This window comes from Luteibacter sp. GL_149, assembly GCF_057834065.1.
This window is the reverse complement of the sequence record NZ_CM174395.1, coordinates 3,039,436-3,500,808: the sequence shown is the minus strand read 5'-3', so window position 1 is coordinate 3,500,808 and position 461,373 is coordinate 3,039,436. Positions and strand designations below refer to the sequence as shown.

Here is a 461,373-nt window from a genome sequence, read left to right as displayed (position 1 = left end):
ACGGCGTTGAAGGGTGCCGAGCCGGCGATTCGCGAAAAGATATTCGCCAACATGTCCAAGCGAGCGGCCGATATGTTGCGCGACGATCTCGAAATCAAGGGCCCGGTCCGGCTTTCCGAAGTCGACGCCGCTCAGAAGGAAGTACTGGCCACGGCGCGTCGGCTCGCTGACGCAGGTCAGATCAATCTCGCCGGTGGCGGGGAAGAATTCGTCTGATGACCCTGACCTCCATCCTCGCACGCGAAGGCATCCCCCAGTTCCAGCGCTGGGAGCTTCCGCTCGTGAACGGTCCCGGTGGCGTACCGGCGAACGATCCGAAGGCCGAAGCCGACGAAGGGCCGCACCGGCCGACCGTTGCCGAGATCGAGGCGATCGAGCGTCAGGCTCGCGAGGAAGGATTCAATGCCGGGCTTGCGGAAGGTCGCGCGACGGCTCAGCGCGAACTCGTAGCGCAAACCGCGCGGCTCGACGCCCTGTTCGCGGCCGCTGCCCAGCCGCTGGCTAACCTGGACGCCGAAGTGGCCATGGACATCGCGCAGCTCGCGACGGTCATTGCCGAGCGCGTGCTTGGCTACGAGATCGCGACCGCACCGGAGCGTATCGTCGATATCGTTCGTCAGGCTGTCGACATGCTGCCGGTAGGGTCGCGTCATCTGAAAATTTATCTTCATCCCGCGGACGCGGCGATCGTTCGCGATCACCGCATCGCGGCGGATCACGGATGGGTCGTGGCTGACGACGATGCCCTCGAGCGTGGCGACTGCCGACTCGAAAGCGAATCGTCGCGGCTCGACGCAACCGTGCGCAAGCGGCTGGCAGCCGTCATCGATGCCGTGCTCGAAGGTCATGCGGATACCGAATGAACGCCGAAACGCACATCGCCGAACGTAATGCCCACTGGCGCGATGCGCTGGCGGCGCAAAGCGCCAACGCGGCGAAAGTGCGGCCGTTGCAGGCGGAAGGAAAGCTGCGGCGCGTGGTCGGCCTCACACTGGAAGCGGTCGGCTGCGAGGCGCCCGTTGGCGCACGCTGCATGGTCGCCGGTGCGGACGGTGCCCAGCTGGAAACCGAAGTCGTCGGTTTCTCCGATGGCCGCCTGCTATTGATGCCTACGGGCGAAATGCATGGCGTATTGCCCAACGCGCGCGTGACACCCTGCGCGGGTGTATCCGGCGTACCGGTGGGCGATGCCTTGCTCGGACGGGTCATCGGTTCCGATGGTGCGCCGCTGGACGGGCAGGGGCCCTTGCTGGCGCGCGAGCGCGTTCCGCTGCGTCGCGATCCGATCAATCCCATGGCGCGACAGCCTATCGATACGCCGCTGGATGTCGGTGTGCGCGCCATCAACTCGCTGTTGACGGTCGGACGTGGCCAGCGCATCGGTCTGTTCGCCGGCTCCGGTGTCGGTAAGTCGACACTGCTGGGCATGATGACCCGCTTCACCGATGCCGACGTCGTGGTCGTCGGCCTGATCGGCGAGCGTGGCCGCGAGGTAAAGGAATTCGTCGACCACACCCTGGGCGTCGAAGGGCGCCGCCGGGCAGTGGTTGTTGCCGCGCCTGCCGACGCGCCACCGCTCAGCCGCCTGCGCGGCGCGCAGCTGGCTACCGCCGTCGCCGAGCATTTTCGCGATCAGGGTAAGCGCGTACTGCTGCTTATGGATTCGCTGACCCGCTACGCGCAGGCTCAGCGCGAAATCGCGCTGGCGATCGGCGAGCCTCCCGCCACAAAGGGATATCCACCTTCCGTATTCGCCATGCTGCCCGCGCTGGTCGAACGCGCCGGCAACGACAAGGATGGGCGCGGATCGATCACCGCGTTCTATACCGTACTTACCGAAGGCGACGACTACCGCCACGATCCCATCGCCGATGCGGCGCGAGCGATTCTCGACGGCCATATCGTTCTTTCACGCGACCTGGCCGAGGCCGGGCATTACCCCGCGATCGACATCGAGGCATCCATCAGTCGCGTGATGCCGGCCGTGGTGTCGAAGGATCATATGAAGGCCGCGCAGCGTTTTCGTCAGGTCTATTCGGCTTACAGGCAGCAGCGCGACCTCATCAGCGTCGGCGCCTATCAGAAGGGTAGCGACCCGCGCACCGACGAAGCCATCGCGCTCTATCCGCATCTGTCGGCCTTCCTCCAGCAGGAAACCGACGAGCCGGTGTCGCTGGAACAGGCAGCCGAAGGGCTGGTCGACGTCGCCCGTAGCGGTGCCGCATGAGTTCCCGTGCCGATCGTCTGCAGCCCGTGGTCGACCTGGCCGCCGACAAAGCGGACGAAGCCACGCGTTCGCTTGCCGAGCATCAGCGACAGGTCGCGGCGGCGGAAGCACAACTCGTGGAACTGCGTCGCTACCGTAACGAGTACGCGACGATGCCCGATGGTCTGGGTGTCGCCGCGTTGCTGAATCGTCAGCAGTTCCTGCTTCGTATCGACAGCGCGATCGTGCAGCAGATGGGCGAAGTCCAGCGGCGCGAAATAGCGCTTACGCATGCGCAGAACGACTGGGCCGACGCACGCGGCAGGGCTAAAGCGCTCGACGCCGTCACCACGAAATATCGGGAGCAGGAGCGCAAGCAGGAAGACCGTCGCGAACAAGAGCAAGCCGACGAGCGTTCCCAGCACCGTCGCACACCCAGGGGATAGGAATGTGTCTTTCGATGCATCGCACCCGCCACGTCATCAGAGAGCTCGCCGTATGATTTCTCCAGCCATCGCCAATGTCGTTCCCCAGGTTCCGGCCGCGTCGTCCACGCCAGCGACAGACACTTCGTCGTCGGCGCATCGTTTCGATGCGGCGCTGGACGCGGCGAACAAGCAATCGAAGGGCAAGGATTCGGACGCTTCCAGCTCGAATACGCAGACATCCGCGAGTCCGGCTGCCTCGACTCCCTCGAAAGCCGCCGGCACGAAGAGCCAGAGCGCCGACGAGTCGAAAGCGTCGGACAAGAAAGACGATCAGACCGACACGACCGATACGTCCGCCGTCGCGGCCGTCCTTGCGCTGATCGGCGTGCCGCCGAAGGTCGCGACGGTGGCCGGCAAGGCGCTGGGCGCGGCAACCGACGGACTCACGGGTAAGGGCGACCCGGCAATTGCAGCTACCGGACAGGTCGGCGATGCCGCCGCCGCCGCGCTGGCCCAACAGGCACAGGCGCAAGTCGCGGCTGCGGCAGCGGCTGCTGCCGCGACGCCAGCCGGGCCACCGAGCGTGGCCGCCGACAAGGCAGGACTTCTGGCTGCCATTGGCGCGGCCGCGCCGAAGGAAGACGCAGCGGCGACGGATGCAACGACGTCGCTGGCGTTGCCTGCGATGCACCTGCACGCCGCGACGCAGGACCCGCAGAACGTGCAGCTTCAGTCGACGCAGCCTGCGACCTCGCCGCAGTTCGCACAGGAGCTGGGCGAGCAGATTGCCTGGATGGGCAATTCGAACATCAATCAGGCGCGTATCCGCCTGCATCCGGAAGAACTCGGTTCCATGGATGTGAAAGTCAGCGTGGAGCACGGCAAGGTCAACGTCGCTTTCGCGACCGAGCATCCCGCGGCGGTCATCGCCGTGCAGCAGACGCTTTCCCAACTGGACACGATGCTCGCGCATCACGGCCTTTCGCTGGGCCATACCGAAGTCAGCCAGCAAAACGCCGGGCAAGATGACGGTTCGTCCGCTCGGTCGTCAGGCGCCGCATCGGGCGATGCCGGTAGCGATGAGGCGACCGTTGTGTCCACGACGCGCGTGAGCCGCGGTCTGGTCGACGAAGTGGCGTGATGGCGGGCATTCGGCATGACGTAAAACTGACGAGAGTCAGAAAAACGCCAGTCATGAAATTGCGCCGATTCGCCGCCGGATGATTCCCGCATGTTGTAACTGTGCGCCGCCTCACGCTTTTCTTTGAGCGCACATCGTCAATAATGAGGGTTCCCCGTCGTGGCACACGACTTGCTTTTAGGGGTTGAGCGAACGCCACGACGCGTATCCCCACCGTTTTCGTTTAGTAGAAGAGGCTTCACCATGGCAACAGCACCGGATCCGACTACCGCGCCCAGGAAGGGCAAAGGCATGTTCATCGTCGTGGGTGCGCTTGTCGTGCTGGCTATCGGTGGCGTTGGCGGCTGGATGATGATGAAGCACGGCGCCGCGGGCGGTCAGGCCTCGGCGGCGAAATCGAATGTTCCGGCGGTCTATCTCCAGCTCGACCCCGCGTTTGTCGTTAATTTCCAGGATGAGAACGCGCTGCGTTTCCTTCAGGTCGGCGTCAATGTCATGTCGCACGATGCCGAAGCGATCAAAGCCACGAAAGAGGCCGATCCTGAAATCCGCAATGCGCTGTTGATGCTGTTCTCCGCGCAGGACTTCAAGTCGTTGTCGGATGTGAAGGGCAAGCAGAAATTGCAGGCGGCCGCGTTGGCCGAAATCCAGCGCGTGCTGAAGGACAAGATCGGTCGTCCGGGTATCGACGCCGTGTTTTTCACCAGTTTCATCATGCAGTGACAGAGCGAACCGGCCCATGAGCGACATCCTTACCCAGGAAGAAATCGACGCACTGCTGGCCGGTGTGGAAGGCGGCGATGTCGAGACCGAAATCGAGCTTCCGCCGCCCGGCGGCATCCAGGATTACGATTTCACGCAGCAGGACCGCATCGTTCGCGGTCGCTTGCCGACCCTGGAAATGGTCAATGACCGTTTCGCGCGTTATTTCCGGCAGAACCTGTTCAACGTGCTGCGCAAGTCGTGCGAAGTGTCCGTGCTCGGTGTCAAGATGACGAAGTTCAACGAGTACGTGCACTCGCTCGCGGTACCCAGCAATCTCAACCTGATCCGTATCAAGCCGCTGCGCGGCACGGCGCTGATGGTGTTCGAGCCGCGCCTGGTATTCACGGTCATCGACAACTTCTTCGGTGGCGACGGGCGTTATCACGCACGTATCGAAGGTCGCGATTTCACGCCGACCGAGAACCGCGTGATCCAGATCGTGCTGCAGGAGGCTTTCACCTCCATGGCCGAAGCGTGGGCGCCCGTGCTGAAGATGAAGTTCGAGTTTCTGAATTCCGAGATCAATCCACAGTTCGCGAACATCGTCAGTCCGACCGAAACCGTGGTCGTTTCGCGCTTCCATGTGGAACTCGATGGCGGTGGCGGCGAAGTTCACCTGACGCTGCCGTACTCGATGGTCGAGCCGATTCGCGAGCTGCTGGACGCGGGCGTGCAAAGCGACCGGGCCGAGCGCGACGATCGCTGGATACAGAGCCTGCACGAGGAAATTCTCGACGCACAGGTGGAACTGACCTCGCTGCTCGCCGAAGCCCAGTTGAGCATCGGCGACTTCCTGCACCTGCGCCGAGGCGACGTGATTCCTATCAACCTGCCGGAATTCGCAACGGTCTTCGCCGAAGACGTTCCGGTATTCCGGGGGAAGATGGCGAACATGAGCGGCAACAAGGCCGTTCAGTTCGAGAGTCTGCTCCGCCGCAGGGAGCAGCGGCCGCCGGAGCCGTTGACCGAACTGGCCTAGTCATCCTGGTGTGGTGTGCTCGCTCGGGGCCCGCTTTCTGTGGGAGCGCGCCTGCGCGCGAAAGCTACGGAGCGAAGACATCCGATACTCTCATCGCAAGCCCGGTGTTCTGGCTACGAAGGTGACGCACGGCAATCCCGCTCCGTGGCTTTCGCGCGCAGGCGCGCTCCCACAGAAAGCGGGCCGTTCTTTAGCGGAGCGGCGTCAACTGACCGTCGCGGTGACTTACTGCCGTCGAGCGTCAATTATTTGCTCTCGAAACGTCACCTTTCGGCCGACGGCACGGCAGGTCGCCTGTTGGTTTCCCTAAGTCCTTGATCCAAGGGGGCGTCTTTCGCCGATACGCGCCGCCCGACCCATGGCATGCGGTTTGCATCAACGAGGTTATCCCTCGTTACGCGCAGTGAATCGGCATGAATAGCAACGACGCATTCTCGAACCCCGATGTTGTCGAAAACCCCGAAGCCGCCGTGTCGGCGATGGGCCCCACCACGGGGCTCGGCAGCGAGGTCAACCTCGACACCATTCTCGATGTGCCGGTGACGATGGCCATGGAAGTGGGACGGACCAAGATCAGCATCCGCAACCTGTTGCAGCTCAATCAGGGCTCGGTCGTCGAACTCGACCGCGCCGCGGGCGAGCCGCTCGACGTCTTCGTGAACGGCACGCTGGTCGCCCATGGCGAAGTCGTCGTCATCAACGAAAAGTTCGGTATCCGGCTGACCGACGTGATCAGCCCGGCCGAGCGGGTCCGCAAACTGCGATGAAAAACGTCGTGCGCATCGCCGCCGCTCTCACGGGTGGCTTCGTTTCCTGCGCCTTCGCGGCGGCCCCGGCACCGGTGCCGGCTGTCGATTCCGGCGCCGAGCTCGCACGTGTCGTGCTGAGTCTTGCCGGCGTCATCGCCCTGATCCTGATCGTCGGTTGGCTGAGCCGGCGCGCACAGGGTCGCGTCCGTCCCGGCGGCCGGAAAATCCGTGTGATCGAAACGATGCCCGTAGGCATCAAGGAAAAAGTGATGTTGCTGGAAGTGGGCGGCACGCAGCTGCTCGTCGGTGCGTCACCCAACGGCTTGCGCACTCTGCACGTGCTTGCCACTCCGGTGGCGGAAGATACCCAGACACCGCATGCCACGCCTTCGCTGCGCGGCTTCCGCGACGTGCTGGCCCAGTGGAAGCGCACGCCATGAAGCGCTGGAGCTGGATTGTCCCGATCGTCCTGATGTTCCTGCCGGCCGTGGCCTTCGCCATCGAGCCGCCGGGTATTCCGTTGGTAAACGTGCAGACCGCGCCGGGCGGTGGCCAGAACTGGTCGCTGTCGATCCAGATGCTGGCGCTGATGACGGCGCTGACCGTGCTGCCTGCCATCCTGCTGATGATGACGTCGTTCACGCGTATCGTCATCGTGCTCGGTTTTCTTCGCCAGGCCCTGGGCACCAATAGCACGCCGCCTAACCAGGTCATCCTTGGGCTGTCGCTGTTCCTGACCTTGTTTGTGATGTCGCCGGTGATCAATCGCGCGTACGACGATGGCATCAAGCCATATATGGATGGCGCGATGACGGTGGATCAGGCGATTCCCGCCGCCGCCGCGCCGTTCCGTCGTTTCATGCTCGACCAGACGCGCGAAGCCGATCTGCAGCTGTTTACCAAACTGGCGAACGAGCAGCCATATGCAAGCAAGGACGCGGTTCCTTATCGCGTCGCGCTGCCGGCATTCGTGACCAGTGAACTGAAGACCGCGTTCCAGATGGGCTTCCTGCTGTTCATCCCCTTCCTGATCATCGATCTGGTCGTGGCCAGCGTACTGATGTCGATGGGCATGATGATGCTCTCGCCGATGATCATTTCGTTGCCCTTCAAGATCATGCTTTTCGTACTGGTCGACGGGTGGACGCTGCTGCTCGGTACGCTGGCCGGGAGCTTCTACACATGACGCCCGAGTCGGTCATCGCCTTCGGCCAGCAGGCATTGCATATCGCGATGCTGGTTGGCGCGCCGTTGTTGCTGACGGCGTTGGCGGTCGGTCTGCTGGTCGGCATGATCCAGGCGGCGACGCAGATCAACGAAACCACCCTGAGCTTCATCCCGAAGCTGATCGCCATGGCGCTCGTCATGATCGTGACCGGTCCGTGGATGCTGCGTACCCTCGTGCAGTTCACCCGGCAGCTGATCGAAAGCCTGCCGATGGCGGTGCGCTGATGGTCTTCGACCTTAGCCAGATCGAAGGCTGGGTCGGGGGGGCCGTCTGGGCGCTTGCCCGCGTGTCGGGACTGATGCTGGTAGCGCCTGTCCTTGGCGCGCCGGTGATCCCGATGCGTATCCGTCTGGGTATCTGCGTGATGCTGACCTATGTGCTGGCGCCGCTGGCGCCCGTCGACATCCGTCCGCTGAGCGCGGCCGGCGTCGCGACGATGGCGCAGCAAATGCTGGTAGGTGCGGGTCTGGGTTTCGTGATGAAGCTGGTGTTCGAGGCGGTGTCCTTCGGCGGACAGTTCGTGGCGCAGTCGATGAGCCTGGGCTTCGCCGAAGTGGTCAATCCCCAGTCCGGCGGCTCGGTGCCGGTGCTGAGTCAGTTCTATACGATCCTGGTGACGCTGCTGTTCCTTACGATGAATGGCCATCTCCAGCTCATCAGCCTGCTTGCGGGCAGTTTCAACAGTTTGCCGATCGGTACCGACGGCCTTGGCACGAACGGTATCTGGGCCATTCTTTCTTTCGCCACCCATCTGTTTGGCGGCGCCGTGCGCGTAGCGCTTCCCGCGCTGACGGCCGTGCTGGTGGTCAATCTCGGTTTCGGCGCGATCAGTCGTGCGGCACCGTCGATGAATCTCTTCGCGGTCGGTTTCCCGATCACCATCTGCCTCGGCATGATCGCCGTATGGCTCGCATTGCGCGGTTTGCCCAGCGCATTCGATTCGCTGCGAACCGACGCGTGGGACATCATGCGCCGGCTGATCGGAGGTTGAGCCGATGAGCGAACAGGACGACCAGGAACGCAACGAACCGGCCAGTGAAAAACGCCTTCGCGAAGCGCGCGAAAAGGGCGATCTGCCGCGTTCGCGCGATCTGAGTGCCGCCATTGTGGTGCTGGCCGCCGTCTCGACGCTGATCGCATCGCGCGACCAGATTGCGCTGCACGCCAGCAACATCATGCACGTCGGGCTACGTTATTCCCGCGACGATCTTTTCTCCGCCGACGGTGCATCGCGCGCGCTGAGCACCGCCGGTCTCGAGGCGTTGAAATTGCTGGGGCCCGTGTTCACGGCCACGCTGGTCGCGGCCGTCGCGGCGCCGGCATTGCTTGGCGGTCTCAATTTCAGTGGCGAAGCGCTGGTTCCCAAGTTCAATCGCCTGGACCCCATCAAGGGCTTCGGCCGCCTGTTCTCGATGAACGGTCTGGTCGAGCTGGTGAAGTCGCTGCTCAAGGTCATTCTGATCGGTGGCGTGCTGGCTATGTACCTGCGCAGTACGACGCATGAACTGGTCGCCGTGGGCGCGGGATCGGTGAACAACGGTATCGCGCATGCGTTCAGCATGCTCGGGCACGCATCGCTTCTGTTCGGCTCCATGCTCGGCGTGATCGCGATGGTCGATGCGCCGTGGCAGAAGTTCTCTTTCGCCAAGAAAATGCGGATGACGAAGCAGGAACAGAAAGACGAGCACAAGGAAAGCGACGGCAATCCCGAACTCAAATCCCGCATTCGTGGGCTGCAGCTTCAGGTTTCCCGGCGCCGCATGATGCAGGACGTGCCGACGGCCGACGTGATCGTCGTGAACCCGACCCACTTCGCCGTGGCGCTGCGTTACGACGACGGCGCGATGCGGGCGCCTCGCGTGGTGGCCAAGGGCGTCGATGTGATCGCGCAGCAGATCCGCGACGTCGCCGGTGCGAACAAGGTGCCGCTTGTGGAAGCCGCGCCGCTGGCCCGCGCGCTTTACAACACAACTCAGGTAGGCAAGGAGATCCCGGCGGCGCTGTATATCGCGGTGGCCCAGATACTTGCTTACGTCTACCGCTTGCAGCAGGCGGTCGCCACCGGCGACCTTCCGCCCGATCCACCGACGCCTGAGATCGATCCGGATCTGCTCGGCCCTTACCGTATGGATACCTGACGATGGCAGTTCCGACGACATTTCTGAGCACGCTCAAGCAGGTCGGTCGCCGCGGTATCGGCGCACCTGTCGCCATGCTGCTGATGCTCGGCATGATGATGCTGCCGCTGCCGCCATTCATGCTGGACCTGTTGTTCACGTTCAACATCGCGCTGTCGCTGGTGATCCTGCTGGCTGTGATGTACGTGATGCGGCCACTGGAGTTCGCCTCCTTTCCGACGGTGGTGCTGTTCGCGACCCTGTTGCGTCTTGCGCTGAACATCGCCTCCACCCGCGTGGTGCTGCTGCACGGCCATATGGGGCCGGGCGCGGCGGGCAAGGTCATCGAGGCCTTCGGCGAGTTCGTCGTGGGCGGCAACTTCGCCGTCGGTTTCGTGGTGTTCGCGATCCTCACCATCATCAACTTCGTCGTCGTGACGAAGGGCGCCACACGCGTATCCGAAGTGACGGCGCGATTCACCCTCGATGCCATGCCCGGCAAGCAGATGGCGATCGACGCCGACCTCAATGCGGGTCTGCTGACCCAGGAGCAGGCGCGCGAACGTCGTCAGGAAGTGCGTGAAGAAGCCGACTTCTACGGCTCCATGGACGGCGCGAGCAAGTTCGTCCGCGGCGATGCCACGGCCGGTATCCTGATTCTCGGCATCAATGTCATTGGCGGTTTCTTCATCGGCATGATGCAACACGGCCTGTCCGCCTCGGAGGCCGCGCGCACCTATACGCTGCTGACCATCGGCGACGGCCTGGTCGCGCAGGTTCCGGCGCTGATGCTGTCGATCGCGGCCGCTGTGATCGTCACCCGCGTGTCCAAGTCCGAGAACATGGGCTCGCACGTGATGGGGCAGTTGTTCGGTCAACCGAAAGCGCTGGGCGTCGCCGCGGTCGTCCTCGCCGTGATGGGACTGATTCCCGGCATGCCGAACATCGCGTTCCTGCTGCTCGCGGGGATCTGCGGCGGCGGCGCGTATATGTTGCACAAGCGTTCGGTCGACATTGCCGAAGGCAAGCTGCCCAAGGCCGTGACCAACACCGAAACGGCCACGCCGCCGGAGCGTCTGGAACTGAGCTGGGAAGACGTGGCGACCGTGGATACGGTGGGTCTGGAAGTCGGTTACCGCCTGATTCCGCTGGTGGATCGCAACCAGGGTGGCGAGCTGATGGCGCGGATCAAGTCCGTACGCCGGAAGCTATCGCAGGAACTGGGCTTTCTGGTTCCGTCGGTGCACATCCGCGACAACCTCGACCTGGCGCCGCACGGATATCGCATCGCCCTCATGGGCGTTCCGATGGGCGAGGCCGAGATTCATACCGAGCGTTTGCTGGCGATCGATCCGGGCCGCGTGCACGGTACGGTGAGCGGCATCGCGACGCGCGATCCGGCGTTCGGCCTCGATGCGGTGTGGATCGAGCCGGGGATGCGCGAACACGCGCAGACGCTTGGCTATACGGTGGTCGATCCGGCGACGGTTATTGCCACCCATCTGTCGCACATCCTGCAGAGTCATGCTCACGAACTGCTGGGTCATCAGGACGTGCAACAGTTGCTCGATCGCCTCACCACGCAGGCGCCGAAGCTGGTCGAAGACCTCATTCCGAAACGCCTGTCGCTGGGCGTGGTGGTCAAGGTGCTGCAGAACCTGCTCGCCGAGCGCGTGCCTATCCGGAACATCCGCAGCATCGTCGAATCTTTGGCGGAGCATGCCGGCCAGAGTCAGGATCCCGGCGTGCTCGCCGCTGCGGTTCGCGTCACCCTGGGCCGCCAGATCGTGCAGGAAATCGCCGGCCTTGGATCGGAGATCCCCGTCATTACGCTGGCACCGGAGTTGGAACAGATCTTGCTCCAGTCGCTACAGGGCGGGGGCGTTGCGGGTGCGGCCGTCGAACCGGGTCTGGCCGATCGTCTCCAGCAGAGCGTCGCGGATGCGGCGAGGCGTCAGGAAGCGGCTGGCGAGCCGGCTGTACTCCTTGTCGCACCGACTCTTCGGCCTTGGCTGGCACGCTTCACCAGACATGTGGCCCAAAACCTGCATGTACTCGCCTACAACGAGGTTCCGGACAACCGCCGCGTCAAATTGGTGGCAGCGCTCGGAAGGTAAGACCAGACACGAACAGGACTTAAGGATGGACAAGCGCAAGACAGGATTTCTTTGGATCGTCGCCATGGCACCGGTCGACACCTGCGCATTTTTCCGCGATCAGATCAACGCAACGGAAGGGTTCCACGCATGAAAATCAAACGTTTCGTTGCCGCCGATATGCGTCAGGCCATGCGCCAGGTTCGCGATGAGCAGGGTCCGGACGCCGTCATTCTCTCGACGCGTCGCCTGGACGACGGCATCGAGATCATCGCCGCGCTGGATTACGACGAAGCGCTGGTACGCGAAGCGGCCGGAAAGGGTCCCGATACGCTGCCGCAGCAGCAGACCGAGCGCGAGGCGATCTTCGCCGCCGAGCTGGCCAATCCGCCGCGAGCCCGTCGCGAGTCGAGCGCCGCCCGTACCGCCAATCCCAATGCGCCGAAAGCTCACTCCAGCGCCGCGCTTGCCGCCGGTGTCGCCGACGCCTTCCGCGCTTCCGTTGCTGCGCCGGCAAGCGATGTAGCCATGAACACCATGCGCGCCGAACTGAACAATATGCGCGAGATGCTGGAAGTGCAGCTGTCCGCGCTGCGCTGGAACCAGACCGAGCGCGAGCAGCCGCTGCGCGCGCGCGTGCTGCGCGAAATGACCCGCCTGGGCATCGACGGCGACGTGGCGCGCACGCTGTGCGCCGAACTGCCGGACGACATGACGCCCGAACAGGCGCGTTATCTGCCGCTGGGCGTACTGAGCCGCAGCATCCGCACGACCGGACGCGAACTGAATACGGTCGGCGGCGGCATTACCGCGCTGGTCGGTACGACCGGCGTCGGCAAGACGACCACGATCGCCAAACTCGCGGCACGCGCCGTTCTGCGCCACGGTGCGGCCAACGTCGCTCTGATCAGCGCGGACCAGTACCGCATCGGTGCCGGCGCACAGCTCGAACATTACGGGCGCCTCCTCGGCGTTCGCGTGTTCAATGCCCACGACGCTACCAGTCTGCGCAACGTGCTCATCCAGTTGCGCGGACGTCACACCGTACTGGTCGACACCGCCGGTATGGCGGGGACGGACCCGAAGCTGCAGCAACAGTTCGAAACGCTGCGCGCGTCGTCCGACGTGCGCGTGTGCCTGGTACTGGCGGCGAACGCCCAGTCCCAGTCGCTGGACAGTGCCATTCGCGCCTATGCACCCATTGCTCCACAGACAGCCATCCTGACCAAGCTCGACGAAGCCCCGCTATTAGGTGGTGCATTGTCGGCGCTGATCCGGCATGGTCTGTCGCTCGACTACACCACGGACGGTCAGCGCGTACCCGAGGACATCGCCGTAGCCGACTCGCGCAAGCTGGTCTGCCACGCGGCGCAACTCCTCAAGAATCGTAACGACGAACCCGACGCCGCCGTGCTAGCCGATCGTTTTGGCTTCCCGGTTCCGGCGACGACGGTCTGACCCCGGAGTCCATCGAAGTGAACCAGGCATCTGGACTCGAATCCCTAATGGCGGTAGCGAGCCCTTTCATGACCACACCCGTGACCACTAGCCAGGCAGCCGGTATCAACTGGCTCGCCGAGCGCAAACCATGCCGCAGCATCGCCGTCGCGGGTGGCAAGGGTGGCGTGGGTAAGACAACCGTCGCCGTCAACCTGGCGATGGCCCTGTCCATGGGCGGTCGCGATGTCGTATTGCTCGATGCCGACCTCGGTATGGCCAATATCGACGTATTGCTTGGCCTGCAGCCGACCCGCCACCTCGGGCATATGCTCGATGGGGCGTGCACGATCGAGGAACTGATACTCCAGGCGCCGCATGGTCTGAAGGTCATTCCCGCCACGTCCGGCGCGCGCCGCATGGCGCAGTTGCCAAACATCGAACACGCCGCGGTCATCCGCGCGTTCGACGAATATGCCGTTCCCCCCGAGTTCCTGATCGTCGATACCGCCGCGGGCATCTCCGACAGCGTGTCGATGTTCGCCGCGGCCTCCGATGAGGTGGTGGTCGTCGTCTGCGACGAGCCGGCGTCGCTTACCGATGCTTACGCCTTGATCAAGGTCCTGAGCCGCGAGTTCGGCGTGGGCCGTTTCCGGGTCGTGGCCAACATGGTCCGCCACGCCCAGGAGGGGCGGCAGCTATTCGAGAAGTTGTCGCGCGTTACCGGCCGTTTCCTCGACGTTTCGTTGGATTTCATGGGTATGGTCCCGCACGACGAGTATCTGCGCCAGGCGATTCGTCGCCAGGCCGCGGTCGTCGAAGCGTGGCCGAGCAGTCGATCGGCGGTCGGATTCAAGAATCTGGCACGTGCGGTCGATACATGGGGTGAACCCGAACCCCGGGCACAGGGTCGGATCGGCTTTTTCGCCGATCGGGCCTCCATGGGGGGAGGGCTGCCGTTGTGAGCGTTGCGACCGAATACCTGGAAGTCACGCGAATCCCGGCGGATCAACTGGTGCGTATCCACGCGCCGCTGGTCCGGCGTATCGCCTATCACCTGATGGGCCGTCTGCCGGCAAGCGTCGACGTGGGCGACCTCATTCAGGCCGGCATGATCGGACTGCTTGAGGCCGCGCGAAATTATTCGCCGACTCGCGCGGCCAGCTTCGAGACCTATGCGGGTATCCGCATCCGGGGCGCGATGCTGGACGAACTGCGCAAGACGGACTGGACGCCGCGCTCCGTGCATCGAAAGTTGCGCGAAGTCGCGGAGGTAACACGACAGATCGAAAATGAAACGGGTGGCGATGCCGAAGACGCAGAGGTAATGAAGCGTCTCGGAATCGACGCTCTCGAGTACAACCAGATTCTGGCCGACGCGGCAAGCGCGCGACTGCTGAGCCTTTCCGCCCCCGAGGGCGACGAAGGCGCGGCGATCGACGTGGCCGACCCGGACGCCCAGGGTCCGGAAGGATTGTTCGAGGAAGCGGGCATGCGCGAAGCGCTGGTCGCGGCGATCGACGGTCTGCCCGAACGCGAGAAGCTGGTGATGTCGCTGTACTACGAGGAAGAACTGAATCTCAAGGAAGTAGGCGCGGTCCTGGGAGTCAGTGAATCGCGGGTATGCCAGATCCATGGGCAGGCCCTGATCCGGCTTCGTGCGCGTATGACGGGATGGAACGCAAGAACGTGATGGCGCCGCTTCGTCGGCGACGTCGGAATCAACAGTAAACGCGCGGTCAAGGCGGAGTAGCGTTTTGGACAAGAACATGAAGATCCTCGTGGTGGACGATTTTTCCACCATGCGACGTATCGTCAGGAACCTCCTGGTCGAGCTCGGTTTCACCAACGGGCTCATCCATGAAGCCGAAGACGGCACCGCGGCGCTCGTGTCGCTGCGTGCGCAGGCGTTCGACCTGGTCGTCACCGACTGGAACATGCCGAACATGACCGGCATCGATCTGCTTCGCGCCATTCGCGCGGACGCCAAGCTGAAGTCGATCCCCGTGCTGATGGTTACCGCGGAGAACAACCGCGACCAGATCATCGCGGCGGCTCAGAGCGGCGTGAACGGATACGTGGTGAAGCCTTTCACGGCCGTCACGCTCAAAGAAAAACTCGACAAGATTTTCGAACGCCTCGCGGCGGCCGGCTAAGGGACATCATGAACATCTCGCTTAACGCCGACCACGAAGTCGTCCCCGAACTGCGTGAGCTTCTCGACGCCGACGACCGTGCCGCCTTCGAGAAGGCACTCGATCGTCTGCTGCGCAGCCGCGAGCAGCACCTGTTCCACGCGCTTGGTTGCCTTGCGCGCGATCTGCACGATTCCGTGCGCCGTCTTGCCGCCGATGTCTCCGGCGATGGTGTGCCGGGCAGCATGGGCGACGCACGCAAGCATCTTCGCGATGTGCTGGAAATGAGCGCGCAGGCCGCCCACAGCACGCTCGATTTCAGCGAAAAGCTGCGTCCTCAGGCACAGGCGCTTGCCACGCAGGCGGACGAGCTGCTCGTGCTGGAAACCTCCGATCCCGCGTTCGGCATCAATGCCACGGCGCTCGCCGTGCGTGTCGGCGACTTCGCGCAGAACTGCGATATCGGCCTTGGAGAACTGGTCGAAGCCCAGTCGTGGCAGGACATCTCGGGTCAGCGCGTTGCCCAGGTGGAGCAGTTCATGGGCAAGGTCGAATCGTCGCTGCTGGAACTGGTTCGCCTGACCGGCTCGCTGGCCGGCAGCAACGCGCCGCCTGTGGCGGACAAGGTCAGCCAGGACGAAGTGGATCGTCTCCTCAGCGAATTCGGATTCTGAGACCGGCATGAGTGTCGAGCTCGACAATGAGTTGCTCAACGTTTTCCTGATCGAGGCCAGGGAACTGCTCGAGACGCTGGGCGAGCAACTGGTCGACCTGGAGGCCTCGCCGGGCGACAGCGAGCTGCTGAATGCCGTTTTCCGCGCGTTCCACACCGTCAAGGGCGGTGCGGGCTTCCTTGGCCTGAACGCCATGGTCGGCCTGTGCCATCGCGCGGAAGATCTTCTGAACGAAGCCCGCAACGGTGCGGTGATGCTCAACGCGGCGTATATGGACGCGTTGCTCGAATCGCTCGATCTCCTCAACGATATGATGCGCGCGGCCGATGCCGGCGCGGATTCGCAACCGGCGCCCGACGCGTTGCTGGCGCGCCTCCTGATTCCCGGGCGCACCACCTCGGCCGAGCCCGTCGCGCTGACCCTGTCGGCGCCGTCCGCCAGGCCATCGGCCGGTCGCGATGCGATCGAAGACGAGTTCGAGGCCATGCTCGACGCCGCGCGCGGCGAGCATGCACCGGCATCGGCGCCGTCCGGACCTATCGACGACGACGAGTTCGAAGCACTGCTGGATTCGCTTTACGGCAGCGGCAATGCGCCCGGCGCGTCGGTCGAGGTGGATGTCGTTCCCGCTGTCATTCCCCCCGTCACACCCGTCGTTTCTTCCGTTGGCGATGTTATCGGCGACGACGAGTTCGAAGCGTTGCTGGATGCCTTGCATGGACAGGGCAAAGCGCCCGGTCTTGTCGAAACACCCGCACCCGCACCCGCACCCGTTGTCGCTGAAGCGACAGCACCCGTGTCCGCGCAAGCGCCCGTCGCGAAGCCAGCCGCCGAGAAACGCACGGCATCGAACGCCGACACCACGGTCCGCGTCGATACATTCCGTCTCGATAGTCTCGTCAATGCGGCGGGCGAGCTCGTGCTTGTGCGTAATCGCCTGACCAGCCTCGCATCGCAAGGTGTCGAGGGACCGATGGAACGTGCCGTCGGCGAACTGCAGCGGGTCGCCGAAGATTTGCAGAACGCCGTATTGCGCATGCGCATGCAGCCCATCGGCAAGCTGTTCCAGCGTTTTCCGCGCATCATCCGCGACCTCGCCCGCCAGTTGGGCAAGGAAGTCGAACTGGTACAGGAAGGCGAGGAAACCGACCTCGACCGCACCGTTGTCGAAGCATTGGCCGATCCACTTGTCCACTTGCTGCGCAATGCGGTCGATCACGGCATCGAAATGCCCGATGTCCGCGAACAGGCGGGCAAGTCGCGGGTGGGTACCGTGCACCTGACGGCGGGGCAGTACGGCGACCATATCGTCATTACCGTGCGCGACGACGGCAAAGGCATGGACCCCGAAATACTTCGCCGCAAGGCGGTGGAAAAGGGCCTGCTCGACGAGGAACAGGCCGCACGTCTGGACGATCGCGAATGCTTCGACATCGTGTTCCGTCCCGGATTCAGCACGGCCAGCCAGGTATCGGATATCTCCGGCCGTGGCGTCGGCATGGATGTCGTCAAAACCAAGATTGTCGAACTCGGCGGCACGCTGTCGATCGATTCGCGCGTGGGCGGTGGCAGCGAGGTCCGTCTGTCGGTACCGCTCACGCTGGCGATTCTCAGAGTCCTCATGGTGCGCGTGGGTAATCGCCTGCTGGCGCTTCCGCTCAGCAACGTGGCCGAAGTGTTCGAACTGGTCGAAGGCCAGATCCAGACGCTGGACGGCCGTGTCGTGGCCTCGCATCGCCAGCGAGCGCTTCCGCTGTGCGATCTGGCTGGCTGGGCGGGGGTGCCCTCCGGTGGCAGGCACGTCGTGGTGGTGCAGATCGGTCATCAGACGCTGGGCTGCCTCGTCGACGAAGTGATCGGGCGCGAAGACGTCATGGCCAAGCCGCTGGGGCCACTGCTGAAAGACGTACCCGGTGTGGCGGGCGCCACTATCACGGGCGACGGACGTATCTCGCTCGTCCTCGATCTTGCGGGTCTGGCGGACGACGCCGGCCAGCTTCTCCCTTCGATGAGGGTGGCGATCTGATATGGATATCGTAAGTATCGTCGGCACGATCCTGGCCTTCCTGGTCATCATCGTCGGTACCGTCCTGAAAGGCAGCAGCCTCGACGCCCTGTGGAATCCGGCCGCCTTCGTCATCGTGTTTGTCGGTACGTTCGCGGCCCTGCTGGTGCAGACGCCGGGCGTCGTACTCAAGCGCGCATGGAGCATGCTGCCCTGGGTCTATCGCCCGCCACTGATCGAAACGGCCGACCTGGTAAGCCGCATCATCGGCTGGAGCGAAATCTCGCGTCGCCAGGGCCTGCTCGGCCTGGAAGCGGGCATCGAACGCGAAACCGATCCCTTCATCCGCAAGGGGCTACAGCTTCTCGTCGACGGAACCGAGCCGGATGCGATGCGTAGCGTCCTGGAAGTCGAGGTCCTCGCTCGCGAGCACATCGACATCGAAGCGGCGAAAGTCTTCGAGAATGCCGGCGCGTATTCGCCGACCATGGGTATCATCGGCGCGGTGATGGGCCTCATGTCCGTCATGCAGAACCTGGCGGAGCCGAGCAAGCTCGGTCACGGCATCGCCGCCGCGTTCGTCGCCACTATCTACGGTATCGGCCTCGCCAACCTTCTTGCACTGCCGATGGCCTCGCGCCTGAAAGGACTTGCCCGCGCGCGTTCGCAGATGCGCGAGATCCTGGTCGAGGGTCTCGTTTCCATCGCGCAGGGCGACAACCCGCGCCACATCGAAAGCAAACTGCAGGGATTCGTGTCGTGAAACGGCGTCACGTCGAAGAGCACATCAATCACGAACGCTGGGCTATTCCCTACGGCGATCTGATTACGTTGCTGCTTGCGTTGTTCGTCGTGATGTACGCCGTGTCCGCCGTCAACGAAACGAAGTTTCGCGTGATGGCCCAGTCCATCAACGAAGCGTTCAACGGCACGGGGCGCGTGATCGAGCCCACGCGTGAGGCCGAGCCAGCCAAGCAGGTGCCGATGCCCAATCAGTCGCGTGCACCCAATGCCACGCCGATATCCCGTATCGACGTACCGCTGCCGCCGCGCGATCTGCCGTTGCCCGGGCACGAAGGTGCGGCGGTCCAGCGTCAGGAGTCCTCGGCGGTGCAGACCGCCCCGGCATCGAATACCACGGTAGGCAAAACGGACGAAGCCAACCTGAGCCAGATTTCCGAGGAAGTTCAGCGTGCCATGAAGCCGCTGATCGACAAGAACCTCGTCAGCGTGCGGCGGACCACCGACTGGCTGGAAATCGAAGTACGCACCGACATTCTCTTTCCGATCGGCGTCGCCCGCCTCCAAGGCGCGGCGGAAACCACGTTGATGAAGATCGCGGGGATTCTCGCGCCGTTCCCCAACGCGATGCGGATCGAAGGCTATACCGACACCACGCCGATCAGCACACCTGCATTTCCGTCGAACTGGGAACTGTCCGCCGCTCGTGCCGCCAGTGTCGCGCGCCTGCTCACGGGCGCCGGCGTCGACGCGCATCGCGTGGGCATCATCGGTTGGGGCGAGTTTCGTCCGGTCGCCGACAATGCGACGAACGAAGGGCGCAACCGCAATCGACGGGTGCTTATCGTCGTGATGAGCGACAAAGCCGCACCCGCGCGCTTTTATAGCGATGCGGATCGCATCGATCTGACCAAGTCCGAGCCAGCGCCGGCGCCGGCTGCGTTACCCGCAGCGGCCGTGCCGCCGGTTGCCGCTGCTCCCGTGGCAGGCTCCGCGGCATTCGCCCGGCAGGAGGGGCTCTGATGGTTGTCTGGGCCGTCGCTAACCAGAAGGGCGGCGTCGGCAAGACGACCACCACCGTCGCACTGGGTAGCATGCTGGCCTCACGCGGCGAACGCGCGCTCATGGTCGACATGGATCCGCATGCGTCGCTCAGCGGCTACGTCGGTGTCGAGAATGGCGCGCACGGCAGCATCTACGATCTGTTCGGCGGCAGCGCGCCGCCGGCTTCGTCGCTGGTCCATGCGACGGCTTACGAGCGGCTCTCGGTGCTTCCCGCGTCCTCGGCCATGATTACGCTCGACCGGCAGGTGGGGACGCGCGCGGGCATGGGTCTGGTGCTCAGTCAGGCGCTGGCCGGGCTAGCAGAGGATTTCGACCACGTTCTGATCGACTGTCCGCCGACACTCGGAGTCCTGATGGTCAACGCGCTGGCCGCGAGCGATCGTCTACTGGTTCCCACGCAGACCGAAGCGCTGGCCCTTGCAGGTCTGGAGCGCATGCTGCGAAGTCTCGGCATGATCGAGCGTTCGCGCGGACGTCCGCTACCCCGCACGATCGTGCCGACGATGTACGACGCGCGGACCCATGCCTCGCGCGCCTGCCTCGAACAGTTACGCGAAAAATACGGGGACGCGGTCAGCGCGACCGTCATTCCTACCGATACCCAGATTCGTGAAGCCAGCGCGGCGGGGGTCCCGCTCGCGTCGTGGTCCGCGGCGCGCCGGGGTGGCCTGGCGTATCGCCAGTTGCTCGACGAATTGCTCGCCATGCGCGTTCAACTCATGACGGACGCAGCCGCATGACGACCTCGATGCAGGCCGCCGATCAACTCGTCGCGGATTATCTCGCCGAACTGCTCACGCCCGCAGCCATCGTCCCCGCGGCCGTCGTCCAGGTCATGGCATTCGAGCCGGGGCGTAAGTCCTCCGGAACAGAGTCGGCGGTCGAAGGCGACAATCGTTACCTGTTGTGTATCGCGGCGGGTGTCCGGCTTGCCATACCCATGCGCGATGTGATCCACCTGTTGCCCATGCCGCCACTGGCGCCCACCGTAGCGACCCGGCCTATCTGTCTGGGACGCTGGCGGCATCCCAGTGGGGAGGCTCGGGTCGCGGATCTGGCGGCAGTCATGTCGCCGGACATGGCCGGCTCGCCGGCAACGACGCTGGTACTGCTGGGCGACCGCCAATGGGCGCTGGCCTGTACCGTAGAGGACGAACCCGTGGTGTTCGGCCCGGATGCGATCCAGTGGCGCACGAATGCCACAACGCGCCCATGGTTGGCTGGTATGGCGAAAGAACCGAAATGCGGTGTCGTCGACACCGCGGCATTGATCGAATGGCTTGAACGGGAGGGGTGTCCATGAACGATGTGCGCCAGGCAGTACATGGCGGGCAGGGCGCGTGGCTCGGCTTCGTTCTCAAGGAACAGCATTACGCGGTCACGCTGGCCAGCGTGCGCGAGGTCATCCGTTGTGGCGACGTCACGCCGGTGCCGGGTGCGCCTGACGACGTCCTCGGTATCGTCAATTTGCGTGGGCAGATCGTGCCCGTGCTCGACGGGCGACGCCGTTTCGGCCTGGCAGGCTGCGTCGCACCGGACCGGGAGGACGCCCAGCGCGTCGTCGTCTTCGACGACGCGGGGTCGATCGTGGGTATGCGCATCGATGCCATCGGCGATATGCTTGATTTCAATGCCAGCGATATCGCGGTGCCGCCTCCGGGTCGCGCCAGTCGCAGGGACGATCCGGTCAGCGGCGTGGTCACGCGGCACGACGGTTTCATCGCGCTCGTCGACGTGCAGCGCCTCTGCCGTGTGTGACGGCTAGCGAATCGCGTTCATTCGCGCGGCTCATGCAGGAAACGCCAGTGAACAACATGCTTGCTTACATCCTGATTGTCTTCGCCGTACTGCAGATGCTCGGCTTGCTGCTGTTGTGGCGCCGGCTGGATGCCAGGACGCCTCTCGCGCAACCGGCTGCCTCAGCGCCCATGCCCGATGCCGAGCCCGAACGGCGCGTCGTCGGAGTGGACGAAGCCGCGCTGATCGGTGTGCTCAAGCGTCTGGAGATTCGCCTCGGCGATATCGAAGACCATGTTCGCCATGCACCGACCATGCCGAACGAAGTAGGACAGACCGCCGACCGCGCCTACACCCTGGCACAGCGCCTCGCCCGACAGGGCGCCACTGCGCAGCAGATCGCCGAGACCTGCGGCCTTTCGCTATCGGAAGCGGAACTGCTACACCGTCTGCACGCAGGCAACCCGACCTGAGCGCACGCTAGCTCAACAGCGCCGCTGTAGGAGCGCGCTTGCGCGCGAAAGCCAACAGGGCGAGGACGACGGATGCCCGCCTTCGCGAGCCTGGTCTACGGGCTGCGGATGCCACGCACATCGTCACCGCTCCGTTGGATTTCGCCCGCAAGCGGGCTCCCACAAAAACGTGCTGGTCGCGGAATGAGCAACGCCAAGCCCGGTGTCCTGGCTGCGAATGGCGAACTCATCATCTCCGCTCCGTTGGCTATCGCGCGCAGGCGCGCTCCTACAGAAAGCGTGTTGATCGCGGAATGAGCAACGCAACGCAAGTCGTTGCCACATCAGCGCGAATCGCAGTTATCCACATGCTTATTCAGCGGCTATCCACACCGCCTGTGGATATCGCGCATTGCCCGGGTTTGCTTTCTGTGGGAGCGTGCTTGCGCGCGAAAGCCAACAGGGCGAGGACGACGGATGCCCGCCTTCGCGAGCCTGGTCTACGGGCTGCGGATGCCACGCACATCGTCACCGCTCCGTTGGATTTCGCCCGCAAGCGGGCTCCCACAAAAACGTGCTGGTCGCGGAATGAGCAACGCCAAGCCCGGTGTCCTGGCTGCGAATGGCGAACTCATCATCTCCGCTCCGTTGGCTATCGCGCGCAGGCGCGCTCCTGCAGAAAGCGTGTTGATCGCGGAATGAGCAACGCAACGCAAGTCGTTGCCACATCAGCGCGAATCGCAGTTATCCACATGCTTATTCAGCGGCTATCCACACCGCCTGTGGATATCGCGCATTGCCCGGGTTTGCTTTCTGTGGGAGCGTGCTTGCGCGCGAAAGCCAACAGGGCGAGGACGACGGATGCCCGCCTTCGCGAGCCTGGTCTACGGGCTGCGGATGCCACGCACATCGTCACCGCTCCGTTGGATTTCGCCCGCAAGCGGGCTCCCACAAAAACGTGCTGGTCGCGGAATGAGCAACGCCAAGCCCGGTGTCCTGGCTGCGATTGGCGAGCTCATCATCTCCGCTCCGTTGGCTATCGCGCGCAGGCGCTCTCCTACAGAAATCGTGCTGGTCGCGGAATGACCAGCGCAACGCAAGTCATTGCCACACAAGCGCGAATCGCAGTTATCCACATGCTTATGCAGCAACTATCCACACACCCTGTGGATAGTTGGCGGTGGGCTATCTCTCGTACCGGTAGTTGAGGCTTGCGCGATTGAAGTCGGTGGCGCTCTGGGCTTCGAAGTTCCAGCGATGGCTCAGCAGGTAGCGCAGGGTAATGACCTGGCCGGGATCGAACAGACCAACGCCATAGCTGAGGTAGAGGCGTGGCGACAGATACTTGCCGACGGTGAAGGCCGAACCGCCGCCAAGGGCGTCGTTGTTCGATACACCGATATCGTCCACGCCGATTTTCGATCCGACGCTCTTCGCAAGCAGGTCGCCGGCCGCCGAGCCCAGCGCCTGTGCCGCCGCGCCGACCATGTTGCCTTCGCCGCCTTTTACCTGCGAAAGAGGTTTACCCGTGACGAGATAGGAGAGCGCATCGGACTGTTCCATGACCGGGTTGGAGAACACCGTCAGGATGGGACGCTGTGCCGTACCCGAAACGTACAGACCGACCTTCTGGCCGTCGTTGATCGTGGCGTTGGGATTGAGTGTGCGCGTCGCGCGGATATTGATACCGGGATTGTCGATTGGCGTGCTCGCGAACAACAGCTGGCCCTGCTCGATGCGCAGGTCCTGCCCGTAGGCTTTGTAAGTACCGTCGACGCCGATCTGTCCCTGGCCCGTGGTGACGCGGCCAGGACGTTCGCGTACATCGAGCGTTCCGGTAATGCGACCGTCGATGCCAAAGCCGACAAGATGGACGTGCTGCCCAAGGTCGACGCGCAGGTCGACCACGATGGGAAGCGATTCGGCTATCTGTTCCTGCTGCTTCTCATCCACAACCACGACATCGGACGATGCCTTGGTCGCACCGGCGCCGGGAAGGCGTTCGACGTTGACGTCGGCCATATCCACACTGAGCTTGCCGGTGACATTCGTACCTTCGCCGCTCTGGATGATCTTGATGTCGGGGGAGATCACCGCTTTCGCGGCGGGAATGTCGACGGCGGTGAACTTGCTGCCGCTGATGCCGATCTGCGTGCTCGCACCCTTGCCGAGGCCCGCCGTGCCGGCGATCATAAGGTTGCCGTCGCCCGATTTCACGGTGCCATCGATGCGATACGTCGTTGCGTCGGAGGTCGTCAGCGTGATGCGACCGTCCTTCAGCTTCAGTCCCGCACTGGGTACTTCGGCGGCGAAGTTGCCGAGAACGGCCTGGCCGGTGATCGCGGGTTGAGCAACCGTTCCGCCCATCTGGAAGCTGCCGTCGAGCGCACCCTTCACCTCGGCGACTTCGCTGGTGAACAACTCGACGAATGCGAGGTTCTTCAGGTGTACCGAAACGCTGCCGCTCAGTGCTTGTTGCGCGCCGGCGATGCCGACATTGCCGTCGAGCGTGCCGTCGTCGTTAAGGCCGGCGCGCACGGTGATGCGCTGATTGCCGGGTGTCAGCTGGGCATTGGCTGCGAGATTGTCGTAGGCGAGTAGCGGCTGGTCGGGATGATCCGAATAGGCGATCGACCCGTGCGTGGATATGATGGTCGCCTGACCGCTGAGAGCGCCGGCTGCGGTGCGGCGTACATTGCCATCGCCTTCGATACTGCCTTCGGCCCGCATCGGCAGATCGGACGAGCCCACCGCGGTGAGCAGCATAGCCACGGGCATATGGCGCAAACGGTAGTTGCCGTCGAGATTGCCGGCCTTGTCCTGTTTTGCGGCGACGCAAACGAGGGGATCGCCTGCCGTAAGACAGAGATCGCTCATGCTCGCGGCGCCGTTGTTCCAGCTGAGCTGGCTGGCATTCTGTAGATGCCAGCGGGGCAAGCCCTGCAGATCGAGGTTCAGCGTCGACAGCGTACCGGTCCACGACGTGTCGCGGAGCGAACCGCTGAGCGCGATATCCGCCGAAAGCGGCTTGCCCTTCGCCTCGACGGTGAGCTGGTGCTTTTGCTGGTTTCCGTTGGCGTGTACGGCGATGCGATCGAAGTGCATGCCGGAGGTCGATACGCCATTCGCGTCGACGGCGACATTGCCGCCCGGCTGGCTGATGTCGGGCACGTCCGCATCGACATGCAAGGCATCGAGTTTATGGTCGGCATAGATCACTGAGTTTCCGCGGATGTTCGCCTTCACCGCCAGTTTGGGCCACTTGCCGCGTACGCCGATGTCGCCCTCGATTCGTCCGCCCGCATCGGGCAGCCAGTCGCCGAGGGAAGCGATGGCGAGTTTCAGGTCGGCGTCATTGGCGGTATCGCCGCGCGCGTCCAGCCGGATGCTGCTGCCGCCGGAGGCAAGGTCCAGGCGACCGTTGACGACCTCGCCCGGTTTCAACGTCAGCGTGCCATTGCCGCGTAATGCGCGTTTGCGCAAGGTCCCGTCCAGCTTGCGCAGGTCCAGCGTACCTAGTGGACCGTTTGGCGACAGGTTGCCGTCGGTCGACAGATCGAGGTTGAGCGCGCCATCCCATCCGGCCAGCAGCTGGCCCGGATCGAAGTTGTTGCCGTTGACCTGGAGTTTCCATGCCAGCTGCGGATCGAGGGTCAGCGTTCCCTTCGTGTCGAGGCTGCCTTTCGGCTGTTTCAGCGTCAGCGTATGGAGTTCGATGACCTTCGGCGTGCCATCGAGATCGAGCGCGAGATGCTGCGCATGGCCGGGCGGTCCGATGTCGACGGCACCGTCGGCGTGGAATGCTTCGGCGCTGCCGTGGACGGCGAGTCCGCCGGCGCTTGCCAGGTCCTGACCGGCTATCTGTGCCGGTACGAGCACGTCTTTCCAGTCCAGACGCAGATCGGCCGATAGGGGCTTGGCGTCCAGTTGGACGGTACCCCTGGCCGTGAGCGCGCCCTTGAACTGAGGCGAGCCCACGCTCAGCTCATCCAGCGTCAGGCGCTTGTACTCGTGGTCGAAATTCGCACGCAGCGGAGCGAGATGGACGGTATAGGCATTGAGGCCGATATCGCCGGATACGTCCGCGCCGTAGCGATCGCCACGGCCTTGCAGCGACAGACCCAGCGACGCGATGGCGCTTTCGCCCATCAGGGGTTTCGGATCGAAACGCGGTGCGTCGATGCGGCCGGTCCATGCGAAGTCGCCGCTTTGCACCAGATCGGCATTGATCTCGGCAACCATCGGCAACGTCAGTCCGATGACCGTATGCGCTTTTTTCCCATCGCTATGCGCTTCGATCTGGCCGGCGTAGTCGACATCGCCCACTTTCCATGCGAAAGACGCCTTGCCGTCGCCGCTGTAACCGCGACCGACCGCAAGCGTGCCGCCAAGCTCCGCATGGCCGGCCGGTGCCTTGAGGGCAAGCTGGCGCAGCTCGACGCCCTTGCCGGTCCATGAGCCAATCAGGTCGAGCGAGTCCGATTCGAAAACAGGTTGATTCGCCTGCGTCACCTTGACGTGACCCACGTGTACGCGGTCGAGCACGATGTCGAGCGGCGGCGACAGCGAGAAGGGCTGCGATGGCGTCGTGTCGGGTTCGCTCGGGCCAAGCGCGACGTCGATGCCATCCGCGCTCAGATCGAGCACGTGCGCGCGTTTGCGCAGCAAAGGCAGGATACGCAGATCCAGGTGCGCCTTCGCGACCTTGACGTCCATGCCCTTGCCGTCCACGTAGCGAACGCCGGCAAGATCGAGCGGGCCGGCCAGACGCCCCTCGGCGTGCTGGACGGTCAACGCGCCACCGGTGAACGCCGTCGCGCGCGCCAGCGCGAATCGAAGTCCCGCGCCGGTGCCCAGCACCCACCATGCGGACGCGACGACCAGCAGCAGAATGACGGCAAGCGCCATGAGTACGCGGAGGAACCATTTCATGCCGGCGCTCCTCACAGGTCGGGCCCGATGACGACATGCAATTGCACGCCGTGTTCGTTCTTGTCGTGAACGGGTACGCCCAGATCGACACGGACCATGCCGACCGGCGAAAGCCAGCGCACGCCCAGACCCGCACCAATGCGTGGGCTGTAGTCGGTACCGGTGAAGGCATTGCCCGCATCGACGAAGGCGGCCATGCCCCAGTTGCGTGTGAAGTAGTGTTCCACTTCCGTACTGGCGACCAGCAGGCTTTCGCCGCCGATGACCCGGTCGTACTGGTTGCGTGGGCCGATGCTCTCGAAGCTATAGCCGCGTACGGAACGGTCGCCGCCCGCGAAGAAGCGTAGCTGCGGGGGCAGGGCGCTGAAGTCGTTGGTCCAGGTATGGCCGGCGGTGCCGCGAAGGATCAGGCGGTTACGGCCCCAGAACGACTGGATCCATTTGGCATCGGCGATGACCTCGCTGAAGCTGGCATCCGAAAGCAGGTTGCCGACGGTGCTGCGGCCCACGAGGTTGAGCGACCAGCCATGCCGCACGAAGATCGGGTTGTCGCCCGATTTGCGCGACAACGATATCTCCGGATAGAGCAGCGTGCTGCGGCCGTGCTCGATGCCGAACGTATTGTCGGGTTCGCCGCCGCGCTTGCCCACGGTGAATGTGCCGGACAAGGCGTTGATTCCGATGGTTCGCGTCCAGCCGTGCCACAGCCGGGTTTCGTTGGCCACCAGCTGCAGCGTGCGCGACTGCGATGTCGTCGTGTCCGCGTCCCGATAGTTGGCGCCGAAGTTGAAACTGCGCTGGTTCGGCCCAGGCATCGGAATCTGGTACAGCGTGGAAATCGTCTTGAGGTTCTGCGCCACGACCAGTTCGTTCTTCCACTTGTGGCCGCGATCGTTCACCCAGCGCTTCTCGATACCGCCACGCAGACCGGCCCCCGTATCCGTGCCGAAAAAAGGACCGCCGGTATAAATCGTGCGTTTCGCGGGCGCGAGTTCGACGGTGACATCGACGACACCGTTCTTCGCCTCATCGATGTCGGGCATGACATTGACCACGGAGAAATAGTCGGCGCCGTTCAGCGACTGCTGAAGCAGCAACAGATTGTCCTGCGCGAAATAGTCGCCGCTCTTGAACGGCACGTAGCGGTCGAGGAAACTCTCGCGGAACTGCGAATCCTTGAAGTGCACCTTGCCGAAGCGATAACGCTGGCCGGCGGTCCAGGCGAGCGACACGCTGGCTTTCTTCTCGGCGCGATTCACTTCCACGCGATGGACGGTCAGCTTCGCGTCGAGGAAACCCGTCGCGGTCAGCGCCGCGCCTATCGCGTCGCGCGACGCGTCGTACTGACCGTCGTTGAGGGGTTGGTCCTTCAGCTTCTCGGCGGCGCGGATCGCCCGGCGCACGCCCGGCACTTTCGCGGCTTCTTCGTCGATATCCACTTTGACGGACGACACCACGACGGGTGCGCCGGTCTTGACGTGCAGGGTGACGATCCAGTCGTTACCCGCCTGCTTGATATCGCCGTCCGAGGTGGCCTCGTAATAACCGTACGGTCGCAGGGCGGTCTGGACCTGATCGGGCGCCTTTTCGTACAGGCGCCGCGCCTGGGCGGCCGAGATGTCGCGCGTGGCGTACTGACTGAGTTCCACGCCGGCGACGACGGCGCCCTTGAGCGGTTCCTCGACGCCATCGACGACAAGCTTTACTCCCGCGTGTGCGAGAGCGGGGAGAAAGAACCACGGCAACAGCAGCAGTCCATAGCGTCTGGTTCGGCGCATCGCGTCCCGTTCCGGTCGTGATCCATGCCCCGATGCGGCCGGGGCAACAAGCGGGTCCGCATCCGACGAACCCTGACAACGCGTATCCGGCGAAGTCTGTCCTTAACTTACCTCGCAGGCCCGCTCAGGTCACTAGACGGGTTCTCACAAACATGAACGTCTGGTCAGCCTGCCTCGTCGCCTGCGCGATGGGCGATCCATGCGCCGATCAATGCCGACACATAGGGAATCGACTGTGCCGTAAGAATCGACATCCACAGAATGCTTTCCAGATAGCGGGTGCCATAGGCATAGCCCATGCCTGCAACGGCAAGCGCGAGGGCAAAGGCCATGAAACCTTCTTCGCGTACGGGAGCAAACGCCGCGAAACTGCTGCCGCCCATGCGACGACTCTTCGCAGTGACGACGAACGCCGTTTTCTCGCGAGTGAGGCCGTGCAGGATGCCGCGCGCGATGGCGTGCGACAGGCCCATGCTGGCCAGCGACGCCATCAGCGTGTCGCGCCAGCTACACGGGACGCGGGCCCGGTACAGCACCACGCCGAAGATGGCCTTGGCGAAGAAGAAGCCGATGACCGGGATCAGGAACAACTGCATGGGCAGGTTGAAATACTGGGGCAGGGCGATCATGCCAGCGGTCCAGTAGATGCCCATCAGCGTAAAGATCAGGTGCAAGGCATCGGCGAACCAGCTGAACCAGCCGGTGAGGAAATGGAAGCGCTGGCCCGCGCTCAGCGGGCCGCGGCGAGTCATCCAGTGCCAGCGACCCTTCAGGATCTGCATCGCGCCGAAGGCCCAGCGATAGCGCTGGCTCTTATACGCCTTGAAGTCGGCGGGCGTCAGGCCCTTGCCCATCAGTTCGTCGACATAGACCAGCTCGTAACCCGCATGCATCAGGCGCAGGCCCAGCTCGGCGTCCTCGCAGATCGTCCACTCCGACCAGCCGCCCGTACCTTCCAGCGCCGAACGACGCACCATGGTCATGGTGCCGTGCTGGATGATGGCGTTGCGCTCGTTGCGATGATGCATGCCGATGCGGAAGAAGCCGTCGTATTCCCAGGCGGTCATGCGCCGGAACTTGTTGCGTTCGAAATCGCGATGCGCCTGCGGGCACTGGACCACGGCGACCTTGCTGTCGTGGAAGTAACCCGTCAGCGTCGCCAGCCAGTCTTCGCGCACGACATAGTCGGCGTCGATAACCGCGACGACGTCGGCGCGCGGATCGGTGGCGGTCAGGCCGAAATTGAGCGCGCCCGCCTTATAGCCCGGCCACGGCTCGAGGTGGAAGAAGCGGAAGCGTTCGCCCAGTTGTTCGCAATAAGCCTCGACCGGCTTCCAGACGTCCGGGTCTTTCGTGTTGTTGTCGAGCACGAGGACTTCGAAGTTGGCGTAGTCCAGCCGCGCGAGCGAATCGAGCGTGAGCATTACCATCTCGGGCGGCTCGTTGTGGCACGCCAGGTGGATGGATACGAAGGGCTGCTTTTCCGGCGGATCCGGCGTCAGCATCTCCGCATGCCTGATCCAGCTGCGACGCCACAGCACCTCGGTGAACTCGAAGGCATTGATGAGCAGGATCGCGAGGATGGCGATCTGCGCGGGGAACAGCAGGATCAGCATCGCCCAGTCGAACGGGCTCAGGTAGAAATTGAACGGCAGCGTGGCCGACCACACGATCAGTCCGCACGACAGCTGGATCATCGCCAGCATGAACAGGCGACCCATCAGCTTGAAGCGGCTGAAGCGCACGGCGAACCAGAGCATCGGTACGAAGGCGAGCGCGGCGGCGGCCAGGGCCTTCCACGGCCAGCCGGTGTCTTCGGTCACCGGGCCGGTGAAGGGGAACTTCAGCTGCCGGTCGGCGTTGAACATGCCCCAGTAGGCGCCCGTGCGGCCTTCGCCGAGGTTTTCCTTCCAGGGCTGGTCGATGGCTTCGAGCACGTAGTAGTCGATGCCGTCCTTGCGGGCGGCATTGAACCAGTCGCGCAGGAAGATGGCCTGGTTGGATACCGACGGATAGGCGTACTGGAAGCGGTCGCCGTTCGACGGCCAGCCAATTTCGCCCACGACGATGTGCTTGCCCGGAAACCGCTGCCGCAGGCTCTGGTAGCTGCCGATGGAATCGCCGACGGCGTCCTTGCGATCGATGCCGTTCCAGTAGGGAAACAGATGGACCGTAATGAAGTCGACGTGCTCGACGAGTTCGGGGTTCTGCAACCAGATGTGCATCGGCTCGGCGATGGATACCGGCTGGCGTACGGCGGCGCGCACGCGGTCGAGGTAGGTCATGATGCGTTCGGGGGGAAGATCCGAACGGAACAGCACCTCGTTTTCCACGATGACGCGGGTGATCGTGTCCGGATAACGGTTCGCCTGCGCGATCAGCGCATCGATTTCGCGTTCGTTGTTGTCGATGCGGCGGTCGATCAGTGCGCCCGCCATGACTTCCAGGTGTTCCTGCCGCGCCAGCCGGATGACCTGTGGATTTTCCAGCATCGAGTACGTGCGGATACGACCCGAATAATGCTTGATGAGCTTCAGGTCGCTGTCGATTTCGGGATCGGTCGAGACGTCGCCCTTCATCGGGTTCTGGTAACGCTGGTAGGCCGTAAAGGCGAAACCGCCGATCGGTCCTTTCCAGTCGTCCGGTCCATGCGGCATGTTGCCGAGGAACCACAGCCCGAAATTCAGCCCCGCGACGACCAGCGCAAGGAGCAGCGCGGCGAGGAAAGGGCGGCGGGTGTCGGTCGTGGTGGCAGCGCTCAAAACAATCCCCGGACCTTCTGGCCCCCAAAGAAATAGTGGTGTAACCCGCCGAGCTTAACGAACGGCAGCAGCAGGCTCAACGCATTGCAGCATGGATAGTCAGGCTGAACTCAGAGAGGTACCGTTCCGCGGCCACCCGGGGAGCGAGTATGAAGGGATTGGCGGGCAACCGGTTGGGAAGGATTGCTCTTGACGGAGGCGGCGAGGGACTCCTTCCCGTCGTCTGGAAACAAAGCCGCCGCCCGGAGGCGGCGGCTTCACACGGATTGAACGAACCCGCTTACTTCAGCAGCGAACGCAGCATCCAGGCGGTTTTTTCGTGTTCCTTCAGGCGTCCCGTTACCATATCGGCGGTGCCTTCGTCGCCGGCCGTGTCGGCGGCCTTGATCGTGTCGCGCGCCGTGGCGGCAGCGATTTCGTGGCCTTCGACCAGTTGGGCGACCATGTCTTTCCATTCGGGAACGCCCGCTTCTTCCTTGATGGAGGTGAGCTTGCCGAACTGGCTGTACGAGCCCGGAGCGAACACGTCGAGAATGCGGATGCGCTCGGCGACCTCGTCGGCGGCGGTCCAGAGCTCGTTGTACTGGACCTCGAACATGGTATGCAGGCTGTTGAACTGCGGGCCGGTCACGTTCCAGTGGAAGCTGTGGGTCTTCAGATACAGCGAATAGGTGTCGGCGAGCAGCTTCGAAAGATGCTTGGCGACCGCTTCGCGGTCTTTCTTGGCAATGCCGATATCGATAGCCATGGTGCTTCTCTCCTTAAGTAAACCTGACGTCTGAAAGGCAGGTTAGACGGGTCGGAAGGTCCTTGGAAATGAAACGTTCCGATCCAATTGATAGGCTCAGGCTATTATTTGCGGTTCCATGAGTCAGTCCACAACCCCAGCACGTCCTTCCTCCCTCGATCCGCGGCTGCGCGCCCTGCGGAACGAACTCGCGCGCGTCAGCAGCCGGGACTACGGCCGCCTGCTCGGCCGGCTCGGGGCGCTTTCGCGTAAAGGTGCCGATCCGGGCCGCATAGACGCGCTCGAAAAGGATATCCAGGCATCCGCTGCACGCCGGGCCGGGCGGGCCGCCAATAAGCCGCCCATCGTTCTCGACGAGGCACTGCCCATCACCGCTCGGGCCGACGACATCGTCAAGCTGATCCGCGAGCACCAGGTGGTCGTCATCGCCGGCGAGACCGGCTCGGGCAAAACCACCCAGCTACCCAAGCTCTGCCTGGCCGCCGGCCGGGGCGAGGCGGGCCTGATCGGCTGCACGCAGCCGCGCCGGCTCGCGGCGCGCTCGGTGGCCACCCGCGTCGCCGAGGAACTGGGTACGCCGGTGGGCGACAAAGTCGGCTTCCAGGTGCGTTTCACCGAGAAAGTGTCGGACCAGGCGCTGGTCAAGTTCATGACCGACGGCATCCTGCTCGCCGAAACCCAGTCCGATCCCTGGCTGTCGGCATACGACACGATCATCATCGACGAGGCGCACGAGCGCAGCCTCAATATCGATTTCCTGCTCGGCTATCTGAAGCGGTTGGCCGTACGGCGTCCCGATCTGAAGATCATCGTCACCTCGGCGACGATCGATACGGAACGTTTCGCGGAACATTTCGAAGGTGCGCCCGTCGTCGCGGTCGAAGGCCGGGCCTATCCGGTCGAGGTCCGCTGGCGGCCGCCCGGCGAACGCGGCGAGGGCAACCTCGCGCTGCAGATCGCCGACACGCTCGACGCCATCACACGCGAAGACCCACGCGGCGATGTGCTGATCTTCCTGCCCGGCGAACGCGAAATCCGCGACGCGCATCTGCTGTTGTCGCGCCGGCAGTACCGGGAAACCGAAATCCTGCCGCTGTATGCGCGCCTGTCGGCGAACGATCAGGACCGTGTGTTCAAGCCCGGTCCGAAGCGTCGCGTCGTACTCGCAACGAACGTCGCCGAAACCTCGCTGACCGTACCGCGCATCCGCTACGTCGTCGATTCGGGCACGGCCCGCGTCAAGCGCTACAGCCAGCGCGGGCAGCTGGAACGACTGCACGTCGAACCGATCTCGCAGGCGGCGGCCAATCAGCGCAAGGGTCGCTGTGGACGCGTGGGCCCGGGTATCTGCTATCGCCTGTACGACGAAGCGGATTTCCTCCAACGTCCCGAATACACCGATCCGGAATTGCTGCGTTCGTCGCTCGCCAACGTCATTCTGCGCATGCTGGCGCTGGACCTTGGCGAGGTCGAAGACTTCCCCTTCCTCGAAGCTCCCGATCCGCGCGTCGTGGCGGACGGCCACCGCCGACTGGCCGAAATCGGCGCCATCGACGAAAACCGCCGGCTGACCGATATCGGCCGCACCGTCGCGCGCCTGCCGATCGACGTACAGCTGGCGCGCATGCTGGTGGAGTCGCGTCGTCTGGGTTGTCTGCGCGAAGCCGTCACCATCGTTGCCTTCCTCAGCATCCAGGACCCGCGCGAGCGGCCGCCGGAAGCGCGTGGGCAGGCGGATGCCGCGCATGCGCAGTTTGCCGATCCGAAATCCGATTTCGCCGGCGTGCTGAATTTGTGGCGCGCTTATCACGATGCATCCGAAGAACTGACTCAGACGAAATTGCGCGACTGGTGTTCGCGTCATTTCCTGAGTTTCATGCGGATGCGCGAGTGGCGTGAATTGCATCGGCAGTTGGTGCTGGTGACGCGGGAGTTGGGGTGGGATGTCGATGTGCCGTCGTTGGCGGCGCCGTCGGCGGGTGTCGCTTCGGTGGCGAGGTCGCGTCGTTCGCGGCCGTCGGGTTCGCACTCCGCAGGAATCGCGCCCGAGAGCTCTCCTGCAGGCGTTCCTGCTCGCAAGGAAGGTTCCGAGGCCGACGCATTGTACGAAGCCGTGCATCGAAGCTTGCTCGCGGGTATGCCGACGCAGGTCGGGCATAAGGACGAGAAGGGCGTGTATCGCGGTACGCGCGAGCGGCGGTTCCAGGTCTTTCCCGGTTCGGCACTTTCGAAGGCCCCACCAGCGTGGGTTTTTTCCGCGCAGATCATCGATATCGGCGGCCGCGTGTGGGCGATGATGTGCGCCCGCGTCGATCCGGCGTGGATCGAGACACAGGGTGCCCATCTCGTTCGTGCTACCGCGCGCGACGCCCATTGGTCGCGCAAGCGCGGTACGGTGGTCGCTTACGAACAGGTGTCGTTGTTCGGACTGATCCTGGTCGAACGGCGTCCGGTGACCTTCCATCGTCAGGACCCCGCCGCCGCGCACGATATCTTCCTGCGCGAAGCGCTGATCCGCTGCGATCTGGAAACCCGCGCCGACTTCGTGCGCGCGAATGCCCGCGTACTGGAGCAAGCCGGCGAGATCGAGGCCAAGCAGCGTCGTGCCGGATTGCTCCGCAGCGACGACGACCTCGTCGCGTTCTTCACCGGCAAGCTGCCCGCCGACATGTCCGACGTGCGTGCGCTGGACGCCTGGTATCGCAAGGCCTCGCCGGGCGAGCAGGCCGCGCTTCGCTGGTCGCTGGCCGACGTGATGGATAACGGCGCGGGACTCGATCCGCATGCCTTCCCGGCATCGCTCGAACTCGGACAGCATCGCTACCGTCTGGAATACCGCTTCGTGCCCGGCGATCCGGCCGACGGCGTGACCATGAACGTACCGCTCGCCTTCCTCAACGCCGTACCCAACGCCCGCTGCGAATGGCTGGTCGCCGGTCTGCTCGGCGAAAAAGTGGCGGAGCTTATTCGCGGCCTGCCCAAAGCGCTGCGCCGCAACTTCGTGCCGGCTCCCGATTTCGCGCGTGCCTTCGTCGAGGCGGAAGCCCCGCGCGACGAACCGCTGTCCAAAGCACTTGCCGCCTTCCTCAAGCGGACCACCGGTGTCGCCATCGATGCATCGGCGTTCGCCGAGGTCGACGTGCCCGCGCATTTCCTGATGCGTTTCCGCATCCACGACGAGAACGGCCGCACCGTGGCCGATGGCCGCGATCTGGCCGGCATCCGCGCCGAATGGGAAGGCAAGGCGCGGGAGGCTTTCTCGCGCAAGACGGATCTGGAACTGACCCGCGAAGACATCGTCAGCTGGGACTTCGAATCCATTCCGCGGGACGTACGGTCGGAAGGCGGACTGACCGCCTATCCCGCCCTCGTGGACCTTGGCGAAGCCGTGGCCCTGCGCGTGTTCGAACGTGCGGACGAAGCCAGCGAAGCACATGTGCGCGGCGTTGAACGATTGCTGCGGCAGGCGCTTGCGTCCGACTTCAAACGCGCTCGCCGCCAGTTGCCCATCGCCAATCCGTTGTCGCTGAAGTACGCGCCGATGGGCAGTGTCGATGGCCTGCGCGAGGATCTGGTCGAAGGCGGCTTCGAGGATCTGATCGCCGACCGGCGTCTCGATGCGCGCACGCAGGGCGAGTTCGAAGCCTTGCGGGTGGACCTGTCGCGCGAACTATTCGGTGCGGCCGTAGCGCGCCTGAAACTCGCCGAGCCCATCATCGAAGCCCAGGCCGAACTGAAGCCCTGGATGGAGCCGCCGCTGATGGGTTTCGCCAAGGCCAGCTACGACGACCTGCGCGAGCAACTGCATGCGCTGATCCAGCCGGGTGTCCTGAGGGAGCTTCCTCCCGCGAGGCTTGCCCATCTGCCGCGCTACCTGAAGGCCATGCGCCTGCGTGCCGAGCGTCTGCGTCAGGACCCGGCACGGGACCAGTCGCGTATGCTGCAGGTGCTGCCTTACTGGCGCGCGTTGCTCCATGCCGGCGGTACGGCACTGGACGCTACGGGCTGGCACGAATTGCGCTGGTTGCTGGAGGAATGGCGGGTGTCCCTGTATGCGCAGGAACTGAAAACCGCCGAGCCGGTTTCGGCAAAGCGACTCGCGAAGGCGCTGGAAGCGGCACAAGCGGGCTGATACGGATGGACAGGACGGCACACATGGCAGCGGTGGCATGAATACGTCGATCACGGGCGAAACGGCGGGGCGGGAAAGCGGCGGTTCGATGCCGCTGACCAGCCGTGCGCGCGAAGCCATCGCCGCGCTTCCGGTGGCCGTGCGCGCCGAAACCGAAACAGTCATCGAACTGTTGCAGCTACTCGGTTGCGACGACGAAACCTGCGCCTCCGCGTTATGGTTCGCGCTGGTATCCGGGTCGGCGGAAGCGTGGGCGCTGCATTCGCCGGCGTGGACACCGTCGCTGCGTCGCCTGATCGACGGTCAGCGCGAAGCGGAGAAGGTCTGGGCGTTGCATGCGCAACGCGGTCCCGCCGATGCCGAAGGGCTGCGCCGTCTGTTGCTGGCGATCATCCGCGATCTTCGCGTCGTTTTCGTTTTGCTTGCCCGGCAGTTAGCCGCCATGCGTTCGGGCATGTCGCTGGCCGACGCCGACCGGCGCGAACTGGCGCAGCTCACCTCCGACATCCATGCGCCGCTCGCGAACCGGCTGGGTATCTGGCAGCTGAAGTGGGAACTGGAAGACCTCGCGTTCCGGTATCTGCAGCCGGATACCTACCGCCGCATCGCGCGCCTGTTGGACGAACGCCGCGCCGACCGCGAGATATTCATCGCCGCGTGCCTCGAAGACCTGCGCGTCGCACTGTCGGGCGCGGGCATCGAGGCCCAGCTTGCCGGACGTCCGAAGCACATCTATTCCATCTGGAAGAAGATGAAGCGCAAGGAGCTGGAATTCTCCGACCTGTACGACATCCGCGCGGTGCGCATCCTGGTCGGCAGCGTCGCGGATTGCTACGCCGCGCTCGGCATGGTGCACAGCCTCTGGCCGCATCTTCCCGGCGAATTCGACGATTACGTGGCGCGCCCCAAGGGCAACGGCTACCAGTCGCTGCATACGGCCGTCATCGGGCCGCAGGGCAAGACGCTCGAAGTACAGATCCGCACGCACGAGATGCATCGCGCCAACGAACTTGGCGTCGCGGCGCACTGGCGCTACAAGGAAGGTGGCGGTGCGGACGCGGAGTTCGAAGCCAAGATCGCGTGGATGCGCAAACTGCTGGAACCGCGCGGCGACGACGAAGCCGAGCTTGCCGCGGAGTTCCATACCGAACTGCTGGAAGACCGCGTTTACGCGCTGACGCCCAAGGGCGAAGTCGTCGACATGCCGCGTGGCGCGACCGTGCTGGATTTCGCGTATCACATCCATACCGAAGTCGGTCATCGCTGCCGTGGCGCCAAGATCAACGGACGCATCGCTACGCTGACGGCACAGCCACGTAGCGGCGACCGTATCGAGATCCTCACGACCAAGGTCTCCGAACCCAGTCGCGACTGGCTGTCCGCGCACCACGGTTATCTGAATACGTCGCGCGCGCGGGAAAAGGTTCGCGCGTGGTTCCGGCGCGAGGCCCACGATGCCAACGTCATCGCGGGGCGCACGGCACTGGAACGCGAGCTACGCCGCCTTGCGCTGGACGACGTAGAGCCGGCGAAGCTGGTTTCGCAGTTCCGTCTGAAAACGCAGGACGAACTGTTTATCGCCATCGCCCTCGGCGAAGTCACGCTGGGGCAGATCGCGCGTTCGTTGCAGGAGCCGGTCGAGCCGGAAATCACGCAATCGGGCAGTCCGGTCGCGTCGCGCGCGGCGCAGCACGATCGCGGTGCGCTCAGCATCGAAGGCGTGGGCAACCTGCTCACCACGCTCGCCCGCTGCTGCCAGCCGCTGCCCGGCGATCCGGTTCGCGGTTTCATCACCCGTGGGCGCGGCGTGTCCGTGCATCGCGCCGACTGCGCGAGCCTGGAACGTCTTGCCCGGCGCAGTCCGGAACGCGTGATCGACGTCAGCTGGGGCAGGGTGGAAGTGCAGGCTTACGAGATCGACATCGAACTGCGCGGCTACGATCGCAAGGGTTTGCAGAAAGACGTCACGAATACGATCAGTAACTCGGGTCCGCATATCGTGGCGTCGTCGAGCCGCGTCCACGTGCGCACCGCCGAAGTGGAGATGCGCTTCACGCTGCGGGTCAAGGATTACGAGCAACTTTCCACCTTGCTCGGGCGGCTGAATGCGTTGCCCAATGTGATCGACGCGCGCCGCCTCGGCGGTCGTTGAACGACGACGCGGTTCTTGCCGGAAAGTGGAGTTTCCCTCCTGGAGATCGATCGGCCAGGTCCCGCCGACGCGACTACCGTCTATTCGAGCAATCGGTTGACGTCTTCCAGATCGTGCAGATCGATGGTTCCCGCTGCCTGCTTCAGTAGCATGTGGTTCAGCACGAAGTTATGGCGCACCAGGGTGTACTCGGTCTTGGTTTCCGCCAGCAACTGAATGGCCACCACGACGTTGGTGAGGCTCTGGGTACCGATATCGTTGCCCGCGCGCATGGATTCGAGGGCTTTTCCTGCGGCGGCGACCGCGGCCCGGGCGCTCGCGACCTGGTCCACGCCGTCGACGATCAGGTTGAAGTAATTCAGCGCATCGCGCGCCGCCTGTCGGCGCTGGGTTTCCACCAGGCCTTCGTCCGCGTCGCGCTGACTGATGGCCTGTCCTACCTGTGCGTGCACGAGACCGCCGCTGAATATCGGCACAGACAGTTGCAGGCCGACCGACGTGGTACCCGGGCCGTATCCCGCGCCGCCGGCACGGGCATTGGACCAGCTGCCGTACTTGCTGTATCCGACCGCCAGGCCCAGTGTCGGCGCGTGGCCCGCGCGCGCTGCGTTGATCTTGTGTTCGTCCGCGTCGACGACGTAGCGGGACGCGAGGACCGACGGGTTGGTGTGCATCGCCGCGTCGACCCAGGCTTCGGGTTTGTTCGGCTCCGGCAATTGCATGGGCAACTCCTCGCGCAGCCGCTTCAGCACCGGCGTGGGCTGTCCCGTGATCTGTTCGAGCGCGCGCTTGGTGTCCTTCAGGGCACCTTCGGCCGTAATGCGCCGCGATTTGATGTAGTGGTAATACGCTTCGGACTGGGCGACGTCCGATGCCGCGGCCAGGCCATCCGCGAACCGTTCGGTGGACTGGGCGAATTCCTGCTGGTAGGCGTCCTCGTACGACTTCGATACCTCCAGTTCGTCCTCAGCGATGAGGACGTTGAAATAGGCGGTGGCGACGCGGACGTACAGGGCTTGCAGCGCAGCCCGTTCCGTTTCGTCCTGCGAACTTCTCGTCGCCTGCGCCGCATGCAGGGTGGCAAGGCTTGCAAGGTTCACGATCGGCTGCGCCAGATTGGCGCTCGCCGCGCGTTCGCGGACGTGCCCGCCTGCACCGGTGTCGATGATGTTGCCGTTTCCGCTCGTGGTGGACGACCCGTTACCACCGCTGTACTGCGTCAGGCTGAGATTCGCCGTCAGCTGGGGCAGCAGGGCCGATCGTGCGATGGGAACGCCTGCCGCCGCCACGCGCTGCGTTGCCTGCGCGGTGGCAAGCACCGGGTCGTTGGCCACGGCCTGACGGAAGGCATCCAGCAGATCCTCGCCATGCGCCGACGAGCAAAGCAGGCCGAGGCCGATGAGGAAGGGAAGTAGCGACAGACGTTGTGCGACGAGCATGGGCATCCTTTTGCCGCACGGCGTATGCGTGCGGATCGGTGGCTAGCGCGATGCATCTGCAATGCGCATGCCAACGCGATCCGGGCTGCCCGGGCCACGGTCATTGCGACCTCCCGCCGTTTGCGCAGCCCGGCCCCCTGTCCGCGGACATGTACGCGGACGAGGCCGGACAGGAGCTTCCCGAATCCGGGGCAGGCGGTCAGGGACTGAATGTCAGGACGAGGAACACCACGAACATCGACAGGTGAACCGCGCCTTCCAGCATCGTGGTACGCCAGCCGGAAAAGGTAAGGGCGCTGAGTACCAGGGTCGCGGTGAGAAGGACGATGCTTGCGGGAGGCAGGCCGAGCACGACGCTCTGGCCGGTAAAGAGCCCGATGGCCAGCACGGCGGGCACGGTAAGGCCCACGGTGGATGCGGCGGCGCCCAGGCACAGGTTGATGGCGCGGGTGAGTTGATCGCCGCGAATCGAGATCAGCGCGGAAATGCCCTCGGGAGTAAAGACGAGCATCGCGATGATGATGCCGCCGAGCGCAGGCGGCGCGCCGGTCGCGTCGATGCCGTAATCGAGGACCTTGGCGAGACTTTTGGAGAGGATGACGATCGGCAGCAGGTAGACCAGCAGCATGCCGATCCGGCGCGCGAGTTCCCGTGGCGGCATCTTCGGCTGCGGTTCCGGCGGCGGCTCCGCTTCGTTGGGAGCGGTCGATTTCGGCGCAACGAAATAACCTTTGTGCCGTCCCGTCTGTAGCCAGAGGAACAGGCCGTACAACGCCATCGTCAACAGCGAGAAGCCGACGGCCTGCACCGGACTCAGGGTGCCGTCGCTCGTGGACGTCGTGAAGTTCGGCAGCACCAGGGCGATGGTCGCCAGCGGAATGATGACGGACAGATAGGACGAAGCGCCTTGCAGGTTAAACGTCTGCTCGTGATGACGTATGCCACCGATAAGCAAACCCAGTCCGACGACGCCGTTCAGTACGATCATCAATACGGCGAACATCGTGTCGCGGGCAAGCGTTGCCGTACCGGTCCCGCCGAGCATCACCGCCGAGATAAGCGCGACTTCGATAATGACGATCGATAGCGTGAGAATCAGCGTGCCGAAGGGCTCGCCCAGCCGTGTCGCAAGTTCTTCCGCCTCGTGGACCACGCCGAAGGCGGTCCAGACGATCATGACGAACAGCCATGCGAACAGCGAAATACCCACCGTATGCCGGCTGAGTTCGGACATCCAGCCGGAACCGAATACGAGAAACAGGGCGACGGTCAGCCACGCGAGCAGCGGTCGTCCGTACTTCGTGAACGATGCCATGCGGGTTCCTCGCGGTGGTGGTTCCGTCCGAGGTTAGCGGAGAACGGGCTAGAAATCCTGCGTGAAGTCCACTGTCTCCGTTGCACTGCCGCGCGGCGTCACGGTCAGCACGAAATGCAACGCGCCGGGCGACGGGATACGGAATGTTCCCAGCCACGACACCGTGCCCGCATCCTCGACACGACGGAACGAGATCGGCACCGGTGCGCCGATCAGCGTCATCGCCCGGCCTTTCACCGTTGCCGGTACATCGCCATCGTCGCTGCTACGGGCCACCGCAACGATCACGATGCCCTGGTCTTCCGCGCGCGTGAGTCCGTAGCGCTGCGCCGATGCGGCGGGCAGATTCGACGTGGCAAGCGCGTTGTAGCGGATAACGTTCGCGCCGGCGACCTGCTCGCCCGCGTGCGCACGAATGGCGAAGCAGGCAAACAGTACGGCGAGAAGCGCGCGGGAGATCGTCATGCTTACAGTCCCAGCATCAATCGCTGGCCAATGTCCGACAGTGGCTGCGCGACAAGCAGACGTACCAGCGTCAGCAGCAGCAGGACCACGGCCGGCGAGAAGTCCAGGCCGCCCAGCACCATGCGACCGCGCAACGGGCGCAGCAGCGGCTCGGTAATGCTGGTGACCAGACGCGCTACCGGATGGTAACGATCGGTCGACAGCATGCTCATCAGCGACCAGACGACGATAAGCACGATGTAAAGCAGCAGCACGAAATCGAGCAGCTCGGCGACGCCCATCACCAGTACGCCGACCGGATTGGGTACGAAGCCCATGATTACGATCAGCAGCACGACCTTCAGGCATTCGATCAGCCACGCCACGACCAGCGCGGACGTGCTCAGCCGCCGCCAGTTGGGCAGCACTTTGCGAAGCGGACGCAGCACCGGATTGGTGTATCGGTAAATGAACTGGCAGATGGGATTGTGGAAGTCCGCGCGCCAGGCTTCGGCCAGCAGACGCAGGACGAACAGCGCGACGGCGGCGCCGAAGATGAAATTGATGATGAGTCCGCCGGCGTTGGTCAGATAATTCACTTGTTCGATTCCATGGCTTGAGACAGTTCGCCGCCGCGACGCCGGGCGGCGTCGACGGCGCGTGCGACGATGGCGTTGAAGCCATCGGCACCGAAACTTTCGAGGGCGGCCTGCGTGGTGCCGCCCGGAGAGGTGACGCGCTGGCGCAGGGTCGCGGCGGATTCGCCGCTTTCGGTCAGCATGCGGCCCGCGCCAAGCGCCGTCTGGGCCGCGAGGGCCCTTGCCGTTTCACGGGATAGCCCCTGGGCGAAGGCCGCGTTTTCCAGCGCCTCGACCAGCAGGAAGAAATACGCCGGACCCGAGCCGGACAAGGCCGTCACGGTGTCCAACTGGTCCTCGTCCGGCACCCATACGGTGAGTCCCGCGGCATCCAGCAGGTGCTGCGCTTCCGCGCGCTGCACCGGGCTGACGCGGCCATTGGCGTACAGCGCCGTGGCACCCGCGCCGATCATCGCCGGCGTGTTGGGCATGCAGCGTACGACGGGCAGGGTGCCACCCAGCCAACGCTCCATCTGTTCGATGCGGATGCCTGCGGCGATCGAAACGATCAGGGGGCGCTGGCGCTGGATCTGGGGCTGCAACTGGCGGCATACGTCCGCCATGACCTGGGGTTTGACGGCCAGGACCACGGTGGAGGCGCCTTCGACGGCATCCAGGTTATCGACATAGGTCGCCACGCCGTAACGCCGCGACAGCTCCTGGCAGACCTCGGCCCGGGGCTCGGCGACAGCGATGCTGCTGGGCTGGCTGCCCTTGTGCAGCAGGCCGCCGATGAGGCTGGCCGCCATGTTTCCTCCGCCGATGAAGGCAATCCGGCTCATTGAGTTCGTCTCTTCGGTGCGCCACGTCACAGTCGAGCATGGCATCGACCTAAGAATATACGCGACGCGCCTTGCCGCCGACGGTGGGGGCGTGTTTACCTATGCGAAACGCGTACTCCGGGCCGGTCCCGGGGCGTCATAAGAATCACAGGGGCTTCGATTCGCGAAAGCGCACGGCATGATCGGCTTCCGATCGCCGGTCGAAAGTCCCTGCCGCAAGCCACTTATCAGGGGACACCGATGGATATCGCCGAACTCCTTGCCTTCTCGGTGAAGAACAAGGCTTCCGACTTGCATCTTTCCGCAGGTCTGCCGCCCATGATCCGGGTCGACGGCGATGTGCGCCGGATCAACATCCCCGCGCTGGAGCACAAGCAGGTCCATTCGCTGATCTACGACATTATGTCGGATAAGCAGCGCCGCGATTTCGAGGAGTTCCTCGAAACCGACTTCTCGTTCGAGATTCCCGGTCTGGCCCGTTTCCGCGTGAATGCGTTCAACCACAATCGTGGCGCGGGTGGCGTATTCCGTACCATTCCGTCCGAAGTGCTGACGCTGGAAGACCTGGGTGCGCCGAAGATTTTCCGCGAGCTGATCGAGCAGCCGCAGGGTCTCATCCTGGTGACCGGTCCGACCGGCTCGGGCAAGTCGACGACGCTGGCGGCGATGGTCGACCACATCAACAAGAACGAATACGGCCATCTCCTCACGGTCGAAGACCCGATCGAATTCGTGCACACGTCGCAGAAGTGCCTCGTCAACCAGCGCGAAGTGCATCGCGATACGCATGGCTTCAACGAGGCGCTGCGTTCCGCGCTCCGCGAAGATCCGGACTACATCCTCGTCGGCGAGCTTCGCGATCTGGAAACCATCCGGCTGGCGCTGACCGCGGCGGAAACCGGCCATCTGGTGTTCGGCACGCTGCATACCTCGTCGGCGGCCAAGACCATCGACCGTATCATCGACGTCTTCCCGGCCGGCGAAAAGCCGATGGTCCGCTCGATGCTTTCCGAATCGCTGCGCGCGGTCATCTCGCAGTCGCTGCTGAAGAAGGTCGGCGGCGGTCGTATCGCGGCCCACGAAATCATGGTCGGCATCCCGGCTATCCGTAACCTGATCCGCGAGGACAAGGTCGCGCAGATGTACTCGGCCATCCAGACCGGCCAGCAGCACGGCATGCAGACGCTTGACCAGACGCTGCAGGATCTGGTCAAGCGCGGCCTGGTAACGCGGCAGGAAGCGGGTAAGTATGCCAAGAACAAGGAAGGCTTCAGGTAGAGCAGAGCTGGGGATGGGAAGCGGGCGCACGGACTCGCGCCCCCGCTTCCCATCCCCCATCCCCGCTCCTGCCAACCACGCCACAACGCAAGGCTTTCCAGCGGTATATGATCGCCCGTAGGGGCGCCGGCCCGGTCCGGCCACAAGAGGGCTCGCCATGAGCGACTTCGATTTCACTTCATTCCTCAAGCTGATGGTGCATAAACAGGCATCCGACCTGTTCATCACCGCCGGTGTGGCGCCGTCCATGAAGGTGCAGGGGCGCATCGTCCCGATCACGCAGAGTCCGCTGTCCGCGCAACAGGCGCGCGACATGGTGCTCAACGTGATGACGCCTTCGCAGCGCGAAGAGTTCGAAAAAACCCACGAATGCCAGTTCGCCATCAGCGCATCGGGCGTCGGCCGTTTCCGCGTGTCGTGCTTCTACCAGCGCAACTGCGTCGGCATGGTGCTGCGCCGGATCGAATCGAAGATTCCCACGCCCGAAGAACTGAACCTGCCGCCGATCGTCAAGCAGCTGGCGATGACCAAGCGCGGCATCATCATTTTCGTGGGCGGTACGGGTACGGGTAAGTCGACATCGCTCGCATCGATGATCGGTTATCGCAATCAGAATTCGACGGGTCACATCATCACGATCGAAGACCCGATCGAATACGTGCACAAGCACGAAGGCTGCATCGTCACCCAGCGCGAACTCGGTATCGATACCGATAGCTGGGAGAACGCGCTGAAGAACACGCTGCGCCAGGCACCCGACGTCATCATGATCGGCGAAGTGCGTACGCGCGAAACGATGGAGCATGCGATCAACTTCTCGGAAACGGGCCACCTGTGCCTGTGTACGCTGCATGCGAACAACGCCAACCAGGCGCTGGACCGCATCCTGCACTTCTTCCCGGAAGACCGTCGCCAGTCGCTGCTGATGGATCTTTCGCTGAATCTGAAGGGCATCGTCGCGCAGCAGCTGATTCCCACGCCCGACGGCAAATCGCGTCGCGTGGCAGTCGAAGTGATGCTGGGTACGCCGCTTGCGCAGGATTACATCCGCCAGGGCGAAGTGCACAAGCTGAAGGAGCTGATGCGCGATTCCAATCAGCTCGGCATGCGCACTTTCGACCAGAGCCTGGTGGAGCTTTACCACGCGGGCGAGATCTCCTACGAAGACGCGCTGCGTCACGCCGACAGTTCGAACGAAGTGCGGCTGCGTATCAAGCTCGCACAGGGCGGCGATGCGCATACGCTTTCGCAGGGACTGGAAGGCGTCGAGATCGAAGAGTCGACGAACCGGAATACGTTCGGCGGCATGCTGCATCGATGACTCCTGTGGGAGCGTGCCTGCGCGATCCCACAGAAAGCACCGCGCAAAAAAGGGAGCCTTTCGGCTCCCTTTTTGGTTTCGCTCGCGAAACGTCTTACTTAGCGTCGGCAGCCGGCGCTACGGTCAGCCCGCTCGCATCGACGCTCTTCACGCCCTTGACCGCCTTCGCGATCTTCTCGGCGTTGGTCTTTTCCTTGGCCGTGGTGACGCTACCCGTCAGCGCGACGACACCTTCGGTCGTCGTCACGGAGATGTCCGAGCCGTGGACGGCTTTCTTCGTAGCGAATTCCGACTTCACCTTGGTGGTAATCCAGGCATCGTCGGCCTTGCCGGGTACGGTCTGGTTGTCGCTGGTCTTGGCAGCGGAATCCTGGGCGCTCACCTGGGCGAACGGTACTGCGCCGAGGCCTGCAACAAGGGCGGCAGCAAAGAGGGCCTTACGAATGGTTGCATGGTTCATGGTGAACTCCTTCATGGATGGGACGACGGTAAGTGCTGCGTTCGGCAGCGGTCGTACCGCGGCGCCAATAGAAACAGCGCATCCGTGAACGATTCGTGCCCTGCGCGACGGTTCGTTCAGATATCCATTTAGTGTGCGTTCGGTTTGATGAGCAGGCACGCTCTTTGGCAGCAAAGGCCCGGAGACACGGCGCCATGAGCGGGCGTCGAGGGTTGCGCTGCCTCGCACCTCCCGAGAACCAGCAAACCAAACACTGTGCTGAAGCAGCCCAGCAATCCTGGCCGCCGCGTGTGTTGGAAACGCTCGGCTTCGGAAAGCCGGTGACTGCGGTGGGCCGCGCTACGCCTCTCAGTGATCATGGCATCGCGCCTCTAGCGGTCCTGACCAATGCAGGACTCATCGCTGTCGCGCGCGAGGTCATATACGTCAAGAAGGCTGCCAGCAGCAGGACGGCCGCGCTCATCACGAACGTGCTCCGGTATCCGCCGCGATCGAACAGCACGCCGCCGGCGGTTGATCCGAAGGCGATGGCCAGCTGGATCGTTGCCACCATCAGGCCGCCACCGGCCTCGGCGTTCTGGGGCATCGCCTGGGCGATCCAGCTCCACCATCCGACCGGGGCCGCCGTCGACACCAGGCCCCACGCTCCCAGTAGCACGGCAACCGGGGCGATCCAGGGACCTGCGGGAATAAGGGCCAGGGCGATAACCGCCATCAGGATGGGGATGGCGATCAGTGTCCGGTACATGCCTCGTTTAAGGAATGTGCCGACCAGGGCAGTGCCGATACTCCCCGCGATGCCGATGACGAGCAGGACAAGCGAAAGACTGGCCACGGCAACGTGTGTGATCGTCTCAAGGAACGGGCGCACATAGGTGAATAGCGCGAACTGTCCCATGAAGAAGGTGCCGCAAGCGGCCATGCCCAAGGCAACCGTTCGACTCTTCAATACCTTGAAGATGCCACCACCGTCCGACGAGCGGTCGCGGACCTTCATGGCCGGCAGGCTAACCCACTGCCACGCCAGAGCGATGCCCGCTACCGGCACCAGGCAGAAGAAGGCGCCACGCCAGCCCATGACCGAACCTAGATAGCTGCCGAGAGGCGCTGCCACGACGGTTGCCAACGCGTTGCCGCCGTTGAAGATGGCCAGGGCACGGTGCACCCGGGTGCTCGGCACCAAACGCATCGCGGTGGCCGCCGACATGGACCAGAAGCCGCCAATGACCACACCGATGAGCGCGCGGCCCACCATGTACGTCAGGTAGTTGTGGGCTGACGCGACAACCGCACCGGACACCGCCATCAACCCCGTCAACACAAGCAATAGCGTCTTTCGGTTCGTAGTTCCGGCGAGAGCGGCGATCGACAGGCTGGTCACGACGGCCAATGCGCCGGAGATGGCGATGCCTTGCCCGGCCATGCCCTGGCTAACACGAAGGTCGGCAGCTATCGGAGTAAGCAGGCTGACCGGCATGAACTCGGAGGCGATCAAAACGAATATGCATAGCGACATCGCGAAGACGCCGCTCCAGTGAGCCGGTTGCATCGTCTCGTGCTGGTTCGGCCTCTCGCCGATTGTCGTCGATGTAATCATGCCTTCGCCGTGCCTGTGGTCGTTGGGATGGATGGTGCTTGCTTGCCGTGCGAGTGCGGCGACCCGTCGACTTCTCGATGAGTCACTTATGCAGGCTCTGCTTAAAGAAAGTCGTCAGCTTGTCAAACGGGATAAGGTCGACGCGGTCGTAAAGGTCGACATGTCCGGCACCTGGGACGATTACCAGTTCCTTGGGCTGACCGGCCAGCCGATACGCCTCTTCGCTGAACTCGCGGGAGTGCGCGGCAGCGCCCGTGATGAACAGCATCGGTCGCGGCGAAATCGTCTCGATGTCTGAGAACGGGTAGAAATTCATGAACTTCACGTTGCTGGTAAGCGTGGGATGTGTCGTCAGTTGCCGCGACGAGCTGGCGGGTGTGAATTCGCCGCGCGGTGTGCGGTAGAAGTCATAGAACTCCCGTTGGACGGGGTCGGTATTGTTGTCCAACTGATGAACTGTCCCGCCGGTGTACTTCGTGACTCCTCCGGCAAACTCCACGTCGCGCTGAGCTGCGGCGGCGGCAATAGCCGCCTTGCGCTGCTCAACGGAAAGAGCCTGTCGCAGTCCGTTTCGGCTGGCGGCGCCCATGTCGTACATGCTGACGGTCGCGATGGCTTTGATGCGGGGATCGATCTTGGCCGCGCTGATGACGAAGCTGCCGCTACCACAGATGCCGATAGCACCTACACGCTCCTTGTCGACGAACGCCTGGCTCCGCAGAAAATCTACCGCCGCGCTCACATCTTCGGCGTAGATCTCGGGCGAGACCGCGTTGCGCGGCTGCCCCTCGCTCTCGCCCCAAAACGACATGTCGAACGAGAGCGTGACGAAGCCCTGTTCGGCCATCTTCGTTGCGTAGAGATTCGCGCTTTGTTCTTTGACCGCCCCCATCGGATGGCCCACGACGAGCGCGGCGTGCCGGGTGCTGCGATCCAAATCCTTCGGGAAGAAAATATTGCCAACCACGGTCATGTGGTATTGGTTTTTGAAGGTAACCTTTTGCATGACCACTCGGTCGCTCGTGTAGAAGTTATTTGCACCGTGCGACATATCGGCTCCTGTTGCGACGAGTGGACTGATCAGCAGCGCAAGCAGCGCTAGAATCTTTTTCATGATCGGAGGGTCCGGATCGGGGAAGGATCTATTGTCGGCTTGCGACAATGGCCTGATAAGATGATGAATGCTTGTATGCCCTATTAGATTCTCTAATTAATAAGCCGTGGCAGACTGCACTCATGGCACGACGCAATCTCAACGATCTTCTGGCCTTTGTTACCGTCGCCCGCGAAGGCAGCTTTACCCGGGCGGCCGCGGTGCTGGGCGTGACCCAGTCGGCGCTTAGCCAAGCGATCAAGGCCCTGGAAGCACGGCTGGAGATCCGGCTACTCACCCGGAGCACGCGCAGCGTGTCAACCACGCCCGCCGGGGAACGGCTGCTAGGGGCCATCGCCAACCGGTTTGACGAGATAGAGGCGGAACTGGATGCGCTGACGGCACTTCGGGACAAACCGGCCGGTTCGGTTCGTATCACCAGTGGGGACCACGTGCTGCGCACTATCTTGCTGCCACGGCTGATGCCTTTAATGCACCGGTATCCGGACGTTTACCTCGAATTCGATGTCAGCTACGGTTTTCGGGACATCGTGGCCGACCGCTTCGATGCGGGGGTGCGACTCGGCGAGAGCGTCGACAAAGACATGATCGCGATGCCTGTCAGCTCCAGGCTTCGGATGGCCGCCGTCGCCTCCCCAGCGTATTTCCGGGAACACCCGATTCCCAAGGTCCCGGAGGATCTGACCCGACACCGTTGCATCAACCTACGCTTTCCTACGCATGGCGGCCTGTACGTATGGGAGTTCGAGCGTCGCGGCCGGCAAGTCAATGTACGGGTGGATGGTCAGGTGACCTTTAACACCCCTCACCACATGGTCATTGCTGCCCTTGACGGGTTAGGAATCGCCTTCCTGCCGGAGGAAGAGTTCTGTCCGCATATCGAAGAGGGCGGCTTAGTCCGCGTGCTTGACGCGTGGTGTCCGCCGTTTTCCGGTTACCACTTGTATTACCCGAGCCGTCGGCAGCCGTCACCTGCGTTTTCGCTCGTCCTGGACGCACTGCGGATGTAGAAGCGTGCTGTCGCGATTCGGCACCAGACGATGGTGGCCACGTTGTCGCCCGCCCTTGCATTGCTATTCGCGTATCAGCCGTTTGGCGGTCCTGCCGAGTATTCGTCGTCAGTCACCTTCTCCATCCAGACGACGTTCTTACCGTCCAGTGCCTCTTGAATGGCAATGTGGGTCATGGCCGTGGTGGGTGATGCGCCATGCCAGTGTTTATGGCCTGGCGGACACCAGATGACGTCGCCGGCGCGAATCTCCACGATGGGCTCGCCTTCACATTGCGTCCAGCCGCACCCTGCTGTTACCAGGAGGGTCTGGCCGAGCGGATGGGTATGCCAGGCCGATCGGGCACCCGGCTCGAAGGTCACAGCCGCGCACGAATGTCTGGCAGGTGCCGGCGGTGCGTTAAGGGGATCGATCCGCACCGTGCCTGTGAAATAGGCCTCGGGTCCCTTCTGGGACGGTTGCGAGCCTGCGCGCTTCAGTTCCATGTTGGGTTCCTCTCAATAGATGTTCTTATGAGCTTGGCCATGTCGCTATCCAGCATCCGCTTCCGCGAAGACCTTCTGCGCAATGGTCAACGCCGTCATCGCGGGTGGCCATCCAGCGTAGAACGCCAGGTGTGTGATCGTCGCGACGACCTCCTCCTTGCTGACGCCGTTTTCCAGCGCTCGCTTCAGATGGAAGGGCAACTCGTTGATACGATAAAGCGAGATGAGACTGCTGATCGCAACGAGACTCCGGTCGCGCTTCGACAGAGCCGGATTCTCCCAAACGTCGCCGAACAGCACCTTGTCGGTAATCTCGGCCAGGTGCGGGGCGATATCGCCAAAGGCCTTTCGCGCGTTGGTGGGTTCATCACTCATGAACTGGTTTCCTCGTTTGCTTGATATCAGTGCGTGGTGAAGCCGCCGTCGACTGGCAACGCCACGCCGAGCACGAAGCTCGATGCCGGACTGCAAAGCCAGAGGACGACGGCGGCGATTTCCTCAGGGCGCCCCGCGCGACCGATCGGCTGTTCCTTCAGGAACGCCTTCATGGCATCGGGGTCGATCCCGTCACCCATCGGCGTATCGACGCAACCGGGACAAATGGCGTTCACGCGAATGCCGTCCGCCGCGACATCGAGCGCCGCGCTTTTGGTGAGGCCGATGACGCCGTGCTTGGTGGCGTGATAGGCAGCGCGACCAGGGAGGCCAACCAGCCCGCCCAGCGACGAGCAGTTGACGATGGCGCCGCGGCCCTGCTTCTTCATCTGGATCAACTCGTGCTTCATGAAGGTCCAGACACCGCGAAGGTTGACGGCGTTGACCGCGTCATAGCCCTCGCCGGTCTCCTCCATCATCGGGCACATCGGTCCGAGAATGCCCGCGTTGTTATAGGCCATGTCGAGCCGGCCGAATTCCGCGACAGCGCGTTCGACTGCGCGTTTTGCCAGGTCTTCATCCGCCACGTCACCAGCGAGCGCAACGGCCTTGCCGCCGGCGGCGACGATCCCGGCAGCGGTTTCCTGCAGGTTCTTCTCATCGCGGTCGACGAGTACCAACGCCGCGCCTGCCTCGGCGAAGGCCTTTGCCGTGACGCGGCCCATGCCAGACGCCGCACCCGTGATAAGGGCGACCTGGCCAGAGAAATCGTAAGTAGGGTTCATGGCGGAATTCCTTGGGCTCGTGAGTTAAGTCGGGACCCGGTTCGGACACGGTCCCACTCCGTCACTTTGGAGTCTCGCCATAAATCGGTAAATAGCTATAATCAGAATGGTCCTATAAGTACTTCTAATAACTAATAGCGGATCCGACTATGACGCGCGAAAGTCTCGACGATCTGGAAGCCGTGCTGACCGTGGCGCGAGAAGGCAGCTTTACGAGGGCAGCGGCCAAGCTGGGCGTGTCGCAGTCAGCCCTTAGCCAGACCGTGCGCGCCGTCGAGGAACGGATTGGCCTTCGCCTTCTCGACCGCAACACTCGCAGCGTTTCCGCGACGCAGGCCGGAACGCGATTGCTGGAATCGGTCGCGCCGCGGATCGACGAAATCCGGGGTGAGATATCGGCGCTCGGCGACCTCAGGGATACGCCATCCGGGAATGTGCGAATCACGACGGATGAGTACGCGGCCGAGGCTATCCTGCTGCCGAAGCTGGCGACGCTTCTTCCCGCCTATCCCGACATCAAGGTCGAGGTCATCATCGACTACGGTCTGACGGATATCGTCGCCGAGCGCTATGACGCCGGCGTGCGCCTCGGCGACGTGGTCGCCAAGGACATGGTCTCCATTCCCATTAGCGAAGACCAGAGGTTGCTCGTCGTCGGAGCGCCAGGCTATGTCGCGGCAAACGGGGTGCCATCGACACCACAAGACCTTCTGGAACACAGATGCATCAACCTTCGCCTTCCGACGCGCGGCGGACTGTATGCCTGGGAGTTCGAGAAGGACGGACGCGAGATGAATGTTCGCGTCGATGGGCAATGCACCTTCAACAGCCTCGGCATGATGGTCGGGGCCGCCATCGCCGGCCTTGGCTTCGCGTACGTCCCCGAGGGAGAGGTGAGGCCTTACATCGAGCAAGGCGTCCTGCAAGCCGTGCTCGAAGACTGGTCGCCGTCTTATCCAGGCTACCGCCTTTTCTATCCGAGCCGGCGGCAACATTCGGCCGCGTTTGCTCTGATCGTCAAGACACTTCAGATACGGACCTGACTTCACGCAGCGCTTCAGGAAGTAGGCACTCAAAAAAAAGGCGCCCTGTGAACTGACCCCAAGAAGTTGGACAGTATGAGCGCTAGGCACTCAAGGCCTGGGTCCGGTACTGAACCGGGCTCAGGCCTTTTAGTTTGAGCTTGATGCGATCGTGATTGTAGTAGTGGATGTAACGTCGGATACCGTGCTGAAGCTGTTCGATCGAGTCGAAGTGATCACGATAGAAGAACTCAGATTTCAGGGTGCCGAAGAAGCTTTCCATGGCCGCGTTGTCGAGGCAATTCCCTTTGCGCGACATGCTCTGGGTGATCTGTCGTGATGCCAGTTCGTGCCGGTAGGCGGCCATCTGGTACTGCCAGCCCTGGTCGGAGTGCAGTATTGGCGTGTCGCCAGCCCCCAGCTTCCCGATGGCCTTCTTCAGCATGGTGGCGACCATCTGAAAGACCGGCCGTCGCGATGTCTGATAAGCCACGATTTCGCCGTTGTAGAGATCCAGGACCGGTGAGAGATAGAGCTTTTCACCGCGGACGTTGAACTCGGTCACGTCCGTGACCCACCGCTTGTTGGGCTGGTCTGCCGTGAATTGGCGCTGCAGGATATGGGGCGCAGCGACCGAGAGCGCGCCTCGATATGAACGGTATTTCTTGGGTCGAACCAAGGATTTGAGACCCATCGACTGCATCAGTCGCTGGATCTTTTTGTGGTTGACCGCCTCGCCATCCTGCCGAACCTGTGCGGCGACTCGGCGGTAGCCATAGCGGCCCCGGTGACGGTCGTAGATGGAACGAATCCGCCTTTTGAGACCGACATGCGGGTCCTCCACCTCAAGGGCTTTGAGGTGGTAATAGAAGGTGCTGCGCGGCAACCCGGCTGCCTTTAGCAGCCTGGGAAGTGGATGCTTATGCCTCAATCCAAGGATCAGCTGCGTTTTTTCTGCGCTGCTGCCTTCTTCTCCTGGATCAAGGCATCGAGTTTTTTTAGGTAAGCAAGCTCCGCACGCGAATCTGCCAGCGCATCGAGCAGTTCCTCTCGGGTGAGCTCTTCGTCGGGCTTGAGCGGCGTAGGTTTGGGCGGTTTGGGAGCGGCCATGACCTTGGGGCGTCCTCGGGGCTTGGGTGCCAGCGCGCCCACTCCTTCCGAATCATAGCGGCGCTGCCAAATCGCGATAAGGGTGGGATTGCGGATATCAAAGATCGCCGCCGCTTGCTGAAGCGACAGTCCGTCGCGCCCGATCCGTCGCAAAACCCCCAACTTGAAGCGGGCGTCATACCGACTGAACTTCCTCGCCAAGCCAGCGGCCCCGTGTTGTTGATAACTCGCGACCCAGCGCCTCACCATCGAATGAGTCAGATCGTGGGTTCGGGCTACCGTTTTAACGCCCGCGCGCCCCGACAGGCACTGCCTGACGACCTTTAGCTTGAATGACTTGTCGTACTTCGCCATGAAAAACCCCCGGAGATTGGACGGGTGTCCAACTTCCGGGGGTCAGTTCACTGAGGCGCCTTTTTTTAACTACATGGCGAACAGTTACTTAAGTTCGCTCTGGCCGGTGATGACCATGCCCTTGTCGTCGACATGCGCTTCGGCGGATACCGAAACGATGCGATCGGCCTGTGCGCGCATCGTCTGGAACTGCAGCTTCGAACGCTGTGCCGCGGCGGCGCCCTCTTTCTCGGGGTCCGCATCGGTGCCGTCGGCCGCCGCCGCACTGGCCGCGGTGGCTTCGGCATAGGCTTCGGCCTTGTCCGACATCAGGTCGATCCACGTGCGATACATGTCGCCGGTGAGATGCATGCGTGCCGAGCGGCCCGCATCGCCCGTGCTGGCTTTCAGTGCGTCGCCAAGACGTGTGTCTTCGCCCTGACCGAAACCGATCGCGAGCGCGATATCGTTCATGGCGGCCCACGCCGGCTGACCGACCATGGCGGTAAGGTTCTGCGGAAGCGCGGCAGGCTTGCCGTCATTGGCGAGCTTCAGGTTCGCGCCGCCGAGTACGGTCTGGCCGAGTGCGACCAGGCCCGCCGGATTGCGTGTACCGATCACGATGCGACCGCTGAACGTGGGCACCTGCGTGGCGGCAGCGGGATCGGCTGCCTTGAACGAATCGAGCACGATGCGCAGACCACGGATGTCGCCGAACGGCGGAATGGCCGCCTGCTGCATGGTCGAGCCGACCTTGGCGAAACCGTCGTTGAGATCGGTCAGGCTGGGGCAGGTGAACGGCTTGGCGGCAACGGCGTCGGCCTGGGCGGTCCAGAACGTACGTAGCTGTTCCATGGGCAGAGCGATGCTGACGTCGAACGGAGCGTCGGCGTTCTGTCCAAGACCCGGCAGTTCGACCTTCAGGCCCGAGAAAGCCTTCGTGACGTCGTCGGCGAGGGCGATGTCGAAGCGCTGGTCCTGATGCTTCGCATCCAGACGGGTATAACCGAAGCTCATGGACGGAACGCGCGCGGCGATACGTGCCGCGTCGGTCTGGCAGCTGGCCGGCACTTCCGGCGCGGCGGTCGGCGCCGGCGTGCCGTTCTCGGCGGCTTCGGCGATGGCCTTGTGCTTGCTCAGGGAGGTGAACAGCGGGTCCTTGCCACCGGCGATCAGCGGCAGCAGACGGACCACGTCGACCTGGCCGATGGCGTACGGCTTATAGCCCTTTTCCTTGGCCAGGTCGTCGAGACGGCCGTCGTCCTGGATGTTCTTCGCGGGGCGGTCGAGGCCCAGCGCCTGACGGATCAGCGGCTCGCCGGCATCGGCGGGCAGCAACGTACCCACGGCCTGCTTGCCGACGACCGCGAGGATCAGCTGTACGCCCGAATCCTTCGGCGTGACATGGCGATAGGACTGGCCACCGACAGTAGCCGTTTCGAGCTTCTGGCCATAAGCCGTTTCGATACGGCCGACGAGGCCTTCGAAAGCTGCCGGGTCGGCCAGCTCGATGCGGGCGACGGGGCTGAGGCCCAGGCCGAAGAAGGCGGACCGGCCCTTCAGGTCGAAACCGTCGTTTTTAGCGACCTGCTCGATGGTCTTGCCATCGAGTTCCGCCGCGAGGGCGTTGACCAGACGGGCGCCTTCGGCATTGCCCTTGGCGGCCATCTGCTCGGCGGCTGCCTTCATCTGCAGGACCTGGGCGGGCAGCTGCGTATTGAGCTGCGCGACCATGGCGTTACGTGTGTCGTCGTCCAGTACGTCGAGGTTCGCCAGTACGTACGGCGTGTCGGCCGGCACGAAGGCCAGCGGAGCATCCTTGTCTTTGTGGCCGCAGGCCGCCAGCAGGACGCTGGTAAGGCCGAGCGCGATCAATCGCTTCGTCGGTCGCATGTATTTCCCCATGGTTATCATCTATGTCGCAGGTCGGCATTATGCCGAAATGCCCCGCATCCTGTACGGACTCCACGTCGGGGGTGCTAGCGCCCCATGACCTCCGCCAGTACCGCCATGCGTACGAATACGCCGTTGGCGACCTGTTCCAGAATGCGCGACTGGGCACCGTCCGCGACGTCGGTCGCGATCTCGATGCCCCGGTTGATGGGGCCCGGGTGCATGACCAGGCATCCGGGCGCCGCGCGTTTCAGTCGCGCGCCGTCCAGGCCGTAACGGGTGAAATAGGCTTGTTCGTCCGGCAGGTCCGTCGCGGCCATGCGCTCTTTCTGAAGGCGCAGCATGATGACCGCATGGGCCCCGTCGATGGCTCGGTCGAAGTTGTCGTAAATCTTGCAGCCCGGGACCTCGGCCGGATCGGGCATCAGCGATGCCGGACCGCACAGCCGGATTTCCTTCGCACCCAATGCCGAAAACGCATGCACATCGGAGCGGGCGACGCGCGAATGCTTCACGTCGCCGCAGATGGTGACGATCAGATCGCTGAAATCGGGATGGTGCTGGCGAATGGTCAGCGCATCGAGCAGGCCCTGGGTGGGGTGCGCGCGATTGCCGTCGCCGGCGTTGATCACGGCGACACCGCTCATGGCGTGGCGGACCAGGGACTCGGGTGTGCCCGATTCCTTGTGCCGGACGATGATGGCGTCCATGTGCATGGCTTCAAGCGTGTGCAACGTGTCGAAAAGCTCTTCGCCCTTCGCGGTCGACGAGAAGCCGATATCGAAATTGATGACGTCGGCACCCAGGCGCCGTGCCGCCAGTTCGAACGATGTACGCGTACGCGTCGACGGTTCGAAGAACAGGTTCAGTACGGTGCGTCCGGCCAGCAGGTCGAGCTTGCGCGTGCCATGGGCACAGCCGTCGCGCATCGTTCCCGCGCGGTCTAGCAGTCGCTCGATCGTCTCGCGCGGCAGATTCTCCAGCGTGGTCAGATGGCGCAGACGGTTGGACATGACAGCCTCGGATTAAGGGTGGAAACGGATGGGGTTATTTGCAGGAGCGCTCAAGGGCGCTTCTACAACAGAAGGGTGGGGCATGCGTCCTGTCACGACTGTGCCAGCCAGCTTTCGAGAATGACAGCCGCGGCTTCCGCGTCGATGGTCAGCGCGTCGGACCGTTTGCGCAGTCCCGCGGCGCGACCCGCGGCGAAACGCCGGGCGGCTTCCTGGGAACTGTGGCGCTCGTCCACCAGGGCGACCGGCAGTCCGTAGCGTTCGCCGATCCGTGTGGCGAATTTGCGCGCGGTGCGCGTCATCGGCTGGTCCTTGCCGTCGATATCCAGCGGGAGTCCCACGACCAGTTCGACGGGCAGCCATTCGCCGTGAAGCCGGTCGATAACCTGCCAGTCCGGTTCGCCGTCGCGTACGGGAACGGCGGCCAATCCGCGCGCGGTACCGGTCAGGCGATTGCCCACGGCAATACCCACGATTTTCGTGCCGACATCGAAACCGAACAGGGAGCTCATCGTGGGGTCAGGCGTGACCGGCGTAGCCGGCGAGCTGGAAAGGATCGACGCCCATGAGTCCCGCGGCCGCAATCCAGCGCTCCTCGAGCGGCGTATCGAACACGATGCGCTCGTGGGCCTGCGTGGTCAGCCATGCGTTGTCGATGAGTTCCTTTTCGAGCTGTCCCGCGTCCCATCCGGCATACCCCAGGGTGAGCAATGCGCGGCGCGGGCCTTCGCCCGCCGCTATCGCCACCAGAATGTCGCGCGACGTGGTGACCGACCATTCTTCGTTCACGCGGTAACTGGAATCCCAGTGACCGATCTCGCGATGCAGGACGAAACCGCGCTCCTGCTGGATGGGACCGCCGATCAATACGGGGTAATCGGCGATTTCGGGATCGTCGCAGGTCAGCTTCATCTGCGCGAGGACATCGCCCAACCGGTATTCGGATATCTGGTTGATCAGCAGACCGACCGCGCCATCTTCCCCGTGCTGGCAGAGAAAGGCGACGCCCCGCGCGAACGGAGGTTCGGCGAGGGTGGGCATGGCGATGAGAAACTGCCCGGCGAAGGTGTTGGCGATCGTCATGGCCGCATTGTAGCCGCTCGCCGTGACGGGTGCGTGCGAAGCGGTTCAGCGAGATATTTGTAGGGTTTATTCTCAGAGCTTCATCCACGAAAGGAGGTCCAGATGCTGCGTTACGCCTTACTCGCGCTGGCCCTGTTCACGGTGCTCGGCGCACATGCCTCCTCGCCGAAAGCCTGGGCCGACGACGACGCCCGGATCCAGAAGGCTTGCCGGGCTGCCAGCGGTCTTGCCGACGTGAAGCCAGTCGGGCGGATCATCCGTTACGACGACCGTGTCCCGGTGAGCGCGCTGGTGCTCGAAGGGCGCTATCCGCAGAAACATATGGCGGGGAAAACGGGCAGGGAGCTTTGCGTGTTCGAGAGGAAAACGGGGAAGGCGTCGGTGAGCGAGGCGGATCAGTTGTTGCCGTAGTTCGAGGCGGCGGACACGATCGCTATACCAACCTATACCTCACCGTCCCTATACCTCACCGTCGCTCCTGCGTAGGCAGGAGCCTGGTGCGGTGCAATCGGTTTTCGCGAAAGCGTCCATTCACGCTCTTGAGAGCACGACCCTCGGCGATAACGCCCATGCATACGTGGTCGCGCTGGGCCCCTGCCTGCGCAGGGGCGACGATGAGGGGTAGATATTCCGTCGAAAAACGACAGCCCCCTCAATAATTCCGCAACACATTCCCCGGCAAAAACTGCCACGTACGCGTGATGTACAACTCATCCACCTTGCTCTTATCCGGCGGCAGGCTGGGGAAGGGGGCCGAAAGACGCACGATGCGCTGGGCGGCATCGTCCAGCAGCTTGTGCCCGGAACTCTTGATGACATCCATGCTCTTGATGCTGCCGTCGCGGTTCAGGCCAACGGTAAGCACCAGTTCGCCGTGCATGTCCTGCCGGCGCGCCTCGTCGGGATAGTTGAGGTTGCCCACGCGTTCCACGCGGCCGACCCAGCCCTTCATGTAGGCGGCGTAGACGTATTCGCGCGTGTTCGAGGAGATGTACTTCTTCTTCGGGCGCTTGGCATACGCCTGCGACTGCTCGCGCACTTCGGCGCTGAGGCGCGCCATTTCGAGCTTGCGCTCCACTTCCTCGTCGGAAACGGGCACCGGGCGTTCGCGCTGGGCCGTGCGCTCTTTCTGGGTGTCGACCGTGAAGCCGGCGGCGCCGCTGGTGGTCAGCAACTGGGCGTCCGCGGCGTCGCGCGGGGCTGGGGCCGAGGCTTCCTTCGGCGTGGGGACGACGCCCCGGTTGGGCGTGGGCAGGGGGCCGGACACGGGCTCGGACGGACGCGCCGCCTTGTCCCGGTCGCCGCCGCCCGAGTTGTTCGCCTGGGCCAGGAAGTCCGCTTTGTCCGGTGCTTCGCTATTGGCGACGTCCACGAGGGTGACGTCCAGCGTCGGCAGGCTGGGTTTCGGTTTGTCGAAATCGAACGTGATGCCGAGGACCACCACGCCGTGCACCAGCAGGGAAAAGAGCAGGGTGGCGCCGATCAGGTCGGCGCCGGTGGGGCGGGAAGTCATTGGGCCTCGATGGCGTCGAAGAGCAGCCCGGCAATATTAAGGCCGAACTGGGCGTCGAGTTCACGGATGCATGTCGGGGATGTGACGTTGATCTCGGTCAGGTAGTCGCCGATGACGTCGAGGCCGACGAAACGCAGTCCACGCTTGCGTAGTTCGGGCGCCACCTGGGTGGCGATCCAGCGATCGCGCTCGCTGAGCGGCACGCCTTCGCCACGTCCGCCGGCCGCCAGATTGCCGCGGAATTCGTCGCCCTGCGGGATGCGCGCCAGAGCGTAGGGCACCGGCTCGCCGTCGATCAGCAGGATGCGCTTGTCGCCGCTGACGATCTCGGGGATGTATTTCTGCGCGATCGCAAAATGTTTCGCCCCGTCGAGCAGGGTTTCCAGCATGGAGTTCAGATTGCTGTCGCCGTGGCGTACGCGGAAGATGCCACGCCCGCCCATGCCGTCCAGCGGCTTCAGCACCGCCTCGCCGTGTTCGGCGACGAAGCGCTTCAGTTCGCCCGCATCGCGGGAAACCAGCGTCGGCGCGATGCATTGGGGGAAATCCAGGGCGAACAGTTTCTCGTTGCAGTCGCGCAGGGAGCGCGGATCGTTGACCACGCGCGTGCCGGCGCGCTGGGCCCGTTCCAGCACCATGGTGTCGTAGACGAACTGGCTGTCGACCGGTGGGTCTTTGCGGGCGAGGGCGATATCGATCTCGCCCAGCGGGCGCCAGGCGGCTTCGCCCAGGGTGTACCAGTTCGCCGGGTCCTCGCGGACGGCGAGCGGACGGAGCCTGGCCCAGGCATCGCCCCCGCGCAGGGCCAGATCGCCCTGCTCCATGTAAAACAGGGTATGCCCGCGGCGCTGGGCTTCCAGCAGCATGGCGAACGTGGAGTCCTTGGCGATCTTGATGGAACGGATCGGGTCCATGAGGACGGCGACGGAAAGGGGCATGACGGCTTCCTGACCTGCAAAGGCGAAGCGCGGAGTTTAGTGCCGCGCGAGCTGTCCTGCCCACGGGCGGCGCCTAAAGCCTTCGGGGTTGGCGGCCGACACCCTCTTAGCGAGGGGATTCCCGGCTAATACGAACAATTCAGCTTGACGTTATGCTGGCCACCCGCTAAACAGCGACACTAGGCGGAACGCCGAAGAGCGTGCCGTCGGGGCGGCTATTTGCCCCGGTCGTCGATTTGCGCACGGTTAACCGGAACCATCCGGGTTATCGTGGGCCTTGAACTGTAGTCTTGGGTGGTACGGGGGCGTAGTGAACGAAAACGGACGTGGTACCGACCTGGCCGGACTGCGGGTCATGGTCATAGACGACTCGAAAACCATCCGACGTACGGCAGAAACCCTCCTCAAAAAGGAAGGGTGCGACGTATTGACGGCGGTCGACGGTTTCGAGGCGCTGGCCAAGATTTCAGACCAGAAACCGCACATCATCTTCGTGGACATCATGATGCCCCGGCTCGACGGGTATCAGACATGCGCGCTGATAAAGAATAATCCGCACTTCAGGGCTACGCCGGTGATCATGCTGTCGTCCAAGGACGGCCTGTTCGACAAGGCGCGGGGCCGTATCGTAGGCGCCGAGCAGTACCTGACCAAACCTTTTACTCGCGACGAGCTGCTCGGCGCGATCCACCGATATGCGACTGCCGTTTAAGTTCGCTGCTGTCGACGTCTAGGGGGACGCGTGGCAAATATTCTAATCATCGACGACTCGCCCACCGACGTACGCGTGTTCACTACGCTGCTCGAAAAGGCGGGTTTTTCCGTGTCCAGCGTGGACAATGCCGAGGATGGCATCGAGCGCATCCGTGTGCACAAGCCGGACCTGGTCATCATGGACGTCATCATGCCCGGCATGAATGGCTTCCAGGCCACGCGCACGCTCAGTCGCGATCCCGCCACCGCGGATGTCCCGGTGGTCATGATCACGACTAAGTCCATGGAAACCGATCGCGTCTGGGGTCTGCGTCAGGGAGCCAAAGCCTTCATCACCAAGCCGGTGAACGAGAAGGAACTCCTTGCATGCATCGACAATCTGCTGCCGAAAGCCCACTGAGGTCGCCATGAGCGCAGTCGCAGCACTTTCGCCGTTCGAACTGCTTGCCCTCTACGAACGCCGCTGCCTCGCCCATTCGGCGGGAGCATCCGAGCGCATCGAGGCGCTGGGTCTGTGGCGCGGCATCGGTTTTCGCGTAGGGCGGCGCAGCTTCGTCAGCGGCATCGAGGAAATCAACGAGCTCCTCGCCGTGCCGACGCTGACCCATGTGCCGGGCACGCAGGCCTGGTTGATGGGTGTCGCGAACGTCCGCGGCAATCTGATTCCGGCGATCGACCTCGGACGCTTCCTGTTCGACGAGCGTACGCCGTCGTCTGAGCGTACGCGTCTGCTGCTGGTGCGGCAGCACGGCGGGACGGTCGGATTGCTGGTCGATGAGGTATTCGGTCAGCGCACGATCGACGACGAGCAGCGCGGAAGTTCGGAAGAAGAAACCGATCCGCGCCTCGCGCGTTTCGTCGAAGGCAATGTCCGGTTGGCTGAACAGGCTTTCGGCCTGTTCAGCATGAGCCGGCTGGTACGTGCACCGGATTTCAGGCAGGCCGCGCTGTAGCGTGGGGGAACGGGGCGCCGCGAGGTGTTCCGGTACAGGAGCGACGGTGTCACGCCGTCGTACGGGAAAATGCAGGGGCGGCAAAACCGCTCTAACGCGCTGGTGACCGAAAGGGCCGGCGATGGCTCCGCCAGGTTTGGGTGAGGTGAGTATGAGCACGACAGCAGGGGGCGCAGGCAGGGAAGGCGGCTATACGATCATCGTCGTATTTCTGCTTCTCTCCATCGGTTTGGCTTCGGTCGACTTCTGGTGGTTGAACAGCAAGAATGGCGAGGACCGCGAAGCTATTGCGCTGACGACCCAGATCCAGGTGCTTTCGCAGCAGGTTGCGAAGTATGCGCTGGAGGCATCTGACGGCAATCGCGACTCCTACCGCGAGCTGGCTGCCACCCGGAACACTATCGACTCGGCCGTGTCGCGCCTGAACAAGGGCGACGTGAAAACCGGCATGCCCGCATACGCCGACAATAACGTGACGCAGGCGGGGCGCTCGGTGGGCGCGCTGGCCAATGCCTGGAACCAGCTGGACGCCGACATCGGCAAGATCCTTGGCAATAAGGACCTCGTACTGAGTTCCGGCGAGCGCGCGGACCTGTTCGCCAAGCAGATGCCCCTGCTCAACGCGCGCGCCGACGAAGTACTCAACATCGTCCAGCAGAAGAATGCCTCGGTCGAACAGACCTTCGCGATCGCCCGCTGGATGCTCATGTCCGATCGTATGATCCGCCGCGTGCAGGAGATCCTCCAGGGTGGCGATGCCGCCCAGCCCGCCGCCGACGGCCTGTCGCGCGATGCGCAGTTGTACGGTTCCGTCCTCAAGGGACTCGTGGACGGCAATCCCGAAGGCGGCGTACGCGCCATCGGCGATGCCAATGCGCGCAAAATCCTGGAAGGCATGCAGACCTCCTGGAGCGATCTCACCGACCCGGTGACCCAGCTTGTCAGCGCTTCGCCCAATCTTCAGGACGTGAAACGCGCGGGTAACCAGGCATCCCTGGATTCCCAGTCAGTGCTTCTGCGCGCGAACGAATCGGCGGAGCAGATCGCGAAACTGCCGGTGACTCGTCTTTTCCCCAATGTGTGGGCCGGTCTGCTCGGCGCTATCGCAACCGTTGCCTTCGCGCTGACCCTGGTGTTCTTCCTGGTCCGCGACCAGCGTCGCCGTTTCGAGACGACGTCCGAACTCAACCAGCGCAACCAGATCGCGATTATGCGGTTGCTGGATGAGATGGGCTCGCTGGCCGAAGGCGATCTGACCATCAAGGCGACGGTGACCGAAGACATCACGGGCGCCATCGCCGACGCTATGAACTCCGCGGTCGACGAGATGCGCAACCTCGTCACCACGATTAACGAGACCGCCGTACGCGTGTCCGCGGCCGCCCAGGAAACCCAGGCGACTGCTATGCATCTGGCCGACGCGGCGGAGCAACAGGCGCAGCAGATCACCTCGGCCACCTCCGCGATTAACCAGATCGCGACCTCGATGGATACGGTGTCGAAAGACTCGGCCGAATCCGCGGACGTCGCGCAGCGCTCGGTGCAGATCGCATCGCGCGGCGCGGAAGTGGTGCGCGAAACGATTCAGGGCATGGACTCCATCCGTGACCAGATTCAGGAAACCTCGAAGCGAATTAAACGTCTGGGTGAGTCGTCGCAGGAAATCGGCTCCATCGTCGAACTGATTAACGACATTGCCGAGCAGACGAATATCCTGGCTCTGAACGCGGCGATCCAGGCCGCCTCGGCCGGTGAGGCGGGTCGCGGTTTCGCGGTCGTTGCGGACGAAGTGCAGCGCCTTGCGGAACGCTCGGCGAGCGCGACGAAACGAATCGAAACGCTGGTCCAGACGATTCAGTCCGATACCAACGAGGCGGTCAGCTCCATGGAGCAGACCACCGCCGAAGTGGTCGCCGGTGCGCGACTGGCGGAAGATGCGGGTACGGCACTGGGCGATATCGAGCGCGTGTCGAACGATCTGGCGGCGCTGATTCAGAACATCTCCAGCGCGGCACGCCTGCAGTCGGCGGCGGCGACGGATACGTCGGCGACGATGAACGTGATTCAGGAAATTACATCGCAGACCTCGCTTGGTGCCAGCCAGACCGCCGAATCGATCGGAAACCTGGCGCAGCTCGCGAACGATCTGCGCCTGTCCGTCGCGAACTTCAAACTCCCGGGATGAACGTGAACAGCGTGCAGCGTTACCTGCCGGACGATCGCGCGAATGGGCATGGCGCCCACGACCGCGCGTGTCCGCGATTGCGCTCATGCGGCGAGCGGCTCGCAAGCCGGTTCAACCGGCGCCTCGCACCTTCTGGATGCGTTCGATGAGACTTCAAGACCATAACGATTTCACCACGCTGCACTGGGTCAAGGCCGAGCTGGACGACGCCCTGGCCAAGGCACGCCAGGCGCTAGAGTCCTATGTGGAGGACCCGCGCGACACGTTCGTCATGCATACCTGCGCCGCCGACCTGCATCAGGTCCACGGCACGCTGCGCATGGTCGAGCTATACGGCGCCGCGATGGTCGTGGGTGAAATGGAACTGCTGGTGGCTGCCCTCATCGAGGGGCGTGTCGCGCAGCGCGACGAGGCTTATGCGGCACTGATGCGCGGCATGATGCAGATGCCCGACTATCTCGAGCGTCTGCAGAGCGGTCATCGCGACGTGCCCATCGTGTTGCTGCCGCTGCTCAACGATCTGCGCGCTAGCCGCGGCGAACAGTCGCTACACGAATCCGCGCTGTTCACACCGAATCTCGACACCATGCTGCCGGCGACGGCACCCGGTGCCGCCGATCCGTCCATTGCCGAAATGCACCGGCCGGAAATCGCCGGCCTGCGCGTCCGTTTCCAGCAGCAGTTGCTTGCCTGGTTCCGTGGGCAGGGTAACGATCGCCAGTTGCTGGGCATGCGCGCCACGCTCGATTCGCTGGCTGCGCGCTGCTATACGATCGCAGGCCGCCGTCTGTGGTGGATTGCCGCCGGTGTACTCGAAGGTCTGGAGCGCGGCGTGCTGCGCGCCCATGCGGGCGATGTTCGCCAACTGATCGGTCGCGTCGACCGTTGCATCCGTGAACTCGTCGAGGGCGGCGAAGAAGCGTTGCAGAGCGGCGATGCCGACGAGCTGGCGCGCAAGCTCCTTTATTACGTCGCGCAGGCGAAGCCCGGCAGCGAGCGTCTGGACGAGTTGCGCCAGACCTATCGGCTCGACGGCCTGCTTCCCGATGCCGCGGAAGTGGAGCACGCGCGCGGATCGATGTCCGGTCACAACCGTGCTCTGCTGGATACAGTCTCCGCGGCGATCAAAGACGATCTGCTGCGCGTGAAAGAAGCGCTGGACCTGTTCCTGCGCCGTCCGGATGGCGATCCGGCTCAGCTCGGCCCACAGGCCGAAGTGCTGGAGCGGGTAGGCGACACGCTCGGCATGCTGGCGCTGTCGGTACCGCGTCGCGTTGTGAACGAGCAGCGACGCATCATCGAAGAAATCGCGACGCACCAGCGCACGCCCGACGAAGAATCGCTGCTGGATGTCGCCGGCGCGCTGCTGTACGTCGAAGCGTCGCTGGACGATCACATCGAGCGTCTCGGCGCCGAAGAGGAACATGTCGACGCGGAAGGCGGTCATCACCCGCTGCCGCGTAGCGAAGCGCGTCACATTCTCGCGACGCTGATGCGCGAAGCGACCACGAACACAGGCAAGGTGAAGGACGCGATCGTTTCCTTCGTCGAGTCGTCGTGGAATCACGAATACCTGAATGGCACGCCGGAACTGATGGCGGAAATCGGCGGCGCCATGCGCATGCTGAATGCCACGCGCCCGGCGGATCTCGCCGATGGCATCGGCCTGTTCATCCATCGCGAACTGCTTGGCGACCGCCGCGTGCCGACCGGCACGCAGATGGACCGTCTTGCCGATTCGCTGGCGGCGCTGGAGTACTACCTGGAAGCCGCACGAGAGCATCGTGGCGGCCTCGAACACATTCTCGACGTGACGCAGCAAAGCCTGGCCGATCTCGGCTACTGGCCTGTGCCGGCAGAGCGCGGGGTACGTGGATTGGGCGACGAGCTCGAATCCATCGAACAGACGGCGGTCGAACACATCGCGGTGCCCGAGAGCAGCGCCGACCACGGCGAGACGGTCGCGACCTTCGCCGATACGTTCGACGTCATCGACGAACCGGTGGAAGACGAACCCGTCGCACCGGCCGTTGCCGCTGCGTCGGAAGAAGGCGACTGGGTCGAGATCGAAGAAGAAGTCGAGCAGGAAGTCGGCGGCGACGGCAACGCCGAATTCGCCGGATTCCAGATCACGGTCGACGGCATCGACGACGAAATTCGCGACATCTTCCTGGAAGAAACCGAGGAAGAAATCGGCAACCTGCTCGCGGCGCAGTCCGCGTGGATGACCGATCCGGAACAGATTCAGGCACTCACCCCCATTCGTCGTTCGTTCCACACGCTGAAGGGTTCGGGTCGCCTGGTCGGCGCGCGTCTCCTGGGCGAGTTCTCCTGGAAAGTGGAGAACATGCTCAACCGTGTACTGGATGGCACGATCCTGCCGCACGACGGTGTGCAGGCGCTGGTGCGCCATGCCATCGACGCACTGCCGCAGCTCAAGCTGGCGCTGCAGGGCGAAACGACGCCGGCCGCACCGATCGCCGCGATCATGGAAACGGCCGACAAAATCGCGGCGGGCGAAAGCGCCTACGTCGAGAACGTGGCCAGCAGTTCGATGCAGACCGTGCGCACCAAGGTGAAGCGTCGCGTTCCGCGCGACACGATCGCCGAGGTCCCGACCGGTTCGTTCGCCTCCGTTGCCGGTACCACGACGGACGACGCGACGGAGCTGCTGTCGTTCGCGGACGACACCTATGCCGCTCCGGCGCTGCCGCCGGTCGACGCAGTGCTGCTGGACATCCTGCGCACGGAAGTCGCGCAGTACCAGCAGACCATCCGCGCCAATCTCGCACGTACCGGGACCGGCGAACTGCCGGTCGACGATGGCCTGCTGCGTGCGGTGCATACGCTGCATGGCGCCATCGGCATGGTCGATATTCCGGTACTGATCCAGGTACTGGCCCCGCTGGAAGGCCTGATCAAGCGCGTCCGTGCCAGTGGCGTGCCGCTGCATGCCGACGGTGTCGAGGTGCTTGGCAAGGCGGCGGATCTTGTCGACCACGTGATGACGCTGTTCGACGAGACGAATCCCGTTGTGCCGAATGGCGAAGCATCGGCGCTGGCTTCGCGTATCGCCGCGTTGCGCGACGAACAGCCCGAAGCCACGGTAGCGCATGTGCTTTACGAGCCCGATCCTGTTCCGTTGGACGACGAGGAAGAGGGCACGGTCGACACCCGGTTCTCCGAACCGGCGGCGGAAGCCGTGCATGTCGACGAAGTGCAGCCGGTGGTCGACGACGAATGGCTCGTCGACGAGCCGGATGACGAATTCGCGCCGGTGGCTGAGCCCGTCGTAGACGCGGACGATGACATTCCCGGTATCGAAGCGGTACCGCTGGCGCCCGTTTCGACGAACGAGGATCTCACCGCCGAACTGCTGGCGGCATTCGAGAAATTCGAGGTCGACGCGAGCCCCGAATCGATCAGGACCATCGAAAAGTACGACGCCGAGGAAGACGCCGCGTGGAAGGCGCTGGTCGGCGACCTCGCCGTCGACGAACCCAGCGTGGCCGAAGCATCGACGGACGATCCGGCTACGCTCGCGCAGCCGATGTCGCACGATGGCGAAACGCCACGTTACGACGAATCGCTCGACGAAGTGGTTGCCGAAACGCCGTATGAGGAACATCTCGTCGCCGATGCGTCGCTGGTCGACGTGTCCGAAGCCCTGTCGGACGACGAGCATGTCGCGGAAGAAGAGCCTGCCGTCGAAGCATTGGCTGTCGAAACACCGGCTGTCGAAGCGCCCGTCGTCGAAGCACCGATCGCGGCTCTCGTGCCCGAGATCTCGCCGTACGCGAATATCGATCCCGATCTACTCGAAGTCTTCGTGGAAGAGGGTCGCGAGATCCTCGATCACGCCGACGGTGTGCTTGCGCAGTGGCGTGTCGAACCCGACCAGCCCGAGCATGTCGCCGGTCTTCAGCGCGACCTGCATACGCTGAAGGGCAGTGCGCGCATGGCTGGCATGGCGCCGGTCGGCGACCTGTCCCATGCGATGGAAGCGCTGCTGGACGCCGTTGCCGGCGGACAGCGCGAGCCGGACCGTGCCGCGATCGAGGCGACCGAAGTTGGCTTCGACAAGTTGCATGGCCTGGTTCAGAAGATTGCGCTCGGCCATCCCATCGCGTTGACCGATGAAGATATCGAACCGTTCGCGCGCCTTGCCGGTGCACCGATCGCACCCGATACCGATACGCTGGAAAGCTTCCGCGACGAACGCGAGGCCGCGCGTCCCACGCCGGTCATGCGCGATATGCCCGAGCTGCTTCCGGAATTCGAGGAAGAAGAAGTCCAGCGTTCGCCGCAGGAACAGATCCGCGTTCGCGCGGACATGCTCGATACGCTGGTGAACCACGCGGGCGAAGTGTCGATCTACCGCTCGCGTCTGGAACAGCAGATCGCCAGCTTCCGTTCGACGCTGACCGAGCACGAACAGACGGTCAGCCGCCTGCGCAGCCAGCTGCGCATGCTGGAAATCGAAACGGAAACGCAGATCATCGCGCGCTACCACCAGGAGCATCGCGAGACCGGTCTGTCGACGTTCGATCCGCTCGAACTCGATCGCTTCTCGCAGCTGCAGCAGTACTCGCGCGCACTCGCCGAGTCGGTGTCCGATCTTGTGTCGATTCAGACGATCCTCGACGACCTGACCCGTCAGTCCGAAACGTTGCTGCTCCAGCAGCAGCGCGTCAACGCGGAACTGCAGGACGGTCTGATGCAGACCCGCATGCTGCCGTTCGACGCCATGGTGCCCAACCTCCGCCGTACGCTACGCCAGGCCGCGCAGGATCTCGACAAGCGCGCCCAGTTGCAGGTCGAAGGTGCGCACGGCGAAATGGATCGCAATCTGCTCGATCGCATCAAGGCGCCGTTCGAGCACATGCTGCGCAACGCGGTCGCGCACGGCATCGAATCGCCCGCCGAGCGCGAGCGCGCCGGCAAGCCCGCCGAAGGCATGGTTCGCATCCAGGTCGCACGCGAAGCCACCGAAGTCGTCGTTCGCCTCAGCGATGACGGCGCGGGCATGGATCGCGACGCGATCCGCAGCAAGGCCATCGATCGCGGACTGCTGCGCGCCGATGCTCGTATCTCCGACGACCAGCTATTCGCACTGACGCAGGTTCCGGGTTTCTCCACCGCGGAAAAAATCACCCAGGTGGCCGGTCGTGGCGTAGGCATGGACGTCGTGGCAAACGAAATCAAGCAGCTCGGCGGTACGTTGGGGATCGAATCCCAACGCGGCGTCGGAACCACCTTCGTGCTGCGTCTGCCGTTCACGCTGGCCGTAACCCAGGCCATCATCGTGCGCATCGGCGAATCGAACTTCGCGATTCCGATGACCTCGGTGCAGGGCGTGGCACGCATTTCTCCGGAAGATCTTGCCGAGCGCGTGGCGTCGGAGGATCCGCAGTTCAGCTATGCAGGCGAGAACTACGCCATTCACGATCTTGCGCAGCTGCTCGGCGTGAACGTCGTCCATGCGCCCGACGAAGCGCAACTGCCGCTGCTTCTCACCCGAAGCGGCGAACTGCGCGGTGCCATTCGCATCGACGCCGTGATCGGTTCGCGCGAAATCGTCGTCAAGCCGGTCGGTCCGCAGGTTAGTTCGGTGCCGGGTATCCTCGGTGCGACGATCATGGGCGACGGCTCGGTGCTGATGATTCTGGATCTCGCGCCGCTCGTGCGTCACGGCCTTGCACGCCGCGCATTCGAGGCAGAAGCGGGTATCGCTGCCATCGGTCACGCACAGGACGAAATCCGGACCAAGCCGCTGGTCATGGTGGTCGACGATTCGATCACGATGCGCAAAGTTACCGGCCGCGTGCTGGAACGCAACGAGTTCGAAGTCGCCACCGCGAAGGATGGCGTCGACGCGCTGGAGAAACTCAACGACCGCGTGCCGGACCTGATGCTGCTCGACATCGAGATGCCGCGGATGGATGGCTACGAACTCGCGACGCACATGAAGGCAGACAGCCGCCTGCGCGACGTGCCGATCATCATGATTACCTCGCGTACCGGCGATAAGCATCGCCAGCGCGCGTTCGATATCGGCGTCGACCGTTACATCGGCAAGCCATACCAGGAGAGCGATCTCATCGTGCAGATCAACGACGTGCTGAGAGTGACCCATGGCTGAGCGCCAGCCATCGGCGGTCGCACTGCTGTTCGACGACGCGAGCCTCAGTACGCATCTTCGAGAGGCACTCATCGAGCTGGGTGCGAGCATCGTCTACGCATCCGACCTTAAGTCGTTCGCACCGGCCGCGCTGGTCGGTTCGTCGGCCGACGTGGTTGTCGTCGACCTGGACAATCCGTCCGATGCCGATCTGGACCGTCTCTACGACGCCATCGAAGGCGACCATCCACGTCTGGTGTTCAACGATGCGGATTCCTCGCGTCATCTTGCCGGCTGGGATCGTGCGCGCTGGGCGCGCCACCTCGCCGCCAAACTCGTTGGCGATGCACCGGTAGACCCGCCGCGTCCCGCCGACGCACGCGCGATCGAGCCGCGACTAGCCGCTGTCGAGCTACCCGATGCGCTCATCGACGAGCCCGTGGCCGAGGTCGTGTCCGCCGACACATTCGAGGCACCTGTCGAACCCATCGATCACCTTGTATACGAGCCCGAATCCTCGAGCGAACCGGTGGCTACCGTCGAGGAAGATCTCGACGAGCTGGAATTCTCCACGTCGTTCGACGAGGCCCGAAGCAACGAAACCGATGCGGATGCAACGACGTTAGCCGCCGAGCTCGAAGCACTGCTTGCAGAGAACGACAGTCACGCATTCGACTCCGACGGCCTCGATACCCTGCCGTCCGCCGATCTCGAACTGACCGAGCTGGCATCACTGGATCTGTCGAACTTCGAAGTAGTGGATGAAGCGGCACCCGCGCCCGTATCCGTCGAACGCGAATTCGACCTGAGCCGGTTCGAACTGGCCGCCGTGGACGACATGGCCGCTGCTTCGACCGACGCGGTCGGTTCCCTCGAGATCGAATCGCGCTCGACCGAATTCGTGCCGGCGCCGGCGCCCGAGTGGGACCTGATCGATCACGACACCATCGTCGTCGAGAAAACCGTGCCGACCGATCCGGGCCAGTTCGGCATCCAGACCATCAGCGCCGCGGAATATCTCGCACAAGACATCGTCGACGATGGTTCGCACGACCTGAAGCCAGGCCTCAGCCTCGAACTGGTCTCGATGGAAGAAGCCGTGGCGCCACGTACCGATGGCGACTTCGCGCACGAAATGTTCCTCGAAGGTGGTTCCCGCGCCGTGCGACGCATCGTCGCGCTGGGTGCCACGAACGAGGGCGAAGCGGCGCTTGGCCGCTTCCTGGGCCGCATGTCGGGCCGGCTTCCCGCCGTCATTCTGGTAGCACAGCATCACGACGGCGATACCGCCGCGCTTGTCGAGCGCCTCTCGGCGACGGCGGGCCGGAAGTCGTTCGCCGCGGCGAACGGCATGGCCGTACACCATGGCGATATCGTCGTGGTACCGCGCGGATCGCTGGTGCAGATCCGTCGCGACGGCGCCGTCTCCGTAAAGGACGACGACAATGGACGGCGCGCGAAGGGACCGTCGATCGACAGCATCTTCAGTGCGCTCGCCACCGATTTCGGTTCGGATGCGCTGGCCATTGTGTTCGCAGGCCACGCCAATGACGCGGTGGCCGGTTCGCAGGCCGTATACGACCGGGGCGGTCGTGTGTGGATCGAAACACCCGAAGACGATGCCGCGGGCCAGATGGTGGCAGGCATCCGCGAGGAACGCGTCGCCGGCTTTACCGGCGATGTCGATGCGCTCGTCAAGAAACTGATCGAGGAACTCTCATGAGCGAACCGTTACCGCGCGAAATTCGCTGCGTACTGATTCCCAGCGGCGGCGTTCGCCTGTTGCTGCCGAATGCGGCAGTGGCCGAAGTCATTACGCTCACCAAGCCCGAGCCTGTCGCCGATGCGCCGGAGTGGTTGCCGGGCCGGATCGGATATCGCGGTTGGAAGGTGCCATTGGTGTCGTTCGCGCATCTGGCCAAGGCAGGCGACGAGGATGTTCCGATGGCATCTCGCGTTGCCGTGCTGAAAGCGTTGGGGAACCATCCCAGACTTCCGTTTATCGCCGTACTTACGCAGGGATTTCCGCGTTTGACGACGTTGAATGCGGAACTGATTTTGCCTACGCACGACGGAAGCGATTTGCCGTTCGGGGTTCGTGCGCAGGTGTTGGTGCGCGACGATACGGCGATTATTCCCGATCTCGAGGCGCTGGAAGAGACGCTTGTGGGGTTGCTTGGGCTTGAGGACGATGAGGGCATTCGCGTCGCTGAGTGATGCGGATGGGCTTTAACCCGCTTTTTGCTGGAAGCGCGTTGCGGTTTGTTGTGGCGTTGGGTGGAACCGGCCGGCCCCCTCGCCGTGCCACAGCGAGGCCGAAACGCCTCATCGGCCTATTGACATGCAAATGAGAATCACTATCATCAACTCCGCACCTACCCCCATGCGGAGCTGACCATGTTGATGAGAGCGCTTCCCCTGACCGAAGCACCAGCGCGCGATAAAATCGTCGCGTTGCGTGGACCGTCCGCGACGGCACGCCGCGTCGCCAGCAAGAACCTGCTGGAAGGCGCGCGCGAGCTGGTGATCGAGCATCAGGGCAGTGAGTATCACCTGCGCCTGACGCGTAACGACAAGCTCATCCTCACCAAGTAAAGCGGGCAGGGCGGTTAACCGTCCGCGCGTTCGTTCCTCCCCCGAGCCTATCGCCAGCTCATGTCCAATGGATGGACGGCCAGCCGGGCTATCCATCGTTCGGAAGTCTCATGGAGACGTTATGTTCGGCTGGCTCGCTACCTTTGGCGTGCATGCGCGCGCTCGTTCCACCCCCGTCACGCAGTGGCTTGCTGTGGCACCACGTCCGCTGATCGAGGGACTCGCGCAGCTTGGCGGCGTGCTTTATCTCGCTCTTCCACGACGCGAATCGACGGATGACGTCCCGTTCGCCGGATGTCTGGTGGAGCATGCCGAACTTGCTCCGCTGCTGTGCACGCGTTACGTCGGTCTTACCTGTGCCGTTACGTCGGAAGGTCCGCGCGAATGGATCGAGTGCGCCGACGATGCCGGGCGATTGCTTGCGCGCATCTATCTGCTTCCGGACACCGACTATCTCGCCTGGGACGGTCTCTTCGTGGGCGGCATTCCCGTCGACGTTCCCGCCCGCTGGGGCAAAAGCACCGACATTTGCGGCATGACCCGGGCACGTGTCCTGCGCTTCATCCGGCACCGTGTCGCGGAGCTGGACGTGCTCGGTTCGCGTCCTGTGCGCATCTCCGTTCTGGGGCAGGGCGTCGCGCGCGATATCGCGTTGTCCGAATCGGTTGCGATGTCCGGCTAGTTGTCCCCGGTGTCCGTGTCCGGTGTCCGCGGACACCGGCCGCGCAAAACGGTGCATTTATAACTTACTGACTCGTCAATGATTTTTGTCGTTCTTCATCATGGCACGACCTTTGCTGAATACCCCTCGTAACCACGCTGTCCGTGGCCAGGGAATCTGCAATGATCCGCGACACCTCCGCACAGGACCGTCTCGTCGAAGTTCGTCCGAACCATAAGCGCAAGCTCATGCTTGCGGGCGCCGGCGTTGCCGTCGTCGCGTTGTGCGTATTCGCCGCACCGAAAGTCATGACAATGTTTTCGGCCGATGCATCGGTCAGTGGATCCCGTCTGAGCTTCGCGACCGTAGAACGCGGCCCGTTCGTGCGCGATATCGCTGCCGAAGGGAAAGTGGTCGCCGCGGTCAGTCCGACGCTGTACGCGACATCGCCAGGCGCGGTCGTTCTGAAAATTCATGCCGGCGACGTCGTGAAAAAGGGCCAGGTACTGGCGTCGATCACCAGCCCGGAACTGACCAGCAAGCTTGCACAGGAAACATCCGCCGCGAATGCGATGGAAGTCGATTTCCTGCGTGCACAGATCGATGCGCGCAAGAAGCAGCTGGAATTGCAGAAGGCCTATGACAACGCGGTCATCGACCAGCGGTCGGCCGAGCGCGACCAGGATCGCTACGAAAAGGCCTTCGGCAAGGGCGCCGTGCCCAGCATGGACGTCGATAAGGCCAAGTCGACGGTCGAGAAGGCCGTCATCACGACCAAACATGCGGAGTCCGACCGCAATCTGGACAACGACAGCCTGACCTTCGACGTGAAGTCCAAGCGCCTGGCCCACGACCGGCAGGTGCTGCTGGTGCAGGACCTCGAACGGCAGGTCGCGGACCTCGACGTGAAGTCGCCCGTCGACGGTCAGGTCGGTCAGCTCTTCATCGCCGAACGCGCCACGGTCGCGAAGGACGCACAGTTGCTCAGCGTCATCGATCTTTCGGCGCTGGAAGTCGAAATGAAGGTGCCGGAAAGCTTCGCACGCGATCTGGGCATCGGCATGCCGGGCGAGATCACGGGTAACGGCAAGGTCTGGCAGGGCAAGGTCAGTGCGATTTCGCCCGAAGTGGTCAACGGCGAAGTGTCGGCGCGTCTGCGCTTCGACGGCGAGACGCCGCAGCAGCTTCGGCAGAACCAGCGTTTGTCGGTGCGCATCCTCCTGGACAAGCGCGACAACGTACTCACGGTGGCCCGCGGTTCGTTCGTGGATGAAAGCGGCGGCCGCTATGCCTATGTCGTGCACGACGGCATTGCCGACAAGCGCGAGATTCGCGTCGGTGCGAACAGCATCGACAAAGTTGAGATCCTCGACGGCCTGAAGGCCGGCGACAAGATCGTGATTTCCGGCACCGACGGTTTCAACGGCGCCGCGCACGTGGCGATCAGTCGATGATCCGCAACGTCATGTGCCCCGTTGTGCCCCGTTAACTACCTATTACCGAAGAGGGAACCGACATGCTGAAAATGACTCACCTGGCCAAGGTCTACCGCACCGAAGTCGTCGAAACCTATGCGCTGCGCGATTTCAATATCAACGTCAAGGAAGGCGAATTCGTCGCCGTGACCGGTCCGTCCGGCTCGGGCAAAACGACCTTCCTGACCATCGCGGGTCTGCTGGAAACGTTCACGGGCGGCGAGTATCACCTCGACGGCGTGGAAGTCAGCAAGCTGGACGATAACGCCCGCTCGCGCATTCGCAACGAAAAAATCGGCTTCATCTTCCAGGCGTTCAACCTGATTCCCGATCTGAATGTGTTCGATAACGTGGAAGTCCCGCTGCGATATCGCGGCATGAAGTCCGCCGAACGCAAGCAGCGGATCATGGATGCGCTGGAGCGCGTGGGCCTGGCTTCGCGTGCCAAGCACTACCCGGCCGAACTGTCCGGCGGTCAGCAGCAGCGCGTGGCGATTGCCCGTGCGCTCGCCGGCTCGCCGCGCCTGCTACTGGCCGATGAGCCGACCGGGAACCTCGATACGCAGATGGCTCGCAGCGTGCTGGAACTGCTGGAAGAGATCCATCGCGAAGGTGCGACCATCGTCATGGTGACCCATGATCCGGAGCTGGCTGCGCGCGCGCAGCGCAACGTGCACGTCATCGATGGCCAGGTGGTCGATCTTGCCGAAGACCCGCGCTTCCATGCGAATGCGCATCTTGTCGGTGCGAACTCGTAAACCAGCCAGTCGTTCGGGGAGGGGCGCGGCGTTTGCCGCGCAAAGGCGGTTAATGCCGCATCATGCTGGGGATCGATAGCCATGTTCGCCTATTACCTGCAACTCGGCCTGCGCAGTCTGCGCCGGAATCCAATGCTTACCGCGCTGATGGTCATGGCGATCGGATTCGGTGTGGCCGCGTCCATGACCACTTACTCGGTGTTTCGCGCGACATCGCGCAATCCGATTCCGCAGAAATCCGACGTGCTCTACATGGTGCAGGTCGACAACTGGGGACCGGAAAATACCGAGAAGGGCGAGCCGCCGGATGCTTTGACTTATATCGATGCCGTGGCCCTCGGACGTGCGAAACAGGCGCACCGGCAGACCGCGATCTATCCGATCGGTCCTTCGGTCATTCCGGACGACCCGTCGCGTCTTCCGATGCGTCAGGGGTCTTATGCGGTCGGGGCGGACTTCTTCCCCATGTTCGACGCGCCGTTCCTCCAGGGCGGTCCGTGGACGACCGAGGACGACGATAAGCATGCCAGCGTGATCGTCATCGATCGAAAGCTCAACGACAAACTGTTCAACGGTGGTCAGAGCGTCGGCAAGCAGGTGAATCTGGATGGCCGTCTGTTCCGGGTGACGGGCGTCATCGATGAATGGAATCCGCAGCCGCGCTTCTTCGACGTCGTTAATACCGGTGGCTTCGACGATCCGCCGGGCCTCTATATTCCCTACAACCGCGCTGTCGATCTGCAGTTGCCGACCAACGGCAATAACAACTGCGCGAAGGATCCGGGAGAGGGTTGGGACAATTACGTTCGTTCCGAGTGCATCTGGAACGGGTTCTGGGTCGAACTTCCCAGCAAGGCCGATGCCGCGGCATACAAGCGCTACCTCGAAGGCTACGCGGCGGAACAGCAGCGCGCGGGGCGCTTCAGCTGGGCTCCGAATGTGCGGCTGCGCAACGTTATGGAATGGCTCGACGTGCAGCATGTCGTTCCGCCCGAGTCGCAGATTTCGCTGGCTGTATCCCTCGGCTTTCTCGTGATCTGTCTCGTCAATACGGTGGGTTTGCTGCTTGCCAAGTTCATGCGGCGCGCACCGGAGATCGGCGTACGTCGGGCGCTCGGCGCCTCCCGTCGCACCATTTATGCGCAGTTCCTTATCGAAGCCGGGACCGTGGGTCTTGCGGGCGGTTTGCTGGGACTGATCCTGACGGGTGTCGGTGTGCTGGGTGTCGGGCTGGTGTTTCCCAAGGACATCGCCCGTCTGGCAACGCTGGATCCCGCGCTGATTCTTCTGACGCTGGTGGTGGCTGTCGCCGCCTCGCTGATCGCGGCCTTCTATCCCACGTGGCGCGCCGCTCAGGTGCAGCCGGCGTGGCAGCTCAAATCCAACTAAGGGGCGGTGTCATGCAGATCAAACCGATTCTCGCCGCGCTTCGCCGGCACAAGGCAGGCACCATCCTGATCGCGCTGCAGATCGCGCTGACCCTGGCGATCGTATGCAACGCGCTGTTCATCATCGAGCAGCGCGTCTCGCGGCTGTCGCGCACCACGGGCATGGACGAAACCAATGTCATTGCGATCGCCAACCGATATGTCGGGCCGGGCACGAGCTTCACGCCCACGGTGAAAACGGACCTCGCCGCCATTCGTAACCTGGCGGGCGTGGAAGATGCGTACGCGACGAACTCCTATCCGCTGCGCAACGGCGGCTGGTCGATGGGCGTGCGTCTGAAACCCGATGCGAAAAAGGAAATCACGTCGACGACGCTGTACTTCATCGACGACCATGCGCTGAAGACGCTTGGCGTGAAGCTGATCGAAGGTCGCAATTTCAACGCGGGCGAAGTCATTTCGCTGGACCCGCGCAATTCGACGTCCCTGCCGCAGGTCATCATTACCAAGGCTCTCGCGCAGAAGTTGTTCGCGGACGGCAAGGCGCTGGGCAAGACGATCTATCTCTCGCAGGAAGGCAAGCCTTCTACCGTTATCGGGGTGGTCGAGAAGCTGCAGGTGCCCTGGGTCGGTACGTGGGCGGGCAAATTCGACCAGAACGCCGCCGTGCTTCCGGCTATTCTCGACAGCAACTATCAGAACTTCGTGGTCCGTACGCGGCCAGGACAGCAGGAAGCGATGCTGAAAGCGCTTCCCAAGACGCTGTACGCCACCAGCCGCATGCGCGTCATTCCCGAGGAAACCGGTATCCGCACGTTCGAGCAGGTCCGCGCACGGGCGTACGAAACCGATCGCGGCATGGCGATCCTGATGGGTATCGTCTGTGCCGTGCTGCTGGCGATTACGGCGGCGGGCATCGTAGGCCTGTCCAGTTTCTGGGTCGGCCAGCGGCGCAAGCAGATCGGCGTTCGCCGGGCGCTTGGCGCCACGAAAAGCGACATCCTCAGTTACTTCATGACCGAGAACTTCCTTATCGCGCTGGGTGGCGTCATCGTAGGTTCCCTGCTTGCGGTCGGCATGAATCAGTGGCTGTTCACCCGGTTCGAAATGGAGCGGCTTTCGCTGACTTATGTTGCGGTGGGTGTTGTGGCCCTGCTTGCCTTGGGGCAGGCGGCGGTGCTGGCACCGGCGTTGCGCGCATCGCGTGTATCGCCGGTTGAAGCGACGCGTACGGTCTGAAGCGAAGCCATACGGAGATATAGATGTTCGGCTATTACATTGAACTGGCTGTGCTGAGCCTGCGGCGCAACCGCATGCTTACCGCGTTGATGATACTCGCCGTGGCACTTGGTATCGGTGCGAGCATGACGACATTCACCGTGCTTCACGTGCTCTCGGGAGATCCGCTGCCGGGCCGCAGTCACACATTGTTTTATCCGCAGTTGGACGCGCGTTCGCTGGATGGCTACGAGCCCGACAGCGAGCCTGCCAACCAGGTGACCTGGGTCGACGGGATGAACCTGTTGCGGGCCCATCGGGGCGATCGTCAGGCCCTGATGACCGGTGGTGCGGTACCCATCCAGCCGGACAATGGAAGCATCGATCCGTTCTATTCGCGCGCGCGCTATACGACAGCCGATTTCTTCCCGATGTTCGAGGTCCCGTTCCGCTATGGACATGCATGGGGGCCGGAGGAGGACGATTCGAAGGCGCGTATCGCGGTCATCGATTCGGCGCTGAACGACAAGCTTTTCGGTGGTGTCGACAGCACAGGCCGCACGCTTCGCGTCAACGGCTCGGATCTTCGCATTATTGGCGTACTGGCCGACTGGAGGCCGAGTCCACACTTCTACGATCTCAATATGGGCGGCTATTCCGAGGCGGAGGGCGTGTTCATTCCGCTCTCGACCTCCCGTGCTCTCGTGTTGGGGCGCAGTGGGTCCGTGGATTGCTGGGGCAAGGGGTCCGGCGCCGAAGACCAGCTCGAAAGCGCCGACTGCGTCTGGCTGCAGTACTGGGTACAACTCGATACGGCGGAGAAGGCGACGGCGTATAAGGAATTTCTCCAGCATTACTCGCAGGAACAGCATGCACTCGGCCGCTTCGAGCGCCCGCCGAACGTTCGTCTGCGCGATCTGATGGGCTGGCTCGACTATCAGAAGGTCGTGCCGGGCGATGTCAAACTGCAAACCTGGCTGGCATTCGGCTTCTTGCTGGTGTGCCTGGTCAATACCGTGGGCCTGATGCTCGCCAAGTTCATGCGCAGGTCCGGTGAGGTTGGTGTTCGCCGCGCGCTCGGCGCGTCGCGTCGGGCTATCTTCGCGCAGTTGCTGACCGAAGCCGGCATCGTAGGACTGGTGGGTGGTCTGGCGGGTCTGCTGCTGGCGATACTCGGACTGTGGCTTGTCCGGCTGCAGCCGGACAAATACGCATCGCTCGCGCACCTGGACTTGTCCATGCTCGCCACTACCTTCCTGCTGGCCGTCGGCGCAACGCTTGTCGCCGGGCTGCTGCCCGCATGGCGCGCATGCCAGATCGCGCCGGCACTGCAACTGAAATCCCAGTGACGGTGACTATGGACATTCTTCCGATTCTTTCGACCCTGCGCCGACACAAAACCACGGCGGCACTGGTCATTCTGGAGATCGCACTGACCTGCGCGATCGTCTGCAATGCTGTATTCCTGATCGGTCAGCGCCTCGATCGTATCCATTTGAGTAGCGGTATCGTGGAGAACGAGCTCGTCCAGATCACGATGTCGGGCATCGGCAAACCGAAAGACGCTCATGCCCGCGCGCTCGAAGACATCGCGGCACTGCGCAGCATTCCGGGCGTCGAGTCCGCCGTACTGGTCAATCAGATACCGTTCGGCAACGCGTCCTGGAACTCGTCGATCAAGCTCACCGCCGAGCAGAAGGTGGGGACGGCAAGCGCCACGCAATATTTCGGCGATGGCGTGATCGAAACCTTCGGTCTGCAACTCATCGCGGGTCGCAAGTTCGATCCGGGCGAATACACCTGGTTCGACGAAGACCGCGCAGCAAAGCCCGGCGCGTCACCGAATGTCGTGATCATCACCGAAACGCTGGCGAAGAGGCTCTTCCCGGGCGAAAGCGCGCTAGGCAAGGAAATCTGGAGCGGTACGGACGCGGTACGGGTGGTCGGTGTCGTGAAGAGCCTGGTCCGGCCGTCTATTTTCGACTACAAGGCCGCCGAATACAGCATGATTTATCCTCTCCGGATGACGATGGACATGGGGGCGAGCTATATCCTTCGCACGAAACCCGGCGATCGCGATCGGGTTATTGCCGCAGGCGTGGCGAAACTCAAGGAGCTCGACAGTCGTCGCATCGTGACGAACAAACGACCCTTCGAAGATGTCCGTAACGAGTTCTTCGCCGGGGAGCGGGCAATGACCGGGCTGCTCGTTGCCGTGTGCTTCGCGTTGCTGTTGATTACGGCGCTCGGCATTGTCGGCCTCGGTAGTTTCTGGGTCGCCCAGCGTCGTCGGCAGATCGGCGTACGTCGCGCGCTGGGCGCACGTAAGACCGACATCCTTCGTTACTTCCAGACCGAGAATTTCCTGCTCGCGACGATCGGTATCGGTATCGGCATGGCGCTGGCCTATGGAATCAATCTTTTCCTGATGGTCCATTACGAATTGCCGCGCCTCCCGGCGATCTATTTCCCCGTAGGAGCAGTATCGCTTTGGCTGCTGGGTCAGGCCGCCGTTCTCGGCCCGGCGTTGCGGGCCGCTTCCGTTCCCCCCGTCGTGGCGACCCGCGGATGACCCCGGGCCGGGCATAATGCCGATGGGGGTCGACGGGGTTGCAACCTTTTCGTCGGCGGCGGCATCCATCGTTGCATGCGAAAGGACATCATGCGTTCCGTACTGATTATCGATGACAACCCCGCGGTGGGCGAGGCGCTTTCTCTTGCGCTCTCCCTGCGGGATATCCGTGCGCTGGTAGCGCATACCCCCGAGGAAGGGCTCGACATCCTGGCGCGCGAGCAGATCGACGTCGTCATCCAGGATATGAACTTCACGGCCGACACCACATCGGGCGAGGAAGGCTCTGCGCTGTTCAGGGAGATACGCTCGCGGCATACGGACCTGCCCGTGATCCTGCTGACCGCCTGGACGCATCTGGAAAGCGCCGTCGAACTGGTGAAGGCCGGCGCCGCCGACTATCTCGCCAAGCCCTGGGACGACGCCAAGCTGCTTCAGACGGTGGAGAACCTGCTGGAGCTGTCCGAATCCACACGCGAAGTCACGCGTGCCCGCATCGAACGGCGCAAGCGTCGCGAGGCGTTGCAAAGCAAATACGAACTCGACGGTCTGGTCTTCGCCTCCGAAGGCATGGGCCGCACCATCGAACTGGCCTGCCAGGTGGCCCGATCCGATATCCCCGTGCTGGTGACCGGCCCCAACGGTGCCGGCAAGGAACGCATCGCGGCTATCGTGCACGCCAACTCGCCGGTCCGTCGCGGCCCGTTCATCGCGGTGAACTGCGGTGCGCTACCCGGCGAGCTGATCGAAGCCGAACTGTTCGGTGCCGATGCCGGGGCCTATACGGGCGCCAACAAGGCGCGCGAAGGCCGTTTCGAAATGGCCGACGGCGGTACGCTGTTCCTCGATGAAATCGGTAACCTGCCACTTCCGGGCCAGATGAAACTACTGCGCGTGCTGGAAACGGGACAGTTCGAGCGGCTGGGTTCCGGACGCACGCGTCAGGCGAAGGTGCGCGTCATCAGCGCGACCAACGCCGACCTGAAGAGCATGATCCGTGCGGGAACGTTCCGCGAAGATCTTTATTACCGGCTCAACGTCATCGAAGTGAACCTGCCGCCGCTCGCCGAACGCACCGACGATATCCTGCCGCTGGCCGAGCATTTCCTCGAAGAGCGCGCTTCGTTGACGGAAGAGGCTCGCGAAGCGCTGCTGGCGCATAGCTGGCCGGGCAACGTACGGGAACTGAAGAACGCGATCATGCGTGCGGCGTTGCTTGCGCCACAGGGACGTATCGAGGCGACGCATCTGAACCTTCCGACCGCGGTTTCCGTCGCGGCGCGCAACCTGGACGAACCGACACGCGAATCCGTCGAGGCGGCGCTGGCTTCGGCCGGCGGCGTCATCAGTCGCGCGGCGAATTCGCTCGGGTTGTCCCGGCAGGCGCTGTACCGTCGCATGGAGCGCTACGGCCTGGCGACGTGATCTGATAGCGTTGCGACGGTCGCCGGGGGATAGGGGAGTGCGTGCATGAGAAAGATGTCCCTCGAAGGGCGGATGACGATCCTGATCGGCAGCTCCGCGCTGGTCGGTGCGCTCGTCTTCGCATCGGTCACCGAATGGCCGCTACCGCAGCTGATCAACTGGATGGGCAGTTCGCCGAAACACCCGGTCGTGGTCTCGGAGCCGATCGGTCCCTGGGGTGCGCTCACGCTCAGCGTGCTGGTGCTGCTGCCGTTGTCGGCATGGCTGGCGCATGCGGTCATGCAGCCGCTGCGCAGCCTGATGCGCGCGTTGCAAAGCGCCGTGGCCAGCTATCGCGATGGCGACTTCAGCGTTTCCATCGCCTCGTCGCGTAGCGACGAGCTGGGCGATCTGATCCATATGCACAACGCGCTGGGCCAGACCCTGCGCGACCAGCGTCAGCATCTTGCCCAGCGGGAGCTCATGCTCGATACGGTGGTGCAGAACACGCCCGTTGCGCTGGTGCTGACCGACGCGCAGGGCAAGGTGACCTACGCCAATATTGCGGCGCGTCATCTGTTCAACGAAGGCCGGACACTGGCCGGGCTGAATTTCGAAGATATGTTGGCCACGATGCCCGAAGCCCTGCGCAAGGCCGCGCAGGGGGGCGAGGACGCCTTGCTGACCGTCGAGATGGATGGAGGAGAGGAAACCTTCCATCTTTCGCAGCGCAATTTCCGACTGCAGGGCCGGCCGCATCGCCTTCAGCTGTATCGGCGCATGACGCGCGAGCTTTCCAGACAAGAAGTGGCGACGTGGAAGCGGGTGATCCGCGTGATCAGTCACGAACTCAACAATTCACTCGCGCCGATTTCCTCGCTGTCGCATTCCGGGGCCGAACTGGTGCGACGGGGCGATCTGGAGCGGCTGCCCGGCGTATTCGCTTCCATAGGCGATCGCGCGCGACACCTGCATGGTTTCATCGCCGGCTATGCGAGTTTTGCGAAGCTTCCGAGCCCTCAGCCGCAATCCATCGAGTGGAAGCCCTTCCTCGACGCGCTGGCGCTCCATTGCGAGTTCCGGTTGGAGTCCGCCGCACCCGAGCAGCCCGGACGGTTCGACGCGGTCCAGATCGAGCAGGTGCTGATCAACCTGATCAAGAACGCGCACGAGGCCGGAGGCGCGCCGGAGGAGGTCACTCTGGGTCTCCACGTCATCGGCCGCGAGCTTCGGATCGAGGTCGCCGATCGTGGGCCGGGAATGAACGAAATGGTGCTGGCACAGGCCTTGCTGCCGTTCTATTCGACCAAGCGCTCCGGCACCGGCCTGGGCCTGGCGCTGGCGCGCGAGATCGCGGAAGCACATGGCGGCCGCATCGCACTGGCCAACCGCGAAGGCGGCGGGTTGCGCGTCAGCCTTCTGTTGCCGCTGCCCTGACGACGTTCACCTATACTCCCCCTTATCCACAGGAACCGGAGTAGAGGGAATGGGAAGTATCGTCGCGCTGGTTGTCGTCATGGTCGTGGTTGTCGTCCTCGCCAAACTGATCCGTATCGTGCCGCAGGGTTATGAGTGGACCGTCGAGCTGTTCGGCAAGTACACGGGCACTCTCACACCGGGCCTGCATTTCCTTATTCCGTTCGCCTTCGGCATCGGCCGGAAAATGAACATGATGGAACAGGTGCTGGACGTTCCGTCGCAGGACGTCATCACCAAGGACAACGCTGTCGTGCGAGTCGACGGTGTGGTGTTCTATCAGGTACTGGACGCAGCCAAGGCGGCGTACGAAGTCGCCAACCTCGAAGGCGCGGCACTCGCGCTGATCATGACCAATATCCGTACCGTGCTCGGTTCGATGGACCTGGACGAAAGCCTGAGCCAGCGCGATGCGATCAACGCCAAGTTGCTTGGCGTGATCGACGAAGCGACCCATCCGTGGGGCGTCAAGGTCACCCGCATCGAGATCAAGGATATTTCGCCGCCGCGCGACCTCGTCGACGCCATGGCGCGCCAGATGAAGGCCGAGCGCGAGAAGCGCGCGAACATCCTCGATGCCGAGGGTTACCGGCAGGCGGCCATCCTTAAAGCGGAAGGCGAAAAGCAGTCCGCCATTCTCGAAGCCGAAGGCAAGAAAGAGGCTGCGTTCCGTGAAGCGGAAGCCCGCGAGCGCAAAGCCGAAGCCGAGGCGAAGGCGACGACCATGGTATCCACGGCGATCGCTGGCGGCGACGTCAACGCGCTCAATTACTTCGTGGCCAACAACTACGTCGAGGCACTGAAGGAAATGGCGAAGTCGCCCAACCAGAAGATGCTGCTGCTACCGATCGAGGTGACCGGCATCCTGGGTTCGCTGGCGGGTATCGCCGAGCTGGCGAAGGACTCGCTCAGTTCCCAGCAGCAGGCACGCGCGACGCATAACAATGCGAGTGCGGACGTACGTACACCGCCGCCGATTCGCTGACGACATGGGGGCCGACGTGGCATTGCATTATCTCTGGTGGATCGTCGCTCTTGTTCTTATCGGTGGCGAGGTCATCCTGCCTGGCTACTTCATGTTGTGGATTGGCATCGCCGCGGCGGCGATGGGCATCGTGCTGCTGGCCGCGCCCGATCTCGGGCCGATCGCGCAGGCGGTGATTTTCGCCGCCTTCGCCTTCGTTTCCTGCTTCGTTTACTGGAAGCTGGTCCGGCCGCGCATCGAGCGCATTCCGGCGGGCAACGAACGGCTCAATCGTCGTGGCGAGCAGATGATCGGTCAGCGTTACGAGCTGATCGAGCCCATCGTCAACGGTCGCGGCAAAGCGCGCGTCGGCGATGGCATGTGGCTGGTCAGCGGACCAGACCTGCCCGCGGGCACGAAGGTGGAAGTCACGGGTGTGGACGGCACGACGCTGCAGGTAAAGGCATGGGCGTCGTAGGAACCCACGTCCCGACCTCGTTCGCCACCACGGCGATCAACACGCGGATCGCGTTCCTCGTCGAACTGGCCCGGCGCCTCCATCAGTACGGCACCACGGCGCCGCGCCTGGAAGGCGCCATGTCCAGCGTGGCGCAGCGTCTTGGCCTGGTCGCCGATGTCTGGTCCAGTCCCACCGCGATCATCGTGTCCTTCGCCGACCAGGCGCAGGGCGACGAAGGCGTGGCGCAGGTCACCCAGGTCATGCGCTTGCCGCCCGGCGATGTGAACCTTGCGCGTCTGTGCGAGGCGGATCGCATCGCGGACGCGGTCATCGATGGGCAGATGGGGCTGCGCGAGGGCTTCCAGTCGCTGCGTGCGCTGGGTGCCCCGGATACCCGGCGTGCGCAGGCCGGTCTGATCGCCAGCTACGGTCTGGCCGCCGCCACGGTCGTGGCGCTGCTGCTGCACAGCTCGTGGGTGGACCTGATCACGGCGGGCTTCATCGGCATCGTCATCGGCAGCATTACCGTCGCGTCCGCTACCCGTCCGCGTCTCGCCGTCGCCAGCGAAGCCATCAGCGCCATGGTGGCGACCGTCATCGCTACCGTCGTCAGCGCGTATATCGTGCCGCTGGCATTAAAGTCGGTCATTCTCGGCAGCCTCATCGTGCTGCTTCCCGGCATGGCGCTGACGACCGCCGTACGCGAGATATCCAGCGGACATCTCGTGGCGGGTGTCGCGCGGATGGGCGGTGCCGTCGCCACGTTGCTCAAGCTGACGTTCGGCGCCGTCGCGGCCAGCCAGGTTTGCGAGGCCATCGGCATCCAGACCCACGATTACGTGGTGCCACCATTGCCCGCCTGGGCCGACTGGCCGTCGCTGGTTCTGGGTTCCTTCGCCTTCGCCATCCTGTTTCGCGCGGCGCGGCGCGACTGGCTGGTCGTGATGGGGGCGGTGATTCTGGGTTATCTCGCCACACGCTGGGGCGGCTCGATTTCCGGTTCGCTGCCCGGTGCGCCGGTCGGCGTATTCATTGGCGGGGTGCTGCTCGGCGCATTGAGCAATGTATATGCGCGGTTCGCGCACCAGCCCGGAGCGGTAGTACGCGAACCGGGGATTATTCTTCTGGTGCCGGGAAGCGTAAGTTTCCGCAGCGTGTCCTATTTACTGGATCGGGACGCCTCACTGGGCATGGATACCGGATTGCTCGGCATCACCCTGCTGGTGTCGCTGGTCGCGGGCCTTCTGTTCGGCGATTTGCTGGTGGCACCGCGCCGCTCGCTTTAATCGTCCGCGATCGACCATAAAAAACGCCGGCATGGCGCCGGCGTTTTTTATGATCGATGCGTCGGAATCAGACCAGAAGGTCTTTTTCCTTCTTACCGGCCTTCAGCGCTTCGTTGAACCAGCGCGGGCGCTTGCCGCGACCGGACCAGGTCTGCTCGGGACTGAGGGGATTGCGATATTTCGGAGCGACGGTGCCGCCGACACGCTTTACCTTGCCGCGTGCGCCGAATACGTCGTCGAATACGAAGCCTTCGGCCTTGATCAGCGCGTGGATTTTCTCGCGCAGCTTCACCACTTTGTCTTTGCGCAATTCGTTCTGACGCGATTGTGCCTTCGTGATCAGATCGTTCAGCTGATTGTGATTGAGATTTTTGATATCGACCGCCATGGGAAACTCCGCATTTTTTTTGGTTGAACTCTATTGCCCCGCACCATGAGTCGTTCGCGGGAATGCTCATGGTGAATTACCTGCCGATTCTCGCCCACGCGTACGTTAAATGCAAAAAGCCGGGCTTTAAGCCCGGCTTTTCGTAAAACTACCGCGTTCGATTAATAGGCTTTAATACGATTAATCTGAAAACCTCAAGCGAGAAGTGCCAGCAGGTCGTCGCGGGTAATGGCGCGAGCTTCGGTTTCGGTGCGCTGGCGATATTCCAGGGTACCGGCGGCGAGACCGCGTTCGCTGACGACGACGCGATGCGGAATGCCGATCAGTTCCATGTCGGCGAACATCGAGCCGGCGCGCAGGCCACGGTCGTCCAGCACCGTTTCGATGCCGGCCTGCGACAGTTCCCGGTAGAGCGATTCGGCCGCTTCGCTGACTTCCGGCGAGTTCTTGGGATTGATCACGCATACCGCGACACGCCACGGCGCCATGGCATCCGTCCAGATCATGCCCGCGTCGTCATGACGCTGCTCGATGGCGGCGGCGACGATGCGACTGACGCCGATGCCGTAACAACCCATGTACATGGTGGCGAGCTTGCCCTGGTCGTCGAGGACGTTGGCTCCCATGGCTTCGGCGTACTTCTGGCCAAGCTGGAAGATATGGCCCACTTCGATACCGCGTGCCAGGTGCAGCGTGCCGTGGCCGTCCGGCGAGGCATCGCCTTCGACGACTTTGCGCAGATCGACCACGCGGTCGATGCGGGCGTCGCGCTGCCAGTTGGCTCCCGTGTAGTGGGTGCCGTCCTGATTGCCGCCGCAGACGAAGTCCGCCAGCATGGCCGCGTTGCGATCGACGATGACCGGAATGCTTTCGGGCAGGCCGACCGGGCCGATGAAACCGGGGCGCGTGCCGATGGCGGCGATAATTTCCTCTTCGCTGGCGAGCTCGGACTCATCCGGCAGTTCGGGCAGGTGGGCCGCCTTCACTTCGTTGAGTTCGTGGTCGCCGCGGACGCACAACGCCACAAGGCCTTCGCGGCCGCGCACGATGATCGTCTTGACGCACTGTGCCGGCGACACGCTGAGCGCAGCGGAGACTTCGTCGATGCTGCGCTGGGTCGGCGTCGGAACCCGGATCAAGCCGGCGGACGGCGCGGGGCGCTCGCCTGTCGGCGCGAGGGCTTCGGCCAGTTCGATATTGGCGGCGTAGCGGGAACCGTCCGAGAAGGCGATGGCGTCTTCGCCCGAATCGGCCAGTACCTGGAATTCGTTGCTGGCGCTGCCGCCGATCGCGCCGGTATCGGCGTCCACCGCGCGGAACGTCAGTCCCAGACGGGTGAAGATGCGCGAATAGGCGTCGTACATCACCTTGTAGGTTTCAGCGAGCGATTCGTGGGTCAGATGGAAGGAATAGGCATCCTTCATCAGGAATTCGCGCGCGCGCATCACGCCGAAACGCGGGCGGATTTCGTCGCGGAACTTGGTCTGGATCTGGAAGAAATTAAGCGGCAGCTGCTTATAGCTTTTCAGTTCGTTGCGCGCGAAATCGGTAATGACTTCCTCGTGCGTCGGGCCGTAGCAGAAGTCCTGCTCCTTGCGATCCTTGATCTTCAGCAACTGGTTGCCGAATTTCTCCCAGCGACCGGTTTCTTCCCAGAGCTCGCGCGGCTGTACCGACGGCATCAGCATTTCGATGGCGCCGGCACGGTTCATTTCCTCGCGGACCACGTTTTCCACCTTGCGCAGCACTCGCAGGCCCAGCGGCGACCAGGTGTACAGGCCCGAAGCGAGCTTGCGAATCATCCCGGCGCGCAGCATCAGCTTGTGGCTGGCGACTTCGGCGTCGGCGGGTACTTCCTTGACGGTGGCTAGGTGAAACTGGCTGAGACGCATGAGTCTGAAGATCCGGGGTAAAGAAGGAGATTATAGGCGTGCACCATGGCCGCGCGCCCGTCCGGGGCGGCGCGGAACCCGGCTCAAGGGCCGTCGGCCGGTTACTTGCAGTAAGTCTGGTATTGCGTCTGAGCCGCTTCCTGCTGCTGCTTGCGGCCATTGGCGTCCAGCTGTGTCTGGCCGCCTTTGCCGTCGTCGGCCGAGACGGGCTGGCTCGATGCCAGCAGGTCGATATTGGCTTTCAGCTGAGTGCAGAGCTTCTTCCGGTTGTCCGGCGTGTCGGCGGTAGTCCCGGCCGGAGCCTTGCTCGCGGCCGCCGGGGCTGGCGCAGGCGCGGGAACGGGCCCCGGAGCCTCGGCGGTCCCGTTGGTATGGACCTTGTCGAACTTCGTGCCGGTGGTCGGCGGAGCATCGGTGTAGTGGGTGACGCCTTGCGCGTCCTTCCACTTATAGAACTGCGCCTGGCCGTGGGCCATGGTGGCAACCGAAACGAGCAGAGCGACGACCAGGTAACGGCGCATGGAGCGGAATCCAGTGGGTGATGGCGCGGGTACAGTTATCATCCGTGGCGGGCGCATACAAGCGGCCCGTCCCGCAATGTGACCCAGGACACGCGGCAGGCGGTCTACGCACGCATCGTCCCAGTCCATTAAACTGATTGCCCACCGTCCCGGAATGGACCATGACCGATCCGACTCCCGCTCGGGCGCCGCGCCATCGCGGCATCTACCTTCTGCCGAACCTGTTTACGACGGGAGCCATGTTTTCGGGCTTCTACGCCATTGTGTCCGCCATCAACGGGCACTACGCGACGGCGGCATTCGCCGTGTTCGTCGCTGGCGTACTGGACGGCATGGACGGGCGCGTGGCGCGTATGACCAATACGCAGAGCGAATTCGGCGTCCAGTACGACTCCCTGTCCGACCTGGTCAGCTTTGGCCTGGCGCCCGCGCTGGTCATGTACACCTGGGCGCTCTCGTCCCTGGCCGACTACGGCCGGGTCTGGGGCAAGATCGGCTGGGCGGCCGCCTTCATCTATGCGGTCTGCGCGGCGCTTCGCCTCGCGCGGTTCAACACCCAGGTGGGCGTCGCCGATAAGCGCTATTTCCAGGGTCTTGCCAGCCCGGCGGCCGCGGGGCTGTGCATGTCCTTCGTCTGGACCATGGAAAAATTCGATATTCCGGGGCCGTCGGTGGCGTTCTTCGCCATGCCGCTGGCCATCCTTGCCGGCCTTCTGATGGTCAGCAACGTGCGCTATTACAGCTTCAAGGCGTGGCCGAAGGGTGACCGCGTGTCGTTCATATGGCTGATCGCCGCGGTATTGATCGTGGTGGCGCTACTGATCGACACGGCACGCGTTCTTTTCGCCGTGGCGGTCATCTACGTGGTGTCCGGTCCGGTGATGACGCTTTGGGGTCGTGCGACCCATCGTCGCCGCGCGCGTCGGCACGCGCGGGCGCAGGGCTGACCGGTGGCCGCCGTTGCCGCCATCGCCGACCCACGCAGGCGTGCACGCCTGCTTCGCGTCATGGGCGTCACGTCATGGCGTCTGCGGACGCAGCCGGGTGCCTCTGTCGACGACTCCGCGAATGATGCCGGCGGTTCGGTCATGGGCGTCGATGCGGTCTGTGTGATCGTCATTCCGTCCGGTTGCAGCGAGCGCGAACTCGACCTGCTGGGCCGCGCCTTGCGTGCTTCGGGGCCGGTCGTGGCCCGTGCGGCGCGGCTGGAAGTCGGCGCGCAAGGGCTTGGGCCGGTACCTGTGGCGCGCTCCTATCTTGTGTTCGGCGAAGGTCAGGCCCGTGCGTTGGGACACGATCTTCCCGCGGCCGTGATGAGTGCGGCGCACATCGTTCTGGTCGATACGCCGGCGGCCGTCCTGGCCGATCCCGCCGCCAAGCGGCGCTTGTGGAATGGCCTGCGCGCCCTGAGGCGCGCCCTGGCCACGAGCTGACCGGAATGGTCGCGGTTGCCCGGCCTTCGACGGAAGTTCGCGCGATGCATCGCGAGGACCTGGACGCCGTGGTCGCGATCGAACAGGAGTCGTACGACTTCCCCTGGACCGCCGGTATTTTCCGCGACTGTCTGCAGGTGGGACATAACTGCTGGGTGATCGTGCACGACGGGGAAATCGCCGGTTACGGCATCTTGTCGGTGGCTGCCGGCGAGGCGCATGTGCTGAATATCTGTATTGCGAATCAGCACCGGGGCTTGGGATATGGACGACGGATGATGGGGCGTTTGCTGGATCTGGCGCGCTGGTATGGCACCGAGCGCGTATTCCTCGAAGTGCGGCCTTCCAATCCTGTGGCCAAGGCGTTGTACGAGTCGCTGGGGTTTGCGCAGATTGGCCGGCGGCCGGGGTATTACCCGGCTAAGTCCGGGCGTGAGGATGCGATTGTCATGGCGTTGGATATGCTTTCGCCCGCTTTGTAGTAGCGGTTTGCTTTGCCTGACACGTCCGAACGCAGAGATGTCCGCTTGAAAACCTCGCGGCCATCGACCACCCCGCCGCGGGCTCCGGCCTGCACAGGAGCGACGGACGGTAAGGGGGATGGGGTTCCGTTCCTTACCGCCGCACGTCGCGATGCTTTACTCCCGCAACAATTCCATAGGCGATGTCCGCAACACCTTCCGCGTACCAAACAATCCGATGGCCATGACAACGAACGCCGCGAGCGCGGCAGCACCGATCAATGGCCCCAGCGGCGGCACGAAGCCTTCGATATGGAAGATCGCATGACCCAGCCAGATGCCCGCGCCGGTAGCACCCAGTGCCGCGGTGAGTCCGGCGACCAATCCCAGTAACGCGAATTCGCAAGCGGCCGCGGCACGTAGCTGGCCGCGTCTTGCACCCAGCGTGCGCAGCAGTGCGGCTTCGTGACGGCGTTCCTGTGCGCTGGCGGCCAACGCGGCGGCAAGGACGAGTGCGCCGGCTAGCAGGCTGAAGCCGAGTACCCAGCGCACGGCGGAACCGACGCGATCGACGATTTCCCTGACCCGGTCGAGCAGCGCATCGACATCGACCAGACTGAGATTGCCGTAGTCGCGCGATAGCCTTGCCAGGTCGTCGGCGTGTCCGCGTGGCAGGTAGAAACTGGCCAGCCAGGTGTGCGGCAGATCGGCGGAGTGAGCGGGATCGAGAAGCAGGAAGAAGTTGACGCGGAAGGAACTCCAGTCGACCTGGCGGACACTTGCCACGCGCGCTTCCACTTCGCCTTCGCCGATGACGAAGCGCATGCGATCGCCGATTTTCAGACCGAACATGTCGCGCCAGGTCGTATCGATGGAAACCTCCGCCTGCGCGGGCCGTTCGCCGGACCACTGGCCGCCGACGACCACGTTCGACGGCGGCAGGTCGCCGCTCCAGGACAGACGCAACTGGCGGTCGGACCAGTCTTTCGCGCGCTCGTCCTTGAAGGTGAGCTGGGCGATGGGCTTGTCGTTGATGGCGGTGAGTTTGCCGACCGCGAGCGGGAGCATGTTGAGTTTGTTGGCGCCGAGACCGGCGAGTCGATGTTCGAAGTCGGCGCGCTGGTCGTCCTGGAGATTGAGTGCGAACCAGTTGGGCGTATCGGCGGGAAGCTCGCGACGCCAGCCGTCGAGCAGTGCGGGCGCGATGACCGCGAGAAGTAACAAAGCGCAAAGTCCCAGCGAGAGGGCCGTTGCCTGGATGAGACTGAGTCCGCGCCGCCGGGCGAGTGCCGCGAGGCCGAGGCGCAATGCAGGATGTGCGCCGGGCGCGACGCGTCGCGCGATCCACAGGAGCCCGGCGGAGAGGCCGGCGGCCACCACCGCGACACCGGTAAGGCTGACGGCGAGGATGCCTGCGAGTTTCGCCGAATCGGCTTGCAGCCAGACCAGCGCGAGCGCGACGACCAGCGGTACAAGGTAAAGCACGTCGAAACGACGGACGCTACGGCTTACGCTGTCCCTGAAAACGGCAACGGGCGGTACTTCCGCCAGACGTACCAGGGGCGGAAGCGCGAAGCCCGCCAGCACGGCCAGCCCTACGGCGGCTGCGGCGAAGGCGGGGCTGAGCGGCAAGGTCGTCGGCACGCCGGCGAACATCTGGCTTGCGAAATACCAGGCGCCTTGTGCGAGCAGGAGCGAAATCGCGACGCCGATCGCCGCGGCGGGCAACGCCAGTGCGGCGAGCGTGGCGATCAGCAGGGCGGCGACGCGGCGACGCGGCGTGCCCAGGGCACGGAGCAGGGCGACTTCATTTGTCTTCCGCCGCGCGTAACGCGACGCCGCGAGCGCGATGGCGACGCCGGCAAGCAGCGCGGACAGCAGTGCGGTCAGCCGCAGGAACGAACTGGCGCGGTCGAACGCGGTGCGCATGCGTTCCTGCGTCTGTTCCGGCGTGATCAGTTCGGCGCCCTGCGGCAACGACTGGGTTTCGACGAAACGCCGCCAGTCGGCGACCTCGGCGAGCGTGCCGGCGACCAGCAGGCGATGCCGCGCGCGACTGCCCGTGGCGAGCAGGCCGGCGGCGTTTGCGTCGTCGAGACTCATCATCGCGCGCGGTGCCAGCGCGAACAGTTCGCCGCCATCGGGCAGGCGGATAAGCTCGGCCGTGACTTTCAGGTCGCGGCCGCCCAGTTGCACGGTCTGCCCCGGCTGTACGCCCAGCCCCACCATCGCGCGATGGTCGAGATAGACCTCGCCCGCCGGTGGCGCATGTGCGACGCGATCCCGACCATCGATGCCGCGGATTTCCAGCGTGCCGCGCAGGGGATAGGACGCGTCGCTCGCGAGGACATCGACCAGCTGGCTGCGCTGGTCGACAAAGGCGACGCTGGGGAAGGACGCGCCGCGCGTGCTGGAAAGCCCGCGCTGGCGCGCCGCGTCGACCAGCGGCGTGGGCAACGCCGAGGGCGCGGAGATGCCCATGTCGCCGCCGATCAGTTCCGCGGCGCTGGCCAGTACGCCGCGCTCGATACGCGTCGATAGCGTGGCGACGACGCCAAGCGCGACGACGGCGAGTACCAGCGACGCGGCGAGGGTGCGCAGTTCGACCAGGTGCCATTCGCGACGGAGCGTACGCAAGGCCAGCCGGAGGACATTCACGCCACGACTCCCAGTCGACCGTCGTGAAGTGCCGCGCTACGTGCGCAACGGCCCGCGAGATGCGGGTCATGGGTGACCAGAATGAGCGTGGTCGCGTGGACGCGATTGAGTTCGAAAAGAAGGTCGCCCACGTGTTCGCCGGTGTGCTGGTCCAGATTGCCGGTCGGTTCGTCGGCGAACAATACGCGCGGCCGGTGCACGAACGCGCGCGCCAGTGCGACGCGCTGTTGTTCGCCGCCGGAAAGCTGGGCGGGATAGTGCCGGCGGCGTGCGCCCAGGCCCACCGATTCCAGCGCCTCGCGAGCGCGGTCGCGGGCATCGTCGTTGCCTTCCAGTTCCAGCGGAAGCATGACGTTCTCTTCCGCGGTCAGGGCTGGCAGCAGATGGAACGACTGGAAGACGAAGCCGACGAGGCGGCGGCGCACGGCCGCGCGTGCTTCCTCGTCCATCGTTTCCAGGGCCTCGCCATCGAGGCGGATGCTGCCGGTGGTCGGCGTGTCCAGGCCGGCGATCAGGCCGAGCAGGGTCGTCTTGCCCGAGCCCGACGCACCGACGATGGCGAAGCTCTCGCCTTCCGCGACCGCGAGGTTCACGCCACTCAGGATATCCAGCCGGCCCTCCGGGCCTGAAACCGACTTGCTAACATCGACTACTTCGAGAAGAACACGGGAAGAATCGCTCATGCGTCGTTGCCTGATCCTGTTGCTGTTCCTGTGGTGCGCCAGTGCCGCCGCGGCTTCGCCATCGCCACGGACTGTCCTGGTGCTTGGAGACTCGCTGTCGGCCGCGCACAACATTCCGGTGGAAGCCGGCTGGGTGCACCTGCTGGAAGCGCGTACCTCGGACATGGAGCCGGCGTGGGCGCTCGTCAATGCCAGCATCAGTGGAGAAACCTCGCTGAGCGGCCGCAACCGGTTGCCGGCGCTGCTGGAGAAGTACAAGCCGGGTGTCGTGGTGATCGAGCTGGGCGCCAACGACGGTCTGCGTGGCCTGCCATTGGCGAAGCTGGGCGAAAACCTGGACGCTATGGTCGCCGCCAGCATTAAAGCTGGCTCGAAGGTGTTGTTGCTGGGCATCGAGCTGCCGATCAACTACGGGCCACAGTATCGCGACGGCCTGCGCGCGGTGTATCGCGATGCCGCCGCGAAGCACCGCGTCGCCCTCGTGCCGTTCCTGCTCGATGGCGTCGCGACGGACCCGTCGCTGATGCAGGACGACGGATTGCACCCCACAGCCAAAGGCGAGCCGCGCGTGGCGGAAAACGTATGGCCGGCGCTGAAGCCGCTACTCTAGATTTACCTTGTTGTGGGAGCGCTCTCGAGCGCAATAGCCGACGAAGCGATGAAACCATGCGCGGCAACGCCAGCCAGGAGCCCGGTCTCGCGAATGTGCGCACCCGTTTCTACGCTCCGTCGGCTATCGCGCTCGAGAGCGCTCCTACAGATGAGCTAATGGACACCCCGACGTTTTCTCCACATCGGTTGCTCGAAGATGAATACCGATCGCGGCTCTTCACACTGTTCTCACCGGCCCGGCCGTTAACTCTTCACATTTGTGAATTAGCAGAGGAGTAAGTCGATGAGTGCACACGACGAACAGAGTGGGCTGATTCTCCTGGTTGAAGATAATCGGGGAATTGCCGAGATGGTCGGCGAGTTCCTTGAGCGCAAGGGGTACTCCGTGGACTATGCCGCCGATGGCGTCAGCGGCCTCCATCTGGCCGTGACCAACAGTTACGACGTTGTCGTTCTGGATCTGATGTTGCCCGGTATGGATGGCCTGGACCTTTGCCGCAAACTCCGCAAAGACGCCAAGAAATCCACGCCGGTGCTGATGCTGACCGCGCGCGATACGCTGGACGACAAGCTGGTCGGCCTCGAGGCGGGTGCGGACGATTATCTCGTCAAGCCATTCGAAGTCCGCGAGCTGGAAGCTCGCCTGCGCGCCCTGATCCGCCGCGACCGCCGCCAGGTGTCGTCCGAAGTGCTCAATGTCGGCGACATGACGCTGGACACGGCAACGCTGCGGCTGACCCGCGAAGGTCAGGAACTGACGGTTTCGCCCATCGGTCTGAAGCTGCTGGCGATCCTGATGCGCGAATCGCCGCGCGTGGTCAGCCGGCGCGATATCGAGCGGGAAATCTGGGGCGATACGTTGCCCGATTCGGACACGCTGCGCTCGCATCTTTACAACCTGCGCCGCGTCATCGACAAGCCGTTCGACCGGCCGCTGCTGCATACCATTCATTCGGCCGGTTACCGCCTCGCCGATCTCGATTCCGAGGTTGCGGCTTCGCAATCGGCTTAAGACAGGATGGCTTCGGTGTAAACAGAATGGATGGCAGGGAACAACAGGCAGCGATAAGGCGTGGCACGTTTGGTCGACGACTGGCTATCGTGTTTGCGTTGCAGATTGTGGTCGTACTGATTGCGACCTTCATGGGCATGAACAACGTGGCCCCCCTGTGGGCGGTGCTCGCGGTCGTGCTCTGTTCGGGCGGCCTGGCGTGGATGGCCGTCGCCCGGGAATGGAAGCCCGTGTCCGCCCTGGCACGAGCGATGGAGACATGGGATCCGAACCGTCCGGACATGGAGGTTTTCGGTTCGGGTCGCCTGTCGCGAAAGTCCGATGGCGATGTCGTGTCGCTGGTGAAGAGCCTGCACGGATTCGCCACCCGCATCGAAAGCTACGGCGAACGCGAACGCAACTTCACGCGTGACGCGAGTCACGAACTGCGCAGCCCGCTCACGGTGATCAAAATGTCCTCGGACATGCTCGCCGACGAACCCCTGCTCAGCGAATTCGGTCATCGCTCGCTGGAGCGCATCCGCCGTTCGGCACGCGAACTCGAAGCCCTGGTCGAGGCTTTCCTGATCCTCTCGCGGGAGTCGGACAAAGGCCTCGCCGAAGAAGATTTCATCGTCAACGACGTGCTGCGACAGGAAGTCGAGTACGCACGCGAACTGATCGCCGGACGTCCCGTCGAACTGATACTGGACGAACCGGCCACCTTCGCCCTGCATGCATCGCCAAGGGTTTTCGCAGTGTTGTGCGGACAACTGATACGGCACGCATTGCAGCAGACCGATCAGGGCAGGATCGTGGTCACGGTGATGCCCGGCAGCGTCAGCGTAATCAACCCCGCCATCGACGCGATCGAGGCGCCGGGTGCGCGAAAGGCACATGTCTCGGTCGATCGGCACGGTTTCGATCTGGCGATCGCGCGGCGCCTGAGCGACCGTTTCCAGTGGCCGCTGGAGCTGCGGACGCTTCCCGGTGCAAACCGCATCGCGAGCATACGTTTTCCTCATCCGCAGATAGCCTAGGGCATCCCTCGCTATACTCTCCTGTGTTACCTGGGAGGGGTTGCCATGAAGTTCTGTTTTCCTTTCGCCTTTGCGATGGCTACGGCCGGTGCGGCGGGTATCGCGACCGCCGCGACACCCGTACTCGTCATCCATGGCGGCGCGGGTGTGATCAAGCGCGACATGTCGCCCGCGAAAGACAAAGCGGTGCGCGCCGCCATGACGCAGGCACTGACGGCAGGCTACGCCGAACTCAAAGCCGGTAAGGCGTCGATCGACGCCGTGAGCGCCGCGATCGTGGTGCTGGAAAACGATCCCAATTTCAACGCGGGCAAGGGTGCCGTCTTCACTCACGAAGGGAAGAACGAACTCGATGCGGCGATCATGGACGGCTTCACGCTGAAAGCCGGTTCGGTCGCCGGCGTGCAGCGTGTCAAGAATCCGATCCTGCTCGCTCGCGCCGTGATGGAGCATTCGCCTCACGTCATGCTTGCCGGCCCGGGCGCCGAAGCGTTCGCGAAGGAAAATGGCATCGAGCTTGTCGATCCTTCCTATTTCCGCACGGACGAGCGCTGGCAGCAGTTGCAGAAAGCATTGAAGGAAGACGCTGCGAAGTCGGCTCACGCCGACGAGGAAACCGCGAAGCACTTTGGCACGGTGGGCGCCGTCGCGCTCGATGCGGCGGGCCATCTCGCCGCCGGGACGTCCACGGGTGGGATGACCGACAAGCGATGGGGCCGTATCGGCGACTCGCCGCTGATCGGTGCCGGTACCTACGCGAACGACGGCTGCGCGGTATCCGGCACGGGCTGGGGCGAGTTCTATATCCGCACCGTCGCGGCGCACGAACTATGCATGCGCGTGACCCAGATGCGCGTGCCGCTGGCGCGCGCGGCAGCGGAAGTCATCAACCAGGAAATTCCCACGCTTGGCGGTAGTGGCGGCGCGATTGCGCTGGATCGCGAAGGGCATATCGCCATGCCGTTCAATACCGACGGCATGTTCCGTGGGTGGATCGGTGCCGATGGCGTGCCGCATGTCGCCATTTATGGCGACGAGGACGATGGCGTCGAGCCGAAGGCTCCCTGACGCGTAACGCGTGAACGCATAAAGGATTCCTTCGCCGCGCCTACGTCGAACGGCTGACTGGCTTCTGCGCTGTGCGTGGCGCGAGGATATCTCTTCATTCACCGGAGGGGTATGCCGTGGAACATGGGCGGAAAAACCAGGAGCCGATCCCGCTCGATGAGGGCGGCGCCAAAGCGACTTACGACGCGACCGTGGCGAAGTACAAGGAAGCCGCGCCCGACAAGGCAACGATCGACACCTGGTTGTCGCGCTTCGGCGACGGCAAGTTCGGGGATATCGCGTATCCACCTCCCACGAACGTCCCGGACTCCGGTGTGGAGAAACTTACGGAGCACTTGCAGCGGTTGCTATCTATCGCCTGTTTCGTGCTGGAGTACGACGATGGCGACAGGGATCGCTATAGCGCTTCGGTAGTGACCGGCCTCAATTTCTACGCGGCATCGAACTATACGACCGCGAACTGGTGGTTCCGAAGCATCGGCCTGGCCAAGCTCGGAGCCAGGGCGGCACTGGTCGTCGCGCAGTTCGTTCGTGGCGACAACAGCCTTGCCTCCTTCTATCTGCCGGATGCGGCCGAAACGACGAATACGGATGCGGATATGGCGGGAGGAAATCTCGCCGATTACGCCTCCATACAACTGTGCTGGTGCCTGGCTGGGTGGATCAATACGAACGACGTCAAATATCTTGAGTACCTGGACAGCGTTTCCCGGACCCTTGCCAGACTGTGCTTTCCCGTTACCCGTCACGGTGGAACGGCGAAGGATGTGGGGGAGGGTATTTCCGTCGACTATTCGTTCAGCGCCCACAACCTTAACAAGGGAGCGATTTCGCAGCTGGCCTTGTGTTCGTACGGCCCGGAAATGTTCGGTCGCGTTACCGAAGGCATGAGCACGCTCAAGGGCTCGTTTACTGTCGCCGAGGAAGCGTATGGCGAGTTGACGAGGTTCATGCTCGATGGCGTGGGTTGGGCGGCATATGCGGGGATGGTCGATTTTCACCCGCAGGGGCGAGGTAGCAGCAGAGGTGTCGTCAGTCCCGTGCCCTGGGCCGGTTCGATCGATATTCTGCTTGAGCATGGTGCGAACGCGGGACTCACCGAATTGCGTGACAGATTCATCAGTGGGTCGGAAGCAAATAACGTTACGTTTCGCGGCAATCGCGGCTACTGGGTCAACGATTACATGGCTCACTTCGGCACGGAACTGGCCCTTTGGACAAGGGCGGCATCCAAACGAACGACAGCGATCGAATCGGGGAATGGGGAAAACCTGAAGGGCTATTACATGGGCAACGGAACCTGTTTCGTGACCCGCACAGGCGAGGAGTTCAAAGGTATCCAGCCGGTCTGGGACTGGCAGCGTCTTCCCGGATGCACGGCGGAACAAGTGCCGGATTTCAAGTTTCCGCTCGTCGATTGGGGGTTCGGTGCAGAGGGAACGCACGATTTCGCGGGTGTCGTGAGCGATGGTATTCGCGGTATTACGTCGATGATTCGCAATCGAAGGAACGTACATGAAGCCCGGACGACGGTATTCGCCGAAGGCAACCAGGCGTGGTTCGCGGGCTCGTGCATCGACGTGACGAAGGCCGCGAATCCCGTGGTGACCAGCGTCGCGCAGCAGCTCTTCGTTTCTCCTGGTGCCCGGGTATTTCTCAGGTCGGGTAAATGGGTCGATATCGAAGGACCGGGACACATGCGGTTTTCGGGCGACAGGGCCGCAAAAGCCGTCGTTCACAACGGATTGCGCTACAGTTTTCCCGACGATCTGGAACAGTCCGTCACGGTTGCGGTTATCGAGCAAGAAGGACGCTGGAGCGATATACGGCGTGGAAGCAGCGACGAGCTGCTAAAGAAAATGGTGTTCTCTATCTGGCTGGAGCATGGAAAGAGCGTAAGGGAACGCTACGTCTATAGCGTTGCACCGGACGGCGAGGCAGCGTCCGGTTCGGTGGAGTGGTCCGATGACGCGCATGTCGTTGTCTCGCCAGCGCGCGATCGCTGCCTTACGACGATTTACGTTCCCGGCCCCGATGGCATCGCACTGAAGGATGGTATTTCCATCAGGGCAACGGAGCAGTCGTCGTTTGCCATCGCCGTAGACGATGGCCGGCTTGCACTGACTTGTGCCGACCTTACGCAGAAGAAGGGCTCGTTGACATTCGAGATCCATTGGCCATCATCGGTGCAGCCATCGATAGAGACCGTTGTTCTGCCCGGTGAAGACGACGCGGGGCGTAGTGTCACGGTTTATATCGATCGACCCCGGTCATGAAGGGATTGAAAACGATGGAGCCGGGGTGTTTCGCGACGCTTATGGTGCGATCTTCGCCAGCCGCTTCGCATCCAGCGCGCCGCTGTAACCCTGGCGCGTGCCATCGGCGCGAATCACCAGCGTACGCGGCGTTTCGCCGCCCCAGGTCGGGTCGATGAGATAGTTCAGCCGGTCGGGTGTCGCATCGGCGTACGCGCGTGACGGCACATCGGCGAGTCCGGCCTGTTTCAGGCGCACATCGATCGCTTCGCGCTGTTCGATGCTATCGGTCGCGACGATCACCAGATCGATGTCGCGATGCTCGCGCTGCAGTTTCGCCAGCGCGGTCAGATTCTCTTCGCAGTACGCACAGTCCAGCGACCACAATGCGATCACACGCTCGCCTTTCGCCGGCGCCGCGACAAGCGATTTAACCTGATCCGCCGCCAGCGGCGTCACGGCGAAAGCACTGTGCGCAAACAAAACCCCGACGACAAATAAAAGCGCCCGGGCGCTTGTGCAGGAGCGCACCTGCGCGCGCTCCCTGCGAAGCAAAGAGATAAACGAGGCAAGTGAAGCGGATGTCCTGACGATCCCGAAACCCATCACAGCAACTCCGTCAAAACAAGCCGGAAGCCTTCCGACGTATTCCATGCGACAAACGCCCGCCCATCCCGCAGCAACAACTGCGGCCATCCGGCACTCCCGGCCGTATGCGCAATCTCACGCGCTTCGGCGAAATGCGCGCCACCGTCCGTCGACTCACGCAACATCAGCGACAGGCCTTCCGCGGTCTGCTGGTGATAAACGATCCAGACATGCGCGCCTGCAACCGCGAGATCGGCGTGCGCGGCACCCGCACCGGCCACCTCCAGCGTATGCACGGGCGCTTTGCCCGGCACCAGCTGGCCGTACCAGATCGTGGCCTTACCGTCGGCGGCACTGAACCACACGGCGTGACGTGTTCCGTCGTGCGCGATCGCGAGCGACGGACCATGGTGCGGGCAACCTTCGATATGCCACTGGGTGAACGTCGCGCGCTGCGCTTTTACCGGTGTGCCGTCGGTCGGCAACAGCGCGTACGCATGGTCGCGGATGTTGTCGCCGTAGATCGCACGGAAGAACGCGGCGACGTTACCGTCCGGTGTGGTGGCCAGTGCGATGCGGCAGCATTCGCAGCTCTGGTCGGTGATTTTTTTCTCGGTATGGAACGTGGCACCGCGATCGTCCGACCACGTGTAATACGTCGCAGCGCCCAGATAAGGCTTGCTCGATGCGGTCGCCGCTTCCAGGTCGCGTTTGTCGATCCAGGCGACGACGACGCGACCCTTGCCGTCCACGGCGATAGAATCGAAACGATGCGTGATTTCGGCGCGGTCGGTGTGGACCGTGACGGGGGCATCGAAATGCGCGCCGCCATCCAGCGAACGCGAGAACCGCACGAAACCGGTATACGGCTTCGCGCGCGGCTGCGACCAGCTGACGTATATCTCACCCTTCGGACCCAGCACGATCTTGGGGCGATTCTCGCCCTCGGCATAAATCGGTTCGGGCGTCGGGTTGACGATGACCGGATCGCTGAGGGTGCGGCCCATGTCGTCGGAATGGCGGACCCGGATGTGTTGACCGGTTGCGTCGACAACCCACAGTCGCCCGCCCGGTTCGAGTGCCGCGCCGAAGCCCAGCGTCGAGGTATGCCCGCCCATCGCGGCATGATCCATGGCCATGCCGTCGTGTGCCTGAGCGGCTACCGCGAAAGGCACGAGACAAAGCAGCAGAAGTCGTCGCCACATGATGTTCAACCTTCTTCGGGACGTTCGCGTACGGGATGCTTGCTGAGCTTGCGCTGCAGCGTGCGTCGATGCATGCCGAGACGTCGCGCGGTCTCGGAAATATTGCCTTCGCACTCGGTCAGCACGCGCTGGATGTGTTCCCATTCCAGGCGTCGCAGCGGCAGCGGGGCGTCGGGAGCATCGAGCGGGTCGTCGCTCTCGCCACCCGCATCGCCGTCCAGCAGCGCGCGCACGACGGCGTCGGCGTCGACCGGTTTGGCCAGGTAATCGTGGGCGCCGCGCTTGATCGCTTCGACCGCCGTGGCAATGGATGCGTAGCCGGTCAGCAGGAGGATCCGGATATCCGGTACCAGCGTCTGGAGTTCCGGGATCAGCCGCAAGCCATTCTCGTCGCCCAGCTTCAGGTCGAGTACGCAGTAGCGAGGCTGGTGACGGCGGGTCAGCGCACGGGCATCGTCGGCGTTATCCGTCGATATGACTTCGAATCCGCGCGATGTGAGCGCGCGCGTGAGGACGCGTGCGAAAGTCGTATCGTCGTCGACGATCAGCAGGGGACGTCCCGGGAGGGGAACGGTTTGTTCGCTCATGATGGTTCTCCGATAACGGTAAGGGGCAGGCGCAGGCGCATCTCCGCCCCTTGGTCGGTATTGATGGCGGCGAGCTCGCCGTTGAGACGTTCGGCGGTGGCTTCGGCCAGTGCGAGGCCGAGACCCAGGCCGGTGGTTTTACGCGACAGACCGAGCGTGCCCAGGTCGTCGTCGCTTTCGTCGAAGCCGGGACCGTGATCGCGGACGATCAGTTCGAGCCACGCGCCGTCTACCCGCGCTTCGAGCGCGACGGCGGCGCTGTCGTTCATCGAGGACGCGTCGACGGCGTTGTTGAGCAGGTTGATCAGCGCATGCCGCAGACCCGGCGGCGAGCGCAGCATGGTCGCGCCCGCCGCGTCGTCGAGCGTGACGTCGAGATCGGCTTCGGGCCGCAGCAACTGGAAGCGTTCCAGACAACCATGCAGGAACGCCGACAGCGTCACGCGCTCGGGCACCTGCGAAAGCTGCGCCTGACCGAATGCCACCATTTCGCGAAGGATCGTGCGGCAACGTTCGACCTGTCCCTGGAGCAGTTCGAGGTCTTCGGCCAATACCGTGTCGTCGGCGTGTTCGCGGCGCAGTTCGGGCAGCAGGGTACGCATCGTCGACAACGGCGTGTTGAGCTCATGCGCCGCGCCGGCCGCCTGCGTCGCGATAGCCAGAATGCCTTCGTCGCGAAGCGCGCGTTCGCGTACGCGCTGCACCTCGGACTGCTGCACGCGCAGCGTGCGCGCCAGGTTGCTGATGAAAACGCCGAGCAGGATGGCGGTGATGATGAAGTTCACACCCATGCCCGCTACGTGCAGGTCGAAATCCGTGACCTGGCTGCCGCTGGTGGGCAGCGACACGTGGAACGGCACCAGCAGCACATAGGCGATGCCGGCCAGCGCGGCCACGGCGGACACGCCGCGGATCGTGAGGGCCGCCGCGGCAAGCGCGATCGGCACCAGCAGCAGCGTCACGAACGGATTGCTGGCGCCGCCCGTGAAATAAAGGAGATAGCCCAGGACGACGGTATCGGCGGCGATATGGATCACCGCTTCCCATTCGCTCAGCGGCCAGGGTTGAAGCAGGCGCCACGATGCGTACGCCGCGAAAACCGCCAGCATGCCCACGCCGATGAACAGGGGCAGCAACGGTACGTCGACGCCCATGACCGTCGTCGAGAACATGATCGCGACGCTTTGCCCGGCAATGGCGCACAGACGTAGCCAGGCCAGGGTTCGCGCGAGGGCGAAGGGGCCTGAACGGGGGCGCAGCGATTTACGTTGGTCGGTCACGGCGGTTGGTTGGGTGGAGCGGGGATGGGTAGTGGGGGCGTCGATCCGGCGATCGCCTGAGGGGGCGGGCATCGTCCGGTGGAAGCAATCTCCGCATGGCGTTTGTCGTTCCCTCAGGCGATCGCCGGACGCACACCCCCACTACCCACCCCCAACCCCCGCTTTCAGAGATCTTCGTTATGTACTGGCGGCACTGGCGGGATAAAGCTTAATGCGTGGCTCATCGAAAGCTTTTTCATCAGCGGCAGCATCGCCACGGCGATGGCCGTGCACACGATGCCGGTGAGGCCGAGCTTGTTGAACAGGCTGGTATAGATGTCGAGCGACTGGATCGGATCCTGCAGATCCTTCGGGATGCTGGCGTAGTTCGCCACCACGCTGCCCATGTACTGGGCGACGCCCACGGCGACGTAATAGGCACCCATCATGAAGCCACCCATGCGGGCCGGCACGTAGCGGGCGATCATCGCCAGACCCAGGCCGCTGACCAGCAGTTCGCCCAGCGAATACAGGCCGTAACCCCAGACCATGTACCAGGACGAAATCTGGCCGGCCACGGCGGTATGCGCGCCGAGCCCGTAGATGAAGAAGCCGGCCGCGACGGCGGCGAAGCCGAGCGCGAACTTGCCGGCGACGGGCAGGTCCTTGCCGGTCTTGCCGAGGCTGTTGTAGACCAACACCAGTATCGGGCTAAGGATCACGATCCAGATCGCATTGAGCGACTGGAACTGCTCCGGAATCCAGTTGAAGATGTGCAGGCCGAACAGGTTGAACGACAGATCGACGTTGCGCTGCGCGAACAGGTTCAGCGACGTCGACATCTGCTGATAGAAGATGAAGAAGAAAATCGTCTGCACCGTCAGCACCAGCGCGGCGACCAGACCGGCGCGTTCGCTGGGTTCGCTGGAACGGATCAGGTGCGCGAAGATGCCGAGGATCACGACGCCGGCGGCGTAGACGCAAAGTTTCGCGACACCCTGGTTCTGCAGGATGAACGCCGCGACCAGCACCATGACGATGCCACCGAGGAATACGGCGGCCGCGCGGCCGAAGTTGACCGGGCGTTCATCCGGGCCGGAGCCGATGTGCGCAAGCGTGCGACGCATCAACGCGTAATTGATCAGGCCAAGGACCAGGCCGATCGAGCAGACGCCGAAGGCCGTATGCCAGCCGAGTGCATCGCCGTAGTGTTCGCCGACATAGTCGCGAATCCAGGGCGTCAGCAGCATCGATACCGTCGAGCCGATGTTGACGGCCATGTAGTAGATGGTGAACGCGCTGTCGATGCGGACTTCGTCGCCCTCGTAGATCTTGCGTACGAGGTTGCCGGCGTTGGGCTTGAACATGCCGTTGCCGACGGTAATCACGCCGAGCGCGATGTACAGGAAATAGGGGTTGTTCGTCGGAATCCAGAGCAGGGCGTAACCCAGGGCCAGGACCACGGCGCCGGTCAGCATGGTGCGACGCGTTCCGAGCAGCTTGTCGCCGACCCAGCCGCCGATCGCGGGGGTGGCGTAGATCAGTGCGGCAGCCGCGCCCCATACGAGGTTTGCGTCACTGTCTCCGAAGCCGAGCTTCTTTACCATGTAGGTGACCATCAGCACCTGCATGCCGTAGAAGCCGAAGCGCTCCCACATCTCGATCAGGAATACGGTGCTGAACGACTTGGTCTGTGAAACGGGTGGATTCTGAATTGCCATGGGGTCTTCCGTACTGATACCGGGTACGAGGCGGCCCGTCGGCCGTCTCCCGCGTCGCGAGCCTGAACCGGGCCACAACCGGTCAAGCGTAACCCAAATGCTCCCTTCCGGTGCCATCGTCCCGTCATGGGGCTGTGGCAGAGGCGCGGCATGTCGCCGCAGGGGCGGGGTCTCAGGGCCCCGGGGTCGCCTTGTGGCATTATGCGAGGCTTCGTGATCACGACCCGGCCGGACCGCATGCCCGACATATTTTCCCAAGCCCGCGCGGTCCATCGGTCTTTCGCAGGCGCTCCCACGATGGGAGGCCTGTAACTCATGGCCAGTACCGAAGGGCGCGGCCCGCGCCAGATATTCGCCGCCTTCCAGTGGTCGATGAAGGGCCTGGCGGCCTGTTTCCGTCACGAAGCCTCGTTTCGCCTCGAAGTCTGGATCGCCGTCGTGGTCGTCCCGCTCGGTCTCTGGCTGGGTAACGGCGGCGTCGAGAAGGTCCTGCTGATCTTGTTCCCGATGCTGGTGCTGTCGGCCGAATTGCTCAATTCGGCAATCGAGGCGGTCGTGGACAAGGTGAGCCCCGAATTCCACGAGCTGGCCGGCCGGGCGAAAGACATGGGTTCCGCCGCCGTTTTCATCCTGTTGACGATGGTTGCGGTGACCTGGGCCCTGATCCTCGGGCCGCGCTGGTTCTGAACCGGCCGGGCCGGTAGCTGCCGTGGTCATTGCATCGTGCGGGCCGGCGATGCTTCTATAGCCATCCCATGCAAGGAGCCTCGCCATGAAATTTCTGCGTGCCGCAGCGACACTGCTGCTTGTTCTCGCCCTGTCCGGTTGCGGGTACAACTCTATTCAGCGCGAGGACGAGGGCGTCAAGGCCGCCTGGTCCGAAGTGCTCAACCAGTACCAGCGCCGGGCCGACCTGGTGCCCAACCTCGTCAATACCGTGAAGGGTTACGCCCAGCACGAAGAGCGCGTACTTACCGAAGTGACCAACGCGCGCGCCAGGGTCGGCAGCGTCCAGGTCACGCCGGAACTGCTCAACGATCCCGAAGCGCTCGCCAAATTCCAGGCGGCCCAGGGTCAGCTGAGCGGTGCGCTGTCGCGACTGATGGTGGTCAGCGAAAACTATCCGCAGCTGAAGGCCGACGGTTCGTTCCGCGACCTGCAGGCGCAACTGGAAGGCACCGAAAATCGCATCACCGTGGCGCGCAATCGCTATGTGGCGTCGGTGCAGTCCTATAACACCCTGATCCGTTCGTTCCCGAACAACCTCACCGCCAAGGTGATGGGTTACAAGGTGAAGGCGAACTTCAGCGTCGAGAACGAGAAGGCGATTTCCACCGCGCCGACCGTCGACTTCGGTACCGCTCCGAACAGCGCACCGGCTCCCGCGGCTACGCGCTGATGTCATCCCTCCGGGGCCGTCTGCTCGTACTGCTGGCGGCATTGCTGTTGCCGCTGGCGACGTCCGCTTTCGCGGACGAACCGGCAGCGCCCACGCTGAAGCGTCACGTCACGGACCTCACCGGGACGTTGACGCCTCAGCAGGTGGATGAGCTGGACGGTAAGCTCGTCGCCCTGGAGAAAACGAAAGGCGCCCAGGTCGTCGTCCTCGTCGTCGACAGCACCCAGCCCGACGATATCGAGAGCTATTCGCTCAAGGTCGCCGAGGCGAACAAGGTCGGGCGGAAAGGCCCAGACGACGGCGTATTGCTGCTGGTCGCCAAGGGCGACCGGCGCGTTCGCATCGAGGTCGGTTACGGCCTGGAGGGCGCGCTTCCCGATGCCATCGCTTCGCGCATCATCCGCGAATACCTGGCGCCGAAATTCCGCACGAACGATTACTACGGCGGCATCACCGATGCCGTCGGTGCGATCACACAGATCGTGCAGGGCGAGGCTTTGCCGCCGCCCGTGGCGCCCGACGAAAATCACGAGCGCCGTCGCGGTGGCAGCAACTGGTTCTTTATTCTCATCGTGGTGGTGTTCGCCGTTAAGGGCTTTCTCGGCAGGTCGCCGTGGTGGGTGCGCGCACCCGTCGGCGGTGCTGTCGCCGGCGGCATCGTATGGCTCGTGCTTGCCTCGCTCGGCGTGGGCGCGCTCGCGGCCGTCCTCGGCGCCGGTTTCATGCTGATCCCCGCGGGAGCGGGGCGCTCGATCGGCGGCGGTGGCTGGGGCGGTTTCGGAGGCTTTGGCGGCGGTGGCGGTTTTGGTGGCGGCGGCTTCGGCGGCGGTGGTGGCGGCGGCGGGTTCAGCGGTGGCGGCGGCAGTTTTGGTGGCGGCGGCTCATCGGGGAGCTGGTAATGGATATGCAGCGCGTTTTCGCCAACCTGTTCGGTGCATGGTTCCAACTGCACCGACAGTTTCCGTCCGATGTACTGGATGCCATCGCACGCGACGTCGGCGAAGGTGAAAGCACCCACCGCGGCGAACTGCGAGTGGTGATCGAATCGCGCCTGCCGATCGGGTCCGTGATGGCGGGTTATACCGCCCACGTCCATGCACTGGACCTGTTCACGCACCTTCGTGTGTGGGACACGCACGACAACTGCGGCGTGCTGCTGTACGTGCTGCTTGCGGAGCATCACATCGAGATCGTCGCGGATCGCGGCATCGTCGCCAGGGTCGGGCAGGGCGAGTGGGAGACCATCACCACCGAGATGCGCAAGGCGTTCGCCGCCGGGCAATGGCGCGAGGGCATGGTGGCGGGTGTTGCCGCCGCGAATGCGCTGCTGGCGCTTCATTTCCCCGCGGATGGCACGCCGCGCACCAATGAGTTGCCGGATCGCCCGCTGATTCTCTGAGTTTCCGCATCCGGTTTCGATTCCGATGGCCGCTCCCACAGAAAGCATCGACGCCGCGTTATCCACAGGCGCTGTGGACACTTGCTGCATAAGCATGTGGATAAGTCCGGTTCGTCCTTTGCTGGCGCGCACTTGCGTTGCGCTGCTTAATTCCTGACCGCGAGCGGCTACAACAAACAGGTTCTTCACGCATGGTCGGGGGAAGGCTCGGCTTCGCCATCGCTTTCGCCGTAGCACTCGGGCGCTTCGCGAAGAGCCGTCGGCCACCGCCCTCGACGCTCCGGCTTCACCGTCGCTCGGGAAGGGATAGCCGCTGCGCGGCTGGTGTTCTATGGCTGCGCCCCGTCGCGCCCGCGCGGCGGGCGGGGGTTTTCGATTCGGCTCCTGCCTCAGCGAAAACGGCGGACCGTCCTGGTCCGCCCCCTTCGGGCCTTGTCCGCCCGCCGCGCTCGGTTGCGCAAGTCGCGTCGAGGGCGGTGGCCGACGGCTCTTCCGGATGTTGCGGTCGCGTGGGGGAAAGCAGCGCGTGACGCAGGACCGGTGGTGGCCGTATCCGGTTCGGTTCCGTCACGTGCTTGGCTCGCGCTCTGCCTGCAAGAAACCGCCGTCGATGGTGCCGTGGCCGGGTTGGCCCTTGGGGCCGCCTTAGCCGAGGGCCGCGATGACCCGTTCGAGCGAAAGCGGCGCTACGGCCCGCTCCCGCAGGGACGGCGCCGAAGGCCCCAAGGGCCAACCCGGTCGCGGCCTCGCAAACGCACAAGTGTAAGGTGGCTGTCCTCGACCGAAGCTCGACGCGACACCTCAAGCCGTCCCCGCTAATGCGTGAAAAGCCATAAAAAAAGGGCCGCCCTTGCGGGCGGCCCTCCTTGCGCATCGTCGCCTGAGCGACTCTGAGCGGGTATTACAGGGTGAAGTCGTACTGGACCATCAGACGGAAGTAACGCGGCGTCTGGTAGTAGGTCGGCACGCGGTACGTCGTGTTGTAGAACGTCTGGTTCGCACGCTCGCCGATCTCGCTGATCGCGATGGGCTTGCTGTTGTTGAACACGTTGATCGCGTCCAGCTGCAGCGTCAGACCCTTGACGTAAGCCGGGGTGTAGACGACGTTCGGGCTGATCGTCCAGTTCCACGGCAGACGCTTCTGGTGACCGCGCTCGTTGACTTCGCCTTCGCAGTAGAAGTACTCGGACTGGTAGCTCGGGATGCCGTAAGGAATACCGTTGCCGCCGCCGAAGCAGCTCGTCGGACGACCCGACTCGACCAGCAGGTTCAGGCCAACCGACCATTCCGGCGTGAACTTGTAGCCACCGTAAGCCTTGATGCTGTGGCGACGATCGTTCGGCAGGTAGCCGTTCGAACCGTTCATGATTTCCGGGTAATCGAAGGCGCTGGTCGTGCCGGTATCGGTCTGGGCGTTGTCCGACTTCACCAGACCTTCGGTGTTGCCGTAGTTCTTCGCCCAGGTGTACGACGCGTTCACGTACCACTTGTCGGTAGCCTTCTCGGCGGTCAGCACGACCGACTGGTAGCTACGCTTCGCCTTCGGACCAAGCTTGTCACCCGGGATCGTGACGTTGCGGAGCACGCCGCTGCCGTCCAGATCGAGGTCGAGGGTCAGCTTGCTGCCCGGGTTGTAGATGTAGCAGCCCGGCATGGTCGACGGCGGCGTGAACTTGTCGCCGTTCGCGTCCATGTTCAGGCCGATCGACTGGCCGTAGGCATAGAACGGACGCCAGTCGCAGGTATCGTCGATGGCGTTGTTGAGCTTGCGGTAGATCGCCTTGGCGCCGACAACCCAGTCGTTCAGGAACTCGTTGTCGCTGGTCAGGCGGTGCTGGAAGCCGAGGATGTACTCATCCTGCGAGTACGGCTTCAGGTCGCGCGAGGCCACCGAACGCGGGTCCGGCGTGCTGCCGTTCTCGCCGTTGACGATCTGGAGGTCGCCGATCGGGGCGCCGAGGGTCGGCACGCCCTGGGCGTTGACGCCAGAGTAGTTGTAGTCCTGGATCGTGTAGTACGACGACGTGGCGGCGCGCAGGGCGACGTTCGCGGCGATCGGCAGCGAGTAGCGGCCGGCGGTGGCGAAGATCTTGGTCGACGAATCGCCGAACAGATCCCACGACAGGCCCAGACGCGGCTGCCAGATGTTGTTCTGCTTGACGAAGGTCTGGCCGGCGCCGTTCATGTTGTCGAACGAATCGTTACGCACGCCGATGTAGGCGAGGAAGCGATCGTTGATCTGCCAGCTGTCCTGCAGGTAGTAGGACTTCTGGTCGATCGAGACCGAACCACCGGTGCGGTAGTTGTACTGCGAGACGAAATCCTGGCCAGCCTTGTTTGTCTGGTAGTAGTACAGCGAACCACCGGCGTAGCTCTGGCCGGCATCCGAGCTCCACTTTTCCTTGCTGAAACCGCCGGCGATGTCGTGGTCGCCGATCTTCCAGTCGAGGTCGATGCGCCACGCGGTGCGCTTGTCTTCACCGTTGAAGATGTCGATCGTGCTGGAGGTGTAGCAGGAGTTGTACGGCTGGGTGATGCCGTTGACCGTGCTGTCGCGGCTGTCGATCACATACGGGCAACCGTTGTTGGCGCCGTTGATGTTGCCGTCGTACTTGGTGGTCGTGCCATCGGGAGCGATGTACTGCGAAGAGTTCTTGCTCTTCATCTTGCCCCACTGAGCCGACAGGGTGAGGTCGTCGGTCAGGTAGCTGGTGTACTTGAAGATATCGACGTCGCCGCCGGTCTTCACCTGGCGCTGGCCACGATAATTCGTGGTGTACGGTGTGCCGTCGTCACCATAGACCGACGAATAGTAGTTGTTCGTCGTGTGCTTGGTGTTGTTCATCCTCGTGTACTCGAGGATGTTGCTGTCGTTGATGTTCCAGTCCAGCTTGATCAGGTAGAACGGGTCGCTGTACGTATCGCGCGTGGCGGCCGTCGTCGACTGGCCCTTGCCGGTGCCCGGAGCGGTCGGGTAGGTGGTACCCGTTTCGCGGTGCGACTGGAAGATGCCGTAGAAGAACAGCTTGTCCTTGACCAGCGCGCCGCCGATCCATGCCGAGTAGACATTGTCGTTGTCGGAGTTGCGGTCGTAGTTGCGATACAGCGTGCCGTTCTTGCGGTACGTCGTGTCTTCGTTCTCGCGGGCGTAGGCCGGGGTGTACACCCAGCTGGCGCCGCCCTTCCACTCGTTGGTACCACGCTTGGTGATGACCGAGGTCACGCCGCCGGTGGAGAAGCCGTACTGTGCGCCGTAGCCGCCGGTCTGCACGTCAAGCTGCTGGATGGCCTGGAACGGCACTTCCGAGAACGACAGGTTGTTGTACAGGTTGGTGACGTTGAAGCCGTTGACGTAGTAGCTGTTCTCGGCGACCGAGGAGCCACCGAACGACGGCAGGTTGCCGAAGCGCGTGTCGCCCTTGGTGGTGCCCGGGGTCAGTGCGGCGACGTCGACGACGTTACGCGGCACCGGCAGCTTGTCGAGCTGGTCGGCCGTGAAGCTGGTGCGCGATTCGACCGACGCGACGTCGATGGAGGCGAGCGCATTGGCCGACACCGTCACGGTGTCCAGCGACTGCGGGCTCGCATCGGCGGACGAGGCCGGCGCGGTGAAGTTGATCTGTGCCGACTGGCCAGCGATGACGTTGATGTCGCGCGTGGTGACGGTCTGGCCGTTCTGCTGGACGTTGATGCGGTAGTTGCCGACCGGCAGCGACGAGACGCGGTAGCGGCCGTCTTCGCCGACGGTGACCTGGCGGGTCTGGCCCGAGCCGAGGTTCTGCATCTGGATGGTCTGCGAAGCCGTGGCGGTACCGTAAACGTCGCCGACGGTGCTCTGTGCGAAGGCGGAGCCCGCAACGAGGCAGGCGCCCAGAGCGGACACGAGCGCAGTGCGCTTCAGCACGCGCGAACGCGTGAGCAGGGTGGTGCTTGTCATGAGGTCAAATCTCCCTGGCCCTGCACGAAGGCAAGGCTGAACAGCTTGGAATTAGCGCCGACGGACGGCACTCGTTGTGGGTAACGAGGGTGCGGAGATGGGGATCTCCACGTCGCGCCAAACCCCCAGGCGCATTGCGACGTAACGTGAACATAACGCGACAGTCACATGCATGCAAGGTTTTGAGAAAGAATCTCATTTACTCGTAAAAACGTACGAATGCGTACGTTTGGCCGTCCGCCGGGCGCCGCCTCAGAATTTCTGGTCGTATCCGACGTAGAAATAACGGTCGATATCGAACGCGGGGTTATACGGCGGGCTGCCGCTCCCGGTGGCGGTGACGTTGTAGTACAGCGGCCCCTTGCGATTGAATATGTTGTTCACGCCAAGGGTGAAAATGCCGTTCCAGCGAGCCCGGTAGCGCAATTGCGCATCGTTGAAGGCAACGGAGCCTTTCTGGCTGACGCCGAGACCGCCCGTACGCTCGTTTTTCTCGTTCGGACGATTGCATTCGACATCGCTGGTGTAGCAGGCGTCCTTCAGGCCTGAGTAGTAACGCAGCGTCCAGCTGGCGCCGAACTGGCGATAGTCCCAGTCGAGCCGCAGGTTCGAGCGGACGCGATAAAGTCCCTGCGTGCCGTCCATGTAACCGACGAGGTTGTGGGATGCGATGCCCGGGCCGCTGGAGCGTTCGTAACTCGACAGATACGAGCTGTCCGACGAGACCCGGAACGAGCCGATCGACGTTTCCGGCAGGCGATAGTGCAGGCCGAGGTCGTAACCGTCGGTCCGCAAACGGCCGAGATTGGCGAGACTTTCGTTCAGCGCGGCGATGTGCCCATCGGGGCCTCGCGTGAAACGCCCGCAAAAAGTCGGGTCGTTCTGCAGGTAGCAGTAATTGAGGATATCGCTGGCGAGTACCGTCGAGATGATGTTCGCGACGTCGACTTTGTAATAGTCGAGCGTGATGTCCATGCCCGACACATAGGACGGGCTGTACACGAGTCCCGCCGTACGCGTGATCGACGTTTCGGGGCGAAGGTTACGGTTGGAGCCGGCCAGGAACGGGATCGGCGACTGACCGCCCGTATTGGACGAAATTTGTTTGCCGGAGAGATCGACCTGACGGTAGTTCGCCGGCACACCCGCGGCGGCGCAGCGCGCTTTCGCATTGGCATTCGTGACCGATGCGCCGAATGCCGAGTCGCAGGGATCGAGGAAGGTTTCGAAGCTCTCGGCGGTGCCCGCATAAAGATCGTTGATCGTCGGCGCGCGGAAACCCTGGGCGAAGGTGCCACGTAAAAGCAGATCGTCGAACGGCTTCCAGCGGAAGCTGTACTTGTTGTTCGTCGTACTGCCGAAGTTGCTGTAGCGCGAATAGCGGGTCGCCACATTGACGGCGAGTTCCTGCGCGAACGGAAGATCGCGAAGCAGGGGTACGTCGAGTTCGAGATACGCTTCGTTGACGGTGTAACTGCCGTCCGTGGGTGCGCTGGCGAGGTTCGTCGTCAGGCCCGCGGCGTCGTTGACGTCCGGTCGATACGTGCCGGTTTCCTTGCGATGCTCGATACCGCCGGCGATGTTCACGGTGCCGCCGCCAGCGGTGCCGGCGAGCCAGGGAAGATCGACGATGCCGCCGGTGATGTTCGCCGTGATGTCGTTCGTGCGGCTGGTCTGGCGCGTGGTGCCGGTGGCGCCGATATAGTTCCAGACGGCCTGCGGCGTGCCGCCGGGGCCTGCCAGAATGTTCCAGGGCACGCAGCCTGCCGCGCGATCGGCGGCGTTGGCGCAGACGACCTGGCCGCCGATGACGGTGGTCGGACCCAGCGCTTTCTCGGCATTCGGCAGATAGATATTTCCGTTGGCTACCTGCCGGCTCTTCGTTTCCGAGTAGTTGTAGGTAGCATCCCAGGTCCAGTCGCGACCGGCGATGCCGATCGTGCCTTCTGCCCCGAAATCGATGTGCGCGAGCTTGCTCTTCGACCAGGTGACGCGCGGCATTTCCACCGTGCGCCGGAAGAACGGCGTGGCGTAACCGGAGAAGGGGTTGTATGCATTGTCCGGATCGATAACCAGGCCATCGCCGCGTCCGGAAGCGGACTGCAGCGGATAGCCGGCGACCTGGGTCGTGCTGTCGCGCATGCTGTAACTGGCCATGCCGCGCAGGGCGACGTTGTCGCTGACGTTGTAGCGTCCGGTGGCGAACAGATTGCGCAGCTTGCTTCCCGAACGGAACGTGGTGTCGCGCTGGGTGTTGTACTTGTCCGCGTTGCTGTCGGCATCGTACGGATGGTAGTTCGCGAGATCGGCGGTATTGCCGACGACGCCACCCGGATGATTGACGACATAGTTGTTAGGTACCCACGTCCCGTCGGGCGCGAAACTGCCCGCACCGGCGGTGCCTTCGGCGCGCGGATCGACAACGCCGCCATACGCGCCGAGCCCCAGGCCATCGCCAGGATGCCGTGGACCATTCGGATACGACGTGAGGCTACGCTTCGAGGCCATCATCGGATCGTTGTCCTGATACGACGCGCCAAGAATAACGGAGGCGTTTTCGGTACTGCGGCCCCACGTGAAGTCGCCGTTTTTCTGCGCGCCGTCGCCCTTGCCGTTGACGCCGTAGTAGATGTTGGCTTCGGCGCCTTCGAAGCGATCGCGCGTGATGATGTTGACCACGCCGCCGATGGCGTCGGAACCGTAAATGGACGATGCGCCGTCCTTCAGCACGTCGATCCGTTCGATGATCGAGACGGGCAGCGTCGACAGATCGGTCAGGCCGCTGAGGCTGCTGCTCCACCGGCGTCCGTTGACCAGCACCAGCGTGCGTTGCGAACCGAGGTTGCGCAGGTCGGTATAGCGGCCGCCCGTATCGCCGCCCGACGTGAGGTTGTCCTGCGGCGTGATGTCCGCCGTGCCGATGGACGGTATCAGCGCGAGTATCTCGTCGACCTGGGTCAGGCCGCTTGCGCGAATGGCTTCGCGATCCATGAAGACGACCGGCTGCGCGGTCTCGACATCGGTACCGCGGATACGCGAGCCGGTAACGGTGATGGCATCCAGCGTCTGCGACCGGGACGTGCCGGACGATCCGGCGTCCTGGGCATGCAGCGCAGCGGACGCAAGACAGGTGCCGAGTGCGGCGGCAAGCGCAGCGCGACGAAACGCGCGGTGGCGCGTCTGCGAGGTACCTGATTGCATGCTGGTGAAGCCTCCCGTGGCCCGGCGGACGTCGCGGGGCCACGTCGATTCTACGGCAGTTGGCCGCCGGGAAGGGAGTGGGCGGCGGCTAACCGGTTGATTGGAAACGCCGGCTCTACTGTACCGGCTCTATTGTGGGAGCTCGCTTGCGAGCGAAAGCCAACGGAGCGGAGATGCCGTGGGTGGCGTCCGCCGCCGGAGTATCGGGCTCGCGGATGCAGGCATCCGGTTTCCTCGCTCCGTTGGCTTTCGCTCGCAAGCGAGCTCCTACAGTTTTACTTCGTCGCCGCCGGCGTATCGCCTTCGCCGATATTGGCCTTGAGGAAGGTTTCCATCTTCGTCAGGAACGCTTCCTCGTTCTCCGACTTGTAGAAACCGTGGCCTTCGCCCGGGACCGACATCCACTCGTACTTGCGATGGGCCTTGTCCAGCGCCGCGCGCATCGCCTTGGCCTGCTCGAACGGCGCCCGCTGGTCGTCCTCGCCGTGGACGAGGAATACCGGCACGTCGATCTTGTCGGCCAGCATCGTCGGTGAGTTGGCGGCAAGGTCGGCATCGTCGCGACCGATAACGGTCGTCAGATAGCTGCGGCCGTATTTCTGCTGGCGGATATCGCCCTTGCTGTACATCATTTTCAGGTCGTAAATGCCGGCGTAGCCGATGGCACAGCGGAACATGCCCGGCGCGCGCGCCACCGTCATCATCGCCGAGTAAGCGCCGAAGCTCGCGCCGTAGACGCAAATACGCTTAGGGTCCGCGTAGGTCTGGTCGATAGCCCACTTCACGCCATCGATCATGTCCTGCTGCACGCGTGTACCCCACTTCAGGTAACCGGCCTGGTCGAACTCGGCGCCGCGGCCGGCCGATCCCCGGTAGTTGACCTGCAGAACGAGATAGCCGCGATTGGCGAGGAACTGCGCGTCGCTGTCGTAGAACCAGTCGTCCGATACACCGTGCGGGCCACCATGCGGCAGCAGCACCATCGGCAAACCGGCCTCGGATTTGCCCTTGGGCAAGGTGAGGATGCCCTCGATTTCGCGGCCGTCGCTGGCCTTGAAACGAATCGGACGACGCTCCGCCATTTTCGCGGGATCGACCCAGGGTTCGGAGGCGAACAATGCCTTCGCCTTCAGCGTATGCATGTCCATCATGAAGTAGCGGCCCGGATCGCGGTCGCTGGAAATGTAGACGAGGAGCTGTCCGCCGTCCTCGCTGAAATCCACGAAGCGCACGAAATAACCCGGAAACTTCTGGCTGAGCGCGGCGTGGATTTTTGCGGCGGGCAACTGCGGATCGAGGTAGGTGACCTTCGGAACGCCCGTGAGCGTGCGCACGCCGAACGGCTGCTCGGGAGCGGCTGTCCAGAGGCCGGACGTGCTCACGCTGCCGAAGTCGTCTTTCGCCAGCACCTTGCGGTTAGCGCCCGATTCGTCCTGCTCCACCAACTGCGTCGGGCCACCCGTCGGGCTGTAGAACGCCCATAGCCGCGTGCCGCCGGACACTTGCCGGATCGGCGAGAACGAGACGCCCGACTGGTCGCGGCCCCACTTCGCCCAGCTGTTGTTTTCGCGGTGGTATACGACGTAGTTGAAGTCGTTGTCCTTGCCCCAGGCGAAAAGTACGTTGCCGTCCGCACCGACCATGAAGTCGACATCCGACATGTCGAACTGGGTCATCAGATGACGGGCGCTCGTTTCCGCGTCGACGTCGTAGAGCAACGTACGGTCCTGGTTATCCCAGGCCACCGCGCGCATGTAGAAGTGACCGTTGGTCTTGATCGGCAGACCGTCGATCGTGCCCCAGCCCCGGTCGGTAGAGCGCGTGGCCGAGCGGCGTCCGAAGGTTTCACTGCCGTAGAGGTAATCCTGGCGCTTGCCGTTGACGTCGACGGCAAGCAGCTCGCCCGTCATGAACGGTTTTTCGACCGAGCCGTACTGTTTGCCCTTGGCAACGACGATGCGCGTCGAATTCACCCACACCACCTGCGCCGGCACCTCGTACATCGGCATGCGGATCAGACTGACCGGGCGAGTCATGTCGTCCACGTCGTAGATCGCAAGCGAGTGCGACCGGCCGTCGGGATCGTCGACCTGGATGGAAATGTGCTTGCCGTCCGGCGACAGGCGAGGGCTCAGCAATTCCGGCTTACGCGCGAAATCGCTGGCCGGAATGAGGTCGGCGGACTGAACGACAGGTACGAACATACAAAGCGCGGCCACGAAGGCACGCACGCGATAACGCGACATGAATTGCTCTCCCCCTGGATGGTACTTCCCTGCGACATCGCCTCCCCGGCGACGTCGCGACGGGTCGAGTATAGGCAAACGCGGGGCGCCGTCCAGCGCCGCATTCGCCCCGTTCGCGCGCCCCCGCTACACTGGGCGCCTGCGTTTCTTCCGGCTCCCCTATGGCAACCCCTTACGTCGTCTCGCTCGATCCCGTCGCCTTCAGCCTTGGCCCGGTCCAGGTCCACTGGTACGGCCTGATGTACCTGCTTGGCTTCCTTGGGGCGTGGGGCCTCGGCGAGTACCGCCGGCGCCAGGGGCGCCTGCCGGTGACCGCCGACGCCTTCGGCGACCTGTGCTTCTACGCCATGATGGGCGTCGTGGTGGGCGGTCGCGTCGGCTACATGCTGTTCTATACCTCCATCAGCTGGATATGGACCGACCCACTGGCGATTTTCCGCATCTGGGATGGCGGCATGTCCTTCCATGGCGGTCTGCTGGGTGTGCTGGTGGCCGGTCTGTGGTGGTCGCGCCGGCACCGCGTTCATTTCATGGATACGGTGGATTTCGTCGCGCCGGTGGTGCCGATCGGCCTTGGGCTGGGCCGGCTGGGCAATTTCATCAACGGCGAGCTCTGGGGCAAGCCCACCGACATGGCGATCGGCATGATCTTCCCGCACGCGCCCGACGCGTTGCCCCGCCATCCGTCCCAGCTTTACGAATTCGCGCTCGAAGGCGTCGTCATGTTCACGGTGCTCTGGCTGTATTCCGCGAAGCCGCGCCAGCGTTACGCAGTCTCGGGCCTGTTCGCGCTGCTGTACGGCAGCTTCCGTTTCCTGGTCGAGTTCGTCCGCTTGCCCGACCCGCAGCTCGGTTACCTGGCCTTCGGCTGGGTCACGATGGGCCAGATACTTTCCCTGCCGCTGATCGTCGTCGGTCTGGTGCTTCTGGCGATGTCGCGCCGGGCGCCGTACGCGCCGCTCGCCGCAGCCGTCGCACCCCAGTCCTGATATCGTCCGTCCGATGCAACCCTATCTCGATCTCCTCCGGCACGTTCTCGATCACGGCACCGAAAAGGCGGACCGCACCGGCACCGGCACGCGCAGCGTGTTCGGCTGGCAGATGCGTTACGACCTGTCGCGCGGCTTCCCGCTGGTAACGACGAAGAAGCTCCACATCCGCTCGATCGTGCACGAGCTGATCTGGTTCCTGCAGGGCGACACCAATATCGGGTACCTGAAAGAAAACGGCGTCAGCATCTGGAACGAATGGGCCGATGCCAACGGCGACCTCGGTCCCGTCTACGGGCGTCAGTGGCGTGCGTGGCCCACGGCCGACGGCCGGGTGGTCGACCAGATTTCATGGGTGGTCGACGAGATCGCGCGCAATCCCGATTCGCGCCGCCTGATCGTTTCGGCGTGGAACGTCGGCGAACTACCGAAAATGGCGTTGATGCCATGCCATACGATGTTTCAGTTCTATGTGGCGAACGGGCGGCTGTCGTGCCAGCTGTACCAGCGCTCGGGCGACATCTTCCTCGGCATCCCTTTCAACATCGCCAGTTACGCACTGCTTACCCACATGATCGCGCAGGTTACCGGCCTGGAAGCCGGCGATTTCGTGCTGACCCTGGGCGACGCGCATCTGTACAACAATCACGTGGAACAGGCGCGTACCCAGCTGGCGCGCGAACCGCGGGCGCTGCCGAAACTGGAGCTTAATCCCGACGTGCGCTCGGTTTTCGATTTCCGCTTCGAAGACGTCGCCATCGCCGGTTACGAACCTCACCCGGCCATTCGCGCGCCCGTCGCGGTCTGAGTCGTATGCTCGCCGTGTCGGGCGGGCGCTTCTTAAAACATTCGTTAGTTTCCTGCGTAGCGCCTTGAGACTAATATCCGCCACGGAACGGACGCGTGGCGGCAAGTCTTCCGCTGCGTGTGTCCGCAACGTATTAAGGAATCGTCATGGCTGTTTCGCTGGTCGCCGCTCTCGATGAAAACTTTGCCATCGGCAAAAAGGGCGGCCTTCCCTGGCATCTTCCCGACGACCTGCGCTATTTCAAAGCGCTGACGATGGACAAATACGTCCTGATGGGACGCAAGACCGCCGAGTCCATCGGCAAGCCGCTGCCGGGTCGCACCAATCTCGTCATGTCGCGCAAGGGCGAGGCGCCGTACAAGGGACAGATCACCGTTCGTTCCGTGCATGACGCCATGGCGACATGCGGTGGTACCGGACTGATGGTGATCGGTGGTGGCGAAGTGTTCCGCGAAGCGCTTCCGCTTGCACGCCGTCTGTATCTGACCTGGATCTACGCCGCCGTCGACGGTGCCGACTGCTTCTTCCCCGGCATCGATTTCAAGCAGTGGACCGAAGTGTCGCGCGTGCATCACAAAGCGGACAAGGAACATAAATTCCCGTTCGACATGGTCGAATACATCCGCAACACGTGATGCACGTCGTTGCGGGCGTTCTGATGGACGCCGCCGGCAGAGTCCTGCTGGCGCAGCGTCCGCCGGGCAAGCACCTGGCGGGCATGTGGGAGTTTCCCGGCGGCAAGCTGGAGCCGGGCGAAACGCCGCTGGAAGCGTTGCGGCGCGAGCTCGACGAAGAGTTGGGGATCGACGTCGATCTTTCCGCCACCGAGCCGCTGATACGCATCCCATGGCAGTACGGCGAGCGCGCCATGCTGCTCGAAGCCATCGTCGTTCGTCGCTGGCATGGCGAAGCTCGCGCACTGGATGCGCAGGACATCGCCTGGCATGCGCCGCGCGCGGTCGACCCCGCGCTGCTGGCGCCGGCCGATCGGCCGATTCTCGCGGCGGCGTGGCTTCCCGGGCGCTACCCGATCACCCCTGCCGATGCCGGTATCGATGCGGCGAAGGCGGCCGCCAATGCCGCGCTCGACCGTGGCGACACCCTGATCCAGTTGCGGCTGCCCGTGCTGCCTGTCGAGGTTGTTCGCGATCTGGCGGCGCAGCTTTTGCCGCGCGCGAAGTCGAAGCAAGCCGTCTTGCTGCTCAATGGCGATATCGATGGCGCACGGTGTCTTGGCGATGGCGTGGGCGTGCATCTGCGTTCGGCGCAGTTGCGTGAGCTGACCTCGCGACCGTTGCCGCTGGGCCGTGTTGTCGGGGCATCGTGTCACGACGAAGCAGAGCTGGCGCATGCGCTGCGCCTGGGCGCGGATTTCGCCACGCTGTCGCCGGTGTTGCCGACAGCGAGTCATCCGGATGCGGCGACGTTGGGATGGGAACGGTTCGCCGAATTCGCCGAGTCGGCATCGTTGCCGGTGTATGCGTTGGGCGGAATGACGCCGATGCTGGCTGCGCATGCGCGCGCATCATCGGGGCAGGGCGTAGCAGGCATCCGCGACTTCTTTTTGTAGGGGCTTGCTTGCGAGCGAATGCCAACGGAGCGGAGATGCTGGTGGTTTGCGCCGCAAGCGCGGATAGCGGGCTCGCGGACGTCACACACGGCATCTCCGCTCCGTTGGCATTCGCTCGCAAGCGAGCTCCTACAATGCCGCTGCCAGATCGAGGTACCGGGCATGCTGCGCCTGTACCGCATGGTCCAGGTCGGCCTCGTCGCCATCGTTGACGATCGTATCGTCCGCTATGGCCAGCCGCTGCTCGCGTGTCGACTGGTTCTGAATCATGCGCATGGCCAGTGCCTCGTCGATGCCGTCGCGACGTGTCAGGCGTTCAATCTGGGTGGCGACGGGGGTGTCGACAACCAGCACCCGGTCGACCCACGCGTAGTGCTCGCGGTTCTCCACGAGCAGGGGAATCGAGACGATGCAGTACGGACCGGTATCGGCCGCCACCGCATCGTGCAGCCAGCGGCGGATCAACGGATGGAGGATGCCTTCCAGCGTTTTGCGTGCGCCCGGATCGTCGAAAATCCGCCGGCGCATGGCTGCGCGATCGAGCTGCCCCCGTGCATCCAGCGCGTCCGCACCGAAGGCGGTCGCGATGGCGGTCAGTCCTTCGGAGCCCGGTTCGACGACCGCGCGCGCCGCTATGTCGGCGTCATAGGCCTGAATGCCCAGGGCACGGAAACGTGCTTCGACCGCGCTCTTGCCGGAGGCCACGCCACCGGTCAGCGCCACGACATAGCGGCGCGTATTCATTGCATACCCGTCAGGTGCATGTACGCGCCCAGCAACTCGTCGCCTGCAAGGAACCATACCCAACCGGCGGCGGCTATGTACGGACCGAACGGCATGGGTATATCGCGCTGGTGGCGTCGCAGCAGCATTAGCGTGCCGCCGACCAGAACACCGATAAACGACGACAGCAGGATCACCGGCAGCAGCGCCACCGGCCCCATCCACGCGCCGAGCGCGGCCAGCAGCTTGAAGTCGCCATGGCCCATACCTTCCTTGCCCGTGAGCAGCTTGAACAGCCAGTACACGCTCCACAGGCTGAGGTAACCGATCAGCGCCGCGAGAATCGCGGACGACGGAGCCACCGCATGCGGTTGCCAGGCTGGAATCAGCGTCAGTCCCAGACCGATCCACAGCAGCGGGTAGTTGATTTCGTCAGGCAATAGCTGGGTACGCGCATCGATACCCGACAAGGCCACCAGCATCCACGTGAACACCAGTCCGGCCAGCGCGGCGGCTGAAGGTCCGAAGCGCCAGACGACAATGGCGCTGGCGATGCCGGTCAGCAGTTCGACCAGCGGATACTGCGCCGAGATGGCAGCCTTGCAGTAACGGCAACGACCGCGAAGCAGCAGCCAGCCGACGACCGGAATATTGTCGCGGGCCGCCAGCGGGTGCTTGCACTTCGGGCAATGCGACGGCTCAAACACGAGGCCGGGCGGCTTCGGTTCGTCGACCGGCGGCAGCTCCAGCACTTCCCGCGCCTGACGGCGCCAGTCGGCCTGCATGCGCTCGGGCGTGCGCAGGATCACGACATTGAGAAAGCTTCCGACCAGCAGGCCGAGCACGCCGGCGAAGGCGATCCAGAGGGCGAGAGGCAGTTCGGGCATTGCCGTCCTTCGGTTGGTTGGAGCGGGGGTTGGGGGTGGGTAGTGGGGGCGTACTTCCGGCGATCGCCCGAGGGAACGACAAGCGGCCAGCGGACGTAACATCCGCCGGGCGTCAGTGGCCCCCTCGGACGATTGTCGGAAGTACGCCTCCACTACCCACCCCCAACCCCCGCTTTCCAGAAAGCAATAAAAAACCCTTTCCCCGCAATGAGGAAAGGGTCCGTATTGTGCCTTGCCAACAGGGCGTCCGTCGTCAGACGGTACCGGCCAGCTTGAAGATCGGGAGGTAGAGCGAAATGACCATGCCGCCGACCAGTACGCCGAGGATGATCATGATGAACGGCTCTAGCAGGCTGCTCAGCGTGTCCACCGCGGTATTCACTTCTTCCTCGTAGAACTCCGCCACCTTGAACAGCATGGAATCGAGCGAGCCGGACTCTTCGCCGATGGCGGTCATCTGCACGACCATGTTCGGGAACAGATTGGTCTGCCGCATGGCCAACTGCAGCTGATGGCCCACGGCGATATCGTCGCGCATCTGCGCTACGGCCTTGCCGTAGACGATGCTGCCCGTGGCGCCGGATACCGCATCCAGCGCTTCGACCAATGGCACGCCGGCGTGGAAGGTCACGCCCAGCGTACGAGCGAAGCGGGCGATAGCGGACTTGTGCAGCAGATCCCCGATGACCGGAATGCGCAGCGACACGCGGTCCATGAAATGCGCGAAGGGCGGGCTGCGTTTCTTCAGGGCGATGATGCCAACCACCGAGCCGACGATGACGCCGATGACCAACCACCAGTACGACTGCATGAACTTCGATGCCGACACGACGAACTGCGTCGGTGCCGGCAGCTCGGCCTTCGCTTCGGCGAAGGTCTGCTGGAAGACGGGAACGACGAACAGCAGCAGGATCATGCTGACCAGCAAGGCGACGACCAGCACCATGATCGGATAGAACAACGCCTTCTTGATCTTCGACTTGATGCCTTCCATGCGCTCTTTGTACGTGGCGACAGTGTCGAGCACGGTATCGAGCACACCCGCCGATTCGCCGGCGTGGACCAGGTTGCGGTAAAGCTCGTCGAACTGCACCGGATAGAGGGCCAGTGCTTCGTGCAGGGACGCGCCGCCCTCGATGTTGTTCTTCACATCGGTCAGCATGTTCTTGAAGCGGACGTTCTTCTGGCCGCCCGCGATGATCTCGAAGGACTGCACCATGGGCACGCCCGACGCCATCATCGTGGCGATCTGGCGGCTGAAGATCGCCACGTCGCGGGGCTTGACCGTGCTGCCCGAGGCGCCGAACAGCGGCTTGGCCTTCTCGCGGACGGTCTGGGGATTCATGCCCTGGCGACGGAGCTCGGCCTTGACCAGCGCCGCGTTCTTGGCTTGCAGTTCGCCCTTCATGCGCTTGCCGCGCTTATCGAGCGCGACCCAGTCATACATGACGAGCTTGCTTACCTCGGCCCGAGCAGTGCCGATGGCGCGCGCATTCTTACTAGCGGTGGCGATAGCCATGACGCGGTGTTCCCCCCGATGGACTTTCCCGTATGGCCCGCGATCTGCGCGGACCATGGTTACTCTCTAGTGTGTACGCTTTATCGGGCCGCAACTGCTGCCTGGCGCACATCTTTAAAACGCCCTGGCGCCGGTCAATCCTTGGTCACCCGGTTGATTTCGGCCAGGCTGGTCACCCCGTTCCGGCATTTCAGCAGCGCCGAGGCACGAAGATCGTTCACCCCGGCCGCCTTGGCAACCGCAGCGATTTGCATGGCGTTGGCGCCTGTCAGGATGATCTTCTGGATCTCGTCGAGCATGGGCATGACCTGGTAGATGCCTACGCGTCCCTTATAGCCCTCGTTGCAGCCGTCGCAACCTGCCGCTTCGTAGATCTCGATACCCGCGTCGATTTCCGCCTGGGTAAAACCTTCGGCCAGCAGGGCGGCCGGCGGCAGCTCGATGCGTTTCTTGCAGTCGTGCAGGCGGCGGGCCAGGCGCTGGGCGATGATCAGCGTCACGGACGAGGTGATGTTGTAGGGCGCGATGCCCATGTTCATCAGTCGGGCGATGGTCTGCGGGGCGTCGTTCGTATGCAGCGTGGACAGCACCATATGGCCCGTCTGCGCCGCCTTGATGGCGATTTCGGCCGTTTCCAGGTCGCGAATTTCGCCGACCATGATCACGTCCGGATCCTGGCGCAGGAACGAACGCAGCGCAGCGGCGAAGGTCATGCCGCGCTTGGTGTTCTGCTGGACCTGGTTGATGCCTTCAACGCGGATTTCGACCGGGTCTTCCACCGTGGAAATATTGCGTCCGTCGGTGTTGAGGATATTGAGCGCGGTATACAGCGAGACCGTCTTGCCCGAACCGGTGGGGCCGGTAACCAGCACCATGCCGTAGGGTTTTTCGATGGCATCGAGGTACAGGTTTTTCTGGGCTTCTTCGTAACCGAGCTTGTCGATGCCCAGTTTCGCCGACGAGCCGTCGAGGATACGCAGCACGATCTTCTCGCCGAACAGGGTCGGCAGCGTGCTGACGCGGAAGTCGATGGCGCGGGTCTTGGTCAGGTTGAGCTTGATGCGTCCGTCCTGCGGTACGCGTCGTTCGGCAATGTCCAGACCGCTCATCACCTTCAGGCGCGACGCGATACGGCTGCCGAGCTTGATCGGTGCGGAAGCGACGATGCGCAGGATGCCGTCCATGCGCAGACGCACGCGGTAAACGGATTCGAAGGGCTCGAAATGAATATCCGACGCGCCGCGTTTGATTGCGTCGACGAGAATCTTGTTGACGAACTTGACGACCGGCGCGTCGTCGTTGGCATTGGCGTCGATGCCGGTGGTGGCTTCCTCGTCGCCGTCGCCGGACTCCAGATTCAGTTCTTCCATGCCGGCGTCTTCAAACCCGGGCACGGAGGAATTCATGTTCGCCAGCGCGCCTTCGATCACGCGACGCAACTGGCCACGCTCGACCAGTACCGGCTCGACCATGTGGTTCGAGTGGAACTTGATCTCGTCGAGCGCATGCGACTGCATCGGGTCGGCGATGCCGACGAAGAGCCGCTTGCCGCGCTTGAACAGGGGCAGCGCCTGATGCTTGGTGATCAGCGCTTCGGTGACGAGGTCCAACGGCATATTGGCCGCGACCATCGATCCGAGATCCATCAGCGGCATGCCGAACTCGGTGGACGCCACCTGGCTGAGGCGCGGGCTTTCCACCAGGCTCTGGTCGACCAGCCACGAGAACAGCGAAATCCGCTTGTCCGCGGCATCCTGTACGGCCTTGCGGACGTCGGCCTCGGGCAGCACGCCCTCGGAGACCAGACGCCGTGCCATGCCCGTCAGGCCGGACATGGTGGGCTGCTGCATTTGTGAAGCCATAGTCGACCCGATCCCCCGAGATACGGGGCTGAATCTACTCCAGAATGGCCGTGCGGTCACCCTTGGAGGCGTGAAGAAGCCGTCGTCCGCGGCCCATGCGATGCCGTGCGTCCGGCCTCGTTTCGGAGTGCGCCCTTCCCGTATGATTCGGGGAATCAAAGGGGACGTATCTTGAGCCTTATCAGCATCATCCTGCCCGCGAAGAACGAGGCAGCCGCGCTAGCCCAGTTGCTGCCACGCCTGACCGCCGCCCAACCCGGTGCGGAGATCCTCGTCATGGACGACGGATCGACGGACAGCACGCGCGATGTCTGCGCCGCGGCAGGGGTCCGCTGCGTATCGGCGCCGTACTCCATGGGCAACGGGGCGGCGATCAAGCGCGGCGCCCGCGCGGCCACCGGCGACATCCTGGTCTTCATGGACGGCGACGGCCAGCACGACCCGGCCGATATCGCACGCCTGATCGCACGGCTGGAGCAGGGCTACGACATGGTCGTCGGCGCACGCGACTGGGACAGCCAGGCAGGCGTAGGCCGCGGCGTCGCCAATACGTTCTACAACTGGCTGGCCACGCGCATCACCGGCCATGTCGTCGCCGACCTGACCTCGGGCTTCCGCGTGACGCGGGCGGAGAAATTCCGCGAGTTTTTGCATTTGCTGCCAAATGGTTTTTCGTATCCGACGACCAGCACGATGGCGTTTTTTCGTAGTGCTTATGGTGTGGCGTATGAGCCAATCAAGGCGGCACAGCGTATCGGCAAAAGCCATATCAAACCGATCCGCGACGGTCTTCGTTTCCTGCTGATCATCTTTAAGATTGCGACGTTGTATTCGCCGCTGAAGCTTTTCGTGCCGGCTAGCGCGATTTTCTTTCTGCTTGGCCTGGCGAACTATCTGTATACATTCTTGACCTCAGGGCGACTCACGAACATGAGTACTTTGATGTGGAGCGCAGCGGTCATCGTGTTTCTGATTGGGCTCGTGTCTGAACAGATCACCGCGTTGACGTATCGCCGTGCGGATTGATGTAGAAGGGCCGCGTCCTCATCTGGTTATCGTATCGTCTACCTTTCCTCGTTGGAAAGGCGACCACGAGCCAGGGTTCGTGTACGAGTACGCAAGGCACTTGTTGCCGGCATTTCGAATAACGGTACTTTGCCCCAGCGCGCCGGGGGCCGCCCGGCATGAGTGTATGGAAGGCATCGACGTCATTCGATTCCGGTATGCGCCACGGGCATTCGAAACTCTCGTAAATGAGGGTGGGATTGCCAATAATCTCAAACGTTTCCGATGGAAGCTATTACTGCTGCCTACGTTCTTTCTTGGGTCCGTGCTTTCGTTGCGAAGGATTATTTCGAGTCAGCGTGTCGATGCGATTCATGCGCACTGGTTTATTCCGGGAGGTTTGATTGCGGCTCTTGGTGCGGGCAAAGTTCCATTTATGTTGACAGCGCACGGGTCGGACGTTCATAGCCTGCGTGGTAAACGAACGCTTAGTATTAAGCGCTGGATTGCGGCGCGAGCTATGCAACTCTCAGCCGTTAGTAAGCCGCTCGCTGATACTTTGTCGCAGGATTTGGCGCACCGTCGGTCAGTCGAAGTGCTTCCCATGGGGACCGATCTCGAACGGTTCCATGCCGATCCAGGCGCGACACGAGATCTCGGCATGATTCTTTTCGTCGGTCGCCTCGTCCCGATCAAGGGGTGTGACGTCCTTATTCGCGCTTTTGCGAATCTATCCGACGAATATCCAAGTGCGCATCTTTCAATTGTCGGCTCGGGCCCAGAGCGGACGCAGCTCGAGAGTCTGGTTAAAGCGCTTGGTTTGGATGGGCGGGTAATGTTTCTTGGAGGAAGGCGGCAAGAGGAACTGCCTGAATTGTATCGTCGTGCCGGGATGTTCGTATGGCCGTCTCTCGTATTACCAGGTGGCGAGCAGGAAGGGCTGGGGCTTGTTGTTCCCGAGGCGGCGGCCTGTGGCTGTGGGGTTCTCGTGTCCGCGCAACCGGCCATGCGCTGGTTGCTGGAGGAGACGCCGGAGGTATTCTTCGAGCCCGGTGATGTGTACTCGCTCACGAAGGCGATACGAACACGGCTCGACGCTCCGCATCTATTCGCCGAGGTGGATCGCTCAGTCACAGCGTATGTTCTCGATCGTCTCGACTGGAAGCATGTCGCTCATCGTTACGTGGAACGACTGTTGGCTATGACTGCGCCGCGTTCCGGAACGCCGAACTGATGCATGTCTGGCTACCTTCGCTGAGAGCGGGAAGCGGGGCTGACGTGTTCGTGGAGCGCCTGGCCGATGGGCTTCGCAGCGTTGGGGTCGAGGTATCCGTTGACTGGTTTGATGCACGTTACGAATTAATGCCCACGGCGCTCATGCGCGTAGCCAAGCTACCGATAGGTGTCGATCTGATTCATGCGAATGCTGGATATGCATTTGCTTTCCAGCGATTCGGTCTACCGCTCGTCGCCACGGAGCATCACTACGTTCTCGATCCGAATTACCGGCCCTATAAGTCGCTTGCACAGGCCATATACCATCAAGCATGGCTTGGCCGTTACCTACATGCCTCTTACCGAGGTGCAAATGCGTTGACAACGGATAGTCAATTTACTGCGAACGCTTTAACGGTCAGGATGCCGACATTAAAGCCTCGCGTTATAGGGTTGTGGGCAGACTACGAACGCTTCAGTCCAGATGGGGGTATGCAGCGAATCACTGGTGCGCCGTTTCGACTTCTGTTCGTGGGTAATGATTCTCGTCGTAAGGGGGGGGACCTTCTGTTGCCTCTGGCGCACATGCTCGGCGACCGTTTTGAGATTGCGTGTACTGCTGGCCTGCGAGGTGAGGTGGGGGCATCGGGTGTCAATAACCTGAAGCGACTGGGTCGCCTGTCAACGGATGAATTGGTTCAGGCATATCGCGATTGCGATGCGCTGCTTTTCCCTTCGCGTTACGAAGGTTTTGGTTATTCCGCACTTGAAGCTATGGCATGCGAAAAGCCCGTACTTGGCTTTGCCTGCGGTTCGGTCGACGAGGTGGTGGTCAATGGCCGCACCGGCAACCTGGTACCAGTCGGCGACTTGCCCGCGTTGCACGACGCCATCCGCTCTCTCGCGGCTGATCCGTTACGCTGCAAAGCGTATGGCCGTGCCGGCCGTGAACGCGTCCTCACCCATTTTTCCGAAGAGCAGGGAGTTGGCGCCTATGTCGATCTCTACCAGTCGCTCTTAGTACGGAGAGGCGAACATTGAATATCCTGAACCTTGGTAGTGGTGCACTCTATGTGTCCGGTCAGCTCAATGTCGACCTTTATGCAGATCGCGTCGACGTCCGACACGATCTGAATGTCTTCCCCTATCCCTTTGCTAACGATACGTTCGACGACGTGCGTTGCATGAACATCATCGAGCACCTTGATGATCCTATCGCTGTAATGTCGGAACTGCATCGTATAGCCAGGAATGGCGCGTTGGTGACAATCAGGGTCCCCCATTTTCGCAGCGCAAGTCTCTACGAAGACATTACTCATCGCCGCGGCTACGCTTGGCGAACATTCGATCATTTTACCAGTGATGTTTCCCTGTATGGAAACTACACGTCTCGTGGCTACGAAATGATATCGCGTGAGTACACACCTTACCTATTTCCATGGATATACAAGTTGCTGTCGCGTGTTCCCGTACTTACGGACAATTTTCTCAGTAAGTACGTTCCAATGGCGTCGATATTGTTCGTCCTGAAAGTCAAGAAGTAACGGCGCGCGGTGCGCGGAGGTATCTGATCGTAAACAGCATCAATGCCGTTGCCAGAGTCGCTTCTGTCGCCATGGTTGTCCATACAATGCCTGCAAGGCCGTTGCCAGGCATCAGTATGGTCGCAAGCACAATCATCAGCAGTACAGCCAATGTCTCGATTGCAGAGCGTAGACCCGGATGGCCAGTACTCGTCAATACGGCTCCCGCGATCAGTCTGGTACTGAATATGAGGGGAAATAGCGCAAGCATGTAAGCCGCGCTTCGCACTGCTTCATAGTTGGCTCCGAGAAATAGGGGAAGCACATGCGCGAGCAATGCCATTCCGACCGTGGCTGCCGCACCATAGAGGCAGGCGATGGATATAAGTTTTGCCGCGAGTCGTCTTACGTCCGTGCGGCGACCTGCAGCCGTAAGCGAGAAAAGCCGGGGTTGCGACGCCAGCACGATTGTCGTGACTGGTGTTGCCAGCGCAGAACCCATTCGGTAGGCGATCGTGTAGGTGCCTGCCAGAATTGGCGAGCTGAATCGCAACGCAAGAGATTTGTCGAGCTCACCCAGTGCGTTATTAGTAAACCAGTTTGCTGAGAAGCGTAGGGCGTACGCCAGCTCTCTGAGGGATATTCGCGCGGCGGAGGCTTCGGGGTTGAGTTTTCGCTGTACAGCGGTGAAGGCAACGATACTGGCGAGTATCGACGTGACCACATGAAAAAGGGAGTAGTGAAGTAGGTCGTGGTCGACTGGAGCAAACAGAAAAGTAGTGGCGCCAGCGAGTCTGGCAAATGCCATGAGCGTTGGAAGTGCCGTCGCCCAGCCAACGCGTTGGAATGCCTGGAAGGAAAAGCCAGCGAGATAAACCAGCGGATAGCAAATCAGATCGGCAAAACCCAGGGCAAGGATGGCCATGGGGGAGGCATGTATGTGCAGCAGCGGTTGCGCCAGCGAGGCATATAGCAGAAGCAAGATGGTTCCGCTCACGATCGACAGTCGAAGCGCTCCAGACCAGTAACGGCTCCACAATCGGGGATCGGCAGAAACTTCCTTGATAAGCAGCATCCCGGATCCCAGTCCGGATAGACCTGCCAGCACTGTGGCCAGGCCGGTAAAACCGGCGAAGATTCCATAGTCGGCTGGTCCGAGGCTGCGAGCCACCACGATCAACAGAACGACCTGAAAAATCAGGCGCGATAGCTGCCAGAAAGTGCCTATCGCCGTACGCTGTAGTAGCGGGCTTGCCCGCAGGACACCCAGCCATCGGCCCAGGAACTGTCCTTGTTTTTCCATTAATCGCGAAAAGCTCTTGGATGACCCGATTTCACCGGCTGCAGATGGTAGCGAATTGGCTCATAGTGATTTTCTGAAGAAAAAGGTTCGCAGAATCGGTCTTCCACTAGGTCCCCTCGCACGAAGAACGCATTGGTTCCCGTCACGTCACAGCCCACCAGTTTCTGATTCATCCGTTCACCCAGATCAGCGAGGCTGGCAAGGCTGGCGCCAAAATGGCTCGTACCATTCCACCATTTTCCTGAATTGTAGTCGGCGATCCAGAGCATGTCGGCCGGATACATGGCGTTGTATTCGATGACCGCTACTCGAGCGCGCAGCGACATCAATGCTTCCCATACGTAATAGGTGTTGCGATCGACGTCTACGGAAATCAGATCGATATTGCGATGACCGGCAACTGGATTCAGTAGGTCGAGTATGTTTCCGGCTGTAACGAAGCCTTCCACCAGTACCAGTCTCTTTGACCTGATTTCCTCGGCGAAGTGTTTTCGGATGAATCGGCAGTTAGCCGCTGATCCTTCCACCCATACGCCAGACCAGTCATCGCGAAGAAGGAATGCCGTGTTGTTTTCCAGCCCGTTTCCCACGCCAATTTCAACAAAGAAGCGATCATCGACGCCAATACGCCTGAAAATTTCGCGGATCGTTCCATCCTCGCCGTTCTGTGAAAAAACCTGATGCTCGTGTATGGACAGCCTGCGCGGATCATTGTTTTGACGGCGTGCGCGTAGTTCGCCCAGCTGCATGTCGCGAAGCGTAACGGCGGTCGCGGTGAATCGGCTAAGCGAATAGATGAGGTTCCGGATGAAATCGAGTGACGAGCGGGTGATCGATCGGGTCGAGGACATGATTGGTTCGTGATCCGGGGAGTCAGTCGGTAGTGGCTGATTCTTGGGGTGGTGGCGCGGTTGTTGTCGACAACTCGCTTGAGAGTTGACTAATCTCGGTAGAAAGAGTGCCCCCGATATCTCGACGCCGCAGTTCCTCAAGTTGTACCCGTGCCTCAGCACGATTACCAGTGTTTCGTAGCATTCGCGCCAGAGTTACCCGATAAGCCGATTCGCTAGGTTCCGCGAGTACGGCGTTGCGCAAAACGCGCAGGGCGAGAGGTCGATCATTCATAACCGACCAAGCATAATCGCCATACATCGCCAACAGACGAGCGCGCGGATGATCATAGCTGAGCGCAGCCGTATAGGCCTCAACCATGCGGTCCACGGGAAGCGTGCAGCGCGTTTCCTTGGCGCATTGAGTGAGGGCGCCCAGCGAACTCTCGTCCTGGACGCCCGGACGACGATGCTTGAGTTTGTCGATCATGCTGTCCCACCAGCGGGACTCGATTGGGCGTCCCATTTTCGCTCTTAAAAAGATCAGTGCCTGTTCGGGAAGGATTGACGAATCGCGAAGCGTTGCAGCCCGTTCCAGGGCCTGTTCCGCCGGCGCAATCAATGGGGACTCTGGCTTGTACTGCGAAACAATTATGTACGTTCGCCCGAGTTCGTACTGGGCACGTGGCGACAGTGGCGCGCGCACGGCGAGCTCTTCGGCAAGGCGTAATGTTTCGCCCCACGACCAGGCAGTGGCTGCCGTCTGGACACACCAAACTATGAGTAGCGCGGTTAGTAACAGTATCTGGGGATTCTTGCTGGAAGGCGAATCCGGGACACGGCGTCGAATGGCGTTGATTGGTGCAATCATTAGCGGAATGGTCGCCAGCAGTAACCCGAAACTGGCGAAGTAATTCCGGTGTTCGTAAACGAGCTCGAGTGGCAGCAGCGTGCCAGTGAGCAGATGGCAACCAAAGTACAGGACTATTCCAGTTGAAATCAGCGGTACTCGGCGCCGACAAAAAAAAGCCGTCCAGAGCAGTATGGCGATTACCAGCATCGAAACGAACGTGTAAGGAGGGGACAGGAATCCTGTCGAGACGATGTAATCGTCGTGATAGAACGACAGCCAATCCGGCAGGGGCAGAAACGTCCAGCCGATATAATCGACGACGATGCGTGCCTCGCTAAGCAATCGCGTGGACATCGTGAAGTTGCGGCTGGCCCAGGCGCCGGGTATGAGTAACGGAGGTAGTAGCCAGCAGAGCGCTGCGATAAGTGGCACGCTGATGATGATGGAATAGGTCGCCCATATTCGGCGAGCCGAACGGGTCGTTTCTGGCGGCAGGGCCGCTGTGGCATGCCACACCTGTCCCCGATAAATGAAGATTTCGAGGATGAAGGCGTAGAGAGGCAGTAGGGCGGCAGTCTCCTTGGCCATCAAACCCAATATCGAAAAAACAAGAACCCATGCCATCGCCTTGGTGAATCCCAGGCGTATCGGACCGGCGAGCATGCGATGGCGTAGCGTGGCGTAGGTGTAAAGACCTGCGAAGACGGCCAGATTTGCCATGCTCTCCATTCGCTGTACGACGTAGAGCACAGAGGTCAGATTGATCGGCAGCACTGCCCAACCGAACGCGATCACCAGCGCAATGATTTCGCTGTTTCCGGATACATCGGCACCTTCGTTCGCATCCTCATACAGGCGTCGCGCGAGAACGAACGCGAGTAATGCGTTGGCCAGATGAATCAAAAGATTCGTGAGTTTCATCCAGAACGGGTCGAGACCCGTGGTCAGGAAGTTCGCGGCGAAACTTAGGGAGGCCAGCGGTCGTTTCAGTTCGCTGGATGGTGAGGATAACGCGCTGCGGATCAGTGAACTTAGTTGCGCATCGTGCGGCTGAACACCTGTGTTATCGATAATGTTCGGGTAGTCGTCGAACAGGAAGCCTCCGCTGAGGCCAGGCCAATAGATCGCCGTGACGACAAGCATGGCAAGCAGTGCGATGACGATCTTCGCGGTGCGGGATTCAATTGAAATTTTTCTCATACTTATCCCGATGCGACATCGGCGGCTAGTGTCTGTCGCAAATGATCCAACTCGTGTTGCCAGTAACCTTGGTAGTCCAACACACGATCATGCAGCCAGGGCATGCCTTTGCGAAGAGGAATAGGGCGAGGCTTAAGTGAGTCGAAAAAATCTAGGTGTTTCAATCCGAGGGATGGATAGCCCGAACGTCCCAGTATTGCCGATTGTTTCAATGCAACTGCAATCCGCGGTTCTTGCAAGAGTGCTTCGTTGAATGCGGACAGCGCCGCCGTTCCGTCTTTTCGCTCGATCGCAATTAGCCCCCTGATGTGGGCGATATCCTGCCGCCTTCCTTCGATCGATGCGAGTTTCGGACTTTCCGCCGCTGCATAAAGCAGCCTCTCCAGGGAAGAAAGATCCAGGGCTTTACATGGCATGGACCTCGTCCGTTCTATCGAGGTCTCGAACCAACCTGAAAGCATGGCTCCTGGGTCTTGGGTTGTGTTTCGCAAGCTATTCGCGGTAGCGGAAAAGGTCGAAGAAGAAAGGTTACCAGTCGAGCGACACTCGGTATCGACCAGATTGAGCAGGATTTGCGGTTCGAAGCGGAAACGATCGTCTCTGGGCGTGAGTCGCGCGGTCGCTTGGGAATACAGTCCTGCGGCGGTCTCGATTTGAGATGCATATGCTTGCGCGCGGGCGGAGGCAGGATTGTTATCGGCCCAATCGATGGCTTGCGCAAGCGGATGGGCCCATAGCACCGCATTCGAATGAGTCAGCAAGGCGAGTCCAGCGATGATCAGCGGCGCGACGACCCAGTAAACCCATCGGTAGGGTATGAGTGCCAGTCCTACGCCGAGAGGCCAATACAGGAATATCGCGGGCAAGTAATTTCGGTGTTCGAAATAAAGTTCGAGTGGAATCGATGTCGACTCCAGGGCATGCCCTGCGAAGAAGAAGAGAATTGGAAGGGCGACGAATATGTATTGCCGTCGCCAGCGCCAAGCCACGATAGAAAGCAGCGCCACCGCCGTCAGTGCGAGCAGGGTGCCAGCGGGATTTGTGAGAGTGCGGGAGGGCACGATATCGTCGTGGAAAAACTCTTCGGAGCGGTACCCCGGAAGCCACAGGCTTTCCAGGTAATCGAAGAGGATGCGCGGCTCTGTAAGGAGTCGTTGCGCGACAGTCCAGCCCCGTCCAGGCAACGAATCAGCAAGAAAAGCTACCGCGATAAGCCCGAGCAGAATTATGAGGCTGCTTGGCACGATGAAAATTCGTACTCGTCGTGTAAATTGCAGTAGTTCTTGCTGATGGGCGGATGGTTGCGGAAGTGCCGCTTCGACAACGAGGATCAGTAGAGGAAGGAGCAGGCCGTTGGCTTTCGACAGGGCCGCCAACAGCGTGAGGCCGATCAGTATTGCTGTCGCGCGGTAACCGTTGACGGGAATGCCTTCTGCGGCGCGGCGGCGACTACGTAGCCAGATAAGCAGCCCGATCAAAATGAACGTAGCACTCAGCATGGCTTCGCGTTGTACGACGTAGAGCACTGTAGAAACGAAGAGCGGATGAAGGAGCCATATGGCTGCCCCGATAGCTGCAGACATGTATGCAGTTCGTGCACGAAGGCGCACTGCAAGCCCGAGTTCCGTCAGAACCAGAAGGAGTAATACGCCGTTGGCGCCGTGAAGCACGATGTTGGTGCGCTTGAATGGCTTGGGAGATGCTGGCCAGTTCTGCGCATCCAGGAGAAAGCTTGCCATGGCGACGGGGCGCCCAATTGGATCCGCATTCCCAGACGTCACATAGCGCAGGAGTGAAGGAGCGTCCTTGATCGGCCCTTCGTTACCCAGTGCGGATAAGTTAGCGGTATCGTCGAACAGGAACGGGCTGACAAGGCCAGGCCGGTAGGCTGTCCACATAGCAAGCAATACAATGACGAATGCAACTGCCAGCATTGCCCATATGTGCTGTCTTTTATGAGTCAAGGACAGGATGACACCTCTACAAAAAGAAAAGGGCCGCGAAACGGCCCTTTTCGAAATAACGAAAGTTACGCGAACTTACTTGCGGCAAGCCGTGGGCAGATAGGCTTCATCAACGTCCGTCTTCGTCGAGCCCTTAGCGGTCGACTTGCAGTTCCAGGTAATCGTGCCGCCGGTATCGTTCGCCGAAAGGACGACCACCTTGGTGTCGAGCTTGTCGTTGGATTCCTGCGGGGTCGCCTTCGAGAACGTAGCGACGATGAGGCCGCTCTTTGCATCCACGGTCGAGACGTATTTGCCGGTCATCGATGCGGCAATCGCAAGCCCAGCGGAGTTGTTGCTGGCCGGCCAGTGGCCCTTATTGTTATAGAACTCGGAAACGGCCGTCTTGGCACCGTCAGCGAGGTTCATACCTTCCGACACCTGGGTGCGGATGAGGTAGTTCTGGTACTGCGGGATGGCGATGGCAGCCAGGATCGCGATGATGGCGACGACGATCATCAATTCGATGAGCGTGAAGCCCTTCTGGACGTTCTTCATGGAGATTCCTCGTACTTGGTTAGCTAACCGAAAAAAAGTGATGCCCCCTGAGCCCTAGTTTCGAAGCCGTACGACTCCGGAACTCCCTCACTTGCCTTTGGTCAGGAACGACCAGGAAGCTCGCCGCAAAGCTTGCATCGTGCATGCCACATCGCGGCTGGCGTATTCCCGCACAATGCGGGTAGGCGGATTGTGCCCGGTGTCACGATTGGCAAGCAACAGGAATATTTCGTGGATTCAGGATCTTGCTGAGTGATTGTGATGTGACGCATTGCGTCATAGAGTGACGTTGAGTGTCAGTCCGGGCGGCAGGAACTGGGTAAGTAACGCCTGTCGATCGTTCCTTTGCACGCCCAGCCGACTGTGCCGCCATTGTTAATCGGGGACAGAATCAGATTGCTGTCGTGCAATGAGTCGTTTGTGTCGGGTTGTGCATATGCGACCTCAATGGTTCCCCCGTTTTTGACTTCGACCATGGATACATACTTGCCGTTGATGGAACTGGCCGAAGGCAGGCCTGCGGATTGGTTCGACGAAGGGAAGGTGCCCTTGTTGGTGATGAATTCCCAGACGGCGACTTTGGCGCCCGTGGCCACCACGATGCCTTCAGACGCCTGTGTGCGAACCAGATAGTCCTTGTATGCGGGTATGGCAATTACGCTGAGGATCGCAATGATCGCCACGACAATCATGAGTTCGATTAGGGTAAATCCGTCGGACGCGTGTTTCGATGGCATGGAAAAGGTTCCCCTGGAAACATCTCCGAGCCAGCATGTTTTGTACCAATGGAGCCCTCGTCCTGCCGGCAACCGTTCGAAGTGTGACCGTCTTGGCAGTGAAATCGTTTTCCTGGTTTCGCGCTTGGTTCGAGGCGGCAATCAGGAGTGGCGTGCTGCGCCTTGGGGGAGGCCGCGCCGCGCAAGTATATAATTTGTCAGGATCGCGGCACCCGAGATTGCCATGATGATTTCCGGTCCGCGAAACGCGATGGCATATCGAGGCTCGGCTTGCAGAATGCTATAGACGCAAGTGATGAAGATGAGGAGTGCCGCCATGGCCACAACCTCTGGTCGACGGCCCTTTATCAGGCAAGCAATGATGCCACCCAGTGCAAATAGCGCGATAACGGGATTCAGAACATACAGCAGTGCGATCATTGCCCTGGCTGCGGCCAGGGTCTGAAATGGGGAGTTGATCGTGGGATATACATATATGTCTCCTTCCCCCATTTGGATGCTCCAGCTCCATAGCAGAATGGGTTTGCTCAGGTACCAACTGGCGTAGCGTGCCGGATCGCTCATTAGGCGTTTGACGACGGCGGTATAGCCGGTGCGGCCGTTCGCATCCATGGCTGCGACTTCCGCGTCTATGCGCTCCATGGTGTCGTCGCTATGCTCTGGATCGAGCAGACGAGTTCGCCATGCAGAATGATATTCAGGCCAGGATCCCTGTACGAAATTCATCGCGGCGCGTTGGCTGGAGGAGGCGTGCGTATCCAGTCCAGCATTCCGAACGAGCCACAGCCCAGGAACTATGGTTACGATCAGAAGGAAAGCGATCCATTGGGTGCGGAAGACGGGGAAGGCAAATAGGAACAGGAGGGCGAGCAATGGTGCGAAAGGTAGAACGACCGCATTGGTCAGTGCCGCGGCGGCAAAGGCGATTCCGCTACTTGCTGTCCATCTAATACTCTTGCGCGCCACGGCTTCGGCTAGGCAGGCGAATGCGATGGAGAGCAGGAGCGCAAACAGGGGTTCGCTTACGATGTAACCGGCAATAGTGATGGAGTGCGGCCAGATTGCCATCAGCACGCCAGCGCTTATCAGCCAGCGCAAAGAAAGCCATCGGCGTGCGGCTGCAAGGTATCCGAGAACCGTCAGTGCGCCAAAGGCGCATTGCAATGTCAATACGCGATCGTACCATTCACCCATATCGGGTGTGATTTGAAGAATTGCGGCGAGAAAAAGGGGGTAGCCGGGGTCACGGAAACTATCGGGGACAACCTCCGTGGCATTGGGAAAAGCTTTCGAGAAAACGCCGTGGTGAACAATATTCCACGCATAGGCACAGTATTCCGAAGCATCGCCGCGGATAGGCTGATTCACCCACGCGAGTTGAATGAAGGTATAGCGAAGAGCGAATGCCAGAGCCGATAGAGCGAAGATCCATATCCAGACGGCACGGGGGCTCGTCTCCGCCTTCTCGTTCAATGCACTCTCCCCTTAAAAGTCGCAACTCTAGCTCACCAGGTCGTCTGCCGTCACCGCATCCACCCGATGCATCCACCGCCGCAACCAAGGCGCCGCGGCAAACGCCACAGCCGCACACCCAAGCCCGATCCACATCAACAACCAGAACAAATGCTCGTACTTGGCGGCCGCCTCGGCGACATTCATGGCCTGTCCCTCGACGATATCGATCGCGGCCAGCTTCCCGAACAATGCAGCCAATGCCTCCGAGAACGCCGTAGCCAGAAACCACGTCCCCATCATCAGGCTGACGACCTTAGGCATCGACAGCTCGGTAACGGCGGACAGCCCGACCGGCGACAGACACATCTCGCCCGCTTCCAGAATCAGATAAGCGATAACCAGCCACCAGACGCTGGCGAGTCCGCCCGTTGCTCCGGCGTGCTGCGCGGCAAATGCCAACGGCACGAAGCTAAGCGCAGCGAACAGAAGCCCTGCCGCACTCTTGACTGGCTTCGACGGATCGCGATTGATCTTGCCGAGCCAGCCCCACAGGAACGTAAACAACGGGGCTAGCAGCACAAGGAAGAGGGCGCCCAGATAGGTCAGCGAGCCCGCTGTCTGCGGCAGGATCACCAGATCGCGCACCAGCAGCACCAGCATCAGCGAAAAGACCACGCCGACGACGATGCGTGGTGCTTTCGACGCCGCGTGCCGGTCGGAGAATCGTGCCGATATCACGAAGGAAGCGGGCGCCAGTACCAGCGACACGATCGACCACGGCGCCTGTCCGAAGAACAGGCCGAGGTTGGTCCATGCGCTGGACGTCCATACGATGGGTTCGCGCACGCGGACCAGACTCGGGAAGATGTCCTTCGTCAGCAGGCGGTCGGTAAAGGTTACCCACGAGCCATACGTCTGCTCGTACAGTGTGTAGAAGATCAGCGCCATGAAGATCAGTGTGATCAGCGCGATCATCTGCTGGCGCTGCACGCGCGTGCACTGCGTCGTGACGAACCACACGAACCAGCCGAGTACAACGGCGAGCACCAGAATCATCAGCATCAGCGCAAGCGAGACGTCGCCGCCCAGCGTGAAGGCGCCGTTGAGCGCGGCCCACATCAGCGCGGCGATCGGCAGCAGCCCGGCCACCGCGCCCAGATAAATCAGCCATTCGCGCGGCATGCCCAGCACGCGTTCGCGCAGTTTTGCCGGGTCCGGTGGTTCGGCATGACCTTGCAGATACTTCTTGCCCCAAAGGAACATGGCCAGCCCCAGCAGCATGCCGATGCCCGCCGCGCCGAAGCCGTAACGCCAGCCCAGCGTTTCGCCGAGGTAACCGCAAACCAGCGACGCAAAGAGGGCGCCGAGGTTGATGCCCGCATAGAACAGGCTGAAGCCCGAATCGCGGCGCGGATCGTTCTTCGGATACAGCTTCCCGACGATGGTGGATACATTCGGCTTCAGGAAGCCCACCCCCATGATGATCAGCGACAGCGACAGGAAGAACACCCGCAGCGAGGCTTCATCCCGCACGACAACGCCGTTCACCAACTGCGCCGCATGTCCTTCGACGGCCATGCCGGCATGGCCCGCCACCAGCAGTAATCCGCCGAACACCACGGCCTTGCGCATGCCCAGCCAGCGGTCGGCCAGCACGCCGCCGATCACCGGCAGGCAGTAGACCAGGCCGCCATAGGCGCCAATCAGGTCGTAGCCCGAGCCATCGGCATAGCGGTGGTACTTGGTCAGGTACAGGAGCAGCAGCGCTTTCATGCCATAAAAGGAGAAGCGCTCCCACATTTCTGTGAAGAAGCAGACGTACAGCCCCTTGGGGTGGCCGAATAGTTCGTCGTTGCGGGGCAGGGTGCTGGCTTCGGTGGGGCTCATTCCGTATCCGTCTGTGGCGGCGTGTGCGGAGTATGCCAGTCCGGCGACTTGCGCCGCGCGGCCGTGGCGCTTACCGTCGCTGGCCTAGCTTTCCTCAGTTCAAGGGATAAAACCTATGAAGCCTCTGTTCGCCGCGCTAGCCCTCGCGCTCGCGGCCAGCCCGGTCTGGGCCGCGGACACCGATACCGCCGCGCCGCACCCGTTCTCCATTCGCGACCTGGTCATGCTGGACCGCGTGGGCGATCCGCAGCTGTCGCCCGATGGCCACTACGCCGCCTATACCGTCCGCACGACCGATTACGCCGCCAATAAGGGTGTCACGGCGATCTACGTGCTGGACCTGGACAAGGCCGGCCAGCCGGTCAAGGTCGTGGACAAGGGCTCGTCGCCGCGCTGGGCGCCCGATGGCCAGTCGCTGTTCTATGCCGCGCCGAAGGATGGCGTGGCCCAGGTCTGGCGTCGCACGCTGGGAACCTCGGGCAAGGGGCTGAATCTCGCCGCTGGCGCCGGTCAGGCCGTCACCGACGCGCCCATCGACGTCAACAGTTACAAGCTCTCGCCGGATGGCTCGAAGCTGCTGCTGACATTCGATGTCTTCACCGACTGCGCCGACCTTGCCTGCACGAAGGAGCGTCTGGACGGCCGCGAAAAGGACAAATCCACCGGCACCGTTTACGACAAGCTGTTCGTACGCCACTGGGACACATGGGCCGATGGCCGCCGCGCCCAGCTCTACATCGCCGACGTCACCGCCGGTTCGCCGCCAGTACTGCTCAGCCGCGGCATCGATGGCGACGTACCGAGCAAGCCCTTCGGCGGCGACGACGAATTCTCGTTCTCGCCCGACGGCCGCACGGTCTACTTCGACGCGCGCATCGCCGGCAAGACGGAACCGTGGTCGACCAACTTCGACATCTTCAGCGTGCCGGTCGATGGTTCGGCCGCGCCGGTCAACCTGACCGAAGCGAACGAGGCGTGGGACGCGAATCCGCTGTCTTCGCCCGATGGCAAGACGCTGTACTACACGGCGATGAAGGAGCCGGGCTCCGAGGCGGACCGTTTCGGCATCATGGCGCTGGATCTCGCCAGTGGTACGAAGCGCGAAGTCGCACCCGACTGGGACCGTTCGGCCGGTGCGTTGCAGATTTCGCGCGACGGCAAGACGCTTTACACCACCGCCGACGACAATGGTCAGCACCCGCTGTTCGCCATCGACACAGCGACGGGCAAGGTCACGACGCTGGTCACCGAAGGTTCGATCGGTGCATTCGACGCCAGCAGCGCATCGCGTCTGCTGCTGTCGCGCGACGACCTCAAGCATCCGGCCGACCTGTATACGGCCGACCTTCGTGGCAAGAGCCTGAAGCAGGTGACGCATTACAACGCGAAGCGCATGAAGAACGCCCAGACCGGCGACTTCGAGTTCTTCACGTTCAAGGGTGCCAACGAAGAAACCGTGCAGGGCTACGTGGTCAAGCCGGTGGGCTACAAGCGCGGCAAAACCTATCCGGTCGCCTTCATCATCCACGGCGGCCCACAGGGCGCGATGACCAATAGCTGGAGCTACCGCTGGAACGCGCAGACCTACGCGGGCCAGGGCTTCGCGGTAGTCACCGTCAACTTCCACGGCTCCACCGGCTACGGTCAGGCGTTCACCGATGCCATCTCCGGCGACTGGGGCGGCAAGCCGCTGATCGACCTGCAACAGGGCTGGAAAGCCGCGCTAGGCAAATACAGCTTCCTCGACGGCAACCGCGCGTGTGCGCTCGGCGCCAGCTACGGTGGCTACATGGTCTACTGGATCGCCGGTGTGTGGAACGAACCGTGGAAGTGCCTCGTCGATCACGACGGCGTCTTCGACGCACGCGCCATGTACTACGACACCGAAGAACTCTGGTTCGAAGAAAAAGAGAACGGCGGTACGCAGTACGACCATCCTGAGAACTATGAGCGCTTCAATCCGATCAATCATGTGAAGGACTGGCGTGTGCCGATGCTCGTCATCCACAGCGGCAAGGACTTCCGTATTCCCGAAACGCAGGGGCTTGGTGCATTCACGGCGCTACAGCGTCGCGGTATTCCGAGCAAGCTGTTGCATTTCCCGGATGAGAATCATTGGGTGTTGAAGCCGCAGAACAGTGTGCAGTGGCATGAGACGGTGAATGCCTGGCTGAAGCAGTGGACGGCTCCAGCGACTAAATAGAGACAAAAAAAACGGCGGCCCTTGGGTCGCCTTTTTCTATGGCGAGATGCTCGATAAATATCATCGCCATGTTTGAAGCAGTAATTTCCTTGCAACATGCCAGCGTTAAGTAAACTAGATATTCCCGCACAAAGAAGCGGATTGGGACTGAGTTAAGTAAAGGTGTTCAATGGGGGATGAATGAACGTTCGATGTCAATCGATTTTGTGGCTTATTTACTGTGCCATCGGCGCGTACGCAGTTCTTTTTCCGGGTTGTGCTGTCGCCTCCTCGACGACTAATGGCTCAATTTACACGTGCGGGAGCGGGGTTTGTGCTGCGGCGGAGCCAAGGTGCTCCGATGGGTCCGTTTCTTCAATGCGAAGTTGTTCGGAAGCTTATTATTATCGTCGGCTTTCCCAGTTCGGAAAGCTGTCCTTCATGTACAGCACTGTTTACAACAACGGAAGATCAGTCGCTCTTACTTGGAGTTCGCAATTCAATGGTCAGTACGTTTCCGGCCTAAACCTCGTAACAAGAGGGAGCGAAGATCCTTCGATTGGCCGTAATCTTGGTTGTCAAGGTTGTGTGGCTGATGGTGCTCCGGTTATTGGTAATCCAATTAACATTTCAATTGGCAACAAGTACCAAGCTGAGCGCGACTATCGAGGGGTAGGGTCATTTCCTCTTGAATTTACGAGGTACTACAACAGTGCTGGCTCAGGCGACGGAAGCATCGGAGTGCGCTGGACCCATTCATTTGGCCGCGCTCTTACATTCGATGGCAATACCGAAGTAAGCCTGACGCGTGACAATGGAGAAGTTCGCTATTTTCTCCCCTGCGGGTCGCTATGGTGCGCAACTGAGGACGAAATCGGCACGCTGGTTCAGTCGAAAGATGCCGGCGGCAATACGATTGCTTGGCAATATATGGATGAGCACGATGTCGTTGAGACGTATGACGGTGGTGGGCGTTTTTTATCGGAAACCACGAGGAATGGAGCGAAGATAGATTTAATTTACGATACAAATGGCAATCTTGGCACGATCCAAGATCAATATGGTCACCAGCTTTCGCTGAACTACGACGCGTCCGGTCGAGTATATCAACTGAGGCAGCCGGACGGCGCCAACATTGTTTACGGATATGATGCCGCAGGTAATCTCAGCACTGTTACGTATTCAGGTGGTGCTGCAAAAACCTATCTCTATGATGAAGCGGGCAATGTCACCCCTGGCAGTAATTCGAATCTGCTGACTGGGATCGAAGACGAGATGGGAGTTCGCTTCGCTACATATCGCTATGACAGTCAATCCCGTGCTACGGATAGTCAGCACGCGTTGTCCGCTGGGAATATTGTAGTTTCATACAATTCGGATGGCACAGCGACAGTCACCGATGCGGCATTGGTGGCACGGACGTACACGCTTAAGACGGTTCAAAACGTCAACCATATATCTTCTGTCAATGGAGCAACTTGTTCCTCTTGTTCAGCATACGCTGCTTACGTTTACAATGACGCAGGTGATGTTGTCGAGAAAACTGATTTCAACGGAAATAAATTTACTTATGCCTACAGTGCCAGGCATCTCGAGGAAAGTCGTGTAGAAGCGTCCGGTAGTACTGGTCAGCGGACGGTACTCACGACATGGCACCAGGATTTCCGAGTTCCGCTTACTCGCAGCACGCTCGACGCAAGTAATTCAACCGTCGCGAGTGTGTCTTGGTCATATAACAGTCGCGGGCAAGTAATTGCTCAATGCGAGATAGACCAAGCAATAGCTGGGAATTATGTTTGTGTAGTAGCCAGTACTCCTCCCCAGGGAGTGCGTCGTACTACCTACACTTACTGCGACGTCGTTAGTGCAAATTGCCCGCTCGTAGGTCTTCTGTTGACGGTTGATGGTCCCCGTACCGATGTTAGCGACGTCACGGCGTACAGCTATTACAACGGCAGCAGCCCTACCGATTGTGGTACTCCTGGTTCTACCTGCCATCAGGCTGGCGATCTCTATGGCGTCACGGATGCCCTGGGACGGGTGACCACATATGTCTCATATGATGGGGCGGGAAGAGTCACTCGCGTCACTGACGCAAATGGCGTCAGTACGGATATGACGTACACGCCAAGAGGGTGGCTCGCGACGAAGAGCGTGGGCGGTGCGACGACTGTCATTGCTTACGACGCCGTCGGTAACGTGACGAGAGTGACCGATCCTGATGGCGTGTACACCAGCTACGTTTACGACGCGGCCCACCGGCTGACAGACGTCGTTGACGCAGCCGGTAATACCATGCATTACGCACTTGACTCGATGGGGGGCAAGATATCGGAGACAGTGCGCAATTCTTCGGGTGAGACAACTAAATCGCTCGGTCGAACATTCAATCCTCTGGGGCAGTTAATCGCCGTCACGGATGGGCTACACCATACCGTATTCAATGCGACGTATGCAGATAGCTACGACGCCAACGGCAATCTTATTCACAGCAGCGATGCTTTGGGCATCCAACGAAAACAACAATTTGATCCGTTGAATCGCCTGATCGCGACGATTGCTAACTACAACGGTACCGACGCGACGACGAAGAACACGCAGAGTGTTTTTTCGTACGATGCGCTCGATAGACTTAAGGGCGTCAGCGATCCAGATGGCCTTAATACTACTTATGATGTTGATGCCCTTGGCAACGTTACCGGCCTGCATAGCCCGGACACTGGCACGACTACGCGCAGTTTCGACATCGCAGGCAATCCGATCGCTTCGGTCGATGCAGCCAACGTATCGACTGCATCGACCTTCGATGCCGTAGGCCGGTTGACCGCGACCACGTATGCCGACATTACCCTCAACACTCTGTACAAGTACGACGAGGCCGACTCGGTCACCGGCTGCACGGGTAGCGTAGGCAATGGCCGTCTGACCCGCATCATCGAAGGCAGTGGCGGTCTCATTTATTGCTATGACCCACGCGGCAACGTGGTCAAGAAGCAGCAGACCGTTGGCACCGTCACCACTACGACTGCGTACACGTGGACGCCTGGCAACCGGCTGAAATCGGTGACCACAGCCAATGGCATCGTGGTTGCCTACACCCGCGATGCGAATGGCCGCATTGCCACGGTTACGGCGACGCCATCGGGCGGCGCAGCGAGCACTATTGCGTCCGATGTCACTTATCGTCCCTTTGGTCCAGTGACTAGCTACATGCTCGGCAACGGACAAAATGTGACCCGAACTTATGACGCCAACGATCAGTTGACCGACATCACAAGTCCCGCGTTTTCTCTACACATGGCTAGGGATGCGATGGGCAACGTCGTCGCCCTTGGCGATACGGCCGGGGCGTTACCAGCCACCGAAGTCTATGGATACGATCCGCTTTACCGCCTGACGGGTGTAACAAGTGGTTCGGGTGCCGCTATTGAAGCGTATACATACAACAAGACAGGTGACCGCCTTTCCAAGACCGCTCCCGGTTTGCTCACCGGTGCCTACAGTTATCAGGACGGTACGCATCATCTCACGGGCGTAGGCTCCACGGCCCGGCAGGTCGATGCGCGCGGCAACACGACTTCCAATGTGTTGGCATCCGGCAACTTTGGTTACGGCTACAACCAACGAAATCGGCTCACTATCGTCCAGAACAATGGCGCCACCGTTGGGATCTTCGTGTTCAATGCCCTTGGCCAACGTGTCCAGAAGGCCGCAGGGAGTCTCACCACCCGGTTCGATTATGACGAAGCCGGCCATTTACTATCCGAAAGCACTAGCATGAAAACAAAGGACTATGTCTGGCTCGACGATTTGCCGGTAGGTCTGGTTGATCGGGGCGGCACGACTGCCACCATCAACTATGTCTATGCCGATGGCCTCGGTTCTCCTCGTGTGGTGACCGATGGCGATGGGACTGTGCAATGGCAATGGTCCTACGGCAGCAATCCATTTGGCGAGAAGACACCGGTATCCAGCGCGGGATATACGCTCAATCTTCGCTTCCCTGGGCAGTATTTCGATGCAGAATCCGGCTTGCTACACAATGGTTACCGCGACTATGACGCGTCGTCAGGCCGCTACTTGCAGAGCGACCCGCTGGGAATCAGAGGAGGGTTGAATACATACAGATATGCGTACTCCAACCCGCAAATGTACTTCGACCCGACAGGATTGGTGGCATGCCGAAGGATCGTCTCAGTGAAGGGTTTGTCATACGGCGAACTTGTAGGATCAACGCTTGCGAGCCAGCAATGGCAGCTAACCAATGTTCACGTTGAGCCTTTTGCTTCATCAGGTGGCATAAGTCTACTTAGTGGAGGCGCGAGCCTGTTCAGCGCCGCGACGGGTGCGCTAGGCTCCAAGCCCATTGTCGATTGCGAAGCGACCATGGTTAAGAAATTCGAGGATACATATGATCGATACCAGAATACGTACTTCGTAGACCTCTGTGTCGACGAGGGGGAGTGCGGGTATCGTTCCTCGTACTTGGCAAGCGGAACCGAGAGAGAGTCGCTTGGAGGTGAGGTGCGGGATCGATATGAGGCCAGTGATGGCGCGTTGACGGCGCTCAAATCGTGGTTTGCCGAGTCAGCCTGTCTGGAGTGGTTGAGGACGTTGCGTTGAGGGATTCTTACGACCAAGGCATGCAATCGATAATGCGTTTTGTGATGGCCATTACGGTGACCGTCGTGATCGATTCCGTTGTCATCCGCCAAGCGGATCAGTGGATGTACATTTGGCCAGGGCGCATGCCATACGGAACGGCGGCTCTATGGATAAGCCTTCCGCGGCTCCTGTTCTATGCTCTCGCAGGGTTTGGTTGCGCGCGATATCTCCGGATGAGTACGGCATTTGCGGGTGCATATCTGATTGCACTGGGGGTTTATTACCTCATTTTCAGGTGGGGTGCCTTCTACATTTATGGCGGATTTGACGCATATATCTTTGCGTACTTTCCGCTTGCCTCGATTCCTATTGGTTTTGTAGCAGGCTTCATATTTGGGCGGCGGCTCCGTCATTCTGACGGATAGTAGTCAGGCAACTAAAGCAACTAAAGGGCCAGCATGATTTGCTTACCGCTGATAAATCATGCCGATCCTGAGCTTTCACGTAGCTGATAGGGCCTGATCTTCATGGACATAACCGACGCGCTAATAAACTACCGGAAAGCAACAACGTTCATATGGAACGAGTATTTCCGTCAACGCGTCGGATCGCTTCGAGAATGCGGTCCGCTTGACGACTATGAGGAGATTGACAGGCGTCTCTTTTCGGGGCTGGTCGTCCGGGTTATTGAAGATGCGTTGACGAGTAATGGAGCGGACAGCGGGTATCAAATTGAAGCGATTCCTCCGACAGAAATTGTCGAAGTTATGTTCGGTGACGATCACGATGGCTACTGGAAATGGCACCTGCCTGTTTCGATTGATATGAAGGAGTTTCGACCGAGGTTCTTTCTCGTCGAACTGTTCGACTTTGATCGTTATGGATCCACTGTCCTGCCGCTGGTTAAATGTCGCTACTGCAGTGACGACGTAGATGACGGAAGTAAGGAATATGCGCTTTTGAATTTCGACGACTGTCGATACGTTGTCTTTGACCGGAACTAAAGTTTGTATGTTGGCCAGTCTGGCACAATCGTTAGTGGCGCGAGCGATGTCTATGGTTCGGAATCTGGCGGGATACAATGGGGGGATAGCGCGCTCGTAAATCTGAGCTGTGTGACGGTCGAAGCAATCAACTGCGCGGCTTGTCTGACGACATCGCTGAATCCCTGTAGCGCTTCCAGTCGATCGGCGATGGCCCGATCTGCTTCGGATGCTTCTATACGACGAGCGCCTGTGCAGAGCGGGCAGGGGATGGTCGTGCTTGCCTCGCGGCTCGCGTGCGCGGCGGCGGTTCCTTCGCTTGTCATGTCTGCATCCTTTCAGTTCGGAGTGACCCGCCACCGTGAGGTGGCGGGCGTGCCGAGAGAGCAGTACCGGTGCAAAAGGAAACCGGCCAAGCCGAAGCTTGCCCGACACGCCCGCCGTAAGGGGACGGCGTGACGATACGCGACGCGGAAAAGTGTCGTTTGAGACGGCACCTTTCCGCGCCTTTTGCAAAACACAGGCTGCTCTGCCCGGTCGCCGTTGTGTGGCGACGTGGTGAGGATCGGTGTGTGCGAGTAGTGGGTCAATAGTGTTTCTTTATTTCGGTGCGATTTTCAGATTAGTCTGAGGTGTTTGGGTGGGTTCGCAATGCGGACGTGTGTCTGGTGTGTGTGATTGTCGAAGAGCCGATGTTGTTTTGGTGCGATAGCCGGGTGCATCGCGCTGGGTTCCTGCCTGCGCAGGAACGACGGTGAGGGGTGGGTGTGGGGGTTGTGTAGGGGCTCGCTTGCGGGCGGAAGCTGGCGGAGCGGTGAAGCGGGGCCTGACTTGTGTGTCGCTTGCCGCGTACCGTCGCTGCGGATTCCAGCTGATTCGATACCTGCCACAACCGATACTCAATCTTTGCCGACGACGTATTCAACCCATAACGGACGCAATCTCGCACGTTGCTCGGCGGCCTCCGCCCAACGGATGACCGAGGCGGGGCAGGTAATGCATACCGTATCGTCGGTTGTGGCGGCCACGGCACGTTCCAGTAACTGGATGTCGGCCTCGTGCTGGTGTGGTACGTGGGGGTTCTCGAAAAAAAGTACGCGTTGGCAGCGCCGTTCGAATATGAGATTGGCGATCTGTGCATCGCCACCCATCGGGCCGCTTTCGTAGCATGTGACCCACGATGCGTCCTCTGGCCAACCGTGTTTCCGGGCCAGCGCATTGAGGCTCTTGCCGGTAGTGCCGGTAGCAACGCGGAAGGCGAAGCGGGATAGCAGGTCGAAATGCTTGTTGGCGAAAGCCATCATCGGCGCTTTCATCGCATCGTGGGCAATCATTGCTATTGTTTGGGATGGCATGGCGTGAAGCGGATCGGTGCCATCATCCGGTTTCATTCCTGAGCGGATGCGCTCGATTTCCACCCAGTCGCAGGCTGAGGCTACCGTCGAGAGGAAGGGTTTCTGGTGAACGATGCATTGGCGTTTGAGTGCGAGTGCTTCGGGGAAAAGCGATGATCCATCGACCGGATTGACCAGATAAATCGCACCGTCCAGTACCTCGTTGGACGCGACGGCCCCTACTATGCCGGCCACGAGTTTTACCAATCCGCCTTCATGACCGCTAGGGTAGCGACGTAGTGCGGGGTAGTTGGTCAGGTATCCTGCGCGAGCGATCGCGTCGTGCGTGCCGCCGACGGCGTGCAATCCAAGGTTCAGTTCGCGGATGCCTGTTTCGCAGCGGTGAAGCCAGCGAAACAGTGCCGCCTTCGGATGGCTGTGATGCAGATGATTGGCTACCAGGCCCAGATGCATAGACCCAACCCTTTGATGCGCTGTTTGTGTTGCATCGCGTGAGCATGCGTTCAACGCTAGGCTGATCGTGGGTGCCGTGGAATACACCTTCGGTTGTAGGTGCGTGTTGGGCGTCACCATTCCGTGGTGGAGTGGGTGTTGTCTCGTCAACCTTGCCAGGTAGCACCGGGCGCTTCCGCGGAGCGCCCGGTGCGAACACCATTAGTTTGTGGGCGGTGTCCCGATGTCCTGCGTCAGCGATACATCATCGACAAAAACACGGACGGGTTCATCGTTGGCGATATTGATCAGTTGCAGGGAAAGGCGCCTGTGATCCGGTAGCGGCGTAGGTTTGATCGTCACCGTATATTCGGTCCAGCCGCTATCGACAGCGAGTTTCTCAGTGTCGAGAAATATGCCTTCGGAGTCCTCGGCATCCCGAAATAGTGCGAGCATCAGCCCTTGCTCCAGGTGGGCGGTGGCGCGGGCCCTGAATCGCACGACAAGCGACGAATTATTGTTACCGGTCGCGGACAGGTCGGGTAGCTCGATATCCTGCTTTGCCCCGTCGAAGTATGCGGGAAGCTCCAGTGCCGGCTGACCGTCCACCCATGCAATGCGCGGATGGGTCGGCACCATCTCGCCGGCCCCGTCCTTGACGAGCGTGGGCTGCCAGGGCGGCAGATCGCCTGTGTCGAAACCGGGATTACCAAGGGGCACATCGCATTGCACGGGATAGTCGGGAACGACGACGGGCGGGCAGTGGGGTAGCGCGGAAGGTGCGTTGGCGGCATGGACACCGAAGCCTGCCATGCCGGCAAGGCCCAGCGTCGCAACGCGGATCAGGTGGCGATGATTCATGTGAGTACCTTTGCTGGAGTATTCGCGCCCCTCGATGGGGCACGACGCGCCGGAAATCGGCGCGAGGAATATTCCAGCAGGACTTCGATAAGACCTGTGCACAACGAGCGTGCGCTATATGAATGCCTTACGCCTATGTCGGACTCGCCCGCGTCGAAATATCATCGACAGCTCCGGCAACAGGTCGGCTTTTCGTGCGCCGGATTGCCTAAAACCAGCGATTCCGCTTCAGCGCCATGAAGATGCCGCCGACGATACAAGCCACCAGACACGTAATCGCCGGATACGCCCACGGCTTGTCCAGCTCGGGCATGTGGACGAAGTTCATGCCGTACCAGCTCGTAATCAACGTTGGCGCGGCGAGCATCGCGGCCCAGCCGGCGAGCTTTTTCATGACTTCGTTCTGACCGAAGGTCACCAGCGCCAGATTGACGCTGATGGCGGCGCCGATCATTTCGCGCATGGCGTTGATGGATTCGTTGACGCGGAAGACGTGGTCGTAGATGTCGCGGAAGTAGGCGCGCAGTTCGTCGTGGATAAGGTGCGGGTGCAGGCGGACGAGCTGGGCGACGATGTCCTGTAGCGGCACGACGGCAAGGCGCAAGGTCATCAGTTCGCGCTGCATGTCGTAGAGGCGTTTGATGGTTTGCCGGTTGTACGTCTCGGCGAAGATGTCGTTTTCCAGCTTATGCAGTTCTTCCCTGAAGTCGCGGACGATGGGCAGGAAGTTGTCGACGATGAAGTCGAGTACGGCGTACAGCGCGTAGCTCGGACCCATGGCCAGCAGTTCGGGCGACTGTTCGCAACTGCGGCGCGCGGGTGCGTAGGACAGCGACGCGCCGTGGCGCACGGTGACGAAGTAGCGTTGGCCGACGAAGATCTGGGTTTCGCCGAAGGCGATGTTGCCGCCGACGACCTGGGCGGTCTGCGCGACGATGAAGAGCGAGTCGCCGTAGACTTCGATCTTGGTGCGCTGGTGGGCGTGCTGTGCGTCTTCGATGGCCAGGTCGTGCAGGTCGAATTCTTCCTGCAGTTTCAGCAGCAGGGATTCGTCGGGTTCGTGCAGGCCGATCCAGACGAAGGTGTCGGGCTGTTTCAGTACGTCGCTGATGTCGTCGATGCTGATGTCGCCGATGCGGCGACCATCGGTGCTATAGGCGACGCAGTTGATGACCATGCCGTTGCCGGTGGCAGGCTGGGTTTCGTACAACGCATTGGGATAGGTCATACGCGCATGATGACGCTGCCTATGTGACAGGGCAATCGTATCGTGCGGACCCGTTCAGGCCGGTTCGCGACGCATCGAGACGAACAGCGCGAGCCAGCCGGGCAGGGCGAAGAGGATCCACGGCATGTTGCGCTGGACGAAGCCCGGGATCAGGTGCGCCAGCAACGCGACGACGGCCGCGGCGACCGACAGCAGCAGGATGCGGCGCGCGAACGAGCCCACGCGGCCGTCGACACGGCGCATGCGCCAGATCGCGGGCAGCAGCAGGAAGGCCAGCGGCTGATATAGCAACAGGTTGGCATTGGCCCACGCCGAATGGTGCAGTGTGACGGCCCATAGCAGGATCATCACCACACCGGCGATGCCGGTGAATACCGTGAAGACCGTGCCCGCCGTGACGAAGGCGATGCGCGCGGCGCGAGCGCGGGTGAATGCCGGCAGGATCAGCGGGATGGCCAGTACCAGCCCCGCCAGCAGCAGCGGCCAGCGCAGGTCGGGCGCCTGTTCCGGTGGCGGGTCGAGGCGGTTGGGGGCAAGGACTTGTTCGTCCTGCACCAGTGGCTGACCGTTCGGCAGTTTCACGGTGCGGAATTCGTCTTCCAGCACCATGGGCAGGAAACTTTCTTTCCACGCGTTCATCGGCTGGTCCGCGTAGGGGCCAAGGCCGAGATCCATGGCCAGCATCAGGGCCGGCGCGTTGCTCATCAGGCGGGCGGTCTGCTCGCGATACGTCATGCCGCCCGTGCGTTCTTGCAGCGATGGACCGAGTGCGCCGTCGAGTGCATCGTTCAGCGCGTCGCGGACGCGCGTGGTGCAGTTGTCCGCGTAGTAGTCGTAGTTGTAGCGCGCGTTTTCCGGCTGGATGTTCCAGAACAGGAAGCGACGGAGCTTCGTCTTCTGCGCGTCGTCCAGATTCAGGCGCTGACGCGTGACCTTACGTCCTTCGCCGCTATAGAACGACACATCGGACTCCATGTTTTCCGCATCCATGCGGTAGCTCATGCGGCCGCGCGCGAAGTTGACGAAGAAACCCGATTCGTCGAAATCGAAGACACCGTAGTTGAACGCGACGGCTTCGCCGCTGACCGTTTCTTTCAGCTCGATGGCATCGTGGCCGAAGCGTTCCCAGTAAATCGCGCCCGGCCCGTAGGTCAGCAGCGACACTTCCAGATTAGCGGCGGGTGCGTCGGCGATGCCGGCGCGGGCTGCCGGCACAAGGCACAGCAGCAACAGGGCGATCAGGAAGTGGCGCATCGGGCGGTGGCTCAGCTTTCGTTGGACTTGCGCGACACGTGGAACTGCTGCACGCGGCGGTCGTCGGCTTCGGTGACGCGGAAGACGAAGTCGCCCACGGCGATTTCCTCGCCGGCTTCCGGCAGGTGCCCGAATTCGGAGGTGATCATGCCGCCTACCGTATCGAATTCCTCGTCGGAGAAGCTGGCGCCGGCGTGTTCGTTGAAGTCGGCGATGGGCGTGAGCGCGCTCACGGCGAAACCACCGTCGTCCAGCGTGTGGACCAGGATGGGTTCTTCCTCGTCGTCGTGCTCGTCGTCGATTTCGCCGACGATCTGTTCGAGGACGTCTTCGATCGTGATCAGACCGGCCACGCCGCCGTATTCGTCGACCACCAGCGCCATGTGGTTGCGAGTGAGCCGGAACTCGGCCAGCAGCACGTTCAGACGCATGGATTCGGGAATGAGCACGGCCGGACGGAGCAGGGCGCGGACGTCGCCGGCTTCGCTCTGGCCGAAGTACTTCAGGATGTCCTTGGCAAGCAGGATGCCGAGGATTTCGTCCTTGTCGTCGCCATGCACGGGGAAACGGGAGTGGCCCGATTCGACGACGATGGGAAGGATGTCGGAAAGGGGAGCGTCGGCGGAAAGCATGACGATCTGGGCCCGGGGCACCATGACATCGTCGACGCTGAGCTCGGTTACCTTGATCGCACCCTCGACCATGGTCAGGGTGTCGTTGGAAAGCAGGCCGTTGGCCTGGGCGGCGCGCAGTTCCTCGATCAGTTCATCGCGGTTGCGTGGCTCGCCGGAAAACATGTGGCCCAGTCGATCCCACCAGGAACGGTGAGTCGGGCCACTGGTACTGCCAGGGTCCTCGTTCATTACTCTTGTATGCGCTGCCCGGAACCGGGCGGGAGGCCAGTCTAGCGGAATTTGGATGACGGTTCAGGGGCGGTGGGGCGGCGAGGCCGTTGCGGAGGGCCATTGTCCGACCCTTGGGGCCTTTATCGGCCCCCTGTGGGGCGGAGGCGGACTCCCTGGGGCGATATAGCGTCCGGGAAGCCTTGTGGTGCCGTCGAAAGGAGGCGCTCAGGGGATTTGCCGGCATCTTTGCAATGGCAAACGCTAATACACGGTCATGTCACTTTGTAATGACTGAAATACGCAAGCAGCCCTCGCCAAGGGGTAAGGCGATTTCGCTGCCAGCGACAAATCCACCCCGCCCCTGCTTCCGGAGCAACACAATCATGAACAAGCTTTTGTTGGCTGGCTGTCTCTTCCTTGGAACCACCATGCTCGCGCAGGCTGAGGGGCAGGCGCCGCCGGCTTATGTATTGGCGGCGGTTGCGGACCATGCGCGGCCGGCGGCCGATACGAAACGGGACCCGGACCGCAAACCGGCCGAACTGATCGCCTTCGCAGGCATCAAGCCTGGCGACAAGGTGGCCGATCTGATCCCGGGCGGCGGTTACTTCACACGCATCTTCAGCAAGGTCGTCGGACCCAAGGGGCATGTTTACGCGGTCTTTCCGGACAGCTTTGCCCAGGCAGTTCCGAAAAAGCTCGACGATATCAAGGCATTGATTGCCGACCCCGCATACGGCAACACCACGCTGGTGATTCGCCCTTACGATCGGATCGGCGGAGACGAGCCGCTCGACGTTATCTGGACCTCGCAGAACTACCACGATGTCTATGGCGGGGTCAGCGTCTTCGCCGTTGCCGGTACGAGCGGTGCCGAAGAATCGGCCAGCATGGACGCCGCCGCATTCAAGGCGTTGAAGCCCGGCGGCATCTATATGGTGATCGACCATGTCGCCAAGGCGGGTTCGGGCGAGCAGGACGCAAAGACCTTGCACCGGATCGATCCGGCCACCGTCATTGCCCAGGCACAGGCGGCGGGTTTTGTTCTGGAGGCCCGCAGCGATCTTCTCGGCAACCCGAAGGACAATCACGAGCTGCTCGTATTCGCTCCCGAAATCCGGGGTCATACGGATCAGTTCGTGTTGAAGTTCCGCAAGCCGAAGGCGTGAACTGAGCCTCGTCTTCCGGACTGAAGTGCCTTGACGGTCGTCGGGTGCGCGTTGGCCCGACGACCGTGATGGTCAGGGGGCTTCGTAGGGATCCGGGATGCCCAGGCCTGCCAGCACGCGTGTTTCCAGCGCTTCCATTTTCTCGGCCTCGGCTTCCACGATGTGGTCGTGGCCGAGCAGGTGCAGTACCCCATGGATGGTCATGTGCGCCCAGTGATGGGCCTCGGGCTTGCCCTGTTCGGCGGCTTCGCGGGCGACGACGGGGGCGCAGATAACCAGATCGCCGATCAGCGGCAGGTTCAGGCCCGGCGGCAGGTCGGCGGGGAAGGACAGCACATTGGTGGCGTAGTCCCGGCCCCGGTATTGCAGGTTCAGGGCCTGGCCTTCTTCGATGTCCACGATACGGATGGCCAGCTCGGCCGGCTTGCGCCGGCGCGCGCCGGTCAGCGCGGCCGCGACCCAGCGGCGGAAGCTGGCGGGGGCGGGGACGCCCTTGCGGGGAACGGCGTAGCCGACGGCGACGACCGGCTCGCTCACTTCTGCGCCTCGGCGTTCTGCTCGAAGGCTTCGTACGCGCGGACGATCTTCGCCACCAGCGGATGGCGGACCACGTCGCGGGAGGTGAAGAAGGTGAAGCTGATGCCGTCCACGCCACGCAGCACTTCGATGGCATGACGCAGGCCCGAGCGGATATGCCGGGGCAGGTCGACCTGCGAGACGTCGCCCGTGATCACCGCGACCGAGCCGAAGCCGATACGGGTCAGGAACATCTTCATCTGTTCGACGGTGGTGTTCTGCGCTTCGTCGAGGATGACGTAGGAATCGTTGAGGGTGCGGCCGCGCATATAGGCCAGCGGTGCGATTTCGATGACGTTGCGCTCGATCAGCTTGGCGACTTTTTCGAAGCCGACCATCTCGTAAAGCGCGTCGTACAGCGGGCGCAGATACGGATCGATTTTCTGGCTGAGATCGCCCGGCAGGAAGCCGAGCTTTTCGCCGGCTTCGACCGCGGGGCGAACCAGCAGCACGCGCTGCACGCGATTGGCTTCCAGTGCTTCGACGGCGCTGGCAACGGCCAGATAGGTTTTGCCGGTGCCGGCAGGGCCCACGCCGAAGTTGATGTCGTGGGTAGTGATGGCGTGCAGGTAGCGCGCCTGGTTCGGGCCGCGGCCCTTGATCACGCCGCGCTTTACCTTGATCGAGACGTCCTGCGCGGATTCGGCGGCCTGTTCCACCAGTGCGTCGATGCCGGATTCGGCCAGATGCAGGTTCACGATGGCGCCGGTCAGTGCTTCGTTTTCCGTGGCGTCGTACAGCGCGCGGATGACCCGCTCGCCGGCGCGCGCCGCTTCGTCGTCGGCGATGACGCGGAACAGATTGCCGCGATGATCGATTTCCAGACCCAGGCGCAGTTCGATCTGGCGGATGTGTTCGTCGAACGGGCCGCAGAGATTCGCCAGACGGGTGTTGTCTTCGGGCTCGAAGGTGAAATCGCGTTGCGAAAGGCCGTTGGTGGTCATAGGTATCGATGCATCACATAGATGTCGGTCGGGCCCAGCGTCGCGTGGCGGAATGCGCCAGGCACGGTGCCCACGATGGTAAAGCCGTGTTTCTGCCACAGTCGTACGGCGGTGCGGTTGGTGCTGACCACGATGTTGAACTGCATCGCCGTGAAGCCCGCGCGACGCGCCTGTTCCAGGGAGTGTTCGCACATCGCCGAAGCGATGCCCATGCCGCGCGCTTCCGGCGACACCATATAACTGCCGTTGGCGACATGATCGCCAAGGCCGATCTGGTTGGGACGGATGGTGTAGATGCCGAGCACGTCGTCGCCACGCTCCGCGAAGAAGCAGCGCGCCGGTGCGGTCGTCCACATGTCTCGTGCCTGCGCCAGGCTAAGGTCCGGCGGATACGAATACGTGTCGCCGCCGGCAATCACGGCCGAAAAAATCGGCCATGCGCGTTCGAACTCCTCCGCGCCGATTTCGCGAATCGCCGTAGCGCCGGTCATGAAGCCTGCGCCATGACCTCGTCGTCCAGCCGCACGCGACCGCGCAGCGAGTTCGACATCGCTTCGGTAATGACGACGTCCACGAACTGGCCGATCATGCGTGCATGGCCCGGGAAATTCACGTAGCGCATGTTTTCGGTGCGCCCGGTCATTTCGTTCGGATCCTTGCGGCTGGGCTTTTCGACCAGTACGCGCTGCACGGTGCCGACCATGGCGGCGTTGATCTTGCGTGCGTTCTCGTTGATGGCGGCTTGCAGACGCGTCAGTCGTGCGTGCTTGACCTCGGCCGTCGTCTCGTCCGGCAGATTCGCCGCCGGGGTGCCGGGGCGCGAGGAGAAAATGAAGGAGAAGCTCTGGTCGAAACCGACATCGTCGATGAGCTTCATCGTCTTCTCGAAATCCTCGTCGCTTTCGCCGGGGAAGCCCACGATGAAGTCGGACGAGACGCAGATGTCCGGACGCACGGCGCGCAGTTTGCGGATGCGCTGCTTGAATTCGAATGCGGTATAGCCGCGCTTCATGGCCGAAAGAATGCGGTCCGATCCGGCCTGCACGGGCAGGTGCAGATAGTTGGCCAACTGCGGCACGTTCGCATAAGCCTCGATCAGCGAGTCGGAGAACTCCAGCGGATGCGAGGTGGTGAAACGGATGCGGCCGATGCCGTCGATCTGCGCGATGGCGTGGATCAGTACGGCCAGGTCGGCGATGCTGCCGTCGTGCATGGGGCCGCGATACGCGTTGACGTTCTGGCCCAGCAGGTTGACCTCGCGTACGCCCTGTTCGGCGAGCTGGGCCACTTCCACGATGACGTCGTCGAACGGACGGCTGAGTTCTTCGCCGCGCGTATAGGGCACGACGCAGTACGAGCAGTACTTCGAGCAGCCTTCCATGATCGAGACGAAGGCGGTCGGGCCTTCGGCGCGCGGCTCGGGCAGACGGTCGAACTTCTCGATTTCCGGAAAGCTGATATCGACCTGCGCCTTGCCGCTGGCGCGGATGGCTTCGATCATCTGGGGCAGGCGATGCAGTGTTTGCGGGCCGAATACCAGGTCCACGTACGGCGCGCGCTTGAGGATGGAATCGCCTTCCTGCGACGCCACGCAGCCACCCACGCCGATCAGCACCGGCTTGCCGCCGCGCTTGTGTTCTTTCCAGCGACCGAGCTGGCTGAAGACCTTTTCCTGCGCCTTTTCGCGAATGGAGCAGGTATTGATGAGGATGACGTCGGCTTCGGACTCGTCCTGCGTGAGTTCGAGGCCGTGCGACGCCTTGAGTACGTCGGCCATCTTGGCCGAGTCGTACTCGTTCATCTGGCAACCGTGGGTCTTGATGAAAAGCTTGCCGCTCATGGGCTTTTTTACCGGGATGCGTGAGACACGTCGAACCGCGCAGTTTACGCCGGCTGCCGGACGCTGACCACAGGCGCCTCGACCAATCAATGACTTGGGCTCTGTTTTGCGACCTGGAACACTTGGCAGGGGGCAGGGGCTCGGGCACACTCGCGCCCATGGTCCAAGCCGCACGCTCAGGGGAATGCGCCGGCCGCAATGCCCGTTGTTTCCCGATTTTCGCGACGGTCCTGATCAGGGCCGCGTATGGCTGCGTCTTGCTGGCGGGGCTCGTGGCCGCGCCCGTTTCGGCCGAGGCGCTCTATCGCTGTGCCGGCGCTAGCGGCGAAACGGTATTTACCGGGCACGTCGACGGTTTTAAGGACTGTAAGCGTATCGGCGGTACTGGCCCGGCCCGGCCCGCAAAGAAGCCCGTTGCCGTTGCTGCCGCGCCTGTTGCAAGTCTCGTTGGCGTTACGGCTTCCGTCGAGAATCCAGCTGCCGCGAGTTTCGCCGGCGTCACGGCCTCCGTCGACGCCCCCGTTACCGCATCTGTTCCGGCGTCCGCAAAGATCGATAAGCCCGAGGCCGTTCCGGTGGCTCCCGTGCGGAAAGGCCAGTGGGACTACAAGGAATCCGCTCCCGGCGCCGCGCCGCTGCCCGACGTGGCCGATGCCTCCTTACCGGCGAAAGGGTCGCGGGTCCTGCGCGGTGCGGTTTATCGCGTCGATCGTGCGGACGGCGGCGTCGAATACACCAACGTCCCGCCGGGTGGGGCGAAAGGGCATGCGGTCACGATGCTCTTCACCTATATCGCCACCTGCGCGGCCTGCGACCTGCATTCGCCGATCAACTGGAACAGCGTCGCGCTGAATCTGACGGCGTATGGCGATGCCATCCATTCCGCCAGCGGCGAGTTCGGCGTGGACGAGGCACTGCTGCGGGCCATCATCCATGCCGAGAGCGCATTCAATCCGCGTGCGCTGTCGATCAAGGGCGCGCAGGGGTTGATGCAGCTGATTCCGGGGACCGCGCGGGATATGGGCGTCCTGGATGCCTTCGATGCCAGCCAGAATATTCGCGGCGGCGCGCGCTATCTCGCGCTGTTGCTGAAGAACTTCAACGGCAACGAGAAGCTGGCGGCGGCGGCGTATAACGCGGGGCCGGGCGCCGTGCAGAAGTACAACGGCGTGCCGCCGTACGACGAAACCCGGGTTTACGTCGAGCGCGTAGGGCAGTTGCGCAAGCGCTACGGCGATTCGATCAAGGCCTCGCAGCCGGCGTCCGGCAATGTGCCGCTGGCCGATCGCGGGGCCTGAGCAGGCATAGCTTGGGGGCGTCCGGCTCTCTGTCTAGCTAGCTCTCTGTGGGAGCGCGCTTGCGCGCGAAAGCCAACGGAGCGGCGATGCGGAGGGTGGCATCCGCAGCCCGTAGATCGGGCTCGCGAATGTGAGTATCCGGCTTCCTCGCTCCGTTGGCTTTCGCGCGCAAGCGCGCTCCCACAGAGAGCTAGCTAGACAGAGAGCCGCTGTACCTACGGCACCTTCCGCAGCGGCTGCATCGGTGTCGGCGGGCGCTGGGTCGGGGTGATGCTGGCCGTGAAATGAGCGCCGTTGCGCAGCCCGGAAACCTCCACGGCCGTGCCCGGCTTCAGCGAGGCCTCGTGGCGGCGCAGGTCGGACGCGTCGAGGATGTCTTCGCTTCCCAGCTTCAGCAGGACGTCGCGCGGCTGGATGCCCGCGCGCGCGGCGGGGCCGCCCGGGGATACTTCGTTGACCACGACGCCGCGAGCCGCCGAGGGCAGGCCGCTGTCCGCCGATATGCTGATGGCGCCATAGTCGGCGCCGATCCATCCGCGGACGACATGGCCCGTCTGCACGATCTGGTCGAGGACCTCGCGGGCGCTGCTGACCGGGATGGCGAAGCCAATACCTTCCGCGCCAACGGCCTGACCGATCAGCGACGTGTTGATGCCGACCAGTTCACCGTGCGCATTGACCAGCGCGCCGCCCGAATTGCCGAAATTGATGGCCGCATCGGTCTGGATGAAGTTCTCCAGGCTTGACAGGTTCAGCTGCCGGCCAATGGCGCTGACGATGCCCATGGTTACCGTCTGGCCGATACCGAAGGGGTTGCCGATGGCGAGCACGACGTCGCCCACGCGTGGCTTGACGCCTTCCTCGGACATGGGGATGGCCGGCAGGTTGCCGGCATCGACGCGCAGCACCGCCAGATCGGTTTCTTCGTCCGATCCGACCACCTGCGCCTTGGCGACGCGCCCGTCATAGAGCAACACCTGGATGTCGTCGGCGTTGGCGATGACGTGGTTGTTGGTCAGGACGTAGCCATCCTCCTTGACGATGACGCCCGAGCCCAGGTTCTGCTGGCGACGCGTACGCGCCGGGCCGGTGGGTACGCTGAAGATACGTTGCAGGACCGGGTCGGAGTACAGCTCGCGCGGCTGCTCGGTGACCATTTTGTTCGCATAGATGTTGACGACCGAGGGCGCGGCCTTGGCTACGGCGTCGGCATACGACGCGGGGCCGTCGGGCACGGGCGCCACCGCCAGGGGGCGTACGGAAGGGAGGTGCGAGCGAAGCACCGAGCCGCTGCCCGGCCAGAAAAGTCCGACGATGAAGGCGACGGCCAGTCCGAGGACGACGAAGCGGGCAACGAAGGCTAGCGTGCGGGCGGCGTAATTCATCGTGGAAGCTTTGGAGTCCATGGTCGCGAGTCGCGGCGCCAGCACGAGCCGCGGTCGACTGGGGGTGACGTTCAGTTTTATTGTACGTCGCGGGGGCTGACGCTACACTAACGCGATTTTTGCGGTAGCCGAATTCGCATGCGGTAAGCGAAGGGGAGTGCTTCCGCATCTCAATGGCATAAGTTCCGGAGAGCCTGATGGCGAACGAAGTCGTCGATCATGGTCGCCGTCGCTTCCTCACAGCAACCACAGCAGTGGTTGGTGGTGTGGGAGTTGTCGCGGCGGTCGTGCCTTTTATCAAGTCGTGGGAGCCCAGTGCGCGGGCGAAGGCGGCGGGTGCACCCGTCACGGTCGACATCAGTGCCATCGAGGCCGGCCAGAAGGTGACCTTCGCGTGGCGCAGCCTGCCTGTGTTCGTGGTCAACCGTACCAAGGACCAGCTGGCCCAGCTGCCGGGTCTCGAACCCCGGCTCCTCGACCCGAAGTCGACTGACCCCGACCAGCAGCCGAAGTACGCGCAGAACGAAGTCCGCTCCCTCAAGCCCGAGTGGCTGGTGGTGATCGGTCTGTGTACCCACCTGGGTTGCGTGCCCGACTTCGTGCCCGACATCAAGCCCGAACCGTTCGACGCCAACTGGAAGGGCGGTTTCTATTGCCCGTGCCACAAGTCGCGTTACGACCTGGCCGGCCGCGTGTTCAGCGGCGTTCCCGCGCCGAAGAACCTGCCGGTGCCGCCGTACCACTTCGTCGATGACACCCACATCCAGATCGGTGTCGATCCGCAGGAGGCCGGCTGATGGCTAAGGCAATGGCCCGTCTGGGCAACTGGTTCACCGAGCGCGCACCGGGCCTCATGCCCATGTACCGCGCGCACATGACCGAATACTACGCACCGAAGAACTTCAACCTCTGGTACTACTTCGGTTCGCTGGCGATCCTGGTTCTCGTCAACCAGATCGTGACCGGCATCTTCCTCACGATGAATTACAAGACCAGCGCGCTCGAAGCGTTCAACTCGGTCGAGTACATCATGCGTGACGTGGAATGGGGCTGGCTGATCCGCTACATGCACTCCACGGGCGCGTCGCTGTTCTTCGTCGTCGTGTTCCTGCATATGTTCCGCGGCATCATGTACGGCTCGTTCAAGCGTCCGCGCGAACTCGTGTGGATCCTCGGCATGCTGATCTTCCTGGTCCTGATGGCGGAAGCCTTCATGGGCTACGTGCTGCCGTGGGGCAACATGTCCTTCTGGGGCGCGAAGGTCATCATCTCGCTGTTCGGCACCATTCCGTACATCGGCCACGCGCTGGTGGAATGGATCATGGGCGACTTCCTGCCCGCCGATGCGACGCTGAACCGCTTCTTCGCACTGCACGTCATCGCGCTGCCGCTCGTGCTGCTTCTGCTGGTGGTGCTGCATATCGCGGCGCTGCATGAAGTGGGCTCGAACAATCCGGACGGCAACGACGTCAAGCATGGCCCGAAGGGCAATCGCTGGGACGCGAACAAGCCGGCCGACGGCATCCCGTTCCACCCGTACTACACCGTGAAGGATCTCGTGGGCGTCGGCTTCTTCCTGATGATCGCCGCGTTCATCATCTTCTTCGCGCCGACGTTCGGTGGCTGGTTCCTCGAGCACGACAACTTCACGCCGGCGAACAATCTCGTTACGCCAAGCCACATCAAGCCGTCGTGGTACTTCACGCCGTTCTACGCGATCCTGCGCATGATCCCGTCCTATTTCGGCACGGCGATCTGGGGCGTGCTGGGCATGTTCGGCGCGATCCTGCTGCTGGCGCTGCTGCCGTGGCTCGATCGCGGTGAAGTGCGTTCGGTGCGTTACCGTGGCCTGGGCTTCCGTATCGCGCTCGGCGTGCTGGTCGTTTCCTTCCTTGCCCTGGGCATGGTGGGCGCGGGCGTCACGGCCGAACTGATCCCGGAATGGTTCCCGAGCGCCGACGTCACGACGTGGGAGAACGCCTTCGGTCGCCTGATGGTCCTGGGCTACTTCGGCTTCTTTATCTTCCTGTGGGTGTATACGCACTTCGGTTTCGAAAAGACGAAGCCGGTTCCGGAACGGGTGACGACGCATGACTAAGCGGTATTTTTCCTCTATCGCCCTGGCGTTCGGCCTTCTGGTCGGCTCCGTATCGGCTCTGGCCAACGAAGGCGGCGCGGAACTCCCGACCGCCGGCACCAACGTCAGCGACAAAGCGTCGCTGCAGCGTGGCGCCAAGTTGTTCTTCAACTACTGCGTGGGCTGCCATTCGCTGAAGTACGTGCGCTATTCGCGTATGGCCAGCGACCTCGGCCTCAGCGAAGACGAGGTGATGAACAACCTCAACTTCACGGGCGCGAAGTTCGGCGAGCCGGTCATTTCGCATATGCCGGCCGAGTCGGCGAAGTCGTGGTTCGGCAAGGATCCACCGGATCTTTCGCTGGAAGCTCGCGCCAAGGGCGTGGACTGGATCTACAACTATCTGAACTCGTTCTACGTGGACCCGACCCGGCCGGTGGGCTGGAACAACACGGTGTTCCCGAACGCATCCATGCCGAACCCGCTGTGGGAACTGCAGGGCATTCAGGTCGCGGTGCATTCCGAAGCCACGCCCGGTCACGACGCCTCGATCGAGAAGCTCGAGCTGTCGCAGCCCGGTCGCATGACCCCGGAACAGTTCCGGGGAGCAACACGCGACCTGACGACGTTCCTCGAATACGCCGCGGAACCAGCGGCCCTGGAGCGCCAGTCCATCGGCGTCTGGGTGCTGCTCTTCCTTGCGGGCTTTACTTTCCTTGCTTATCTGTTGAAGCATGAGTACTGGAAAGATGTACATTGATTGATCACGGGGCGGCGCAATGCCGCCCCGTTTCGTTTGTGCGGCCGGCTGGGGAGGGAGATCGACGCCATGGTTCAAAGCGCACGTTCGCGTACAGTGTTGGCGCTGTACACCACAGCAGACGATGTACAGAGTCACCGTACGCGTCTGGTTCTCGCCGCTAAGGGCGTTACCTACGATCGCATCGTGGTTGCTCCGGACGAGCGTCCGGCCGATCTGCTCGACCTCAATCCCTACGGTACGCTGCCGACGCTGGTGGACCGCGATCTCACGCTCTACGGCCCGTCCGTGGTGTGCGAATACCTCGACGAGCGCTATCCGCATCCGCCGCTGATGCCGATCGATCCGCTGTCGCGGGCGCGTCTGCGTATCGCGGCGTTGCGTATCGAAAGCGACTGGCTGCCCGAGATCGATGTCGTCCGTGCGGGCGGCAAGCCGGCCGACGCTGGCCGAAAGAGGCTGCGTGAGCACCTGCTGATGGCTCTGCCGCTGTTCAAGGCGTCGAAATTCTTCCTGAATCCGGAAATGAGCCTGATCGACTGCCTGGTGGCGCCGGTCGTGTGGCGGCTTCCGTGGTTGAAGGTCGACCTCGGCAAAGAGGGCAAGCCCATCATGGATTACGGCGAAAGGTTGTTTCACAGCCAGGGTTTCGCACGCAGCCTGACCGCCGAAGAGCGGACGATGCGGGACCTGTAGGGACGCTGTTTTCAAGGCGTTCCTGGCCCTTTGCGTAGCCCCTGTGCGGCGTATCGCATACACTCTCGTCCCAGAGACCTTGCCCTGCCGGGGTACGGGTGCGCCCGACCGACCGGCGGGAAAGACGAGGACAGGTAGCATGGATACGAACGAAACCCCGGGTATGACCTCCAACCGCCCCTACCTGCTGCGCGCCATCTACGACTGGATCAGCGATAACGGCCTCACCCCGTACGTACTGGTCGATGCGGGGCAGCCGGGTGTGAAGGTGCCGTCGCATGTCATCAAGAACGGGCAGGTGGTGTTGAATCTGGCCATGCGCGCGGTAGCCAACCTCGACCTGGGGAACGATCGCATCAGTTTTCAGGCGCGTTTCTCGGGCGTCAGCCAAACGATCACGATTCCCATCGTGGCCGTTCTTGCGCTTTATGCGCAGGAAAACGGGCAGGGCATGATGTTCCCCGCCGACGAAGCGGACCCGATTGCGGCCAGTGCCGTGGAGTCGTCCGAAGATGCCGAGCCGCCGCAGACCGGTGGCGACGATGACCGTCCGAAGCGTGGCGCACCGCATTTGCGGGTGGTGAAGTAAGCCGGCAAAGCCGGCTTACGCCGCTCTCCGGGTGCGGCGTGGCTCTTTAACTTCTCTGTGGGAGCGCGCAGGCGCGCTCCCACAGAGAAGTTAAAGAGCCACGCTTGTGAATCCGTGGACTTCTTCGGCAATTGACTTCGGATCTACGGTCTTAATGCCGCGTCTGACGCCTGTCGGCCAGCGACACCACATTGCTCTCCTGTGGCCCGCTCAGACTCGTTTGCGTCGCCACTACCGATTCCAGCTCGCGGGTGTCCCGCGTGGGCAGGCTGAAGCCCGTCACGACACCCTGGGACATCCATAGCCGCGCAACCTCGCGCGTCTGCCCGTCGCCGCTGACTTCGAAGCCGTAACAGCGTTCCAGTCGACGCTCGTCGCCGAATCGCCGTAGCCGGATGCCGCGCAGGCCGACGCTCTGGTCCAGTAACTGCAGGCCGTGGCGCTGACATAGTGCCAGTGCTTCGCGAGCGGCTACCTCGCGGGCCCGGGTGAGCTTCATCCACGCGCCGATGATGCCGCCGAGCAGCAGTAGCCAGAACAGGTCGGTGAAGGAAGTCATGACTCGAGTGTGTGGTCGCCGGCGACGCGTCGCAAGGGCACAGCTCGCGTTATCGAGCGTCCATGCTAAGTCGAAGCGACAGATCGATGGCCCGGACATGCTTGGTCAGGGCGCCGCTGGAGATGAAATCGACACCCGTGTCGGCAATGGCGCGGATGGTATCGATTTCCACGTTGCCGGAAACCTCCAGCGACACGCGTCCGTCGACGAAGCGTACGGCCTCCATGAGCTGGGACGGCGTGAAGTTGTCCAGCATCACGCGGTCGACGCCGGCGGCCAGCGCTTCTTCGAGTTCCGCGTGGTTTTCGACTTCCACTTCCAGCAGCAGGCCGGGATGTTTCTGCCGGCCGATGCGCACGGCGGCCGCGATGCCGCCCGCTGCGGCGATATGGTTTTCCTTGACCAGCATCGCATCGAACAGGCCGACGCGATGATTGACCCCGCCACCGCAGCGCACGGCGTACTTCTGTGCGAGACGCAGGCCAGGCAGCGTCTTGCGCGTATCGAGTATGCGGGTGCGCGTACCGGCGAGGGTGTCGACGTAACGCGCCGTCACGGTGGCCGTCGCCGATAGCAGTTGCAGAAAATTCAGGGCGGAGCGCTCGGCCGTAACCAGCGCACGGGCCAGTCCGTGGAGTTCGCAAAGGCGGCTCCCCGCGGGCACGCGGTCGCCATCGACGGCGTTCCAGGTCACGCGTACGGACGGGTCCAGCTGACGAAAGCAGGCATCGAACCAAGCCGTGCCGGCCAGCACCGCGTTTTCGCGGCAGGTAAGTACGGCGGTGGCGCGGCCGTCGGCCGGCAGCAGGTCGGCGGTGGCGTCGCCGCTACCGATATCTTCGGCGAGGGCTCGCTCGACGTCGGCATGGATCTGCGCGGCGGAAGGCAGGGCGTCCGCCAGTGAGGAGACATTGCTTACGGTCATTCGGTAGTCGATTCCGGAGCGGGTTCGGGCTTGCGCAGACGTTCGACGATGGCATCCATCGCGCGATCGAAGAGCAGCGACGAGTCGAGTACCCGTGCCGCGCCCGAGCCGAAAGCGGCGGCAAGGCCGGCAAGGCTGTGGTCCGCGACCTTGAGGCCGCGGCGATTGACGAAAAGATAGCGCCCGCTGATCGGGCTGAGCCACGAAAGCTTGGCGCGTTCGGCCGTACCGTCCTCGGCGACGAATTCCAGCCATTGGCCGACCTTCAGTTCGCGGGCCTGGGCGAGATAGCGTTCGTCGAAGGCTTCATCGGACAGCGTGTCGGCTTCGTCTTCCTCGACCGGTTCGACGACGGGTACGTCGATGGCGGCAATGGCCTCGGGCAGCGGCATGACGCTGGCGATGATCGTTTCGGAGTCGGCTTCGGTGGCCGTTTCGCCCAACTGCTGCCGGTAGAAAGCGTGCAATTGGCCGAGGAGCTGTTCGGTATCGGCATCCTGGAACGCGACGCTGGCGAGTCCCTTGCGTAGCGAACGCTCGATGCCGGGCAGCATCAGGCGAAGTTCGCGGCGGTCGGCCGCATCGTGAGCCGGGCGTGCGCTGGCGATGAAGTCGGCGATAAAGCGCAGCGATTCGCGGAATTCGTTGGAGTCCTCGCCTTGGCGGAGCAGGGTGAGGACGATGTAGTTGGCCCAGGCGCGAGTCAGTACGCCGTAGATCAGCGGCGGCAGCGACTCCTCGCCAATGCGGCCGACGATTTCCTGTGCGGCGCGGCGACGCGCCTGCTCCAGTTTCTCGCGGCCGCGGGTGGATTCGGCGACGCGCTGTTCGGCCAGTTCCGCACGGCGGCGGCTGACGTCGAGGAATTCCTGAAGCTCGGTGGCCAGGCGATTGAAGATGTCGACATCGTCGTCGAAGTCGTGCAGCAACTGTTCGACGATGGATTTCGTCTTGTCGAACAGGCGCCCATCGCGATCGGATTCGGTGGACCAGCCCTTGGCGGCATCCGCCAGGGCGTCGAGCAGTTGCCGTGCCGGATGCGACTTGTGCGCGAACATGCGCCGGTCGAGCAGGGCGACCTTGAGATAAGGGATCTGCAGACGTGCAAGCAGGACCTGCATTTCGGCGGGCAGGTTGTGATCCTCGAGGATGAACTCGAAGAGCATGCCCACCAGATCGATGGTGTCCTCGTCCACGCCCGATACCTGGGCGGAGCTCTGGCCGCGCAACTGGCCGATCTGCGTGAGCAATTGTTCCTTCAGGTGGGCAACGTCCCGCGAGACGTCGGCCTGCGTCACGATCGGCCCGCTCGCGAGCGGCAGGCTGGCGATCTGGCTTTGCAGCAGAGTCAGTGCGCCGAGCAGTTCCGCTGCACTGGGCATCGGGCCCGTCGGCACCGGGGCCGCGGCAGCGAGGCCATCGTGCATCGCACCGCGGCGCGCGATGAACAGCGCATGCAGCGACTGCAGGAATTCGGCGGCGGCCGCGTCGGTAACGGGCGCGCCATGATCGGCACCGGCAGCCGCGACAGGGCGAACTTCGCCGGGCGCTACGGAGCTGGATGTCGGCGCGTCGGTGCGTCGACCGGCCACTTCGTGCCGCAGCTGCGGCAAGACACCGGCGTTCGCCAGTTCGTTATTGATGTCGTCGTAGAGCTCGTCGATGCCGGCAAGCACATAGCGATCGAAGAGCTTGTAGATGATGAGGCGGACACGGACCTCGACGGTCAGTTCGCGCATGGCCTGCTTGAACGCGTTGGCCAGCGATGCCGGACCCACCGGGTTCGTGGCGTCGTCCATGCGATTGCCGCCGCAGATGACGGACAGGCGTTGATTCACGGCGAAAAGGGCGCGCGCCAGGCGCGACTCGTTCTTGCCGATCATGCTGGTGATGGCCAGCGTTTCTTCCAGTTCGCTCTCGCCGACGAGGCTGAGTTCGACATTCGCGGGCGGACGCGAGGAGCCGTCGCCATCCGTGCTGCGCAGGCGGCCGGTAGAGAAGTCGGCCAGATCGCGGGCGACCTGGCCGAGGAAGGTACGCTCGACGATTGCCCGCTTTTTGCGAACTTCGCGCATGCCGTCGAAGAACTGGGTCTGGGCCGCGTTGTTCTCGGCTTTTTCTGCCAGGTCGAACAGGGCGTCGTCGATGTTCTCGAACATGTTGCTGGCAAGCGCGTGCAGCCGCTTGGTGGCGATGCCGCGAACGGTGACGAGGAGAGCGCCCACGCGCTCGCTCCGCGGGTCGAGCCGCTGGCTCAGGTCAACGACGTTGGACGGCTCGCTGGCGTTACTCATCGCTCACCCTGGATTTCGCTTGGCCCCCGCCCGGAAACTCATTGTCCGGGCAGTTCGAACTTCAGTTGTGACCACGGTCACGGATTCTGTGCAACACCCGCGGCCGATGGAAAGCCATTGAGCTGGGTGGTGCCGATACCCTGCTCGGGCAGCATGACAGGAATACCGTCGTCCACACGATAGATCACTTTCACATCGGTGGTTACCAGACCTTCGCCCAGTGCTTCGACGACACGTTCGCCCGCCACCGTATCGACGGAACCGGCGCGAATGGCGGCGTTGAGGGATTCGAGTTCGGAGGTCGTCAGGGGGCGCAGGGGGCGCTTGCTGACTGGGCAGCAGAGGATGTCGAGGAGACGCTTGTCCATAGTGCGGGCTGTCTAGCCCATGCCTGTAGCCGGGAATGTCCTTACAATAGCGATTTTTGGGTGCTCCGGCCATGACTTCCAATGCAGCAGACGAGGCGACGGCACCGCGTGTCGGCGTGGTAATGGGTTCGCGTTCGGACTGGGAAACGATGGAGCATGCCTCCGCCACCCTGACCCGGCTGGGCATCGTGCACGAGGTTCGCGTCGTCTCGGCGCACCGGACGCCGGACCTGCTCTTCGACTACGCGGATACCGCGATCGGCCGGGGAGTCCAGGTCATCATCGCCGGCGCGGGCGGGGCAGCCCACCTGCCGGGCATGATCTCGGCCAAGACCCGTCTTCCGGTTTTCGGTGTACCGGTGCAGTCCAAGGCGCTGAACGGCATGGATTCCCTGCTGTCGATCGCCCAGATGCCGGCGGGCGTGCCCGTAGGTACGCTGGCTATCGGCAGGGCTGGCGCGATCAACGCCGCCCTGATGGCGGCCTCGGTGCTCGCCCTGCACGATCCCGCAGTTGCCGCCGCGCTCGACGCGTTCCGCGACGAGCAGACCCAGACCGTGCTGGACAACCCGGACCCGCGCAAGTGACCCGCCGCCTTCCCGTGGTGGGCATTCTGGGCGGCGGCCAACTGGCCCGCATGCTCAGCATCGCCGCCGCGCCGCTCGGGGTGCGTACGCTGGTCGTCGACAGTTCGGCGGATGCCTGCGCCGGTCAGGTGACCCGGTTGCTGGTCGCCGACTGGAACGACGATGCGGCGCTGGCCGACTTCGCCTCGCGGGTCGATGTCGTGACCTTCGATTTCGAGAACGTGCCGGCCGAGACGGCCGAGCGGTTGGCTAGCCAGGTCGGCGTATTCCCGGCGCCGCAGGCATTGGCGATCGCGCAGGACCGCCTCGCCGAAAAGACGCTTTTCCGCGAATGCGGCCTGAATACGCCGGAATTCATGCCGGTGGATACCCGCGAAGACCTTGACCACGCCCTGGCTGCTGTCGGTGCGCCGGCCATTCTGAAGACGCGACGCCTGGGCTATGACGGCAAAGGGCAGTTCCGGCTGCGTTCGGCGGCGGACGCCGATGCCGCATGGGAAGCGCTGGGCGCGCCCGCGGCGGCCCATGGACTGATTCTGGAAGCCTTTGTGCCGTTCGAGAGGGAGCTTTCCGTCGTGGCGGTGCGTGGACGCGATGGCGAATTCCGCATCTGGCCGCTGACGCGCAACTGGCATACCGACGGCGTGCTGTCGCTTAGCCTGGCACCGGCGCCCGATACGTCCGACGCGCTGCACGAAGCCGCGACCGCCCATGCGCGGACGCTGGCCGAGCGTCTGAACTACGTTGGCGTTTTCGCGCTGGAGCTTTTCGTCCGCAATGGCGAACTGCTGGGCAACGAAATGGCGCCGCGAGTGCATAACTCGGGGCACTGGACCATCGAAGGCGCGCATACCAGCCAGTTCGAAAATCACATTCGCGCCGTACTCGGCATGCCGCTGGGCGATACGGGCGCGCGCGGCTGCGCGGCGATGTTCAACTGGATCGGCGACATGCCCGATGCGCGTCCGGTGCTGGAGGCAGTCGACGGTCACTGGCACGACTACGGCAAGGAAGCGCGCGTTGGCCGGAAGGTGGGGCACGCGACGATTTGCGCGCCGGATGCCGGCTCGCTGCGCGAGCGGCTGGTGAGTATTGCCGGGGCGCTGGGGCGGGAAGAGCAGGCACGGCCGGCCGTTGAACTGCTGGGGTGAGCGGCGTGTTTTTTCTTCACGCATTATCGGCGGAGGGCTCGGCTTCGCCATCGCTTTCGCCGTAGCACTTGGACGCTTCGCGAAGAGCCGTCGGCCACCGCCCTCGACGCTCCGGCTTCACCGTCGCTCGGGAAGGGATAGCCGCTGCGCGGCTGGTGTTTTAATGGCTGCGCCCCGTCGCGCCCGCGCGGCGGGCGGGGGTTTTCGATTCGGCTCCTGCCTCAGCGAAAACGGCGGACCGTCCTGGTCCGCCCCCTTCGGGCCTTGTCCGCCCGCCGCGCTCGGTTCCGCAAGTCGCGTCGAGGGCGGTGGCCGACGGCTCTTCCGGATGTTGCGGTGACGTGGGGGAAAGCAGCGCGTGACGCAGGACCCCTCATGGCCGCATCCGGTTCGGTTCCGTCACGTGCTCGCCTCGCGCTCTTCTTTCAGCAAGCCGCCGTCGACGGTGCCGTGGCCGGGTTGGTCCTTGGGGCCGCCTTAGCCGAGGGCCGCGATGACTAGTTGGAGCGAAAGCGGCGCTACGGCCCGCTCCCGCAGGGACGGCGCCGAAGGCCCCAAGGGCCAACCCGGTCGCGGCCTCCCAAACGCACGAGCGTGAGGCGGCTGTCTTCATCCGAAGCTCGACGAGACAGTCAATCCATCCTCGCTAATGCGCGAAGAGCCGAAAAAAAGGGCGGCCAAGGCCGCCCTTTTTTTGGAATCAGGCCAGATTGCCGGCCGCGAATTCCCAGTTGACCAGGTTCCAGAACGCCTCCAGATACTTCGGACGGGCGTTGCGGTAGTCGATGTAGTAAGCGTGTTCCCACACGTCGGCGGTGAACAGCGGCTTGTCGCTGCCGGTGATCGGCGTGGCGGCGTTCGACGTGTTGACGATGCCGAGCGAGCCATCCGGGCGCTGCACCAGCCAGGTCCAGCCGGAGCCGAAGTTGCCGACGGCGCTCTTGGTGAATTCTTCCTTGAACTTGTCGAACGAACCGAAGGCCTTGTCGATGGCATCGGCCAGCTTGCCGCTGGGGGCACCCGTCGACTTGGGCGACATCGAATTCCAGTAGAACGTGTGGTTCCAGACCTGGGCCGCGTTGTTGAAAATACCGCCCGACGACTTCTTCACGATGTCGACGAGGTCGGCGTTCTCGAACTCCGTACCCTTGATGAGGTTGTTGAGATTGGTCACATACGCCTGATGATGCTTGCCGTAGTGGTACTCGAGCGTCTCGGCCGAAATATGCGGCTCGAGGGCGTTCTTTTCATAGGGAAGCGGGGGAAGCTCGATCGCCATCAGGGGACTCCTTAGCGTTGGCTGGGGTTGAATAAGCGAAGCAGGGCGCGGCTGCGCTCACTGCTACACTACGGGACTATCAGCATTCTAATGATGAATTTGAGCTATGGACGTTGTCGATCAAATCAAGCGCATCATGAAAGATCATCCCATCGTTCTTTTCATGAAGGGCACGCCGGCGTTCCCCATGTGCGGATTCTCCAGCCGCGCCGTCCAGGCTCTGGAAGCCGCCGGTGCGGCCTTCTTCGCGGTCAACGTGCTGGAAGAGCCGCAGATCCGCGCCAGCCTGCCGCAGTATTCGAACTGGCCGACCTTCCCCCAATTGTTCATCCAGGGTGAACTGATCGGCGGGTGCGACATCATCGAGGATTTACACAAGGCGGGCGAGCTGAAACGCATGGCGGCCGATGTGTCGGAGCAGGATTCGTGAGCGGGCTTGTGTCCTCGCGTCTGCCGTCGGGGTTCGCGCCCGCGGCGGATTCGCTGAGCGGTCGCGTGATCCTGGTTACCGGCGTAACGGGCGGTCTTGGCGGCGAAGTGGCACGTGTCGCGGTACGCGCGGGCGCCACCGTGGTGATCTCCGGGCGCAAGCTGCGTTCGCTCGAAAAGCTGTATGACGAACTCGTCGCGCTGGGTGGCCCGCAACCGGTGATCCATCCGCTGGATCTGGAAAGCGCGACGCCGGCCGACTATGCCGCACTGGCCGATGGCATCGAAGCGGACCTGGGCAGGCTCGACGGCATCGTGCATGCCGCCGCGCATTTCAACGAGCTGACGCCCATCGCCATGCACAAGCCGGACGACTGGCTGCGTGCCATGCAGGTCAATGTATCGGCACCGTTCGCGCTTACCCAGGCATGCATGCCGCTGCTCAATGCGGCGCCGGACAGCGCTGTCGTCTTCGTGCTCGACGACGCGGATCTGGTGTCGCGCGCGCACTGGGGTGCTTACGGCGTGTCGAAGGCCGGCCTCGAACGCATGGCCACGATCCTGCACGCGGAGAATGGCAAAGGCACCCTGCGCATCCACGCGCTGCTGCCCATGCCGATGCGCACGTCGTTGCGCCGCTCCGCTTATTACGGCGAGGACACCTTGCAGAAGCCGCAGCCGACCGAGGCCGCCGAGGCGGCGGTGTGGCTGCTGTCCGCCGGGGGTGCCGCCGCTCGCGGCAGCATCCTCACCCTGCGCGACGCCCACTGAGCATCCCTGAAGGAGGAAACATTCCATGGAAGCGCAGATGACCACGTTGTCCGCAGGAATCCTGCTGTTCCTGATCATGGATCCGCTGGGCAATATCCCGTTGTTCCTGGCTCTGCTGAAGGACGTGCCCCCGCAGCGGCGCCGCAAGGTCATGGTGCGCGAGCTGCTGATCGCATTGTTCGTGCTGGTGGCGTTTCTGCTCGGCGGTCAGTACATCCTCAAGTTGCTGCAACTGCGGCAGGAGTCGGTAAGCATCGCCGGCGGCATTGTGCTTTTCCTTATCGGTATCCGGATGGTGTTTCCGCCTGTCGATGGCGGCGTGTTTGGCAAGCCGGGCGAGGGCGAGCCCTTTATCGTGCCCATGGCGATCCCCGGCGTGGCCGGGCCATCGGCCATGGCGGCGTTGCTGCTGCTGACCAATTCGCAGCCCGGACGCACGGCCGAGTGGGGGATGGCGCTGTTCCTGGCGTGGCTGGCCACGGCGGTGATCCTGCTTAGTTCTACCTATCTGTTCAAATGGCTGGGCGAGAGCGTGCTCACGGCCATGGAGCGCCTGATGGGCATGCTCCTGATCGCGCTATCCGTGCAGATGTTCCTGACCGGGCTGTCCGCTTACCTGCATACCGGGGTCTGATGGCCTTTTCGGCCCCTTCGACCTCATCCGGCCCCTAACGATCACCTTGCTGTCATAATTGGGCAGCAGCATGCCGGGGAGTGGCCGGGAAGGGCCGCGCGGCGGGGAGGTTGTCTGAACCTGCGAAACAAAGCCATGCCGATACACGACCCGGTTCGTGCGACATCGACGAAAAGGATGTCCGCCTTTATGTTCCGTCCCGCAAGATGCGCCCCGGGCCACGACGGCCGTTCAAATTCAAGGAGCAGGTCATGCTGAGTATCGAACAGGCTCTTACCGATCGTATTCCGTGGCTGGCGCAGCATCCACGCATCTTCAAGCCCGTGGCTGGCATGCTGGAAAAGCTCGCCCACGAAACCCGCTTCAACCAGACGCTGGACCACGCCGGCACGGCGCAGGGTTTCGACTTCTGCGAGCGCACGCTGGACTATCTGGGCGTCAGCTGCCGCGTCACCGAACGGGAGCGCGAGAACATTCCCGTCGAAGGTCCGTTGATCGTCGTCGCCAATCATCCGCTTGGGATGGTCGACGCGATCGCACTGTTGCAGTTAATCGGTTCGGTGCGTCGCGATGTGCGCATCCTGGGTAACGACGTCCTCGCGGCGGTGCCGCAACTTGGCCCGCTCCTGTTGCCCGTCGACGTCTTCGGCAAGGGTGCCGCGTCGAAAATGCGCGGTATTTTCCGTGCCCTCGAAGCGAACGAAGTCCTGGTTATTTTCCCTGCCGGCGAAGTATCGCGTGTCCGTCCCGGCGGCGTGCGCGACGGGCAGTGGTCCGACGGTTTCGCGCGCATCGCCATGCGCATGGGCGTGCCCGTGCTGCCGGTGCATATCGCCGCGCGCAACTCCGCGATGTTCTACGGCCTGTCGATGCTGGCGAAGCCGCTGGGCACCGCCATGCTGCCGCGCGAAGCCACGGCGCAGCGTCGCCAGCGCGTGGGCTTCCGCATCGGCGCGCTGATCGGTGCCGACGAACTCAAGCTTCGCAGCGAGGGTTCCGCCGAGCGTGCCGCGAAGCTGATGCGTCGCCATGTTTATCGCGTGGGCCGTCATCGCGGCCTGATCTTCGGCGGACAGACGCCGCTCGCGCATCCCGAACCGGTCGAGCGAATCGTTGCCGATCTGGCGAAGGCCGAGGTGCTGGCCGATCTGGCGGACAACAAACAGATTCTGCTCTTGCAGGGATCGGTCGACAGTCCCGCCTTGCGCGAAATCGGACGGCTGCGCGAGCTGACGTTCCGTCGCGTGGGCGAGGGGACCGGCATGCGTCGCGATCTGGACGCCTACGATCCGCATTACGAACACCTCGTGTTGTGGGACGCCAAGGCGTTGCGCATCGTCGGTGCGTACCGCTTCGGGCATGGCGGCAAGCTGATCGGCGAGCGGGGCATGTCCGCGCTGTATACGTCGAGCCTCTTCGATTATTCGCCCGCGCTCGAATCGCGCCTGGCGCAGGGTCTGGAGCTGGGCCGCAGCTTCATCGCTCCGGCGTACTGGCGTTCGCGTGCGCTGGATCAGCTGTGGCAGGGCATCGGTCTGTATCTGCAGCGTCGTCCCGAATTGCGCTACCTGTTCGGTCCCGTGAGCATGTCGGTCAGCATGCCGCGCGAAGCCCGCGAATGGATTGCCGCTGCCCATCAGCATTACTTCGGTGTCTCGGGCCTTGCCGCCGCGCGGCAGCCGTTCGTCATCTCGCCGGCCGTCATCGACGTCGTGCGCGCCGAACTGGCAGGCCTCGACCCGGCAACGGGCCTGGTTCGCCTCAAACATCGCCTGGACGCCCTTGGCGTGACCCTGCCGGTGCTTTATCGCCAGTACGTCGACCTGGTCGATCCGGAAGGCGTGCAATTTCTCGACTTCGGCGAGGATCCCGGCTTCTCCGGATGCGTCGACGGATTGGTTATGCTCGATCTGGCTTCTCTCAAGCCTGCGAAACGCGCCCGGTACCTGGGTAAAAATTCTTAGGAATCAGTCTTATGCGGCCAGGGGTGCTGCCGCATGAAAAAGTGGTATTTCGTAGATTTGGCGTGAAACGGTTACAAATCTGTCATACAATGCCGTTAAAGTCGGCTTAACAACTTGCGCGTCATCCATAGGAACGTGATCGGCATCACGGGCGCGGTGTAAGTCAGATAGTTGGGGAATAGCCCGAAGACCCGAAATGCCTGGCCCATGCCAGGCATCGGCGTCGTCCGGCCAAAAAAATCTCGTTAAGAAGCCACAGGGTCGACCATTAATGAATAGCCGAATCCGCGCCAAACTGTTGCCGCTCGCCATCGCATCGCTGCTGGCAGCCGCTCCCGCTTTCGCCCAGGACACTTCATCCGCTATCGCCGGCCGCGTCGTCGATGCGAGCGGCAAGCCGGTTGCCAACGCAACCGTGCGCGTCGTGCATGAGCCGTCGGGCACCACCAAGGTCGTAACCACCGATGCCGACGGTCGTTATGCCGCACAGGGTCTGCGCGTCGGCGGTCCGTTCGACGTGACCGCAACCAATGCCAGTGGCCAGTCGGTCGCCGAGCAGCACGATGTCTACCTGCAGCTTGCGCAGACCTCGTCGATCAACCTCAGTGCCGCCACCGCCGCTTCGGCGTCCGCGCAGGCGCTCGAAGGCGTGACGGTGTCGGCCAGCACGCTCGGCCAGACGTTCACGCCGGAAAACAAGGGCATCAGCACGAACATCTCGCGTCGCGAGATCGAAGCGCAGCCGACCCCGGGCCGTTCGATCCAGAACATCGTCCGCATGGATCCGCGCATCGTCATCTCCGACCGCGACCGCGGCGAGATTTCGGCCGTGGGCCAGAACAGCCGTTACAACAACATCACGGTCGACTCCGTCAGCGCGAACGATCCGTTCGGCCTGAACGCGAACGGCCTGCCGACGCTCGGCACGCCGATCTCGCAGGACACGATCGAGGAATACAACATCTCGACGGCCAACTACGACGTGGCCACTCGCCGCGGCGTGGGCGCCATCGTCAATGCCGTCACCAAGAGCGGCACGAACGAGTTCCACGGTTCGACGTACTACGCGTTCCAGAACCGCGACGACATGATCGCCGACTACAACAACCAGTCGTACGGCGGCTTCCGTCGCCAGTGGACGGCCGGTGCGACGTTGGGCGGTCCCATCATCAAGGACAAGCTGTTCTTCTTCGCTTCGTACGAGAAGAGCAAGCAGATCGGCCCGTCGTCGCAGTACGGCGTGCAGGGTTCGGGTGCGGCGACCGAGGTCAAGGGGCTGAAGCAGAGCGACGTCGATCAGATCATCGGTATCGCGAAGGGCATGGGTCTGGACCCGGGCTCGACCAGCGGCGGCAACAGCGATCTGCAGGACAAGCGTTACCTCGCCAAGATCGACTGGAACATCACGGACAACCACCGCGCCAGCTTCACGTACAACCAGACCAAAGAAAACAAGCCCATCATCACGGGCACGAACACCAATCTGGTGCTGTCGAGCGGTTGGTACAAAACCAACGTCGATAACAAGGGCTACGCGCTGCACTTCTACGACGACTGGTCCGACGTCTTCTCGACCGACACGACCATTTCGTACTCGGATTTCAATCAGGTCCGCGGTCCGTACAACGGCGTCAATTCGCCGGACATCACTGTTCGTCCGAATAACGCCAGCAATAGCAGCGCGGCACCGGGTGTCGAGTTCGGTACCGAGTACTCCAGCCAGGCCAACGTCCTGCGCGTGAAGACGTTCAACGCCGCATGGGCTGGTACGCTGTATCTCGGCGACCACACCCTCAAAGGCGGTGCCGACTTCGAGCGTGGCAACTACTACAACCTGTTCCTGCAGAACGCGTTCGGTAGCTACGTTTTCAATAGTATCCCCGCGTTCCAGGCTGCCGCCAGCAGCCCGACCGGCACGTACTTCCAGTACCGCTACAACGCGCCGGCGCCGGGCTTCGGTCTGAACGACGTTGCCGCGAATTTCCAGATGAAGAACTACGGCATCTTCCTGCAGGACACCTGGGCGGTGACGCCTAACCTGTCCGTGCAGTACGGTTTCCGTGTCGACATCCCGCGCACGAGCGACAAGCCGGCGTACAACCCGTGCTACGCCGCTGCTCCGGGTACAGCTTACGCGAACGCTGCCGCCAACTGCTCGGTTACGACGGGTGGCTTCGGTCAGACGAACCAGTACACGATCAACGGCAACCGTCAGGTTCAGCCGCGCATGTCGTTCAACTACAACTTCGACACCGAACGCATGATGCAGTTGCGTGGTGGTGCTGGCCTGTTCATCGCCAGCCCGCCCAGCGTCTGGCTCGGCAACATCTACCAGAACTCGGGTGTGCAGCAGGTGCAGTACAACTGCGGCACAACGCAGACGACCTGCAACACGTTGGCGCAGTTGCCGGCATTCAGTACCGATCCGAATAACCAGAACGCTCCGGGCCGCAACCCGGTACTGGGTCAGAACGGCGCGACGATGACGGTCAATACCGTCTCGCAGAACATCCAGCTGCCCAGCGTCTGGAAGATGTCCATCGGCCTCGACAAGGAGCTGCCGTGGTGGGGCCTGATCTTCACGGCTGACTACGAGCACCTGAAGAATCGCAACGCGATCTTCTACACCGACTTGAACATCGGCACTCCGACCGGTGTTCTGCCGGACGGCCGTAATACGTACTCGCGTTTCCCGACGGCGGTCCCGGCTTCGGGCACGAATACCTCGCGCTGGAACTCGAACAAAGCGTTCTCCGACGCCGTCATTAACCTGGGCAACAGCAGCCGCGGCAGCGCGGACAGCCTCGCCCTGTCGTTGAAGAAGACGTTCAATCAGGACCTCTTCGGCATGGTTGGCTTCACCTGGAGCCGTTCGACGGAACTGAATCCGGGTACGTCGAGCGTCGCCCGTTCGAACTTCAGCAATAACGTGTGGGTCAACCCGAACACCGAAAATGCCGAGACCTCGAATTACTCGGTGCCGAAGCGCGTTATCGCTTCGCTGACGTGGCAGCATCGCTTCTTCGGCGACTACGCGACCAGTGCGTCGATGTTCTACGACGGTCACTCGGGTGCCCCGTACAGCTGGCGCTTCGGTAACGACGCGAACGGCGACGGTTTCGTCTCCGACCTCGCGTACATCCCGAAGCGTGGCGAAGTGGCCTTCACGGCCAATACGCCGCAGTCGGTTCGCGACTCGTTCTTCAACTACATCGAGAACAACAGCTACCTCAACGATCACGCCGGTTCGGTCGCTCGCCGCAACGGCGCCCGCGCTCCGTGGATCAATCAGGTGGACCTTAGCTTCCGTCAGGAAATCCCGGGCCTGTTCAAGGGCAACAAGGGTGAGATCCGTTTCGACATCTACAACGTCGGCAACATGATCAAGAAGTCGTGGGGCGTCGATCACCGCGCCAGCTTCCCGCTGGTCCGCAACCTGGCCGATGTGGCCGGTGTGAACGCGCAGGGTCAGTACATCTACGACCTCAGCAAGGCGACCTACCAGGACGGCAACGGTAACTACAAGCCGCTCGACCTTCCGCGCGCCGACGAGCTGAATGGCCCGACCCAGCGCTGGTCGGTGCTGGCGACGCTGAAGTACACGTTCTAAGTCGTTTGCTTAAGTTCGACAACGAAGGCCGGTCCCCGTGAAGGGGGCCGGCCTTTTTGTTTTCCGTTGTAGGAGCCCGCTTGCGGGCTCCTACGGTATCTGCCGTCCCGGAGGTGGCTTGACCCGGTCCGGGCGGCGCGTGATCCTATGCGGTCGGCTCCCGTACCGGAGCCGGGTTCGCCGCTAAGACGCGGTCAGGAGAAGTAATTCGATGAATGCATATCAAGCGGTGGCGCCAGTGTCGGGTAAAACGGTAAGCGCCCGTATCTCGCCGGCCGGTGGGCTGGACATCCTTTCCCGCAACGAGGTTGCGCGCCTGCGCGACGCGAGCGGATCGGGCCTGCATGCGTTGCTGCGGCGCTGCGCGCTGGCGGTGCTCACGTCGGGCAATCTCAGCGACGACCCGGGCACCATCTTCGAGCAGTACCCGAACTTCGATATCCAGGTGCTGCAGGAAGATCGCGGCATCAAGATCGAGCTGAAGAACGCGCCGGATCAGGCGTTCGTCGATGGCCGCATCATCCGCGGTATCAACGAGCTGCTGGTCGCTGTCGTGCGCGATATCGTCTATGTCGCCGCGCAGCTTGAATCGGGCGGTTTCGATCTGGACGATACCGTCGGCATCACCCATGCGGTTTTCGAGATCCTGCGCAACGCGCGCATGATGCGTCCGCAGGTCGATCCGAACCTGGTGGTGTGCTGGGGCGGTCATTCGATCAACCGCGACGAATACGAATACACCAAGCGCGTCGGTTATCAGCTGGGTCTGCGCGGCATGGACATCTGCACGGGTTGCGGCCCGGGTGCGATGAAGGGCCCGATGAAGGGCGCGACCATTGCGCACGCCAAGCAGCGTCGTCGCAACAATCGCTATATCGGTATCACGGAGCCGGGCATCATCGCCGCGGAGTCGCCGAATCCGATCGTGAACAACCTCGTGATCATGCCGGACATCGAGAAGCGTCTCGAAGCATTCGTGCGTCTGGGGCACGGCATCATCGTTTTCCCGGGCGGCGTCGGCACGGCGGAGGAAATCCTCTACATGCTGGGCATCCTGCTGCACCCGGACAATCAGGGGCGTCCGTTCCCGCTGATCTTCACGGGGCCGCGCGCGTCCGCCGCCTATTTCGAGCAGATCGACCGTTTCCTGCGGCTGGCGCTCGGCGACGAGGTGGCAAAGTACTACCAGATCATCGTCGACGATCCGGCGGCGGTGGCGCACGCAATGGTTGCGGGCATCGACAAGGTGCGCAATCACCGTCTCGATAACAAGGATGCGTTCTTCTTCAATTGGGCACTGAATATTCCTCTCGCTTTCCAGCGCCCGTTCCGCCCGACGCACGAAGCCATGGCGGCGCTTGCATTGCATCGCGGCCGTCCGCGTCATGAGCTGGCGGCCGATCTGCGCCGCGCATTCTCGGGCATCGTCGCGGGCAACGTGAAGGAGGAGGGCGTTCGCGCCATCGAGCAGAACGGCCCGTTCGTGATCGACGGCGAAGCCGACATCATGCGTGCCCTGGACGATCTGCTCAAAGCGTTTGTCGTGCAGCACCGTATGAAGCTGCCCGGCGGCTCCGCGTACGAGCCCTGCTACGTCGTTCGCACGGCGTAATAAATGGGGCGCCGCGCAATGCGGCGCCCCGATTCAGCGGCGATGAAAGTCCAGCCGGTCGACGATCGCCTGGACTTCCGAGGCGACCGCCGGTGCTGTCGCTCCCCGCGCATTGAAATACCGGCCGCGCACTTCAATCGTTGCGACATACTCGTCGCGTTCGGTGTCGTAGCGGATATCGGCCCGGCATCCTTTGTACACAAATACCTTCTCGCTCATGGGCACTCCCGCCATTCCGTTGGTGGGTACCTTGAAGCGTTGCGTGTGGCTATTCGGTGATGGATGGCAGTCTGTTCGCTGAACGTGGATGGACGACGCGCCGTCCCGCTCACCTCACTGAAACGCGCGAAGGGCGAGGATATTTCGTGAACTGAGGAGGTGAGCGATATGGCACACGAACATCGCAAAGTACGAGAGACGGACAAGGGGGCGCCCGTACCCGAGCCGGATGACTTCGCGGATGATCCCGTCGAGAAACCCGGTCCGGATCCGGATACCGATGGCGTGCCTTCGACGTAACCGCGGTGGCGAAAAATCCAGTTCTTACAATCGGATACCAGATCGCGTATTCAGCGCATAGACTGCCATTCCGCCTTCCGGCCGTATTTTATGACGATCCAGACTCCACAAGAGCTCGCTGGCCTGCAACGCGTAGGCCAGCTTGTCGCCCGGGTGCTCGATGCGATGCAGCGTCATGCGCAGCCGGGCATGACGACGTTGTCGCTCGATCAATACGGACGTCGGCTGCTGGAACAGGCTGGCGCGCGCTCCGCGCCCGAACTGACCTATGACTTCCCCGGAGCGACCTGCATCAGCGTCAACGAGCAGCTTGCCCATGGCGTGCCGGGAAGTTATCGGCTGCAACATGGCGATCTGGTCAACGTCGATGTTTCCGCGGAACTGGATGGTTTTTTCGCCGATACGGGCGGAAGTTTCGTCCTGGGAACACCTACCGATGCCCAGCGTCGTGTCTGCGTCGGTGCGAAGGCGGCGCTGCAGGCAGCGCTCGACCAGGTGCGCACCGGTGCGCCATTGAGGGGCATTGGCGCAGCGATCGAGCGAACGGCTCGCGCTCACGGGCTGCAATGCGTGCGCAATCTCGGGAGTCATGGCGTGGGCCGCGCGCTGCACGAAGAGCCCGAATTTATTCCGGGCTTTGACGATCCCCGCGAACGTCGACGCCTGCACGAAGGCCAGGTTATTACCATCGAGCCGTTCCTCTCGACCGGAGGACGTTGGGCGCATGACGGCGACGATGGCTGGACCTTATACGGAGAGCCCGGACATATAGCCGCTCAGTACGAACATACGTTGGTAGTGACGCGGAATGGTCCGTTGCTTATGACGGTGCCGTAGATGGCCGTGCTATAGACAAAAAGAAAAAGGCCTGCATCTCTGCAAGCCTTCTCTTATATGGCGCCCGAAGCTGGACTCGAACCAGCGACCCCCTGATTAACAGTCAAGTGCTCTAACCAGCTGAGCTATTCGGGCAGCGAGTCGCGTATTTTGTGGAACTGTCGGGTGGGTGTCAAGAGTCTGGTTCATCGAAATGTGCATCTTTCTGCACGCAGTGCCGTGTCTCTTCGTCCGTAGCGCGCTCGCTGCGGGCCCGGCCGGACATGGCGATCCTGACAACTTCCGCGTGGACTGCCTTGCCGGGCGCGCAGATGGCGATGGTCAGATTGGTGCCGGAGGACGCTCCCTTGGGAGTGAATGCGGGCAATGTCCTTCGCTTTAGCGTGACGGCCTGAATTCCCCGGGGCAGGGGCTGGCGTATCCGCCAGGGCGACCATGTGTCAGAGCGCTCCACCTCGATACTCCAGCCCTGCTGCCAGTCGCGTGAGGATGACTCGCAGCGCCGTTGCGCATCGTTGGGGCAGATCCGTACTTTTGTTCGGTCGAATAGCGCCATGGCGCGCGCCTGTTGTACGGATTCCAGCAAGGCGTCGCGAACGCTCCGGATCCGCCATCCCGCGCTCATCCGCGAAAGAGACGGCGCGGCCATCGCGGCGAGCATGCCGAGGATGGCCAGCGCCACCATGAGTTCGATCCACGTAAAGCCTTGCTGACGCTTGCGATCCACGGCCCTGACTTCCATGTGAAAGCGGTCATCCTCGCCTGTCGGCAAGGGGGTGCGGCATCGGGCTGGCGGCCTGAGGCGGGCGTGACGAGGCCCCCACACTCGGTGGGCGTTCCCGATTTAAACTCAGAGGCCGAGCCCCCATGTCAGCCGCCATGACCGACCGATTCCAGCTCGTTTCCCCTTACAAGCCGTCTGGCGATCAGCCCGACGCGATCCGTCGACTGACCGAGGGTTTCGAGTCGGGCCTCGCGGCCCAGACCCTGCTCGGCGTGACCGGTTCCGGCAAGACGTTCACCATCGCGAACGTCGTCGAGCAGATTCAGAAGCCGACGCTGGTGCTCGCGCCGAACAAGACGCTGGCGGCGCAGCTATATGGCGAGTTCAAGGAGTTCTTCCCGCATAACGCGGTGGAGTACTTCGTCAGTTACTACGACTACTACCAGCCCGAAGCGTATGTGGTGGCGTCGGATACCTTCATCGAGAAGGACGCCAGCATCAACGACCACATCGAACAGATGCGGCTCGCGGCGACGAAGGCGCTGCTGTCGCGCAAGGATTCGCTGATTGTGGCCACGGTGTCCGCGATCTACGGTCTGGGCGATCCGGAGGATTACCTCAGCCTGCGCCTGATCCTCGCGCGCGGCGAACGGATCGAGCAGCGTGCGCTGATTCGTCAGCTGACCGAGCTGCAGTACTCGCGCAACGAAATGGATCTGCGTCGCGGCACGTATCGCGTGCGCGGCGAAATCGTGGATGTGTTTCCGGCCGAATCGGAAACCGAAGCGCTTCGCATCGAACTGTTCGATGGCGAGGTCGAGAACCTGTCGCTGTTCGACCCGCTGACCGGCGAAGTGCTGCGCAAGGTGCCGCGTTATACGGTGTATCCGAAAACGCATTACGCAAGTACCCGCGAGAGCGTGCTCAACGCGATGGAGACCATCAAGGTCGAGCTATCCGAGCGTCTGGAGCAGCTGTACCGCGACAATAAACTCGTCGAAGCGCAGCGCCTGGAGCAGCGCACGCGTTTCGATCTGGAAATGATGCTGGAAGTGGGTTACTGCCAGGGCATCGAAAACTACTCGCGCCACCTGACGCGTCGCGGTGCCGGCGAGCCGCCGCCGACCCTGTTCGATTACCTGCCGCCGGATGCCTTGATGGTGGTCGACGAATCGCATGTCACGGTGCCGCAGCTGGGCGCCATGTACAAAGGCGACCGGTCGCGCAAGGAGACGCTGGTGGAGTTCGGTTTCCGCCTGCCGTCGGCGATGGACAATCGTCCGCTGCGTTTCGAAGAATGGGAACGTCGTGCGCCGCGCGCCATTTATGTGTCGGCCACGCCGCGCACGTACGAACTGGATCGCTCGGACGACAATATCGTCGAACTGGTCGTGCGCCCGACCGGCCTGATCGATCCCGAGGTGGAAGTGCGGCCGGTGCGTACGCAGGTCGACGACCTGCTCGGCGAGATCCGCAAGCGCGTCGCGATAGGCGACCGCGTGCTGGTGACGACGCTGACCAAGCGTATGTCGGAAAACCTCACCGACTATCTGTCCGAGCACGACGTGAAGGTCCGCTATCTCCACTCTGACATCGAAACGGTGGAACGTACGGAAATTATCCGGGACCTGCGTCTGGGCGAGTTCGACGTGCTGGTGGGCATCAACCTCCTGCGCGAAGGTCTCGACATGCCCGAGGTGTCGCTCGTGGCGATCCTGGATGCCGACAAGGAGGGCTTCCTGCGCTCGACCGGTTCGCTGATCCAGACCATCGGCCGTGCGGCGCGTAACGTGCGCGGCAAGGCGATTCTCTACGCCGACGAGATGACCAAGTCCATGAAGGCGGCGATCGACGAAACCGCCCGGCGTCGCGAGAAGCAGGTCGAATACAACGAGGCCAACGGCATCACCCCGACGACGGTGGTCCGGCGCATTGCCGACATCATGGAGGGAGCGCGTGCCGATGTGGGCTCGCGCGGCGGCCGTGGCGGCAAGCAGGCCAAGGAGCGCCGGAAGATCGCGGAAGAGGCGGCCGATTACGCCGCGCTCAGCCCCGAGCAGGCCTCATCCGCCATCAAGAAACTCGAGGCGAAGATGTACAAGCACGCGGAAAACCTGGAGTTCGAGGAAGCGGGCAAAATCCGCGACGAAATCCACCGCCTGCGGGAACGGGCGCTGCGCTGACCGGCTTTGCCGGGAAAAAATTCCGGGGAACCTCTTGCGAAGGCCCTGGACGGCCGGTAAACTGCGCAGCTCTTCCGGGCGGTTAGCTCAGCGGTAGAGCACTACCTTGACATGGTAGGGGTCACAAGTTCGATCCTTGTACCGCCCACCACTTTCTGCAGGAAAGTGGGAAGAAACCAGAAATACCAGTAAAGAGGAGCCAGCGATGGTTCCTCTTTTCGTTTGTGCATTTGGAGCATGAATCCCATGGCAGTCAGAGACAGCAACGGTAACGAACTGCTCGAAGGCGATTCGGTCACCGTGATCAAGGACCTGAAGGTCAAGGGCGCTTCGTTGACGCTCAAGCGCGGCAAGCTGTTCAGGGGTATCCACCTCACCGACGACGAGGCGGCCGTCGAGGTTCGCGAGGGCAAGAGCGTGCTTGTGCTGAAGACCGAGTTCCTCAAGAAGGCCTGACGCGGCGGGCGCTCCCACGGGGGCCGGGGCGGTACACTTCGGTTTTATTCGTCGGAGCGCGCCGTGGCCTATCAGTGGATCAAGTCCCTGCACATCCTCTTCGTCATGGCCTGGATGGCGGCGGCGTTCTATCTGCCGCGCATCCTGATCAACCTGGCGGAAGCGGGAGACGAGCCGGCGGTGCGTACGCGGCTGGATCTGATGGGGCGCCGGCTGTATCGCTTCGGGCACATCATGTTCGGTTTCGCGCTGATCTTCGGCCTGACGCTCCGACTGTACTTCGGCATCACCGGTGGCTGGTTGCACGCGAAACTGACCCTCGTGGTCATCCTGTTCATTTCCTACATCCTGTCGGGACGCATGCTGAAGCGGTATGCCGCCGGCGGTGCGTTGCCCGCCGTACGCACGCTGCGCATCCTCAACGAACTTCCGGTGTTCCTGCTGCTGGCGATCATTTTCCTGGTGGTTGCCAAGCCGTTCTGACGATCGCGGAATCCAAGACCGTCCGGGGCGACCATGGGCGGGCCACGAGGTCATACGGAGCCTGGACTTGATCGAGCGCAGCGAGGCGGTAACGCCGGGATTCATGGTTCTTCACGGCAATCGCCTGGAGGAACTGCGCGACGTGCTCGCGGCCTGGCTACAGCGCGAGCCGCTGGCACCGCTGGAGAACGAGGTCGTCCTCGTCCAGAGCAACGGTATTGCCCAGTGGTTCAAGCTGGCGCTGGCGCGCGACCGCGACGCGGGAGGCCTGGGTATCAGCGCGGCGGTGGATGTGCAGTTACCGGGACGGTTCCTCTGGGTGGCCTATCGCGCCGTCCTGGGCCGCGACGCCGTGCCGCCGGAGTCGCCATTCGACAAGTCGCGCCTCGTCTGGCGGTTGATGCGATTGCTGCCGCATCGTCTCGACGAACCCGTGTTCGCGCCGCTGGCCGCGTTCCTCGGTGACGACGGCGATGCGCGCAAGCGCTACCAGCTGGCCGAACGTCTCGCCGATCTTTACGACCAGTACCAGGTTTACCGGGCGGACTGGCTCGACGATTGGGCGGCTGGCGAGGACGTACTTCGCGACGATGCTCGTGGCAGTCGCCTCGCCATGCCGCCGAACGATCGCTGGCAGGCCGCGTTGTGGCGCGTGCTGCTGGAGGACGTCGGCCCCGACGCCGCGCACAGCCATCGCGCGGCGGTACATCAGGCGTTCCTGCATGCGGTAAGCACGGGGGATAGTCGTCCGCGCGCGCTCCCGCGACGCATCGTCGTTTTCGGTATGTCGTCCCTGCCGCGACAGACGCTGGAAGCATTGTCCGCGCTGTCCCGCTGGTGCCAGGTACTGATGGTCGTGATGAATCCGTGCCGGCATTACTGGGCGGACATCGTCGAAGATCGCGAATTGCTGCGCGCTGAGCGCCGCCGTCAGGCGCAGAAACCGGGCATGCCGGCGCTGCCTTCCGGCGACGACCTGCACTTGCACGCGCATCCGCTGCTCGCGGCATGGGGAAAGCAGGGGCGCGACTATATCCGCCTGCTGGACGAGTTCGATCACGCGGACGGATATCGCGAACGCTTCACGGCGTGGGAGCAGCGCATCGACCTGTTCGACGAGCCGGAAGGTCAGCATCTGCTGGCGCAGGTGCAGCGCGCGGTGCTCGATCTGGAACCGTTGCCTGTCGACGACGCATCGCGTCCCGTGGTGGCTATCTCCGATACGTCGATCGCCTTCCACGTCGCGCACGGTCCACAGCGAGAAGTGGAAATCCTGCACGACCAGTTGCTGGCGCGTTTCGCCGACGCGGCGAGCCGTGGCGATCCCATCATGCCTCGCGACGTCATCGTCATGGTGCCGGATATCGAAACCTACGGACCGCACATCGAGGCGGTGTTCGGCCGCATCGATCGCGACGATCCGCGATTCATTCCTTTCAGCGTCGCCGACCGTACCGCGCGTGGCACGGTGCCGCTGGTGATGGCGCTGGATATGTTGCTCGGCATGCCCGAATCGCGTTTCACCGTCAGCGATGTGATCGACCTGATCGATGTCGCCGCCGTCCGCGCGCGTTTCGACCTGGACGACGACGCATTGCCTGTCCTGCATCGCTGGATCGAAGGCGCAGGCATTCGCTGGGGACTGGATGCGACGCAACGTTCCTCTCTGGACCTGCCCGCCGTGACGCAGAACACCTGGCTCTTCGGCCTGCGTCGCATGCTGCTGGGTTATGCCGTGGGCTCGGGCGAAGCCTGGGACGATATCGAACCCTATGACGAGGTCGGTGGCCTCGACGCCGCGCTTGTCGGCCCGCTGGCCGATCTGCTCGATCGTCTGGCCGTGCACTGGGCGGCGATGACGACGCCTGCCACGCCGGAGGAGTGGGGCGTGCGCCTGCGCGCGCTGCTTGGCGACTTCTTCAGGGGTATCGACCGGGAAGATGCCGCACGGATCGTCCGTCTCGAGGACGCGCTGGAACAATGGCAACGCGCATGCGCGGACGGCGGCCTGGTCGAGGCGCTTCCGCTGGCCGTGGTCCGCGAAGCATGGCTGACCCTGTTCGACCAGGGGTCGCTATCGCAGCGTTTTCTCGCCGGCGCCGTGAGTTTCGGCACGCTGATGCCGATGCGTGCGATTCCGTTTCGTGTCGTGTGCCTGCTGGGGATGAACGACGGCGACTATCCGCGTGCCCGTCCACCCATGGATTTCGACCTGATGTCGCGGGCGGGTGCGTGGCGTCCCGGTGACCGGTCGCGTCGCGAGGACGACCGCTATCTTTTCCTCGAGGCGTTGCTTTCCGCCCGCGACGCGCTGCATGTCGGCTGGGTAGGACGAAGCGCGCGGGACAATTCCGAGCGCGCACCCTCGGTGCTGCTCGGGCAGCTGCGCGACTATCTCGCGGCGGGCTGGCGTGGCGCAGTGTCCGACGACGTACTGACCCAGCTTACGGTGGTTCATCCGCTGCAGCCCTTCAGTCGCGACTATTTCGGTGGCGAAGATGCCCGCTTGTTCACCTATGCGCGCGAATGGCGACAGGCGCACGAAGCGGCCGCGGTCGCATCCGTCGATGCGTTGCCGCCGCTGGTCGTCGAAGGGCCGGTGTCGTTAGGGGTGCTGCGGCGATTCCTCCGCCATCCCGTACGCGAATTCTTCAATCTGCGTCTGGGCGTTCGTTTCGATCTGGACGATGTCGGTAACGACGATGTCGAGCCGTTCGTCGCCAACGGCCTGGACCGGCACACCATGACGGATTCGTTGCTGCGCGCCGCATTGCGTGGCGATGCCGCAACAGCGGAGGCGGCCATCGCCGATGCCGCGACGGTGCTGCGCCGGCAAGGCGTGTTGCCGCTCGCCGGATTCGCGACACCGGTGCTGCGCGATATCGAGGCGACGGCTGCGGCGGTGCACGCGCGATATCTCAGCGCGTGCCGCGCATGGCCGAACGACGCCGGCAAACGTGAACTTCGTGTCGTGGTCGGCGATGTTGTCATCGAGGACTGGCTGGCCGATCTGCGTTCCAATGCGGCGAACGAGCTTGCATCGTTCATTCTTTCGCCCTCGTCGGTACTCGATGCGGAGGGCAGGCCGAAGTGGCATCGGCTGCTGGCGCCCTGGGTGGACCATCTCGTTGCGCAAGCGGCAGGCATGGCCTTGCAGACGCGCTTTATCGGACCCGACGCTACCGTCGTTCTCGATCCGGTCGATACGGACATGGCGCGCGCGCTGCTCCAGACGTTGATCGCGGCATGGCGCGAAGGCATGCGTGGACCGTTGCCGGTTGCCGCGAAGACGGCGTTGGCCTGGGTGGCGGCGGAGCAGCCGGGCGATCCGCAGAGCGGTCGCGACGCGGCACGTGCGACGTATGAATCGTCCAGCGACTGGCGGCGTGGCGAAGTGGATGACGACCCGTATCTCATGCGCAGCTATCCGGATTTCACGTTGCTGGATCGCGCCGGTCTTTCGCGCTGGCTGGCACCGTATCGCGACGTGTTCGACATCGCGCGCGTGGAGGGCGGCGCATGAGCACGATGGATATCCTGCGTCCGCTGGAGCTTCCGCTTGCGGGCGTACGGCTCATCGAGGCCAGCGCCGGCACGGGCAAGACCTGGACGATCGCGGCACTCTACGTGCGTGCCGTGCTCGGTCACGGACTGCCCGAGCCGCTGCTGCCGCCGCGCATTCTGGTCGTCACGTTTACGGAAGCCGCCACGCAGGAGTTGCGCGAACGTATCCGCGCGCGGCTGGTTCATGCGGCGCGTGCCTTTCGTGGGCGTGCACAACCGGATGAATTTCTTGCCGGTCTGATGGGGGCCTATCCCCCGGAGCAGCACGCGGGATGCGCACGGCAGCTCGAACTGGCGGCGCAGTGGATGGACGAAGCCGCCATCTTCACCATTCACGGATGGTCCCAGCGCATGCTTACCCAGCATGCGTTTGGCAGCGGCCATCCTTTCGCGCAGACGCTGGAACCGGAAGATGGCGAACTGCTCGCCGAGTGCGTTCGCGACTACTGGCGGCAGACCTTCTACCCGTTAGCCGATGCCGACGTGGAAGCCGTGCTTTCCGAATGGTCGTCGCCCGACGTCTTGCTGCGGTCGCTTCGGCCACTGCTCTCGCGTGGCGAGGCGACCCTGCTCGTCAACGGCCAGCCACTACCGGCGGCGGACGATCTGCAGGCGCTGTTCGCCGATCGCGTTCGCTGGCGGCAGGAGGACGAGGCACGTGCTTCGGAGGCACGGGCATCCTGGTTGGCCGACGCTGCACGCATCGAGGCATTGCTTGCCGAAGCGGTTCGCAACAAGACGTTGCATAACGGCTGGTACAAGCCCGACCGTGTGGCGGCCGAACTGGCGGCCATGCGGCACTGGGCCGCGACCGGCGATATGACCGGTGTGGACCCCGCACGCTTCTCGGTATCGCGACTTGCGAAGGCCACGGGCAAGAAAGCCGTGCGGCCAGAGCATCCCGTGTTCGCCGCGCTGGATCATTGGGCCGAAGGCCGCGCGGCACGCCCCGAAATCCGGCATGCCGTGCTGGCCGATGCGCTCGACCGGGTGCGCGAACGCTTCGAGGCAGAGAAGCGTCGCCGCGCGCAGATGGGTTTCGACGACCTACTGTTGCGGCTGGATCGCGCCCTTGCCGGACCCGCCGGGCCGGAACTGGCCGGCACGATTCGCGAACAGTATCCACTGGCGCTGATCGACGAGTTCCAGGACACCGATCCGCTGCAGTACCGGATTTTCCGCGCCATCTACATGCGCGAATCGACCGAAGCCGGCACGGCGTTGCTGCTTATCGGCGATCCGAAGCAGGCGATTTACGCTTTTCGTGGCGCGGACATCCATACCTATCTGGGAGCGCGAGACGAAGCCATGTCGCCGCGCTACGGGCTCGATACGAATCATCGCTCGACGCATGCCATGGTAGCCGCGGTCAATACGGTATTCGCGTATGGCGAACGGCATGCGACCGGTGCGTTTCATTTCGACGATCGCGGTTTGCCGTTCGCTTCCGTCCAGGCGAAGGGGCGCGACGAGCGCTTCGTCGTTCGCGGCACGGAGCAGAAAGCGCTGACCCTCTGGCTGCTCGACGACGAGATGCCGGTCGGCGTGCGCGACTATCGCGCACAGATGGCCGAAGCATGCGCGAGCGAAATCGTGCGACTGCTCACCGCCGCCGATGAAGGGCAGGGGGGCTTCCTCGATGCGTCCGGCGTGCTGACACCGTTGCTCCCGCGCGATATCGCCGTACTCGTTCGCAGTCATGCCGAAGCCGCGGAGATTCGCAGTGCGCTGTCCGCACGCCGTGTCCGCAGCGTATTCCTGTCGGATCGCGATTCGGTGCTCGACAGCCAGGAAGCCTGCGACGTCCTGTTCTGGCTGCGCGCCTGCGCCGAACCGGCATCCGACCGTCATATGCGTGCGGCACTCGCAACCCGGACGTTGGCGTTGGGCCTGGGCGAACTGGAACGGCTCAACGCGGACGAACGGCATTGGGAGCGTCGCGGCCGCGAATTCCTCGAACTGCGCGATACATGGCAGCAGCGCGGCGTGCTGGCCATGCTGCATCGGCTGCTGCACATTTTCGACCTGCCGTCGCGGCTGCTCGCCAGCGCCGGCGGCGAGCGCGCGTTGACCAATCTGTTGCATCTGGCCGAGCTGCTACAGCAGGCGGCATCGACGCTCGACGGCGAGCTCGCGCTTATTCGCTATCTGGGCGAGGCGCTGTCGGACGCACGGACTGCGACGGGCGACGAAACCATTGTGCGTCTGGAAAGCGATGCCGATCTGGTGAAGGTCGTCACCGTGCACAAATCCAAAGGACTCGAATATCCGCTGGTTTTCCTTCCCTTCGTTTGCGCGTTCGGCAGGTCGTCGGGTGGCGGTTATCGCTATCACGATGCGGAAGCCGGTACGCGTATCGAACTGCTCGGCGCTTCCGCCAGCGACGCCGGGGATGGCGTCGCGCATGCCAAGGCGGCGGCGGAGCGCGCGGCGTTGCAGGAAGATCTTCGACTCCTGTACGTCGCACTTACGCGTGCGCGTCATGCATGCTGGCTCGGCATCGCACCGGTCTGCGCGCAACGGGCGAACAAACCGCAATTGCACAAGAGTGCATTCGGCCATCTGCTGACGGGCGGCGTGGAAATCGACAACGGACAGATCGCCGGCTTGCTGACGGCGCTTGCCTCGGGCGAGTCCTCCATCGCGGTGACTTACATGCCCGCGCCGGACGATCGTGCATTCTTGCCGCGTACCGCGCTTCCGGTACCGGGCCCTGCGCGCGTAAGCACGCTTCCGCCGCCGCCGCGCTGGTGGATCGCAAGCTACAGCGCGTTGCGTCACGGGGACGAGCCGGTAGCCGACTATCCGGCGCCGGATACGCCCGAAGAAGATATCGTCGCCGAGTACGTGGGCGAACTTGTCGAGCCGGCAAGGGAAAGCCGGGGTATCCATGCATTCCCTCGTGGTGCCGAGCCGGGCACCTTCCTGCATGACCTGCTGGAATGGATCGCGGAAGAAGGCTTCGCTCATGTCGCCGCCGATCCCGCTGGCCTGCGCGATGCGGTGGCGCGCCGTTGCGAGCGACGCGGCTGGACGGCTTTCATCGAACCGCTTTACGAGTGGCTGCTCGCGTTGCTGACGATGCCGCTGGCGCTGCCCGATGGTGGTGCCGTGACGCTGGCGTCTCTCGACGACCCGATGCGCTACCGCGCCGAACTCGAATTCTGGTTCGAAGCCCGCGACGTCGATACGCGTGAACTGGACGCCATCGTGGTTCGTCACACGCTGGATGCGGCGCGCCGTCCGCCGCTGGATGCGGACCGTCTGAATGGCATGCTCAAGGGCTTTATCGATCTGATCGTCGAACACGACGGGCGCTACTACGTGGTGGATTACAAGTCGAACTGGCTGGGTACCGACGAGCACGCCTATACGCCTGCGGCCATGCGTGCGTCGATTCTCGAGTCGCGCTACGAGCTGCAGTACGCGATCTATCTGCTTGCACTGCATCGCCAGTTGCGCGCGCGTCTTGGCGCCAGTTACGACTACGATCGCCATGTGGGTGGGGCGGTTTATCTCTATCTGCGCGGTATCGACGGCAGTGGAATGGGCGTTCATACGGAGCGGCCGCCGCGTGCGATGGTCGAAGCGCTCGATGCGCTTTTTGCAGGGAGCGGCGCATGACGTTATTCATCGAGGACTGGCTCGACGAGCGTGTCGCGGACGAACGGCTTCGTCCGCTCGATCGTGCCTTCGCGCGTTTCCTCGCGACGCTGGACGAAGCCGGCGATCATCGGGTGTTGATGGCAGCCGCGCTGGCGAGCAGGCAGCTGGGCGACGGACATATCTGCGTGGATATGTACGAGCTTGCGCGAGACGAGGGCAAGCCGTTCGAAGGATGGGATGCGTGGCTGGTCCGGTCCGCGCTGGTAGGGCGTGCCGGCGAGGCTGGCAATGCGCCGCTGGTGCTGGATGGCCAGCGTCTGTATCTGCGCCGTTACTGGCGTTACGAAGGCGATGTCGCCGCGATTATCGGTCGGCGTCTTGGACCGGCTATCGAAGCGCAGGGCCTGTCAGCCGAATTGATGCGGCTTTTTCCACGCACGGGCGACAAACGCGATTGGCAGAAAATCGCTTGCGCGATTGCGGCGCGCAGTGCGTTCTCCGTCATTACCGGCGGTCCCGGCACCGGCAAGACGACGACCGTTGTGCGCCTGCTCGGCTTGCTCCAGACGCTGGCGTTGCGTTCGGGGGCGCCGCGTTTGAGGATTCGGCTGGCCGCGCCGACGGGCAAGGCGGCGGCCCGGCTTAACGAATCGATTGCCGGGCAGATCGAGCGACTGGCAGTCGACGACGACGTGAAAGCGGCGATTCCGGCCGAAGTCACGACCTTGCATCGCCTGCTCGGCAGTCGGCCGGACACGCGTCATTTCCGGCATAACCGCGACAATCCGCTGCATCTGGACGTGCTGGTCGTCGACGAGGCGTCGATGATCGATCTGGAAATGATGGCCGCCGTGCTGGACGCCTTGCCCGACGACGCACGCTTGATCCTGCTGGGCGACAAAGACCAGCTGTCGTCGGTGGAAGCCGGTGCGGTGCTCGGTGATCTGTGCGCGCGAGCGGAAGCGGGTCACTACTCCATGGAGACCGGCGCTTGGATAGCGCGCACCTGTGCCGAGACCATCGACGAGTGGGTCGATCCGGCGGATGCTCGCGCGCTCGATCAGCACGTGGTCATGCTTCGCGAAAGCCATCGATTCGGTGCGGGTAGCGGCATCGGCGCGCTGGCGATGGCGGTGAATGCGGGCAACGTGAAGCGCGTTGGCGCGGTGCTGGCGGAAGACCATGCCGATCTTCATACGGCCGGTGCGATGTCCATCGCCGCGATCGCCGCACTGGCCATCGACGGACGCGGCGATGCAGTGGGATACGGAGCGTATCTGCAGTGGATGCATGCGCATCGCCCGTCCATCGATGCGTTGCCCGGGGATGTCGATGCCTGGGCGCGCGGTGTACTGGATGCCTTCGCGAATTTTCAGCTCCTGTGCGCCGTGCGGCATGGCGACGAGGGCACGACGGTATTGAACGAAGCCATTGCACACGCTCTTCGCGAAAGGGATCTGATTCCCTCCGGTCAGGGCTGGTACGAAGGACGTCCCGTGCTGGTGACGCGCAACGATTACGGGCTCGGCCTTATGAATGGCGATGTCGGGATCGCGCTTGCCGTTCCGGACGGGCAGGGCGGTACAACCTTGCGTGTGGTGTTCCGCGTAGCAGCCGAAGCTGGCGGCGACCGGATTCGCTACGTGGTGCCCAGTCGTCTGGCGTCCGTGGAAACCGTGTTCGCCATGACGGTGCACAAGTCGCAGGGTTCCGAATTCGTACACGCGGCGCTGGTTCTTCCCGCGCAGATCAGTCCGGTGCTTACACGAGAGTTGCTCTATACGGGCGTGACCCGTGCGCGTCGGCATTTCACGCTGCTGGCATCGCGCGACGTGCTGGATGTGGCGGTAACGCGCAGGACAAGACGCTCGTCCGGCCTGCTGGAACGGTTGTTGTAGAGCGGCGCATGTCGGCCTGCTCCCACAGAGAGCCTCGGGAGCAGGGCTGCGTCACGCAGCGTCAAACGCCGTAAAACTCCCGATACCACGTCGCGAAACGCTCCACGCCAACCTCTACCGGGGTCGACGGCGCATAACCCACATCGCGACGCAGTGCCGATACGTCGGCCCAGGTATCGGGCACATCGCCCGGCTGCATGGGCAGAAGACGCTTTTCGACGGTACGGCCGAGATGCTTCTCGAGCAGGTCGATGAAATGCAGCAGTTCGACCGGCTGGTCGTTGCCGATGTTGTAGACGCGATACGGCGCGGAGGACGTGCCGGGATTCGGTGCGACGGGATCGTATGACGGGTCCGGCGCGGCGGGACGGTCCAGCGCATGGATGACGCCCTCGACGATATCGTCGATATAGGTGAAGTCGCGGCTGTGCCGACCGTGGTTGAAGACGTCGATCGGCTCGCCGGCCAGGATGCGTTTGGCGAAAAGGAAGGGCGACATGTCCGGTCGGCCCCAGGGCCCGTACACGGTGAAGAAGCGTAAGCCGGTCGTGGGTAGCCCGAAGAGATGGCTGTACGTATGCGCCATCAGCTCGTTCGACTTTTTCGTCGCCGCGTACAGGCTGACCGGATGATCGACCGAGTCTTCCACCGCGAAGGGCAGCTTGCGGTTCGCGCCGTAAACCGAGCTGGACGACGCATAGACCAGATGCCCGACCTCGTGCTGGCGGCACGCTTCGAGGATGTTCACGAAGCCGACGAGGTTGCTTTGCACGTAGGCGTGCGGGTTCGTCAGCGAATAGCGCACGCCAGCCTGGGCGGCCAGGTTCGCCACGCGTTCGGGGCGGAAGCCTTCGAAAGCGTCGTCGACGGCGCCGCCGTCGGCAAGGTCGGCGCGACAATGGGTGTAGTAGGGGTGGTTCGCGAAGCGGGCGACGCGGGCCTCTTTCAGCGCCGGGTCGTAATAATCGTTGTGGTTGTCGAAGCCGAGGACCTCGTCGCCACGCGCGAGCAGCCGCTCGGTGAGGGCGGCACCGACGAAACCGGCGCTGCCGGTAACCAGAATGCGCATGGGGGAACATCCAGCATGGAGCGGACGCCCATTGTAACGGACGGCGCCTGCCCGTCAGACCCCCGGATTTGACAGGGTCCGCGCCCTGGTCTAGCTTTCCCGCAGATAGCCATGACCAGAGGTGGCCCGCGGTAACGCCGGCCGAGTGTGCGACATGCGGACTACGCGCTCCCCAACCTAGTTTCCCGCCACGCCTTGTGTGTTCACCGAAGGGCGCATGGCGCCCTTTTTGTTTGTCCGAGAAAATGTCCCGATGATCCAGATCACGCTACCCGACGGCAGCAAGCGTCCGTTCGAACACCCCGTTTCCGTGCAGGATGTGGCCGCCTCCATCGGCGCCGGTCTTGCCAAGGCCACGCTGGCCGGCAAGGTCGACGGCAAGCTTGTCGATGCAAGCTTCGCCATCGACCGCGACGCCAGCCTCGAAATCGTCACCGAGAAGAGCCCCGAAGCACTCGATATCCTCCGTCATTCGACGGCCCATCTGCTTGCGCAGGCCGTGCAGCGCCTGTTTCCCGGTGCGCAGGTTACGATCGGTCCGGTTATCGATAACGGCTTCTATTACGACTTCGCGTACGAGCGTCCCTTCACGCCCGACGACCTCACGGCCATTGAGGCCGAGATGGAGAAGATCGTCAAGGAACAGCTGCCGGTCACCCGTTCGGTGAAGTCGCGCGACGAAGCTGTGGCGTTTTTCCGCGGCATCGGCGAGGAGTACAAGGCCGAAATCATCGAAAGCATTCCTGCCGACCAGGATCTTTCGCTGTATACGCAGGGCGAGTTCACCGACCTGTGCCGCGGTCCGCACGTGCCGAATACGGGCCGTCTGCGCGCGTTCAAGCTGATGAAGGTCGCGGGTGCCTATTGGCGCGGCGATTCGAATAACGCGATGCTGACGCGCATCTACGGCACGTCGTGGCTGAACGACAAGGACCTGAAGGCCTATCTGTTCCAGCTCGAAGAAGCCGAAAAGCGCGACCATCGCCGCATCGGCAAGCAGCTCGACCTCTTCCACATGCAGGAAGAGGCGCCGGGCATGATTTTCTGGCACCCGAAGGGCTGGGCGATCTGGCAGGCGGTGGAGCAGTACGTCCGCGGCGTCTATCGCAGCAGCGGTTACAAGGAAGTCCGCGGTCCCCAGATCATGGACGTCAGCCTGTGGAAGAAGTCCGGTCACTGGGATAACTACCAGGAAAACATGTTCTTCACGGAGTCGGAAAAGCGCACCTATGCGCTGAAGCCGATGAACTGCCCGGGCCACATCCAGATATTCAATACCAACCTGCATAGCTATCGCGACCTGCCGATCCGCTATGGCGAGTTCGGCGGCTGTCACCGCAACGAACCGTCCGGCGCACTGCACGGCATCATGCGCGTGCGTGCGTTCACGCAGGACGACGGCCATATCTTCTGCACGTCGCAGCAGATCGAGAGCGAAGTCACCGCATTCCACGCCCAGGCCATGAAGGTCTACGCGGACTTCGGGTTCAACGACATCGCCATGAAGATCGCGCTGCGCCCCGAAAAGCGCATCGGCACGGACGACGTGTGGGATCGCGCCGAGGACGCCCTGCGGACAGCCCTGTCCGCCGCGGGTGTGGAATGGGAGGAACTGCCGGGCGAGGGCGCCTTCTACGGCCCGAAGATCGAGTACCACATGAAGGACTCCATCGGCCGCGCCTGGCAGGTGGGTACGATGCAGGTCGACTTCATGATGCCCGAGCGCCTGGGGGCCGAATACGTCGACGAGCACTCCCAGCGCCGACATCCGGTTATGCTGCACCGTGCCATCGTGGGCTCGATGGAGCGCTTTATCGGCATTCTGATCGAGCATCACGCAGGCTTGTTGCCGCCCTGGCTCGCCCCCATACAGGCCACGGTGTTCAGTATTACGGATGCGCAGGCCGACTATGTGCGTGAAGTCACGCAAACCCTTGTCGGAAAAGGCTTCCGGGTGGAAGCCGATTTGCGCAATGAAAAGGTCGGATATAAAATCCGCGAACATACGTTGCAGAAAGTGCCCTATCTCATCGTGGTCGGAGACCGCGAGAAGGAAACGGGGTCCGTTTCCGTACGTACCCGTGGTGGCGAAGACCTCGGCAGCATGCCGCTGGCCCGGTTCGTCGAACGGCTGGAAGCCGAAACGCGGCGGTGACCGTCGTTTCTGCAATTATTTGAATTCTTCTGGAGGATAGCGGTATCGCTACGACCGATAACAAGGGCAATCGCAAGAACCACGAGATCAAGGTGCCGCGCGTTCGCGTGCTGGGCGTCGATCAGGAACAGCTGGGCGTCATGACGACCGCCGAGGCCCAGGCTCTCGCCAACGAGGCGGGCATGGACCTCGTGGAAATCCAGCCGAACGGCGACCCGCCGGTCTGCCGCATCATGGATTTCGGCAAGTTCAAGTTCGAGGCCCAGAAGAAGGCCCAGGCCGCCAAGAAGAAGCAGAAGCAGGTCGAAATCAAGGAAGTGAAGTTCCGTCCGGTCACGGACGTGGGCGACTACCAGATCAAGCTGCGCAACATGCTTCGGTTCCTCGAGGAAGGCGACAAGGTCAAGGTCACGATCCGCTTCCGTGGTCGCGAGATGTCCCATCAGGACCTCGGCCAGAACCTGGCTCGCAAGATCCAGGAAGATGTCGGCGAGAACGGTGTGGTGGAGCAGTTCCCCCGCCTGGAAGGCCGCCAGATGGTCATGATGATCGGTCCCAAGAAGAAGATCTGACGAAAACGGCGCCCCAGGGCGCCGTTTTCTTATGGGGCGCGGCCCTGCACGAGGCCGCCGAGCGTCATCCCTGCGCAGGCGGGGACCCAGTGAAGACAAAGCGCGCAGCGCACGATGACCGGATCGGCACGGCTCCGGCCCGCCGAACGACGCCCCGACCCAGTGGCAACGGGCCGTCCCCTCGTGTAAACTCGCCGGCTCGCCCCATCTGGAAGGGGTTGAACACCGTACCCGGCAGGAAGGAAAGCGTGGTCCTCATGGCCCACCGCCGGATCAGTCAGTCACCGAATACGGAGCATTCCCATGCCCAAGATCAAGACCAACCGGGCGGCGGCGAAGCGTTTTCGCAAAACCGCCTCCGGTAAGTTCAAGGCCGGTCACGCCTTCAAGTCGCACATCCTGACGAAGAAGTCGACCAAGCGTAAGCGCGGCCTGCGTGCTCCGAACCACGTCAAAGCTTGCGACACCAAGAGTGTTGCTCGCATGTTGCCGTATCTCTGAGTCGGAGGAATAGACCATGGCTCGTGTAAAGCGCGGCGTAACCGCCCGTCGTCGTCATAAGAAAATCATCGGCCGTGCGAAGGGCTACTACAACGCCCGTCGCAAGGTATTCCGCGTAGCCAACCAGGCCGTCATCAAGGCTGGCCAGTATGCGTACATCGGCCGCAAGCAGCGTAAGCGTCAGTTCCGCGCTCTGTGGATCGTGCGTATCAATGCTGCCGCCCGTCAGTTCGGTCTGTCCTACAGCCGTCTGATCAATGGCCTGGCCAAGGCTCAGATCACGGTCGACCGCAAGGTCCTCGCCGATCTGGCCGTGCACGACATCAAGGCATTCGGTGCGATCGCAGAGAAGGCCAAGGCCCATCTGGCTGCGTAATCCGAATCCACGCGCGACTTGATGTCGCGCGATGATGGATGACGTGGGGAGAAGGCCTTGCCTTCTCCCCACAACTTTTTTGGGGCTCCCGATTTCGGGGTCCACACCGGGAAAGTCGATGGAATCGGTAGAACATATCGACGCGTCGCTACGCGACATCGAAGGCGCCGCCTCTCTTGAGGCGCTGGACGCCGTACGCGTGGCCCTGCTGGGCAAGAACGGCGCGATCACCGCGGCGCTGAAAGCGCTGGGGCAGTTGCAGGGCGACGAGCGCAAGGCGCGCGGCGCGGAGGTCAATCGCGCTAAAGAACGCCTGACCGACGCTATCGCGGTACGCAAGCAGGCGCTGGAACAGGCCGAACTCGACCACCGCCTTGCCTCCGAACGTATTGATGTCACCCTGCCGGGGCGCGACGGCGAATACGGCGGTATCCACCCGATCACCCGTGCGCTGGAGCGCATCGCGGACATATTCGGCCGCCTGGGGTACCAGCGCGCCGACGGTCCGGAGATCGAGGACGACTGGCACAACTTCGAAGCGCTGAACTTCCCGCCGCATCATCCCGCGCGCGCCATGCACGACACCTTCTACTTCGGTGACGGCCGTCTGCTGCGCACGCATACCTCGCCGGTGCAGATCCGTTCGATGCAGGGGCGTCAGCCGCCCATCCGCATCATCGCGCCGGGCAAGGTCTATCGCAGCGATTCGGACCAGACGCATTCGCCGATGTTCCACCAGATCGAAGGGCTGCTGGTCGATGAGACCTCCAGCTTCGCCGATCTGAAGGGCACGCTTGCCGAATTCGTCCGCGCGTTCTTCGAGCGCGATTTCGAGATGCGTTTCCGCCCCAGCTATTTTCCCTTCACCGAGCCATCGGCCGAAGTGGACATCCGCTGGGACGCCGAAGACGGCTCGACGCGCTGGCTTGAAGTGCTTGGTTGCGGCATGGTTCATCCGACCGTGCTCGCCAACTGTGGGATCGATCCGGAGCGATATACGGGCTTTGCGTTCGGCCTGGGTGTGGAGCGTTTCGCCATGCTGCGTTATGGCGTAAGCGATCTCCGCGCGTTCTTCGAGAACGATCTGCGCTTCCTGCGGCAGTTCGCCTGATCGCTTGTGGCCCGCCGGGGGCCTGGCTCATGTGGCCGGCCCCGCGAATAAAGTGAGCACGCTTCCATGAAATTCTCCGAAAACTGGCTGCGCGAACTGGTCGATGTCTCCGCGGATCGCGCCGCGCTGGTTCACGCGCTGACCATGTCCGGTCTCGAGGTCGAAGAAGTCACGGCACTGGGCGAAAGCCTGGGTGGTGTCGTCGTCGCCGAGATCGTCGCCGCCGAAAAACATCCCGAAGCCGACCGGTTGCAGGTATGCCGTGTCGACGCGGGGCAGGGCGAACCGCTGCAGATCGTCTGCGGTGCGCCGAATGCGCGCGTTGGCATCAAGATTCCGCTGGCTACCGTAGGCGCCACGCTGCCCGGCGGTATAGCGATCAAGGCCGCGAAGCTTCGTGGCGTCGAATCGTCGGGCATGCTGTGTTCCGCGAAGGAACTGGGCATCGACGCCGACGCGTCCGGTCTGCTCGAACTGCCGCTGGACGCGCCGGTCGGACAGTCGCTCAGCGACTATCTCGGTTTGCCCGATGCCAGCATCGAACTCAAGATCACGCCGAACCGTCCCGATTGCCTCGGTCTGTTCGGCCTGGCGCACGATGTGGCGGCCCTGTTCGGTAGCCACGTAAAGGGCGAAGCCATCGTCGATGCGCCGGTCACGGCGAGCACCACGCGCGGCGTGCGCCTGGAGGCAGGTTCCGATGCGCCGCGTTATCTGGGTCGCATTGTCGAAGGCCTGAACGCCACCGCGCCGACGCCGCTCTGGATGGCCGAGCGCCTTCGCCGTTCGGGTGTACGTCCGATCAACGCGATCGTCGACGTTACCAACTACGTCATGCTGGAACTCGGTCAGCCCCTGCACGCCTTCGACAACGACACGCTTTCGGGCGACATCGTCGTGCGACACGCGACCCAGAACGAGCCGCTGGTGCTTCTGGACGGCAGCGAGGCGAAACTCGATACCTCGTTCGTCGTGATCGCCGACAGCGCGCGACCGCTCGCCGTCGCCGGCGTCATGGGCGGCAACGATTCGCGTGTTACGGATGCGACGCGTAACGTTTTCCTCGAAGCCGCGCATTTCGCGCCGGCGGCCATCATGGGACGCGCGCGCAAGCTCGGTCTGCATACCGATGCGTCGCACCGCTTCGAGCGTGGCGTCGATCCGAATCTTCCGAAGCGTGCCATCGAGCGGGCCACGACGCTGTTGCTGCGGATCGCCGGCGGCAAGGCCGGCCCGATTACGGTCGCGGAGCGCGCCGAAGACCTGCGCGCCCACCAGCCCGTTGCCCTGCGTCGCGCCCGACTTTCCCGTGTACTGGGCATCGACATCGCCGATAGCGAAGTGGCGCGGATCTTCGCCGCGCTGGGCATGGCGGTGACGACGACGGCCGATGGCTGGCAGGTCACGCCGCCGAGCAGCCGCTTCGATATCGAGCGCGAAGAAGATCTGATCGAAGAAGTCGCCCGCATTCATGGCTATGAGCGCATTCCGACCAGCCTTCCCGCTGGCGAAATCGCGCTCGCGGCCGATCCGGAAGCGCGCCTGCACGAGATGAACCTGCGCGATCAGCTTGCTGTTCGCGGTTATTTCGAGGCGGTGACGCTGTCCTTCGTCAGCGCCGACCTTCTCCGGACCTGGGGTCTGGATCGGGCATGGGTGCCGCTGGCCAATCCGCTGTCCGCCGATCTGGCGGTGATGCGTACGTCCCTGTTGCCGGGTCTGATCGAAGCGCTTCGTCATAACCGGGCGCGCCAGCAGGATCGTATCCGTCTGTTCGAGGTGGCCCGTAGCTTCCACGCGACGGACGGTGCGCCGGACGAGGTCGGTCGCGTCGCCATGGTCGCCTGCGGCTCGGCCCGGGCGGAGCAGTGGGGCGAGGCCTCGCGTACATTCGATTTCTACGATCTGAAGGGCGACATCGATGCCCTCATCGCGCATACGGGCGAGCCCGCGCGTTGGAGCGTCGATGCCCAGGGTCTGCCCGCGTGGCTGCACCCGGGTCGCGCGGCACGCGTATTGCGCGACGGTCTGCCGGTCGGTTTCCTGGGTGCTTTGCATCCGGCGCTGGCCAAGGCGCTCGACCTCGCCAGCGATGTCCACGTGGCCGAACTGGCGCTGGAACCGATCCTGGCCCGTCGCTTGCCTCAGGCGTCGCGTGTGGCGCGTTTCCCGGCCGTGCGCCGCGATATCGCCGTCGATCTGCCGGAGGAGGTTTCCTGGGCCAGCGTCGAGGCGACCGTGCGTCAGGCTTTGGGCGAAGTACTCAGGGATATTCGTCTGTTCGACCGGTACGCCGGGAAGGGCATCGACGACGGTCGAAAGAGTCTCGCTATGGGCTTGATTTTACAGGACGCTTCACGCACCCTTACCGACGACGACGCGGACGGATGCGTAGCTAACGCCGTCGCCGCGTTGGAGAAGACATGCAAGGCAAGACTGCGAGGATAAGATGGCGCTGACCAAGGCGGAAATGGCCGAGCGGCTTTTCCTCGACGTAGGCCTCAATAAACGCGAGGCCAAGGAATTCGTGGACGCGTATTTCGAGGTTGTACGCGAGGCGCTCGAACGTGGAGAACAGGTGAAGTTGTCGGGTTTCGGCAATTTCGACCTTCGGCAGAAGAATCAGCGGCCCGGTCGCAATCCCAAGACCGGTGAGGAAATTCCCATCTCTGCCCGACGGGTCGTCACCTTCCGTCCGGGACAGAAACTGAAGGTACGGGTCGAGGGCTATGCTGGACCAAGGGAATAACACCGAACTACCGGCAATCCCGGCGAAGCGTTACTTCACCATCGGCGAAGTCAGCGAACTTTGCGGGGTAAAGCCGCACGTACTTCGGTACTGGGAGCAGGAATTCCCCGCGCTCAAGCCCGTCAAACGACGTGGCAACCGGCGTTATTACCAGCGCCACGATGTGCTGATGATCCGTCAGATCCGCTCGCTGCTATACGACGAGGGCTTCACCATCACGGGCGCACGCGCTCGTCTGGAAGGTCCGCAGGCGCGTATGGAGGCGAGCATGTCGCACCAGATCGTCCGTCAGGTACGTCTGGAGCTGGAAGAAGTTCTTACTCTGCTGCGTCGCTGATCCGCAAGGCTTCCGCCCTGGATAGCGAAGCTGTTAGAATGATCGCTTGCCGTATTGTCGGGGTGTAGCGCAGCCTGGTAGCGCACTACGCTGGGGGTGTAGTGGTCGCGAGTTCGAATCTCGCCACCCCGACCATTTCGGCACGAAATCAAGAAAAGGCGTCCTATGGGCGCCTTTTTTATTGCTTCGATACCGCCGGCTCTCGACACCTAATCTCGTAGATCGCGGCCAGATAAGGGGCGACGGTGAGGGGTGGAAACGCCGACGAGTTGTCGATCGCGCGCGCTGCCCCGATTCGTCAATAAAGCACCCGCGCCCGCAACGTATCGGGAATCGCCGCCAGCTCGTCCTTCAGCGCCACCGCATGCTCTTCGCTGGTGGACACGTCGATCACGACGTAGCCGACCTGCGGCGAGGTCTGCAGGTACTGGCCATCGATATTGATCTTCGCGCGCGAAAACACATCATTGATGCGCGACAGGATGCCGGGAACATTACGGTGGATATGCAGCAGGCGCCGGCTTTCCGGATGGCCGGGCAGGGAGACCTCGGGGAAATTCACGGCCGAAAGCGTCGAACCGTTATCGCTGTAACGCACCAGCTTGGATGCGACCTCGATACCGATGTTTTCCTGAGCTTCGAGTGTGCTGCCGCCGATATGCGGCGTGAGGATCACGTTGTCCATGCCGACCAGCGGCGAGACGAACGGATCGTCGTTGCCTTTCGGCTCCACGGGGAAGACGTCGATAGCGGCGCCGGAGATATGGCCGTTGCGCAAATTGGCCGCGAGGGCCTCGATGTCGACGACGGTGCCTCGCGACGCGTTGACCAGCATCGCGCCGGCGCGCATGCGCTGCAGCTGCGCGTTGCCGATCATCAGTTTCGTCTGGGGCGTTTCCGGCACATGCAGCGTGACGACGTCCGCGCGCTTGAGCAGCTCGTCCAGGCTGGCGGCCGGGCGGGCATTGCCCAGCGACAGCTTGGGTTCGATGTCATAGAAAATCACGCGCATGCCCAGGCTTTCGGCAAGTACGCCGACCTGGGTGCCGATATGGCCATAACCCACGATGCCGAGGACCTTGTCGCGCACTTCGAAACTGCCGCTGGCCGACTTGGCCCAGCCACCGCGATGGCATTCGGCATTCTTTTCGGGAATGCGGCGAATCAGCAGGATCGTCTCGGCGATGACCAGTTCGGCGACGCTGCGGGTATTGGAGTAGGGCGCGTTGAACACGGGTACGCCGAGCTTCTCGGCCGTCTCGTTGTCCACCTGGTTCGTGCCGATGCAGAAGCAGCCGACCGCGATCAGGCGCTTGGCTTCGGCGAGTACCTCTTCGCTGAGGTGGGTGCGCGAGCGGATGCCTACGATATGCGCATCGGCGATGGCCCGCTTCAGTTCGTCTTCCGGGAGGGCCTTCTCGTGGAACTCGATATGGGAATAACCGGCGTGGCGAAACGTATCCAGCGCGCTGCGGCTGACACCTTCCAGCAGCAGCACCTTGATGTCCTCTTTCGGATAGGAAGTACGTTTCATGACCGCCGAGTCTGGGAACGAAAGGTCAACTATGCCAGATGCCGCGAACGAATGCGGCACCGCAGCAGTGGACGGAAGGCCGCGCCACTGGCAGGCTGGGGCCCTAACGATCCGGAACCCGCATGAACGATCCGCGCCTGGCCGAACTGTCCCGTGCATTGCCCGACCTGAAACTGACGACCGACCCCGGCGACCTGGAGCATTACGGGCGCGACTGGACCCGTCGCTGGCATCCCGCACCGCTGGCCATCGCCTTTCCGGCGACGGTCGACGAGGTTCAGGCCATCGTTCTATGGGCCTTCGCGGAGGGCGTCGCGGTCGTTCCTTCGGGTGGGCGCACCGGGTTGTCCGGCGGCGCGGTTGCCGCCAACGGTGAAATCGTCGTCAGCCTGGATCGCATGAATCGCGTCCTGGCATTCGATCCCATCGACCGCACGCTGACCGTCCAGCCCGGCATGCCGCTGGAAGCTGTGCATAAGGCGGCCCGCCAGCATGGGCTGATTTATCCGGTGGACTTCGCGGCACGCGGCTCTTGCCAGATCGGCGGCAATATCGCCACGAACGCGGGCGGCATTCGAGTGATCCGTTACGGCAATACGCGGCAGTGGATCGCCGGTCTGAAGGTGGTCACGGGCACGGGCGAGCTTCTGGATCTCAATCGCGGGCTCATCAAGAACGCTTCTGGCTACGACCTGCGCCATCTGGTGATCGGGTCCGAAGGCACGCTCGGTATCGTGGTGGAAGCGACGCTGTCGCTTACCTCACCGCCACCGCCGTCCCAGGTGATGCTGCTGGCGGTGCCCGCGATGGATGCGCTCATGCGCGTGTTCGCCGAGGCGCGCCATCGGCTGACGCTGGGAGCGTTCGAGTTCTTTACCGACCGCGCGCTTCATCACGTGCTGGCCCACGGTGCGCAGCGGCCGTTCGGCGAGATATCGCCTTATTACGTGGTGACCGAATTCGACGCGCAAGACGAGGCCACGCAGGCCGCGGCGCTGGAGCTTTTCGAGTACTGTCTCGGCGAAGGCTGGGTGACGGACGGCGCGATCAGTTCCAGCGAGGCGCAGGCCGCCGCATTGTGGCGCCTGCGCGAAGGCATCACGGAAAGCCTGGCGCAGTACCGGCCGTACAAGAACGACGTATCGGTGCGCATTTCGTCGGTGCCGGACTTCATGCGCGACATGCAGGCGCTGCTGGATGCGGAGTATCCGCAGTTCGACGTGGTCTGGTTCGGTCACATCGGCGACGGCAACCTGCACATCAATGTACTCAAGCCCGCCGATGTCGACGATGACCGTTTCGTGGCTCAGTGCGAGCACGTGACGAAGCTGCTGTGCGACACGTTGACACGCCACGGCGGAAGCATTTCCGCCGAGCACGGTATCGGTCTGGTCAAGAAGCCGTACCTGGGCAGCGTACGCAGCGAGGCGGAGATCGCCCTGATGCGCGGCATCAAGGCCGTATGGGACCCCGCGGGCATCATGAACCCCGGAAAGCTGCTTTAGGTTGGCTATCGGGGGCCGGGGGCATTAGCCTTACCGTTCCCCCGAGACTTTCAAGAACGATATGGCACAGGACCAGCGCAGCCTTTACCCCGAGATCGAAGCCTACGACACCGGTTTTCTGAAGGTGTCGCCGCTGCACACCATCTATTACGAGCAGAGCGGCAACCCGAACGGCAAGCCGGTCGTTTTCCTGCATGGCGGCCCGGGCGGTGGCACCCATCCGAAGTGCCGGCGCTTCTTCGATCCGAAAAAGTACCGCATCGTCCTGTTCGACCAGCGCGGCTGCGGCAAATCCACGCCGCACGCCGAACTGACCGATAACACCACCTGGGATCTCGTCGCCGACATCGAGCGCGTGCGCGAACACCTGGGCATCGACCGCTGGCAGGTCTTCGGCGGTTCATGGGGTTCGACGCTGGCGTTGGCCTATGCGCAGACCCATCCGGAGAAAGTCAGCGAACTCGTCCTGCGCGGCATCTTCATGCTGCGTCGCTCGGAGCTGGAGTGGTTCTACCAGGAAGGTTGCAGTGCGCTGTATCCGGATGCGTGGGAAACCTATCTCGCCGCTATCCCGCAGCCCGAGCACGGCGACCTAATCAGTGCGTATCACCGTCGCCTCACTCACGCCGACCCGGCTGTCCGTGTCGCCGCGGCGCGCGCATGGTCTGTCTGGGAAGGCGCGACCAGCTATCTGTATCAGGACACCGGCCACATCGCGTCCAGCGGGGAAGACGAATTCGCACTCGCGTTCGCGCGCATCGAATGCCACTACTTCGTCAATGCCGGTTTCTTCGAAGTCGACGGGCAGTTGCTGCGCGACGTGGATCGCATCCGCCATATCCCGACCGTGATCGTGCAGGGCCGCTACGATGTCGTCTGCCCGATGCGCAGCGCATGGGATTTGCATCGCGCGTTCCCGGAAGCCGATCTGCATGTCGTGCAGGACGCGGGTCATTCGGCATTCGAGCCGGGCATTGCGAGCGAGCTGGTGAAGGTGACGGATCGCTTCGCGCGCTGAGTTAAGAAGCGGGGGTGGGGGATGGGAAGTGGGGGCGTTCTTCCGGCGAACGCATGAGGGAACGACAAACGTCACGCGGACGTTGCCTCCGCCGGACGATGCCGGTCCCCTCGGACGATCGCCGGATCGACGCCCCCACTTCCCATCCCCCACCCCCGCTTTCAGCCGTCAATAATGACCGTGGTTGTCATCTTGCCCCGCCGTCTGGATAAACGGTATTCCCAGCGGCAACGCCAGCAGATCGACCACGAAGCCATCGTGGTCCGACGCGCCGATCGCCTTGCGCCAGTCGGTGGCCTTCGCCGAATCGTCCAGTGTCTGGACCGGAGCGTCCAGATCCGCGCGGCCATACTGCATGCGTAGGAAGCGGGCACGTGCGGCGTTGTTCAGCAGCGCGTGATCCAGTACCTGATGCGTCGGAACCTCGCGGCCGTTCGTGCCCGTATAACCCTGGATCGCACCGAATTTTTCGGTGAACAGGAACGAGTAGCGATCGTTGCGCGGCACCGAATCCACGGCGTTCCAGAGCGCCGGCTTGACGATGTTCGCGCCCAGTTTCAGCAGGTTCTGAGTGTCGTCATAGCGGCCGGCGATCAGGTTCACCATGTCGACGAAACCGTCGCTGAATTCATAGGAGTTGAAGTCGCCGACGACGAGCAGCGGAATTTGCGCCGTCGTACGATCGGTCTGCAATGCCTGCACCTGCGTCGCCAGCGACTTGGCTTGCAGGAAACGCTTCATGCGATCGCGGTCGGCGGTGGTTCCCGTCTTGTCGACGTTCTGCCGTGCCTTGGTGTGCACCGAGATCACGTTGACGCGCATGCGGCCGGCGCTCGGCACTTCGGCGGTCAGCAGCAGAGGCGGATGGTCGTGGATAAACGACGTGCCACCCTGGTCCTGCCAGGTCTCGTCGGCGGCAAGCTGGCGCACGTCGAGCACGCGTACGCGGTCGCTTCGTACGAGGAAGCCGACGTTGATACCGCTCGGATCGTGACCCGGAATCAGGTAAGCCTCGTAGCGGGCCGGATAGTCGTCGCCAAGCTGCTTGGCCAGGCCTTGCAGGACGGCGAGGCTCTTCACTTCCTCGACGGAAAGAATGTCCGGAAGTTTGAGTACGCTGCCGACATAAGCCGAAAGCCGCTGCGTCTTGAGCTTCACTTCATCGGCAGTCGGTTCGGTGCTGCCGCCGCTGCAGGTAAAGGTCGTGTTGAATTCCGTATCGCAGAAGCGCTCGGTATTCAGCGCGCCGACGCGTACGGCGAAGAACGGTTTCGGATCGACCGGACGGGGCAGGGGTGCCGCGTGCACGATCTGGATCTTCGTCGGGATGAACGTATACGCGCCGAAGTCGTAGGAGATCACGCCTTCCGCGCGGAACGTCGTGCCGGCAACGAAGGGTGTATTGGCGGCCACGGCGCCGAAATCGGCCGTGTTCATCTTCAGCACTTCGGGGTTGCCCGACCAGTTCGGCAGCGTGACGCCATCGGGAACGGGCACGGTGTAGCGGACGCCCGGCTTGCGCAGCGAACGTTGTCCGTTGGCGGTAATGAACACCTCGGCGAACGGCTCGCTGCTGAAGCGCCGGTTGCCCGTGGTGATCATGCCGTCGTCGATCGTGACGCGCATGCCGACGAAGCACTGGAAGTTCGTCTCGCCGCAGGAAAGCGCATTCGGATCGGCCGAAGGCGTCCGGTTGCCGAACGCGACGGCGCGCGGCAGGCGGGCGCGTTTGCCGGTGACCGTGACCGTGGCCGATTTCAGTTCCGGCAGGTTGTAGTAGTTGTCCACCGTGGCGTCGACGTCGACCACATCGCCGATGGCGACGGTCGGCTGGGTGCTGGTGAAGACATAGATGCCGTTCGAGGTCAGGGCATCGTCGTCGGCACGCGCATCCGGTGTCTGGATAGTGAAGCCTGCCGGGCCGACGGCGGTGACGATATTGCCGTGCGTGGTCACGCGCTTTCCGAGTAGCGGCGAAATCTGCCCACGACCCTGGATCTGCCAGATTTCCGCGCTGACCGGAATCTGGTTGAGGATCGCGCCGATGGCACCGCCCTTCGCGATAGTCGCGTCGCCGGTGACACGGTCGAGATTGACGCGGAAGGCCTTATCCGGGCCTGCCGTCGACTTGCCATGCACCACGACGTCGAAGGCCGCGGTGGTCGTACCTGCCGGCAACGTCAGCGTCGTATCGACGGCATCGTAATCGCCGGCGGCAACAGTCGCCGTGTCGTCGGCGGTCGCGGCATGAACCGTGATATCGGCGGGGGAAGGCTCGCTCAGCGTGATCGTGAACGGCATGCGGACATCGTTGGCATTCGTGATGCCCACGGTGGCGTCCGCGATGCTCAGGCTGCGGCCCTGCGCAACGCAGGTCGAGCCGCTGTTGTGCGGCACGGTGGGTGCGACTTTCACGAAGTCGGCGCTGTTGTCGCCGGTGTTCTGCGGAACGCCCGCGGCATTCGTCTTGCGGCCGTAGCCCTGGTCGGCGTTCGAGCTGCCGAGACTGGCAAGCGGCGTGCCGGCTTTATAGGCCGAACCCGCACTGAGGCCGATCTGGTCGACGATCTGACCGGTGGCGGAGAGCAGTGCGAGGCCACCATCGTCGGTGACGCCCGTGCCGTACTTCAGGTCCGGTACGACGCTGCCCGAATATCCGGCGCTGCCGGAATTGGCCAGCAGCAGATAGCAGCCCGGCGCGACCGAGATACCCGCTGGAAAGGTCAGGCGCGTGCCGGTCGTGCCACTCGCGTTGGACGCATTGAGTTTGTAACCGCTGAGGTCGAGCGGCGTGACGCCGCTGTTGTAGACCTCGACGAATTCGTCGTTGCCGCCTGCCGGGCCACGAAGGCGGAACTGGCTGACGGTGAGATCGGCCGCTTGCAGCGGCAATATGACAAGCAGTCCTGCCAGCGCCGCCCATGAGGCGCGCCACGTGTGTTTCGAACGCATTCGATTGTCCCCTCGATGTTTGATCGATCGATTCGCGGGAAACCGGAACAGCGCGCACGGATCCCCGCGTCGCGTTCCCCCTGACCGGATGCCGCAACACGAAGTTTGCCGTAAGTTTGTGACAGCGAAGTGAGGAGTGGCTCCCGGCCTTACTGCTTGGTCCCGAAGATCTTGTCGCCCGCGTCGCCCAGGCCCGGCAGGATGTAGCCCAGCTCGTTCAGGCGTTCGTCGATCGATGCCGTATAGATCTCGATATCGGGATGCACGGCTTCGATGCGCGCAAGCCCTTCCGGTGCCGCGACCAGGAACAGGCCCTTGATGCGCTTTGCGCCGGCGGCTTTGAGCATGTCGACGGTGGCGATGAGCGTACCGGCCGTGGCCAGCATCGGGTCGACGATGAGGGCGGTGCGTTCGTCCATCCGGCCGCTCAGCTTCTCGTAGTACGCCACGGGCTTCAGGGTTTCTTCGTCGCGCTGCAGGCCGACGACGCTGACCTTGGCCGAGGGAATGAGATCGAGGACGCCGGGCAGCATGCCGATGCCTGCACGCAGGATGGGCACGATGGTGATCTTCTTGCCCTTGATATGTTTGACTTCCACCGGGCCGGCCCAGCCGTCGATGGTTTTCGTCTCGGTTTCGAGATCCGCCGTGGCCTCGTAGGTCAGCAGGGAGGCGACTTCGGAGGCCAGCTCGCGAAACTCCTTCGTACTGATACCGGCACGGCGCATGAGGCCGAGCTTGTGCTGGATAAGGGGGTGGCGGACTTCGACGATTTTCATGCGGGAACCGGGCAGGGCAAAGGGGCATTGTGCCATTGCGCCGTGCCGCTTATGTAGGAGCCCGCTTGCGGGCGAAAGCCAACAGGGCGACGAAGACGGATGCTTACCTCCGCGAGCCCGTTGTCCGGGCTTGCGGATGTCACGCACAGCATCTCCGCTTCGTTGGCTTTCGCCCGCAAGCGGGCTCCTACAGGGCCTGCTGCAAGGTCAGCCCTTGAGGCAGGTGCTCATGAACTTCTTGCGATCGTCGCCTTTCAGCGCCTTGGTCGATGCGTCCTTGTTGCAGTCGACCATCTTCTGCTGCTGGGTCGTTTTCGCAGGGGCGGCGGTGGTGCTTTCGCCCTTCAGGCAGTGGCTCATGAACTCTTTGCGAGTGTCGCCTTTCTTCCCCGTGGCTTCCGTGTTGCAGGAGGACATGCGCTGTTGCTGCGGAGTAAGTTCTTTCTTGGGCTGGGTCTGCGCGGCCTGCGGGGCGGCAAGTGCGGTGGCCGAGGCGGCGAGCAGAACGGTGGTACAGACAAGACGAAGATACGAACGCATGACGACCCTCTCCGATGGCGCCGGCCGATGCCGGCGCAGAAGAGTCTACGCCGGAATCGGTCGAATCTGTCAGGCCGCCTTGGATTCCGCCGCCTTGCGCGGACCTTCCCGAAGTGCGTGGCGAACCTGCTCGACGATCAGGTCCACTTCCGCGCTGGTCACATTGAAATGCGGCGTGAAACGCAGCGAATTGACGCCGCCATGGATGACGCCGACACCACGCTCGCGCATGTATTCCTCGGTGGAACCGGCGCCGAAGCACTTGAACTCGGGGGCCAGCTCGCAGGAGAACAGCAGGCCCGTACCCTGCACGCGGGTAATCAGGCCGCCCAGTTCTTCCTTAAGCGCATTGAGCTTGTCGACGAATTCCTTGCCGCGTTCGCGTATGTTGGCCCGGACCTCGTCGGTCAGCGCCGCCATGGTGGCCACGGCGACGTCCAGCGCGCGCGGGTTGGCCGTCATGGTGTTGCCGTAAATGCCCTTGCGGTACAGCCCCGCGACACGCTCGGAGACGGCGAGCACCGAGAGCGGATACTGGCCGGCGTTGAGCGCCTTGGAGAACGTTTCCAGGTCGGGCGGATCGAGCGATTCGAAGCCCGGGTAGTCGATGATCGAAAGCACGCCATGCGCGCGAAGACCTGCCTGAATCGAATCGACCAGCAGCAGGGTGCCGTGCTCTATCGTGAGTTCGCGCGCCGCCTGGTAGAACTCCGGCGTAAGTGCGCGGCCCGGATCGCCTTCGCCCATGACCGGCTCGAGGAACATGGCCTCGATGAACCAGCCATTGCGTTCGGCGTCGGCGAATACCGATTTCAGCTGCGCGACGTTATAGGGATCGACCGTGATCAGGGTGTCTTCGTTGCGGAAGCTCGCCAGATACTGCTGGTAGTTGCGACGCGACGAATCGGAATAGATGGCGGGGCGTTCCGTCCGGCCGTGGAACGCACCCTTCACGGCGAGACGCTTGATCGTACGTCCCGCGTGACGCGCGCCGGGATCGGTCATCAGACGCGCGTTGACGTCGGCGATGCGGCCGGCCAGCGTGACGGACTCGGACCCGGAGTTAAGGCACAGGAAGTGCGAGTACGGACTGCCGCCGCGACGATGGCCCAGCTCCCGGCGCAGGGCATCGGTGAAGCGAAGCTGGGCGATGTTCGCCGTCATGACATTGGCCATGACCTGTGGGCCCGACATGGCTTCGACGATGGCTTTGGGATTGTGGCCGAAACCGAGCATGCCGTAGCCGCCGTTGTCGTGCACCACGGCGCCCTTCAGCGTGACGACCCACGGGCCGCTGGCGGCGGCCGGCATATACGGGTTCAGACCGTCTTCGGGATAGAAGTTGACGATGCCTGCCTGGACGCGCTGGATCTGCTCGGCTTCGTCCAGTTTGAGGAAGTCGGACATATCCGCGCGCAGCGCGCGGTGGTATTCGACGGCGGCCGCGATGGCCTCGCCCAGCGTCGCATCGATCGACGCGAAGCGCTCGATGGTCGCGTCGTCCAGACCGTGCGTGCGCGGCGTACCGCCGAAATCGCGCAGTTCGCGCAGCTGACCGATCACGTCCATAACCCACTCCTCGTCATTGGAATGCGGCGACGAATACTCTCGTTATGCCGCTAAGTGTATATATGTAAAGGATTTCTTTCCTGAGCATATCACCCCGTCTCAAGCGGCGTAACCCCCGGGTGACGCTTGTCACATTCGCACAATGACGCAAGCGACTACGGACAAGGGCTTGCGCAGGAATATGGTGCGTTGCAAGGGAGGACACCATGCACAACGACTCATACATTGCACAGCTTGATGGCGTGACCAAGCGCTACGGACAACTCGTGGCGCTGGACGGCATCGATCTGGGCCTGCGTCGCGGCGAGCTACTGGCACTGCTTGGCCCCAACGGCGCGGGCAAGAGCACGGCCATCGGCCTGCTGCTGGGCCTGCATCGCGCGGATTCGGGCTCGGTTTCGTTATTCGGTCGCGACCCGCAGGACATCGAAGCGCGGCGCCGCATCGGGGTGATGCTCCAGTCGGCCTCGTTGCCGCCGACGCTGAAAGTGGGCGAGCTGCTGAATCTGACCGCCAGTTATTACCCGTCGCCGCGAGCCAGCGGCGAGGCCGCCGCGATGGCCGGCGTCGACGATTTGCTCGGCCGTCGTTACGCGGCGCTTTCCGGTGGACAGCAGCGTCGCGTGCAGTTCGCGATGGCATTGTGCGGACGCCCGGAGCTGCTGTTTCTGGACGAGCCTACGGTGGGCATGGACATCGATGCGCGGCAGAAGCTGTGGACCGCGATCCGGCAGCTTGTTGCCGACGGCTGCTCCGTGGTGCTTACCACGCACTATCTGGAAGAAGCCGAGGCGCTCGCCGACCGCGTCTGCGTGATCGCCCACGGCAAGGTGATCAGCGAAGGCAGCGTCGATGCGCTACGGGCGCGTGTCGCCCACCGTCGCATCCGTTGCACGACAGCGCTCGATGCCGTGGTAGTCGCCGCATGGCCGGATGTCGCCGAATGCCATATCGAGCAGGGACGCATGCTCGTGTCGACGGCTCAGCCGGAAAATGTCGTGCGCCGATTGCTCGCCGCCGACGCCACGCTTACCGATCTTGAAGTGCTGCGCGCGGGCCTGGCCGAAGCATTCACCGAACTGACCCGCGATAACGACGATGTTCCCGTTGTCGAGAAGGAAGCTGCCTGATGAACGCGATCGCCGCACCTGTCGCTCCCCCATCCATGTCGCGGGGGCGCGTCTTCAATGCCTATGTGCAGGAGGCAAAGGCGGAATGCCTGCGTTATCTGCGCAACCCGGGCTTCCTGCTTCCGACGCTGCTTTTCCCGTCGGTGTTCTATCTGATGTTCGGCATTTTTCTCGCGCGATCGAACGGCCCCGAGGTACCGCGCATCCTGCTGGCGGCATATGGCGTGTTTGGTGTGATGGCGCCGGGTCTCTTCGGCTTCGGCGTGTCGCTGGCGCTGGAGCGCGACTCGGGTCTGCTGACCCTGAAACGCGCGATGCCGATGCCGCCGGGGGCGTATCTGATCGGCAAGATGACGATGGCGATGGGTGTCGCGGCGGTCATCTCGGTCATCCTTCTGTGCATGGCGCTGTTCCTGGCGCATGTGCAACTGAGCGGCAATCAGATCGCGACGCTGTTCGTCGTGCAGCTGCTTGGCGTCCTTCCGTTCTGCGCGATGGGTCTGTTGATAGGAAGTCTGATCAAGGGGCAGGGCGCGCCGGGCCTGATCAACATGATCTACCTGCCGATGGCCTTCCTGTCGGGACTGTGGTTTCCGTTGTCGATGCTGCCGGCCTTCATCCAGCGGCTGGCCCCGGTGTGGCCGAGCTATCATCTGAACCAGCTCGCGCTGTCCGCGATCGGTCTTGGGCAGGGGGGCGAGTGGGGGCATGTCGTCGTACTGGCGATCTACACGGCAGCCTTCGTCCTGCTCGCCGCGCGCCGCCTGCGCCGGTACGGTTGAAGTAGCATGGTTCGTCGACTTTCCACGGAAACTTTCCCCATGGCCGCTTCGTGGTTCACCCTGGCACCGGACTCGCTTGCGGAGCGGCAGAGGCGGCAGGGGAAGCTGCGCTACGTCCAGTTGTTCAATCTGATCTGGGCTGTCTGGATCTTTGGCGACCTGCTGTTCCAGCGGACGGTCAGCGTCAGCTGGATCGTTGCGACCGCGATAAGTTTTCCGATTTTCATGTTGCTCTACCTGCTCGCATACGCTCGCCCCTTGCGGCACATCGGTTGGTATGCCCTCGCCATGGTCCTGCTCGGGCTGGTGACGATGAATTGGAATTCCAGCGGTGGCTGCTGCTATGTGATTTTCTCCTGCGCCTATCTGGCGTTCAGTGCCCGGACGCGGCGTTCGATCTCGTATATGTTCGTTGCCGTCGTCGTCTTCGTTATCGAGGCCTACCTCCTGGACTGGCCCGCGCCCGTGATGATCACCATGAGCCTCGTGGCGTTATCGGTAGGCATGGGCAATGTCATGTATCGCGTGAATGCCGAGAAAGACGCGGAGCTGAAACTGTCGCACGAAGAAGTGCGCCGTCTGGCGGCGATGGCGGAGCGCGAACGCATCGGACGCGATCTGCACGATTTGCTGGGCCATACGCTGTCGTTGATCGCGTTGAAGCTGGAACTGTCGCGGCGCCTGTTCGACCGCGATGGCGAGGCCGCGCGACGCGAGATGGAAGAAGCCGAACAGGTCACGCGTCACGCGCTCGCCGAAGTGCGCGCCGCGGTAACCGGTATCCGTGCGACCGGACTGGCGGCGGAACTGGCATCCGCGAAACTATTGCTCAATGCCTCGCTTGTGCATTTCGAGTACGAAAGCAACGTACCTGCGTTGCCGGCGCGTGTGGAAGCCGGACTGGCACTGGTGCTGCGCGAAGCGGTGACGAATATCCACCGGCACGCGACCGCGAACCGTGCGGAAGCGAAGATCGAATGGGTCGACGACGAACTGCGCTTCTGTATTGCCGATGACGGCAAGGGTGGCGCGACGGTCGAAGGCAATGGCATGTGCGGCATGCGCGAGCGCGTGCGTGCAATGTCGGGAACACTCGTCGTCGAATCGGCGCGTGGACAAGGCACGCGGATTCGCGTTGCCGTTCCGCTGACTGTCGCCGACCGCCTGGCCGCGCCGGCACCCACCGCGTTGCCCGACGAAAAACGGCTCGCGTCATGATGCGTATCGCGACGCCCACACCCGATTCGCTGCTTGGCAGCCTGGGCGCGCCATATCTTCGCTGGCAGGCGGGCGTGCAGGTTTTCTGGCTTATCGCGTTGATTCAGGCGCCGCTGATGGCGCGGGGATTCGCCTGGAGCTGGTTTGCCCCGACGATCGCGACGATCCCCGTTTTTCTGTACTGTTATTTGCGGACGTTCACCGGTCCGGTGCGGCAATTGCCGATGCACGCGATCGCTATCGGATTGCTCGGTCTGGTCCTGTGGGATATCAATCCGGTCGGATTGGGGTATTTACTTTACGGCTGCATGATTCCGGCCTATACCGGCCGTTTGCGGATATGGCTGACGGCCGCGGGTATAACGTTCGTGGTGGTGGTCGGACTGACCTTGCTGTTGCATACGGATCGTGCGCGCATGGTGGTCGTGGTCCTGGGCGGTTTCCTGGGCGGATTGGGCAACTACGTCTATGTCCGTTCGGCGCGACGGGATCTCGAACTGCGTCTGTCCCAGTCCGAAGTACGGCGGCTCGCCACGCTGGCCGAACGCGAACGCATCGGCCGCGATCTGCACGATCTGCTGGGGCATACGCTGTCGCTGATTACGCTGAAGTCGGAACTGGCGAAGCGTCTTGCGCTGGCCGACCCGGAACGTGCCCGCCAGGAAATGGAAGAAGTCGAACGCGTCGCCCGGCATACATTGGGCGAAGTACGCGCCGCGGTTACCGGATTGCGCGTGGGCGATCTTCGCTCCGAACTCGTTTCCGCGCGCCTGATGCTCGAAGCCTCGGGTATTTCGCTGCGGGTGGAACTGCCCGACTCCATCGACCTGCCGCAGGCTGCCGAAGCTGCGCTGTCGCTGGTGGTGCGCGAGGCAGTCACCAATATCCATCGACATTCGCGCGCGACCGATGCGCGCGTCCTCGTTACGTTTGAAGGGAACACCATGTCAGTACGGATCGTCGACAACGGCTGCGGCGGACTCGCCGCGCACGGCAACGGAGTGAACGGTATGCGCGAACGCGTCCGCGCGGCAGGTGGCGCATTGCGCATCGATTCGCCGCCGCGCAAAGGTACGACGCTGGATATCACGATGCCCGTCGCCGATGCCGCGCCGCGGATATCACGGGAGAACGCCGCATGATCCGTGTATTGCTTGCCGAAGATCAGGCGATGGTGCGCGGCGCGCTTTCGGCGCTGCTGAATCTGGAGTCGGATATCGAGGTGCTGGGTACGGCCGCCGATGGGGAGATCGCGTGGCGCGAATTGCAGCGGCTGAAGCCCGACGTCCTGGTAACGGACATCGAGATGCCCGGCCTGACCGGTCTGGAAATCGCCCAGCGCGTGCGGCGCCAGGAATTGCCGATCAAGGTCATCATCGTGACGACATTCGCGCGTCCGGGCTTCCTGCGCCGTGCGCTGGACGCGGGTGTGGGCGGATATCTGCTGAAGGACGCACCGGCCGAGAATCTCGCCGAAGCTCTCCGTACGGTGCATCGCGGCGGCCGGGCCATCGACCCGCAACTGGCACTGGAAGCCTGGTCGGAGGCCGACCCGCTGAACGATCGCGAGCGGCAGGTGCTGCGTCTGGCGGGAGAGGGACAGTCGGCGAACGACATCGCGACCCAGCTGAATCTCTCGCACGGCACGATTCGAAACTATCTTTCCGAAGCGATAGGCAAGCTTGGCGCGGCCAATCGTATCGAGGCGTATCGGCTTGCCCGCCAGAAAGGCTGGTTGTGAGTCCGTGATGGCATAGAATGCGCGGCAGAGCCAAGGGGCTTCCAGGGAGTGGGCATGTCGCGCAGCTTGCGCTCGATCGTCATCGTCTCTATCGCGGCGCTGCTTGCCGCGTGTCATGGCGTGGCGCCGCCGCTGACGCAGGACGCCTATATATGGCAGCGCCAGTGGACGCCGGCGCTTCGCCTGGCGGTAAACGATTCGAAAGACATCGTCGGCCAGTGGCGCGTTCTCGTCGCGCAGGCCGATGGCGATGGGCAACTGAACATCTTCGCGCCCGATCTTGGCGCACTGGCTGCGAGCGGGCGGCCGGTCGTCGCGGTTGTGCGTATCGATGGCCGCCTTGCCGATATGGATCGCCCGGCCTTCGTCGACCGCATCGCTGACCTGAGTCGGCAGTGGAGCGGCAAGATCGCAGGCATCGAAATCGACTACGACTGCGCGACGGCCCGGCTTCCGGCGTATGCGCATTTCCTGTCGACGCTTAAATCGCGCCTTCCCGACGTCCACCTGTCCATCACGGCGCTACCGACCTGGCTGTCGTCGGGCGAGCTGGATGCCGTGACCGCGTCGGTCGACGAAGTCGTATTGCAGGTACATGCCGTGCAGTCGCCGAAGGCCGGCTTATTCGATCCCGTGCTGGCGCGGCGTTGGGTGGACGAGTTCGCCAGCCGTATGCGCAAGCCTTTCCGCGTGGCGTTGCCGACCTATGGTTCGCGCGTCAGCTGGGACGAAGAAGGGCGCATGCTGGCAGTGGAAAGCGAGAAAGCGGGACTGGCGCCGGGTGCGTTGTCAGCCGAGCTTTCGGCTGCGCCGCGCGATGTCGCCCGGTTTCTCGGCTCGCTTCGCGACGACCCGCCGCGCGGTCTTGCGGGCATCGTGTGGTTCCGCCTTCCGACGACCGACGACCGACGCGCCTGGAGCCTGTCCACTTGGCGCGCGGTCATGCGTGGCGAGTATGTCGAAGGCCGGATCGCGACCGTTTTCAGCGAAAGCGCAACCCCCGGTGCGATGGATGTCGTGCTGCGCAACGATGGCGACATCGATGCCGTGGCGCCGTCCGAAGTCGCGTTGCCGGACGGCTGCCCGCTGGCCGATGGCATCGGCGGTTACGCGTTGCGCCGCGATGGCCGCATCGTACAGCTCGCCACCGGCGATTCGCGTTTTCTGCGTGCACATACCCAGCGCACGATCGGCTGGATACGTTGTGCCTCGCCGTCCGTTTCCTCTGCCGTCGCGAACGACCGTCGCGACGCCTCCCGTCCCTTGCCAAGTAGCCCCTCATGATCCGACGCAAATCAGTCGCCATCGCCGTCGCCCTCCTGTTCGGAGGCGCCGTTGCGTGGGCCTGCGGTCCGATGTTCCCCAGCCAGTTGCTGGACGACCGCGCGAGTACGCTAAAAACGGTGCCGCAGAACACGTTTGCTTTCGAAGCGCAGCATCTGCTGCCGGCGACGGACAAGCTGGTGGCGGTCGAGTCCGATCCCTACCGGTTCAACGATGCGAAGCCCGCCATGCCGGACCTGACGCCCGCACAGGAAGAGCGCGTCAAGACATTGCGCCAATCCGAATCGGGTGCCGCCTCGATGAAGGACAGTGGCGATTTGCCCGCGGACGTGCGCGGCTATATAGCGGGCGCAATCGACTATCGTCTCGGTATCGGCGAATGCAGTGGCGTCACTCCCACGCCGGCCGAAGGAACCGACACGGAGGACCAGGGCAGCCCTCGCCGTGTCTGTCATCTCGGTGACGCGGACGCACTCGACCGGGCACAGGCCACGTTCGAAACCGTCGTGGCCATGCCGGCAGACAGTTCGATGCTGCGCGGCGTGTGGGCGGCTTATATGCTCGGAGAGATCCACGCGCTGCGTGCGATACGGGCAGAAGAAATCGAGGACTTCGCGAAAGAACGCGATGCGGCGGCGAAGGCGTTCGCGGAAGCGCGCTCGCGTGCCGTGGCCGGCGGTTCGGATAACCAGGGACTGGCGGTCGCCAGTTTCGGCGAAGAAGCGCGTCTGTATCTTGTCGTTAAGGGCGAACCCTGCGAATGGGCCGATCTGTATAACGATAAGCCTTGCGCGAAGGCGCTGGCGCCCGCCGATATCAAACATGCTATTGCTCTGTATGCCGCTCAGGCCGGGCATGGTTCCGATAATGCGGTGCAGTCGCTGGCGACGATCGCCGACGTCGTGCTCAAGTCGCCCGAACAGACGAGCGCCATCATCGATGGGCCCGTTTCGCAGCGTTTGCTGGTCGCGTATGCGCTGGCGCGCATCGACGGATCGACCGACGGCAAACCGGACGAACGGTTGGGCCGTCTCGTCGACGGTATCGAAAAGGCCGGTCTCGACAAGGTATCGGCAGCGGATCGTCTGGCGTCGCTGGCCTATCAGCTTGGTCGTTACGATCTGGCCGCGCAGTTGGTGACGAAAGCGCCGGGTCCGTTGTCCAGTTGGGTAAGCGCCAAGCTTGCATTGCAGAAGGGCGACATGGCGGCGGCGACCGCGGCCTATGCCCAGGCAGCCAAGGCGTTTCCCACCGCGTATGACCCCAAGGCGCCTCTCGATCAGGAAAGCATGCATCTGCTGATGGGCGAGCAGGGCGTGCTTGCGCTGGCGCGCGGCGAGTACGTCGAAGCGATGGGACACATGTACGACACGGGCATGGCTGTGGGCGGCGATGGCAATGTCGTCGACGACTATGGCTCGGGCTATGGTTATGGCAACGACACGGCGTATATCGCCGAGCGGGTGCTTACCGTCGACGAGCTGAAAACCTTCGTCGATGCCCGGGTGCCGGCGTCGCCCGTGAAAGCGGTCGATCCGAACGACAAGGAAGCCGCTTATCGCCCGATGCCGTTGAACGATCGCCTGCGCTGGCTGCTGGCACGACGTCTGGTTCGCGCAGGCCGTTACGCCGATGCCGAACCCTACTTCGTTGCCGGGATCGATAAGCGCTTCGCCGAGGTCGACCTGCGCGAGACAGTACGCGCGTATGCGAAAGCGCTGCATGACGGCGACCATGCATGGACCGACATCGGCAAGGCCGAAGCGCTTTTCGCTGCGGCAACGATTGCCCGCGTGCACGGTATGGAGATCATGGGGTACGAGCAGGACCCGGATTACACAGACATCGGTGGCGGTTACGAGGGCGGATCGGGCCAGAGCGCGGCCAGCATGAAGGGGACGTATGTCACCGAGGGCGAACGCCACCGTTTCGATGAAAGCATGGCTAAGCCGTATCAGCGCTTCCATTACCGATACACCGCGGTGGATCAGGCGTCGCTGGCGGCGGATAGGCTGCCGCCGCGCTCCCAGGCGTTCGCGGCCGTCCTTTGCAAAGCGACCGGCTGGATGGAGGACGGTCCCGGCGGCTTCTACATGTCGGACGACGCCGGGATGCCGGTACCCAACGAACGCAGCAAGCGCATCGAGGCGCTGTACAACCGTTATGTGAAACAGGGTCCCTATGTGGAATGGGCCGACGATTTCGGCCGGACCTGCGAAGAGCCGGACTTCGACGGCGCCCGCAAGCTGCTTCGGGCGCAGCGCATCGCGGCGGTGAAGCATGCGATCCGTCACTATCTGCCTTACGAGATCGCCGGTTTCGCGGCGATCGTGGGTCTTGCCGGCTTTGCGATCAGGCGTCGCCGCCGCGAGGTCTGAGGGCGTGAAGGGGCGGCATGAGCGATAATGCCGCCCCCGTTCGTTTCCCCGGTTTCTCTGTGAAAAAGTCCGACTTCGATTTCGACCTGCCGCCCGAACTGATCGCCCAGGTTCCCCTGGCCGAGCGCTCGGGGAGCCGGTTGCTGCTGCTCGATGTCGCGACGGGCACGCGTGAGAACCGGTTGTTCCGCGACTTGCCGGATCTGTTGCAGCCTGGCGACCTGCTGGTATTCAACGACACCCGCGTCTTGCCGGCTCGTCTTTACGGGCACAAGGAATCGGGCGGTGCCGTCGAGATACTGATCGAGCGCGTGACGGGTACCCACGAGGCCCGTGCCCAGCTTGGCGTCAGCAAGAAGCCGAAAGCCGGCGGACGCATCGTGCTGGCCGACGGCAGTATCGCGACCGTCCTGGGCCGCGATGGCGAGTTCTTCATGCTTCGCTTCGAAACCGAGGAGCCGCTGGAGAAAGTCCTGCTGCGGTTGGGCGAAATGCCTTTGCCGCCGTATATCGAACGTAGCCCCGACCAGAGCGACACCGAGCGTTACCAGACGGTGTTCGCGCGCGAGCCAGGTGCCGTCGCGGCGCCGACGGCCGGTCTGCACTTCGACGAATCCCTGCTGGAACGCATCCGTGCCCTGGGCGTCGACATGGGGTACGTGACGCTGCACGTCGGGGCCGGTACCTTCCAGCCGATGCGGGCGGACGATGTCCGCGATCACGTCATGCACAGGGAATGGCTGAACGTGGGCGTCGGGCTGGTCGAGCAGATCCGTGCCACGCGAGCGGCCGGTGGGCGGGTCATTGCCGTCGGCACCACGGTCGTCCGCGCCCTGGAAAGCGCGACGGTCGACGGCGTTCTCCGCCCGTTCGCCGGCGAAACCCAGATTTTCATCTTCCCCGGCTACCGCATCACCAGCGTCGACGGCCTGGTGACGAACTTCCACCTGCCGCAGTCGACGCTGCTGATGCTCGTCTCGGCGCTGGCGGGAAAGGAAGCCATCCTCGACGCCTATCGCTTCGCCGTGGCCGAGCGCTATCGCTTTTTCTCCTATGGCGACGCGATGCTGATCCTGCCCCGGCGTCCCCTTTCCGCCTGAAGATTGGCTCTTGACGCATTAGCGGGGGCGGCTTGAGGTGTCTTGTCGAGCTTCGGTCGAGGACAGCCGTCTTACACTTGTGCGTCGTGGAAGCCGCGACCGGGTTGGCCCTTGGGGCCTTCGGCGCCGTCCCTGCGGGAGCGGGCCGTAACCCCATTTTCGCTCCGTCAGTGGGTGATCGCGGCCCTCGGCTAAGGCGGCCCCAAGGGCCAACCCGGCCACGGCACCGTCGACTGCGGTTTGTTGTGGGCAGAGCACGAGCTAAGCAGGTGACGGGACGGGACCGGATGCGGCCATGACGGGTCACGCGTCACGCGCTGCTTTCCCCCACGCAACCGCAACCCCCGGAAGAGCCGTCGGCCACCGCCCTCGACGCGACTTGCGGAACCGAGCGCGGCGGGCGGAAAAGGCCCGAAGGGGGCGGACCAGGACGGTCCGCCGTTTTCGCTGAGGCAGGAGCCGAATCGAAAACCCCCGCCCGCCGCGCGGGCGCGACGGGGCGCAGCCATAGAACACCAGCCGCGCAGCGGCTATCCCTTCCCGAGCGACGGTGGAGACGGAGCGTCGAGGGCGGTGGCCGACGGCTCTTCGCGAAGCGTCCCAGCGCAAAAGCGATGGCGAAGCCGAGCCCGCCCCGACCATGCGTGAAGAACCTAAAGATTCGGGGATCCCCGCCGATAAGCCCACCGAACAACCCTTCGCGATGACGCGTGGGGTGTACGGGATCGGGGCTCATGGCGAAGAAAACATCCGGTGACAAGGCGCCCGCGGCCGTTGTGCTCGACGCCGACCTGCGTATTGGCGCGGCTCCCGCGCTGCGCGACATCCTCCTGACCGCCCTGGCCTCGGGTAAGCCCACGCAGATCGATGGTACGGGCGTCACCCAGGTGGATACGGCCGGTCTCCAGCTTCTGGCCGCCTTTTCCCGCGACGCGCGCGCGCGCGATCTGGCGCCGGTCTGGCTTGCCGCCAGCGATTCCCTGCACAAGGGCGCGGCCACGCTGGGCCTTCATGAATTGATTGAACTGCCGGCTCGCGCCGGCGTGAACTGAGGTGGACGATGGCTAAGATTCTTGCGGTTGACGATTCGGCTTCCATGCGCAGCATGGTCGCCTTCACCCTGCGTGGCGCCGGTCACGAGGTCGAAGAGGCGGACAACGGCCAGGCGGCCCTCGATACGGCGCGTGGCCAGAAGTTCGATCTGGTGCTGGCCGACGTGAACATGCCCGTCATGGACGGGATCTCGATGGTCCGCGAAATGCGCGCGATGGCGGAATACCGCGGCGTGCCGATCCTCATGCTGACCACCGAATCCAACCCCGAAAAGAAGATGGAAGGCAAAGCGGCCGGTGCGACGGGCTGGCTGGTCAAGCCGTTCGACCCCGACCAGTTGCTGGCGACCGTCGGCCGCGTTCTCGGCTGATAAAACAAAGATACACAGGGCCGTACCCATGTCCAAAGTCGATCTGGCGCAGTTCCACAAGGCTTTCTTCGAGGAGAGCCTCGACGGTCTCGATGCCATGGAGGCGGCGCTGCTCGCACTGGACGAAGGTTCGGACGACCCCGAGCTGGTTCATACCGTGTTTCGCGCCGCACACTCCATCAAGGGCGGCGCGGCCACGTTCGGTTTTGCCGACGTCGCCGCTTTCACCCATGTCGCCGAGTCGCTGCTCGACGAGGTGCGTAGCGGTCGTCGTCCCATGGACAAGGCCATCGTCGAGCTGCTGCTGCGTTCGGGCGACACCGTGCGCGACATGCTCGCCCGTTCGATGAACGGCGAACCGGTCGCCACGGTCGAAAGCCAGGACTTGCTGGCAGCGTTGTCGGCGATGGTTTCCGGCGGTACGGCCGCGCCCGTGGCCGCCGTTGCCGAGGCGGTCGCGGCAAGCGATGTCGAAGGGTGGGATATCGTCTTCCGCCCGTTCGACTATCTGCTGAAGACCGGCAACGATCCGGCGCGCATGTTCCGCGAACTGGAGGCACTGGGTCCGCTCAGCGTCACGTGCGATGCGGGCAAGCTGCCGGCACTCGACGCGATGGACGCCGAGACGGCCTACCTTGCGTGGACGCTCTATCTGGCCGCGCCCGCGAAGAAATCGGCTGTCGAAGGTGTGTTCGACTGGGTCGACGGCGATTGCGAACTGAGCATCGTGCCCCGCGTCGCGGTGAAAGCCGAGCCCGCACCCGTCGCGGTTGCCGTGGCCGCTCCGGGCGCCGCGCCGCGCACCACGCGCGAGTCGGCGGCGAATAGCGAATCCAGCTCCGTCCGCGTCGGTATCGAAAAGATCGACACCCTCATCAACCTCGTCGGCGAACTGATCATCACCCAGTCGATGCTCACCCAGTTCGCCGACGGTGTGGATGCCTCGCAGCTCGAATTGCTCCGTCACGGCCTGGCCCAGCTGACGCGACATTCGCGCGAGTTGCAGGAAAGCGTGATGAGCATTCGCATGCTGCCCATCAGCACCGTGTTCAACCGCTTCCCACGCCTCGTCCGCGACCTGGCCCAGAAGCTCGACAAGAAGGTGAATCTCGACCTTCGCGGCGAGACGACCGAGCTGGACAAAACCGTGCTGGAGAAAATCGGCGATCCTCTCGTGCATCTGGTGCGCAACGCGATCGACCATGGCCTGGAAATACCGGCGAAGCGTTCGGCCTCGGGCAAGTCCGAGGTCGGCACCCTGCGACTGGAGGCCTTTCATCGTGGCGGCTCCATCGTTGTGCAAGTGGGCGACGACGGCGCGGGTCTGAATCGCGAAGCGATCGTGGACAAGGCGATCCAGCGCGGCATCGTCGCCAGCGGCGAGGGCATGAGCGACGACGCGGTCGCCGAACTCATCTTCGAAGCCGGCTTCTCGACCGCTGCCGCGACTACCGACCTTTCCGGCCGGGGCGTGGGCATGGACGTCGTTCGCCGCAACGTCATGGACCTGGGCGGCGCCGTTGCCATTTCCAGCGTGCAGGGCAAGGGCACCACCTTCACGATCACGCTCCCGCTGACCCTCGCAATCATCGATGGTCTGACCGCGGCCGTCGGGTCGGAAACCTATATCGTCCCGCTTGTATCCATTGTCGAATCCGTGCAGCTGAAGCCGGACATGATGCGCAGCGTGGCGGGCGGCGGCGAGCTGTTCCGTTTCCGCGACGCCTATCTCCCGGTGGTGCGTCTGCACGACGTCTTCGGCTGCGAAGGACGCCGTCGCGCCATCAACGAAGGCATCGTCATCGTGGTGGAAGGCGAGGGTACCCGGATTGGCCTGTTCGTCGACGAACTGATCGGCCAGCAGCAGGCGGTCGTCAAGTCGTTGGAGGCTAACTACCGCCGCGTAAACGGTATTTCCGGCGCGACCATCCTCCCCGATGGTTCGGTGGCGCTCATTACCGACGTGACGGGACTGGTCCGTATGCAGACAAGACGCCGGGCCGCCTGAGGGTTTCGCCTCCACCCCATTCAAGGTTCGCCTCCCCCAGCCGATAGCTCATGAAGGGGAGGCGGAAAGAACGTTCCGCCAGTGGAAAGAACATGAATCAGCCAGCCAGCAGCGCCATCGCGTCCGAGACCGAAGCGGCCGTCGCCGCCCAGTACCTGACCGTCAATCTCGCGGACGAGGAATACGGCGTGGACATCCTCGCGGTACGCGAGATCCGCGGCTGGACGCCGGTCACCCGCATTCCGCAGACGCCGCACTACGTGCTCGGCGTCCTCAACATGCGTGGCGCCATCGTTCCGGTGCTGGACCTGCGCCTGCGTTTCGGACTGACTCGCGAGGAATACACCGCAACCACCGTCACCGTGATCGTCACCGTCGCCGGCCGCAATTTCGGCGTGGTCGTCGATGCGGTATCCGATGTGGTGGAAGTGGCCCCGTCCGAGATTCGTCCCGTGCCGGACATGGGTACGGCCGTGGAAACCGAATACCTGAAAGGACTCACGTCCGTTGGCGAGCGCATGGTGTTGCTCCTCGATGTGGACAAGCTGTTGCAGCCGCAGGATGCGCAGATGCTGGAGGCGGCGTTGCCTTCCGTGTCCGATGTGAAAGCCGTCGCCTGATAACGCGCTATCGCCGTCGGGGCCCCACCTGACCGGCATCCGCATATCGGGTGGACCACCGCACTTTGCCGATTGGAACAGTGATGAAGAAGTTCAGGTTCAAGATTCCCGCACTTACGGTACGCGGCCGCCTCTACGGTGTGCTGGGCATGCTTACCGCCATGCTGATCGGCGGCGCCGCTGTCGGCCTCGGTTCGATGTACTTCCAGAACGAAGGTCTGCGCACGGTTTACGACGAGGAGATGGTTCCCTCGGAGTTGATCAGCCAGATCAACACGCGTTCGCTGATGTCTTTCGTCGTACTCGGCGAAGCTGCCGCCAAGGTCGGCCAGCCCGACCAGGTGAAGCAGAAAGTCGCGGAATTCCAGAAGTACCAGACCGAGATGGATGGGCTGAAGAAGGCACTCACGGCTATTCCGATGAGTCCGGATATCGAAAAGCTCTACAAGGACTGGAAGTCGACCGACGCGGACTATGACCAGGCCAAGTCGGACATCGTGGATGCGCTGAATCAGGCCGACACGGGTGCGACCGACGTTCTCGAACTTCAGGTGCGTCCATTGCTGATGCAGCGTCAGGACGCCCTTTCCAAGCTCATCACCGCCAAGCGTGACGAAGCGAGCGCCATTTACGCCAGGCAGGCCAGCAACTACAGGATCGTCCGCGCGCTCTCCATCGCCGCGCTGGCCATCGGCCTGGCCATTTCGCTGCTGATCGCCGCGCTGGTCGTTCGCTCGATCATCCGTACGCTCGGCTATACGGTTTCCATCGCCCACCAGATTGCCGACGGCAAGCTCGGACACGAGATCCGGGTCGACCGTAGCGACGAACTGGGTGCACTGCTCGGCGCGTTCCGCACCATGGACGAGCGTCTGACCGCCATCGTCAGCGAAGTGCGTCACGGCTCGGGTTCGGTAAGCACGGCGGCGCAGCAGATTTCCCGCGGTAACGACGATCTCAGTCAGCGCACGCAGGAACAGGCATCCAGCCTGGAAGAAACGGCTTCTTCGATGGAAGAAATGACCTCCACCGTGAAGCAGAATGCCGAGAACGCCAGCCACGCCAATCAGCTGGCCCGCGGCGCGCGCGAGCAGGCCGAGCGCGGTGGCGAAGTGGTCGCGCAGACCGTTGTCGCCATGCGCGAAATCAACAGCTCCAGCCGCAAGATCGCCGACATCGTCAGCCTTATCGACGAAATCGCGTTCCAGACGAACCTGCTGGCGCTCAATGCCGCCGTGGAAGCGGCGCGTGCCGGCGAGCAGGGCCGTGGCTTCGCCGTGGTCGCCACGGAAGTCCGTAACCTTGCCCAGCGCAGCGCGGGCGCGGCGAAAGAGATCAAGGGGCTGATCAACGACAGCGCCGACAAGGTCAGGACGGGCTCCGAGCTGGTCGACCAGTCGGGTCGTGCGCTGGCCGAGATCGTCGACAGCGTCAAGAAGGTCACGGACATCGTCGCCGAGATCGCGGCCGCCAGTCAGGAACAATCGGCCGGTATCGACCAGGTCAACCATGCCGTGCTGCAGATGGACGAAATGACCCAGCAGAACGCCGCACTGGTCGAAGAGTCCGCCGCTGCCGCCCGTGCCATGCACGAGCAGGCGAACGAGCTGACCCGTCAGGTCGGATTCTTCCATGTCGCCGGCGACGGCAGCCGTGCGCCCGCGCAGAAGAAAGCCGCTCGTGCAAGCACCGTCGACGAGGTGGAAGCCGTGTTCGCCGCTGTGCGTAGCGCGCCGGCCGCTGTTCAGCCGCGCGCCCAGCGCCCGGCGGAAACGGCCGACGCGGGCGCCTGGAAGGAGTTCTGATCGATGACCGCGCTCACCACCGACGATAGCGTCGTGCTGGCGAGCGCGACCGGTCCCACGCTGGGGGATACCGACTTCCGCTTCCTGCGCGACTTCGTCCTCCAGCACTGCGGGATTTCACTGGGCGAGCACAAGCGTCAGCTGGTGCAGGGGCGCTTGCTCCGCCGCCTGCGGGCGCTGGGCCTGTCCGGCTTCAGCGCCTATTGCGAACTCCTGCGAAAAGACCCCGATGGCGAACTTGGCGAGCTGGCCAGTTGCATCAGCACCAACGTCACGTCGTTCTTTCGCGAGATGCATCACTACGACCTTCTGGTCGACGATCTCCTTCCTCGCTGGCTCGAAGAGAAGCGTGGCGGCAAGCTGCGGATATGGTCCGCGGGGTGTTCCACCGGCGAGGAACCCTATGCACTTGCGATGGTGCTGGCCGAAGCGCTCGAGCGCCTGGGCAGCAGCGTCGACGCGAAGATACTGGCCACCGACCTTTCGCCGCAGGCTCTGGAAGCCGCGCGCAAGGGTGTCTATGCGCTGGATCGTCTTTCGGGTGTCAGCGACGCGCGCCGCAAACGCTGGTTCCTGCGCGGGCAGGGCGCCTACGAAGGTCTGGCGTGCGTGCATCCGCGTCTGCGCGAGCTGGTCACCATCCAGCCGCTCAATCTGCTTCACGAATGGCTGATGCGTGGACCGTTCGATGCGATCTTCTGCCGCAATGTCGTGATCTACTTCGACAAGCCGACCAAGCAGCGCCTGTTCTCGCGTTACGCCGACATGATCGGCAGCCGCGGCTATCTGTTCCTCGGTCATTCCGAGTCGATGTACGGCCTTAGCGACGACTTCGACCTGGTGGGCCGTACTGTCTACCGGAAGCGCCAATGAGCGACATGTCCGTCGCGCCGCCGCGCACGTTCGTCGGGTTCGACCCTGCACGGGTTCTCCCGGGCTTTGAACACGTACGTCGTTTCTGGGATCCCGCCCAGGAAGTCGTCACGGTCAAGGTGTTGCCGGGCGAGTACTACGTCAGCGCGCAGGACGAAATGATTTCCACCGTGCTTGGGTCCTGCGTGTCCGCGTGCGTGCGGGACCACCGGTTGCGCCTGGGCGGCATGAATCACTTCATGCTGCCCGAGCCCGCCGGCGACCGCGATGGCTGGAGTTCGACCGTGGGCCGTGCCGCGCGCTATGGCAACGATGCGATGGAGCAGCTGATCAACGCCATCCTCAAGGCCGGCGGCAAGCGCGAGGATCTCGAGGTGAAAATTTTCGGCGGCGGCCGGGTGCTGTCCACGATGACGGATATCGGCCAGCGCAATATCGCCTTCGTCCAGCGCTACATCGCCACCGAAAAACTGAAGCTCTGCGCCGCGGATGTCGGCGACGTTTATCCGCGTCAGGTGCAGTTTTTCCCCGTGAGCGGCAAGGTCCGCGTACGCCAGCTCCGCTCCATGCACGACACCCAGCTTGCCGATCGCGAAAAACGATACCTCAAGCGATTGGCGAACGATCCGATAAAGGGAGAGGTGGAACTGTTCTGACGCGTAACGTCGGGCAGATGCCCGCGCCGCTGTCGCTCCGTGCCATCTCAGTTGTCGCTCCGCCGGTTCACCGATCAAGCATCCGCACCCAGGCCATCCGAGTCCATGCAAAAAGTACGCGTACTCATCATCGACGACTCTGCCCTGGTGCGAAAGGTCCTGACGACTATGCTCGAGTCGGATCCGGGTATCGAGGTGGTGGGCACGGCGCCCGATCCGCTGATTGCCCGCGAGAAAATCAAACTGCTCAATCCCGACGTGCTGACGCTGGATGTCGAGATGCCGCGCATGGATGGCCTCACGTTCCTCGAGAACCTGATGCGCCTGCGGCCGATGCCGGTCGTGATGGTGTCCACGCTGACCGAGAAGGGCGCCGACGTCACGTTGCGCGCGCTCGAACTGGGCGCGGTCGATTTCTTCACCAAGCCCAACGCCGACCTGGCCAGCACCTTCATGGACTGCGCGCCGGAAATCTGCGCGAAGGTGCTTCTGGCCGCTGGCGCGAAGCCGCGCGAGCGCGCCGATGTCCGCAAGCTGGACGTGGCGCCGCGCCTCACCGCCGATGCCGTGCTTCCCCGTACGCAGGCGGCAGGTTCGCGCGGCGGCACCCGCATCATCGCTATCGGTGCATCGACGGGCGGCACCGAGGCGATCCGTGTCGTACTCGAAGCCATGCCGCCGACGGCGCCGCCGATTGTCATCACGCAGCACATCCCCGCCGCTTTCAGCGGTCCGTTTGCGGCGCGCATGGACAGCTGCTCGGCCATGCGCGTCTGCGAAGCGCGCGATGGTCAGCCCATCCAGGCGGGTCATGCCTATATCGCACCCGGTAACCAGCATTTGCTCGTGATGTGGGACGGCGCACGCCATGTGTGTCGTCTGCACGACGGTCCGCCGGTCAATCGCCACAAGCCCGCGGTCGATGTGTTGTTCCGTTCGGTGGCCGCCAGCGTCGGCGCCGCCGCTATTGGTGTGGTGCTGACAGGCATGGGCGACGATGGTACGCGTGGTCTTGGGGAGCTCCGTGACGGCGGTTCGCCGACACTGGTCCAGGACGAAGCCAGTTCGGTCGTCTGGGGCATGCCCGGCGCCGCGTGGAAGGCTGGTGCCGCCGACGAAATGCTGCCTCTCGACGCGATCGCGGCCCGTTTGCTCGCGCTCGCCAATTCACCTGTTTCCTCCGGCGCCAAGCGCGTCGGTACCTGAAGAACGAGACGTCATCATGCTTACTTCGAACAACGAACGCATTGCCGGATTCGCGGTCAGCGCCCTGGCGCTGATCGCGGTCCTGGTGTTCCACAGCCCCTGGGTGGCACCGGTCGCGGTGGCTCTCCTGACGGCGACGTGGATCGTCGTCAGCCAGCGCGGCGCTCATGCGCAGGTGACCGGGCTCGTCCAGGTATCGACCAGTGCAGCCGATGAAGCGTCGGTGCGCGAAGCGATGGAGGACGTCCGCAGCGCCATCGTCGACGAACTCGGGCATGCCAGCCGCGAACTGCATCAGGCACTGGACCTGCTGCGTGACGCGGTCGCCGAACTCGGCGGCGGCTTCAACGGTCTGTCGAAGAAGACCGGCTTGCAGCAGGCGCTGCTCAGCCAGATCATCGAAAGCGGCGGCAAGGGTATTTCGGTACAGGATTTTGCATCCCGTACCGCCGATCTGCTCGAACACTTCGTTGGCCTGATCGTGCAGCTGTCGCGCGAAAGCCTGCGTATCGTCTACCGCATCGACGGCATGTCGAAGGAAATGGACGCCGTCTTCGCGTTGCTGAAGAACGTCAACACCATTGCCGAAGAAACCAATCTTCTCGCGCTGAATGCGGCGATCGAAGCCGCTCGCGCCGGCGAGTCCGGTCGCGGCTTCGCGGTCGTGGCCGGCGAAATTCGCAATCTGGCCCAGCACAGCAATCAGTTCAACGAGAAAATCGGCACGCACGTCGAGCGGTCGCGCGCTGCGATGGAGCAGCTGCGCGAACTGGTGGGCAACATGGCGTCGCAGGATATGAACGTGGCGCTTTCGGCCAAGGGCGGCATCGATGAAATGATGTCCACGATTACCGAAAGCAACGCGCGTACCAGTGCCGCCGCCGACGAAGCCGCCACGATCAACCGCGGCCTCGGCAACGACGTGTCCACGACGATCCGTTCGCTTCAGTTCGAGGACATCCTGAGCCAGCTGTTGCACCAGACGCGTTCGCGTCTGGTCGAGCTTCAGGAAATCACCGCCGACTGCACCCGCGACATCGAAGAGCTGGCCTGCGCACCCGCTGAGGCGAACGAACTGGGAGCCCGTGCCCAACGCGTGCGCGTCCGTCTTGCCGAACAGCGCGAACGTGCCCGTCTGCGCGCACGCGGTCCGGCCCTCCAGCAGTCGATGGCTGCCGGCGACATCGATCTGTTCTAAGGGGATAGCCACGTGACCATCAATATTCATCATGACCGCGAACAGGGTTGCCTGACACTGCATCTCGGCGAGCGCTTCGATTTCTCGATTCATCGCGCCTTCCACGACGCCTGTCTTGGCGATATCGCCCCGGCGCGCAGCTATGTGCTCGACCTCGGCGAAGTGACTGGTATGGACAGCTCCGCGCTGGGCATGCTGATGCTGCTACGCGAACACGCCGGCGGGGAGCGCGCGGAGATCCGCATCGTCAACGCCAGTGCGGACCTGCGCAATACGCTGCGCATCGCCGGATTCGACAAACTGTTTACCGTGCACTGATCCTCACCGATCGGCATGCCGGAAGGCGCAGCGGCGACGCTGCGCCTTTCTTTTTTGGTTCATCACATAAGGGGGATGATCTCGTGTGGCTCGTGTCGTTGCGGCTTCGTAGCCTCACGCTCGTGCGTCGGGGAGGCCGCGACCGGGTTGGCCCTTGGGGCCTTCGGCGCCGTCCCTGCGGGAGCGGGCCGTAGCGCCGCTTTCGCTCCAACTAGTCATCGCGGCCCTCGGCTAAGGCGGCCCCAAGGGCCAACCCGGCCACGGCACCGTCGACTGCGGTTTGCTGCGGGCAGAGCGCGAGCCGAGCACGTGACGGATCGAACCGGACGCGGTCATCACCGGTCTTGCGTCACGCGCTGCTTTCCTCCACGTGACCGCAACACCCGGAAGAGCCGTCGGCCGCCCCCCTCGACGCGACTTGCGGAACCGAGCGCGGCGGGGCGCAGCCATAGAACACCAGCCGCGCAGCGGCTTGTGTCTTTGCATCGGCGTAGGCTTTGGGGTGAGAGCGGAGTGCGGCTATCGCGTCATTGCACACGATCGTCGCGGGCACGGACGTTCCGACCAGCCTTTCGACGGCAATACCATGGACCAGTACGCCGACGACCTCGCCGAGTTGTTCGAGAAGCTGGACCTGAAGGACGCGACGATGGTGGGGCACTCGACCGGTGGTGGCGAGGTGGCTCATTACATCGGCAGGCACGGCACGTCGCGCGTGAATAAAGTTGTGTTGGTTGGCGCGGTACCGCCGTTGATGGTTAAGACCGACTCGAATCCCGAAGGATTGCCGCTTACGGTGTTCGACGGTATCCGCAAGGGAACGTTCGACGATCGTTCGCAGTTTTTCGAGGATCTCAGCGCACCGTTCTACGGCGCCAATCGTGAAAACACCCATGCGACTCAGGGCATGCGCGATTCGTTCTGGCGCCAGGGTATGCAGGGCGGCATCAAGGGTCTTTACGACTGCATTCGTGAGTTTTCCGAGGTCGATTACACGGAGGATCTGAAGAAGATCGATGTGTCGACCCTGATCGTCCATGGCGACGACGATCAGATCGTGCCTATCGTGGCCGCTGCCATGAAGTCGTCGAAGATCGTGAAGAACGCAACGCTTAAGGTGTATCCCGGAGCGCCGCATGGCCTTACCAGCACCCACCAGGACCAGTTCAACGAAGACTTGCTGGCCTTTCTGAAGAGCTGATTCGGTTTAGCTCGAAAGCGCCCGGGCGTGAAGGCGTCCGGGCGCTTTCGTTTTTGCCGTATTCGCATAGTCCGATATCGCCTTCACATACTTCGCTGCGATAGCGACGTTTTCCGTCTTCACAACTTTCGTCACACTTTCGCGTGCATCTGGCCGGTTTTGCGCATTCGGCGCGTCGCGCTCGGCGTACTCATAAGCCATCGCACGGTTTGTTCCGTAAAACCCTCGCCGACGCTGGCGAAGGGCTCGGGTGCCGCTCTCGTTGCGGGGAGCATTGCTGGAACGCGAAAGCGTTCGGGGAGTGAATGTGATGGCTATGACACAGGGGAAGGCGGGCCCGCTAACTCGCACATTGCTGGCAAGTTGCATACTTGCCGCGACGCTCTCGATGGCTGCATGCAGCGGCTCGGGATCGGTTAAATCTCACACTGGTACTGGCGCGGCGGTGACGCCGAGCGGCGGAACCGGCGACGGTTCGGGTGGTTCGGGAAGCGGTTCCGGATCGGGATCAGGGTCGGGTTCCGGCTCTGGCTCCGGCGATGGTTCCGGCTCTGGCGGTAGCGGTAGCGGCGGAACTGGCGGAACTGGCGGCGGCACCGGCGGCACAGGTGGCGGCACGGGCGGTGGTACTGGTGGCACCGGCGGTGGTACCGGCGGCGGTACGGGTACGGGAGCGACCGGCCCATCCAATGCGGTCGGTGCGATCGCGACGGGTGCCGGCAATATCGTCTCGTCGATCGGCGGAGCGGTTTCCGGTGTCGGTGCGCAGATTCCCGCCATCACCGCACTCGGCGGCAATGCCGCCGCGGCAACGGCCCTGGGCGGCGTGGTCGACAATCTCGGGAACGCGGTTTCCGCGCTCGGCAACGGCGTGAGCGGCGGTCTCGGGCAGACCGGCAATATCGCCAATCCGGTCGGCACGACCGTGGGCAGTGTCGGTGGCGTCGTGGGCTATACCGGCGCGGCAGTGAACGATCTGGGACAGGTAGTCACCAGCGCGGGCGCGGGTACGCCGATCACTCCGATCACATCGGTCCTGGGCACCACCGTGTCCAATGTGGGCACGGGCGTCCAGACTCTCGGCACGGGGCTTACCGGTGCGTTGGGGTCGGGCGGTACAGCGCAGCTCACCCAGGCGCTGAGTAACGTTGTTACGCCGATTGCGACCAGCCTCGGCAGCAGCACGGCGCCGGGTACTTCCACGAACCTCGTGGCGTCGGTATCGACGGCCGCCGGCAATACGACGGCGGGTGCCGGCCTGGGGGTGGCAAGTCTCGGTGCGGCCATTGCGGCGGCTCCCGTTTCCGGCCCCGGTGGACAGCTGACCCAGACCCTGGGCAGTACGGTGCAAGGCCTCGGTACATCGGTCGACGTACTCGGAACGGGCGTCACGGCCGGTATTGGCCATGCGGGAACCAGCACGAACCCGGTGGGTACGACCCTGGCCGGTGCAGGTGCCGCGGTATCGGGCATCGGCAACACCGTTACGGGGGTAGGCAGCACGGGTGCGCTCGCGCCGCTCAATCCGGTAACCAGTGCGTTGGGTTCGACGGTCGCGGCGGTCGGTGCCGGCGTAGGTGCTGCCACCAATGGCGGACCTCTGACACCGGTAACCCAGATCCTCAACAACACCGTCAACGGACTGGCCGGTGCGGTGGGTGGAGGTGCGGGGGCGCCGGGATCGGCTCTCGATCTGGGCGATGTGCTGGGCGGTCTTAAGGGTGGAATCCTCGGCAAGCGGGGTGCCTCGCACTGAGGCGTTGAGCGATCAACCGGACGGAGACGCCGCCTGGCGTCTCCGTTTCGAGGAAGTTTTCCTCCAAGGGAGACCAGATGAACCGTTGGCTCGGCTGCTTCGTCGGCATGACCGTCGTATGTTCCACGCAAGCCCAGGTAAGACCTCCCGCCAACCCCCTCCAGACGCTGCCCCAGACCGAAGCGCCGAAACAGGCGCCTGCGGTCAGTGTCAACGTGCAGCAGCAACGAAACCCCGCTCTCGATGCCTTGCTGGCGACGCGAATTACGCCGTCCCGGTTCGACGTATCGGGTGTGCATGCGCTGCCGTTCGATTCGGTGGCTTCGTTGTTCCGGCCGCTACAGGGACACGACGTGTCCGTCGGCGACATCATCGCGATGGCCGACAAGGTTACCGCTATGTACAAGGCCGATGGCTATGCGCTGTCGTTTGCCTTCGTGCCGAACCAGGATTTCAAGGACGGTGTGGTTAGCGTCGTTGTCGTCGAGGGCTACGTGGCCGAGGTCGCGGTACGCGGCGACACGGGAACGCTGGATAAGCGGATCCGCGGTATAGCCGCCCATATGGTTGGCGAACGGCCGCTGCGACAGGCGACCTTCGAGCGCTATATACAGGTGTTAGGACAACTTCCCGGCGTGAAGATCGCGGCGGGCGTGCCGCCTCCCACGACGACCGACGGTGCGACCCGGCTCGATCTCGACGTGACGCGCCAGCGTTTCAACGCGACGGCGGGACTGGATATGAACCATCCCGGTACACAGGGCGTGATCACGGGTATCGAGAACGCCGCGACACCGTTGGGCGAGCAGTTGAGTGTGTCGACGTTATACCCCAATGGCGGCGGCCAACGCTTCTATTCCGCCGCTTGGGCGCAACCGTTCGGTTCGCGCGGCTGGCAGGGGAAGGTCGACGCGTCCAACTTTCGTGGCGACCCGGATACGAACAATCAGCTGCCTGCGTATCTGAACCATCGGCTTGCACAGGATCGTCTGGCGCTGTCGGTCAGCTATCCCATCATCCTTTCGAATACGCGCAGTCTCCTGGCCAGCGGCGGGATCTATTCGTCGGAACAGGATGATAACTATCGCAATACCGTCAATGGCGCGACGCTGTCTCTTCAGTCCCATGTCCGCGTACTCAATGCAGACCTTGCGTATATCGCGCAGGAAGGCCGTCGCACGCGGCAGTTCAGTATCGGCATCGCTCACGGCATCGATGCGATGGGCGCCTATTCGCGGGCGACAACGAATATTCCCGGCGCGGAGACGATCGCCGTACCCGACGTCGCGTTTACGCGACTGAATATCAGCATGGCGCAGACCAACGAATGGTCGCATCACATCGGCACGGTGTTCAGCGCCACGGGTCAGTACAGCAACGACAACCTGCCTTCGACCGAGCAGATCAACTTCGGCGGTCCGCGCTATGCGTACGCGTACGATCCCGGTGACGCGGCAGGGGATAGCGGCTGGGCGGCGGCGCTGGAGATCAACCGGCGCTTCGTTTCGTCGACGCGCTGGGTAAAGACGCTGGTGCCTTACGTGGTGGGTCAGGTTGCTCGAGTCTATCTCAACACCGGTACGCCACTGGTCAAACGACTGGATTCCGTGGCGTTGGGCCTGCGCGTATCCGACGGAAAGCACTATACGGTCGATCTTGCGATTGCCCAGCCCGTGGGCGACCGGCCGCCCGAGAACCATGGGCGGAATACACGCGTGAATCTGACGTTCTCCTACCGGCTGAAATAGGCCGGTAGGGCGGGCAAGGCCGGGAGCGGACATGGTCTTCACGGGGGTCGTTACATCATCGGCAGGTCATGTACCCGCCGGAGCGACGTCATGCCTCTGTCATTGCACCCCGGACCGATCCTCTTCGACGAATCGCTCGAACAGATCGAGCCCGACGAAACGGAAACCGCGCAGTCGCTGATCGATACGCTGACCGGCATCAACGAAACGACGCTGAAGCACGAAGGACATGCGAATCGTTCGGTACATGCCAAGAGCCACGGCTTACTGCTCGGCGAACTGCATGTGCCGGACGATTTGCCACGCGAACTCGCGCAGGGACTTTTCGCGAAGCCGGGTGTTTATCCGCTGGTGATGCGTCTGTCGACGGTGCCCGGCGACATTCTCGACGACAGTGTGTCTACGCCGCGCGGTATGGCGATCAAGGTGATCGGAGCCGAGGGTGCGCGACTGCCGGGTTGCGAAGGAGACACGACACAGGATTTCGTCCTGGTGAATGGCCCCGCTTTCCCGGCGCCGAATGCGAAGAAATTCCTCGGTGCGTTGAAACTCGTCGCCGCGACCACCGACAAGGCCGAGGCTGCGAAGAAGGCGTTGTCCGCCGTTCTGCGCGGCGCGGAGAAACTCATCGAAGCTTTTGGAGGCAAAAGCTCGACACTGCTGGCACTGGGCGGCCAGCCGGAAACCCATATTCTTGGCGAAACCTTTTTCAGTCAGGTGCCCATTCGTTACGGCGACTATGTGGTGAAGTTCTCCGTGGCTCCCGCGTCCCCGAACCTCGTGAAACTGACCGATGCGCCGCTCGATCTCGGCGATAAACCGAATGGCATTCGCGACGCGGTCGTCGAACACTTCACGAGGGAAGGAGGGGAATGGGAGGTGCGGGTGCAGTTCTGTACCGATCTGGAAAGCATGCCGATCGAGGATGCTTCCGTATCCTGGCCGCAGGAAAAAAGTCCTTACATCGAAGTGGCGCGCATCGTCGCGCCTTCGCAGCCTGCCTGGAACGAAGCGCGTCGCACCGCGATCGACGATGGTCTGTCGTTCAATCCATGGCATGCGCTTTCGGCGCATCGACCGCTGGGCTCGGTGATGCGCGCGCGTCGTGTGGCATATAAAGCGATGTCGCGGTTTCGCGCCGAACACAATGGCACGCGCATTCGCGAGCCGCGGAGTATCGACGACTTGCATCTGTAACCCGGGCAATCCTCTGGCGTTCGCCCGCACAGACCCCAGGTCTGATGCGGGAGAGCGCTTGCGGGCTTGTGCCAGGCAAAAGATCGATGACGGTGCGATAGCCTACGAAGCGGAGATGCGTGAAGAAGCCCCGAGCCGATGGAATATCAACGTAGCGTGTTCGGCATACGTCGTCGTCGCCACATCGGCGAATCCGTGCCGTGTCGCCAGCCGGATCGATGCGAGATTTTCGGGAGAGATCATGCAGCCTGTCGTGCCACCCGGCCATTGCCTGTCTGCCCATGCGAGCGCCGCCGTCGCGGCTTCGTTGGCGTATCCCTTGCCCTGCATGGTGGGCATGAGAGCCCAGCCCATTTCCGGAATGCCGGCGAATGAGGGTTCGACGATGCGTTCGTAGTTAGCGAATCCGATCTCGCCGACGAAGGCGTTCGAGGTCTTTTCGCGGACGACCCAATAGCCGAATCCAAGCGCGGCCCAGTGTCCGATATAGCGCAGCAGGCGCGACCATGCTTCTTCTCGCGTGCCCAGTCGGCCGCTGATATAGCGGAAGACCTCGGGGTCCGAGAACAGCGCGAAACTTTCCGCGAAGTCGGGCAGCGCGTGGGGCTGGAGTATCAGCCTCGCCGTTTCGATCCGCGATGCCTGTGTCGAATGAGGGGCTGTTGCGATCACGCGAGTGCCATCCATACCGTTTGTCAGCACGCATCTGGCGCCAGGGCGCCGCCGCGTGTCAATAGCAGCGGGAACTGGGGCGGTGGCCGTTGAACGGCAGCTCGATCGGTCGTATCTTGGCACGAGTTGAATTCGGGCCGACACGTGCGGAAAGATTCCCCAGGGTGGTGCCTCTACTTGCTCGAATGCGAGAACGGGGCATATTACGCCGGCATCACGAACCAACTGGAGGCGCGTTATGCCGCGCACGTGGCGGGTAAGGGCGCGCGCTATACGCGCGCGAATCCGCCCGTGAAACTGCTGGGTTCGAAGGGCTATGCGAATCGCTCCGAAGCGTCGCGGGCCGAATGGGTCGTTAAGCAACTTCCCCGGGAAAAGAAACTCGCGTTTATGCGCGACGATGCCTGATACTGGGTTCCCCGATTACGAATACCGCGATGAACAACGGCCGGCACGTCGACGTTACCCCCGACTGGCAACGCTGGATTGTCGAAGCCATCGACGGCGGGTCTGCGCCGGCCGAACTGCTTGCCACCATGCGCGATAACGGTTTCGACGAGGGCGTCGCACGCCGCGCGATCGCCGATGTGGTCTTCGGTGGCCCGTCGCCCGATCGACCGGAAGAGCATGTCGCCGCGCGCTATCGCGAACGGGGAAGCCGGTTGCCGCCGCAGCATGTCATTCATGCGGCCGACCGCGACGTGCGCGTCCTGCTTCGCGTGGCGCGGCCGGTGATTGCGGTGCTGGACAACGTGCTCGACGCCGGAGAGTGCGCCGCGCTTTGCGCCATGGCGTCGGCACGCCTGGCCCGCTCGGCGGTCGTTGCGCCGGAGTCGGGTACGAACACGGTGATGGACATCCGTACCAGCGAAGGCGCGTATTTTCATCGCGCGGAGAACGAGCTTATCCACCGGATCGATGTGCGTGCGGCGGCCATCATGGGTCTTTCCGAAGAGCACGGGGAAGGCTTGCAGGTCATGCGTTATGGTGTGGGCGGCGAGTATGTGCCGCACTACGATTTCTTCCCGCCGAACGAAAAGGGAAGCGAGCGACACCTGCAATCCGGTGGCCAGCGCGTCTCGACGCTGATCATGTATCTGAATGACGCGGACGACGGCGGCGAAACGATCTTTCCGCATATCGACCTGCATTACGTCCCGAAGAGGGGCCAGGCCCTGTACTTCGAATACGTCGGCGCTTCCGGCGAACTCGATCCGCTTTCGCTACACGGTGGTGCTCCCGTGCGTCGCGGCGAGAAGTGGATCGTTACCAAGTGGATGCGCGAACGGGCATTCGCTGGCTGAGCCGGTTCTCTTCGTCTTCCCCTCCCGGATATCCCGTAAACGCTGACCTGTCGCCAGCGCGACGCGGCAAGTGTGCCGGCATGTCTTCGATTCGCGCCTACAACCGAAGTTGTATTGCGCCTGTCCGGGAGCGCGTGGAGAGTCGAGCGGTGTCATTCGGTGGCCCGCGTTCCTTACGGAGAGAGCTTATGAGCACTAAAGCCAATGTTGCACCTACTCTGCCGGATTTTCCTGGCGCGTCTCCAAAAATCGATTTCTATACGGATTCACGCACCGTGCTCGTCATCAGAGTGCCGGGTCTTCCGGGACCCGGAAAAATCGTCCAGGTGTTTGTCGAGGGCAGCGTCGAAATGGTGGGCTCGGAGGCTGTGTTCGTGGCCAATGCACCGGTGGACCTGACCATCGACTATGCAAAGTTAAAGACGCTCTACGATGCCGCCACGAAAGCGGATGCGTCAGTCGCTGTCTACTACAAACTGGATGGTATAAGGTCCGACACGACGGTGATTGGCCTGACGAATAGTTTTGCCAGCGTGGCTCTTCCGGAGCCGCGAGTCATGCGAGAGACGAACAACCAGGTCACCGCCGCAGTGCCAGACCTTGTGGTACGCGTGACAACCGCTGCGAAGCTGCAAGTGGGCGACATCGTCACGTTCTATTTTGCGTATGCGGCGGCGGGCCAGCCCGAGCCGTTTCCTCCGGTGACGGCGACGTTCAATCCTCCCGCGGGCAGTACCGATCAATTCCTTGAAGTGACCGTTGCCAATGGCCTCGCGAACAACGTCGGAAGGTCGCTGAAGATTTCCTACGAAATCAAGCGTGGCACCACGACGTCCCAGCGCTCGGCGATCAATGCGGTGAAAGTCGTTGCCGGGGCCGCCTCGGGAATTGTATTCGCGGGTGGGGACCATACCCTCGATCCTTATCCGTTTGCTATTGCGCTTGCCGGCCCTAACCATCCAACGCTCAAGGTCGATGAGCCCGTGCCGCCCAAGAATCCCGATCCGACGGCCTTGTATACCAACCCCATCAGTGGAGGCGCGCCGCCCTACACGTTTTCGATCGCGTCGATGGAGGCCGACGGTCATCCGGTCGCCATTCTCGCCGATCCGGCTAAAGGTACCGTTCTTGCAGCTGGGAACGGCATGGCGCGCGTCACGGCGACAGACACAAAGGGGGCATCGGCATCGTATGTGCTGACGGTCACTGGCGTTTTCGTCCTGAAGAACATTACCAAGATGATGGGAGCGAGCTACAGCAGCAACGGGCAAACCACCTTTAAGAACGCAAGGGATTTTTTTAAGCCGGGATGGCGTCTTCCCAAACTCGGCGATTACGAATATCTGTGGCGTAGTTATCTCTCCGGGCAGGACAACACCACCGACATTGCAGAAGAGCTGGGCTGGATGGGAGGGAGGATCGGGAGTGATCCGTGTTACTACTGGACGATCGATGAAGATCCAGGTGCCAGATTTCTATGCTGGTGGCTTGCATGGTGGTGGATCGCGCATCCCTCCCCGGTACCTCAGCCCGCTCCTGTTCCACCCCCGCCCCCGCCTCCGCCGGTGCCTGTGGATAAGGCATGGGTATTCGATATGAACGGAGATTTAGTGCCGAATGCGGTGGGAGCGACTGATGTCGAATATCAGCGCGCTTATCTTCCTCTGACCGAAGTGCATTACGTCGCGCATGTTTTCGATCCGCCCAACGCAGGGAAGAGATACCAACCATAGAAGTCGTCCCGGGGCGGGGAGAACCTCTGATGGGTCGAAAGCTGCGTGATCGCGGTATCTGCCTGGGGATTTGTTTGGCTTCGTGAAGGGCATTCAAATGGATCAACAGACGTTTATGAAGCGGCAGATGCATTTTGCGCGCGATTGGGCGCCCTGGCTTGCCGAAGCTGGCAAGGCAGGGCGTTCGGCCAGGGAGCTGCTCGCGGAGATGGCGCGGGAGCGCCTCGACGAGACAGCGGCTCGCGAGGTTATCGAGGAATTCTTTGCCCGGCTGACCGGCGCGCCGGCGCCGTGGCAAAGAGCCCCGCTCAAGTCGTTGGACAAAGGCCAGAGAGACGACGTCGGTGCGTTCGACATGGATTCGCGAATGCCGTGCGGGCACGTCCTCCATGCGGTGGATCGCGATGTCCGCGTTGTCGCTCGAATAAAACGTCCCATTATCGCGGTACTCGATAACGTGCTATCCGCACAGGAGTGCGACCGCATGCGATCCATGGGGCGACCGAAACTTTCTCGCTCGAAGGTCATGAATACGCAAACCGGCGCCGATATGGTGATGGACATTCGCACCAGCGACGGTTGCTATTTCGAGCGTGACGGGAACGAGCTTATCCGTCGTATCGAGGCGCGCGCTTCGGCGATCATGGGGATGCCTCCGGAACACGGCGAACCGCTTCAGCTGGTGCGCTATCGCGAGGGGGGCGAGTACGTGCCCCATTGCGATTTCTTCGCGCTGGGCTGCCCGGGAAGCGACGTACACCTGGCCACCGGTGGCCAGCGTGTCTCGACGTTGATCATGTATCTGTGCGATGTGCAGTCGGGGGGCGAGACCGTGTTTCCGGAGATCGGGTTTTCTTACGTGCCCCGAAAGGGGCAGGCGCTGTACTTCGAATACACCGATACGACCGGTGCCTCCGACCCACTTTCGCTGCATGCGGGAGCGCCGTTGGGCAGCGGTGAGAAATGGATATTGACGAAGTGGATGCGCGAGCGAGCGAGCGTCTACTGAGGACGGCTCGCCATCCATGACCTCTGGCCTATATCGACGGCCCGCGTCACAGCGCAATCTCAAGGATTACAGGGGCGGGAAGGCTATCCATGCAGCGCATGGCACGACGGATCACGGGTTGTTTCGTAGCGGGGGCGCTTGCGCTGTCGCCATTGGGGATGGCACAGACGGCGACGACGTTGCCGGCAGGCGCTTCCACGGTCGCGGTGGCCATGCCGGCTCCTGTGCCTGGGGATATTCCCTTCGCATCCCCGCATGCCGCCGCAGTGCGCGTGCCCAGTGCGGCGACCGCGTGGGGCGGTCCACGTACCGGACAGGAATCGACGTTATCCGACCGGGTCGTGTCGTATCGCATCCAGGCGAAACTCGATCCCGATAAACATGCGATCGATGGCCAGCAGCAGCTGACCTGGCGCAATCGTAGCGACCGTCCGGTATCGACGGTGTACCTGCATCTGTATCTCAATGCTTTCGAAAGCGAAGGCAGCACGTTCTTTACCGAGCGCCGCACGCTCGCCGCCCATGGCGGCGGACGCGGTCTGGCGGAGGTAAAGAAGGGCGAATGGGGCTATATCGATCTGGGCAAGGTCGAACAGGATGGTGCGGCGCTGAAATGGTCGTTCGTTCATCCCGACGGCGGCCCGACGACCGATCACACCGTGGTCCGGGTGGAACTTGCCGCACCTGTTCCGGCCGGCGGCAGCGTCACGCTGGATATGGCCTTCCATAGCCAGTTGCCTCGCGTCATCGAACGCACAGGCTATTTCGGTAAATTCAATCTCGTTGCCCAGTGGTTCCCGAAGATCGGCGTTCTCGAACTACCCGGCGAACGGGGTGCGACCGCTCCGCGCTGGAACGTCCACGAGTTCCATTTCCTCAGCGAGTTCTTCGCCGACTTCGGCGAATACGACGTGCACGTCACCGCACCGAAGGACTATGTGGTCGGTGCCGTCGGCGAACAGCAGGGCGAACCGGTCGCCGATGGCAATAACCTGGTCTGGCACTTCACGCAGGGCGATGTACACGATTTCGCCTGGGTCGCCGCGCAGGGTTACAAGACCATGGATACGACCTGGCAGGGCCCAGGCAGCCCGGAGGTCAAGGTTCGGGTGATCTATCCGCCGGAATACACGTCGAACGCGAAGCCGGTGATGAAAGCCTCGACGGATTCGCTGACCTATTTTTCGCAGACGCTCGGACCCTATCCGTATAAGACGGTGACGGCGGTCATTCCACCGCTGAACGCGAGCGAAGCCGGCGGCATGGAGTATCCGACGTTCTTCACCGCCGACAGTTACGACTCGGTAAAGCCCGGTACGCTCAACGAGTACATGCTCGATTTCGTGACGATCCATGAGTTCGGTCACGGCTATTTTTACGGTTTGCTTGCAACGAACGAATTCGAAGAGCCCATGCTCGACGAAGGCCTCAACGAATACTGGGACGAGCGCATGCTGCGCGAGCGTGGACAGAAAGTCTGGCTCACGACACCGTTTTATCGCTGGTTCGGCGTCGAGGCGCCGATGTCGGTATTTGCGCTGGAGCGCCTGACCGCAACGCTGACCCGCCCGGCCGATCCGCTTGGGCAGAATTCCTGGGATCGTCTTTCCACGTCCGCTTACGGCACGGTGTATTCGCGAACCGCGACGGCGATGCACGATCTCGAGGAGCGTCTTGGTAAGGACGTGACCGAGCGCGCCTTCAAGCAGTACTACGCGACCTGGCACTTCCGCCATCCTTCCGCCGCCGATCTTCAGGCGACGCTGATCGACGTATCGGGTAACCGGCGTGCCGTCGATCAGATCTTCGAACAATACGTGTATGGCACGGACACGGTCGATAACGAGATCAAGGAGCTGGTAAGCGAGGAAGTGCTGCCTTTGCCGGGCGCGTCGATGGTGGATGACAAGCGCACCGAAATCAGCACCGACGATAACGACAAGCGAATCGACGAAAAGCGGGCGGCGTGGAAGAAGGCGCATCCCGATGCGAAGGAAGACACTGGCCCGTTCCCCTATCGGACGACCGTTACCGTGTGGCGGAACGGCGCGCAGGTGCCAGAAACGCTGCGCGTGACCTTTGCGGACGGCTCCGTGGAAAACCTGACCTGGGACGACGATCGTCGCTGGGCACGTTTCGAATTCGTCAAACCGGCAAAGGCCGTATCGGCCGAGCTCGATCCGGACCGGAAGATTTATCTGGACGCGAACAAGCTCAACGATAGCCGCACCCTGAAGTCCAACCACAATGCGTCGCGCCGCTGGGCCAGCGACATCGCTGCTTTGCTGCAAGGCTTTTACGCGCTCCTGGGAACGCTATGAACGGATATACGCGACGTTCCGCATTCGCTGCATTCGGCAGCGCCCTGACTGCCGGGCTGCAATGGCGGTTGTTGATCTGCTGGGTGCTGATCACGTTGCTACCGACGCTGGTAGTGGCGCTGCCCGTCTGGCACGTATTCGATTCGCTGCTGGCTCAATCGGTGCACGCCGATACATGGGCGCAGCACTTCGATGGATTGATGTTTCGCGACGTCATGTCGGAAGCCCAGCGCGGTTCGGCCCTGAATGGCGCCTTCGTCGCGGGCCTGTTGCTCACTGTATTTCTGTCGCCGTTTCTTACCGGCATGGTGATCGCCAGTGGCAGGGCGGGGCGTTCGCTCGGTTTCGGTGGCCTGATGCAAGGCGGCGGCGCGGAATACGGCCGCATGTTCCGGCTGTTGCTCATTTCGCTCGTGCCTTATGGCCTGTTCGGATTCCTGGCGCAGACGGCGTTGAATATGGGCGATACGCACGCCGACGCGGCACGGCTTCCCAGCGAGGCCGACCTCGGCACGAACCTGGCGTTGGGCGCGGCGATCCTGTGCTTCGTACTGGCGCAGTCGATCGTGGAGTCGGCGCGCGCGCAGTTCATGGTCGACCTGGGACTGCGTTCGGCCCTGCGTGCGCTGGGGCGTGGATTCATGCAGTTCCTGCGGCGCCCGTTTACGACGTTGGGGCTTTATCTCGCGATCACCGTCATTGGCTATGCGCTTGCCACTGCGATCGCCAGCTGGCGCGGGCATACGACGGCGGCAGGCGTTGGCGGATTCGTCGCGGCATTCGCGATTACGCAGCTGGGCGTGATGGTCGTGGCATGGATGCGGACGGCGCGTCTGTATGCGCTGGCGGGCGTGGCGCAACCAACGAATGCGCGTCGTCGCAGGACGGATTTCGCGCCGGCGCTTTAAGGTATCTTTACGTTTCGGAGCGCGCCTGCAGCGGGGCTTAGCCCGCTGCGCGGCGGCTTTCGCGGTGGGGCGGGTAGTACGCGAACAGGTGGGTCGCGCCGCCCAGGAAATCGATGTTGTCGATGTGCTCGCCGCCCAGTCGTTCGGCGACGTGATCCGATGCTTCGTTGCCGATGCGCACCAGACTGATGACGCGCTGCGCGCGCAGCTCGTTCCACGCGAAGGCAAGAATCGCTTCGCCGGCTTCGGTGGCGTAACCGTGATGGCGATGCTCGGGCTTGAGCATCCAGCCCAGTTCCAGATCGGGCCAGCCTTCGGGATGCATGAGACCGGCGCGGCCGATGAACTGGCCGGTGTCCTTCAGTTCGATGGCCCACATGCCGCAGCCGCGCAAGGCCCAGTGGCCGAGCAGCATCGCCATCGAACGCCAGGCGTTCATGCGATCCAGCGGCTGACCGTCACCGATCCAGCGCGTGCTGTCGGCGTCGGCGAGCATGCTCGCGTATTCGTCGAAGTGGCGTTCGGTGAGAGCGGTGAGGCGCAGGCGCGCCGTTTCCAGAACAGGGATGTCGAGCATTGCCATCAGATTGACCAGTGAGTCAGCCGAGCAGACGAGCCAGGGCGTGGGTAGACGCCGCGAGGCTCTCCTGCCAGGACAAGCCGATTATTTTCTCACCACTTTGGCTGTCGATAAAGCTTTCTTCTTCGCCCGGAGGCAGCAGATGGCGATAATCGACTGTAATTTCAGTGCCTTCGGGTAAGTCCCTGAGAGCGAATATAAATCCCAGATGCCACAGTCCGGTCGGGTCGAAGCTGTGATTCACATAGCATTCGTCCGGCCAGTCCGGCGAAACGGTGTAGCGATCCTCGAACCAGCGGGCGCTGGCGAACAGCTGGTCGGCCAGTTCCGGTCGCGTCGAAAGTTCGGCCCAGGGGTAGGTACGGTCGATGGCGTCCGGCGCTGTGACGATGCGTCCGGCGGCCACGGTTTCTTCCATGAAAAGCCCCTTGCCCGCGCCCGGAATGCTGGACGCGGCGATGCGATAACGCGGCAGGATCATGGTGCGGTACGGCTCCCTGGGGCCGGACTGGGCTCGGGCGCGGAATCGCGCGGGTAGCCGTCGGCAAGGTGCGCGGAGTGTAGCGCAGCTTGCCGACGGCGGCGGTATGCCCCCTTAGTGCTCGGTGTCTGCTGCCGCGGTGCGCTTGCCGGGTTTGGCCCGGGCTGCCGGTTTGGAGCTGTCGCCAAGGCGGATCGCATCGCGGTTGCGGCTGACGAGCGATGCGCCGATGCCCTTGACCATGGTCAGCTGATCGGCGGATTCGAATGCGCCATTGGCTTCGCGCCAGGCAACGATGGCTTCGGCCTTGCTGAGGCCGACGCCATCCAGCGACTGTGCCAGGGTGGCGGCATCCGCCGTGTTGATGTTGACCGGGCTCGACGCGAACGCGGGAGCGGCGAGGAAAAGTGCAGCGAGCATGATGGACAGACGGTTCAAGATGTCCTCCTTGGACGGAGCGCCGGATGGCGCCGAAGCACTCTGCGTCGCACGCTTCGCCGGGCCAATCGGCCCGGGCGTCGGCGCTGCCCCGGCCTGCATCCCGTCTTTGCCGGGCACTGTGCCGACGGCACTGCGGGCGGCGCCGTCGGGGTGGCTGGTACACTACCTTTTTGCCTCGCCGAGTAACGCCCGCATGGACACTTCCCTCATTTCGTCCTTTGTCAGCGGCCTTTGGGACGCCGAAATCGTTCCCCAGCTGGTCGAATACATCCGTATCCCGAACAAGTCGCCGATGTTCGACGCGAAGTGGGCCGAACACGGCTACATGGACCAGGCCGTCGCGCTGATGGAAACCTGGGCGCGCGGCAAGCTCGCCGCATTCCCCGGCTCCACGCTCGAGGTGGTGCGGCTCGAGGGCCGTACGCCGCTTATCTATATCGATATCCCGGCCCAGGGCGCCGCTGCCGGCGCCACGGACGAAACGGTCGTGCTTTACGGCCATCTCGACAAGCAGCCGGAAATGACGGGTTGGGCCGATGACCTCGGTCCGTGGACGCCGGTCATCAAGGGCGACAAGCTTTACGGTCGCGGCGGCGCGGACGACGGGTACGCGATCTTCGGTTCGCTCGCCGCGCTGCTCGCGCTGCGGGATCAGAACGTTCCGCACGCGCGTTGCGTGATCATGATCGAGGCCTGCGAGGAATCGGGCAGCTACGATCTGCCGTACTACGTGGATCACCTCGCCAGCCGCATTGGCAATCCCGCACTCGTCGTGTGCCTCGACTCCGGTTGCGGCAACTACGACCAGCTGTGGCTGACCACGTCGCTGCGCGGCATGACCGGCGGCAATCTCACCGTGCAGGTGCTGGAAGAGGGCGTCCATTCGGGCGACGCTTCGGGTGTCGTGCCGTCGAGCTTCCGCATTCTTCGCGATCTGCTCAGCCGTCTGGAAGATCCCGAAACCGGCAAGATCAAGCCGAAAGAACTGTACGTGGACATTCCGGCGCAGCGTGTCGAGCAGGCGCGTCGTTCGGCCGAGGTGCTTGGCACGGCGGTTTACGACAAGTTCCCGTTCGTGGAGGGCATGAAGCCGGTGACCGACGACCTGACGGAGCTGGTGCTCAACCGCACATGGCGCCCGCAGCTCGCCGTGACGGGCGTCGGCGGCATGCCGGCGCTGGACAGCGCGGGTAACGTCCTGCGTCCGAAGACCTCGGTGAAGCTGAGCCTGCGGGTTCCGCCGACCCTGAGTGGCGCGAAGGCCGGCCAGTTCGTTAAACAGCTGCTGGAAAGCGATCCGCCGTACGGCGCGAAGGTCACGTTCGATCTGGAGAAGGACGGCAGCGGCTGGAGCGCGCCACAGCTTTCGCCGTGGCTGGAAGACGCCGTGGCCGAAGCATCGAAGCATTACTTCGGCGCGCCGGCGGCCTATATGGGCGAGGGTGGCAGCATCCCGTTCATGGGCATGCTCGGCGAGAAATTCCCGCAGGCGCAGTTCCTGATTACGGGCGTGCTCGGTCCGCACTCGAACGCGCATGGTCCCAACGAGTTCCTGCACATTCCCACGGGCAAACGCGTGAGCATGGTGGTGGCCGACGTCGTCGCCCGCCACTTCGCCCACGTATCGGGCGCATGACCGGCGCGCTGGCCGCGCGCTGGCAGGCCGTTCGCGAGCGCGTGGCGCAAGCGTGCGTACAGGCCGGGCGTGCGGTCGACGACGTGAGGATCCTGCCGGTCAGCAAAACGTTCGGTGTCGACGTCGTCGAGGAAGCCGTTTCGCTCGGCCTGCATCGGTTCGGCGAGAACAAGGTGCAGGAGATCGTGGCGAAAGCCATGCCTCTTGCCGGTGCCGGTATCGACTGGGTGATGATCGGGCACCTGCAGACCAATAAGGCGCGCGATGTCGCGCGCGTGGCAGCCGAGGTGCAGTCGCTCGATCGCCCCGAACTGGCGGCTGCGCTCGACCGCTACCTCCAGGCGGAGGGCAGGGCGATGGATTGCCTGATCCAGGTGAAGACGTCGCCCGAGCCCAGCAAATATGGCCTGGCCGTCGAAGACCTCCCGGGATTCCTGCGCTCCATGAGCGCCTATTCCAGTCTGTGCGTGCGCGGACTGATGACCCTCGCCATCGCATCGGATAACGAAGCGGACGTACGCGCCTGCTTCCGCACGCTGGCGGAATGCCGCGAACGGGCCCGGGACGACGGTTTCGCCATGGACCGGCTGTCCATGGGAATGAGCGGGGACTTCGGTCTGGCCATTGCCGAGGGAGCCACCGAGGTGCGTATCGGCAGCGCCATTTTCGGTTCGCGCGGCTGATGCCCAATGAGTTCACGAATGTGAGGACGGAGGGTTAAGAAGGTCGGGGCCAGCCGTTCAGACTCGCACCCCTTCGATCGATGGTTCTTGCGAATTATCTGAATATTTCCTAGATCGGCCCCTTTTTAACTTTATGCCAACAACTGCGGGGGAGTCCTTTGCTAACTTCACCGCTCGTTCACGGTCGTCAGCATGGCAGGCGGCTCAACTCACCGAAAGAAAGGCCTTATCGCTCATGCATTTAAAGCGACTGACCGCTCTCGCGTTAGCCCTTACATGTGCCGCCGCCGTTACACCGGTTCTTGCCGAAAACGTTACGCCGCCGGCTGGTCTTAGCGAGTCCGCCTCGTTGCTTCTGACCGATCTGCCTGTTTTCGCGCCAGCTACCGCACTTGCCCAGTCCACGGTTCCCGACCTCGCCGCGATCACGAAGCCCGCCGCCGCCCAGGCTGCCGTGGCCAAGACCGACGATGAAGGCGACGACGGCGACGAGAGCCTGGTTGCGGACGCGACCGACAAGCTTGCCGGTCATGTCGATGGCGATGCCCGTAACGTCCTCATGGCTTTCGCCATGAAGCTTCGCGATATTCGTTACCGCCGTGGCGGCAGTCAGCCGTCGACGGGTTTCGACTGCAGCGGCTTCGTCCGCTACGTGTTCCGCCACAGCATCGGTCTGGACCTGCCGTCCAATTCGGCCAGCCAGTTCCTCGCCGGCCTGAAGGTCAAGCGCAACGATATGAAGATGGGCGACCTGGTCTTCTTCCGCACCCGCGGCAAGGCCGTCTCGCACGTCGGTATCTACATCGACAACGGCCAGTTCATCCACTCGCCCTCGGCGGGTAAGACGGTCCGCGTCGACAGCCTCAACGAGGCATACTGGGCCAAGCACTTCGTCGGTGCGAAGCGTCCGGAAGGCATCGCGCGGATTTAAGGTTTTATCGAACGCACTTAACGGTCCTCCTTCAACGTATTTTCCGAAACGGCGTGCCTCGGCCCGCCGTTTTTTTGGCTTGTAGCCGCTGGCGATATGCCGTGCCATCTGTGTTCTCCGTTGTTCTTTGTGGGAGCGCGCTTGCGCGCGAAAGCCAACGGAGCGAAGAAGGCTCGATGCTCACATCGCGAGCCCGCAGATCTGGCCACGGATGCCACGTACGGCATCTATGCTCCGTAGGCTTTCGCACGCAGGCGCGCTCCCACAGAGAGCAATTCCCACGGAAAGCGTCGGTCCGCTACCCTTTAGCGATGATCCACAAGCCTTCCCGCCCCCGGAAAACCACGCCTACCTTCGGGCTGGCGCGCGTATTGTCCAAACGCGGCATCTGCTCCCGCAGCCAGGCTGAGCGGCTGGCGCGCGAAGGGCGCGTTACGGTGAACGGTCGCGTCGTGCTCGATCCGGAGTTTCCGATCGCCGGTCCCGAGCGCATCGAAGTGGATGGCGGTGGCGCCGAGGCAGTGGCGCAGGTCTACATCATGATGAACAAGCCACGCGGGCTGGTTACCACCGCGGCGGACGAGCGCGGCCGGGATACGGTTTACACCGCGCTAGCCGAGGCCGGCCTGCCATGGCTGGGTCCGGTGGGGCGTCTGGACAAGGCCAGCGAAGGCCTCCTGCTGCTCACCAATGACACCGTGTGGGCCGCGGGCATCACCGAGCCTGTCACGCACGTGGACAAGACCTATCACGTCCAGGTGGCCGGTACGCCCGACGAGGCGACACTGGCCGCCATGCGCGAAGGCGTGCGCGACGGCGACGACTTCCTGCGTGCGCGCCACGCCTCGCTGTTACGTCAGGGCGAGCGCAATGCCTGGCTGGAGGTCACGCTGGATGAAGGGCGCAACCGCCATATCCGCCGCCTGCTGGCGGCGCTGGGTTTCGATGTGGTGCGACTGGTGCGCGTCGCCATCGGTTCGTTGACGCTGGGCGAGCTGCCCAAGGGGCAGTGGCGGCATCTGAGTTCCGCGGAAGTGGACGCCCTGCGCGCGACGCCCATGTCCGGGCGCGGTGCGCAGGGCGTGAGCGTCAGGCCGGCAGGACGCCCAGGCGCTTGGCCACGCGGGTGAATGCGTCGATGGCGTGGTCCAGGTGTTCGCGCGTGTGCGCTGCGCTCATCTGCGTGCGGATGCGTGCCTTGCCCTGCGGCACCACGGGGAAGAAGAAGCCCGTGACATAGATGCCTTCGTCCAGCAGGGCCGATGCCATGGCCTGGGCCTGTTTCGCGTCGTAGATCATCACCGGCACGATGGGGTGCTGGCCCGGACGGATGTCGAAACCGGCTTCGGTCATCTTTTCACGGAAGTACCGCGTGTTTTCCTTGACCTTGTCGCGCAGGTCGCCGGCGGCGGCCAGCATGTCGAAAACCTTGATGCCGGCGGCGACGACGTGCGGCGGCAGCGAGTTCGAGAAGAGATACGGACGCGAACGCTGGCGCAGCATCTCGATCACTTCCCTGCGGCCGGTGGTGAAACCGCCCAGCGCGCCGCCGAGTGCCTTGCCGAGCGTGCCGGTAAATATGTCGATCTTGTTCAGGACGCCGTGTACTTCGGCCGAGCCGCGGCCCGTGTCGCCGAGGAAGCCAGTGCAGTGGCATTCGTCGATGTGGACGAGCGCGCCGTATTTTTCGGCCAGGGCGGTGATTTCGGCGAGCGGAGCGACGAAGCCGTCCATGGAGAACGCGCCGTCGGTGGTGATCAGCTTGGTGCGCGCACCGGCGGCGTCGGCGGCCTTCAGCTGTTCCTCGAGATCGGCCATGTCGCAGTTGCCGTAGCGAAAGCGTTTGGCTTTGCACAGGCGGATGCCGTCGATGATCGATGCGTGGTTGAGCGCATCGGAAATGATGGCGTCTTCTTCGCCTAGCAGCGGCTCGAAGAGGCCGCCGTTCGCGTCGAAGCAGGCGGCATAGAGGATGGTGTCCTCGGTGCCGAAGAATTCGGCGATCTTCGCTTCCAGTTGCTTGTGCAGATCCTGCGTACCGCAGATGAAGCGCACACTGGCCATGCCGAAGCCGTGGGTATCGAGCGCGTCCTTGGCCGCCTGGATCACATCGGGATGATCGGCCAGGCCGAGGTAATTGTTGGCGCAGAAGTTCAGCACCTTGCGGCCGTCTTCAAGCACGATCTCGGCCGACTGCGGCGAGGTGATGATGCGTTCGCTCTTGAACAGACCCTGTTCGCGGATCGATTCGAGTTCGCTGGCGAAGCGGGACTGGCCGGGGTAGCTCATGGGGAGTTTCCTTAACGGGAAACGCCGATTATGAGCCCCCCGGCCGATTGGCTCTAGTGCAGGCCGAAATCCACGCGTGTGGTCTTGCCCTCGTCGTCGATGCCCTTTGCGTCGAGCTTGGGCGCGAGGACGAAGATACGTTTGTCGTCGACCTTGCCGCGCAGCCACTGGCGCACTGCGGTGGCCCGCCGTTCGGCGAGGTGGCGCAATGCATCCTGATCGACCGGCATGTTCGTTTCGAGCATGCTTTTCATTTCGTCCGGCGGCACGGATTTGGCCAGGCCCACGAAGTTGCGCGGCTTCGGGAATTTCGTGTGCTTGTAGGCTTTTTCCAGGTACTTGTCGTATTCGGCGGGGTCGACTTTTACCGCGGTGGGGTCGGCGTCTTTGCTGTCGCCCTCGTCGTCCATCTTTTCCCTGACGACGAGGTCCTGGACCATCACCTGGCGCAAGCCGCTCTCGTCTTTCGCCGGGTCGATGCGCCCGATGATGTCCAGATTCAGCGATTGCTTGTCGTTGAGTACCTTGGCGATATCGGTCAGGCGCGACTGCGCCTCCGTGTCGAGTACGGCCGAGCCGGGCGCGAAGGCCACATAGCCAAGATCCTTATTGCTGCCGCCCGCCGAGGCGAGCAGACGGAACGGCGAGGTGACCGCGCGCATGATCAGGTTGCCGATGGCGCGCCAGATCAGACCGCCCATGCTGAATTGCGGGTCGTCCAGCGAACCGGATACCGGTACGTGGACGTCGATCTGCCCCTGCGAATTCTTCAGCAGCGCAACCGCCAGCTTGACCGGCAGATGGCTGATGCCGGGGCCTTCCAGGCGATCGCCGAAGGTCAGCTGGTCGATGAAGATGTGGTTGTCCGCGGTGAGCTTGCCCTGGTCGAGCAGGTAATGGACGTCGGCGGTAAGGCGGCCTTTGGTGATCGGATAACCGGCGTACTTGCCGGAGTAAGGCGACAGATGCGTGAGTTCCACGCCATCGGCTTTGGCCTTCACATCGAGAAACGCGACGGGGGCCAGTGGATTCATCGTGCCGTCGATCGTCACCGGTGCGTTGTCGTCGAGCTGGCCTTGCAGGGTGAGATCGGCCGGCGGGCCGCCGCCCGCCGTACCGAACGCGCCGATCTTGCCGGTGAGCTGCGTCACATTCGCCGTGTAGTTGGGCTTGATGAAGTTGTCGGTGTAATTGAGCTGGCCGCGGGTCAGGGTGATCTGGCCGATCTGGATTTCGGGCTTGGGACCGGTATCCACGGGTGGCGCGGGCGGTGCAGGTGCGGATGCGGGCGTAGCCGGCTTCGGTGTGCTGCCGTCCTGCGTGCGGGTGACCGAAACCGGCGCTTGGGCCTGGTTCGCCACCACGTCCTGTAGGTTCATGCGTCCGTTGGCGTTGACGATCACGCGTGCATAGAAATCGTCCAGCGCAAGTCCGCCCACCGATACGTGTGGGGCGCCTTCGCCCATACGTAGTTCGGTGCCGCTCGCCGACAACGAGGTCCAGTGCAGGAAGTCGTCGCCGCTGACCTTGTCCTGCACGCGCACACGGCCCAGCGTGGCCTGACCGCGGTAGTCGATGTGGGCCGGCGCGCTGCCACGATCCGTGTAGCGGAGTCGTCCGTTCAACGCCAACTGCGCGCTGACGATATGTACGTTCAGGGGAACCGTGATCAGGGGCACCAGCGGCACCAGATCCAGCCGGCTTGCCTTGATCTTCAGATCGGCAGTCATCGGCTCGGGACGCACCGTACCCGTGACCGCGAAAGCGCCACCCTTGCCGAGGCTGCCATTGAGATCGAGCTTCAACGGTTTGCGCATGTCGTCGGACAGGTCGTCGATACCGAACTTGTCGGCCGTCAGCTTCACCGGGTTTGGCCTGCCTTCGACACTGGTGTCGAGGAAGGTCGCGGCGCCGTCGTCGAGGCCCAGATGCGCCACGCTCCAGCGGAAGGCGGGGGTAGCCGGTGCCCCCTTGACGGGCGGCAGCATCAGGCCGGTCAGGTCGATCGTGCCGTTGCGCAGGCGCTTAACGTCCAGTTTCAGCCCGCTGAGCGTGAGGTTGTTCAGATGCGCTTCGCTGCCAGCCATGTCGTAGCTGACGATTTCGGCCTTCAACGTCTTCCACGCAACGGGCGTGGCCTTACCACCACGCGATGCCAGTGCGAAGTCGGCGAGGCTGACCGTCGCCGGTTCCAGATGCACGTTGAGCGTCGGGCTCCAGGTTGCCTGCATCTGTCCTTCCGCGTCGATGGTGCCGCCGGAGACATCGGCGTTCATCATCGGCGGCGCGAGCGACACCAGCGGTGACAGCGCGACCTTCTTCAGGCCGATCCTGCCGGTGTAGCTGCTCTTTGCGAGGTCGAGCTTGCCGCTGGCGGCAAGGCTGCCACCGGAAAGTCCGGCGGTCAGATCCACGCTGCCCGCCGGGCCCGCGACAGTGGAGAGGTTGCGCAGATTGCCGTGGATATCGTCCAGCGACAATCTGGCCGGGTTCTTGCCGCTGAGGTCCTGGTAGTCGATGCGAGAACCCTGCAGGGTCACCGCGTCGATATGCACCTGGGTTGCCGGTTCCCCGGGTTTGGCCGGTGCGCCGCCGGTCAGTGCGTCGAAGTTGCTATGTCCGCCGGCCATGCGCGTGTAATGCAGGGTCGCGCGCTGCAGGTCGATCGCACCGAAGTGATGGCGTGAGATCAGCGGTTCGACCTGGGTCAGTGCGATCGTGCCGTGACCCAGTTCCAGCAGGGGCGCATCCTTGCCCGCGGTGACGACGAAGTCGTCCATCGTCAGCGTGCCGGTCAGTTGCATCTGCGGCGCTGGCTTGCTCATCAGGAAATGCAGTTCGAGGTCGCCGGAAAGCAGACCGCGCTTTACCGCCACCGGCATCGCGAACGGCGCATAGGTGAGGTAGCGCGGCAGGTCGAGTTTGTCGAATTTGAAATGCGTCGCCGAATCGCGTACCTCGGCGAACGGTTTCGCCTTGCTTTCGATACGGATGGGGCTGCCATCGACACGCATCGACAGCAAGGGCTGGACGAAGATGTCGGTGTCGCTTGGCAGGTTGGCGATAAAAGGAACGCCGAGCTCCAACTGGTCCACGCGATGGTCGACGCCGTGCACGGCATCCTTGAACTGGATGTCGCCGTTATGGATGCTGATGTTCGAAAGCGCGTAGCGGGTCGGCGGCTCGTCCGGCGCCGCAGGGCGGGTCATGAAGCGTTCGACGAGATCGTAGAAGTTGTATTTCTGGTCGGCGGTGCGGACCAGGTGCAGTTGCGGATGCTGCAGCGAGAGTTCGTCCAGGATCGGCGCGCGGCGGAACAGCGAGGACCAGGATGCGTTGACGACAACCTTGTCGACGTCGACGAAGAGCGTTTTGCCGTCGCGCTCGCCGATATGCAGCTGATCGAGTTCGACGCGCAGCGTAAAGGGATTGATATGGACGCCACCCAGCGTCACAGGTCGTTGCAACGCGGCGCTTGCGCGCGTCTCGAGTTGGCTCTTCAGCAAGGGCGGTGCCGCGAAGAAGCCAAGCAGGCCGAACAATACGATGATCGCCAGCAGGATCAGGAGGGTTTTGCGCAGGCGATGCGACTTATAGAGGATGCGGGCGCGTTCGCGCCCCGCAGCCAACCGTGATCCCTTTGGAAGACTGCTCTCGGCCATGCGGATGATGCTCCGGAAAGGTCCGCGAGCCGATGGTGCGGCGTTATTGCCGGCACCGCCACAATCCCTGACCCGCATGCCGTCCGAGTCTACTCGGCCGGGGGTATTTTGGAACTCCCGCCGTCGATGGACGACGGGAGTTATTCAGGACTCAGTTCCAGGAACAGACGACCTTGCCGCAATTGCCCGCATCCATCAGGTCGAAGCCCTTCTGGAAATCGTCGATCGCGATCTGGTGGGTAAGCACCTTCTGCAACGGGAAGCCGGTGAGGACCATCTGGGTCATCTTGTACCAGGTCTCGTACATGCGGCGGCCGTAAATGCCTTGCAGCGTGAGGCCCTTGAAGATGACCTTGTCCCAGTCGATACCCGCGCCGCGCGGCATGATGCCGAGCATCGCGATCTTGCCGCCGTGGTACATGCAGTCGAGCATGTCGTTGAACGCGCGTGGATTGCCGCTCATTTCCAGGCCGACGTCGAAGCCTTCGATGTGCAGGTCCTTGACCGTGTCTTTCAGCGACTGGTTCGCGACATTGACGACGCGCGTGGCACCCATGTCGGCCGCGAGTTTCAGGCGGTAATCGTTGACGTCGGTGACGACGACGTTGCGCGCGCCCACGTGCTTGGCGATACCGGCGGCGATGATGCCGATGGGACCCGCGCCCGTGATGAGCACGTCCTCGCCGATCAGGTCGAACTCCAGCGCGCAGTGCGCGGCGTTGCCGTACGGATCGAAGAAGGCGGCCAGTTCCGACGGAATCTGGTCGGGAATCGGCCAGAGGTTGGAGGCCGGCATGGTCATGTACTCGGCGAACGCACCGTTGCGATTGACGCCGATGCCCACGGTGTTCGGGCACAGATGCTGGCGACCGGCACGACAGTTGCGACAGTGGCCGCAGACGATATGGCCTTCGGCCGACACGCGGTCGCCGATCTTGTAGCCGGTGACGCCCGGACCGATCTCGACGATGCGGCCGACGAATTCGTGACCGATGGTCAGGCCCGGCACGATCGTGCGCTGGGACCATTCGTCCCACTTGTAGATGTGCAGATCGGTACCGCAGATCGCGGTCTTCTCGATCTTGATCAGTACTTCGTTCGGGCCGACCTGCGGGACCGGCACTTCCTCCATCCAGATACCCTGTTCGGGCTTGCGCTTGACCAGGGCTTTCATTGTCTGCTGCATGGCGATCGTCTCGTGAGTGAGGTCTCGGGGAGGAGACCCAAACGCCGATTATAGAACGCCCATGACGGGGTGGACCGTTGTGCGCTGCCGCATTGCCCCTCTTCACGCGACCCTTTATGGTCGACCGGTTCCGTCATGTTCACAGGGGTAAGGAAAGATATGCGAATCCGCTCAATGATGCTGGGAGCAGCCATGGCGCTTGCGCTGGATGTAAAGGCCGACGAGGGCATGTGGATGCCGGCGCAGTTGCCGGCCATCGGCAAGGCGCTGCGCGAGGCGGGCTATAAGGGCGATCCGAAGGATCTGGCCGACCTGACGAAGGCGCCGCTGAACGCGGTGGTGCGGATCGGCGGCGGTACGGGGGCGTTTGTTTCCTCCGACGGCCTCGTCGTAACCAACCACCACGTCGCGTTCGGCGTCATCCAGTACAACAGCAAACCCGATCGCGACCTGATCACGGATGGCTATGTCGCGCCGGATCGTGCCGGCGAGCTGCCCGCCAATCCCGACTATCGTCTTCGTGTGACGGTCGGCTTCGACAAAGTCACCGATCGCGTGCTGGCGGGTGCCGCGGGCAAGACGGGACGCGCTTACTACGACGCCGTGGATGCCGCGAGCAAGGCGCTGGTCGCCGAATGCGAAAAAGAACAGGGCTATCGCTGCAGCGTCGCGAACATGTTCTATGGCCGCGATTTCTATCTGGTGAAGCAACTCGAACTGCGCGATCTGCGTCTGGTCTATGCGCCGCCGCGCGCTATCGGCAACTACGGCGACGAGATCGACAACTTCGTCTGGCCGCGTCACGCCGGCGACTTCACGGTGCTGCGCGCCTATGTCGGGCCCGATGGCAAGCCAGCCGACTATTCGCCGGATAACAAGCCCTATCATCCGCCGTCGCACCTGCAGGTGGCTCGCGAAGGCGTGGCCGATGGCGACTTCGTGATGCTGGCCGGCTATCCGGGCATTACCTATCGCCACCGCACGGCGGCCGAATTCGCCGATCAGATCGAATGGCGTTTGCCTGCCTCGGTGGAGGTGCTTAAGCAATTGCAGGATGTGATCGAGGATCAGGGCAAGGCCGATCGCGATGCGGGCATCAAGTACGCCTCGCAGCTGCAGTCGCTGAAGAACGGCATCAAGCGCTTCAGCGGCGAACTCGAAGGTCTGGAGCGCAGCGATGCCGTGACCATTCGCCGCGAGGACGAGACCGCCATGCTTGCCTGGCTGGCTACCCAGCCCGATGCGAAGACACTCAAGCCGCGAATCGACGAAGCGATGAAGCTGATCGCCGCCGGCAAGGACGTTCGCGAGCGCGATCTTCTGGTGGGCCTGCTTTCCTCCCAAACGCAGCTGATGCGTGGCGCGCTGGCTATCGACCGGCTGGCCGTCGAGCGTCCGAAACCCGATGCCCAACGCGAGTCCGGCTATCAGCAGCGCGACGAGGAACTGATCCAGAGCCAGCTGAAGCAGGCGCAACGCCGGTACGATCCTCGCGTGGAAAAGGCGCTGGTCACGGCGCTGGTCACGCGTTACCAGAAACTGCCCGATGCCCAGCGCCTGCCGGAATTCGACGCCGTGTTCGGCCGCACTGCCGCGGATCTGGCCAAAACGCTCGACCGCATTTACGGTGCGACAAAAATGGGCGACGAGGCCGAGCGTACCCGGCTGTTCAAGGCATCGCCCGCCGACATCGCCGGCAGTTCCGATGCGTTGCTCGTTGCCGCACACAAGCTCCAGCCCGCACTGCTGCGGATCGAGGACGAGCGTAAATCGCGCGAAGGCGATCTCCTCCGTCTGCGTCCCGCCTACATGCAGGCGCTGATCGCCTATCGCGAGAAGCAGGGCAAAGCGGTGTATCCCGATGCGAACTCCACACTGCGCGTCAGCTACGGCAAGGTCACGCCGCTGGTGGCCCGCGACGCGGTGACGTACGCGCCGGTGACCACGGTCGCTGGCATCGTCGAGAAAAACACGGGCAAGCAACCCATGGACGCCGGATCGACGTTGACTTGATACTCATGGCCGGTCTCGTGGTTGAAGACGCGTACGCGTCCGGGGTATACGGCGACGATGTAGCGCTCACGCGAGTCACGAACGATGCTATGGAAGAAGGCGGTGTCCGGGATGTCCGAACCGAGTACTTCGACGAAACGTGCAGGAGGCCGAGGACCGGCACCGCGTGCAGGACTGAAGTTGCAGTTGAGGGCATCTTCGAGCTGACTGGGGAGACGTACAGAAGCGTCCTGCTGGGAGACCCCGCCAATCATCGACGGGATGGTTCCTGAGGTGAGTGGCATTACCGGGTAAAGACCTCCGAGACGTCGGCGGAATCGTTGAACATGTTCCCGCGCGGTTCGTAGAGACGCTGCTCTTCCGTAAGGGCAAGTAGGGCGAATCTCTCGTCATCCTTGGTGAATGCGTTGGACTGCTCGGAACCTTGGAACTGTGCTTGGAACTGAGTGGCTGCACGTACGGTGATGTAACGACGCGCGGCTTCCGGCAGGAGTTCGAATGGGTATCCCCAAACGACTTCGACTGTGGGAGCTGCGTCGACTGCGAACGTGAAGGTTTTGTCGTCCGCGTTCCACAACTTCACGACAGGGGGAGCCGCACCCATATCCGGGCGCTGAGTAATGCGCCGCGCGTCGGCGGTCGATGGGCGGATCGATAGAGCGTTAGGCGGCAACACGACCGAACCGTCGATGGACGGCGTGAACGTGTAGCCAAAATCGGTGTTGAAGTACCAGCCTTTCGACTGTGTCTCTCGGGAAGTGCTGCGCAGTGTGTCGCGCGCTATCGCCGCGTCGGTGAAACCTATGATGTCGAGGGAGTTGATGGGAGTCTCGCCAACGGCCTTCAGCAGCGCATTGACGGCATCAAGCTCGGAGGTAGGGGCGATGAGTTCCATGTATCTCCAAAGGAAAAAAACCCGTCACGCCGATGAGGACGTGACGGGTTGGGGGTTACGGGCCGACTGCCAGTTCGGCAGCACCGGCCGCGCGGAGCGGGCCGTGGCCGAGAGCGAACTTCGACAGCATCAGCGTGCCCTGACGACGAACGTCATAGGCATCTTCCAGCGCCAGGTCGAGGAGCTTAAGCGTACCCACGGCACCCTTATGGAACACCGAGCAGACCGTCTTACTGTAGTCGGCGCGATACTTCGTCTGGAGTGCCGTGTTATTCGTATCGTCCGTACTCGGGAAGTGGTTGTGCGAGACGTAACTCTCGCCCGTCATCTTGTAGCCCGCCCACTCGAAACACGCGGCCAGAGCGCACCACGGGGAATCGGCCTCGGCCCAGAAGCGTTGCCCATCCAGCGGATCGAGGGCCGAGTCGAGGATGCGTTCCTCGTTGTCCTTGACCCACTGGACGCGCTCGGCGAACGGGACTTTGTCCACGCCGAAGAGATTCGCTACATGGATCGCGAGCCAACGCACACCGGACGCGCCAAGGGCCTTCCCTCTGGCGAAGTGAAGAAGCGCCTTGGCCTGATCGTCCCCCTGAGGGTTCAGCGTGCCCGGAACCGGGTAGACGCGACCTCTGAAGTCGAGTGAGTGCGGGAGGTCCAGTTCGCCGCTAGGCGGCAGTGGAGGGATGTCTAGAGCAAGCTCGGAAGGGAGCTGCGCATCGAGTTCGTCACGGAAATCGGTAAGTACATCTCGACTGTACTGTCCAACGAAAGCTGCTCGAAGCGATGCCGCGAGAATGTCCGTGTCGGCAGCGTGTGCACCGTATGAATCGTGAATCATCGCAAAGTCGGAGATACCGTTTTCCAGGGCGGTACAGACTGTGAGCATCAGGTGAGCTGCGTCGCAGGAGTGGACGTAGTTCGGAGAGATGCCTAAGGCTTGTCTTCGACTGTCGAGTTTTGTTCCTTCTACGCTGGCGGTTATACGCATCTCTCTGCCGAAAACGTAGGTGTGGACTCGTTCGCCCTGAGTCTCTCGGTATTCCTGTAGCACCGGAAATCCGGCAGGCGTCGTCCAGCTAACCGGCATGCCGCCCTTGGCTGCGACCTTCGCTGCGGCCTTGAGCCAATCCATCGCTTCACGAGCGGCGATCACAACGAGACCGATGGAATCCCACAGGACACCCGCCAGATATTCGGCGTGCTCCCAAGAGTCATCCTTGCCTGTCTTCTTCATCTTCTCGACGATCTGATTCCTCATGCCGGAGCGCGTGACTCCATAAGGAAGAGTCATGACGGGCTGCTTCACGAGGTCTCGGGTGAGTTGGCCGTCCCACATAGCGGCCGAGGCGTTACCGGCTTCGGCTTCCTTACGTATGCGCTCGGCGGCTACGTTCATGACCTGCGTGTAGATGTCTGCCGGTCTCTCCTGAGGTATCAGGTTGGTCGCCCGGCCTCCGACAGGATCGCGAAGCATGGCGCTGAAGTTCTGAAGACCGTTGCAGGAGCCGTCGAGGGCGATGGGGATGGGCATCTCGACGTTGTCCAGCTCGCGGAGGTACGACTTATTGCGCGTACGCACTAGGGGCACGAGACCTCCAGCGTCCGTCAGGTAGCCCCCGCCCTTGGAGGCATTCCAAGGTTTCGGGGAGACCAGCATGGGCATTCGCACGGGAGCGAAGTGGGCCGCTGCATCGTGGGCCTTGTCGAGCCAAGCGAGGACGGTCTCGGTTCCACGTAGCAGTACGCGCTCTCGGGTCTTTCCATGGGACGAGTCGTTGTACAACTCGGCGAAGCCAGTAGATTCAATGAACAGTTCGACCATCTTCATGCCGAAGTGGATACCGTCGCTGCCGGGGAATCCGAAGCGGTCCAGCTCGGTACGGCGGGTAGCGGCCTCCATGACGTTCCGGGAATGCCGCTGGGACGTGCTCTTCTTCAGGACGCCCTGAAGGTGCTTGTGGAGGCCGGGGGAGACCTCGCGGAATCTGGAGTAGTTGATGGAGTCCTCAATGGACGTCGCGATGGCCTCGGCGACCGTCTGCACCCGCGTCTCTCCGTTGGAGATCGCGTTCAAGCAGTGACGTACGGTGATGTACGCCAGCTCGGACGAGGGAAACTTCTCAACCCACCGGACTGCCGTGTGCTTCTTACCGGGCTTCCCGTTACGTGCCTCGGCCACGAAGGCGTCGATGGCTTCGGCCAGGGGTTGTAGGCAGTCTCGGAGGAGTCTGCGACCGGGACCTGAGTCGGCCTCATCCTGACGCTCCCTCTCTTTTTTATAGCGATCCACGCCGAGTGTCAGGGATTCCTCTTCCAGGGCGAGCTGTCTGTCTCTCAGGGACGTGGGGTTCTGCACGATATCCATGCGGGGTCTCCAGAAATGAAAAAGGCCCCTCGTGGGGGCCTGTTGGGTCGATGGGATGTCTGCATGACGCAAACGAAAACGCCCCGGCTTCGCTGGGGAACCGAGGCGTTTCTTTAGGAATCTGGAGGGGTTCCTGTAGAGCCCTTAAGGAGTCTTTAGGGGAGGAACTATCGTTCCCCCTATGCTGGCGGTTTTATCTTCTGCGGCACCCAACGGCGGCACCCGTTTGGCACCAGCGGCACCCGAAAACGGCATCTGGCGCGGCAGTTGTCGCCGCAAGTATTAGATTTGTAAGTAAACTCATTAGCTGCGTTGGCTGATGGATAAGGTCTATCCGGCCCCGGCCCTGCTGAAGGAGCTGGGCGTGCCAGCCGAAACCCGCTGAAGAAAGCGCTGGTTTTTCCGTAGGAGCGGTCAAGCCCGCTCCTACGGAAATTCGCGGAATCCATGACTTTCGGTCATGTTATAAAGTAACGTTTTGTTGGATAACTTCGCGACTCACCAAAAGGAGAACGCCTTGCGTCGTCTCGCACTCGCCGCGGCCCTTGCCGCCGGCCTCGTCACGTCCGCCCATGCCGTCGAAGGCATGTGGCAGCCCGCTCAGCTTCCGAAGATCGCCGCCACGCTCAAGCAGCACGGCCTGAAGCTCGACCCCGCTACGCTGACCGATCTGACCGCCTATCCGATGGGTGCGATCGTCAGTCTTGGCGGCTGCACCGCCTCGTTCGTATCGCCCGATGGTCTGGTGGTGACGAATCATCATTGCGGCTACGGCGCGTTGCAGTACAACTCCACGCCGCAGAAAAACCTCATCGAACAGGGCTTCCTCGCGAAGACCGTGGCGGAAGAACTTCCCGGCTCGCCGGATATGCGCGTGTTCGTCACCGAGGAAATTCGCGATGTGACGAAGGAAGTCACGGCGAAACTCACGCCGGACATGGGCGCGCTGGCGCGCTACAAAGCCATCGATCTGGCGAAGAAGGAGCTCGTGAAGGGATGCGAGACGGATGGCTATCGCTGCGATGTCTACACCTTCCACGGTGGCTTCAGCTATCAGCTGATCAAGCAGCTGGAAATCAAGGACGTGCGCCTCGTCTACGCGCCGCCGGAATCCATCGGCAAGTTCGGCGGCGACGTCGACAACTGGATGTGGCCGCGGCATACGGGCGACTTCAGCTACCTGCGCGCTTACGTGTCGAAGGACGGCAAGTCGGCCACCTATTCGAAGGACAATGTGCCGTATCACCCGAAGCATGTGCTCAAGGTCAATCCGCAGGGCGTGGAAGAGGGCGATTACGTGATGGTCGTCGGTTACCCGGGCCGCACCAATCGCTATCGTCTGGCCGACGAAGCGAAGGCCGCCATCGACTGGCAGTACCCGACGCAGATCAAGATCTACCAGGACACGCTCGACATCATCGCGGCGAACGGAAAAACGAATCCGGACGTGACGGTGAAATACGCCAGCATGGTTGCCGGCCTGAATAATTACCTGAAGAACTTCGGCGGCCAGCTTGAAGGTTTGCGTCGTGCCAACGCAGTGGCCGTCAAGCAGAAGCAGGAAGCCGATCTGGGTGCCTGGCTGAAGAAGCAGGGCGGTGCGGATAACAAGGCACTCATCGCCGACATCGCTACCCTGAAGACGAAGCTCGCCAGCTACCAGGTCACGCGTGAGCGGGATCTGGATCTGATGTTGCTCTCGCGTTCGTCGATGTTCTCGAGCGGCGTTCGTCTTGCCCGTCTGGCCAACGAGCGCAGCAAGCCGGACATGGAGCGCGAGACAGGCTATCAGCAGCGTGACGAAGTGCGCATCGAGGGTGCGCTGAAACAGATGGAGCGTCGCTACGATGCGAAGACCGATCAGCAGCTGATGACCTACGCGCTGGTTCGTTACGCGAAGCTTCCGAAAGAGCAGCGGCTGCCCGCCCTCGATGCATGGCTTGCCGGAGCGAATACCGACGCCGCCATCGCGACGAAGGTCTCGGCGCTGTACGCCGGTAGCAAGCTCGGCAACACCGAAGACCGCATGAAGTACTTCAAGGCCGATGCGAAGACCATCGCGGCCAGCGACGACAGCATGCTGAAGCTCGCCACGGAGGTACTGCCCGAACTGAAGAAGATCGAAGACGAGCAGGATGCCCGCGAAGGCGAACTGGCGAAGCTTCGTCCGCGCTACATGCAGGCGATGATCGCGTGGAAGGATTCGCAGAATCTTCCCGTTTACCCGGACGCCAATAGCTCGCTGCGCGTCACCTTCGGCAACGTGCAGGGCGTGGCGCCACGCGATGGCGTCAGCTATGCACCATTCACCACGGCCGAGGGCATCGTGGAAAAGGATACGGGCGTCGAGCCGTTCAATGCCCCGAAGGCCGAAACCGACGCCATTCGCGCGAAGGCGTTCGACGGTTATGCGTCGAAGAAACTCGGCACGTTGCCAGTCGACTTCCTCGCCGATCTCGACATCACCGGCGGTAACTCCGGTTCGCCGTCGCTCGACGCCGAAGGCCGTCTGGTGGGTCTGGCATTCGATGGCAACTGGGAATCGGTGAGCGGCGACTGGCTGTTCAATCCGAAGCTCAACCGTTCGATCCAGGTCGATGTTCGCTACATGTTGTGGGTGATGCACCACCTCGACCACGCCGACAATCTCCTGAAGGAGATGGGCGTTCCGGCGAAGTAATTCGTAGGTGACCCGATACCGGGCAACAAAAAACCCGCTGCAACTGGCAGCGGGTTTTTTGTTGAGCGATGCTGGATTTGCTCAGGTCAGTTGCCGAGCAGTTTCACCATCCCATAGGCCGCGGCGAAAAGGCCGGCGGTAGCCACGAAGGGATACCAGCGTGCCTCGGCGTTGATCTTCATCGTCTCCGCATGGATCTTGCCCGTCTCGGCGATGAGCCTTGTGAGTTGCGCATGGATCATCTCGCGATCTTCCGTGTTCATGGGTTTCGTCGTCGCCATAAAAATCCTTGTGAACCGGATGTTACACCTTGGGATAAAGGCTAGCGACCACGCGCGGCTGTGCTGTCGGTCTGGGCCTTGTCGTTGTCCATGCGCAGCCCACATGGCGCGTAGGCTCGTCACCGGGTTTACTTGAAGTGATGTATGTATCCCACGCGAAACCCGCCTGGCAGCCAGCCGACGATGAGCGGGGAGTCGCGATGCGAAGCCCAGATGCCGACGCCGGTGCCGAGAAGCGCGCCGACGAGGACGTCGCTTTGCCAGTGTCCGCGGACTTTCATGCGCGCGACGGCGTCGTAAGCGGGAAGCACCGCTAATGCATATACCCATGGATGGTCGGAACCATATTCGGCGATGACGGGCGTTACCGCTGCCGAAATGGCGGCGACTTCGCCACTCGGGAAGCTTTGGCCGCCGCTCTTGAAGAAACGGTTTGGATCGGCGGTCTGCGAGGGGCGTTCGCGCCGGAAGGTATATTTCATCGCTTCGGAGCCTATGGCGGTGATGGCCATGGCGTCGACGGATCGCCACATCGTGTCGCCGAATCTGTCGTCGTCGCCAAAGGCGATCGCGCTCCCGACCACGGTGAGGACGGTGCCGTACATAAGCACGTTCTGGTTGGACCGGTTCCAGATGCCGCTGTTGTCGTAGTGGAGCCTGTGATCGATCCCGAGCGGACCGCCAGACGAGAGCGCCGGGCCCGAAACGAGAATCGTCAGGATAAGAAGCCATCGACGTAACATCGCCATGACGCGCCCCCCACGATGGAGAAGTCCCCTTGCCGATGCAGCGTAGGTCGCAGACCTGTTTGCAGGCTTAGCGGACCATCGCTCCATCCCCCGCGGACCATCCTGGAGCCGCCGGTTGCGTTGCGCCTGCGGCGTCTTGCTGTCATACCGTGTTTGAAACGATCGACTGACCCGTCTACTCTTGGCTGTTGCCGATCGCGACAGCCTCAGCCCTTCGCCTTCGCCTGACTCCCGAGCACCGACGGATGGCTTCAGACAACCGCCCCCCCGCAATCTTTCTGATGGGCCCGACGGCCTCCGGCAAGACGGCGTTGGCGTGCGCGTTATCGGACCTTTTTCCCATGGGCCTGATCAGTGTCGACTCGGCATTGGTGTATCGCGGCCTGAATATCGGGTCGGCCAAGCCAGACGCGGCGACGCTTGCCCGGTATCCACACGAACTGATCGACATCCGCGACCCCTCCGAGCCGTACTCGGCAGCGGACTTCCGTGCCGACGCCTTGCCGGCGATGGAGCGGATCGCCGCCGCCGGTAAGATCCCGCTGCTGGTTGGCGGTACGGGACTCTATTTCCGGGCATTGCAGCGGGGCCTGTCCGCGCTGCCCGAAGCCGATCCGGTCGTTCGCGGGCGCCTGAGCGCCGAAGCGTCCGTCATCGGCTGGACCGCGCTGCATGCGAGGCTGGCCGGACTCGACCCGGTGGCCAGTCAGCGCATCCGGCCTGGCGACGCCCAGCGTATCCAGCGTGCGCTCGAGGTCATCGAGCTCACCGGACGCCCCCTTAGCGAGTTGCAGCAGGGCGGCAGCGGCGAGCGGTTTCCTTGGCGGGTGCTGAAAATAGCCTTGCTGCCCGACGAACGCGTCGCCCTGCATGCGCGCATCGCCACGCGTTTCGATGCCATGCTGGCCGACGGGTTCCTCGACGAAGTGCGTGCTTTGCGGGCCCGTGGCGACCTTCACGCGGATCTTCCCGCTATCCGGGCGGTTGGCTACCGTCAGGCGTGGGAGTTCCTGGAGGGGGAGTACGACGCCGGCGAGTTCCGCGATCGCGGGGTATATGCCACACGCCAGTTGGCGAAACGGCAGATTACCTGGCTGCGAAGGGAGTTCGACGCGCTTACCCTGGACCCCGACCGGGCCGATCCGACCGAGCGGGCCGCACGTGCCGTGGAGCAGTTTCTGGGAATGCCGAGGGCATCACGCCGGCCGCTTTCGTCCGGCGTTTAAAAGCAGTTAAGATTCAAGACACTTGGACCGGGGCACCCCTTGCGGTGTTCTTTAACCCGGTCTGTTCGCGTGGTGCTAGGGGAGAAGAAGAATGTCCAAAGGGCAGTCACTGCAGGATCCGTTTCTTAACGCGCTTCGTCGCGAGCGCGTACCGGTCGCCATCTATCTGGTGAACGGCATCAAGCTCCAGGGCACGATCGAGTCCTTCGATCAGTTCGTGGTGCTGCTGCGCAACCAGGTCAGTCAGATGGTGTACAAGCACGCCATTTCCACGGTCGTACCCAGCCGCAACGTTCGCGTGGGCGGTCACGAAAACCATCCGGACGGCGCGACTGTAGACGCCGAGGGTTGAGTCGACCCGTCTTCCGACCCATATCGAACGGGTTACTGACTTTAAATAGCCTCGCGTCGGCGTATCGTCCGGCGCGAGGCCATCCCGTTACGAATGAGGTTGACCAGACCCAGTGTTCGACAGACAAAAGAAAGGCGAGCGCGCCGTTATCGTGTTGCCGCATTCGCGCGGCGAGGGTGATGCGGTACGCCGCGGTCAGGAATTCGCCGAGCTGGTGCGTTCGGCCGGTGCCGAGATCCTTGGCAGCATCCCGGCCCGCGTCGAGGCGCCCAATCCCCGCTTCTATATAGGTACCGGCAAAGCCGACGAGGTGGCCGAGGCCGTGCGCGCGACCGAGGCCGATCTGGTCCTGGTCGATCACGTGCTCAGCCCCGTTCAGGAGCGAAACCTGGAAAAGCACCTGAGTGTGCGCGTGGTCGATCGTGCGGGCCTGATCCTCGACATCTTCGCCCAGCGCGCCCGCTCGCACGAAGGCAAGCTGGAGGTCGAACTCGCCCAGCTGAAGCACCTGGCCACCCGGCTCGTGCGGGGCTGGACCCACCTGGACAGTCAGCGCGGCGGTGCCATCGGCAACCGTGGTCCTGGCGAAACCCAGCTGGAAACCGACCGCCGCTTGCTTGGCGAGCGCGTGAAAATGCTGACGAAGCGCCTTGAAAAAGTGCAGACCCAGCGCACCCAGCAGCGCCGCGCGCGCATGCGCAACACGGTGCCCCGCGTGGCGCTGGTCGGTTATACGAATGCCGGCAAGTCCACGCTGTTCAATGTGCTGACTACCGGCGGCGTTTACGCGGCGGATCAACTGTTCGCGACGCTGGACCCCACGGTTCGCAAGATCGACGGCCTCGCCTGCGGTCCGGCGGTCGTGGCCGACACGGTCGGTTTCATTCGCGAGCTGCCCCACGATCTGGTCGCGGCGTTCCGCGCCACGCTGGCCGAGGCCCGGGATGCGGACCTGTTGATCCACGTGAGCGACGCGGCCGACGAGGAGCGCGAGCTTTTGCGCAAGGTCGTCAACAAGGTACTCGAGGAAATCGGCGCGGGCGATGTCCCCCAGCTGTCGGTCATGAACAAGGTCGACCTGGTGGACACCGCGGCGCGCATCGATCGTGGCGACGGCGGTGAAATCCGCCAGGTCTGGCTGTCCGCGGCGACGGGCGAAGGCCTGAACCTGCTGCGCGACGCGCTTGGCGAGCTGCTGGGCGGCGAACGTATTCAGGCTGGCCTGGAACTGCCGCTGGAGGCGGGCAGGCTGCATGCCCGACTCAAGGCCGCCGGCGCCATCGCCGTCGAGGACATCGACGAGCACGGCTGGCATCTGACGATCGATGCGCCGCGCTCCGTACTGGCGCCATTGCTCGGCGACGATGCCCATGCCAGGCCTTTGCGGGACCTTATTGATCCGCCCCTGGTCGACTGAGGGGCTTTAACCGCAAGGATGGGGATGGGAAGTGGGGGTGTGATTCCGGCAATCGCCCGAGGGATCGACAAGCACCAAGCGGACGTTACTTCCGCCGGACGATACTCGCCGCCTCAGGCGTTCGCCGGATCGACGCCCCCACTTCCCACCCCCCATCCCCGCTTTTAGTGATCCATCTGCTAGAATTACGGGCGTTTGCGTGCCCTTTTCGGGCGCGTCTAGGCTTTCGCGCCGCCACGTTACTCCGGTCCCCAAAGGAGACTGTCGCCAATGGCATGGAACGAACCCGGTAACGGGCAGAAGGATCCCTGGAACCGCAACCGGCCCACGGGCCGCAAGCCCGATCTGGACAATGTGCTCAAGAACCTGAAGGCCCGTTTTGGCCGTTTCGGTACGGGTAGCGGCGGGATATTCACCATCGTGCTCGCGATCGTGCTGGCCTGGCTGCTGCTTGGCAGCTATACGGTCATCGACGCCCGGCAGGTCGGCGTGGTCCTGCGCTTCGGCCAGTTCTCGCGCATGCTGCCTCCCGGCTTCCACCTGAAGATTCCGAGCCCGGTCGAGACCGTCACCAAGGTCGAGACGACCCAGGTGCGTTCGCTTTCGGACAACGTCCGCATGCTGACCCGCGACGAAAACATCATCACCGTCGACTTCAACGTGCAGTTCCAGGTCTCGGATGCGCGCAAGTTCCTGTTCTCCAACCGCGATCCCGAAGGCACGATTCGCCAGGCCGCCGAGGCGGCGGTGCGTTCGGTGGTCGGTGCGAACGTCATGGACAACATCCTGACGAGCCCGGGCATCGATACGCCGGCACCGACCCAGGCCGCCGTGCCGGGCGTCGCTCCGGAAGTGCGCGAAACGCTGCAGCAGCAGACGCGCGACATCCTGCAGGCCACGCTCGACGAATACGACGCCGGCCTTGCCGTTACCGATGTCAGTTTCCAGAACGTGGCTCCGCCGAAGGAAGTGAAGGATGCCTTCGACGACGTCAACGCGGCTCGCGAAGACAAGCAGAGCAAGGAAAACGAAGCCCGCGCTTACGCCAGCCAGGTCGTGCCGGTTGCTCGCGGCGAAGCCGCGCGCATCGCTGCCGAAGCCGAAGCCGATCGCGTCGAACGCATTGCCCGCGCCAACGGCGATGCCGAGCGTTTCAGCCTTCTGCTCAAGGAATACCGTGCCGCACCCGAGGTCACCCGTCGTCGCCTCTGGCTGGAAACGGTCGAGGAAGTCATGGCCGACAACCCGAAGATCGTCGATGGCTCGGGCGGTAAGAACATCATCAATCTGCCGGTGAACGTCACGCCGGGCAACGTTCGCAATGTGCCGGGCGTTGGCGCGGTGATCCAGTCCGCTACCACCACGGACACCAGCGGACAGGAGAAGTCGCAGTGAAGATCGCTTCCGCCATCGTCGCCGTTCTCCTGGTCTTCTTCGGCTTCAACAGCGCCTTCGTCGTGCATGAAGGCGAGAACGCCCTGCTGTTGCAGTTCGGCCGCATCGTGCGTACGGACTACAAACCGGGCCTGCACTTCAAGCTGCCGGTCATCCAGCAGGTCATGAAGTTCGATAACCGCATCCTCGGTCTCGATGCACAGCCCGAGCGTTACTTCACCTCCGAGAAGAAAAGCGTCAACGTCGACTTCTACGTGAAATGGCGCATAGCCGACAACGCGGCATACTACCGCGCCACGTCGGGCGACGAATTGCAGGCTGCTCAGCGCCTGACGCCGATCGTGAAGGATGCGCTGCGTTTTGAATTCAACTCGCGTCAGCTGGAAGAGCTGATCGCCGGTGGCCGCAAGGACATCACCGAGCGCGTCCGTCAGCAGACCGACAACGCGGCCCGCAAGAGCCTGGGCATCGCCGTGGTGGACGTGCGCATCAAGCGCATCGACCTGCCCGACGAAGTCAGCGAATCGGTTTACAAGCGCATGAAGGCCGAGCGTCTGCAGCTGGCCAACGAACTGCGTTACACGGGTCAGGAAGCGGGCGAGACGATCCGCGCCAACGCCGATCGCCAGAAGCAGGTGCTGCTTGCCGACGCCAATCGCGACGCCACCAAGGTGCGCGGCGACGGCGACGCGCAGGCCGCAGCCATCTATGCCCAGGCGTACAGCCAGGATCCCGAGTTCTTCGCGTTTTACAGAAGTCTTTCGGCGTATAGAAAGGCGTTCGGCGACGGGAAGGGCGTGCTGGTCATGAAGCCCGATTCCGAATTCCTCCGTTATCTCAACGACGGTCCCGGCAAGCAGCGCTGACGCGGCAGTCGCGCGGCACCACACAGAACATCCATATCGCCCTTGATTAGGGCAAACGTAAAGAAGGCGAGAGCATCATCATGGGCAAGTCAGTCGTAATCCTCGGTGCGCAATGGGGTGACGAAGGCAAGGGCAAGATTGTCGACCTCCTGACCGAGCGCGTCGGCGCGGTCGCGCGATTCCAGGGTGGCCACAACGCCGGTCATACGCTGGTAATCAAGGGCAAGAAGACGGTTCTGCACCTCATTCCGTCGGGCATCCTGCGCGACGACGCGCTGTGTCTGATCGGCAACGGCGTCGTCCTGTCGCCCGCCGCGCTCATGAGTGAAATCGCCGAGCTCGAAGGGCAGGGCGTCGACGTGCGTCCGCGCCTGAAGATCAGTCCGGCCACGCCGTTGATCATGCCGTACCACATCGCCGTCGATAAGGCGCGCGAGGTAGCCTCCGGCGCCAAGGCCATCGGCACCACCGGCCGCGGTATCGGTCCGGCGTACGAAGATAAGGTCGCTCGCCGTTCCATTCGCGTCGCCGACCTGATGTACCCGCACGAATTGCCCGAGAAGCTGAAGGAAGTGGTCGAGTACCACAACTTCGTACTTACCCAGTGGTTGAAGGCCGAGCCGGTCGACTACCAGACCGTGCTGGACGAAGCGCTTACCTGGGGCGAATACCTGCGTCCGATGGTCGACGACGTTGCCACCATCCTGCACGACGTTCGCAAGGAAGGCGGCAACATCCTGTTCGAAGGCGCGCAGGGCGCGTTGCTGGACATCGATCACGGCACCTATCCGTATGTCACCTCGTCGAATACGACGGTGGGTGGCGCACTGGCCGGCACTGGCGTCGGCGCACGCGACATCGACTACGTGCTCGGCATCTGCAAGGCATACGCCACACGCGTTGGCGGCGGTCCGTTCCCGACCGAGCTCAACGACGAGATGGGCGAGACGCTGCGTAAGAAGGGCAACGAGTTCGGTGCCAGCACCGGCCGTCCGCGCCGCTGCGGCTGGATCGACCTCGTCGCGCTGAAGCGCGCCGTGCAGATCAACGGCATCGATGGCCTCGCCATCACCAAGCTCGACGTGCTCGACGGTCTGGAAACCATCCGCGTCTGCATCGCGTACGAATATCGCGGCAAGCGTCGCGAACTCGCACCGCTGGACGCCGATGGCTGGGCCGAGTGCAAGCCGGTTTACCTCGACTTCCCGGGTTGGGAAGAGAGTACCGCCGGTATCCGCGACTGGAACAAACTGCCGCCCGCGGCCCGCGCGTACCTGCGCGCGGTCGAAGAGCTGTCCGGCTGCCGCCTGGCACTCGTGGCGACCGGTGCGGACCGCGACGACACGATCGTTCTGGACGATCCGTTCGCCTGATCGAAGGGGTTGTTTCAAAAGAAAGACCCCGCAGTTTGAACTGACCCCCGGAAGTCGGACAGCCGTCCGATCTCCGGGGGCTTTTTTGGGGCTCTTCACGCGTTCTCGGGGCGGGCTCGGCTTCGCCATCGCTTTTTGCGCTGGGACGCTTCGCGAAGAGCCGTCGGCCACCGCCCTCGACGCTCCGTCTCCACCGTCGCTCGGGAAGGGATAGCCGCTGCGCGGCTGGTGTCTTAATGGCTGCGCCCCGTCGCGCCCGCGCGGCGGGCGGGGGTTTTCGATTCGGCCTCCGTGCCTCAGCGAAAACGGCGGACCGTCCAGGTCCGCCCCCTTCGGGCCTTTTCCGCCCGCCGCGCTCGGTTCCGCAAGTCGCGTCGAGGGCGGTGGCCGACGGCTCTTCCGGAGGTTGCGGTGACGTGGGGGAAAGCCGCGCGTGACGCATGACCGGTGGTGACCGCATCCGCCCCCCCTCACGTGCTTGGCTCGCGCTCTGTCCACAACAAACCACAGTCGCCGGTGCCGTGGCCGGGTTGGTCCTTGGGGCCGCCTTAGCCGAGGGCCGCGATACCTTGTTGGAGCGAAAGCGGCGCTACGGCCCGCTCCCGCAGGGACGGCGCCGAAGGCCCCAAGGGCCAATCCGGTCGCGGCCCCCAGACGCACGAGCGTGAGGCGGCTGTCCTCGACCGAAGCTCGACAAGACACGTCACGCCGTCCCCGCTAATGCGTGAAGAGCCTTTTTGTGCGCGATCGCCCAGAGGCCACAGGAAGAGCGGAGTCGCTGCGGGCCCCGGTGTGGCGGTCGCGCTCAAGCGGGCTCCTGCGGAAAGCGCGCCGCGCTCAGGCTTACCGCGACGATACCGATCCTGCGATTTGCTCGTTCGTCGCGTTTGGGTACGGAGAGTCCGATTCCCCGTTGACCTTGCCGTAGACGACACGGTTGCGACCGTCGCGCTTGGCCTGATATAGCGCATCGTCGGCTTCGACAAGCAGGCGGCTTAGTTCGTAGCCGCAGCGGTCGGTCGATGCGACTCCGAAGCTGGCGGTGATCGGGACGTCCGTGCTGTTCTCGGCGACCGTTGTCGCCAGCGCGACACGAATGCGGTCGGCCCGTTCCATCGCCTGTTCGGGCGTGCATTCGGGAAGCATGATGCCGAACTCCTCGCCACCGAGTCGACCGAAGACATCGGTCGAGTGCAGGTATTTCCTGCACACCATGACGGTTCGCTTCAGTACCTGGTCGCCCGCGGCGTGGCCGTGGGTGTCGTTGACGTTCTTGAAGTGGTCGAGATCGAGCAGGATCATGCTGACGCCACGGGACGATTTCGCGGCATAGCGCAGTACCTGTTCGCCTTCGTCGACGAAGTGTTGTCGATTGCATATGCCGGTGAGGCCATCGCGACGCGCCAGTCGCATGAAACGCAATTCCGAGCGTTTGAGCCGGTAGAGGATCAACGCAATAGAAGCGAGAGCGGTCAACAGCAGGGCGATGTAAAGCCGGCTGGTTTCCACGGCTTTACGATCGAGCGCCTGTTGTAGCTGCAGGATCTGGTTCTGTTTGTTCAGGCCTTCGACCTGCAATTTTTTCGCCAGTACCTGTTGCTGGACGATCTGGTAGGCAATGGAGCGCGCGCTGATGTCGTTCAGATAACCCTTGTCGGCGGTGAGGAACTGCTCGTGGTACGCGAGCGCGGCACGCAGGTCGCCGCGCTGTTTTTCGATCAGATAGAGCACTTCGTACGCGATGCTCAGCGGTTCGGTGAATTCGTCCTTGATGGCGCCGTCGATAGCATCGAGTGCATAACCGCGCGCGGTATTCGTATCGCCTTCCTTGAGGTATGCCTGCGCCAGCAGCGCGTTGTACTTGGACGTCAGGCTCGGGTACTGGTCGCGCAGGACGTCCGGATAGTTTGTCTGAAGGAGGTCGATAGCGTCTTTCGTACGATCGTTGGCGATGTAAAAGCGTGCGACATCCGCGCGCAGCGCATTGGCGAAAACGGACTCATGCGCTTCCACGCAGGCGTCGATGCCGTTCTTGAAGCGCGAATCGAGCGAGCTCAGACGACCGCTACGCAGCAATGCGTGCAACTTGAAGGACATCGCCTTGCAGGTGTTTTCACCGGGCGGGATGTCGTCGAGCATCTGTTCCGCATAGGTGATGGCAAGGTCGTACTGTCCCGCTGCGATCAGTACCTGCGCGGCTTCGCCCAGACCCTGGTATCGCGCGGTCTTGTCGGTGATCTGCGGCAGCAGTTCGATCAGCTGGCTCAATCGCGAGAACGCTTCCTCGTAGCGATGGCCGATGCCGAGGATGTTGACCAGCGTGGCCCGGGCGCGAAAACGCAGTACGGCATCGGGCGATCGCTCGGCGATGGCATTCAGCTGTGTCGTGGCGCCTTCGTAGTCGCCGCCGTAGGCGTCCTGCCATGCGATGAGATAACGCAGGTGCCATTGCTGCGATGGCGACAGCGTCGCCGCGTTGCGTTCGAGGCGATCGATGATCTCGACGAACGCAACATGGTCCGACGTCTTGATACTGTCCGCATGGGTGAGCCGGCTGGCCGGATCGTCAGTAGTGGAGGCGACCACACCCGCGTTTCCCACAATCAATCCCAGGAGCATGACCACTCCCGGCAAAAACGGCAGGCGCTTGAGGCCAGCCCGGAACATGACTCAGGCGACGATCGAGCAGTCTTTGGAACCCTTGAGCGAGGCCTCAGTCGTTTCGTCCTCGCCGTCCTTGTGTTCTTCTTCGTTGTCGCTCGGCATCTGCGTGCCGGTATTGTCGTCGCTCGGCATCTGGGTGCCGGTATGATCCATCTGCGTCGCCATGAACGAATGCTGCCTCAGCTGGCTGCGAAGTTCGCCGGCATCGCCGGCCAGAATCGCGGCACGCAATGGTTCGTCGATCTGCGCCTCCGCCATCGCGTGCTCCAGCTCTTCGGGCGATGCGCCACGCAGTCGCGCGTCCTGCCCCAATTTCTCCAGAAAATCGACGACACTCGACATCGAACCATCCCCCGATAGCTGGCGGTTTCAAGACCTGGCCAGTGGCTGTGCGGTGCCCCCCTTGGGCACGGCGACAGCGCGATCATATCCCGCGCGGGGAGCGATCACACTGGTAATTTCACGCGAGTCCGCCGGGGCGAATCGGTCAGGACTTACCGGCCAGCTCCAGGTCGATGGCCGCGAGCCGGGCCCGGACGTCCTTATTCGGCCGCATGGCATGGGCTGGCGGCAGCGCCAACGTGTCGGACATGCCGACATTGGATCGAGGTAAATCGCGCAGCGCCAGGCGTTCGATCCGTGGCGACTGGATAGGCAGCGTGGGCGCCTGATAGATGACGACCTCGTGATCCAGGGAGTAATCCTCGCTCAGCACGTCCACGAGAATCTGCAGATAGGGCTCGCTGGTGGAGAACTTTCCCTTGGACATGTCACCGGTGACACCCACCTGCCAGAGCACCAGCCAGGCGCTGGGATCCACGCGGCGGTGATTGATCATGAACTGGCTGGCTTCGAAATGCTGGCATCCATAGGTACCCGGATCGATGCCGAGGTCCGCGTAAAGGCAGTCCTCCGACGATACGCCCGGTTCCATATGGGCCGGGTATCCCTCGCGGCGGGCCTGCTCGATGGACTTGTGCGGTGCCCAGGCGAATACCCCCGGGTGCCCATAGAAGACGCCGCAGACGCGCTTTCCCGCCCGTACTTCGGTCAGCATGGCGTCGACCATTTGCCGGTAGGTTTCGATTCTCGGCTTACCTTTCGCGTAGTACGGCTGCAGGCTGCGGACGTCCTTATGCATGCCCGACAGCCATAATTCGACGACACCATCGGATACCCCGACGAAGACGACGTCCGCCGCTTCGATGTGGCTGCGCGCCAGCGGTCCCATGTGCGCACCCAGGGTCATGCCGGTGCCCACGCAGACCAGGCTGCCTTTGGATGGGGAAGTGCTCAAACGCGATCTCTCCTGAAGGGATGGTGTCGCGGGCGAGCATACGACGGTTTGCGGACTATGGCGCAGTGCAGCTTGTTCGCCGGGGCGCGAACGTTACACTCGTGGGACCACAGGTGTCCTGCCGCCGTCATTCCGGTGCGCAGGGTGAAACGGGAAGCTGGTGCGGATCGATCGATCCCAAGCCGGCGCTGCCCCCGCAACGGTAGGCGAGAAAACCCGACTGAAGAACCACTGCGAAAGCGGGAAGGTGTCGGGGTGATGCGAATCGCATCGCTCGCAAGCCCGGAGACCGGCCAGTGGCGGACACCTTGCGTGTCCTTCCTCGGGTGTTGCGGTGGGCAACCAGGCGAGCTTCGTCGGTGCCGCATCCGCTCGCATCGACGTGTCTTGTCTGGCTCCGCAGCTCCCTTCGCGGGTGAGCGATACGGAGACAAAACAGATGAACAAGTTGAGCGGCGTTGCGACCGAAGTCGCAAGCGTCAAATTATTGATCGGCGGCGCGTTCGTCGAATCGACCTCCACGCAATGGCGCGATGTCGTCAATCCGGCGACTCAGGATGTCCTGGCGCGCGTTCCCTTCGCGACGGCAAACGAAGTGGATGCCGCTGTGGCATCGGCCAAAGAAGCATTCCGGACCTGGCGCAAGACGCCTATCGGCGTGCGTGCACGCATCTTCCTCAAGTATCAGCAGCTGATCCGCGAGCACATGGGCGAACTCGCGTCGATCCTCACGGCCGAGCAGGGTAAGACGCTGCCCGATGCCGAGGGCGATGTTTTCCGTGGACTGGAAGTCGTGGAACACGCGGCAGGTATCGGCAACCTGCAACTGGGCGAACTGGCCAACAACGTTGCCGGTGGCGTCGACACCTATACGTTATTGCAGCCGCTTGGCGTCTGCGCGGGCATTACGCCGTTCAATTTCCCGGCGATGATTCCGTTGTGGATGTTTCCCATGGCGATCGCGACCGGCAATACCTTCGTGCTGAAGCCATCCGAACAGGACCCGATGGTGACGATGCGCCTGGTCGAACTCGCGCTGGAAGCAGGCATTCCCAAGGGTGTACTCAATGTCGTCCACGGTGGCGAAGAGGTCGTCAACGCCATCTGCGACCACCCCGATATCAAAGCCGTGTCGTTCGTTGGATCGACGAAGGTGGGGACGCATGTCTATCATCGTGCATCGCAGGCCGGGAAGCGCGTCCAGTGCATGATGGGTGCGAAGAATCACGCGGTGGTGCTTCCGGATGCCAACCGCGAGCAGACGCTCAACGCGCTTGCCGGCGCGGCGTTCGGTGCGGCGGGCCAGCGTTGCATGGCGGCGTCGACCGCGGTACTGGTGGGCGAGGCGCGGTCCTGGATTCCCGAGCTGGTAGCGAAAGCAAAAACCCTCCGGGTCAATGCGGGTAGCGAGTCGGGCACCGACGTCGGTCCGCTTATTTCTTGTGCGGCGCGCGAACGGGTAGAAGGCTATATCGCATCCGGCGTACAGCAGGGCGCGATCCTGGAGCTCGACGGACGTTCGCCGAGCGTGCCCGGTTATGAGAGCGGAAACTTCGTCGGACCGACGATCTTCTCGGGCGTCAAACCCGGCATGCGGATCTACGACGAAGAAATCTTCGGGCCGGTACTCGTCATCCTCGGTGCGGATTCGCTGGACGAAGCCATCGAGCTGATCAACGCCAACCCCAACGGAAACGGCACGGCCCTCTTTACGCAAAGTGGCGCCGCCGCACGTCGTTTCCAGGAGGACATCGATGTCGGTCAGGTCGGTATCAATGTGCCGATTCCTGTGCCCGTACCGTTGTTTTCGTTTACCGGGTCGCGCGCATCGAAACTTGGCGACCTCGGTCCTTACGGTAAGCAGGTCGTTCTTTTCTATACCCAGACCAAGACGGTGACGCAGCGCTGGTTCGACGACGACACGCTGCATGTCGGGGTCAACACCACGATCAGTCTGAAGTAATGGTGGCGGCCATGGACATTCACGTAACGCCGCCGCCATGGGATCTCGGTGAGGATCAGCTTGCCTTCCGCGAGGCGGCCCGGGCCTTTGCCGTGGCGGAACTGGCACCGCATGCCGCGCGCTGGGACGCGCACTGCGAATTTCCGCGCGAAGCCATCGGCAAAGCGGGCGAGCTGGGTTTTTGCGGGTTATATGTCGACGAGATAGCTGGCGGATCGGGCCTGACCCGGCTGGATGCCGCGATCGTGTTCGAAGAACTGGCAGCTATCGATCCGTCTACAGCGGCCTTTATCAGTATCCACAACATGGCGACATGGATGCTGACGGCGCATGCGCGTCCCGCGCTGAGGGACGTATGGGGACCGCCGCTCGCATCGGGCAGGAAGCTTGCTTCGTATTGCCTGACCGAGCCCGGCGCCGGTTCCGATGCCGCTTCTCTGAAGACGCGTGCCGTACGCGATGGCGATCGCTATGTTATCGACGGCGCGAAAGCATTCATCTCCGGTGCGGGTGCCACCGATGTCATGGTGGTGATGGCGCGCACGGGCGGCAACGGTGCCGGTGGCATCAGCGCGTTCGCGGTGCCCGCCGATGCGAAGGGTATCGGTTACGGTCGCAAGGAAGAGAAGCTGGGCTGGAACAGCCAGCCCACGCGCAGCGTCAGCTTCGACGGGGTGCGTGTTCCCCTCGATCATCTGCTGGGCGAGGAGGGAGGCGGTTTCAGGCTCGCCATGAAAGGCCTGGATGGCGGACGCACGAATATCGCCGCATGTTCGCTCGGCGCCGCACAGGGCGCGATCGATGCCGCGCGGCGTTACATGGGCGAGCGGCGGCAGTTCGGGAAGAAGATCGGCGAATTCCAGGCATTGCAGTTCAAGCTCGCCGACATGGCGACTCAACTGGTCGCCGCGCGACAGATGGTGCATACGGCGGCACGCAAACTCGACGCCGGCACGCCGGATGCATCCGTGTGGTGCGCCATGGCCAAGCGGTTCGCCACGGACGCCGGCTTTGCGATCTGCAACGATGCGCTGCAGATCCATGGCGGATATGGCTATATCCGCGAGTACCCGATCGAGCGGTTGCTCCGCGATTGCCGCGTGCACCAGATACTCGAAGGGACCAACGAAATCATGCGCGTGATCATTGCGCGCCACCTGCTCAACACCGAAGAGGAATTGCGATGAGTTCGCACCGCGGCACGTCCTACACGAATCTGCAGATGGAGGTCGACGATCATGTGGCGATTGTCACGATCGCCAATCCACCGGCCAACACCTGGACCCGGGACAGCCTCGCCGCGTTGCGCGATCTTGTCGTCGACCTGAACAGCGATCGCGATATCTACGCGCTGGTTATCACCGGCGAAGGCGAAAAATTTTACTCCGCCGGTGCGGATCTGAAGCAGTTCGCCGATGGCGACAAGGCGCTGGCGCGCGATGCCGCACGCCGGTTTGGCGAAGCGTTCGAAGCGTTGAGCGCATTTCGCGGCGTCAGTATCGCCGCGATCAACGGCTATGCCATGGGTGGTGGCCTGGAATGCGCGCTGGCCTGCGATCTGCGTATCGCCGAGGAACAGGCGCAGATGGCGCTTCCGGAAGCGAGCGTCGGCTTGCTTCCCTGTGCGGGCGGCACGCAGAACCTGGCGCGGCTCGTCGGCGAGGGTTGGGCCAAGCGCATGATCCTGCTGGGCGAGCGCGTCGACGCGCCCACGGCGCTGCGCATCGGCCTGGTCGAAGACGTGGTCGCCAAAGGCGAGTCGAAGAGCCGGGCAATCGCCTGGGCGAAGCAGGCGGGAAAGCAGAGTCCCACCAGTGTCGCCGCCTGCAAGAAGCTTATCCAGGCGACGCGCACGCAAACCCATGCCGCGGCCCTGGTGAGCGAGCGCGAGGCGTTCGTCGATCTGTTCGACAGCGCCGACCAGGCCGAAGGGGTCCATGCTTTCCTTGAGAAGCGCATCCCGCGCTGGGAGAACGCATGAACGACGTTGCCACTTCCACCGTCGCCGAAGGGCCCGTGCTTTTCGAGGAACGTGTAACCGCCAACGGACGGCGTATCGGTGTTGCGACACTCAATGTTCCGAAAACACTCAATGGTCTGTCGCTGGACATGGCGCGCCTGCTCGACGCACAGCTGGACGCGTGGGCGGCCGACGATCGCGTGGCCATGATCGTCCTGCAGGGCGCGGGCGAAAAAGCGTTCTGCGCCGGTGGCGATCTGCACGGCCTGTACCGTTCGATGGTCGGGTATCGCGCCAGCGGGCATGCCGATATTCGCGAGAACGACTACGCGCGCGATTTCTTTGCCACCGAGTACCGTCTCGACTATCGCATTCACACATTTCCGAAGCCGGTTCTTTGCTGGGGGCACGGCATTGTCATGGGCGGCGGCATCGGCCTGATGGCGGGTGCGAGCCACCGTGTCGTGACTGAGCGTTCCCGGCTGGCGATGCCCGAAATTACCGTCGGTCTCTATCCGGATGTGGGCGGCAGCTGGTTGCTCGATCGTGTGCCGGGTCACGCTGGTTTGTTCCTCGCACTGACGGGAGCGCCATTGAACGCCAGCGACGCGATTCATTCCGGACTGGCCGACCATTACGTGCAGGAAGTGCATTTCCGCACCATCCATGACGGACTGTCGGAGATTGCATGGGGCGACGATGCGGGCGCGAACGCAGTGCTTCTGACCTCACTGCTTCGGCTGCACTCGGAGGCCACCGTCGACGGACCATTGCAACGGCATCGCGTGCTGATCGACGAGGTGTGCGACGACGACGATCTTGATCGGGTTGTCTCCGCTATCGCCGCGATCGGGATCGACGATCCATGGCTCGATGCGGCAAAACAGGCGCTGGCCGCCGGCGCGCCCGGCTCGGCACGCCTGGCGTTCGAATTGCAGCGGCGCGGGCGCGGCATGTCGTTGGCCGACGTCTTCCGTATGGAATACGTGGTGTCGCTGCACTGCGCGGCACATGGCGATTTCGCCGAAGGCATTCGCGCGTTGCTGATCGACAAGGACCGCACGCCGCGCTGGCAGCCCATGACGCTGGGCGAGGCAACCGCCGGCTGGGCCGATGGATTTTTTGTCGCGCCGTGGCGAGAAGGCGAGCATCCGCTTGCGGATGTCGGAACGGATACGGATAAAAGGAGTCGCGTATGAATCGGGTTGCGTTCGTCGGTCTGGGCAATATGGGCGCGCCGATGGCGGCCAACCTGTTGAGGGCCGGATATGCGTTGCGTGTGTTCGATCTGAATGCGACCGCCGTCACTGCCGCGGTCGCCGTGGGCGCGATCGCCGCGACCAGTGCGAACGATGCGGTGACCGACGCGCAGATTGTGATCTCGATGTTGCCGGCCAGCCGTCATGTCGAAGGTCTCTATCTCGGCGACGACGGTCTCCTTGCGCATATTCCCGATGGCGCACTTGTGATCGACTGCAGCACCATCGCTCCCGCATCGGCGAAGAGGGTGGCCGCCGCTGCCGCGCAGCGTGGACTGGCGATGATCGATGCGCCTGTGTCCGGCGGTACGGCCGGCGCTTCCGCCGGCACGCTGACTTTTATCGTGGGTGGCGACGCGCCGGTATTGGAGCGGGCGCGGCCCGTTCTCGCGGCCATGGGCAAGAATATTTTCCATGTCGGCGATAGCGGGGCGGGTCAGGTAGCCAAGCTATGCAACAACATGGCGCTTGGCGTCATCATGGCGGTAACCGGCGAGGCGTTGGCGCTGGGCTCCGCGCATGGGCTCGATCCCGTGGTCCTCTCGCGGATGATGGCGGTGAGCACGGGACGTAGCTGGGCTACCGAGGTGTGCAATCCGTGGCCGGGCGTACTCGAGAACGCGCCGTCGTCCCGCGGTTATTCGGGTGGTTTCGGTAACGATCTCATGCTGAAAGATCTGGGGCTGGCGGCCGAGGCCGCGATGCAGGTTGGCGCGCCCATTCCGCTTGGCGAGCTCGCACGCAATCTCTATGCGATCAACAGTCAGGCGGGCAACGGCGGACTGGATTTTTCCAGCGTTCTGAAGGTGATGACGAAGGCGGTATAAGCCGCAGGACGGGACGGCCCGTTGCATCGAATCTGTCCCGTCTGTCCGTTATGCAGACAACGTTGTCATTATTCGGCAAATTGTGAAGTTCCGATTGTGTTGCGCTGCGTATGAGCATTAAGTCAGGCATGAAGCGGAGTATGGGCTGGGCCTGATCGCGTCGCACAATGAACTGTTAAATGAGGATTTACGACGACTTCTCATTTTCGATTGTCCGATATCGACAACGTTGTCATTTCGCCGTATCTCATCACGACGTTACCGCGCAAAGCGGTAACGCGAAGGGGGAGGGCGACTGCCAGCGCCGGGGGGTTATGGCTTACGCCTTGCTCTACTCATTGTCCGAGCATCGGAGGCATAACCTAATGTCGATCACATCATCGCGCGTGCGCGTTGCCGTCGCGTCGTGTACGTCCACCGCGGCCCTGGCCGTGGCGATCTCGCTCGCACTGGTCGGAGTCGCGGTTCCCACGCAAAGCGCGCATGCGCAAAGTGCGGCCTGTGCCGCGGCGTGGAATGCGTCGACCGTCTATACGGGCGGCAACACGGCAAGCGAAAACGGCACCAACTACACTGCCAACTGGTGGACGCAGGGTAACGACCCGGCGACCAATAGCGGCCCCTCGGGTTCGGGACAGCCATGGACCTCGACCGGTGCCTGCAGTGGTGGCGGTACGACTCCGCCTCCGGTCGATCCGCCGCCGCCGACCAATCCGCCGCCGGCTGCGGGAACGCTGCTCTTCAGTCCGTACAAAGACGTCACGATCAATCTCAACTGGAACACCAACCTGATGCAGACGGCCGCATCAGGTTCGGTATTGCCGCTGGTCGGCAGCGGTAGTTTCTATTCGACGGTTCAACCCAATCTCGGCGCGGTCACGCTGGCGTTCGCCAGTGGCGAATGCGGCAGCGAGAACTGGGGTGGGCTGCCCGCTGCCAGTTTCGCGGGCGCGAACATTCCGGCACTGAACAGCGCCGGCCTGAACTACGTCGTATCGACGGGTGGGCAGGCGGGCTTGTTCACCTGCTCGACAACCGCAGGTATGGCTAAATTCCTGTCGACGTACAATACCTCGCACATGGTCGGTATCGATTTCGATATCGAAGGTGGCCAGACGCCCGCGCAGCTGACTTCGCTGGTATCGATGGTGGCTTATGCGCAGACGCTGTACCCGAATCTGCGTTATTCATTCACGCTGGCAACGCTCGCCGCTTCGGACGGCAGCTATGGCGGCCTGAACAGCACGGGCGATGCCGTGATCAAGGCGATCAAGGCGAAAGGTCTCACCAATTACGTCATCAACCTCATGGTGATGGATTACGGTAGCGGCGCCAGCTCCTCGATCTGCGTCGTGGCGAACGGCCAGTGCGATATGGGCCAGTCGGCGATCCAGGCCGCGAAGAACCTCCAGCACACCTACGGCATTCCGCTGACACAGATCGAACTCACGCCGATGATCGGCGTGAACGACGCTTCCAGCGAAGTATTCACTCCCGCGAACGTCGACACGATGACGGCGTATGCGGTGGCGAACAAACTCGCGGGCATTCACTACTGGTCGCTTGATCGCGATACGCCGTGCTCCGGCAATCAGACGACCGCGTCGCCGACCTGCAACTCGGTGAGCGGCTCGACACCGGTGCAGTACACGAAGCGTTTCCTGCACGATCTGGGGCGTTAAGCGAAGCAGAGCGATGGAGTGGAATGGCTCCACTCCATCGTCTCCGCCCTGGAAGGTTATCGCTCCAGAACGAGTGCGTAGCGCGTGTTGCGTCCGCCACCGGGAAGTCGCGACATGCAACCCTTTTCCACCAGATCGGTCAGGTGCCGGGTAGCCGTTGCCTTGCTGACCCTGGTTACCGCCTGGTACTGCGATGCACTGATGCCGTTCTCGAAACCCAGCTTATCGCCGAGCAACATGCCATCCAGCATTCGGTTCAGGACTTTGATCTGATCCGCCGACAGGGCGTTATCCCGGCGACTCTGCCAGAAGCGCGATTTGGCAAGCACGCGATCGATGCGCGCGAGCGCCTGTTCAAGACTGCTCAGCAAGGTAATCAGAAACCATTGAAGCCAGATGGTGATGTCGAGCCCGTCTTTTTGTGTCGATTCGAGTGTCCGGTAATAACCTGCACGGTCGTCCAGAATGCTTGCGGACATCGCATAGAAGCGGATGGCCTGCGAATCGCCCTGCGCTAATGCCAGATCGGTGATGGCGCGAGTCAGGCGTCCATTTCCGTCGTCGAATGGATGTAGCGTCACGAACCAGAAGTGCGCTATGCCCGCCCGAAGCAGCGGATCGAGATGCGGATCGTCGCGAGTCCTGTCGAACCATTCGAGGAAAGCATCGAGCTGGTTTTCGAGACCGTTGCGCGGCGGCGCTTCGAAGTGGACTACTGGCTTGTCTATCCTTCCGGAGACTACCTGCATCGGTTCGTGGCCACGCAGTTCGCCGAAGCGTATGCGGCGGGGGAGGATCGTGTCGTCGTCGACGAATAGCAGGTGGTGCCACTGAAGAAGGCGGGCCAGAGTCAGGGGGGTGTCCTGATGCTGGGTGGCATCTATCAGGAGTTCGGCCAGGCCCTCGCTGCGACGCGTTGTTCGCCCGGTTTGCTCGAGGCCCAGGCGGCGGGCGAGCGAGGAGCGTACGGAGCCGACATTGAGCTCTTCTCCCTCGATGGCCGTAGACGTGACGATATTCTGAAGCAGGGCATCGAGTTCGTTCTGTGCGTTGCCAGCCCGGTCGATCGCGCCCACCCGTCCCAGCAGGCGGGCCTGGGTTTCGACGCAGGCGCGCAACGGCGCTGCGAGCTGGGGCATATCCCAGGTCAGTGCAGGCCAGCCGTTTTGTTGCCAGATCCAATGAGTCATATGACCGCCTCAGGGTGGATGAGCCGAATAATAGCCACATTCGGCTCATAATATGAGCCGAATGTGGCTATTATTCGGCTCATCGGTCTCATGTCTTGCTGAGATGGTAAGGGGGGCTGCGTTTTTCCCGGCCGGAATACCTACGCCATATTGCTGGATACCCCTTCCTGCCTGGATTCGATATCGGGCTAGGGTTCCGTTCGATCAAATCAATGGTCACGGAGCGTCTTCATGAGATATCGCCAGCAGCTTGCCTTCACCGTCGCCTTCATGGTCCCCGCGTTCTGCGGCATGGCCAGTGCGGATTCCCGGGCCGATACCGATGCCATGGCTCGAGAGATCGTCGATGGTATGTCCACGCGAGAAAAGATCGGTCAGAAACTCATGATGGCTTTTCGTTACTGGTGCGATGACGACGATCCATCGTGCACGTCGGGACTGACGACGGGGAACCCGGATGTCATGCGGATCGTCCGGGACAACGGTCTGGGAGGCGTCATCTTCTTCTCGGACAATGTTCAGGGCGTCGATCAGATGGGACATCTCGTCGAGGCATTCGGGCAGGCGAATTCCGCGAAGAACGTCGGCCTGCTTCTCGCGATCGACCAGGAGGGGGGGAACGTATTTCGCCTTCCGCGCGACAAGGCAACCACGTTTCCCGGCAACATGGCCCTCGCCGCGGCTTATCTCGGCAGCGGCGATGCCGGGCTTGCTGTCCGTCAGGGCGAGGTTCTTGCCGCGGAGATGGCATCGCTCGGCCTCAATGTGAACTTCGCGCCTACCGTCGACGTCAACAGCAATCCGCTGAATCCGGTCATCAATGTGCGATCGCTCGGTGACGACCCGGAGGTGGTGGGCCGACTGGGCACCGGCTTGTTGGAAGGCATGGCCAATCGCAACGTGATCGGTGTGCTGAAGCATTTTCCCGGACACGGGGATACGACGACGGATTCGCACTTCGGCCTTCCTGTCGTCGACAAGAGTAGGGAGGACGCGTTTGCCATCGACCTGGCACCTTACCGTGCGGCCTTTGCTTCGACTGTTCGGCCTGAGATGGTCATGACCGCGCATATTCAGTACGGCGCCCTCGACTCGTCACGGGTGACGACGTTAACGGGTGAGAGCATCGTCGTGCCGGCGACCATGTCCAGGACCATTCAGCGAGACATCCTGCGCGACGAACTCGGGTTCGACGGCGTGACCGTCACCGATTCTTTGGAAATGAAAGCCATTGCGAACTTCTTCGATCCGCTGGACGTTCTCATCCGCGTGTTTCGTGCCGATGTGGACATCGCGTTGATGCCGGTCGAGGTTCGGCGTGCCGCGGATGCCAGTCGCCTGTCATCGGCGATCGATGCGGTCGTGGCTGCGGTGGATAGCGGTGCGCTCGATCGCGCGGAGCTGGACGAATCCGTGCGGCGCATCGTACGTATGAAAATTCGTAGGGGAATCGCCCCTGCGACCGCATTGCGGCCAGTATCCGACACCTCGATGATCGGAAGCGAAGCGCACCGCGACGTGGAGCGGAAGATCGCCGCCGGATCGATCACGATGATCCGTAACGACGGGGACATGCTTCCCATCGCCGATCGTGCGGCGAATATCCTTATCGTCACCCCCTGGGTGGAGCAGGCAACGGCTATGCAGCGCCGCTTCGCGGAGCATGGATTCGCGCACGTTACTCATACATCGTTGGCCGCTGTGACGGATGCCGGGCTGCGACGTGCGATCGATAAAGCGGACGTCGTGCTGCTCGGCAGTATGACAACTCGCGCGGGCTCGCCTGCCACGAACTTATCCGGCGCGCGTGGGTACCCGGCGTTGTTCGACGCGGAACGCATGATGTCTCGCAGCGGATCGCTTGTTTTCAATGAAGACCAGTCCGGTTGGGCGAATGCCGGGCACGCACGCTTATCGTATGCCGGCGAAGCCGATACGTGGATGCGTCTTCGGTCCGCCATGGAGTACGTATCGCATACCGGCAGGAAGCTGATTCACGTCACTATGCGCGCACCGTACGACTCGGTCGATTTCGACGATCTTCCCGGGGCGACGCTGGCCACGTACTCCTACTTCGGCTACGAGGGCGCCTTGCGTGGCCCATCGCTACCGATGGCTGTCGATGTCGTGGTGGGCTCGCTGAATCCTAAGGGCCGGTTGCCGGTCAATGTTTACGAGCCGGCGACAGGGGGCTCGGCCGCCGTCGTGCGTTATCCGCGCGGCCATGGATTGCGTTACCCCCTGGCGGACTGAAGCCGGACTCCGTTTTGCGGGGTGGTTACCAGAGAACGCCGTCCTCGATGGCCACGGGATCGAGCCCGTGGGCTTCGCCCAATGCGTCGCGAAGATCGACTTCGATGCCGCGGGTGATAGCCGTCATGGGGACGTCGTTTTCGGTGTTTTCGAAGGGGTTCTGCATGTCGTTGCCGATCTGCAGTAGCGCGAGGAAAAGAAAACCGACCGCTGTCGAACCCAGGGGCGTGTAAAGCCCCAGCGCTTCCACCATTCCAAGCGGAAGGAGGATGCAGAAGGCATGTGTGAACAGTGCGGGGTAGGTCGCGTATTGCTGAGGGAGCGGCGTATTCTTGATGCGTTCCAGGCCGCCTTGCGCGTTGGTCAGTTCCGCGAACGTGTTCTCGACCGCGACATGCCGCATGTCGTCGACACCGGTTGTCCTTACCATCGTGGCGGTACGGGTCAGGATGGCCTGCGGTACGTTCGCGACGTCGCGCAACCGGGCGAGTTCCTCATCTGGCAATCGCGCCGCGAGCTCGTCCCAGGGTGGCTGCCTGCGCAGATGCATCCGCAACGCCTGCACATAAGCGATGTGACGATGGACCAGTAGCGTGTTCGTGGTGCCGGCGGGGAGCAGTGTGGCGACTTCGCGCGCGAACGTTCGCGACGAATTCACCATCGAACCCCAGAGTGTGCGGGCTTCCCACCAGCGTGCGTAGGCGGTGGTATTCCGGAAGCTGAGATAGACGGCGACCGCGGAACCCAGCAGGGTGAGTGGCAACGCGGGGAACTGCACCCAGTACGAAGCGAAGAAGTAATAGGCGGCTGTTACGGCGACATCCCACGCGAATAGCAGGATCAGCGGCCTGCCGACGTATCTGAGGATATGGCCGAGATGGGCGCGGCCGGGAACGATCATAGCTTCGCCTCGCGCGCAATGGCTTCGTCCAATGTGATCAGCTTGCCGGCGGCCTCGTCCAGTATGGATACCCGCCCGTGCTCGATGTCGTAGACCCAGCCCTGCAAGGCGAGGCGACGTTCGGCGAGGCCAGCCGCGACGGCAGGATGAGTCCGCAGATGCATCAATTGAAGTCGGACGTTCTCTTCGATCAATGCCTGCATGGCCTCGGAACCTTCGAGCCGTCGCGCGAAGACCGTGCTTCGGGCCGCTTCCGCATTGCGCAGCCACGCTTCCACCGTCGGCATGCCGCGAGTGGAGTCGGGGGCGAGCAGGCCCTTCATTGCACCGCAGTCGGTGTGACCGCAAACCACGATCTGACTGACGCCGAGTACCATGATCGCGTACTCGACCACCGCGGAGACGCCGCCCAGCATTTCTCCGTAGCCGGGAACGATATTGCCGATGTTGCGGCAGACGAACAACTCGCCTGGCTGCGTCTGGGTAATCATCTCGGGCACGACGCGCGAATCGGCACAGGTGATGAAGAGCGTATGTGGGGCCTGTCCTGTCGCCAGTTCGCTGAACAGCTCGGCGCTTTCCGGAAAGACCTTGTGCGTGAATGCATCGACGCCTTTCAGGAGGCCGAGCAGATCGGTGCCAGCGGGTGTTTCGGTGATCATCGTTATCGTCCTGTGCTTGGCCGTCCGCTGCCGGCATGGGTACATGATGCCTGTGTGGCGGTTAGTCCTCCATCCCCCGGGATAATCGGGCGCCGGGCGAGGGGGTCTCTTCGCACTTGCCAGTTCGCCGAGACTGTCTTATGACTGCGATCTGGATCAATGCAGGGGATCGCGATGCGTCGTTTTGGAGTAGCCGTCCTCGCGACGGTGCTGGGTCTGAGCATGGGCGCGCACGCCGCCGATGCCGACAGCTGGAAGTTGCCGATAGCGGTAAAGAAGCTCGATAACGGTCTGGTGGTGGTCGTGAGCGAAGACCACACATCGCCCGTCGTCGGGATCAGCGTCGTCTATCACGTGGGCATGCGGCTCGAACCTGAAAACCGTACCGGCTTTGCGCATCTCTTCGAACACCTGATGTTCCAGGGCACCCCGGTATCGCCCAAGGGCGTGTTCGATCGCGTAATTCAGGGAGGTGGCGGTATCAACAATGGATCCACCCGCGCCGACTTCACGAACTATATCGAGACGGGTCCCGCCACGGCGCTTGCGCCCATGTTGTGGCTGGAAGCCGACCGCATGCGTGCGCTCGATTTCAGCGAGAAGAACCTGACCAATCAGCGCGACGTGGTGAAAGAAGAAATCAGGGTCAACGTGACGAATCAGCCCTATGGCCTGTTTTACTGGACCCATCTGAATGCGCTGGCGTTCGATAAGTGGGCCAATAAGCACGATGGTTACGGTTCGTTCAAGGATCTGGACAGCGCCCGGATCGACGACGTAAAGGCTTTTCACGCGACGTTCTATCAGCCGGGCAATGCGGTGATTGGTGTGGCCGGCGACGTCGATGCGGCGCAGGTGTTCGCCCTGGTCGAGAAATACTTCGGCGATATACCGGCGCAGGCGGCACCGGCGCGTGGCGATGTATCCGAGTCGCTGAATACCAAAGAGCGCCGCACAAGCGAGACCGATTCTCTGGCGCGGGTACCGGCGCTTGCCATCGGCTGGAAGGCGCCGCCGAGAGGCAGTCGCGATCATGCGGCGATGGCGGTACTGAGCCAGCTGCTGGTCGGCGACAATGCGTCGCGGTTTTACCAGGGGCTGGTCAAGAACCGCGAACTGCTTAGCAATATCGATGGCGGCCTTAACTTCCCGCTCGGCGATGCCTGGGATTTCGATGGCCCCACGATGCTGAGCCTCTTTGCGATGTACAAACCGACGGCATCGCCCGATGCCGTTCTGAAGGGTCTGGACGAAGAAATCGCGCGCATCGATCGCGATGGGGTCGATTCGGCCTCGCTGGCACGTGTCAAAACGAAGATGCTTTCCGACTGGTACGGGCAGCTGGAGTCATTCATTAATCGTGCGGATGCGATTGCCAAGTTGCAGACCCTGTGGGGCGATGCCCGTGCGGTGAACGACGTGCCGAAACTGATTGATGGCGTCACCGCCGCCGATGTGCAGAGAGTGGCACGCACCTACCTGGTCGCCGCAAATCGCAGCGTCATCGATCGCACACCGGTCGCAGCCAAGTGAAGGGGCCGAAAATGAAAACGTTGACACTGACGGCCGCGTTTGCGCTTGCTTTTACCGGTATCGCGCAATCGGCCGAACCTGTTTTTCCGAAAGACCTGCCCCCGTACGGTGAAGCGAAGCCGCTTCCGCCATTGCCGGTCGATCAACACGTGTTGCCGAACGGATTGACGGTATGGATCGTCCCGCGCGAGGGCATGCCCAAGATTACCGCCGTATTGACGTTGCTCGGCGGTACTGCCGCCGATCCCGCCAATGCGCCGGCGGTATCCGATCTGTTTTCCGGCTTGCTCGATGCGGGTACGACCACGCGCAGTTCGCAGCAGCTGGCCGAGCAATGGCAGGCTATCGGCGGGGAATTCTCGTCGGGCTCCAGTGCCGACGCCATTACGTTGAGAGGTACCGCGCTGGCGTCGCATGCGCCTGTCTTGATGGATCTGCTCGGCGATATCGCCCTGCATGCCACTTTTCCGGATAAGGAGGTGACACTGGGCAAGGCCAATGCACTACAGGAACTGAAGGCATCGGAAGGGGAGCCGGCGTGGCAGGCTTCGCGCGCTTTCGCGACCGCGCTGTATGGCGATCATCCCTATGCCCGTATTGTTCCTACCGAAGCGTCGATCGAAGCCGCTACGCCGGCGAGCCTGCGCGCCGAGTATGCGCGGCGCGCGCGTCCGGATCGTGCGTTGCTGGTTATTGTCGGGAAGATCGATGCCGGTAAAGCGCTCGCGCTGGCCACGGCCACGTTCGGCCGCTGGAAGGCCAGCGGTGCGCCGCCCACTGAAATTCCGGTCCCCGCCGATATCCAGCCGGTACGCGTACTGGTGCAGCGCGATGGAAGCGTACAGTCCGCGATTCGCATGGGACATCCGACGGTTTCCGCAAACAACGTCGACTATGTGCCGCTGACCGTGGCAAATATGATCTTCGGTGGTTCGTTCAGCAGCCGGTTGACGGAGGATATCCGCGAGGACAAGGGTTACACCTATTCGCCGGGGTCGGTTATTACGCCGCGTCGTGCCGGTGGCGAACTCCTTGTCGTGGCCGCCGTTCGCAACGAAGTGACTGGGCCGACCCTGGACGAGGTGGACAAGCTTCTGCGCGGCATGGCCACACAGCCTGCCAGTGACGGAGAACTCGTCGGTGCGAAACGGTTGATTGCCGGGTTGTACCTCTATCGCAATCAGCAACAGCGCAGCCTTGCAAACACGCTCGCAACGACCTGGACGCATAAATTACCTGCATCGTTCGTTACCGAATACGTGGAGAAAACATCCCGGGTGACGACGGAACAGGTTACAGCGATCGGTAGTCATTATTTCGATCCTGCCTTGCAAAGCATCGTTATCGTCGGCGATGAAAAAGCCATCGATTCGCAGTTGAAGGCGCATGGAAATTTCAGGGTGATCAAGCCCTGAAGAAAAACCCCGCATTCGCGGGGTTTTTTTTCGGGAGCAATGATGCCCTTGCATCGATCGGGTACTTCGGGGCGGCGTTGCATATTGGGTATCCCCCTACCCGCTGACAGGCCCGATGCCGATAGCTCGTGAGAAGCGATGACGTAAGGATGGGGCTTATACCCCGCCAACAATAAGCATGGAGCAGGCTTTTATGGGCAAGGACAATGGATTGACGGACTCGGATCCGGCATTGAATTCCATTTCGACGCATGTCGGCCCCTCTGGGTTAGGTAAGCCCGAATTGAAGCGCATCGTCGAGGTAATGGAGCGACGGCTTGAAGCCGCCCAACCGGATGACGGTAAGAAATCGCGCCAGAAACTCCGCAAGACGCGGTTGCTGGCTGAAAGTATCGCGGCGATGGAAATGGAAGCGCCTTACACCCGAGAGCAACTGGCTACCGGTCTTCGGTATTTCATACGAGCCCAGAACGTTCTCGACCCCTTTGAGAACGTGTCTGTCCTGCCGGATCCCGAGGCCCGGGCTGTCAGCAGGATGATGAAGTGGCACTTCCGGTCCGCACTGAACGAGCAGGTCAAAGCTCGGCTGGATTCGGAATTCGGCTCGTTTAGTACTCACCTGCCGGAAGGTGGCGAGCGCGGCGGCGGTGCATCCTTGGGAGTCTCGTATGGATTCGAGCCCGGGGGCTCGGTACGTTTTTTAGTGGAGGCGACGCAGACGGTCGCGGGACTTGCGAGCAAGGCGATTCAGAAAAAAACCACCACTACAGTTGGTGTGGGGATCGGGCTTCTCAAGGACTTCGTCGGGCTCGACGCGACCCTTGGTTCAACCCGAGGCAAGACGTATGCGAATCTGGAAGATTATGTGAGCGCCGAGAGTGGCAAGCTTGGCGCCTGGTACCACGCAAGTCCATTGCGTGCGCTGGCCAACATGCGGAGCATCGTCGCTCTGGCAGGCTCCTACGAGAAAGACGCTGGTCGTCTCGCGGTTTCCCGCTCGTCGCTTAACGAGCGACTGGAACGGATGGGATTACCCGCCGATATGGTCAAACCGGTGGGGAAGGAGACGCCGCGCCCCGTCGAGTATCTGAAGGTGGGGGTCGCCTCGGCATCGGCCAGGCTTGCGTTTGGCGACGTTATCGAACTCAAGGTCGGGGTACAGGTGAAAACGGAGCAAGGGGTGAAAACCCAGTCCATGGATATCGTGGACATGTACGATTTCAATCCCGACCTCGCGCGTCGGCGGCTCGGATCGAGTGCTTCGCGCCACGCAAACAGTGACGATCTGGCAAGCGCGATGAGGACGCATGCGAAAGAGGCTAGCCGTCTGTTGACGGATATATCGCTGGGCAAAGGAGATGGCGGTGCGAAATGCAGGAGTGCCGCGCTGAGTGATTCGGCTTCGCTCCTGAAGAACTACGTATCGCTGAAGTTGGCCGGTGCCATCGATGAGTCCGCCGATCGGCATATCGTCGATTTGTTGGAGCAGCACAAATCCCTGCTTCGTCCTGCATCGCTCAGGGAGTCCATCGAAACGCCCTCGGTTCGCCATATCGTCGCTTTTGAATCGGAGGGGAGTGCGATTGTGGGCGGCAAAGCGAGTGTGGGTGCAAAGCTTTCCCTGATCGATGTGTGCCGTCACGAAGAGCCGACTTTGCGCGGCCAGTTCGTCGAGGTCGAACTGAAGGGTGCCTTTAATTCGAGAGGGTTGGTCGCGAATGTCGTCAATGAGGCCGTAGGGCAAATAGGCATGCCTGGTTTCGATGTAGGGAAGCTCGTGGAGGGAGTGGCTAACGTGGGCTTTCCGCAGGAGTGTGGTCAGGCGACTAAATCGGTTTTCAAGATCAAGGATGGTCAGCCGGTTCTGCTTGTGCATCAGACTTTCGACACGGAGCGGTCAGTATCGAAGGTGTCGATGCCAGTCGGCGCCGGGCTGAATGTCGATGCGGGAACCAGTGTGTCGGACAAACGAGTGCGACAAGCGCAGCTTGGAACGGAGTCACTCGATTATCTGATGCCGTTGGCGCGTTCCAAACTCGGCAAGCCGGGTCCCACCACCTGGTGGGACGACTATGCGGAGCAGCACGGGGCGGCTTTCGATGCGTTAGGGCGCAACATGGCCAATCCCCGTCAGGGTACCGTCTTGCAGAGGGAGATGGTCGGCATGATGGCGGCGACGCCGTCCGCGCAGCCGCACCTGGACAATTTGCGCGATGCCGCGAAGCGTTCCGACTCCGCCGCCATGCGTGCGGCGATCAAGGAGATGCTGCGCGAGCATGTCGTCAAGACTTACAAGCCGGAAGTCACGAAAGAGTGGACGTTGCGTAAGCCGCCTCTGGTGCGCAGCAGTCGGGATTCGAGCGAGGTCAGAGCACGTGGCAGGGTATAAGCCGCAAGGGATATGAATGAAAAGGCCTCGCTATGCGAGGCCTTTTCATTTCTACGACAACGCTATCAGGCGTCGACTTCGTCCTTGAACGCGTCGATGGGAATGCAGGCGCACATGATGTTCTTGTCGCCATACACGTTATCGACGCGCGCCACCGGCGACCAGTACTTCTGCAGTTTCAGGCTGGGCAGCGGGAAGGCGGCCAGTTCGCGCGGATAGGCATGCGTCCACTCCGTCGCCGTGACCATGGCGGCGGTGTGCGGTGCGTTGCGCAACGGGTTGTCTTCGCGATCCAGGCGGCCATCTTCCACGGCGCGGATTTCGTCGCGGATCTGGATCATGGCGTCGATGAAACGATCGAGTTCATGCTGCGATTCGCTTTCCGTCGGCTCGACCATCAGCGTGCCCGCCACCGGGAAGCTCAGCGTCGGCGCATGGAAGCCGAAGTCGATCAGGCGCTTGGCGACGTCCTCGGCACCGATGCCCGTGGCGTCCTTCAGCGGGCGAAGATCGAGGATGCATTCGTGCGCGACCAGGCCGTTGCGGCCGGTGTAAAGCGTCTTGAAATGCGGGGCGAGGCGCTTGGCGATGTAGTTGGCGTTGAGCAGCGCGACCTGGGTGGCCTTGCGCAGGCCCGCCGTGCCCATCAGTGTGATGTACATCCAGGAGATGGGCAGGATCGAGGCCGAACCGAACGTCGCGGCGCTGACCATGCCGACGTCGCCTTCTCCACCCAGCGAGCGCGGAAGGAACGGTGCAAGGTGCGACTTGACCGCGCACGGGCCGACGCCCGGGCCGCCGCCGCCGTGCGGAATGCAGAAGGTCTTGTGCAGGTTGAGGTGTGAGACGTCCGAACCCCACTTGCCGGGCTTGGCGACACCGACCAGCGCATTCATGTTCGCGCCGTCGGTATACACCTGGCCGCCGTGCTCGTGGACGATGTCGCAGATGGCGACCACGTCTTCCTCGAACACGCCGTGCGTGGACGGATAGGTGATCATCAGCGCGGCGAGACGGTCGGAGTATTTCTCGGCCTTGGCACGGATGTCGTCGACATCGACGTTGCCGTTGCTGTCGCACTTGGTGACGACTACCGTCATGCCGCACATCTGTGCCGACGCCGGATTGGTGCCATGCGCCGATTCCGGAATGAGGCAGATGTCGCGATGTTCCTCGCCGCGAGAGCGATGGTAGGCGCGAATGGCGAGCAGGCCCGCGTATTCGCCCTGCGCGCCGGAGTTCGGCTGCAGGCTGACCGCGTCGTAACCCGTACACTCGACAAGCATGGCTTCGAGTTCGTCGATCAACTGCTTGTAGCCGGTGGCCTGCGAGGCCGGAGCCAGCGGATGGATGTTCGCGAACTCCGGCCACGTCACCGGAATCATTTCCGCGGTGGCGTTGAGCTTCATCGTGCACGAACCAAGCGGAATCATCGTGCGGTCGAGCGCGAGATCCTTGTCGGCGAGGCCGCGCAGATAACGCAGCAACTCATGTTCGCTATGGTGCGTGTTGAATACCGGATGCTGCAGGAAGTCGACGTCGCGGCGAAGTCCGGCGGGCAGGGCGTTTCCCGTGGTCGCGTCCAGCGCGTCGATATCGTCGATCTTTGCGCCGAATACGCCGGCCAGCGCAACGACGTCCGCGCGCGTGGTCGTTTCGTCGAGACTGATGCCGACACTGGATGCATCGATGGCGCGCAGGTTGATGCCCGCGTTATTCGCGGCTGCGTGGATCGCCTTCGCATCGACGCCGGTGACGTGCAATGTGTCGAAGAAGTTGTCGCCGACGGCGACGTTCGCGCCGCGCAGGGCGCCGGCGAGGATCGCGGTAAGGCGATGCGTTCGGTTGGCGATGCGGGCCAGGCCTTCGGGGCCGTGATAGACGGCGTACATGCTCGCCATGACGGCAAGCAGGACCTGGGCGGTACAGATGTTGGATGTCGCCTTCTCGCGACGGATGTGCTGTTCGCGCGTTTGCAGCGTGAGCCGATATGCCGGCTTGCCTTCGCTGTCGACCGACACGCCGATCAGGCGGCCCGGCATCGAGCGCTTGTAGGCATCGCGGCAGGCGAGATAGGCGGCGTGCGGGCCGCCGAATCCGAACGGCACGCCGAAACGCTGGCTGTTGCCGACGACGATATCTGCACCCCAGCTACCCGGCGAAGCGATCAGGGTAAGCGCGAGCAGGTCGGTTGCTACGGCAACGATGCCGCCGCGGGCGTGCACGGCTTCGGACAGTGCGCGGTAATCGTTGATGCGGCCGAATGTATTCGGATACTGCAGCAGCACGCCGAAGCTATCGACGGTCGAACCTTCGCTGTCGTCGCCGATGTGCAGTTCGATACCGATGCCGTCGGCGCGCGTACGCAGCACTTCGAGCGTCTGCGGATGAATGTCGCGCGATACGAAGAACACGTTGGACTTCGACTTCGCGGAGCGCTTTGCCAGCGTCATCGCTTCGGCGGCGGCGGTGGCCTCGTCGAGCAGCGAAGCGTTGGAGATATCCATGCCGGTGAGATCGGCGACCATCGTCTGGAAGTTGATGAGCGCTTCCATGCGGCCCTGCGAGATTTCGGCCTGGTAGGGCGTATACGCCGTGTACCACGCCGGGTTCTCCAGCACGTTGCGCAGAATGACGTTCGGCGTGTGGGTGCCGTAGTAGCCCTGGCCGATGAAACTGCGGTAGACGGTATTGCTATCGGCGATAGCGCGAATTTTCGCGAGAGCCTCCACTTCCGTGATGCTGTCGGGCAGCGCGAGCGGAGCGGGCGACTTGATCGAGCCGGGGACGATCGCATCGGTCATCGATTCGAGCGATGCGTGGCCGACGACGCGCAGCATTTCCGCGATCTCGGCATCGTTCGGGCCGATGTGGCGCTCGACGAAGGCGTCGTGATGCTCGAGCTCGCGCAGCGAGGAAAAGGATTTCTGGCTCATGGCGTTAGGGGCGTCCGGGTACAACGTGCCGTGCCGCACGTGGGGCGCCCCTCTGTCCTTTTGCCTGAGAGTTTGGAAGCGATGGAACCGCCTCTTGCACCTTCGGCGCCGGATTCAACCGGTCTCTCCAGAGTCTTTCCCCGCGCGGTGGTATGGGAGCCTGAGCGATTACGGGCGTTGCGCCTTCGGCAGCGGGTCGGGCCCGCTTCTCCCACCGAACGATATGCCAGCGATTATACCCGCCTCGGTAAGGGATTGCCGACAGGCTGCCCGGATGGGCAGGGGCCTATCCGGGGATAGGACCGCCTCATTTGGCGCCGTTTTTGGGTGGGTGGATGCCGATAGCTGCGCGGGTCCCCGTCCCGGAAGGGGAGCGGGTCATGGGTCGACTGACTGTAGGTCCGGAGCTTGTTGGTTTCGTACTGCAGTGAATGTCTGCGAAAACGCTTTCATTGGACGGCATATGGCCAGTCCTCGCAAAGTGTCGGCCACGTCGGTGCCTAGGAATTCTTCTGAAGTCCCTGCTCTATGGTTGAGCCGGGCCACACAAGGAGGTTCCCATGAAAAAAGTCTTCTCCCGCCGCCCGCTTACGGCGGCTGTTTTCCTGGCCTGCACGTGCTGCGCTGCTGGCATTTCGGCGACAACGTCAGGGTTGCTGCCGACCACCGTCGTCGTCTTCGGGCAAGGCGCCATGCCCGAAGGGCGGCACGGCGAGACAATGAAGACTGTGCCGATCGCATCGCTTGAGCGGACCGATCTGGCGCGTCTGTCGAGCGACGAATTCCGGAAGATGCTTGTTACGGTTTCGTCGAGCGCATTGCCTTTGTCCGTCGGGGACGACGAGGTGCTTCGCCAGCTCGTCGGTTCGGGGGTGCCAGTATTCATTCGCATGGATGCCCGCTCCGAGATGGACAGGTCGATGGTAGCGAAGACTTTCGGTATTTCATCCGGGGGTGCGAATTTCCTGCTCCGTAAGGACAGCCTTCGGGGGACTCAGTTGTTCGTGGGAGGAGATGGTGCGACATGGGATAGTGATGAAGTGTCGCGTCTGCTGTCGGTCATGCGTTCCACCGAGCGCGACCGTCCTGTAAGCACGAATGGCGAGCCCGTCGAACTCGACGAGGCCGCACCGGAGGCGTCGCGCCCGGCCCGGCATTTCGACATCAACTTTCCGGATGCAACGAATGAGATCACCGGAGTCGTTGGCATCGATATCGTACGCAGCCACACCGGATCGGCGGACAACAAAATGATCACGGTCATCTCGTCCGCCACCATTGCACCGGCACGTCACGGGCTCGTCCGGACGAAGGTGAAGGGACGAGATGGCTGGGGAGCATTCGCGCCGTTGCAATACAGCGTGCGTCACAGCGTGCGGGCGCAGGGTATCGTTCCTACCTATCTCGACCATTTTCCTCTGACGGATGGCGCGACGACGTTCAAGCAAACGACGACAAAGACGGAGGGTTTTACCATCGGAGGATCGGTGGGTTCGGAAGTCAGCACGACCGGTAAGCCCGACGAGGGGCTGGCTGCGAAGTTGCCTTTCAATGTGTCGCTTGGATATTCCAGCATGAAGTCGACCGCCCTCGAGACGGAGTTCACGGATTACTCGCTCCGTGCGGCGGGCGGGGTGGAGGGCGATGTGACCTGGACGGCAGTGCTGGCGCCCGTAAAGCGGGAACCGCTGGATGCCTATGCGAGGCGCCCTATATTTCCGGCCAAGGTCTTGGAGCGCTTCAACGCGCATCTCACGCCGATGATGCACGCAGCTTCGCTGCAGGACTGGTCCCGGTGGAAAGTGCCGGGAACCTACGAGGGTGACGTGACCGTCGATGTAGCGGCAGGATATGAGTTGTGGCAATACGCATCCTATGAAAGTAGCCCCGGTAAGCATGTTTTCGATACGACGCCCATTCGTCGCGACGTATCGGCGCCCTGGACAATCGATATGTCCGATCCCTATCTGACGCCTGAGATCACGGTCCTTATTCAGTCGGTTGAGCGGTCCGGCGGATGCATGGTGGACGATGGTGGCGTCGTTGGTCTGGCTGCGTGCGATGCGGGCCTTCGTCATCAACTATGGGGATTGGATGCGCAAAGCCGGTATGTAAATCGTGGATCGGGCCGTTGCCTGGCGATCGATGAAGCCAGCAAATCCGTCATTGCCGCACGGTGCGTCACGCTATCGCCCAGCCAGCAGTGGCAGTGGCGTGCCGACAGGCTCCATGCATTAAGCGATCCCGAGCGATATCGGTTGTTCGTCCAGGGAGGTCAGGTGCGGTACGACGCGCCTCCGGGCCGATTCGACGACATTCCGGTGAATCCGTATACCCCCGTACTTCTGCCTTGGGCGGGCTATCCGTCCAGGCCGACCAAGGGGGACTTCATACCTTCGCCGGGAACCACGAAGACCGACCGGATTCCCGATAACTGGGCGGATGATTACTCGGCGGTAGGGGCGGAACAGCGTTGGCGGATCCAGGTGTTGCGTGCAGGGCTTTGACCTGGCGACCAATACTTGCTGCTCGCGACATTGACCAGGCATATCATCGGACTTCCCCGTTAAAGGATGTCCGATGACTGTGCCGCCGTTTCGCCTTGGGTGCATCGATCACGTCGTCTTGCGTGCGATCGATAGTGCCGTCATGCAGCGTTTTTATTGCGATGTACTCGGATGCCGCGAAGAGCGCCGTCAGGATGACATCGGGCTCGTTCAGCTGCGCGCGGGTTCGTCGCTTATCGATCTGGTTTCGATGGACGGCAAGCTCGGGGGTATGGGAGGTGCCGCGCCGGGCTCCGAAGGGCACAACGTCGATCACATCTGCCTGAGTGTCGAAGGTTATGACGAGGCGGCCATCAAGGCGCATCTGCAGGCACACGGCGTGCGCATTGGCGACATCGGATCGCGCTACGGCGCGCAGGGCGAGGGCCCGTCGATCTATCTCTACGATCCGCAGGGAAATATGGTGGAGCTCAAGGGGCCGCCGGCATCCGTAGCGTGACCGGATTCGCACGCGAATCTAAACGCCGGAAACGACAAAGCCCGCATCGCTGCGGGCTTCGTCTACAATTGGTGCCCAAGAGAGGACTCGAACCTCCACGGTTTTACCCGCTAGTACCTGAAACTAGTGCGTCTACCAATTCCGCCACCTGGGCAGGTGTCACAAGACGTTCGCGCCTCGTGAGCCGCGTAGATTAGGCATCGGCCCGTGGCTTGTCAACAGTCTGTTTACATCGGATGCGAAAATACCGCGTCCCTCCATACAAGGTTTCTACGTGACAAAAACCAAGCAAGGCTCCGGCGGTCCGCGCGGACCGAGAAAGCCCAGGGCCACGCGTCCGGCGAAAGCGCTCGAGCGCTATAAGGACGCCATGCCGCCCCGGCCGGTCGATCCGCAGGCCGATCGCGAAGCGAAGCGCTACGAACAGCCCATTCCCAGCCGCGAGGCGATTCTGGCGCTGCTGAACGACCGCGGCGAGCTTCTTTCGGCCGAGGCCATCGCGCTCGCGCTGGGTCTGTTCACCGAATACGACATCAACGCGCTGGGCAAGCGCCTGGCGGCGATGATCCGCGACGGGCAACTGCTGCAGAACCGCCGGGGCACCTACGCCCCTGCCCAGAAGCTCAGCCTGTTGCCCGGCCGGGTGATCGCCAATGCCGAAGGCTACGGCTTCCTTCGCCCGGACGAGGGGGGCGAAGATCTCTATCTGTCGCCGCAGCAGATGCGCACCGTACTGCATGGCGATCGCGTGCTTGCCAGCGTCGTCGGCATCGACCGCCGCGGCCGCCGTCAGGGCGCCATCGTCGAAGTGCTGGAACGCCGCTCGCCGCGCCTCGTCGGTCGCATCGTCATCGAGAACGGTATGACGCTGGTCGAACCCGATGATCGTCGCCTGCACCAGAACATCATGATTCCCGCCGGTCGCGAAGCCGGCGCGCGCCAGGGCCAGATCGTGGTCGTCGAGATCACCGATCCACCCACCGCGCATCGCGGGCCGCTCGGTACGATCCGGGCCGTCCTTGGCGAACGTCTGCAGCCGTCGCTGGTGGTCGAAATGGCCATCGCGAGTCACGACCTGCCTCACGAATTCCCGCCGCAGGTCATCCGCCAGGCGGAAGAGGTTGAGCCGCAGGTCACCGCCGCCGACCGCGCCGGCCGTACCGATATCCGCCACCTTCCGCTGGTCACCATCGATGGCGAGGACGCGCGCGACTTCGACGATGCCGTGTATGCCGAGCCGCTGAAGGATGGCGGTTTCCGCCTGATCGTCGCGATTGCCGACGTATCCCATTACGTGCCGGTGGGCACGCCGCTGGATGCGGAAGCCTACGAGCGCAGCACGTCGACGTATTTCCCGGGCTTCGTCGTTCCGATGCTTCCGGAAACGCTTTCCAACGGCATCTGTTCGCTGATGCCGAAGGTCGAGCGCATGTGCATGGTCTGCGACATGGAGATCGACGAAGAGGGCGAAGTCGTCCGTTCGAAGTTCTACGACGCGGTGATGCTTTCGCATGCGCGCCTGACCTATAACAAGGTCTGGCAAGCCGTGGGCGAGCGCAATCGCGACGTCCGGCAGGAAATCTCCGATGTCCTGCCGCAGGTCGAGAACCTGCATCGCCTGTATAAATCGATGGCCAAGGCGCGCAAGCGTCGCGGTGCGATCGACTTCGAAACTCCCGAGGTGAAGTTCAGCCTGGCGCAGTCGGGCGAAGTGGTCGCCATGGGTGCGCAGCAGCGTAACGATGCGCACAAGCTGATCGAGGAATGCATGATCGCGGCGAATGTGCAGGCCGCGAAGTTCCTGTCGAAGCGGAAAGTGCCCGCACTGTATCGCGTGCATGCGCCGCCGCCGGCGGAAAAATACGAAGACCTGCTGCAGTTCCTGCGCGAGTTCAAACTGAAAATGCCACCGGCCGACGAAGTCACGCCAGCCGATTTCTCCGCGTTGCTGCGGAAGGTGCACGATCGTCCGGAAGCGATGCTGATCCAGTCGGTGCTGCTGCGTGCGCAGAGCATGGCGGTGTACCACCCCGAGAATCAGGGACACTTCGGTCTGGCCCTCGACGCGTATGCGCACTTCACCTCGCCCATCCGTCGCTATCCCGACCTGCTGGTTCACCGCGCTATCCGTTACGCCATCGCGAAGAAGAAGCCAGCCGAATATACCTACACCGAAGCCGAGATGGCCGCCATGGCCATCCATTGTTCGCAGCGCGAGCGCCGTGCGGAAGAGGCCGAGCGCGATGTCGACGAGCGTTTCAAGTGTGCGTGGATGGAAAAGCACGTTGGCGAGGAATTCGACGGCACCGTGACCGGCGTGACCTCGTTCGGCCTGTTCGTGGAACTGACCGAGTCGCGCGTGTCGGGCCTGGTTCATGTCTCCCAGCTACCGAACGACTACTACAAGTTCGATCCCATCCGTCACCTGCTGTCGGGCGAGCGTGTGGGTACGCAGTACCGGTTGGGCGACCACGTACGCGTGCAGGTGCTGAGAGCAAGTCTGGAAGATCGCAAGATCGACTTCCGCCTCGTGGCGCTGGTGGCAGCACCGGTACGTGGCACGGCGAAGGAAGCGCCTGTCGCGAAGCCCGCCGCGAAGTCGGGCATGAGTGCCGCCATCGGTCGTGCGGCGAAGGCCGTCGGCCGCGTATTCGGTCGCGGTAAGAAGGTCGCCAGCGAACCGCGTGCGAGCGATAATCCGCCTCCCGCGCCGAAGCCCCCGTCGCGTCGACGCGACGAGCCGGACGTGGCACCGCCGCGTTCCACGCGCCGGAAGGTCGAGGTCGAAGTGCCAAGGCCCTCGCGTCAAGGTGGCAAGGCGGCGCCGTCCGGTAAGGGCGGTAAGCCTCGCGCATCGGGCGACGCACCGTCGAAACCGGCGCGTAAAACGACACCGCAGAAACCAAGGAGCAAGCCCCGGTCATGAGTGAAACCTGGATAGTCGGCATCAATCCGGTCGAAGGCGCACTTGCCAACGATCCGGAACGTGTCCGCGAAGTACTGACCGAGCAGGGCTCGAAGAACGCGCGTGTCGGCGAAATCGCCGACACCGCGCGCAAGCTGAAGATTCCGGTGAAGCCGGTGGCGCGCGAGCAGCTGGAAAAGCTGGGCGGCGAAGTGCGGCATCAGGGCGTCATCGCGCGCTATGACGTTCCGCCCCTTCGCGGCGAGAACGACCTGCCCGATCTGCTGAAGGCCGCTGGTGCGAATGCGCTGGTGCTTGTACTCGATGGCGTGACCGATCCGCATAATCTCGGCGCTTGCCTGCGTAGTGCGGCGGCGGCGAACGTTACGGCGGTCGTTGTGCCGAAAGACCGCGCTGTCGGCATTACGCCGACGGTGCGCCGTGCCTCGGCGGGCGGTGCCGATCTGGTGCCCGTGATCGCGGCGACGAATCTCGCACGCGCCATGCGCATGCTGAAAGATGCCGGTGTCTGGATCACGGGACTGGATGGCGACACTCAGCAGTCGATCTACGGCATCGACCTCAAAGGTCCTATCGCACTCGTCATGGGTAGCGAAGGAGACGGCATGCGTCGGCTGACCCGCGACACCTGCGATTTCGTGGCTCGCATTCCGATGCCGGGAAGCATGGAGAGCCTCAACGTCTCCGTGGCGACGGGTATCGTCCTGTTCGAGGCATTGAGGCAGCGTGGAGGCAAGTAATGGAAACGCACTTTCTGTGGCATGACTGGACGGGGCTTGCCGGCGTCATCCTGGTCCTGATCGCCTTCTTCCTGCTCCAGGCACACAAGCTCGGCGGTCACTCGTACGTGTATCAGTCGATGAACCTGCTCGGTGCGCTGGGCATACTGCTGTCGCTGATCTTCGGCGAGTTCAATCTGTCGGCGTTCCTGCAGGAACTGGCCTGGTTCCTGATCAGCGCTTACGGCATCGCGCGCGGCGTTCGTGAACGGCGCGCGATGAAAATCACCGCCCTATAGGCGGATCGTCCTGAGTATGGGGCGGTCGGATGCAACGTTCGGTCGCCCCATATATTTGCCGTGACGACTTTTTGTATTCCGGGCAATTGTGCATAGGGCGGCACCTCGCCCGAATCGGGGTGATGCGTCGCCGCGTGATGCCATCGGCCTTCTCTTTGCGTCTGCCTCGGACGATAGGATTCATTTAGGCGCACGGGCAACCTACGTAATGAAGGTACTCATCCTTCAGGTTGATCTCATATGCACGGTCGGTTTCATCCGGCCGCGCAGGACAATGAGATCTGACGTCAGGTTGATGGCAGAGGAAGCGATCTATGATTGTTAAAAAACAAAACCGAATACGCGCATGCGCAATCGGATTGCTGGCACTGCTGTCGGTAGTGCAAGTCGGCCCTCCGTTATATGCCAGTTCACCAGGCGACGATTCGGAATGGCTTTTGCCAGACGACAACGAGCACGTCGAGCTATCTCCCGCAACTGCGGCTTTGGACGGTTCGTCGGAATCCAATTTCGTTCCGGTTTCTGGCGACACAACATTCGTAGTGAGTGGCGCTGAGCTGCACGACAGTTCAGACGAAATGATGATCTACAAAAATGGCAAGCCGCTTGGTCAGGGAACGTATTGGATCGAGTCGAAGAAGGTGGTGTTGGGCGCTGGAGCCCTAGTTGACGGTGCGAACCGCCTATATCTCGTTGGCCGCGACAAGGAAGGGCGCACATTCGAACATGAGGCGATGTTATGGGCAGGTGAGAATACGATCGCAGGTATCGTCTACGACGATGAAAGTCGTCCGCTGGGCGGCGTAATAGTTCGCATTGCCGCTGCACATGCGCCGGGTGTCGGTAGTCAGAGAATTACGGATGGAGACGGTCGTTTTTCATTTGAAAGCGTGCCTCGCGATGAAATGCTCATAAATGTATCGGCCGATGGATTTATGCCGAAAAATATGCAATTGAATGCCAAGAATTTTTCTGAAGTGCGTCTAAGGCGTCTGGGTGCTGCAAGTGAAATTCAGAATAACGACTTTAGTCAGGGTGTAGAGGGATGGGGCGGAACGAATCTCAATATAGTTCCGCATAGCGAGGAAGCTCCAGTTAACAAGTCAAGTTCTACCAAGAAGCTAGGGCGTCGTATGGATGGGAAGTCCGCTGATTTGTATGACCTGCGCAAGCTTGTTACGGCAAGAGATTCGAACAATGATCTTTTTTAATCGACAAGGGGTAAGGGGCCGCAAGCCGCTGCGAGAGCCTTTGACGTGCGAGTTGGCGCAAGAGCGGTCAAGCTTCGCTATCGTTTTGTTACCAGCGAAATTCCAGGGGGATACTTTGGAACCGCTTTCGATGACTTCTTCACCGTGATAATGGTGTCCGGAAAGACGGGGCAGACAGCTACATCGAACGGAACGATGAACACCTTGGGAAGGCCAGCGTTTTCCGCAAGCGGTTACACCGCATGGCGAGAACTCACTTTGCCGGTTGATCCGGAGGGCGACACGGTTCATGTTGAACTTTCTGTTTCGAATGTGGGTGACGCGGATTACGATTCAGCCCTGTTGATCGATATGGTCGAAGAGCCCGCACTTTTGATATCGGATGCAAAGTTATATGACATTGATGGCTCCGTACTTGAATATTTGAGCGCAGATAGCCATCCGTACCTTGGCGGGACAAGCCCCGTCCACGGAACGATTTCTCTTAAAGGTGCGCCAGGCGAAAAAATCAAATCGGTTGTGCTCGAAATGCAGATGAATGGCAGGCGGATTGCATCGGAAGCGCTGGCGGAAGAGGCAAGTAAGTTGATGTATAAGGAGTTCGACGATAGCGGTTCCTTGGAAGTCTCTTCATCCATGCCGCTATTTAAGATTTCTTCATCGCAGTTCTCGATACCTGCACTTGCAGACGCAACGATCGGCATCGTTCTTCGTGCAACGACGGATAATGAGGAAGAGGCGGTCTATGATTTTGGTCGCCTTCCAGGATTGGCCCTGGCGGATTTCTTGCCTCGATATGGCGGCCGTGACGAAGCGCTTGGTGGTGATGGCTGGGCCACTCCCAGTACGATCAAGCTTGCGAGCGCCTTCCCCGATGCTACTTGGGGGGACTTTAGTAATTTGCATGCAGGGCCGTTTCCTCCGCACAAGGGGCATGCGCGGGGTATTGACGCAGATGGGTGGTTCGCTGGTTATCAGCGCCGCGATACCGCGGCGGCGGTGAAAATCATAGGAATGCTGAATTCGGATGTCGGAGCGCGGATAGGTATGTTCTTCGTAACGTACTCAAAGTCCGAAACTGATCAGTTCTGGAGTGGAATAAAGGATGTACAGCTGAATGATGGTCGATATGCTCGTGATGTAATTCGCCCACTAGCGGGCCATGCCACGCATTTCCATATTCGCGCACAGCCAAAGATTGAAGATCGGACAGCATCGACGGAGTGAATTCGGGCGTGACGTCGGCCTGCCGGAGTCTGATTGGCGGAGTATCTGAGCATCGCGCGCGGCGTTCGTGAACGTCGCGCGGCAAAGATTACTGCCCCGTAGTAGAATGGCGCCGGACCGACGCAACGTCGGTCCGGCTTCGGGGACGACCCTGAAGTCCGCGATTCGCGTTCCATTCGTTCGCGTTTAGCATTGCTTCGGATCGCGCTCAAGGGCGCTTCTACATGGGGACGACCCCGTCTTTTCGGAGACATCCCATGTCGTGGATGGTGCTTTTTCTTGCTGGCCTTTTCGAGATCGCCTGGGCGATCGGGCTCAAATACACCGAAGGTTTTACGCGCCTGTGGCCGAGTATCGGAACCGGTGCGGCGATGGTCGTGAGTATCTATCTGTTGGCGATGGCGACAAGGCAGCTACCGATCGGTACCGCGTATGCGGTGTGGACGGGTATCGGCGCCGTGGGTGCCGTGCTGCTGGGTATCGTGTTGTTCGGCGAATCCGCCGCGCCGCTGCGTTTGCTGTGCGTGGCGCTGATCGTGGCGGGAATTCTTGGCCTGAAGATGACCTCGGGCGCGTGATGTTTCCGCGGACCTTGCAGGAGCCCGCAAGCGGGCTCCTGCAACAGGTAGTGCGGCGCGTTATTTGCGGTCGAAATCCGGGCTGGCCGTCAGGTCGCGCTTGGCGCGCGGCGCGACGAGCGGTTCGCCGTGGACGACGAACCAGACGTTCTCGGCGATATTGGTCGCGTGGTCGCCGATGCGCTCGATGTTTTTCGCCATGAACAGCAGGTGCGTGCATGGCGTGATGTTGCGCGGGTCTTCCATCATGTACGTGAGCAATTCACGGAAGAGGCCGGTATACGCTTCGTCGAGATCCGCGTCGTCCTTCCAGACCTGATAGGCGGCTTCGGCATCGCGGTCGCGGTAGGCCTTCAGTACGGTGCGCACTTCGGTGGCGGCGAGTTCGGCGAGATAGCCAAGCTTGGCGGCCGCACTGATGGGAGCCACCATGCTCAGCGGGATCGACCGCTTCGCGACGTTGGCCGCGTAGTCGCCGATGCGCTCGATGTCGGCTGCGATACGCAGTGCCGCGAACACGTTGCGCAGATCGCCCGCGATCGGTGCGCGCAGGGCGAGGAGTCGAACCACGTCGTGGCTGATTTCCTGCTCCAGGGCATCGATGGCTTCGTCGTTGTCGACGACGCGCTGGGCGGCGCGCTCGTCGCGGCGTTCGACGACGTCGATGGCCGATTCCAGCTGCGTGACGGACAGCTCGCCCATGCGGACGATTTCGCCGGTGAGGCGGGTCAGCTCGTCGTCGTAGCTCTTGATGATGTGTTCGCGGGGCGTGTTCATGCGCTTTGCCTTCAATAGGGTCGTGGCGGAGGACTTAACCGAAACGGCCGGTAATATAGTCTTCAGTCTGCTTCTTGTTCGGCTTGGTGAAGATCTTCTCCGTACGGTCGAACTCGACCAGCTCGCCCATGTACATGAACGCGGTAAGGTCGGAACAACGCGCCGCCTGCTGCATGTTATGCGTGACGATGACGATTGTGAAATCGTTCTTCAGTTCCTCGACCAACTGCTCGATGCGGCTGGTCGCGATCGGGTCCAGGGCGGAGGTGGGTTCGTCGAGCAGCAGCACTTCCGGTTTCAGGGCGATGCCGCGGGCGATGCAAAGGCGTTGCTGCTGACCGCCGGAGAGGCCGAGCGCGCTCTGCTTCAGTTTGTCTTTCACCTCGTCCCACAGGGCGGCGCTGCGCAGCGCCTGTTCGACGCGGCTTTCCATGTCGGTACGGGAGAGCTTCTCGTGATGACGAATGCCGTAGGCGACGTTCTCGAAGATCGTCATGGGAAACGGCACGGGCTTCTGGAAGACCATGCCTACCTTGCTGCGCAGGCGATTCAGCGAGTATTTCGCGTCGAGGATGTTCTCGCCGTCCAGCACGATTTCGCCCGTGGCGACCAGCTTCGGATAGATCGCGTAGATGCGGTTGAAGATGCGCAGCAACGTCGATTTACCGCAGCCGGACGGTCCGATGATGGCCGTGACCTTCTTCTCGGGAATATCCATCGCGATGTTTTTCAGCGCGTGGAAATCGCCGTAATGAAAGTTGAGATCGCGCACCGTCATTTTCGTCGGGAACTGCGAATTGTCGGGCGCGCCGGTCTGCGCGGTGGCGGCGAAGCTGGGGGCTGCTTCGTTCATGTTAGTCATGGGACACCTTGGAGCGCGAGAACGCGAAGCGGGCAGTGAGGCTGAGCAGCAGGACGAACATGGTCAGGACGAATGCGCCGGCCCACGCGAGCGTGTTGATATCCGGGCTGGGATCCTTCGTGTATTCGTAGATGACCTGCGGAAGACTCGGCATCTTGTCCAGCGGATTGAACGTCATGAAATTGTTGCCGAACGCCGTGAACAGCAGCGGTGCCGTTTCGCCGCTGATGCGGGCGAGCGCGAGCAGCACGCCGGTCACGATGCCCGAGCGCGCCGAGCGGATCAGGATCTGGATCGTCAGCTTCCATTGCGGCACGCCAAGCGAAAGCGCGGCCTCGCGCAACGTGGAAGGTACCAGTCGAAGCATTTCGTCGGTCGTGCGGACAATGACGGGCAGCGCGATCAGCGCGAGCGCGATGCCACCGGCGAAGCCCGAGAACGTGATGTCGCCGTTGGTCGCCCACTTCATCGGCAGCACGATGATCGTATAGGCGAACAGGCCAAGCACGATCGACGGCGCGGAAAGCAGGATGTCGTTGAGGAAGCGGATAATCGGACCGAGGCGCGAACGCAGCGAGTACTCCGACAGCCACGTACCCGCCATCACGCCGATGGGCGTGGCGATCAGGATGCCCAGCGTGTTGAGGATCAGGCTGCCGACCATTGCATTGGCCAGGCCGCCTTCTTCGCGATACGCGGTGATCTTCGTGAACAGCTGCGGCTTGATGGCCGCAATACCCTGGCTGAGGGTTTCCCAGAGAATCCACGCCAGGAAGATAAGGCCGATGCCGGTGGCCGCGACGCTGAGCACCATCGCCACGATGTTCTTGATGCGGCGTTTTGCGTAGATATGCGAGGAAGCCATCAGCGACCCTCCCGGTTGCCCAGCTGGCGCAGCATGAGGCGCGCGATCAGCAGGACGATGAAGGTGACGACGAAGAGCAGGAAGGCCAGCGCCATCAATGCCGACTTCTGCAGGCCTTCGGCTTCGCCGAACTGGTTGGCAATGGTCGAGGCGATAGAACTACCCGTTTCCAGGATCGACGGCGTGAACTTGAAGGTATTGCCGAGCACGAAGGCCACCGCCATCGTCTCGCCCAGCGCACGGCCAAGGCCGAGGAAAACGCCGCCTATCACCGCCGAGCGGGTATACGGAAGCACGATGTCCCAGACCACTTCCCACGTGCTGGAACCCAGCGCGTACGCCGACTCCTTGAGGCGGGTGGGTACGGTCTGGAAAACCTCGCGCATGACCGACGAAATGAACGGGATGATCATGATTGCGAGCACCATGCCCGCGGTCAGCACGCCCGCGCCGAAGAAGGGGTAATCGCTGGAAAAGAATTTCGCGATCCAGGGCACGTGCTGCACGAGCCAGGAAACCTGGCCGTCGGGCGGCGCGTCGCTGAAGTTGTTCATCAGCCACGGCTTGATGTGCTCGGCGACGAACGGGGCGAAAATGAAGAGGCCCCACATGCCGTAGATGATCGACGGGATACCCGCGAGCAGTTCGATGGCGGAGCTGACCGGACCGCGCAGCCACGACGGGGCGATCTCGGTGAGAAAGAGTGCGATGCCGAAGCTGATCGGCACGGCGATGAGCAGGGCGATGAGCGCCGTGACCACGGTACCCATGACCGGAACGAGGGCGCCGAAGCGGTCGTTGCCCGGATCCCAGGCGTCGCTGGTAAGGAAGCCCCAGCCGAAGGTTCTGAATGCGTCGCTGCCACCCCAGAGGGTCGATGCGGCCGCGCCGATCAGCGAAGCCAGGACGAGCAGGGCACAGGCTTTGAGCACCCACCCGAAGACACGGTCGTTGCGTGCATCTCGCGCGTTGCGCGCCGCCTCCGCCTGCCGGGCGGGTGAGACGGGAAGACTGATGCTTGCATGCATGGGGCCGGCTTTCCTCTGGATCATTACGGCGATGGGTCGCCGCCCCTCAAGGGACGGCGACCCGCCTTTACGTCACGTCGTGGCCGATGGCCCGACGGTATGTCTTAGTTCTTGAACTCGGCCGACCAGTAACCTTCGATCTGCTTGACCAGCGTGTCCGGCAGGGCAACGTAGTCGAGCGAAGCGGCCTGTTCCTGACCGTTCTCGAGGGACCACTTGAAGAAGTCGAAAGCCACCTTGGCATGCGACGCGTTCTTCGCCTTCTTGTACATGATGACCCACGTGGTCGCCGTGATCGGCCATGCCTCGGCACCCGGCGCGTTGGTCATGATCAGGTTGAAGTCCTTGGAGCTCTTCCAGTCGGCCGTGGCGGCGGCGGCGGCGAACGACTTGGCGTTCGGCTGCACCCAGGCGCCCGAGGCGTTCTTGAGCTGGGCGTAGGTGATCTTGTTCTTGGTCGCGTAGGCGTACTCGACGTAACCGATCGAACCCGGGATCTGGCGCACGTACTGCGACACGCCTTCGTTACCCTTGCCACCCACGCCAGCCGGCCATTCGACGGCCGTGCCGAACTTCACCTTGGTCGCCCACTCGTTGCTGACTTTCGAGAGGTAGTTGGTGAAGTTGAACGAGGTGCCCGAACCGTCCGAGCGATGCACGACCGTGATCTTGAACGACGGAATCGTCAGGCCAGCATTGAGGGCGACGATCTTCGGATCGTTCCAGTTGGTGATCTTGCCGAGGTAGATGTCGGCGAGGGTTTCGCCGTCCAGCTTCAGCTGACCGGCTTCGATGCCCTTGATGTTGACGACGGGCACGATGCCGCCGACCACGACCGGGAACTGACCCAGGCCGAACTGCTGGAGGTCTTCGGCCTTCATCGGAGCATCGGACGCGCCGAAGTCGATGGTGCCTTCCTTGATCTGGGCGACGCCGGCGCCGGAACCGACCGACTGGTAGTTGAGCTTGTTGCCGGTCTTCTCGGCATAGGTCGCCGACCACTTGGAAAGCACGGGGTATACGAAGCTCGAGCCGGCACCGGTGATGTCGGTGGCCTGGGCGGCCATGCCGAACAGGGAGGCGGCGACGATCGTGGCGATGCGGAGTTTGCTTGAGGTCAACACGGTAGTTCCTCGGATGGAAGGTGTCGGGCGAGCCCGCCCGCTCTCTATATTTCAGGGGTCCCGTGTTGCAATGAAATGAGTTAATTGTTTCAGCTGTATGACACCCACCGTCCGGCTGTCGTCGTCCGGGCCGGGGGATGGGCCTGCAACTGCCGCTGGGCCTCGTTTTCACGAGGTTGTACGCGGACAACCTGTTTCCCCTGACCGGAGATGGTGAGGGGTGTTTGTTACAGGTTGATGATGGGAGAGGGGCTGGGAGGCTCCTCTTTCCCGCTCAGGGGTGACGGAGAGGGAGATGGCAGCATTGCGCGGAACGAAAGCGAGTCCTTTAGAGAACCACAACCCCCGCCTGATCCCGTTCCAGCAACTCCAGCCTGCGCCAGCGGTTCACGATCTCGCAGAAAAGCTCCGCCGTGCGCTCCGCGTCGTAAACCGCAGAGTGCGCCTCGCGGGCGTCGAACTCGATGCCCGCCGCGAGAACGGCCTTGCTCAGGACAGTCTGGCCATAGGCCAGGCCGCCGAGCGTGGCGGTGTCGAAGCTGCTGAAAGGATGGAACGGGTTGCGCTTGTGGCCCACGCGACGGACGGCCGCGTTCAGGAAGGCCAGGTCGAAGGCCGAGTTATGGCCGACGAGTACGGCCCGCTGGCAGTCGGCATCGCGCATCGCCGTGCGTACGCCATTGAATACGTGATCCAGCGCCACCCGTTCGGTCAGCGCGCCGCGGAAGGGATGATCGGGATCGATGCCCGTGATCTCCAGCGAGCGCGGATCGATGTTCGCGCCCGGGAAGGCCTCTACATTCGCCGAAATGGCCGGTAGCGGCACGACCAGGCCCGACGGTTCCATGGCGATGGGGACGACCGCGATCTCCAGCAGGGCATCGCGTTCCGGGTCGAAACCGCCCGTCTCGACGTCTACGACGACGGGCAGAAACCCCCTGAACCGCTCGGCCATGCGCAGGGCGGTGCTGTTGCTCGGTTTATCCATGCGCGAAGGATATCAGCCCCGCGACCGGCGGTTCCTGCCCCTTTGGCGATCCAGATGTTAAGGCCGCGTACCGGTGTCTTTGTTTTGTCATAAAAACTGCATCGAACGGTAAACGGGCGAGCCCATGCTGCGCGCCGTCAGACCCCTCCTTGAGAAATTTCGTATGGGGTGACAGGGGGAAGCCATGCCTTATTCAATCAAGCGGAGACATTCCATGCGTTCCACATTGCTCGCGGTAGCTATCGCCACCGGCTTGGGCGTTACCAGCTTCTCGGCTCTCGCCGCGACGCCGAAAGCCACGAAGCCGCCGGCCCGGGTCACGGTCGATGCCGCCACGCTCGAGCAGATGCAGGCCCAGCTTGCGGCGCTGCAGGCGAAGGTCGCCGAGCTCGAGACCAAGCAGGACGCACAGGCCGACGCTCAGGTCGAGACGGCTCAGGCTGTCAACAACGTCCAGGTCGCCGCCGCCAAGCCGGTCGAAGATCTGGCGAAGCGGTTCGACAAGATCGACAAGCTGGTGAATAACACGAAGATCGGCGGCACGATGTTCTTCGACTTCACCAACGTCGATCACAAGGAATTCGCCTCCACCGGCGCTGGCCACAAGGTTGATGGCCATGGCGCCACGAACGGCACCGGCTACGACGTGAAGCGCTTCTACCTGACGGTCGACCACCAGTTCGACGATATCTGGTCGGCTAACCTCACCACCGACTTCAACTACGTCTCGGCTATTTCGCAGACCAGCCTCTTCGTGAAGAAGGCTTACGTGCAGGGCAAGTTCGATCCGCTCTTCACGGTGCGCTTTGGTGCGGCCGACATGCCCTGGATTCCGTTCGTCGAGAAGTGGTACGGCTACCGCTTCCTCGAGAACACCATCACCGACCGTTCGTTCGAAGGCGGTCGCGCGGGCTCCACGGCTAATGCCGGTGGCGTCGGCGCTTTCGGCAACTCGTCCGACTGGGGTATCCACGCCCTGGGCGCCACGACGGGCGACAACTCCATCAACTACCAGTTGTCGGTCGTCAACGGTCGCGGTTTCCGCAACCCGAGCCGTTCGGACAGCGTCGATGCGGAAGCGCGCTTCGGCTACTCGCCGATCGAGCAGATGGTTATCGCCGTGGGCGGTTACACCGGCAAGCGCGGCAACGACGTCCAGAACGGCCAGCCGACCCGCGATGCTTCGCGCGGCGACTTCATGGTGGCCTGGCGCGACAAGACCTTCGGCGTCGGTGGCGAATACTTCCACGCCCAGAACTGGGACGACATCCTGAAGTACGCGGGTACCGGCACGGCGCCGCTGTCCGTCAAGGACAAGGCCGATGGTTTCTCGCTGTGGGCCGACTGGAAGTTCCTGCCGCAGTGGGCCGTGTTCGCCCGCTACGATCGCCTGGACTATAAGTACACGACGCCGACCAACGCCGAGCGCAAGCTGAAAGACACGTACTACAACGCGGGTGTTTCGTACGACGTGTTCAAGAACCTGAAGCTCGCCCTGGCTTACAAGCACAACAAGCTCGATGGCCCGGACGCCACGAAGTATGAGTACAAGACGGACGAAGTTGGCTTCTGGGGTCTGCTGACCTTCTAAGCCGGAGTAGCGGTTATCTGAAAGGAGTTCGGCTCAGGGACGACAAGCGGCGGGCGCAAGCCCGCCGCTTTCTTTTGGTTCTTCACGCATTAGCGGGGACGGCTTGGCGTGTCGCGTCGAGCTTCGGACGAGGACAGCCGCCTCACGCTCGTGCGTCGGGGAGGCCGCGACCGGGTTGGCCCTTGGGGCCTTCGGCGCCGTCCCTGCGGGAGCGGGCCGTAGTTCCGCTTTCGCTTCTGTAGCTGTTCATCGCGGCCCTCGGCTAAGGCGGCCCCAAGGACCAACCCGGCCACGGCACCGTCGACGGCGGTTTGCTGAAGGAAGAGCACGAGCCGAGCAGGTGACGGAATCGAACCGGATACGGTCACCACCGGTCCTGCGTCACGCGCTGCTTTCCCCCACGTGACCACAACCTCCGGAAGAGCCGTCGGCCACCGCCCTCGACGCGACTTGCGCAACCGAGCGCGGCGGGGCGCAGCCATAGAGCAACAACCGCGCAGCGGTTCTCCTTTCCCGAGCGACGGTGAAGCCGGAGCGTCGAGGGCGGTGGCCGACGGCTCTTCGCGAAGCGTCCGAGCGCGAACGCGAACGCGATGGCAAAGCCGAGCCCTCCCGACCATGCGTGAAGAACCTTTCTCTTTGGACGTCTACTGAGAAATGTCGTATGCCGCACGACGGCGAAGCGTTGCGAATATCGTCGCGCATACACGGAAATGGCAAGTTTTTTCCGGATATTCCATTTGTTCAGCATGTTTATTAAGTTGCTGTAATAAATAAATTTTTTCCCAAGCTAAGCTGAATGTAAGATACGTCGAACGTCATTCCTTCAACACGTGTTGCATCGCCACACTTGCAAGGCGATTCGCGGCTGCGTAGGTTTTGCTCCATGAGCTTTCCGACGCTATCAGCAACCCGACGCATGACACGCACGATCCTCGTGCTGTTCGCGCTTCTGTTTGCCAGCGCCTGTCTGCATACGGCGTATGCCGCTTCGACTCATTCGGCAATGACCGGGCATGCCGCATCGCATGTATTCGCCAGCGTGGACGATGTCGCCGGCGGCGACGATCTTCTCGCCGACATGCCTTCGCTCGAAGACAACTGCGGCATCGACGACACACTTGTCGTTCCTCCCTCCACGACTCTTGCCGTGGCAAGGCTCGTCGCCTCCCGTCCCGTCGCGGACGTGAGGTCACTGATGTCGCACGAATCCCCTCAGGACTTGCGTCCTCCGATCGTCTGACACCGCCGTTGCGGGCCATGCCCGCCGGTCTTCCGTCCGATCGCTCTCCCCCGAACGCACTCAGGCGCGCGCTCGTGCGCGTCCTTCCCCCTATCGACAGAGGAATTTCCCATGGAACGTCTTATCCAGGGTTTCGATCGTTTTCGCCGCGACATGTCCGACGAACATCGCGAGCTATTCGCCAAACTCGCCTCAGGCCAGACGCCGCATACGATGTTCATCACCTGCGCCGATTCGCGCGTGATGCCCGAACTGCTTTTCAGCGCCAATCCGGGCGAACTGTTCGTGTATCGCAATGTCGGCAACATCGTGCCGCCGTACGCCCAGCACGTCAGCGGCGTAGTCGCCGCCATCGAATACGCGGTCACGGCGCTCAAGGTGCAGCACATTGTCATCTGCGGCCATTCGGATTGCGGCGCCATGAAGGCGCTGCAGAACCCCGCGTTGCTCAAGGGCAAGCCGTCCGTCGAGCAATGGCTGAAGCATGCGGATGTCGCCCGCTACGTCGTCGCCGAGAATCGTCCCACCATTCTCGGCGAGGAAGGACTGCGTTACCTCACCGAGGAAAACGTGGTCGGCCAGCTTGAGCACATGCGCACGCTGCCGGTCGTGGCGGCGGCGATGGCGAACGGCAGCCTGCGTATCCACGGCTGGATTTACGACATCGCTCGCACCGACATAACGGCCTTCGACGCCACGGAAGGACGTTTCCGTCCGCTGGTCGCCAACCTCCCGGATGCCACTCCGCATGCACGGTTCTCCATGCCGGTGGCTTCCGCCGCTTAAGGACAAGAAGATCATGCGCGCGTACTTTTCCCAAGGCCTTTTTGGCCGCGACCTCCTCGGTTCGGTGGTCGTTTTTCTTGTCGCTCTGCCGCTGTGCATGGGTATCGCCATCGCATCGGGCATGCCGCCCGCCGCGGGGCTGATATCCGGCATCGTCGGCGGTCTGGTGGTCGGCTTCCTTGCCGGATCGCCTTTGCAGGTCAGCGGGCCGGCCGCCGGTCTGGCGGTTCTCGTGTTCGAACTGGTGCGCGCGCATGGCGTGGCGGCGCTGGGTCCGGTCGTGCTGTTGGCCGGCCTGATCCAGTTGGTTGCCGGCGTCTGTCGCGTCGGCGTGTGGTTCCGGATGACGTCGCCCGCCGTCGTGGCGGGCATGCTTTCCGGTATCGGCATCCTCATCGTGGCGTCGCAGGCGCATGTTCTTATGGATGCGGCGCCGAAGGCTCGCGGACTGGAGAATTTCGCCGCGTTGCCCGCGTCGTTGTACGAGGCATTCACGGGTAAGGGCGAATCGCATATCGCCCTGATGATCGGTTTGGGCACCATCGCGATCATGCTTGCATGGGAGAAACTGCGGCCGGCAAAGCTGAAGTTCCTTCCGGGCGCACTGATCGCCGTCGTAGCGATGACCGCTGCCGCGCAATACTTCGCGGTAAACGTAAACCGTGTCGACGTGCCATCGAATCTGTTCTCGGCGATCAGCCTGCCGTCGATGGGTAGCATCTTCGGTCTGTTCGATTCCACGCTGCTTATTGCCGCCGTGACGTTCGCGTTCATCGCCAGCGCCGAAACGCTGCTGTCGGCGGCGGCGGTAGACCGCATGCACAACGGCGAACGCACTAACTACGATCGCGAACTGGCTGCTCAGGGCATCGGCAACATGATCTGCGGCTTCCTGGGCGCGCTGCCGATGACGGGTGTCATCGTCCGTAGCGCGGCGAATGTGCAGGCGGGTTCCGCCACGCGCATGGCCGCGGTGATGCACGGTGCGTGGATTCTCGTGTTCGCGCTGCTGCTGCCCTGGCTGATGCGCATGACGCCGGTTTCGTGCCTCGCGGGCATCCTGGTCTACACCGGTGTGAAAATGGTGAACCTGAAGCAGGTGAAAGATCTGGCCGTATTCGGCAAGGGCACCGCGGCGATTTATCTGGCCACGACCATCGCCATCGTCGCGACGGACCTGCTCACGGGTGTGATCGTCGGTTTCGGTCTGTCGTTGTTCCGCCTTGCGCTGATGTCGTCGAAGCTGAAAGTCGATCTGGCCCATCACGACGAGCCGGGTACCGCTTCGCTGACGCTGAGGGGTTCGGCCACTTTCCTTAAGGTGCCGTCGATGGCGCGCACGCTGGAAAGCGTCCCGCCGAACACGCGGGTCAACCTGATTCTCGACGGTCTGCACCATGTCGATCAGGCATCCCTTGAACTGCTGCGCGACTGGGGCAGGAATGCGTCCAGGAAGGGTTGCGAGCTCGTCGTCGACTGGAAGGAACTGAACCTCAAGGTAGAGGGCGCCCGGGCAGTCGCGTAAGTGTTGGAGCGGGCTTGACCGCGATCCCTGCGAGCGAACGATCGGTTGATGAGGGAAGCCTCCCCCCTCCAGCCTCTTTCATCCGGCGATCGTTCGTACTCTGTACGCAGGGATCGCGGTCAAGCCCGCTCCCGTAGGACGCGACTCCGACTGTCGCGATGGTAAAAAGAAACGCCCGGCTAGCCGGGCGTTTTCTGTTTATAGGTGCATAGGTCCCGGATCGCACACACCGGACATTCCGGTTTGCGCGCCTTGCACACGTAACGCCCGTGCAGGATCAGCCAATGGTGCGCATCCTGCTTGAACTCGGCAGGAATGACCTTTTCGAGTTTGTCTTCGACCTTGCGTACGTCGGCACCCGGTGCGAGACCTGTGCGATTGGATACGCGGAAGATGTGCGTATCGACGGCGATGGTCGGTTCGCCGAATGCGGTATTCAGCACGACGTTGGCCGTCTTGCGTCCGACGCCGGGGAGGCTTTCCAGCGCTTCGCGCGAACGCGGCACATCGCTGTCGTACCGGTCGACGAGAATGCGCGACATGGCCAGTACGTTCTTCGCCTTGTTGTTGAACAGACCGATCGTGCTGATGTAACGCTTCAATTTTTCTTCGCCGAGATCGAGCATCTGCTGCGGCGTATTCGCGATGGGGAAAAGTTTCCGCGTCGCCTTGTTCACGCCGACGTCCGTGGCCTGCGCGGAAAGCGCGACGGCTACCAGCAGTTCGAAGGGTGTGCTGTATTCCAGTTCGGTTTTGGGATGGGGATTCAGCTCGCGAAGACGAGTGAACATGTCGATGACATCGGCCTTCTTCACGTGTCCGGATCCTTTTTGCGTGCTTTGGCGCGCGCCAGCGCTTCGAGTACGGCATTGCGCGCCGCGGGTGCGGCGACGTCGACCTTGCTGGCCGCAAGCTGCGTTTCCCGTCGTTCGCGTTCGGCGAGCAGGCGCGCTTCGCGTCGCTGGAAATGCGTTCGCGCTGCATCCGCATGGCCGTGGTCGGCGGCCTGGGCCGGCGGCATGGCGTCGAGGACGATGCAGTCCACGGGGCAGGCCGGTACGCAAAGTTCGCAACCCGTGCACAGGTCGGATACCACGGTATGCATGAGCTTGGCGGAACCGACGATGGCATCGACGGGACATACCTGGATGCATTTGGTGCAGCCGATGCAGTCGGCCTCCACGACGCGGGCCAGCGTGCGCGGCTTCTCCACCCCATGCGTGGGGTCGAGCGGAAGGAAGGGGCGATCGAGCAGGCGGGCGAGCAGGGTGATGCCTTGCGCGCCGCCCGGCGGGCACAGATTGATAGCGGCTTCGTCGCGGGCCATGGCGTCGGCATAGGGCCGGCAGCCATGGAACCCGCATTGTTCGCACTGCGTCTGGGGCAGGAGTGCGTCGATCCGTTCGGCGAGCGTGGGCGTCATGGGTGCCTGGCGTGCGCCGGTGGCATGCTTAGCGAACGGTGGCGCCGGGTGCGGCGCCCTGGTCGGCGTCCAGCAGGAACAGATCGCTACCGCCTTCGCCGGCCGACAGGATCATGCCTTCGGACAGGCCGAAGCGCATCTTGCGCGGTGCGAGGTTGGCGATGAACACCACGTTCCGGCCGACCAGCGTTTCGGGTTCGCCATACGCGGCGCGGATGCCGGAGAAGATCTGACGCGTGCCGAGCGGGCCCGCGTCCAGCTCGAAACGCAGCAGCTTGTCGGAACCGTCGACGAACTCGCATGCCACGACCTTGCCGATACGCAGATCGAGCTTCGCGAAATCGTCGATGGAAATGGTGGCGGCGGTGTCTGTGCTGGCGTCGGTCATGGGCTTCGCTGTGTCTTTGGGTTTATTCGGTTTGACGGGGGGCGCTTTCGGCGCTTCCGGACCGGCCAGGGATTCTTTCGATGCGTCGACCATCGCTTCGATCCGCTTTGCGTCCAGGCGCGAGAACAGCGGTTCGAAGGTCTTGACGGTGTGGCCGAAAAGTTCGCGGCGCGCATCGGGGAAGTCGCCGATCGGGGCATCGAGGAAGACCTCGGCGGCAGCGACGGTAACGGGCAGGATTGGTTTGAGCAGGCCGCTCAGCAAGCGGAACGCCGTGATGGCGAACGTGCAGACCTGCTGCAGCTCGTCGCGACGCGCTTCGTCTTTCGCGATGACCCACGGTGCGCGTGCGGCGATATAGCCGTTCACCACATCGGCCATCGCGACGAAGCGGCGCGACACTTCGGCGAAGTCGTCGATTTCGTAAAGCGCGTCGACACCTTCGTACTGCGCGAGCAGATCGCGCCACAGGGCGGCGGCTTCGTCGTCGAAACGATCGGCGAGTCGACCCGCGAAATGCGTCTGCAGGAAGCCCGCCGTGCGGCTGGCGATATTCGCCCACTTGCCGACCAGGTGCGAGTTGACGCGCTCTTCGAACGCCTTCAGGTCGAGATCGACATCGACTGGCGTCGCGCTCAGCATCGTGGCGAAGTAGTAACGCAACGCTTCGGGATTCAGTCCGGCATCGAGATAGGTACGCGCCTGGATGAAGGTGCCGCGCGATTTGGACATCTTCGCGCCGTTGACGGTCAGATAGCCGTTGACGTGCAGCGCGGTCGGCGTGCGCATGCGCGCGCCGTGCAGCATCGCCGGCCAGAACAGGCCGTGGAAGTTGATGATGTCCTTGCCGATGAAGTGATGCATCTCGGCGGTGCTGCCTTCGGCGAGGAAGTCGTCGAATTTCGTTCCCGTACGCTCGCACAGCGCCTTGAAGGCAGCCAGGTAGCCGACCGGCGCGTCGAGCCAGACGTAGAAAAATTTGCCGGGCGCGTCGGGAATCGGAAAGCCGAAGTAGGGCGCATCGCGGGAGATGTCCCAGTCGCGCAGGCCGCCGTCCAGCCATTCCCTGAGTTTGGCCACCACGCCGCTATTGGCGACAGGGTGGCCGCCGGTGCGCTGGCCGCTCAGCCATTCACGCAGCAGCATTTCGAACTTGCCGAGTTCGAAGAAGTAGTGTTCCGAGTCGCGAAGGACCGGCGTTGCACCCGACATTACCGAGTACGGACTGATGAGGTCCGTCGGGGCGTAGGTCGCGCCGCAGTTCTCGCAGTTGTCGCCGTACTGGTCGGGCGTGCCGCAGTTGGGGCAGACGCCCTTGATGTAGCGGTCCGGCAGGAACATGTCCTTTTCGGGGTCGTACAACTGCTGGATATCGCGGCGCGCGATATAGCCGGCCTGGCGCAGACGCGTATAGATCGACGTCGCCAGCTCGCGGTTCTCCGGCGAGTGCGTCGTGTGGTACTGGTCGTAACTGAAGTGGAAGTCGGTGAAGTCCGCTTCGTGGCCGGCACGGATATTCGCGATGAAGGCTTCGGGCGTGATGCCGGCCTTCTCGGCCGCCAGCATGATCGGCGTACCGTGGGCGTCTTCACCGGCGACGTAATGGACCTCGTTGCCCCGCATGCGTTGTGCACGCGCCCAGATGTCGGCCTGGATATACCCGAGCATGTGGCCCAGATGGAGCGGGCCGTTGGCATAGGGAAGGGCGTTGGTGACGAGGATGCGGCGCGGCATGACAGGCCCGGTCGGCTGAATGACCGCAGATTATGGCATGCCGCGCTTTCTATGTAGGAGGTCTGTGGGAGCGCACCCGGAGGGTTATTCCACCCGTTCCCAGATCTGGCTACGGCCCAGCAGCGCGAAGCCGATGTAGCCATGGACGTCCAGTTTCTGGCCGCCGTCGGTCAGTTCCAGCTTGACCTTGTAGATCTTGCCCTTCTTCGGGTCGAGGATCTGGCCGCCGCTCCACTGGTCGCCGTCCTTCTTGAGGCCCCACATAATCGTCATACCTTCGATGGGCTTGTTCTTGCGCTCGCCGTCGCAGTTGGCGCAGAGCGGATGCGGGCCTTCGTCGGACTGGATGACTTCCAGGACCTTGCCCTCGAGGACGCCACCCTTTTCGGTGATCTCGACGATCGACTTCGGCTTATGAGTGGTGTCGTCGATGGTCTTCCATTTGCCGAGGGGACTGGTCAGGTCGGCGGCAAAGACGGGCATGGCGCCGACGACCAGGGCTGCGGCGAAAACGGCGCGGAACAATGACTTCATGCGTGGGACTCCCCGTACGGTTCAGTATGGCCCGAGCCTGACGAGGCCACGGCAGCCCGTCAAGCTGCATTGCGCCACGGCTGGCATAATGAGCGATCCCCTGCATCGACACCCGTCCATGAGCAACGCCAGCGAATCCCTCGTACGCAGCATCCTCGAACAGGTCATCGACCCGCATTCGGGCCAGTCGCTGGCCCAATCGATCCGGGCGGTCGGCGCCGACGGCGCGCGGGTGTCGGTGGATATCCAGCTCGGCTATCCCGCCGCCGGGTATGTCGAGGCGGCCGTCGCCGCCGCGAAAGCCGCGCTCGAGGCCGATCCCGGCATCGATACCGCCACCGTGTCGGTGACCCAGCGCACCCATGCCCATAAGGTGCAGGGCCAGCTCGCACCGTTGCCCGGCGTGAAGAACATCATCGCCGTGGCCTCCGGCAAGGGCGGCGTCGGCAAGTCGACCGTCGCGGTGAATCTGGCGCTGGCGTTGGTGGCCGAGGGCGCGAAGGTGGGCATTCTCGACGCAGACATCTACGGACCCAGCCAGCCGCGCATGCTCGGCCTGTCGGGCAAGCCGTCCTCGCCGGACGGTAAGAGCATCGTGCCCATGCTGGCGCATGGCCTGCAGGCCATGTCCATCGGCGTGCTGATCGACGAGGACACGCCCATGATCTGGCGCGGCCCCATGGTCACCCAGGCCCTGATGCAACTGCTGACCGACACCCGCTGGGAAGACCTCGACTACCTCATCATCGACCTGCCGCCCGGCACGGGCGATATCCAGCTGACGCTTTCGCAGAAGGTGCCGGTATCCGGCGCGGTCATCGTCACGACCCCGCAGGACATCGCCCTGCTGGACGCGAAGAAGGCGCTGAAGATGTTCGAAAAGGTGGCGGTACCGGTCCTCGGCGTCGTCGAAAACATGGCAACGCATATCTGTTCGAGCTGCGGCCACGAAGAACATATCTTCGGCCAGGGCGGCGGCGCGCGAATGGCCGCGGAGTTCGGCATTCCGTTCCTGGGCGACCTGCCGCTGGACATCCGCATCCGCGAACAGGCCGACGGCGGCAAGCCCACGGTCGTGGCCATACCGGATTCCGATCTGACCGCGCGGTACCGTTCCATTGCCCGTTCCACGGCGGCCCGGCTGTCGCTGCAGGCGAAAAACAAGGCGATTTCGTTCCCGAAAATCGTCATCCAGAACACCTGACTGGCGCCGTCCGGCCCAGTTCGCTACCTTTCCCGGTTAAACGCGCGCGTGGGCAGGTGCCCACGCTGGCCCTACGGAGATCATTGTGAGTATCAAGTCCGACAAGTGGATCCGCCGCATGGCCCAGGAACACGGCATGATCGAGCCCTTCGCGCCCGGTCAGGTCAAGGAGCGCGACGGCCACCGACTGGTGTCCTACGGCACGTCCAGCTACGGCTACGACGTGCGCTGCGCCGCCGAGTTCAAAGTGTTCACCAACATCAATTCCACCATCGTCGACCCGAAAGCGTTCGACGAGCGCAGCTTCGTCGACGTCAAGTCGGACGTATGCATCATCCCGCCCAACTCCTTCGCACTGGCGCGTACGGTCGAGTACTTCCGCATTCCGCGGCAGGTGCTGACCATCTGCCTTGGCAAAAGCACGTATGCCCGCTGCGGCATCATCGTCAACGTGACGCCGCTCGAGCCGGAATGGGAAGGCCACGTCACGCTGGAATTTTCGAATACCACGCCGCTGCCCGCAAAAATCTACGCCAATGAAGGCGTGGCGCAGATGCTTTTCCTCGAATCCGACGAGGAATGCGAAGTCAGCTATGCCGATCGCGGCGGCAAGTACCAGGGCCAGCGTGGCGTCACGCTGCCCAGCACCTGAACGCGTTGCGTCAGTCGCATTCACGCACGACACGGGCGAGCGTTAGACTCGCCCATTCACGAACCACAGAACTTTTGGGAGAAAGCCGCATGATCCGTGTTTCCACCTGGCTGGCGCGCGCCGGCGCGGCGGTATTGCTTGCCAGCATGCTCGTGCTTGCCGGTTGCCATCGCGGCAGTGCCAAGGACGACCATGTACCGACGTCCCAGGGGCAGTTCGACATGACGCTGAAGTCGTACAAGAGCGGTCAGTTCCTGGTCGACGGCGCTGTGCTTTCGGCGGCCGACACGGGCAGCCATTTCTCGTACCTGAAGGATCAGGGCAAGCTGCCGAAGACCGTCCTGCTGCTCCCCAGCGACGATTCGAAAATCCGCGACAACCATCTCGGCTTCATGGCACGCATGCAGCTCGATTACGGGTTTACCGTGTACTACGACAAGAAGGGCGAACTGGTTCGCCTGAATGCCGTCGAAGAGAAAGCGCGCACCCTCGAGGACACGCCGCAGAAGGCCAACCTCCCCGATCGTATGCAGGGTAAGGATGCCGCCAGCGGCACTTACGATCCGTCGCAGCAGCAACAGCAGCAGCGCTGATTTCATCGCATCGACGAAAGCGGCGCCTTCGGGCGCCGTTTTTTTTGTTCTTCACGCGGAGGGCTCGGCTTTGCCATCGCGTTCGCGTTCGCGCTGGGGCGCTTCGCGGAGAGCCGTCGGCCACCGCCCTCGACGCTCCGGCTTCACCGTCGCTCGGGAAGGGATAGCCGCTGCGCGGCTGGTGTTTTAATGGCTGCGCCCCGTCGCGCCCGCGCGGCGGGCGGGGGTTTTCGATTCGGCTCCTGCCTCAGCGAAAACGGCGGACCGTCCTGGTCCGCCCCCTTCGGGCCTTGTCCGCCCGCCGCGCTCGGTTCCGCAAGTCGCATCGAGGGCGGTGGCCGACGGCTCTTCCGGAGGTTGCGGTTATGTGGGGGAAAGCAGCGCGTGACGCATGACCGGTGGTGACCGCATCCGGTTCGATTCCGTCACCTGCTCGGCTCGTGCTCTTCCTTCAGCAAACCGTCGTCGACGGTGCCGTGGCCGGGTTGGCCCTTGGGGCCGCCTTAGCCGAGGGCCGCGATGACTAGTGACGGAGCGAAGTGGCACTACGGCCCGCTCCCGCAGGGACGGCGCCGAAGGCCCCAAGGCCCAACCCGGTCGCGGCCTCCCCGACGCACGAGCTTTTATGCCTGCCATCGGACAGGCTACAGAAGTGGCAAGCTTCCCCGCAGACGTCCGATCAGTTCGCTCGACGTGGCGTCGTCATAGGGGACCGTCTTGCCACTGCCCCAAACCGGACCCGGCCATGCCGCATCCCCTTCGCGTCGCGCGATCACGTGCACGTGCAGCTGCCTGACGATATTGCCGAGCGCGCCGATATTGATCTTGTCGCAGGGCTCGGCATCGCGCAGCGTCCGTGTCACCGCGTTTACCTCGCCCCACAGAACCGTCTGATCGTCGTTGGTGAGGTCCATGATTTCCGAAAGACCGGACTGGCGCGGGACCAGGACGAGCCAGAGGAAACGCGCATCGTTCATCAGCAGTACGCGGCTGAGGGGCAGGTCGCCGACGACGAGCGTGTCGCCGGCCAGTCGGGAGTCGAGGATGAACGGCGCGGTCATGCGTCGGCCAGATAGCGGGCGAAAAACGCCAGCGTGCGCTCGCGAGCGAGTTTTGCGCTGGGTGCGTCGTAACTGCCCCGCGCATCGCAGTTGAAACCGTGGTCGGCGGGGTAAACCCAGGTATCCATTTCCGGTTTCAGTTCGCGATGTTTCTCGACCATCTCCGGCGGGATCGAGTGATCGCGTTCGCCGAAATGGAAGATTACGGGTGCTTTCGCGTCTTCGCTCAGGAAGGGTACGTTGCGAGAGCCGTAATAGCTGGCCGACGGAAGGCCCAGTCGCAGCGCGGCCATCAACGCCACCGTGCCGCCCCAGCAATAGCCGGCGGTGCCGACCTTGCCGGCATAGGCAATGGCGCGAGCCGCCACGGCGACGTCTTCCAGCGGGCGATGCAAGCCAAGCTCGGCGACGAGCTTGCCGCCCGCCTGCATGCCTTCCTTGTCGTAGCCAAGCTCCACGCCTTTCCGGACGGGATCGAACAGCGCAGGCGCAATCGCGACATAACCTTCTTCCGCGAAGCTATCGGCCACGCTGCGGATATGCGCATTCACGCCGAAGATTTCCTGGATCACCACGATGCCGCCCTTTGGTGTTCCGGCCGGCCGTGCGAGGTAGGCATCCATGGACTCATTGGGGCGGGACGTGTCGAGAATGATGGTGCTACCCATGAAGGACTCCATGATTGTCGTTTTCGTGGAACGATTACTGGCCGATTGGCGTAGACGTCAAGTGTCGCACGCATGCGCGTTGCGTTCGTTCGTCACGGTTGTCTAACAACGATGATCCTGTCGGTCATCCATCCAGCATCCGATGGACGACGAAATACCAGGGAACCCCAGACCTTGGCTATTGGGCGGAAAAGCCAGGGGGCGAGGCTGTTGATCGGCGTCTCGTCGACCGCCATGAGCGGCGCGTTGACCGTCTCCAGTGCAGTGGTCGGTACGAGGGCGACAGGATTTCTTCAGGAAAAAAGCGCCACCCCGCGGAGGGATGACAGGTTAAGATCGGGCGCAGGGCGTGCAGGAGTCTCGAGCACACTCGGGTCGCCCAGCTTGACCAAAAGTGCTCATCTATGCATGGGGATGTGATGATGAAAACTGTCTTTGTGGGATTGATGCTGACCGCTGCCACCTTGTCGATACATGCAACCGGCACCCTGCATACCGCAATACCGGCGCCACGCCTCGCCAATGCACCGGTATGCCCCGAAGGACAAGTAGCTCAGCCTTTGCCTCACGGCCAATGGGTGTGTGTTCCCGTCACTCATTGAACAACCGCGCCCTTCGACAAAAACCCACCATGCCGCGAACGGTATGGTGGGCCCTGCGGTCAGGCGAACAAAGGAAGCTAGAGCATCGCTGTAGTATCAAGGGCGGCGGCTGGTGAGCTTAAGATTCAGTAATGTCCCTTCCGACCCTCAACGCGGGCATGGACATAACCTGGAATAGGGGCCGCCGTGGAACTACGACGACGCTTCCTGGCAGGCCGTTGTTACGCGATATCGAGTTGAAGACGTGGACGCAGGGCGCCATCATCACCGCGCTATATAACCAGCGTCAGGTGCAACCAGCATGAAACTCAGTGATCTTGAAAAGTCAGCACTACAGCTAAACGAGCTCTACGAACAGCTTGAGATCAAGAGGTACGGGCGCATCTGGACCACAGAAGAACTTGCGCTTGGTTTCGTAGGGGACGTAGGTGATCTGGCAAAACTGATCCAGGCAAACGCTGGTATTCGAAATATTGATGACTGCAAAGCTAAACTTGGTCATGAATTGTCGGACTGTTTATGGTCGATTATTGTTCTTGCAAATAAGTGTGGCATTGATTTAGAAGCGGAATTTGTCAGAAACACCAGAGAGCTGGTCGAATATGTATCTAGCGAGCTGGGCACATAATAAAAGGTTACACAGCGACGAATTCGGCGCCGCTTTGCGTCACCAAACTCGCGCGCGAACACGGGCGTTGCGGAGTCGTTTTCTGTTCAACGAGCGGCTTTCCATCGGGCCGCCGCCTGATAAAGGCCCGCGGGTGGCCAGCTCCCGGCAGGTGGCGAGGCCAGGGGACGCCAAGCGTAACCTCGCCGGGGCGAGCGCGTCGTGGGTGAGGGGTCCGCGCGGCCCCGGCCGGCGCAACCCGCTATAATGCGCGGTCTTCTTATCCCCGGTACCCATGGCAATGTCCCAGGCCGCCCATAAAATTGGTTTCGTCAGCCTTGGTTGCCCCAAGGCTCTGGTCGATTCCGAACGTATCCTCACCCAGCTGAAAGTCGAGGGGTACGAAATCGTGCCGACCTACGGCGCGGCCGACGCGGTGGTGGTCAACACCTGCGGCTTCATCGATTCGGCGGTGCAGGAATCGCTCGACGCCATCGGCGAGGCCTTGCACGAGAACGGCAAGGTCATCGTGACGGGCTGCCTCGGCAAGCGCGCGGAGCTTATCCGCGAGTCCTATCCCGACGTCCTCGCCATTTCCGGTCCGCAGGACTACGCAAGCGTGATGAGCGCGGTGCACAAGGCGCTGCCGCCGCAGCGCAATCCGCTGCTCGACCTGGTGCCGGATACGGGCGTCAAGCTCACGCCGAAGCACTACGCTTACCTGAAGATTTCCGAAGGCTGCAATCACCGTTGCAGCTTCTGCATCATCCCGTCGATGCGCGGCGATCTGGTCAGTCGTCCGGTGGACGAAGTCCTGATCGAAGCCGAAAAACTGGTGAAGGGTGGCGTCAGGGAGCTGCTCGTGATTTCGCAGGACACCAGCGCGTACGGCGTCGATGTCCGCTATGCGGAACGCACCTGGCGCGGCAAGGAATACCGTACGCGCATGACCGAACTGTGCGAAGGCCTGTCGGAACTCGGGGCGTGGACACGTCTGCACTATGTCTACCCCTATCCGCATGTCGACGAAGTCATGCCGCTGATGGCCGACGGCAGAATTCTTCCGTACCTCGACATTCCGTTCCAGCACGCGAGCCCGCGCATCCTCAAGCTGATGAAGCGCCCCGGCAACGTGGACAAGACGTTGGAGCGCATCCAGAACTGGCGCAGACAGGTGCCGGATCTGACTATCCGCAGCACGTTCATCGTCGGCTTCCCGGGCGAGACGAACGAAGAGTTCCAGGAGCTTCTGGACTTCCTGCGCGCGGCCGAACTGGATCGCGTGGGCGCGTTCGCTTATTCGCCCGTCGACGGTGCGAAAGCCAACGAACTGCCCGATCCGGTCGACGAAGAGCTTAAGGAAGATCGCCTCGAGCAGTTTATGGCCGTGCAGGCCGAAATTTCGGCAGCCAAGCTTCAGCGCAAGATCGGCCGTACGCTGAAAGTCCTTGTCGACGAAATCGACGGCGAGGGTGCCTGGGCTCGGTCCAGCGCGGATGCGCCAGAGATCGACGGCGCGGTGCGCATCGACGATGGTCAGCTGCTGAAGCCGGGTCAGTTCGTCGATGTCGTGATCGAAGATGCCGACGCGCACGACCTTTACGGCCGGCTCGCCTGATCCATGCGTTACGTGGCACCCACGAGGGAGGCGCTGGACCGGCGTGTTCTCGGGGTGCCGCCGTTATCGGAGTGGCATTCGTGGCACGCGTTGCTGGCGAATGACACCTGGCCCGATATCGCCACGTTGAATGCGTTGCCCGGTCGCGACGTCGCTCGGCGGTTCGTGACACAGGATGCGGCATTGCTTGCGGACGGTCTGCACTACGAAGAACGTATCGCCCGAGACGGTTTGATCGCCACGCGTGAAGCGAACTGGCACGACTTGCTGAATGCCTTGATCTGGGCGCGCTATGGCCCGGTAAAGCGCGCGTTGAATGCGCGGCAGGTCGCCGAGATCGACATCATGGGACGCAAGGAACGATCCCGCCCCCAGTGCGCGCTGACGCATTTCGACGAAGCGGGCATTCTCGTTACGTTGCGCGATCCGGCGATGCTTGCGGCATGGGACGTGCACGATTGGCATGCCCTGTTCTGGACGCATCGCGACGCTTGGCTGAAGGGCGACGCGCGGGCGGAAGTCTTTGGTCACGCGTTGCTGGAGCATGCGTTGACACCGGGAAAGTTGCTGGTCGGCAAGGCTCTGGTGGTGATGGGCGACGATATGGCCGTGGCATGGGACGTATGTGCGCGTGCGATCGGGGACGGGCGTGCATTGTGCGATCCGCAGGAGCTGCGGGCGCTGCCGGTAAGCGGTATCCCGGGGTGGCACCCGGATACCGGGAATGAGCGGTTTTATCGGGAGGGTGCTTGTTTTCAGCCGTTGCGGGCGGGGCGCAGCTATCCGGGTCCGCTGCGGCCGCTGTAGGAGCGCTCTCGAAGAGTGCTTCTACAGCGCTCTCGCGGCTCTTCAGATCAGGCCGTGGTCGCGGGCGTATTGCCCCAGCAGGCTGTCGTGATGCACTCCCAGTTTGCGCATGGCATCGCGCTTCTGGCGGCTGATGGTCTTGACCGATTTGCCTTCGCGCTCTGCGATTTCGCCCAGGGACATGCCACCGACGAACAGGCGCAGGATGTCGCTTTCGCGAGGCGACAGCGGCATGTCCGTGGTTGGGGTCGCCGTTTTCTCCGCTTCGTCCAGAATGCGCAGAAGGCTTTCGCTGAGGTAGGTTTCACCGGCGTCCACCGCGCGCGCCGCGTCCGCCAGCTCGTCCATCGGGGCGCGTTTGTCGACGATACCGACGGCGCCGCGCGCGAGCATGGCCTGTAGCGCGCTGGCGCGATCGATCATGGTGAGGATGACGAGCGATACCTTGGGGAAATCCCTGACGATATTCTCGATCAGCGTGAGGCCGTCGTTCTGCGATTCGCTGGGCATCAGGAAATCCGTGATGACTACATCGCAGGGCCGTTCCTTGAGTAACTGGATGAGTTCGTCGGGTTTCGAGGCCGTACCGACGACATCGATGCCCGCGGTTCCGAGTGCCAGCGACCCGCCGATGACTACCAGCGGATGATCGTCGGCTAGGATGACTTTGAGCGACATGCTTTAAGGTTCTCTCTTGGGCGGAGCGATCGGCACGGATCGCTTGCCATCGATTATGCCTAGGATGGACAGCCTCGCGTGCGGATGACCATGATTTTCCGATTATTCTTAATTTTCCTGCTATTTACGCCTGTCGTCACGCACGCGCAGGAAACCGGCGTCACGGCTGGGGAAACGGCCTGGCTGCGCCAGCATCCGGTGCTGGTGGTCGGCGCGTACCGCGAGGGCTATCCGCCGTTCGAGGAAGTGCGCGAAGGCGAGCTGGTGGGCCTCGGGCCCGATTATCTGCGCGAACTGGCCGGCAGATTGGGCGTAACGCTGGAAACCCGCGTATTTCCGACCTGGCCGGCCGTACTGACGGCGCTGGCGCACGGGGAAATCGATGTCGCCACCAGCGTGACGCCGCTGGAAGCGGGCATGCCGGGCGTCCGGGTCGGCGCCACCTATTTCGAGTCGCTACCGGCGCTGGTGGAACGGGGCGACGCGCCGATCGTCCGGAATCTGGATGAGCTGCAGGGCAAGACGGTCACCGTGCACGCCGGTTACTTCGACGTTGAAACGCTGCGGCGCGAGCTGCCGCACTCCACGATCCTGGAAACCGCTTCCACGGAGGAGGCGCTGCGTCGCGTGGCCGACGGTCGCGCCACGGCCTATATCGATAATCCCTATAGCGCACGTGAATTTATCGGCCGTCTGGGCATGGAAAATCAGTTGCGTATCGGCGCACCCGTGGCCTTGCCGCTCAGTGCACTGGCATTCGGCGTGCCGGCGGATCGTGCTGTGCTGGGACAGGCGCTGGATCGCGAGCTGGCCGGCCTGACGGCGGCGGATCACGGTCGCCTGCGTGCGCGCTGGGTCGGTCGCGATGTCGCACCGCAGCCCCGGATGGCGCAGATTCCCCTGAGCGCCAGCGAGCGGGCGTGGCTGCGGAACCTTCCTCCGCTACGGCTGGGTGTCGATCCGAGCTATGTTCCTTTCAGCCTGCTCAGCGAACGCGGCGAAGCGGAAGGCCTCGCACTGGACTACGTCCGCGAGATCGCCGCCGAACTCGGCGTGCGCTTCACCCAGGTGCCGAGCGCGAACTGGGCGGAAACCGTGGCACGCGTCGAGCGCGGCGAGGTCGATGTCGTCGGTGCCGTGAATCCGCGCAGCGCGACGTTTCCCTGGCTGCAAGCAAGCGTGCCCTATCTCGAATTTCCCATCATGATCGTCACGCGCGAAGGTTCGCCGACCGTCGCATCCATCGACGACCTGGCTGGCAAGCGCATCATCGCGAATACCTCGCGCGATCCCGTGCGACACCTGATTTCGCGCATTGCCGATGCGCACACGATGGCCGTGGACACGGAAGACGATGGCATGGCCCGTCTCGCGGCGGGCGAGGGCGATGCGTTCATCGGCAACCTGGCCTCGGTCGATTACCTTATTCGCGCGCATTATCTCGGTCGACTGAAAGTCGCCGCGCCCACCGGGGAATCCGAAGCGATCGCCATCGGGGTCAGCCGCGAACTGCAACCCTTGTTGCCGCTGGTCAATCGCGTGCTGGTCAACATGGCACCGCGCAGACAGCAGGAAATCCGTAACACCTGGTTTGCCTCGCACTATATCGTGGGACCGACCTGGCGCGACATGGCGCGTCGTGTCGGACCGTTCGTCGCCGTACTGCTCGCGTCGCTCGCGGCGATCAGCTACGCCTATCTTCGCCTCCGTCGCGAGACGCAACTGAGGGAACGCAGCGAGCGGCAGCTGGCCGACGTCACGGCCCATGTCCCCGCCGTCGTCTACGAATTCATACGCGACCGCGAGGGCCGCTACTCGCTCGCCTATGTCGGCGGGAATCCCGAAACCATCCTCGGCGCACGCGCCGGCGACCTGCTGGCGGGGGGGGAGTCCGTACTCGCGCGCGTGCTACCGGAAGACCGTGAGTCCCTTCGGGAAGCTATCGAGCGTTCCGCCCGCGAACTGACGCCGCTGCATGCGACGGTACGCATCCGTGTCGACAGCGGCACGCGATACCTCAGTTCCGACGCCGTGCCGCTCGCGCGTGCCGACGGCGCGGTCCACTGGAACGGATACTGGATCGACGTGACCGCGCAGCAGCTTGCCGCGCGCAATCTGGCGCGCGCGAAAGAAGAGGCCGAGGCGGCGACGCGCGCGAAGAGCGATTTTCTCGCCACCATCAGTCACGAGATACGCACGCCGATGAACGGCGTCATTGGCCTGCTCGATGTGCTGGAGCAGACGCCGCTGGACGGCGAACAGCATTCGCTGATCGCCACCATCGAACATTCGGCGTCCGCGCTTCTGCAAATCCTCGACGACGTACTGGATTTTTCGAAGATCGAAGCGGGGCACCTCGATCTGGAACCGGGGCCGACGGATCTGCGCGAACTGGTCGATGGCGCGGTAAGCATCATGGCGGCGCAGGCGCATGCCAAGGGCCTGCGCCTGCGGATATTCCTCGATGCGCGTCTCGCGGCGACGCATGCGGTGGATGCCGGACGGCTGCGCCAGGTGCTGCTCAATCTCGTCAGCAATGCCATCAAATTCACGTCCTCCGGCGAGGTCGCGGTCGCGGTTCTTGTCCACGACGACGCATCCGCGCGGCAGGGCATGCGGATACGCGTGACGGATACTGGCATCGGCATTCACGCGGCGAAGCTTCGTCACGTCTTCGGCTCGTTCAGTCAGGCCGAGTCGTCGACGACCCGCCGGTTCGGAGGAACCGGCCTGGGTCTGGCGATTTCGCGACGGCTTATCGAACGCATGGGCGGCCACATCGACATCGAAAGCGAGCTCAGCCGGGGATCGACGGTCACGGTCACGCTCGATCTGCCGGTCGTTGCCCGCGACGTCGCACACCAGCCCGGCAGCGGTGAAACCGTCTCCGTGGAGACCGCGGATCCACGGACCCGCGATGCGCTCGAAGCCATGCTCGTGCCGTTGGGGTTCGTTGCCGTGGCAACCGGCGGCGACGTGCGGTTCGTCGATGACGCCGGTGGCGTCGACGCGACAGATCGCGCCATCAGGCTTTCCATCATGCCGATGCCGCGCGGGCACGCCGACGATGCGGGCATGCTGTTGCTCGGCACGAATCCACTCAAATGGCCTGCCGTGGGTGCCGTGGTCCGGCTGGCCCTGGGGCAGGAGGGAGAGATATCGGTACGCGACGAGGCGCGGCCTTTCGTGCCTCGTCGCCGTGCGCGCATCCTGCTGGCGGAAGACCATCCGGTGAACCAGCATCTCGTGCGTATCCAGCTGGATCTTCGTGGCTATTCATGCGATGTCGTCGAGAACGGCGAGGCCGCCCTGGCCGCACTGGAGCGCCAGGCGTACGACCTGCTTCTGGTCGACTGCCATATGCCGCTGGTCGACGGCTATGCGGTGTCGCGCGAGGTTCGCCGGCGGGAGGCTGGTGGCGAGCGGCGCATGCCTATTGTCGGCATGACCGCCGATGCCCGTGCGGGACAGGACGAGGCATGCAGGGTCGCCGGCATGGACGACCTGCTACGCAAGCCGGTCCGGTTGGAGGCGTTTCATGCGGCGATCGCGCGCTGGCTTCCCGATGAAGAGCGCGCGGACGGAGAGCCAGCGGATGAAGGGCGCGCGGTTATCGCCGAAGCGTCATCCTTCGACCTGGAGCGTCTGCGCCGGACGTTCGGTGGCGACCGCAATGTCGGCATCGTCGCCACTCACGGTGCCGCCGCCACGCGAGCGGCGCTGGAACGATTCGACGATGTCGTGGCAGGTGGCGACAGTGGGGCGCTGGCCGACTGGGCGCATCACGTACTGGGCGGCGTGAATGCGTTCGGGCCGTCGTCTGTCGCCACGGAAGGCGAGGCTATCGAGCGGGCGTTGCGCGAAACGGGCACGGTGGACAGCGAGAGGCTGGGGCGATTTCTCGACGAATTGCATCGCTTTGCCAGGCGACTCGACCGGCTGGCGGTGCAGGGCGAGATTCAGTCGTAGTCCACGGTGACGACGCAGAAACGCGTGCGGCCACCGGGAAGATCCGCTTCGAATTCGTCGTCGATCTTTTTTTTCAGTACGGCGCGGGCCATTGGCGAGTCGATACTGATCCAGCCAAGGCGTGCATCGGTTTCATCCGGGCCGACGATGCGATAGCGCACCGTCTCGCCGGTGTCGACGTTCTCCAGCCCTATCGTGGCGCCGAAGAACACGGCGTCCCGGTTCGACGGTGCGGTTTCGACGACTTTCAGCACGGGAATGCGTTTGCTTAGATAGCGTGCGCGCCGGTCGATTTCGCCGAGCTGCTTCTTGCGATAGATATACTCGGCATTCTCCGAGCGATCGCCTTCCGCCGCCGCGGCGGCCAGCGCCTTGACGACTTCCGGCCGCACGGTATGCCACAGGTGATCGAGTTCGGCTTTCATGCGCTCGAAGCCCGCGCGCGTGATGATGGCCGTCGACGACGGCGATGGCGGTCGCCAGCGACTCATGCGCGCGCTTCCTGTTCGCGCAGCGATCGGGCAAGTTCGACGATATCCGTCTGCAGCGGATGGTCGGACGCCTCGGCGCGCAAACGGTCGAGCAGGGCGATGGCTTCTCCGCGTTCGCCGAGCCGCTCCAGCATGCGTGCCGCCAGCAGACCGTAATGCAACGCACCGAAGTCTCGTGGCCACGCCGTGCGGTAACCGGTTGCCAGGCGCAGCGCGATGCGCGGCATGCCTGCGTGAGCGGCGGCATCCGCCAACGGGCCTGCGGTTTCCGGTGCATCCGGAAGGAAGGCCGGATCGATGTCGAGGCAGTCCTTGACCACGCCGAGTGCGCGGCGTGTTTCGTTCTGTGCGACCAGTGCGGCGATCCAGATTTGTCCATGGACAAGCAGTTCGGGCAACCTTCCCGCCTGACGCAGCAGCACGCGATAGCGTGTATGGACCGGCGGTGGCGACGAGCCGCCGCGAATGCGGTCGGTCAGCAGGTCGGTCGCGGCGGCCGGATCGGTAGCGGCCACGACATCGACATGCGCGAGCAGGTCGTCGTCCGCGTTGCGTCCCGATGCCGCGACCAGGGCGTCGGCCTTGGGGTGGTAACCCAGCTTCTCGTGATGCTGATGGATCAGCGAGCCCATCAGATAGAAGTTGAAGATCGTGAGGTAGTTCGCCACCAGATAGAACAGCGGCACGGAAAGAGGGGTGCCGGCCAGTGCGTGTCGTGCACCGATCTGCATCAGGCTGGTAAGCAGCACGATAGCGACGAGCACGAAATAGGCACTGCCCAGGCGGGCGATCACCGCGAACCAGGTGAATGGATTGAGCGCGGCGCCGACGCCGTCGAACGCGAGCGACATCGTGATGATCGGCAACACGAAGCCGAACGCCAGCGAGACGAAGAAGCCGGAAAAACCCAGGAAGAACGGTGCAAGCACGGAAAGCGCGGCGCCGACGAGCTGGATGACGATGAGAGCGGTAGCCGTGCCCTGATCGGTGTCGATCGCCATTTCCGGCGGATCGCCGAATCCGTCGGCCGTGTGGCGAAGGCATTCGAACGCATACACGTAGACGGCCGACCAGCCGAGGATGAGGATGAGCGGCCCCACGCCCGGCACCAGACTCAGTATGTTGAACAGCGCCACCGCGACGATGGTGACGATGGCCGGACCGCGAAGCGGATAGCGGACGCCATGGCGCAGGCGCTCGGCGAAGCCGGTATCCGCGTCGACGATCGCATGTCTCGGCATCAGCGCTTGCCGCCGAAAATACTGCCGAGTATGCCGCGCACGATCGCCTGGCCCGCTTTCGAGCCCACCTGGCGGGTCACCGATTTGGCCATGGTTTCGATCATGCCCTGGCGACGCTTCGTACCCAGCAGCGCGTCGCGTACGGCGCCGCTCCAGCCGGCACCGGCTTCATCGGTCGCATTGCCGGTCGCGGGGCCGTTGCCGTGCGCGGGCGGCGCGCCGGCATCGTTCTTTTCGCTTGCGCGACGGGTCAGCATTTCTTCGGCGGAATCGCGATTGACCGTCGTGTCGTATTTGCCGCCGACGGGCGAACGCGCGCGAATGACGGCGCGCTCATCGTCCGTGATCGCGCCGATGCGGCAGGTCGGTGTGCTGACCAGAATCTTCTGGACAGGGGTCGGCACGCCGCCCTCGCCGAGTGTGGACGCCAGTGCCTCGCCGACGCCGAGTCCGCCGATCGCTTCGGTGACGTCCAGTTTTGGATTGCGGGCGAAGGTTTCGGCGGCGGCCCGTACCGCTTTCTGGTCGCGGGGGGTGAATGCGCGCAGCGCGTGCTGCACGCGATTGCCGAGCTGGCCGAGGATATCGCCCGGCACGTCGTCCGGATTCTGCGAGCAGAAGTACACGCCTACGCCCTTGGAACGAATGAGCCGGACGACCTGCTCCACGCGCTGACGCAGCGCGGGTGGGGCATCGTCGAACAACAGATGCGCTTCGTCGAAGAAGAACACCATCTTCGGCTGATCGAGGTCGCCTACTTCAGGCATCTGCTCGAAAAGTTCGGACAGCAGCCACAGCAGGAAGGTCGAATAGAGACGCGGTTTCAGGATCAGTGTCTGCGCGGCCAGTACGCCGATGACGCCGCGGCCGCTCATGTCCTGGCGCATCAGGTCGGCCAGTTCGAGAGCCGGTTCGCCGAAGAAAGAATCCGCGCCGTCCGATTCCATTTTCAGCAGCGCGCGCTGGATGGCCGCGACGCTCTGCGCGCTGATCAGGCCGTAGCGCGCCGAGATGTCTTTCGCATGATCGGAGGCGAAACCCAGCATGGAGCGCAGATCGGCCAGGTCGAGCAGCAGCAGGCCTTCGTCGTCGGCGACCTTGAACACCACTTCCAGCACGCCTTGCTGTGTGTCGTTCAGTTCCATGATGCGGGAGAGCAGGGCGGGCCCCATCTCCGAAATGGTCGCCCGCACCGGATGACCGAGTTTGCCGTAAATGTCCCAGAACACCACCGGATTGGCCGCGGGCTTCCAGTCAGTCAGGCCCAACTTCGCAAAGCGCGCGGCGAGTTTTTCGGACGGCGCCCCGGCGGCCTGCGACAGGCCGGCCAGGTCGCCCTTCGCGTCGGCCAGGAAACAGGGCACGCCCATGCGGGAGAACCCTTCGGCCAGAAGCATCAACGACACGGATTTACCCGTGCCGGTGGCGCCGGCGATCATGCCGTGGCGGTTGCCATAGCGGGCATCGAGCTCGACCTGGGCGTCGTCGTTGCGACCGATAAAGATGCTGGGCATGGCTGGGCCTTTGCGTTGATGGGCGTAAGGATTGTAGTGCCATGGAAGGGCACTTCGCCGATATTCAACAGGGGATAATCGAATGCGGCGACGGCCCCATAATTCGCTGCCATCTGGAGGACTCACCCTATGCGGTTCTTTCGATCCATGGCAATTGCGGCATTACTGGCCGCCGGCCCGGCGGTTGCGGCGGACTCCCCGTCCGTCAGGACCGAAACGCTCCTGCGGAGCGATACATCCTGGGATGGCGTTGCCTATGAAGCCTATCCGGGCGGCTCCCCCGAGCTGACGGTGCTGAAGATCACGATCCCGCCGCACTCGGCGCTGCCCTGGCATACGCATCCGATGCCGAACGCGGCTTATGTCCTCTCGGGCGAGATCACGGTAGAAAAAAAGGACGGCGGCGAGAAAATGGTCCTGACCGAGGGTCGGGTGTTGCCGGAGATGGTGAACCAGCTCCATCGCGGAATGACGGGGAATGCGCCGGTAGTGCTGATCGTCTTTTATGCGGGTGTGAAAGGCCTGCCGCTGTCCGCGCACTAGGTAATCGCGAGAGGGCGCCTACAACCAAAGCGATATGGCGCGATGGGCGATGCGCGCGCAGTATCGATTGTGTCGATTGCTGCGCAGGATCGGGATCCGGACATGCCAAGGTCGTCCACCAGAAAGCCTCTTCCGACCGCTTGGGAGGCCGAGATGGCGGCTGGACAGCGCTCCCTCCACGATGTGCCGGCCGGACTGGCCGTCGACGAGTCCGTTGCGGGTCGACGGCGGGCTTTGGAGCGAAGGTCGGGCGTGGGGCTGGCGACAACAGGACACTATTCCACCGACCTGGCCGTTGCGAAATGCGAGAACCCGATAGGTGCGACACAGATTCCGCTCGGCGTCGTCGGGCCGCTTCGTCTGGACAGCGCGCACGTGGAGCCGCACGAAGAGATATTCGTCCCGCTGGCGACGACAGAGGGTGCTTTGATCGCGAGTACGGCGCGCGGTTGTCGCGCCGTGTGCGAGGCCGCCGGTGCGACGGTCCATGCGGTCGACGTAGGCATGACGCGGGCCCCGGTCTTCCGTTCCACCGGTATTCGGCAAACGCGCCTTTTTCTCGATTGGGTGGCCGATCATCTCGAGGAAATCCGGGGCGTTTGCGAGGCGACAAGCACGCACCTTAAGCTCGTGGAAGTATCTCCGCAGTGCGTGGGAACGTCGATCTATCTGCGTTTCCGGTTTTTTTGCGGGGACGCGATGGGCATGAACATGGCGACGATCGCGTGCGACCGTGCCGTCAGCGAGTTGATCGTGCCGCGAACCGGGGTAGCGTGCATTTCCGTTTCCGGTAACTACTGCGTCGACAAGAAGCCCGCCGCCCTGAATTTCATCGAGGGTAGAGGAAAGCGGATTTTCGCCGAGGTCGTTTTGTCCCGCAACATACTGGCAACATGCCTGAAAACGGACGCGACCGCGCTGTGCGAACTGCAGTATCGGAAAAACCTCCTGGGATCGATCATGGCGGGTTCGCTCGGCTTCAATTCGCATTACGCGAATATCGTGGCTGCCTTCTTCATGGCGACCGGGCAGGACGTCGCGCAGGTCGTGGAAGGCGCATTGGGCGTCACCTGTATCGAGCCGCGCGACGATGGCGGCGTCTATGCCTCGGTGTTCCTTCCGGATGTGCCCGTCGCGGCCATGGGCGGTGGCACGATGCTGGGCACGCAGCGCGAGGCGCTCAATCTGCTTGGTGTGCGCGTGGACCCGGCGCGTCCAGGCGCTGCGGCGCTGCGACTTGCCGAGATCCTTGGCGCAGTCGTGCTGGCGGGCGAACTGTCCACGCTGGCTGCGTTGTCGGCCCACCATCTCGCCGGCGCGCACGAGCGACTCGGCCGGCCGGTGAGTTCGATTGGGCCGGCGACCACCTGACGCCGCGACGGCGTCGGCGCCTGGCAAGCTCATCCTGATGGGAGAGCATGCCGCGGTGTACGGCGTGCCGGCGATCGTTGCGGCTATCGACCTGCGCTGCACGGTCTCCATCCTGCGTACGTCGCGCCCGGGGGTTCTGCTGGATCTTCCCGACGTGGGTGTAAGGTCTTTTTGCGCGTGGGACACGTTGACTGCGTACGCGCTGTCGACTCGCCGCACCTGGCTTGCCTACAGGAAGGAATCCACGCAGCGGACGTTCGCGACATTGCGAGGCGTCGATCCTGCGCATCTGGTCAAGACGGTGATTGGCGAGGTCATCCTCCGTTTTGCGGACTGCTTTCCGAATGGAATCGCTGTCCGTGTTTGTTCCCGTATTCCCTTGTCGGCTGGTTTCGGCAGTTCCGCTGCTACGTCGGTCGGTCTCGCGGCCGCGCTGCTGTCCATGACCGGTAGTACGCCATCCGTCGGGAGCATCGAAGCATTGGCGCGGGAAGGGGAATTGCGGCAACACGGTCGGCCGTCGGGCATCGACCATGCAACGGCGCTGCTCGGTGGACTGGTATGCGCCACGGGTGGACGTTCCGGCTGCGCACGTGTGTTACCGCTCGCGATGCGGAATGAGGACGTACGTTGTCTGCTGGCCAATGTTGCGGTGTACGACACCGGCACAGCGCGCGAATCCACCGGCGCTGTGGTGACAGCCGTCGCGGAGCGCTTTCAGCATGATCGCAGGCTCCTCGACGACATGGCATCGACGACGCACGACTTGATCCGTCATATCGAATACGGCGTTGCGCGCCCGTCGTTATTCACGGACATCGTCCGGGACTATGAAAGATGTCTGGAGCGTCTGGGCGTCGTGCCCGAAAGCGTGCGCTCGACGATCCGCGATATCGAAGCCGCTGGCGGCGCGGCGAAAATATGTGGTGCGGGTTCGCTGTCGGGTCCCGGCGCGGGCGCGATGCTGGTGTGTTGGCCGGGCGATCCCCCCGATCCGCTACCGTTGTCGCTGAGCCGCTTTCGGCGCATCGATACGCGGTTGGGTGCGCCGGGTTTCTCGCTGGAGGTCGCGTGAACAGGATAACGGCCGTCGCACCTGCGAATATCGCACTGATTAAATACTGGGGCATGCTAAACGAGGAGGACACCCTTCCCGCGAACCCGTCGATTTCCATGACCTTGCGCGAATGCGTATCGACATGCACGGTTGCCGCTCGCGATGACGGGGGTGCCGACGACGATGTGCTCTGGATCGATGCCGACGGTCGCACGGGCCCGGCCGATCCTGGATTGCGTGAAGGCGTGTTGCGGCACGTCGGGCGATTGCGGCGACATGTGGCCAGCGTCATGGCATTGAGGATCGCCACGACCAATTCGTTTCCGACCGGGGCGGGCATCGCATCGTCGGCCTCCGGTTTCGCCGCTCTGACGATGGCTGCGGGGAAGTTTCTCGGATGTCCCGTCGGATCGACGGATCTTTCCCGCTTCGCGAGACTATCCGGTTCGGGATCCGCAGCGCGTTCCGTCCTCGGAGGTTTCGTCGAATGGCCGGGCGATCCGGACGATCCCGGCAGTCCGGCGCGTCGACTGTTCGCTGCCGGACATTGGCCCCTGTGCGACCTTGTCGCGGTCGTGGATCCTTCGCCCAAGGCAATAAATTCGAGGGAGGGACATCGACGTGCGCCGACCAGTCCGTACTTCGTCCGACGACAGGAGCTCCTCCCTGGCCGTATCGACAGGGTGAGGTGCGCCATCCGGGACCGCGATTTCGTCCAGCTTGCGGAAGTCGTCGAGGAAGAGGCTATCGATCTGCATCTGATCGCGATGTCCGCACGGCCGCCGACCTTCTACTGGCAGCCGGCGACGATCGCGGTGCTGGAAGCGGTAAGGTGCTTGCGCCGGGGCGGGGCAAAGGCATGCGCGACGATCGATGCCGGCCCCAATGTGCACGTCCTGTGTCTGCCGGCCGACGTTCCCGGCGTGCGCGACGTTCTCTCCCGGATCGAAGGCGTCCGCTCGATCATTGTCGACAGGGTGGGCGACGGACCGCGTTTCGTGAATGTGCATCTGTTCTGAACTGCCGGCGCGGCGCATGTTGAGTCGTAGTCCCCGCACGGGTAACGTGGCCGGCATTGTTCGCCCCATCGAGTAGTCCATGCCGTCCGCTGTCGTATTGAGTCGCCTCACTCTTCTTTCGCTCGCACTGCTCGCGGGCTGTGCTTCCGGTGGCGGCAATACCCGTCCCGCGGGCAAGGCGACGCCAGCGGTGAATGCGCTCTACGACCGGATGAACCAGGCCAGCAAGGGCTACGAGGCATCGATCGATCAGGCGCGGCGTGGCGATACGCCGGCCGCCGACAAGTCTCGTGGCACCGCGCTCGACCAGCTGAAGGACGCGTCCGCACGCTGCGGGCTGACGCCAGGCTGCGATCCGCAGCGCTTCATCTCGGTCTTCGACCGGCTGTTGCGCCTGAAGGACGGCAGCTTCATCGAAGGCGAGGATAGCGACGACATGACCGGCCCCCCGGAATCGGGCGCGGCACCGGGCGACGCGGGAGCCTCGCCCGTGGCCGGCATCGGTGCGCTGCCACAGGCACAGCGCAGCGTCACCATGTTGCGCGGTCACCAGTTCTCGGACCTGATGGTGATGAACGGCCCGGTGAAGGCCGCGCTGGAAATGTGGCTTACCCAGCTGCGTCCTAACCTGATGGACGCTTACGTCAATTATCAGTTCATGCGCTATCGCATGTGGCCGGAGTACCGCCAGGCGGATCTTCCCGAGGCGCTGCTGTTCGGCATCATGGCGAAGGAGTCGGGCGGCAAGGTTCACGCGGTATCGCGCTCGGGCGCGTCGGGCCCGCTGCAATTCATGTATGCCACCGGACTGCGCTTCGGTCTGTCGAACACCGACGGTTTCGACCAGCGGTTCGACCCGAGTCTTGCGGCTCGCGCCAACGCCCAGTACATCGACGAGCAGCTCGAGGTCTTCAATAACAACCTCGAACTTACCCTGGCCGCATACAACGGCGGCGAAGGCCGCATGCGCCGCATGGCGGCGGCCAATCCGGGCGTGAGTTTTTACGATCCCCAGATTTACAACCAGATGTCGCCCGAAACGCGGGACTACGTGCCGATGGTGCTGGCTGCCGCGTGGCTGTTCCTGCATCCGGACAGCTATCATCTGAAATGGCCGAAGGTCGATGGCGAACCGGGAGCCATCGTGCTCAAGCGGCCCGCCTCCCTCAGCGAGCTAACCGTGTGCATGGGCTCCGCCGAAGGCATGACGGATGGCTGGTTCCGGACGCTGCGCAACCTCAATCCGCGCCTGGACCCGATGATCGTCCAGTCGGCCGGTACCCGTCTGGATGTGCCCAGGCAACTGGAGAAGGTGTATGCGTCCAGTTGCGCCGACGGCCCGTGGCCCATCCTGGCCAACGATCTGCACAGCGCGGTAAGACTGGTTGCGCCACCGCCGCCGCCCGTGTCGTCGCCGGCACCGGCGAAACCGCAGGGAGCGAAGAGCTATACGGTAAAGCGAGGGGATACGCTGGTCAGTATCGCGCGCAAGAGCGATTGCGCGGATGTCGAAGACCTCGCGCGGATGAACGGACTCAAGGGGCACAACCTGAAGGTTGGGCAAAGCATACGGATTCCGGTCTGCCGCTGAGGCACCGGCCGGGGCGCGCCATCAGGCGATGGCGCGCGGGTCCATCCAGCTGCTGGCGACATCGCGCCGCGGAGCGGAAAGTTCTTTGATCTGACGGATCAGGCGCAGCACCTGGCGATGGATGTCTTCCATGCCGCTGCGCTTGGCATCCAGCGTCTCGTGGTACACGGAGGCGATCCACAACGCCACGCCACGGGTTGCGATCAGGTGGTTGTCGGAGCGGGCTTTGCCCAGCCCGATGTCCGGTCCCAGGCCATAGGCGCTGTAGCGCTCTTCCGGCGGCGTGCCGTACAGATGGGGGAAGTCGCAGGCGGCAGCCTGTTCCATTTCCCGTTTGACCAGTTGCTGCAAATCCGCATGGGCGCGAGTGGGAAGGGCGAGAACGACCCGTTCGATATCGGCAAGTTGTCGGCGCAGGCGGATTTCGCGATTGACAGCGATAAGGTGGCTGACGAGGCGCATTGGATGGATCCCCTAAGGCTTTGCTATCGACCCGTACCTCCCCCCGGTGGCACGTCAAGCCCGAAGCATACCCCTACGCTGCGTCCAATGTAAGCGAATTTGGTCACAAGGTGACGCGCCGGGTCACATCGAGGTTTCAGTCTTGCCAGTGCCCCAGCCGCTGTCCCACCACCACTTGCTGCCGGGGCGCCAGATCGTCCAGTTCATACCCTTCTGGAAGCAGCAGGATCACGGTCGAGCCCATGTTGAACCGGGCCATTTCGGCGAACCGTTCCAGTTTCACGTGACGGTCGCGGCAGTCTTTATGCCGGATATCGGAGGCATAGGGCGGAATGACCAGACCATCCCAGACGGTGGCGACGCTGGACACCAGGATCGCGCCCACCATCACCGACACGAAAGGACCGCGTTCGCCGGTGAAGTGGCAGACCAGGCGTTCGTTGCGCGCGAAGACGCGCGGAATGGCTTCGACAGCGAATGGGGCGACGCTGAAGATGCGCCCGGGAACATGCACCGTCTCGACGAGTTCGCCGGCCAGCGGCATGTGCACGCGGTGATAGTCGCGGGGCGACAGATAGATGGTGACGAAGCGGCCGTTGCGGAAAGGTACCGCTGCCGTTTCGTCGCCGAGCAGTTCGGCGGCCGTGTACTCCTGACCCTTCGCCTGGAAAATGCGTCCGTCGACGATGCGGCCCATCTGGCTGATGCGGCCATCGGCAGGGCAGAGCAGGAGGTCGTTGCCGGGCGCAGCGACCCGCGCATCCGCCCGCAGCTTGCGTGTGAAGAACGCATTGAAGTGCTGGTAGGCGAGCGGGTCCGGTTGCGCGGCCTGGCTCATGTCCACGTCGTAGCGCCGCACGATCTGCGAGATCAGGAAGTTCTTCCACGGCGTCCAGGTCCAGCGGGTGGCCCAGTAGACGACACGCGAAAGGGCCCGGTGCGGAAGGATGTACTGCAGGAGGACTTTGGCTTTCATCGCCGGGATTATAGGGGGATGAGCGCGTATTGCCTCGATGGCGCTTACACCCGATGAAATATGGTGTTCACGGTCTATATCGGGTAGAACGGGGCGGGGGAATCCAGTGTGACGCTTTCCGGTACCAGCCGGGACAGGGAGCGAAGCATGATGACGATGTTCGGGATGTCGCGTCGGGCGGTATATCTGGGGGTGATGTCGGCGTTGGTCGGGTCGACCTTGAACATGGCGGTAGCGCCCGCGGCGGTCGCCCAGACGGTGACGCTCGCGGCTTACAGTCCGCTTGTGAACGACGCCAAGGTCGGTCAGCAGATCGTTCCGGGCGGCGGTACCGTCACGCTGATCGGCGATCAGCTCTTCGCTACCGGACAAACCGGTGCCCAGAACACCACGCTCGCGGCGTTGCGCGATCTTGGCCGTATCGTCTCGGGCGCACAGTGGATCGGTGCCGCGCGACTCAATCCGGGCCAGCAGAATGTCGGCATCAGCGTCCCCGATCCCATTACGGGCGGCCGGCGCGTCGTCTCCGTCTTCGCGACCGCGAACCTCGTGCCGCTGGCGCCCACGACCTACGACACCACCGTTCCCGATATCGTCAACGTCAACGGCAATCAGTACATCGACGCGCGCGTCGGTTCCGTGACCGCGGCCGGCGGCAGCTTCAACGTCAACATCGGTCGCGCGACGCCGACGGCGGCGGCCAACAACTGGACCATCGCCGCGAAGCAGACCTCGCTGTTCTACGCCGACGGATCGGGTGCCGCGGCCAGCGCGATCAACTGGCAATCGAGCAACCGCATTACCTTCGTCGGCGAAGCTTCCAATCCGGCGACGCCACAGGGCTTTAACACGACCTACGTCGCGGCGTATGGCGGCACCTTTACCGTGACGACGCTGGACGGTGTCACGACCACGCAGACCGTGACCAACGACGCACAGCTGCGCGCGTACAACGACTTTCTGATTGCCGCGTTGCAGGCGGGCAATCTCGATCCGACCCGCTATAACGCCGAGTTCGCAAAGGCCTATACCTCCTCGACGCAGACAACGCAGTACACGAGTACCGCCAACGATCCGGCCGACGAAGTCGCCCAACCGATCGGAGATCGCATCGTCGTGAACGTGACGGGCGCCAATGCGACCGGCACGATCGCCAAGGGTGGCTTGCTGGAGGTGGTTAACGCCAATAATGGCGCGATGCGCGCCGACCTGGGCGCCACGTTGCTCAACCAGGGAACGCTGGGCGTGATCCATACGTCGGGCGACGGCACGGCGATGCTGCTGACGGGGGCCAGCAAAGGCAGCAATACCGGCGTCATCAACGGCAATTTCTTTCCGGAAGCCAATGGGCGTACGACCGACGGCGCGTTTGGCGCGAATATCGTGGATGTGCTCAACAGCAGTACCTTCGCCAATAGCGGGGTCATCAACCTGGCGACAGGTACGGCCAATGGCGCGGGCAAGTCGACGGGCATTCGTCTGAGTACAAATGCCACGGCGACGAATACCGGAAGCATCAACGTCGGCGTCACCGGGTCCAAGTCGAACGGGTCGATGGACGGCGTGTACCTCAACGACGCGACGGCGTCGTTCACGAATGCGGCTACGGGCACGATCTATATCGGTCGCGGTCCCCAGACCACGCCGACTTCGAGCGCCGCGGACGTGGCGATCAATCAGGTAACCATTACGACGGGCATCAACGTCAACGGCAACGCGACGGCGAGCAATGCCGGACGCATCGCCATCGGCACGAAGACCCAGAACGCTGCCGGCATTCTCGTGACCGGCGGCAATACGGCGCAGGTCACCAACAGCGGCACGATCGACGTCAATGGCGCGGCGGCCACGGTGCCGCGCGAGAACATCGGTATCTCCGTGGTGAACGCAGGATCGAGCGGCGGCATCGTCAACACGGGAACGATCAACCTCAATGGCGTGAACGGTACCGGCATCAAGATCATAAGCAATACCGCGGCGACAGCGCGTGCGATCTCCTCGGGCACGATCAATGTCGCCGGTGGCGCCGATCCGGCCAGCGGTACGCGCAACTTCGGCATCTGGGCGGAAGGCCAGGGCACCGGCACCGCACTGGCGACCGTGCAGGGGCCGGTGAACCTGTTGGGCAACGGCGCCATCGGCATTCACGCGCGCGGACGCGCGTCGGTGGATGTCGCGGCGGGTGCAGTACCCACGTTCGCGAACGGCTCGAATCAGATCGGATTTTTCGCGTTCGGCCAGGACGCGCGCATCGTGGTCGATCCCGGGGCAACCCTCAATGTGACCACGCCGTCTTCGACGCTGTTCCGCGTCGAAAACGGCGCCGACTTCGACGGTACGGGCTTGCATGTCACCGCCTCGGGTGCCGGATCGGTTGCCGTGATGGGCACGGGAGCATCGTCGACGCTGGTGGATACCCACGATGCGACGATCGACGTGACGGGGACCGGTGCGCGCGGTGTCATCGTCGAAGGCGGCTCAATCGGGACCATCGATGCCGCGACGACGTTCGGTCTTACCGGTACGGGTGCGGTGGCTGCGATCGCCGACGGCCAGAAACACGATCTGACCGGGAAAAACACCGGGTCGCCGGTCGGGACGACGACGCTGACCAGTGCCGCCACGCTTAACGCCAGTCAGGTCGGCGTGACCGGATACATCGCGCGTAACAGCGCGAAGCTGACCAATACGGGCGACATCGTCTTCACCGGCGCGTCGACCACAGGCATACGCGTCGAGACCGGGGCGACCGCGAACAACAGTGGCGCTATCTCCATCGCGGATGGGGGGACGGGCATGTTCGTCGATTCCGGCACGGGAACCGCCGCGACCACCGGTACCACAACGGGAACCGTCACCGCCAACGGAGGCAGCGTTGCTGCCCGCACGCACGGTGTCGTCGCGTCGGGATCGGCCGCGACGATGAATCTTCTCGCCGGCTCGCACGTCCAGCTCAACGGCGCGGGCGCGATAGGCGCGGAAGCGATCAATGGCGGTCTGGTGAATGTTGCCAATAGCGCGACGCCGGTGTTCGCGAACACCGATCAGATGGCATTCCACGCGACCGGGCTTTCGTCGCGGATTGCCAGTGCCGCAAGCACGCTCGATGCGAATACGGATCGAACCACCTTGTTCCGCATCGACGATGGTGCGTTGCTTTCGTTGCCCGCCGCCTCGACGCTGACGGCGTCGGGTGCGGGATCGCGCGCGTTGGTCGCGACAGGGGCCGCGACCAACGTCGCCGTCAACGGCGCCACGATGAACATCACGGGTGCCGGTGCCGCCGCGGCCGAAGCACGGGGCGGGGCGACGGTGTCGATCGGCAGCGGTTCGTCGGTGAATCTTGCCGGAGACGACTCGATCGGCGGCATCGTCGATGGCCAGAACATCGACCTTGCCGGCAATCCGGTGGGCGCTCCCGCGGCGACCAGTTTGCTCAACAGCGCCAACGTAACCGGTGCCGGTGCGCGCGCCACGGGCTTCATCGCCCGCAATAGCGGTGTATTCACCAACGCGGGCGCAATCAATCTCACGGGAGCGGGTAGCACGGGCGTGGTCGTACAGCAGGGAGGTGGCCTGTCCAATACCGGAACGATCCATGTCGCCGACGGCACGGGCGTGCGTGTGGAAGGCGCGGGTACGCAGACATTGAATCCCAGTGGCTCGATCGTCGTGGACAACGGCGTTGCAGGCATTCACCTGCTGAACGGTGCGCAGCTTTCCATCCAGAGCAACAACGCGCAGATCGTGGCGGGCGGCTCGGCGCACGGCATCCTGGTCGACACCGGCGCCGCATCCCTGAGCGCCGACGGCACAGTAATCACGACGACAGGCACTGGCAACGGCATCGAGAATGCGGCGGAGATCGGCGCAATTACATTGCACAACGTGACCTTCAATGTCGGCGACGGCGCCGGTATCCGAACCGCGACGGCGATCGATCCATCGTCCACGGTAACGTTCAACATCGTCGGGAAAGGCGTCGGTTTCGCTTACCGGCACGCCGACGGTTCGCCGGGTAGCGAGAATCTTGCGCTGGGTTCCGGTTTCGTGGCCAATGCGAACGGTGCTGGCGCAGTGGGTATCGTTGCGCTGACCACCGGCACGGTGGACTCGCAGGCGACGGTCAATGTCAACGATCCGGCGGGCGGCACCGCGTTGCTCGCGGGAACCGCATCCAGCGTAATCAATCGCGGCTCGCTGATATCGGCGAGCCTCGTTTCGCCGGTCGTCGATCTTTCCAACGGAAGCGGTACCCACTTCGGGAACGTGGGCACCTTGCTCGCGGCCAGCCCGACCGCCATCGCCGTGCAAGGCAGCGCGGGTAACGACAGCATCGCGCTAAGCGGCGGGCAGGTGCGCGGCGACGTGGCGACCGGCGACGGCACCGACCGTTTCGACTGGACCGCGGGCACCCTCGATGGTGGCCTGACCATGGGCAACGGCGCGGGCAACGCGGCGAACATCGCGGCGGTCGATACGTCCTCGACGCTGCATCTGCTGTCGGGAACGGGTGGCGGCAATACGCTGACCTTTACAGGAACGCAGGCCCGCGGTGGTTCCTTCGCCGCGGACGACCCGACCAAGGGCATCAATCTCGGCAGGGGATGGAACACCATCTCGTTCGCGAACAACGCGGCCTTCACACTGACCGATAACCTGCATCTGGCCAACAGCGACGTGAACATCGATGCGACATCGGTGCTTTACGCCGGCGACAACGTGCATCCGACGATCAGCGGTGCGCAACCGGGTTCCGCCAACGTAACCAATGCGGGGCTGATCGATCTGACCAACGGCAGCGGGTCTCCCGGCAACAGTCTCACCATCGATGGCGATTACGTGTCGAACGGTGGTCGTGTGGCTCTGATCGCGACATTCAATCAGGGCGGTGTGCTGTCCAACCAGTCAACCGACCGCCTGCTGGTGCAGGGGAACGTACGCATGCCCGGCGCCGAAACCACACTGTTCGTCTCGCCCTCGGTGGCGAGCAATGGCGATCTCACCGACCTCAACCACAATGGCGCGGTCGATGCGAACGAAGGTATTTCGGTCGTGCAGGTGGCGGGTGCCTCGACTACCGGCGCTTTCCGTCTCAATGGCGGGTATCTCGCGGTGGGGCCGTGGCAGTACGGACTTTATGCTTTTCAGCCGGGTGCCTCGGTGGCGTCGCAACGGCTGGTCGCGGGCGCGACGACGGGTACGGCTTTCTGGGATTACCGTCTGGCGAACGTCTATGTATGCCAGACCGATTGCGTCGTGCCGTCGGCCATCAATCCGCCGCCGATACCGGCGCCGGGTGTGCCGGTCCAGGACCCCGCACCGCCCGTGGCTCCGTCGCCCGATCCCTTTATTACCAGCAATCCGCCGCCCGATGGGTGCGTCGTCGATGGTGTCGACAACTGCTCGCCGGCGCGTCGCGCGGTAGCCCCGCAGGTCGCCACCTATATCGCCACGCCGACCGCGCTTCAGGTTTATGGTTTCCAGAACATAGATAACCTGCATCGCCGGCTTGGCGAGATCCGTCAGGATCGCGGCGCCGCCGATACGCTGGGCGGCAATGTATTCGCCCGCTATATCGGTGGCGACTATACCTATCACAGCGACCGCAGTTTCAAGCAGTACGGATACGACTCGGATGTCCAGACCCATGCGGTGCAGGTGGGTGTGGATGTCCTGTCGATGGATGCGGACCGTTCGTCGTTGCGAGCGGGCCTTGCCTATACGCATGGCACGACGCGGCTCGATCCGCGTGCTGCCGACGGTTGCAGTCACGCGAAATACGACAGCAATTCCGTCGCCATGTATATGACGTGGCAGGACATCGGTGGCTTTTATCTGGATGGCGTGGTGTCCGGCGACCGGCATCAGGGGAATGTCGATGTCGCGCGCGCCCAGGATGTCGCGAGGCTGCGTGCCACAGGATGGACGGCGTCGCTGGAAGCCGGTTATCCGTGGCGGTTCGGCGATGGCTACGAAATCGAGCCGCAGCTGCAGATACAACGGCAGCATCTGCGCATCCACGACCTGACCGATCGCGATAACGTGACCGCCCACTACGACGACACGGATCAGACCGTCGGACGCGCCGGTGTGCGACTGGACCGGACGTTCGAGGGCGACAACGGTCGCCTGATTACCCCGTATGCACGACTGAACTACGTGCGCGGTTTCGGCGGGCGTCCGGCGGTGACAGTCGGGTCGTCCGAGGTCGATGTGAGTCAGCGGTTCCTCGGCGGACGCTTCGGCCAGTACGGCGAGCTGGGCCTCGGCGGTACGGCGAGCTGGCGTAGCGGGTTCTCGGTCTATGCCGAGGGCGATTACCGCACGGACATCGGCAGCGCGGGTACGCAGGGCTGGGGCTTCAATCTGGGCGTTCGCTGGAGCTTCTGAGAAATCGACAAGGGCTTGCTTTAAAGCTCTCTGTGGGAGCGCGCCTGCGCGCGAAAGCCTACGGAGCGAAGGAGCCGGATGCTCACATCCGCGAGCCGGGATTTCCGGCTGCGGATGCAGTCCGCACTTTCTTCGCTCCGTAGGCTTTCGCGCGCAGGCGCGCTCCCACAGAAATGCATGCCTGGGTTATCTTCAGTCAGGGTTCCATGTTCACCACCGGCAACTCGACAAACGTTCCCTGCGACGAACCGCGATAGACCCGCTGCGTCGCCTTGCGATAGTCGCCCGGCTTCGCCAGGAAAATATTGGGCACATACGTTTGCGGATTGCGGTCGTACAGCGGGAACCAGCTCGACTGGATCTGCACCATCACACGATGACCCGGCTGGAAGACGTGGTTCACTGTTGGCAGCGAGAAACGATAGGGCAGAGCCGTATCCGGGGTCAGCGACGCGGGCTTGTCGAAACCTTCGCGATAACGGCCGCGAAAAATCTCCATGGCGATGGGTAACTGATAGCCGCCCATGGCGGGATGGTCGACGACTTCATCCGGATAGACGTCGATCAGTTTAACGACCCAGTCGCTATCGCTGCCGCTGGTCGACGCGAGCAAGCGTACGATGGGCTCGCCTGCCAACGAGAGGGGCGCGGCGAGCGGCGCGGACGTATAGGTCAGGACATCGGTGCGGGTAGCGAACTGGCGTTGATCGTCGACCAGCCATTCCGGCCACGACTCGACCTGGTCCGGCACGCCGTGCGACCAGGACTGGATGGGACGAACGCGGTAAGGAACGGGTTTCGCCGGATCGGACACGTATTCGTCGAAGCCTTCCGCCGGTTTTGTGCTGGAAAGCGAGCCGTCCGCGCCGACGTACCAGTCCTGCGTCGCGGGCTTGCAGCCAGCGGCGCAACCGGACGGCCAACGGGTCAGCTTCCGCCAGCGATTCTCGCCCGTGACGAATGCATTGACCGGAGCGATGTCGATCGCGGCCACACCGTCCTTGAGATAGCGGGCGAGGAACGGACGCAGGATGTCCTGTCGGAACGTAGTCCCTGTGTCGCTGCCGAGGTCGATCGCGCCGATGGTGCCAGCCGGCTCCCACGTCTTCGCATGACGCCACGGACCGATGACGAGATAAAGCTTGTCGTGTTTCGGGTCTTTCGGGGCGAGCGCGCGATAGGCCGCCATGTCGCCGTAGTTGTCTTCCTGGTCCCAGAGGCTGTGTACGAGCATCGTGGGAACGGTCAACGGTTCGCGTGCGACGAGCTTGTCCAGCGCCTGATCCTGCCAGAAGGTGTCGTAAGACGGATGGGCCAGGATTTTCTGCCAGAAACCCAGTGCTTCCATGCCGTGCGCGCGTGCGATGTCGCCAGCGGAGCCGCCCCTCAGGTACTGGTCGTAGTCGTCGCGATAGCCCGAGGCCCAGCCGTACTTGCTGCCGCGGCTCGCCACCATGCCGTAGATGTACGGCAGCATCTGCTGGCGGAAGGCACCCTGGTGAAACCAGTCATCGCCCATCCAGCCGTCCACCATCGGGTTGATGGGCACGGCGACCTTCAGGGCGGGATGGGGACGGATCGTGGCGATCAGTGCTTCGAAGCCGTCGTAGGAGATGCCGATGATGCCGACTTTGCCGTTGCTCTCCGGGACGTTTTTCGAGAGCCAGTCGACGGTGTCGTAGATATCGCTCGACTCGTCGACGGGTGTCGGATTCTGAGGGCCGAGCGGTGCGCGATTCATCACGAAATCGCCTTCCGATCCATGTTTGCCGCGGATGTCCTGCACGACGCGGATATAGCCGTCCTGCACGATGATGTCGGCGGGATTGTCGTAGCCGCGCAATGCCATGGCGAGGTGCGGACTATCGGAGCGATGGCTCATGTCGTCGGCGCCGTAGGGCGTGCGTGTCAAAAGCATTCCCGCATGCTTCGCGCCGCGTGGCACCAGCAGCACCGTGTGCAAGCGCACGCCGTCGCGCATGGGTATGTCGACTTCCCGGCGTACATAATCGAAATTCCCGGTGACCGGCGAGAAGTTTGCCGGAGTTTCGCTTGGCAGTTGCGCGTAGGTTTTCTCGCCCCCGTGCGCGGAAACGACCGTGCCAAGGGTGCACAGGGCGAGCGAGAGCAAGGCGTGACGCATGGTTCCGGGCATGGTTCTTTTCCTGGTGTTGCTAGACGTGGGGTTGGAGGGTGGGTAGTGGGCGCGCGTTTCCGGCGGCCGCCTGAGGGGGTTGATATCGCCCGGCGGAAGCAACGTCCGCCGGGCGCTTTTCGCTCCCTCAGGCGGCCGCCGGAACCGCGCGCCCACTACCCACCCCCCACCCCCGTTTATCAGAAGTCGTAGTTGACCCCGAACCGGACGTAACGCGGCGTGGTGTAGCTCACCACACGATTGAAACTGTTCTGCACCGCGGTGGTCGATCCGTACCCCGGACTGAGCTGGGTCGCGCGCTGCTGATTGAACAGGTTGAATACCGATACGTTGAAAGCGAGTTTGCGGTCCGCCCATAGCGGGCGGTATTCGCCGCTGACATCGAGCAGTTCTTCCCATGGCGTACGACCTGCATCGCCCGGACGCGAAGGCTTGCCATCGCAGTAGTGGTAGTAGCTTCCGTAGCCGACCGGATCGTTCTGCGCGGTGCCGTAAAATCCAAGACAGCTACGCGGCGTGCCCGACTGGATCGTGAGATTGGCGGAGATCATCCATTCCGTAGCGATCTGCCACGAACCGTATGCCTTCAGCTGGTGCTGCCGATCGTTCGGCAGGTAGCCGTTCGAGTATTCCATCAGCGCTGCATAGTCCCAGTCGCGCGATGCGGACACCGACTGCTGGCCGGTATCGGAACGCACCTGGCCTTCCGTGTTGCCGTAGCTGCGCGAATACAGATAGTCGATCTTGCCGGACCACGTGCCGTCGAACGGATGGGAAAGATACGTGTCCAGACCGTAGTAGTTGCGCTTGAGCTGGCTGAAACCGAAGTCGTCGTTGGTCACCGTGACATTCGTGTAGCCGCCGTTGGCGTTGGCCAGCTGGTAAACGTTGGCGCGGCCGGGATTCGAGAGATAGCAACTTCCGATCGTTACATCCCCGAGCTTCGCCCCCTGTGCGACGGCTGCGCGTTCGATAGCGCCGTTATCGCAGATGTCGTCCAGTGCATTGCGCAGCTTGCGAACCGTTGCCTTCATGCCCCAGACCCACGCCGGATCGAACTGGTGATCGAAGCCGAGGATGAACTCGTCCTGGTACTCGGACTTGATGTTCTTCGAACTCACGGTTTTCGGATCGGGCGGTTGGCCGTACTCGCCATTGGGCGACACGGCGCCGCCGGTCGACGATGTGATCGGCGTGCGGCCGGTCGGCAGGCCGTTCGCGTCGATACCCGTATAGGTGAAGTATTCGTTCGTCGCCAGCGAGCCTGACGCCGTACGCAGCGCGACGCTGGCGGGCATGGCGAGGAAGTAACGGCCGGCGTTGGCGTAGACCTTCAGCGATGCGTCGCCATTGACGTCCCAACTGGCACCCAGCCGCGGCGCCCACTGCGGCTTGGTCAGGCGAAGATACGCCTGGCCGCTGGGGTTGTAGTTGGTGAACTGGTCGTTGCGCAGGCCCAGCTGCAACAGCACGCGGTCGGTGACCTGCCAGTCGTCCATCACGTACTGGGCGCGCTGTTTCACGCGCACCGACGCGAGTGTCGAGTAGTGGCGAACATAGGCGTAATACCCGGTCTGGCCGCCGGGAAAGTCGCCAGGCTTGCCGACGAACGGCGATTCGCTGATGTTCGTGTTCGGATCGGTGTGTGCGTACCACAGCTCGTAGCCGTCGCCCGCGATGGTCGTGCCGTCGTCGATGTCGTGCGAATCCTGGTTGTCGATACCGGCCGTGATCGAGTGCGCGCCGATTTTATAGTTCAGGTCGATGCGCAGGTTGCGATTGGTCGACTTGTGGTCGGGGTTGTCGACCGTGTCGAGCGTCTGGTGATTGGTAATGAGCTGGCCACCGGTCAGCGCGAGGTTCTCGTTGTCTACGTTGCCGATGAACGGGCCGGTCACGCCGGTTTCCGGCGGCTGGTTGAAATAGGTGAGCTTCGATTTGCCGTACAGCGCGGTCAGCGTGAGGTCATCGGTCAGGTAGCTGGTGAACTTGGCGACGTAGATGTTCGCGCTGGTCTTGGTCGCCTTGTCCGTGCTGGTGAAATTGCCGTTGCTGTCCGTGGCGTAGTTATAGAGGTACTTCGAGCCGTCGTAGTGGCGCGTCTGCGACAGGCCGGTGAGTTCGAGGATATTGCTGTCGTTGATATTCCAGTCGAGCTTGGCGTAATACTTCGGATCGCGGTACGTGTACTTCGTGTCGTACGACGAGGTCACCGAGCCGACGTTATTGCCCGTCGTGCGTTCGGTTTCCACGGCGGCGAAGAGGAAGAGCTTGTCCTTGATCAGCGGGCCACCCGCGTAACCGGAGATCGTCGTCGTCGTGGACTTGTTGTCCGCATTGCGCTGGTAGATCTTGCCGGCGGCATCGCCGCTGACGTAGTAAATGTCTTTCGCGTCGCTTCTCGCGAAATCCGGTTCCCAGAGCGCCTGCGCCCCGAAATGCCATTCGTTCGTGCCGCTCTTGCCGACCTGGCTGATCACGCCGCCGTCGGAACGGCCATACGCCGCCGAATAGCCGCCACTGAGCACTTCCTGCTGATTGATGGCGCCGTAGGGCAGGGAGATGCCGCCGAAACCGCTGAGCGGGTCGGTGGTGTTGAAACCGTTGACGTAATACGCGTTCTCGGTCACCGCCGAGCCGCTGAAGCTGACCAGCTGGTTGCCCATCGCGCCGCTGAAATAACTGCTGCCGCGCGAGGCACCGGGCGCGAGCAGCGCGATGCCTTCCGCCGAACGTTGCAATGGCAGGCGGGCCAGATCTTCGGACGTGATGATCGTGCTCGAGCTTGCGCTGGTGACGTCGATCTTCGGTAGCGCGCTGGCGCGGACCATGACGCTGTCGAGCTGCTGTGCCGATTCGCCGGTGCTGGCGAACGACACATCGGTGGAGGCGCCGACACGGATGCCGACGTTGTCGCGCGAGTCGATGACCTTGCCGTCGACGCGCAGCGAAACCTTGTAGGTGGACAGGGGCAGCGCTTCGGCGGCGTAGCGTCCGTGCGAATCGACCGGAACTTCGCGGACGAGGCCGTTGCTGCCTTCGATGAGGACCGATGCGTTAGCGGCGACAGGTGCCTGACCGGCGATACGGCCGGAGGTGGCCTGGCCGTGGGCGATGCCGGTCAGGGACATGGCGACCGCGACGCACAGCAAAGTGCGTCGAAGCGTCGCCGCGCGGGGAGTGGGCGGGTGTGGCGCGTTCATGGTGCGGACTCCAGGGGAAGCGGTGGTGGCGTTGGCGGGATGGGGTTCAATCGATCTAAACGAGGGGTAAAAAAGAGGACGTGGAGCCTCTTATGCGTATTCGACGGTTCCGATGGCGGTGGCGATGGCCTGCATCGCCCGCGTGCGGCTGGCGCGGCGATCCGTCACCAGGACATCGATCTCCTTGATAGGGCAGTACCCGACGCGACTGCGCACGCCGATCTTTGCGTGGTCCGCGGCGATGACGACGCGGCGCGCATGCATGCACATCGCGCGCGCGATTTCCGCTTCGTCCAGTTCGAAGCTGCTGGCCCCGTATTCGGCGTCGATGCCGACGGGCGAGAGAATCGCCAGGTGTGGCTGGAAGCGCGCGATTTCGGCAATCGTCGCGGCGCCGCCGCTGCATCCGATCTCGCCGTTGAAGCGGCCGCCGAGCAGATGGACTTCGTTGCCCGATCCGCGCGCCTGTCCCGCGGCAATGCGCATGGCCACGTCCACGGAGTTGGTGATGATGGTGAGGCTGGTGCGCACGGCAAGCGCTTCGGCCACCAGCGTCATCGTGCTGCCTGCATCCATGAAGATCGTCTGGCCGCTTTCGACGAGCGTGGCGACCTTCTTCGCGATCTGACGTTTTTCTTTTACGCGTGTGGCCGAGCGCACGTCGATCGGCGGTTCGTCGCCCGTCAGAACGGCGCCGCCGTGAACGCGGCGGATCTCGCCGCGCGCTTCCAGGTCCAGCAGATCGCGACGGATTGTTTCGCGCGAGACGCCAAGCTCGGCGACGATCCGCTCCACGGATACCTGACCGGATGCCTGAAGCAGGTCGCGGATGCGTGTATGCCGTTCTTCAAGCCACATGATGTCGTTCCTTCCGGGGTCGTTCTTTCTGGAGTCGGCGGGTGCACAGGCGCAGCACGGCCCGCATCGTCGCGAGCGCGACGGCGACGACGACGAGTACGCACGTGGCGTATGCCGAGGCCTGCGCGAGAAAACCGTTCTCGTCGAGCCGCATGACCGAGACGGCCGCGAGCCCGAGATCCGGCGTGACAAGAAAAATCACGGCCGACAGCGTCACCATCGAGCGCATGAACAGATAGAAGAAAACCGAGACGATAGCCGGCGCCGCGAAAGGCAGTACCGCATCGCGCAGGACGTGGCCCGTGCCGCCGCCGAGGGATGTCGCGGCATCTTCCAGTGCCGTCGGCACGGCGCGTACGCCCGCGACCATCGTGAGAAAGCCCTGCGCGTGATAGTGGTAGATATTGCAGAGCGCGACGATCGCCAGGCTGCCGTAAAGCCACGCGGACAGCGGACCGTGATTGAAGGTCAGTACATAGGACAGACCGATTACCATGCCCGGTACGGCGGCGGGCAGCGTCGCCAGCAGGTAGACCGGGCGCGCCAGGGTGGGGCGCAAGCGGCGCATGCCCGCGGCTAGTCCGAAAATGAGCGCCGTACCCACCGTGGCAGCAAGGATGGATGCCTGCAGCGATGTGGAAACAGGCACGTACCCGTCGGGCATGCCGCCGAAGTAATTAGCGAGTGTGAGGCTGCGGTCGTACGGCCAGAGCCGGATCAGGCTGACGTAGACCACGGTACCGATCGTGAGCAGTAGCGGCAGCAGGATAAGTACCGTTGCGATGCCGAGCGCGGCGTCTCGCGTACGCCCCTTCGTCGGTGTCGAAAAACGTGCGTGTGTCGCACCGCCTGCGTCCTGGCGCCGCCGCGCAGCGCGTTCCAGCCAGACGGCAAGCAGGGAAGGAAGCAGCAGAAGCACGCCAAGCGTTGCACCCATGCCGAAGTTCATCTGCCCGGCGACCTGGCTGTAAATCTCGGTGGCCAGCACGCGGTAGTTGCCGCCGATGACGACGGCATTGCCGAAATCGGTGATCGTTTCGGTGAAGACGAGAAAGGCGGCGGCAAGCAGCGCGAAGCGAATATGCGGAAACGTGATATCGCGGAACTGCCGCCACGGGGTCGCGCCCATCGACTCGGCGGCGTCGTAGTAACGACGGCTGGTACCGGCGAGCGCGGTCGTCACGATAATGACGACCTGCGGCAATCCGTACAGCGTGTTGGCGGTCAGCAGCCCGGGAAATCCGTAGATATCGGTCGGGAGTCCGGTCAGTCGATGAACGAGGCCGTTGTGGCCGAGCAGACAGACCAGACCCAGGCCCAACATCAGCGACGGTGCCAGCATCGGCAATAGCAGGATGCCACGTATAAGCGGCTTCCCTCGCACTCGCGTGCGTTCGAGCGTCATCGCCACGAGTAGCCCGAGCGATACGGTCGTTACGGTGGACGCGATGCCGATGGCGAGGCTACGCAGGGCGGCGCGCGGCAGGCCGGGGTCGGTCAGGAGCTGGGCGTAGTTGCCGGTAGTGAAGTGGCCGGCGACGTCGCTGAGGCTGCGCCAGACGATGACGCCGAGCGGATAGAGAAAGAAGACGAGAAGAGCGGCAAGCGGAACAGAGACGAGCAGCACCGGAACGATGGCGCTCCGTTCGCGCGACTTCGCCAGGTCAGACGGCATGGCGGCGGCAACGGTCATGCGGGCAGCCATGTCCCGCGTCCTTCGCGCACGCCGAGCCCGATCGTGTCGCCTGCGCAGAGCGACGAACGTCCCTGCGTTTCCACCAGGATGCGCCGGCCGCGCCAGCGCACGCCGACGCGGGCCAGGTTACCGAGGAAAACGATGTCCTCGACCTGTGCGTCGCCGGTGGCGTCGACGTGAATCAGAAAGTCCTCGGGTCGCAGACAAAGCTCGTGTGTGGGGTGGACCGCTGCCGGGCGCTGTTCGATGAGGGCCGGAAGCGCATCGCGGATCCAGCTCGCGGGAAGCAGGTTCGAGCTGCCGATGAATTCCGCGACGAAGCGCGATGCGGGACGTTCGTAAAGATCGCGGGGCGATCCGACCTGCTCGATCCGTCCGTGGTTCATGCAGACGATCGTGTCGGCGAGCGCCAGGGCTTCTTCCTGATCGTGCGTGACCATGATGGTCGGGATGGACAGCGTGCGCTGTAGCGCGCGTATTTCGTTGCGCATCTGCGTACGGACGCGTGCATCCAGCGCCGAGAGCGGTTCGTCCAGCAGCAATAGCGAGGGCTCGACGGCCAGCGCCCTGGCCAGTGCCACGCGTTGTTGCTGTCCGCCCGAAAGATCGGCGGGGTAGCGCGCCGCCAGCGGCGACAGGCCGACCAGTCCGAGCAGTTCGGCGGTGCGGTTCGCGACGCGCGCGGACGATTCGCCCCGGATGCGCATCGCATAGCCGATGTTGGCAGCTACCGTCATGTCGGGAAACAACGAATAGGACTGGAAGACGAGGCCCATCCGGCGATCGCGCGCGGGTACGCCGGTCAGGTCGCGGCCGCCAAGGTGGATGCGTCCCGTATCGGCAGCGAGCAAGCCGGCGACGATGCGCAGCAGGGTCGTCTTTCCGCAGCCGCTGGGACCGAGCAGGCAAACGAACTCGCCTTTGTCGACATGCAGGCCCACATGGTCGAGCACGCGCTCGCCCGCGAAGGACTTGCCGATGTCGTCGATGTGCAGATACATCCCCGTTATTCCCCTGGCTATCGCGCGTCAGCGCGACAGCTGTTTCCAGCGTGTGATGATGGATGCGCGGTCGCGCGCAGCCCGTGCGACATCGCGTGCCGGTAGCGAACCGGCGACATCCGCGGGTAAACCGGCCGCACGTTGCTCGCTGCTGGGACCGACGCCGGGTGCGGCGACGATTTCCTTGTATTGACGGTAAAGGGCAGCCGCATCGGGCGACGCGGTCCAGTCGAGGAAGCGCTGCGCGTCGCGTGCGTGGGCCGCGCCTTTCATCTGACCGGATGCTTCCAGTTCATAGCCCGTGGCGTCGGCAGGCAGCACCATGGCGATCGGATAACCCTGGCGAATCGACTGCATCGCGACGAAGGCGAACGAGATGCCGATCGGGAATTCGCCGATGCGCGCGAGCTTGCAGGGATTGGAGCCGGACAGCGTGGTCTGTCCAAGATTGCGGGCGATCCCTTCGGCCAGCGGCCAACCCGCATTCCGATGGCCACTATCGATCAGCGTGGACAACACCATGTAGCCGGTGCCGGAAGATGCGGGATCGGGCATCGCGATCTGTCCGCGATAGACAGGTTGGGTCAGGTCGGCCCAGGTATGCGGCACGGGAAGATGCTGTTCGGCCAGCGCCTGCGTGTTCACGCAAAGGGCGGCCATATAGCCGGTCGGGGCGAACCAGTTCGCGCCGCGAAAACGTACGGGCAGGGTGTCGATGTTCGGACCCGCGACGGGAGCGAACAGGCGCGCGATACGCGGATCGAGCATATCGGTAAGCGCCATGCCCCAGACGACATCGGTACGAGGCTCGACGGATTCGGCGAGAAGGCGCGCCGCGAGATCGCCACTGGACAGCCGGAGGACGTGTACGTCGATATCCGGAAGGGCGATATGGGCCGCTTTCAGATAGACGGCTATCTCGTCGCTCTCCAGCGCGGAATATACGGTCAGGTCGCCCGCGTTCACGCCGCCGCTCGCCATGAAGGCAGCCAGGACAAGCATGAGCTTTCGGACAACATGCATACGCCCGCCTCGTGGTGGTGTCTGTCGGATACCCCGGTGCCTCGCCGCTTGGAAACTCCCGGAAGAGATGTCTCGCCGTCGGTGTGGCGTTTTGGGTATATTTGCAAAGGTGAGGCATCGAGTCCACAAGAGAATTTTCGTTTTTGTCATCATTCCGAAACGCGTAAGCGCTAGGTCGCGCACACATTTTTTCCAAGGAGTTTTCCCGATGGCCTTGCCGTCACCGTCGCTGATCGACGGGTTCGAGATATTCGCGCGCGGTATCGCCGATACGGCCCGCGAGCTGTCCATGCCGCATTTCCGGGGCGCTATCGACGTCAGCCTGAAAGACGATGCCAGTCCGGTGACGGCGGTCGACCGCATGGTCGAAGCGATGGTGCGCGAGCGCATCGAAGCGTCGTATCCGGATCACGGCGTATTGGGCGAAGAGTACGGCGCACTGCGCACCGATGCCGAGTACGTGTGGTCCGTCGATCCGATAGACGGCACGCGCAGTTTCATCAGCGGCTGGCCGCTGTGGGGTACGCTGCTCGCGCTGCTTCGCCACGGTGAACCCGTCATCGGCCTGATCGACATGCCCGTGCTTGGCGAACGATGGATTGGCCGCGCTGGACAGTTCAGTACGTTCAATGGTGTGCGCTGCCAGACGCGTGCCTGTACGCGTCTGTCGGATGCCACACTGTATGCCACGACACCGGATATGTTCGCGGCTGAGGAATCGGTCGTGTTCGAACGCGTAAGCCGCGCGGCACGCACGCGTCGTTTCGGCGGCGACTGCTATAGCTATGCACTTCTCGCAGCTGGTCATATCGATGCAGTGATCGAAGCGGATCTTAAGCCGTACGATTACCTCGCCCTCGCTCCCGTGATCGAGGCCGCCGGCGGTGTCATTACCGACTGGCAAGGGCGCAGGCTCGGAATGAACAGCGGGGGGCAGGTCATCGCCGCCGCGTCGGCCGAACTGCATCGCGAGATCGTCGAGACCATCCAGCAAGGCGCATAGCGAACTTATGTTTTCCAACGATCGACGTCGTTTCCTGAAAGTCGCCGGCACCACTGTCACGGCGTCGCTCGCCGTGCAGGCATTTCCGGCCGCTATCGCCCGCGCCCTGGCAACGCCCGCGCATCGCGTCACCGGCACGATCGCGGATGTCGGACACGTCGTGATCCTGATGCAGGAGAACCGGTCGTTCGATCACTACTTCGGTAGCCTGCGTGGCGTGCGCGGGTTCGGCGATCCACGAGTGCTTTCGCTGGCCGACGGCTCTCCGGTCTGGCGGCAGCCGGCGGCGATGACGCATACGAAGCATTATAAATCGCGCGGTATCGCGGACGATGTTCCGTACGTGCTGCCGTTCCATCTGGATACGACGGTCAGCGGCGATCATCAGGACGGCACGGACCACGGATGGAGCAGCGGTCATCAGGCCTGGAACCTGGGGCGATGGGATCGATGGGTCGAGCAGAAGCAGGACGTGCTGACGATGGCGTACCTGAAGCGCGACGATGCCGCGTTCCACTACGCGCTGGCCGACGCGTTCACCATCTGCGATGCGTATCACGCGTCCGTGCATGCCGACACGGCGATCAACCGCATCTTCCTCTTTTCGGGTACCGCCGATCCGCGCAACACATTTGGCAGCAAGGACAACGGGCCGGGGACGGAAGAGCGCAAGGACGTCAATGGATACACGTGGACCACGTACCCGGAGCGGCTGGAAGCGCATGGCGTGAGCTGGCGGGTCTATCAGGGCGGGACAGGCGACCCGGGGTCGCCGACGGATAACTTCACCGACAATTCGCTGGAGTTCTTCGCACGCTATCAGGTAGGCGAAGGCGCGGACCCGAAGAGTTCTCTCGTACGCAACGGCGCTTCGACGCATACGCTGCGCGAACTGCGAGCCGATGTTGTGAACGATCGTTTGCCGCAGGTATCGTGGATCGTGGCGCCGTTCCGCTATAGCGAACATCCCGAAGCCTCGCCGACGGACGGTGCGTTCTACATCCAGCGAGTGATCGAAGCGCTGATCGCGAATCCCGCGGTGTGGAGCAAGACGGTCCTGTTCCTCAATTACGACGAAAACGACGGCCTGTTCGATCACGTCGTTCCACCGGCGCCGCCAGTGGAAAGCGGGCAGGGCGAGCAAGGCGTGGTTTCGGCCGACCTCGTCGACAGTCTGGAGGACGAGGTCATGGATATCGACGAGCACATGCGTATCGCGAATCCGCTGGTTCCCGGTTCGGATCCGGGGGGGCGGCAGATCATCGGCCTTGGCGTGCGCGTCCCCATGATCGTGGTGTCGCCGTGGACGCGCGGCGGATGGGTCTGCTCGGAAACCTTCGATCACACATCGGTCCTGCGGTTTCTCGAAACGCGTTTCGGCGTGCGGGAGCCGCAGATCAGCGCATGGCGTCGGGCTGTATGCGGAGATCTCACGAGCGCATTCGATTTCGCGGGTACGCGCGAGACGTCCATGCCGAAGCTTCGCGTGCCTGCGGCGCCAAAGGGCAAGGCGCCGGTCAAAGTGGCCGGCGAACAACGTATGCCGGTTCAGGAGCCGGGCGTGCGACCGGCCCGGCCGCTGCCCTATGCATGGAGCGTGGAGCATCGACTGGACGCGGGCCGTAGCTGGGTTCGTTTCCGGAACACGGGGCGGGCCGGTGCTGCGTTCTATGTCTATGACGGCTCCGATCGCGAGCAGCCTCCGCGCCGCTATACGGTGAGTGCGGGCGACACCATCGAGGATTACTGGCCGTTGGTAAGGCGTGGCGATGGTTACGATCGCCTCGTGCATGGCCCGAACGGGTTCCTGTGTGCCTTGCGTGGCGGCGCGGACGACGGAGTCGAGGCGGTCGTGGCGGAGGATGCGCCGGGCAAGCGCATGAACCTGACGATATCCAACGCCGGACCGCTTCCGTCCGTCTGCACGGTCGGCAATGCCTATGCCGCGGATGCGTTGCAGCGTGTCGAGGTCGCGGCAGGGGCGAAGGTCACGCTGCCGTTCGACGTCAGCCGCAGTGCGGGCTGGTACGACATCTCGGTATCGCTGGCCGACGCGCCGCGGTACCTGCGCCGGTTCGCGGGGCATCTGGAGGATGGGCGGCCGGGTACGAGCGATCCGGGGCCGGTTCGCAAAGCCCGATAACGATGGCCTGAGCCTTACCGATCCTCGGATCCGCCTGGAGTATGTGCGGGAACAGTGGGCGGTGGCAGTATCCGGGAAGTGAACGCCTTCTCCCGATACCAACGAATCTTCCGGCCTCGAATCGGACGTGTGCCCCTGGCGAAAAGGAGGACTTCGTTCACACCCAGCGCCATGACTTCCTGCGGGAGCATCAGTGCGCGGCTGACTGTCGAGTCGCTGCGATTGCGCTGCCCTTTCGAAAAAAGATCGGGACGGGACACCGAATGGCTCTTCACGGTGGCATTGCCGATTTCATTGCTGATTTCGGTCGCCGTTGCGATGTCGGCGGGCGTATAGGAAATGCGTATGGCGTGGTTCTGGAAGAATGTTTTAGCCGCCTCCTCGCCATAGACCTCCCGTATCTGACTCGGCGACTGGAAAATCGGCAACAGGCGCACGCCGTACCCGCGAAGGAACGCTATGGCGTCGACGATGAGCGGCAGCTTACCCAGGGACTTGAACTCGTCGAGAAGCATCAGGCACTGATACTTCAGTTCGGGATTGTGTTCGGGAAGCTCTCGTGTGTTGAGGTCTACGACCTGCTGGAAGAACAGGTTGAGCAGAGGCGCCATGCGCGCGAGATTGTCGGGTGTGATGCCAATATAAATACTGATGCGCCTGCGCCTCAGGGCTTCCAGGTCGAAATCGTTGGCGGAGGTCGCGGCATCCACGATGGGATTGAGGAAGAGCTCGAAGCGTGACGTAAATGTCTTCCGTATCGACGTGCGGGTTTCGGTAGCTGTGTTCGTATAGTCGGTAAGTGCTGCTTCGCAGGCGGCCGAAAGCCGGTCGCCGGACTCGTATCGCTCCACGACGATGTCGGCGAGACGGTCTTCGGTGTCGGCATAGGCTTCGCGGGCGATTTGCCCGAGCGTGCGTGAAAGGCCGTCGGTTTCGAATACATACAATGCCAGTCCGAGAAACAAAGTCCGGCAGCTGGCCGACCAGATGGGATCGACGCCAGGCGTATCGGGAAAGATGATGCTGCCGATCTTCTGGATATCGTCGATGCGCGTGCCGGGCCCGTCGCGTACGTAGGCCAGTGGATTCCAACGGTGCGTGCGTCCGTCCGGCGATGCGGGGTCGAACAGGTAGGTTTCATGGCCGTGGCTGTTGCGGAAACCGGCGGTGAGCGTCCAGTTTTCGTGTTTTATGTCCAGCACGATCACTGAGTGGTTCCAGTTGAGCAAGTTGGGAATGACGACGCCGACACCTTTGCCGGAGCCAGTGGGTGCGGCAAGCATCACGTGTGGGAAGTCCGCAAGTCCGGCCGTCAGAAATCGATTTCCGTAGCCACCGAGGATGATGCCGTCGTCCTTATGGGTCAGGAGGCCGGCGCGACGAATTTCCACGGTCCGGGCGAATCGGGCGGCTCCGTGCAATGGCGGTTTGTAGTGAACGAGAGCGACGATCACGGGAACGAGTATGACGAGCGACGCGATTGCGCCTGCCAGTTCAAGTGTCGGTTGTATGAGCGGGTGGCCTGGATACGATAAGGCATAGTCGATCCACGTATGCCAGGTTACCGGATCGCCGCGATCCCGGAAGAGTATCCAGGACAATGCGTGGCCGGCCGCGATGAGCCATGTGCCACACATGGCCAGCGCGATAGCGGAGGCCATGGACCACTTAAGCCAGTGCGGCGCGTTTGCGAGCGGGTTCATAAAATATTCCTGTTACGCATCGACGTCCGTCCACCATGCCGAATTGCACGACGACGTCGACAAGCATGAAGAGAAGCTGGCGAATATCGCTTCGCGATAACCGTCCGCCGGACGACGATTCCTTGATGAGAAGCATCAGTTGTTCGATTGCCATGAGCGGGCTGCCGGCGTGTATGGACGTGATGGAGCCCGGATGGCCCGAGTTCACGTTACGAACGAATCCAAAGGCCTCCTCGCCACGCAGCTCGGCGAGAAGAACGCGATCCGGCTTCATGCGAAGACACGATTCCAGGAGAAGTTTCGGTGTCGCGCGACTGACGCCCTGGCTGTCTTTTGAGTAGAACATTCGCACGTGATTGGGTTGATGGGCGATAGTAAGTTCTGGTGTGTCTTCGATAGTAATGAGGCGTTCGCCCGCCGGAATGGCATCGACGAGTGCCTTCATCAAAGTTGTTTTTCCCGAACCTGTCGAGCCGGACACGACGATGTTCCGTCTGGTGACGACAGCCCGCTCAAGAAACAGACGGATTCGTCCGTGGGCGAGGTGGTCGGTCAGTTCGCGTTCTGTATCGTCGAGCATGATGGAATCGGCGCATACGTCGTTGAACGCACCGCTGGCCTGATAGTCGTCGAGCGTGAGTCGTATCGCGGAAGGTTTGCGGATGGTAAGACTGACCGTGCCTGCGGGGACGGCCGGAGGTAGCACCGCCTGCACCCGTTCGCCGGAAGGGAGCGCTGCGGAAAGCACGGGCGTGGAATCGCTGATTGATTGCTGTGTGCATGTCGCTATGAGCTTCGCTAGCATGCGCAGGTGATCGAAGGTCAGCTCGGGTAACAGGTGGCGCCGCCAGGTTCCATGCTTTTCGGTCCATGCCTCGCCCGGCCTGTTGACGGCGACCTCAGTGATATCGTCGCGCAGAAGAAACGCCAGTGGCTGCATGTAGATTTCCACGGCCTGACGGGAAGCATCGTCGAAATCGTTCATGGCGCGATCGCTCCTGGTTTGAGCGAATACACCGAACGAAAATCCAGATCGCGCGCCACGAAAATACCTACCCGGGATCCTTGGGAAACGTCTAGCGTCGGCGGGATGTTTACCGTGTTCTCGACGATAATCGATGCGGAATCGCGCGCGGCCCCGGTCGTTCCGCCGAGCTGGATCGTGTTCTGATTTCCCCGCCGTCTGTTTGCCGCCGCTTGTGCAACGTCGTCGACGACAGACACGAGGAGTGCCGATCCAAAGCGGAGCCAGAAATGATGGTTTATCTTACCCGTCAGGCCCGAACGGCCCAGGCTGTCCGTTGCCGGTGAGTCCAGATCGATGACAATGCCGTTTGGCGTTTCCGCGCGTGTCCATAGAACGAAGATGCGATCCAGTCCCTGGCGAAGCTGTCCGGACTGATATTGGCCGACGAGCCGCGAGCCACGTTCGAGCAACAGTACGCGCCCATTGGTGGAGTAGACGTCGCGGGTAAGAATGCATGCGGTCATTCCCGCCAATTGACTGCTTATGGCTGTCACAAGCGCGCAATCCAGCAGACTCCCCTGCGTGATGGTGAGGTTCGGGTCGGCGAGCCGCCGCGCGCTGACTCCCGCATTCCGTGCCGGGGTCAACGCGCTGGCGATGGAGCCCGCCGTGGGAGTGGCGTGTGCGACCGGGGCTTCCGAAGACACCGGCAACGGCGTTGTGGAGGAGCTTCCCGCTTGCAGCACCAGAAGAGGGGCCCGTTTGCGTCGCTCGTGCCTGTCCGATGCCTGGGCGTGCTGGTCCGGTGCGAGTGGTTCTCTCCTTGCGAGGTCTGCTCCACCTGGAGCGGGTACCGGTGGCGGCCTGGACACAAACAGATCGCGAGCGATATCCGGCAGGTGGCTGGCGGCGCCGCCGGCAGCGGCGGTTTCCTTTGCCTGCGCGTTCGACGCGACGTCGTTGTGCTCGCGCAGCTTTTGGATACCTAATTGTCCGAACAAAGCAAAAAGAATGATTGTCGCCGTGAGCATGACGGTGACGCCGACGACGCGATTTGTCCCGCGGCTGCGGCCTACCTGTGGAATATCCGCGGACGCGTTGTTATCGCTTCCGGAAACGCTTCGCTCCCGTACGGATCTATTGAACATGTCCGCTTCCTCCGGGAATTTCGCTGGCAGCCTTGTCGGCAGGAGCGGGGATAGGTGCCAGGGCAGGCCATGCCTCGCCCGTCGCCGGCAGGGCGTCGTTGATTTCGCGCACGACGTTCGGACTGGTCGTGCCCAGGGGGATTGCCGCGCCATGCGCGTTGTAAGTACGGTTCTCGATGCATGCGACGGCATCGCCGCGGCGAAGCACAAATCGCTGCGCCAGGGTATGAACGACGAACTGGTCGCCGCGCATAGCGCCGTTAACTATGCCTTCGCTGCCATCGGCGTCGATGGCGAAGATGGCGGGAATGCGTTGCGCGCCGGGAAAGCGCATATAAGTAAATCTGCCGTCGTCGTAGACCTCCGATGGGCGGAGCTCCTTTGCGCCGCAGGCATGGTAGTTCCAGTTCCGCGCTTCCTCCGTCCGCTTCAGCGCACTCTCCATGCGTCGTGCGTTGGATGTCGCAATGCGTGCATCGCGCTCGGCGCGTTCGCGTGCGGCATCGTCGTTCGGGTAAGCGAACCGAACCTGGAAGAACATCGTCCGGTCGCGTGAAGTGACTGCTTTCGAAGCGTCCAGGCTGAACTGGTAAACGTGGCGGTCCGTAACGACGGTCATGTTGGTTACGGCGTTGTCTTCGCGCGGCTTGACGAACAGGTGGTTCGCCGCCGGCGCCACTTCCCATGCGAGTGAGTCGCCTACCGCGATATGGCTTATGGCTTCGCCCTGCGCGAATTCGATGTCGGTGGAGTAGCCGTAATGCCCGACAATCCTGACCACATCCGATGGGTTATAGGGCACGGTTTTCATTCGATGGTCGAATGCTCCCTGTACGGGGACGGATTCGGCATGCGTCACGAAGGCGATGCATGCGGCGAGCATGCACGTTAAGACGTATCTCACCGTTCGCCTCCCGTGGTTTCGGGATCGAGGCGGTAATCGGTGACATGAAAGCCCACCGGGTTGACCAGCTGCGTCTGTGCATCGATCGGAGCATTTCGGTAGGTATACGTGATGGTTGCTATCCAGTGGCTTTCTCTTGCCGAGGCTGGACCTCCGTGTTCCTTGCGCGAAAAGCGGACTTGCGCGACGCCCTTGGTCAGGAACGCGATCGAACGCACCGCGACCTCAACGCCGCCATCCTTGCCGTACATCCGCGAGGGAGAACTCGGATTTTTTGGGTCGACCTGTCGAACATAGGCGAGTCCCGCGATGTCCCCCGACATGACTTTGACCGCGCGATAGTTCGGATAGGCGGCGGCTTCCGCGTATTCTTCGCGATAGTTCACGTAGCGGGCGAGAAAGTATTTGTCGATAGCTTCGTCGAAGGTTACGGTGCGCTCGTCGACGCGCGTGACAATGTCCGCGGCTCCCGTTGTGCGATCCACGCGCACGATGAACGGCTCGACAGTTTTCAGCGGTGTGAGAAGGGCGACGGCGATGCATCCGACGACGCCGGCACCCATGCCCAGTGCGGCGAATCGCCATGCCCTTCGCTCACTTAACCGGATGCGTGCGACTTCGTCGGCTTCCCAGGTGCGGGAAATGTCGATGAAGGCATCGATTGCAGGGTCGTTCATGAACGCGTCGCCGCGGCAGGGATGTAGCGTTCGGGCGGATTCACCGGACTGTACGGACCTTCGCATGAGGGCGGCCGGGAAGGTTTCACGGAACAGGCGCAGGCGAGCAGAAGGACGATGATGGCGGCGGTGTGTGCGATCCAGCGCATGGGAAGCTCCTGATTGGGTTGCGGCGACGTCACCGGGAGGGGCGTCCGGGTGTGCTTCGTGGGGTTTTGAGGTGCGCACGAGACGTGCCTTGCTGTCCGGTGCCGGCGGTCCCTCCGGCCGCCTGGGATATGCCGCGGCCGACGGAGTTGCCCGAACCCAGCAACTTGCTTCCCGCCATCGACAGTCCGCCGGTTACTTTGCCAAGGACGAACTGGGACAGTCCCTGCGAACTGGCGGCTACGCCGCCGGAGATGGCCGCGGCCATCGGCCGGGTCTGCAGCACGGTGATAATCATGGCGATGCCCACGCCAATGACGACAATCATGGCTTTACCTGCTTCGGCCGGGCCGCCAAGTTGGATGCCACCGACCACTTTGGTGAAAACCCTGAAGCAAAGGTCGATCGTCGAAGCGACCAGAATGAACAGGACGCCGAAGTTCACTGTCTGGCCGAGCCACGCGTCGAAGAACCGGCGCGTGTTGTCGAACAATGCCATCAGAATGAATAGCGGGCCGACGGCGAGCAGGACCGCAAGCGCGACGAATCCGAGGAATACCAGGGCGGTTGCGATGGCGACAACGACGCTGACCACGATGTAGATGGCGATAGCCACGAAAAAATAGACGATATAGCCGAAGCGAAAGAGTCCGAACTTCCTCGATGCATAGTTCCAGACGGTTTTTCCCGTGTCGTAGCCGCGATTGAGGGCCGCATCCAGTACTTGTGCGATGCCGGGGGTGCTTCCCTTGCTTGGAGGTACATCGACGATGCCCGCCGCGATCCCGGAAGGCACTTCCATGAAGAATGTCGCGATGTCGTTCTGGTAGATGCCGACGGTGAGGGCGAAGCTGACGATGAGCACGATCCGGAGTACCCGCATGGCCGCATCGCCAAGAGGCTGATTGGTCTTTCCCGAGGCAATCGCGGCGCCCCATAAAAGTACGTAGCAGACGAGCATGGCATGCGCGATAGGCGAGATGATTGTCATCATTCGCGTCGACTGCGCGATCATTGCCGCTGTAATCGTTTCGACGGTTCCGCCGAGAATGTCGCTGGCTAATGTGAGGGATGCCATGTCGTACTCCGTGGATCAGAGGTCGTCGTTCGCGCCGGTGTCGTCCTCGGCGTTCTCGTCGATATCTTCATCGACGGATTTGTAGGCCTGTGCATATTCGTTCTGCATGACTAGGGCGTTGAGCGATTCTGTGCGAATAAGCTCATTGGTCAGTAGTGCGTCCTCTATCTGGATGCGAGCCTGAAGATCCGCGATTTCTTTTGCCGTGGATGCTTCATCGATACGCAGCCTGAGGGTATCGAGCGCTTTGCTGCGTTGCGTTGCGTTCTGATATATCTGCGCATTGAGCGCCGCTCCGTTCATGGCGCGATCCGTGCCAGCCTTTGTCTCGAGCTTTGCGCGCTCCTTATCCGTCAGTTCGTTGGCAGGCGGATTTTCGACCTCGCGCATGGCCCGAATCAGACTCTTGACCGTGTCGTTGTTTTTGTACGCTTCGAGCGTTTCGCGCCAGTTGGTGGGTATGTCTTTTGCGTAGTCGCCTGCCGCCAGTGCGCCTTTTGCACTGTGTCCCGATAAGGCCCGGGTCTGCTCCTCGATCGCGGCCTTCTGTTTCTCTAGCGCATCGATCTGTTTACGAAGAGTGCTATGTGTTTCCGCGTCGCGAACTTCCTGAGTGTCGGAGCCGGCCGAGGCGGCGGTCGAAACGATGGCGGCGAAAACGGCGAACAGAATATGGATGTGTCTCGTCACGATGGACCTCCTTGCCGGGATGGATCAGATCGCCTCGCGGCGCATTTCGTGGAACCTGGGAAGCCATTCGTCGGGTCGCGGTCCGGCAAGCGAGATCGCCCGCCTGGCAATTTCGACCGACTGCGATGTTGCCGAAAGCACAGCCAGATCGTCGTCGAAGCCCGCCAGGTCGAGTTCGCAGATCGTGGAAGAGGCTTCCTGCTTGAACAGAAAGCCGCGCAGGTTCGCTTCGACCATTTCCTTGCGAACGATTTCGAATTCGCGTTCGGTGAGTCCGAAGCCTCCGACATAGTCTTCATGGGCGGCTTTGGAATTCGGCAGGTAGAGCTGGCTGACGCACTGCTCGATGAGCTGGCGACTGACACCGGAGCGCAGGACGTCCGCGGGGCTCTGGGTGCCGAATACCGCAATGGCGTTGCGCTTGCGGTATGTCTTCACCGCGTCGAGGGCTTTACCCTCGAAGTACGGGTCTTGCAGCAGGCGCCAGAATTCGTCCATGTTGAGGATGAACCGACGTCCGTCTATGAGCTGTTCCATGCGATGAAACAGGTACATCACGACGACGGTCCGGGTTTCGTCGTTTTCGAGGAATTCGGTAACGTCGAAGCCGAAGTAGCGGCCTGTGGAAAGGCAGATCGTGTCTATCGGATTGTCCAGCACCCAGGCAAGCGTTCCTCCCGCGCACCAGCGTCGAAAGCGTGCCGCGTTACCATTGGGGTCGGTGGGGTCGAAGAAAGGAAGGATGGCAGAGAAGCGCCGCGCTTCGAATGGCATGGCATACATGCCGGCCACGGCGTCCTGCACTTCCCGCTCGCGTGCCGGAGAGAATCGGTGGGTTGGCTCCTCTCCGCGGATACAGCGCATTACGAGGTGTTGCAGGAACGTCCGGTTACCTGGCGTGTCGTCCAGCGCGCAGGGATTGAACCCCGTGGGAATGCCATTGCGCAGGGTCGAGTAAGTGCCTCCCATCGCGAGTACGAAGTTCGCCTGGCCCTGGTCCTTATCGAACGTGAATACCGTGGGCCGGTACTTGTCTGCCTGCGCCAGCATAAAGGTCTGTATCACCGTTTTGCCGGCGCCGGTCGGGCCGAGGATTAAGGCGTGACCGGGCAGGCGGTCGTCGACGGCGGCTTCTTCTACGTTGCGTTTCGATGATCCGGGTAGATGGAAATTGAAGTAGTACGGGGTGCCGGATGTGGTTTTCAGCAGCGTCAGCGCGGATCCCCACTGGTTGCCTTCGAGGCGCCCCGATGGATAGTTGTGAAATCCCGTATAGCCGACGATGTTGTTCGAACTGATGGGCGCGGGTCGCGGACGCAGGCGGAAGTTGCCCGGCAATTGCGCGAAGAATGCGGCTTCGATGCATTCGTCCTCGCGCACGACGAGGAAGCCGGCTTCTCCGAGTGCGGTGCGTGCCGCCGCCACGCGCCCGGTCAACGCATCCGCCTTGTCGGCCAGTAGCATCATGCTCAGGTGATGTTCGCCGAATACCGCCCGCCCGGCGGCAAGATCGTCCAGGGCGAGCGCGATATCGTTGATCTGGGACTCGGATGCGTCGCCGGCGTTGATGAGCAGACGCTGTTGTTTTCGTAGCGCAGCCGTGGCCTTGTTCCGGCCGAACATGGCGAAGGACTGCGTGAGAACGAACGGAAACGGCAATGTCAGCAGTACATTGAGGTGTCCCGGTTCGGTACGTTCGATCTGATAGGCCGCCACGCCGAGCATGGCACCGACCTGACGGCGATCCGGCAGGCGTATCTCGAACTGCTCCACACCGAAGGAGAGGCGCGCATTGACCATACCGAACGCGGCACGCCCCTTGGGAACGGCTATGGGTTGCGATGTGCCATTGACGAGGCGGGCGAGGAAGGCGAGCGTGTCGGAATACACGATGCCATCGTGCTGGCGTGTCCCGAGTCGGTGGGCTCCATAGCGTGACAGCGCGGCAAGTATGCCGCGGGTCAGTGTATCGAGGCGGTCGCTGGCATCGCGTATGGCATCCTGCGCCGCAGTCAGCGTGAGTCGCTCGCCCATGGGCCTGAAGAAGCCGGTGGCGGTCGATTCGCGGACCAGTACGGTGAGATAGTGCGTGTTGACCATCAACGCCGAGTTGCTCAGCGACGCACGATATAGCGTATTCAATCGACCCGCGAAGTCGTCGGCGAACTCGCCGTCCGGAAATTCATCGCGCTCATCTCGTACTGTATGAATCCAGAGTGCGATGTCTTCCGCGGCGATATTGCGCATGAGTCCGATGAGTGCGTCGTGCCATCCTTCGATGTCGCGTTCGTCGGCGGCTTCGTGCGCGATACCGTCGATACGAATGACGGTAAGCGTATCGCCAGTGAGTGTGCGTACATTGTGCGGAGATGCGTGGACTGTGTAGGGCACATGCATGGACGCGGCCAGAGCGTCGTTCATCAGTTTCTGCTTTGGGGAAAGCATCCTGCTTCCTTTGCGTCCGATGTCAGCGATGTCGGCAAGGCAGCGGCGCGTATGAACCGCAGAGCCAGTAACGACGAGTGCGATGTCTTCCTTTCGTTGCCACTTGCAGGAAGAGATAGCGAAGTGCGCGAAGGTCGCGTACGCATATAAGTCGTGCCGCAACATAGAGCGAACCGCCCAGCCCGAGCGATGCGAACTGCCAGATCGTCGGTGCATTGGCGAGGCTGGTCAGAAGGAACGCGATGACGCTGCCGCCGGCGATGATAAGCAGGGCCTCCACGGGAAGGCCGAGATACGTCGGTGGACGGGTCAGGCCGCCGAACAAGGGGTCGCGGCGCGGCGCGGAAATCACGCTGGCCGCACCGAGTACAGTCCGTTGACGATGGCATCGGCGGTGCCGGCGATAACGGCACCTATGAGAACTTGCCCGACCGTCGTCCAGCTCATGCGCCCGAATGCGGCAAGCAGGCCCGATCCAAGAACGGCGACGACCAGTACGAATTTGACGGCCGTCCTGATCCAGCCAACGGCAATGTCCGACTTGTCGCCAATGACATCGTTCGCGGCGAGCACGATACACGGCCAGGCACAAAGGGCGACGACGAGCATCGTGGCAGTCAGCAGTGTTTCGGCTCGGGATATCGTGAGTGGCGATGAGGATTTCATGACGACTCCTTGTCGTGGCGATCGTGGTAAGAGTTAGAGAGGTGGTGCGGCATCGGCGGTGCGAACGACGAAAGCCGGCGTGACGCCGTTCTTGTCGGTTTGCCAGCGGGTCCTGGCGAACACGTCCCATGACTCTGGCGACGTTCGGGCTCCCATCCGCTGCATGGAGTCGACGAGCCAGCGCTCGATGAGTTCGGGTGCTTCGCCGTTCGCGCTGCGCCGGTTTGCCTCGGCGAGCAGTTCGGGCACGTGGCTCGTTTCCGATGCCTTCGTATCGATGGATGGGCTGGCGACCAGAACCAGCGCGATAAGGAGATATCGTCGGTCGGGTTTTCGGAGCATGCGCTGTCTCCTTGACCGGAAGTGGGCATCCGGCCGTCGAGGCTGTTCATGATTGAAAGTCGATGCGTGTCGTGGGGACGACAGGGACACGGTAGTCGGACGATGTCAGAGCGACAATGGGGTGCGATTGCCGCTTTGTCCTTGGCGAGGGCGATTCTCCGAAGGAATATCGATAGTGGATACTCGGATGCGCGGGGCAATACATCGCGGCCGGGGTTTGGTTCCCGGACTGGGGCGTCTCATGAGCGGAAACGCTGGAACTCCGGGATTTTCGCGTTATCTCGCCGATATTCGGCCGGCCGGTCGACGATGTCCGGGTCTGTCAATGAGTCGTCCCGGGCGGATGTCGAGCGCAAGTTGACGCCGGGCATCGTTGTAGGCCCTCATGCTTTGGCTGTGGGTCTACACCTGCTCGCGTGTCATACATCCCTTAGGCTCCGCATGCATGGAGGCGCTCACGGCTTCCGGATTACGCGTACGCGGAGGGGGACTTGCCGGCAGGAACGAGGGGGGCGTGGTTGCCACCACCGGGCATTTCCAGTCCCACGCCCACCCGCAGCGCGGCCCCGAGCCCACACGGCTATACTATTGCGCCCACCCAGGCACGCCGACTCGTGACGCACGAACTGTCCACCATCATCGACTTCATCCGCTACGGTGCCAGCCGCTTTTCGGCGGCCGGGCTGACGTTCGGGCATAGCCACGACAATCCCATCGATGAGGCGACGCATCTCGTGCTGGCCGTACTGCACCTGCCGCCCGACCTGCCGCCAGCCTATGGCACGGGCCGGCTGATCGCCGAGGAGCGCGAAGCCGTGCTGGCCCTGATCGAGCGTCGCATTGTCGATCGCGTGCCGGTGGCCTACCTGGTGGGCGAAACCTGGTTCGCGGGCCTGAAATTCAAGAGCGACCGTCGTGCGCTGGTGCCGCGTTCGCCCATCGCCGAGCTGATCGAAAGCCGCTTCACCCCCTGGCTGGACGACCGCTATGTGGAGCGCGTGCTGGACCTGTGCACCGGTTCGGGCTGCATTGGCATCGCCATGGCCGAATACAACCCCGAGTGGAAGGTCGACATCGTCGATATCAGCGAGGAGGCGCTGTCGCTGGCTAACGAGAACATTGTCTTCCAGCATGTCGAAGACCGGGTCCGGGCAGTCAGATCCGACCTGTTCTCCGGCGTGGCCAACGAACGCTATGACCTCATCGTTTCCAATCCGCCGTACGTCACCCATGACGAATATGCCGCGATGCCGGCCGAATATAGCCATGAACCGGTCCTCGGCCTGACATCCGGCGATGATGGACTGGACATCACCCTTCGCATCCTCCATGAAGCGGCCGACCATCTCACCGACGATGGCCTGCTGATCGTGGAAGTGGGCGATAGCGAACACGCCCTCGTGTCGTTGCTGCCGCACTTGCCCTTCGTCTGGCTGGAATTCAAGGTCGGACAGATGGGTATCTTCGCGCTGGAACGTCGCGACCTGATCGAACATGCCGACGCGATCGCCGCGGTCCGCGCGACACGGCCCTGATACTTACGGAAAATCTGTGTCCTCCAATACGTTCGGCAAGATTCTCAGCGTTACCACGTTCGGCGAAAGCCACGGGCCGGCCATCGGTTGCGTTATCGACGGCTGCCCGCCGGGTCTGGCGCTCGAAGCCGACGATTTCCGCGTCGACCTGGATCGTCGTGCCACGGGACGTTCGCGGCATACCTCGCAACGCCGGGAAACCGACGATATCGAAATCCTTTCGGGGGTGTACGAGGGCCTGACCACGGGCACCCCCATCGCGCTGCTGATCCGTAACGTGGACGCGCGCTCGAAGGACTATGGCAACATCGTCGACACGTTCCGCCCGGGCCACGCCGACTATGCGTACTGGCAGAAGTACGGCATCCGCGACCCGCGTGGCGGTGGACGTTCGTCCGCCCGCGAAACGACGATGCGCGTGGCGGCCGGCACGGTGGCGAAGAAGTGGCTGGCGGAACGTTTCGGTATCGAAGTGCATGCGCACCTCGCGCAGATCGGCGACGTCGTTCCTCGCGGCTTCGATCCCACCGCTATCGAGACGAACGCGTTTTTCTGGCCCGATGCCGATCAGGTTCCCGAGCTCGAGACCTATATGGACGCCCTGCGCAAGTCCGGCGATTCGGTCGGCGCACGGGTGACGGTGATCGCCAGCGATGTACCGCCGGGTTGGGGCGAGCCGATCTACGGCAAGCTCGATGGCGACCTCGCCGCGGCGATGATGTCGATCAATGCCGTCAAAGGCGTGGAGATCGGCGACGGTTTCGCGGTGGTCGCGCAGAACGGCTCGGTTCATCGCGACCAGATGACGGCGGACGGCTTTACGTCCAACCATGCCGGTGGCGTGCTCGGTGGCATCAGCACCGGTCAGGCCGTGGTTGCCTCGATGGCGTTCAAGCCGACGTCCAGCATTCTCGTGCCGGGCCATAGCATCGACAAAGCCGGAAACCCGGTGGATGTCGTAACGAAAGGGCGCCACGATCCCTGCGTCGGCATCCGCGCCATTCCCATCGCCGAAGCCATGATGGCCCTGGTGCTGATGGATCATGCGCTGCGTCATCGCGCACAGTGCGCGGACGTGGGGCCGGTGTCGCCGCGTATCCCGGGCAGCATCGCGGAGGGTGCGCCGTGAGCGGCAAGCCTAAGCTCTGGATCTCCCGCCCCCTGTTTCCCGATGTGATCGAGCCGCTGCACGAATATTTCGAAGTGCACGCCGAGGCGGAAGAGCGGGTGTTGCCGCCCGACGTTCTCGTCGACCGGCTTGCCGGCGTGGAAGCCGCGATCGTCGGGCTCGCCGATCGTATCGATGCCGACGTGCTCGCCAAAGCGCCGTCGCTGCGTTTCGTCGCGAATCTGGGCGTGGGCTATAACAATCTCGACCTCGATGCGCTGAGCGCGGCGGGTGTCGGCGCGTCCAATACGCCCGACGTACTCAATGAAACGGTTGCCGATTACGCCTGGGCATTGATGCTTGGTGCCGCGCGGCGCGTGAGCGCCGCCGAGCGCTGGTTGCGCGACGGGCAGTGGACGTCGTCCCGTTTCGACGGTTGGCTGGGCGCCGATGTGCACGGCCGTACGCTGGGTATCCTCGGCATGGGCCGCATCGGGCAGGCCATCGCGCGGCGGGCCATCGGTTTTCGCACGCGGGTCATCTATCACAACCGTTCGCGGCTGGCGCCCGAGACCGAGCGCGAGTGCGTGGCCAGCTACGTCGACAAGGACACGCTCCTGCGCGAATCGGACCATCTGATTCTGGTGCTGCCGTTCACGCCGGCCAACCGCCACGCCATCGGCGCGGCCGAACTGGCGCGGATGAAGCCTGGCGCCATTCTTATTAATATCGCCCGCGGCGGCATCGTCGACGATGCCGCGCTGGCCGAAGCGCTGGCCCGTGGCACCATCGCCGGTGCGGCGCTGGATGTTTTCGAAGGCGAGCCGGCGGTCCATCCGGCGCTGCTGGAGCTCGACAACGTACTGCTCAGTCCGCATATCGCAAGCGCAAGTCGAGACACGCGTCGCGGTATGGCGGCGCTGGCCGTGGACAATGTGTTGGCTGCGTTCGGACATGGTCCGCATGCCGGCCGGCCGCCCACCTTATTGAATCCGGGTGTGCCGGCATAAGCCGGCCGCACCCTGTTCCCGCCCCCAAGACTATAAAGAGACGATGAGCAAGAAGACGAGTTACAAGGTGGCCATTGTCGGTGCGACCGGCGCCGTTGGCGAAACCCTGCTGTCCGTCCTCGCCGAGCGCGAGTTTCCGATCAGCGAACTGGTACCCCTTGCGAGCGAGCGCTCGGCCGGCGGTACGATCGAATTCGACGGAAAATCGATCGTCGTCAAAGACCTCGCCAAATACGACTTCGACGGCGTGGACATCGCTTTCTTCTCGGCCGGTGGTTCGGTCAGCCGCGAACACGCCCCGCGTGCGGCGGCGGCGGGTGCCGTCGTCATCGATAATACGTCCGAATTCCGTTACCAGGACGGCATTCCGCTGGTGATCAGCGAGGTCAATCCGCACGCCATCGCGGAGTACGCGAGCCACGGCATCATCGCGAATCCGAATTGCTCGACCATGCAGATGCTGGTTGCTCTGGCGCCGATCCACCGCGCCGTGGGTATCGAACGCATCAACGTCGCCACCTATCAGTCGGTATCCGGCGCGGGCCGCTCGGGCATGGAAGAGCTCGGCAAGCAGACCGCCGCGATGCTGAACTTCCAGCCCGTGGAAACGAATAAATTCGCTAAGCAGATAGCCTTCAACGTCATTCCGCACATCGACGACTTCCAGCCGAACGGCTACACCAAGGAAGAAATGAAGATGGTGTGGGAAACCCGGAAGATCCTGGAGGACGACACCATCCAGGTGAACCCGACCGCCGTGCGCGTGCCGGTGTTCTACGGTCACGCCGAAGCGGTGCATATCGAGACGCGCGAGAAGATCGATGCCGTGCGTGCCCGCGAGCTTCTCAGCGAAGCCCCAGGCGTCGTCGTAATGGACGAGCGGAAGGCGGGCGGTTATCCCACGCCAGTGACGGAGGCCGCCGGAAAGGATGCGGTCTTCGTCGGCCGTATCCGCGAGGACATCTCCCACGAGCGTGGTCTGGATCTGTGGGTCGTGTCGGACAACATCCGCAAGGGTGCCGCGCTGAACGCCATCCAGATCGCCGAAATCCTGATTCAGGATTATCTGTAATGAGGTGCGCCGTCGCGTTCGCCCTGCTCATGCTGTCGCCGCTTTACGCGGCGGCCGCACAGGACGGCACGGCGGCGCCCAAACCGGCTGTCCGTTCGCAGGTGGAATCCGCCCGCGCGGCCAAGGCCGCACAGGACGCCGAAATCCAGAAGTTACAGAAGCGTCTGGACGCTCTGGAGACCGACGGACGTAGCGCGGAAGACAAGCTGCGCGAGCGGGACCGTATCATCGCGGAGCTCCAGGCCGAGCTGGATGCTGCAAGTCGCCCTCAGGGGGGCAAGTAAGGGGAGCGTTCACGGGTTTCATGACGGCGTTAACGTTGTCGCGTAACTGCCCGTATCCGCTATTGTTCTTTCTTGGTGGGGTGAACTAAAGTGGCGCCTTTGCGGCCAACTGCCTTTCAGAGCAGGCCGCCGGCACCGGTTTTGTTCGGGGGAAGTGATTGATGAACCGTTCGTTGAAGCTATCGATCATGCTGGCGCTGGCCGTCGGTACAGGCCATGCATTGGCTCAGAATCTGGGCCAGGTTCAGGTCAGATCGACCATGGACCAGCCGCTGCTCGCGGACATTCCGCTCACAGACGTCTCCACCGATGCCAGCCGCATTCAGGTAACGCTCGCCTCCGAGGACGCTTTCTCGCACGCGGGAATCAACCGCAAGGGCCTCCCGGTCGCGTTGCAGTTCGCCGTTACCCGTAACGCGCAGGGGCAGCCGGTCATCCGCGTGACCAGCGCCGAGCCGGTGCGCGATACCTATCTCGATTTCCTGGTCGAAGTGAACGCCGGCGGTAATAAGGTCGTTCGCGAAGTGACCATGCTCCTCGACCCGCCGCGTGCCAGCGGTGTCGCTCCGGTCAGTGCCACGCAGCCTTCCTCCGCGGCTGCCCCGGCATCGTCGGGCAGTTCGCACGCCGCCAGTCGCGCGTCGGGCAGCACGGCCGCACCCACTGCACCACGGGCCGCCAAGGCAGCCGCCAAGCCAACGGCCACGCCCGGCGGCAGCTATGGTCCGGTCGAGCGCGGCCAGACGCTTTCCACCATCGCCCGCGAAGCGACCGGTGGCGGCGATATCAACCGCATGCTGGTGGCCTTGCACAAGGCTAATCCGGATGCCTTCTACCGCGACAACATGAATGCCCTGAAGACGGGCGCCGTGCTGCGCGTGCCCAGTGCCGAGGACGTCGAAGCCCTTAGCGCCGCCGCCGCGCTGGCGGAAGTGCGCAGGCAGAACGAGGACTGGCGCGGCGGCAGTGCACGCGCGCCGTCCGTGGTGGCCGACGCCGCCGCGACCGGTCAGGCCGCTCCTGCGCCGTCCGCGAAGAAAACAGCTTCCGACCGCCTGGCACTGGCTCCGGCCGCCGAGGGCGGCGACAGCGCTTCCACGCGCGCAGGCGTCGCCGGTGGCAAGGGCGATGCCGCGATCGCGGGTCTGAAGCAGGAGCTGGCGACATCGCAGGAATCCCTGGCTTCGATGAAGCAGCAGGGTGCCGAACTGAAGTCCCGTATCGGCGACCTCGAAGAAATCGACCAGAAAAACCAGCGCCTGCTGAGCCTGAAGGACGCGGAGATCGCCGACCTCCAGCGCAAGCTCGCCGAGACCCGCAAGGCGTCGGGCGAGCCGGTTCCGGCCGCGCCGGTCGCCGCGGCACCGGCTCCGGCAGCCACACCGGCAGTCACGCCGCCCGTCGCGGCAGTCGCGACGGCGCCCGCCACCGTGCCCGCCACGGGTGCGACGGTCGCCACGATGCCGCTCAAGGACGCCCAGCCGGCCATGCCGCCGCCCGTGGCCGCGAAACCGGTCCCCGCGCCAGCCAAGCCAGCCGCGAAGCCGCCTCTGACGCCGGTCGCTTCCAATGACGACCTCTGGTACATGCAGCCCTGGGCATGGGGCGCCGGTGGCGTCGTCGTCCTTCTGGGGTTGGTAGCCGCTGTCTTCGGTCGCCGCAAGACGCCGGCCACGGCATCGGTCGCGACATCGTCGCTGGCCGACCGTTTCGGTGACGAGCAGGCGTTCGACAGCTTCCATACCGGCGGACTCGATCAGGACCAGCGCGAATTGCTGGACGCACTGTCCGAGCATCCGGACGACATCGGTCTGCACCTGGAACTGGTCAGCCTCTACTACGGTCGTCGCGACGTCGAACATTTCGAAGCGTCCGCCGAAGCCATGTATGCGCACGTCGCCGATCCGCAACAGGCGGAATGGCAGGAAGTGGTGGGCATGGGGGAAGATCTGGCTCCCAGCCATCCGCTCTTCGGCGGCACGGGTGAGGAAGCCCTGATTCCGGATGACGAAGACGAAGCCGCCGCGCTGGAAGCGTTCGACCTCGACAGCTACGTCGAGACGCCGCATGAGCCGGAGCGTCCGGCTGTCACCACGCCGCACAAGCACAGCGAATATCACTTCAATTTCGACCTGACGCCGCAGCAGCGCGCGGATGCCGAGGCCCGCGACAGCGCGTCGGAAGCGTTCGACATCGGCACCCCCGACTCCCTGTATGTCGCACCGCCCGCCCATCGCGACGATGCGGTTTCGGCGTTCGACGATGTTCTTCCTCCCGAGCCGGTGCATCACCTGCCGGTCGCCGAAACGCCGCCCGCGGAAGAGGTTCCGTCCACCTGGAAGTTCGACGAGCCGTCGTTTGGCGACGAACCGTCGTTCGCTGCGGAAGCGGAAAACTTCAGCGACGACCCGGTCGACACCAAGCTCGACCTGGCCCGTGCTTACCTCGACATGGGCGATGCCGATGGCGCGCGTGCGATGCTCGAGGAAGTGATCGTCGAAGGTTCGCAGATGCAGCAGGACACGGCGCGCCGGATTTTGTCCGATATCGGCTGAAACCCTTCGCGAACGTAAAGCGGAAGCCGGCGAAAGCCGGCTTTTTGCTTTCTGCCGGTCCGGACCCGGGGGTGTTCCTGCAGCGCCCGGCTATCCGCGGGTGCTACCCTTACGCGTTTCCGCCACCTGTCCATTGCTCCATGCGCATTGCTCTAGGCGTCGAATACGACGGCACCGATTTTTTCGGCTGGCAACGGCTGAGCCATGCGTCGACCGTGCAGGGCGCGCTCGAAAAGGCGCTGGCCAGGGTCGCGGCGCAGCCTGTCGAGGTCACGGCCGCCGGCCGTACCGATGCGGGCGTGCATGGGCGCTGTCAGGTCGTTCATTTCGATACCGACGTGGTCCGCGACATGCGCGGCTGGATTCTCGGCGCATGCTCGAACCTGCCGCATTCCGTGGCGGTGACGTGGGCCCAGCCAGTGGCCGACGATTTCCATGCGCGCTTTTCCGCGCGCGCACGGCAGTATCGCTACCGTATTCTTCCGCGGCTGGTACGCCCGGCACTGGATGCCCGCTTCGTTGCGTGGGAGCGTCGCGCGCTGGATGCCGAAGCGATGCACGTCGCCGCACAAGCCCTGATCGGCGAACACGATTTCTCGGCGTTCCGGGCGATTTCCTGCCAGGCCACGCACGCGCGCCGCAACGTGCATTCGATTTCCGTGTTCCGCGAAGACAACCACGTCGTGGTCGAAATCCAGGCAAACGCGTTCCTGCATCACATGGTGCGCAATATCGTCGGTTCGCTGCTGCCCATCGGGCGCGGCGAACAGCCGGCGACGTGGATGGCCGAACTGCTGGAAGGACGTAACCGCGAGGTCGCCGGCGCCACCGCGCCTGCCGAAGGATTGACGTTTCTGGGCCCGCGCTACGAAGCGCACTGGGGCCTTCCCATGGAGGTGACATTGTGAGAACACGGATCGCAAGAACGCGGGTCAAATGCTGCGGTATCACGCGCGAAGAAGACGCCCGCCTTGCGGCGGACCTCGGCGCGGATGCCATCGGTTTCGTTTTTACCCGCCGCAGCAAGCGTTTCATCGAACCGGAAGCCGCCGCGCGCATTCGCGCCACCGTGCCGCCCTTCGTCAGCGTAGTGGCGTTGGTAATGGACGACGAACCGGACTGGATTGCCCATGTCGTCGACACCGTGCGCCCGGACATGCTCCAGTTCCATGGCAACGAACGCGACGACGACTGCGCCGCCTTTGGCCTGCGTTATCTGAAAGCCATCGCGATGGGCGAGGGCGCTTCGGCGCTGGCGCGCCTTCGCGATTATCCGCGTGCGGCAGGACTGCTTCTGGATGGGCACGGTCTGGGCGAAATGGGCGGCAGTGGCCATCGTTTCGACTGGTCGCTGATGCCGGCCGATCTGGAGCTGCCCCTGCTCCTGGCAGGCGGGCTCACCGCGGACAACGTCGCGCAGGCAATCGAAGTCGCGCGGCCGTGGGCCGTGGACGTGTCCAGCGGCATCGAGACGTCGCCGGGTATCAAGGATGGGGCTAAGATGGAGCGCTTCATTTCAGCCGTAAGGCGCGCATCGCCCTGACCAAGGCGCGCAGCAACCACAGGTAACGCAAGGCATGACCAAGATCGCGGATTTCCACGCCTATCCCGATGCGCACGGCCGCTTCGGCGACTACGGCGGTATCTATGTGGCCGAGACGCTCATGGAGCCCCTGGCCGAACTGACCGAAGCCTATAACCGTCTGCGCAACGATCCGGCGTTCATCGCCGAGCTGGACCGGGACCTGAAATACTACGTCGGCCGTCCCAGCCCGATCTATCACGCCGAGCGCCTGTCGAAACACGTCGGCGGCGCGAAAATCCTGCTGAAGCGCGAAGACCTGAACCACACGGGCGCGCACAAGATCAACAACACCGTCGGTCAGGCGCTGGTTGCCCGGCATATGGGCAAGACGCGCATCATCGCCGAGACCGGCGCGGGTCAGCATGGCGTCGCCAGTGCGACCGTCGCCGCGCGCATGGGTCTGAAGTGTGTCGTCTACATGGGCGCCGTCGATATCGAGCGGCAGAAGATCAACGTCTATCGCATGAAACTGCTCGGCGCCGAAGTGGTCCCGGTGACGTCAGGTTCGAAGACGTTGAAGGACGCGCTGAACGAAGCAATGCGCGACTGGGTCACCAACGTATCGGACACGTTCTACATCATCGGCACGGTCGCCGGTCCGCATCCTTATCCGCAGATGGTCCGCGATTTCAACGCCATCGTCGGTCGCGAAGCGCGCGAGCAGATGCTCGAACAGTACGGACGCCTGCCCGACGCGATTACCGCCTGCGTCGGCGGCGGTTCGAATGCGATCGGTCTTTTCCATGCGTTCCTCAACGACCGCGACGTGCGTATCGTCGGCGCGGAAGCGGCGGGCGACGGCATCGAGACCGGACGTCACGCGGCGTCGCTCTCCGCGGGTAAACCCGGTGTGCTGCACGGCAATCGTACCTACGTACTCAGCGACGAGAACGGTCAGATCGTCGAGACGCATTCGATTTCCGCCGGCCTCGATTATCCGGGCGTCGGCCCCGAGCATGCGTTCCTGAAGGATGCCGGTCGCGCGGAGTACGTCGGCGTAACCGACGACGAAGCATTGGAAGCGTTCCATCTGCTGGCGCGTACCGAAGGCATTCTGGCAGCACTGGAATCCAGCCATGCCATCGCGCAGGCGATGAAGCTCGCGCGCGAACTGCCGCCCGATGCGCTCGTGCTGGCCAATCTCTCCGGTCGCGGCGACAAAGATGTACACACCATCGCCGCACGTGAAGGTATCGAACTCTGATGACTCGTTTCGAACGACGTTTCGCGGCACTGAAGGCGGCCGGCCGCACCGGACTCATTCCTTTCGTCACCGCCGGGGATCCGTCGCCGGAGGCCGTCGTGCCGATGTTGCACGCGTTGGTGGCGGGCGGCGCCGATGCGATCGAGCTCGGCGTGCCGTTCTCCGATCCGATGGCCGATGGTCCGGTAATCCAGCATGCCAGCGAACGCGCGATCGCTCGCGGCGTCGGCCTGAAGCAGATCCTGGGCTGGGTTAAGACCTTTCGCGAGACCGACGCCGATACGCCGATCGTGCTCATGGGCTATCTCAACCCGGTCGAGATGTACGGCTACGAGCGCTTCGCCGACGACGCCGTCGCGGCCGGTGTGGATGGCGTCCTGCTGGTGGATTGCCCCATCGAGGAGTCCCACGTGCTTGCGCCGTTGCGCGCCGCGGGCCTCGACCAGATCCTGCTTGCGTCGCCCACGACCGCACCCGCGCGTATGGAAAGGCTCTGCGGGGCCGCTTCGGGTTTCCTGTATTATGTGTCGATGGCCGGCATCACGGGCAGCGACCAGCTAAGTACGGACGACATCGCAGCCCGGGTGGCTTCGATCCGTGCCATGTCCCGGGCTCCGGTCGCCGTCGGTTTCGGCGTTCGTAACGCCGAGAGTGCCGTTGCCATCGCGGCGTTCGCAGATGCCGTGGTTATTGGCAGCGCGCTCGTCGACCGGTTGGCTGGCGCCACGTCCGTCAAGGATGCCGCCGAACGTGCAAGCGGGTTCCTCGCGCCGATCCGGGCCGCGCTCGACGCGCGACCGGCCTGACGCGATCGGCCCGATGCGGATTAATACTGGAGTATTCGTATGAATTGGCTGCAGAAGATCATGACGCCGAAGACCCGCGCACAGAGCGCGACCGGCGGCAAGGGCAAGGTTCCCGAGGGCGTTTGGGAGAAGTGCGCGGGCTGCGGCACCGTGCTTTATCGCCCCGAACTCGAAAAATCGCTGATGGTGTGCCCCAAGTGCGGCCACCATCATGCCATCGGCGCCCGCACGCGTCTGACGGCGTTCTTCGACGAAAGCAGCACGACCGAACTCTGGCCGAAGCTCGAGCCGGTCGATGCGCTGAAGTTCAAGGATCAGAAGAAGTACAAGGACCGCATCGTGGCGGCCCAGAAGGCGACGGGCGAAAAAGATGCGCTGATCGCCATGTCGGGCAAGCTCCTCGATCGTCCGCTGGTTGCCGTGGCTTTCGAATACGCTTTCATGGGTGGATCGATGGGCTCGGTCGTCGGCGAAAAATTCGCCCGTGCCGCCGAGCAGGCGCTTGCGGAACGCAGCGGCCTGGTGTGCTTCTCCGCCACGGGTGGCGCACGCATGCAGGAAGGCCTGTTCTCGCTGATGCAGATGGCCAAGACGTCGGCGGCGCTCGCCCGTATGCGTGACGCAGGCGTGCCCTATATTTCGGTGCTGACGTATCCGACCACGGGCGGCGTGTCGGCCAGCCTCGGCATGCTCGGCGACCTCAACGTGGCCGAACCGAAGGCGCTGATCGGCTTCGCCGGCCCGCGCGTCATCGAGCAGACCGTGCGCGAAACGTTGCCGGAAGGCTTCCAGCGTTCCGAGTTCCTGGTGGAACACGGTGCGGTGGATGTCATCGTCGACCGCCGCGACATGCGCGACAAGCTGGGCGCGATGCTGGGCATCCTGTCGAAGGCGCCGCGCGCGGCGTAACCGCCACTCAGCGGCATGCGACTACAGCAAAGCCTGCACCGTCCGCCCCACCCAGATCGACGCCCCGCCCAGCCCACACCCAACCGCGATGGCCGCAAGGACATCGCTTGGGTAGTGCAGGCCCAGCACCACGCGGGACGCGGCCACCAGCGCCGTGAATCCCAGCAGCAATGGTGCGAGCATCGGGTAGTAAGTCAGCGCAACCACCGTGAACGACACGGCTTGCAGGGTATGTCCCGACGGGAAGCTGAACTCGTCCAGCGGCGGCACGTGGGCGATGACGCCCGGGCAGGTGCGGAAGGGGCGCGGCCGACGTGTCCAGCGCTTCAGTACGCGATAAAGCATCAGCGCGGTCAGTCCGGTCAGCGCCATCTGCACGGCCACCGCCACACCGTGCCAACCGCCGACGAGCGCGATCACGCTCATCAGCGCATACCAGAACACGCCATCGCCCAGACGGCTGACGATGCCGAAGAACACGCCTACGGCACGACGTGCGCCCCAGCGGTTGGCCGCGATGCACATGCGGCGGTCGAGGGGGATCTTAGGCGACGATGGCGGCAGGACGTTCATGGCGTGTTTCCTCGGCAAGCGTGCGCAGGAGGCTTTCGAAATCGGCGATCACGACGTCGGGCGAAAGAGACGACACGCTGAGGCACGCGGCGCGGCCCATGGCATGGCGCGCGGCGATATCGGCGCCGAGCGAGGCGCTGCGTTCGATAAATCCGGCTTCGTTACCCGGTACGACACGGATACCGTTCTGGCCATTCTGGATATGTTCGCGTGCCGCGCCCTCGCTATAGGCCACCACGGCCAGGCCAGAAGCCATGGCCTCCAGCAGCACGTTGCCGAAGGTCTCGGAAAGGCTCGGGAAGACGAACAGGTCGGCACTGGCGTAGGCGGCCGCCAGGGCATCCCCATGCAATACGCCCATGAAGATGAAATCCGGGTTCGCCGCCGCGATCGCGGCACGCGCGGGCCCGTCGCCGACAAAGACGTAGCGGGCTTCCGGCACCCGGCGTTGCAGCGCGCGGAATGCCGCCACGGACAGCGGCAGATTCTTCTCCGGCGCGATACGTCCGACATAAAGTACGACGGGCGTTTCTTCGCTGACGCCCCAGGTTTCCCGCAAGGCGGAATCGCGGCGCGACGGATGGAACTGCCGGGTGTCGACCGCGCGACGGAGCACGCGGACGTTGTTCACGCCCATCGTCGCCAGTTCTTCGGCAAGTGCCCGCGTCGGCACCAGCGTCGACAGGCTTCGCCGGTGGAAGCGTGCGAGATAGCTGCGTACCAGCGGCGTCAGCAGGCCGATGCCGTAGTGGTCGGCGTAGGTGTCGAAACGGGTATGGAAACCGGTAGCGACCGGAATGCCGAGGCGACGGGCGGCGCTGACCGCACTCCACCCCAGAGGGCCTTCCGTGGCCACATAGATCGCGTCCGGGCGGGATTCGCGCCACCGGCGTTCGAGCCGGTAACGGGCCGGCAGGCCGAAGCGCAGGCCGGCATAACGGGGCAGGGACACGCCTGCGACATCGAGGGCGTCGATACCGGCGTCGGGTATGCCGGACCGGTCGGGTCGCAACGGCCGCACGAGGTCGACCGTATGTCCGCGACGGACCATGCCGTGGGCAAGTGCCCGAACCGTGAGGGCAACGCCGTTTACCTCCGGTGGGTAGGTCTCGGTGACGATGCCGATGCGCATGGCGGTGCCTGGTAGCGTGGGCTCAGGTGCATGCTGGTCCCGGCCCGTGTCCGTGCGGTTATCGGGGCATGACGGGACGATGACGGCCCGGGCGTAGGGGAACATACCCCGCATCGGGTAAAATCGATCTTTCGTCCGCCTCCGACCAAAGTCCCCGATGACCGTTCGCACCCGTTTCGCCCCCAGTCCCACCGGCTACCTGCATATCGGCGGCGCGCGTACCGCGCTCTATTGCTGGCTGGAAGCCCGTCGTCGCGGCGGCACCTTCGTGTTGCGTATCGAAGACACGGACCAGGAGCGTTCGACCCAGGAGGCCGTCCAGGCGATCCTCGACGGGATGTCCTGGCTGGGCTTGCGTCACGACGAAGGCCCGTTCTATCAGACGCTGCGCATGGACCGTTATCGCGAAGTGGCCGACCGGCTGCTGCGCGAGGGCAAGGCGTACTACGCGTACGAGAGCAAGGAAGACATCGATGCCATGCGCAACGAGGCGATGGCGAAGGGGCTGAAGCCGCGCTACAACGGCTACTACCGCGATCGAAACGAACCCTGTCGCGACGATCCGAACCGCGTCATCCGTTTCAAGAATCCGACCAGCGGCAGCGTCGTATTCGACGACAAGGTGAAAGGGCGCATCGAGTGGTCGAACGAAGAACTCGACGATCTGGTCATTTTCCGTTCCGACGGTTTCCCGACCTATAACTTCGCGGTCGTCGTCGACGACATCGATATGGGCATCACCGAAGTCATCCGCGGCGACGACCATGTCAACAACACGCCTCGCCAGATCAACGTCTATCACGCACTGGGTGCGCCGGTACCGGAATTCGCGCACCTGCCGATGATCCTGGGACCGGATGGCCAGAAGCTTTCAAAGCGCCATGGCGCCGTCAGCGTCATGCAATACCGCGACGACGGTTTCCTGCCGCATGCGCTGCTCAACTATCTCGTGCGTCTGGGCTGGTCGCATGGCGATCAGGAAATCTTCTCGGTCGAGGACATGACGACGCTTTTCGATATCGCCGACGTCAATCGCGCGGCGTCGCGCTTCGATCTGGCCAAGCTCTCGTGGCTGAACCAGCATTACCTCAAGAACGACGATCCGCTCGAACTGGCCTCCGAATTCGAATGGCATCTGCGTCGCATCGGTATCGACCCCGACCAGGGTCCGGCGCCGGCCGACGTCATCGTCGCGCTGCGCGATCGCGTGCAGACGCTGAAGGAAATGGCCGAGCGAGCGCGCACGTGGTACGCGCCCATCGCCGAATGGGACGAGAAAGCCATCGAGAAGCACCTGAAGACCGACACGGCGCCGAAGGCGCTGGAAGAGGCAAAAACCCGTCTGGCGGCGCTCGACGAGTGGACGCCCGCCGCGATTCATGGCGTGGTCGAGCAGGTCGCTGCCGCACTGGAGCTGGGCATGGGCAAGGTCGCGGCACCGCTGCGCGTGGCCATGACCGGCACCCAGGTGTCGCCGTCGATCGAGCACACGATTTATCTCGCCGGGCGCGAAGGTGCCTTGCAGCGCATCGACGACGCACTGGTCCACGCACGCGGCTGATCGGCGGGGGCGTCTTGCCCTGTTCCCGTTCTTCACCGGGTGCCGCCTTCACGGATATCGCGCCATTGGACGAGCTGATCGACAAGGTCATGCAGGGCGTGGATCCCATGGATCCCGGCGCGTCGTGGACGATCCTCACGCGTCTGGTGGCGCTGACTCCGTGGTGGAGCCTGCTGGCCTGGACCGTTTTCTTCGTATTCGTGGGAGCCTTGCTGGGCTGGTGGCGCGGGCGGTTGAAGACTGGCATCGTCGCGGCATTGATCCTCGGCCCCTTCGGCTGGGTGGTGCCCTTCCTGCCCGTCCGACGAAAGCCAGGAGTACCGCCACCGTTGCCGTCGGCCAGGCCCTCGAAAAGGCGCTGAATCGCCCCGATGTTATGCTTCAGGCATCCCCGAGGTATTGCCCGTGACCACCGACTCGTCCCAGCACACGCATTCCCATCACCACGACGACGCTCGCAGCTTCGTGCGTGCAGTGGAAGACGCCAGTACGGAGCGTGGCCTTCGCCTGACGCCGCTGCGTCGCGAAGTGCTGCAACTGGTGGCCGCCGCCGGCAAGCCGGTAAAGGCCTACGACCTGCTCGACCGGCTGCGCGAGACGCATGGCAATGCCGCACCGCCGACGGTGTATCGCGCGCTGGACTTTCTGCTCGAGAACGGGTTCATCCATAAGCTTGAGTCGATCAACGCCTACGTTTCCTGCCACCATCCGGCCGAATCGCATCAGGTGCCTTTCCTGATCTGCGATGTCTGTTCGTGCGCGCAGGAAGTGTGCGACGAGCGCGTCGCGGAGCTGATCGAAGCGCAGGCGAAGGCGTTCGGCTTCCGCCCGCAGGCGCAGACGCTTGAGGTGCACGGCGTTTGCAAGAACTGTCGTAAGGCCTGAGTTCGCGGCCCTTTCCCTGGATTGTTCGTCGCTACCTTCGGGGTAGGAGCCGGCTTGCCGGCGAAAGCCTATAAGTGGTGAGACTGAAGACTTTCTTCGCGAGCCCGGATGTGGGGCTGCGGATGTTGCGCGTGGTGTCTTCGCTTCGTTGGCTTTCGCCGGCAAGCCCGGCTCCTACACGTTCAGAAGAACGCCCGCACACCCACCGATACATTCCGCCCCGGCATCGGGGCCACGTCCTTGAACAGCGACGTCGCCGGCCGGGCCGTCTGGTTGGTCAGATTATTGCCGTCGGCGAAAGCTTCCCACTGACTGCGTTCGTCGTTGACGAAGGTCCAGGCGACGTGCGCGTTCACCAGCGTGTAGCCCGCCGTATCGGTTTCGAACTCGGCAACCTTGTCCTGCTTGAAATAACGCACCGCGCCCACGCTCGCGCGCAGATTGTCGGCATGCCATTTCAGTTCGGCGCCGAGACGGCCGGCGGGAATGCGCGGAAGGTTGCCGCCGCCGTTGTCGAGCGTGGCGTGTACGGTGTCGCCGAAAGCGCGAAGGTCCCAGTTGCCGCTTGGACCCTTGGCCAGATGGAAGGTGGCTTCGGCTTCGGCGCCGCGGAACGTCGCGTCGTGCTGCGCCCAGTTGCGCACGGGCAGGTTGTCCTCGACGGTGCCTGTATCGGCGAGATAGATGAAGTCCTTGTAGCGGTTGTAGTAGATCGCGACCTTGCTTTCGACGACATCGCCATGGAAATGCAGTCCGAGTTCGGCCTGGTTCGACGATTCCTTACCGAGGTTCGGATCGCCGATTTCGAACGTAGCCGACGCGGCGTGCGGTCCGTTGGAGAAGAGTTCTTCTTCCGACGGTGCGCGTTCCGCGTGATCCAGATTGAAACTCAGGTGCCAGCGCTCGGCGAAGCGCCACGCGATACCGCCCGAAAGGCTGTTGGGATGGAAATCGCGCTTCGCGCCATTGACCGGCTGGACGCTCTGCGAATCGCGACGTGCGCCGAGTTCGATTTTCACCGGACCGAAGTCGCGCTGTTCGGTGAGGAATACGCCGATACCTTTCGTGGTGGTCGCGGGAACGAAGGTCTCTTCGCCGACGGCCGCGAACTGGCGATGCTGGGTCTGTACGCCAAACGCGCCCTCCCATCCGGCCACCGGGGCATGGGTGACGACCAGGCGTCCCTGATTGCTGTTCGTCGAGAAGCTCGTGCCCGGTGTGTCGCCTTCGTATTCGACGTGCTGATAGCTGTTGTGGCCGAGATTGAATTCGATTTTTTCGATACCCTCGAACGGCTGCACGAAACCGCCTTTAAGGTTGTAATTCGTCTGCGCCATCTTGATGTGGACGGCCGGCTCGCCTTCTTCCGGATTGCCGGGTTCGGCGGGGCTGCCGTAAAGATCCATGAAGCGCGATACCGAGAGACCGAGGTAACCCCACGTGCCGAGTACGGATGCACCGACCGAGCCCGACGTCGTTTTCACCGCGCTATTGGCCAGCGTGCCACCCGGGATGTCGTAATCGCCGTTGTCGCGGTGCATGCCGTCGACGTGAATGGCAAAACGATCGTTGCCCGCGTCCATGCGAACGAGGCCGGTCTGGCCGTCCGACACGCTGTCGTTGCGCAGTTCCGCGCGCCCGGCGAATCCGTTCTCGGGAGCTTTCTCGGGTACGCGTCCGTCGACGACGTTGACCACGCCGCCGATCGCACCCGAACCGTAAAGCAGCGTCGACGGGCCTTTCAGGACTTCGATCTGGTCGGCGAGAAACGGTTCGAGCGTGACGGCATGATCCTGGCTGACGTTCGAAACGTCCTGCGAGGACAGGCCATTCTCGAGGACCGACACGCGCGGGCCGTCCAGGCCGCGGATCACGGGGCGGCCTACCGCTGTGCCCAGGGCGGTGCTTTGCACGCCCGGAATGCCGGAGACGGTTTCGCCGAGCGAGACGCTCCTGGCGTCGTCCAGGCGAGACCCGGCCAGCACCGCGACCGGCGCGACGATCTGGTCGGCGTTCCGCCCGAGCGGGACAGCGGTCACCACGATGGCATCGAGATTCCGGGTGTTCTTGCGGGTCGTGCCCGTGGACGTGTCCTGTACGGCATCGTCGGCCGCATCGGCTGCGAGAGCGGGGAGGGCGGTGCCGAACGTGGCGGCGAGGGTCAGGGCTAGCAAGGTGTTGCGCATCGAGGGCGTACTCCGTGGTTCATTTTTGCAATGTTATAAAGTAACATCGCTTGCCAGCACCTGTGCAACTAGTCACGCTATCCACTCTTATGACGCCAGAAACCGACGATTCATCGACCCCTCGCCGCTGGTGGCACGCCGCCGACCGGCTTGGCGCCACCGCCTCGTTCCTTTGCGCCCTTCACTGCGCGGCGTTGCCGTTCGTCCTGGCGTTGCTGCCGGTTATCGGACTGGGTTTCCTTGCGGATCATCGCTTCGAAGCCGCTTTCGTCGGCTTTGCCTGCGTCCTGGCTACGTTTGTGCTCCTGGCGGGTTATCGCCGGCATCGCAGACGGCTGCCGCTGGCCCTCGTCGCACCCGGGCTCTTGCTGCTGATTCTTGGCGTCACGTTCCTGCACAGCAATTCGCTGATCGTGCACAGCGTGCTGGTGACCTGCGGCGGTTTGCTCGTCGCATCGGCGCATTTCGTCAACCTGCGCGTGGACAAGAGCGAGCATGCCGGGCATCTGCACGGTCCCGAATGCGCGCATCCGTGATTGTGTAACCGGCGGGGCTATCCCTAGCATTCCGCACATGGCTCATTCACACGATCACGACCACGCGTCTCACAAGCACGATCATGGGCATGCCCATGGCGATGCGCACGACCACGCGCCATCCAGCGAACGCAAACTGTTATTCGCTTTTGCACTGACCACGGCGATGCTCTTCGTCGAAGCGGCGGGCGGCTTCGTTTCCGGATCGCTGGCGCTGCTGGCCGACGCGGGGCACATGCTTGTCGACGCGCTGGCGCTGCTGCTGGCCTTCCTCGGCGCCCGTTTCGCGGCCCGGCCCGCCGACGCGCGACGCACCTACGGATACGGCCGCATCGAAGTGCTTGCGGGCTTCGTCAACGCGCTGACCCAGTTCGCGCTGGTGGCTTTCATCGTCTTCGAAGCCGTCCAGCGTCTGTTCGATCCGCAGCCGATTCTCTCGGGCGTCATGCTGATCGTCGCCGTCGTCGGACTGATAGTGAACGTGATCGTGCTGCGCTCCCTGCATCACCACGATCCGGACGACGTGAACATCGCCGGCGCGAGCCTGCACGTGCTGGGCGACCTGCTGGGCTCGGTCGCCGCCATCCTCGCGGCGCTGGCCGTGCGCTGGATGGGCTGGCTCTGGGCCGATCCGGTCCTGTCGGTACTGGTATCCCTGCTGATCCTGCGCAGCGCGTGGACGCTGCTGCGCCGTTCGTCGCATATTTTGCTGGAGGGAACCCCGGACGGCGTTGACCTCACCGAAGTCGAGGAAACGCTGCGCACTGTCGATCCGGCTATTGTCGGCGTGCATCACGTGCATGTCTGGCAGGTGACCGCGGGCTCACGCATGGCCACCCTGCATGCCGAGTTGACGGAAGGCGCCGACCAGGGTCGCGTCCTGCTGGCCATCAAGACCTTGCTGAACGAGCGTTACAGCGTAGGCCACGCCACGGTCCAGTTCGACCCGGGCCCGTGCGCGGACGACCTGGAGGGCTGTTCCGACGGGTCTCACCGCGTTCGTTGACCCTCGTGAGTCCGGTATCCCTTGCGCTTTGCGTGGGCGCTGTTACGATGGTCGGCCGTTCCGTCCGTTTATGAATTCAAGGAGTTCCCCATGGGTAAGGGTGATCGCAGGACCCGCCGCGGTAAGATCAATCGTGCCAGCTACGGCAACGCACGCCCACATACCGACGTCGTCACCGGCGTTGTAGCGAAGCCGGCAGCAGCCCCCAAGGCCGCCGCCGCTCCGAAGAAGGCAGCTGCGCCGCGTAAGAAGTCGGCCTGATCCCAGGTTGGCCCGATCCGGTCGACTTTCTGAGTCGGCTGATCTCAACGCCGCTGCGACATGAAAACCCCCGCCTTGCGGGGGTTTTTGTTTTTGGGGCTTCGGGAACAATCGTTTCTGATTATCGTGACTCACATGCGTTGCCCGTCTTGCGCAGCGAGCATCCATATATTTCAACAGGGCAGGGAAGATGAAGCACTTCACCAAATACCGCCGGGCATGCCGGGTCGTATGTATTGCCACAGCCACGATTTGCACGATTGTTCCTGCCACGTTCGCGTACGCGGCTCCGCCTCCGGGTGCCGCGGCTCAGATGCAAGCGGCGAGCGATTTCCGGGCGCTGATGGCCGCGTCGGAAACCAAGCATGAGATGCCTCGCCTGTCGGACCCGGCGGTTGCGGCCGCTCTGCGCACGCTGTCGGACGTCAACGGCACATTGGGCGTACAGCGCTATACCAAGGACGATATCGGAACGCTGCTCGATGTTTGCGGTAAGGCAAACGAGGTCATGGTGAAGTATGCGTTGCATGGTGCCGAGAGCCTGCGCGACGCAGCGAAGGGGGATCAAGCCGCGCTCGTCGCGAAGGTCGCTGCCCTGGGTAATGCAAACGTAGTGAAGTATCAGGATGAAATCGCGCCATTGATTGCGTTTGGCACGGAATGCTCGGCGCGCACGATTCCGGCCATGACGGACTTCGTTGCCTCGCTGCCACCCGAACAGATGACGCCGGTGCGAAAAAGCGGTATCGCCCAGACGCGTAACGGTGTTTATGCCACGGTGGCTGGAGCGCTCATGACCGCGAACGCCGCCGAGTTTCGCCCGGCGAACCGGCGGCAGATCGTTGCGGCGGTCGCAAAGAACGCGAACGTTCTGGCAGCATTCCTTCCTATTGCTTACCGCGCGCAGATCGTACAAATCGCGACAGGCATGATGGCCTCGGCGACGGATGGCATTAAACCAGCGGTGACGAAAATTTCAGAGGCGATGACGTCAGCCGAGTGCACCGGTCTTTGCGCGATCTGAGATGCTGGCCAACTCCGACCATCACTCTCAAGAATATTCGTCGCGTTTTTCGGAATAATCGGATTGTTGCGAGGACGACGGGCTGGGATGCTTTGCCGGTCGTCGACTCTTTCGGCGGCTGGGTGTCGAAACCCATACTGAGGTGACTACGCAGGCTGGCTGTTGCCACCTGCGTTCACTCCCGCGTGTTTACGGCGGGCGTGTCGGGCGGGCTTCGGCCTGGCCGGGTTTGGTCATTCAGACGGTTTTCGACCCCGACACGTCCGCCACCCTTTACGGGGTGGCGGCTCATCGGACACAAGGAACCGTCAATACCGCATCCCGAATCTTTGCTGCACGTCGCCTGTCCCCTCTGCGCGGGCAATCTCGATCTTCCGGCGCAAGCGCTGCACGACGCGGCCTATTCCCGCATGACCGCGGCGAAGTCGCTTCTGCGGATGATGTCGTTGACTGCCAATACCGATTTCGATCCGGACGATATGGCGCGGGCCATGTCGTCGCTGGGAGATTTGGCGGACGAGGCGGCGGATCTCGTCCTGGCGTTGTATCGGGCAAAGGCCGCGGATGCGACGATCGCCCTGCGATAACTGAGCGTCCGATATCGAATCATATCGAGCCCGGGGTTCGACCCAAACGACGGCATGCGTCGATGGCACCCCAAGTCTTCTGGGGGTTTCCTCGCTACGCGTAAACGCATGTAGGAATAATCCTACAGATCACGTTAGCTATCTCGCGTATCGTTCCCCCTTTGTCGGCGGCGTGCACATCGTCTCCCGACATGGGTTTGAGTATGTTTGCAGGGGGACAGGGGAAATGAAGCGCATCACCAAACGCCACCGGGTTTGCCGGATGGCATGTATTGCCGTAGCCGCTATCGGCACGATCACTTCCGTTGCGGCATCCACCGCCCCGACGGGCCTGGTTTCGGCGCTGGTCGCTTGCGACGGAGGATTCTTCCGTTACATGGCCGGGCATCCGGAACTGGCGGACTATGGGAAGACCGAGTCTCCGCGTCCTGGCTACGCACGCTTCGCTGGCAATGTCGCGGACTCCAGATACCTTAAAGCGACGTTCTCGAAACCCAAGGACGAAGGCGCCGGTCTGCAGGTTGTCGGATTTATGTTCGACCCCTCTGCGTCGGGTGTTTTCTGGGGTGTTTATCTCAACGGAAGCCCGTCGCAAGCATCGGGGGCAGTAGCGCCCCTCGTCGATCCCGCGCAGGGCCGTCAGATGAAGCGTGAAGGTTCGTACGTGCGTGTTGAAATTTGGGATGGCAGCGCATGGGTCGCGCCACGGGTTGCCGCTGGCAAGGGATGGCCAGTCACCCGGATGCCGGAGCGTGTGCTTGAACTGTCGGCGGATACGCTTCCCGATGGCAGCAAGGGCACGCTCCTTGCCTGCTCGTTACAGAACGACTTCAAACCGATCGACCCGGTACTTACTAAAGACATTTTTCCGGATGCCGTTAAAGCGAACTGAGCATCGTTTTGTGGCGCCCGGGGTATCGGAGTGGCCACCCGGATTTTTCTGTTGTTGTTCAGTGCGCAAATAAGAGAAGGGTGTCGTGAGAAAAATAATCGCAGGTTCGCTGCTGACTTGCCTTGCCCTGTGTGGCTGTCAGCAAGCTGTAAGACCAAGCACCAGTACCAAACCGGACGGCGCATCGGCCCGGCTTCGGCTCGACTATGACAACGAGCGTTCCGGCGTGGAAGTGGTCACCAACATGGTTTGCAGCGGCGATCAGCCGAAGGCTGGCAGGACCATGGTCGGTTCGCCTCACATGACGAAGAAAGAAGCCTTGACGCTTCTTAAGCCCGCTCCGACAAGCATTGGAATGCCGAAGTGGAGCAAAACGCCTCCCGTCTACTACGAGTACTACATCGAGGCTGATAAGCCGGCCGTTATCCGGGTTACGTACAACATCGCACCTGTCGACTCGAGCGTCAGGGTGATCGGCAACGCCAACTGCCTCAAGGAGTTTTCATTCCATCCGCAGGGTGGCAAGGACTATGAAATCAAACCGGGCGATGGCTGCTACGTAAATGTATTCGAATTGACATCGCATGGTGGAGTATCGGTCGAAGCAACTCCGGTCACGATCAGTCCCGCGACGACGTGCGATCAAAGCGCGGCAACGGACGTTTTGTAGTCATTTTATTTTCAAGGAGTAGATGTGAGTAAGTTGACCTTGTTGGATGACCTCGAATAAGCGGGCTCGGGCCAAAGGGAAGCCGGCCACTTTTTTTCTTGGCCGACTCTCGCGGGACGAGGGCGAGATTCAACGTCGTCCGGAACGACGCCGTCCAAGGACGATATGGATTGCCAGCAGCACCGGTAACGCAAGCCCCGTCGCCCAATGGGTGACGGCGCTGATATCTCGCCAGCGGTCGTCGGTCAGGTAATAGAGCAGATAGCCGGTGATGGTTAGCCAGACCAGCAGTCCCACGGCGAATCCACCGGAGATACGTTGCCGTTGCGTACGCCAGCCGGCCACGATGTGAACGCCCCATACCAGGCCGAAACCCCACAGTGAGGCAAATGCCATGGCGGCGTGCAGTCGTAGCCACCATGTTTCCAGTGGCTGCGGTTCGTCTCCGAAGGGTCCTTTATGCATCAACGCGTAATGAAAGACCAGCCAGAGCACGCCGCTTAGCCACAGCGTCCAGCCGATGGCATACACCATGTATCGGCGTTGGCGCGAGAGTCGAAGAGACGTTCGATGCTGGCCTACGACATTGTGGGGATGCGTATGCGTCTTCACGTCGAAATGCCAAGTTGAGTCCAGTGGCCTGCCGCATCCTGCAGGTAAGCCACCGCGTTGTAATGATGCAGGAGATCGGTGCTCTGCGTTCCCATGGCCATGACGGCCTTGGTCAGTGCGTCGGCGTGCATGCATTGTTCCGCGACCACGGTGACGCTCTGATTCAGACCCATGGTCGAGCGATGCCGTCCGTCGAAATGCGGCCCGGTTCCCGCCGTGGAAAATGCCCGTCCGCTACTGGTTGCCATCGATGCCTCGCCCAGTTCGATCACGGGGTAGTGGGCGGGTTGTGTCTCGTCGGTGGCGATGGCGACCCGATGCGGTTCTTCGCCAAGGGTGCGCAAGTCGCCGCCGGCGTTGACGCATGCATGGGCGACACCGTGCGAGCGCAGCACATCGATGGCCCGGTCGACGGCATAGCCTTTCGCGATGCCGCCAAGATCGATCCAGAGCGGCCGTCGCAGACTCACGCTGCGGTCGTCGTCCATGTCGATGTCTTTCCAGCTGGCTCCATCTGTCGGCAACGATCCACCGGTTGGAGCCGGAAGCAGACCTCCGGCGACCAGTTGCGCCGCGATAGTGACGTCGAAGGCGCCATCGGTACGGTCGGACAATGTCAGCGCTTCGCGCAGAACTGCGGCCGTTTGCACATCGAGGACAACGCGCTCTCCCGGCACCGCCGCATGCAGACGCGACAGATCGCTGCCTGCTTCGTGGAAGCTCATCAGCGCATGGACGCGTTCGATGGCGGAAAACGCTTCGTCGATCGCCCGATGCGCACGTGCTTCGTCCATGCGGTCGATACGGATGCTTACCGTCGTGCCGAGCAGCGGCCGCGCGCGTTCAACTTTTCTGGTTGGCGAGGACAAGGGCATAGGTCGCGAGTAGACGCTTGACGCCGTCGGTGATGTGCCGGCTGGATAACGTGGCACCGGATATGTTCTGGATGTCGCCACCGAGTTTGAGCGGAGCGTCCCTGGTCTTGCCGGTGAACTGGGCACGCCACGATGCGTTGCGTACCTGGTCGCCATAGGTCTCGCGGTATTCGAGGATTTCCACGGCTTTAACGGCACCTTGTGCATCGATGGCTACGGCGAACGGAATGAATTCGTGCTTGCCGACGACCTGGTCGGCAATGAACCATCCTCCCGTCGACGCGCGCCATACCTTGAGGTCGGGCGAGAGCACGTTGACGTCCGAGCTCTTCTCGATCGCCTTCATCTGATCGGGCGTCAGCGTGATGAAGTCGGGCGTGAACGTGGCGCCGGGAAACATCAATGCCTGGGCTTGCTCGACGCTGAGGTATACGGTGGCCTGCACGGGGGCGCTTATGACCAGCGCGTAGGCGGGAATCAACAGGAATCGCGATTTCATGGCATGACCTCAGAAGTACCAGCCGGCTTTGATACGTACGCGATACTTTTCGAAATCGTTGTCGTAGATGCGACGGCCGACGATGGCGCCCGCTACCGTATCCGAATGTTCCGATGCCCAGGGCAATTGTTCGAGGAAGGTCGCGGTGATGAAGAGTTTCTTGCCGCCGTAGTGAATGACCGGACCGAAGAAGAAACCGTTGTTCGATTCCTTGCTGAACGTGTAGCTGTTGTATTCGTGTTCGTTGAGCAATTCGAAACCCGCCGACCAGTTCGGTGCGAAGCGGTACGACGCGGCGAAGTTCGCATTGACGTCGGTTTCGTAACCCCATTTTTTCCGGGTCGGATCGCCATCGACGATGTCGTAACGCCATTCCGGCGCGTAGGTGAAGTTGAAGGCCGTGACGAGGCGATCGTCCATGAAGTTCTTCTGGAGAATCAGCTTCGCTTCAAGCTCGCGGAATGCGGGCCCCACGGTGGGTTCGACGTAGACAGCGACACCGATAGGGTCGGTGTACGGACTCAGCAGGCGATAGATGGCTTCGCCGGAGAAACCCACGAAGCGTCGGGCGTTGTAACGGTCGTCCGGACCCGGCCGGTCATAGGACAGCGGTTCCGGCGACGTGGTCTCGCCGAAGGGGCCATTGTGATATGCGCGGGCCCATACGTAGTTCGCGTAGAAGGCCACCTGGAGTTTGTCGGTCAGGCCGTACTCGAATTCGGTGCGGCCATCGAGCTGGTCGAAGTAGCCACCTGTTTTCTGTCGGCGCCAGGTAGCCCATTGCTCTACTTCTTTCGCACCATTCGGCAAAAGGTCGGTGGTGTAGACGTAACCGAACTGGCTCTCTTCCGCTCTGGCGCCCGGGGCGCAGATCAGGCCCAGAACGACGAGTGCGAAAAAGGCACGCAAACCGCGCGAGCGATAAGCAGAGGCAAGCGACATAAATTTCCCTGGGACGCATGAAGGTCAGGGAATGATTATGAGTGATAGTGATTCGCATCTTCAATTGATGTTATTGATTTCGCAAGAAATTACGGATTCTTGCCGAAAAGATTCTTGGACCATGCGTGCACATGGCCCGCGCCTTCAAAGCTCTAGTCGCTCCTCGAATTCAAACCGGCTCTCGACAGGCGCCGCGATGGCGTTCTGCTGGACGATGCCCGGGAACACGTTGGCGGTATGCCCGGCGTGGTTCGCGGGGTTGTACAGGTAGGGCACGTGGGACCAGACGCGGTAGCCCAGGTCCTTGATGGCCTGTACTTCAGTTTCCGCCATGTCGATGCCGGACAGCCGTACGTACAGCATCGGCCGATGGCGGCGGATGGTTTCGGTGGCGCCGGTCAGTACGTCGTGCAGGGCGCCACGGAGGTTGACCTTGAGCAGGTGCAGCGCATCCAGTGCGAGGCTGTCGATGGTTTCGGTACGTACGGCTTCGGTCGGGCTGGAGGTTTCCGGCAGCAACGCGCCGAGGGTCGACCGGCCGGACGATCGTCCGAGCCATACGGGGTAGGTATGGACGTTCGCCAGTCCATTGATCGCCACGTTGGCGCAAAGTTGCTGGAACGCGATGCGCCGCGGTTCGGCGACATGTACGCGACCGTCCAGACCGACGGCTCGCGCCAGCCAGAGTGCATGGGCACCGTAATCGCCGCCAGCTTCCAGCACGCTATGGCCTTCCTCGACGATGGCGCTCAGCAGATCGATTTCCTGCTCCGCCCATTCGCCATAGAGGTGCATCGCGCGCGCCACGGGATCGATCGTGGGTATGGCGGCGGCGACACCGTAGCGGGTGTTCCACAGGCGCGAAGGTTGTTCGGTGACGGTCTTGTTCATGGTGACTCCTGTCGTTATCGGTGCATGGATGCGGTTGCGCTGGCGATGCGGAAGCGACGCGTGGTTTCGGTAAGAGCGGGTTCGTCGGACATGGCGGGAAGCGATTCGGTCCAGCGATCGCGCGCACGTTGCCAGACGCGCAGCAGGGACGGCGATGTCGCTCCCGTTTTCCATGCACGTTCGCAGGTTCGGCACGCCGTGACGACATCGTCGTGACGCAGATAGGCTTCGGCCATGCGGCAAAGCGTGTCGATGCCTTGTGCCGGGATGCCTTCGAGGCGGTGTGCCAGGCGAAGCGCGACATCGCCTTGCGCGCCGCATTCGGGGAGATCTTCGTAAGCCAACTGTATGGCTAGCCGGCATTGCAGGGCATCGGCCCGGCAGCGTGCATCGGCTTCGGCGGCGATGGCGTGCATCAAGGCGTGCGAGTAAACCGCTGCGGCATCGCCGGGCGGCAGCAGGCTGGCCCGGGCGTAAGCCGTGTCGGCGACAGCGTTTGCCAGGATCGGGCTGGGGGCGCGGTCGTAAAGGTCGTCGAGCAGGCTCTGCGCGGCTTCCAGATGGCCAAGGCGGTTTGCTTCGCCTTCCGCTTCGGCGCGTGCGCGCCAGATGTGGGCGTGGCGACGTTGTGCATAGTCTTCGTACCCTTGAATGGTCGCCAGCCGTTCGCATACGTGCGCTGCCTGTGCGTAACGCGAGGCGGCAGCCGTTCCGGGTTGCTGGGTGGCCCATGACAGCAATACATCCAGCCATACATCGAGAACGGGTGCATGCGTTTCTTCGATGTCCGCGGCGTAATCCGACGCGATGACTCGCAGGGCAAGCAGTCGTGTTGCGCGTGTCTGTCGGGACGAGCGTGTCAGCGCAACCGCCATTGCCATTGCGCGCCAGATCGGGCGTTCGTCGATCGCCGCATCGTCGGCGCCTTCGGCAATCAACAACCCGGCGCGTTCGTGCAGGTGCATGGCTTCCGTTGCGCTGGCGTCCACGGCTTGCAGTAACCATAGACGAACAAGAAGGACGCGTGCGGTCAGTCGTTCGTCGGACGTTTCCTTTGCCGCGTCCACGAGCAGCGACTCGGCATGCGGCAAGGGCGGAAGCCGCGTCGATGTGTCCACACGGAACAGCGCGGGAAGCGGGCCATCCAGGGCGACGCGGATGTACGGGGTGTCGCTGCCTTCGATATGGGCCGCGCGTTCGAAGCGAAGGAATAGCTCATCGGTGTCCGCCGCTTCGCGATGCGGTGTCGCGGGAAACTGGCGCAAGCTGCGCATGGCGGAAGGGGTCAGATCGACAACTGTGTCGGTCGCGTGCATCCATGCGAATGCGTGGCCCATCGACGACGAAACCCATGGCGCCGGTAGCGTTCTGCGCTTCGGTGGCGGAAGCGCTACAGCCATGACGGATGGATGCGCCAGGCGCAGATGAAAGCTCGAAGCGAGCAGAGCGACAAACAGCAGGCACACCAGCCACACGTGCCACGGTCGCATCGGAAACGATGCCGGTTCATTGTCCGCTATCGGCAGCGCGGCAGGTGCGTAGGAAAGCGGTTGGACGATGGTGTGTATATCGGGACGGTTGGCTGGTCGCCGTTCCAGCGGCTCGCTTGAATGTCGAATGGCTATGTCGAAGAACGCCGGTAAGGCCGCCACCTGTGCCGGCGCTGCTGGCGTGGGCGCGGACGATGCGCCGGCGTCTTCGAATTTTCGGAGTGGCTCGGGCGATGGCGCGTCCCGCAGTGGCAGCGATGATTTCAGGGCAGGAGTGGTGCAACCGATCGCCATCGCGCCGACTATCTGCAACGCGACCGCCATGCGTACACAGCGTCGACCCTCCGGAGGGGACGGCCGCTTTTTTGGCTGTTCGGTTGCTACGCTCACCACGATCCTCTGTGCGCACACCCGGGACGAGTGCGAGACCATTCCATGTCTGTCGTCGCGGGCGAGATCCGCGTCGAGCCGTCTTTATACCACGTGCGCCGGAAGCGGCCGGCGCGATGTTCCGTTTCGTGGCCGGCGACACGCGCCGCGTCGTGCGGGTGTCGTCAGGTAACGATCAGTCGTTCGCCCGCGACCCAACTATCGCGGCGCAGGTTGCCGCCAATCCAGTACGACAGTTCCGCGGGATGTCCCACGTTCCAGACCGTCAGGTCGGCGCGCAGGCCGGGAGCCAGTTGGCCGCGATCGTCGAGGCCAAGTGCGCGTGCCGCGTGTACGGTTGCGCCGCGCAAGGCTTCTTCGGGCGTCATGCGGAAAAGCGTGCAGGCCATGCTCATCGCCAGCCGCAGGGAAAGAAGAGGCGATGTGCCGGGATTGAGGTCGGTGGCGACGGCCATGGGGACGCCGTGTTGCCGGAAGCGTTCGATGGGTGGCGGCCGCGTATCGCGCAGGGCGTAGTAAGCACCTGGCAACATCACCGCGACCGTGCCCGCCGCGGCCATGGCGCGCACGCCGTCTTCGCTGGCCCATTCGAGATGGTCGGCCGACAGGCCTTCGAACGACGCGACCAGCGCCGCGCCACCCAGGTCCGAGAGTTGCTCGGCGTGGAGTTTGACGGGAAGGCCAAGGTCGCGCGCACGTTCGAACAGGCGCTGCGTTTCCGCATGGGTAAAGCCGATGGTTTCGCAGAACGCATCCACGGCGTCGACCAGCTCTTCGTCGGCGAGCGCGGGCAGCATGGTTTCGCAGACGAGGCCGACGTAGTCGTTGCGGCGTTCGCGGTATTCCGGCGGTAACGCGTGCAGTCCGAGAAAACTCGTGCGCACGGTAATGCCCAGTTCGCTGCCGATGCGTCGTGCGACGCGCAGCATGCGGCGCTCCGCATCGGGCTCCAGTCCATAACCGGATTTGATTTCGAGGGTGGTCACGCCGTCGGCGACGAGTGCGCGCGCACGGGGCAGCGACTGCGCGAGAAGCTCGTCTTCGTCGGCCATGCGCGTGGCGCGCACGCTGGAGACGATGCCGCCACCCTTGCGGGCGATCTCTTCGTAGCTGACGCCTTCCAGCCGCTGCTCGAACTCGGTCGACCGATCGCCGCCGAACACCAGGTGCGTGTGGCAGTCGACGAGGCCGGGTGTGATCCATGCGCCCGGCATCGAATCCACCCGGTGGGCCAGCGCATGCGGATCGCCGGAAAGTTCGCTCATGGGGCCGATATGGACGATCAGCCCATCGCGCCAGCCGATCGCTGCATGCTCGACAGCGCCGTAGGGACGGCCGTTGTCGGTCATGGTGGCGAGATTCACGTCCAGCAACAGCTGGTCCATGCGCGTATCGGTAATCATGGGTGGACGGCCTTTTCCTTGTCGGGTGTGGCGACCGGCGCGTCGCGCTTCGCGCGCTCTTCTTCGTAGCCGGCGATGAGGTTATTGGCGAGCGCTTTGTATACCGGCACGCGGCATACCAGCGACGACACGGCACGCGCCAGCAGGCATGCGGCCATGATGGGCAATGCCATCTGCCGGTTCGCTGTGAGTTCGAGCGAAATCACCACGGCGGTAAGCGGGGCCTGAGTCACGCCAGCGAGATACGCCGCCATGCCGAGCAGGACGACGGCGGGCGCATCGGCACCGGGCAGCAGCGAGGCGACGTTTTCGCCCAGACCGGCACCGACGGCCAGGGCTGGCGAGAAAATGCCGCCGGGAATGCCGGCCCAGGACGAGGCGATATTGCCCAGGAATTTCAGCAGGCCGAAGGCCGGTCCCGTATCGGGATGCCCCTGAAGAATGTCGCGCGCCTGCGCATAGCCCGTGCCGTAGAGCCCTTGCTGGCTGAGCAGGCTGAGCAGCACCAGTGCGAGGCCGCAGGCGGCGGCGAAGACGATGGGCTGGCGGGCGCGTAGTCGCGCCACCAGTCCGCGCAGGCCACGTGCATCTGGCACGATCAGCCGCGCGAACAAGCCGCCGGCAAGGCCACCGACGACGCCGGTCAGCAGCACGGCCAGCCACGCTTTGCCCAGTGGCAGCGCCGCGGTGATGTCGCCGAAGTAGGCATAGTTGCCCATGATGCCGAGCGACACGACGCCCGCGACGATCACGGCGGTAAGCAGCGTGCCGCTCATGCGATGTTCGAAGGTGCCCGACATTTCCTCGATGGCGAAAACGACGCCCGCGAGCGGCGTGTTGAACGCCGCGGCCAGACCCGCCGCCGAGCCGGCCAGAATGAAACGGCCCGCGGCGGTGGGATCCGAGAAACCGAAGCGACGGCCCAGCGAATAGAGAATGCCGGCGCCCACGTGCACGGTCGGGCCTTCGCGGCCTACCGACGCGCCGCCCAGCAACGCGGCGAGGGTCAGTGCCATTTTCCCCACGGCGACGCGTAACGACAGAAGGCGGGTGCGGAAGGTTTCGTCCTCGACCTTCAGTGCGGCAATGGCCTGCGGAATACCGGAGCCGCGCGTCGCCTTGAGTGCGCCCTGGGTCAGCCAGCAGAGCAGGGCGAATGTGGTCGGCGTGATAAGCAGCGGCCACCACCAGCCGCGCTCGACGACCGAATGGAATACTTCGAACGCATAGTCGGCCGCTTTGGCGAAGAACACGGCGGAAAGACCGACGGCGATGGCGCCCGTCCAGAACAGCAATCGTCGTCGCCATTCGGAGGGAGACAGCCATTCGTGCTGGCCGAGCTGGCGCATGCGGTCGAACCGCGATGCGCGGGGGACCGGGTCTTCCACGCTCACTTTCCTTCCGTCGTGCGCGACCAGCGGACCTGATACAGATCGAAACGACGGTCTTTCAGGTTCTGCACCGCGCCCGAATTGCGCGCGCGGGCCAGGTTCTCCAGCCGCAGATCGGCGAACAGCACGGTTTCGATATTCGGCGTCGAATCGGCCGCGATGCCGTCGCGTGCGAACGGGAAGTCGCTGGGCGTCAGGATGCAGCTTTGCCCGTACTGGATGTCGAAGTTGTTCACGCCGGGAAGATTGCCGACGTTGCCGGACAGCACGACATAGCACTGGTTCTCGATGGCACGCGCCTGCGAACAGTAGCGCACGCGCAGATAGCCTTCGCGCACATCGGTGCAGAACGGTACGAACAGGATCAATGCCCCCTGGTCGGTAAGATGCCGCGCGACTTCGGGAAATTCGGAGTCGTAGCAGATCATCACCCCGATCGGCCCGCAGTCCGTCTGGATGGTGGCCGCCGTATCGCCGCCGGTGATGTTCCATACGTTGCGTTCGCTGGGCGTCGGATGCAGCTTCTCGCGTTCGTGAATCGAGCCGTCGCGCAGGCAGACGTAGCAGACGTTGTGGATGTCGCCATTCGGCTGGCGCGTGGGATGCGAGCCGCCGATGATGTTGATGTTGTAGTGCACCGCGAGCCGGTGGAAGAGTTCCTTTACCTCGTCGGTATATTCCGAAAGCCGGCGGATCGAATCGACCGGCGACAGCTCCGCGTTCTCAATCGACAGCAGTTGGAGTGTCAGCAGTTCGGGAAAGGCGACGAAGTCGGCGTCGTATTCGGCCGCGATATCGACGAAGTATTCGACCTGGGTTTCGAAATCCTTGAACGACGCAATCCGGCGCTGCTGGTATTGCACCGAGGCCACGCGCACCGAATCGGGAAGGCGATGCGGCTGCGATACGCGCGGCATGTCGGGATGATCGAGCAGGCGCGGATTGCGCCAGACCAGGTGCGCGGCGTAGCCGAGGGATTCGTGATCCGACGGTACGTATTCGCGCAGCAGACCCACTACTTCGAAACCGTTACGTAACTGGAAGCTCAGCGTCTGGTCGCGACGGCGACCTTCGACCACGGCCTGCACGTACGCTTCCGCGCTGCCGTAGCGCTGGATGGTGCGTGCCAGACCCGGAATGCGTCCGCCGAAAACGATGCCGCGCAGCTTCAGGTCCGTGCACAGGCGCTTGCGTGCCATGTACAGACGCTGGCCGATGCGCATGCCGCGGTACTCGGGGTGCACCACTACTTCCATGCCGTAGAGCCAGTCGCCCTTCGGGTCGTGGCGCGAGGCGAAACCGCCTCCCGTGATCTGCATCCAGGTATGCGGTGCGAGCGCGACGGCCTCGGCGATACGGAACGTGGCGCAGAAGCCGACGATAACGCCTTCGTATTCGACGACGAACTGCCCTTCGGGGAAGTGGGTCTGCTGGCCTTGCAGCATTTCCGCGGAATGACCCCATTCGGGCGTATAGACCCGCGCGGTAAGGGCGACGAGTTGCGGAACGTCGGACGGTCGCGCCTGGCGTACCTGCAGCTTGGGAGTCTGGTCGGGGTGCGCTTCGTTCATGTCGCTCATTATGCCCCAGGGGGCCGGGGCCGCTGGTTGCCGTTACGGAGGAAGGGCTACCATCGGCTATCCGCCCTGAAGGAATTGTCCATGTCCGTGTCCGCCCTGAACGCCGACTTCGTCTGGCATGAACGCAACTGGCGCGAGGGTGGGAATGGGGTCGGCATCGCCGACGGTCTGTTCGCACCGGCCGACGCGGCCGCGGAAGGTAGCCATATTGGCCGGTTCGCTCTGCCGGGCATGCCCAACCTCCATTCGCATGCGTTCCAGCGCGCCATGGCCGGGCTGGCCGAGCGCCGGGGTCCGGGCGACGACAGTTTCTGGACCTGGCGCGAAACGATGTACGCCTTTGCCGCCGCGCTGGGGCCGGACGATGTGAAGGTCATCGCCACCCAGCTGTATATCGAAATGCTCAAGGCCGGCTATACGCAGGTCTGCGAATTCCACTATCTGCACCATGGTCCGGGCGGTGTGCGCTATGACGACCCGGCCGCGATGTCGCTCGCGCTGATCGAAGCGGCACGGGATGCCGGCATCGGCCTGACGCTGTTGCCGGTGCTGTACATGACCGGCGGTTTCGATGGCCGGCCGCTCGGCGAGCGGCAGCGTCGCTTCCATCACGACGTCGGCCAGTACGTCGCCCTGCTTGAGCGACTGAAGCCCATGGAGCATGCCATGCTGCGCATCGGTATCGCGCTGCATTCGCTGCGCGCGGTTCCGCCGGACGCGATGCGTGCCGTGCTCGCCACGGGCGTTGCCCGGGATATGCCGATACATATTCATATCGCCGAACAGATCGGCGAGGTGCAGGACTGCCTGGCCCTGCGCGGCACGACGCCGGTCGAATGGCTGCTGGATAACGCCAATGTGGACGCCCGCTGGACGCTGGTGCACGCGACCCACCTGACCGGGCATGAAACCCAGCGGCTGGCGCGTAGCGGCGCGGTGGCCGGTCTGTGTCCCACCACGGAGGCCAATCTCGGTGACGGCCTGTTCCCGCTGGCGGACTATCTGGACGCGGGCGGCTGCCTCGGCATCGGCTCCGATTCGCATATTTCGGTATCGCCGGTCGAAGAACTGCGCTGGCTCGAATACGGTCAGCGACTTGTTACGCGGCATCGCAATATCGCGGCGCGTCACGCCGGCGACAGCGTCGGCGCCACGCTATGGCATGCCGCACTGGAAGGCGGCGCGCGCGCTTCGGCGGAACCCATCGGTCGCATCGAGTCGGGCGCGCGAGCCGACCTCGTCGTACTGGACGATGCGGCACCGCTGCTGGCGGCGCGCAGCGGAACCGATGCGCTGGACAGTTTCCTGTTCGCGGGCAATACCGCGCTGGTGCGCGATGTGATGGTCGGCGGGAAATGGCGTGTGCGTAACTTCTCGCACCCGCGCGAAACGCAGGCCGCCGTCGATTACCGGCGGGTGGTCGAGCGGCTGGCCAGCGCCTGACCGTTACGTTTTCGCGGCGGGGCACTCCGGCTTGCCGTACAGGCCGGCAGCCGACGGTTCGTCGCGCTTGGCCGCGTCGGGCGACGCGAAAATCGAAACGTCCAGGTCGCAGGTATCTTTGCGCAGTTTGAGCCGGATGGTGTCCATCCGTGTGGGCGGGATGTCGTTGAGCTTGCATGCACTGGCGGGCGGAAGACGCAGGGTGATCTGGTTCTCGCCGGTGTCCACGATATCGAACGGTACGTCGTGGCATCCGGCCCAGCTGAGCGACTTGCCCGTCACGGTGAGCTCGTGCAGACCGAGGAAGGCATTGCTATACGGTTTCCATTCGCCCTGAAGCCATGCCGGACCGGGCGTCGCCGTCGCGGCGACCGCGTCGCTGGTGTTGGCCTTCGGTGTCGGCGTGTTGTGCTGATCGACGGGCGAGGGGTGGTTGCATGCCGTCAGTGCGGCGAGGGTCATGAGGGCGGCAGTCGAACGTAGCCACATGGCGAACTCCTTGTCGTGCGATATGGCTGAAGATACTCCGGGTGGTCGGGTGGGGCTATCGATGGTTCCTCAAATCGCGGCGATACCTTTTTTGTAGGAGCTCGCTTGCGGGCGAAAGCCAACGGAGCGGCGATGCCGTGGGTGGCATTCGCAGCCAGAAGATCGGGCTCGCGGATGTGCGCATCCGGCTTCCTCGCCCTGTTGGCTTTCGCCCGCAAGCGAGCTCCTACACAAAGAGCGAAAGTCACACCGCGACGGGTTCTTCTTCCAGTTCGTCCAGCGTGAAATACGCCACGCTTTCGCCCAGTGCATCGGCCTGGCCTTGCAGTACGCGGCACGCGCCGGCCATCTCGTCGACCAGGTCGGAATTCTTCTGGGTAATCGTGTTCATCTCATCCAGCGCCGCATCGATCTGTCCGAACGACAGGGACTGGTCGCGACTGCCGCTGGCGATGACGGCGATGCTTCCGGCAACGCGTTCCACGCCCGTCGCAATCGCGTCCAGCGTGTCGCTCGTATCGCCGACGAGCGCCATACCCGCCGTCACGCGTTCGCCATTGTCGGCGACGAGGGTTTTTATTTCGCGCACCGAGGCGGAGCAGCGCTGCGACAGGCTGCGCACTTCGTCCGCGACAACGGCAAAGCCCCGGCCGTGTTCGCCCGCGTGCGCCGCTTCCACCGCGGCGTTCAGTGCCAATAGGTTGGTCTGGAACGCGATGCTTTCGATCAGGGCGACGACATCGCCGATGCGATCGCTGGTGGCGTGGATGCCGTTCATGGCTTCGACGGTGCGTTCCAGCACGTCGCGGCCGCGCCCGGTCCATTCGCACACCGCGCGTACGTCGGTTTCGACGGTCGCGGCAAGGGTCGCGTGATGCGCGGCGGAGGCGGAAAGCAACCCGATCTGCGATGAGGACTCTTCCAGTGCGGCAGCCTGCGACTGCGTGCGCGTGGCGAGCTCGGCGCTCCCGAGCGTCATGCGCGATGCCGCGATGCGCACGGTCGTGGCGCCGTCGCGCATATCGCGAACGATGTCCGACAACTTTCCGTCCATGTCGGAAAGCGAACGGGCCAGCGCGCCGAGTTCGTCGTGCGTGGTGGAGTGGGGCTCGTGGCCGAGGCGTCCCGACGTGATGTCGACGGCCACCCTGGAGGCCGCTGCCAGCGCGCGCGTGACGCGGCGGAGCAGCCACAGATCGAGCGCTACCGCGACACCCAGGCCGAGCAACAATGTCGCCAGCATCCACAGTCGCCCGGATGTCACCTGCGCGTCGACCGACGCATAACGCGCCGCGCCGTTTTCCGCGACCTTATCGAGAATATTCGCCGCGTCGCTCTGCAACGTGGCATAGATCGGCAGCAGGAGGTTGTCCTGCGTTTCGAAGGCTTCGTCGTATTTTTCCGTCTGGATCGACGTGGCGATGCGGCCGAAATATTTGTCGAGCGCTTCCTTGTGCGACGCGAAGGAGGCCATCTCGTCGCCTGCGGGCAGGCCGCCCGCGACATCGAGGAAGGCGCTCCACAGCTTCGCCGCCAGCGCCTGGTTCGTGGCGATGGAGGAGGCCGCCGTTTCAGAGCGGGACGGCAGTTTCATCTGCACGGCTTCGGTGGCTTCCTGCGTGCTGGCACGGTAGTTGTTCATGATCCGGCCGACGACGGTCGCCGTGGCCAGGTCGCTGGCATACATCTGTCTCACGGCGGTCTGCGTGCGGGTCATGACGCCCACGCCGATCGCCGCGGCGACCAGCATGACGACGAGGAAGCACACGATGCGCAGCGCGAAGGCATGGCGCAGGCCGGGGACTCTCAGGAAGGGAAGACGGAAGCGGCGCATATCAGAAAGCCCGGATGAGATATCGGGCATTGGGTCACAGTTGTGTGTCATTCGTTTGAAGGGTCGCCGGGTATTTCGCGTATGCGACAATCGGGTCTCGTCCGTCCAGGGAAGGTCAGCCATGCGCTCCACCGCCTTGAGGGCCGTCGCGCTGGCGCTGCTCTCCGCACTTTTCTTCACGCTGACCTATGTCCTCAACCGTGCCGTGGTCAGTTCCGGCGGTCACTGGCAATGGGCCGTGATCGGGCGTTACCTCATTACCTTGCCCCTGCTGGCCGTCGTGCTGCCGTTTCAGGGCGGTCTGGGCGCGCTACCCAATGAACTGCGCCGGCATCCGCGCGCATGGTGGCTGTGGAGCAGCATCGGTTTCGTGCTGTTCGGCGTGCCGCTGACGTGGGCGGCCAGCAGCGGCCCGGCGTGGCTTATCGCCGGTAGTTTCCAGTCGACGGTGCTCGCCGGTCCCTTGCTTGCGCCACTGATTTATCGCGACGAGCGGCGCCGGTTGTCGTGGCGCGCGCTGGCCGTCGGCGTACTGATTCTGGCGGGCGTGATGACGATGCAGATCGGTCACGCGCACGGTTCGCTCGATACTGCCGCATGGCTTGCCGTGGGTGCGGTGATCCTTGCGGCGTTCGCCTATCCGCTGGGCAATCGCATGATCCTTCTGCATCTGGAACGCAGCGGTACCGAGCTGAACGCGGTGCAGCGGGTGTTCGGCATGACGTTGTGCAGCTGGCCGCTCTGGTTGGTGCTGGCCGCCATGACCTGGGCGACGGTCGGTCCACCCACGTCGACCGAGTTACTGCTGGCCGGCGGCGTCGCGCTTTCGTCGGGCGTGATCGCGACGGTTCTTTTCTTCCACGCGACCGCCATGGTCGGACGCCAGCCGACCGCGCTCGCCGCGGTCGAAGCGATGCAGGCCGCCGAACTCCTGTTCGCCACGGTCATCGGACTGGTTTTCCTGAACGACGCGCTGCCGGGCCCCGTTGCTTCGCTGGGCGCCGTGGCGGTCGTCGCGGGTATCGTGCTGTTCGCCTGGATGAGCGGCCGTGACAGCGCCGGCGACCCGCATGTGGCGGCAGAGGCCGGTGCCGATCGTGGGGCCTGATGTTCCGGGGGTGGCAAGAGCGTAGGCTGCAGGTCCGGATACATCGACGGAGCCGCGCCATGAAAGCCCTGACTCTTGGATTGTTGCTTGCCCTTCCTCTGGGAGCCGGCGCCGCGCCGTCCCCTCCCCCCGGCGTACACGGTACGCGCGCGCCCGAGGCCGAACCCATGAAGACATTCGCATGGCGGGACGATGCCGCGGGCTACAGCTTCGTCGGGCCGCCGCGCTGGGCGGGACGCGTGAAAGCGGTGCCGGTCGGCGCGAAAGACCTGGCGGCTTCCGGCGCCACCAGCGGCGTGACCTTTATCGATACGAAGCATTCGCAGACGCTGCTCATCCTGCTGGCGACGGACAGCGAACGTGCCGCGACGATGCTGGGCACGGAGAGCGTCCATGAACTGGCACGCAGCGGCGACCATGTGGTGGCTCGCAAGGACGGCCCCACGCGGCAGACCCTCGTGCGGGACGAGATGATGCTTACCCCCGACGAACTCGATACCGCGATTCGCTGGGACAGCGCGGACGGTACGACGGCGCGTTGAGTCATTCGCCGGACGTATCGAAGCAGACGCGCCGGTATATCGATCGCGAGGGCCGCGACCCCTAACCTTGGATGCCTCGGGTGCCTTCGCGCCCGGTTTGGAGACATCCCTTGGACGGTTCGTCCGGTCCGCTATCCGTCGCGCACGACCAGCGCATCCGCCACGGTACGTCCGCGTTCCGTCGTACGAACCTGGCCCTCTTCGCGGCCGGTTTCGCGACGTTCGGCCTGATGTACTGCGTGCAGCCGCTGATGCCCGATTTCTCGCGTGCCTTCGGCGTCAGCGCGGCGGTAAGCAGTCTGTCGCTCTCGTTCACTACGGGCGTACTCGCGGTGGCGATGCTTTTCGCCGGCGCGTTGTCGGATGTGCGCGGTCGCAAACCCATCATGCTTGCATCGCTGCTGGGATCGTCGTTCCTGGTTCTGCTCACCGTAGTAGCGCCGACATGGGGCAGCCTTCTTGTCTTGCGCGCGCTGCTCGGCCTGACGCTTGCCGGTCTTCCCGCCGTGGCGATGACCTATGTCAGCGAGGAGATTCACGGCGATTCGCTCGGTTTCGCCATGGGGTTATATATCGGCGGAAACGCGATTGGCGGCATGGGCGGACGATTGATTTCCGGCTTCGCCGCCGATCACGCGTCGTGGCGCGTGGCGGTGGGCGTGCTCGGCGCACTCGGGCTGGTGGCCGCATGGCTGGTGGCGCGCCGGTTGCCTGCGTCGAAGTTTTTCGAAACGCGTCGTGCCAGTCCGAAAGCGCTTGCGGGATCGTTTGCATCGTTGTGGCGAGACAAGGGTCTGCCGTGGCTATTCGCCGAAGGTTTTCTGTTGATGGGCGCGTTCGTCACGGTCTACAACTACGTTGCCTTTCGTCTGCTCGCACCGCCGTTCGGTTTGACCCAATCGCATGTCGGTGCGATTTTCATGGTGTATGTCATCGGCGTGGGCAGTTCGACGTGGATGGGCTCGCTGGCGGGGCGACTTGGCCGCGATCGCGTGCTGTGGACTTCCTTCGTCCTGATGCTGGCCGGGGTGGCTTTGACCCTGAGTTCGTCGTTGGTCGCCATCGTGGCGGGCATCGCACTGCTGACGTTCGGATTCTTCGGCGGTCATTCGATCGCAAGCAGTTGGGTCGGGCGTCGCGCGGGTATCGCGAAAGCGCATGGTTCATCGTTGTATCTTTTCTCGTATTACATGGGTTCGAGCATCGCCGGTTCCGTGGGCGGTCTGGCCTGGACGCGCTGGGGCTGGCCCGGCGTCGCGATCTATGTGTCGGTGCTGGTACTGGCCGGACTGGCAATCGCGCTCAAGCTACGGACGTTGCCCGACACGACGCTTAGTCCCGTTGGGCCAGAAGCAGCCGTGTGAAATGCGCGACGAGCGGCGAGGTATCTCCGCGACGATGCACTACGTGCACATCGCTGGTGGCCTCCGGCGAGGCGATTGGCAGATAGGTCACGCCTTCGACCTGGACGTGCCGTAGCGACGATGGCAGTACGGCGACACCCAGACCTGCCGATACCAGCCCGATGATCGTCGATGCTTCGCCGGCCTCCTGACTGATGCGCGGCGAGAATCCCGCATGCCGGCACATCGAGAGGAATTGCCGATGGATGCCGGTTCCCGCCGACGAGGCGAATACGACGAACGCTTCGCCGGCCAGATCGGTCATCGCCAGTTTGCGCCGCGTACGTCCGGCCAGTAACGGATGATCGGTACGCAGCACCACCACCAACGGATCGGCGAACAGCCGTTGCGAGACGAGCATGTCGGGCAGGTCAGCCGGGCGCAGTATGCCGACCTGCTGGCGGCCGTCGAGCAACGCTTCGATCTGTTGCAGCGTGTTGCGCTCTTCCAGAATCAGACGCACGGCAGGGAAGGCCTGCCGGAACGCAAGAATCGCGCGTGGAATCATCGCGGTCAGTGGTGTCGAACGCGTAAAGGCGACGCGCAGCTCGCCCACTTCGCCACGTTCGGCACGCCGGGCCAGATCCGATGCTTCGTCTACCTGAGCGAGGATGGCGCGCGCGGCATCGAGATACACCGTGCCGGCGTCGGTAAGTTCGACGCGCCGGTTGGTTCGTCTCAGCAGGCGCACGCCCAGCATCCGTTCGAGATCGCGGATCTGCTGACTCAGGGGCGGCTGCGATATACCGAGCCGCTCGGCGGCCCGGCTGAAATGCAATTCGTCGGCGACAGCGATGAAATATCGAAGATGACGTAGTTCGATACTCATCGTCGTCGGGCCGGATCAGTCCGGCCGGATGCGGATCAGGCCTTCCTGCGCGGTCGACGCCACCAGGCGGCCGTCGCGGGTATAGATCATGCCGCGGGCCAGTCCGCGCGATCCCTGCGTCGTCGGGCTGTCGAACGAATACAGCAACCATTCGTCGATACGGAACGGACGATGGAACCACAGGGCATGGTCCAGGCTGGCCATCTGCATGTTGTGGCTGAGATAGGAAAGGCCGTGGGGCAGGGTGGCTGTGCCGATCAGATGGAAGTCCGACGCGTAAGCCAGCAACGAGCGATGCAGCGCGGACGAGTCGCCGATGGGTGCCGTCAGGCGGAACCAGATGTGCTGATAAGGCGGACGCTTCGCCGGCTTGATCTCGTCGCGCGGCCACACGTGGCGAAACTCGAACGGTCCGTCGATGCCGAGCCAGCGCTGCATCTTTTCCGGAAGAGCGGCGAGCTTTTCGGCGGACAGCGGGTGCATCGGTTCGATGTCTTCGGGCGCCGGCACTTCGGGCGTCGACAGCTGGTGTTCGAAACCTGCTTCCGGTTCCTGGAACGACACCGAGCCATTGAGGATCGGCTGGCCATGCTGGATCGCCACGACGCGACGCGAGGAGAACGAACCGCCATCGCGCGTGCGCTCGACGCTGTAGACGATGGGGGCGTTGATGTCGCCGGCACGCAGGAAATACGCGTGCAGCGAATGGGCCTCGCGTTTCGGATCGACCGTGCGCTGGGCGGCGGAAAGCGCCTGCCCGAGCACCTGGCCTCCGAACACGTAACGGGTGCCGATATCGCGACTCTGTCCGCGGAAGAGGTTGTCTTCCAGCCGTTCGAGTTCGAGCAGGTCGACGAGTTCGGCGACGTGGTTGTCCGACATGCGATTAGCCCCTGGAGCGGATACGTTCGAAGGGTTCGGAGTATAGCGGCTGTGCCTCAGCGCGAGCGCTCAAGGCCAGAGCGCTCGAGCACGGCATCCCACGGGAACATCGGGCCCGGATCGCGCTTGCGCGGGACGTCTCGCGAGGGGTCGTCGCTGGCGGGCACCGTGGCGATGTCGAGGTCCTCGTGGCCGGCGATGAGGCGGATGCCCGGGAAGCGTGTCCGAAGGTCGGCGAGCAGGCTCGACAGGGCGTCGATCTGTACGTCGGGGTAAGGCTCGGTCATGACCTGACGCGCGGAGTGGAACCAGTCGGGATAGCGCCCTGTGTTCACCAGTTCGATGCCGATGGATCGCGGGTTGTATCCGCGCGTGTGGTTGGCGACCCGCAGCGGGTCGACGTAACACAGCGTCGTGCCGTCGCGGTCGACGTAGTAATGGCCGCTGTGGCCCACGCCGTTCTCGTAGTGCGCTTTCTCGCCATAGTCGCGAGCGATGGCGAGATCCGGCAGCTCGGTGCAATGGACGACGATCAGGTCGATATCGTCCGGTGCGCGGGTGGGCAGGAGCGGTTCGTAGGGTAGGGGGGCGTGCTGGATCGGTGGCATGGTTGAAGTGTCGCATGAGGCCCGGTGGGCGCAACTGTCTCTGTGGACGCCTGACACTTGCCCGATTCCTTCCAGCTCTTTGTGGGAGCCACTGCTACCATACGCAGTCATCCCGCGTACGGAGACCGCCATGCGCGGCCACATCATCCTTTCCCATGGCTCGGACAGCGGTCCGGACGCGACCAAGGTCAGCGTGCTTGCCGCGCTTGCCGAATCGCTGGGCTGGTCCACCACGCGGCCCGACTACCGCGAGGACGACACCCTGGGTCACGCCGGCAGCATCGATCCGCGTCTGGCGCGCCTCGGCGCCGCCATCGCGGCCTCGCCGGTTCCCCCGGTGCTGGTGGGATCGAGCATGGGGGCCTTCGTTTCGGGGTTGGCTTCGGTCGATACCCCGGTAGCGGGTCTGTTCCTGCTGGCGCTGCCCGCACGCATTCCGGGCTACGCCAGGCCGTTCGCCGCCCGCGAAGGTGTCCCCACGTTCATGATCCACGGCTATCGCGACGAGGTCTGTCCGGTCGACGAGGCGATCGCGTTCGCCCGCAAGGCGGCCATCCCGGCGCTGCTGCTGGACGACGACCATCGTCTGGGGGCGACCCTGTCTACTATTGAAACCCAGTTCCGCGCCTTCCTGGCCGGGCTGTCTGGAGAGCCCGCATGACCGCCTTCTTCGCGACCTGCCCGAAGGGCCTCGAATACCTGCTGCGCGACGAACTGGCCGTCCTGGGCGCGGAAGATGTCCGTGAGGCGCTGGCCGGCGTGCATTTCTCCGGCACGCTGGCCACGGCTTACCGGGCCTGCCTGTGGTCGCGGCTGGCCAGCCGCATCCTGATGCCGCTGGCCGAATTCGACGCCGCCGATCCGGAGGCGCTGTACGAGGGCGTCCAGGCGATCGACTGGGCGGAGCATCTGGCGCCCCATGGCACGATGGCGGTCGATGCGGTCACCGCGCAGAGCAAGCTCACGCATAGCCAGTACATCGCGCTGAAAGTGAAGGATGCCGTCGTCGACCAGTTCCGCGACCGCATCGGCGCGCGCCCCGACGTCGACCCGCAGGAACCGGACGTACGCATCAACCTGCGTCTGCGTCGCGACCGTGCCACGCTGTCCATCGATCTCTCCGGGCTGCCGCTGCACCGTCGCGGCTGGCGCGAAGTGCAGGGCGAGGCGCCGCTGAAGGAAAACCTCGCCGCCGCCATGCTGATGCGTAGCCAGTGGCCAGCTATCTATGCCGAAGGCGGCGCGCTGGTCGATCCGATGTGCGGCTCGGGCACGCTGCTGATCGAAGGCGCCCTGATGGTGGCCGACGTCGCACCCGGCCTGCGCAGGGAATACTTCGGTTTCCTCGGTTGGCTGAAGCATGACATCCAGGTATGGCGCGAGCTGTTCATGGAAGCGCGTACCCGCGCCGACGAGGGCCTGCGCCATCTGCGGCCGGTATTCTTCGGCAGCGATACCGATCCGAAGATGGTGCAGACGACCAAGCTCAACGCCCAGGTGGCGGGCGTGGCGGGCTTCCTGCATCTGGAACGCCGCGACGCGGCGCATATCGAGCCGCCGCCGGAGATGCCGCGCGGACTGGTCATCACCAATCCACCGTACGGCGAACGCCTGGGCGACCGCGCCGAACTGCCGGCGCTTTACAGCGCCTTCGGCCAGACCCTGCGCGATCGTTTCAAGGGCTGGCGTGCTGCCGTGCTCGCCGGCGACGAAGAGCTGGGCCGTGCGCTCCGCCTGCGTCCCGACAAGCGTTACGCGCTGTACAACGGTGCGCTGGAAACACCGCTGCTCACGTTCGAACTCAACGCCCACGACGCTCCGCCGCGCGAACAGAAGCCGTTGTCGGCTGGCGCGGAAATGCTGCGCAACCGGCTGGAAAAGAACGTGCGTCACCTGCGCAAGCGCCTGGTCCGCGAAGGCATCGAATGCTATCGCGCGTACGACCAGGACCTACCCGAATACGCTGCCGCCATCGACGTGTATGGCGACTGGTTGCACATCCAGGAATACAAGGCGCCGGACGACGTGCCGGTGGACGTGGCCCGGACCCGCATGCGCGAGATCGCGCGCGTGGCCGGCGATGTGCTCGGCGTACCGCGCGATCGCGTGGCGGTCAAAACGCGCGAGCGCGGCAAGGGCGGTTCGAAGTACGGGCAGTTCGACCAGAAGGGCGAGTTCATCGAGGTGGGCGAGGGTGGACTGCGTTTCCTGGTCAACCTCACCGACTATCTGGATACCGGCCTTTTCATCGATCATCGCCTGGTTCGCGCGAAGATCCGGGAACTTGCCGCCGGCAAGCATTTCCTGAACCTTTTCGCCTATACGGCCACCGCCAGCGTTTACGCGGCGGCGGGCGGCGCACGCGATACGACCAGCGTGGACCTTTCCGCGACTTACCTCGAATGGGCGTCCCGGAATCTTGCCCTGAACGACTTTACGGGCACCCGCCATCGATTGGTTCAGGAAGATGCGTTGGAGTTCATTCAGAACCGGTCCATGCAATACGGCCTGATCTATGTCGATCCGCCGACCTTCTCCAACTCAAAGCGGGCGGACGATTTCGACGTCCAGCGCGACCATGTCAAACTGCTGATGGCTTGCAAAGAGCGCCTTCTTCCCGATGGCGTCATTGTTTTCTCTAACAATTTCCGTCGTTTCAAGCTTGATCACGAGGCGCTCGACCCCCATTTCTCTATCGAGAACTGGAGTGGTCCGAGTATCCCGTTCGACTTTACCCGTCGTGCGGACATCCACGGTTGCTGGCTGTTGAAGCACCCATTCGTGAATCCCTGGGCCAAAACCCTTAAGTAGCTATTCAGTGCGCTGGCGCGACGCTATCACCACCAGCCGGAGGTCACCTGAAAATGAAACGTCAACTGCTTAAAACCACCATTGCGCTTGCCGCCGCGGGCCTGATGGCTTTCGCACCCGGCGCATTTGCGTGGGATCACGGCCGTGGCGGCGGATACGGTTACCACGGCGGCGGCGGATATTATCGCGGCGGCGGTTACGGTTATCACGGCGGCGGCGGATATTACCGCGGCGGTGGTCACTACGATAACGCTGGCCGCTGGATCGCCGGTGCCATCATTGCCGGTGCGGTGGTCGGTCTCGTTGCCAACGCCACGGCACCGCGTGAGACGGTTTACTACGACCAGCCGGTCGTCTACAGCCGCCCGGTCGTTTACGAACGTGCCCCCGTAGTCGTCGAGCGTCGCGTGTACGAGACCCGTACCGTCGTCGACGATGGTTACACGACGCGTTACGTGCGCGACGACGGCTATTGATCGTAAGTCGGTGGTAAATAAAAAAAGCCCGGCTCGCGCCGGGCTTTTTTTTGCGCTGAATTCTCGTTACGGAACGACACCCGTTGGGCCAGCGGGACTGCCGTGGTGCACGCCTTTTTGCTTCGACATCTTCGTATACGTCGCCTCGTCGGTCTTCTCGACCGATGCGACCGGACAGGGCGGGTCGTCGCGACGGACGATGGCTTCGTTGATGTCGCCGCAAATCGCGAACGGGTCCATGGACTTGTTGGCTTCGTTCGCACGGAAACGAATGCCTCCGCCCAGATCGACACGGGGGCAGGCGACCGACGTCTTCACGATAAAGCGGTTCGGTCCGTTGCGCAGGATCACCGTTTTGTCGTTGACGACATGGTAATCGTTGATGCGATCCACTCGCAGGCATTCGCCTATCGGGCGCAGCGGAACGTGCGGAGGCGGGTTCTGTGCCTGCGCGACGCCGGCAAGAATGGTAGATGCAATACAGAGGTAACGGACAGCGGCTTTCATGGGAGCCTCCGGTAGGCGATCGTTAATGACGCCATGCCAGCCAACGATAGGCCGCATCCGGGCGAAATGCGAGATGCCGCCTCACACAGGTGCACATGCCGTTAAGCCGCCGCGTGGGTTCCGCTCACATCTTTTGAACGTTTCCTCGGGCATCGTTCGCATGATGATTCAAGCGTCCGACCCTCTTCTCGACGCACGCGCGCGTGCACGGAATTTTTCATGACAGCCCGCCCCCGTGCGAGTGACCCGGCCGCTTCGGCGACCGCGGATCTGAAGGACAGCATCGCCCGTTTTTTCCGCATCCGTCACCAGACGACCCATCTGGCTGGTCACCTGCGCCCGGAAGACACGGTCGTCCAGTCGATGCCCGACGCCAGCCCGACGAAGTGGCACCTGGCGCACACGACATGGTTCTTCGAACAGTTCGTCCTCGGTCGCGATCCGGCGTATGTCAGTCGTAATCCCGAATGGCATTACCTGTTCAACTCCTACTACCAGTCGGTCGGCCCGATGCATGCCCGTCCCCAGCGCGGCCTGCTCACGCGGCCGGCACTGGATGACGTTCTCGACTATCGCCGCCGGATCGACGATGCGGTGGCGGGGTTACTGGCCCGGCAGGACGACGAAGCGCTGCCGGCGCTGGTCGAACTGGGTCTCCAGCACGAACAGCAGCATCAGGAGTTGCTGTTGACGGACATCAAGCACGCGTTCTCGCTGAACCCGCTGGCGCCCGCCTTCGCGCCCGACAGCCCGCATGCGGTGTCGCAGGCAGCGATCGCCCTGGCCTATTTGCCCTTCGACGAAGGTGTCGTGGACATCGGCCATGACGGACGTGGCTTCGCCTTCGACAACGAGGGGCCAAGACACCGTGTGTACCGGCAAGCCGGTTTGCTGGCCAACCGGCCGGTAACCAACGCCGAGTATCTGGCCTTTGTACGGGACGGCGGCTACCGCACGCCGACCCTGTGGCTTTCCGAGGGCTGGTCCACCGTGCAGGCCGAAGGCTGGCAGCGGCCGTTCTATTGGGACGAATCGCTGGACACCGAATTCACGCTGCAGGGGCGTCGCGCCATCGACCCGCATGCTCCCGTGTCGCACATCAGCTATTTCGAAGCCGACGCCTTCGCCCGGTGGGCTGGCGCAAGGCTACCCCGCGAGGCGGAATGGGAAACGATGGCCGCTCCGCTGGCCGTGGACGGCAACTTCCAGGAATCGGGCGCGCTGCATCCCCGTGCGGACACATCCGGCGCGCCACTAAGCCAGATGTACGGAGACGTTTGGGAATGGACCGCCAGCCCATATGTAAGTTATCCGGGCTTCGCGCCGCTGGCTGGCGCGCTCGGTGAGTACAACGGCAAATTCATGTGCGGTCAGTGGGTGCTTCGGGGTGGCTCTTGCGCCACGCCAGGCGATCACATCCGTGCTACCTATCGCAATTTTTTCCCGCCTCATGCCCGTTGGCAGTTTTCGGGAATACGCTTAGGAAACGATCGATGAGTGCCCAGCCCAAAGAGATTCGTCTCGACGACCGTCATCCGGATATCGAAGATACGACGGAGACGGTTCGTCACGGTCTGGCGGCAAAGCCCAAGAAGCTGCCGTCCCGACTGTTTTACGACGAACGCGGTTCGCAGTTGTTCGAGACGATCTGCGAACAGCCGGAGTACTACCTCACGCGTGCGGAAATCTCGATCATGCGCGAGCACGCGGCGGATATCGCCGACCTGCTTGGCCCGGAAGTCCGCATTGTCGAATACGGCAGCGGCAGTGGCATCAAGACGCGCATGTTACTCGAGCACCTGCACGCGCCCGTGGCTTACGTTCCGGTGGAGATTTCGCGCAGTGCGCTGCTAGATAGCGTCGCCGAACTCGCCACCCGTTTTCCCGATATTCCGCTACAGCCGGTCTGCGCCGACTTCACCCAGCCGCTGCGCCTGCCAGTGGCTGCGCGTTCGCCGCGACGCACGGTGATCTATTTTCCGGGTTCCACGATCGGCAACTTCGAGACGAAGGAAGCGATCAAAATTCTGCGTCAGATGCGTACCGAGATGAGCGACGGCGGTGGCGTACTCATCGGCGTCGATCTGAAGAAAGACAGTGCCACGATCGAGGCGGCGTACAACGATGCCGCGGGCGTCACGTCCGAGTTCACGCTCAATATGCTGGTTCGCCTCAACCGGGAAATAGGCACCGACTTCGACGTGTCGGCTTTCCGGCATCGCGCGCATTACAACCCGATGGCGGGACGTATCGAAACGACGCTGGTCAGTACGGTGCGTCAGGATGTTCATGTCGGCAACGAAGCGTTCTCGTTCCGCGAGAACGAGGCGATGCAGGTCGAATACAGCTGCAAATATTCGCTGGACGATTTCGCGCAGCTGGCGGCGAAGGCCGGTCTGGCGGTCCAGCAGGTCTGGCTGGATTCCGATCGGAGTTTCAGCGTGCAGTATCTGGTGCGTGCGCCGGCTGTTTGAAACTATGTGCAACACCCTTTTGAACGACGCACCATATCCCTCGCCGCCCGGGTTTTGAAGTTGCGCGCAATGCCCCTCACCGTCGCCCCTGCACAGGCAGGGGCCCAGTGCGGTGCAATGAGTTGTCGCAATAGCGTTCATTCATGCTCTTAAGGGCGTGATCGTCAGCGACATAGCGCATCCATGCGGTGTCGCCCTGGGCCCCTGCCTGCGCAGGGCGACGATAGACGGCGAGGGGTTGCGATGCGCCCGCGTCACCGCGAGCGTCACGCGCTGCCGCCGTCAAGCCGCCCGACGCGCTCCAAGCGAAACCAGCAGATCCTGCGCCGTACGAATCCGTTCGGCCGCTCCGGGCAACTCCAGCAACACCTTCAGCTTGTCCTGCCCCTCCATCTTGAAGATGCGCGGCTGGGTCTGGATGAGCTTGATCAAGGCCATCGCATCGATGTCCGGCTTGTCGCGGAAGGTCACGCGCCCCCCGTTGGCGCCGAAATCGACCTTGCGAATGCCCAGCGGCGTGGCCTGCAGCTTCAGCGCCGCGACGGCGAACAGATGTTTCGTGGCATCGGGCAGCAGGCCGAAGCGGTCGATCATCTCCACCTGTAGCTCGCGCAACGCATCGTCGTCGCGCGCGCTGGCGATGCGCTTGTACAGCGTCAGACGCGTATGCACGTCGGGCAGATAGTCGTCGGGGATCAGAGCCGGAACGTGCAGCTCGACTTCCGTTTCGTGCTCCGACGTCAGATCGAAATCCGGCACCTTGCCGGACTTCAGCGCACGCACCGCGCGTTCCAGTAATTCGGTGTAAAGACCGAAGCCCACTTCCTGGATCTGGCCGGACTGCTCTTCGCCGAGCATCTCGCCTGCGCCGCGAATTTCGAGATCGTGTGTGGCCAATGTGAAACCGGCGCCTAGTTCTTCCAGCGACGCAAGCGCTTCGAGGCGTTTCTCCGCATCGGCCGTCATGGCCTTGCGGTCGGGCACGATGAGATAGGCATACGCGCGATGATGCGAGCGCCCCACGCGACCGCGCAGCTGATGCAACTGCGCCAGCCCGAAGCGGTCGGCGCGGTTGACTACGATGGTATTGGCGGTGGGGATGTCGATGCCCGATTCGATGATCGTCGTACATACCAGTACGTTGAAACGCTGGCGGTGGAAGTCGGCCATGACCTGTTCGAGCTCGCGCTCGGGCATCTGGCCGTGCGCGATGCGTATGCGTGCTTCGGGGACCAGTGCTTCCAGTTCGCGCGCCGTCCGTTCGATGCTGTCCACTTCGTTGTGCAGGAAGTACACTTGGCCGCCGCGCGCCAGTTCGCGCTGGATGGCCTCGCGGATCAGCGCGGGCTGGTAAGCCGAAATCAACGTTCGCACGGCCGTGCGATGCGCGGGCGGCGTCGCGATGATCGACAAGTCGCGCAAGCCGTTCATGGCCATGTTCAGTGTGCGCGGGATAGGCGTCGCGGTCAGGGTCAGCAGGTCGACTTCCGCGCGCAGCTTTTTCAGCTGTTCTTTCTGGCGGACACCGAAACGCTGTTCCTCGTCGACGATGACCAGTCCCAGGTTCTTGAACTTCACATCCGGCTGCAACAGCTTGTGCGTGCCGACGATGACGTCGATGCTGCCGTCGGCGAGCTTGGCAAGCGCGATGTCCACGTCTTTCTTCGACTTGAAACGGGACAGCACGTCGACGCGCACTGGCCAGTCGGCGAAGCGGTCGGCGAAGTTGCGGTAATGCTGCTGGGCGAGCAGGGTGGTCGGCACGAGTACGGCGACCTGCTTGCCTGCCGTCGCTGCGGCGAACGCCGCGCGTAGCGCGACTTCGGTCTTGCCGAAACCCACGTCGCCGCAAACGACGCGATCCATGGCACGCGGCGCCGCGAGATCGACGATAACGGCATCGATCGCATTCTGCTGGTCGGGCGTTTCCTCGAAGGGAAAGGTGCTGGCGAATTCCTCGATCATCTGCCGGTCGACGGACAGTGCCTCGCCCTGACGCGCTTCGCGCTGCGCATAGATGCCGAGCAGTTCGGCGGCGACGTCGCGGACTTTCTCCGCGGCCTTCTTGCGCGCACGTTCCCATGCATCGCCGCCCAACGAATGCAGCGGTGCCAGCTCGGGTGCCGTGCCCGTGTAGCGGCTGACGAGACCCAACTGCGCGACCGGCACGTAGAGTTTGTCGCCCTTGGCGTATTCGATGGTGAGGAATTCGCCCGGCATGTCGCCGACGTCGAGAGAAACCAGACCCTGATAGCGACCCACGCCATGGTCGATGTGCACGATGGGCGAACCGATCGACAGTTCGGTGAGATCGCGGATGATGCTTTCCGGATCGCGTGCCGCACCCTTGCGGCGTTTGCGTTCGGTGCGCACTCGTTCGCCGAAGAGTTCGCGCTCGGTCAGTACCGTCAGCGCGGGTTCGGTCAGTGCGAAGCCCTGTTCCAGCGACGCGACCGTGATCGCGAGGTGCTCGTCCTTGCCGAGGAAGTCGCGCCAGCCATCGACCATGACGGGCTTCAGTCCCGCCGCGGCCATCTGTTCGATCAGTGCTTCGCGGCGGCCGGCCGAGTCCGCGGCGATCAGGATGCGGCCGGGATAGGCGCCGACGAAACGCCGCAACGACGTTCCCGGTTCCTCGCCCTTCCTGTTGAGCGGCACTTCCGGCGCAGGCTGGGTGCCGAGATCGACGGCGTGTTCGCGTCCGGCCGGCACGACATCGATGCGGATCTGCTTGTTCAGCGATTCGCGCAGGTGGTCGGGCGGCAGATAAATCTCTGCCGGGGGCAACACCGGACGTTCGATATCGTGCGCGCGCTGGTCGTAGCGTTCGCCGGTCTGCGTCCAGAATTGTTCTGCCGCTTCCAGCGCACCTTCGCCAAGAATGAAGAGGGCGTTGTCGGCGATGTAGTCGAACAGCGTTTCGGTTTTGGCGAAGAACAGCGGCAGGTAATATTCGATGCCGCCCGGCGTGACGCCTTCTTTCATATCCTGATAGAGCGGGCAGCGGCGGATATCGATGGGGAAGCGATCGCGCAGACTGGCGCGAAAACCCTTGGCCGCTTCGTCGGTCAGCGGGAACTCGCGCGCGGGCAGCAGATCGACGCTCTCGACCTGATGTTGCGAACGCTGCGTTTCGGTGTCGAAGGTACGGATCGATTCCACTTCGTCGTCGAACAATTCGATGCGATACGGTTCGTCGGCGCCCATCGCATAGATGTCGATCAGCGCGCCGCGTACGGCGAAGTCGCCGGGTTCGGTGACCTGCGGAACGTTGCGGTAGCCGGCCGCTTCCAGACGCCGTTGTTCGGCGGCGAGGTCCAGCTTTTGTCCCTTGTGCAGCACCAGTCCCGAGCCCGTGATGTGCGCGCGCGGTGCAATGCGCTGCATCAGTGTCGCGACGGGTACTACCAGTACGCCGCGGCGCGTGGTCGGTAAGCGGTACAGCGTGGCGATGCGTTGCGACACCACTTCCGGATGCGGGCTGAAGACGTCGTAGGGCAGGGTTTCCCAGTCGGGAAAATGCAGGACGGGCAGTTCGCCGGCGAAGACGCCCAGCTCGCTTTCCAGGTTGTCGGCGCTTTTGGTGTCGCGGGCGACGACGACGACGAGGCTGTCGACATCCCGTGCGGCTTCGGCGACCTGCAACGCCCAGGACGATCCCTGTGGCGTGGCCCAGTAGCGGCGGGTACGTGCGTTGACCGGCAGTGGCGGACGGGGAAGCGTAACGGGCATGGACTCGACAGGATTGCGGGACAATTCATCGATTCTACCCCGGCTGGCCGTCAAGACCGTGCGAGGTGTCTGAATCCCAGCGGCGCGTCAGTCCGCGTAGTCGGGCTCGAAGAAACTCCAGCGAACGTCGTCGAATTCGGCCTTGAAGTCCGCCTCGACGTTATTGATGGCTTCGATCATGGCGCGGGCGGTGGGGGTAGGGGCCATTTTTGCCTTGATGGCAACCATGACGTCCTGACCCATCTGCAGCGTGAGCAGGTTGTAGACGAGGTCGATCTCGGGACGGGCTTCAAGGAAGGCCATCATTTCCGCGCGGCGCATGGGTTCCACGCCCTGACCGATCAGCAGCGCCTTGACCTCGCGCGCAATGGCGATGGCGACCGCGATGAGAAGCACGCCGATGGCGATAGTGCCCAGCGCGTCGTAGATAAGGTTGCCCGTGATCATCGTGGCCAGGATGGCCAGCAGCGCCAGACACAGGCCGATCAGGGCGGCCAGGTCTTCGCCGAAGATAACCAGCAATTCGCTGGCGCGCGTTTCGCGAAACCAGGTCCACAGACCGCGACCCTGCCGAGCCTTGTTTACTTCCTGCATGCAGCCATGCATCGAGAAGCCTTCGGCGACAATGCTGAAAGTCAGCACGCCGACCGCAAGCCACGGCCACTTCAAGGGTTCGGCGTGAGTGAGCTTGTGGACGCCCTCGTAGACCGAGAACATGCCGCCGACACTGAACAGCATCATCGCGACAAGGAAGGACCAGAAATACAGCGCGCGTCCCCAGCCCAGGGGATAGTCCATCGATGGTGGACGTTTCGCCTGACGCATGCCAAGCAGTAGCAATCCCTGGTTGCCGCAGTCCGCCAACGAGTGCACGGCTTCGGCAAGCATGGCGCCCGAACCGGTAAAGACCGCGGCGACCAGCTTGGCGACGAAGATGGCGAAATTGGCCCCGAGCGCGAGAAAAATGGCGCGCTTCGAATCGGCGTGTCCTGACATGTAACTCCTTCCCCTGGAAAGCGGCGCCCACCCGGAGCGCCGCGACTCGATTAGCGGATGACGCCGACGCCCACGCCGAAGCTGACGTTCGAGCGGCCGCTGGACAACTCGTTGGCTGTCCAGACGTGAGACTGGTTCACCGTGACCAGCGGGTAGACGTAAGGCGCTTCCCCGACGTTGGCCGAACGCGTTCCGCCCAGCCGGCCCGCGATGGTGACCAGGCCGCCGGCCGGATAGTCGAAGCTTTCCACGTAGCCGGGCATCACGGCGATGAAACGGCCGCTGCCGACATCGTTAGCCTGCGGGCGCTGCGATCCGTCGAGCGGGTAGGCCAGTACCTCGACCTCGCTATGGTCGGGGAAATTGCGTACCTGCACGATGCGGCCACCCCAGATCACGTCGGACGAGCCATAGCGTTCGGGGGTGCGCGCCACTTGTTGCGGCGGGACGGCCACGGTGTTGGGCGTGGCCTTGTAGATCGGCGTCGGGGCGCAGGCGGCAAGCGCGAGAGCGCAGGCCGGCACGGCGGCATGAACGAGCAGACGGGCAAGACGGTTACGCATGGGACGCAGCTCCTCTCGATACGCGGTTACGTTACCTGCGCCGGGTTGAATGCGGCGGAAATGCCGGGTGAGGCGGTTGTTCATCCTGACCTTCTTCCACCAGCCATGACAACTTGTATTCCGCCTGGCGGTCCTTGCCCAGCAACTTGGGCAGATAGCGGAGGCTATCGCGCAGGGTGTCGTCGAGTTTCCACGGGGCGTTCACGATGGCAAGGCCGGTGCCGTTGAGCCGCAGCGGCGAATCGTCCGGATGCAGCAGGATTTCGGTGACCAGCACGCGTCGCGCGCCGCACTTGGTTAGCCAGCGGTGGAACGGCTGGACATGACTGCGCAGCTTGACTGGGTACCAGATGGCATACACGCCGGTCGGCCAGCGTTCGAGAGCGCTTTTCAGGCTTTTCTCGATCGTGCGGAATTCGGCGTCCTGCGCTTCGAAAGGCGGATCGATCAGGACCAGACCACGCTTTTCCTTCGGCGGAGTCATGGCCTTGAGTGCCTCGTAACCGTCGCGCTGATGGACGTGTACGCGCGCGTCGTTACGGAATAGCTGGCGAAGCGCCTGGGCTTCGTCACCCTGCAATTCGCAAAGCTGGGCGCTGTCGCCGGGGCGCATCAGATGAGTGGCGATCCACGGCGAGCCGGGGTAAACGCGCAGCGAATCGTCGCCTTCACCGCCCGCCGCCTTCACCGTTTCCAGCAATTTCCAGAGCAGGGGCGGAAGGCCGGTGGCATTGCGCAGAAGGCCGATGCCGGCATCGGATTCGGCGGTCTTGCGCGCTTCGGAGCCGCGCAGGTCGTAAAGGCCGCGACCCGCGTGGGTGTCGATATAGCAAAACGGTGTCGGCTTGCTCTTCATCGCGTCGATAAGCGCGATGAGGACCATGTGTTTCAGAACATCGGCGTAGTTGCCGGCGTGGAAGGAGTGACGGTAATTCATGGGCCGGGCCGGCGTGGATAGCGCCTGAGTATACCGGCCCGCTATGCAGTGACCGGTAGCTTGTCGGCACATTCGCACGTCGTTTGTCAGGGACAGCTAACTAACTCGATCCAACTTCAGTCGGGCAATCCCAGCCGCGAATACGTGTGGGTTTCGCCCGTAGGGTCATCCGCTTGCATGTCACCCATGCGTGCTCTACAGTGAACCATATGGTTCACTATCAAGCTCACCTCGATGCAACGTTCGCGGCGCTCTCCGATGTCACCCGACGCGGCGTGCTGGAGCAGCTCGGGGGTTCAGACGCCTCAATCACCGATCTTGCCCAAAGATTTCACATGACCCTCACGGGCATGAAGAAGCATGTCAGCGTCTTGGAGCAGGCAGGACTCGTGACCACGGAGAAGGTCGGGCGCGTACGAACCTGCAAGCTCGGACTGCGCCGGCTGGAAGAAGAGGCCGCCTGGATCGAGCGGCACCGCCAGCTCTGGAGCGCACGCTTCGACGCGCTGGACCAGCTTGTCGAACACTTGAAATGCAAGGAGAAGGCAGATGTCCAAAGCAAAAGAAGGTAGTCCCGCCGCCGTGAACCGCACCGCTGTGGAACGCAAGTCCGACCTCGAACTCGTCGTGACGCGAACGTTCAATGCCCCGGCGCACATCGTCTTCGAAGCGTGGAGCAACCCCGAATTGTTCAAGCGTTGGTGGGTTCCGAAGTCGGCAGGCATGTCGCTGCTTTCGTGCGACATGGATATTCGCCCCGGGGGTGCGTATCGCCTCGTGTTCAGCCATCCGGCCTTCGATCAACCGATGGCGTTCTTCGGCACGTACAGAGAAGTAACGCCGCACAAGCGCCTCGTATGGACGAATGAAGAAAGCGATCAGGGCGCGGTGACCACGGTGACGTTCGAAGAAAATGCCAGCAAGACGCTGGTCACCCTACACGAACTCTACCCCACAAAAGAGGCCCTCGACGAAGCCCTCGCCGGTTCGGCGGAAGGCCTGCCCGAACAGTTCGCGCAGCTGGATGAATTGCTCGCAGGCAGATCGTGACCACGCCGCGGCCGCCGGTGTATGGAAGGGATGACGATGAAACACGCGCTCACCGCCGTGCTGGCCAGTTCGGCGACATGTGAGGACGATATGCTCAGACGCGATTTTCTGAGGACTGCCATAGCGACCGCAGTGCTGACGGCGGCCTTTCCCGTTCAGGCCAGGAAGACTCTCGCCATTTCGAAAGAGAATTTTGCCGACGTCAATGGCCAGCATCTTTTTTACAGCGTGCATGGCGTCGGCAAGCCGCTCATTCTTCTGCACGGTGGCATCAACCCAGACAGCTTCGGGACCAATCTGGCCGAACTGGCCAAGCGCCGGCAGGTGATCGCCGTCCATCTCCAGGCACACGGGCGCACGCCAGACACTGACAGGCCACTGCGCAGTGAAGCGATGGGCGAGGATGTTGCCGCTCTGATCGGGCATCTGAACCTCGGCAAGGCCGACGTCATGGGCTACTCGCTGGGCTCTGGCGTCGCGCTGCAGACCGCTATCCGCCATCCGGACGTGGTCGACCGTCTCGTCCTCGTGTCCGCGGCGATGAGGCAGGACGGCTTTTATCCGGAGGGGGTGGCGGCCTTCAAACAGTTGGAGGCCAACGCTGCCACGTTCGGCCCTGGCGTCAAGGCATCGCCGTTAGGGGAGGCCTATCCCAATGTCGATTGGACCAACCTCTTCAGGAAGGTCGGTGATCTGACCAAACGCCCCTTCGACTGGAGCGCCAACGTCGCCAAGCTTCAGGTACGCACAATGCTGGTCTTTGCCGACGCTGACGCCATCCGGCCCGAACACATGGTCGAGTTCTGGAAGGCGTTGGGAGGCGGCCAGCGCGATGCCGGGATCGATGGCTCCCTGCGGCCCGCAAACGAGCTCGCAATCTTGCCGAACACCACCCACTACACGCTCCCCGTCGCGCCGATGCTGCCGGAGATCGTCGAACGCTTCCTCGGAGCTGCATTGAAGGCAGTAGGTTAGGGACCGGCGAAGCGCTCGCGGAGCTATCGGAGCGCAGCAAGACGCAAGAAGTCGTCAGTAAGCGATAGTAATCCGCCGACGAGGCTTATCGTTCTTCTCGGCCCGATCGACCAATCCGGCCGCGAAATCGGCAATCGAAATGCGGCTGTGCCCATCGGCATCGAGCAGAAGATGGTCGTTGCCAATACGGTAGGTGCCAGTCTTCGGGCCCGGGCCGATCTCGCCGGCGGGGCTCACATAGGTCCAGTCGATATCGGCCGACGTCGCAAGGAAGGCTTCCAGCGCCTTGACCTGTGCATTCGCGGCACCCTTCCATGCCTCGGGGAAATCCGGTGCGTCGATCACGCGGGTACCGGCGGGCGTCAGCAGGCTGCCGGCACCGCCCACCCATACGAACCGGCGGATACCGGCTTTCGGCAGCGCGGCGAGCAGGTCGTTGGCGGCACTGACGAGGGCGTCGGCAGGGCCGTTCAGGCTGGCGATGGAAGCATCGCTACCCGCGATGGCTTTCGCGAAGCTGTTGGTGTCGGAGACATCGCCCTGCACGACCTGGAGCTTCGGATGGGTGACCTTGAGGCGCGACGGATCCCGGACGACGGCCACCACGTCGTGGCCGCGGCTCAGTGCTTCGTCGAGGATGCCGGCGCCGATATGGCCGGTGGCGCCAAAGAGAGCGATCTTCATAACGGTGCGACCTGTGTCTATAGGGATGAGGCGGTCAGGATGCGCCTTGAATCGTTCCGGATAAATGCCTCTGGCAGGAACGGATCGTCAAGCAAGGCTTTACACTGTAGGAGCCCGCAAGCGGGCTCCTACAAGAACACAGAGGTGCCCACCATGGCTCTGGACGTCAACCTCAACCGCCTCGCCGTCTTCGCCGCGCTTGTCCGCGCCGGCTCGTTCACCGCGGCCGCCGATCAGCTGGGCACGACCAAGGCCATGGTCAGCCAGCACCTGGCGAAGCTGGAGGAAGAGCTCGGTATCGTCCTTGTCGTGCGCAGCACACGGCGCATGTCGCTGACGGAAGCGGGCGAACTTTTCCATGCGGATTGCGTACGTATCCTCGCCGACGCCGAAGCCTCTATCGAGCGACTGAACGCCTGCCGCGAAACACCGCGCGGACTGCTGCGCGTCGCCGCGGCGGGAGATCATGGCCCGACCATCGTCGCGCCGGCGCTGGCCGCTTACGCACAGGCCTTTCCCGATGTCACCGTCGAGTTGGTCATCGCGGACAGCATCGTCGATCTGATCGCCGAGCGTTTCGACGTGGCGATCCGCCTTGGCTGGCTGCGCGATTCCAGTCTGCGCGCAACGCGACTCGCCGGATTCCGGCAGATACTGGTCGGTGCGCCGGATTATCTGGCACGTCACGGAAACCCCGACCATCCAGCCGATCTCGCGAAGCATCACTGGATCGCTCTGGCCGTCCTGTCGTCGCCAACCCGCTGGACCTTCACCGACGCGACGGGCGGCGAGCACACCGTCCGGACGAATCCCGTCGCCAGTTCCAACAGCACGCACGCCGTGCGTGAATTCGTTCGTGCGGGACACGGCATTTCCGTGCTGCCCGACTACATGCTGGCCGACGATCTTGCCAGTGGCGCATTGGTTCCTTTGCTTCCCGCGTTTCATTTACCCAGCGGCGGTATCCACGCCGTGTATCCGGGTGCGAAGCCACCGGCAAAGGTTCGCGCCTTCATCGATCTGTTGCGCGAGCGGGTGGAGCGGGGAGAAGAGCGGCAGTCGTCCCTCGCCGTTGCTCCTGCACTGGCAGGGGCCCGGGGCGAGGTATCCGGAAGAACGGTACCGCTGCACGCTCCTCGCTAAACGCCGAATCGTCCCATCGTGAAACCGGATGCCTGGCGCAAGGCCCCTGCCTGCGCAGGGGCGACGGTGGGGCTGACTCATAGGGGATCGCCAGCCATGGCATTTGGGGGATGGGTTATCGGGACATCTGGCCGAAACGGCCGCTGTTGAAATCCGTGATGGCCTGTTCGATTTCCTCGACCGTATTCATCACGAACGGACCATGTCCGACGATCGGTTCGTCGATCGGTTCGCCACCGAGCAGCAGCAACGTGGCGTCGCTATTCGCCTCGAGGAGAAGGTCCGTTCCTTCCCGATCGAGCATGACCATCTGGCCATTCCGTGCGACGTTCGCTCCGTTGACCTGGATCGTGCCGTGCAGGACCACCACCGCCAGTGCATGGCCTTCGGGCATGGAAAAACGAGCTTCGTGCCCTTGGTTCAGGCGGATGTCCCATACGTCGACGGGACTGAAGGTCATAGCCGGACCGCGATGGCCGCGGTAGTCGCCGGCGATGACGCGCACCTTGCCCGCGTCCGCCGGCAGGTTCACCACGGGGATGTCCTTGTCCAGCAGGTTCTGGTACCGCGGCGCGCTCATCTTGTCCTTCGCCGGCAAGTTGACCCATAGCTGCACCATTTCCAGCGTGCCGCCGGTTCGGGTGAACTCCCGCGAATGGAATTCCTCATGCAGGATGCCGGACGCGGCGGTCATCCACTGGACGTCCCCGGGGCCGATCTTGCCGCCCGCGCCGGTGGAGTCGCGATGTTCGACCTCGCCGTCGTAAACGATAGTCACCGTCTCGAAACCGCGATGGGGATGCTGTCCCACGCCACGGGGCTTAATCGTCGGCTTGAAGGTGGCCGGACCGGCATGATCCAGCAGCAGGAACGGGCTCATGTGCTTCCCGTGACTGTCGTAGCTAAACAGGGATCGGACCGGAAAACCGTCGCCGACCCAGTGGCCTTGTGGCGCACTGTAGATGCCAAGGACCTTCTTCATACGTATCTCCGATAGGGCGAAGCCATGGGCTTCTGTCGATAGGGAGACAATACGCGTGGAACGATGTTGCCAATAGTCGGTATATTTCGTCCACAGCGTCCTGCCAGTGGGACGATGGAGGGCTGTTATGCGCGATCTCAACGATCTGTATTACTTCGCCCAGGTAGTCGGGCATCGGGGCTTCGCGCCTGCCAGTCGCGCTTTGCACATTCCCAAGTCCAAGCTCAGCCGGCGCATTGCGTTGCTGGAAGAACAGCTCGGTGTGCGTCTGCTGCAACGATCGTCGCGCCATTTTTCAGTGACCGATATCGGCGAGGAGTTCTACCGGCATTGCCGCGCCATGCTGGTGGAGGCCGAGGCGGCGGACGAGGCGATCGAGCTTCGGCGGGCCGAGCCCCAGGGCATCGTGCGGGTGACCTGTCCGGTGGCCTTATTGCACGCCAGGGTCGGAGCCATCCTCGCCGACTTCATGGCGGACTTTCCCAAAATCGACATCGTTCTGGAGAGCACCAATCGCCGGGTCGACGTGATCGCCGAGGGCATCGACGTGGCCATCCGCGCCCGTCCGCCGCCGCTGGAGGACAGCGACCTGGTCCTGAAGGTATTCGCCGAGCGCAGCTGGCGTCTACTGGGCAGTCCCGCTCTGATCGAACGCCTGGGACTGCCGACGGTGCCCGCGGATATCAACCGATTTCCCACGGTCGATACCTGCCCGGAAAACGGTATTCACGTATGGGATCTCGATGGTCCGGCGAAGGCACGCGCTTCCATTCATCACAGTCCACGTCTGGTTACCGACGATTTCATCGCTCTTCGGACGGCGGCGTTGCGCGGTATCGGCGTGACCCAGCTGCCGGGCATGATCGTTAACGATCAGCTGAAAAGCGGGGAATTGATCGAATTGCTTCCCGAGTGGTCGCCAAAATACGGGGTCGTGCACGCCGTGTTTTCATCGCGGCGCGGATTGTTGCCGTCGGTCCGGGCATTGCTGGATTTCCTTGCCGTCCGGCTCGCCGAATCCGACGAGTGATCCGGATGTCGATTTCCCGGGACCTCGTTCGTCGTCAGGTAGAGAGACTTCTTCGGCCAAGGCGCTACCTATGAAATTGACGCTTTATGCACACCCGTTTTCCTCGTATTGCCAGAAGGTGCTGGTCGCGCTGTACGAAAACGGTACGCCGTTCGAATGGCGGGTGTTGTCGAATGAGAATCCGCAGGTATACGAGGAATTCGCGACGCTTTGGCCGCTGAAGCGCTTTCCCGTACTGGTGGATGCCGGACGCACCGTTACCGAGGCAAGCATCATCATCGAGTATCTGGAGCTGCATCACCCAGGGCCGGTATCGTTACTGCCCTCCGATGCCCGTGCTGCGATCGGTGTTCGCGAAATGGATCGCTTCTTCGACAATTACATTTCGACACCGCAGCAGAAAGTCGTATTCGACCGCCTTCGCCCGGAGGCGGAGCGCGATGCGCGTGGCGTTGCCGATGCTCGGGAAATGCTCGACACCGCCTACGGTTGCCTCGATAAAATCATGGCCGGCCGCGAATGGGCCGCCGGCGATACGTTCAGCCTTGCCGATTGCGGCGCCGCGCCCTTCCTGTTCTATGCCGACTGGACGCACCGCATCGATAGCTCGTTCGCGAATGTCATTGCCTACCGGCAACGATTGCTCGCGCGTCCGTCGTTTGCACGCGCCGTCGACGAAGCGCGTCCCTATCGCTCGTTTTTTCCGCTTGGCGCGCCCGATCGCGATTGATCCGTCCACTCACAGGAGATTGGTTATGACGCAGGTTCCGAACCTTGTCCCCGTCGCCGAACTGGTGAAACGCAACGGGGTTACCTTTCCCAACGAAAGCGCCGATTACCGCCGTGCGCGCAATGCGCTGCTCGGCGAGGAGATCGAACTGCGCAGGCACATCGAACGTGTCGCCGAACAGCGCCGCGCCCTTCCGCCCGGTGGCGAGGTTACCGTCGACTATCGCTTTCAGGGCGAAGAGGGGCCGACTGATTTCGCCGGACTTTTCGGCGATAAACAGACTCTTGTCGTCTACAGCTACATGTATGGCCCGCAGCGCGAGCGCCCCTGTCCGATGTGTACGTCGCTGCTGAGTGCGTGGGATGGCGAGGCGCGCGACATCGAACAACGCGTCGCGCTGGCCGTCGTTGCACGCTCGCCCATCGAACGCCTCGTCGCTTTCAAGAAGGAGCGCGGCTGGCGCGCCCTCAAACTGTATTCCGACACGGACGGCCGCTTCAGTCGCGATTACCACGCCGTCTCCAAGGATGGCGGCGACGATGCGGGACTGAACGTGTTCACGCGCCGCGACGGTACGATCCGTCACTTCTGGAGCGGCGAGATGGGCTTCGAATCCGCCGACCCCGGCCAGGACCCGCGTGGCGCGCCCGACCTGATGCCGATCTGGACTGTTCTCGACACCACGCCGGAAGGGCGGACCAGCGACTGGTATCCGAAGCTCGATTATCCGAAGTGATGCATGCGCACATGGTCGACAGCATCGGCTGTCGATCATGTGTTGGTCGTGCGTTCGGACAGCTTTCTCTATTCCGAATAGCCGTCCAGAACATCGCTACGTGTTATCGGGACTCGTAATTTCTTGCGTCAGGCATCAATTTGTAGGGGTTCCCCTACACGCAATTTCCTGCGATGCATTCATTACACCGCTTGAATGCAAGCATGCGAATTTTTCCTATTGATAAGCGCCAATGTCAGGGCGAACGATCCTCTGCCCTCCAGCGAGGGGAACAGGGGATATGCATGCGCAAGTCGGCTCGTGTCTGGGCGGCGGCGATGTTTGCCGTCGTTTTTGTGTTGTCCGCGGTCAATGCAGTCGCTCAGTCGGCGGTCACGCCGGAGCAGGAGTACAAAAAACGTATACACGTCAGCGAGGATATTTCTCCGCTTGGCGAGAATCCGTTTGGCGAAAGTATCGGCCTGTATAACGGTGCGCTGAGTTTCAACGAGACCGACATCAGTGCGACAGGCACAGGGCCTGGTATCCAGATATCTCGTTCGTTCTCCATTCCCGACGTCAATCCGGGAGTAGCGTTTCATCCCTTCCACGCCAATGCGTTCGTCGACTGGGCGCTGGATGCGCCGCACATCGAAACGCTGACGGCGCCAGAGAAGGTAACGACGAACGGTGTCGTCACCTATCAATGGTTCCTGCTCGACGATTTCTACGCGACGCAGCGCTGTTCGTCGCTGAGTACGGCGCCGTCGATGTATGTGTCGGTGCCGGGCTCCGTCGTTACTTATTCGTCCGACTCGTGGTGGCATGGCTATCAGCTGGCGATGCCGGGCAGCGGTTCGCAGACATTGCTTCGGCGCGATGCGTCGAATACAGCCGCCCCGCAGATGACGAACGCCGACGGCTCGGCTATTTCGTTCCCCATTGTCACCAAGGATAAATGGGCGGTCGGATGCCTGGCCCAGACAGCCAACGGTGTTGGCGGAGAAGGTTATCTGGCGGTATCCCCGGATGGCACGCGCTATTGGCTGGACTGGGTGACCTACCGCAGCGCGGATGCGGTCATCAACACCCCGGGTGCTGCGCTGAAGCGACGCACGCTGATGTTCATGGTGTCGAAGGCGGTCGATCGCTTCGGCAATACCGTGAACTACGGTTATGACGGCAACGGCAACCTGACATCGATTCAGGCGTCCGATGGGCGACAGGTTACGTTGAACTATGCTCAGTGGCAGGCGCCCACGGCCGACCCCGGCCCGTCGAACTCCACGCCTACGACTTACACCTCATTCCGCATCAGCTCCATCGTGTTGCAGCCAGCCAACGGTTCGCCGCGTACCTGGACCTATAACTACACGACCGACCCGACGCTTCCTCGCCTGAGCGGTGTGCAGTTGCCGGATGGGTCCGCGTGGAGTTTCAACCTCGGTGGCCTTCCCGCCACGAATTCGGAATCGTTACTTGAGTTCACGGGTGGGCAGGGGACGTGCTCCTATACCTCGTATCCCGCGGCATCGACAATGGGGTCGGGCACGATAACGCATCCCTCGGGCCTCACGGGTACCTTCACCGCGCAGACGATGATTCACTCGCGTTCGGATGTTTCCGAGGCCTGCGACAACGTCAATACCATCGGCAAGTTTCCGAACGTCTACGCGAATACGTCGATCACCCAGAAGTCGTTCTCGGGCGCAGGCATGGTCACGGCGACGTGGAACTACGCGTACTCGGCGATCAATCCGTCCTGGCACTATCAGTGCAGCGGCTGTTCGACGACGTCGTACACCGACATGGTCGATCCGGCGGGCAACACCACCCGTTATACCTTCAGTAATCGCTTCGACGCGACCGAAAGCCTTCTGCAGCGCACCGATCTTTACGCCGGCGCAGCGGGATCGACCCTGGTACGGTCGGAGATAACGACCTACGCCAATCCGACCGGCGGCCCATGGCCAGCGAAACTCGGGGCTTCACAGGAAATTGTCGTCAATGCGGCGCAACTGGGTGAATGGATTCCAGTGTCCCGCAGGGACATCCAGCAGGACGGCGACACCTATACGTCGCGTGTCGATGCGTTCGATGCCTTCGCATCCCCGACGACGGTCAGTCGTTTCAATACCTTCCAGCCCGCCAGCAGCATCCAGGAGACGACGTCCTACCTGAACGATCTGCCGCACTGGATGCTGGGTCTGCCGCAGCAGGTGGTCAATGTCTCGACCGGCGAAGTCGAAAGTCGGAACGTCTACAACCTGGGTAACGTAACCCTTCAGTCGCATGCGAAGTTCGGTCAGGTGCTGATGACCTATGGGTTCGACGCGCAGGGACAGCTGGCGAGTTTTACCGATGGAAACAGCAAGACCACGACATTAAGTAACTACAAGCGTGGCATACCGCAATCGATCGGTTATCCGGACAGCACGTCGCAATCGATTTCCGTAGACGACTTCGGACAGATCGCTTCGATCACGAATCAGCAGGGTCACACGACAAGCTACGTCTACGATGCGGTCGGTCGTGTCACGAACATTACGTATCCAGCCGGCGATGCATTGACCTGTGCGGGAGACGCGGGTCCGTGGAGTGCGAGGAATTTCTACTACGAGGCCGTTGGTTCCGAACGCGGTATTACCGGCGCTCACTGGCGGCGTACCGTCATTCAGGGCGCCAGGGTCCAGGTCACATACTTCGATGCCATGCTGCGGCCAATCCTGGCGAGCAGCTATCGGGGGGGCGACAACGCGTACGAGACGACGGTACGCAACGATTTCGACTGGCGCGGAAGCAAAACCTTCGTAGGTACGCCGCAGGCGGGTGTACCCGGCATCGGCAACTACTGGGCCGGTGTAGCTACGAATTACGATGCGCTGGCTCGCCCGTACCGATCGTTTCAGACATCGGAGCTCGGTGACCTGCTTACCTCGATGTCGTATCTCTCGGGCGCTCGCAAGCAGGTGACCGATCCGAAGGGATATATAACGACAACCGCGTATCAAGCCTTCGACGCGCCGTCTTACGACAACCCCATCCAGGTGACGGCACCGGAAGGCGTTACCCAGCAGATCGCGCGAGATATCTACGGCAATCCGACGTCCATCGCACAGTCGGGCCCCGGCGGCGCGATCGCCAAGACCATGGTGTACGACAGCTATTACCGGCTGTGCCGCACGACGGAGCCGGAAAGCGGCAGCGAAGTGATGGCGTATGACGCCGCCAACAATCTGGCCTGGAGTGCGTCTGGCCTGGCCATTACGGGAGCTGGTTGCGGTCAGGAGCAGGTAGCGACTGCCGCCAGGACGACGCGCGGGTACGACCCCATGAATCGCGTAACGTCGATCGTCTATCCCTCGGGGACGGATAGCAGCAGTTTCACCTACGACGCGCTCGGGAATATTTCGACCGCGACGTCGGGTCTGGTGTCATGGACGTACGGACACAACGATCTGGGTCTGCTCACGACGGAGCGGCTCGATGTCGACGGCCGCGAATGGACGCTTGCCTATGGATACGATCCGAATCAGGCGCTGAGCACTACGCAGTACCCGGATGGAAAATGTCTGGCCTACAACCCCGATGCTCTGGGCCGCCCAAACCAGGTGGGCACGTATGCGGGCAATGTCAGTTATTTCCCCGATGGCGATCTTCAGTCGTTCACTCTCGGGAGTGGCGCGAGCTACGTTGCTCAGAAGAATGCCCGGAACATGGTCTCCAATTTCTCCTATGGCGTCGGTTCAACGATCGCTGTCAGCGAGGATTTCGCTTACGACGCCAACGCCAATGTCACCTCGATCACCGATCTGACGAACGGTGGGCAGCGCACCAAGTCGCTCCAGTACGACACGCTCAATCGTCTGGTTTCGGCCACCGCGAGCAATCTGTGGGGTACCGAAAGTTATACCTACGATGCGCTCAACAATATCCGTAGCCTGACCAATACCAGCGGAACGAATACGTACAACTACGACGGCAACAACCTTCTGTCCTCGATCACCAATGGTGCGAGTACCGTCCATAGCTTCCAGTACGACCCACGTGGTAACACGGTAAGCAAGGACAGCGTGCCGTTGACCTTCGATCAGGCAAATCGCCTCACGTCCATCCAGGGAAAAGACAGCTACCTGTACGACGCGGCGGGACGGCGCGTGAAGAAGCAGCCGACTGGCAGCACGCCCGCGACTTACTACGCATATAACAGCGCGGGCCAGCTCATGTGGGAATTCGATCCTTCCACGACCAACGGCACGGACTATCTGTATCTCGGTAAGAAACTGGTCGCGATGACCCAAGTGGTAACGTCGGCCGTGATCGGTCATGTGGATGGCGTTGTGAATCCCACGAATCCAACGGCATCTCTTCAGGGCTGGACATGCTCCGATGGCTTCACGGACTCACTATCCGTTCGCGTTTACGTCGGCGGAGCGCCTGGCGCAGGCACGCTGCTCGGTACCTATACGGCGAATCTGGCGAGCGGAACCGACATCGCGGCGCAGTGCCATACCACCGGTAGTACGTACCGTTTCAGCGTCGACCTGACCGATGCGACTCGTATTGCGTATCCCAACGCGTCCATTTACGTAGTCGGCGTCGGATTGGCGCGTATCGGCGGGAGCGACGCGACATTGAGCGGGTCGGGAAGCTATACCGTTCCAGCATCTGTGTCTGCTCCGGCGCCTCCCTCGTCCGTTACGGCAGCTGTCGCCGGCAACCTGGCGAGCATTACTGTCAGCTGGCCAGTCAGCGCAACGGCGACAAGCTACTCGGTCAAGCAGCAATACAACGGGGCCTGGGGCACGGCGTTCAACGTCACGGGAACCAGTACAACGGTCAGCAATCCCGCCGATGGCGGCTATGTGTATAGCGTCAGTGCCTGCAACGCCAATGGATGCAGTGCGGCAACGAACTCATCGGCAGCGACCGTCGCGCATAGTCCACCCGCACCAGCCAGTATCAGCGTTCCCGGAACAAGCACCGGCATCGTCGGCGTCAGCTGGGCCGCCGCTACGTACGCAACCGTGTACGAACTGGAGCAGAGCCTCAACGGCGGTCCATGGAACGCCGTCTATCACGCAGGCGGAACGTCGGCGAGCATCAACGTCGGCGTCACCGCGAATGCCGTGTATCGCGTACAGGCGTGCAACGCCAATGGATGCAGCGCATTCATCAACAGCGGCACTGTGATCGTCACCGTTCCGCCGACGGCCGCACCGTCCATCTCCGGCGGTGGCACGAGTACGAGTGGCGCCTACACCATCGCTTGGAACGGTGTAGCAGGTGCGACGTACTACGTCCTGATTGAAAGCGCGAACGGTGGCGGATGGACCACGGTTCAGTCGAACGGCGCAGGCAGCTGGTCCACGAGCGGTCGCGGCAACGGTAGCTACGTGTATCAGGTGCAAGGATGCAACGCGGGCGGCTGCGGCCCATGGAGCGGGCAAGTCACAGTAACGGTAGCCCTCATCCCGCCCACGCCAACGGGGCTGACGCTAACCACGACGGGAAACTGGACAAAGCCCACCATCCATCTCACGTGGAACGCTTCTGCGGGCGCGACAAGTTACAACGTCGAATACACCAATCCGCCGTATGCACCGGTCGTTCAGAACTACACCACGAATGCGTACAACTTGCTGACGTATGCCAATGGTACGGTTGAGTACCGGGTGCAGGCGTGTAACGCGAGTGGATGTTCGGCGTGGAGTGGGTATGTCACGACGCAGTTGCAGTCGGGAGGTTGACATGTCCGATCGAGGCCTTGGACGTAATATGAATAGTTATTCTCAAAAGTGGGCAACTGGCATCATTCTAGTTCTGGCGTCTTTTCTGGGATTATTGCTGCCTGCGAGAGCAGAAACGGTTACGTACTACTACACGAATCCACAAGGAACGCCTCTCGCGACAACCGACGCGTTGGGAAATCTGAGGACAACTACTGACTTTCGGCCTTATGGCATTCAAGCACTTGGATTGCCTATGGCAGGTCCTGGCTTTACTGGGCATGTAAACGATGCGGATACGGCGCTAATCTATATGCAGGCCCGGTACTACGATCCCGATATAGGGGGATTTCTCAGCATTGACCCGGTGACACCTGTAGCCGGCAATCTATTTAATTTCGGGCGATACAACTACGCGGCCAACAATCCCGCAGTTTATATCGATCTGACCGGATCAAGCCCAGTGCCGCCGCCGATAGGGCCTTTTTCGCCACCTTCACCTGAACAAGTTCCTCAAGTTAGCGAAATTCCCGGAAGCATTCCGGGAGGGCCATGGACACCCGCGGGAGCGGGGCAACGACCAGGTGCGTTCTATGGTCCAAAGCAAGCTTCTGGACCTAAAGCGCAATTGGAATATGTTCCCAGCGAAAGCGATGGTGGGCCGCCGGGTTCAACGGGATACTGGAAAACTACGGGATCTGCTCAGAAAGGCTGGATACGATATGATCTGAACGGTGACCCCATAACGTCCGAACAAGCGCATCCCGGTAGTGCAACGCCATCGACGCCACCTGAAGTGCAGCCGCCCGAGGTACCGACAGAAATATTGCCGCCTGAAGTGCCGATGTTACCGCCAGAAATTCCAGAGATACTTATTTAGTGATTTATCTATGATTTGATGGATTATTTAGGGTTCGTTATGAAATGAATGGTGAAGAAGATTTCGAAAACTCATTTTGGCATTTTATTGAAGCCCTTCGCGTTCTCTCTCATTGTGCGGAAGAGCAGTGCGATGAAATGGGTAGTTATAATGCTGGATGGGAAATTAAGCACAATGTCGTGAGTGGGGCATCTGAGGTTTATTCTTTATCAGATACTCATCTAAATAATGATCAAATTGATAAAATTTTAGATTTAGTCGGTGACTTGAATCATCTTCCGCAAGAGGCCTTGGTCGCTACTTATATTTCTGCTTTAGATCGACCTGGGTGTATTACGGCTATGGAACATCCTTCTTGGTCAAGGCTTCGCGAGAAATCCCATTCTCTTCTCCAGTTATTGAAGCCGGCCATCTGTCGCAATATTGCGTACTTTAAGGCTGATAAAAAAAGATCGTGTGACGGGGACGGAGTGGACTAAGTCTTGCTCATCTGCACCCCATTCAAGGCATACTCCCTCCCACTAAAAGCGGGGGCGCGCATGAAGCGATACGTACCGGGGATGATTTGTATGTTGCTGGCGGGACTGGCGGTTGCGGCCGGGCCTGGTGCCATTCGCAAGCAGATCGAGGCCAGCATGCTGGTGACGGGGTCGATCGATGTGGCTCCCGATGGCACGGTATCGAAATATGTTCTCGACCGACAGGACAGGCTATCGCCCGAGGTCGTGACCCTTATCCAGCGCAGTGCCGCGATATGGCGGTTCAAGCCCGTACTGGCGGACGGCAAGGCCGTTCCCGCGCACGCGAACATGAGCCTGCGTCTCGTCGCATCCCGGCAGGACGACGGCAACTATGTCGCCCGGGTTAAGGGCGCGCATTTCGGCGACGACGTGCCCGGCGAAACGATCAGCCAGAAGAAGCAGCGCCCGCCTGAATATCCGCGACCGGCGATTCAGGCGGGCGTGGCGGCATCCGTTTACCTGCTGATACATGTGGGACGCGATGGCCGGGTGACCGATGCGGATGCGGAGCAGGTCAATTTGCAGGCGGTGGCTTCGGACGCGGACATGCGTGCGTGGCGGAAGCTGTTTGCCAATGTGTCGAAGCAGGCCGTTCGCGAGTGGACGTTCAATCTGCCGACTCAGGGCCCGCATGTCGCCGACGCCGGTTGGGTGGCGCGGGTGCCTATCCAGTTCCGTCTGCGGAAGAACGGTGTCATCGAGGATGACTACGGTGTGTGGCAAGCCTATGTGCCCGGGCCGAAGGAAGCTGTCGTATGGCTGGGGCCGACCGGAGGGTCGGAAGACGAAAAGAACGGCGTTGCCGACGCGTTGCCGGATGGCGGCGTGTATCTGGTCGGTAGCGGTCTGACATTGATAACGCCGCTCGATCAGTCCTGAGCGGACTGTTCAGCCCATGGCGGCCATGACGGGAGTAAGCGATGAAACCTCTGGGTCAGCGTTTCCTTGTTATTTATTCCGGCGTACTGACCGCTGTATTCGCGGTTACCGTGCTTAGCGGATTCGTATCGTCGCCGAAGTCGATGACTCTCGAACAGCTCGATGTGCAGCGGATCGACGTGCGCGAACCCGATGGTACGTTGCGCCTGATTGTGTCCAGCAAGGGCAAGGCCCCCGGGGTTTTCGTCAAAGGCAAGGAATACCCGCATCCAGCGGGTCGCCGGGAAGCGGGAATGATCTTCCTCAACGACGAAGGTACGGAGAACGGCGGCCTGACTTTCGGCGGCGAGAAGGGCAAGGACGGCGTGAAGCGTTCCGGCGGCCATCTCTCGTTCGACGCCTATGAGCAGGACCAGAGCATGGCTCTCGATGCTCAGCAGGAAGGCAATCGAAGCTCGACGAAACTGCAGTTCACCGACTATCCGGATTACTCGATCATGGAAGAAATAAATCTTTTCCAGTCGATGAAGGATCTACCGAGAGATCAGCAAGAAGCCAGGTTCAAGGCGTTCTTCGCCGAGCGGGGCGGTCCGACTCCCCGCATGATCCTGGGTCGAAATGCCAAGGACGGTAGCGTGACGCTGAACATGGCCGACATGAAAGGCAACCCACGCATCGTGATGGAGGTCGCGGCGGATGGTACGCCGTCGCTGCGGATGCTCGACGAGAAAGGCAAAGTCGTCGGAGAAATGCGTCCGGGACACTGACCCGGTTTCGGTCGTACTTGCTCCGGTTGCGATCTTGCCGGAGCAATCCTCGTGGCATCACGGTGTCAGGAGCTTATCGCCCGCAGGATGGGTATCGTTACCAGAATCGGTGTGGCCCGATAGCCATTCCACACGATGCTGGGCGATACCGGCCCATCGTCTGGCCAGGGCGGGGGATGTCATGCACACCGTATGGTCGGTCACGGCGGTGACGGCCCGGTCCAGTAACTGGATGTCCGATTCGTGCTGACGTGCCACGTGCGGGTCTTCGAAGAAGATGACGCGATGGCAGCGGCGCTCGAAAACCAGGTTCGCAATTTGCGCGTCGCCGCCCAGCGGACCGCTCAGATAGCAGTCCGTCCAGGGAGTGCCCGATGGCCAGCCCCTATCCCAGGCCAGTTCGTTCAGAAGCTTGCCGGTCGTGCCGGTGGCTACGCGGCGGCCGAAGCGCGAAAGCAGCTGGAAATGATCCGAAACGAAGGACTGCATATGCGGCTTCTTCGCATCGTGGGCGACAAGTGCAAGGGTTTGCTCCGACAGCTTGTGAAAGCGATCGGCATGACGGTCGGGCGTCAGGCCCGCGCCGATGCGCTCCATTTCGAGCCAGTCGTCGGCTGACGCCACCGTCGAAATGAATGGCTTGTGATGCACGACGCACTGACGTTTGAGAGCGATCGCTTCGGGATAAATCGACGACGAGTCGACCGGATCGACCAGATAGATCACGCCGTCGAGTGCGTGAGGCGATTCGTCGGGCTCGACTATCCCGGCCACGAGCTTTACCAGGCCACCGTCGCGACCGCAGGGATAGCGACGCATTGCCGGGTAATTGGACAGCAGCCCGGCACGGATAACCGCATCGTAGGTGCCGCCTACGGCATGAAGCTCGAGGCCGAGCTCACGGATGCCCGTTTCGCTGTGGCGTAGCCAGCGAAACAGCGCCGAATGGTCGCCACTATGGTGCGACCGGTTAGCCACAAGCCCAATGCGCATAGCTTCCAACCTTTCGAAAAGGTATTAAGAAAAGCGACAGCATCAACTTGCAGCTTCTTCCGGACCGTGCCCTGGCAAGTCCGGGTGCAACAAACGGAGACATCCTGTGGGGTGTCTGGGCGAGGCGGCAATATAACTTCGGTTGTAGGGGAAATGGGTCGTTCCTGGCACGTTGTTTGGGTGGCCGGCAGGACGACGGACGATCTGCCGTCGTCGCAAAAGAACCCTGTCTTAATTGGCGCTCTTAATTGGCGCTTCGCCGCCGGCCGCCAACTTCCCGCGCCCGGCTCCGCATGTTGCGCTGCAGCTTGCCGCGCCTTCAGAAATTACTATTATCCTACAATACGACAATTAGACTTAAGCATGACCCCAGTCCACGCGGCTGAAGCGTAGAGGAAGGCGACCTAAGCCTTCCGCTTCACGATGGATGAGGTCATGGGGGTGGGCGGAGATAGGCGTTCCCAAGCGGTGGACTTTGTGCTGACCGGATAGTTCCGGCGGTGCGCGATGCGTGCGAGCGATAAGGCACGTTTCATGGTCGGACTGCAAACGGCTATGCCGCGTTGGGGCCGATGCGCAGTGGCGAAGCCGGTGCGGATCTCAAAAAATCAATCAATAGCAGGGGCTCGACATGCAGCGAAAGATACTGGCGCTTTCCGTGCGCAACGCCTTGGTGGCGGTGATGAGTGCAGCTTGCGTCATCGGCTACACGAATGCACATGCGCAGGACGCCCCGGCTGGCCCGGCAAAGAGCGACACCGCATCCGCATCGTCTCCCACGGGCGAGCAGGATGCCGCGACCAGGGCCGATGCCAAAAAGGTAACCGACCTGAATGCGATCGCGGTGACCGGCCAGATCGGCTCGCTGTACCGTTCACAGCTCACCAAGCAGGATTCGAACGGTATCGTCGACTCGGTGTCGGCCGAAGAGGCGGGCAAGTTTCCCGATCAGAACGTCGCCGACGCGCTGCAGCGCGTACCCGGCGTCTCGGTCAATCGTAGTGGCGGCGAGTCGAACCAGATTACGGTTCGCGGCTTCGGTCCCACGTTCGTCAACGTCCTGCTCAATGGCCGCACGATGGCGTCGGCATCGTCCGATCGCGCGTTCAACTTCGACGTGCTGCCCTCGGAAGTGATCCAGCAGGCGGTGGTGCAGAAAACCAGCTCCGCCGATGTCGACGCGGGCGGCATCGGTGGCACCGTTAATATCCTTACGGCGCGGCCGCTGGACTTCAACGGCTTCCATATGACAGGAAGCGCGGCCGGCGTTAACGACAATATCGGTGGCGGCCTTTCGAGCAAGACCACGCCCAAGGTCTCGGGCATGATCGGCGACAGCAACAAGGATCACACCTTCGCCTGGCTGGCCTCGTTCGTCTATTACAAGCGCGATCACGTCCAGCAGTCGGTGGATACATTGGGCTGGCTGACCAACCAGGATTTCTCGCGGATCAATCCCGGCTATACCAATATCGCTTTGCCGCAGACGCTGCAGGGTCAGGTCACCACGGAAACCCGGACGCGTAAATCGTTCAACGGTGCGATCGACTGGATTCCGTTCGACAACCTGACGGTAAAGCTCGATGGACTGGTGTCGGAATACAAGATCGACTCCAAGTACAACGCTTTCGGCTTGTTCACCAATACCGGCGTTATCCAGTCGATCACGCCCAATGCCAACGGCACGGCGCAGCATTTTACGGAGAACGGCAGCGGCGGTATGTCTAACGACTATGCCGAACAGTCCAATCCGCGCGATGCGATGAACGAGCAGTTCGGCGCCAATATTTCCTACAAGATAAACGACTCGACCCAGATCGACTGGGACACGGCCGTGTCCAAGGCGTGGAACAAGCAGTCCGCGAACGGCTATTTCGTGGTGCTGGGCACGCGCAATATCGGGGTGAACCCGTCGTGGACGAACAACGGCGCGAACAATCTGCCCAGCTATACGGGCAACCTGTCGCCGACCGACATCAACACGCTGTATGCGCACGTACCCAATACGGGCACGCAAAGCCCGAACGTCAGCGACAGCATTCTGCAGAACCGTCTGCACCTGTCCAAGACCTTCCTCGACGGCACGCTGTCGCAGCTGGACTTCGGCATCGAACGTTCCGACCAGTCCAAGACCCAGGTCACTTACAGCCAGCCGGGCAGCTTCGGCTGTTCCGAGTACTGCGGTTATGTCGTCCCCGTGCCGGCCAGCGCCGTCGATGCGCATATCTACAACGCCGGCAGCCTGGTAAATGGCGTGTCGCCGGGCTTCCCGCAGCAGTGGGTGGCGTACGACGTCAACAAGCTGTTTGCCTATCTGGCGACACCTGCCGCATACAACCAGTTACCGAATCCCGAAGCGTTCAAGGCCATCCTCGATGCGAACGGCGGCTTCGGCGCACGGCCCGATCCCAATACGTATAGCCGGATCCGCGAGCGTATCGAGTCGGCTTACGCCATGGCCAACCTTCAGGGCGACTGGGCGAACATGCCCTGGAACCTGAATCTGGGCGCGCGCTATACGAAGACGAGCACCACCTCGTCGGCGTATTCGGCGCCGATCGTCGGGATTGCCGTCAATCCCAACGATCCCACCAATGCGATCCCGACCTACGGTCCGTTGCAGCCGATTTCCCGCAAGGGTAGTTACTTCAACTGGCTGCCGTCGGCCGCTTTCAAGCTGAGTTTGCGCGATGACCTGATCTTCCGCCTTGCCGCATCGAAGACGTTGACCCGCCCGGACCTTGGCAATCTCTCGGCTGCGGTGTCCTATAACTTCCGTCCGCAGAACCAGACGGTCGAGCAGGGCAATACGGGGCTGAATCCGTATACGTCGAAGAATCTGGATACCGGCCTGGAATGGTATTTCAGCGATACCAGCTACATCGCGCTCGATGCGTTCTACAAGAAGGTCAGCAACTTCAGCACGCTGATTACGCGTTCGACCTCGATCCTCGGATTTCCGTTCCAGCTGACCGAGCCGGTCAATCTGAACAGTGCCGTGATCAAGGGTGCGGAGTTCACCTTCAACTATCAGTTCAAGCAACTGCCGTCGCCGTTCGATGGCCTGGGTGTGACCACCAACTACACCTATGTCACCAGCGACGCGTCGATCAGCCCCAACATCATCTCCACCTCGGGCAAGTTCGCGGTGCCGGGTATCGGCGATTCGGCCAATGGCACGATCTACTACCAGAAGGGGCCGCTGGAACTGCGCCTTGCGTATAACTGGCGCGACAAGTACCTGGCATCCATCGCTGGCGGACAAGGCCAGCCGACCACGGTGAAGTCGTACGGGCAGCTGGATTTCAGTGCCAACTACAAGATCAACGATCATGTTTCTATCTTCCTGGACGAAACCAATCTCACGAACGAAACCATCTCGCAGTACCAGGTCTATCTGGACCGCGAGAGCTATGCCGAAGCCAATGGGCGGACGCTCTTCATGGGCATTCGTGGATCGTGGTGAGCCGGGCGACGGTCGGAGATAGCCGCTCTTGCTACATCTGAAAAACGCAAGACTAAGCGTGCGGGTACTGCCCGAAGCCGGCGGCAGTCTCGCCGGCTTCGACTGGTGCGGACGAGCAGAGCCGATTCCCCTGATGCTTCCGTACGATCCGTTGCTTGCGGCACCGGATGGCCAGCTGGATCCCAACCAGCTGGCCTGCTATCCGCTGCTGCCATGGAGCAATCGTATTTCGGGCGGCGGGTTCGACGTGGACGGCCGTCGCGTTTCGTTGTCGCCCAACCGCGACGACGAGCCGCTGCCCATTCACGGCAGTGGCTGGCAGCGCGTGTGGCAACCGGTGCGTCACAGCGAGCATGAAGTTGTCCTGGAACTGACGGAAACGACACCGGACGCCTATTCGTATCGGGCGAGCATGCATTACGCGCTACGCGACGATGCCTTGCATGTCGATCTGCGGGTGACGAATACCGGTTCATCCGCCATGCCCTTCGGCCTTGGCCTGCATCCCTTCTTTCCGCGGCATGGCACCGTGGATTTGCTCGCGCCGGCATCGCAGGTCTGGATCAATGATGGACATTCGCCGCTGCCGGTGGCTCTCGTCGATGTGCCGACCGCCTGGGATTTCAATCGCAACCGGGCATTACCTGCGGAAGGGCTGAACCATTGTTTCCGGCCGTGGACAGGGAGTGCCGTCATTTCGTGGCCACGGGTGGCGCTTCGCCTGCACGTGGAGGCGGATGTCGATGCATTCGTGCTTTACACGCCCGCCGATCGGGAATTTTTCTGTTTCGAGCCGGTGGACCATGCGATCAATGCCGTCCATCTGCCGGGCGGTGCGGTGGCGAACGGGATGACGCTTCTGACACCACAGGCCAGCCTTGCGCGCCGCTTCGTATTTCGCGTGGTCGACGATGATCTGGTATGAACAATTCTCTCAATAAGTAACTACGGCACGGCCGCGGCCCGGTCGGCATGCGAGGCGGCAACGCCCGACGATCCAGAGGATAGACAAGTGATGCGAACGAAGACGACCATTGTTGCCGCCATGCTGGCGCTGGGCACGTGGGTAGGAAGTGCCGTCACGACGGCTGAAGCCACATCGGCGTTCTCGCAACAACAGGGCTCGCCGATTCGCTACGACGCCGAACACCGGGTCTTCCGGATCGACGCGGGTAAGGTCACTTATGCCTTTGGCGTGAATGGCGACGGCATACTTCAGACCCTCTACTGGGGATCGCGGCTGGCGACGGACGATCCCATCGGTCCGGCCACGGTGCATAAGGAACGCTCGTCGTTCGATCCCGTGGGTGCGAATACGCCGCAGGAATACGCGGGTTGGGGCGGGCCGATCACGGTCATGCCCGACCTGAAACTGCATTTCGCCGACGGCAATCGCGACCTGATACTTCGCTACGACAGCTACAAGATCGAGAACGGCAGCCTGCAGGTCACGCTGCGTGACAGTAAAGCCGATGTGACGGTGGCACTGCGTTACATCGTCGATCCGGCCACCGGCATCATCGGCCGTTCGGCCCGGATCGAAAACCACGCAGCGCAGCCGCTGACCATCGACCGTGCCGCGGCGGCCAGCTGGAACCTGCCGCCTGCTACCGATTATTCGCTGCGGTATCTCACGGGCACATGGGCTGGCGAGTGGCACGTGCGCACACGGCCAGTGACGCCGGGTGCCACCGAGCTGGAAAGCCGGCGTGGGTCAACGGGCGACGAAAACAATCCGTGGTTCGCCATCGCACGCGGTGCCGAATGGAACGAGTCGCACGGGCGTGTCTGGTTCGGTGCGCTGGCGTGGAGCGGTTCGTGGAGCATCCACATCGATCAGGACATCCTCAGTCAGGTACGCGTCACCGGCGGTTTCAATCCATTCGATTTTTCCTACCGGCTCGAACCGGGGCAGGGCCTCGATACGCCGGTGTTCTACGCTGGCTATACCGACGAAGGCATCGGCGAAGCGTCGCGTCTTATGCATAAATTCGAACTGACGCGCATCCTGCCCGCCAGTTCGAAACTGAAACCGCGGCCCGTCCTTTACAACTCGTGGGAAGCCACGGAGTTCAAAGTTCACGAGGCCGATCAGGAGCGTCTGGCCGAAAAGGCCGCGAAACTGGGTGTGGAACGCTTCGTCGTCGATGACGGCTGGTTCGGCGCACGCAATAGCGATCATGCGGGGCTCGGCGACTGGACGGTCAATCGCGAGAAATTCCCGAACGGCCTCAAGCCGCTGATCGACAAGGTACATGGGCTGGATATGAGCTTCGGTATTTGGGTCGAGCCGGAGATGGTCAATCCGGATAGCGACCTGTATCGCCAGCATCCGGATTGGGTACTCAATTTCGAGGGACGGCAACGCAGCGTGGCGCGCAATCAGCTGGTGCTGAACCTGGCGCGCGAGGATGTGCGCGCGTACGTGTTCAACATGCTGGATGACCTGCTCAGCAAGAACGACATCCAGTTCCTGAAATGGGATTACAACCGCAACTGGTCCGAACCGGGCTGGCCGCAGATGCCGCCCGAACAGCAGCAGAAGGTGTACGTCGCCTACGTGCAGAATCTTTACGACATCCTGCGCCGGTTGCGCGAGCGCCATCCGAACGTCGAGATCGAGTCCTGCTCGGGTGGCGGCGCACGCGTCGATCTGGGCATCATGGGACTGACCGACGAAGTGTGGCCTTCGGACAACACCGATCCGTCCGATCGCCTGTCGATCCAGGACGGTTTCTCGTATGCGTATGCACCGGCCGTGATGATGTCGTGGGTGACCGGTTCGCCGAACTGGGTCAACGGACGGCGCAGTTCGCTGGACTTCCGTTTCCTGGCATCCATGCAGGGCGGCCTGGGTATCGGCGCGAACATCCTGGAGTGGACGCCCGCTGAGGATGCCACCGCGCGAGACTACATCGCTGCCTATAAGGGCATTCGCGAAACCGTGCTGCATGGGCGGCTGTACCGCCTGCTGTCGCCGCAGGATCGTGCACCGCAATCGGCGACCGAATCGGTAGCGGCCGACGGCAGCCAGGCCGTTCTGTTTGCCTTCCTGCGTCAGGGCCAGGAGGCGCTGGCTTACCCCACGCTCTATCTGCAAGGCCTGGACGATGCGGCGCAGTATCGTTATCGACTGATCCACGGCAAGGTCGCGGCAGGCACGCCTGCGGTCGCCAGTGGGGCGTACTGGAAGCATCACGGTATCGACATCGAACTGCGCGGCGATCTGGACGCCGCTGCCGTGGTGTTCGAGCGCGTCGGTGCACAGAAAAAAGGCGGTCGCTGAGCGACCGCCTTCGGGAGTCATCCGGTCGTAGGTGACCGGATGACTCATTCGATCCTGCGTCTTCCATCCGGCAAGTCGCTTCGATCACCACTCCGCGACGCTGCCGTCCGCATGGCGCCACTCCGGGTTACGCCAGCGATGGCCGATCGCCGCGCGTTCGGTCACGTACTCTTCGTTCACCGTGATGCCCAGGCCCGGACCCTGCGGAATGGTGACGTAGCCATCTTCGTAGGTGAAGACGCTGCGGTCCGAAACGTAGTCGAGCAGGTCGTTGGCTGCGTTGTAGTGGATACCCAGGCTCTGCTCCTGGATGAACGCGTTATGACAGACCGCGTCCAGTTGCAGGTTGGCGGCCAGCGCGATCGGACCGAGCGGGCAGTGCAGCGCGATGGCCACGTCGTACGCTTCGGCCATGGCGGCGATCTTGCGCGTTTCGGTGATGCCGCCGGCGTGCGAGGGATCGGGCTGTAAGATGTCCACGCCACCGATCTGCAGCACGCGTTTGAAGTCGTAGCGCGAATACAGCCGTTCGCCGAGCGCGATAGGCGCGGGCGAAATCGCCGCCAGTTCGGGAATCGATTCCAGATGCTCGGAGAGCACCGGCTCCTCGATGAACATCAGTTTGAATGGCGCCAGTTCGCGCATCAGCACCTTGGCCATCGGCTTGTGCACGCGGCCGTGGAAATCCAGGCCGATGCCGACGTGCGGTCCGACCGCATCGCGCACCGCTTGCAGGTTTTCGAGTACGCGTTCGACCTTGTCGTAGGTATCGACGTACTGCAGTTCCTCGGTGGCATTCATTTTTACCGCGGTGAATCCGCGAGCCACGGCATCCTTCGCCGCCTTGGCGGTGTCGGCCGGGCGATCGCCGCCGATCCACGAGTACACGCGGATGCGATCGCGCACCGGGCCGCCAAGCAGCACGTGCGCGGGCTGGTTCAGGTCTTTGCCCTTAATGTCCCACAGCGCCTGGTCGATGCCCGCGATCGCACTCATCAACACGGGGCCGCCACGATAGAAGCCGCCGCGATACATCAGATTCCAGAGGTCTTCGATGTTGCGCGGATCCTTGCCGATCAGATAATCGGACAGCTCGTCGACCGCCGCGGCGACGGTATGCGCGCGACCTTCCACTACCGGCTCGCCCCAGCCGCACAGGCCCGCATCCGTGTCGATACGCAGGAACAGCCAGCGCGGCGGCACCAGGAAAGTAGTCAGGCGGGTGATCTTCATGCAGTGATTTCCAGAGACATGGGCGATATGGCCGTCCAGCCAGTACGCGTGCGGGTAAGAGTTGCCTCTTCGAGGCCGATCGGTTTGCTCATGAGGCCGAGGCTTTGTTGCCGGCCTGCTTGTTGCTGGCCTGATGGCGGCGGATGTTGTTGCGCGAGTCGTCCACCATCTTCACCATCGCCTGGCGCGCCACCTCGGGCTGGCGGCGACGGATCGCCTCGTAGACCTTCAGATGCTGGGGCAGGGCGAGTTTGAAATTGGCCGAATTGCTCGCCGACAGTACGAAATAGGTGCCAAGCGCCGTTTCGATGACCGAGAACAGCGACGTCATCAATTCGTTATTGGTGGCCTGGAGCATGCTTTCGTGGAAGGCCAGATCGGCTTCCGCCCAGGCATCGAGGGTCTCGGATGCATCCATCGCATCGTAAGCGGCCTTGATAACGGCCAACTGCTCCGGCGTGCGCCGGCGCGCAGCGGCGGCGGCGGCGGCGGGCTCGATGATCTCGCGCATTTCCACCAGCTTCTCGACGAAACTTTCCGTCGGCATCGACGCGCAGCGCCAGGCAAGCACGTCGGCATCGAGCTGGTTCCAGTAAATGGCTTCCCGCACCCGGGTGCCCGTTTTCTGGCGGGATTCGATCAGGCCCTTGGCCGAGAGCACCTTCATCGCTTCGCGTAGCGCGGTACGACTTACGTTCATGCGTTCCGCAAGCAATTCCTCGCGTGGCAGGCCCTTGCCCGCCTCGAGCTCGCCACTCACGATCAATCGCCCCAATTCCTGAATTACCTGGTTGTGCAGGCTGCGTACGGCAATGGGTTTCACCATTCGCTCTCTCCTTGGGGTGAATAGCCTCGCGGCGGAAGCGGCCGCGTCGCGACGGACCGTTGCCGTGAAGGTTGGACGAAACCCGGAAGTCTGTCAGTAGTGGATGTAATTTATACTACAAATTCATCGCCGGGTAGGGTTTCAGGTTGCTGTCCGCGTCGTCCGCGGGTTGGCAAGACCGCTCACCCGCCGATCCGCACCGTTCGTCACGGCGGACGCACCAGCCGTCACCGGACGGGCGACGTCGTGCCGGGCCTCACGCTAGCTTGCATGTCTACGCGGGACTGAGCGACGAAGGAACGGGCATGCAATTATCGATGGGGTTCGCGACGGCGGCTGGCGTTATGGCTTTCTTCGGCGCGGGTAGCCCGGGCCATCCGCCGGCCGCCCCGGTACCCGCCGTCTTCGCACCGGGCGTCATCTCGGGACCGGCCGACGATGCCGCGCCGGCTTTCACGCCGGACGGCAGGACGGTCTATTTCATGCGTGGCACGGACGACCGATCGACGCTGATGGAGTCGCATCTCGACGGTGGCTGGTCGGCTCCGCGAACCGCGCCATTCTCGGGGCATTGGCGGGATCTCGATCCGGCGATGGCTCCGGACGGTTCGTTCCTGTTGTTCGTTTCCAACCGTCCGGCCGAGGCGGGCGGTCAGCCTGTCGATGCGACCGGCACCGGCAAGCGGAGGCCGGGTCTTGGCATGAATATCTGGCGCGTCGATCGTCGGCAGAAGGACTGGGGCACGCCGGTGCGCTTGCCGGATGTCGTGAACGCTTGCGGCATGACCTTCGCTCCGAGCATCGCCGCGGACGGAAGCATTTATTTCATCGGCTGCACCCCACCGGATCTGGGCCTTCACCTGCTGCGATCCCTGTACCGGGATGGCCGGTACCAGACACCTTCCCCGGTGTCGTTGGGCAACGCCGGGGCACAGATACGCGATCCGGCGATTGCTCCCGATCGCTCGTATATCGTCTTCAGTATCAAGCACAATCTCGCGCAGCCTTATCGGCTGGCTATCGCGTTCCATGGCCGCGACGGCTGGGGCAAGCCGCTGGATCTGGGCGATGCCGTCAACAGCGGCACGCATAGCATGGGCGCCCAGTGGGGGTGCGATCGCCGGACCCTCTATTTCTATAGCGACCGTCGTTTGCCGTCCTCCGGTCCGGACGGTGCGGCGACATGGAACAACGGTGGCGATAACATCTGGCGTGTATCGTTGAC

381 protein-coding genes, 4 tRNA genes, 3 pseudogenes and 2 riboswitches (2 of these 390 cut by a window edge) are annotated in these 461,373 nt (G+C 62.9%); of the genes and pseudogenes, 234 read left to right on the top strand and 154 right to left on the bottom strand.

Features of this window, described 5'->3' with window-relative positions; all coding sequences use genetic code 11:
• The 26 genes from fliG to AC3IR3_RS15290 all read left to right on the top strand — a co-directional run.
• Window positions 1-216, top strand: the 3' portion of a protein-coding gene (gene fliG, locus AC3IR3_RS15415) for a flagellar motor switch protein FliG (RefSeq protein ID WP_489196942.1). It extends 774 nt beyond the left edge of the window; only the last 216 of its 990 coding nucleotides appear in the window; its start codon lies off the left edge, out of view; the stop codon is at window positions 214-216.
• On the top strand, window positions 216-863 hold the full coding sequence (locus AC3IR3_RS15410) for a FliH/SctL family protein (RefSeq protein WP_489193383.1): 648 nt from the start codon (window positions 216-218) through the stop codon (window positions 861-863). Before fliG ends, AC3IR3_RS15410 begins: the two co-directional genes overlap by 1 nt.
• The gene (fliI, locus tag AC3IR3_RS15405) at window positions 860-2,227 is read left to right on the top strand and encodes a flagellar protein export ATPase FliI (RefSeq protein WP_489193381.1); all 1,368 of its coding nucleotides are present in this window, start codon (window positions 860-862) and stop codon (window positions 2,225-2,227) included. The genes AC3IR3_RS15410 and fliI overlap by 4 nt, the downstream gene beginning before the upstream one ends.
• Window positions 2,224-2,652: a flagellar export protein FliJ gene (gene fliJ / locus AC3IR3_RS15400; RefSeq protein ID WP_489193379.1), complete on the top strand. Its 429-nt coding sequence runs from the start codon at window positions 2,224-2,226 to the stop codon at window positions 2,650-2,652. Before fliI ends, fliJ begins: the two co-directional genes overlap by 4 nt.
• Before the next feature lie 52 nt (window positions 2,653-2,704).
• Window positions 2,705-3,775 carry a flagellar hook-length control protein FliK gene (locus tag AC3IR3_RS15395; protein ID WP_489193377.1) on the top strand — a complete coding sequence of 357 codons (1,071 nt, stop codon included), beginning with the start codon at window positions 2,705-2,707 and terminating at the stop codon, window positions 3,773-3,775.
• A gap of 243 nt (window positions 3,776-4,018) precedes the next feature.
• Window positions 4,019-4,498 (top strand): flagellar basal body-associated FliL family protein, encoded by a 480-nt coding sequence (locus tag AC3IR3_RS15390; protein WP_489193376.1) that lies wholly within the window; start codon window positions 4,019-4,021, stop codon window positions 4,496-4,498.
• Window positions 4,499-4,514: 16 nt separating this feature from the next.
• Window positions 4,515-5,519: a flagellar motor switch protein FliM gene (gene fliM, locus AC3IR3_RS15385; protein WP_132144551.1), complete on the top strand. Its 1,005-nt coding sequence runs from the start codon at window positions 4,515-4,517 to the stop codon at window positions 5,517-5,519.
• Between the two features lie 479 nt (window positions 5,520-5,998).
• The gene (gene fliN, locus AC3IR3_RS15380; protein ID WP_207906838.1) at window positions 5,999-6,286 is read left to right on the top strand and encodes a flagellar motor switch protein FliN; all 288 of its coding nucleotides are present in this window, start codon (window positions 5,999-6,001) and stop codon (window positions 6,284-6,286) included.
• Window positions 6,283-6,708 carry a flagellar biosynthetic protein FliO gene (gene fliO, locus AC3IR3_RS15375; protein WP_489193374.1) on the top strand — a complete coding sequence of 142 codons (426 nt, stop codon included), beginning with the start codon at window positions 6,283-6,285 and terminating at the stop codon, window positions 6,706-6,708. The genes fliN and fliO overlap by 4 nt, the downstream gene beginning before the upstream one ends.
• Window positions 6,705-7,454 carry a flagellar type III secretion system pore protein FliP gene (fliP, locus tag AC3IR3_RS15370; protein WP_489193372.1) on the top strand — a complete coding sequence of 250 codons (750 nt, stop codon included), beginning with the start codon at window positions 6,705-6,707 and terminating at the stop codon, window positions 7,452-7,454. The genes fliO and fliP overlap by 4 nt, the downstream gene beginning before the upstream one ends.
• The gene (gene fliQ, locus AC3IR3_RS15365) at window positions 7,451-7,720 is read left to right on the top strand and encodes a flagellar biosynthesis protein FliQ (RefSeq protein ID WP_132144557.1); all 270 of its coding nucleotides are present in this window, start codon (window positions 7,451-7,453) and stop codon (window positions 7,718-7,720) included. Before fliP ends, fliQ begins: the two co-directional genes overlap by 4 nt.
• Window positions 7,720-8,487, top strand: coding sequence for a flagellar biosynthetic protein FliR (gene fliR, locus AC3IR3_RS15360; RefSeq protein WP_489193371.1), 768 nt, complete (start codon window positions 7,720-7,722; stop codon window positions 8,485-8,487). The genes fliQ and fliR overlap by 1 nt, the downstream gene beginning before the upstream one ends.
• A gap of 4 nt (window positions 8,488-8,491) precedes the next feature.
• On the top strand, window positions 8,492-9,634 hold the full coding sequence (gene flhB, locus AC3IR3_RS15355) for a flagellar biosynthesis protein FlhB (protein WP_489193369.1): 1,143 nt from the start codon (window positions 8,492-8,494) through the stop codon (window positions 9,632-9,634).
• A 2-nt stretch (window positions 9,635-9,636) separates the two neighbouring features.
• Complete coding sequence (gene flhA / locus AC3IR3_RS15350) at window positions 9,637-11,730, top strand: flagellar biosynthesis protein FlhA (protein ID WP_489193367.1); 2,094 nt, start codon at window positions 9,637-9,639, stop codon at window positions 11,728-11,730.
• A gap of 129 nt (window positions 11,731-11,859) precedes the next feature.
• Entirely contained in the window at window positions 11,860-13,167 is a 1,308-nt protein-coding gene (flhF, locus tag AC3IR3_RS15345; protein ID WP_489193366.1) for a flagellar biosynthesis GTPase FlhF, read from the top strand.
• A 68-nt stretch (window positions 13,168-13,235) separates the two neighbouring features.
• Window positions 13,236-14,111 (top strand): MinD/ParA family ATP-binding protein, encoded by an 876-nt coding sequence (locus AC3IR3_RS15340; protein WP_489193364.1) that lies wholly within the window; start codon window positions 13,236-13,238, stop codon window positions 14,109-14,111.
• Window positions 14,108-14,839, top strand: a complete 732-nt coding sequence (locus AC3IR3_RS15335) for an RNA polymerase sigma factor FliA (protein ID WP_132144565.1) — start codon at window positions 14,108-14,110, stop codon at window positions 14,837-14,839. Before AC3IR3_RS15340 ends, AC3IR3_RS15335 begins: the two co-directional genes overlap by 4 nt.
• Before the next feature lie 64 nt (window positions 14,840-14,903).
• Window positions 14,904-15,302, top strand: coding sequence for a chemotaxis response regulator CheY (gene cheY, locus AC3IR3_RS15330; protein ID WP_489193362.1), 399 nt, complete (start codon window positions 14,904-14,906; stop codon window positions 15,300-15,302).
• Window positions 15,303-15,310: 8 nt separating this feature from the next.
• The gene (locus AC3IR3_RS15325; RefSeq protein WP_489193360.1) at window positions 15,311-15,955 is read left to right on the top strand and encodes a protein phosphatase CheZ; all 645 of its coding nucleotides are present in this window, start codon (window positions 15,311-15,313) and stop codon (window positions 15,953-15,955) included.
• A 7-nt stretch (window positions 15,956-15,962) separates the two neighbouring features.
• A complete protein-coding gene (locus tag AC3IR3_RS15320) occupies window positions 15,963-17,981 on the top strand; it encodes a chemotaxis protein CheA (RefSeq protein ID WP_489193358.1) in 2,019 nt (672 codons plus the stop codon).
• A 1-nt stretch (window position 17,982) separates the two neighbouring features.
• Window positions 17,983-18,723 carry a flagellar motor protein gene (locus AC3IR3_RS15315; RefSeq protein ID WP_489193357.1) on the top strand — a complete coding sequence of 247 codons (741 nt, stop codon included), beginning with the start codon at window positions 17,983-17,985 and terminating at the stop codon, window positions 18,721-18,723.
• Window positions 18,720-19,724 carry a flagellar motor protein MotD gene (motD, locus tag AC3IR3_RS15310; RefSeq protein WP_489193356.1) on the top strand — a complete coding sequence of 335 codons (1,005 nt, stop codon included), beginning with the start codon at window positions 18,720-18,722 and terminating at the stop codon, window positions 19,722-19,724. The genes AC3IR3_RS15315 and motD overlap by 4 nt, the downstream gene beginning before the upstream one ends.
• The gene (locus AC3IR3_RS15305; RefSeq protein ID WP_489193354.1) at window positions 19,724-20,506 is read left to right on the top strand and encodes a ParA family protein; all 783 of its coding nucleotides are present in this window, start codon (window positions 19,724-19,726) and stop codon (window positions 20,504-20,506) included. Before motD ends, AC3IR3_RS15305 begins: the two co-directional genes overlap by 1 nt.
• A complete protein-coding gene (locus tag AC3IR3_RS15300; protein ID WP_489193352.1) occupies window positions 20,503-21,069 on the top strand; it encodes a hypothetical protein in 567 nt (188 codons plus the stop codon). The genes AC3IR3_RS15305 and AC3IR3_RS15300 overlap by 4 nt, the downstream gene beginning before the upstream one ends.
• The gene (locus AC3IR3_RS15295; protein ID WP_489193350.1) at window positions 21,066-21,524 is read left to right on the top strand and encodes a chemotaxis protein CheW; all 459 of its coding nucleotides are present in this window, start codon (window positions 21,066-21,068) and stop codon (window positions 21,522-21,524) included. Before AC3IR3_RS15300 ends, AC3IR3_RS15295 begins: the two co-directional genes overlap by 4 nt.
• Before the next feature lie 56 nt (window positions 21,525-21,580).
• Window positions 21,581-21,976 carry a DUF2802 domain-containing protein gene (locus tag AC3IR3_RS15290; RefSeq protein ID WP_489196941.1) on the top strand — a complete coding sequence of 132 codons (396 nt, stop codon included), beginning with the start codon at window positions 21,581-21,583 and terminating at the stop codon, window positions 21,974-21,976.
• Between the two features lie 1,164 nt (window positions 21,977-23,140).
• Here AC3IR3_RS15290 and AC3IR3_RS15285 read toward each other — a convergent pair.
• From AC3IR3_RS15285 to AC3IR3_RS15270, 4 genes are all read right to left on the bottom strand, one after another.
• A complete protein-coding gene (locus AC3IR3_RS15285) occupies window positions 23,141-26,887 on the bottom strand; it encodes a translocation/assembly module TamB domain-containing protein (RefSeq protein ID WP_489193349.1) in 3,747 nt (1,248 codons plus the stop codon).
• Window positions 26,888-26,898: 11 nt separating this feature from the next.
• Window positions 26,899-28,665, bottom strand: a complete 1,767-nt coding sequence (locus AC3IR3_RS15280; RefSeq protein ID WP_489193347.1) for an autotransporter assembly complex protein TamA — start codon at window positions 28,663-28,665, stop codon at window positions 26,899-26,901.
• Window positions 28,666-28,829: 164 nt separating this feature from the next.
• A complete protein-coding gene (locus AC3IR3_RS15275; RefSeq protein WP_489193345.1) occupies window positions 28,830-31,427 on the bottom strand; it encodes a glycosyltransferase family 2 protein in 2,598 nt (865 codons plus the stop codon).
• Between the two features lie 280 nt (window positions 31,428-31,707).
• On the bottom strand, window positions 31,708-32,175 hold the full coding sequence (locus AC3IR3_RS15270; RefSeq protein WP_489193343.1) for a Dps family protein: 468 nt from the start codon (window positions 32,173-32,175) through the stop codon (window positions 31,708-31,710).
• A 118-nt stretch (window positions 32,176-32,293) separates the two neighbouring features.
• On the opposite strand from AC3IR3_RS15270, the gene hrpA reads away from it, so the two are divergent.
• Together hrpA and AC3IR3_RS15260 are read left to right on the top strand one after the other, a co-directional pair.
• On the top strand, window positions 32,294-36,307 hold the full coding sequence (hrpA, locus tag AC3IR3_RS15265) for an ATP-dependent RNA helicase HrpA (protein WP_489193341.1): 4,014 nt from the start codon (window positions 32,294-32,296) through the stop codon (window positions 36,305-36,307).
• 37 nt (window positions 36,308-36,344) lie between these two features.
• Window positions 36,345-38,459: a bifunctional (p)ppGpp synthetase/guanosine-3',5'-bis(diphosphate) 3'-pyrophosphohydrolase gene (locus tag AC3IR3_RS15260; protein ID WP_489193340.1), complete on the top strand. Its 2,115-nt coding sequence runs from the start codon at window positions 36,345-36,347 to the stop codon at window positions 38,457-38,459.
• An 80-nt stretch (window positions 38,460-38,539) separates the two neighbouring features.
• Here the strand turns inward: AC3IR3_RS15260 and AC3IR3_RS15255 are convergent, their stop codons facing one another.
• From AC3IR3_RS15255 to proC, 5 genes are all read right to left on the bottom strand, one after another.
• Window positions 38,540-39,898, bottom strand: coding sequence for a TolC family outer membrane protein (locus AC3IR3_RS15255; protein WP_489193338.1), 1,359 nt, complete (start codon window positions 39,896-39,898; stop codon window positions 38,540-38,542).
• Between the two features lie 199 nt (window positions 39,899-40,097).
• The gene (locus AC3IR3_RS15250; protein WP_489193337.1) at window positions 40,098-41,213 is read right to left on the bottom strand and encodes a calcium:cation antiporter; all 1,116 of its coding nucleotides are present in this window, start codon (window positions 41,211-41,213) and stop codon (window positions 40,098-40,100) included.
• 48 nt (window positions 41,214-41,261) lie between these two features.
• Window positions 41,262-41,678 carry a DUF4426 domain-containing protein gene (locus AC3IR3_RS15245; protein ID WP_489193335.1) on the bottom strand — a complete coding sequence of 139 codons (417 nt, stop codon included), beginning with the start codon at window positions 41,676-41,678 and terminating at the stop codon, window positions 41,262-41,264.
• 2 nt (window positions 41,679-41,680) lie between these two features.
• Complete coding sequence (locus tag AC3IR3_RS15240; protein WP_489193334.1) at window positions 41,681-42,256, bottom strand: YggT family protein; 576 nt, start codon at window positions 42,254-42,256, stop codon at window positions 41,681-41,683.
• Window positions 42,253-43,077: a pyrroline-5-carboxylate reductase gene (proC, locus tag AC3IR3_RS15235; protein WP_489193332.1), complete on the bottom strand. Its 825-nt coding sequence runs from the start codon at window positions 43,075-43,077 to the stop codon at window positions 42,253-42,255. Before proC ends, AC3IR3_RS15240 begins: the two co-directional genes overlap by 4 nt.
• Before the next feature lie 240 nt (window positions 43,078-43,317).
• Here proC and AC3IR3_RS15230 point away from each other — a divergent pair, with 240 nt between their 5' ends.
• Both AC3IR3_RS15230 and AC3IR3_RS15225 read left to right on the top strand, forming a co-directional pair.
• Entirely contained in the window at window positions 43,318-44,355 is a 1,038-nt protein-coding gene (locus AC3IR3_RS15230; RefSeq protein ID WP_132144609.1) for a type IV pilus twitching motility protein PilT, read from the top strand.
• 157 nt (window positions 44,356-44,512) lie between these two features.
• Window positions 44,513-45,676 (top strand): PilT/PilU family type 4a pilus ATPase, encoded by a 1,164-nt coding sequence (locus AC3IR3_RS15225; RefSeq protein WP_132144611.1) that lies wholly within the window; start codon window positions 44,513-44,515, stop codon window positions 45,674-45,676.
• Window positions 45,677-45,770: 94 nt separating this feature from the next.
• Here the strand turns inward: AC3IR3_RS15225 and AC3IR3_RS15220 are convergent, their stop codons facing one another.
• The 3 genes from AC3IR3_RS15220 to AC3IR3_RS15210 form a co-directional block, all read right to left on the bottom strand.
• Window positions 45,771-46,136, bottom strand: a complete 366-nt coding sequence (locus AC3IR3_RS15220) for a BON domain-containing protein (protein ID WP_489193330.1) — start codon at window positions 46,134-46,136, stop codon at window positions 45,771-45,773.
• A 355-nt stretch (window positions 46,137-46,491) separates the two neighbouring features.
• Window positions 46,492-47,733, bottom strand: a complete 1,242-nt coding sequence (locus AC3IR3_RS15215; protein WP_489193329.1) for an MFS transporter — start codon at window positions 47,731-47,733, stop codon at window positions 46,492-46,494.
• 82 nt (window positions 47,734-47,815) lie between these two features.
• Window positions 47,816-48,847 (bottom strand): alpha/beta hydrolase, encoded by a 1,032-nt coding sequence (locus AC3IR3_RS15210; protein WP_489193328.1) that lies wholly within the window; start codon window positions 48,845-48,847, stop codon window positions 47,816-47,818.
• A gap of 122 nt (window positions 48,848-48,969) precedes the next feature.
• Between AC3IR3_RS15210 and AC3IR3_RS15205 the strand changes: the two genes are divergently transcribed.
• Entirely contained in the window at window positions 48,970-49,857 is an 888-nt protein-coding gene (locus tag AC3IR3_RS15205) for a LysR family transcriptional regulator (RefSeq protein WP_489193326.1), read from the top strand.
• A 74-nt stretch (window positions 49,858-49,931) separates the two neighbouring features.
• Here AC3IR3_RS15205 and AC3IR3_RS15200 read toward each other — a convergent pair whose 3' ends face one another.
• Genes AC3IR3_RS15200 through AC3IR3_RS15190 form a run of 3 tightly spaced genes read right to left on the bottom strand, consistent with a single transcriptional unit; the run spans window position 49,932 to window position 51,442 of the window.
• On the bottom strand, window positions 49,932-50,342 hold the full coding sequence (locus tag AC3IR3_RS15200) for a (R)-mandelonitrile lyase (protein ID WP_489193324.1): 411 nt from the start codon (window positions 50,340-50,342) through the stop codon (window positions 49,932-49,934).
• A 45-nt stretch (window positions 50,343-50,387) separates the two neighbouring features.
• On the bottom strand, window positions 50,388-50,717 hold the full coding sequence (locus AC3IR3_RS15195; RefSeq protein WP_489193322.1) for a carboxymuconolactone decarboxylase family protein: 330 nt from the start codon (window positions 50,715-50,717) through the stop codon (window positions 50,388-50,390).
• 26 nt (window positions 50,718-50,743) lie between these two features.
• Window positions 50,744-51,442 (bottom strand): SDR family NAD(P)-dependent oxidoreductase, encoded by a 699-nt coding sequence (locus tag AC3IR3_RS15190; protein ID WP_489193320.1) that lies wholly within the window; start codon window positions 51,440-51,442, stop codon window positions 50,744-50,746.
• A 209-nt stretch (window positions 51,443-51,651) separates the two neighbouring features.
• Between AC3IR3_RS15190 and AC3IR3_RS15185 the strand changes: the two genes are divergently transcribed.
• Entirely contained in the window at window positions 51,652-52,545 is an 894-nt protein-coding gene (locus AC3IR3_RS15185) for a LysR family transcriptional regulator (protein ID WP_489193319.1), read from the top strand.
• 82 nt (window positions 52,546-52,627) lie between these two features.
• Here the strand turns inward: AC3IR3_RS15185 and AC3IR3_RS15180 are convergent.
• The 5 genes from AC3IR3_RS15180 to AC3IR3_RS15160 all read right to left on the bottom strand — a co-directional run bounded on the left by AC3IR3_RS15180 (window position 52,628) and on the right by AC3IR3_RS15160 (window position 57,956).
• A protein-coding gene (locus tag AC3IR3_RS15180; RefSeq protein ID WP_489193317.1) for an IS3 family transposase occupies window positions 52,628-53,988 on the bottom strand; the annotation gives its coding sequence in 2 pieces (ribosomal slippage) (window positions 52,628-53,517 and window positions 53,517-53,988; 1,362 coding nt in all).
• 84 nt (window positions 53,989-54,072) lie between these two features.
• A complete protein-coding gene (locus AC3IR3_RS15175; protein ID WP_489193316.1) occupies window positions 54,073-55,860 on the bottom strand; it encodes a hypothetical protein in 1,788 nt (595 codons plus the stop codon).
• Between the two features lie 86 nt (window positions 55,861-55,946).
• Window positions 55,947-56,873, bottom strand: a complete 927-nt coding sequence (locus AC3IR3_RS15170; protein ID WP_489193315.1) for an aspartate carbamoyltransferase catalytic subunit — start codon at window positions 56,871-56,873, stop codon at window positions 55,947-55,949.
• A gap of 92 nt (window positions 56,874-56,965) precedes the next feature.
• The gene (gene ruvX, locus AC3IR3_RS15165; protein WP_489193313.1) at window positions 56,966-57,385 is read right to left on the bottom strand and encodes a Holliday junction resolvase RuvX; all 420 of its coding nucleotides are present in this window, start codon (window positions 57,383-57,385) and stop codon (window positions 56,966-56,968) included.
• A 7-nt stretch (window positions 57,386-57,392) separates the two neighbouring features.
• On the bottom strand, window positions 57,393-57,956 hold the full coding sequence (locus AC3IR3_RS15160; RefSeq protein WP_489193312.1) for a YqgE/AlgH family protein: 564 nt from the start codon (window positions 57,954-57,956) through the stop codon (window positions 57,393-57,395).
• Window positions 57,957-58,058: 102 nt separating this feature from the next.
• Between AC3IR3_RS15160 and AC3IR3_RS15155 the strand changes: the two genes are divergently transcribed.
• Window positions 58,059-58,367, top strand: coding sequence for a hypothetical protein (locus AC3IR3_RS15155; protein WP_489193310.1), 309 nt, complete (start codon window positions 58,059-58,061; stop codon window positions 58,365-58,367).
• Between the two features lie 241 nt (window positions 58,368-58,608).
• On the opposite strand, the gene AC3IR3_RS15150 is transcribed toward AC3IR3_RS15155, so the two are convergent.
• Window positions 58,609-59,469: an energy transducer TonB gene (locus AC3IR3_RS15150; RefSeq protein WP_489193309.1), complete on the bottom strand. Its 861-nt coding sequence runs from the start codon at window positions 59,467-59,469 to the stop codon at window positions 58,609-58,611.
• Complete coding sequence (gene gshB / locus AC3IR3_RS15145) at window positions 59,466-60,407, bottom strand: glutathione synthase (protein ID WP_489193307.1); 942 nt, start codon at window positions 60,405-60,407, stop codon at window positions 59,466-59,468. Before gshB ends, AC3IR3_RS15150 begins: the two co-directional genes overlap by 4 nt.
• Before the next feature lie 355 nt (window positions 60,408-60,762).
• Here gshB and pilG point away from each other — a divergent pair, with 355 nt between their 5' ends.
• From pilG to AC3IR3_RS15045, 20 genes are all read left to right on the top strand, one after another.
• Entirely contained in the window at window positions 60,763-61,119 is a 357-nt protein-coding gene (pilG, locus tag AC3IR3_RS15140; RefSeq protein WP_132144704.1) for a twitching motility response regulator PilG, read from the top strand.
• 30 nt (window positions 61,120-61,149) lie between these two features.
• Window positions 61,150-61,521, top strand: coding sequence for a response regulator (locus AC3IR3_RS15135; protein ID WP_132144629.1), 372 nt, complete (start codon window positions 61,150-61,152; stop codon window positions 61,519-61,521).
• A gap of 7 nt (window positions 61,522-61,528) precedes the next feature.
• Window positions 61,529-62,074, top strand: a complete 546-nt coding sequence (locus AC3IR3_RS15130) for a chemotaxis protein CheW (RefSeq protein WP_132144631.1) — start codon at window positions 61,529-61,531, stop codon at window positions 62,072-62,074.
• 151 nt (window positions 62,075-62,225) lie between these two features.
• On the top strand, window positions 62,226-64,259 hold the full coding sequence (locus AC3IR3_RS15125) for a methyl-accepting chemotaxis protein (protein WP_132144633.1): 2,034 nt from the start codon (window positions 62,226-62,228) through the stop codon (window positions 64,257-64,259).
• Window positions 64,260-64,404: 145 nt separating this feature from the next.
• Complete coding sequence (locus AC3IR3_RS15120) at window positions 64,405-70,401, top strand: Hpt domain-containing protein (protein ID WP_489193306.1); 5,997 nt, start codon at window positions 64,405-64,407, stop codon at window positions 70,399-70,401.
• Complete coding sequence (locus AC3IR3_RS15115) at window positions 70,394-72,103, top strand: chemotaxis protein CheB (RefSeq protein WP_489193305.1); 1,710 nt, start codon at window positions 70,394-70,396, stop codon at window positions 72,101-72,103. The genes AC3IR3_RS15120 and AC3IR3_RS15115 overlap by 8 nt, the downstream gene beginning before the upstream one ends.
• Window positions 72,100-72,597 (top strand): chemotaxis protein CheW, encoded by a 498-nt coding sequence (locus AC3IR3_RS15110; RefSeq protein WP_489193304.1) that lies wholly within the window; start codon window positions 72,100-72,102, stop codon window positions 72,595-72,597. The genes AC3IR3_RS15115 and AC3IR3_RS15110 overlap by 4 nt, the downstream gene beginning before the upstream one ends.
• Before the next feature lie 186 nt (window positions 72,598-72,783).
• Window positions 72,784-72,975, top strand: coding sequence for a hemin uptake protein HemP (gene hemP, locus AC3IR3_RS15105; protein WP_489193303.1), 192 nt, complete (start codon window positions 72,784-72,786; stop codon window positions 72,973-72,975).
• A gap of 121 nt (window positions 72,976-73,096) precedes the next feature.
• Window positions 73,097-73,657, top strand: a complete 561-nt coding sequence (locus tag AC3IR3_RS15100; RefSeq protein WP_489193302.1) for a hypothetical protein — start codon at window positions 73,097-73,099, stop codon at window positions 73,655-73,657.
• A 161-nt stretch (window positions 73,658-73,818) separates the two neighbouring features.
• Window positions 73,819-75,090 (top strand): efflux RND transporter periplasmic adaptor subunit, encoded by a 1,272-nt coding sequence (locus AC3IR3_RS15095; protein ID WP_489193301.1) that lies wholly within the window; start codon window positions 73,819-73,821, stop codon window positions 75,088-75,090.
• A gap of 62 nt (window positions 75,091-75,152) precedes the next feature.
• Window positions 75,153-75,869: an ABC transporter ATP-binding protein gene (locus tag AC3IR3_RS15090; RefSeq protein ID WP_132143804.1), complete on the top strand. Its 717-nt coding sequence runs from the start codon at window positions 75,153-75,155 to the stop codon at window positions 75,867-75,869.
• A gap of 81 nt (window positions 75,870-75,950) precedes the next feature.
• Window positions 75,951-77,258, top strand: a complete 1,308-nt coding sequence (locus AC3IR3_RS15085) for an ABC transporter permease (RefSeq protein ID WP_489193298.1) — start codon at window positions 75,951-75,953, stop codon at window positions 77,256-77,258.
• An 11-nt stretch (window positions 77,259-77,269) separates the two neighbouring features.
• Window positions 77,270-78,496, top strand: coding sequence for an ABC transporter permease (locus AC3IR3_RS15080; RefSeq protein WP_489193296.1), 1,227 nt, complete (start codon window positions 77,270-77,272; stop codon window positions 78,494-78,496).
• Between the two features lie 23 nt (window positions 78,497-78,519).
• Window positions 78,520-79,824 (top strand): ABC transporter permease, encoded by a 1,305-nt coding sequence (locus AC3IR3_RS15075; RefSeq protein ID WP_489193294.1) that lies wholly within the window; start codon window positions 78,520-78,522, stop codon window positions 79,822-79,824.
• 8 nt (window positions 79,825-79,832) lie between these two features.
• Complete coding sequence (locus AC3IR3_RS15070) at window positions 79,833-81,047, top strand: ABC transporter permease (protein ID WP_489193292.1); 1,215 nt, start codon at window positions 79,833-79,835, stop codon at window positions 81,045-81,047.
• A gap of 90 nt (window positions 81,048-81,137) precedes the next feature.
• Window positions 81,138-82,472 (top strand): sigma-54-dependent transcriptional regulator, encoded by a 1,335-nt coding sequence (locus AC3IR3_RS15065; protein WP_489193290.1) that lies wholly within the window; start codon window positions 81,138-81,140, stop codon window positions 82,470-82,472.
• 45 nt (window positions 82,473-82,517) lie between these two features.
• Entirely contained in the window at window positions 82,518-83,888 is a 1,371-nt protein-coding gene (locus AC3IR3_RS15060) for a sensor histidine kinase (RefSeq protein WP_489193289.1), read from the top strand.
• Between the two features lie 49 nt (window positions 83,889-83,937).
• Window positions 83,938-84,912, top strand: a complete 975-nt coding sequence (locus AC3IR3_RS15055; RefSeq protein WP_489193288.1) for an SPFH domain-containing protein — start codon at window positions 83,938-83,940, stop codon at window positions 84,910-84,912.
• 4 nt (window positions 84,913-84,916) lie between these two features.
• Window positions 84,917-85,369, top strand: a complete 453-nt coding sequence (locus tag AC3IR3_RS15050) for an NfeD family protein (protein WP_489193287.1) — start codon at window positions 84,917-84,919, stop codon at window positions 85,367-85,369.
• Window positions 85,357-86,637 (top strand): threonine/serine exporter family protein, encoded by a 1,281-nt coding sequence (locus AC3IR3_RS15045; protein ID WP_489193286.1) that lies wholly within the window; start codon window positions 85,357-85,359, stop codon window positions 86,635-86,637. Before AC3IR3_RS15050 ends, AC3IR3_RS15045 begins: the two co-directional genes overlap by 13 nt.
• Before the next feature lie 67 nt (window positions 86,638-86,704).
• On the opposite strand, the gene AC3IR3_RS15040 is transcribed toward AC3IR3_RS15045, so the two are convergent.
• The 3 genes from AC3IR3_RS15040 to AC3IR3_RS15030 all read right to left on the bottom strand — a co-directional run bounded on the left by AC3IR3_RS15040 (window position 86,705) and on the right by AC3IR3_RS15030 (window position 89,438).
• On the bottom strand, window positions 86,705-87,025 hold the full coding sequence (locus tag AC3IR3_RS15040; RefSeq protein ID WP_489193284.1) for an H-NS histone family protein: 321 nt from the start codon (window positions 87,023-87,025) through the stop codon (window positions 86,705-86,707).
• A gap of 194 nt (window positions 87,026-87,219) precedes the next feature.
• Window positions 87,220-88,917 carry a proline--tRNA ligase gene (locus tag AC3IR3_RS15035; RefSeq protein ID WP_489193282.1) on the bottom strand — a complete coding sequence of 566 codons (1,698 nt, stop codon included), beginning with the start codon at window positions 88,915-88,917 and terminating at the stop codon, window positions 87,220-87,222.
• 101 nt (window positions 88,918-89,018) lie between these two features.
• Window positions 89,019-89,438 carry a DUF4124 domain-containing protein gene (locus AC3IR3_RS15030; RefSeq protein ID WP_489193281.1) on the bottom strand — a complete coding sequence of 140 codons (420 nt, stop codon included), beginning with the start codon at window positions 89,436-89,438 and terminating at the stop codon, window positions 89,019-89,021.
• Between the two features lie 161 nt (window positions 89,439-89,599).
• On the opposite strand from AC3IR3_RS15030, the gene pssA reads away from it, so the two are divergent.
• From pssA to rimI, 3 genes are read left to right on the top strand one after another with little or no spacing between them, the layout of a single operon-like run.
• Window positions 89,600-90,385 (top strand): CDP-diacylglycerol--serine O-phosphatidyltransferase, encoded by a 786-nt coding sequence (gene pssA, locus AC3IR3_RS15025; protein WP_489193279.1) that lies wholly within the window; start codon window positions 89,600-89,602, stop codon window positions 90,383-90,385.
• Between the two features lie 3 nt (window positions 90,386-90,388).
• Complete coding sequence (locus AC3IR3_RS15020) at window positions 90,389-90,871, top strand: hypothetical protein (protein WP_489193277.1); 483 nt, start codon at window positions 90,389-90,391, stop codon at window positions 90,869-90,871.
• Window positions 90,872-90,876: 5 nt separating this feature from the next.
• Entirely contained in the window at window positions 90,877-91,353 is a 477-nt protein-coding gene (gene rimI / locus AC3IR3_RS15015; RefSeq protein WP_489193275.1) for a ribosomal protein S18-alanine N-acetyltransferase, read from the top strand.
• 156 nt (window positions 91,354-91,509) lie between these two features.
• Here the strand turns inward: rimI and AC3IR3_RS15010 are convergent, their stop codons facing one another.
• Window positions 91,510-93,990 carry an ABC transporter permease gene (locus AC3IR3_RS15010; RefSeq protein ID WP_489193273.1) on the bottom strand — a complete coding sequence of 827 codons (2,481 nt, stop codon included), beginning with the start codon at window positions 93,988-93,990 and terminating at the stop codon, window positions 91,510-91,512.
• Window positions 93,987-94,673 carry an ABC transporter ATP-binding protein gene (locus AC3IR3_RS15005; RefSeq protein ID WP_489193271.1) on the bottom strand — a complete coding sequence of 229 codons (687 nt, stop codon included), beginning with the start codon at window positions 94,671-94,673 and terminating at the stop codon, window positions 93,987-93,989. The genes AC3IR3_RS15010 and AC3IR3_RS15005 overlap by 4 nt, the downstream gene beginning before the upstream one ends.
• Between AC3IR3_RS15005 and AC3IR3_RS15000 the strand changes: the two genes are divergently transcribed.
• From AC3IR3_RS15000 to AC3IR3_RS14980, 5 genes are all read left to right on the top strand, one after another.
• Window positions 94,672-95,283 (top strand): arylesterase, encoded by a 612-nt coding sequence (locus AC3IR3_RS15000; protein WP_489193269.1) that lies wholly within the window; start codon window positions 94,672-94,674, stop codon window positions 95,281-95,283. The two genes, AC3IR3_RS15005 and AC3IR3_RS15000, sit on opposite strands and share 2 nt — an antisense overlap.
• A gap of 285 nt (window positions 95,284-95,568) precedes the next feature.
• Entirely contained in the window at window positions 95,569-96,297 is a 729-nt protein-coding gene (locus AC3IR3_RS14995) for a response regulator transcription factor (protein ID WP_489193267.1), read from the top strand.
• 26 nt (window positions 96,298-96,323) lie between these two features.
• The gene (locus AC3IR3_RS14990; RefSeq protein ID WP_489193265.1) at window positions 96,324-97,316 is read left to right on the top strand and encodes a sensor histidine kinase; all 993 of its coding nucleotides are present in this window, start codon (window positions 96,324-96,326) and stop codon (window positions 97,314-97,316) included.
• Between the two features lie 45 nt (window positions 97,317-97,361).
• On the top strand, window positions 97,362-98,384 hold the full coding sequence (locus tag AC3IR3_RS14985) for an isoaspartyl peptidase/L-asparaginase family protein (protein WP_489193263.1): 1,023 nt from the start codon (window positions 97,362-97,364) through the stop codon (window positions 98,382-98,384).
• A gap of 116 nt (window positions 98,385-98,500) precedes the next feature.
• Window positions 98,501-100,660, top strand: coding sequence for a polysaccharide lyase family 8 super-sandwich domain-containing protein (locus tag AC3IR3_RS14980; RefSeq protein WP_489193261.1), 2,160 nt, complete (start codon window positions 98,501-98,503; stop codon window positions 100,658-100,660).
• 39 nt (window positions 100,661-100,699) lie between these two features.
• Here the strand turns inward: AC3IR3_RS14980 and AC3IR3_RS14975 are convergent, their stop codons facing one another.
• The 5 genes from AC3IR3_RS14975 to AC3IR3_RS14955 all read right to left on the bottom strand — a co-directional run bounded on the left by AC3IR3_RS14975 (window position 100,700) and on the right by AC3IR3_RS14955 (window position 105,999).
• The gene (locus AC3IR3_RS14975; RefSeq protein ID WP_489225027.1) at window positions 100,700-101,098 is read right to left on the bottom strand and encodes a thioredoxin domain-containing protein; all 399 of its coding nucleotides are present in this window, start codon (window positions 101,096-101,098) and stop codon (window positions 100,700-100,702) included.
• 146 nt (window positions 101,099-101,244) lie between these two features.
• Window positions 101,245-102,432, bottom strand: a complete 1,188-nt coding sequence (locus AC3IR3_RS14970) for a sialidase family protein (RefSeq protein WP_489193258.1) — start codon at window positions 102,430-102,432, stop codon at window positions 101,245-101,247.
• A 5-nt stretch (window positions 102,433-102,437) separates the two neighbouring features.
• Entirely contained in the window at window positions 102,438-103,019 is a 582-nt protein-coding gene (locus tag AC3IR3_RS14965) for a response regulator transcription factor (protein ID WP_489193256.1), read from the bottom strand.
• Window positions 103,016-104,299, bottom strand: a complete 1,284-nt coding sequence (locus tag AC3IR3_RS14960) for an ATP-binding protein (protein ID WP_489193255.1) — start codon at window positions 104,297-104,299, stop codon at window positions 103,016-103,018. Before AC3IR3_RS14960 ends, AC3IR3_RS14965 begins: the two co-directional genes overlap by 4 nt.
• Window positions 104,300-104,463: 164 nt before the next feature.
• Window positions 104,464-105,999 carry a peptide MFS transporter gene (locus tag AC3IR3_RS14955; protein WP_489193253.1) on the bottom strand — a complete coding sequence of 512 codons (1,536 nt, stop codon included), beginning with the start codon at window positions 105,997-105,999 and terminating at the stop codon, window positions 104,464-104,466.
• A 315-nt stretch (window positions 106,000-106,314) separates the two neighbouring features.
• On the opposite strand from AC3IR3_RS14955, the gene AC3IR3_RS14950 reads away from it, so the two are divergent.
• The 4 genes from AC3IR3_RS14950 (at window position 106,315) to AC3IR3_RS14935 (ending at window position 108,797) form a co-directional block, all read left to right on the top strand.
• Window positions 106,315-106,686: a diacylglycerol kinase gene (locus AC3IR3_RS14950; protein WP_132143754.1), complete on the top strand. Its 372-nt coding sequence runs from the start codon at window positions 106,315-106,317 to the stop codon at window positions 106,684-106,686.
• Between the two features lie 85 nt (window positions 106,687-106,771).
• A complete protein-coding gene (locus AC3IR3_RS14945; protein WP_489193251.1) occupies window positions 106,772-107,398 on the top strand; it encodes a LemA family protein in 627 nt (208 codons plus the stop codon).
• On the top strand, window positions 107,398-108,297 hold the full coding sequence (locus AC3IR3_RS14940; protein ID WP_489193250.1) for a TPM domain-containing protein: 900 nt from the start codon (window positions 107,398-107,400) through the stop codon (window positions 108,295-108,297). The genes AC3IR3_RS14945 and AC3IR3_RS14940 overlap by 1 nt, the downstream gene beginning before the upstream one ends.
• Entirely contained in the window at window positions 108,297-108,797 is a 501-nt protein-coding gene (locus tag AC3IR3_RS14935; protein WP_489193249.1) for a TPM domain-containing protein, read from the top strand. The genes AC3IR3_RS14940 and AC3IR3_RS14935 overlap by 1 nt, the downstream gene beginning before the upstream one ends.
• 901 nt (window positions 108,798-109,698) lie before the next feature.
• Here the strand turns inward: AC3IR3_RS14935 and AC3IR3_RS14930 are convergent.
• The 3 genes from AC3IR3_RS14930 to AC3IR3_RS14920 all read right to left on the bottom strand — a co-directional run bounded on the left by AC3IR3_RS14930 (window position 109,699) and on the right by AC3IR3_RS14920 (window position 118,181).
• Window positions 109,699-112,734: a TonB-dependent receptor gene (locus AC3IR3_RS14930; RefSeq protein WP_489193247.1), complete on the bottom strand. Its 3,036-nt coding sequence runs from the start codon at window positions 112,732-112,734 to the stop codon at window positions 109,699-109,701.
• A 252-nt stretch (window positions 112,735-112,986) separates the two neighbouring features.
• Complete coding sequence (locus AC3IR3_RS14925) at window positions 112,987-115,935, bottom strand: TonB-dependent receptor plug domain-containing protein (protein WP_489193246.1); 2,949 nt, start codon at window positions 115,933-115,935, stop codon at window positions 112,987-112,989.
• Window positions 115,936-116,210: 275 nt separating this feature from the next.
• Window positions 116,211-118,181 carry an alpha/beta hydrolase family protein gene (locus AC3IR3_RS14920; protein WP_489193244.1) on the bottom strand — a complete coding sequence of 657 codons (1,971 nt, stop codon included), beginning with the start codon at window positions 118,179-118,181 and terminating at the stop codon, window positions 116,211-116,213.
• Between the two features lie 161 nt (window positions 118,182-118,342).
• On the opposite strand from AC3IR3_RS14920, the gene lgt reads away from it, so the two are divergent.
• The 4 genes from lgt (at window position 118,343) to AC3IR3_RS14900 (ending at window position 121,548) form a co-directional block, all read left to right on the top strand.
• The gene (gene lgt, locus AC3IR3_RS14915; protein WP_489193242.1) at window positions 118,343-119,170 is read left to right on the top strand and encodes a prolipoprotein diacylglyceryl transferase; all 828 of its coding nucleotides are present in this window, start codon (window positions 118,343-118,345) and stop codon (window positions 119,168-119,170) included.
• 13 nt (window positions 119,171-119,183) lie between these two features.
• Window positions 119,184-119,978 (top strand): thymidylate synthase, encoded by a 795-nt coding sequence (locus AC3IR3_RS14910; protein ID WP_489193241.1) that lies wholly within the window; start codon window positions 119,184-119,186, stop codon window positions 119,976-119,978.
• A gap of 146 nt (window positions 119,979-120,124) precedes the next feature.
• Window positions 120,125-120,613, top strand: a complete 489-nt coding sequence (locus AC3IR3_RS14905; RefSeq protein WP_489193239.1) for a dihydrofolate reductase — start codon at window positions 120,125-120,127, stop codon at window positions 120,611-120,613.
• A complete protein-coding gene (locus AC3IR3_RS14900) occupies window positions 120,613-121,548 on the top strand; it encodes a Nudix family hydrolase (protein ID WP_489193238.1) in 936 nt (311 codons plus the stop codon). The genes AC3IR3_RS14905 and AC3IR3_RS14900 overlap by 1 nt, the downstream gene beginning before the upstream one ends.
• A 129-nt stretch (window positions 121,549-121,677) precedes the next feature.
• Here AC3IR3_RS14900 and coaE read toward each other — a convergent pair whose 3' ends face one another.
• The 4 genes from coaE to pilB all read right to left on the bottom strand — a co-directional run bounded on the left by coaE (window position 121,678) and on the right by pilB (window position 126,539).
• Window positions 121,678-122,292 (bottom strand): dephospho-CoA kinase, encoded by a 615-nt coding sequence (gene coaE / locus AC3IR3_RS14895; RefSeq protein WP_489193236.1) that lies wholly within the window; start codon window positions 122,290-122,292, stop codon window positions 121,678-121,680.
• The gene (locus AC3IR3_RS14890) at window positions 122,289-123,158 is read right to left on the bottom strand and encodes a prepilin peptidase (protein ID WP_489193234.1); all 870 of its coding nucleotides are present in this window, start codon (window positions 123,156-123,158) and stop codon (window positions 122,289-122,291) included. Before AC3IR3_RS14890 ends, coaE begins: the two co-directional genes overlap by 4 nt.
• Before the next feature lie 253 nt (window positions 123,159-123,411).
• Window positions 123,412-124,677 (bottom strand): type II secretion system F family protein, encoded by a 1,266-nt coding sequence (locus AC3IR3_RS14885; protein WP_489193232.1) that lies wholly within the window; start codon window positions 124,675-124,677, stop codon window positions 123,412-123,414.
• 134 nt (window positions 124,678-124,811) lie between these two features.
• On the bottom strand, window positions 124,812-126,539 hold the full coding sequence (gene pilB, locus AC3IR3_RS14880) for a type IV-A pilus assembly ATPase PilB (protein WP_489196940.1): 1,728 nt from the start codon (window positions 126,537-126,539) through the stop codon (window positions 124,812-124,814).
• 171 nt (window positions 126,540-126,710) lie between these two features.
• On the opposite strand from pilB, the gene AC3IR3_RS14875 reads away from it, so the two are divergent.
• From AC3IR3_RS14875 to AC3IR3_RS14860, 4 genes are read left to right on the top strand one after another with little or no spacing between them, the layout of a single operon-like run.
• On the top strand, window positions 126,711-127,565 hold the full coding sequence (locus AC3IR3_RS14875) for a glycosyltransferase family 2 protein (protein ID WP_489193231.1): 855 nt from the start codon (window positions 126,711-126,713) through the stop codon (window positions 127,563-127,565).
• Window positions 127,555-128,778, top strand: coding sequence for a glycosyltransferase (locus tag AC3IR3_RS14870; RefSeq protein WP_489193229.1), 1,224 nt, complete (start codon window positions 127,555-127,557; stop codon window positions 128,776-128,778). The genes AC3IR3_RS14875 and AC3IR3_RS14870 overlap by 11 nt, the downstream gene beginning before the upstream one ends.
• Complete coding sequence (locus AC3IR3_RS14865; RefSeq protein WP_489193228.1) at window positions 128,778-129,800, top strand: glycosyltransferase family 4 protein; 1,023 nt, start codon at window positions 128,778-128,780, stop codon at window positions 129,798-129,800. Before AC3IR3_RS14870 ends, AC3IR3_RS14865 begins: the two co-directional genes overlap by 1 nt.
• Entirely contained in the window at window positions 129,797-130,303 is a 507-nt protein-coding gene (locus AC3IR3_RS14860; RefSeq protein ID WP_489193226.1) for a methyltransferase domain-containing protein, read from the top strand. The genes AC3IR3_RS14865 and AC3IR3_RS14860 overlap by 4 nt, the downstream gene beginning before the upstream one ends.
• Here the strand turns inward: AC3IR3_RS14860 and AC3IR3_RS14855 are convergent.
• The 8 genes from AC3IR3_RS14855 to AC3IR3_RS14820 form a co-directional block, all read right to left on the bottom strand.
• Complete coding sequence (locus tag AC3IR3_RS14855; RefSeq protein WP_489193224.1) at window positions 130,293-131,585, bottom strand: lipopolysaccharide biosynthesis protein; 1,293 nt, start codon at window positions 131,583-131,585, stop codon at window positions 130,293-130,295. The two genes, AC3IR3_RS14860 and AC3IR3_RS14855, sit on opposite strands and share 11 nt — an antisense overlap.
• Window positions 131,585-132,436 carry a hypothetical protein gene (locus AC3IR3_RS14850; RefSeq protein ID WP_489193223.1) on the bottom strand — a complete coding sequence of 284 codons (852 nt, stop codon included), beginning with the start codon at window positions 132,434-132,436 and terminating at the stop codon, window positions 131,585-131,587. Before AC3IR3_RS14850 ends, AC3IR3_RS14855 begins: the two co-directional genes overlap by 1 nt.
• 22 nt (window positions 132,437-132,458) lie before the next feature.
• Window positions 132,459-134,468: a tetratricopeptide repeat protein gene (locus AC3IR3_RS14845; RefSeq protein ID WP_489193221.1), complete on the bottom strand. Its 2,010-nt coding sequence runs from the start codon at window positions 134,466-134,468 to the stop codon at window positions 132,459-132,461.
• 2 nt (window positions 134,469-134,470) lie between these two features.
• The gene (locus AC3IR3_RS14840) at window positions 134,471-136,402 is read right to left on the bottom strand and encodes a tetratricopeptide repeat protein (RefSeq protein WP_489193219.1); all 1,932 of its coding nucleotides are present in this window, start codon (window positions 136,400-136,402) and stop codon (window positions 134,471-134,473) included.
• A gap of 105 nt (window positions 136,403-136,507) precedes the next feature.
• Window positions 136,508-136,969, bottom strand: a complete 462-nt coding sequence (locus AC3IR3_RS14835; RefSeq protein ID WP_489193218.1) for a pilin — start codon at window positions 136,967-136,969, stop codon at window positions 136,508-136,510.
• Between the two features lie 296 nt (window positions 136,970-137,265).
• Window positions 137,266-137,706: a pilin gene (locus AC3IR3_RS14830; RefSeq protein WP_489193217.1), complete on the bottom strand. Its 441-nt coding sequence runs from the start codon at window positions 137,704-137,706 to the stop codon at window positions 137,266-137,268.
• A 141-nt stretch (window positions 137,707-137,847) separates the two neighbouring features.
• Window positions 137,848-139,179 carry a hypothetical protein gene (locus AC3IR3_RS14825; protein WP_489193215.1) on the bottom strand — a complete coding sequence of 444 codons (1,332 nt, stop codon included), beginning with the start codon at window positions 139,177-139,179 and terminating at the stop codon, window positions 137,848-137,850.
• Window positions 139,180-139,206: 27 nt separating this feature from the next.
• On the bottom strand, window positions 139,207-141,048 hold the full coding sequence (locus AC3IR3_RS14820; RefSeq protein ID WP_489193213.1) for a peptide MFS transporter: 1,842 nt from the start codon (window positions 141,046-141,048) through the stop codon (window positions 139,207-139,209).
• A gap of 115 nt (window positions 141,049-141,163) precedes the next feature.
• Between AC3IR3_RS14820 and AC3IR3_RS14815 the strand changes: the two genes are divergently transcribed.
• The 3 genes from AC3IR3_RS14815 to AC3IR3_RS14805 all read left to right on the top strand — a co-directional run bounded on the left by AC3IR3_RS14815 (window position 141,164) and on the right by AC3IR3_RS14805 (window position 148,839).
• Window positions 141,164-143,251 carry a prolyl oligopeptidase family serine peptidase gene (locus tag AC3IR3_RS14815; RefSeq protein WP_489193212.1) on the top strand — a complete coding sequence of 696 codons (2,088 nt, stop codon included), beginning with the start codon at window positions 141,164-141,166 and terminating at the stop codon, window positions 143,249-143,251.
• Between the two features lie 180 nt (window positions 143,252-143,431).
• Window positions 143,432-147,853: an RHS repeat-associated core domain-containing protein gene (locus AC3IR3_RS14810; protein ID WP_489193211.1), complete on the top strand. Its 4,422-nt coding sequence runs from the start codon at window positions 143,432-143,434 to the stop codon at window positions 147,851-147,853.
• Between the two features lie 509 nt (window positions 147,854-148,362).
• Window positions 148,363-148,839 carry a hypothetical protein gene (locus tag AC3IR3_RS14805; protein WP_489193209.1) on the top strand — a complete coding sequence of 159 codons (477 nt, stop codon included), beginning with the start codon at window positions 148,363-148,365 and terminating at the stop codon, window positions 148,837-148,839.
• An 878-nt stretch (window positions 148,840-149,717) separates the two neighbouring features.
• Here the strand turns inward: AC3IR3_RS14805 and AC3IR3_RS14800 are convergent.
• From AC3IR3_RS14800 to AC3IR3_RS14780, 5 genes are all read right to left on the bottom strand, one after another.
• Window positions 149,718-150,626 carry a methylglyoxal synthase gene (locus AC3IR3_RS14800; RefSeq protein WP_489196939.1) on the bottom strand — a complete coding sequence of 303 codons (909 nt, stop codon included), beginning with the start codon at window positions 150,624-150,626 and terminating at the stop codon, window positions 149,718-149,720.
• Window positions 150,627-150,827: 201 nt separating this feature from the next.
• Window positions 150,828-151,466, bottom strand: a complete 639-nt coding sequence (locus AC3IR3_RS14795) for a hypothetical protein (protein ID WP_489193208.1) — start codon at window positions 151,464-151,466, stop codon at window positions 150,828-150,830.
• A 208-nt stretch (window positions 151,467-151,674) separates the two neighbouring features.
• Window positions 151,675-152,694: a magnesium and cobalt transport protein CorA gene (locus AC3IR3_RS14790; protein ID WP_489193206.1), complete on the bottom strand. Its 1,020-nt coding sequence runs from the start codon at window positions 152,692-152,694 to the stop codon at window positions 151,675-151,677.
• Between the two features lie 54 nt (window positions 152,695-152,748).
• A complete protein-coding gene (locus tag AC3IR3_RS14785; RefSeq protein ID WP_489193204.1) occupies window positions 152,749-153,948 on the bottom strand; it encodes a lipoprotein N-acyltransferase Lnb domain-containing protein in 1,200 nt (399 codons plus the stop codon).
• An 11-nt stretch (window positions 153,949-153,959) separates the two neighbouring features.
• Window positions 153,960-154,811, bottom strand: coding sequence for a CorC family transporter (locus AC3IR3_RS14780; RefSeq protein WP_132143680.1), 852 nt, complete (start codon window positions 154,809-154,811; stop codon window positions 153,960-153,962).
• A 365-nt stretch (window positions 154,812-155,176) separates the two neighbouring features.
• Here AC3IR3_RS14780 and AC3IR3_RS14775 point away from each other — a divergent pair, with 365 nt between their 5' ends.
• Complete coding sequence (locus tag AC3IR3_RS14775) at window positions 155,177-155,962, top strand: class I SAM-dependent methyltransferase (RefSeq protein ID WP_489193202.1); 786 nt, start codon at window positions 155,177-155,179, stop codon at window positions 155,960-155,962.
• Between the two features lie 72 nt (window positions 155,963-156,034).
• On the opposite strand, the gene ybeY is transcribed toward AC3IR3_RS14775, so the two are convergent.
• From ybeY to miaB, 4 genes are read right to left on the bottom strand one after another with little or no spacing between them, the layout of a single operon-like run.
• Window positions 156,035-156,499 (bottom strand): rRNA maturation RNase YbeY, encoded by a 465-nt coding sequence (ybeY, locus tag AC3IR3_RS14770; RefSeq protein ID WP_489193201.1) that lies wholly within the window; start codon window positions 156,497-156,499, stop codon window positions 156,035-156,037.
• Window positions 156,496-157,482: a PhoH family protein gene (locus AC3IR3_RS14765; protein WP_489193200.1), complete on the bottom strand. Its 987-nt coding sequence runs from the start codon at window positions 157,480-157,482 to the stop codon at window positions 156,496-156,498. Before AC3IR3_RS14765 ends, ybeY begins: the two co-directional genes overlap by 4 nt.
• Window positions 157,479-157,973, bottom strand: a complete 495-nt coding sequence (locus AC3IR3_RS14760) for a GNAT family N-acetyltransferase (RefSeq protein WP_489193198.1) — start codon at window positions 157,971-157,973, stop codon at window positions 157,479-157,481. Before AC3IR3_RS14760 ends, AC3IR3_RS14765 begins: the two co-directional genes overlap by 4 nt.
• Window positions 157,970-159,322, bottom strand: a complete 1,353-nt coding sequence (gene miaB / locus AC3IR3_RS14755) for a tRNA (N6-isopentenyl adenosine(37)-C2)-methylthiotransferase MiaB (RefSeq protein ID WP_489193196.1) — start codon at window positions 159,320-159,322, stop codon at window positions 157,970-157,972. Before miaB ends, AC3IR3_RS14760 begins: the two co-directional genes overlap by 4 nt.
• Window positions 159,323-159,594: 272 nt before the next feature.
• Between miaB and AC3IR3_RS14750 the strand changes: the two genes are divergently transcribed.
• The gene (locus tag AC3IR3_RS14750; protein ID WP_489193195.1) at window positions 159,595-160,620 is read left to right on the top strand and encodes a lytic transglycosylase domain-containing protein; all 1,026 of its coding nucleotides are present in this window, start codon (window positions 159,595-159,597) and stop codon (window positions 160,618-160,620) included.
• Between the two features lie 215 nt (window positions 160,621-160,835).
• Here the strand turns inward: AC3IR3_RS14750 and AC3IR3_RS14745 are convergent, their stop codons facing one another.
• Window positions 160,836-162,005, bottom strand: coding sequence for a S1C family serine protease (locus AC3IR3_RS14745; protein WP_489193194.1), 1,170 nt, complete (start codon window positions 162,003-162,005; stop codon window positions 160,836-160,838).
• Window positions 162,006-162,202: 197 nt separating this feature from the next.
• Between AC3IR3_RS14745 and petA the strand changes: the two genes are divergently transcribed.
• From petA to AC3IR3_RS14720, 5 genes are all read left to right on the top strand, one after another.
• The gene (gene petA, locus AC3IR3_RS14740; RefSeq protein ID WP_132143670.1) at window positions 162,203-162,802 is read left to right on the top strand and encodes a ubiquinol-cytochrome c reductase iron-sulfur subunit; all 600 of its coding nucleotides are present in this window, start codon (window positions 162,203-162,205) and stop codon (window positions 162,800-162,802) included.
• Window positions 162,802-164,103, top strand: coding sequence for a cytochrome b (locus AC3IR3_RS14735; protein ID WP_132143668.1), 1,302 nt, complete (start codon window positions 162,802-162,804; stop codon window positions 164,101-164,103). Before petA ends, AC3IR3_RS14735 begins: the two co-directional genes overlap by 1 nt.
• Entirely contained in the window at window positions 164,096-164,842 is a 747-nt protein-coding gene (locus tag AC3IR3_RS14730) for a cytochrome c1 (protein WP_489193193.1), read from the top strand. The genes AC3IR3_RS14735 and AC3IR3_RS14730 overlap by 8 nt, the downstream gene beginning before the upstream one ends.
• Window positions 164,843-164,911: 69 nt before the next feature.
• The gene (locus AC3IR3_RS14725) at window positions 164,912-165,538 is read left to right on the top strand and encodes a glutathione S-transferase N-terminal domain-containing protein (RefSeq protein ID WP_489193192.1); all 627 of its coding nucleotides are present in this window, start codon (window positions 164,912-164,914) and stop codon (window positions 165,536-165,538) included.
• 139 nt (window positions 165,539-165,677) lie between these two features.
• Window positions 165,678-166,127 (top strand): ClpXP protease specificity-enhancing factor, encoded by a 450-nt coding sequence (locus AC3IR3_RS14720; RefSeq protein ID WP_489193191.1) that lies wholly within the window; start codon window positions 165,678-165,680, stop codon window positions 166,125-166,127.
• A gap of 151 nt (window positions 166,128-166,278) precedes the next feature.
• Here the strand turns inward: AC3IR3_RS14720 and AC3IR3_RS14715 are convergent, their stop codons facing one another.
• The 4 genes from AC3IR3_RS14715 to AC3IR3_RS14700 form a co-directional block, all read right to left on the bottom strand.
• Window positions 166,279-166,686: a DUF3301 domain-containing protein gene (locus AC3IR3_RS14715; RefSeq protein ID WP_489193189.1), complete on the bottom strand. Its 408-nt coding sequence runs from the start codon at window positions 166,684-166,686 to the stop codon at window positions 166,279-166,281.
• A 49-nt stretch (window positions 166,687-166,735) separates the two neighbouring features.
• Window positions 166,736-167,611, bottom strand: coding sequence for a carboxylating nicotinate-nucleotide diphosphorylase (nadC, locus tag AC3IR3_RS14710; RefSeq protein WP_489193187.1), 876 nt, complete (start codon window positions 167,609-167,611; stop codon window positions 166,736-166,738).
• Window positions 167,608-169,905 (bottom strand): DUF1631 domain-containing protein, encoded by a 2,298-nt coding sequence (locus tag AC3IR3_RS14705; RefSeq protein WP_489193186.1) that lies wholly within the window; start codon window positions 169,903-169,905, stop codon window positions 167,608-167,610. Before AC3IR3_RS14705 ends, nadC begins: the two co-directional genes overlap by 4 nt.
• A gap of 77 nt (window positions 169,906-169,982) precedes the next feature.
• Window positions 169,983-170,273 carry a Trm112 family protein gene (locus AC3IR3_RS14700; RefSeq protein WP_489193185.1) on the bottom strand — a complete coding sequence of 97 codons (291 nt, stop codon included), beginning with the start codon at window positions 170,271-170,273 and terminating at the stop codon, window positions 169,983-169,985.
• Between the two features lie 71 nt (window positions 170,274-170,344).
• On the opposite strand from AC3IR3_RS14700, the gene purE reads away from it, so the two are divergent.
• Together purE and AC3IR3_RS14690 are read left to right on the top strand one after the other, a co-directional pair.
• On the top strand, window positions 170,345-170,860 hold the full coding sequence (gene purE / locus AC3IR3_RS14695) for a 5-(carboxyamino)imidazole ribonucleotide mutase (protein ID WP_489193183.1): 516 nt from the start codon (window positions 170,345-170,347) through the stop codon (window positions 170,858-170,860).
• Window positions 170,861-170,910: 50 nt separating this feature from the next.
• Entirely contained in the window at window positions 170,911-172,011 is a 1,101-nt protein-coding gene (locus tag AC3IR3_RS14690; protein WP_489196938.1) for a 5-(carboxyamino)imidazole ribonucleotide synthase, read from the top strand.
• 700 nt (window positions 172,012-172,711) lie between these two features.
• On the opposite strand, the gene AC3IR3_RS14685 is transcribed toward AC3IR3_RS14690, so the two are convergent.
• The gene (locus AC3IR3_RS14685) at window positions 172,712-173,290 is read right to left on the bottom strand and encodes a superoxide dismutase (RefSeq protein WP_489193181.1); all 579 of its coding nucleotides are present in this window, start codon (window positions 173,288-173,290) and stop codon (window positions 172,712-172,714) included.
• A 106-nt stretch (window positions 173,291-173,396) separates the two neighbouring features.
• Here AC3IR3_RS14685 and grxD point away from each other — a divergent pair, with 106 nt between their 5' ends.
• From grxD to ppnN, 6 genes are all read left to right on the top strand, one after another.
• Window positions 173,397-173,720, top strand: a complete 324-nt coding sequence (gene grxD, locus AC3IR3_RS14680; protein WP_489193180.1) for a Grx4 family monothiol glutaredoxin — start codon at window positions 173,397-173,399, stop codon at window positions 173,718-173,720.
• The gene (locus AC3IR3_RS14675) at window positions 173,717-174,490 is read left to right on the top strand and encodes an SDR family NAD(P)-dependent oxidoreductase (protein WP_489193178.1); all 774 of its coding nucleotides are present in this window, start codon (window positions 173,717-173,719) and stop codon (window positions 174,488-174,490) included. Before grxD ends, AC3IR3_RS14675 begins: the two co-directional genes overlap by 4 nt.
• A gap of 37 nt (window positions 174,491-174,527) precedes the next feature.
• Window positions 174,528-175,124 (top strand): YhgN family NAAT transporter, encoded by a 597-nt coding sequence (locus AC3IR3_RS14670; protein ID WP_132143644.1) that lies wholly within the window; start codon window positions 174,528-174,530, stop codon window positions 175,122-175,124.
• A 251-nt stretch (window positions 175,125-175,375) separates the two neighbouring features.
• Window positions 175,376-177,088 (top strand): bifunctional ornithine lipid synthase OlsF, encoded by a 1,713-nt coding sequence (gene olsF / locus AC3IR3_RS14665; RefSeq protein WP_489193177.1) that lies wholly within the window; start codon window positions 175,376-175,378, stop codon window positions 177,086-177,088.
• A gap of 271 nt (window positions 177,089-177,359) precedes the next feature.
• Entirely contained in the window at window positions 177,360-180,698 is a 3,339-nt protein-coding gene (locus tag AC3IR3_RS14660) for a TonB-dependent receptor (RefSeq protein WP_489193176.1), read from the top strand.
• Between the two features lie 211 nt (window positions 180,699-180,909).
• Entirely contained in the window at window positions 180,910-182,310 is a 1,401-nt protein-coding gene (ppnN, locus tag AC3IR3_RS14655) for a nucleotide 5'-monophosphate nucleosidase PpnN (protein ID WP_132143638.1), read from the top strand.
• A 33-nt stretch (window positions 182,311-182,343) separates the two neighbouring features.
• On the opposite strand, the gene AC3IR3_RS14650 is transcribed toward ppnN, so the two are convergent.
• Window positions 182,344-182,529 carry a hypothetical protein gene (locus AC3IR3_RS14650; protein WP_489193175.1) on the bottom strand — a complete coding sequence of 62 codons (186 nt, stop codon included), beginning with the start codon at window positions 182,527-182,529 and terminating at the stop codon, window positions 182,344-182,346.
• A gap of 168 nt (window positions 182,530-182,697) precedes the next feature.
• Here AC3IR3_RS14650 and AC3IR3_RS14645 point away from each other — a divergent pair, with 168 nt between their 5' ends.
• Window positions 182,698-182,829 (top strand): hypothetical protein, encoded by a 132-nt coding sequence (locus AC3IR3_RS14645; RefSeq protein WP_489193174.1) that lies wholly within the window; start codon window positions 182,698-182,700, stop codon window positions 182,827-182,829.
• A gap of 90 nt (window positions 182,830-182,919) precedes the next feature.
• Window positions 182,920-183,666 carry a type I methionyl aminopeptidase gene (gene map / locus AC3IR3_RS14640; RefSeq protein WP_489193172.1) on the top strand — a complete coding sequence of 249 codons (747 nt, stop codon included), beginning with the start codon at window positions 182,920-182,922 and terminating at the stop codon, window positions 183,664-183,666.
• Window positions 183,667-183,724: 58 nt separating this feature from the next.
• On the opposite strand, the gene AC3IR3_RS14635 is transcribed toward map, so the two are convergent.
• Window positions 183,725-183,801, bottom strand: a tRNA-Asn gene (locus tag AC3IR3_RS14635).
• A gap of 37 nt (window positions 183,802-183,838) precedes the next feature.
• The gene (locus AC3IR3_RS14630; RefSeq protein WP_489225026.1) at window positions 183,839-184,393 is read right to left on the bottom strand and encodes a GspH/FimT family pseudopilin; all 555 of its coding nucleotides are present in this window, start codon (window positions 184,391-184,393) and stop codon (window positions 183,839-183,841) included.
• 152 nt (window positions 184,394-184,545) lie between these two features.
• Between AC3IR3_RS14630 and uvrB the strand changes: the two genes are divergently transcribed.
• From uvrB to recD, 7 genes and pseudogenes are all read left to right on the top strand, one after another.
• On the top strand, window positions 184,546-186,573 hold the full coding sequence (gene uvrB, locus AC3IR3_RS14625) for an excinuclease ABC subunit UvrB (RefSeq protein WP_489196937.1): 2,028 nt from the start codon (window positions 184,546-184,548) through the stop codon (window positions 186,571-186,573).
• A gap of 76 nt (window positions 186,574-186,649) precedes the next feature.
• A tRNA-Val gene (locus AC3IR3_RS14620) sits at window positions 186,650-186,724 on the top strand.
• A 101-nt stretch (window positions 186,725-186,825) separates the two neighbouring features.
• Window positions 186,826-187,029, top strand: a pseudogene (locus tag AC3IR3_RS14615) (PhnA domain-containing protein); the annotation flags it as partial.
• A gap of 105 nt (window positions 187,030-187,134) precedes the next feature.
• Complete coding sequence (locus tag AC3IR3_RS14610; protein WP_489196936.1) at window positions 187,135-187,512, top strand: CopD family protein; 378 nt, start codon at window positions 187,135-187,137, stop codon at window positions 187,510-187,512.
• 67 nt (window positions 187,513-187,579) lie between these two features.
• Window positions 187,580-191,035 (top strand): exodeoxyribonuclease V subunit gamma, encoded by a 3,456-nt coding sequence (gene recC / locus AC3IR3_RS14605; RefSeq protein ID WP_489193168.1) that lies wholly within the window; start codon window positions 187,580-187,582, stop codon window positions 191,033-191,035.
• Window positions 191,032-194,700, top strand: coding sequence for an exodeoxyribonuclease V subunit beta (gene recB / locus AC3IR3_RS14600; protein WP_489193166.1), 3,669 nt, complete (start codon window positions 191,032-191,034; stop codon window positions 194,698-194,700). The genes recC and recB overlap by 4 nt, the downstream gene beginning before the upstream one ends.
• Window positions 194,697-196,580 carry an exodeoxyribonuclease V subunit alpha gene (recD, locus tag AC3IR3_RS14595; RefSeq protein WP_489193164.1) on the top strand — a complete coding sequence of 628 codons (1,884 nt, stop codon included), beginning with the start codon at window positions 194,697-194,699 and terminating at the stop codon, window positions 196,578-196,580. The genes recB and recD overlap by 4 nt, the downstream gene beginning before the upstream one ends.
• A gap of 61 nt (window positions 196,581-196,641) precedes the next feature.
• On the opposite strand, the gene AC3IR3_RS14590 is transcribed toward recD, so the two are convergent.
• Window positions 196,642-197,649 (bottom strand): NAD-dependent epimerase, encoded by a 1,008-nt coding sequence (locus tag AC3IR3_RS14590; protein ID WP_489193162.1) that lies wholly within the window; start codon window positions 197,647-197,649, stop codon window positions 196,642-196,644.
• Window positions 197,650-197,902: 253 nt separating this feature from the next.
• Here AC3IR3_RS14590 and thrS point away from each other — a divergent pair, with 253 nt between their 5' ends.
• The 9 genes from thrS to AC3IR3_RS14545 all read left to right on the top strand — a co-directional run bounded on the left by thrS (window position 197,903) and on the right by AC3IR3_RS14545 (window position 205,585).
• Window positions 197,903-199,804, top strand: coding sequence for a threonine--tRNA ligase (gene thrS, locus AC3IR3_RS14585; protein ID WP_489193161.1), 1,902 nt, complete (start codon window positions 197,903-197,905; stop codon window positions 199,802-199,804).
• Window positions 199,805-199,833: 29 nt separating this feature from the next.
• Window positions 199,834-200,376, top strand: a complete 543-nt coding sequence (gene infC / locus AC3IR3_RS14580; RefSeq protein WP_132143616.1) for a translation initiation factor IF-3 — start codon at window positions 199,834-199,836, stop codon at window positions 200,374-200,376.
• A 303-nt stretch (window positions 200,377-200,679) separates the two neighbouring features.
• Window positions 200,680-200,877 carry a 50S ribosomal protein L35 gene (gene rpmI, locus AC3IR3_RS14575; RefSeq protein ID WP_046966439.1) on the top strand — a complete coding sequence of 66 codons (198 nt, stop codon included), beginning with the start codon at window positions 200,680-200,682 and terminating at the stop codon, window positions 200,875-200,877.
• A gap of 16 nt (window positions 200,878-200,893) precedes the next feature.
• Window positions 200,894-201,253, top strand: a complete 360-nt coding sequence (rplT, locus tag AC3IR3_RS14570; protein WP_132143614.1) for a 50S ribosomal protein L20 — start codon at window positions 200,894-200,896, stop codon at window positions 201,251-201,253.
• Window positions 201,254-201,371: 118 nt separating this feature from the next.
• Window positions 201,372-202,364 (top strand): phenylalanine--tRNA ligase subunit alpha, encoded by a 993-nt coding sequence (gene pheS / locus AC3IR3_RS14565; protein ID WP_489193159.1) that lies wholly within the window; start codon window positions 201,372-201,374, stop codon window positions 202,362-202,364.
• A gap of 66 nt (window positions 202,365-202,430) precedes the next feature.
• The gene (gene pheT, locus AC3IR3_RS14560) at window positions 202,431-204,812 is read left to right on the top strand and encodes a phenylalanine--tRNA ligase subunit beta (RefSeq protein WP_489193157.1); all 2,382 of its coding nucleotides are present in this window, start codon (window positions 202,431-202,433) and stop codon (window positions 204,810-204,812) included.
• 1 nt (window position 204,813) lies between these two features.
• Entirely contained in the window at window positions 204,814-205,113 is a 300-nt protein-coding gene (gene ihfA / locus AC3IR3_RS14555) for an integration host factor subunit alpha (protein ID WP_036140472.1), read from the top strand.
• Window positions 205,094-205,450: a MerR family transcriptional regulator gene (locus AC3IR3_RS14550; protein WP_132143608.1), complete on the top strand. Its 357-nt coding sequence runs from the start codon at window positions 205,094-205,096 to the stop codon at window positions 205,448-205,450. The genes ihfA and AC3IR3_RS14550 overlap by 20 nt, the downstream gene beginning before the upstream one ends.
• Before the next feature lie 58 nt (window positions 205,451-205,508).
• Window positions 205,509-205,585, top strand: a tRNA-Pro gene (locus AC3IR3_RS14545).
• 163 nt (window positions 205,586-205,748) lie between these two features.
• Here AC3IR3_RS14545 and serA read toward each other — a convergent pair.
• Window positions 205,749-206,984: a phosphoglycerate dehydrogenase gene (gene serA / locus AC3IR3_RS14540; RefSeq protein WP_489193155.1), complete on the bottom strand. Its 1,236-nt coding sequence runs from the start codon at window positions 206,982-206,984 to the stop codon at window positions 205,749-205,751.
• A 122-nt stretch (window positions 206,985-207,106) separates the two neighbouring features.
• Here serA and AC3IR3_RS14535 point away from each other — a divergent pair, with 122 nt between their 5' ends.
• Window positions 207,107-208,489, top strand: coding sequence for an FAD-binding oxidoreductase (locus tag AC3IR3_RS14535; RefSeq protein WP_489193154.1), 1,383 nt, complete (start codon window positions 207,107-207,109; stop codon window positions 208,487-208,489).
• Between the two features lie 61 nt (window positions 208,490-208,550).
• Window positions 208,551-209,507 (top strand): prolyl aminopeptidase, encoded by a 957-nt coding sequence (gene pip, locus AC3IR3_RS14530; RefSeq protein ID WP_489193152.1) that lies wholly within the window; start codon window positions 208,551-208,553, stop codon window positions 209,505-209,507.
• A gap of 168 nt (window positions 209,508-209,675) precedes the next feature.
• On the opposite strand, the gene AC3IR3_RS14525 is transcribed toward pip, so the two are convergent.
• The 4 genes from AC3IR3_RS14525 to AC3IR3_RS14510 all read right to left on the bottom strand — a co-directional run bounded on the left by AC3IR3_RS14525 (window position 209,676) and on the right by AC3IR3_RS14510 (window position 215,347).
• On the bottom strand, window positions 209,676-212,459 hold the full coding sequence (locus AC3IR3_RS14525) for a lamin tail domain-containing protein (RefSeq protein WP_489193151.1): 2,784 nt from the start codon (window positions 212,457-212,459) through the stop codon (window positions 209,676-209,678).
• 149 nt (window positions 212,460-212,608) lie between these two features.
• Complete coding sequence (gene upp / locus AC3IR3_RS14520; RefSeq protein ID WP_489193149.1) at window positions 212,609-213,238, bottom strand: uracil phosphoribosyltransferase; 630 nt, start codon at window positions 213,236-213,238, stop codon at window positions 212,609-212,611.
• A 207-nt stretch (window positions 213,239-213,445) separates the two neighbouring features.
• The gene (locus tag AC3IR3_RS14515) at window positions 213,446-213,778 is read right to left on the bottom strand and encodes a PsiF family protein (protein ID WP_489193147.1); all 333 of its coding nucleotides are present in this window, start codon (window positions 213,776-213,778) and stop codon (window positions 213,446-213,448) included.
• Window positions 213,779-213,847: 69 nt separating this feature from the next.
• On the bottom strand, window positions 213,848-215,347 hold the full coding sequence (locus AC3IR3_RS14510) for an aminotransferase class III-fold pyridoxal phosphate-dependent enzyme (RefSeq protein ID WP_489193145.1): 1,500 nt from the start codon (window positions 215,345-215,347) through the stop codon (window positions 213,848-213,850).
• Window positions 215,348-215,553: 206 nt separating this feature from the next.
• On the opposite strand from AC3IR3_RS14510, the gene AC3IR3_RS14505 reads away from it, so the two are divergent.
• The 22 genes and pseudogenes from AC3IR3_RS14505 (at window position 215,554) to AC3IR3_RS14400 (ending at window position 240,989) form a co-directional block, all read left to right on the top strand.
• Window positions 215,554-216,477 carry an ABC transporter ATP-binding protein gene (locus AC3IR3_RS14505; RefSeq protein ID WP_489193143.1) on the top strand — a complete coding sequence of 308 codons (924 nt, stop codon included), beginning with the start codon at window positions 215,554-215,556 and terminating at the stop codon, window positions 216,475-216,477.
• Window positions 216,477-217,259: an ABC transporter permease gene (locus AC3IR3_RS14500; RefSeq protein WP_489193141.1), complete on the top strand. Its 783-nt coding sequence runs from the start codon at window positions 216,477-216,479 to the stop codon at window positions 217,257-217,259. Before AC3IR3_RS14505 ends, AC3IR3_RS14500 begins: the two co-directional genes overlap by 1 nt.
• 39 nt (window positions 217,260-217,298) lie before the next feature.
• Window positions 217,299-218,477: a sensor histidine kinase gene (locus tag AC3IR3_RS14495; RefSeq protein ID WP_489193140.1), complete on the top strand. Its 1,179-nt coding sequence runs from the start codon at window positions 217,299-217,301 to the stop codon at window positions 218,475-218,477.
• Window positions 218,474-219,619 carry a sensor histidine kinase gene (locus tag AC3IR3_RS14490; protein ID WP_489193138.1) on the top strand — a complete coding sequence of 382 codons (1,146 nt, stop codon included), beginning with the start codon at window positions 218,474-218,476 and terminating at the stop codon, window positions 219,617-219,619. The genes AC3IR3_RS14495 and AC3IR3_RS14490 overlap by 4 nt, the downstream gene beginning before the upstream one ends.
• Window positions 219,616-220,218, top strand: a complete 603-nt coding sequence (locus AC3IR3_RS14485; protein ID WP_132143572.1) for a response regulator transcription factor — start codon at window positions 219,616-219,618, stop codon at window positions 220,216-220,218. Before AC3IR3_RS14490 ends, AC3IR3_RS14485 begins: the two co-directional genes overlap by 4 nt.
• 54 nt (window positions 220,219-220,272) lie before the next feature.
• Window positions 220,273-221,502, top strand: coding sequence for a DUF3142 domain-containing protein (locus AC3IR3_RS14480; protein ID WP_489193137.1), 1,230 nt, complete (start codon window positions 220,273-220,275; stop codon window positions 221,500-221,502).
• A complete protein-coding gene (locus AC3IR3_RS14475) occupies window positions 221,499-223,880 on the top strand; it encodes a hypothetical protein (RefSeq protein WP_489193135.1) in 2,382 nt (793 codons plus the stop codon). The genes AC3IR3_RS14480 and AC3IR3_RS14475 overlap by 4 nt, the downstream gene beginning before the upstream one ends.
• A gap of 17 nt (window positions 223,881-223,897) precedes the next feature.
• A complete protein-coding gene (queA, locus tag AC3IR3_RS14470; RefSeq protein WP_489193133.1) occupies window positions 223,898-224,980 on the top strand; it encodes a tRNA preQ1(34) S-adenosylmethionine ribosyltransferase-isomerase QueA in 1,083 nt (360 codons plus the stop codon).
• Between the two features lie 734 nt (window positions 224,981-225,714).
• Window positions 225,715-226,032, top strand: coding sequence for an STAS domain-containing protein (locus AC3IR3_RS14465; RefSeq protein WP_489193131.1), 318 nt, complete (start codon window positions 225,715-225,717; stop codon window positions 226,030-226,032).
• Between the two features lie 8 nt (window positions 226,033-226,040).
• Window positions 226,041-226,403, top strand: coding sequence for a response regulator (locus AC3IR3_RS14460; RefSeq protein ID WP_132143564.1), 363 nt, complete (start codon window positions 226,041-226,043; stop codon window positions 226,401-226,403).
• A gap of 28 nt (window positions 226,404-226,431) precedes the next feature.
• On the top strand, window positions 226,432-228,411 hold the full coding sequence (locus AC3IR3_RS14455) for a chemotaxis protein CheA (protein WP_489193130.1): 1,980 nt from the start codon (window positions 226,432-226,434) through the stop codon (window positions 228,409-228,411).
• Window positions 228,412-228,503: 92 nt separating this feature from the next.
• Window positions 228,504-229,031: a chemotaxis protein CheW gene (locus tag AC3IR3_RS14450; protein ID WP_489193129.1), complete on the top strand. Its 528-nt coding sequence runs from the start codon at window positions 228,504-228,506 to the stop codon at window positions 229,029-229,031.
• Window positions 229,032-229,114: 83 nt separating this feature from the next.
• Window positions 229,115-230,836: a methyl-accepting chemotaxis protein gene (locus AC3IR3_RS14445; RefSeq protein ID WP_489193128.1), complete on the top strand. Its 1,722-nt coding sequence runs from the start codon at window positions 229,115-229,117 to the stop codon at window positions 230,834-230,836.
• 3 nt (window positions 230,837-230,839) lie between these two features.
• Complete coding sequence (locus AC3IR3_RS14440) at window positions 230,840-231,709, top strand: CheR family methyltransferase (protein ID WP_489193127.1); 870 nt, start codon at window positions 230,840-230,842, stop codon at window positions 231,707-231,709.
• Entirely contained in the window at window positions 231,706-232,365 is a 660-nt protein-coding gene (cheD, locus tag AC3IR3_RS14435; protein ID WP_243649220.1) for a chemoreceptor glutamine deamidase CheD, read from the top strand. Before AC3IR3_RS14440 ends, cheD begins: the two co-directional genes overlap by 4 nt.
• A gap of 105 nt (window positions 232,366-232,470) precedes the next feature.
• Window positions 232,471-233,571, top strand: coding sequence for a protein-glutamate methylesterase/protein-glutamine glutaminase (locus tag AC3IR3_RS14430; protein WP_489193125.1), 1,101 nt, complete (start codon window positions 232,471-232,473; stop codon window positions 233,569-233,571).
• A 16-nt stretch (window positions 233,572-233,587) separates the two neighbouring features.
• The gene (locus tag AC3IR3_RS14425) at window positions 233,588-234,769 is read left to right on the top strand and encodes a methyl-accepting chemotaxis protein (protein ID WP_489193123.1); all 1,182 of its coding nucleotides are present in this window, start codon (window positions 233,588-233,590) and stop codon (window positions 234,767-234,769) included.
• Window positions 234,770-234,781: 12 nt separating this feature from the next.
• Entirely contained in the window at window positions 234,782-235,087 is a 306-nt protein-coding gene (locus AC3IR3_RS14420; RefSeq protein WP_243649219.1) for an STAS domain-containing protein, read from the top strand.
• Window positions 235,088-235,604: 517 nt separating this feature from the next.
• Window positions 235,605-236,288, top strand: a pseudogene (locus AC3IR3_RS14415) (alpha/beta fold hydrolase); the annotation flags it as partial.
• Between the two features lie 388 nt (window positions 236,289-236,676).
• The gene (locus tag AC3IR3_RS14410; protein WP_489193121.1) at window positions 236,677-238,044 is read left to right on the top strand and encodes a collagen-like triple helix repeat-containing protein; all 1,368 of its coding nucleotides are present in this window, start codon (window positions 236,677-236,679) and stop codon (window positions 238,042-238,044) included.
• A 77-nt stretch (window positions 238,045-238,121) separates the two neighbouring features.
• The gene (locus AC3IR3_RS14405) at window positions 238,122-239,792 is read left to right on the top strand and encodes a ShlB/FhaC/HecB family hemolysin secretion/activation protein (RefSeq protein WP_489193120.1); all 1,671 of its coding nucleotides are present in this window, start codon (window positions 238,122-238,124) and stop codon (window positions 239,790-239,792) included.
• A 90-nt stretch (window positions 239,793-239,882) separates the two neighbouring features.
• On the top strand, window positions 239,883-240,989 hold the full coding sequence (locus tag AC3IR3_RS14400; protein WP_489193118.1) for a catalase family protein: 1,107 nt from the start codon (window positions 239,883-239,885) through the stop codon (window positions 240,987-240,989).
• A 102-nt stretch (window positions 240,990-241,091) separates the two neighbouring features.
• On the opposite strand, the gene AC3IR3_RS14395 is transcribed toward AC3IR3_RS14400, so the two are convergent.
• Window positions 241,092-241,661 carry a GNAT family N-acetyltransferase gene (locus AC3IR3_RS14395; RefSeq protein WP_489193116.1) on the bottom strand — a complete coding sequence of 190 codons (570 nt, stop codon included), beginning with the start codon at window positions 241,659-241,661 and terminating at the stop codon, window positions 241,092-241,094.
• Between the two features lie 144 nt (window positions 241,662-241,805).
• Here AC3IR3_RS14395 and AC3IR3_RS14390 point away from each other — a divergent pair, with 144 nt between their 5' ends.
• The 6 genes from AC3IR3_RS14390 to AC3IR3_RS14365 all read left to right on the top strand — a co-directional run bounded on the left by AC3IR3_RS14390 (window position 241,806) and on the right by AC3IR3_RS14365 (window position 248,936).
• On the top strand, window positions 241,806-242,069 hold the full coding sequence (locus AC3IR3_RS14390; RefSeq protein ID WP_489193114.1) for a GIY-YIG nuclease family protein: 264 nt from the start codon (window positions 241,806-241,808) through the stop codon (window positions 242,067-242,069).
• 29 nt (window positions 242,070-242,098) lie between these two features.
• Window positions 242,099-242,965 carry a 2OG-Fe(II) oxygenase gene (locus AC3IR3_RS14385; protein WP_489193112.1) on the top strand — a complete coding sequence of 289 codons (867 nt, stop codon included), beginning with the start codon at window positions 242,099-242,101 and terminating at the stop codon, window positions 242,963-242,965.
• A gap of 188 nt (window positions 242,966-243,153) precedes the next feature.
• Window positions 243,154-244,698 (top strand): hypothetical protein, encoded by a 1,545-nt coding sequence (locus AC3IR3_RS14380; protein ID WP_489193110.1) that lies wholly within the window; start codon window positions 243,154-243,156, stop codon window positions 244,696-244,698.
• A gap of 97 nt (window positions 244,699-244,795) precedes the next feature.
• Window positions 244,796-245,707, top strand: a complete 912-nt coding sequence (locus AC3IR3_RS14375) for a 2OG-Fe(II) oxygenase (protein WP_489193108.1) — start codon at window positions 244,796-244,798, stop codon at window positions 245,705-245,707.
• Window positions 245,708-245,796: 89 nt separating this feature from the next.
• Window positions 245,797-248,028 carry a M1 family metallopeptidase gene (locus AC3IR3_RS14370; protein ID WP_489193106.1) on the top strand — a complete coding sequence of 744 codons (2,232 nt, stop codon included), beginning with the start codon at window positions 245,797-245,799 and terminating at the stop codon, window positions 248,026-248,028.
• Complete coding sequence (locus AC3IR3_RS14365) at window positions 248,025-248,936, top strand: hypothetical protein (protein WP_489193104.1); 912 nt, start codon at window positions 248,025-248,027, stop codon at window positions 248,934-248,936. Before AC3IR3_RS14370 ends, AC3IR3_RS14365 begins: the two co-directional genes overlap by 4 nt.
• 37 nt (window positions 248,937-248,973) lie before the next feature.
• Here the strand turns inward: AC3IR3_RS14365 and AC3IR3_RS14360 are convergent, their stop codons facing one another.
• The 3 genes from AC3IR3_RS14360 to AC3IR3_RS14350 form a co-directional block, all read right to left on the bottom strand.
• Complete coding sequence (locus AC3IR3_RS14360) at window positions 248,974-249,513, bottom strand: GNAT family N-acetyltransferase (RefSeq protein ID WP_132143862.1); 540 nt, start codon at window positions 249,511-249,513, stop codon at window positions 248,974-248,976.
• 22 nt (window positions 249,514-249,535) lie between these two features.
• Entirely contained in the window at window positions 249,536-249,997 is a 462-nt protein-coding gene (locus AC3IR3_RS14355) for an SET domain-containing protein-lysine N-methyltransferase (RefSeq protein WP_489193102.1), read from the bottom strand.
• 114 nt (window positions 249,998-250,111) lie between these two features.
• On the bottom strand, window positions 250,112-250,435 hold the full coding sequence (locus tag AC3IR3_RS14350) for a ComEA family DNA-binding protein (RefSeq protein ID WP_489193100.1): 324 nt from the start codon (window positions 250,433-250,435) through the stop codon (window positions 250,112-250,114).
• 196 nt (window positions 250,436-250,631) lie between these two features.
• Here AC3IR3_RS14350 and AC3IR3_RS14345 point away from each other — a divergent pair, with 196 nt between their 5' ends.
• From AC3IR3_RS14345 to AC3IR3_RS14330, 4 genes are all read left to right on the top strand, one after another.
• Window positions 250,632-252,074 (top strand): M20 family metallopeptidase, encoded by a 1,443-nt coding sequence (locus AC3IR3_RS14345; protein WP_489193098.1) that lies wholly within the window; start codon window positions 250,632-250,634, stop codon window positions 252,072-252,074.
• On the top strand, window positions 252,071-252,757 hold the full coding sequence (locus AC3IR3_RS14340; protein WP_489193096.1) for a YggS family pyridoxal phosphate-dependent enzyme: 687 nt from the start codon (window positions 252,071-252,073) through the stop codon (window positions 252,755-252,757). Before AC3IR3_RS14345 ends, AC3IR3_RS14340 begins: the two co-directional genes overlap by 4 nt.
• Before the next feature lie 235 nt (window positions 252,758-252,992).
• Window positions 252,993-253,688: a C40 family peptidase gene (locus tag AC3IR3_RS14335; protein WP_489193094.1), complete on the top strand. Its 696-nt coding sequence runs from the start codon at window positions 252,993-252,995 to the stop codon at window positions 253,686-253,688.
• Window positions 253,689-253,999: 311 nt separating this feature from the next.
• Window positions 254,000-254,818 (top strand): pseudouridine synthase, encoded by an 819-nt coding sequence (locus tag AC3IR3_RS14330; RefSeq protein WP_489193092.1) that lies wholly within the window; start codon window positions 254,000-254,002, stop codon window positions 254,816-254,818.
• Here the strand turns inward: AC3IR3_RS14330 and kbl are convergent.
• The 3 genes from kbl to tdh all read right to left on the bottom strand — a co-directional run bounded on the left by kbl (window position 254,778) and on the right by tdh (window position 260,825).
• Window positions 254,778-255,977, bottom strand: coding sequence for a glycine C-acetyltransferase (kbl, locus tag AC3IR3_RS14325; protein ID WP_132143520.1), 1,200 nt, complete (start codon window positions 255,975-255,977; stop codon window positions 254,778-254,780). The genes AC3IR3_RS14330 and kbl overlap by 41 nt on opposite strands.
• A 53-nt stretch (window positions 255,978-256,030) precedes the next feature.
• A complete protein-coding gene (locus AC3IR3_RS14320) occupies window positions 256,031-259,639 on the bottom strand; it encodes a DUF748 domain-containing protein (RefSeq protein ID WP_489193090.1) in 3,609 nt (1,202 codons plus the stop codon).
• Window positions 259,640-259,790: 151 nt separating this feature from the next.
• Window positions 259,791-260,825 carry an L-threonine 3-dehydrogenase gene (gene tdh / locus AC3IR3_RS14315; RefSeq protein WP_489193088.1) on the bottom strand — a complete coding sequence of 345 codons (1,035 nt, stop codon included), beginning with the start codon at window positions 260,823-260,825 and terminating at the stop codon, window positions 259,791-259,793.
• A gap of 159 nt (window positions 260,826-260,984) precedes the next feature.
• Here tdh and AC3IR3_RS14310 point away from each other — a divergent pair, with 159 nt between their 5' ends.
• Entirely contained in the window at window positions 260,985-262,838 is a 1,854-nt protein-coding gene (locus AC3IR3_RS14310; RefSeq protein ID WP_489193086.1) for a S46 family peptidase, read from the top strand.
• 44 nt (window positions 262,839-262,882) lie between these two features.
• On the opposite strand, the pseudogene AC3IR3_RS14305 reads toward AC3IR3_RS14310, so the two are convergent.
• From AC3IR3_RS14305 to AC3IR3_RS14295, 3 genes and pseudogenes are all read right to left on the bottom strand, one after another.
• Window positions 262,883-263,092: pseudogene (locus tag AC3IR3_RS14305) on the bottom strand (phage nozzle protein); the annotation flags it as partial.
• A gap of 29 nt (window positions 263,093-263,121) precedes the next feature.
• Window positions 263,122-263,733 carry a hypothetical protein gene (locus AC3IR3_RS14300; RefSeq protein ID WP_489193084.1) on the bottom strand — a complete coding sequence of 204 codons (612 nt, stop codon included), beginning with the start codon at window positions 263,731-263,733 and terminating at the stop codon, window positions 263,122-263,124.
• A gap of 55 nt (window positions 263,734-263,788) precedes the next feature.
• On the bottom strand, window positions 263,789-266,101 hold the full coding sequence (locus AC3IR3_RS14295; RefSeq protein WP_489193082.1) for a DNA-directed RNA polymerase: 2,313 nt from the start codon (window positions 266,099-266,101) through the stop codon (window positions 263,789-263,791).
• 517 nt (window positions 266,102-266,618) lie between these two features.
• Here AC3IR3_RS14295 and AC3IR3_RS14290 point away from each other — a divergent pair.
• Entirely contained in the window at window positions 266,619-268,781 is a 2,163-nt protein-coding gene (locus tag AC3IR3_RS14290; protein WP_489193080.1) for a S46 family peptidase, read from the top strand.
• An 86-nt stretch (window positions 268,782-268,867) separates the two neighbouring features.
• Here the strand turns inward: AC3IR3_RS14290 and AC3IR3_RS14285 are convergent, their stop codons facing one another.
• The gene (locus AC3IR3_RS14285; protein ID WP_489193078.1) at window positions 268,868-269,062 is read right to left on the bottom strand and encodes a hypothetical protein; all 195 of its coding nucleotides are present in this window, start codon (window positions 269,060-269,062) and stop codon (window positions 268,868-268,870) included.
• 128 nt (window positions 269,063-269,190) lie between these two features.
• The gene (locus AC3IR3_RS14280; RefSeq protein ID WP_489193076.1) at window positions 269,191-269,811 is read right to left on the bottom strand and encodes a phosphatase PAP2 family protein; all 621 of its coding nucleotides are present in this window, start codon (window positions 269,809-269,811) and stop codon (window positions 269,191-269,193) included.
• A 245-nt stretch (window positions 269,812-270,056) separates the two neighbouring features.
• On the opposite strand from AC3IR3_RS14280, the gene miaA reads away from it, so the two are divergent.
• The 6 genes from miaA (at window position 270,057) to AC3IR3_RS14250 (ending at window position 276,440) form a co-directional block, all read left to right on the top strand.
• Entirely contained in the window at window positions 270,057-271,037 is a 981-nt protein-coding gene (miaA, locus tag AC3IR3_RS14275; protein ID WP_489193074.1) for a tRNA (adenosine(37)-N6)-dimethylallyltransferase MiaA, read from the top strand.
• Between the two features lie 91 nt (window positions 271,038-271,128).
• Window positions 271,129-271,389 carry an RNA chaperone Hfq gene (gene hfq / locus AC3IR3_RS14270; protein WP_132143506.1) on the top strand — a complete coding sequence of 87 codons (261 nt, stop codon included), beginning with the start codon at window positions 271,129-271,131 and terminating at the stop codon, window positions 271,387-271,389.
• Window positions 271,390-271,501: 112 nt separating this feature from the next.
• Window positions 271,502-272,806, top strand: a complete 1,305-nt coding sequence (hflX, locus tag AC3IR3_RS14265) for a ribosome rescue GTPase HflX (RefSeq protein ID WP_489193072.1) — start codon at window positions 271,502-271,504, stop codon at window positions 272,804-272,806.
• A gap of 270 nt (window positions 272,807-273,076) precedes the next feature.
• The gene (hflK, locus tag AC3IR3_RS14260) at window positions 273,077-274,201 is read left to right on the top strand and encodes an FtsH protease activity modulator HflK (protein ID WP_489193070.1); all 1,125 of its coding nucleotides are present in this window, start codon (window positions 273,077-273,079) and stop codon (window positions 274,199-274,201) included.
• Window positions 274,198-275,067: a protease modulator HflC gene (gene hflC, locus AC3IR3_RS14255; RefSeq protein WP_489193068.1), complete on the top strand. Its 870-nt coding sequence runs from the start codon at window positions 274,198-274,200 to the stop codon at window positions 275,065-275,067. Before hflK ends, hflC begins: the two co-directional genes overlap by 4 nt.
• Before the next feature lie 80 nt (window positions 275,068-275,147).
• Window positions 275,148-276,440 carry an adenylosuccinate synthase gene (locus tag AC3IR3_RS14250; RefSeq protein WP_489193066.1) on the top strand — a complete coding sequence of 431 codons (1,293 nt, stop codon included), beginning with the start codon at window positions 275,148-275,150 and terminating at the stop codon, window positions 276,438-276,440.
• 843 nt (window positions 276,441-277,283) lie between these two features.
• On the opposite strand, the gene AC3IR3_RS14245 is transcribed toward AC3IR3_RS14250, so the two are convergent.
• The 3 genes from AC3IR3_RS14245 to AC3IR3_RS14235 all read right to left on the bottom strand — a co-directional run bounded on the left by AC3IR3_RS14245 (window position 277,284) and on the right by AC3IR3_RS14235 (window position 280,401).
• The gene (locus tag AC3IR3_RS14245) at window positions 277,284-279,059 is read right to left on the bottom strand and encodes a diguanylate cyclase (protein ID WP_489193064.1); all 1,776 of its coding nucleotides are present in this window, start codon (window positions 279,057-279,059) and stop codon (window positions 277,284-277,286) included.
• Window positions 279,060-279,110: 51 nt separating this feature from the next.
• Window positions 279,111-279,446, bottom strand: coding sequence for a hypothetical protein (locus AC3IR3_RS14240; protein WP_489193062.1), 336 nt, complete (start codon window positions 279,444-279,446; stop codon window positions 279,111-279,113).
• Between the two features lie 145 nt (window positions 279,447-279,591).
• A complete protein-coding gene (locus AC3IR3_RS14235; protein WP_489193060.1) occupies window positions 279,592-280,401 on the bottom strand; it encodes an SAM-dependent methyltransferase in 810 nt (269 codons plus the stop codon).
• A 94-nt stretch (window positions 280,402-280,495) separates the two neighbouring features.
• A riboswitch (cobalamin riboswitch) is annotated at window positions 280,496-280,713 on the top strand.
• Between the two features lie 127 nt (window positions 280,714-280,840).
• Between AC3IR3_RS14235 and AC3IR3_RS14230 the strand changes: the two genes are divergently transcribed.
• The 6 genes from AC3IR3_RS14230 (at window position 280,841) to AC3IR3_RS14205 (ending at window position 288,092) form a co-directional block, all read left to right on the top strand.
• Window positions 280,841-282,364 carry a CoA-acylating methylmalonate-semialdehyde dehydrogenase gene (locus AC3IR3_RS14230; RefSeq protein WP_489193059.1) on the top strand — a complete coding sequence of 508 codons (1,524 nt, stop codon included), beginning with the start codon at window positions 280,841-280,843 and terminating at the stop codon, window positions 282,362-282,364.
• The gene (locus AC3IR3_RS14225) at window positions 282,364-283,551 is read left to right on the top strand and encodes an acyl-CoA dehydrogenase family protein (RefSeq protein ID WP_489193057.1); all 1,188 of its coding nucleotides are present in this window, start codon (window positions 282,364-282,366) and stop codon (window positions 283,549-283,551) included. The genes AC3IR3_RS14230 and AC3IR3_RS14225 overlap by 1 nt, the downstream gene beginning before the upstream one ends.
• Entirely contained in the window at window positions 283,548-284,345 is a 798-nt protein-coding gene (locus tag AC3IR3_RS14220; protein WP_489193055.1) for an enoyl-CoA hydratase, read from the top strand. The genes AC3IR3_RS14225 and AC3IR3_RS14220 overlap by 4 nt, the downstream gene beginning before the upstream one ends.
• Entirely contained in the window at window positions 284,342-285,523 is a 1,182-nt protein-coding gene (locus tag AC3IR3_RS14215; protein ID WP_489193053.1) for an enoyl-CoA hydratase/isomerase family protein, read from the top strand. The genes AC3IR3_RS14220 and AC3IR3_RS14215 overlap by 4 nt, the downstream gene beginning before the upstream one ends.
• On the top strand, window positions 285,520-286,410 hold the full coding sequence (gene mmsB / locus AC3IR3_RS14210; protein ID WP_489193052.1) for a 3-hydroxyisobutyrate dehydrogenase: 891 nt from the start codon (window positions 285,520-285,522) through the stop codon (window positions 286,408-286,410). Before AC3IR3_RS14215 ends, mmsB begins: the two co-directional genes overlap by 4 nt.
• Window positions 286,411-286,775: 365 nt before the next feature.
• A complete protein-coding gene (locus AC3IR3_RS14205; protein ID WP_489193050.1) occupies window positions 286,776-288,092 on the top strand; it encodes a carbohydrate-binding protein in 1,317 nt (438 codons plus the stop codon).
• 56 nt (window positions 288,093-288,148) lie between these two features.
• On the opposite strand, the gene AC3IR3_RS14200 is transcribed toward AC3IR3_RS14205, so the two are convergent.
• Complete coding sequence (locus tag AC3IR3_RS14200) at window positions 288,149-289,282, bottom strand: Fic family protein (protein WP_489193048.1); 1,134 nt, start codon at window positions 289,280-289,282, stop codon at window positions 288,149-288,151.
• A 231-nt stretch (window positions 289,283-289,513) separates the two neighbouring features.
• Between AC3IR3_RS14200 and AC3IR3_RS14195 the strand changes: the two genes are divergently transcribed.
• Window positions 289,514-291,535: a glycoside hydrolase family 3 protein gene (locus AC3IR3_RS14195; protein ID WP_489225025.1), complete on the top strand. Its 2,022-nt coding sequence runs from the start codon at window positions 289,514-289,516 to the stop codon at window positions 291,533-291,535.
• Window positions 291,536-291,560: 25 nt separating this feature from the next.
• On the opposite strand, the gene AC3IR3_RS14190 is transcribed toward AC3IR3_RS14195, so the two are convergent.
• On the bottom strand, window positions 291,561-292,436 hold the full coding sequence (locus tag AC3IR3_RS14190) for a bestrophin family protein (RefSeq protein WP_489193043.1): 876 nt from the start codon (window positions 292,434-292,436) through the stop codon (window positions 291,561-291,563).
• Window positions 292,433-293,098 carry a carbonic anhydrase gene (locus tag AC3IR3_RS14185; protein ID WP_489193042.1) on the bottom strand — a complete coding sequence of 222 codons (666 nt, stop codon included), beginning with the start codon at window positions 293,096-293,098 and terminating at the stop codon, window positions 292,433-292,435. Before AC3IR3_RS14185 ends, AC3IR3_RS14190 begins: the two co-directional genes overlap by 4 nt.
• A 174-nt stretch (window positions 293,099-293,272) precedes the next feature.
• Here AC3IR3_RS14185 and AC3IR3_RS14180 point away from each other — a divergent pair, with 174 nt between their 5' ends.
• The 3 genes from AC3IR3_RS14180 (at window position 293,273) to AC3IR3_RS14170 (ending at window position 298,435) form a co-directional block, all read left to right on the top strand.
• Window positions 293,273-294,631 carry a M16 family metallopeptidase gene (locus AC3IR3_RS14180; protein WP_489193040.1) on the top strand — a complete coding sequence of 453 codons (1,359 nt, stop codon included), beginning with the start codon at window positions 293,273-293,275 and terminating at the stop codon, window positions 294,629-294,631.
• Between the two features lie 11 nt (window positions 294,632-294,642).
• Window positions 294,643-296,046: a M16 family metallopeptidase gene (locus AC3IR3_RS14175; RefSeq protein ID WP_489193038.1), complete on the top strand. Its 1,404-nt coding sequence runs from the start codon at window positions 294,643-294,645 to the stop codon at window positions 296,044-296,046.
• Between the two features lie 193 nt (window positions 296,047-296,239).
• Entirely contained in the window at window positions 296,240-298,435 is a 2,196-nt protein-coding gene (locus AC3IR3_RS14170; protein WP_489193036.1) for a hypothetical protein, read from the top strand.
• 65 nt (window positions 298,436-298,500) lie between these two features.
• On the opposite strand, the gene gcvP is transcribed toward AC3IR3_RS14170, so the two are convergent.
• A complete protein-coding gene (gene gcvP, locus AC3IR3_RS14165; RefSeq protein WP_489193034.1) occupies window positions 298,501-301,371 on the bottom strand; it encodes an aminomethyl-transferring glycine dehydrogenase in 2,871 nt (956 codons plus the stop codon).
• 42 nt (window positions 301,372-301,413) lie between these two features.
• Window positions 301,414-301,512, bottom strand: a riboswitch (glycine riboswitch).
• A gap of 419 nt (window positions 301,513-301,931) precedes the next feature.
• Here gcvP and AC3IR3_RS14160 point away from each other — a divergent pair.
• Together AC3IR3_RS14160 and AC3IR3_RS14155 are read left to right on the top strand one after the other, a co-directional pair.
• A complete protein-coding gene (locus AC3IR3_RS14160; RefSeq protein ID WP_489193032.1) occupies window positions 301,932-303,878 on the top strand; it encodes a ricin-type beta-trefoil lectin domain protein in 1,947 nt (648 codons plus the stop codon).
• 73 nt (window positions 303,879-303,951) lie between these two features.
• Window positions 303,952-304,377, top strand: coding sequence for a VOC family protein (locus AC3IR3_RS14155; protein WP_489193030.1), 426 nt, complete (start codon window positions 303,952-303,954; stop codon window positions 304,375-304,377).
• A 69-nt stretch (window positions 304,378-304,446) separates the two neighbouring features.
• On the opposite strand, the gene AC3IR3_RS14150 is transcribed toward AC3IR3_RS14155, so the two are convergent.
• Window positions 304,447-304,531: transfer RNA gene (locus tag AC3IR3_RS14150), tRNA-Leu, on the bottom strand.
• Window positions 304,532-304,747: 216 nt separating this feature from the next.
• Here AC3IR3_RS14150 and rnr point away from each other — a divergent pair.
• From rnr to sugE, 6 genes are all read left to right on the top strand, one after another.
• Window positions 304,748-307,303, top strand: a complete 2,556-nt coding sequence (gene rnr / locus AC3IR3_RS14145; RefSeq protein ID WP_489196935.1) for a ribonuclease R — start codon at window positions 304,748-304,750, stop codon at window positions 307,301-307,303.
• On the top strand, window positions 307,300-308,043 hold the full coding sequence (gene rlmB, locus AC3IR3_RS14140) for a 23S rRNA (guanosine(2251)-2'-O)-methyltransferase RlmB (protein ID WP_489193028.1): 744 nt from the start codon (window positions 307,300-307,302) through the stop codon (window positions 308,041-308,043). Before rnr ends, rlmB begins: the two co-directional genes overlap by 4 nt.
• Window positions 308,043-308,321 carry a CBU_0592 family membrane protein gene (locus AC3IR3_RS14135; RefSeq protein WP_489193026.1) on the top strand — a complete coding sequence of 93 codons (279 nt, stop codon included), beginning with the start codon at window positions 308,043-308,045 and terminating at the stop codon, window positions 308,319-308,321. Before rlmB ends, AC3IR3_RS14135 begins: the two co-directional genes overlap by 1 nt.
• 314 nt (window positions 308,322-308,635) lie before the next feature.
• Complete coding sequence (locus AC3IR3_RS14130; RefSeq protein WP_489193025.1) at window positions 308,636-309,532, top strand: carboxypeptidase-like regulatory domain-containing protein; 897 nt, start codon at window positions 308,636-308,638, stop codon at window positions 309,530-309,532.
• A gap of 45 nt (window positions 309,533-309,577) precedes the next feature.
• The gene (locus AC3IR3_RS14125; RefSeq protein WP_489193023.1) at window positions 309,578-310,759 is read left to right on the top strand and encodes a hypothetical protein; all 1,182 of its coding nucleotides are present in this window, start codon (window positions 309,578-309,580) and stop codon (window positions 310,757-310,759) included.
• A 257-nt stretch (window positions 310,760-311,016) separates the two neighbouring features.
• A complete protein-coding gene (gene sugE, locus AC3IR3_RS14120) occupies window positions 311,017-311,337 on the top strand; it encodes a quaternary ammonium compound efflux SMR transporter SugE (protein ID WP_489193022.1) in 321 nt (106 codons plus the stop codon).
• Between the two features lie 60 nt (window positions 311,338-311,397).
• Here sugE and phoU read toward each other — a convergent pair whose 3' ends face one another.
• From phoU to rnt, 6 genes are all read right to left on the bottom strand, one after another.
• Window positions 311,398-312,114, bottom strand: a complete 717-nt coding sequence (gene phoU / locus AC3IR3_RS14115; RefSeq protein WP_489193020.1) for a phosphate signaling complex protein PhoU — start codon at window positions 312,112-312,114, stop codon at window positions 311,398-311,400.
• 34 nt (window positions 312,115-312,148) lie between these two features.
• Window positions 312,149-312,976 (bottom strand): phosphate ABC transporter ATP-binding protein PstB, encoded by an 828-nt coding sequence (pstB, locus tag AC3IR3_RS14110; protein ID WP_489193018.1) that lies wholly within the window; start codon window positions 312,974-312,976, stop codon window positions 312,149-312,151.
• A complete protein-coding gene (gene pstA / locus AC3IR3_RS14105) occupies window positions 312,969-313,841 on the bottom strand; it encodes a phosphate ABC transporter permease PstA (protein WP_489193017.1) in 873 nt (290 codons plus the stop codon). Before pstA ends, pstB begins: the two co-directional genes overlap by 8 nt.
• Complete coding sequence (pstC, locus tag AC3IR3_RS14100; protein WP_489193016.1) at window positions 313,841-314,869, bottom strand: phosphate ABC transporter permease subunit PstC; 1,029 nt, start codon at window positions 314,867-314,869, stop codon at window positions 313,841-313,843. The genes pstA and pstC overlap by 1 nt, the downstream gene beginning before the upstream one ends.
• 104 nt (window positions 314,870-314,973) lie before the next feature.
• Entirely contained in the window at window positions 314,974-315,936 is a 963-nt protein-coding gene (gene pstS, locus AC3IR3_RS14095; protein WP_243649233.1) for a phosphate ABC transporter substrate-binding protein PstS, read from the bottom strand.
• Between the two features lie 385 nt (window positions 315,937-316,321).
• Entirely contained in the window at window positions 316,322-316,981 is a 660-nt protein-coding gene (gene rnt / locus AC3IR3_RS14090) for a ribonuclease T (RefSeq protein ID WP_489193014.1), read from the bottom strand.
• Between the two features lie 214 nt (window positions 316,982-317,195).
• Between rnt and AC3IR3_RS14085 the strand changes: the two genes are divergently transcribed.
• From AC3IR3_RS14085 to AC3IR3_RS14070, 4 genes are all read left to right on the top strand, one after another.
• Entirely contained in the window at window positions 317,196-318,572 is a 1,377-nt protein-coding gene (locus AC3IR3_RS14085; protein WP_489193013.1) for a porin, read from the top strand.
• Between the two features lie 919 nt (window positions 318,573-319,491).
• Entirely contained in the window at window positions 319,492-319,815 is a 324-nt protein-coding gene (locus tag AC3IR3_RS14080) for a hypothetical protein (RefSeq protein ID WP_489193011.1), read from the top strand.
• 111 nt (window positions 319,816-319,926) lie between these two features.
• A complete protein-coding gene (locus tag AC3IR3_RS14075; RefSeq protein ID WP_489193009.1) occupies window positions 319,927-320,601 on the top strand; it encodes a carbonic anhydrase in 675 nt (224 codons plus the stop codon).
• A gap of 13 nt (window positions 320,602-320,614) precedes the next feature.
• Window positions 320,615-322,126 (top strand): SulP family inorganic anion transporter, encoded by a 1,512-nt coding sequence (locus AC3IR3_RS14070; protein ID WP_489193008.1) that lies wholly within the window; start codon window positions 320,615-320,617, stop codon window positions 322,124-322,126.
• A gap of 179 nt (window positions 322,127-322,305) precedes the next feature.
• On the opposite strand, the gene nth is transcribed toward AC3IR3_RS14070, so the two are convergent.
• The 4 genes from nth to AC3IR3_RS14050 form a co-directional block, all read right to left on the bottom strand.
• Window positions 322,306-322,941: an endonuclease III gene (gene nth / locus AC3IR3_RS14065; RefSeq protein ID WP_489193007.1), complete on the bottom strand. Its 636-nt coding sequence runs from the start codon at window positions 322,939-322,941 to the stop codon at window positions 322,306-322,308.
• On the bottom strand, window positions 322,938-323,549 hold the full coding sequence (locus AC3IR3_RS14060; RefSeq protein ID WP_489193005.1) for an RnfABCDGE type electron transport complex subunit B: 612 nt from the start codon (window positions 323,547-323,549) through the stop codon (window positions 322,938-322,940). Before AC3IR3_RS14060 ends, nth begins: the two co-directional genes overlap by 4 nt.
• A gap of 28 nt (window positions 323,550-323,577) precedes the next feature.
• Window positions 323,578-325,671: a methionine--tRNA ligase gene (metG, locus tag AC3IR3_RS14055; RefSeq protein WP_489193004.1), complete on the bottom strand. Its 2,094-nt coding sequence runs from the start codon at window positions 325,669-325,671 to the stop codon at window positions 323,578-323,580.
• Between the two features lie 84 nt (window positions 325,672-325,755).
• Window positions 325,756-326,205, bottom strand: coding sequence for a DUF2147 domain-containing protein (locus AC3IR3_RS14050; protein ID WP_489193003.1), 450 nt, complete (start codon window positions 326,203-326,205; stop codon window positions 325,756-325,758).
• Between the two features lie 118 nt (window positions 326,206-326,323).
• Here AC3IR3_RS14050 and apbC point away from each other — a divergent pair, with 118 nt between their 5' ends.
• The 3 genes from apbC (at window position 326,324) to AC3IR3_RS14035 (ending at window position 328,654) form a co-directional block, all read left to right on the top strand.
• On the top strand, window positions 326,324-327,409 hold the full coding sequence (gene apbC / locus AC3IR3_RS14045) for an iron-sulfur cluster carrier protein ApbC (RefSeq protein WP_489196934.1): 1,086 nt from the start codon (window positions 326,324-326,326) through the stop codon (window positions 327,407-327,409).
• An 85-nt stretch (window positions 327,410-327,494) separates the two neighbouring features.
• On the top strand, window positions 327,495-328,061 hold the full coding sequence (dcd, locus tag AC3IR3_RS14040; RefSeq protein WP_132143420.1) for a dCTP deaminase: 567 nt from the start codon (window positions 327,495-327,497) through the stop codon (window positions 328,059-328,061).
• An 89-nt stretch (window positions 328,062-328,150) separates the two neighbouring features.
• Entirely contained in the window at window positions 328,151-328,654 is a 504-nt protein-coding gene (locus tag AC3IR3_RS14035) for a hypothetical protein (RefSeq protein WP_489193001.1), read from the top strand.
• 644 nt (window positions 328,655-329,298) lie between these two features.
• Here the strand turns inward: AC3IR3_RS14035 and AC3IR3_RS14030 are convergent.
• Entirely contained in the window at window positions 329,299-329,715 is a 417-nt protein-coding gene (locus tag AC3IR3_RS14030) for an HIT domain-containing protein (RefSeq protein WP_489192999.1), read from the bottom strand.
• Window positions 329,712-330,383, bottom strand: coding sequence for a dienelactone hydrolase family protein (locus AC3IR3_RS14025; RefSeq protein WP_489192997.1), 672 nt, complete (start codon window positions 330,381-330,383; stop codon window positions 329,712-329,714). The genes AC3IR3_RS14030 and AC3IR3_RS14025 overlap by 4 nt, the downstream gene beginning before the upstream one ends.
• Before the next feature lie 903 nt (window positions 330,384-331,286).
• Here AC3IR3_RS14025 and AC3IR3_RS14020 point away from each other — a divergent pair.
• The 3 genes from AC3IR3_RS14020 (at window position 331,287) to AC3IR3_RS14010 (ending at window position 334,017) form a co-directional block, all read left to right on the top strand.
• On the top strand, window positions 331,287-331,613 hold the full coding sequence (locus AC3IR3_RS14020; protein ID WP_489192995.1) for a nucleotide pyrophosphohydrolase: 327 nt from the start codon (window positions 331,287-331,289) through the stop codon (window positions 331,611-331,613).
• Window positions 331,614-331,893: 280 nt separating this feature from the next.
• Window positions 331,894-333,210, top strand: a complete 1,317-nt coding sequence (rimO, locus tag AC3IR3_RS14015; RefSeq protein WP_489196933.1) for a 30S ribosomal protein S12 methylthiotransferase RimO — start codon at window positions 331,894-331,896, stop codon at window positions 333,208-333,210.
• A gap of 3 nt (window positions 333,211-333,213) precedes the next feature.
• Window positions 333,214-334,017, top strand: coding sequence for a DUF3025 domain-containing protein (locus AC3IR3_RS14010; RefSeq protein ID WP_489192993.1), 804 nt, complete (start codon window positions 333,214-333,216; stop codon window positions 334,015-334,017).
• Between the two features lie 42 nt (window positions 334,018-334,059).
• Here AC3IR3_RS14010 and AC3IR3_RS14005 read toward each other — a convergent pair whose 3' ends face one another.
• Window positions 334,060-334,695 carry a response regulator gene (locus AC3IR3_RS14005; RefSeq protein WP_489192991.1) on the bottom strand — a complete coding sequence of 212 codons (636 nt, stop codon included), beginning with the start codon at window positions 334,693-334,695 and terminating at the stop codon, window positions 334,060-334,062.
• 90 nt (window positions 334,696-334,785) lie between these two features.
• On the opposite strand from AC3IR3_RS14005, the gene AC3IR3_RS14000 reads away from it, so the two are divergent.
• Window positions 334,786-338,664: an ATP-binding protein gene (locus AC3IR3_RS14000; RefSeq protein ID WP_489192990.1), complete on the top strand. Its 3,879-nt coding sequence runs from the start codon at window positions 334,786-334,788 to the stop codon at window positions 338,662-338,664.
• Here the strand turns inward: AC3IR3_RS14000 and greB are convergent.
• The 3 genes from greB to AC3IR3_RS13985 are packed head-to-tail and all read right to left on the bottom strand — an operon-like array spanning window position 338,655 to window position 341,910.
• On the bottom strand, window positions 338,655-339,155 hold the full coding sequence (gene greB / locus AC3IR3_RS13995) for a transcription elongation factor GreB (RefSeq protein ID WP_489192988.1): 501 nt from the start codon (window positions 339,153-339,155) through the stop codon (window positions 338,655-338,657). The genes AC3IR3_RS14000 and greB overlap by 10 nt on opposite strands.
• The gene (locus AC3IR3_RS13990) at window positions 339,152-340,396 is read right to left on the bottom strand and encodes a hypothetical protein (protein WP_489192986.1); all 1,245 of its coding nucleotides are present in this window, start codon (window positions 340,394-340,396) and stop codon (window positions 339,152-339,154) included. The genes greB and AC3IR3_RS13990 overlap by 4 nt, the downstream gene beginning before the upstream one ends.
• Window positions 340,396-341,910 (bottom strand): helicase HerA-like domain-containing protein, encoded by a 1,515-nt coding sequence (locus AC3IR3_RS13985; protein WP_489192984.1) that lies wholly within the window; start codon window positions 341,908-341,910, stop codon window positions 340,396-340,398. The genes AC3IR3_RS13990 and AC3IR3_RS13985 overlap by 1 nt, the downstream gene beginning before the upstream one ends.
• 147 nt (window positions 341,911-342,057) lie before the next feature.
• Here AC3IR3_RS13985 and AC3IR3_RS13980 point away from each other — a divergent pair, with 147 nt between their 5' ends.
• The 5 genes from AC3IR3_RS13980 to AC3IR3_RS13960 all read left to right on the top strand — a co-directional run bounded on the left by AC3IR3_RS13980 (window position 342,058) and on the right by AC3IR3_RS13960 (window position 347,491).
• On the top strand, window positions 342,058-342,453 hold the full coding sequence (locus AC3IR3_RS13980) for a cupin domain-containing protein (RefSeq protein WP_489192982.1): 396 nt from the start codon (window positions 342,058-342,060) through the stop codon (window positions 342,451-342,453).
• Window positions 342,454-342,606: 153 nt separating this feature from the next.
• The gene (locus AC3IR3_RS13975; RefSeq protein ID WP_489192981.1) at window positions 342,607-343,824 is read left to right on the top strand and encodes a hydroxymethylglutaryl-CoA reductase; all 1,218 of its coding nucleotides are present in this window, start codon (window positions 342,607-342,609) and stop codon (window positions 343,822-343,824) included.
• A gap of 37 nt (window positions 343,825-343,861) precedes the next feature.
• Window positions 343,862-344,899: a mevalonate kinase family protein gene (locus AC3IR3_RS13970; RefSeq protein ID WP_489192979.1), complete on the top strand. Its 1,038-nt coding sequence runs from the start codon at window positions 343,862-343,864 to the stop codon at window positions 344,897-344,899.
• A complete protein-coding gene (gene mvaD, locus AC3IR3_RS13965) occupies window positions 344,896-345,900 on the top strand; it encodes a diphosphomevalonate decarboxylase (RefSeq protein WP_489192977.1) in 1,005 nt (334 codons plus the stop codon). Before AC3IR3_RS13970 ends, mvaD begins: the two co-directional genes overlap by 4 nt.
• A gap of 79 nt (window positions 345,901-345,979) precedes the next feature.
• Complete coding sequence (locus AC3IR3_RS13960; RefSeq protein WP_489192975.1) at window positions 345,980-347,491, top strand: transglycosylase SLT domain-containing protein; 1,512 nt, start codon at window positions 345,980-345,982, stop codon at window positions 347,489-347,491.
• A gap of 21 nt (window positions 347,492-347,512) precedes the next feature.
• Here AC3IR3_RS13960 and AC3IR3_RS13955 read toward each other — a convergent pair whose 3' ends face one another.
• Together AC3IR3_RS13955 and asd are read right to left on the bottom strand one after the other, a co-directional pair.
• Window positions 347,513-347,953: a hypothetical protein gene (locus AC3IR3_RS13955; RefSeq protein WP_489192973.1), complete on the bottom strand. Its 441-nt coding sequence runs from the start codon at window positions 347,951-347,953 to the stop codon at window positions 347,513-347,515.
• Window positions 347,954-348,089: 136 nt separating this feature from the next.
• Window positions 348,090-348,929 carry an archaetidylserine decarboxylase gene (gene asd / locus AC3IR3_RS13950; RefSeq protein ID WP_489192972.1) on the bottom strand — a complete coding sequence of 280 codons (840 nt, stop codon included), beginning with the start codon at window positions 348,927-348,929 and terminating at the stop codon, window positions 348,090-348,092.
• Between the two features lie 147 nt (window positions 348,930-349,076).
• On the opposite strand from asd, the gene AC3IR3_RS13945 reads away from it, so the two are divergent.
• Window positions 349,077-355,322: an autotransporter outer membrane beta-barrel domain-containing protein gene (locus tag AC3IR3_RS13945; protein ID WP_489192970.1), complete on the top strand. Its 6,246-nt coding sequence runs from the start codon at window positions 349,077-349,079 to the stop codon at window positions 355,320-355,322.
• Window positions 355,323-355,518: 196 nt separating this feature from the next.
• Here AC3IR3_RS13945 and AC3IR3_RS13940 read toward each other — a convergent pair whose 3' ends face one another.
• The 6 genes from AC3IR3_RS13940 to AC3IR3_RS13915 form a co-directional block, all read right to left on the bottom strand.
• Entirely contained in the window at window positions 355,519-357,477 is a 1,959-nt protein-coding gene (locus tag AC3IR3_RS13940) for a CocE/NonD family hydrolase (protein WP_489192968.1), read from the bottom strand.
• Window positions 357,478-357,656: 179 nt separating this feature from the next.
• A complete protein-coding gene (locus tag AC3IR3_RS13935; protein WP_489192966.1) occupies window positions 357,657-360,680 on the bottom strand; it encodes a TonB-dependent receptor in 3,024 nt (1,007 codons plus the stop codon).
• Window positions 360,681-360,770: 90 nt separating this feature from the next.
• On the bottom strand, window positions 360,771-361,538 hold the full coding sequence (locus AC3IR3_RS13930; protein ID WP_489192964.1) for a DeoR/GlpR family DNA-binding transcription regulator: 768 nt from the start codon (window positions 361,536-361,538) through the stop codon (window positions 360,771-360,773).
• Window positions 361,528-363,243, bottom strand: a complete 1,716-nt coding sequence (locus AC3IR3_RS13925) for an ABC transporter permease subunit (protein WP_489192962.1) — start codon at window positions 363,241-363,243, stop codon at window positions 361,528-361,530. The genes AC3IR3_RS13930 and AC3IR3_RS13925 overlap by 11 nt, the downstream gene beginning before the upstream one ends.
• A complete protein-coding gene (locus AC3IR3_RS13920; RefSeq protein ID WP_489192960.1) occupies window positions 363,228-364,235 on the bottom strand; it encodes an ABC transporter ATP-binding protein in 1,008 nt (335 codons plus the stop codon). Before AC3IR3_RS13920 ends, AC3IR3_RS13925 begins: the two co-directional genes overlap by 16 nt.
• Window positions 364,236-364,262: 27 nt before the next feature.
• A complete protein-coding gene (locus AC3IR3_RS13915) occupies window positions 364,263-365,258 on the bottom strand; it encodes an ABC transporter substrate-binding protein (protein ID WP_489192959.1) in 996 nt (331 codons plus the stop codon).
• A 208-nt stretch (window positions 365,259-365,466) separates the two neighbouring features.
• Between AC3IR3_RS13915 and hisN the strand changes: the two genes are divergently transcribed.
• Together hisN and AC3IR3_RS13905 are read left to right on the top strand one after the other, a co-directional pair.
• Window positions 365,467-366,261: a histidinol-phosphatase gene (gene hisN, locus AC3IR3_RS13910; protein ID WP_489192957.1), complete on the top strand. Its 795-nt coding sequence runs from the start codon at window positions 365,467-365,469 to the stop codon at window positions 366,259-366,261.
• Between the two features lie 7 nt (window positions 366,262-366,268).
• Entirely contained in the window at window positions 366,269-368,404 is a 2,136-nt protein-coding gene (locus tag AC3IR3_RS13905; RefSeq protein ID WP_489192955.1) for a phosphocholine-specific phospholipase C, read from the top strand.
• 14 nt (window positions 368,405-368,418) lie between these two features.
• Here the strand turns inward: AC3IR3_RS13905 and AC3IR3_RS13900 are convergent, their stop codons facing one another.
• Genes AC3IR3_RS13900 through AC3IR3_RS13845 form a run of 12 tightly spaced genes read right to left on the bottom strand, consistent with a single transcriptional unit; the run spans window position 368,419 to window position 379,171 of the window.
• Window positions 368,419-370,107: a type IV secretory system conjugative DNA transfer family protein gene (locus tag AC3IR3_RS13900; RefSeq protein ID WP_489192953.1), complete on the bottom strand. Its 1,689-nt coding sequence runs from the start codon at window positions 370,105-370,107 to the stop codon at window positions 368,419-368,421.
• Entirely contained in the window at window positions 370,073-371,092 is a 1,020-nt protein-coding gene (gene virB11 / locus AC3IR3_RS13895; protein WP_489192952.1) for a P-type DNA transfer ATPase VirB11, read from the bottom strand. Before virB11 ends, AC3IR3_RS13900 begins: the two co-directional genes overlap by 35 nt.
• Window positions 371,089-372,222, bottom strand: a complete 1,134-nt coding sequence (virB10, locus tag AC3IR3_RS13890; protein ID WP_489192950.1) for a type IV secretion system protein VirB10 — start codon at window positions 372,220-372,222, stop codon at window positions 371,089-371,091. Before virB10 ends, virB11 begins: the two co-directional genes overlap by 4 nt.
• Entirely contained in the window at window positions 372,212-373,126 is a 915-nt protein-coding gene (gene virB9, locus AC3IR3_RS13885) for a P-type conjugative transfer protein VirB9 (RefSeq protein WP_489192949.1), read from the bottom strand. Before virB9 ends, virB10 begins: the two co-directional genes overlap by 11 nt.
• The gene (locus AC3IR3_RS13880; RefSeq protein ID WP_489192948.1) at window positions 373,123-373,803 is read right to left on the bottom strand and encodes a VirB8 family type IV secretion system protein; all 681 of its coding nucleotides are present in this window, start codon (window positions 373,801-373,803) and stop codon (window positions 373,123-373,125) included. Before AC3IR3_RS13880 ends, virB9 begins: the two co-directional genes overlap by 4 nt.
• On the bottom strand, window positions 373,800-373,952 hold the full coding sequence (locus tag AC3IR3_RS13875; RefSeq protein WP_489192947.1) for a hypothetical protein: 153 nt from the start codon (window positions 373,950-373,952) through the stop codon (window positions 373,800-373,802). Before AC3IR3_RS13875 ends, AC3IR3_RS13880 begins: the two co-directional genes overlap by 4 nt.
• 29 nt (window positions 373,953-373,981) lie before the next feature.
• Window positions 373,982-375,028, bottom strand: a complete 1,047-nt coding sequence (locus tag AC3IR3_RS13870; protein ID WP_489192946.1) for a TrbL/VirB6 family protein — start codon at window positions 375,026-375,028, stop codon at window positions 373,982-373,984.
• A gap of 15 nt (window positions 375,029-375,043) precedes the next feature.
• A complete protein-coding gene (locus AC3IR3_RS13865; RefSeq protein ID WP_489192945.1) occupies window positions 375,044-375,718 on the bottom strand; it encodes a TrbJ/VirB5 family protein in 675 nt (224 codons plus the stop codon).
• A gap of 24 nt (window positions 375,719-375,742) precedes the next feature.
• Window positions 375,743-378,163 (bottom strand): VirB4 family type IV secretion/conjugal transfer ATPase, encoded by a 2,421-nt coding sequence (locus AC3IR3_RS13860; RefSeq protein WP_489192944.1) that lies wholly within the window; start codon window positions 378,161-378,163, stop codon window positions 375,743-375,745.
• A 22-nt stretch (window positions 378,164-378,185) separates the two neighbouring features.
• Window positions 378,186-378,515 (bottom strand): VirB3 family type IV secretion system protein, encoded by a 330-nt coding sequence (locus tag AC3IR3_RS13855; RefSeq protein ID WP_489192942.1) that lies wholly within the window; start codon window positions 378,513-378,515, stop codon window positions 378,186-378,188.
• Window positions 378,512-378,829, bottom strand: a complete 318-nt coding sequence (locus AC3IR3_RS13850; protein WP_489192941.1) for a TrbC/VirB2 family protein — start codon at window positions 378,827-378,829, stop codon at window positions 378,512-378,514. The genes AC3IR3_RS13855 and AC3IR3_RS13850 overlap by 4 nt, the downstream gene beginning before the upstream one ends.
• A gap of 33 nt (window positions 378,830-378,862) precedes the next feature.
• Entirely contained in the window at window positions 378,863-379,171 is a 309-nt protein-coding gene (locus AC3IR3_RS13845) for a hypothetical protein (protein ID WP_489192939.1), read from the bottom strand.
• 614 nt (window positions 379,172-379,785) lie between these two features.
• On the opposite strand from AC3IR3_RS13845, the gene prmB reads away from it, so the two are divergent.
• The 11 genes from prmB (at window position 379,786) to accD (ending at window position 391,239) form a co-directional block, all read left to right on the top strand.
• Window positions 379,786-380,706 carry a 50S ribosomal protein L3 N(5)-glutamine methyltransferase gene (prmB, locus tag AC3IR3_RS13840; RefSeq protein WP_489192937.1) on the top strand — a complete coding sequence of 307 codons (921 nt, stop codon included), beginning with the start codon at window positions 379,786-379,788 and terminating at the stop codon, window positions 380,704-380,706.
• Between the two features lie 16 nt (window positions 380,707-380,722).
• Entirely contained in the window at window positions 380,723-381,835 is a 1,113-nt protein-coding gene (gene aroC, locus AC3IR3_RS13835) for a chorismate synthase (protein WP_489192935.1), read from the top strand.
• Window positions 381,832-382,824 carry a 2-hydroxyacid dehydrogenase gene (locus AC3IR3_RS13830; RefSeq protein WP_489192934.1) on the top strand — a complete coding sequence of 331 codons (993 nt, stop codon included), beginning with the start codon at window positions 381,832-381,834 and terminating at the stop codon, window positions 382,822-382,824. The genes aroC and AC3IR3_RS13830 overlap by 4 nt, the downstream gene beginning before the upstream one ends.
• 43 nt (window positions 382,825-382,867) lie before the next feature.
• The gene (locus tag AC3IR3_RS13825) at window positions 382,868-383,896 is read left to right on the top strand and encodes an aspartate-semialdehyde dehydrogenase (RefSeq protein ID WP_489192933.1); all 1,029 of its coding nucleotides are present in this window, start codon (window positions 382,868-382,870) and stop codon (window positions 383,894-383,896) included.
• A complete protein-coding gene (locus AC3IR3_RS13820) occupies window positions 383,896-384,180 on the top strand; it encodes a hypothetical protein (RefSeq protein WP_489192931.1) in 285 nt (94 codons plus the stop codon). The genes AC3IR3_RS13825 and AC3IR3_RS13820 overlap by 1 nt, the downstream gene beginning before the upstream one ends.
• A 161-nt stretch (window positions 384,181-384,341) precedes the next feature.
• Window positions 384,342-386,735, top strand: a complete 2,394-nt coding sequence (locus tag AC3IR3_RS13815; protein WP_489192929.1) for a motility hub landmark protein FimV — start codon at window positions 384,342-384,344, stop codon at window positions 386,733-386,735.
• 140 nt (window positions 386,736-386,875) lie between these two features.
• Window positions 386,876-387,643, top strand: coding sequence for a tRNA pseudouridine(38-40) synthase TruA (gene truA / locus AC3IR3_RS13810; protein ID WP_489192928.1), 768 nt, complete (start codon window positions 386,876-386,878; stop codon window positions 387,641-387,643).
• Window positions 387,640-388,278, top strand: coding sequence for a phosphoribosylanthranilate isomerase (locus tag AC3IR3_RS13805; RefSeq protein ID WP_489192927.1), 639 nt, complete (start codon window positions 387,640-387,642; stop codon window positions 388,276-388,278). Before truA ends, AC3IR3_RS13805 begins: the two co-directional genes overlap by 4 nt.
• Window positions 388,279-388,312: 34 nt before the next feature.
• A complete protein-coding gene (trpB, locus tag AC3IR3_RS13800) occupies window positions 388,313-389,524 on the top strand; it encodes a tryptophan synthase subunit beta (RefSeq protein WP_489192925.1) in 1,212 nt (403 codons plus the stop codon).
• A complete protein-coding gene (gene trpA / locus AC3IR3_RS13795) occupies window positions 389,524-390,330 on the top strand; it encodes a tryptophan synthase subunit alpha (protein WP_489192923.1) in 807 nt (268 codons plus the stop codon). Before trpB ends, trpA begins: the two co-directional genes overlap by 1 nt.
• A gap of 39 nt (window positions 390,331-390,369) precedes the next feature.
• Window positions 390,370-391,239 carry an acetyl-CoA carboxylase, carboxyltransferase subunit beta gene (accD, locus tag AC3IR3_RS13790; protein WP_489192921.1) on the top strand — a complete coding sequence of 290 codons (870 nt, stop codon included), beginning with the start codon at window positions 390,370-390,372 and terminating at the stop codon, window positions 391,237-391,239.
• A 21-nt stretch (window positions 391,240-391,260) separates the two neighbouring features.
• Here accD and AC3IR3_RS13785 read toward each other — a convergent pair whose 3' ends face one another.
• Window positions 391,261-391,812, bottom strand: a complete 552-nt coding sequence (locus AC3IR3_RS13785; RefSeq protein ID WP_489192920.1) for a phosphatase PAP2 family protein — start codon at window positions 391,810-391,812, stop codon at window positions 391,261-391,263.
• A complete protein-coding gene (locus AC3IR3_RS13780) occupies window positions 391,784-392,944 on the bottom strand; it encodes a glycosyltransferase family 4 protein (protein ID WP_489192918.1) in 1,161 nt (386 codons plus the stop codon). Before AC3IR3_RS13780 ends, AC3IR3_RS13785 begins: the two co-directional genes overlap by 29 nt.
• A 157-nt stretch (window positions 392,945-393,101) precedes the next feature.
• Between AC3IR3_RS13780 and gltX the strand changes: the two genes are divergently transcribed.
• The 3 genes from gltX to AC3IR3_RS13765 are packed head-to-tail and all read left to right on the top strand — an operon-like array spanning window position 393,102 to window position 395,390.
• The gene (gltX, locus tag AC3IR3_RS13775) at window positions 393,102-394,505 is read left to right on the top strand and encodes a glutamate--tRNA ligase (RefSeq protein WP_489192916.1); all 1,404 of its coding nucleotides are present in this window, start codon (window positions 393,102-393,104) and stop codon (window positions 394,503-394,505) included.
• A gap of 14 nt (window positions 394,506-394,519) precedes the next feature.
• Window positions 394,520-394,867: a hypothetical protein gene (locus AC3IR3_RS13770; RefSeq protein WP_489192914.1), complete on the top strand. Its 348-nt coding sequence runs from the start codon at window positions 394,520-394,522 to the stop codon at window positions 394,865-394,867.
• A gap of 43 nt (window positions 394,868-394,910) precedes the next feature.
• Window positions 394,911-395,390, top strand: a complete 480-nt coding sequence (locus AC3IR3_RS13765; RefSeq protein WP_207906809.1) for a transcriptional repressor — start codon at window positions 394,911-394,913, stop codon at window positions 395,388-395,390.
• A 182-nt stretch (window positions 395,391-395,572) separates the two neighbouring features.
• Here AC3IR3_RS13765 and AC3IR3_RS13760 read toward each other — a convergent pair whose 3' ends face one another.
• Window positions 395,573-397,576 (bottom strand): TonB-dependent receptor domain-containing protein, encoded by a 2,004-nt coding sequence (locus AC3IR3_RS13760; RefSeq protein WP_489192912.1) that lies wholly within the window; start codon window positions 397,574-397,576, stop codon window positions 395,573-395,575.
• An 89-nt stretch (window positions 397,577-397,665) separates the two neighbouring features.
• On the opposite strand from AC3IR3_RS13760, the gene AC3IR3_RS13755 reads away from it, so the two are divergent.
• The 7 genes from AC3IR3_RS13755 (at window position 397,666) to AC3IR3_RS13725 (ending at window position 402,552) form a co-directional block, all read left to right on the top strand.
• Window positions 397,666-398,112 (top strand): MerC domain-containing protein, encoded by a 447-nt coding sequence (locus tag AC3IR3_RS13755; RefSeq protein WP_489192911.1) that lies wholly within the window; start codon window positions 397,666-397,668, stop codon window positions 398,110-398,112.
• 37 nt (window positions 398,113-398,149) lie between these two features.
• A complete protein-coding gene (locus AC3IR3_RS13750) occupies window positions 398,150-399,118 on the top strand; it encodes a cation diffusion facilitator family transporter (RefSeq protein WP_489192909.1) in 969 nt (322 codons plus the stop codon).
• 90 nt (window positions 399,119-399,208) lie between these two features.
• Window positions 399,209-399,379: a 30S ribosomal protein THX gene (locus AC3IR3_RS13745; RefSeq protein ID WP_489192908.1), complete on the top strand. Its 171-nt coding sequence runs from the start codon at window positions 399,209-399,211 to the stop codon at window positions 399,377-399,379.
• A gap of 436 nt (window positions 399,380-399,815) precedes the next feature.
• Window positions 399,816-400,403: a hypothetical protein gene (locus tag AC3IR3_RS13740; RefSeq protein ID WP_489192906.1), complete on the top strand. Its 588-nt coding sequence runs from the start codon at window positions 399,816-399,818 to the stop codon at window positions 400,401-400,403.
• A gap of 329 nt (window positions 400,404-400,732) precedes the next feature.
• Complete coding sequence (locus AC3IR3_RS13735; protein WP_489192904.1) at window positions 400,733-400,990, top strand: hypothetical protein; 258 nt, start codon at window positions 400,733-400,735, stop codon at window positions 400,988-400,990.
• A 262-nt stretch (window positions 400,991-401,252) separates the two neighbouring features.
• Window positions 401,253-401,882 carry a hypothetical protein gene (locus AC3IR3_RS13730; RefSeq protein ID WP_489192903.1) on the top strand — a complete coding sequence of 210 codons (630 nt, stop codon included), beginning with the start codon at window positions 401,253-401,255 and terminating at the stop codon, window positions 401,880-401,882.
• Window positions 401,883-402,108: 226 nt separating this feature from the next.
• Complete coding sequence (locus AC3IR3_RS13725) at window positions 402,109-402,552, top strand: hypothetical protein (RefSeq protein ID WP_489225024.1); 444 nt, start codon at window positions 402,109-402,111, stop codon at window positions 402,550-402,552.
• Window positions 402,553-402,681: 129 nt separating this feature from the next.
• Here the strand turns inward: AC3IR3_RS13725 and AC3IR3_RS13720 are convergent, their stop codons facing one another.
• The 9 genes from AC3IR3_RS13720 to AC3IR3_RS13680 form a co-directional block, all read right to left on the bottom strand.
• Window positions 402,682-403,086 carry a hypothetical protein gene (locus AC3IR3_RS13720; protein ID WP_489192901.1) on the bottom strand — a complete coding sequence of 135 codons (405 nt, stop codon included), beginning with the start codon at window positions 403,084-403,086 and terminating at the stop codon, window positions 402,682-402,684.
• Window positions 403,087-403,160: 74 nt separating this feature from the next.
• A complete protein-coding gene (locus tag AC3IR3_RS13715) occupies window positions 403,161-403,958 on the bottom strand; it encodes an FAD:protein FMN transferase (protein ID WP_489192900.1) in 798 nt (265 codons plus the stop codon).
• Window positions 403,959-404,007: 49 nt separating this feature from the next.
• Window positions 404,008-404,538, bottom strand: coding sequence for an FMN-binding protein (locus tag AC3IR3_RS13710; protein WP_489192898.1), 531 nt, complete (start codon window positions 404,536-404,538; stop codon window positions 404,008-404,010).
• Between the two features lie 9 nt (window positions 404,539-404,547).
• A complete protein-coding gene (locus AC3IR3_RS13705; protein WP_489192897.1) occupies window positions 404,548-405,480 on the bottom strand; it encodes a DUF6662 family protein in 933 nt (310 codons plus the stop codon).
• A gap of 144 nt (window positions 405,481-405,624) precedes the next feature.
• A complete protein-coding gene (locus AC3IR3_RS13700; RefSeq protein WP_489192895.1) occupies window positions 405,625-406,371 on the bottom strand; it encodes an FkbM family methyltransferase in 747 nt (248 codons plus the stop codon).
• Between the two features lie 14 nt (window positions 406,372-406,385).
• Window positions 406,386-408,185: a hypothetical protein gene (locus AC3IR3_RS13695; RefSeq protein ID WP_489192893.1), complete on the bottom strand. Its 1,800-nt coding sequence runs from the start codon at window positions 408,183-408,185 to the stop codon at window positions 406,386-406,388.
• Window positions 408,186-408,415: 230 nt separating this feature from the next.
• Complete coding sequence (hutI, locus tag AC3IR3_RS13690; RefSeq protein ID WP_489192892.1) at window positions 408,416-409,654, bottom strand: imidazolonepropionase; 1,239 nt, start codon at window positions 409,652-409,654, stop codon at window positions 408,416-408,418.
• On the bottom strand, window positions 409,651-411,003 hold the full coding sequence (locus AC3IR3_RS13685) for a chloride channel protein (RefSeq protein WP_489196932.1): 1,353 nt from the start codon (window positions 411,001-411,003) through the stop codon (window positions 409,651-409,653). The genes hutI and AC3IR3_RS13685 overlap by 4 nt, the downstream gene beginning before the upstream one ends.
• 41 nt (window positions 411,004-411,044) lie before the next feature.
• Window positions 411,045-412,616, bottom strand: coding sequence for a GNAT family N-acetyltransferase (locus tag AC3IR3_RS13680; protein ID WP_489192890.1), 1,572 nt, complete (start codon window positions 412,614-412,616; stop codon window positions 411,045-411,047).
• Between the two features lie 90 nt (window positions 412,617-412,706).
• Here AC3IR3_RS13680 and AC3IR3_RS13675 point away from each other — a divergent pair, with 90 nt between their 5' ends.
• A complete protein-coding gene (locus AC3IR3_RS13675; protein ID WP_489192889.1) occupies window positions 412,707-414,068 on the top strand; it encodes a formimidoylglutamate deiminase in 1,362 nt (453 codons plus the stop codon).
• 3 nt (window positions 414,069-414,071) lie between these two features.
• Here AC3IR3_RS13675 and AC3IR3_RS13670 read toward each other — a convergent pair whose 3' ends face one another.
• Together AC3IR3_RS13670 and AC3IR3_RS13665 are read right to left on the bottom strand one after the other, a co-directional pair.
• Window positions 414,072-414,557, bottom strand: coding sequence for a hypothetical protein (locus AC3IR3_RS13670; RefSeq protein WP_489192888.1), 486 nt, complete (start codon window positions 414,555-414,557; stop codon window positions 414,072-414,074).
• A gap of 244 nt (window positions 414,558-414,801) precedes the next feature.
• Window positions 414,802-416,391, bottom strand: coding sequence for a methyl-accepting chemotaxis protein (locus AC3IR3_RS13665; RefSeq protein WP_489192886.1), 1,590 nt, complete (start codon window positions 416,389-416,391; stop codon window positions 414,802-414,804).
• A 121-nt stretch (window positions 416,392-416,512) separates the two neighbouring features.
• On the opposite strand from AC3IR3_RS13665, the gene AC3IR3_RS13660 reads away from it, so the two are divergent.
• From AC3IR3_RS13660 to AC3IR3_RS13650, 3 genes are all read left to right on the top strand, one after another.
• Window positions 416,513-417,499: a DMT family transporter gene (locus AC3IR3_RS13660; RefSeq protein ID WP_489192884.1), complete on the top strand. Its 987-nt coding sequence runs from the start codon at window positions 416,513-416,515 to the stop codon at window positions 417,497-417,499.
• Window positions 417,500-417,558: 59 nt separating this feature from the next.
• The gene (locus tag AC3IR3_RS13655) at window positions 417,559-418,041 is read left to right on the top strand and encodes a hypothetical protein (protein WP_489192883.1); all 483 of its coding nucleotides are present in this window, start codon (window positions 417,559-417,561) and stop codon (window positions 418,039-418,041) included.
• 110 nt (window positions 418,042-418,151) lie between these two features.
• On the top strand, window positions 418,152-419,405 hold the full coding sequence (locus AC3IR3_RS13650) for an MFS transporter (protein WP_489192882.1): 1,254 nt from the start codon (window positions 418,152-418,154) through the stop codon (window positions 419,403-419,405).
• Here AC3IR3_RS13650 and AC3IR3_RS13645 read toward each other — a convergent pair.
• Genes AC3IR3_RS13645 through AC3IR3_RS13635 form a run of 3 tightly spaced genes read right to left on the bottom strand, consistent with a single transcriptional unit; the run spans window position 419,374 to window position 421,763 of the window.
• The gene (locus AC3IR3_RS13645) at window positions 419,374-420,273 is read right to left on the bottom strand and encodes a LysR substrate-binding domain-containing protein (protein WP_489192881.1); all 900 of its coding nucleotides are present in this window, start codon (window positions 420,271-420,273) and stop codon (window positions 419,374-419,376) included. The genes AC3IR3_RS13650 and AC3IR3_RS13645 overlap by 32 nt on opposite strands.
• Before the next feature lie 15 nt (window positions 420,274-420,288).
• Entirely contained in the window at window positions 420,289-421,155 is an 867-nt protein-coding gene (gene tesB, locus AC3IR3_RS13640) for an acyl-CoA thioesterase II (protein WP_489192879.1), read from the bottom strand.
• A gap of 56 nt (window positions 421,156-421,211) precedes the next feature.
• Complete coding sequence (locus tag AC3IR3_RS13635) at window positions 421,212-421,763, bottom strand: N-acetylmuramoyl-L-alanine amidase (RefSeq protein WP_489192877.1); 552 nt, start codon at window positions 421,761-421,763, stop codon at window positions 421,212-421,214.
• 130 nt (window positions 421,764-421,893) lie between these two features.
• On the opposite strand from AC3IR3_RS13635, the gene AC3IR3_RS13630 reads away from it, so the two are divergent.
• The 3 genes from AC3IR3_RS13630 to AC3IR3_RS13620 are packed head-to-tail and all read left to right on the top strand — an operon-like array spanning window position 421,894 to window position 425,050.
• Complete coding sequence (locus AC3IR3_RS13630; RefSeq protein ID WP_489192875.1) at window positions 421,894-422,424, top strand: alpha/beta hydrolase; 531 nt, start codon at window positions 421,894-421,896, stop codon at window positions 422,422-422,424.
• Window positions 422,421-424,574, top strand: coding sequence for a bifunctional 23S rRNA (guanine(2069)-N(7))-methyltransferase RlmK/23S rRNA (guanine(2445)-N(2))-methyltransferase RlmL (rlmKL, locus tag AC3IR3_RS13625; RefSeq protein WP_489192873.1), 2,154 nt, complete (start codon window positions 422,421-422,423; stop codon window positions 424,572-424,574). Before AC3IR3_RS13630 ends, rlmKL begins: the two co-directional genes overlap by 4 nt.
• A 53-nt stretch (window positions 424,575-424,627) precedes the next feature.
• Window positions 424,628-425,050, top strand: a complete 423-nt coding sequence (locus AC3IR3_RS13620) for a hypothetical protein (protein ID WP_489192871.1) — start codon at window positions 424,628-424,630, stop codon at window positions 425,048-425,050.
• A gap of 66 nt (window positions 425,051-425,116) precedes the next feature.
• Here the strand turns inward: AC3IR3_RS13620 and AC3IR3_RS13615 are convergent, their stop codons facing one another.
• Window positions 425,117-425,557 carry a DUF6491 family protein gene (locus tag AC3IR3_RS13615; RefSeq protein WP_489192870.1) on the bottom strand — a complete coding sequence of 147 codons (441 nt, stop codon included), beginning with the start codon at window positions 425,555-425,557 and terminating at the stop codon, window positions 425,117-425,119.
• Window positions 425,558-425,776: 219 nt separating this feature from the next.
• Between AC3IR3_RS13615 and egtB the strand changes: the two genes are divergently transcribed.
• Together egtB and egtD are read left to right on the top strand one after the other, a co-directional pair.
• Window positions 425,777-427,054: an ergothioneine biosynthesis protein EgtB gene (gene egtB, locus AC3IR3_RS13610; protein WP_489192869.1), complete on the top strand. Its 1,278-nt coding sequence runs from the start codon at window positions 425,777-425,779 to the stop codon at window positions 427,052-427,054.
• Complete coding sequence (gene egtD / locus AC3IR3_RS13605) at window positions 427,051-428,031, top strand: L-histidine N(alpha)-methyltransferase (protein ID WP_489192867.1); 981 nt, start codon at window positions 427,051-427,053, stop codon at window positions 428,029-428,031. The genes egtB and egtD overlap by 4 nt, the downstream gene beginning before the upstream one ends.
• A gap of 282 nt (window positions 428,032-428,313) precedes the next feature.
• On the opposite strand, the gene mfd is transcribed toward egtD, so the two are convergent.
• From mfd to AC3IR3_RS13585, 4 genes are all read right to left on the bottom strand, one after another.
• Window positions 428,314-431,763, bottom strand: coding sequence for a transcription-repair coupling factor (gene mfd, locus AC3IR3_RS13600; RefSeq protein ID WP_489196931.1), 3,450 nt, complete (start codon window positions 431,761-431,763; stop codon window positions 428,314-428,316).
• Window positions 431,764-431,850: 87 nt separating this feature from the next.
• Window positions 431,851-432,759, bottom strand: coding sequence for a cation diffusion facilitator family transporter (locus AC3IR3_RS13595; protein ID WP_489192865.1), 909 nt, complete (start codon window positions 432,757-432,759; stop codon window positions 431,851-431,853).
• Between the two features lie 50 nt (window positions 432,760-432,809).
• Window positions 432,810-433,322, bottom strand: coding sequence for a Slp family lipoprotein (locus AC3IR3_RS13590; protein WP_132143264.1), 513 nt, complete (start codon window positions 433,320-433,322; stop codon window positions 432,810-432,812).
• A 31-nt stretch (window positions 433,323-433,353) separates the two neighbouring features.
• Window positions 433,354-434,259 carry a 23S rRNA (adenine(2030)-N(6))-methyltransferase RlmJ gene (locus AC3IR3_RS13585; protein ID WP_489192863.1) on the bottom strand — a complete coding sequence of 302 codons (906 nt, stop codon included), beginning with the start codon at window positions 434,257-434,259 and terminating at the stop codon, window positions 433,354-433,356.
• Window positions 434,260-434,468: 209 nt separating this feature from the next.
• On the opposite strand from AC3IR3_RS13585, the gene AC3IR3_RS13580 reads away from it, so the two are divergent.
• From AC3IR3_RS13580 to AC3IR3_RS13570, 3 genes are read left to right on the top strand one after another with little or no spacing between them, the layout of a single operon-like run.
• Window positions 434,469-434,831: an ArsR/SmtB family transcription factor gene (locus AC3IR3_RS13580; RefSeq protein WP_489192861.1), complete on the top strand. Its 363-nt coding sequence runs from the start codon at window positions 434,469-434,471 to the stop codon at window positions 434,829-434,831.
• Window positions 434,809-435,309, top strand: a complete 501-nt coding sequence (locus tag AC3IR3_RS13575; RefSeq protein ID WP_489192859.1) for an SRPBCC family protein — start codon at window positions 434,809-434,811, stop codon at window positions 435,307-435,309. The genes AC3IR3_RS13580 and AC3IR3_RS13575 overlap by 23 nt, the downstream gene beginning before the upstream one ends.
• 36 nt (window positions 435,310-435,345) lie before the next feature.
• A complete protein-coding gene (locus AC3IR3_RS13570) occupies window positions 435,346-436,284 on the top strand; it encodes an alpha/beta fold hydrolase (RefSeq protein ID WP_489192857.1) in 939 nt (312 codons plus the stop codon).
• A gap of 54 nt (window positions 436,285-436,338) precedes the next feature.
• On the opposite strand, the gene AC3IR3_RS13565 is transcribed toward AC3IR3_RS13570, so the two are convergent.
• Entirely contained in the window at window positions 436,339-436,968 is a 630-nt protein-coding gene (locus AC3IR3_RS13565) for an NAD(P)-dependent oxidoreductase (protein ID WP_489192855.1), read from the bottom strand.
• 153 nt (window positions 436,969-437,121) lie between these two features.
• Here AC3IR3_RS13565 and AC3IR3_RS13560 point away from each other — a divergent pair, with 153 nt between their 5' ends.
• Window positions 437,122-438,111 carry a LysR family transcriptional regulator gene (locus tag AC3IR3_RS13560; protein WP_489192853.1) on the top strand — a complete coding sequence of 330 codons (990 nt, stop codon included), beginning with the start codon at window positions 437,122-437,124 and terminating at the stop codon, window positions 438,109-438,111.
• 115 nt (window positions 438,112-438,226) lie between these two features.
• Here the strand turns inward: AC3IR3_RS13560 and AC3IR3_RS13555 are convergent, their stop codons facing one another.
• The gene (locus tag AC3IR3_RS13555) at window positions 438,227-439,093 is read right to left on the bottom strand and encodes a pirin family protein (protein WP_489192851.1); all 867 of its coding nucleotides are present in this window, start codon (window positions 439,091-439,093) and stop codon (window positions 438,227-438,229) included.
• Between the two features lie 127 nt (window positions 439,094-439,220).
• Between AC3IR3_RS13555 and AC3IR3_RS13550 the strand changes: the two genes are divergently transcribed.
• The 8 genes from AC3IR3_RS13550 to AC3IR3_RS13515 all read left to right on the top strand — a co-directional run bounded on the left by AC3IR3_RS13550 (window position 439,221) and on the right by AC3IR3_RS13515 (window position 450,344).
• Window positions 439,221-440,123 (top strand): LysR family transcriptional regulator, encoded by a 903-nt coding sequence (locus AC3IR3_RS13550; RefSeq protein WP_489192849.1) that lies wholly within the window; start codon window positions 439,221-439,223, stop codon window positions 440,121-440,123.
• 70 nt (window positions 440,124-440,193) lie between these two features.
• A complete protein-coding gene (locus tag AC3IR3_RS13545; protein ID WP_489192847.1) occupies window positions 440,194-440,853 on the top strand; it encodes a glutathione S-transferase family protein in 660 nt (219 codons plus the stop codon).
• 25 nt (window positions 440,854-440,878) lie between these two features.
• Window positions 440,879-441,589, top strand: coding sequence for a DUF899 family protein (locus AC3IR3_RS13540; protein WP_489192845.1), 711 nt, complete (start codon window positions 440,879-440,881; stop codon window positions 441,587-441,589).
• A 284-nt stretch (window positions 441,590-441,873) separates the two neighbouring features.
• The gene (locus AC3IR3_RS13535) at window positions 441,874-447,318 is read left to right on the top strand and encodes a hypothetical protein (RefSeq protein WP_489192843.1); all 5,445 of its coding nucleotides are present in this window, start codon (window positions 441,874-441,876) and stop codon (window positions 447,316-447,318) included.
• A 1-nt stretch (window position 447,319) separates the two neighbouring features.
• Window positions 447,320-448,177: an RHS repeat domain-containing protein gene (locus tag AC3IR3_RS13530; protein WP_489192841.1), complete on the top strand. Its 858-nt coding sequence runs from the start codon at window positions 447,320-447,322 to the stop codon at window positions 448,175-448,177.
• Between the two features lie 44 nt (window positions 448,178-448,221).
• The gene (locus tag AC3IR3_RS13525) at window positions 448,222-448,656 is read left to right on the top strand and encodes a hypothetical protein (protein ID WP_489192839.1); all 435 of its coding nucleotides are present in this window, start codon (window positions 448,222-448,224) and stop codon (window positions 448,654-448,656) included.
• 60 nt (window positions 448,657-448,716) lie between these two features.
• Window positions 448,717-449,577 (top strand): energy transducer TonB, encoded by an 861-nt coding sequence (locus AC3IR3_RS13520; protein WP_489192838.1) that lies wholly within the window; start codon window positions 448,717-448,719, stop codon window positions 449,575-449,577.
• A gap of 41 nt (window positions 449,578-449,618) precedes the next feature.
• Entirely contained in the window at window positions 449,619-450,344 is a 726-nt protein-coding gene (locus tag AC3IR3_RS13515; RefSeq protein WP_489192836.1) for a hypothetical protein, read from the top strand.
• A gap of 57 nt (window positions 450,345-450,401) precedes the next feature.
• On the opposite strand, the gene AC3IR3_RS13510 is transcribed toward AC3IR3_RS13515, so the two are convergent.
• Entirely contained in the window at window positions 450,402-451,337 is a 936-nt protein-coding gene (locus AC3IR3_RS13510) for a methylglyoxal synthase (protein WP_489192835.1), read from the bottom strand.
• A 631-nt stretch (window positions 451,338-451,968) separates the two neighbouring features.
• Between AC3IR3_RS13510 and AC3IR3_RS13505 the strand changes: the two genes are divergently transcribed.
• The 3 genes from AC3IR3_RS13505 (at window position 451,969) to AC3IR3_RS13495 (ending at window position 458,089) form a co-directional block, all read left to right on the top strand.
• Window positions 451,969-454,803 (top strand): TonB-dependent receptor, encoded by a 2,835-nt coding sequence (locus tag AC3IR3_RS13505; protein WP_489192833.1) that lies wholly within the window; start codon window positions 451,969-451,971, stop codon window positions 454,801-454,803.
• 28 nt (window positions 454,804-454,831) lie between these two features.
• Window positions 454,832-455,728, top strand: coding sequence for an aldose 1-epimerase (locus tag AC3IR3_RS13500; protein ID WP_489192831.1), 897 nt, complete (start codon window positions 454,832-454,834; stop codon window positions 455,726-455,728).
• Window positions 455,729-455,818: 90 nt separating this feature from the next.
• Complete coding sequence (locus tag AC3IR3_RS13495) at window positions 455,819-458,089, top strand: alpha-galactosidase (RefSeq protein ID WP_489192830.1); 2,271 nt, start codon at window positions 455,819-455,821, stop codon at window positions 458,087-458,089.
• A gap of 84 nt (window positions 458,090-458,173) precedes the next feature.
• Here the strand turns inward: AC3IR3_RS13495 and dgoD are convergent, their stop codons facing one another.
• Window positions 458,174-459,322: a galactonate dehydratase gene (gene dgoD, locus AC3IR3_RS13490; RefSeq protein ID WP_489192828.1), complete on the bottom strand. Its 1,149-nt coding sequence runs from the start codon at window positions 459,320-459,322 to the stop codon at window positions 458,174-458,176.
• Window positions 459,323-459,410: 88 nt separating this feature from the next.
• Entirely contained in the window at window positions 459,411-460,148 is a 738-nt protein-coding gene (locus AC3IR3_RS13485) for a FadR/GntR family transcriptional regulator (protein WP_489192826.1), read from the bottom strand.
• A 305-nt stretch (window positions 460,149-460,453) separates the two neighbouring features.
• Here AC3IR3_RS13485 and AC3IR3_RS13480 point away from each other — a divergent pair, with 305 nt between their 5' ends.
• A protein-coding gene (locus AC3IR3_RS13480) for a TolB family protein (protein WP_489192824.1) crosses the window boundary here: on the top strand, window positions 460,454-461,373 show its 5' portion. It continues 55 nt past the right edge of the window; 920 of the gene's 975 nt are visible here — the first part of the coding sequence; its start codon is at window positions 460,454-460,456; its stop codon lies beyond the right edge, outside the window.

What these genes read in the sequence shown, in the direction of transcription:
- AC3IR3_RS15410 (WP_489193383.1), top strand. Translation starts at nt 216, where the DNA reads ATGACCCTGACCTCCATCCTCGCACGCGAAGGCATCCCCCAGTTCCAG.
- fliI (WP_489193381.1), top strand. Translation starts at nt 860, where the DNA reads ATGAACGCCGAAACGCACATCGCCGAACGTAATGCCCACTGGCGCGAT.
- fliJ (WP_489193379.1), top strand. Translation starts at nt 2,224, where the DNA reads ATGAGTTCCCGTGCCGATCGTCTGCAGCCCGTGGTCGACCTGGCCGCC.
- AC3IR3_RS15395 (WP_489193377.1), top strand. Translation starts at nt 2,705, where the DNA reads ATGATTTCTCCAGCCATCGCCAATGTCGTTCCCCAGGTTCCGGCCGCG.
- AC3IR3_RS15390 (WP_489193376.1), top strand. Translation starts at nt 4,019, where the DNA reads ATGGCAACAGCACCGGATCCGACTACCGCGCCCAGGAAGGGCAAAGGC.
- fliM (WP_132144551.1), top strand. Translation starts at nt 4,515, where the DNA reads ATGAGCGACATCCTTACCCAGGAAGAAATCGACGCACTGCTGGCCGGT.
- fliN (WP_207906838.1), top strand. Translation starts at nt 5,999, where the DNA reads ATGGGCCCCACCACGGGGCTCGGCAGCGAGGTCAACCTCGACACCATT.
- fliO (WP_489193374.1), top strand. Translation starts at nt 6,283, where the DNA reads ATGAAAAACGTCGTGCGCATCGCCGCCGCTCTCACGGGTGGCTTCGTT.
- fliP (WP_489193372.1), top strand. Translation starts at nt 6,705, where the DNA reads ATGAAGCGCTGGAGCTGGATTGTCCCGATCGTCCTGATGTTCCTGCCG.
- fliQ (WP_132144557.1), top strand. Translation starts at nt 7,451, where the DNA reads ATGACGCCCGAGTCGGTCATCGCCTTCGGCCAGCAGGCATTGCATATC.
- fliR (WP_489193371.1), top strand. Translation starts at nt 7,720, where the DNA reads ATGGTCTTCGACCTTAGCCAGATCGAAGGCTGGGTCGGGGGGGCCGTC.
- flhB (WP_489193369.1), top strand. Translation starts at nt 8,492, where the DNA reads ATGAGCGAACAGGACGACCAGGAACGCAACGAACCGGCCAGTGAAAAA.
- flhA (WP_489193367.1), top strand. Translation starts at nt 9,637, where the DNA reads ATGGCAGTTCCGACGACATTTCTGAGCACGCTCAAGCAGGTCGGTCGC.
- flhF (WP_489193366.1), top strand. Translation starts at nt 11,860, where the DNA reads ATGAAAATCAAACGTTTCGTTGCCGCCGATATGCGTCAGGCCATGCGC.
- AC3IR3_RS15340 (WP_489193364.1), top strand. Translation starts at nt 13,236, where the DNA reads ATGACCACACCCGTGACCACTAGCCAGGCAGCCGGTATCAACTGGCTC.
- AC3IR3_RS15325 (WP_489193360.1), top strand. Translation starts at nt 15,311, where the DNA reads ATGAACATCTCGCTTAACGCCGACCACGAAGTCGTCCCCGAACTGCGT.
- AC3IR3_RS15320 (WP_489193358.1), top strand. Translation starts at nt 15,963, where the DNA reads ATGAGTGTCGAGCTCGACAATGAGTTGCTCAACGTTTTCCTGATCGAG.
- AC3IR3_RS15315 (WP_489193357.1), top strand. Translation starts at nt 17,983, where the DNA reads ATGGATATCGTAAGTATCGTCGGCACGATCCTGGCCTTCCTGGTCATC.
- AC3IR3_RS15305 (WP_489193354.1), top strand. Translation starts at nt 19,724, where the DNA reads ATGGTTGTCTGGGCCGTCGCTAACCAGAAGGGCGGCGTCGGCAAGACG.
- AC3IR3_RS15300 (WP_489193352.1), top strand. Translation starts at nt 20,503, where the DNA reads ATGACGACCTCGATGCAGGCCGCCGATCAACTCGTCGCGGATTATCTC.
- AC3IR3_RS15295 (WP_489193350.1), top strand. Translation starts at nt 21,066, where the DNA reads ATGAACGATGTGCGCCAGGCAGTACATGGCGGGCAGGGCGCGTGGCTC.
- AC3IR3_RS15290 (WP_489196941.1), top strand. Translation starts at nt 21,581, where the DNA reads ATGCTTGCTTACATCCTGATTGTCTTCGCCGTACTGCAGATGCTCGGC.
- AC3IR3_RS15285 (WP_489193349.1), bottom strand. Translation starts at nt 26,887, where the DNA reads ATGAAATGGTTCCTCCGCGTACTCATGGCGCTTGCCGTCATTCTGCTG.
- AC3IR3_RS15280 (WP_489193347.1), bottom strand. Translation starts at nt 28,665, where the DNA reads ATGCGCCGAACCAGACGCTATGGACTGCTGCTGTTGCCGTGGTTCTTT.
- AC3IR3_RS15270 (WP_489193343.1), bottom strand. Translation starts at nt 32,175, where the DNA reads ATGGCTATCGATATCGGCATTGCCAAGAAAGACCGCGAAGCGGTCGCC.
- hrpA (WP_489193341.1), top strand. Translation starts at nt 32,294, where the DNA reads ATGAGTCAGTCCACAACCCCAGCACGTCCTTCCTCCCTCGATCCGCGG.
- AC3IR3_RS15260 (WP_489193340.1), top strand. Translation starts at nt 36,345, where the DNA reads ATGAATACGTCGATCACGGGCGAAACGGCGGGGCGGGAAAGCGGCGGT.
- AC3IR3_RS15255 (WP_489193338.1), bottom strand. Translation starts at nt 39,898, where the DNA reads ATGCTCGTCGCACAACGTCTGTCGCTACTTCCCTTCCTCATCGGCCTC.
- AC3IR3_RS15250 (WP_489193337.1), bottom strand. Translation starts at nt 41,213, where the DNA reads ATGGCATCGTTCACGAAGTACGGACGACCGCTGCTCGCGTGGCTGACC.
- AC3IR3_RS15245 (WP_489193335.1), bottom strand. Translation starts at nt 41,678, where the DNA reads ATGACGATCTCCCGCGCGCTTCTCGCCGTACTGTTTGCCTGCTTCGCC.
- proC (WP_489193332.1), bottom strand. Translation starts at nt 43,077, where the DNA reads ATGAGCCGGATTGCCTTCATCGGCGGAGGAAACATGGCGGCCAGCCTC.
- AC3IR3_RS15230 (WP_132144609.1), top strand. Translation starts at nt 43,318, where the DNA reads ATGGATATCGCCGAACTCCTTGCCTTCTCGGTGAAGAACAAGGCTTCC.
- AC3IR3_RS15225 (WP_132144611.1), top strand. Translation starts at nt 44,513, where the DNA reads ATGAGCGACTTCGATTTCACTTCATTCCTCAAGCTGATGGTGCATAAA.
- AC3IR3_RS15220 (WP_489193330.1), bottom strand. Translation starts at nt 46,136, where the DNA reads ATGAACCATGCAACCATTCGTAAGGCCCTCTTTGCTGCCGCCCTTGTT.
- AC3IR3_RS15215 (WP_489193329.1), bottom strand. Translation starts at nt 47,733, where the DNA reads ATGATTACATCGACGACAATCGGCGAGAGGCCGAACCAGCACGAGACG.
- AC3IR3_RS15210 (WP_489193328.1), bottom strand. Translation starts at nt 48,847, where the DNA reads ATGAAAAAGATTCTAGCGCTGCTTGCGCTGCTGATCAGTCCACTCGTC.
- AC3IR3_RS15205 (WP_489193326.1), top strand. Translation starts at nt 48,970, where the DNA reads ATGGCACGACGCAATCTCAACGATCTTCTGGCCTTTGTTACCGTCGCC.
- AC3IR3_RS15200 (WP_489193324.1), bottom strand. Translation starts at nt 50,342, where the DNA reads ATGGAACTGAAGCGCGCAGGCTCGCAACCGTCCCAGAAGGGACCCGAG.
- AC3IR3_RS15195 (WP_489193322.1), bottom strand. Translation starts at nt 50,717, where the DNA reads ATGAGTGATGAACCCACCAACGCGCGAAAGGCCTTTGGCGATATCGCC.
- AC3IR3_RS15190 (WP_489193320.1), bottom strand. Translation starts at nt 51,442, where the DNA reads ATGGGCCGCGTCACGGCAAAGGCCTTCGCCGAGGCAGGCGCGGCGTTG.
- AC3IR3_RS15185 (WP_489193319.1), top strand. Translation starts at nt 51,652, where the DNA reads ATGACGCGCGAAAGTCTCGACGATCTGGAAGCCGTGCTGACCGTGGCG.
- AC3IR3_RS15175 (WP_489193316.1), bottom strand. Translation starts at nt 55,860, where the DNA reads ATGCGACCGACGAAGCGATTGATCGCGCTCGGCCTTACCAGCGTCCTG.
- AC3IR3_RS15170 (WP_489193315.1), bottom strand. Translation starts at nt 56,873, where the DNA reads ATGTCCAACCGTCTGCGCCATCTGACCACGCTGGAGAATCTGCCGCGC.
- ruvX (WP_489193313.1), bottom strand. Translation starts at nt 57,385, where the DNA reads ATGAGCTCCCTGTTCGGTTTCGATGTCGGCACGAAAATCGTGGGTATT.
- AC3IR3_RS15160 (WP_489193312.1), bottom strand. Translation starts at nt 57,956, where the DNA reads ATGACGATCGCCAACACCTTCGCCGGGCAGTTTCTCATCGCCATGCCC.
- AC3IR3_RS15155 (WP_489193310.1), top strand. Translation starts at nt 58,059, where the DNA reads ATGCTGCGTTACGCCTTACTCGCGCTGGCCCTGTTCACGGTGCTCGGC.
- AC3IR3_RS15150 (WP_489193309.1), bottom strand. Translation starts at nt 59,469, where the DNA reads ATGACTTCCCGCCCCACCGGCGCCGACCTGATCGGCGCCACCCTGCTC.
- gshB (WP_489193307.1), bottom strand. Translation starts at nt 60,407, where the DNA reads ATGCCCCTTTCCGTCGCCGTCCTCATGGACCCGATCCGTTCCATCAAG.
- pilG (WP_132144704.1), top strand. Translation starts at nt 60,763, where the DNA reads ATGGTCATAGACGACTCGAAAACCATCCGACGTACGGCAGAAACCCTC.
- AC3IR3_RS15130 (WP_132144631.1), top strand. Translation starts at nt 61,529, where the DNA reads ATGAGCGCAGTCGCAGCACTTTCGCCGTTCGAACTGCTTGCCCTCTAC.
- AC3IR3_RS15125 (WP_132144633.1), top strand. Translation starts at nt 62,226, where the DNA reads ATGAGCACGACAGCAGGGGGCGCAGGCAGGGAAGGCGGCTATACGATC.
- AC3IR3_RS15120 (WP_489193306.1), top strand. Translation starts at nt 64,405, where the DNA reads ATGAGACTTCAAGACCATAACGATTTCACCACGCTGCACTGGGTCAAG.
- AC3IR3_RS15115 (WP_489193305.1), top strand. Translation starts at nt 70,394, where the DNA reads ATGGCTGAGCGCCAGCCATCGGCGGTCGCACTGCTGTTCGACGACGCG.
- AC3IR3_RS15110 (WP_489193304.1), top strand. Translation starts at nt 72,100, where the DNA reads ATGAGCGAACCGTTACCGCGCGAAATTCGCTGCGTACTGATTCCCAGC.
- hemP (WP_489193303.1), top strand. Translation starts at nt 72,784, where the DNA reads ATGAGAGCGCTTCCCCTGACCGAAGCACCAGCGCGCGATAAAATCGTC.
- AC3IR3_RS15100 (WP_489193302.1), top strand. Translation starts at nt 73,097, where the DNA reads ATGTTCGGCTGGCTCGCTACCTTTGGCGTGCATGCGCGCGCTCGTTCC.
- AC3IR3_RS15095 (WP_489193301.1), top strand. Translation starts at nt 73,819, where the DNA reads ATGATCCGCGACACCTCCGCACAGGACCGTCTCGTCGAAGTTCGTCCG.
- AC3IR3_RS15090 (WP_132143804.1), top strand. Translation starts at nt 75,153, where the DNA reads ATGCTGAAAATGACTCACCTGGCCAAGGTCTACCGCACCGAAGTCGTC.
- AC3IR3_RS15085 (WP_489193298.1), top strand. Translation starts at nt 75,951, where the DNA reads ATGTTCGCCTATTACCTGCAACTCGGCCTGCGCAGTCTGCGCCGGAAT.
- AC3IR3_RS15080 (WP_489193296.1), top strand. Translation starts at nt 77,270, where the DNA reads ATGCAGATCAAACCGATTCTCGCCGCGCTTCGCCGGCACAAGGCAGGC.
- AC3IR3_RS15075 (WP_489193294.1), top strand. Translation starts at nt 78,520, where the DNA reads ATGTTCGGCTATTACATTGAACTGGCTGTGCTGAGCCTGCGGCGCAAC.
- AC3IR3_RS15070 (WP_489193292.1), top strand. Translation starts at nt 79,833, where the DNA reads ATGGACATTCTTCCGATTCTTTCGACCCTGCGCCGACACAAAACCACG.
- AC3IR3_RS15065 (WP_489193290.1), top strand. Translation starts at nt 81,138, where the DNA reads ATGCGTTCCGTACTGATTATCGATGACAACCCCGCGGTGGGCGAGGCG.
- AC3IR3_RS15060 (WP_489193289.1), top strand. Translation starts at nt 82,518, where the DNA reads ATGAGAAAGATGTCCCTCGAAGGGCGGATGACGATCCTGATCGGCAGC.
- AC3IR3_RS15055 (WP_489193288.1), top strand. Translation starts at nt 83,938, where the DNA reads ATGGGAAGTATCGTCGCGCTGGTTGTCGTCATGGTCGTGGTTGTCGTC.
- AC3IR3_RS15050 (WP_489193287.1), top strand. Translation starts at nt 84,917, where the DNA reads ATGGGGGCCGACGTGGCATTGCATTATCTCTGGTGGATCGTCGCTCTT.
- AC3IR3_RS15045 (WP_489193286.1), top strand. Translation starts at nt 85,357, where the DNA reads ATGGGCGTCGTAGGAACCCACGTCCCGACCTCGTTCGCCACCACGGCG.
- AC3IR3_RS15040 (WP_489193284.1), bottom strand. Translation starts at nt 87,025, where the DNA reads ATGGCGGTCGATATCAAAAATCTCAATCACAATCAGCTGAACGATCTG.
- AC3IR3_RS15035 (WP_489193282.1), bottom strand. Translation starts at nt 88,917, where the DNA reads ATGCGTCTCAGCCAGTTTCACCTAGCCACCGTCAAGGAAGTACCCGCC.
- AC3IR3_RS15030 (WP_489193281.1), bottom strand. Translation starts at nt 89,438, where the DNA reads ATGCGCCGTTACCTGGTCGTCGCTCTGCTCGTTTCGGTTGCCACCATG.
- pssA (WP_489193279.1), top strand. Translation starts at nt 89,600, where the DNA reads ATGACCGATCCGACTCCCGCTCGGGCGCCGCGCCATCGCGGCATCTAC.
- rimI (WP_489193275.1), top strand. Translation starts at nt 90,877, where the DNA reads ATGGTCGCGGTTGCCCGGCCTTCGACGGAAGTTCGCGCGATGCATCGC.
- AC3IR3_RS15000 (WP_489193269.1), top strand. Translation starts at nt 94,672, where the DNA reads ATGCGTCGTTGCCTGATCCTGTTGCTGTTCCTGTGGTGCGCCAGTGCC.
- AC3IR3_RS15005 (WP_489193271.1), bottom strand. Translation starts at nt 94,673, where the DNA reads ATGAGCGATTCTTCCCGTGTTCTTCTCGAAGTAGTCGATGTTAGCAAG.
- AC3IR3_RS14995 (WP_489193267.1), top strand. Translation starts at nt 95,569, where the DNA reads ATGAGTGCACACGACGAACAGAGTGGGCTGATTCTCCTGGTTGAAGAT.
- AC3IR3_RS14990 (WP_489193265.1), top strand. Translation starts at nt 96,324, where the DNA reads ATGGATGGCAGGGAACAACAGGCAGCGATAAGGCGTGGCACGTTTGGT.
- AC3IR3_RS14985 (WP_489193263.1), top strand. Translation starts at nt 97,362, where the DNA reads ATGAAGTTCTGTTTTCCTTTCGCCTTTGCGATGGCTACGGCCGGTGCG.
- AC3IR3_RS14970 (WP_489193258.1), bottom strand. Translation starts at nt 102,432, where the DNA reads ATGTGGCGACGACTTCTGCTGCTTTGTCTCGTGCCTTTCGCGGTAGCC.
- AC3IR3_RS14965 (WP_489193256.1), bottom strand. Translation starts at nt 103,019, where the DNA reads ATGAGCGAACAAACCGTTCCCCTCCCGGGACGTCCCCTGCTGATCGTC.
- AC3IR3_RS14955 (WP_489193253.1), bottom strand. Translation starts at nt 105,999, where the DNA reads ATGGCAATTCAGAATCCACCCGTTTCACAGACCAAGTCGTTCAGCACC.
- AC3IR3_RS14950 (WP_132143754.1), top strand. Translation starts at nt 106,315, where the DNA reads ATGGCCAGTACCGAAGGGCGCGGCCCGCGCCAGATATTCGCCGCCTTC.
- AC3IR3_RS14945 (WP_489193251.1), top strand. Translation starts at nt 106,772, where the DNA reads ATGAAATTTCTGCGTGCCGCAGCGACACTGCTGCTTGTTCTCGCCCTG.
- AC3IR3_RS14940 (WP_489193250.1), top strand. Translation starts at nt 107,398, where the DNA reads ATGTCATCCCTCCGGGGCCGTCTGCTCGTACTGCTGGCGGCATTGCTG.
- AC3IR3_RS14935 (WP_489193249.1), top strand. Translation starts at nt 108,297, where the DNA reads ATGGATATGCAGCGCGTTTTCGCCAACCTGTTCGGTGCATGGTTCCAA.
- AC3IR3_RS14930 (WP_489193247.1), bottom strand. Translation starts at nt 112,734, where the DNA reads ATGACAAGCACCACCCTGCTCACGCGTTCGCGCGTGCTGAAGCGCACT.
- AC3IR3_RS14925 (WP_489193246.1), bottom strand. Translation starts at nt 115,935, where the DNA reads ATGCAATCAGGTACCTCGCAGACGCGCCACCGCGCGTTTCGTCGCGCT.
- AC3IR3_RS14920 (WP_489193244.1), bottom strand. Translation starts at nt 118,181, where the DNA reads ATGTCGCGTTATCGCGTGCGTGCCTTCGTGGCCGCGCTTTGTATGTTC.
- lgt (WP_489193242.1), top strand. Translation starts at nt 118,343, where the DNA reads ATGGCAACCCCTTACGTCGTCTCGCTCGATCCCGTCGCCTTCAGCCTT.
- AC3IR3_RS14910 (WP_489193241.1), top strand. Translation starts at nt 119,184, where the DNA reads ATGCAACCCTATCTCGATCTCCTCCGGCACGTTCTCGATCACGGCACC.
- AC3IR3_RS14905 (WP_489193239.1), top strand. Translation starts at nt 120,125, where the DNA reads ATGGCTGTTTCGCTGGTCGCCGCTCTCGATGAAAACTTTGCCATCGGC.
- AC3IR3_RS14900 (WP_489193238.1), top strand. Translation starts at nt 120,613, where the DNA reads ATGCACGTCGTTGCGGGCGTTCTGATGGACGCCGCCGGCAGAGTCCTG.
- coaE (WP_489193236.1), bottom strand. Translation starts at nt 122,292, where the DNA reads ATGAATACGCGCCGCTATGTCGTGGCGCTGACCGGTGGCGTGGCCTCC.
- AC3IR3_RS14890 (WP_489193234.1), bottom strand. Translation starts at nt 123,158, where the DNA reads ATGCCCGAACTGCCTCTCGCCCTCTGGATCGCCTTCGCCGGCGTGCTC.
- AC3IR3_RS14885 (WP_489193232.1), bottom strand. Translation starts at nt 124,677, where the DNA reads ATGGCTATCGCCACCGCTAGTAAGAATGCGCGCGCCATCGGCACTGCT.
- pilB (WP_489196940.1), bottom strand. Translation starts at nt 126,539, where the DNA reads ATGGCTTCACAAATGCAGCAGCCCACCATGTCCGGCCTGACGGGCATG.
- AC3IR3_RS14865 (WP_489193228.1), top strand. Translation starts at nt 128,778, where the DNA reads ATGCATGTCTGGCTACCTTCGCTGAGAGCGGGAAGCGGGGCTGACGTG.
- AC3IR3_RS14855 (WP_489193224.1), bottom strand. Translation starts at nt 131,585, where the DNA reads ATGGAAAAACAAGGACAGTTCCTGGGCCGATGGCTGGGTGTCCTGCGG.
- AC3IR3_RS14850 (WP_489193223.1), bottom strand. Translation starts at nt 132,436, where the DNA reads ATGTCCTCGACCCGATCGATCACCCGCTCGTCACTCGATTTCATCCGG.
- AC3IR3_RS14845 (WP_489193221.1), bottom strand. Translation starts at nt 134,468, where the DNA reads ATGAGAAAAATTTCAATTGAATCCCGCACCGCGAAGATCGTCATCGCA.
- AC3IR3_RS14840 (WP_489193219.1), bottom strand. Translation starts at nt 136,402, where the DNA reads ATGCTGGCAGTTGCATTCGTCATTGTATTGCTTGCTATGTGGACAGCC.
- AC3IR3_RS14835 (WP_489193218.1), bottom strand. Translation starts at nt 136,969, where the DNA reads ATGAAGAACGTCCAGAAGGGCTTCACGCTCATCGAATTGATGATCGTC.
- AC3IR3_RS14830 (WP_489193217.1), bottom strand. Translation starts at nt 137,706, where the DNA reads ATGCCATCGAAACACGCGTCCGACGGATTTACCCTAATCGAACTCATG.
- AC3IR3_RS14820 (WP_489193213.1), bottom strand. Translation starts at nt 141,048, where the DNA reads ATGAGCCCCACCGAAGCCAGCACCCTGCCCCGCAACGACGAACTATTC.
- AC3IR3_RS14815 (WP_489193212.1), top strand. Translation starts at nt 141,164, where the DNA reads ATGAAGCCTCTGTTCGCCGCGCTAGCCCTCGCGCTCGCGGCCAGCCCG.
- AC3IR3_RS14810 (WP_489193211.1), top strand. Translation starts at nt 143,432, where the DNA reads ATGAACGTTCGATGTCAATCGATTTTGTGGCTTATTTACTGTGCCATC.
- AC3IR3_RS14805 (WP_489193209.1), top strand. Translation starts at nt 148,363, where the DNA reads ATGGACATAACCGACGCGCTAATAAACTACCGGAAAGCAACAACGTTC.
- AC3IR3_RS14800 (WP_489196939.1), bottom strand. Translation starts at nt 150,626, where the DNA reads ATGCATCTGGGCCTGGTAGCCAATCATCTGCATCACAGCCATCCGAAG.
- AC3IR3_RS14795 (WP_489193208.1), bottom strand. Translation starts at nt 151,466, where the DNA reads ATGAATCATCGCCACCTGATCCGCGTTGCGACGCTGGGCCTTGCCGGC.
- AC3IR3_RS14790 (WP_489193206.1), bottom strand. Translation starts at nt 152,694, where the DNA reads ATGACCTATCCCAATGCGTTGTACGAAACCCAGCCTGCCACCGGCAAC.
- AC3IR3_RS14785 (WP_489193204.1), bottom strand. Translation starts at nt 153,948, where the DNA reads ATGCGCCACTTCCTGATCGCCCTGTTGCTGCTGTGCCTTGTGCCGGCA.
- AC3IR3_RS14780 (WP_132143680.1), bottom strand. Translation starts at nt 154,811, where the DNA reads ATGAACGAGGACCCTGGCAGTACCAGTGGCCCGACTCACCGTTCCTGG.
- AC3IR3_RS14775 (WP_489193202.1), top strand. Translation starts at nt 155,177, where the DNA reads ATGAACAAGCTTTTGTTGGCTGGCTGTCTCTTCCTTGGAACCACCATG.
- AC3IR3_RS14765 (WP_489193200.1), bottom strand. Translation starts at nt 157,482, where the DNA reads ATGACCACCAACGGCCTTTCGCAACGCGATTTCACCTTCGAGCCCGAA.
- AC3IR3_RS14760 (WP_489193198.1), bottom strand. Translation starts at nt 157,973, where the DNA reads ATGACCGGCGCTACGGCGATTCGCGAAATCGGCGCGGAGGAGTTCGAA.
- miaB (WP_489193196.1), bottom strand. Translation starts at nt 159,322, where the DNA reads ATGAGCGGCAAGCTTTTCATCAAGACCCACGGTTGCCAGATGAACGAG.
- AC3IR3_RS14745 (WP_489193194.1), bottom strand. Translation starts at nt 162,005, where the DNA reads ATGAATTACGCCGCCCGCACGCTAGCCTTCGTTGCCCGCTTCGTCGTC.
- petA (WP_132143670.1), top strand. Translation starts at nt 162,203, where the DNA reads ATGGCGAACGAAGTCGTCGATCATGGTCGCCGTCGCTTCCTCACAGCA.
- AC3IR3_RS14735 (WP_132143668.1), top strand. Translation starts at nt 162,802, where the DNA reads ATGGCTAAGGCAATGGCCCGTCTGGGCAACTGGTTCACCGAGCGCGCA.
- AC3IR3_RS14730 (WP_489193193.1), top strand. Translation starts at nt 164,096, where the DNA reads ATGACTAAGCGGTATTTTTCCTCTATCGCCCTGGCGTTCGGCCTTCTG.
- AC3IR3_RS14725 (WP_489193192.1), top strand. Translation starts at nt 164,912, where the DNA reads ATGGTTCAAAGCGCACGTTCGCGTACAGTGTTGGCGCTGTACACCACA.
- AC3IR3_RS14720 (WP_489193191.1), top strand. Translation starts at nt 165,678, where the DNA reads ATGGATACGAACGAAACCCCGGGTATGACCTCCAACCGCCCCTACCTG.
- AC3IR3_RS14715 (WP_489193189.1), bottom strand. Translation starts at nt 166,686, where the DNA reads ATGACTTCCTTCACCGACCTGTTCTGGCTACTGCTGCTCGGCGGCATC.
- nadC (WP_489193187.1), bottom strand. Translation starts at nt 167,611, where the DNA reads ATGACCGTAAGCAATGTCTCCTCACTGGCGGACGCCCTGCCTTCCGCC.
- AC3IR3_RS14705 (WP_489193186.1), bottom strand. Translation starts at nt 169,905, where the DNA reads ATGAGTAACGCCAGCGAGCCGTCCAACGTCGTTGACCTGAGCCAGCGG.
- AC3IR3_RS14700 (WP_489193185.1), bottom strand. Translation starts at nt 170,273, where the DNA reads ATGGACAAGCGTCTCCTCGACATCCTCTGCTGCCCAGTCAGCAAGCGC.
- purE (WP_489193183.1), top strand. Translation starts at nt 170,345, where the DNA reads ATGACTTCCAATGCAGCAGACGAGGCGACGGCACCGCGTGTCGGCGTG.
- AC3IR3_RS14690 (WP_489196938.1), top strand. Translation starts at nt 170,911, where the DNA reads ATGCTCAGCATCGCCGCCGCGCCGCTCGGGGTGCGTACGCTGGTCGTC.
- AC3IR3_RS14685 (WP_489193181.1), bottom strand. Translation starts at nt 173,290, where the DNA reads ATGGCGATCGAGCTTCCCCCGCTTCCCTATGAAAAGAACGCCCTCGAG.
- grxD (WP_489193180.1), top strand. Translation starts at nt 173,397, where the DNA reads ATGGACGTTGTCGATCAAATCAAGCGCATCATGAAAGATCATCCCATC.
- AC3IR3_RS14670 (WP_132143644.1), top strand. Translation starts at nt 174,528, where the DNA reads ATGACCACGTTGTCCGCAGGAATCCTGCTGTTCCTGATCATGGATCCG.
- olsF (WP_489193177.1), top strand. Translation starts at nt 175,376, where the DNA reads ATGCTGAGTATCGAACAGGCTCTTACCGATCGTATTCCGTGGCTGGCG.
- AC3IR3_RS14660 (WP_489193176.1), top strand. Translation starts at nt 177,360, where the DNA reads ATGAATAGCCGAATCCGCGCCAAACTGTTGCCGCTCGCCATCGCATCG.
- ppnN (WP_132143638.1), top strand. Translation starts at nt 180,910, where the DNA reads ATGAATGCATATCAAGCGGTGGCGCCAGTGTCGGGTAAAACGGTAAGC.
- AC3IR3_RS14650 (WP_489193175.1), bottom strand. Translation starts at nt 182,529, where the DNA reads ATGAGCGAGAAGGTATTTGTGTACAAAGGATGCCGGGCCGATATCCGC.
- AC3IR3_RS14645 (WP_489193174.1), top strand. Translation starts at nt 182,698, where the DNA reads ATGGCACACGAACATCGCAAAGTACGAGAGACGGACAAGGGGGCGCCC.
- map (WP_489193172.1), top strand. Translation starts at nt 182,920, where the DNA reads ATGACGATCCAGACTCCACAAGAGCTCGCTGGCCTGCAACGCGTAGGC.
- uvrB (WP_489196937.1), top strand. Translation starts at nt 184,546, where the DNA reads ATGACCGACCGATTCCAGCTCGTTTCCCCTTACAAGCCGTCTGGCGAT.
- AC3IR3_RS14610 (WP_489196936.1), top strand. Translation starts at nt 187,135, where the DNA reads ATGGCCTGGATGGCGGCGGCGTTCTATCTGCCGCGCATCCTGATCAAC.
- recB (WP_489193166.1), top strand. Translation starts at nt 191,032, where the DNA reads ATGAGCACGATGGATATCCTGCGTCCGCTGGAGCTTCCGCTTGCGGGC.
- recD (WP_489193164.1), top strand. Translation starts at nt 194,697, where the DNA reads ATGACGTTATTCATCGAGGACTGGCTCGACGAGCGTGTCGCGGACGAA.
- AC3IR3_RS14590 (WP_489193162.1), bottom strand. Translation starts at nt 197,649, where the DNA reads ATGCGCATTCTGGTTACCGGCAGCGCCGGTTTCGTCGGTGCCGCCCTC.
- thrS (WP_489193161.1), top strand. Translation starts at nt 197,903, where the DNA reads ATGATCCAGATCACGCTACCCGACGGCAGCAAGCGTCCGTTCGAACAC.
- rpmI (WP_046966439.1), top strand. Translation starts at nt 200,680, where the DNA reads ATGCCCAAGATCAAGACCAACCGGGCGGCGGCGAAGCGTTTTCGCAAA.
- rplT (WP_132143614.1), top strand. Translation starts at nt 200,894, where the DNA reads ATGGCTCGTGTAAAGCGCGGCGTAACCGCCCGTCGTCGTCATAAGAAA.
- pheS (WP_489193159.1), top strand. Translation starts at nt 201,372, where the DNA reads ATGGAATCGGTAGAACATATCGACGCGTCGCTACGCGACATCGAAGGC.
- pheT (WP_489193157.1), top strand. Translation starts at nt 202,431, where the DNA reads ATGAAATTCTCCGAAAACTGGCTGCGCGAACTGGTCGATGTCTCCGCG.
- ihfA (WP_036140472.1), top strand. Translation starts at nt 204,814, where the DNA reads ATGGCGCTGACCAAGGCGGAAATGGCCGAGCGGCTTTTCCTCGACGTA.
- AC3IR3_RS14550 (WP_132143608.1), top strand. Translation starts at nt 205,094, where the DNA reads ATGCTGGACCAAGGGAATAACACCGAACTACCGGCAATCCCGGCGAAG.
- serA (WP_489193155.1), bottom strand. Translation starts at nt 206,984, where the DNA reads ATGAAACGTACTTCCTATCCGAAAGAGGACATCAAGGTGCTGCTGCTG.
- AC3IR3_RS14535 (WP_489193154.1), top strand. Translation starts at nt 207,107, where the DNA reads ATGAACGATCCGCGCCTGGCCGAACTGTCCCGTGCATTGCCCGACCTG.
- pip (WP_489193152.1), top strand. Translation starts at nt 208,551, where the DNA reads ATGGCACAGGACCAGCGCAGCCTTTACCCCGAGATCGAAGCCTACGAC.
- AC3IR3_RS14525 (WP_489193151.1), bottom strand. Translation starts at nt 212,459, where the DNA reads ATGCGTTCGAAACACACGTGGCGCGCCTCATGGGCGGCGCTGGCAGGA.
- upp (WP_489193149.1), bottom strand. Translation starts at nt 213,238, where the DNA reads ATGAAAATCGTCGAAGTCCGCCACCCCCTTATCCAGCACAAGCTCGGC.
- AC3IR3_RS14515 (WP_489193147.1), bottom strand. Translation starts at nt 213,778, where the DNA reads ATGCGTTCGTATCTTCGTCTTGTCTGTACCACCGTTCTGCTCGCCGCC.
- AC3IR3_RS14510 (WP_489193145.1), bottom strand. Translation starts at nt 215,347, where the DNA reads ATGGACGTGATCGGTCAGCTGCGCGAACTGCGCGATTTCGGCGGTACG.
- AC3IR3_RS14505 (WP_489193143.1), top strand. Translation starts at nt 215,554, where the DNA reads ATGCACAACGACTCATACATTGCACAGCTTGATGGCGTGACCAAGCGC.
- AC3IR3_RS14500 (WP_489193141.1), top strand. Translation starts at nt 216,477, where the DNA reads ATGAACGCGATCGCCGCACCTGTCGCTCCCCCATCCATGTCGCGGGGG.
- AC3IR3_RS14495 (WP_489193140.1), top strand. Translation starts at nt 217,299, where the DNA reads ATGGCCGCTTCGTGGTTCACCCTGGCACCGGACTCGCTTGCGGAGCGG.
- AC3IR3_RS14490 (WP_489193138.1), top strand. Translation starts at nt 218,474, where the DNA reads ATGATGCGTATCGCGACGCCCACACCCGATTCGCTGCTTGGCAGCCTG.
- AC3IR3_RS14485 (WP_132143572.1), top strand. Translation starts at nt 219,616, where the DNA reads ATGATCCGTGTATTGCTTGCCGAAGATCAGGCGATGGTGCGCGGCGCG.
- AC3IR3_RS14480 (WP_489193137.1), top strand. Translation starts at nt 220,273, where the DNA reads ATGTCGCGCAGCTTGCGCTCGATCGTCATCGTCTCTATCGCGGCGCTG.
- AC3IR3_RS14475 (WP_489193135.1), top strand. Translation starts at nt 221,499, where the DNA reads ATGATCCGACGCAAATCAGTCGCCATCGCCGTCGCCCTCCTGTTCGGA.
- queA (WP_489193133.1), top strand. Translation starts at nt 223,898, where the DNA reads ATGAGCGATAATGCCGCCCCCGTTCGTTTCCCCGGTTTCTCTGTGAAA.
- AC3IR3_RS14465 (WP_489193131.1), top strand. Translation starts at nt 225,715, where the DNA reads ATGGCGAAGAAAACATCCGGTGACAAGGCGCCCGCGGCCGTTGTGCTC.
- AC3IR3_RS14460 (WP_132143564.1), top strand. Translation starts at nt 226,041, where the DNA reads ATGGCTAAGATTCTTGCGGTTGACGATTCGGCTTCCATGCGCAGCATG.
- AC3IR3_RS14455 (WP_489193130.1), top strand. Translation starts at nt 226,432, where the DNA reads ATGTCCAAAGTCGATCTGGCGCAGTTCCACAAGGCTTTCTTCGAGGAG.
- AC3IR3_RS14450 (WP_489193129.1), top strand. Translation starts at nt 228,504, where the DNA reads ATGAATCAGCCAGCCAGCAGCGCCATCGCGTCCGAGACCGAAGCGGCC.
- AC3IR3_RS14445 (WP_489193128.1), top strand. Translation starts at nt 229,115, where the DNA reads ATGAAGAAGTTCAGGTTCAAGATTCCCGCACTTACGGTACGCGGCCGC.
- AC3IR3_RS14440 (WP_489193127.1), top strand. Translation starts at nt 230,840, where the DNA reads ATGACCGCGCTCACCACCGACGATAGCGTCGTGCTGGCGAGCGCGACC.
- cheD (WP_243649220.1), top strand. Translation starts at nt 231,706, where the DNA reads ATGAGCGACATGTCCGTCGCGCCGCCGCGCACGTTCGTCGGGTTCGAC.
- AC3IR3_RS14430 (WP_489193125.1), top strand. Translation starts at nt 232,471, where the DNA reads ATGCAAAAAGTACGCGTACTCATCATCGACGACTCTGCCCTGGTGCGA.
- AC3IR3_RS14425 (WP_489193123.1), top strand. Translation starts at nt 233,588, where the DNA reads ATGCTTACTTCGAACAACGAACGCATTGCCGGATTCGCGGTCAGCGCC.
- AC3IR3_RS14410 (WP_489193121.1), top strand. Translation starts at nt 236,677, where the DNA reads ATGGCTGCATGCAGCGGCTCGGGATCGGTTAAATCTCACACTGGTACT.
- AC3IR3_RS14405 (WP_489193120.1), top strand. Translation starts at nt 238,122, where the DNA reads ATGAACCGTTGGCTCGGCTGCTTCGTCGGCATGACCGTCGTATGTTCC.
- AC3IR3_RS14400 (WP_489193118.1), top strand. Translation starts at nt 239,883, where the DNA reads ATGCCTCTGTCATTGCACCCCGGACCGATCCTCTTCGACGAATCGCTC.
- AC3IR3_RS14385 (WP_489193112.1), top strand. Translation starts at nt 242,099, where the DNA reads ATGAACAACGGCCGGCACGTCGACGTTACCCCCGACTGGCAACGCTGG.
- AC3IR3_RS14380 (WP_489193110.1), top strand. Translation starts at nt 243,154, where the DNA reads ATGAGCACTAAAGCCAATGTTGCACCTACTCTGCCGGATTTTCCTGGC.
- AC3IR3_RS14375 (WP_489193108.1), top strand. Translation starts at nt 244,796, where the DNA reads ATGGATCAACAGACGTTTATGAAGCGGCAGATGCATTTTGCGCGCGAT.
- AC3IR3_RS14370 (WP_489193106.1), top strand. Translation starts at nt 245,797, where the DNA reads ATGCAGCGCATGGCACGACGGATCACGGGTTGTTTCGTAGCGGGGGCG.
- AC3IR3_RS14365 (WP_489193104.1), top strand. Translation starts at nt 248,025, where the DNA reads ATGAACGGATATACGCGACGTTCCGCATTCGCTGCATTCGGCAGCGCC.
- AC3IR3_RS14360 (WP_132143862.1), bottom strand. Translation starts at nt 249,513, where the DNA reads ATGCTCGACATCCCTGTTCTGGAAACGGCGCGCCTGCGCCTCACCGCT.
- AC3IR3_RS14355 (WP_489193102.1), bottom strand. Translation starts at nt 249,997, where the DNA reads ATGATCCTGCCGCGTTATCGCATCGCCGCGTCCAGCATTCCGGGCGCG.
- AC3IR3_RS14345 (WP_489193098.1), top strand. Translation starts at nt 250,632, where the DNA reads ATGGACACTTCCCTCATTTCGTCCTTTGTCAGCGGCCTTTGGGACGCC.
- AC3IR3_RS14340 (WP_489193096.1), top strand. Translation starts at nt 252,071, where the DNA reads ATGACCGGCGCGCTGGCCGCGCGCTGGCAGGCCGTTCGCGAGCGCGTG.
- AC3IR3_RS14335 (WP_489193094.1), top strand. Translation starts at nt 252,993, where the DNA reads ATGCATTTAAAGCGACTGACCGCTCTCGCGTTAGCCCTTACATGTGCC.
- AC3IR3_RS14330 (WP_489193092.1), top strand. Translation starts at nt 254,000, where the DNA reads ATGATCCACAAGCCTTCCCGCCCCCGGAAAACCACGCCTACCTTCGGG.
- kbl (WP_132143520.1), bottom strand. Translation starts at nt 255,977, where the DNA reads ATGAGCTACCCCGGCCAGTCCCGCTTCGCCAGCGAACTCGAATCGATC.
- AC3IR3_RS14320 (WP_489193090.1), bottom strand. Translation starts at nt 259,639, where the DNA reads ATGGCCGAGAGCAGTCTTCCAAAGGGATCACGGTTGGCTGCGGGGCGC.
- tdh (WP_489193088.1), bottom strand. Translation starts at nt 260,825, where the DNA reads ATGCAGCAGACAATGAAAGCCCTGGTCAAGCGCAAGCCCGAACAGGGT.
- AC3IR3_RS14310 (WP_489193086.1), top strand. Translation starts at nt 260,985, where the DNA reads ATGCGAATCCGCTCAATGATGCTGGGAGCAGCCATGGCGCTTGCGCTG.
- AC3IR3_RS14300 (WP_489193084.1), bottom strand. Translation starts at nt 263,733, where the DNA reads ATGGAACTCATCGCCCCTACCTCCGAGCTTGATGCCGTCAATGCGCTG.
- AC3IR3_RS14295 (WP_489193082.1), bottom strand. Translation starts at nt 266,101, where the DNA reads ATGGATATCGTGCAGAACCCCACGTCCCTGAGAGACAGACAGCTCGCC.
- AC3IR3_RS14285 (WP_489193078.1), bottom strand. Translation starts at nt 269,062, where the DNA reads ATGGCGACGACGAAACCCATGAACACGGAAGATCGCGAGATGATCCAT.
- AC3IR3_RS14280 (WP_489193076.1), bottom strand. Translation starts at nt 269,811, where the DNA reads ATGGCGATGTTACGTCGATGGCTTCTTATCCTGACGATTCTCGTTTCG.
- miaA (WP_489193074.1), top strand. Translation starts at nt 270,057, where the DNA reads ATGGCTTCAGACAACCGCCCCCCCGCAATCTTTCTGATGGGCCCGACG.
- hfq (WP_132143506.1), top strand. Translation starts at nt 271,129, where the DNA reads ATGTCCAAAGGGCAGTCACTGCAGGATCCGTTTCTTAACGCGCTTCGT.
- hflK (WP_489193070.1), top strand. Translation starts at nt 273,077, where the DNA reads ATGGCATGGAACGAACCCGGTAACGGGCAGAAGGATCCCTGGAACCGC.
- AC3IR3_RS14250 (WP_489193066.1), top strand. Translation starts at nt 275,148, where the DNA reads ATGGGCAAGTCAGTCGTAATCCTCGGTGCGCAATGGGGTGACGAAGGC.
- AC3IR3_RS14245 (WP_489193064.1), bottom strand. Translation starts at nt 279,059, where the DNA reads ATGCTCCTGGGATTGATTGTGGGAAACGCGGGTGTGGTCGCCTCCACT.
- AC3IR3_RS14240 (WP_489193062.1), bottom strand. Translation starts at nt 279,446, where the DNA reads ATGTCGAGTGTCGTCGATTTTCTGGAGAAATTGGGGCAGGACGCGCGA.
- AC3IR3_RS14230 (WP_489193059.1), top strand. Translation starts at nt 280,841, where the DNA reads ATGAACAAGTTGAGCGGCGTTGCGACCGAAGTCGCAAGCGTCAAATTA.
- AC3IR3_RS14225 (WP_489193057.1), top strand. Translation starts at nt 282,364, where the DNA reads ATGGTGGCGGCCATGGACATTCACGTAACGCCGCCGCCATGGGATCTC.
- AC3IR3_RS14220 (WP_489193055.1), top strand. Translation starts at nt 283,548, where the DNA reads ATGAGTTCGCACCGCGGCACGTCCTACACGAATCTGCAGATGGAGGTC.
- AC3IR3_RS14215 (WP_489193053.1), top strand. Translation starts at nt 284,342, where the DNA reads ATGAACGACGTTGCCACTTCCACCGTCGCCGAAGGGCCCGTGCTTTTC.
- mmsB (WP_489193052.1), top strand. Translation starts at nt 285,520, where the DNA reads ATGAATCGGGTTGCGTTCGTCGGTCTGGGCAATATGGGCGCGCCGATG.
- AC3IR3_RS14205 (WP_489193050.1), top strand. Translation starts at nt 286,776, where the DNA reads ATGTCGATCACATCATCGCGCGTGCGCGTTGCCGTCGCGTCGTGTACG.
- AC3IR3_RS14200 (WP_489193048.1), bottom strand. Translation starts at nt 289,282, where the DNA reads ATGACTCATTGGATCTGGCAACAAAACGGCTGGCCTGCACTGACCTGG.
- AC3IR3_RS14195 (WP_489225025.1), top strand. Translation starts at nt 289,514, where the DNA reads ATGAGATATCGCCAGCAGCTTGCCTTCACCGTCGCCTTCATGGTCCCC.
- AC3IR3_RS14190 (WP_489193043.1), bottom strand. Translation starts at nt 292,436, where the DNA reads ATGATCGTTCCCGGCCGCGCCCATCTCGGCCATATCCTCAGATACGTC.
- AC3IR3_RS14185 (WP_489193042.1), bottom strand. Translation starts at nt 293,098, where the DNA reads ATGATCACCGAAACACCCGCTGGCACCGATCTGCTCGGCCTCCTGAAA.
- AC3IR3_RS14180 (WP_489193040.1), top strand. Translation starts at nt 293,273, where the DNA reads ATGCGTCGTTTTGGAGTAGCCGTCCTCGCGACGGTGCTGGGTCTGAGC.
- AC3IR3_RS14175 (WP_489193038.1), top strand. Translation starts at nt 294,643, where the DNA reads ATGAAAACGTTGACACTGACGGCCGCGTTTGCGCTTGCTTTTACCGGT.
- AC3IR3_RS14170 (WP_489193036.1), top strand. Translation starts at nt 296,240, where the DNA reads ATGGGCAAGGACAATGGATTGACGGACTCGGATCCGGCATTGAATTCC.
- gcvP (WP_489193034.1), bottom strand. Translation starts at nt 301,371, where the DNA reads ATGAGCCAGAAATCCTTTTCCTCGCTGCGCGAGCTCGAGCATCACGAC.
- AC3IR3_RS14160 (WP_489193032.1), top strand. Translation starts at nt 301,932, where the DNA reads ATGAAAAAAGTCTTCTCCCGCCGCCCGCTTACGGCGGCTGTTTTCCTG.
- AC3IR3_RS14155 (WP_489193030.1), top strand. Translation starts at nt 303,952, where the DNA reads ATGACTGTGCCGCCGTTTCGCCTTGGGTGCATCGATCACGTCGTCTTG.
- rnr (WP_489196935.1), top strand. Translation starts at nt 304,748, where the DNA reads ATGCCGCCCCGGCCGGTCGATCCGCAGGCCGATCGCGAAGCGAAGCGC.
- rlmB (WP_489193028.1), top strand. Translation starts at nt 307,300, where the DNA reads ATGAGTGAAACCTGGATAGTCGGCATCAATCCGGTCGAAGGCGCACTT.
- AC3IR3_RS14135 (WP_489193026.1), top strand. Translation starts at nt 308,043, where the DNA reads ATGGAAACGCACTTTCTGTGGCATGACTGGACGGGGCTTGCCGGCGTC.
- AC3IR3_RS14130 (WP_489193025.1), top strand. Translation starts at nt 308,636, where the DNA reads ATGATTGTTAAAAAACAAAACCGAATACGCGCATGCGCAATCGGATTG.
- sugE (WP_489193022.1), top strand. Translation starts at nt 311,017, where the DNA reads ATGTCGTGGATGGTGCTTTTTCTTGCTGGCCTTTTCGAGATCGCCTGG.
- phoU (WP_489193020.1), bottom strand. Translation starts at nt 312,114, where the DNA reads ATGAACACGCCCCGCGAACACATCATCAAGAGCTACGACGACGAGCTG.
- pstB (WP_489193018.1), bottom strand. Translation starts at nt 312,976, where the DNA reads ATGACTAACATGAACGAAGCAGCCCCCAGCTTCGCCGCCACCGCGCAG.
- pstA (WP_489193017.1), bottom strand. Translation starts at nt 313,841, where the DNA reads ATGGCTTCCTCGCATATCTACGCAAAACGCCGCATCAAGAACATCGTG.
- pstC (WP_489193016.1), bottom strand. Translation starts at nt 314,869, where the DNA reads ATGCATGCAAGCATCAGTCTTCCCGTCTCACCCGCCCGGCAGGCGGAG.
- pstS (WP_243649233.1), bottom strand. Translation starts at nt 315,936, where the DNA reads ATGGCCGCCCAGGCCACCGACATCACCGGTGCCGGCTCGAGCTTCGTA.
- rnt (WP_489193014.1), bottom strand. Translation starts at nt 316,981, where the DNA reads ATGGATAAACCGAGCAACAGCACCGCCCTGCGCATGGCCGAGCGGTTC.
- AC3IR3_RS14085 (WP_489193013.1), top strand. Translation starts at nt 317,196, where the DNA reads ATGCGTTCCACATTGCTCGCGGTAGCTATCGCCACCGGCTTGGGCGTT.
- AC3IR3_RS14080 (WP_489193011.1), top strand. Translation starts at nt 319,492, where the DNA reads ATGACACGCACGATCCTCGTGCTGTTCGCGCTTCTGTTTGCCAGCGCC.
- AC3IR3_RS14075 (WP_489193009.1), top strand. Translation starts at nt 319,927, where the DNA reads ATGGAACGTCTTATCCAGGGTTTCGATCGTTTTCGCCGCGACATGTCC.
- AC3IR3_RS14070 (WP_489193008.1), top strand. Translation starts at nt 320,615, where the DNA reads ATGCGCGCGTACTTTTCCCAAGGCCTTTTTGGCCGCGACCTCCTCGGT.
- AC3IR3_RS14060 (WP_489193005.1), bottom strand. Translation starts at nt 323,549, where the DNA reads ATGACGCCCACGCTCGCCGAACGGATCGACGCACTCCTGCCCCAGACG.
- metG (WP_489193004.1), bottom strand. Translation starts at nt 325,671, where the DNA reads ATGCCGCGCCGCATCCTCGTCACCAACGCCCTTCCCTATGCCAACGGC.
- AC3IR3_RS14050 (WP_489193003.1), bottom strand. Translation starts at nt 326,205, where the DNA reads ATGAAGTCATTGTTCCGCGCCGTTTTCGCCGCAGCCCTGGTCGTCGGC.
- apbC (WP_489196934.1), top strand. Translation starts at nt 326,324, where the DNA reads ATGAGCAACGCCAGCGAATCCCTCGTACGCAGCATCCTCGAACAGGTC.
- AC3IR3_RS14035 (WP_489193001.1), top strand. Translation starts at nt 328,151, where the DNA reads ATGATCCGTGTTTCCACCTGGCTGGCGCGCGCCGGCGCGGCGGTATTG.
- AC3IR3_RS14030 (WP_489192999.1), bottom strand. Translation starts at nt 329,715, where the DNA reads ATGACCGCGCCGTTCATCCTCGACTCCCGACTGGCCGGCGACACGCTC.
- AC3IR3_RS14025 (WP_489192997.1), bottom strand. Translation starts at nt 330,383, where the DNA reads ATGGGTAGCACCATCATTCTCGACACGTCCCGCCCCAATGAGTCCATG.
- AC3IR3_RS14020 (WP_489192995.1), top strand. Translation starts at nt 331,287, where the DNA reads ATGAAACTCAGTGATCTTGAAAAGTCAGCACTACAGCTAAACGAGCTC.
- rimO (WP_489196933.1), top strand. Translation starts at nt 331,894, where the DNA reads ATGTCCCAGGCCGCCCATAAAATTGGTTTCGTCAGCCTTGGTTGCCCC.
- AC3IR3_RS14010 (WP_489192993.1), top strand. Translation starts at nt 333,214, where the DNA reads ATGCGTTACGTGGCACCCACGAGGGAGGCGCTGGACCGGCGTGTTCTC.
- AC3IR3_RS14005 (WP_489192991.1), bottom strand. Translation starts at nt 334,695, where the DNA reads ATGTCGCTCAAAGTCATCCTAGCCGACGATCATCCGCTGGTAGTCATC.
- AC3IR3_RS14000 (WP_489192990.1), top strand. Translation starts at nt 334,786, where the DNA reads ATGATTTTCCGATTATTCTTAATTTTCCTGCTATTTACGCCTGTCGTC.
- greB (WP_489192988.1), bottom strand. Translation starts at nt 339,155, where the DNA reads ATGAGTCGCTGGCGACCGCCATCGCCGTCGTCGACGGCCATCATCACG.
- AC3IR3_RS13990 (WP_489192986.1), bottom strand. Translation starts at nt 340,396, where the DNA reads ATGCCGAGACATGCGATCGTCGACGCGGATACCGGCTTCGCCGAGCGC.
- AC3IR3_RS13985 (WP_489192984.1), bottom strand. Translation starts at nt 341,910, where the DNA reads ATGCCCAGCATCTTTATCGGTCGCAACGACGACGCCCAGGTCGAGCTC.
- AC3IR3_RS13980 (WP_489192982.1), top strand. Translation starts at nt 342,058, where the DNA reads ATGGCAATTGCGGCATTACTGGCCGCCGGCCCGGCGGTTGCGGCGGAC.
- AC3IR3_RS13975 (WP_489192981.1), top strand. Translation starts at nt 342,607, where the DNA reads ATGGCGGCTGGACAGCGCTCCCTCCACGATGTGCCGGCCGGACTGGCC.
- AC3IR3_RS13970 (WP_489192979.1), top strand. Translation starts at nt 343,862, where the DNA reads ATGGGAGAGCATGCCGCGGTGTACGGCGTGCCGGCGATCGTTGCGGCT.
- AC3IR3_RS13960 (WP_489192975.1), top strand. Translation starts at nt 345,980, where the DNA reads ATGCCGTCCGCTGTCGTATTGAGTCGCCTCACTCTTCTTTCGCTCGCA.
- AC3IR3_RS13955 (WP_489192973.1), bottom strand. Translation starts at nt 347,953, where the DNA reads ATGCGCCTCGTCAGCCACCTTATCGCTGTCAATCGCGAAATCCGCCTG.
- asd (WP_489192972.1), bottom strand. Translation starts at nt 348,929, where the DNA reads ATGAAAGCCAAAGTCCTCCTGCAGTACATCCTTCCGCACCGGGCCCTT.
- AC3IR3_RS13945 (WP_489192970.1), top strand. Translation starts at nt 349,077, where the DNA reads ATGATGACGATGTTCGGGATGTCGCGTCGGGCGGTATATCTGGGGGTG.
- AC3IR3_RS13940 (WP_489192968.1), bottom strand. Translation starts at nt 357,477, where the DNA reads ATGCCCGGAACCATGCGTCACGCCTTGCTCTCGCTCGCCCTGTGCACC.
- AC3IR3_RS13935 (WP_489192966.1), bottom strand. Translation starts at nt 360,680, where the DNA reads ATGAACGCGCCACACCCGCCCACTCCCCGCGCGGCGACGCTTCGACGC.
- AC3IR3_RS13930 (WP_489192964.1), bottom strand. Translation starts at nt 361,538, where the DNA reads ATGTGGCTTGAAGAACGGCATACACGCATCCGCGACCTGCTTCAGGCA.
- AC3IR3_RS13925 (WP_489192962.1), bottom strand. Translation starts at nt 363,243, where the DNA reads ATGGCTGCCCGCATGACCGTTGCCGCCGCCATGCCGTCTGACCTGGCG.
- AC3IR3_RS13920 (WP_489192960.1), bottom strand. Translation starts at nt 364,235, where the DNA reads ATGTATCTGCACATCGACGACATCGGCAAGTCCTTCGCGGGCGAGCGC.
- AC3IR3_RS13915 (WP_489192959.1), bottom strand. Translation starts at nt 365,258, where the DNA reads ATGCATGTTGTCCGAAAGCTCATGCTTGTCCTGGCTGCCTTCATGGCG.
- hisN (WP_489192957.1), top strand. Translation starts at nt 365,467, where the DNA reads ATGGCCTTGCCGTCACCGTCGCTGATCGACGGGTTCGAGATATTCGCG.
- AC3IR3_RS13905 (WP_489192955.1), top strand. Translation starts at nt 366,269, where the DNA reads ATGTTTTCCAACGATCGACGTCGTTTCCTGAAAGTCGCCGGCACCACT.
- AC3IR3_RS13900 (WP_489192953.1), bottom strand. Translation starts at nt 370,107, where the DNA reads ATGAACCCGCTCGCAAACGCGCCGCACTGGCTTAAGTGGTCCATGGCC.
- virB11 (WP_489192952.1), bottom strand. Translation starts at nt 371,092, where the DNA reads ATGAACGATTTCGACGATGCTTCCCGTCAGGCCGTGGAAATCTACATG.
- virB10 (WP_489192950.1), bottom strand. Translation starts at nt 372,222, where the DNA reads ATGTTCAATAGATCCGTACGGGAGCGAAGCGTTTCCGGAAGCGATAAC.
- AC3IR3_RS13880 (WP_489192948.1), bottom strand. Translation starts at nt 373,803, where the DNA reads ATGAACGACCCTGCAATCGATGCCTTCATCGACATTTCCCGCACCTGG.
- AC3IR3_RS13875 (WP_489192947.1), bottom strand. Translation starts at nt 373,952, where the DNA reads ATGCGCTGGATCGCACACACCGCCGCCATCATCGTCCTTCTGCTCGCC.
- AC3IR3_RS13870 (WP_489192946.1), bottom strand. Translation starts at nt 375,028, where the DNA reads ATGGCATCCCTCACATTAGCCAGCGACATTCTCGGCGGAACCGTCGAA.
- AC3IR3_RS13860 (WP_489192944.1), bottom strand. Translation starts at nt 378,163, where the DNA reads ATGCTTTCCCCAAAGCAGAAACTGATGAACGACGCTCTGGCCGCGTCC.
- AC3IR3_RS13850 (WP_489192941.1), bottom strand. Translation starts at nt 378,829, where the DNA reads ATGAAATCCTCATCGCCACTCACGATATCCCGAGCCGAAACACTGCTG.
- AC3IR3_RS13845 (WP_489192939.1), bottom strand. Translation starts at nt 379,171, where the DNA reads ATGCTCCGAAAACCCGACCGACGATATCTCCTTATCGCGCTGGTTCTG.
- AC3IR3_RS13825 (WP_489192933.1), top strand. Translation starts at nt 382,868, where the DNA reads ATGAGCAAGAAGACGAGTTACAAGGTGGCCATTGTCGGTGCGACCGGC.
- AC3IR3_RS13820 (WP_489192931.1), top strand. Translation starts at nt 383,896, where the DNA reads ATGAGGTGCGCCGTCGCGTTCGCCCTGCTCATGCTGTCGCCGCTTTAC.
- AC3IR3_RS13815 (WP_489192929.1), top strand. Translation starts at nt 384,342, where the DNA reads ATGAACCGTTCGTTGAAGCTATCGATCATGCTGGCGCTGGCCGTCGGT.
- truA (WP_489192928.1), top strand. Translation starts at nt 386,876, where the DNA reads ATGCGCATTGCTCTAGGCGTCGAATACGACGGCACCGATTTTTTCGGC.
- trpB (WP_489192925.1), top strand. Translation starts at nt 388,313, where the DNA reads ATGACCAAGATCGCGGATTTCCACGCCTATCCCGATGCGCACGGCCGC.
- trpA (WP_489192923.1), top strand. Translation starts at nt 389,524, where the DNA reads ATGACTCGTTTCGAACGACGTTTCGCGGCACTGAAGGCGGCCGGCCGC.
- accD (WP_489192921.1), top strand. Translation starts at nt 390,370, where the DNA reads ATGAATTGGCTGCAGAAGATCATGACGCCGAAGACCCGCGCACAGAGC.
- AC3IR3_RS13785 (WP_489192920.1), bottom strand. Translation starts at nt 391,812, where the DNA reads ATGAACGTCCTGCCGCCATCGTCGCCTAAGATCCCCCTCGACCGCCGC.
- AC3IR3_RS13780 (WP_489192918.1), bottom strand. Translation starts at nt 392,944, where the DNA reads ATGCGCATCGGCATCGTCACCGAGACCTACCCACCGGAGGTAAACGGC.
- gltX (WP_489192916.1), top strand. Translation starts at nt 393,102, where the DNA reads ATGACCGTTCGCACCCGTTTCGCCCCCAGTCCCACCGGCTACCTGCAT.
- AC3IR3_RS13760 (WP_489192912.1), bottom strand. Translation starts at nt 397,576, where the DNA reads ATGCGCAACACCTTGCTAGCCCTGACCCTCGCCGCCACGTTCGGCACC.
- AC3IR3_RS13755 (WP_489192911.1), top strand. Translation starts at nt 397,666, where the DNA reads ATGACGCCAGAAACCGACGATTCATCGACCCCTCGCCGCTGGTGGCAC.
- AC3IR3_RS13750 (WP_489192909.1), top strand. Translation starts at nt 398,150, where the DNA reads ATGGCTCATTCACACGATCACGACCACGCGTCTCACAAGCACGATCAT.
- AC3IR3_RS13745 (WP_489192908.1), top strand. Translation starts at nt 399,209, where the DNA reads ATGGGTAAGGGTGATCGCAGGACCCGCCGCGGTAAGATCAATCGTGCC.
- AC3IR3_RS13730 (WP_489192903.1), top strand. Translation starts at nt 401,253, where the DNA reads ATGGCATGTATTGCCGTAGCCGCTATCGGCACGATCACTTCCGTTGCG.
- AC3IR3_RS13720 (WP_489192901.1), bottom strand. Translation starts at nt 403,086, where the DNA reads ATGGTGTATGCCATCGGCTGGACGCTGTGGCTAAGCGGCGTGCTCTGG.
- AC3IR3_RS13715 (WP_489192900.1), bottom strand. Translation starts at nt 403,958, where the DNA reads ATGGACGAAGCACGTGCGCATCGGGCGATCGACGAAGCGTTTTCCGCC.
- AC3IR3_RS13710 (WP_489192898.1), bottom strand. Translation starts at nt 404,538, where the DNA reads ATGAAATCGCGATTCCTGTTGATTCCCGCCTACGCGCTGGTCATAAGC.
- AC3IR3_RS13705 (WP_489192897.1), bottom strand. Translation starts at nt 405,480, where the DNA reads ATGTCGCTTGCCTCTGCTTATCGCTCGCGCGGTTTGCGTGCCTTTTTC.
- AC3IR3_RS13700 (WP_489192895.1), bottom strand. Translation starts at nt 406,371, where the DNA reads ATGAACAAGACCGTCACCGAACAACCTTCGCGCCTGTGGAACACCCGC.
- AC3IR3_RS13695 (WP_489192893.1), bottom strand. Translation starts at nt 408,185, where the DNA reads ATGGCGGTCGCGTTGCAGATAGTCGGCGCGATGGCGATCGGTTGCACC.
- hutI (WP_489192892.1), bottom strand. Translation starts at nt 409,654, where the DNA reads ATGATTACCGATACGCGCATGGACCAGCTGTTGCTGGACGTGAATCTC.
- AC3IR3_RS13685 (WP_489196932.1), bottom strand. Translation starts at nt 411,003, where the DNA reads ATGCGCCAGCTCGGCCAGCACGAATGGCTGTCTCCCTCCGAATGGCGA.
- AC3IR3_RS13680 (WP_489192890.1), bottom strand. Translation starts at nt 412,616, where the DNA reads ATGAACGAAGCGCACCCCGACCAGACTCCCAAGCTGCAGGTACGCCAG.
- AC3IR3_RS13675 (WP_489192889.1), top strand. Translation starts at nt 412,707, where the DNA reads ATGTCCGTGTCCGCCCTGAACGCCGACTTCGTCTGGCATGAACGCAAC.
- AC3IR3_RS13670 (WP_489192888.1), bottom strand. Translation starts at nt 414,557, where the DNA reads ATGTGGCTACGTTCGACTGCCGCCCTCATGACCCTCGCCGCACTGACG.
- AC3IR3_RS13665 (WP_489192886.1), bottom strand. Translation starts at nt 416,391, where the DNA reads ATGCGCCGCTTCCGTCTTCCCTTCCTGAGAGTCCCCGGCCTGCGCCAT.
- AC3IR3_RS13660 (WP_489192884.1), top strand. Translation starts at nt 416,513, where the DNA reads ATGCGCTCCACCGCCTTGAGGGCCGTCGCGCTGGCGCTGCTCTCCGCA.
- AC3IR3_RS13655 (WP_489192883.1), top strand. Translation starts at nt 417,559, where the DNA reads ATGAAAGCCCTGACTCTTGGATTGTTGCTTGCCCTTCCTCTGGGAGCC.
- AC3IR3_RS13645 (WP_489192881.1), bottom strand. Translation starts at nt 420,273, where the DNA reads ATGAGTATCGAACTACGTCATCTTCGATATTTCATCGCTGTCGCCGAC.
- tesB (WP_489192879.1), bottom strand. Translation starts at nt 421,155, where the DNA reads ATGTCGGACAACCACGTCGCCGAACTCGTCGACCTGCTCGAACTCGAA.
- AC3IR3_RS13635 (WP_489192877.1), bottom strand. Translation starts at nt 421,763, where the DNA reads ATGCCACCGATCCAGCACGCCCCCCTACCCTACGAACCGCTCCTGCCC.
- AC3IR3_RS13630 (WP_489192875.1), top strand. Translation starts at nt 421,894, where the DNA reads ATGCGCGGCCACATCATCCTTTCCCATGGCTCGGACAGCGGTCCGGAC.
- rlmKL (WP_489192873.1), top strand. Translation starts at nt 422,421, where the DNA reads ATGACCGCCTTCTTCGCGACCTGCCCGAAGGGCCTCGAATACCTGCTG.
- AC3IR3_RS13620 (WP_489192871.1), top strand. Translation starts at nt 424,628, where the DNA reads ATGAAACGTCAACTGCTTAAAACCACCATTGCGCTTGCCGCCGCGGGC.
- AC3IR3_RS13615 (WP_489192870.1), bottom strand. Translation starts at nt 425,557, where the DNA reads ATGAAAGCCGCTGTCCGTTACCTCTGTATTGCATCTACCATTCTTGCC.
- egtB (WP_489192869.1), top strand. Translation starts at nt 425,777, where the DNA reads ATGACAGCCCGCCCCCGTGCGAGTGACCCGGCCGCTTCGGCGACCGCG.
- egtD (WP_489192867.1), top strand. Translation starts at nt 427,051, where the DNA reads ATGAGTGCCCAGCCCAAAGAGATTCGTCTCGACGACCGTCATCCGGAT.
- mfd (WP_489196931.1), bottom strand. Translation starts at nt 431,763, where the DNA reads ATGCCCGTTACGCTTCCCCGTCCGCCACTGCCGGTCAACGCACGTACC.
- AC3IR3_RS13595 (WP_489192865.1), bottom strand. Translation starts at nt 432,759, where the DNA reads ATGTCAGGACACGCCGATTCGAAGCGCGCCATTTTTCTCGCGCTCGGG.
- AC3IR3_RS13590 (WP_132143264.1), bottom strand. Translation starts at nt 433,322, where the DNA reads ATGCGTAACCGTCTTGCCCGTCTGCTCGTTCATGCCGCCGTGCCGGCC.
- AC3IR3_RS13585 (WP_489192863.1), bottom strand. Translation starts at nt 434,259, where the DNA reads ATGAATTACCGTCACTCCTTCCACGCCGGCAACTACGCCGATGTTCTG.
- AC3IR3_RS13580 (WP_489192861.1), top strand. Translation starts at nt 434,469, where the DNA reads ATGGTTCACTATCAAGCTCACCTCGATGCAACGTTCGCGGCGCTCTCC.
- AC3IR3_RS13575 (WP_489192859.1), top strand. Translation starts at nt 434,809, where the DNA reads ATGTCCAAAGCAAAAGAAGGTAGTCCCGCCGCCGTGAACCGCACCGCT.
- AC3IR3_RS13570 (WP_489192857.1), top strand. Translation starts at nt 435,346, where the DNA reads ATGAAACACGCGCTCACCGCCGTGCTGGCCAGTTCGGCGACATGTGAG.
- AC3IR3_RS13565 (WP_489192855.1), bottom strand. Translation starts at nt 436,968, where the DNA reads ATGAAGATCGCTCTCTTTGGCGCCACCGGCCATATCGGCGCCGGCATC.
- AC3IR3_RS13560 (WP_489192853.1), top strand. Translation starts at nt 437,122, where the DNA reads ATGGCTCTGGACGTCAACCTCAACCGCCTCGCCGTCTTCGCCGCGCTT.
- AC3IR3_RS13555 (WP_489192851.1), bottom strand. Translation starts at nt 439,093, where the DNA reads ATGAAGAAGGTCCTTGGCATCTACAGTGCGCCACAAGGCCACTGGGTC.
- AC3IR3_RS13550 (WP_489192849.1), top strand. Translation starts at nt 439,221, where the DNA reads ATGCGCGATCTCAACGATCTGTATTACTTCGCCCAGGTAGTCGGGCAT.
- AC3IR3_RS13545 (WP_489192847.1), top strand. Translation starts at nt 440,194, where the DNA reads ATGAAATTGACGCTTTATGCACACCCGTTTTCCTCGTATTGCCAGAAG.
- AC3IR3_RS13540 (WP_489192845.1), top strand. Translation starts at nt 440,879, where the DNA reads ATGACGCAGGTTCCGAACCTTGTCCCCGTCGCCGAACTGGTGAAACGC.
- AC3IR3_RS13535 (WP_489192843.1), top strand. Translation starts at nt 441,874, where the DNA reads ATGCGCAAGTCGGCTCGTGTCTGGGCGGCGGCGATGTTTGCCGTCGTT.
- AC3IR3_RS13530 (WP_489192841.1), top strand. Translation starts at nt 447,320, where the DNA reads ATGTCCGATCGAGGCCTTGGACGTAATATGAATAGTTATTCTCAAAAG.
- AC3IR3_RS13525 (WP_489192839.1), top strand. Translation starts at nt 448,222, where the DNA reads ATGAATGGTGAAGAAGATTTCGAAAACTCATTTTGGCATTTTATTGAA.
- AC3IR3_RS13520 (WP_489192838.1), top strand. Translation starts at nt 448,717, where the DNA reads ATGAAGCGATACGTACCGGGGATGATTTGTATGTTGCTGGCGGGACTG.
- AC3IR3_RS13515 (WP_489192836.1), top strand. Translation starts at nt 449,619, where the DNA reads ATGAAACCTCTGGGTCAGCGTTTCCTTGTTATTTATTCCGGCGTACTG.
- AC3IR3_RS13510 (WP_489192835.1), bottom strand. Translation starts at nt 451,337, where the DNA reads ATGCGCATTGGGCTTGTGGCTAACCGGTCGCACCATAGTGGCGACCAT.
- AC3IR3_RS13505 (WP_489192833.1), top strand. Translation starts at nt 451,969, where the DNA reads ATGCAGCGAAAGATACTGGCGCTTTCCGTGCGCAACGCCTTGGTGGCG.
- AC3IR3_RS13495 (WP_489192830.1), top strand. Translation starts at nt 455,819, where the DNA reads ATGCGAACGAAGACGACCATTGTTGCCGCCATGCTGGCGCTGGGCACG.
- dgoD (WP_489192828.1), bottom strand. Translation starts at nt 459,322, where the DNA reads ATGAAGATCACCCGCCTGACTACTTTCCTGGTGCCGCCGCGCTGGCTG.
- AC3IR3_RS13485 (WP_489192826.1), bottom strand. Translation starts at nt 460,148, where the DNA reads ATGGTGAAACCCATTGCCGTACGCAGCCTGCACAACCAGGTAATTCAG.